This window comes from Aeromonas media (genome assembly GCF_020423125.1).
Lineage (GTDB): Bacteria > Pseudomonadota > Gammaproteobacteria > Enterobacterales > Aeromonadaceae > Aeromonas > Aeromonas media.
Genome location: NZ_CP075564.1, coordinates 2,831,102 through 3,282,939, shown reverse-complemented (window position 1 = coordinate 3,282,939; position 451,838 = coordinate 2,831,102). Strand labels below are relative to the sequence as shown.

General features: G+C 61.4%; 413 protein-coding genes, 7 tRNA genes, 1 other RNA gene, 6 pseudogenes and 3 riboswitches (2 of these 430 running past the window's edge). Of the genes and pseudogenes, 197 read left to right on the top strand and 230 right to left on the bottom strand.

Going from position 1 to position 451,838, the window contains the following annotated elements:
- On the bottom strand, window positions 1-1,806 hold the 5' portion of the coding sequence (locus KI797_RS15070) for a hypothetical protein (protein WP_226169919.1). 99 nt of this gene lie to the left of the window's left edge; 1,806 of the gene's 1,905 nt are visible here — the first part of the coding sequence; its start codon is at window positions 1,804-1,806; the stop codon falls past the left edge of the window.
- Between the two features lie 62 nt (window positions 1,807-1,868).
- On the opposite strand from KI797_RS15070, the gene KI797_RS15065 reads away from it, so the two are divergent.
- Together KI797_RS15065 and ligA are read left to right on the top strand one after the other, a co-directional pair.
- Window positions 1,869-2,819 carry an IS1595-like element ISKpn3 family transposase gene (locus tag KI797_RS15065; protein ID WP_005342491.1) on the top strand — a complete coding sequence of 317 codons (951 nt, stop codon included), beginning with the start codon at window positions 1,869-1,871 and terminating at the stop codon, window positions 2,817-2,819.
- 835 nt (window positions 2,820-3,654) lie between these two features.
- Window positions 3,655-4,521, top strand: a pseudogene (gene ligA, locus KI797_RS15060) (NAD-dependent DNA ligase LigA); the annotation flags it as partial.
- A 70-nt stretch (window positions 4,522-4,591) separates the two neighbouring features.
- Here ligA and KI797_RS15055 read toward each other — a convergent pair.
- Window positions 4,592-5,575, bottom strand: a complete 984-nt coding sequence (locus KI797_RS15055; RefSeq protein ID WP_042649498.1) for an ABC transporter substrate-binding protein — start codon at window positions 5,573-5,575, stop codon at window positions 4,592-4,594.
- Window positions 5,576-6,016: 441 nt separating this feature from the next.
- Here KI797_RS15055 and nrdD point away from each other — a divergent pair, with 441 nt between their 5' ends.
- The 4 genes from nrdD (at window position 6,017) to KI797_RS15035 (ending at window position 9,639) form a co-directional block, all read left to right on the top strand.
- A complete protein-coding gene (nrdD, locus tag KI797_RS15050) occupies window positions 6,017-8,134 on the top strand; it encodes an anaerobic ribonucleoside-triphosphate reductase (protein ID WP_041206235.1) in 2,118 nt (705 codons plus the stop codon).
- Window positions 8,135-8,230: 96 nt separating this feature from the next.
- Window positions 8,231-8,746, top strand: a complete 516-nt coding sequence (nrdG, locus tag KI797_RS15045) for an anaerobic ribonucleoside-triphosphate reductase-activating protein (RefSeq protein WP_226169917.1) — start codon at window positions 8,231-8,233, stop codon at window positions 8,744-8,746.
- A gap of 182 nt (window positions 8,747-8,928) precedes the next feature.
- Window positions 8,929-9,099 (top strand): YqaE/Pmp3 family membrane protein, encoded by a 171-nt coding sequence (locus tag KI797_RS15040; protein ID WP_025327864.1) that lies wholly within the window; start codon window positions 8,929-8,931, stop codon window positions 9,097-9,099.
- A 153-nt stretch (window positions 9,100-9,252) separates the two neighbouring features.
- Window positions 9,253-9,639: an energy transducer TonB gene (locus KI797_RS15035; protein WP_226169915.1), complete on the top strand. Its 387-nt coding sequence runs from the start codon at window positions 9,253-9,255 to the stop codon at window positions 9,637-9,639.
- A 62-nt stretch (window positions 9,640-9,701) separates the two neighbouring features.
- On the opposite strand, the gene KI797_RS15030 is transcribed toward KI797_RS15035, so the two are convergent.
- From KI797_RS15030 to slyA, 4 genes are all read right to left on the bottom strand, one after another.
- Window positions 9,702-10,061 (bottom strand): MliC family protein, encoded by a 360-nt coding sequence (locus KI797_RS15030; protein WP_226169913.1) that lies wholly within the window; start codon window positions 10,059-10,061, stop codon window positions 9,702-9,704.
- 183 nt (window positions 10,062-10,244) lie between these two features.
- Complete coding sequence (locus KI797_RS15025) at window positions 10,245-11,273, bottom strand: DUF2955 domain-containing protein (protein ID WP_043131044.1); 1,029 nt, start codon at window positions 11,271-11,273, stop codon at window positions 10,245-10,247.
- A gap of 10 nt (window positions 11,274-11,283) precedes the next feature.
- Entirely contained in the window at window positions 11,284-12,339 is a 1,056-nt protein-coding gene (locus KI797_RS15020) for an HlyD family secretion protein (RefSeq protein WP_226173130.1), read from the bottom strand.
- Window position 12,340: 1 nt separating this feature from the next.
- On the bottom strand, window positions 12,341-12,814 hold the full coding sequence (gene slyA / locus KI797_RS15015) for a transcriptional regulator SlyA (RefSeq protein ID WP_005324722.1): 474 nt from the start codon (window positions 12,812-12,814) through the stop codon (window positions 12,341-12,343).
- A gap of 225 nt (window positions 12,815-13,039) precedes the next feature.
- Between slyA and KI797_RS15010 the strand changes: the two genes are divergently transcribed.
- From KI797_RS15010 to KI797_RS14995, 4 genes are read left to right on the top strand one after another with little or no spacing between them, the layout of a single operon-like run.
- Window positions 13,040-14,350, top strand: a complete 1,311-nt coding sequence (locus tag KI797_RS15010; RefSeq protein WP_043131053.1) for a 2-hydroxycarboxylate transporter family protein — start codon at window positions 13,040-13,042, stop codon at window positions 14,348-14,350.
- A 22-nt stretch (window positions 14,351-14,372) separates the two neighbouring features.
- Window positions 14,373-15,923: an oxaloacetate-decarboxylating malate dehydrogenase gene (gene maeA, locus KI797_RS15005; RefSeq protein ID WP_226169911.1), complete on the top strand. Its 1,551-nt coding sequence runs from the start codon at window positions 14,373-14,375 to the stop codon at window positions 15,921-15,923.
- 17 nt (window positions 15,924-15,940) lie between these two features.
- A complete protein-coding gene (locus KI797_RS15000; protein ID WP_043131058.1) occupies window positions 15,941-17,506 on the top strand; it encodes an ATP-binding protein in 1,566 nt (521 codons plus the stop codon).
- 3 nt (window positions 17,507-17,509) lie between these two features.
- Complete coding sequence (locus tag KI797_RS14995; RefSeq protein WP_171276633.1) at window positions 17,510-18,202, top strand: response regulator; 693 nt, start codon at window positions 17,510-17,512, stop codon at window positions 18,200-18,202.
- Between the two features lie 77 nt (window positions 18,203-18,279).
- Here the strand turns inward: KI797_RS14995 and KI797_RS14990 are convergent, their stop codons facing one another.
- Window positions 18,280-19,167, bottom strand: a complete 888-nt coding sequence (locus KI797_RS14990) for a DMT family transporter (RefSeq protein ID WP_226169909.1) — start codon at window positions 19,165-19,167, stop codon at window positions 18,280-18,282.
- 96 nt (window positions 19,168-19,263) lie between these two features.
- Here KI797_RS14990 and KI797_RS14985 point away from each other — a divergent pair, with 96 nt between their 5' ends.
- The gene (locus tag KI797_RS14985; RefSeq protein ID WP_010673466.1) at window positions 19,264-20,058 is read left to right on the top strand and encodes an AraC family transcriptional regulator; all 795 of its coding nucleotides are present in this window, start codon (window positions 19,264-19,266) and stop codon (window positions 20,056-20,058) included.
- Between the two features lie 51 nt (window positions 20,059-20,109).
- On the opposite strand, the gene exaC is transcribed toward KI797_RS14985, so the two are convergent.
- On the bottom strand, window positions 20,110-21,627 hold the full coding sequence (gene exaC, locus KI797_RS14980; RefSeq protein WP_226169907.1) for an acetaldehyde dehydrogenase ExaC: 1,518 nt from the start codon (window positions 21,625-21,627) through the stop codon (window positions 20,110-20,112).
- Window positions 21,628-21,862: 235 nt separating this feature from the next.
- Between exaC and KI797_RS14975 the strand changes: the two genes are divergently transcribed.
- The 19 genes from KI797_RS14975 to KI797_RS14885 all read left to right on the top strand — a co-directional run bounded on the left by KI797_RS14975 (window position 21,863) and on the right by KI797_RS14885 (window position 40,170).
- Entirely contained in the window at window positions 21,863-23,530 is a 1,668-nt protein-coding gene (locus KI797_RS14975) for a sigma-54-dependent Fis family transcriptional regulator (RefSeq protein ID WP_226169905.1), read from the top strand.
- A gap of 317 nt (window positions 23,531-23,847) precedes the next feature.
- Window positions 23,848-25,128: a GGDEF domain-containing protein gene (locus KI797_RS14970; RefSeq protein ID WP_226169903.1), complete on the top strand. Its 1,281-nt coding sequence runs from the start codon at window positions 23,848-23,850 to the stop codon at window positions 25,126-25,128.
- Window positions 25,129-25,262: 134 nt separating this feature from the next.
- A complete protein-coding gene (locus KI797_RS14965) occupies window positions 25,263-25,664 on the top strand; it encodes a VOC family protein (protein ID WP_226169902.1) in 402 nt (133 codons plus the stop codon).
- Between the two features lie 102 nt (window positions 25,665-25,766).
- Window positions 25,767-26,456 carry a phosphate regulon transcriptional regulator PhoB gene (gene phoB, locus KI797_RS14960; protein WP_041206225.1) on the top strand — a complete coding sequence of 230 codons (690 nt, stop codon included), beginning with the start codon at window positions 25,767-25,769 and terminating at the stop codon, window positions 26,454-26,456.
- Between the two features lie 8 nt (window positions 26,457-26,464).
- A complete protein-coding gene (phoR, locus tag KI797_RS14955; RefSeq protein ID WP_226169901.1) occupies window positions 26,465-27,760 on the top strand; it encodes a phosphate regulon sensor histidine kinase PhoR in 1,296 nt (431 codons plus the stop codon).
- 289 nt (window positions 27,761-28,049) lie between these two features.
- On the top strand, window positions 28,050-29,024 hold the full coding sequence (locus KI797_RS14950) for a PstS family phosphate ABC transporter substrate-binding protein (RefSeq protein ID WP_043131083.1): 975 nt from the start codon (window positions 28,050-28,052) through the stop codon (window positions 29,022-29,024).
- 152 nt (window positions 29,025-29,176) lie between these two features.
- On the top strand, window positions 29,177-29,986 hold the full coding sequence (locus KI797_RS14945) for a M48 family metallopeptidase (RefSeq protein WP_139751209.1): 810 nt from the start codon (window positions 29,177-29,179) through the stop codon (window positions 29,984-29,986).
- Window positions 29,974-30,480, top strand: coding sequence for a GNAT family N-acetyltransferase (locus tag KI797_RS14940; protein ID WP_226169900.1), 507 nt, complete (start codon window positions 29,974-29,976; stop codon window positions 30,478-30,480). The genes KI797_RS14945 and KI797_RS14940 overlap by 13 nt, the downstream gene beginning before the upstream one ends.
- A gap of 110 nt (window positions 30,481-30,590) precedes the next feature.
- Window positions 30,591-31,493, top strand: coding sequence for an ROK family protein (locus KI797_RS14935; RefSeq protein WP_226169899.1), 903 nt, complete (start codon window positions 30,591-30,593; stop codon window positions 31,491-31,493).
- A gap of 41 nt (window positions 31,494-31,534) precedes the next feature.
- Window positions 31,535-32,260, top strand: a complete 726-nt coding sequence (locus tag KI797_RS14930) for a copper homeostasis protein CutC (protein WP_005324680.1) — start codon at window positions 31,535-31,537, stop codon at window positions 32,258-32,260.
- A 31-nt stretch (window positions 32,261-32,291) separates the two neighbouring features.
- Window positions 32,292-32,387: a copper homeostasis protein CutC gene (locus KI797_RS14925; protein ID WP_404801065.1), complete on the top strand. Its 96-nt coding sequence runs from the start codon at window positions 32,292-32,294 to the stop codon at window positions 32,385-32,387.
- A gap of 151 nt (window positions 32,388-32,538) precedes the next feature.
- Window positions 32,539-33,150, top strand: coding sequence for an FKBP-type peptidyl-prolyl cis-trans isomerase (locus KI797_RS14920; RefSeq protein WP_005324672.1), 612 nt, complete (start codon window positions 32,539-32,541; stop codon window positions 33,148-33,150).
- A gap of 145 nt (window positions 33,151-33,295) precedes the next feature.
- The gene (locus KI797_RS14915) at window positions 33,296-34,177 is read left to right on the top strand and encodes an ABC transporter ATP-binding protein (RefSeq protein ID WP_226169898.1); all 882 of its coding nucleotides are present in this window, start codon (window positions 33,296-33,298) and stop codon (window positions 34,175-34,177) included.
- 76 nt (window positions 34,178-34,253) lie between these two features.
- Entirely contained in the window at window positions 34,254-35,267 is a 1,014-nt protein-coding gene (locus KI797_RS14910; protein ID WP_226173126.1) for an ABC transporter permease, read from the top strand.
- A complete protein-coding gene (locus KI797_RS14905) occupies window positions 35,252-35,563 on the top strand; it encodes a DUF2845 domain-containing protein (RefSeq protein WP_005324667.1) in 312 nt (103 codons plus the stop codon). The genes KI797_RS14910 and KI797_RS14905 overlap by 16 nt, the downstream gene beginning before the upstream one ends.
- A 471-nt stretch (window positions 35,564-36,034) precedes the next feature.
- Window positions 36,035-37,054 carry an amino acid ABC transporter substrate-binding protein gene (locus KI797_RS14900; protein ID WP_171276622.1) on the top strand — a complete coding sequence of 340 codons (1,020 nt, stop codon included), beginning with the start codon at window positions 36,035-36,037 and terminating at the stop codon, window positions 37,052-37,054.
- 127 nt (window positions 37,055-37,181) lie between these two features.
- Window positions 37,182-38,309: an amino acid ABC transporter permease gene (locus KI797_RS14895; RefSeq protein ID WP_226169897.1), complete on the top strand. Its 1,128-nt coding sequence runs from the start codon at window positions 37,182-37,184 to the stop codon at window positions 38,307-38,309.
- Between the two features lie 9 nt (window positions 38,310-38,318).
- Window positions 38,319-39,413, top strand: a complete 1,095-nt coding sequence (locus KI797_RS14890; RefSeq protein WP_226169896.1) for an amino acid ABC transporter permease — start codon at window positions 38,319-38,321, stop codon at window positions 39,411-39,413.
- A 13-nt stretch (window positions 39,414-39,426) separates the two neighbouring features.
- The gene (locus tag KI797_RS14885; protein WP_005328952.1) at window positions 39,427-40,170 is read left to right on the top strand and encodes an amino acid ABC transporter ATP-binding protein; all 744 of its coding nucleotides are present in this window, start codon (window positions 39,427-39,429) and stop codon (window positions 40,168-40,170) included.
- A gap of 102 nt (window positions 40,171-40,272) precedes the next feature.
- Here KI797_RS14885 and KI797_RS14880 read toward each other — a convergent pair whose 3' ends face one another.
- Window positions 40,273-40,488 carry a DUF1107 family protein gene (locus tag KI797_RS14880; protein ID WP_005328955.1) on the bottom strand — a complete coding sequence of 72 codons (216 nt, stop codon included), beginning with the start codon at window positions 40,486-40,488 and terminating at the stop codon, window positions 40,273-40,275.
- A gap of 177 nt (window positions 40,489-40,665) precedes the next feature.
- Here KI797_RS14880 and yfcD point away from each other — a divergent pair, with 177 nt between their 5' ends.
- The 3 genes from yfcD (at window position 40,666) to KI797_RS14865 (ending at window position 42,893) form a co-directional block, all read left to right on the top strand.
- A complete protein-coding gene (gene yfcD, locus KI797_RS14875) occupies window positions 40,666-41,184 on the top strand; it encodes an NUDIX hydrolase YfcD (RefSeq protein ID WP_226169895.1) in 519 nt (172 codons plus the stop codon).
- Between the two features lie 145 nt (window positions 41,185-41,329).
- Window positions 41,330-41,803, top strand: coding sequence for a peroxiredoxin (locus KI797_RS14870; RefSeq protein ID WP_226169893.1), 474 nt, complete (start codon window positions 41,330-41,332; stop codon window positions 41,801-41,803).
- Between the two features lie 124 nt (window positions 41,804-41,927).
- The gene (locus tag KI797_RS14865) at window positions 41,928-42,893 is read left to right on the top strand and encodes a calcium/sodium antiporter (protein WP_226169891.1); all 966 of its coding nucleotides are present in this window, start codon (window positions 41,928-41,930) and stop codon (window positions 42,891-42,893) included.
- 73 nt (window positions 42,894-42,966) lie between these two features.
- Here the strand turns inward: KI797_RS14865 and KI797_RS14860 are convergent, their stop codons facing one another.
- Window positions 42,967-44,115: a type III PLP-dependent enzyme gene (locus KI797_RS14860; protein ID WP_043131110.1), complete on the bottom strand. Its 1,149-nt coding sequence runs from the start codon at window positions 44,113-44,115 to the stop codon at window positions 42,967-42,969.
- Window positions 44,116-44,622: 507 nt separating this feature from the next.
- A riboswitch (glycine riboswitch) is annotated at window positions 44,623-44,738 on the top strand.
- Between the two features lie 249 nt (window positions 44,739-44,987).
- Here KI797_RS14860 and KI797_RS14855 point away from each other — a divergent pair.
- Window positions 44,988-46,364 (top strand): alanine/glycine:cation symporter family protein, encoded by a 1,377-nt coding sequence (locus KI797_RS14855; RefSeq protein ID WP_226169889.1) that lies wholly within the window; start codon window positions 44,988-44,990, stop codon window positions 46,362-46,364.
- A 110-nt stretch (window positions 46,365-46,474) separates the two neighbouring features.
- Here KI797_RS14855 and KI797_RS14850 read toward each other — a convergent pair whose 3' ends face one another.
- Window positions 46,475-47,191 carry a lipoyl protein ligase domain-containing protein gene (locus KI797_RS14850; RefSeq protein WP_226169887.1) on the bottom strand — a complete coding sequence of 239 codons (717 nt, stop codon included), beginning with the start codon at window positions 47,189-47,191 and terminating at the stop codon, window positions 46,475-46,477.
- Window positions 47,192-47,291: 100 nt separating this feature from the next.
- Entirely contained in the window at window positions 47,292-48,689 is a 1,398-nt protein-coding gene (locus KI797_RS14845; protein ID WP_226169886.1) for a nucleobase:cation symporter-2 family protein, read from the bottom strand.
- Between the two features lie 244 nt (window positions 48,690-48,933).
- Here KI797_RS14845 and KI797_RS14840 point away from each other — a divergent pair, with 244 nt between their 5' ends.
- Complete coding sequence (locus KI797_RS14840; protein WP_226169885.1) at window positions 48,934-50,067, top strand: GGDEF domain-containing protein; 1,134 nt, start codon at window positions 48,934-48,936, stop codon at window positions 50,065-50,067.
- Window positions 50,068-50,097: 30 nt separating this feature from the next.
- On the opposite strand, the gene KI797_RS14835 is transcribed toward KI797_RS14840, so the two are convergent.
- On the bottom strand, window positions 50,098-50,346 hold the full coding sequence (locus tag KI797_RS14835) for a DUF2498 family protein (RefSeq protein ID WP_043131128.1): 249 nt from the start codon (window positions 50,344-50,346) through the stop codon (window positions 50,098-50,100).
- A gap of 128 nt (window positions 50,347-50,474) precedes the next feature.
- Complete coding sequence (locus KI797_RS14830) at window positions 50,475-51,854, bottom strand: MATE family efflux transporter (protein ID WP_041206216.1); 1,380 nt, start codon at window positions 51,852-51,854, stop codon at window positions 50,475-50,477.
- 120 nt (window positions 51,855-51,974) lie between these two features.
- On the opposite strand from KI797_RS14830, the gene KI797_RS14825 reads away from it, so the two are divergent.
- Both KI797_RS14825 and KI797_RS14820 read left to right on the top strand, forming a co-directional pair.
- Window positions 51,975-52,832, top strand: a complete 858-nt coding sequence (locus tag KI797_RS14825) for a helix-turn-helix transcriptional regulator (protein WP_042648638.1) — start codon at window positions 51,975-51,977, stop codon at window positions 52,830-52,832.
- Between the two features lie 55 nt (window positions 52,833-52,887).
- A complete protein-coding gene (locus tag KI797_RS14820) occupies window positions 52,888-54,582 on the top strand; it encodes an NAD-dependent malic enzyme (protein ID WP_226169884.1) in 1,695 nt (564 codons plus the stop codon).
- A 73-nt stretch (window positions 54,583-54,655) separates the two neighbouring features.
- Here the strand turns inward: KI797_RS14820 and KI797_RS14815 are convergent, their stop codons facing one another.
- The 4 genes from KI797_RS14815 to KI797_RS14800 all read right to left on the bottom strand — a co-directional run bounded on the left by KI797_RS14815 (window position 54,656) and on the right by KI797_RS14800 (window position 59,314).
- Entirely contained in the window at window positions 54,656-55,744 is a 1,089-nt protein-coding gene (locus KI797_RS14815; protein ID WP_226169883.1) for an OmpA family protein, read from the bottom strand.
- Between the two features lie 229 nt (window positions 55,745-55,973).
- Window positions 55,974-56,975 carry a porin OmpA gene (ompA, locus tag KI797_RS14810; RefSeq protein ID WP_042648641.1) on the bottom strand — a complete coding sequence of 334 codons (1,002 nt, stop codon included), beginning with the start codon at window positions 56,973-56,975 and terminating at the stop codon, window positions 55,974-55,976.
- Between the two features lie 417 nt (window positions 56,976-57,392).
- The gene (gene ompA / locus KI797_RS14805; RefSeq protein WP_041206213.1) at window positions 57,393-58,412 is read right to left on the bottom strand and encodes a porin OmpA; all 1,020 of its coding nucleotides are present in this window, start codon (window positions 58,410-58,412) and stop codon (window positions 57,393-57,395) included.
- Between the two features lie 308 nt (window positions 58,413-58,720).
- Entirely contained in the window at window positions 58,721-59,314 is a 594-nt protein-coding gene (locus KI797_RS14800) for a hypothetical protein (RefSeq protein WP_043131152.1), read from the bottom strand.
- 258 nt (window positions 59,315-59,572) lie between these two features.
- Here KI797_RS14800 and KI797_RS14795 point away from each other — a divergent pair, with 258 nt between their 5' ends.
- Together KI797_RS14795 and KI797_RS14790 are read left to right on the top strand one after the other, a co-directional pair.
- Window positions 59,573-59,839: a helix-turn-helix domain-containing protein gene (locus KI797_RS14795; protein WP_005298604.1), complete on the top strand. Its 267-nt coding sequence runs from the start codon at window positions 59,573-59,575 to the stop codon at window positions 59,837-59,839.
- Between the two features lie 195 nt (window positions 59,840-60,034).
- The gene (locus KI797_RS14790) at window positions 60,035-61,396 is read left to right on the top strand and encodes a sodium-dependent transporter (protein WP_042648643.1); all 1,362 of its coding nucleotides are present in this window, start codon (window positions 60,035-60,037) and stop codon (window positions 61,394-61,396) included.
- 69 nt (window positions 61,397-61,465) lie between these two features.
- Here the strand turns inward: KI797_RS14790 and KI797_RS14785 are convergent, their stop codons facing one another.
- Both KI797_RS14785 and KI797_RS14780 read right to left on the bottom strand, forming a co-directional pair.
- The gene (locus KI797_RS14785) at window positions 61,466-62,329 is read right to left on the bottom strand and encodes a patatin-like phospholipase family protein (RefSeq protein ID WP_005333067.1); all 864 of its coding nucleotides are present in this window, start codon (window positions 62,327-62,329) and stop codon (window positions 61,466-61,468) included.
- A 33-nt stretch (window positions 62,330-62,362) separates the two neighbouring features.
- On the bottom strand, window positions 62,363-63,919 hold the full coding sequence (locus tag KI797_RS14780) for a sensor domain-containing diguanylate cyclase (RefSeq protein WP_226169882.1): 1,557 nt from the start codon (window positions 63,917-63,919) through the stop codon (window positions 62,363-62,365).
- A gap of 210 nt (window positions 63,920-64,129) precedes the next feature.
- On the opposite strand from KI797_RS14780, the gene KI797_RS14775 reads away from it, so the two are divergent.
- The 3 genes from KI797_RS14775 (at window position 64,130) to KI797_RS14765 (ending at window position 70,835) form a co-directional block, all read left to right on the top strand.
- The gene (locus KI797_RS14775) at window positions 64,130-65,182 is read left to right on the top strand and encodes an efflux RND transporter periplasmic adaptor subunit (protein ID WP_226169881.1); all 1,053 of its coding nucleotides are present in this window, start codon (window positions 64,130-64,132) and stop codon (window positions 65,180-65,182) included.
- Window positions 65,182-68,328 (top strand): efflux RND transporter permease subunit, encoded by a 3,147-nt coding sequence (locus tag KI797_RS14770; protein WP_226169880.1) that lies wholly within the window; start codon window positions 65,182-65,184, stop codon window positions 68,326-68,328. Before KI797_RS14775 ends, KI797_RS14770 begins: the two co-directional genes overlap by 1 nt.
- Before the next feature lie 146 nt (window positions 68,329-68,474).
- A complete protein-coding gene (locus tag KI797_RS14765) occupies window positions 68,475-70,835 on the top strand; it encodes a YgiQ family radical SAM protein (RefSeq protein WP_226169879.1) in 2,361 nt (786 codons plus the stop codon).
- Window positions 70,836-70,924: 89 nt separating this feature from the next.
- Here KI797_RS14765 and KI797_RS14760 read toward each other — a convergent pair whose 3' ends face one another.
- From KI797_RS14760 to KI797_RS14750, 3 genes are all read right to left on the bottom strand, one after another.
- Window positions 70,925-71,521, bottom strand: coding sequence for a GIY-YIG nuclease family protein (locus KI797_RS14760; protein WP_226169878.1), 597 nt, complete (start codon window positions 71,519-71,521; stop codon window positions 70,925-70,927).
- A gap of 24 nt (window positions 71,522-71,545) precedes the next feature.
- Window positions 71,546-72,433 carry an IS1595 family transposase gene (locus KI797_RS14755; protein ID WP_404801084.1) on the bottom strand — a complete coding sequence of 296 codons (888 nt, stop codon included), beginning with the start codon at window positions 72,431-72,433 and terminating at the stop codon, window positions 71,546-71,548.
- A 120-nt stretch (window positions 72,434-72,553) separates the two neighbouring features.
- Window positions 72,554-73,534 (bottom strand): IS5-like element IS5 family transposase, encoded by a 981-nt coding sequence (locus KI797_RS14750; protein WP_026141181.1) that lies wholly within the window; start codon window positions 73,532-73,534, stop codon window positions 72,554-72,556.
- A gap of 467 nt (window positions 73,535-74,001) precedes the next feature.
- Between KI797_RS14750 and KI797_RS14745 the strand changes: the two genes are divergently transcribed.
- Entirely contained in the window at window positions 74,002-74,229 is a 228-nt protein-coding gene (locus KI797_RS14745; RefSeq protein WP_139751773.1) for a hypothetical protein, read from the top strand.
- A gap of 30 nt (window positions 74,230-74,259) precedes the next feature.
- Here KI797_RS14745 and KI797_RS14740 read toward each other — a convergent pair whose 3' ends face one another.
- Window positions 74,260-74,763, bottom strand: a complete 504-nt coding sequence (locus KI797_RS14740) for a DinB family protein (RefSeq protein WP_226169877.1) — start codon at window positions 74,761-74,763, stop codon at window positions 74,260-74,262.
- 171 nt (window positions 74,764-74,934) lie between these two features.
- Between KI797_RS14740 and KI797_RS14735 the strand changes: the two genes are divergently transcribed.
- The 3 genes from KI797_RS14735 (at window position 74,935) to aqpZ (ending at window position 77,634) form a co-directional block, all read left to right on the top strand.
- Complete coding sequence (locus tag KI797_RS14735) at window positions 74,935-75,849, top strand: Gfo/Idh/MocA family protein (RefSeq protein WP_226169876.1); 915 nt, start codon at window positions 74,935-74,937, stop codon at window positions 75,847-75,849.
- 264 nt (window positions 75,850-76,113) lie between these two features.
- Window positions 76,114-76,635: a crossover junction endodeoxyribonuclease RuvC gene (ruvC, locus tag KI797_RS14730; protein ID WP_005326958.1), complete on the top strand. Its 522-nt coding sequence runs from the start codon at window positions 76,114-76,116 to the stop codon at window positions 76,633-76,635.
- 312 nt (window positions 76,636-76,947) lie between these two features.
- Window positions 76,948-77,634 (top strand): aquaporin Z, encoded by a 687-nt coding sequence (aqpZ, locus tag KI797_RS14725; protein WP_226169875.1) that lies wholly within the window; start codon window positions 76,948-76,950, stop codon window positions 77,632-77,634.
- 121 nt (window positions 77,635-77,755) lie between these two features.
- Here the strand turns inward: aqpZ and KI797_RS14720 are convergent, their stop codons facing one another.
- Window positions 77,756-78,472 (bottom strand): lytic transglycosylase domain-containing protein, encoded by a 717-nt coding sequence (locus KI797_RS14720; protein WP_226173124.1) that lies wholly within the window; start codon window positions 78,470-78,472, stop codon window positions 77,756-77,758.
- A 327-nt stretch (window positions 78,473-78,799) separates the two neighbouring features.
- Between KI797_RS14720 and KI797_RS14715 the strand changes: the two genes are divergently transcribed.
- Complete coding sequence (locus KI797_RS14715) at window positions 78,800-79,240, top strand: GNAT family N-acetyltransferase (RefSeq protein ID WP_404801064.1); 441 nt, start codon at window positions 78,800-78,802, stop codon at window positions 79,238-79,240.
- Between the two features lie 4 nt (window positions 79,241-79,244).
- Here KI797_RS14715 and KI797_RS14710 read toward each other — a convergent pair whose 3' ends face one another.
- Entirely contained in the window at window positions 79,245-79,787 is a 543-nt protein-coding gene (locus KI797_RS14710) for a DUF1439 domain-containing protein (protein ID WP_005326967.1), read from the bottom strand.
- Window positions 79,788-79,883: 96 nt separating this feature from the next.
- Between KI797_RS14710 and cls the strand changes: the two genes are divergently transcribed.
- Together cls and KI797_RS14700 are read left to right on the top strand one after the other, a co-directional pair.
- Window positions 79,884-81,365, top strand: coding sequence for a cardiolipin synthase (gene cls / locus KI797_RS14705; RefSeq protein ID WP_005326968.1), 1,482 nt, complete (start codon window positions 79,884-79,886; stop codon window positions 81,363-81,365).
- A gap of 107 nt (window positions 81,366-81,472) precedes the next feature.
- Window positions 81,473-82,741: a DUF945 family protein gene (locus KI797_RS14700; RefSeq protein WP_226169873.1), complete on the top strand. Its 1,269-nt coding sequence runs from the start codon at window positions 81,473-81,475 to the stop codon at window positions 82,739-82,741.
- A gap of 64 nt (window positions 82,742-82,805) precedes the next feature.
- Here KI797_RS14700 and purU read toward each other — a convergent pair whose 3' ends face one another.
- The gene (gene purU / locus KI797_RS14695) at window positions 82,806-83,642 is read right to left on the bottom strand and encodes a formyltetrahydrofolate deformylase (protein WP_042650512.1); all 837 of its coding nucleotides are present in this window, start codon (window positions 83,640-83,642) and stop codon (window positions 82,806-82,808) included.
- A gap of 209 nt (window positions 83,643-83,851) precedes the next feature.
- Window positions 83,852-83,998, top strand: a riboswitch (FMN riboswitch).
- A gap of 105 nt (window positions 83,999-84,103) precedes the next feature.
- Between purU and ribB the strand changes: the two genes are divergently transcribed.
- Both ribB and KI797_RS14685 read left to right on the top strand, forming a co-directional pair.
- Entirely contained in the window at window positions 84,104-84,757 is a 654-nt protein-coding gene (gene ribB / locus KI797_RS14690) for a 3,4-dihydroxy-2-butanone-4-phosphate synthase (RefSeq protein WP_041206202.1), read from the top strand.
- A gap of 223 nt (window positions 84,758-84,980) precedes the next feature.
- The gene (locus KI797_RS14685; protein ID WP_025327798.1) at window positions 84,981-85,223 is read left to right on the top strand and encodes an Lpp/OprI family alanine-zipper lipoprotein; all 243 of its coding nucleotides are present in this window, start codon (window positions 84,981-84,983) and stop codon (window positions 85,221-85,223) included.
- A gap of 132 nt (window positions 85,224-85,355) precedes the next feature.
- Here the strand turns inward: KI797_RS14685 and KI797_RS14680 are convergent, their stop codons facing one another.
- Both KI797_RS14680 and KI797_RS14675 read right to left on the bottom strand, forming a co-directional pair.
- Window positions 85,356-86,204, bottom strand: a complete 849-nt coding sequence (locus KI797_RS14680; RefSeq protein ID WP_226169872.1) for a tetratricopeptide repeat protein — start codon at window positions 86,202-86,204, stop codon at window positions 85,356-85,358.
- Entirely contained in the window at window positions 86,201-86,923 is a 723-nt protein-coding gene (locus KI797_RS14675) for a 4'-phosphopantetheinyl transferase family protein (protein ID WP_226169870.1), read from the bottom strand. The genes KI797_RS14680 and KI797_RS14675 overlap by 4 nt, the downstream gene beginning before the upstream one ends.
- A 276-nt stretch (window positions 86,924-87,199) precedes the next feature.
- Here KI797_RS14675 and KI797_RS14670 point away from each other — a divergent pair, with 276 nt between their 5' ends.
- From KI797_RS14670 to KI797_RS14660, 3 genes are all read left to right on the top strand, one after another.
- A complete protein-coding gene (locus tag KI797_RS14670; RefSeq protein ID WP_025327795.1) occupies window positions 87,200-87,688 on the top strand; it encodes a C40 family peptidase in 489 nt (162 codons plus the stop codon).
- A gap of 151 nt (window positions 87,689-87,839) precedes the next feature.
- On the top strand, window positions 87,840-88,781 hold the full coding sequence (gene rlmF, locus KI797_RS14665; protein ID WP_226169868.1) for a 23S rRNA (adenine(1618)-N(6))-methyltransferase RlmF: 942 nt from the start codon (window positions 87,840-87,842) through the stop codon (window positions 88,779-88,781).
- 250 nt (window positions 88,782-89,031) lie between these two features.
- A complete protein-coding gene (locus tag KI797_RS14660; protein WP_106886164.1) occupies window positions 89,032-89,754 on the top strand; it encodes a MaoC family dehydratase in 723 nt (240 codons plus the stop codon).
- 61 nt (window positions 89,755-89,815) lie between these two features.
- On the opposite strand, the gene KI797_RS14655 is transcribed toward KI797_RS14660, so the two are convergent.
- Together KI797_RS14655 and KI797_RS14650 are read right to left on the bottom strand one after the other, a co-directional pair.
- Window positions 89,816-90,814 (bottom strand): DUF481 domain-containing protein, encoded by a 999-nt coding sequence (locus KI797_RS14655; protein ID WP_404801063.1) that lies wholly within the window; start codon window positions 90,812-90,814, stop codon window positions 89,816-89,818.
- 21 nt (window positions 90,815-90,835) lie between these two features.
- On the bottom strand, window positions 90,836-91,753 hold the full coding sequence (locus tag KI797_RS14650) for a L,D-transpeptidase family protein (protein WP_043131195.1): 918 nt from the start codon (window positions 91,751-91,753) through the stop codon (window positions 90,836-90,838).
- A gap of 378 nt (window positions 91,754-92,131) precedes the next feature.
- Here KI797_RS14650 and KI797_RS14645 point away from each other — a divergent pair.
- Window positions 92,132-92,221: transfer RNA gene (locus KI797_RS14645), tRNA-Ser, on the top strand.
- Window positions 92,222-92,354: 133 nt separating this feature from the next.
- On the opposite strand, the gene KI797_RS14640 is transcribed toward KI797_RS14645, so the two are convergent.
- Window positions 92,355-92,825 carry an SIS domain-containing protein gene (locus KI797_RS14640; protein WP_202806765.1) on the bottom strand — a complete coding sequence of 157 codons (471 nt, stop codon included), beginning with the start codon at window positions 92,823-92,825 and terminating at the stop codon, window positions 92,355-92,357.
- A 394-nt stretch (window positions 92,826-93,219) separates the two neighbouring features.
- Between KI797_RS14640 and nosR the strand changes: the two genes are divergently transcribed.
- The 8 genes from nosR to KI797_RS14600 all read left to right on the top strand — a co-directional run bounded on the left by nosR (window position 93,220) and on the right by KI797_RS14600 (window position 101,667).
- Window positions 93,220-95,331, top strand: coding sequence for a transcriptional regulator NosR (gene nosR / locus KI797_RS14635; protein WP_226169866.1), 2,112 nt, complete (start codon window positions 93,220-93,222; stop codon window positions 95,329-95,331).
- A 64-nt stretch (window positions 95,332-95,395) separates the two neighbouring features.
- Window positions 95,396-97,303, top strand: coding sequence for a TAT-dependent nitrous-oxide reductase (gene nosZ / locus KI797_RS14630; RefSeq protein WP_125729727.1), 1,908 nt, complete (start codon window positions 95,396-95,398; stop codon window positions 97,301-97,303).
- Window positions 97,304-97,362: 59 nt separating this feature from the next.
- A complete protein-coding gene (locus KI797_RS14625; RefSeq protein ID WP_226169864.1) occupies window positions 97,363-98,682 on the top strand; it encodes a nitrous oxide reductase family maturation protein NosD in 1,320 nt (439 codons plus the stop codon).
- Window positions 98,679-99,605: an ABC transporter ATP-binding protein gene (locus KI797_RS14620; RefSeq protein ID WP_042650506.1), complete on the top strand. Its 927-nt coding sequence runs from the start codon at window positions 98,679-98,681 to the stop codon at window positions 99,603-99,605. Before KI797_RS14625 ends, KI797_RS14620 begins: the two co-directional genes overlap by 4 nt.
- A complete protein-coding gene (locus KI797_RS14615; protein ID WP_005324386.1) occupies window positions 99,602-100,432 on the top strand; it encodes an ABC transporter permease in 831 nt (276 codons plus the stop codon). Before KI797_RS14620 ends, KI797_RS14615 begins: the two co-directional genes overlap by 4 nt.
- 63 nt (window positions 100,433-100,495) lie before the next feature.
- On the top strand, window positions 100,496-101,014 hold the full coding sequence (locus KI797_RS14610; RefSeq protein WP_226169862.1) for a nitrous oxide reductase accessory protein NosL: 519 nt from the start codon (window positions 100,496-100,498) through the stop codon (window positions 101,012-101,014).
- Window positions 101,015-101,063: 49 nt separating this feature from the next.
- On the top strand, window positions 101,064-101,213 hold the full coding sequence (gene tatA / locus KI797_RS14605; protein ID WP_041206197.1) for a twin-arginine translocase TatA/TatE family subunit: 150 nt from the start codon (window positions 101,064-101,066) through the stop codon (window positions 101,211-101,213).
- Between the two features lie 136 nt (window positions 101,214-101,349).
- Entirely contained in the window at window positions 101,350-101,667 is a 318-nt protein-coding gene (locus tag KI797_RS14600) for a c-type cytochrome (protein WP_226169860.1), read from the top strand.
- A gap of 41 nt (window positions 101,668-101,708) precedes the next feature.
- Here the strand turns inward: KI797_RS14600 and KI797_RS14595 are convergent, their stop codons facing one another.
- The 7 genes and pseudogenes from KI797_RS14595 to KI797_RS14565 all read right to left on the bottom strand — a co-directional run bounded on the left by KI797_RS14595 (window position 101,709) and on the right by KI797_RS14565 (window position 106,104).
- Window positions 101,709-101,867 carry a hypothetical protein gene (locus KI797_RS14595; RefSeq protein ID WP_226169858.1) on the bottom strand — a complete coding sequence of 53 codons (159 nt, stop codon included), beginning with the start codon at window positions 101,865-101,867 and terminating at the stop codon, window positions 101,709-101,711.
- Window positions 101,868-102,123: 256 nt separating this feature from the next.
- Window positions 102,124-102,372, bottom strand: coding sequence for a hypothetical protein (locus KI797_RS14590; RefSeq protein ID WP_226169856.1), 249 nt, complete (start codon window positions 102,370-102,372; stop codon window positions 102,124-102,126).
- A 32-nt stretch (window positions 102,373-102,404) separates the two neighbouring features.
- Window positions 102,405-102,683, bottom strand: a pseudogene (locus KI797_RS14585) (hypothetical protein); the annotation flags it as partial.
- An 83-nt stretch (window positions 102,684-102,766) separates the two neighbouring features.
- Window positions 102,767-102,916: an alcohol dehydrogenase catalytic domain-containing protein gene (locus tag KI797_RS21105; RefSeq protein ID WP_226169855.1), complete on the bottom strand. Its 150-nt coding sequence runs from the start codon at window positions 102,914-102,916 to the stop codon at window positions 102,767-102,769.
- A 279-nt stretch (window positions 102,917-103,195) separates the two neighbouring features.
- Window positions 103,196-104,389: an MFS transporter gene (locus KI797_RS14575; protein WP_226169853.1), complete on the bottom strand. Its 1,194-nt coding sequence runs from the start codon at window positions 104,387-104,389 to the stop codon at window positions 103,196-103,198.
- A 30-nt stretch (window positions 104,390-104,419) separates the two neighbouring features.
- On the bottom strand, window positions 104,420-104,770 hold the full coding sequence (locus KI797_RS14570) for a cyclophilin-like fold protein (RefSeq protein ID WP_226169851.1): 351 nt from the start codon (window positions 104,768-104,770) through the stop codon (window positions 104,420-104,422).
- 197 nt (window positions 104,771-104,967) lie between these two features.
- Entirely contained in the window at window positions 104,968-106,104 is a 1,137-nt protein-coding gene (locus KI797_RS14565) for an alpha/beta hydrolase (RefSeq protein ID WP_226169849.1), read from the bottom strand.
- Between the two features lie 202 nt (window positions 106,105-106,306).
- Here KI797_RS14565 and KI797_RS14560 point away from each other — a divergent pair, with 202 nt between their 5' ends.
- Together KI797_RS14560 and KI797_RS14555 are read left to right on the top strand one after the other, a co-directional pair.
- Window positions 106,307-107,191 (top strand): LysR family transcriptional regulator, encoded by an 885-nt coding sequence (locus tag KI797_RS14560; protein WP_226169847.1) that lies wholly within the window; start codon window positions 106,307-106,309, stop codon window positions 107,189-107,191.
- A gap of 439 nt (window positions 107,192-107,630) precedes the next feature.
- Complete coding sequence (locus KI797_RS14555) at window positions 107,631-108,428, top strand: SPOR domain-containing protein (RefSeq protein WP_226169845.1); 798 nt, start codon at window positions 107,631-107,633, stop codon at window positions 108,426-108,428.
- Between the two features lie 306 nt (window positions 108,429-108,734).
- Here KI797_RS14555 and KI797_RS14550 read toward each other — a convergent pair whose 3' ends face one another.
- Window positions 108,735-112,172, bottom strand: coding sequence for an ATP-binding protein (locus tag KI797_RS14550; RefSeq protein WP_226169844.1), 3,438 nt, complete (start codon window positions 112,170-112,172; stop codon window positions 108,735-108,737).
- A 248-nt stretch (window positions 112,173-112,420) separates the two neighbouring features.
- On the opposite strand from KI797_RS14550, the gene KI797_RS14545 reads away from it, so the two are divergent.
- Window positions 112,421-112,496, top strand: a tRNA-Gly gene (locus tag KI797_RS14545).
- Window positions 112,497-112,553: 57 nt separating this feature from the next.
- Window positions 112,554-112,627: transfer RNA gene (locus KI797_RS14540), tRNA-Cys, on the top strand.
- Window positions 112,628-112,702: 75 nt separating this feature from the next.
- Here KI797_RS14540 and KI797_RS14535 read toward each other — a convergent pair.
- Entirely contained in the window at window positions 112,703-112,996 is a 294-nt protein-coding gene (locus tag KI797_RS14535; protein ID WP_043130153.1) for a hypothetical protein, read from the bottom strand.
- 214 nt (window positions 112,997-113,210) lie between these two features.
- On the opposite strand from KI797_RS14535, the gene KI797_RS14530 reads away from it, so the two are divergent.
- Window positions 113,211-113,411, top strand: a complete 201-nt coding sequence (locus KI797_RS14530) for a YbfA family protein (RefSeq protein WP_226169843.1) — start codon at window positions 113,211-113,213, stop codon at window positions 113,409-113,411.
- A gap of 196 nt (window positions 113,412-113,607) precedes the next feature.
- Here KI797_RS14530 and KI797_RS14525 read toward each other — a convergent pair whose 3' ends face one another.
- The 4 genes from KI797_RS14525 to KI797_RS14510 form a co-directional block, all read right to left on the bottom strand.
- Window positions 113,608-116,826 (bottom strand): ATP-binding protein, encoded by a 3,219-nt coding sequence (locus KI797_RS14525; protein ID WP_226169842.1) that lies wholly within the window; start codon window positions 116,824-116,826, stop codon window positions 113,608-113,610.
- A 176-nt stretch (window positions 116,827-117,002) separates the two neighbouring features.
- On the bottom strand, window positions 117,003-117,770 hold the full coding sequence (locus tag KI797_RS14520; RefSeq protein WP_226169841.1) for a DODA-type extradiol aromatic ring-opening family dioxygenase: 768 nt from the start codon (window positions 117,768-117,770) through the stop codon (window positions 117,003-117,005).
- 271 nt (window positions 117,771-118,041) lie between these two features.
- The gene (locus tag KI797_RS14515) at window positions 118,042-118,512 is read right to left on the bottom strand and encodes an FKBP-type peptidyl-prolyl cis-trans isomerase (protein ID WP_218409042.1); all 471 of its coding nucleotides are present in this window, start codon (window positions 118,510-118,512) and stop codon (window positions 118,042-118,044) included.
- Between the two features lie 137 nt (window positions 118,513-118,649).
- On the bottom strand, window positions 118,650-119,804 hold the full coding sequence (locus tag KI797_RS14510; protein WP_226169840.1) for a Na/Pi cotransporter family protein: 1,155 nt from the start codon (window positions 119,802-119,804) through the stop codon (window positions 118,650-118,652).
- A 250-nt stretch (window positions 119,805-120,054) separates the two neighbouring features.
- On the opposite strand from KI797_RS14510, the gene KI797_RS14505 reads away from it, so the two are divergent.
- A complete protein-coding gene (locus KI797_RS14505) occupies window positions 120,055-120,447 on the top strand; it encodes a hypothetical protein (protein WP_043130165.1) in 393 nt (130 codons plus the stop codon).
- Window positions 120,448-120,525: 78 nt separating this feature from the next.
- On the opposite strand, the gene KI797_RS14500 is transcribed toward KI797_RS14505, so the two are convergent.
- The 5 genes from KI797_RS14500 to KI797_RS14480 all read right to left on the bottom strand — a co-directional run bounded on the left by KI797_RS14500 (window position 120,526) and on the right by KI797_RS14480 (window position 126,962).
- Entirely contained in the window at window positions 120,526-121,869 is a 1,344-nt protein-coding gene (locus KI797_RS14500; RefSeq protein ID WP_041206191.1) for an APC family permease, read from the bottom strand.
- 486 nt (window positions 121,870-122,355) lie between these two features.
- The gene (locus KI797_RS14495; protein WP_226173121.1) at window positions 122,356-123,699 is read right to left on the bottom strand and encodes an APC family permease; all 1,344 of its coding nucleotides are present in this window, start codon (window positions 123,697-123,699) and stop codon (window positions 122,356-122,358) included.
- On the bottom strand, window positions 123,699-123,836 hold the full coding sequence (locus KI797_RS14490) for a hypothetical protein (RefSeq protein ID WP_226169838.1): 138 nt from the start codon (window positions 123,834-123,836) through the stop codon (window positions 123,699-123,701). Before KI797_RS14490 ends, KI797_RS14495 begins: the two co-directional genes overlap by 1 nt.
- A 236-nt stretch (window positions 123,837-124,072) precedes the next feature.
- Window positions 124,073-125,350 (bottom strand): 4-aminobutyrate--2-oxoglutarate transaminase, encoded by a 1,278-nt coding sequence (gene gabT, locus KI797_RS14485; RefSeq protein ID WP_226169836.1) that lies wholly within the window; start codon window positions 125,348-125,350, stop codon window positions 124,073-124,075.
- A 148-nt stretch (window positions 125,351-125,498) separates the two neighbouring features.
- On the bottom strand, window positions 125,499-126,962 hold the full coding sequence (locus KI797_RS14480) for an NAD-dependent succinate-semialdehyde dehydrogenase (protein WP_226169834.1): 1,464 nt from the start codon (window positions 126,960-126,962) through the stop codon (window positions 125,499-125,501).
- Window positions 126,963-127,271: 309 nt separating this feature from the next.
- Here KI797_RS14480 and puuR point away from each other — a divergent pair, with 309 nt between their 5' ends.
- The 3 genes from puuR to KI797_RS14465 all read left to right on the top strand — a co-directional run bounded on the left by puuR (window position 127,272) and on the right by KI797_RS14465 (window position 129,523).
- Entirely contained in the window at window positions 127,272-127,883 is a 612-nt protein-coding gene (gene puuR, locus KI797_RS14475) for an HTH-type transcriptional regulator PuuR (RefSeq protein WP_042650494.1), read from the top strand.
- A gap of 49 nt (window positions 127,884-127,932) precedes the next feature.
- A complete protein-coding gene (locus KI797_RS14470) occupies window positions 127,933-129,210 on the top strand; it encodes an NAD(P)/FAD-dependent oxidoreductase (RefSeq protein WP_218409039.1) in 1,278 nt (425 codons plus the stop codon).
- Window positions 129,211-129,349: 139 nt separating this feature from the next.
- The gene (locus KI797_RS14465) at window positions 129,350-129,523 is read left to right on the top strand and encodes a hypothetical protein (RefSeq protein WP_167332174.1); all 174 of its coding nucleotides are present in this window, start codon (window positions 129,350-129,352) and stop codon (window positions 129,521-129,523) included.
- Window positions 129,524-129,621: 98 nt separating this feature from the next.
- On the opposite strand, the gene ggt is transcribed toward KI797_RS14465, so the two are convergent.
- Complete coding sequence (gene ggt / locus KI797_RS14460) at window positions 129,622-131,403, bottom strand: gamma-glutamyltransferase (RefSeq protein WP_226169832.1); 1,782 nt, start codon at window positions 131,401-131,403, stop codon at window positions 129,622-129,624.
- 115 nt (window positions 131,404-131,518) lie between these two features.
- Between ggt and KI797_RS14455 the strand changes: the two genes are divergently transcribed.
- Window positions 131,519-132,133 carry a GDSL-type esterase/lipase family protein gene (locus tag KI797_RS14455; protein ID WP_226169831.1) on the top strand — a complete coding sequence of 205 codons (615 nt, stop codon included), beginning with the start codon at window positions 131,519-131,521 and terminating at the stop codon, window positions 132,131-132,133.
- An 84-nt stretch (window positions 132,134-132,217) separates the two neighbouring features.
- Here the strand turns inward: KI797_RS14455 and rdgC are convergent, their stop codons facing one another.
- Window positions 132,218-133,129, bottom strand: a complete 912-nt coding sequence (rdgC, locus tag KI797_RS14450) for a recombination-associated protein RdgC (RefSeq protein ID WP_005331880.1) — start codon at window positions 133,127-133,129, stop codon at window positions 132,218-132,220.
- A 180-nt stretch (window positions 133,130-133,309) separates the two neighbouring features.
- Here rdgC and KI797_RS14445 point away from each other — a divergent pair, with 180 nt between their 5' ends.
- From KI797_RS14445 to KI797_RS14435, 3 genes are all read left to right on the top strand, one after another.
- On the top strand, window positions 133,310-133,738 hold the full coding sequence (locus tag KI797_RS14445) for a GNAT family N-acetyltransferase (protein ID WP_226169829.1): 429 nt from the start codon (window positions 133,310-133,312) through the stop codon (window positions 133,736-133,738).
- Window positions 133,739-133,845: 107 nt separating this feature from the next.
- Window positions 133,846-135,072: an exonuclease SbcCD subunit D C-terminal domain-containing protein gene (locus KI797_RS14440; RefSeq protein ID WP_226169827.1), complete on the top strand. Its 1,227-nt coding sequence runs from the start codon at window positions 133,846-133,848 to the stop codon at window positions 135,070-135,072.
- Window positions 135,069-138,839 (top strand): AAA family ATPase, encoded by a 3,771-nt coding sequence (locus KI797_RS14435; RefSeq protein WP_226169825.1) that lies wholly within the window; start codon window positions 135,069-135,071, stop codon window positions 138,837-138,839. The genes KI797_RS14440 and KI797_RS14435 overlap by 4 nt, the downstream gene beginning before the upstream one ends.
- 71 nt (window positions 138,840-138,910) lie before the next feature.
- On the opposite strand, the gene KI797_RS14430 is transcribed toward KI797_RS14435, so the two are convergent.
- The 5 genes from KI797_RS14430 to cysK form a co-directional block, all read right to left on the bottom strand.
- On the bottom strand, window positions 138,911-139,456 hold the full coding sequence (locus KI797_RS14430; protein WP_226169824.1) for a cytochrome b: 546 nt from the start codon (window positions 139,454-139,456) through the stop codon (window positions 138,911-138,913).
- A gap of 274 nt (window positions 139,457-139,730) precedes the next feature.
- The gene (gene crr / locus KI797_RS14425; protein WP_005325875.1) at window positions 139,731-140,240 is read right to left on the bottom strand and encodes a PTS glucose transporter subunit IIA; all 510 of its coding nucleotides are present in this window, start codon (window positions 140,238-140,240) and stop codon (window positions 139,731-139,733) included.
- Between the two features lie 43 nt (window positions 140,241-140,283).
- Window positions 140,284-142,011: a phosphoenolpyruvate-protein phosphotransferase PtsI gene (gene ptsI / locus KI797_RS14420; protein ID WP_005325873.1), complete on the bottom strand. Its 1,728-nt coding sequence runs from the start codon at window positions 142,009-142,011 to the stop codon at window positions 140,284-140,286.
- A gap of 44 nt (window positions 142,012-142,055) precedes the next feature.
- Window positions 142,056-142,313 carry an HPr family phosphocarrier protein gene (locus KI797_RS14415; protein WP_005303128.1) on the bottom strand — a complete coding sequence of 86 codons (258 nt, stop codon included), beginning with the start codon at window positions 142,311-142,313 and terminating at the stop codon, window positions 142,056-142,058.
- Between the two features lie 442 nt (window positions 142,314-142,755).
- On the bottom strand, window positions 142,756-143,724 hold the full coding sequence (gene cysK, locus KI797_RS14410) for a cysteine synthase A (RefSeq protein ID WP_226169823.1): 969 nt from the start codon (window positions 143,722-143,724) through the stop codon (window positions 142,756-142,758).
- A gap of 163 nt (window positions 143,725-143,887) precedes the next feature.
- Here cysK and KI797_RS14405 point away from each other — a divergent pair, with 163 nt between their 5' ends.
- From KI797_RS14405 to KI797_RS14395, 3 genes are read left to right on the top strand one after another with little or no spacing between them, the layout of a single operon-like run.
- Window positions 143,888-144,730 (top strand): AAA family ATPase, encoded by an 843-nt coding sequence (locus KI797_RS14405; RefSeq protein ID WP_226169822.1) that lies wholly within the window; start codon window positions 143,888-143,890, stop codon window positions 144,728-144,730.
- Entirely contained in the window at window positions 144,731-145,894 is a 1,164-nt protein-coding gene (locus KI797_RS14400) for a vWA domain-containing protein (RefSeq protein ID WP_226169821.1), read from the top strand.
- 55 nt (window positions 145,895-145,949) lie between these two features.
- The gene (locus KI797_RS14395) at window positions 145,950-147,071 is read left to right on the top strand and encodes a beta-ketoacyl-ACP synthase III (protein WP_226169820.1); all 1,122 of its coding nucleotides are present in this window, start codon (window positions 145,950-145,952) and stop codon (window positions 147,069-147,071) included.
- A gap of 74 nt (window positions 147,072-147,145) precedes the next feature.
- Here the strand turns inward: KI797_RS14395 and tsaA are convergent, their stop codons facing one another.
- Window positions 147,146-147,850, bottom strand: coding sequence for a tRNA (N6-threonylcarbamoyladenosine(37)-N6)-methyltransferase TrmO (tsaA, locus tag KI797_RS14390; protein WP_171269259.1), 705 nt, complete (start codon window positions 147,848-147,850; stop codon window positions 147,146-147,148).
- Window positions 147,851-148,048: 198 nt separating this feature from the next.
- Here tsaA and KI797_RS14385 point away from each other — a divergent pair, with 198 nt between their 5' ends.
- Entirely contained in the window at window positions 148,049-149,041 is a 993-nt protein-coding gene (locus KI797_RS14385) for an NAD-dependent epimerase/dehydratase family protein (RefSeq protein WP_182785946.1), read from the top strand.
- 62 nt (window positions 149,042-149,103) lie between these two features.
- Here KI797_RS14385 and KI797_RS14380 read toward each other — a convergent pair whose 3' ends face one another.
- The 4 genes from KI797_RS14380 to cydD form a co-directional block, all read right to left on the bottom strand.
- Complete coding sequence (locus KI797_RS14380) at window positions 149,104-149,490, bottom strand: DUF488 domain-containing protein (protein ID WP_182785944.1); 387 nt, start codon at window positions 149,488-149,490, stop codon at window positions 149,104-149,106.
- Between the two features lie 9 nt (window positions 149,491-149,499).
- A complete protein-coding gene (gene rcsF / locus KI797_RS14375; RefSeq protein WP_005325859.1) occupies window positions 149,500-149,871 on the bottom strand; it encodes an Rcs stress response system protein RcsF in 372 nt (123 codons plus the stop codon).
- A 156-nt stretch (window positions 149,872-150,027) separates the two neighbouring features.
- The gene (cydC, locus tag KI797_RS14370) at window positions 150,028-151,773 is read right to left on the bottom strand and encodes a heme ABC transporter ATP-binding protein/permease CydC (RefSeq protein ID WP_182785942.1); all 1,746 of its coding nucleotides are present in this window, start codon (window positions 151,771-151,773) and stop codon (window positions 150,028-150,030) included.
- Window positions 151,766-153,535: a heme ABC transporter permease/ATP-binding protein CydD gene (gene cydD / locus KI797_RS14365; RefSeq protein WP_226169819.1), complete on the bottom strand. Its 1,770-nt coding sequence runs from the start codon at window positions 153,533-153,535 to the stop codon at window positions 151,766-151,768. The genes cydC and cydD overlap by 8 nt, the downstream gene beginning before the upstream one ends.
- A gap of 201 nt (window positions 153,536-153,736) precedes the next feature.
- Between cydD and KI797_RS14360 the strand changes: the two genes are divergently transcribed.
- Both KI797_RS14360 and KI797_RS14355 read left to right on the top strand, forming a co-directional pair.
- Window positions 153,737-153,810: transfer RNA gene (locus tag KI797_RS14360), tRNA-Gly, on the top strand.
- Window positions 153,811-153,914: 104 nt separating this feature from the next.
- A tRNA-Gly gene (locus KI797_RS14355) sits at window positions 153,915-153,989 on the top strand.
- A gap of 120 nt (window positions 153,990-154,109) precedes the next feature.
- Here KI797_RS14355 and arcA read toward each other — a convergent pair.
- Window positions 154,110-154,829 (bottom strand): two-component system response regulator ArcA, encoded by a 720-nt coding sequence (gene arcA, locus KI797_RS14350; RefSeq protein ID WP_005325853.1) that lies wholly within the window; start codon window positions 154,827-154,829, stop codon window positions 154,110-154,112.
- 385 nt (window positions 154,830-155,214) lie between these two features.
- On the opposite strand from arcA, the gene KI797_RS14345 reads away from it, so the two are divergent.
- A complete protein-coding gene (locus KI797_RS14345) occupies window positions 155,215-155,613 on the top strand; it encodes a DUF3293 domain-containing protein (RefSeq protein WP_182785938.1) in 399 nt (132 codons plus the stop codon).
- Between the two features lie 117 nt (window positions 155,614-155,730).
- Window positions 155,731-156,210, top strand: a complete 480-nt coding sequence (locus KI797_RS14340; protein WP_226169818.1) for a putative 4-hydroxy-4-methyl-2-oxoglutarate aldolase — start codon at window positions 155,731-155,733, stop codon at window positions 156,208-156,210.
- A 4-nt stretch (window positions 156,211-156,214) separates the two neighbouring features.
- On the opposite strand, the gene KI797_RS14335 is transcribed toward KI797_RS14340, so the two are convergent.
- The gene (locus tag KI797_RS14335) at window positions 156,215-156,691 is read right to left on the bottom strand and encodes a hypothetical protein (RefSeq protein WP_005325850.1); all 477 of its coding nucleotides are present in this window, start codon (window positions 156,689-156,691) and stop codon (window positions 156,215-156,217) included.
- Window positions 156,692-156,858: 167 nt separating this feature from the next.
- Here KI797_RS14335 and KI797_RS14330 point away from each other — a divergent pair, with 167 nt between their 5' ends.
- Window positions 156,859-157,248 carry an META domain-containing protein gene (locus tag KI797_RS14330; protein WP_226169817.1) on the top strand — a complete coding sequence of 130 codons (390 nt, stop codon included), beginning with the start codon at window positions 156,859-156,861 and terminating at the stop codon, window positions 157,246-157,248.
- A 71-nt stretch (window positions 157,249-157,319) separates the two neighbouring features.
- Here the strand turns inward: KI797_RS14330 and KI797_RS14325 are convergent.
- The 4 genes and pseudogenes from KI797_RS14325 to KI797_RS14310 form a co-directional block, all read right to left on the bottom strand.
- Window positions 157,320-157,664, bottom strand: a pseudogene (locus KI797_RS14325) (IS4 family transposase); the annotation flags it as partial.
- Between the two features lie 86 nt (window positions 157,665-157,750).
- Window positions 157,751-158,932: a M20 metallopeptidase family protein gene (locus tag KI797_RS14320; protein WP_226169815.1), complete on the bottom strand. Its 1,182-nt coding sequence runs from the start codon at window positions 158,930-158,932 to the stop codon at window positions 157,751-157,753.
- Complete coding sequence (locus tag KI797_RS14315; protein WP_226169813.1) at window positions 158,932-159,387, bottom strand: hypothetical protein; 456 nt, start codon at window positions 159,385-159,387, stop codon at window positions 158,932-158,934. Before KI797_RS14315 ends, KI797_RS14320 begins: the two co-directional genes overlap by 1 nt.
- Entirely contained in the window at window positions 159,384-160,202 is an 819-nt protein-coding gene (locus KI797_RS14310) for a DUF3100 domain-containing protein (protein ID WP_226169812.1), read from the bottom strand. The genes KI797_RS14315 and KI797_RS14310 overlap by 4 nt, the downstream gene beginning before the upstream one ends.
- A 219-nt stretch (window positions 160,203-160,421) precedes the next feature.
- Here KI797_RS14310 and KI797_RS14305 point away from each other — a divergent pair, with 219 nt between their 5' ends.
- Both KI797_RS14305 and KI797_RS14300 read left to right on the top strand, forming a co-directional pair.
- Window positions 160,422-161,636, top strand: coding sequence for a GNAT family N-acetyltransferase (locus KI797_RS14305; protein ID WP_226169811.1), 1,215 nt, complete (start codon window positions 160,422-160,424; stop codon window positions 161,634-161,636).
- A 161-nt stretch (window positions 161,637-161,797) separates the two neighbouring features.
- On the top strand, window positions 161,798-162,304 hold the full coding sequence (locus KI797_RS14300) for a GNAT family N-acetyltransferase (RefSeq protein ID WP_005325838.1): 507 nt from the start codon (window positions 161,798-161,800) through the stop codon (window positions 162,302-162,304).
- 60 nt (window positions 162,305-162,364) lie between these two features.
- Here KI797_RS14300 and KI797_RS14295 read toward each other — a convergent pair whose 3' ends face one another.
- Window positions 162,365-162,865, bottom strand: coding sequence for an SRPBCC family protein (locus KI797_RS14295; protein ID WP_005325836.1), 501 nt, complete (start codon window positions 162,863-162,865; stop codon window positions 162,365-162,367).
- A gap of 182 nt (window positions 162,866-163,047) precedes the next feature.
- On the opposite strand from KI797_RS14295, the gene KI797_RS14290 reads away from it, so the two are divergent.
- On the top strand, window positions 163,048-163,488 hold the full coding sequence (locus KI797_RS14290) for a GNAT family N-acetyltransferase (RefSeq protein WP_226169810.1): 441 nt from the start codon (window positions 163,048-163,050) through the stop codon (window positions 163,486-163,488).
- Window positions 163,489-163,621: 133 nt separating this feature from the next.
- Here the strand turns inward: KI797_RS14290 and KI797_RS14285 are convergent, their stop codons facing one another.
- The 6 genes from KI797_RS14285 to uxaC all read right to left on the bottom strand — a co-directional run bounded on the left by KI797_RS14285 (window position 163,622) and on the right by uxaC (window position 170,244).
- On the bottom strand, window positions 163,622-164,242 hold the full coding sequence (locus KI797_RS14285; protein WP_226169809.1) for a bifunctional 4-hydroxy-2-oxoglutarate aldolase/2-dehydro-3-deoxy-phosphogluconate aldolase: 621 nt from the start codon (window positions 164,240-164,242) through the stop codon (window positions 163,622-163,624).
- Window positions 164,235-165,182 (bottom strand): 2-dehydro-3-deoxygluconokinase, encoded by a 948-nt coding sequence (gene kdgK / locus KI797_RS14280; RefSeq protein WP_226169808.1) that lies wholly within the window; start codon window positions 165,180-165,182, stop codon window positions 164,235-164,237. Before kdgK ends, KI797_RS14285 begins: the two co-directional genes overlap by 8 nt.
- A 21-nt stretch (window positions 165,183-165,203) precedes the next feature.
- On the bottom strand, window positions 165,204-165,752 hold the full coding sequence (locus tag KI797_RS14275) for a YgjV family protein (RefSeq protein ID WP_226169807.1): 549 nt from the start codon (window positions 165,750-165,752) through the stop codon (window positions 165,204-165,206).
- Window positions 165,749-167,236: a UxaA family hydrolase gene (locus tag KI797_RS14270; RefSeq protein WP_226169806.1), complete on the bottom strand. Its 1,488-nt coding sequence runs from the start codon at window positions 167,234-167,236 to the stop codon at window positions 165,749-165,751. Before KI797_RS14270 ends, KI797_RS14275 begins: the two co-directional genes overlap by 4 nt.
- Window positions 167,237-167,245: 9 nt before the next feature.
- Window positions 167,246-168,709 carry a tagaturonate reductase gene (locus KI797_RS14265; protein WP_226169805.1) on the bottom strand — a complete coding sequence of 488 codons (1,464 nt, stop codon included), beginning with the start codon at window positions 168,707-168,709 and terminating at the stop codon, window positions 167,246-167,248.
- 122 nt (window positions 168,710-168,831) lie between these two features.
- A complete protein-coding gene (gene uxaC / locus KI797_RS14260; RefSeq protein ID WP_226169803.1) occupies window positions 168,832-170,244 on the bottom strand; it encodes a glucuronate isomerase in 1,413 nt (470 codons plus the stop codon).
- Between the two features lie 436 nt (window positions 170,245-170,680).
- Here uxaC and KI797_RS14255 point away from each other — a divergent pair, with 436 nt between their 5' ends.
- From KI797_RS14255 to exuR, 4 genes are all read left to right on the top strand, one after another.
- Window positions 170,681-171,670, top strand: coding sequence for a TRAP transporter substrate-binding protein (locus KI797_RS14255; protein ID WP_226169801.1), 990 nt, complete (start codon window positions 170,681-170,683; stop codon window positions 171,668-171,670).
- 44 nt (window positions 171,671-171,714) lie between these two features.
- Window positions 171,715-172,236, top strand: a complete 522-nt coding sequence (locus KI797_RS14250) for a TRAP transporter small permease (protein WP_226169799.1) — start codon at window positions 171,715-171,717, stop codon at window positions 172,234-172,236.
- A complete protein-coding gene (locus KI797_RS14245) occupies window positions 172,236-173,537 on the top strand; it encodes a TRAP transporter large permease (RefSeq protein ID WP_043154537.1) in 1,302 nt (433 codons plus the stop codon). Before KI797_RS14250 ends, KI797_RS14245 begins: the two co-directional genes overlap by 1 nt.
- A 124-nt stretch (window positions 173,538-173,661) precedes the next feature.
- Window positions 173,662-174,447 (top strand): transcriptional regulator ExuR, encoded by a 786-nt coding sequence (gene exuR / locus KI797_RS14240; protein ID WP_214004480.1) that lies wholly within the window; start codon window positions 173,662-173,664, stop codon window positions 174,445-174,447.
- 1,174 nt (window positions 174,448-175,621) lie between these two features.
- On the opposite strand, the gene KI797_RS14235 is transcribed toward exuR, so the two are convergent.
- The 18 genes from KI797_RS14235 to smpB form a co-directional block, all read right to left on the bottom strand.
- Window positions 175,622-176,224, bottom strand: a complete 603-nt coding sequence (locus KI797_RS14235) for a hypothetical protein (RefSeq protein ID WP_226169797.1) — start codon at window positions 176,222-176,224, stop codon at window positions 175,622-175,624.
- 47 nt (window positions 176,225-176,271) lie between these two features.
- Window positions 176,272-177,063 carry a hypothetical protein gene (locus tag KI797_RS14230; protein ID WP_226169795.1) on the bottom strand — a complete coding sequence of 264 codons (792 nt, stop codon included), beginning with the start codon at window positions 177,061-177,063 and terminating at the stop codon, window positions 176,272-176,274.
- A gap of 258 nt (window positions 177,064-177,321) precedes the next feature.
- On the bottom strand, window positions 177,322-179,079 hold the full coding sequence (locus KI797_RS14225; RefSeq protein ID WP_226169793.1) for a restriction endonuclease subunit S: 1,758 nt from the start codon (window positions 179,077-179,079) through the stop codon (window positions 177,322-177,324).
- Window positions 179,079-180,569 carry an N-6 DNA methylase gene (locus KI797_RS14220; RefSeq protein WP_226169791.1) on the bottom strand — a complete coding sequence of 497 codons (1,491 nt, stop codon included), beginning with the start codon at window positions 180,567-180,569 and terminating at the stop codon, window positions 179,079-179,081. The genes KI797_RS14225 and KI797_RS14220 overlap by 1 nt, the downstream gene beginning before the upstream one ends.
- Before the next feature lie 99 nt (window positions 180,570-180,668).
- Window positions 180,669-183,128, bottom strand: coding sequence for an EcoAI/FtnUII family type I restriction enzme subunit R (gene hsdR / locus KI797_RS14215; protein ID WP_226169789.1), 2,460 nt, complete (start codon window positions 183,126-183,128; stop codon window positions 180,669-180,671).
- A gap of 138 nt (window positions 183,129-183,266) precedes the next feature.
- A complete protein-coding gene (locus tag KI797_RS14210) occupies window positions 183,267-184,157 on the bottom strand; it encodes an RNA polymerase sigma factor sigma-70 region 4 domain-containing protein (RefSeq protein WP_226169788.1) in 891 nt (296 codons plus the stop codon).
- A 406-nt stretch (window positions 184,158-184,563) separates the two neighbouring features.
- The gene (locus tag KI797_RS14205) at window positions 184,564-186,828 is read right to left on the bottom strand and encodes a DUF927 domain-containing protein (RefSeq protein ID WP_226169787.1); all 2,265 of its coding nucleotides are present in this window, start codon (window positions 186,826-186,828) and stop codon (window positions 184,564-184,566) included.
- Complete coding sequence (locus KI797_RS14200; RefSeq protein ID WP_226169786.1) at window positions 186,825-187,181, bottom strand: hypothetical protein; 357 nt, start codon at window positions 187,179-187,181, stop codon at window positions 186,825-186,827. The genes KI797_RS14205 and KI797_RS14200 overlap by 4 nt, the downstream gene beginning before the upstream one ends.
- Complete coding sequence (locus KI797_RS14195) at window positions 187,174-187,332, bottom strand: hypothetical protein (protein ID WP_226169785.1); 159 nt, start codon at window positions 187,330-187,332, stop codon at window positions 187,174-187,176. Before KI797_RS14195 ends, KI797_RS14200 begins: the two co-directional genes overlap by 8 nt.
- A complete protein-coding gene (locus tag KI797_RS14190) occupies window positions 187,325-187,585 on the bottom strand; it encodes a hypothetical protein (RefSeq protein WP_226169784.1) in 261 nt (86 codons plus the stop codon). Before KI797_RS14190 ends, KI797_RS14195 begins: the two co-directional genes overlap by 8 nt.
- Window positions 187,582-187,740: a hypothetical protein gene (locus tag KI797_RS14185; RefSeq protein ID WP_226169783.1), complete on the bottom strand. Its 159-nt coding sequence runs from the start codon at window positions 187,738-187,740 to the stop codon at window positions 187,582-187,584. Before KI797_RS14185 ends, KI797_RS14190 begins: the two co-directional genes overlap by 4 nt.
- Window positions 187,737-188,321, bottom strand: coding sequence for an ash family protein (locus KI797_RS14180; protein WP_226169782.1), 585 nt, complete (start codon window positions 188,319-188,321; stop codon window positions 187,737-187,739). Before KI797_RS14180 ends, KI797_RS14185 begins: the two co-directional genes overlap by 4 nt.
- A gap of 14 nt (window positions 188,322-188,335) precedes the next feature.
- Entirely contained in the window at window positions 188,336-188,749 is a 414-nt protein-coding gene (locus tag KI797_RS14175) for a hypothetical protein (protein WP_226169780.1), read from the bottom strand.
- 9 nt (window positions 188,750-188,758) lie between these two features.
- Window positions 188,759-188,980 carry a helix-turn-helix transcriptional regulator gene (locus KI797_RS14170; protein WP_226169779.1) on the bottom strand — a complete coding sequence of 74 codons (222 nt, stop codon included), beginning with the start codon at window positions 188,978-188,980 and terminating at the stop codon, window positions 188,759-188,761.
- Between the two features lie 107 nt (window positions 188,981-189,087).
- Window positions 189,088-189,972 (bottom strand): hypothetical protein, encoded by an 885-nt coding sequence (locus KI797_RS14165; RefSeq protein WP_226169777.1) that lies wholly within the window; start codon window positions 189,970-189,972, stop codon window positions 189,088-189,090.
- Window positions 189,973-190,077: 105 nt separating this feature from the next.
- Entirely contained in the window at window positions 190,078-191,328 is a 1,251-nt protein-coding gene (locus tag KI797_RS14160) for an integrase domain-containing protein (RefSeq protein ID WP_201903220.1), read from the bottom strand.
- 179 nt (window positions 191,329-191,507) lie between these two features.
- Window positions 191,508-191,867: a transfer-messenger RNA gene (gene ssrA, locus KI797_RS14155) on the bottom strand.
- Window positions 191,868-191,989: 122 nt separating this feature from the next.
- Window positions 191,990-192,478: an SsrA-binding protein SmpB gene (gene smpB / locus KI797_RS14150; protein ID WP_041206169.1), complete on the bottom strand. Its 489-nt coding sequence runs from the start codon at window positions 192,476-192,478 to the stop codon at window positions 191,990-191,992.
- Between the two features lie 240 nt (window positions 192,479-192,718).
- On the opposite strand from smpB, the gene KI797_RS14145 reads away from it, so the two are divergent.
- Entirely contained in the window at window positions 192,719-193,153 is a 435-nt protein-coding gene (locus tag KI797_RS14145; RefSeq protein ID WP_043133123.1) for an SRPBCC family protein, read from the top strand.
- Window positions 193,146-193,505 (top strand): RnfH family protein, encoded by a 360-nt coding sequence (locus KI797_RS14140; RefSeq protein WP_226169775.1) that lies wholly within the window; start codon window positions 193,146-193,148, stop codon window positions 193,503-193,505. Before KI797_RS14145 ends, KI797_RS14140 begins: the two co-directional genes overlap by 8 nt.
- A 97-nt stretch (window positions 193,506-193,602) precedes the next feature.
- On the opposite strand, the gene KI797_RS14135 is transcribed toward KI797_RS14140, so the two are convergent.
- Window positions 193,603-194,238 carry an NAD(P)H-binding protein gene (locus tag KI797_RS14135; protein ID WP_226169773.1) on the bottom strand — a complete coding sequence of 212 codons (636 nt, stop codon included), beginning with the start codon at window positions 194,236-194,238 and terminating at the stop codon, window positions 193,603-193,605.
- 127 nt (window positions 194,239-194,365) lie between these two features.
- Window positions 194,366-194,704 carry an outer membrane protein assembly factor BamE gene (locus tag KI797_RS14130; protein WP_005325779.1) on the bottom strand — a complete coding sequence of 113 codons (339 nt, stop codon included), beginning with the start codon at window positions 194,702-194,704 and terminating at the stop codon, window positions 194,366-194,368.
- A gap of 704 nt (window positions 194,705-195,408) precedes the next feature.
- Here KI797_RS14130 and udp point away from each other — a divergent pair.
- Window positions 195,409-196,164, top strand: coding sequence for a uridine phosphorylase (udp, locus tag KI797_RS14125; RefSeq protein ID WP_011705364.1), 756 nt, complete (start codon window positions 195,409-195,411; stop codon window positions 196,162-196,164).
- 129 nt (window positions 196,165-196,293) lie between these two features.
- Here the strand turns inward: udp and KI797_RS14120 are convergent, their stop codons facing one another.
- Window positions 196,294-197,022 carry an RluA family pseudouridine synthase gene (locus tag KI797_RS14120; protein ID WP_226169772.1) on the bottom strand — a complete coding sequence of 243 codons (729 nt, stop codon included), beginning with the start codon at window positions 197,020-197,022 and terminating at the stop codon, window positions 196,294-196,296.
- Window positions 197,023-197,196: 174 nt separating this feature from the next.
- Here KI797_RS14120 and rihA point away from each other — a divergent pair, with 174 nt between their 5' ends.
- Both rihA and KI797_RS14110 read left to right on the top strand, forming a co-directional pair.
- A complete protein-coding gene (rihA, locus tag KI797_RS14115) occupies window positions 197,197-198,132 on the top strand; it encodes a pyrimidine-specific ribonucleoside hydrolase RihA (protein WP_218408985.1) in 936 nt (311 codons plus the stop codon).
- A 29-nt stretch (window positions 198,133-198,161) separates the two neighbouring features.
- Window positions 198,162-198,632, top strand: a complete 471-nt coding sequence (locus KI797_RS14110) for a hypothetical protein (RefSeq protein WP_041206165.1) — start codon at window positions 198,162-198,164, stop codon at window positions 198,630-198,632.
- A gap of 75 nt (window positions 198,633-198,707) precedes the next feature.
- Here KI797_RS14110 and KI797_RS14105 read toward each other — a convergent pair whose 3' ends face one another.
- The 3 genes from KI797_RS14105 to KI797_RS14095 all read right to left on the bottom strand — a co-directional run bounded on the left by KI797_RS14105 (window position 198,708) and on the right by KI797_RS14095 (window position 201,311).
- The gene (locus tag KI797_RS14105; protein WP_043131652.1) at window positions 198,708-199,004 is read right to left on the bottom strand and encodes a winged helix-turn-helix domain-containing protein; all 297 of its coding nucleotides are present in this window, start codon (window positions 199,002-199,004) and stop codon (window positions 198,708-198,710) included.
- Window positions 199,001-199,531 (bottom strand): DUF1523 family protein, encoded by a 531-nt coding sequence (locus tag KI797_RS14100; protein ID WP_005325768.1) that lies wholly within the window; start codon window positions 199,529-199,531, stop codon window positions 199,001-199,003. Before KI797_RS14100 ends, KI797_RS14105 begins: the two co-directional genes overlap by 4 nt.
- A 157-nt stretch (window positions 199,532-199,688) precedes the next feature.
- Window positions 199,689-201,311 carry a methyl-accepting chemotaxis protein gene (locus KI797_RS14095; protein WP_226169771.1) on the bottom strand — a complete coding sequence of 541 codons (1,623 nt, stop codon included), beginning with the start codon at window positions 201,309-201,311 and terminating at the stop codon, window positions 199,689-199,691.
- Window positions 201,312-201,474: 163 nt separating this feature from the next.
- On the opposite strand from KI797_RS14095, the gene KI797_RS14090 reads away from it, so the two are divergent.
- The gene (locus tag KI797_RS14090; protein WP_005325766.1) at window positions 201,475-202,107 is read left to right on the top strand and encodes a LysE family translocator; all 633 of its coding nucleotides are present in this window, start codon (window positions 201,475-201,477) and stop codon (window positions 202,105-202,107) included.
- A gap of 76 nt (window positions 202,108-202,183) precedes the next feature.
- Here KI797_RS14090 and KI797_RS14085 read toward each other — a convergent pair whose 3' ends face one another.
- From KI797_RS14085 to KI797_RS14035, 11 genes are all read right to left on the bottom strand, one after another.
- A complete protein-coding gene (locus KI797_RS14085; protein ID WP_226169770.1) occupies window positions 202,184-203,392 on the bottom strand; it encodes a cation:proton antiporter in 1,209 nt (402 codons plus the stop codon).
- Between the two features lie 25 nt (window positions 203,393-203,417).
- Entirely contained in the window at window positions 203,418-204,521 is a 1,104-nt protein-coding gene (locus KI797_RS14080) for a beta-N-acetylglucosaminidase domain-containing protein (protein ID WP_226169769.1), read from the bottom strand.
- Between the two features lie 89 nt (window positions 204,522-204,610).
- Window positions 204,611-206,338, bottom strand: a complete 1,728-nt coding sequence (locus KI797_RS14075; RefSeq protein ID WP_005325763.1) for a potassium/proton antiporter — start codon at window positions 206,336-206,338, stop codon at window positions 204,611-204,613.
- A gap of 280 nt (window positions 206,339-206,618) precedes the next feature.
- A complete protein-coding gene (locus KI797_RS14070; RefSeq protein ID WP_005325762.1) occupies window positions 206,619-206,765 on the bottom strand; it encodes a hypothetical protein in 147 nt (48 codons plus the stop codon).
- Window positions 206,765-207,451 carry a M15 family metallopeptidase gene (locus tag KI797_RS14065; RefSeq protein ID WP_226169768.1) on the bottom strand — a complete coding sequence of 229 codons (687 nt, stop codon included), beginning with the start codon at window positions 207,449-207,451 and terminating at the stop codon, window positions 206,765-206,767. The genes KI797_RS14070 and KI797_RS14065 overlap by 1 nt, the downstream gene beginning before the upstream one ends.
- Complete coding sequence (gene dapE, locus KI797_RS14060) at window positions 207,448-208,575, bottom strand: succinyl-diaminopimelate desuccinylase (RefSeq protein ID WP_226169767.1); 1,128 nt, start codon at window positions 208,573-208,575, stop codon at window positions 207,448-207,450. The genes KI797_RS14065 and dapE overlap by 4 nt, the downstream gene beginning before the upstream one ends.
- 18 nt (window positions 208,576-208,593) lie before the next feature.
- Window positions 208,594-208,944 carry an ArsC family reductase gene (locus KI797_RS14055; RefSeq protein WP_226169766.1) on the bottom strand — a complete coding sequence of 117 codons (351 nt, stop codon included), beginning with the start codon at window positions 208,942-208,944 and terminating at the stop codon, window positions 208,594-208,596.
- Window positions 208,945-209,144: 200 nt separating this feature from the next.
- Entirely contained in the window at window positions 209,145-209,459 is a 315-nt protein-coding gene (locus tag KI797_RS14050) for a hypothetical protein (RefSeq protein ID WP_042648987.1), read from the bottom strand.
- Window positions 209,460-210,072: 613 nt separating this feature from the next.
- On the bottom strand, window positions 210,073-210,729 hold the full coding sequence (locus KI797_RS14045; RefSeq protein ID WP_226169765.1) for an adenine nucleotide alpha hydrolase: 657 nt from the start codon (window positions 210,727-210,729) through the stop codon (window positions 210,073-210,075).
- Window positions 210,730-210,860: 131 nt separating this feature from the next.
- Window positions 210,861-212,204: an anaerobic C4-dicarboxylate transporter gene (locus KI797_RS14040; RefSeq protein ID WP_226169763.1), complete on the bottom strand. Its 1,344-nt coding sequence runs from the start codon at window positions 212,202-212,204 to the stop codon at window positions 210,861-210,863.
- A gap of 345 nt (window positions 212,205-212,549) precedes the next feature.
- A complete protein-coding gene (locus tag KI797_RS14035) occupies window positions 212,550-213,158 on the bottom strand; it encodes a TetR/AcrR family transcriptional regulator (RefSeq protein WP_042648984.1) in 609 nt (202 codons plus the stop codon).
- Between the two features lie 234 nt (window positions 213,159-213,392).
- On the opposite strand from KI797_RS14035, the gene KI797_RS14030 reads away from it, so the two are divergent.
- The 3 genes from KI797_RS14030 to KI797_RS14020 all read left to right on the top strand — a co-directional run bounded on the left by KI797_RS14030 (window position 213,393) and on the right by KI797_RS14020 (window position 216,532).
- Window positions 213,393-214,484 carry an alkene reductase gene (locus KI797_RS14030; RefSeq protein WP_226169762.1) on the top strand — a complete coding sequence of 364 codons (1,092 nt, stop codon included), beginning with the start codon at window positions 213,393-213,395 and terminating at the stop codon, window positions 214,482-214,484.
- 199 nt (window positions 214,485-214,683) lie between these two features.
- On the top strand, window positions 214,684-215,361 hold the full coding sequence (locus tag KI797_RS14025) for an SDR family NAD(P)-dependent oxidoreductase (RefSeq protein WP_226173120.1): 678 nt from the start codon (window positions 214,684-214,686) through the stop codon (window positions 215,359-215,361).
- Between the two features lie 166 nt (window positions 215,362-215,527).
- Complete coding sequence (locus KI797_RS14020) at window positions 215,528-216,532, top strand: NADP-dependent oxidoreductase (RefSeq protein WP_226169760.1); 1,005 nt, start codon at window positions 215,528-215,530, stop codon at window positions 216,530-216,532.
- A gap of 72 nt (window positions 216,533-216,604) precedes the next feature.
- Here KI797_RS14020 and asnS read toward each other — a convergent pair whose 3' ends face one another.
- Window positions 216,605-218,005, bottom strand: coding sequence for an asparagine--tRNA ligase (gene asnS / locus KI797_RS14015; protein WP_041206162.1), 1,401 nt, complete (start codon window positions 218,003-218,005; stop codon window positions 216,605-216,607).
- A 199-nt stretch (window positions 218,006-218,204) separates the two neighbouring features.
- On the opposite strand from asnS, the gene KI797_RS14010 reads away from it, so the two are divergent.
- Window positions 218,205-218,549 (top strand): hypothetical protein, encoded by a 345-nt coding sequence (locus KI797_RS14010; protein WP_005325750.1) that lies wholly within the window; start codon window positions 218,205-218,207, stop codon window positions 218,547-218,549.
- 112 nt (window positions 218,550-218,661) lie between these two features.
- On the opposite strand, the gene KI797_RS14005 is transcribed toward KI797_RS14010, so the two are convergent.
- Entirely contained in the window at window positions 218,662-219,483 is an 822-nt protein-coding gene (locus KI797_RS14005) for a HAMP domain-containing protein (RefSeq protein ID WP_043131628.1), read from the bottom strand.
- Window positions 219,484-219,618: 135 nt separating this feature from the next.
- Window positions 219,619-220,893 (bottom strand): adenosylmethionine--8-amino-7-oxononanoate transaminase, encoded by a 1,275-nt coding sequence (bioA, locus tag KI797_RS14000; RefSeq protein ID WP_226169758.1) that lies wholly within the window; start codon window positions 220,891-220,893, stop codon window positions 219,619-219,621.
- Window positions 220,894-221,084: 191 nt separating this feature from the next.
- On the opposite strand from bioA, the gene bioB reads away from it, so the two are divergent.
- The 5 genes from bioB (at window position 221,085) to htpX (ending at window position 225,986) form a co-directional block, all read left to right on the top strand.
- A complete protein-coding gene (bioB, locus tag KI797_RS13995; protein WP_226169756.1) occupies window positions 221,085-222,173 on the top strand; it encodes a biotin synthase BioB in 1,089 nt (362 codons plus the stop codon).
- The gene (bioF, locus tag KI797_RS13990) at window positions 222,170-223,366 is read left to right on the top strand and encodes an 8-amino-7-oxononanoate synthase (protein WP_226169755.1); all 1,197 of its coding nucleotides are present in this window, start codon (window positions 222,170-222,172) and stop codon (window positions 223,364-223,366) included. Before bioB ends, bioF begins: the two co-directional genes overlap by 4 nt.
- The gene (locus tag KI797_RS13985) at window positions 223,356-224,231 is read left to right on the top strand and encodes a methyltransferase domain-containing protein (RefSeq protein WP_226169753.1); all 876 of its coding nucleotides are present in this window, start codon (window positions 223,356-223,358) and stop codon (window positions 224,229-224,231) included. The genes bioF and KI797_RS13985 overlap by 11 nt, the downstream gene beginning before the upstream one ends.
- 87 nt (window positions 224,232-224,318) lie before the next feature.
- Window positions 224,319-224,999, top strand: a complete 681-nt coding sequence (gene bioD, locus KI797_RS13980) for a dethiobiotin synthase (protein ID WP_226169751.1) — start codon at window positions 224,319-224,321, stop codon at window positions 224,997-224,999.
- A 114-nt stretch (window positions 225,000-225,113) separates the two neighbouring features.
- Entirely contained in the window at window positions 225,114-225,986 is an 873-nt protein-coding gene (htpX, locus tag KI797_RS13975; protein WP_171269207.1) for a protease HtpX, read from the top strand.
- An 89-nt stretch (window positions 225,987-226,075) separates the two neighbouring features.
- Here htpX and KI797_RS13970 read toward each other — a convergent pair whose 3' ends face one another.
- Window positions 226,076-227,878, bottom strand: coding sequence for a hybrid-cluster NAD(P)-dependent oxidoreductase (locus KI797_RS13970; RefSeq protein WP_226169748.1), 1,803 nt, complete (start codon window positions 227,876-227,878; stop codon window positions 226,076-226,078).
- A 352-nt stretch (window positions 227,879-228,230) separates the two neighbouring features.
- Here KI797_RS13970 and KI797_RS13965 point away from each other — a divergent pair, with 352 nt between their 5' ends.
- Together KI797_RS13965 and nifJ are read left to right on the top strand one after the other, a co-directional pair.
- Window positions 228,231-229,877: an NAD(P)-binding protein gene (locus KI797_RS13965; protein ID WP_226169746.1), complete on the top strand. Its 1,647-nt coding sequence runs from the start codon at window positions 228,231-228,233 to the stop codon at window positions 229,875-229,877.
- Window positions 229,874-233,479: a pyruvate:ferredoxin (flavodoxin) oxidoreductase gene (gene nifJ / locus KI797_RS13960; protein WP_226169744.1), complete on the top strand. Its 3,606-nt coding sequence runs from the start codon at window positions 229,874-229,876 to the stop codon at window positions 233,477-233,479. Before KI797_RS13965 ends, nifJ begins: the two co-directional genes overlap by 4 nt.
- A gap of 160 nt (window positions 233,480-233,639) precedes the next feature.
- Here the strand turns inward: nifJ and KI797_RS13955 are convergent, their stop codons facing one another.
- The 6 genes from KI797_RS13955 to KI797_RS13930 all read right to left on the bottom strand — a co-directional run bounded on the left by KI797_RS13955 (window position 233,640) and on the right by KI797_RS13930 (window position 238,963).
- The gene (locus KI797_RS13955; RefSeq protein ID WP_043131615.1) at window positions 233,640-233,855 is read right to left on the bottom strand and encodes a YdcH family protein; all 216 of its coding nucleotides are present in this window, start codon (window positions 233,853-233,855) and stop codon (window positions 233,640-233,642) included.
- A 286-nt stretch (window positions 233,856-234,141) separates the two neighbouring features.
- The gene (locus KI797_RS13950) at window positions 234,142-234,732 is read right to left on the bottom strand and encodes a hypothetical protein (protein ID WP_139745109.1); all 591 of its coding nucleotides are present in this window, start codon (window positions 234,730-234,732) and stop codon (window positions 234,142-234,144) included.
- 11 nt (window positions 234,733-234,743) lie between these two features.
- Complete coding sequence (locus tag KI797_RS13945) at window positions 234,744-236,090, bottom strand: MATE family efflux transporter (RefSeq protein ID WP_226169742.1); 1,347 nt, start codon at window positions 236,088-236,090, stop codon at window positions 234,744-234,746.
- Between the two features lie 147 nt (window positions 236,091-236,237).
- Window positions 236,238-238,061: a SulP family inorganic anion transporter gene (locus tag KI797_RS13940; RefSeq protein WP_139750785.1), complete on the bottom strand. Its 1,824-nt coding sequence runs from the start codon at window positions 238,059-238,061 to the stop codon at window positions 236,238-236,240.
- A 70-nt stretch (window positions 238,062-238,131) separates the two neighbouring features.
- Window positions 238,132-238,716 carry a nucleotidyltransferase family protein gene (locus tag KI797_RS13935; protein ID WP_226169740.1) on the bottom strand — a complete coding sequence of 195 codons (585 nt, stop codon included), beginning with the start codon at window positions 238,714-238,716 and terminating at the stop codon, window positions 238,132-238,134.
- Entirely contained in the window at window positions 238,706-238,963 is a 258-nt protein-coding gene (locus KI797_RS13930; protein WP_005325719.1) for a GNAT family N-acetyltransferase, read from the bottom strand. The genes KI797_RS13935 and KI797_RS13930 overlap by 11 nt, the downstream gene beginning before the upstream one ends.
- A gap of 146 nt (window positions 238,964-239,109) precedes the next feature.
- Here KI797_RS13930 and cysM point away from each other — a divergent pair, with 146 nt between their 5' ends.
- Complete coding sequence (gene cysM / locus KI797_RS13925; RefSeq protein WP_226169738.1) at window positions 239,110-240,012, top strand: cysteine synthase CysM; 903 nt, start codon at window positions 239,110-239,112, stop codon at window positions 240,010-240,012.
- 39 nt (window positions 240,013-240,051) lie between these two features.
- On the opposite strand, the gene KI797_RS13920 is transcribed toward cysM, so the two are convergent.
- The 4 genes from KI797_RS13920 to KI797_RS13905 are packed head-to-tail and all read right to left on the bottom strand — an operon-like array spanning window position 240,052 to window position 243,782.
- Window positions 240,052-241,236 (bottom strand): iron-containing alcohol dehydrogenase, encoded by a 1,185-nt coding sequence (locus tag KI797_RS13920; protein WP_182310469.1) that lies wholly within the window; start codon window positions 241,234-241,236, stop codon window positions 240,052-240,054.
- Window positions 241,237-241,253: 17 nt separating this feature from the next.
- Window positions 241,254-241,766, bottom strand: coding sequence for an SCP2 sterol-binding domain-containing protein (locus KI797_RS13915; RefSeq protein ID WP_182310470.1), 513 nt, complete (start codon window positions 241,764-241,766; stop codon window positions 241,254-241,256).
- Complete coding sequence (locus KI797_RS13910; protein WP_171274147.1) at window positions 241,756-242,346, bottom strand: TetR/AcrR family transcriptional regulator; 591 nt, start codon at window positions 242,344-242,346, stop codon at window positions 241,756-241,758. Before KI797_RS13910 ends, KI797_RS13915 begins: the two co-directional genes overlap by 11 nt.
- An 8-nt stretch (window positions 242,347-242,354) precedes the next feature.
- Complete coding sequence (locus tag KI797_RS13905; protein ID WP_226169736.1) at window positions 242,355-243,782, bottom strand: coniferyl aldehyde dehydrogenase; 1,428 nt, start codon at window positions 243,780-243,782, stop codon at window positions 242,355-242,357.
- A 212-nt stretch (window positions 243,783-243,994) separates the two neighbouring features.
- Between KI797_RS13905 and KI797_RS13900 the strand changes: the two genes are divergently transcribed.
- Window positions 243,995-244,288 carry a hypothetical protein gene (locus KI797_RS13900; protein ID WP_042650216.1) on the top strand — a complete coding sequence of 98 codons (294 nt, stop codon included), beginning with the start codon at window positions 243,995-243,997 and terminating at the stop codon, window positions 244,286-244,288.
- A gap of 83 nt (window positions 244,289-244,371) precedes the next feature.
- On the opposite strand, the gene KI797_RS13895 is transcribed toward KI797_RS13900, so the two are convergent.
- From KI797_RS13895 to KI797_RS13860, 8 genes are all read right to left on the bottom strand, one after another.
- Window positions 244,372-244,818 (bottom strand): C40 family peptidase, encoded by a 447-nt coding sequence (locus KI797_RS13895; RefSeq protein ID WP_041206155.1) that lies wholly within the window; start codon window positions 244,816-244,818, stop codon window positions 244,372-244,374.
- 117 nt (window positions 244,819-244,935) lie between these two features.
- Window positions 244,936-245,850, bottom strand: coding sequence for a hydrogen peroxide-inducible genes activator (locus tag KI797_RS13890; RefSeq protein ID WP_043131593.1), 915 nt, complete (start codon window positions 245,848-245,850; stop codon window positions 244,936-244,938).
- A gap of 305 nt (window positions 245,851-246,155) precedes the next feature.
- The gene (locus KI797_RS13885) at window positions 246,156-247,121 is read right to left on the bottom strand and encodes an alpha-L-glutamate ligase-like protein (RefSeq protein WP_005325705.1); all 966 of its coding nucleotides are present in this window, start codon (window positions 247,119-247,121) and stop codon (window positions 246,156-246,158) included.
- Between the two features lie 3 nt (window positions 247,122-247,124).
- On the bottom strand, window positions 247,125-248,663 hold the full coding sequence (locus KI797_RS13880) for an inactive transglutaminase family protein (RefSeq protein ID WP_005325703.1): 1,539 nt from the start codon (window positions 248,661-248,663) through the stop codon (window positions 247,125-247,127).
- Between the two features lie 3 nt (window positions 248,664-248,666).
- Complete coding sequence (locus KI797_RS13875) at window positions 248,667-249,455, bottom strand: ATP-dependent zinc protease family protein (protein ID WP_005325701.1); 789 nt, start codon at window positions 249,453-249,455, stop codon at window positions 248,667-248,669.
- Between the two features lie 52 nt (window positions 249,456-249,507).
- Entirely contained in the window at window positions 249,508-250,485 is a 978-nt protein-coding gene (cmoB, locus tag KI797_RS13870; RefSeq protein WP_005325699.1) for a tRNA 5-methoxyuridine(34)/uridine 5-oxyacetic acid(34) synthase CmoB, read from the bottom strand.
- Window positions 250,482-251,222, bottom strand: coding sequence for a carboxy-S-adenosyl-L-methionine synthase CmoA (gene cmoA, locus KI797_RS13865; protein WP_005325697.1), 741 nt, complete (start codon window positions 251,220-251,222; stop codon window positions 250,482-250,484). The genes cmoB and cmoA overlap by 4 nt, the downstream gene beginning before the upstream one ends.
- Window positions 251,223-251,605: 383 nt before the next feature.
- On the bottom strand, window positions 251,606-252,454 hold the full coding sequence (locus KI797_RS13860; RefSeq protein WP_226169734.1) for a DUF72 domain-containing protein: 849 nt from the start codon (window positions 252,452-252,454) through the stop codon (window positions 251,606-251,608).
- 432 nt (window positions 252,455-252,886) lie between these two features.
- Here KI797_RS13860 and aspS point away from each other — a divergent pair, with 432 nt between their 5' ends.
- The 3 genes from aspS (at window position 252,887) to KI797_RS13845 (ending at window position 257,372) form a co-directional block, all read left to right on the top strand.
- The gene (aspS, locus tag KI797_RS13855; RefSeq protein ID WP_005325692.1) at window positions 252,887-254,665 is read left to right on the top strand and encodes an aspartate--tRNA ligase; all 1,779 of its coding nucleotides are present in this window, start codon (window positions 252,887-252,889) and stop codon (window positions 254,663-254,665) included.
- Window positions 254,666-254,733: 68 nt separating this feature from the next.
- Entirely contained in the window at window positions 254,734-255,474 is a 741-nt protein-coding gene (locus KI797_RS13850; protein ID WP_005325689.1) for a YebC/PmpR family DNA-binding transcriptional regulator, read from the top strand.
- Between the two features lie 272 nt (window positions 255,475-255,746).
- Window positions 255,747-257,372: a phosphoethanolamine transferase gene (locus tag KI797_RS13845; RefSeq protein ID WP_005325688.1), complete on the top strand. Its 1,626-nt coding sequence runs from the start codon at window positions 255,747-255,749 to the stop codon at window positions 257,370-257,372.
- 68 nt (window positions 257,373-257,440) lie between these two features.
- Here KI797_RS13845 and nagC read toward each other — a convergent pair whose 3' ends face one another.
- Genes nagC through nagB form a run of 3 tightly spaced genes read right to left on the bottom strand, consistent with a single transcriptional unit; the run spans window position 257,441 to window position 260,615 of the window.
- A complete protein-coding gene (gene nagC / locus KI797_RS13840) occupies window positions 257,441-258,655 on the bottom strand; it encodes a DNA-binding transcriptional regulator NagC (protein ID WP_041206154.1) in 1,215 nt (404 codons plus the stop codon).
- 4 nt (window positions 258,656-258,659) lie between these two features.
- Complete coding sequence (gene nagA, locus KI797_RS13835) at window positions 258,660-259,805, bottom strand: N-acetylglucosamine-6-phosphate deacetylase (RefSeq protein WP_005325686.1); 1,146 nt, start codon at window positions 259,803-259,805, stop codon at window positions 258,660-258,662.
- 9 nt (window positions 259,806-259,814) lie between these two features.
- The gene (gene nagB / locus KI797_RS13830; RefSeq protein ID WP_043131581.1) at window positions 259,815-260,615 is read right to left on the bottom strand and encodes a glucosamine-6-phosphate deaminase; all 801 of its coding nucleotides are present in this window, start codon (window positions 260,613-260,615) and stop codon (window positions 259,815-259,817) included.
- A gap of 271 nt (window positions 260,616-260,886) precedes the next feature.
- On the opposite strand from nagB, the gene nagE reads away from it, so the two are divergent.
- From nagE to glnS, 3 genes are all read left to right on the top strand, one after another.
- Complete coding sequence (gene nagE / locus KI797_RS13825) at window positions 260,887-262,341, top strand: N-acetylglucosamine-specific PTS transporter subunit IIBC (RefSeq protein ID WP_226169733.1); 1,455 nt, start codon at window positions 260,887-260,889, stop codon at window positions 262,339-262,341.
- A gap of 122 nt (window positions 262,342-262,463) precedes the next feature.
- Window positions 262,464-265,127, top strand: a complete 2,664-nt coding sequence (locus tag KI797_RS13820; RefSeq protein ID WP_226169732.1) for a beta-N-acetylhexosaminidase — start codon at window positions 262,464-262,466, stop codon at window positions 265,125-265,127.
- A gap of 339 nt (window positions 265,128-265,466) precedes the next feature.
- A complete protein-coding gene (glnS, locus tag KI797_RS13815; RefSeq protein WP_226169731.1) occupies window positions 265,467-267,128 on the top strand; it encodes a glutamine--tRNA ligase in 1,662 nt (553 codons plus the stop codon).
- A 117-nt stretch (window positions 267,129-267,245) separates the two neighbouring features.
- Here the strand turns inward: glnS and fur are convergent, their stop codons facing one another.
- Entirely contained in the window at window positions 267,246-267,674 is a 429-nt protein-coding gene (fur, locus tag KI797_RS13810) for a ferric iron uptake transcriptional regulator (RefSeq protein WP_005325677.1), read from the bottom strand.
- A gap of 244 nt (window positions 267,675-267,918) precedes the next feature.
- On the opposite strand from fur, the gene KI797_RS13805 reads away from it, so the two are divergent.
- Window positions 267,919-268,419: a DUF4442 domain-containing protein gene (locus tag KI797_RS13805; protein ID WP_005325675.1), complete on the top strand. Its 501-nt coding sequence runs from the start codon at window positions 267,919-267,921 to the stop codon at window positions 268,417-268,419.
- Window positions 268,420-268,465: 46 nt separating this feature from the next.
- Here KI797_RS13805 and fldA read toward each other — a convergent pair whose 3' ends face one another.
- Genes fldA through KI797_RS13785 form a run of 4 tightly spaced genes read right to left on the bottom strand, consistent with a single transcriptional unit; the run spans window position 268,466 to window position 270,387 of the window.
- Window positions 268,466-268,990: a flavodoxin FldA gene (gene fldA, locus KI797_RS13800; protein WP_005325673.1), complete on the bottom strand. Its 525-nt coding sequence runs from the start codon at window positions 268,988-268,990 to the stop codon at window positions 268,466-268,468.
- A 38-nt stretch (window positions 268,991-269,028) separates the two neighbouring features.
- The gene (ybfE, locus tag KI797_RS13795) at window positions 269,029-269,325 is read right to left on the bottom strand and encodes a LexA regulated protein (RefSeq protein WP_005325670.1); all 297 of its coding nucleotides are present in this window, start codon (window positions 269,323-269,325) and stop codon (window positions 269,029-269,031) included.
- Window positions 269,326-269,345: 20 nt separating this feature from the next.
- Window positions 269,346-269,567, bottom strand: coding sequence for a DUF2788 domain-containing protein (locus tag KI797_RS13790; RefSeq protein ID WP_005325663.1), 222 nt, complete (start codon window positions 269,565-269,567; stop codon window positions 269,346-269,348).
- 55 nt (window positions 269,568-269,622) lie between these two features.
- Window positions 269,623-270,387 (bottom strand): alpha/beta fold hydrolase, encoded by a 765-nt coding sequence (locus tag KI797_RS13785; protein ID WP_041206152.1) that lies wholly within the window; start codon window positions 270,385-270,387, stop codon window positions 269,623-269,625.
- A gap of 289 nt (window positions 270,388-270,676) precedes the next feature.
- Here KI797_RS13785 and seqA point away from each other — a divergent pair, with 289 nt between their 5' ends.
- Window positions 270,677-271,183, top strand: a complete 507-nt coding sequence (seqA, locus tag KI797_RS13780; RefSeq protein ID WP_005325656.1) for a replication initiation negative regulator SeqA — start codon at window positions 270,677-270,679, stop codon at window positions 271,181-271,183.
- Window positions 271,184-271,235: 52 nt separating this feature from the next.
- Window positions 271,236-272,885, top strand: a complete 1,650-nt coding sequence (gene pgm / locus KI797_RS13775; protein ID WP_226169730.1) for a phosphoglucomutase (alpha-D-glucose-1,6-bisphosphate-dependent) — start codon at window positions 271,236-271,238, stop codon at window positions 272,883-272,885.
- 84 nt (window positions 272,886-272,969) lie between these two features.
- On the opposite strand, the gene KI797_RS13770 is transcribed toward pgm, so the two are convergent.
- Complete coding sequence (locus KI797_RS13770) at window positions 272,970-273,851, bottom strand: DMT family transporter (RefSeq protein ID WP_226169729.1); 882 nt, start codon at window positions 273,849-273,851, stop codon at window positions 272,970-272,972.
- A gap of 94 nt (window positions 273,852-273,945) precedes the next feature.
- Between KI797_RS13770 and KI797_RS13765 the strand changes: the two genes are divergently transcribed.
- The gene (locus KI797_RS13765; protein WP_005325629.1) at window positions 273,946-274,428 is read left to right on the top strand and encodes a MarR family winged helix-turn-helix transcriptional regulator; all 483 of its coding nucleotides are present in this window, start codon (window positions 273,946-273,948) and stop codon (window positions 274,426-274,428) included.
- Between the two features lie 43 nt (window positions 274,429-274,471).
- Here KI797_RS13765 and mltB read toward each other — a convergent pair whose 3' ends face one another.
- The 10 genes from mltB to KI797_RS13715 all read right to left on the bottom strand — a co-directional run bounded on the left by mltB (window position 274,472) and on the right by KI797_RS13715 (window position 284,133).
- Window positions 274,472-275,557: a lytic murein transglycosylase B gene (mltB, locus tag KI797_RS13760; protein WP_226169727.1), complete on the bottom strand. Its 1,086-nt coding sequence runs from the start codon at window positions 275,555-275,557 to the stop codon at window positions 274,472-274,474.
- A 129-nt stretch (window positions 275,558-275,686) separates the two neighbouring features.
- Window positions 275,687-276,289: a CDP-alcohol phosphatidyltransferase family protein gene (locus tag KI797_RS13755; RefSeq protein WP_005325627.1), complete on the bottom strand. Its 603-nt coding sequence runs from the start codon at window positions 276,287-276,289 to the stop codon at window positions 275,687-275,689.
- Entirely contained in the window at window positions 276,282-276,941 is a 660-nt protein-coding gene (locus KI797_RS13750) for an ATP-binding cassette domain-containing protein (protein ID WP_041206150.1), read from the bottom strand. Before KI797_RS13750 ends, KI797_RS13755 begins: the two co-directional genes overlap by 8 nt.
- Before the next feature lie 2 nt (window positions 276,942-276,943).
- Window positions 276,944-278,599 carry an ABC transporter permease gene (locus KI797_RS13745; RefSeq protein ID WP_226169725.1) on the bottom strand — a complete coding sequence of 552 codons (1,656 nt, stop codon included), beginning with the start codon at window positions 278,597-278,599 and terminating at the stop codon, window positions 276,944-276,946.
- 3 nt (window positions 278,600-278,602) lie between these two features.
- Window positions 278,603-279,769, bottom strand: a complete 1,167-nt coding sequence (locus KI797_RS13740) for an ABC transporter substrate-binding protein (protein WP_226169724.1) — start codon at window positions 279,767-279,769, stop codon at window positions 278,603-278,605.
- Between the two features lie 18 nt (window positions 279,770-279,787).
- Window positions 279,788-281,941, bottom strand: coding sequence for an FAD-dependent oxidoreductase (locus KI797_RS13735; protein ID WP_226169723.1), 2,154 nt, complete (start codon window positions 281,939-281,941; stop codon window positions 279,788-279,790).
- A complete protein-coding gene (locus tag KI797_RS13730; RefSeq protein WP_226169722.1) occupies window positions 281,938-282,519 on the bottom strand; it encodes a carboxymuconolactone decarboxylase family protein in 582 nt (193 codons plus the stop codon). Before KI797_RS13730 ends, KI797_RS13735 begins: the two co-directional genes overlap by 4 nt.
- A 1-nt stretch (window position 282,520) precedes the next feature.
- Window positions 282,521-283,222: a DUF1499 domain-containing protein gene (locus tag KI797_RS13725; RefSeq protein ID WP_226169721.1), complete on the bottom strand. Its 702-nt coding sequence runs from the start codon at window positions 283,220-283,222 to the stop codon at window positions 282,521-282,523.
- A 178-nt stretch (window positions 283,223-283,400) separates the two neighbouring features.
- Window positions 283,401-283,679 carry a peptidylprolyl isomerase gene (locus tag KI797_RS13720; protein ID WP_042650241.1) on the bottom strand — a complete coding sequence of 93 codons (279 nt, stop codon included), beginning with the start codon at window positions 283,677-283,679 and terminating at the stop codon, window positions 283,401-283,403.
- Window positions 283,680-283,758: 79 nt separating this feature from the next.
- Window positions 283,759-284,133, bottom strand: coding sequence for a hypothetical protein (locus KI797_RS13715; protein ID WP_042650242.1), 375 nt, complete (start codon window positions 284,131-284,133; stop codon window positions 283,759-283,761).
- Between the two features lie 528 nt (window positions 284,134-284,661).
- Between KI797_RS13715 and tamA the strand changes: the two genes are divergently transcribed.
- Window positions 284,662-286,437, top strand: coding sequence for an autotransporter assembly complex protein TamA (gene tamA, locus KI797_RS13710; protein WP_404801062.1), 1,776 nt, complete (start codon window positions 284,662-284,664; stop codon window positions 286,435-286,437).
- 76 nt (window positions 286,438-286,513) lie between these two features.
- Complete coding sequence (gene tamB, locus KI797_RS13705) at window positions 286,514-290,365, top strand: autotransporter assembly complex protein TamB (RefSeq protein ID WP_226169720.1); 3,852 nt, start codon at window positions 286,514-286,516, stop codon at window positions 290,363-290,365.
- A gap of 121 nt (window positions 290,366-290,486) precedes the next feature.
- Here tamB and KI797_RS13700 read toward each other — a convergent pair.
- A tRNA-Tyr gene (locus tag KI797_RS13700) sits at window positions 290,487-290,571 on the bottom strand.
- A 30-nt stretch (window positions 290,572-290,601) separates the two neighbouring features.
- Window positions 290,602-290,686, bottom strand: a tRNA-Tyr gene (locus KI797_RS13695).
- 126 nt (window positions 290,687-290,812) lie between these two features.
- Here KI797_RS13695 and KI797_RS13690 point away from each other — a divergent pair.
- Window positions 290,813-291,322 carry a VC2046/SO_2500 family protein gene (locus tag KI797_RS13690; RefSeq protein WP_226169719.1) on the top strand — a complete coding sequence of 170 codons (510 nt, stop codon included), beginning with the start codon at window positions 290,813-290,815 and terminating at the stop codon, window positions 291,320-291,322.
- Between the two features lie 78 nt (window positions 291,323-291,400).
- On the opposite strand, the gene hpf is transcribed toward KI797_RS13690, so the two are convergent.
- A complete protein-coding gene (gene hpf, locus KI797_RS13685) occupies window positions 291,401-291,739 on the bottom strand; it encodes a ribosome hibernation-promoting factor, HPF/YfiA family (protein ID WP_005325604.1) in 339 nt (112 codons plus the stop codon).
- Window positions 291,740-292,131: 392 nt separating this feature from the next.
- On the opposite strand from hpf, the gene KI797_RS13680 reads away from it, so the two are divergent.
- The 5 genes from KI797_RS13680 (at window position 292,132) to yciA (ending at window position 299,434) form a co-directional block, all read left to right on the top strand.
- The gene (locus KI797_RS13680) at window positions 292,132-294,651 is read left to right on the top strand and encodes a putative bifunctional diguanylate cyclase/phosphodiesterase (RefSeq protein WP_226169717.1); all 2,520 of its coding nucleotides are present in this window, start codon (window positions 292,132-292,134) and stop codon (window positions 294,649-294,651) included.
- 86 nt (window positions 294,652-294,737) lie between these two features.
- Window positions 294,738-296,654: a transglycosylase SLT domain-containing protein gene (locus KI797_RS13675; protein ID WP_226169716.1), complete on the top strand. Its 1,917-nt coding sequence runs from the start codon at window positions 294,738-294,740 to the stop codon at window positions 296,652-296,654.
- A gap of 176 nt (window positions 296,655-296,830) precedes the next feature.
- On the top strand, window positions 296,831-297,829 hold the full coding sequence (locus KI797_RS13670) for a LacI family DNA-binding transcriptional regulator (RefSeq protein WP_041206143.1): 999 nt from the start codon (window positions 296,831-296,833) through the stop codon (window positions 297,827-297,829).
- Window positions 297,830-298,076: 247 nt separating this feature from the next.
- Entirely contained in the window at window positions 298,077-298,892 is an 816-nt protein-coding gene (locus KI797_RS13665) for an NAD-dependent epimerase/dehydratase family protein (RefSeq protein ID WP_226169714.1), read from the top strand.
- A gap of 143 nt (window positions 298,893-299,035) precedes the next feature.
- Window positions 299,036-299,434 carry an acyl-CoA thioester hydrolase YciA gene (gene yciA / locus KI797_RS13660; protein ID WP_005325590.1) on the top strand — a complete coding sequence of 133 codons (399 nt, stop codon included), beginning with the start codon at window positions 299,036-299,038 and terminating at the stop codon, window positions 299,432-299,434.
- A 6-nt stretch (window positions 299,435-299,440) separates the two neighbouring features.
- Here the strand turns inward: yciA and KI797_RS13655 are convergent, their stop codons facing one another.
- Complete coding sequence (locus KI797_RS13655; protein WP_042650248.1) at window positions 299,441-299,665, bottom strand: hypothetical protein; 225 nt, start codon at window positions 299,663-299,665, stop codon at window positions 299,441-299,443.
- 111 nt (window positions 299,666-299,776) lie between these two features.
- On the opposite strand from KI797_RS13655, the gene KI797_RS13650 reads away from it, so the two are divergent.
- On the top strand, window positions 299,777-300,622 hold the full coding sequence (locus KI797_RS13650; RefSeq protein WP_226169710.1) for an endonuclease/exonuclease/phosphatase family protein: 846 nt from the start codon (window positions 299,777-299,779) through the stop codon (window positions 300,620-300,622).
- 69 nt (window positions 300,623-300,691) lie between these two features.
- Here the strand turns inward: KI797_RS13650 and KI797_RS13645 are convergent, their stop codons facing one another.
- Together KI797_RS13645 and gloB are read right to left on the bottom strand one after the other, a co-directional pair.
- Window positions 300,692-302,227: a LysM peptidoglycan-binding domain-containing protein gene (locus KI797_RS13645; RefSeq protein WP_226169709.1), complete on the bottom strand. Its 1,536-nt coding sequence runs from the start codon at window positions 302,225-302,227 to the stop codon at window positions 300,692-300,694.
- Window positions 302,228-302,296: 69 nt separating this feature from the next.
- Window positions 302,297-303,061, bottom strand: coding sequence for a hydroxyacylglutathione hydrolase (gene gloB, locus KI797_RS13640; RefSeq protein WP_226169708.1), 765 nt, complete (start codon window positions 303,059-303,061; stop codon window positions 302,297-302,299).
- A gap of 81 nt (window positions 303,062-303,142) precedes the next feature.
- On the opposite strand from gloB, the gene KI797_RS13635 reads away from it, so the two are divergent.
- Complete coding sequence (locus tag KI797_RS13635) at window positions 303,143-303,865, top strand: class I SAM-dependent methyltransferase (RefSeq protein ID WP_005325566.1); 723 nt, start codon at window positions 303,143-303,145, stop codon at window positions 303,863-303,865.
- 59 nt (window positions 303,866-303,924) lie between these two features.
- On the opposite strand, the gene rnhA is transcribed toward KI797_RS13635, so the two are convergent.
- Window positions 303,925-304,389, bottom strand: a complete 465-nt coding sequence (rnhA, locus tag KI797_RS13630) for a ribonuclease HI (RefSeq protein WP_041206137.1) — start codon at window positions 304,387-304,389, stop codon at window positions 303,925-303,927.
- A 52-nt stretch (window positions 304,390-304,441) separates the two neighbouring features.
- On the opposite strand from rnhA, the gene dnaQ reads away from it, so the two are divergent.
- The gene (gene dnaQ / locus KI797_RS13625) at window positions 304,442-305,176 is read left to right on the top strand and encodes a DNA polymerase III subunit epsilon (protein WP_043132854.1); all 735 of its coding nucleotides are present in this window, start codon (window positions 304,442-304,444) and stop codon (window positions 305,174-305,176) included.
- The gene (locus KI797_RS13620) at window positions 305,173-306,429 is read left to right on the top strand and encodes a TIGR03503 family protein (RefSeq protein WP_171269168.1); all 1,257 of its coding nucleotides are present in this window, start codon (window positions 305,173-305,175) and stop codon (window positions 306,427-306,429) included. Before dnaQ ends, KI797_RS13620 begins: the two co-directional genes overlap by 4 nt.
- A 79-nt stretch (window positions 306,430-306,508) precedes the next feature.
- Here KI797_RS13620 and KI797_RS13615 read toward each other — a convergent pair whose 3' ends face one another.
- Window positions 306,509-308,026, bottom strand: a complete 1,518-nt coding sequence (locus KI797_RS13615) for an HD domain-containing phosphohydrolase (RefSeq protein ID WP_226169707.1) — start codon at window positions 308,024-308,026, stop codon at window positions 306,509-306,511.
- Window positions 308,027-308,199: 173 nt separating this feature from the next.
- Complete coding sequence (gene fadE / locus KI797_RS13610; protein ID WP_226169706.1) at window positions 308,200-310,656, bottom strand: acyl-CoA dehydrogenase FadE; 2,457 nt, start codon at window positions 310,654-310,656, stop codon at window positions 308,200-308,202.
- A 259-nt stretch (window positions 310,657-310,915) separates the two neighbouring features.
- Here fadE and lpcA point away from each other — a divergent pair, with 259 nt between their 5' ends.
- The 3 genes from lpcA to KI797_RS13595 all read left to right on the top strand — a co-directional run bounded on the left by lpcA (window position 310,916) and on the right by KI797_RS13595 (window position 313,041).
- Window positions 310,916-311,494: a D-sedoheptulose 7-phosphate isomerase gene (gene lpcA / locus KI797_RS13605; RefSeq protein ID WP_226169705.1), complete on the top strand. Its 579-nt coding sequence runs from the start codon at window positions 310,916-310,918 to the stop codon at window positions 311,492-311,494.
- Between the two features lie 117 nt (window positions 311,495-311,611).
- Window positions 311,612-312,409 carry a class II glutamine amidotransferase gene (locus KI797_RS13600; RefSeq protein WP_005325551.1) on the top strand — a complete coding sequence of 266 codons (798 nt, stop codon included), beginning with the start codon at window positions 311,612-311,614 and terminating at the stop codon, window positions 312,407-312,409.
- 296 nt (window positions 312,410-312,705) lie between these two features.
- Window positions 312,706-313,041, top strand: a complete 336-nt coding sequence (locus KI797_RS13595) for an Hpt domain-containing protein (RefSeq protein WP_005325550.1) — start codon at window positions 312,706-312,708, stop codon at window positions 313,039-313,041.
- 14 nt (window positions 313,042-313,055) lie between these two features.
- Here the strand turns inward: KI797_RS13595 and KI797_RS13590 are convergent, their stop codons facing one another.
- A complete protein-coding gene (locus tag KI797_RS13590) occupies window positions 313,056-313,979 on the bottom strand; it encodes a gluconeogenesis factor YvcK family protein (RefSeq protein ID WP_226169704.1) in 924 nt (307 codons plus the stop codon).
- Between the two features lie 111 nt (window positions 313,980-314,090).
- Here KI797_RS13590 and KI797_RS13585 point away from each other — a divergent pair, with 111 nt between their 5' ends.
- Together KI797_RS13585 and KI797_RS13580 are read left to right on the top strand one after the other, a co-directional pair.
- Window positions 314,091-315,275 carry an FIST signal transduction protein gene (locus KI797_RS13585; protein WP_226169703.1) on the top strand — a complete coding sequence of 395 codons (1,185 nt, stop codon included), beginning with the start codon at window positions 314,091-314,093 and terminating at the stop codon, window positions 315,273-315,275.
- Between the two features lie 18 nt (window positions 315,276-315,293).
- Window positions 315,294-317,375 (top strand): ATP-binding protein, encoded by a 2,082-nt coding sequence (locus KI797_RS13580; RefSeq protein ID WP_005325547.1) that lies wholly within the window; start codon window positions 315,294-315,296, stop codon window positions 317,373-317,375.
- A 267-nt stretch (window positions 317,376-317,642) separates the two neighbouring features.
- Here the strand turns inward: KI797_RS13580 and KI797_RS13575 are convergent, their stop codons facing one another.
- From KI797_RS13575 to narQ, 4 genes are all read right to left on the bottom strand, one after another.
- Complete coding sequence (locus KI797_RS13575) at window positions 317,643-318,218, bottom strand: LON peptidase substrate-binding domain-containing protein (protein WP_041206132.1); 576 nt, start codon at window positions 318,216-318,218, stop codon at window positions 317,643-317,645.
- Between the two features lie 313 nt (window positions 318,219-318,531).
- On the bottom strand, window positions 318,532-318,957 hold the full coding sequence (locus KI797_RS13570) for a globin domain-containing protein (RefSeq protein WP_041206130.1): 426 nt from the start codon (window positions 318,955-318,957) through the stop codon (window positions 318,532-318,534).
- 169 nt (window positions 318,958-319,126) lie between these two features.
- Window positions 319,127-319,765 carry a two-component system response regulator NarL gene (narL, locus tag KI797_RS13565; RefSeq protein WP_005325544.1) on the bottom strand — a complete coding sequence of 213 codons (639 nt, stop codon included), beginning with the start codon at window positions 319,763-319,765 and terminating at the stop codon, window positions 319,127-319,129.
- On the bottom strand, window positions 319,765-321,477 hold the full coding sequence (narQ, locus tag KI797_RS13560) for a nitrate/nitrite two-component system sensor histidine kinase NarQ (RefSeq protein ID WP_043132876.1): 1,713 nt from the start codon (window positions 321,475-321,477) through the stop codon (window positions 319,765-319,767). Before narQ ends, narL begins: the two co-directional genes overlap by 1 nt.
- Window positions 321,478-321,556: 79 nt before the next feature.
- Window positions 321,557-321,696: riboswitch (molybdenum cofactor riboswitch) on the top strand.
- Between narQ and moaA the strand changes: the two genes are divergently transcribed.
- The 16 genes from moaA (at window position 321,684) to KI797_RS13480 (ending at window position 334,776) form a co-directional block, all read left to right on the top strand.
- On the top strand, window positions 321,684-322,679 hold the full coding sequence (gene moaA / locus KI797_RS13555) for a GTP 3',8-cyclase MoaA (RefSeq protein ID WP_226169701.1): 996 nt from the start codon (window positions 321,684-321,686) through the stop codon (window positions 322,677-322,679). Its footprint overlaps the riboswitch before it by 13 nt.
- Window positions 322,680-322,929: 250 nt before the next feature.
- Window positions 322,930-323,439, top strand: a complete 510-nt coding sequence (gene napF, locus KI797_RS13550; protein ID WP_182785775.1) for a ferredoxin-type protein NapF — start codon at window positions 322,930-322,932, stop codon at window positions 323,437-323,439.
- A gap of 8 nt (window positions 323,440-323,447) precedes the next feature.
- The gene (locus tag KI797_RS13545) at window positions 323,448-323,738 is read left to right on the top strand and encodes a chaperone NapD (protein ID WP_226169700.1); all 291 of its coding nucleotides are present in this window, start codon (window positions 323,448-323,450) and stop codon (window positions 323,736-323,738) included.
- A 126-nt stretch (window positions 323,739-323,864) separates the two neighbouring features.
- The gene (gene napA, locus KI797_RS13540; RefSeq protein ID WP_226169699.1) at window positions 323,865-326,354 is read left to right on the top strand and encodes a nitrate reductase catalytic subunit NapA; all 2,490 of its coding nucleotides are present in this window, start codon (window positions 323,865-323,867) and stop codon (window positions 326,352-326,354) included.
- 13 nt (window positions 326,355-326,367) lie between these two features.
- The gene (napG, locus tag KI797_RS13535; RefSeq protein WP_043132884.1) at window positions 326,368-327,102 is read left to right on the top strand and encodes a ferredoxin-type protein NapG; all 735 of its coding nucleotides are present in this window, start codon (window positions 326,368-326,370) and stop codon (window positions 327,100-327,102) included.
- Window positions 327,099-327,974, top strand: a complete 876-nt coding sequence (gene napH, locus KI797_RS13530; RefSeq protein ID WP_226169698.1) for a quinol dehydrogenase ferredoxin subunit NapH — start codon at window positions 327,099-327,101, stop codon at window positions 327,972-327,974. Before napG ends, napH begins: the two co-directional genes overlap by 4 nt.
- Window positions 327,974-328,429, top strand: a complete 456-nt coding sequence (locus KI797_RS13525) for a nitrate reductase cytochrome c-type subunit (protein ID WP_041206124.1) — start codon at window positions 327,974-327,976, stop codon at window positions 328,427-328,429. Before napH ends, KI797_RS13525 begins: the two co-directional genes overlap by 1 nt.
- Before the next feature lie 11 nt (window positions 328,430-328,440).
- Complete coding sequence (locus KI797_RS13520) at window positions 328,441-329,031, top strand: cytochrome c3 family protein (RefSeq protein ID WP_043132887.1); 591 nt, start codon at window positions 328,441-328,443, stop codon at window positions 329,029-329,031.
- Between the two features lie 221 nt (window positions 329,032-329,252).
- Window positions 329,253-329,780, top strand: coding sequence for a molybdenum cofactor biosynthesis protein B (gene moaB / locus KI797_RS13515; RefSeq protein WP_041207033.1), 528 nt, complete (start codon window positions 329,253-329,255; stop codon window positions 329,778-329,780).
- An 81-nt stretch (window positions 329,781-329,861) separates the two neighbouring features.
- Window positions 329,862-330,356 (top strand): cyclic pyranopterin monophosphate synthase MoaC, encoded by a 495-nt coding sequence (gene moaC / locus KI797_RS13510; protein WP_226169697.1) that lies wholly within the window; start codon window positions 329,862-329,864, stop codon window positions 330,354-330,356.
- A complete protein-coding gene (gene moaD / locus KI797_RS13505) occupies window positions 330,353-330,598 on the top strand; it encodes a molybdopterin synthase sulfur carrier subunit (protein ID WP_226169696.1) in 246 nt (81 codons plus the stop codon). The genes moaC and moaD overlap by 4 nt, the downstream gene beginning before the upstream one ends.
- A gap of 199 nt (window positions 330,599-330,797) precedes the next feature.
- Window positions 330,798-331,283, top strand: coding sequence for a molybdopterin synthase catalytic subunit MoaE (gene moaE / locus KI797_RS13500; RefSeq protein WP_171269149.1), 486 nt, complete (start codon window positions 330,798-330,800; stop codon window positions 331,281-331,283).
- 84 nt (window positions 331,284-331,367) lie between these two features.
- Window positions 331,368-332,096 carry a molybdate ABC transporter substrate-binding protein gene (gene modA / locus KI797_RS13495; RefSeq protein WP_226169694.1) on the top strand — a complete coding sequence of 243 codons (729 nt, stop codon included), beginning with the start codon at window positions 331,368-331,370 and terminating at the stop codon, window positions 332,094-332,096.
- Window positions 332,097-332,193: 97 nt separating this feature from the next.
- The gene (gene modB / locus KI797_RS13490) at window positions 332,194-332,874 is read left to right on the top strand and encodes a molybdate ABC transporter permease subunit (protein ID WP_226169693.1); all 681 of its coding nucleotides are present in this window, start codon (window positions 332,194-332,196) and stop codon (window positions 332,872-332,874) included.
- The gene (gene modC, locus KI797_RS13485) at window positions 332,871-333,926 is read left to right on the top strand and encodes a molybdenum ABC transporter ATP-binding protein (protein WP_226169692.1); all 1,056 of its coding nucleotides are present in this window, start codon (window positions 332,871-332,873) and stop codon (window positions 333,924-333,926) included. Before modB ends, modC begins: the two co-directional genes overlap by 4 nt.
- 70 nt (window positions 333,927-333,996) lie before the next feature.
- Complete coding sequence (locus tag KI797_RS13480) at window positions 333,997-334,776, top strand: alpha/beta fold hydrolase (RefSeq protein ID WP_043132894.1); 780 nt, start codon at window positions 333,997-333,999, stop codon at window positions 334,774-334,776.
- A gap of 64 nt (window positions 334,777-334,840) precedes the next feature.
- Here KI797_RS13480 and moeB read toward each other — a convergent pair whose 3' ends face one another.
- Both moeB and moeA read right to left on the bottom strand, forming a co-directional pair.
- The gene (gene moeB / locus KI797_RS13475; protein ID WP_182785770.1) at window positions 334,841-335,596 is read right to left on the bottom strand and encodes a molybdopterin-synthase adenylyltransferase MoeB; all 756 of its coding nucleotides are present in this window, start codon (window positions 335,594-335,596) and stop codon (window positions 334,841-334,843) included.
- Window positions 335,593-336,819, bottom strand: a complete 1,227-nt coding sequence (gene moeA, locus KI797_RS13470) for a molybdopterin molybdotransferase MoeA (protein WP_319003264.1) — start codon at window positions 336,817-336,819, stop codon at window positions 335,593-335,595. The genes moeB and moeA overlap by 4 nt, the downstream gene beginning before the upstream one ends.
- Window positions 336,820-337,177: 358 nt before the next feature.
- On the opposite strand from moeA, the gene folE reads away from it, so the two are divergent.
- Window positions 337,178-337,834 carry a GTP cyclohydrolase I FolE gene (gene folE / locus KI797_RS13465; RefSeq protein ID WP_043132898.1) on the top strand — a complete coding sequence of 219 codons (657 nt, stop codon included), beginning with the start codon at window positions 337,178-337,180 and terminating at the stop codon, window positions 337,832-337,834.
- A gap of 270 nt (window positions 337,835-338,104) precedes the next feature.
- Window positions 338,105-339,760: a methyl-accepting chemotaxis protein gene (locus KI797_RS13460; protein ID WP_226169690.1), complete on the top strand. Its 1,656-nt coding sequence runs from the start codon at window positions 338,105-338,107 to the stop codon at window positions 339,758-339,760.
- Between the two features lie 165 nt (window positions 339,761-339,925).
- On the opposite strand, the gene KI797_RS13455 is transcribed toward KI797_RS13460, so the two are convergent.
- Window positions 339,926-341,656, bottom strand: a complete 1,731-nt coding sequence (locus KI797_RS13455) for a formate--tetrahydrofolate ligase (protein WP_226169689.1) — start codon at window positions 341,654-341,656, stop codon at window positions 339,926-339,928.
- A 66-nt stretch (window positions 341,657-341,722) separates the two neighbouring features.
- Between KI797_RS13455 and KI797_RS13450 the strand changes: the two genes are divergently transcribed.
- Window positions 341,723-342,130, top strand: coding sequence for a hypothetical protein (locus KI797_RS13450; protein ID WP_226169688.1), 408 nt, complete (start codon window positions 341,723-341,725; stop codon window positions 342,128-342,130).
- A gap of 18 nt (window positions 342,131-342,148) precedes the next feature.
- Here the strand turns inward: KI797_RS13450 and KI797_RS13445 are convergent, their stop codons facing one another.
- Complete coding sequence (locus KI797_RS13445; protein ID WP_171269557.1) at window positions 342,149-343,051, bottom strand: LysR family transcriptional regulator; 903 nt, start codon at window positions 343,049-343,051, stop codon at window positions 342,149-342,151.
- A 110-nt stretch (window positions 343,052-343,161) separates the two neighbouring features.
- Between KI797_RS13445 and KI797_RS13440 the strand changes: the two genes are divergently transcribed.
- The 4 genes from KI797_RS13440 (at window position 343,162) to KI797_RS13425 (ending at window position 346,074) form a co-directional block, all read left to right on the top strand.
- Window positions 343,162-343,722 (top strand): YceI family protein, encoded by a 561-nt coding sequence (locus KI797_RS13440; RefSeq protein ID WP_025326429.1) that lies wholly within the window; start codon window positions 343,162-343,164, stop codon window positions 343,720-343,722.
- Window positions 343,722-344,459 carry a hypothetical protein gene (locus KI797_RS13435; RefSeq protein ID WP_226169687.1) on the top strand — a complete coding sequence of 246 codons (738 nt, stop codon included), beginning with the start codon at window positions 343,722-343,724 and terminating at the stop codon, window positions 344,457-344,459. Before KI797_RS13440 ends, KI797_RS13435 begins: the two co-directional genes overlap by 1 nt.
- 185 nt (window positions 344,460-344,644) lie before the next feature.
- A complete protein-coding gene (locus KI797_RS13430; protein ID WP_226169685.1) occupies window positions 344,645-345,766 on the top strand; it encodes an adenosylhomocysteinase in 1,122 nt (373 codons plus the stop codon).
- Entirely contained in the window at window positions 345,763-346,074 is a 312-nt protein-coding gene (locus tag KI797_RS13425; RefSeq protein ID WP_226169684.1) for a SelT/SelW/SelH family protein, read from the top strand. Before KI797_RS13430 ends, KI797_RS13425 begins: the two co-directional genes overlap by 4 nt.
- Before the next feature lie 83 nt (window positions 346,075-346,157).
- Here KI797_RS13425 and KI797_RS13420 read toward each other — a convergent pair whose 3' ends face one another.
- Window positions 346,158-347,867: a lysophospholipid acyltransferase family protein gene (locus KI797_RS13420; RefSeq protein ID WP_226169682.1), complete on the bottom strand. Its 1,710-nt coding sequence runs from the start codon at window positions 347,865-347,867 to the stop codon at window positions 346,158-346,160.
- A gap of 175 nt (window positions 347,868-348,042) precedes the next feature.
- A complete protein-coding gene (gene pepT / locus KI797_RS13415; RefSeq protein WP_226169680.1) occupies window positions 348,043-349,269 on the bottom strand; it encodes a peptidase T in 1,227 nt (408 codons plus the stop codon).
- Between the two features lie 1,064 nt (window positions 349,270-350,333).
- Here pepT and speA point away from each other — a divergent pair.
- Together speA and KI797_RS13405 are read left to right on the top strand one after the other, a co-directional pair.
- A complete protein-coding gene (speA, locus tag KI797_RS13410; protein ID WP_226169678.1) occupies window positions 350,334-352,235 on the top strand; it encodes a biosynthetic arginine decarboxylase in 1,902 nt (633 codons plus the stop codon).
- A gap of 279 nt (window positions 352,236-352,514) precedes the next feature.
- The gene (locus KI797_RS13405; protein WP_043130089.1) at window positions 352,515-352,703 is read left to right on the top strand and encodes a hypothetical protein; all 189 of its coding nucleotides are present in this window, start codon (window positions 352,515-352,517) and stop codon (window positions 352,701-352,703) included.
- A 61-nt stretch (window positions 352,704-352,764) separates the two neighbouring features.
- Here the strand turns inward: KI797_RS13405 and KI797_RS13400 are convergent, their stop codons facing one another.
- On the bottom strand, window positions 352,765-353,055 hold the full coding sequence (locus KI797_RS13400; RefSeq protein ID WP_182310503.1) for a hypothetical protein: 291 nt from the start codon (window positions 353,053-353,055) through the stop codon (window positions 352,765-352,767).
- Window positions 353,056-353,272: 217 nt separating this feature from the next.
- Window positions 353,273-355,417, bottom strand: coding sequence for a putative bifunctional diguanylate cyclase/phosphodiesterase (locus KI797_RS13395; protein WP_226169676.1), 2,145 nt, complete (start codon window positions 355,415-355,417; stop codon window positions 353,273-353,275).
- Window positions 355,418-355,882: 465 nt separating this feature from the next.
- On the opposite strand from KI797_RS13395, the pseudogene KI797_RS13390 reads away from it, so the two are divergent.
- Window positions 355,883-356,470: pseudogene (locus KI797_RS13390) on the top strand (histidine phosphatase family protein).
- A 48-nt stretch (window positions 356,471-356,518) separates the two neighbouring features.
- Here KI797_RS13390 and KI797_RS13385 read toward each other — a convergent pair.
- Window positions 356,519-359,662, bottom strand: coding sequence for a DUF3427 domain-containing protein (locus KI797_RS13385; protein WP_226169674.1), 3,144 nt, complete (start codon window positions 359,660-359,662; stop codon window positions 356,519-356,521).
- Window positions 359,663-359,816: 154 nt separating this feature from the next.
- On the opposite strand from KI797_RS13385, the gene KI797_RS13380 reads away from it, so the two are divergent.
- Window positions 359,817-360,284: a hypothetical protein gene (locus tag KI797_RS13380; RefSeq protein ID WP_226169672.1), complete on the top strand. Its 468-nt coding sequence runs from the start codon at window positions 359,817-359,819 to the stop codon at window positions 360,282-360,284.
- 115 nt (window positions 360,285-360,399) lie between these two features.
- A complete protein-coding gene (locus KI797_RS13375) occupies window positions 360,400-360,768 on the top strand; it encodes a VOC family protein (protein WP_226169670.1) in 369 nt (122 codons plus the stop codon).
- A gap of 25 nt (window positions 360,769-360,793) precedes the next feature.
- Here the strand turns inward: KI797_RS13375 and KI797_RS13370 are convergent, their stop codons facing one another.
- Together KI797_RS13370 and gdhA are read right to left on the bottom strand one after the other, a co-directional pair.
- Window positions 360,794-360,997: a DUF3955 domain-containing protein gene (locus KI797_RS13370; RefSeq protein WP_226169669.1), complete on the bottom strand. Its 204-nt coding sequence runs from the start codon at window positions 360,995-360,997 to the stop codon at window positions 360,794-360,796.
- Window positions 360,998-361,183: 186 nt separating this feature from the next.
- Window positions 361,184-362,542: an NADP-specific glutamate dehydrogenase gene (gdhA, locus tag KI797_RS13365; RefSeq protein WP_226169667.1), complete on the bottom strand. Its 1,359-nt coding sequence runs from the start codon at window positions 362,540-362,542 to the stop codon at window positions 361,184-361,186.
- Between the two features lie 555 nt (window positions 362,543-363,097).
- Here gdhA and rluF point away from each other — a divergent pair.
- A complete protein-coding gene (rluF, locus tag KI797_RS13360; RefSeq protein ID WP_005332706.1) occupies window positions 363,098-364,111 on the top strand; it encodes a 23S rRNA pseudouridine(2604) synthase RluF in 1,014 nt (337 codons plus the stop codon).
- A 43-nt stretch (window positions 364,112-364,154) separates the two neighbouring features.
- Here rluF and KI797_RS13355 read toward each other — a convergent pair whose 3' ends face one another.
- The gene (locus KI797_RS13355) at window positions 364,155-365,393 is read right to left on the bottom strand and encodes an MFS transporter (RefSeq protein WP_226169665.1); all 1,239 of its coding nucleotides are present in this window, start codon (window positions 365,391-365,393) and stop codon (window positions 364,155-364,157) included.
- Window positions 365,386-365,889, bottom strand: a complete 504-nt coding sequence (locus KI797_RS13350) for a nucleoside deaminase (RefSeq protein WP_041206109.1) — start codon at window positions 365,887-365,889, stop codon at window positions 365,386-365,388. The genes KI797_RS13355 and KI797_RS13350 overlap by 8 nt, the downstream gene beginning before the upstream one ends.
- Window positions 365,890-366,010: 121 nt before the next feature.
- Here KI797_RS13350 and KI797_RS13345 point away from each other — a divergent pair, with 121 nt between their 5' ends.
- A complete protein-coding gene (locus KI797_RS13345; RefSeq protein WP_005332702.1) occupies window positions 366,011-366,862 on the top strand; it encodes a LysR family transcriptional regulator in 852 nt (283 codons plus the stop codon).
- Between the two features lie 71 nt (window positions 366,863-366,933).
- On the opposite strand, the gene KI797_RS13340 is transcribed toward KI797_RS13345, so the two are convergent.
- The 4 genes and pseudogenes from KI797_RS13340 to KI797_RS13325 all read right to left on the bottom strand — a co-directional run.
- Window positions 366,934-367,401 (bottom strand): GyrI-like domain-containing protein, encoded by a 468-nt coding sequence (locus KI797_RS13340; protein WP_005332701.1) that lies wholly within the window; start codon window positions 367,399-367,401, stop codon window positions 366,934-366,936.
- 69 nt (window positions 367,402-367,470) lie between these two features.
- Window positions 367,471-367,626 (bottom strand): pleiotropic regulatory protein RsmS, encoded by a 156-nt coding sequence (rsmS, locus tag KI797_RS13335; protein WP_081805738.1) that lies wholly within the window; start codon window positions 367,624-367,626, stop codon window positions 367,471-367,473.
- An 85-nt stretch (window positions 367,627-367,711) separates the two neighbouring features.
- On the bottom strand, window positions 367,712-368,182 hold the full coding sequence (locus tag KI797_RS13330; protein WP_041207030.1) for an acyl-CoA thioesterase: 471 nt from the start codon (window positions 368,180-368,182) through the stop codon (window positions 367,712-367,714).
- A 333-nt stretch (window positions 368,183-368,515) separates the two neighbouring features.
- A pseudogene (locus KI797_RS13325) lies at window positions 368,516-369,343 on the bottom strand (DMT family transporter); the annotation flags it as partial.
- Between the two features lie 63 nt (window positions 369,344-369,406).
- Between KI797_RS13325 and KI797_RS13320 the strand changes: the two are divergent.
- On the top strand, window positions 369,407-370,060 hold the full coding sequence (locus KI797_RS13320) for a tellurite resistance TerB family protein (protein ID WP_005332699.1): 654 nt from the start codon (window positions 369,407-369,409) through the stop codon (window positions 370,058-370,060).
- Window positions 370,061-370,241: 181 nt separating this feature from the next.
- Entirely contained in the window at window positions 370,242-370,700 is a 459-nt protein-coding gene (locus KI797_RS13315) for a GNAT family N-acetyltransferase (protein ID WP_005332697.1), read from the top strand.
- A 93-nt stretch (window positions 370,701-370,793) separates the two neighbouring features.
- On the opposite strand, the gene KI797_RS13310 is transcribed toward KI797_RS13315, so the two are convergent.
- The 5 genes from KI797_RS13310 to KI797_RS13290 all read right to left on the bottom strand — a co-directional run bounded on the left by KI797_RS13310 (window position 370,794) and on the right by KI797_RS13290 (window position 374,833).
- Window positions 370,794-371,498, bottom strand: a complete 705-nt coding sequence (locus KI797_RS13310) for a hypothetical protein (RefSeq protein WP_041206108.1) — start codon at window positions 371,496-371,498, stop codon at window positions 370,794-370,796.
- Window positions 371,483-372,010 carry an RNA polymerase sigma factor gene (locus KI797_RS13305; protein WP_005327716.1) on the bottom strand — a complete coding sequence of 176 codons (528 nt, stop codon included), beginning with the start codon at window positions 372,008-372,010 and terminating at the stop codon, window positions 371,483-371,485. Before KI797_RS13305 ends, KI797_RS13310 begins: the two co-directional genes overlap by 16 nt.
- Window positions 372,011-372,017: 7 nt before the next feature.
- Window positions 372,018-372,437 (bottom strand): COG4315 family predicted lipoprotein, encoded by a 420-nt coding sequence (locus KI797_RS13300; RefSeq protein WP_005327713.1) that lies wholly within the window; start codon window positions 372,435-372,437, stop codon window positions 372,018-372,020.
- 53 nt (window positions 372,438-372,490) lie between these two features.
- Window positions 372,491-373,297, bottom strand: coding sequence for a substrate-binding domain-containing protein (locus KI797_RS13295; RefSeq protein ID WP_005327710.1), 807 nt, complete (start codon window positions 373,295-373,297; stop codon window positions 372,491-372,493).
- Window positions 373,298-373,417: 120 nt separating this feature from the next.
- Window positions 373,418-374,833: an aminotransferase-like domain-containing protein gene (locus KI797_RS13290; RefSeq protein ID WP_005327708.1), complete on the bottom strand. Its 1,416-nt coding sequence runs from the start codon at window positions 374,831-374,833 to the stop codon at window positions 373,418-373,420.
- 121 nt (window positions 374,834-374,954) lie between these two features.
- On the opposite strand from KI797_RS13290, the gene KI797_RS13285 reads away from it, so the two are divergent.
- From KI797_RS13285 to cydX, 3 genes are read left to right on the top strand one after another with little or no spacing between them, the layout of a single operon-like run.
- Window positions 374,955-376,526 (top strand): cytochrome ubiquinol oxidase subunit I, encoded by a 1,572-nt coding sequence (locus tag KI797_RS13285; RefSeq protein WP_041206107.1) that lies wholly within the window; start codon window positions 374,955-374,957, stop codon window positions 376,524-376,526.
- Window positions 376,526-377,653 (top strand): cytochrome d ubiquinol oxidase subunit II, encoded by a 1,128-nt coding sequence (gene cydB, locus KI797_RS13280; protein WP_005327704.1) that lies wholly within the window; start codon window positions 376,526-376,528, stop codon window positions 377,651-377,653. The genes KI797_RS13285 and cydB overlap by 1 nt, the downstream gene beginning before the upstream one ends.
- A gap of 24 nt (window positions 377,654-377,677) precedes the next feature.
- Window positions 377,678-377,791 (top strand): cytochrome bd-I oxidase subunit CydX, encoded by a 114-nt coding sequence (gene cydX / locus KI797_RS13275; RefSeq protein WP_005310033.1) that lies wholly within the window; start codon window positions 377,678-377,680, stop codon window positions 377,789-377,791.
- Between the two features lie 63 nt (window positions 377,792-377,854).
- Here the strand turns inward: cydX and KI797_RS13270 are convergent, their stop codons facing one another.
- The 6 genes from KI797_RS13270 to KI797_RS13245 form a co-directional block, all read right to left on the bottom strand.
- Window positions 377,855-379,027, bottom strand: a complete 1,173-nt coding sequence (locus KI797_RS13270) for an MFS transporter (protein ID WP_226169663.1) — start codon at window positions 379,025-379,027, stop codon at window positions 377,855-377,857.
- A gap of 373 nt (window positions 379,028-379,400) precedes the next feature.
- On the bottom strand, window positions 379,401-380,204 hold the full coding sequence (gene dkgB, locus KI797_RS13265) for a 2,5-didehydrogluconate reductase DkgB (RefSeq protein WP_041206106.1): 804 nt from the start codon (window positions 380,202-380,204) through the stop codon (window positions 379,401-379,403).
- A gap of 87 nt (window positions 380,205-380,291) precedes the next feature.
- Entirely contained in the window at window positions 380,292-380,582 is a 291-nt protein-coding gene (locus tag KI797_RS13260; protein WP_226169661.1) for a putative quinol monooxygenase, read from the bottom strand.
- Window positions 380,583-380,756: 174 nt separating this feature from the next.
- Window positions 380,757-381,122, bottom strand: coding sequence for a VOC family protein (locus tag KI797_RS13255; protein WP_041206104.1), 366 nt, complete (start codon window positions 381,120-381,122; stop codon window positions 380,757-380,759).
- 46 nt (window positions 381,123-381,168) lie between these two features.
- On the bottom strand, window positions 381,169-381,555 hold the full coding sequence (locus KI797_RS13250) for a DUF6404 family protein (protein WP_139750857.1): 387 nt from the start codon (window positions 381,553-381,555) through the stop codon (window positions 381,169-381,171).
- 228 nt (window positions 381,556-381,783) lie between these two features.
- Window positions 381,784-382,131 (bottom strand): GFA family protein, encoded by a 348-nt coding sequence (locus KI797_RS13245; protein ID WP_041206103.1) that lies wholly within the window; start codon window positions 382,129-382,131, stop codon window positions 381,784-381,786.
- A 246-nt stretch (window positions 382,132-382,377) separates the two neighbouring features.
- On the opposite strand from KI797_RS13245, the gene KI797_RS13240 reads away from it, so the two are divergent.
- Window positions 382,378-383,280, top strand: a complete 903-nt coding sequence (locus KI797_RS13240) for a LysR substrate-binding domain-containing protein (RefSeq protein ID WP_043130055.1) — start codon at window positions 382,378-382,380, stop codon at window positions 383,278-383,280.
- Window positions 383,281-383,459: 179 nt separating this feature from the next.
- On the opposite strand, the gene glpK is transcribed toward KI797_RS13240, so the two are convergent.
- Together glpK and KI797_RS13230 are read right to left on the bottom strand one after the other, a co-directional pair.
- Entirely contained in the window at window positions 383,460-384,962 is a 1,503-nt protein-coding gene (glpK, locus tag KI797_RS13235) for a glycerol kinase GlpK (RefSeq protein WP_041206102.1), read from the bottom strand.
- Window positions 384,963-384,991: 29 nt separating this feature from the next.
- The gene (locus tag KI797_RS13230) at window positions 384,992-385,840 is read right to left on the bottom strand and encodes an MIP/aquaporin family protein (protein ID WP_005327692.1); all 849 of its coding nucleotides are present in this window, start codon (window positions 385,838-385,840) and stop codon (window positions 384,992-384,994) included.
- A gap of 489 nt (window positions 385,841-386,329) precedes the next feature.
- Between KI797_RS13230 and glpT the strand changes: the two genes are divergently transcribed.
- The 6 genes from glpT to tyrA all read left to right on the top strand — a co-directional run bounded on the left by glpT (window position 386,330) and on the right by tyrA (window position 394,319).
- Window positions 386,330-387,685 carry a glycerol-3-phosphate transporter gene (gene glpT / locus KI797_RS13225; RefSeq protein WP_042648339.1) on the top strand — a complete coding sequence of 452 codons (1,356 nt, stop codon included), beginning with the start codon at window positions 386,330-386,332 and terminating at the stop codon, window positions 387,683-387,685.
- Between the two features lie 100 nt (window positions 387,686-387,785).
- Window positions 387,786-388,544 (top strand): DeoR/GlpR family transcriptional regulator, encoded by a 759-nt coding sequence (locus KI797_RS13220; RefSeq protein ID WP_005328190.1) that lies wholly within the window; start codon window positions 387,786-387,788, stop codon window positions 388,542-388,544.
- Between the two features lie 442 nt (window positions 388,545-388,986).
- The gene (gene glpD, locus KI797_RS13215) at window positions 388,987-390,474 is read left to right on the top strand and encodes a glycerol-3-phosphate dehydrogenase (protein WP_161507373.1); all 1,488 of its coding nucleotides are present in this window, start codon (window positions 388,987-388,989) and stop codon (window positions 390,472-390,474) included.
- Between the two features lie 103 nt (window positions 390,475-390,577).
- Window positions 390,578-391,657, top strand: a complete 1,080-nt coding sequence (gene glpQ, locus KI797_RS13210) for a glycerophosphodiester phosphodiesterase (RefSeq protein ID WP_161507372.1) — start codon at window positions 390,578-390,580, stop codon at window positions 391,655-391,657.
- A gap of 330 nt (window positions 391,658-391,987) precedes the next feature.
- Window positions 391,988-393,061: a 3-deoxy-7-phosphoheptulonate synthase gene (locus tag KI797_RS13205; RefSeq protein WP_139751563.1), complete on the top strand. Its 1,074-nt coding sequence runs from the start codon at window positions 391,988-391,990 to the stop codon at window positions 393,059-393,061.
- A 118-nt stretch (window positions 393,062-393,179) separates the two neighbouring features.
- Window positions 393,180-394,319 (top strand): bifunctional chorismate mutase/prephenate dehydrogenase, encoded by a 1,140-nt coding sequence (gene tyrA, locus KI797_RS13200; RefSeq protein ID WP_161507371.1) that lies wholly within the window; start codon window positions 393,180-393,182, stop codon window positions 394,317-394,319.
- Window positions 394,320-394,385: 66 nt separating this feature from the next.
- Here the strand turns inward: tyrA and hdfR are convergent, their stop codons facing one another.
- From hdfR to KI797_RS13150, 10 genes are all read right to left on the bottom strand, one after another.
- The gene (hdfR, locus tag KI797_RS13195; protein ID WP_161507370.1) at window positions 394,386-395,261 is read right to left on the bottom strand and encodes an HTH-type transcriptional regulator HdfR; all 876 of its coding nucleotides are present in this window, start codon (window positions 395,259-395,261) and stop codon (window positions 394,386-394,388) included.
- Window positions 395,261-395,620 (bottom strand): DUF413 domain-containing protein, encoded by a 360-nt coding sequence (gene maoP, locus KI797_RS13190; protein WP_005328181.1) that lies wholly within the window; start codon window positions 395,618-395,620, stop codon window positions 395,261-395,263. Before maoP ends, hdfR begins: the two co-directional genes overlap by 1 nt.
- A gap of 290 nt (window positions 395,621-395,910) precedes the next feature.
- Window positions 395,911-396,393 (bottom strand): serine protease inhibitor ecotin, encoded by a 483-nt coding sequence (gene eco / locus KI797_RS13185; protein ID WP_005328180.1) that lies wholly within the window; start codon window positions 396,391-396,393, stop codon window positions 395,911-395,913.
- 187 nt (window positions 396,394-396,580) lie between these two features.
- Window positions 396,581-397,138, bottom strand: a complete 558-nt coding sequence (locus tag KI797_RS13180) for an Lcl C-terminal domain-containing protein (protein WP_226169659.1) — start codon at window positions 397,136-397,138, stop codon at window positions 396,581-396,583.
- Window positions 397,135-398,496: an Lcl C-terminal domain-containing protein gene (locus tag KI797_RS13175; RefSeq protein WP_319003263.1), complete on the bottom strand. Its 1,362-nt coding sequence runs from the start codon at window positions 398,494-398,496 to the stop codon at window positions 397,135-397,137. The genes KI797_RS13180 and KI797_RS13175 overlap by 4 nt, the downstream gene beginning before the upstream one ends.
- Before the next feature lie 62 nt (window positions 398,497-398,558).
- Window positions 398,559-400,973, bottom strand: coding sequence for a proprotein convertase P-domain-containing protein (locus KI797_RS13170; protein ID WP_226169655.1), 2,415 nt, complete (start codon window positions 400,971-400,973; stop codon window positions 398,559-398,561).
- Window positions 400,974-401,008: 35 nt separating this feature from the next.
- Entirely contained in the window at window positions 401,009-403,051 is a 2,043-nt protein-coding gene (locus KI797_RS13165) for a prolyl oligopeptidase family serine peptidase (RefSeq protein WP_226169653.1), read from the bottom strand.
- A complete protein-coding gene (locus tag KI797_RS13160) occupies window positions 403,051-405,201 on the bottom strand; it encodes a TonB-dependent hemoglobin/transferrin/lactoferrin family receptor (protein ID WP_226169652.1) in 2,151 nt (716 codons plus the stop codon). Before KI797_RS13160 ends, KI797_RS13165 begins: the two co-directional genes overlap by 1 nt.
- Before the next feature lie 260 nt (window positions 405,202-405,461).
- The gene (locus tag KI797_RS13155; protein ID WP_226169651.1) at window positions 405,462-407,309 is read right to left on the bottom strand and encodes a DUF3413 domain-containing protein; all 1,848 of its coding nucleotides are present in this window, start codon (window positions 407,307-407,309) and stop codon (window positions 405,462-405,464) included.
- 43 nt (window positions 407,310-407,352) lie between these two features.
- Window positions 407,353-407,580: a YejL family protein gene (locus KI797_RS13150; protein WP_011705556.1), complete on the bottom strand. Its 228-nt coding sequence runs from the start codon at window positions 407,578-407,580 to the stop codon at window positions 407,353-407,355.
- A 73-nt stretch (window positions 407,581-407,653) separates the two neighbouring features.
- Between KI797_RS13150 and yejK the strand changes: the two genes are divergently transcribed.
- From yejK to KI797_RS13125, 5 genes are all read left to right on the top strand, one after another.
- Window positions 407,654-408,715 (top strand): nucleoid-associated protein YejK, encoded by a 1,062-nt coding sequence (gene yejK / locus KI797_RS13145; protein ID WP_042648273.1) that lies wholly within the window; start codon window positions 407,654-407,656, stop codon window positions 408,713-408,715.
- 396 nt (window positions 408,716-409,111) lie between these two features.
- Entirely contained in the window at window positions 409,112-410,293 is a 1,182-nt protein-coding gene (gene malE / locus KI797_RS13140) for a maltose/maltodextrin ABC transporter substrate-binding protein MalE (protein WP_005328161.1), read from the top strand.
- A 75-nt stretch (window positions 410,294-410,368) separates the two neighbouring features.
- A complete protein-coding gene (malF, locus tag KI797_RS13135) occupies window positions 410,369-412,021 on the top strand; it encodes a maltose ABC transporter permease MalF (protein ID WP_005328158.1) in 1,653 nt (550 codons plus the stop codon).
- 12 nt (window positions 412,022-412,033) lie between these two features.
- Window positions 412,034-412,924: a maltose ABC transporter permease MalG gene (gene malG / locus KI797_RS13130; protein ID WP_025326477.1), complete on the top strand. Its 891-nt coding sequence runs from the start codon at window positions 412,034-412,036 to the stop codon at window positions 412,922-412,924.
- Between the two features lie 69 nt (window positions 412,925-412,993).
- A complete protein-coding gene (locus KI797_RS13125) occupies window positions 412,994-414,130 on the top strand; it encodes an ABC transporter ATP-binding protein (protein WP_043130037.1) in 1,137 nt (378 codons plus the stop codon).
- 100 nt (window positions 414,131-414,230) lie between these two features.
- Here KI797_RS13125 and ppk2 read toward each other — a convergent pair whose 3' ends face one another.
- Window positions 414,231-415,046 (bottom strand): polyphosphate kinase 2, encoded by an 816-nt coding sequence (gene ppk2 / locus KI797_RS13120; protein ID WP_226169650.1) that lies wholly within the window; start codon window positions 415,044-415,046, stop codon window positions 414,231-414,233.
- A gap of 240 nt (window positions 415,047-415,286) precedes the next feature.
- Here ppk2 and KI797_RS13115 point away from each other — a divergent pair, with 240 nt between their 5' ends.
- Window positions 415,287-416,093: an alpha/beta fold hydrolase gene (locus KI797_RS13115; RefSeq protein WP_171274087.1), complete on the top strand. Its 807-nt coding sequence runs from the start codon at window positions 415,287-415,289 to the stop codon at window positions 416,091-416,093.
- 70 nt (window positions 416,094-416,163) lie between these two features.
- Here KI797_RS13115 and KI797_RS13110 read toward each other — a convergent pair whose 3' ends face one another.
- From KI797_RS13110 to KI797_RS13100, 3 genes are all read right to left on the bottom strand, one after another.
- The gene (locus KI797_RS13110) at window positions 416,164-416,973 is read right to left on the bottom strand and encodes a MipA/OmpV family protein (RefSeq protein ID WP_226169649.1); all 810 of its coding nucleotides are present in this window, start codon (window positions 416,971-416,973) and stop codon (window positions 416,164-416,166) included.
- 185 nt (window positions 416,974-417,158) lie between these two features.
- Entirely contained in the window at window positions 417,159-418,229 is a 1,071-nt protein-coding gene (locus KI797_RS13105) for an AI-2E family transporter (RefSeq protein ID WP_226169648.1), read from the bottom strand.
- Between the two features lie 80 nt (window positions 418,230-418,309).
- Entirely contained in the window at window positions 418,310-418,552 is a 243-nt protein-coding gene (locus KI797_RS13100) for a sulfurtransferase TusA family protein (RefSeq protein ID WP_226169646.1), read from the bottom strand.
- A 130-nt stretch (window positions 418,553-418,682) separates the two neighbouring features.
- On the opposite strand from KI797_RS13100, the gene bepA reads away from it, so the two are divergent.
- On the top strand, window positions 418,683-420,137 hold the full coding sequence (bepA, locus tag KI797_RS13095) for a beta-barrel assembly-enhancing protease (protein ID WP_353852146.1): 1,455 nt from the start codon (window positions 418,683-418,685) through the stop codon (window positions 420,135-420,137).
- Window positions 420,138-420,207: 70 nt separating this feature from the next.
- Here the strand turns inward: bepA and KI797_RS13090 are convergent, their stop codons facing one another.
- Window positions 420,208-420,687, bottom strand: a complete 480-nt coding sequence (locus tag KI797_RS13090) for a TlpA disulfide reductase family protein (protein WP_226169644.1) — start codon at window positions 420,685-420,687, stop codon at window positions 420,208-420,210.
- A gap of 58 nt (window positions 420,688-420,745) precedes the next feature.
- Here KI797_RS13090 and arsC point away from each other — a divergent pair, with 58 nt between their 5' ends.
- Both arsC and KI797_RS13080 read left to right on the top strand, forming a co-directional pair.
- A complete protein-coding gene (arsC, locus tag KI797_RS13085; protein WP_226169642.1) occupies window positions 420,746-421,096 on the top strand; it encodes an arsenate reductase (glutaredoxin) in 351 nt (116 codons plus the stop codon).
- The gene (locus KI797_RS13080; protein ID WP_043130029.1) at window positions 421,093-421,473 is read left to right on the top strand and encodes a DUF2069 domain-containing protein; all 381 of its coding nucleotides are present in this window, start codon (window positions 421,093-421,095) and stop codon (window positions 421,471-421,473) included. The genes arsC and KI797_RS13080 overlap by 4 nt, the downstream gene beginning before the upstream one ends.
- A gap of 75 nt (window positions 421,474-421,548) precedes the next feature.
- On the opposite strand, the gene KI797_RS13075 is transcribed toward KI797_RS13080, so the two are convergent.
- Both KI797_RS13075 and KI797_RS13070 read right to left on the bottom strand, forming a co-directional pair.
- Entirely contained in the window at window positions 421,549-422,883 is a 1,335-nt protein-coding gene (locus tag KI797_RS13075; RefSeq protein ID WP_226169640.1) for a metal-dependent hydrolase family protein, read from the bottom strand.
- A 183-nt stretch (window positions 422,884-423,066) separates the two neighbouring features.
- A complete protein-coding gene (locus tag KI797_RS13070) occupies window positions 423,067-423,687 on the bottom strand; it encodes an acyl carrier protein phosphodiesterase (RefSeq protein ID WP_171269098.1) in 621 nt (206 codons plus the stop codon).
- 438 nt (window positions 423,688-424,125) lie between these two features.
- Between KI797_RS13070 and KI797_RS13065 the strand changes: the two genes are divergently transcribed.
- The 4 genes and pseudogenes from KI797_RS13065 to KI797_RS13050 all read left to right on the top strand — a co-directional run.
- Window positions 424,126-424,287, top strand: a complete 162-nt coding sequence (locus KI797_RS13065; protein WP_226169639.1) for a hypothetical protein — start codon at window positions 424,126-424,128, stop codon at window positions 424,285-424,287.
- 227 nt (window positions 424,288-424,514) lie between these two features.
- Window positions 424,515-425,462, top strand: a complete 948-nt coding sequence (locus tag KI797_RS13060) for an IS30-like element ISAeca1 family transposase (protein WP_012564931.1) — start codon at window positions 424,515-424,517, stop codon at window positions 425,460-425,462.
- A 77-nt stretch (window positions 425,463-425,539) separates the two neighbouring features.
- Window positions 425,540-426,058 carry a lipid-binding SYLF domain-containing protein gene (locus KI797_RS13055; RefSeq protein WP_226169637.1) on the top strand — a complete coding sequence of 173 codons (519 nt, stop codon included), beginning with the start codon at window positions 425,540-425,542 and terminating at the stop codon, window positions 426,056-426,058.
- Window positions 426,059-426,097: 39 nt separating this feature from the next.
- Window positions 426,098-426,388: pseudogene (locus KI797_RS13050) on the top strand (amidohydrolase family protein); the annotation flags it as partial.
- A 111-nt stretch (window positions 426,389-426,499) separates the two neighbouring features.
- On the opposite strand, the gene KI797_RS13045 reads toward KI797_RS13050, so the two are convergent.
- On the bottom strand, window positions 426,500-427,402 hold the full coding sequence (locus KI797_RS13045) for a lysine exporter LysO family protein (protein ID WP_226169634.1): 903 nt from the start codon (window positions 427,400-427,402) through the stop codon (window positions 426,500-426,502).
- A gap of 532 nt (window positions 427,403-427,934) precedes the next feature.
- On the opposite strand from KI797_RS13045, the gene KI797_RS13040 reads away from it, so the two are divergent.
- The 4 genes from KI797_RS13040 (at window position 427,935) to KI797_RS13025 (ending at window position 431,275) form a co-directional block, all read left to right on the top strand.
- Window positions 427,935-428,705, top strand: a complete 771-nt coding sequence (locus KI797_RS13040) for an ABC transporter ATP-binding protein (protein WP_005332890.1) — start codon at window positions 427,935-427,937, stop codon at window positions 428,703-428,705.
- A gap of 65 nt (window positions 428,706-428,770) precedes the next feature.
- Entirely contained in the window at window positions 428,771-429,544 is a 774-nt protein-coding gene (locus KI797_RS13035; RefSeq protein ID WP_041206090.1) for an ABC transporter substrate-binding protein, read from the top strand.
- Window positions 429,545-429,748: 204 nt separating this feature from the next.
- Window positions 429,749-430,489: an ABC transporter permease gene (locus KI797_RS13030; protein WP_005332892.1), complete on the top strand. Its 741-nt coding sequence runs from the start codon at window positions 429,749-429,751 to the stop codon at window positions 430,487-430,489.
- Window positions 430,490-430,582: 93 nt separating this feature from the next.
- Window positions 430,583-431,275, top strand: coding sequence for an ABC transporter permease (locus KI797_RS13025; protein ID WP_043130022.1), 693 nt, complete (start codon window positions 430,583-430,585; stop codon window positions 431,273-431,275).
- Window positions 431,276-431,338: 63 nt separating this feature from the next.
- Here the strand turns inward: KI797_RS13025 and KI797_RS13020 are convergent, their stop codons facing one another.
- The 17 genes from KI797_RS13020 to KI797_RS12940 form a co-directional block, all read right to left on the bottom strand.
- The gene (locus tag KI797_RS13020; RefSeq protein WP_226169632.1) at window positions 431,339-432,652 is read right to left on the bottom strand and encodes a capsule biosynthesis protein; all 1,314 of its coding nucleotides are present in this window, start codon (window positions 432,650-432,652) and stop codon (window positions 431,339-431,341) included.
- Between the two features lie 7 nt (window positions 432,653-432,659).
- Complete coding sequence (locus KI797_RS13015; RefSeq protein WP_226169631.1) at window positions 432,660-434,744, bottom strand: capsular polysaccharide biosynthesis protein; 2,085 nt, start codon at window positions 434,742-434,744, stop codon at window positions 432,660-432,662.
- 201 nt (window positions 434,745-434,945) lie between these two features.
- Window positions 434,946-435,926 (bottom strand): IS5-like element IS5 family transposase, encoded by a 981-nt coding sequence (locus KI797_RS13010; protein WP_026141181.1) that lies wholly within the window; start codon window positions 435,924-435,926, stop codon window positions 434,946-434,948.
- A gap of 122 nt (window positions 435,927-436,048) precedes the next feature.
- Window positions 436,049-436,813: a glycosyltransferase family A protein gene (locus KI797_RS13005; protein ID WP_226169629.1), complete on the bottom strand. Its 765-nt coding sequence runs from the start codon at window positions 436,811-436,813 to the stop codon at window positions 436,049-436,051.
- The gene (locus KI797_RS13000; RefSeq protein WP_226169627.1) at window positions 436,810-437,877 is read right to left on the bottom strand and encodes a galactosyltransferase-related protein; all 1,068 of its coding nucleotides are present in this window, start codon (window positions 437,875-437,877) and stop codon (window positions 436,810-436,812) included. Before KI797_RS13000 ends, KI797_RS13005 begins: the two co-directional genes overlap by 4 nt.
- Window positions 437,878-437,890: 13 nt before the next feature.
- A complete protein-coding gene (galU, locus tag KI797_RS12995; RefSeq protein ID WP_226169625.1) occupies window positions 437,891-438,766 on the bottom strand; it encodes a UTP--glucose-1-phosphate uridylyltransferase GalU in 876 nt (291 codons plus the stop codon).
- A gap of 23 nt (window positions 438,767-438,789) precedes the next feature.
- Complete coding sequence (locus KI797_RS12990) at window positions 438,790-439,638, bottom strand: hypothetical protein (RefSeq protein WP_226169624.1); 849 nt, start codon at window positions 439,636-439,638, stop codon at window positions 438,790-438,792.
- A 1-nt stretch (window position 439,639) separates the two neighbouring features.
- Window positions 439,640-440,410: a DUF6270 domain-containing protein gene (locus tag KI797_RS12985; protein ID WP_226169622.1), complete on the bottom strand. Its 771-nt coding sequence runs from the start codon at window positions 440,408-440,410 to the stop codon at window positions 439,640-439,642.
- A gap of 11 nt (window positions 440,411-440,421) precedes the next feature.
- Window positions 440,422-443,184: a glycosyltransferase family protein gene (locus KI797_RS12980; protein WP_226169620.1), complete on the bottom strand. Its 2,763-nt coding sequence runs from the start codon at window positions 443,182-443,184 to the stop codon at window positions 440,422-440,424.
- Between the two features lie 61 nt (window positions 443,185-443,245).
- Window positions 443,246-444,502 carry a UDP-N-acetyl-D-mannosamine dehydrogenase gene (gene wecC / locus KI797_RS12975; protein WP_226169618.1) on the bottom strand — a complete coding sequence of 419 codons (1,257 nt, stop codon included), beginning with the start codon at window positions 444,500-444,502 and terminating at the stop codon, window positions 443,246-443,248.
- A gap of 71 nt (window positions 444,503-444,573) precedes the next feature.
- A complete protein-coding gene (gene wecB / locus KI797_RS12970; RefSeq protein ID WP_319003262.1) occupies window positions 444,574-445,722 on the bottom strand; it encodes a non-hydrolyzing UDP-N-acetylglucosamine 2-epimerase in 1,149 nt (382 codons plus the stop codon).
- 79 nt (window positions 445,723-445,801) lie between these two features.
- Entirely contained in the window at window positions 445,802-446,794 is a 993-nt protein-coding gene (locus tag KI797_RS12965) for a CgeB family protein (protein WP_226169616.1), read from the bottom strand.
- Between the two features lie 215 nt (window positions 446,795-447,009).
- Window positions 447,010-448,212, bottom strand: a complete 1,203-nt coding sequence (locus KI797_RS12960) for a sugar transporter (RefSeq protein WP_226169615.1) — start codon at window positions 448,210-448,212, stop codon at window positions 447,010-447,012.
- Between the two features lie 15 nt (window positions 448,213-448,227).
- A complete protein-coding gene (locus tag KI797_RS12955) occupies window positions 448,228-448,878 on the bottom strand; it encodes an ABC transporter ATP-binding protein (RefSeq protein ID WP_218408865.1) in 651 nt (216 codons plus the stop codon).
- Window positions 448,879-448,900: 22 nt separating this feature from the next.
- Window positions 448,901-449,701, bottom strand: a complete 801-nt coding sequence (locus KI797_RS12950) for an ABC transporter permease (protein WP_226169614.1) — start codon at window positions 449,699-449,701, stop codon at window positions 448,901-448,903.
- Between the two features lie 63 nt (window positions 449,702-449,764).
- A complete protein-coding gene (locus KI797_RS12945; protein WP_226173117.1) occupies window positions 449,765-451,540 on the bottom strand; it encodes a polysaccharide biosynthesis/export family protein in 1,776 nt (591 codons plus the stop codon).
- Window positions 451,541-451,564: 24 nt separating this feature from the next.
- Window positions 451,565-451,838, bottom strand: partial view of a hypothetical protein gene (locus tag KI797_RS12940; protein WP_161470123.1) — the 3' portion only. Its footprint extends 101 nt past the window's final position; 274 of the gene's 375 nt are visible here — the last part of the coding sequence; its start codon lies beyond the right edge, outside the window — the gene reads right to left on this strand; the stop codon is at window positions 451,565-451,567.

Genomic DNA, 451,838 nt, shown 5'->3' with positions numbered 1-451,838 from the left:
TTTCTTTAGGTGCTCATCCTCTCCTTCTTTAGCATAAACAATCGCTAACTTTAGATTTTTTTCTGAAACACAGAAATATACTGATTGTTCACGTTCATCATTACTAGGTTTTACTGTCAGGCTATTGAACAATTCCCCGCCCATTTCAGGGTTAGAAAATGCACTTGCAAGCTGAGCCTTGAATTTACTCTCGCTGAGGTGGACTGATTCGAAGGGGGGGGAATTATTAGCTATAGCCATAAACAATAATATTCTTTGGAATGAACGGATCTTCACCCTGTAAATTAACTCTGTTAGATACTTTGGTATGTATCTATTTAAAGTTGTTTTAACAGTATTGCCAAAATATGTCGCGGTGCGCAGTGCATCACCATGTGACTGTAGGTAGATTAGTATTCCTTTAGATACTCTTACTTTTTTTAAGGTTGCATCATTAATTACATCTATATTGCTTTCACTTGTAACATGGTTTCGAATCTGCTTGAAGCCACGTTGAAAATCATCAGCTCTACACTTTGATATTCCTCTAATTGTCATGCATAGCCACAGGTTGTGATCAAGCGCAACATTACGCGCATTTTCAGTCATTTCCATAGCCATTTTAAGACAAATGGATGCGTCAATATCTTGAGCTTTAACTTTAGCTATAGGAGTTAAATCACCAATTGCTTTTCTAGTTCGTGCATATCTAGCCCGTGGTTTTATTGTCCTGACTCTAACACTACCGTCATCATCTACCTGCATAAACTCTACTCCATAACTAGTAGCAAATGCTTTCATGGTGTAGAGAGAGTAAGGATTAATACCCAGCTCTTCTGTAATGATAATCTGCATAGCTGATGCTGTAATGATAGTTAGACCTAGGTATTGCAACGCATCTTCTTGAAGAATAACCTCGTTTGTTTCATTTCCTTTTGTGCCTTGGATTAACTTATGATAGTTTTGAGTGAAATATGCAACAGTGTTTTCTAACCTTAGAGCGTTGTGTTGACTGAATGAGTTATTTTTAGCTCGTGTAGATTGAGTATTACTTTGAGTTTCTTTCCCATAGTTGCTTATAGCGATTAAACTTGGAGCGTCACAAAATTTTTTGTATGACTCATAAACAATGTTTTTTGCGTATGATAAGAGCGCTTGAATATTGTTTTTAATTTCTTTCTCTATCTGTTCTAGAAAAGATTTTGAATCAATGACATGTTCCAATAAGTCTTCTTCATATATGTTGGTTTTTGAAATTATTGGATTGTCATCTCTTATTTTTTCTGTATTAGTATCCCTGCGTAAGTTGTTTGGAAGATCAATGCTATTTGGTAATAAACCATGTTTAATTAAGACGGAGATACAGTTTTTAACATGTTGAAATTTCATATACGCAGTGTTTCTTTGAAGGCGGTTAAGCAAATCTCCCCTAAAGGTAGACAGTTCACCCTGTATTAAGTTGGGTTGTTGATACCACTTACTACTTATTGATGATATGTGTTTAAGAAATGCTCCAATAGGCTCTCTATGATGTTTTACAATCTTGAATGAATTTACGTGTTCTTTGACTCGTTGTGCAATGTCAGGAGGGCAGGTAGAAGACAATATGTCATTGAACTCATCATCGGAGCCTTGTTTTTTTGTCGCTTGGCTTAAGAATGATGACGGTAACACTTTACTTTTGCATAAGGCATACTGAGCTTCATCCTTCTTTTTGAGAATTGGCGTTATAGCGGAAAGAATATTCCCTTGAAAATAGTTACTGTCAACTAAATATTTAAATAAATTTGAATATGTGAAAAGCAATAAATTAACCTGATTACCCATGATTAGCAGTCAGTTACCACGAACTATACTGATCTTACGTACAGTTATCGAGGTGCGAGATCATGGCCAAAAGCAAAATCCAATTCCAGAAAGGCTACAGCCTGTTTGAGTTTCTCAAGGACTATGGCACTGAGGCTCAGTGCGAAAACGCGCTGTTCACTTGGCGTTTTCCTAACGGCTTTGTCTGCCCTGAATGTGCCAACAAGACCTGTTGTCGCCTGAGAAGGCGGCCACGTGTGTGGCAATGCAATCACTGCCGTCACCAGATGTCATTGACTGGAAACACGATTTTCGCAAACACCAAGCTCCCACTGACCAAGTGGTTTCTGGCAATGCACCTGTTGTCACAAACCAAAACAGGCTTGTCAGCGATGGAGCTAAAGCGCCAGTTGGGCGTCAAATATGACACCGCCTGGATGCTCAAGCACAAGCTGCTGCAAGCCATGAAAGAGTCCGATGACAAGCAGCCCATCAGCGGCATCATTCAGCTCGATGATGTCTACTGGGGTGGCGAGCGCCGTGGTGGCAAACGGGGTCGGGGCGCGGCAGGCAAGACGCCGTTTGTGGCAGCAGTGGCCCTGAACAAGGAAGGACATCCAATCAAGATGCGGATGACGGTGGTCGATGGTTTCAAAACCAAGTCCGTTGCTGATTGGGCAAAACGGCATATTGCCAGTGGTAGCGCGGTGATATCCGATGGATTGGCCTGTTTCAAAGCGGTCAAGGAGGCCAATTGTGAGCACCTGGGTGTTGTCACCGGGGGCAACCTGGACTGGCTGGATCATCCGGCATTCAACTGGGTAAACACGATGATAGGAAATGTGAAAAACTCGCTGCGGGGCAGTTGCCATACGCTCGGAGCGAAGCATTTACCAAGGCATCTTGCGGAATACTGCTTCCGGTTTAATCATCGTTTTGACCTCAAGAGCATGTTGGTTGAATTGGGGCATGCAGTCGTGGCAAGCCCTCCGATGCCATATCGGCTCTTGAAGCTGGCTGAGGGTCATGGGTAATCAGGTAAATTAAAGACCTGTAAGGATTTTGTGTAAGTCGTAGTGTGCGCAATAATATAACTAAGAGTTTCCGTTAGTTCTGATAAATTCCTTTCGTTGAATATGCTCTTTAAAGGGATTATATATCTGGCTAGGTTTATTGATAGCACTTGTTGATGTGGTAAATTGCATGAGTATAAGAATAAGGAAATTAGATCATATATATCATGATTGAGGTGAGGGCGAATTGTTTCTAGATGAGTAGGTAGCCCAGGATAAATTTTTCCATCCGTGCTAGATGGTAGTTTAATGTCAAAGTTGAAGCGTTCTAATTGATGGGAGGGGAGACTCTGCGCTCTGTAATTTTGAAATATATCCTCTGTGATTGTTCTTTCTAGCGTTGACTCTAGTTCATTAAGAGGCTGCCCTGAAAATGCTTCATTTTTCTTCATGAAAAGAATGAATTTTTTCAATGCAAGAATATAGTTATTAGCAACCCTAAAATTATACTTGTGGCTTGCAATAACGCAATATAGTTCTATGAACTCATTAATGTGAATGGTGTTTTTTGAGTTCAACGCATCTCCATAACCCGTAACGGATACCAACATGACTCGTAGTAGCCTATTGGCGTACTCATTTGATGCTGTGCTGTTGAACGTTTTAAGCCATAAAATAATTTCATCGCTAAGATGCGTCCCCAAGTGTGTGTAGATAGCCTCGATTCGCTTGCTCGACACGATGAATACTGCCCTAGTTGAAAGTTTCACATAGAAAGCGTAGTCCTTTTTTGGCTCTGCAAGCCCGAAAATGCTGATTTTTTCTAAATGAAATGAAAAGTGTGAGGTGACACTTAGACGTGATCCCGCAGATAGTGGCCGTGGTGGAGGCGCAGCGCCCCGTGGATGCCCGCGAGATCCTCTTCCCCACCCAGTGTCCGGTGTGCGGCTCTGCGGTGGAGCGACTGGAAGGGGAGGCGGTGACCCGCTGCTCCGGCGGCCTGTTCTGCGAGGCGCAGCGCAAGGAGGCGATCAAGCACTTCGCGGCCCGCCGCGCCATGGATGTGGACGGTCTGGGTGACAAGATAGTGGAGCAGCTGGTGGACAAGGGGCTGGTGAAGACCCCGGCGGACTTGTTCAGCCTCAACGCCATCCAGCTGGCCGGTCTCGAGCGGATGGGGCAAAAATCCGCCCTCAATCTGGTGGCCGCCATCGACAAGGCCCGCAGCACCACCCTGCCGCGCTTCCTGTTTGCCTTGGGGATCCGTGAGGTGGGGGAGGCGACGGCGCTGAACCTGGCCAACCATTTCCTCACCCTGGATGCCCTGCGTGCCGCCTCGGTGGAGCAGTTGCTAGAAGTAGCCGACGTGGGGGACATAGTGGCCAAGCACGTCTACTACTTCCTGCGCCAGCCCCACAACATCGAGGTGCTGGACGCCCTGCTGGCCGCCGGCATCCACTGGCCGGCCATCGAGAAGAAGGAGGCAAGCGATCAGCCCTTCGCCGGCAAGACTTTCGTGCTGACCGGTACCCTCACCACCTTGTCCCGCAACGATGCCAAGGCGGCGCTGCAGGCCCTGGGGGCCAAGGTGGCGGGCTCGGTGTCGGCCAAGACCGATGTGCTGGTAGCGGGGGAGGCGGCAGGCTCCAAGCTGGCCAAGGCCCAGGAGCTCGGTATCACAGTCTGGAGTGAAGAAGAGCTGCAACAGGCGTTGCAGGGCTGAGTCGCCAACACAGAACGAGAAACAAAGAACCCGGCATGGCCGGGTTCTTTGTTATGAGGGCCTGACTGGGTCAGTCGCGCCAAAGGGTCCTGTAGCGCCACTTGTCGGGCAGGGTGAGCCGCCAGCGGGCCAACTCGCTTTCGCTGAAGACATACTCTCCGCGCAGGGCGGCACGCGGAGCCAGGGTCTTGGGTTGGGCCCCCGCCAGTATGGCATTGACCAGTTCGGCCGCCTTGGCCCCCTGATCGCGGCCATCGAGCACCAGACCACCGATGGCGCGGCCCTTGCCCACCGAAAACTCCCAGAAGCAGAACAGCGGCACCGGGCTGTGGCCACTAGCCCACGCCAGTACCTGCTGTTCGTCCACATGCCTGCCCTGCTCGTCGATGAGGGTGTGGTAGAGGCCGATGAAGATGGCCTGATAGCCATTCTGTTTGGCGTTGAGCACGGCCTCCTGCCACAGGCCGTAGTCGCCGATCAACTGGCTGTTGACCAGGGTCTGGCCGACGCGGAACTCGGTCTGGGTCTTGAACTCGTCCTCGATGGCGGTGAGCGATACGTTGCTGGAATCAAACAGTACCAGCGCCTTGTCGAGCCCCCCCATCAGCTGGCTCATCTCGTTGATGTTGCGTTTGAGCAGGGGGCGTTCCAGCACGCCAGTGATCTTGGGATGGCCGACCAGCCCCTTGTGACGCGGATTCTCGTTCATGCCGAGAAACACCACCGGGGTGCCGAGGGTGGCGATCTCTCTGGCCAGGTAATTGATGGCATTGTCGTCGCCGAGCACCACCAGATCCGGCTTGGTCTGCCGGTAGAAAGCGAGCGCCTGCTCGGCAATCTGGTCGAAGTCATCGGGAGAGCGACGCTTGGTATCCATGTAGAAGTGGCTGATGCGGTGGTTGCTGCCCAAATGGGCCTCCAGGCTGGCGTTGTAGCTCCGATCCCACAGGTACTCGGGGTGATAGCTGCTGATCACCAGGATCTCGGCCCCCCACAGCCGCAGCGGCAGGGTACACAGCAGCAGTAGCAGCCACCGCAATACAGGCTTGTTCATGTCGCTTCCCATCGGACAAGAAAAGAGTCGTCACTCATTATGTCCATCTTGGTGCAGGCCTGTCCCGGTCAATTACTGTCGGAGGGGAAATCTTTTTCCAGCCGGTCGTATGGTGCGCCAGCCCGCTCCCCGTCTGGGATGTGTTGAATAAGCCTCTTTTGGCGCTGGTTGTGAACTGCACCACCCCTCCCAAAACCTGTTCTGGATCAAGAAACGAGGTACCGCTTTGGTGCCTAATAGACCCCACATATAGGGGTTATCATAAAAAAAACACCCATATATAGTGTTATCAAGCTGTGCATAAGTCGTCACCCTCTCAGTGTCAGCCCGGGTTTCTCACGCCTCGGCTGAATTTATTTGCGCCGGGGACAGGTGCGGAGAAGGGGACTCAACAAGGGTGAGCCGAGGGCGAGAGCCAGGCCTTTAACGCGGGGAAAATCGATGAAACCGGTAGTGATCAAACGCGATGGATGTCGTGCACCATTCAATGGCCAGCTGATTGCCGAGGCGGTAAGCCGGGCGGCGGAAGCGGTCAATCAGGCCAACCCTATGCTGGCCGAGCGCATCGCCGGTGCCGTCAGCCAGGAGCTGGAGGGGCGAGGCGAGGTGGACATCCACGAGATCCAGAACCGGGTCGAGAACCACCTGATGGCTTCCGACGACAAGGCCATCGCCCGCGCCTACATCGAGTACCGTCACGACCGGGATCAGGCCCGCGAGGCCCGTGGCCGACTGGCCCAGGAGATCCGGGGCCTGGTGGAGCAGACCAATGCGGCCCTGCTCAACGAGAACGCCAACAAGGATTCCAAGGTGATCCCGACCCAGCGCGACCTGCTGGCGGGTATCGTCGCCAAGCACTACGCCATCAGCCACATGCTGCCCCGCGAGGTGGTGCAGGCCCACGAGAGCGGCGATCTGCACTTCCACGATCTCGACTACTCCCCTTTCTTCCCCATGTTCAACTGCATGCTGATCGATCTGCAGGGGATGCTGACCCATGGCTTCAAGATGGGCAATGCGGAGATCGACACCCCAAAATCCATCAGCACCGCCACTGCGGTCACCGCCCAGATCATTGCCCAGGTGGCGAGCCACATCTATGGCGGCACCACCATCAACCGCATCGACGAGGTGCTGGCTCCCTATGTGACCATCAGCTGGCACAAGCACCGGGAAGTGGCCGAGGAGTGGGGCATCGGCGACGTGGATGCCTACGCCATGGCTCGCACCGAGAAGGAGTGTCACGACGCCTTCCAGTCCCTGGAGTACGAGGTGAACACCCTGCACACCGCCAACGGCCAGACCCCCTTCGTCACCTTCGGCTTTGGCCTGGGGGACAGCTGGGAGTCGCGGATGATCCAGCGTGCCATCCTCGGCAACCGCATCGCCGGCCTTGGCAAGAACAAGAAGACCGCCGTGTTCCCGAAACTGGTGTTCGCCATCAAGGATGGCCTCAATCACAAGCCGGGGGATCCCAACTACGACATCAAGCAGCTGGCCCTGGAGTGCGCCTCCAAGCGGATGTACCCGGACATCCTCAACCATGACCAGGTCGTGAAGGTGACCGGCTCCTTCAAGACTCCCATGGGCTGTCGTTCCTTCCTCGGCGCTTATGAAGAGAATGGTGAACTGATCCATGAAGGGCGCAACAACCTGGGTGTCGTGAGCCTCAACCTGCCGCGCATCGCCCTGAGATCCCGCGACGAAGCGGACTTCTGGGACAAGCTGGATGCCGCCCTGCGGGTGGCCAAGACGGCGCTGATGTACCGCATCGAGCGACTGGACGGCGTCAAGGCGCGGGTCGCCCCCATCCTCTACATGGAAGGGGCCTGCGGCGTGCGCCTCAAGGCCGATGACAACGTCAGCGAGATCTTTAAACATGGCCGCGCCTCCATTTCCCTGGGTTACATCGGGGTGCACGAGACCATCAACGCCCTGTTCGGCACCGATGCCCATCTGTTTGACAGCGAGGTGCTGCGCCAGAAGGCCATCGCCATCATCGCGCGGCTCAAGGCGGCCACCGACGAGTGGAAGGAGGAGACAGGTTACGGCTTCAGCCTCTACTCCACTCCGAGCGAGAACCTCTGCACCCGTTTCTGCCGCATCGATGCCAAGGAGTTTGGCGTGGTGGCCGGGGTGACCGACAAGGGGTACTACACCAACAGCTTCCACCTGGACGTGGAGAAGCAGGTGAACCCCTATGACAAGCTGGACTTCGAGGCGCCCTATCCGCCCATCGCCAGCGGCGGCTTCATCTGCTATGGCGAGTACCCCAACATCCAGCACAACCTGGAAGCGCTCGAAAACGTCTGGGACTACAGCTATGACAAGGTGCCCTACTACGGCACCAACACCCCCATCGACGAGTGCTACGACTGCGGCTTCACCGGCGAGTTCGAATGTACCTCCAAGGGCTTCACCTGCCCGCGCTGCGGCAACCACGATCCCGCCAAGGTGTCAGTGACCCGCCGGGTGTGCGGCTACCTCGGCAGCCCGGATGCGCGCCCCTTCAATGCGGGCAAGCAGGAAGAAGTGAAGCGCCGCGTCAAGCATATGTAAGTGCGGTAACGATGAAGCGCTGGCCCCTGTTGCAAGGGGCCATTTTCATGGGATGGCGACCGTTTGCCCCCCTATGAAGGAGGCAGGAAACAAGCGATGCATTACCACCAATACTATCCGGTCGATGTCATAAACGGCCCCGGTACCCGCGCCACCCTGTTCGTGTCGGGTTGCGAGCACCAGTGCCCGGGTTGCTACAACCAGAGCACCTGGCGGCTCGACGGCGGCAAGCCGTTCGATGCGGCGATGAGCGATCGCATCATCCAGGATCTCAACGACAGCCGCATCAAGCGCCGGGGGCTGTCGCTCTCGGGCGGCGATCCGCTCCACCCCGCCAACGTACCTCAGGTGCTGGCGCTGGTACGGCGGGTGCGTGCCGAGTGCCCGGGCAAGGACATCTGGTGCTGGACCGGCTATCTGCTCGGCGAGCTCAGCCCGGCCCAGCGCGAGCTGATCGCCCTGCTGGATGTGCTGGTGGATGGCAGGTTTGAAAAAGAGCTGGCAGATCCCGGCCTGCTCTGGCGCGGCAGCAGCAACCAGATCATTCACGATCTCAACGCCTGGCGGGAGCGGGAGCACAAGGGACTGATCCCTTGCCAACGGCTGGCATGATCATCGCCACAACCCGTAGATCCCAGGATGACGTGGGGACGCGGGCCTCCGTCAGCTGAACCCTGGCTCAATCCCGGGCGAGAAAGGCGCGAAAGCTGTCCGCTGTGGTTTGCAGTTGAGGCCAGGGATGTTTATGGTTAGCCCATCCGAATCACGAGACATCTTTCATGAGGAACCATGAGATGAACAATCTGCTCAAGATCCTGCTGGCCATCTTCCTGCCGCCGGTCTGTGCCTTTATCCAGGTAGGCTTAAGCCTGCACTTTTTCATCAACATAGTGCTGACCCTGCTCGGCGGTCTGCCCGGCATGGTCCACGCGCTCTGGCTGGTGGTCAGCGACAAGCGCGCCTGAGCCATCCCCGTGCGAACAAGGCCAACCCCAGGGTTGGCCTTTTTATTGCCCGCGAGAGTGTCTCGCCAGATGGGGGCTTCCCGAATGAGCCTCATTGTCTGACACTGGCTGGCCGTTCAAGGAGCCGAGCGGTTTGACGAAGAGGGAGTGTCAGTGCGTTTGAAACTGTTGTTGCTGTGTGCCACCCTGGCCCTGTTGGGAGGATGTGCCAGCCCCACCGCGAAGCTGAATCAGCCTCCGGTGGATATCGTTTGGGAAGACCTGCCCAGATACTGGGTTCAGGTGGAGCAGATAGGCGACTTCAATCCGGTCGGTGGACTGCCCAAAGAGAGGCCAGTGAAGGGCTGTGTGACGCTTCGCTATCTCATCGATTCCAATGGCGATCTGTTCAGCCCCGAGGTCCTGTCATCCGAGCCGCCCGGCGTGCTGGATCTCATCGCCATCTCAGGGCTGGCGCAGGTGCGTTATCGGGTGTCCGAGCAGAATCCACAAGCCATCCCGGTGCGGGTGGTGGTCCGATATGACGTCGAAGTGAGATGACAAAGACCCCGGCCTTGGCCGGGGTCTTTGTCACTGTGCGCGGGCGCTGTTGCCTGCGGAGCTTATAGCTCCTTGCAGTCGTTGTAGCGGCTCTGCCACTCCCCGGCGTCATCGCGCATCTCCACGAAGCCTTCCTTCCCCTTGTTCCACCAGACCACCTCGTGATCGTCGGTGTAGCGGGCACCGGAGGCGGAGACCGCCTGGGGCAGGGTGTAATCCTTGCCATCGGGCAGGGCGAGCTTGACGAAGTTCAGGCTCTCGTCCGAGAGGGAGAAGTAGCGCACCTGCACCTTCTGGTTCTGCTCGCACAGATAGGTGACGGGATCGCCCCCTGTCACCCCCAGCTTGCCGGCCCCCAGATCGCAGCCGCCGAGCAGGGTCAGGGTGCCTATCCCCAGTAGAAAGAGCTTGGCCTGTTTCATGTCGCATCCTTTGATCGGTGTCATATGGCCTTGAGCCTAACAGGCTGAGAGGCAACTGCAACCTCGGTGTCCCCCTCTTGCGTCGGGATGCGTCCGTCACTCTGCACAGTCAGCGGGCAAAAAAACGCCCCGCCAGGCGAGCGGGGCGAAAGGGTGCCGTCCTTGGGCTACAGAAAAGAGCTATCAATGGCCGAAGCGGGTCGCCTCGAAGCGGTTGAGCAGGCGGTGAATGAGGTAGCAGGCCAGCAGGGTGGCGACGATGGCAAACAGTATGCTGCTGACCCGGTACAGGGCGCTGAACACCAGATCGTTGCCGGGCGTCAGGTACTGGCCAAACAGGATGCCGAGGGTGGTGAGGGCGCCGAAGCCAACGCCGGAGCCGCTCGCCTCCTTCACATGGGCATGGCTGAACAGCATGGCTCCCAACCAGAGCAGCGGGGTCACCAGCAAGAGCAAGCCGGACCAGTCATAGAGCACTAGCTGCCCCAGGATGCCGAAACTCACCCCCAGCAGGGTGCCCATGGCGCGCTTGCGGGCGTAGCTCAGGGCCCCGTCCCAGTGCATGGGGAAGAGCACCAGTAGCGTGGTCGCCTGGGCGGACATGGAGTCCCGCAGATCGAACAGCTGGAACACCAGGAACGACAGGGTGGCGATGCTGGCGCCGAGCAGCGCCTCGTGGCGCATCCGGTGCGGTGCTTTGGGGGAAGGGGTGGGGGCGGGCCGCGCCTCCACATCCGGGATCAGCGCCGTCATCAGGTAGGCGATGAGCACCGACAGGACGCTGGCCCAGAGGTTGCTGAAGATGAGATCGTTCAGATCGGTCTCGGGGTAGCTGGCAAAGTGCAGCATGATGCTGAGGCTGAGCACGCCATTGGCGCCGAACAGGAAGAGGCTGCCCCGGGACATGGCGGCAAAGCGGTAGAGAAACAGCAGGAAGACGATGGGCAGCATCAGGCCGGGATGACTGCCGAACAGGCCGCCAAGCAGCCCGACTTCCAGCCCGCACATGGCGGCGGAGGCGATGAGCTGGCGGGCGGCGTGGCCGTTCATCACGGGGATCATCCCCAGCAGCAGCACCGGGGTGACGGTGAAGAAGACTCCGTTGCTCCAGCCGAAGATCTTGCACAGCACAAATCCCAGGGTGCAGCCAAAGGCGATGCGCAGGCACTGGCGCAGCTCGTTGGCGGTGAGGGGTCTGTGCCACAGGTTCATGGTCGTCATCTCAATAGATGTAGTGCAGCAGGCTGAGCAGGCGGATCTGGCCGCGGGCCAGCAGCCCGGTCAGGGCGTTGTCCGGCAGCAGCTGGACGGTGGCGCGAGCCCCGGCCGGCAGATGGGCGGGCAGTTGCTCCAGGGTCAGGTGCAGGCGCAGCCGTTGGGCATCGCGCACCCAGCGATCGGATTCGACGGGATTGGCCAGGAGACCGTTGGCATCGAACTGGCCGGCACTGACCCCGGCATCCAGGCTGGCGACCCGGGCCGGGTAGAGGCGGCCTGGCTCGCCGTCGAAGGCGACCAGCGCCCTGCTTTCCGGGGTGATGTGGCGCAGGCTCTTCTCGCGAAAATCGGCGATCACGTCCACCTGCTCGGAGACCAGGGCCAGCAGGGGAGCGCCTGCCGTGGCCACGCTGCCCGGTTTGAGCTGCAGGTTGGTGATGATGCCATCCTGGCTTGCATGGATCTGGCTATAGGTGAGGTTGAGCTCGGCCTGGGCCAGGCGGTTGCGCGCCTGGCGCAGCAGCAGGTTGTCGTCACCGGGCAGGCCCCGGTTGACGCGAGCCTGCTCCACCCGGGCCTGGCTGGCCAGCAGATTGGCACGGGCGGTGCGGGCGGCGCTGTCGGCGTCGTCTTTCTGCTGCTCCGACACCATGTGGCGGCGATAGAGGGCGTCGATGCGCTCGGCTTCCCGCTGCTTCTGGGCCGCCTGGGTCTGCAGGGAGCTGTACTCAGCCTCATAGGCATTGAGGGTCGCATCGAGCTGGCGATTCTGTTGCTCGGCCTGATCAAGGGCGAGTCTGGCCTGCTCGACCGCAAGCGCGAAGGGGGCCGGATCCAGCACGAACAGCAGATCCCCCAGCTTGACATGCTGGTTGTTCGCTACCGCGACCTCGGTCACCTTGCCGCTGACCTGGGGCGCCATCCTGGTGACGACCCGGGTGGCCATGGCCTGGGGGGTGAGGGGCATCTTGATGTCGGCCAGCAGGAAGTAGCCAAACACCAGAGTGAAGCAGGCGATGGCCCATTTGATCCAGCGCTTGAATTGTTGATCCGGGGTCATCTTATTCTCTCTCTTCATGCTGGGCACCGATCTTGCCGAGGGCGTTGGCGGATATGCGGTGCACTATCTCTTCAAACTGCGTCAGCTCCTGCTGGCTGATGCCGGCGAGCAGCTCCCGGCGCACGGCGATGATGCGATCCTCGATTTTGTCGAGCAGCGCCTTGCCGGCCGGGGTCAGGGTGACGATGCGGGCGCGTTTGTCCTGACTGCAGCAGTGGCGTTCGATAAGGCCTTGCTCTTCCAGCTGGCCCAGGGTGCGCATCAGCGAGGGCAGTTCTATCTCCAGCGCCTCGGCCAGTGTCTTCTGGCTGAGGTGGCCACCGAGGCGGCTCAGCTTCCACAGCGCGGTCCAACGGGGGTGGGTGAGTCCCAGGGGGGCCAGCTCGAGGTCGGCCACGGTGCGCCACAACCGGTGCAGCCGTCCCAGCTGTTCGGCGAGGGAGAGCTCGCGCAGCATTTCCAGATCCTTTCCCATGACGGGCTCCTTATTTACTTAGCTTGCTAAGCATTATATTTATTTCGCAGGCTAAGTAAATAGTGTGATGTAGGTCACGTTCAGTTTTCGGCGGGGGAGGGGGGCACGGAGGGGCTGAATGGTGCTTAAGGTTTCAATGTTTTTATATGGCTTTGCAGGTCTGCTAACCGACAGCAGAGGAGGGGATACGTAGAGTGGCGCCACACCACAAGCTGGAGCATAACAATGAAAAACCTCTCTACCCCTGAAGTACAGATGAAGAGCGCCTGGGGCGACCAGCAGATCGCCGGCATGCCCATGATGATCTTCCTCGGGCTCGCCACCTGCGTCCTCTACGCCGGCTGGAACGGCTCCCTGCCACTCGGCATGGTCGGCGCCCTGGCGCTGATGTTCGTGCTCGGCACCCTGCTGAGCGAGCTGGGCGAGCGCATCCCCCCCATCCGGGAATATCTGGGGGGTGGCACCATACTCGCCATCTTCGGCGGCGCCGCCCTGTTCGAGTACCGAATCCTGCCGGCCGAGGCGGGTGAGGTGATCACCCGCTTCATGAAGGAGGGGGGCTTTCTGAACTTCTTCATCGCCAGCCTGGTGACCGGCTCCGTGTTCGGCATGAGCAGCGCCCTGCTGAAAAACGCCGCCATGCGCTACCTGCCGGTGATCCTGGGAGGCGTGGCGCTGGCGCTGCTGAGCGTCGGCCTGGTCGGCTCCTTGATGGGGTATGGCTTCAAGAATGCGGTGCTGCTCATCGGCCTGCCCATCATGGGGGGCGGCATGGGCGCCGGCGCCGTGCCGCTGGTGGAGATCCTCTCCGGTCCCTTGCAGATGTCCAGCGCCGACCTGCTGTCACGCATGGTACCCGCCGTGGTGATCGCCAACACCCTGGCCATACTGGTGGGCTCCCTGCTGGCGCGCCTTGGTCGCCGCTACCCCTCCCTGACCGGCAACGGCAGGCTGATGGTGAAAGAGAGTGGCCAGAGCGTCGCCGACGAGCAGGCCGAGGCGCCGACCCTGCAGAGCCTGGGTATGGGCCTTTTCATCAGCTCCAGCATGTTCGTGCTGGGCTCCCTGCTCGGCAACTTCATCCCCATGCACCCCTTCGCCCTGATGATACTGGCGGTGGCCTTCATCAAGGTGAGTGGTGTATTGCCGCGCCGCTACGAGCAGGCGGCGGCCGACTGGTACCAGTTCGTGGTGAGCAACCTCACCCCCTCCCTGCTGGTGGGCATAGGGGTGGCCTACACCAGTATCCCCGAGCTCATCGGCGCCTTCTCCGTCAACTACTTCATCATGGTGTTGACCACAGTGGTGGGCGGCGCTCTGGGGGCGGCCCTGGTGGGGCGCATGATAGGTTTTTATCCCATCGAGGCGGCCATCACCGGCGGCCTGTGCATGGCCAACATGGGGGGCACCGGCGACGTGGCCGTGCTGTCGGCGGCCCAGCGCATGAAGCTGATGCCGTTCGCCCAGATCTCCTCTCGCCTTGGCGGGGCCGTGATGCTGATCCTGGCCACCGCCCTCATCTCTCTGTTCGCGTGACGACTGGATACAGGAAACCGATATGAACGACACCATGATGGGCACCAGCCTGCCCTATGCCGAACGCAAGCGTCAGGGGCTGATGGGGCGCATGCCCCACAAGGAGGAATCCCTCTCCCAGCAGCGGCGCCGCATCTACCGCCTGGTCTCGGCCATGCAGAGTCCCTTCGACCAACACCTGCTGCTGCGCCAGTTGCAGGAGGACAACCCGGTGCTGTTCTACGATCTGGTGCGCCACCACCTGCCGGAGCTCTTGCCCATCATCTACACCCCTGTGGTGGGGGAGGCCTGCCAGCGTCACAGCGATCTCTATCTGCGCAGCCACGGCCTCTACCTCTCCTGGCACGACAGGGACGAGCTGGACGACATCTTCGCCAGTGTGGAGCAGGAGGTGGACGTCATCGTCATCTCCGACGGGGAGCGGGTGCTGGGGCTTGGCGATCTCGGCATCGGCGGCATGGGGATCTGCATCGGCAAGCTGGCGCTCTACAGCGCCGCCGGCGGCATCAACCCGGCGCGCACCCTGCCCCTGTGCGTGGACGTGGGCACCAACAACCCGGCGCTGCTGGAGGATGACTCCTACCTCGGCTGGCAGGCCCCGCGCATCGACGGCGAGACCTACTACCACTTCATGGACAAGGTGGTGGCGGCCATCCGGCGGCGCTGGCCCGAGGTGGTGCTGCAGTTTGAAGATTTTGCCGGCAAGCATGCCGCCAACCTCCTGGCCCGCTACCGGGATGAGCTCTGCATGTTCAATGACGACATCCAGGGCACGGCGGCGGTCGCCTCCGCCTGCGTGCTGGCGGGCTTGCAGCAGGCGGGCAGCACCTTGGCCGACACCCCGGTGCTCATCGTCGGCGCCGGCTCGGCGGGCTGCGGGATCGCCGCCATGCTGGCCCGGCTGGCGGGCAGTCCACAGCAGGTGCAACTGTTCGATCAGGATGGTCTGGTCTGCCTGGACAGGGTCAACCTGACCCCCTCCCAGCAGCCCTTCGCCCGCCCGTCACAGGAGGCCTGCACCTCCCTGCCCGAGCTCATCGCCCGGTTGCGCCCCGGAGTGCTGATCGGGGTGAGTGGCCAGGGAGGCCTCTTCACCGAGCAGGTGCTTGGCGCCATGGGGGAGGTGTGCGAGCGCCCGGTGATCCTGCCGCTCTCCAACCCGACCCGCAGTGCGGAGGCGACCCCGGAGCAGGTGTGGCGGGCGACCGAGGGGCGTGCCCTGCTCGCCACCGGCAGCCCGTTCGCTCCCGTCATGGTGGCGGAAGAGGCGCGGGTGGTCTCCCAGTGCAACAACGTCTATGTCTTCCCGGGCATTGGCCTCGGGGCCTGCGCGGTCAAGGCGCGGCGCATCAGCGATGGCATGTTGCAGGCGGCGGTGCGGGCGGTCGGGGCCTATCCCCTGGAGACCGGCCGCTTGCTGCCTCCCATCGATCAGGTGGGGGAGGTGGCCCGTGCCGTCGCCAGAGCCGTGGCCCTGGCCGCCCGCGAGGAGGGGTTGGCGGATTTTGCCGGTGATCCCGCACCGCTCATTGACCAGACCTGGTGGCGCCCGCACTATTGGTCCGCCTCCTGACGCTTCAAGGTTAATCGATGAAACTGCGCCACCAACTGGTCACCCTCTCCCTCGGGCTGTCACTGCTGCTGATCCTGATCCTGGGGGGCCTGCTCGCCCTCTTCATCCGCCACCTGCTGGAGAGCAACCTGGAGGAGAAGGGGAGCGATCTGGCCCGGGTGCTGGCGGCAGATACCCGGGTGGTGCAGGCCCTGCAGCAGGGCAGTGATCCCGGCCTGCGGGACTATGTGCAGGGGATCTGCAGCCGCACCGATGCCGCCTACATGGTGGTGACCGACGAGCATGCCCGCCGCCTGAGTCACCCTTCCCCCGAGCTGGTCGGTGCAACCTTCCGTGGCGAGGACATCTGGCCGGCGATCCACGAGCGGCGCAGTTACTGCTCCAGGGATGAGGGCACCCTGGGCCCGGCCATCCGCTGCTTCTCGCCTGTGATAGGGGCGGACGGGCGCACCATAGGCGCGGTGGCGGTGGGCTACCTGATGCGGACGGTGGAGGGTACCTATCTGGAGCGGATCGCCCTGCTCATCAGCGCCATCGGCGCCGTGCTGGGTTGTGGCCTGCTGCTGGCGTTCTGGTTGCAGCACCGGCTGAGGCGCACCCTGCTGGATCTGGAGCCGGAGACCATAGTCAACCGCTTCGCCCAGCAGGATCTGGTGCTGGAGGGGATCTCGGAGGGGATAGTGGCCCTCGACGCCAACCATCGCATCAAGATGCTCAACAGCGCGGCCTTCTATCAGTTGCGGCTGCCGGGCACCGGGCGTCATGCCTTGCTGGGCCACTCCCTGGCCGAGCTTGCCCCCAGCCTGCTCCCCATCCTGGAGCAGGAGGGGGGGGTCAATTTCACCGTGCAGGGGGATGACTTTGTCGGCCACTGGCAGGAGCTGAGCGGTCGTGAGCCCGGTCGCATGCTGATCTTCAGCCGGCCGGACGGCACTGGCAGCCTCGGCATGCAGGTGACTCACTTGCGCCAGTATGCCGAGATGCTGCGCATTCAGACCCATGAGTTCGCCAACAAGCTGAGCAGCCTCTCCGGCCTGCTGCAGCTCGGTCACGTGGATCAGGCGGTGGAGCTCATCCAGCAGGAGAACGAGGCCTGCCAGACCATGCTGCAGGACTTGCTGCGCTCCATCGAGAACAAGCCGGTTGCTGGCCTCATCCTCGGCAAGTTCAGCCGGGCGCGGGAGCTCGGTGTCGAGCTGGTGCTGGATCCCGGCTCGGCACTCGGGGAGTACCCGGCCGAGGTGTCGGCGGATCTCATCACCTGCATCGGCAACCTGCTGGACAACGGCATCCGGGCCGCCTGGGCAAACCGCCAGCGATGCGCTCCCCGGGTGCTCATCTCGGTGGATGACTTCGGGCGTCGGCTGGTGATCGAGGTGGAGGACAGTGGCGAGGGGGTGGACGAGGCGCTGGCGGATCACCTGTTTGACTATGGTGTCAGCCGCCAGACCGGGGATCACGGGGTAGGCCTCTTCCTGGTCAAGAAGACGGTGGCCCGCCGTGGGGGTGTGATAGAATGGCGCCGCACCGCCGAGCAGACGACGCTGTTCGGTATCTATTTGAATAAAAACCAATTGGTGTGAGTCATGAAGCCAATTTTCACTCTTGTTATCGAGGACGACGAGCGGATCGGCGCCATCCTGGCCGAGCTGGTTTCCTCGACCCCGGGCTACTCCCTGCTGGGGCGGGCCGAGAGCCTGGCCCAGGCCGATCTCATGATGCGCGCCACCGACCCCCAGTTGCTGGTGGTGGACATCTCCCTGCCCGACGGCTCGGGCCTCGAGTGGGTGAACCAGCTGCGCAGCCACAATCGGGAGGTTTTCGTGGTCATGGTGACCGCCTCCTGCGACGTGGAGACCATACAGCAGGCCCTGAATCTCGGGGTGCAGGATTACATCATCAAGCCGCTGCGGCTGTTTCGCATCCAGCAGAGCCTGGACGAGATCCTGACCCTGCATCGCCGCCTGTGCGAACGCGGCCTGCTGGAGCAGAGCGATCTCGACCGCCTGATGGGCAAGGGGCGCATTCAGCCGCGGGAGGTGCGCGACACCCCCAAGGGCATAGACGCCATCACCCTGCGCCAGGTACTGGAGCTGCTGGCGGGGGAGCCGGACACCGCCTTCTCCACCGATACGGTGGCGCTGCGTTTGTCACTTAGCCGCACCACGGCGCGCCGCTACCTGGAGTTTCTGGAGTCCGAAGACAAGCTGGACGTGGATCTCAACTACGGCCAGCGCGGTCGCCCCGAGCGCCGTTACCACTGGCGCCGGAGCAGCTGAGGCGGCGTGACCACAGCATTGCAAACAAAAAGGGAGCCTCGGCTCCCTTTTTGCCGGCCACGGTTGATGGTGCCGGCTTATGCCCCTTCCACCAGGGCGGGACGCACCCTCGGCCTGAACTGGGAGATCATGACGCCGGTCAGGACGAGGCCGCCCCCCAGCAGGTGATAGCCGTGGATGGGCTCCCCCAGGGTGATGACGGCCAACAGCGCAGTGCACAGCGGCATCAGGTTCATGAACACCGAGGTGCGCTCCGCCCCCAGGCAGGCGAGGCCGCGCATCCAGCAGTAGGCGGCGAAGATGGAGGAGGCGAGTCCGGCGAACAGCACCATGCTCCAGCCCTGGACGGGAATGGCCAGGGAGTCGGCAGAGAGGGCCACCGGAATGAGCAGCAGCACCGCCAGCAGGATCTGCAGATAGAGGTTGAGCCAGGGGCCGAACGGCAGCTGCCAGCGGCGGATCAGCAGGCCATAGAGCGAGTAGCTGGCCGCCCCCAGCAGCATCATGCCATCACCGGGGTTGATGCCGCTGTGCAGCAGCGCCAGGGGGTTGCCCTGACCCAGCAGCCAGAGCACCCCGAACAGGGAGAGGCTCATGCCGAGCAGCGCCTGTTTGCCCGGTCTCTGGCCAAAGCAGCAGGCCCCGATCAGCAGGGTCAGCAGCGGCAGCAGGGAGCCGATGACCCCCATGTTGGTGGCCGAGGTGCTGTGGGCGGCGTAGTAGGCGAGGCACTGGTAGAGCACCATGCCGAGCAGGGAGAGGATTAGCAGCTTGCCGAGCCAGGGGCGGAGATCGCGCCGGCGGCACCACAGCGGCGGCAGGCAGAAGGGGGAGAGCGCCAGGGCGGCGATCACCCAGCGATAGAAGGAGATGGCGGCGGGATCCAGCACGCCGGCGGCGGCCTTGGAGACCACGGTATTGGCGGCCCAGATCAGGATGGCGAGCAGGGGAAAGAGAAAAGGCATAGGCACTCCTTGGTACGATGGGGAGAGTCTAGCCTTGTCTTGAACGAGGTAAGTAGCGTAAATAAGACATGTCATAACCGCTTTGGGACAATCTGCATGGGCACCCTCACCCTGGCCGAGCAGGATCGCCTGCTGGCCGACCCCAACCCCCTCTACTTTCGCTACAGCCAGATCCAGGGGGGCAACGCTTGCGCCGAGCACGCCCACCCCTGGGGCCAGCTCAGCCTCATCAGCCTGGGGGTCATGGTGGTGGAGGTGGGGGGAGAGCGGCTGGTGGCGCCTCCGGACTACCTCATCTGGGTGCCGGCGGACCTTCCCCACACCGCCTTCAACGAGCAGACCCTGGATTACACCTCCATCTACGTGAGCCACGCCCTGGCCCCGCGCCTGCCACGGGAACCCCAGCTGCTGGCCCTCACCCCCTTGCTGCGGGCCCTGCTGGAGGACTTCACCCAGCGCCGGGTCGGGCACATGGAGGATGAGTGGGATGCCCGTCAGGGTGAGCTCTTCATCGAGAAGCTGGCCCGCACCCGTTGCCAGCCGAGCTACCTGCCCCAGAGCCGGGATCGCCTGCTGGCACCCTTGCTGGCGGCATTGCAGGCGGCGCCGGAGGACAACCGCACGCTGGTGGAGTGGGCCAGGGCGCTGCACACCACGGAGCGCACCCTGGCGCGGCGTTGCCAGAAGGAGCTTGGCATGAGCCTCGGCCAGTGGCGCACCCGGCTGCGGCTGGTGAAGGCGCTGGACTGGCTGCGGGGCGAGATGCCGGTGCAGGAGATCGCCTGGCGCCTCGGTTACGCCTCCACCTCGGCTTTCATCGCCATGTTCCAGCGCGAACAGGGCTGCGCCCCCCAGCGCTATCGCCAGCAGCTGGGCCAACCCGTGGCCTGAACCGCATGAAAAAGGGCGTCCGCAGGCGCCCTTGTGGATCATGGGATGGGCTTAGAAGAAGCCGAGGGGGTTGATGTCGTGGCTCACCAGCAGGTTCTTGGTGTTCTGGTAGTGGTCCAGCATCATCTTGTGGGTCTCGCGACCGATCCCCGACTTCTTGTAGCCGCCAAAGGCCGCGTGGGCCGGGTAGGCGTGGTAGCAGTTGACCCAGACCCGGCCGGCCTGGATGCCGCGCCCCATGCGCCAGGCCAGATTGCTGTCCCGGGTCCACAGGCCGGCCCCCAGCCCGTACTGGGTGTCGTTGGCAATGGCCAGGGCATCCGCCTCGTCCTTGAAGGTGGTGACCCCGAGCGCCGGCCCGAAGATCTCCTCCTGGAACACCCGCATCTTGTTCTGGCCCGAGAAGATGGTGGGCTGGATGTAGAAGCCCCCCTCCAGCCCGCTCACCTTGGCCGGGCCGCCGCCCAGCAGCATCTTGGCCCCTTCGCCGCGGCCGATCTCCATGTAGCTCAGGATCTTGTCGAACTGCTCGCGCGACGCCTGGGCCCCCACCTGGGTCGTGGTGTCGAGGGGGTTGCCCTGCACTATGGTGCGGGCGCGGGCCAGCACACGGTCCATGAAGTCGTCGTAGATGCTCTCCTGCACCAGGGCGCGGGAGGGGCAGGTGCACACCTCGCCCTGGTTGAAGAAGGTCATCAACATCCCTTCCACCGCCTTGTCGATGTAGCTGCTCTCGTGCTGCATCACGTCGGCGAAGTAAATGTTGGGGGACTTGCCGCCGAGCTCCACGGTGGAGGGGATCAGCTTGTCGGCGGCGCAGCGCAGGATATGGGCGCCGACTTCAGTCGAGCCGGTGAAGGCGAGCTTCTGGATCCTGTCGCTGGTGGCCAGCGCCTGGCCCGCCTCGGCGCCGAAGCCGTTGACCACGTTGACCACGCCGGGGGGGAGGATGTCCTTGATGAGATCCATCATCAGCATGATGGTGACCGGGGTCTGCTCGGCGGGCTTGAGCACGCTGCAGCAGCCGGCCGCCAGCACCGGGGCCAGCTTCCAGGCCGCCATCAGCAGCGGGAAGTTCCAGGGGATGATCTGGCCGACCACGCCGATGGGCTCCTTGAAGTGGTAGCTAACGGTGTGCTGATCCAGCTCGGCGGCAGACCCTTCCTGGGCGCGGATGCAACCGGCGAAGTAGCGGAAGTGATCCACCACCAGCGGCAGGTCGGCGGCCAGGGTCTCGCGCACTGCCTTACCGTTCTCCCAGGTCTCGGCGATGGCGAGCACTTCGATGTTCTGCTCGATGCGATCGGCAATGCGCAGCAGCAGGTTGCTGCGCTCGGTGACGCTGGTCTTGCTCCAGGCCGGGAAGGCCTTGTGGGCGGCATCCAGCGCCAGCTCGATGTCGGCGGCATCGGATCTGGCCACCTCGCAGAACACCCGGCCATCCACCGGCGAGATGTTTTCGAAGTAGCGGCCGGCGCGCGGCGCCACCCAGTCGCCACCGATGAAGTTGTCGTAACGGGACTTGAAGCTGACCAGGGCACCTGCCTGACCGGGAGCGGTATAAATCATCTCATCATCCTTATGTGTGTGTGGTCCTGACCGGCCTGGCGGGCAGTCCGGTTGCTTCTCGGTATCGCAAGGGCCGTGCCAGAGGGTCTGACCAGCAGGCAAAAGTTACAAAAACGTTATCAAACGGGGTGCGGCGGCGTATCTTGATTAACCAGTGACCGCGGCGGTGGCGATAAAACTGTGCCGTTTCTGGACAGTGGCCGTGACACTGTGCCCTTTGTGAACAGGAGGCGTGATGAGCGAGTTACCTCAATCCAGTCCCAGTCCCATCTTGCGTTCCTGGCAGCGCTGCCTGCATCAGGGCCTGCTCCGCCAGCAGAGCGCCGAGCTGGACTTGCTGCCCCAGGGGGAGCTGTCGGCCCGCCAGGAGCAGCACAGAACCCTTATCACCTGCTTCCAGCGCTTCGTGCTGCCGCTGTTTGCCCAGCTGCTGGCGGGCAGGCCCTGCCGGTTGCTGCTGTGCGACGCCGAGGGGGCCATCCTGGCGGTGAGCGGTGACGACGGCTTCGCCCGCCACGCCGAGCGGATCTTCCTGCGCAGCGGCGCCCGCTGGGGGGAGGCGAGCAAGGGCACCAACGCCATCGGTACCGCGCTGGCCGAGCAGAGCGAGGTGCAGGTGCTGGGGGCGCAGCACTTCTTCGCCCAGCACAGCTTTCTCAGTTGCAGCGCCTGCCCATTGCTCGGGCCGGACGGGCAACTGCTCGGCGTGCTCGACATCTCCACCGATGCGGCCCACCACGGCGGCGATATGCTGGGCACGGTGCGGCTCTTGGCCATGACGCTGGAGAACGCCCTGCTGGCGCGTCAGCCGGGCTGGCTGGTGGATCTCGATCCTCAGAGTCTGTGGTCTGCCCGCCTGCTGCTGGGGGAGGGGGGCGAACTGCTCGGGGCCAACCGGGCTGGCCGGCTCTGGCTCGGCCAGCACCCCTTCGATGGCAAGCAACTGCTACGCGAGCGCCGTGGCCTGCGGTTGGTGCCCGAGCCTGTGGTGATTCAAACCCAGTCTCTGCCGGCAACGCCGCCTGCCACCGCCGGGGTGCCCCTCAAGATGCTGGAGCGCGGCATCTCCCTGCTCATCGAGGGGGAGACCGGCTGTGGCAAGGAGCATCTGGTGCGCGCCCTGCACCGCCAATCGAGCCGGCGGGACAAGCCCCTGGTGTGTGTCAACTGCGGCGCCCTGCCCGCCGATCTGGTGGAAGCCGAGCTGTTTGGCTATGTGGGTGGCGCCTTCAGCGGTGCCCGCAGCCAGGGCAGTCAGGGTTATCTGCGCGCCGCCCACGGCGGCATCCTGATGCTGGATGAGATCGGCGAGCTGCCGCTCTCGGCCCAGACCCGGCTGCTGCGGGTATTGCAGGAGCGTGCCGTCACCCCGGTGGGCAGCCACAAGCCCGAACCGGTGGACTTCTGGCTGGTGAGCGCCAGCCACCGGGATCTGGCAGCCATGGTGCAAGGTGGCGGGTTTCGCGAAGACCTCTATTACCGTATCTGCGGCTGGCGCCAGCCGCTGGCGCCGCTACGGGCCTGGCCGACCCGCGAGCGCCAGGAGTTGATCCAGCGGTTGCTCGCTGAGATGGATCCTGCCCTGCAACTGACGGCGGAGGCGGAGCGGCAACTGCTGACCCACCCGCTGCCCGGCAACGTGCGCCAGCTCAAGCAGGCGCTGGAGGTGGCCTGCGTGCTGGCGGAAGGGCAGGGCTGGATTGACCTCACCCACCTGCATCTGCCGAATGTGGCCGTGGCGCCGGTCGCCACCACGGCAGTTGCGGGCAGCACCTTGCGCCAGCAGAACCGGCAACAGGTGCAGCAGACCCTGACAGAGTGCGAGGGCAACGTGAGCGAGGCGGCGCGCCGGCTTGGCATCAGCCGCACCACCCTCTACCGGGCGCTGCGGGAAGAGGAATAGGGGGTGTTGCGGTATCGCTTGCTTGTGTAGACTGGGGCTCTGCGATGATTTTTCTTTATTTTTCCATGGCATGGAGTGCTCAGTGGTGAAAGGAATGATGACATCGGGAACCCGTTTCCCTCCGGGCTGGCGTCCGCCTCTTGAGGTGCAATGCCGACAGGATTCAGCCCGGCAGATGGCAAGCGACGCCCTGTGCGCTGACTGAGCCGACCAATGCCCGGCGCCCGAGGGGGCGCGTGTAATAACCTTGGATCTGGATCAGCACGGTGCGGAATCACAAGGTGTAGAGTAAAGGCTCTTTTCCAGGTGTGATCATTATGACCCCATCCTATTCCCGCATGACCAATCTGTTGTTCTGGAGCCTGCTGCTCGGCAGCCTGCTGGCCATCCTGGCGTTCGAGTTCGGACCTGAACGGCGGCTGGATATCCTGAGCCAGGCCGGCATAGCCGCCAGGGCCCAGGATGATCGCTCACATGGGGGCCATTCGGTTACGACGCTGCTCGCCGCCGGCGACAAACCGGCCATCGACTGCAGGCTGCGTGCGGGCTACGCCTCCCCCTTCTGTGAGCTGATCCTGACCCTGTCTGCCCCCGAACGGGGCATGGATCTCTCCCATTTCGATGGCGTGCGGGTCAAGTTGCGGGTGGAAGGGGAGGCGCCGCAGAGCTGGCGCCTCTATCTGCGCAATTATGATCCCGCCTACTCGACAGTCGGGGACGAGACCTCCCACAAGTTCAACGAGGTGCTCTTTCGCCCTGATGATTACGGCCGCATCCAGGACGTCCCCCTCAAGGTGTTCGCACCCAGCTCCTGGTGGGTACAACAGTACCGGATCCCGCTGGCGCAGCAGGTACCGGACCTGCACCATGTCTATGCCATCGAGCTTGCCACCGACGACAAGATGCAACCCGGGGACTACCGCTTGACCCTGGATAAGCTGGAGTTCTATGGCCGCTGGGGCAAGCCGGGGGACTTCTACCGCCAGCTGCTGCTGGGCTGGCTGATATACGGGATATTGCTGTTTCTGATCCAGTACCTGTGGATGGGGGACCGACTGCGCAAGGCCCGTGAGGCGCGGCTGGCGGCGGAGGCACTCAGCCAGAGCCTGTGCGAGCAGAACCGCCGTACCGAGGAAGAGGCCCGTTACGATCCCCTGACCGGAGCCCTCAACCGGCTCGGGGGCGAGAAGCTCTTGAGCGAACTGGGGGAGATGCCGCTCTCCTTCATCTATATCGACATCGATCACTTCAAGGGGGTCAACGACACCCACGGCCATCCCATGGGGGACGAGGTGCTCAAGCACATGGTGAGCGAGCTGCTGCGCCATTGTGACAGCCTGTGCCGCCTGGTGCGCTGGGGGGGAGAGGAGTTCGTGCTGGTCTGCCTCCATTACGACGAGGGACAGGCCACCGCCCTGGCCGAGCGGCTTAGGGGAGCGCTCGAGGTGCACCGGGGCTGGCCCCTCGGGCTTAGGATCACCGCCTCCTTCGGGGTGGCGGCGCGGCGCGGGGATTCCCTTGAGCTGACCCTCAAACGGGCGGACGAGGCGCTCTATCAGGCCAAGGAACGGGGTCGCAACCGGGTCGAGGTGGGCTAGAGCGCAGCCCTGCCAACCGGCGAAGTGCTTTGCCTTCGCTAAGGTGATTGCGGCTGGAGCACAGGCCTCCCAGCCGTTATGATGCGCCCCAGCCGGGGCTTGGCCCCTTCATTCATCTATCGAGGAGTATCTCCATGTCACAACATCTGGGCGCCTTGGCCCTGCTGGTGGCCGATTATGACGAGGCTATCGCCTTCTTCACCCAGGGGCTGGGGTTCGAGCTGCTGGAAGACACTCCCCTCGATGAGCCGGGCAAACGCTGGGTGCGGGTCGCTCCGCAAGGCGCTCCCGGTTCTGCCCTGCTGCTGGCCCGTGCGGCCACCCCCGAACAGCATGCCGCTATCGGACGGCAGGGAGGAGGCCGGGTCTTCCTGTTCCTCGAGACCGACGACTTCTGGGGCGATTACCAGCGCATGCAGGAGTACGGTGTCCATTTTTGTGAACAGCCCCGCCACGAACCCTACGGCACAGTGGTGGTGTTCGAGGACATCAGTGGCAACCGCTGGGACCTGCTGCAACTCGCTGCTGCCAGCTGAATCTGAAAACGTTTATCATCCCGCCTGTCATAAAGTCATAAAAGTGTCACAGAAAGTTCTAATAATTGGCGCACCCATCTTCACAGAGGAGAGAGAAGGGATATGGCTAAGCGAATTCTGGTGGTCGAGGACGAGGCACCAATCCGCGAGATGCTCTGCTTCGTGCTCGAGCAAAAAGGATATGAGACGGTTGAGGCAGAAGATTATGCCGATGGACTGGCAAAGGTGCGTGAACCTTACCCCGAGCTCATCGTATTGGACTGGATGATGCCTGGTGGCAGTGGCATCCAGTTCATCAAGCAGCTCAAGCAGGACGAGGTGACCCGCCAGATCCCGGTGGTGATGCTGACCGCCCGCGGTGAGGAAGAGGACAAGGTGCGCGGCCTCGAGGCGGGCGCCGACGACTACATCACCAAGCCGTTCTCTCCCAAGGAGCTGACCGCCCGCCTGCATGCCGTGATGCGCCGGGTCTCCCCCACCTCGGTGGACGAGGTGATCGAGGTGCAGGGGCTCAAGCTGGATCCTGTCTCCCACAGGGTCAGCGCCGAGGAGAAGGCGCTGGACATGGGGCCGACCGAGTTCAAGCTGCTGCACTTCTTCATGACCCATCCCGAGCGGGTCTACAGCCGCGAGCAACTGCTGAACAACGTCTGGGGCACCAATGTCTATGTGGAGGACAGGACGGTTGACGTGCACATCCGTCGCCTGCGCAAGGCCATCGAAGAGACCGGGCACGACAGATTGATCCAGACGGTGCGTGGAGCCGGATACCGCTTCTCAACCCGTCTCTAGGGGATAACATGTTGCAACCTTACGCCTGGCGGCGACAGTTGTGGCGAATGGCGTTCTTCTACGCCCCCTTCGTCTTGGTAGGTTGGTTGATAGAACACCTCTCCCTCTGCCTGTTGGTGGCGACCGTGCTGCATCTGGGCTGGCACTACCGCTTCCAGAAGCGGTTGTCGGACTGGCTGTGGCACGATCGCAGCCTGGTGCCACCCCATGGCAGCGGCAGTTGGGAATACATCTTCAATGGCATCTACAAGTTGCAGCAGCGCCACCGTGCAAGGCGTCGCGAGCTGGCGGGTCTCATCCGCCGGTTCCGGGAGGGGGCCGAGGCCCTGCCTGATGCCGCCGTGGTGTTTCGCACCGATGGCAGCATTCTCTGGTGCAACCGGCTGGCGGAGCAACTGCTCGGTTTTCGCTGGCCCGAGGATGCCGGCCAGCATATCGGCAACCTCATCCGTCACCCCGGTTTCGTCGCCTACCTCGGCAAGGGGCAGTATGACGAGCCGTTCGAGATGAGCTCCCCCATCAACGAGGAGAAGTTTCTCGAGTTTCGCATCATGCCCTATGCCGAGGATCAGGCCATGCTGGTGGTGCGGGACGTGACCCGGCTGCGCAGCCTGGAGAAGACCCGCAAGCACTTCGTCTCCAACGTCTCCCATGAGTTGCGCACCCCGCTCACCGTGCTCAAGGGCTATCTGGAGATGACCGAGGAGCCCCCCCCCCCCGCCATGTGGGCCAAGGCGCATCGGGTGATGATGGAGCAGACCATCCGCATGGATAACCTGGTCAATCAGCTGCTCACCCTGTCGCGCATCGAGGCGGCCCCGACCGTGGATCTCTCCCATCTGGTGGACATGCCCGCCATGCTGGGGCTGCTGGAGCAGGAGGCCCGTGCCCTGTCGGGGGAGAGTGCCCATCAGATAGAGTTCCAGGTGCAGTCCAATCTGTTTGTGAAGGGAGACAGGGACCAGCTGCGCAGCGCCGTCTCCAACCTGGTCTACAACGCCATTCACTACACCCCGGCAGGTCGCAAGATCACGGTGGAGTGGCGCAAGCAGGGGGCCATGGCACTCTTTGTGGTGCAAGACGAGGGGGAGGGGATAGCCCCGGAGCACCTGACGCGGCTCACCGAGCGCTTCTATCGGGTCGACAAGGCCAGATCCCGCCACACCGGCGGCTCCGGCCTTGGCCTCGCCATCGTCAAGCACGCCCTGAGCCATCACGACGCCCAGCTCGAGATAGAGAGCCGGATTGGCCAGGGCAGCCGTTTCAGCTTCCTCATTCCCGGCCGCATGGTGGTGGTTAAATAGTCTTTTTTGACAAAGGGTTAGCAATAAGAAAGGGGGCTGCGAGAGCGGCCCCCTTGGCATTTGTGCCGCGCCGGGCCCATGTCATCAAAGTGTCATATAAATTCCATAAATTTGTCACTGCCAGGTCAGATACTGGCGCCGTCTTAAGAACAGACCCAGCGTCACCTTGGGAAAGAGGGGACGGATAAAACTCAACAAGCTGACTGATGCAGCCAGCTTGATCACCGCAAGACAGTGTTAATCGGCGCCATGTATTGGCAATTGCCTTCTGTAACTTTGGAGAGATTGGATGAAACTCAACAAACTGGCTGGTGTAATCGGATTCACCGCAGCAACCCTGTTTTCTGTCAGCGCGCTGGCTGCCGGTGTGGATAAAAATCTGCCGGATTACACCCCGACCAGTGGCATCTCGGGCAACCTGTCCTCCGTTGGCTCGGACACCCTGGCCAACATGATGACCCTGTGGGCCGAAGAATTTAAGCGTGTCTACCCCAACGTCAACGTACAGATCCAGGCCGCCGGTTCTTCCACCGCGCCGACCGCGCTGACCGAGGGCGTTGCCCAGTTTGGCCCCATGAGCCGTGCCATGAAGGCCGGTGAAGAGGAAGCATTCGAGAAGCGTTACGGCTACAAGCCGACTGCCATTCGCGTCGCGGTTGATGCCCTGGCGGTATTCGTTAACAAGGACAACCCCATCAAGGGGCTGACCATGGAGCAGGTTGATGCTGTCTTCTCCAGCACCCTCAAGTGCGGCGAAGCCAAGGCGGCCACCAAATGGTCTGATCTGGGTCTGGATGGCAACTGGTCTTCCAAGGATCTGCAACTGTTCGGTCGCAACTCCGTTTCAGGTACCTACGGTTACTTCAAGGAGCACGCCCTGTGCAACGGTGACTTCAAGAGCGGCGTAAACGAACAGCCGGGCTCCGCCTCCGTGGTGCAATCCGTCTCCGCGTCCCTGAACGGCATCGGTTACTCCGGCATCGGCTACGTCACCTCCGGCGTGCGCGCCGTACCGCTCTCCAAAGATGGCAAGACCTTCGTTGAAGCGACGGCAGACAATGCCCTGACCGGCAAGTACCCGCTCTCCCGCTTCCTGTACGTCTACGTAAACAAGGCTCCGAACAAGCCGCTCTCCCCGATGGAGCAGGAGTTTGTGAAGATGATGCTCTCCAAGGCCGGTCAGAACATAGTGGCGAAGGACGGCTATGTGCCGGTACCGGCCAAGATTGTTGAGGCCGACCTGAAGAAGCTGGGCATCATGTAATCCCGCTTTTGCAGCGCAAACAAACGAGCCCGAACGGGCTCGTTTTTATTTTGGCGTCCTGGGATCTTTTTGGTCGCATGGGGTGGCGCCTGGCTTGCACCGGAGGGCGGCATTCCCGAGAATAGGGCAACTTCACGGTAAAGGACCCTCTCATGCGTGCATCTTCCCTGTCCAAATTCGGCCTGGCAGCCTTGTGCAGTGCCCTGCTTGCCGGCTGTGCCCAGTCGCCGACCGGCCGCAGCCAGATGCTGCTCTTCTCCCCCCAGCAGATGAACCAGCTGGGGGCCGACTCCTTCGAGCAGATGAAGAAGCAGGAGAAGGTGAGCAAGGATGCCAGGGTGAATGCCTATGTCTCTTGCGTGGCCAGGGCGGTCACCGCCCAGGTGCCAGCCAGCTATGGCATCACCAGCTGGGAGGTGGTGGTGTTTGACTCCAAGGAGGTCAACGCCTTCGCCCTGCCTGGCGGCAAGATCGGCGTCTACAGCGGTCTGCTCAAGGTCGCCAAGAATCAGGATCAGCTCGCCACCGTCATCGGCCATGAGCTGACCCATGTGCTGGCACAGCACTCCAACGAACGCCTCTCCCGGGATCAGCTGACCGGCATCGGGCTGGCGGTGGCAGATGCCGCCATCGGCAGCAGCCAGGGGGGCGGTGCCACCATGGCGGCGCTCGGGCTAGGGGTTCAGGTGGGGATTGCCCTGCCCTATGGCAGAACCCAGGAGAGCGAGGCCGACAGACTCGGTTTGGAGCTGATGGCCCGCGCCGGCTTCAATCCGGCCCAGGCCATCCCCCTGTGGCAGAACATGAGTGCCGCCTCCGGTGGCAAGGCACCGCCGCAACTGCTTTCTACCCACCCGAGCGACGAGAATCGCATCGCCGAACTGCAAGCCCAGCAGGCCGAGGTGCAGCCCCTGTATCAGCAGGCGCGAGCCGCAGGGCTGGAGCCCAAGTGCAAGGCATAAGCCTGCGGCTGGCCCGTCCCGCCGATGCCGCCGCCATGACGGTGATGCAGCGGGCCAGCTGGCTGGCGGCTTATGGCAGTGTGCTCGGGGAGGATCTGCTAGCCCAGCTGGCGGTCACCGACCATCTGCAGATCTGGCGCCGCCGGCTCGCCGAACCCGCCCCCATCCCCATGCTGCTGTGTCAGGACGAGGTCGTCATCGGCCTGCTCTATTGGCACCTAGCCCATGAAGAGGGGTTGATGACGGCGCGCATCCGGGCGCTCTATCTGCACCCGGATCACTGGCGTCGAGGCCATGGCAAGCGGCTGTGGCAGGCGGTGGCGGTGCAGATGCGCCGGGCCGGTTGCGAGCGCGTCAGGCTCTGGCTGCTCGATGGCAATCACATCGGCGAGGGGTTCTACCTGCGCCGCGGCTTCGTGTTTGACGGCCAGGAGCGCACCCTGACGAGCCTGGGACAACCCTGCCTTCAGCGACAAATGTTCCGTTTGCTTTGAGCTGGCTCCCGTTTTTTGCCCATGCATACTTTATTTTTTTTGCGAATTAATACAATGTGCCCCATCTGGACAGACTGAGGTGACCCGGTTCACCGGCAAGGGAGTGTGGCATGTATTACGGATTTGATATTGGTGGTACCAAGATTGCCTTCGCGATGTATGACGGTGGCCTGAACCTCTGTCACGAAGAGCGCATGAGCACCCCAGGCAATGATTACGAGGGGCTGTTGCAGCTGATCCTGACGCGGGTCGAGACGGCGGACGCCCGCTTCGGTGCGAAAGGCGCCGTCGGCATCGGGTTTCCCGGCATCATCAATCGCCTTGATGGGAGCATAGTGGCGGCGAACCTGCCCGCCATTCACGGTCGTCATCTAGGGGCGGATCTGGCCGCACGACTGGCACGCACCGTCAGCGTCGACAACGACGCCAACTGCTTCCTCTGGTCCGAAGTGCACCAGGGGGCCGCCGCCGAGGCCGAGAGTGCGCTGGGGGTGACCATTGGCACCGGTATCGGTGGCGCCGTCTACCTGGCGGGCAAGCTCATCCAGGGTCGCAACTGGCTGGCGGGGGAGATAGGCCATTACCCGCTGCCTGCCACCATATTGATGAAATATCCCGACCTGCCCCGTCCCCGTTGCGGCTGCGGCCGCCTGGTCTGTTTCGAAACCTACGCCTCGGGCACCGGCCTGGAGCGGCTCTATCACCACTTCCGCGGCGAGCGCGCCAGTGGCCATCTGATAGTTGCCCGCGCCGAGGCCCGGGAACCCGCGGCGCTCTCGGCCATCGACTGCTGGCTGGAGATCCTGGCCGCCGGGCTCGCCACCGCCATCTCGGTGATAGACCCAGAGGTGGTGGTGCTGGGGGGCGGCCTCAGCGGGCTGCCCGCCCTGTATGAAGAGCTGCCCAAGCGTCTGCCCGGCCACCTGCTGCCAGGTGTCGCCCTGCCGGCTATCCGTCAGGCCCGCTTCGGCGGCGCCGGTGGCGTGCGTGGCGCCGCCCTGCTCAATTTATGAGGTCAGGCACTGGGTCTGATCTCCCTGGATAAGGAGTCATCATGACCCGTCTTGAAATCTGCATCGACAACCTGGAATCCCTGTTCACCGCAGAGCGGTCCGGCGCGGATCGCATCGAGCTCTGCTCTGCGCTGGGGCTGGGTGGTCTCACCCCCTCCTATGGTTTCATGCAGCTTGCTGCCCGCCATGCCAGCGTGCCGGTTTACGCCATGATCCGCCCCCGTGCCGGGGATTTCTGCTTCAGTGCCGCCGAGTTCGAACTCATGTTGCTGGATATCGCTGCGGCGCGCTCTGCGGGCCTGCAAGGGGTGGTGGTGGGTTTGCTGGACGAGGGGGGCAGAGTGCCAGCCGCCCAGTTGCAACAGCTGGTCGAGGCGGCAGGTCCCCTTGGGGTCACCTTCCATCGCGCCATCGATCTCAGCTCCAACTGGCGCGCCGATCTGGAGACCATAGTGGCGGCCGGCTGTGAGCGGATCCTGAGCTCCGGCCATGCCCCGACTGCCCTGGCGGGTCTGGAGACCCTGCAGGCGATGCAGCAGACCCTGGCGGGCCGCGCCAGCCTGATGCCCGGCGCCGGGGTCAATGCCGACAACGTGCGCACCATACTCGAGTTCACCGGGGTGAGCGAGGTGCACATGTCCGGCATGGGCTGGCGTGGTGGCATGGTGCCCCACGGAGTGAACATGGGCACCTCGGACGACGGCCGGGTCAATATCACTGACGGCGCCAAGGTGGCCGCGGTGCGGGCTTTGCTGGACAAGGCCTGATAGGTGCCGCGCGGCGGCATGGTGTCTCTCCGTGGGATTCAATATGGGCACCTCGGACGACGGCCGGGTCAATAATAGCGACGGCGCCAAGGTTACTGCGGTACGGGCCCTGCTGGATCGCGCCTGAGCAGATCGCCGCCGATGGGCGGCGTTCATCCCCTTCTTCTGTGAAGTCTCTCCCACGGGCGGGGAAATCAGGAAGGCAGTCGGCAGCACCTCGCCAAAAAGTCTGATATTATCCCGTCTCTTTTACCCTCAGGACCCGGAGCAACATCTCAATGTCCCAATACGACTCTATCGAACAGAAGGCCAGCTATGGCATCGGCCGCAACATGGGTGATCAGCTGGCGCAGCAAGCCTTTGCCGGTCTGGATATCCCTGCTCTGCAACAAGGTCTGGCAGATGCCCTGAACGGCCTGGAGTTCGCGGTCAGCCGTGACGATATCAATGATGCCTTCCAGGTCATCACCGCCCGCATGCAGGAAGAGCAGGAAGCCGTTGCCAAGGCCGCCGCCGCCGATGGCGAAGCCTTCTTGGCCGACAACGCCAAGCGCGCCGACGTGAAAGTGACCGACTCCGGTCTGCAATACGAAGTCATGGTAGAAGGCAATGGCGCCGTGCCGGTAGCCGGTCAGTCCGTGCGTGTGCACTACCACGGTACCTTCACCCACGGTGGCGTGTTCGACAGCTCGGTCGCTCGCGGCCAGCCTGCCGAATTCCCGGTCACCGGCGTCATTGCCGGCTGGGTAGAAGCACTGCAGATGATGCCGGTTGGCTCCAAGTGGAAGCTCTACATTCCGCAGGATCTGGCCTACGGTGCCCGTGGCGCCGGCTCCATCCCGCCGTACTCCGCTCTGGTCTTCGAAGTGGAGCTGCTGGACATCCTGTGATCCGGCTGGCGTGATGCAAACGGCGACCCCTGGGTCGCCGTTTGTTTTTGCGCGCCGCCACGCCCTGGTGGATGAGCCATGGCCTTCTCGGGAGATTTGGATATAGTCAGGACGTCGCACTCTCGGCCACCCAGGGAGACAGGCCATGGCTGCCATCATCGAAGTCGTCGATCTCATCAAGCACTTCCCCGGAGTCAAGGCGGTGGACGGACTCAGCTTTGCCATTCCCGCCGGGAGCTGTTTCGGCCTGCTCGGCCCGAACGGGGCGGGCAAGACCACCACCATAGAGCTGCTCGAGGGGATCCTCACCCCGGACAGCGGCCAGATCCTGTTTCATGGCGCTCCCCGCGGCCCCGACTATCGCTCCCGCATCGGCATCCAGTTCCAGCACACGGCGCTGCAGGATTTTCTGACGGTGCGCGACACCCTGCGCCTGTTCGCCAGCCTCTATCCCAACCCCCTGCCACGGGAACTGCTCATCGATCTGTGCGCCCTTGGGGAGTTCATCGACAGGGACAGCCGCAAGCTCTCGGGCGGCCAGCGTCAGCGCCTGCTGCTGGCCCTAGCTCTGCTCGGGGATCCCGAACTGCTGTTTCTGGACGAACCCACCACAGGGCTGGATCCCCAGGCCCGCCATCACTTCTGGCAGCGGATCGAGGCGATCAAGGCCCAGGGCAAGACGGTGGTGCTCACCACCCACTACATGGACGAGGCCCAGCAACTGTGCGATCGCATCGCCATCGTGGATCACGGTCATCTGCTCAGCCTGGACACGCCGGCGGCCCTGCTGGCACAGCACTTCGACGGTGTGCTGGTGCGTCTCGCGGATCACCCGGCCCTCGCCAGCCTGGGTTATCCGCTGCGGCCCCACGGCGATCAGGTGGAGCTGAACTGCCCCGACGTGGCGGCCTTGCTGCCAACCTTGTTGAGCTTGGGGGTACCGCTGACCGGCATGCAGGTACGCTCCCCCAATCTGGAGGATCTCTTCCTGCACCTGACCGGCCATAGCCTCCGGAGCGGCGCATGAACGCCGCCCCATGGCGCCGCCCCGCTGTGGCGCCTGCCAGCATGTTACCGATGCCAGCCTGCTCAAGGAGCGGAAGATGACGGGATCTCTCAAGCGCATAGGTGCGCTCTTCTACGCACGCAACCTGGAGTTCGTGCGCGACAGGGCGGCCTTGGTCTGGAACCTGCTTTTTCCGCTCCTGCTGGTGATTGGTTTCTCCCTCATCTTCTCCGGTCCCCCCAAGCCGCTGGTACAGATAGGGGTGGTGGGGGAGTTGACGACGGCCTATCAGCCCCTGACCCATATCCCGCTGCTCAAGCTCATTTCCTATGACGACGAGGCGAGGGGGGTCCTCAAGGTGCGCCATCACCAGCTGGACTTGCTGCTGTCACCGGCGCGCGGCCACTACTGGGTCAACCCGGACGCCCCCCAGGGGGCAATGGCCGAATACCTGCTGCGCCAGGCGGTGCGCGCGCCCCTGCAACGAGAGGCCCTGAGCGGTCGGGCCATCCGCTACGGCGACTGGTTGTTGCCCGGGGTGATCGGCATGAACCTGATGTTCTCCGGTCTGTTCGGGGTCGGTTTCGTCATCGTGCGCTATCGCAAGAACGGGGTACTCAAGCGCTTGCGGGCCACGCCACTCTCGGCCGCCGAGTTTCTCTGTGCCCAGCTGTTGTCACGTGTGCTGATCACCCTGGTGGTGAGCCTGCTGGTCTTTCTGGTGGCTTACTGGCTGCTAGGTGTGCCCCTGCTCGGATCTGGCTGGCTGCTGCTCTTCATCGCCCTGGTCGGCGGGACCGCCATGGCCTCCCTCGGGCTGCTCATCGCCGCCCGTATTCAGAACGAGGAGCTGGCGAGCGGTTTGCTCAATCTCATCAGCTTGCCCATGATGTTCTTATCCGGCGTCTGGTTTTCGCTGGAAGGCTCTCCCCCCTGGCTGCAGGCCGTGGGGGCCCGCTTGCCGCTCAGCCAGATCATCGAGGCCGCCCGTGCCGTCATGCTGGAAGGGGCGGGCTGGCAGGCTGTGGCGGGGACCCTGGGTCAAGTCATGGTGTTTGCCCTGGTGTGCATCACGCTGGGGGCGGTGCTGTTCAAATGGAGCGCAAAATGAAGTCAATTCTGTGGTTGCTGCTGGTAGCGGCCTTACCGGTGCATGCCGGCACCCTGCGCTGCAAGAGCGCCCTGTTGACCGAGGGGGACACCACGGCCGAACTGCTGATCCGCTGCGGCCAGCCGCTGCTCAAGGAAGATCTGACACGCTACGAGGAGAACGGCTTCGGGGCGCGGATGACGGTCAAGTATGCCGAACGCTGGACCTACAACTTCGGCAGGAGCGAATTCATGCAGTTCGTCACCGTCGAAAACGGCATCATCACCGAGATTGAAGACGGTCCCCGTGGTGGTTGAGTCGCGTATTGCTCCCGGGCCGGCACCCTGATCTAGAGCTTAGGCCCCATCCCCACCAGAAGATCCCCTGTTGATATCAGTTTGCCACCCTACATCGCGAAATATCGGCAAAGCCTTCCCTTTGTTTGCCGCTCCCAGGGTTGGGTCTGCTGGTGGAAAAGCGAGCCTGATGAGTCAGTTGGAAGCAGATCTTGCTGCCCCATCCCGGTGCATCCCATTTTTTTGCGAAAATAATCCTCACAGCGGGAATGGCCTTTAACAGCAGGCTATTTGGCGAATAAGGGTCTACTTTTGATTCTAAGAGTGCATATCACTTCGTTCGAACATTTTGTGCTGTTGCACCACGGTTGGGCCGGGTTGCACCGATTGACAAGTTTTTGAACCGCTGGATAAGCTGCGAAAAAGCAGGGAAACGATGGCATCTTGCTAGGTTCTGGTGCCAATGCGAATCAAACCACAGGGAAGAGTGACATGAAGCAGATACACAAGGCAGGTATGGTGATAGTGCTGTCGCTGGCGGCAGCCAATGTCTGGGCAGAGGGCACCCTGGATGCCGTGAAGAAGAAGGGGTTCGTGCAGTGCGGGGTCGGTGATGGCCTGCCCGGTTTCTCCAATCCGGACGCCAAGGGCACCTGGACCGGGCTGGACGTGGACGTGTGTCGCGCGGTCGCCGCGGCCGTGCTCGGGGATGCCGGCAAGGTCAAGTATGTGTCCCTCACCGCCAAGGAGCGTTTCACCGCCCTGCAATCCGGTGAAGTGGATCTGTTGTCGCGCAACACCACCTGGACCCTGACCCGGGACGGGTCGCTCGGCCTGACCTTCGCCGGGGTGAACTACTACGATGGCCAGGGTTTCCTGGTCAACAAGTCCCTCGGGGTCAAGAGCGCCAAGGAGCTGGACGGAGCCGCTGTCTGCATCCAGTCCGGCACCACCACAGAGCTCAACCTGGCGGATTACTTCCGTGCCAATGGCGGCATGAAATATACCCCTGTGGTGTTCGACACCTCGGATCAGACCGTCAAGGGATTCGAAGCGGGACGTTGCGACGTGCTGACCTCGGATCAATCCCAGCTCTACTCCCTCAAGATCAAGCTGACCAAGCCGGGGGATGCCTTGGTACTGCCCGAGGTCATCTCCAAGGAGCCGCTGGGCCCCGCCGTGCGTCAGGGTGACGAGCAGTGGTTCAAGGTGGTGCGCTGGAGTCTCTACGCCATGCTCAACGCCGAAGAGGCCGGTGTGACCAGTGCCAACGTGGACGAGATGCTCAAATCCACCAACCCGGACATTCGTCGCCTGCTGGGGCTGGAAGAGCCCAAGGGCAGCGTGCTGGGGCTGGATGACAAGTGGGCCTACAACATAGTCAAACAGGTCGGCAACTACGGCGAGTCGTTCGATCGCAACGTCGGCGCCGGCTCTCCCCTCAAGATCGACCGCGGCATCAACGCACTCTGGAACAAGGGTGGCCTGATGTATGCCCCGCCTATCCGCTAAATAGACAGCTGTCGGGGGGCCTGGCCCCCCATTTCCCCCTTGCCTTGGCTTTGTCGGAGTCATCCTCATGGCGATACAAGCATCAAACCATAGGAAAGAACAGGGCCGCTGGTGGTATGACGCTAAGGTGCGGGCGCAGATATTCCAGTGCCTGGCCATTGCGGCCGTTCTCGCGTTTCTGTTCTACATCATCAACAATGCCCTGACCAATCTGGCGACCCGTGGCATCACCACAGGTTTCGATTTTCTGGGCAACACCGCCGGGTTCGGCATCTTGCAGAGCCTGATCCCGTACGACGAGACCTACACTTTTGGTCGTACCTTCGTGGTCGGCCTGCTCAATACCCTGCTGGTCTCGGTGCTCGGCATCCTGTTTGCCACTCTGCTCGGCTTCGTGCTCGGGATAGCGCGTCTCTCCCGCAACTGGTTGGTAGCCAAGATAGCCACCGTCTACATAGAGACGTTTCGCAACATTCCGCTGCTGCTGCAGATCTTTTTCTGGTACTTCTCGGTGCTGCGCACCCTGCCGTCTCCCCGTGAGAGTGTGGAGCTGGGAGGGCTCGCCTTTTTGAACGTGCGGGGCTTCTATCTACCCAAACCCTTGTTTGAAGAGGGATTTGGCTATGTGCTTTGGGCCCTGCTGATCGCTGTCGTCCTGAGCTGGGGGCTGAGTCGCTGGGCGCGGCGCCGTCAGGCGCTGACCGGCAGGATCTTCCCGTTCTGGCGCTGTGTGGCCGCTCTGGTGATCCTGCTCCCTGCCATCGTCTTCCTGCTGGCAGGCAGCCCGCTCTCCTGGAGTGTGCCAGCCTTGCAGGGCTTCAACTTCCGTGGGGGCTTGACGGTGCTGCCCGAGCTCGCGGCCCTGCTGCTGGCGTTGACCATCTATACGGCGGCCTTCATCGCCGAGATAGTGCGATCCGGCATCCTGGCCATCAGCAAGGGGCAGACCGAGGCCGCTTCCGCCCTCGGGCTCTCGCCCACCAAGACGCTGCGGCTGGTAGTCATTCCTCAGGCGATGCGGGTCATCATTCCCCCGCTGACCAGCCAGTATCTGAACCTCACCAAGAACTCCTCGCTGGCCACCGCCATCGGTTATCCGGATCTGGTCTCGGTGTTCATGGGCACCACCCTCAACCAGACCGGGCAGGCCATTGAGGTGATCGCCATGACCATGGGGGTCTATCTCATCGTCAGTATCACCACCTCAGTCCTGATGAACATCTACAACCGCAGGATGACGCTGGTCGAGCGTTAGGGAGCTGTCATGTTTGTGAACGAGTTGCAGGAGGCGCTGCCGCCTCCCGATCATCGCCGGGGGCCGGTCGCCTGGATCAGGCAGAACCTCTTCCCCAACTGGTGGAACGGCCTGCTGACCCTGGTGCTGGCCTACCTGCTGCTGCCACTGCTCTGGTCGGCGCTGGACTGGGCTATCTTCTCCGCCAACTGGCAGGGGAGCAGCCGTGCCGACTGCGCCCAGGGCGGGGCTTGCTGGGTCTTTATCGAGAGTCGTCTGGGGCAATACCTCTACGGCTTTTATCCGGTCGATCAGTATTGGCGCATCAATCTGGCCTTCGCCGGTCTGGCCGTGCTGCTGGCGCTGCTGATCTGGCCGCGCACCCCGCGCAAGGGCTGGCTGGTGCTCTTTACCCTGCTGGTATCCCCTGTCATCGCCTTCGTGCTGATCCATGGCGGGGCCGGTCTCGAGGTGGTGGAAACAAATCGCTGGGGTGGCCTGATGCTGACCCTGGTGCTGGCGGTGGTGGGCATAGTGGTCGCTCTGCCATTCGGGATCCTGCTGGCATTGGGACGCCGCTCCCACATGCCGGTCATCTCCAGCCTCTCCACCGTCTATATCGAGTTCTGGCGAGCGGTGCCGCTCATCACTGTGCTGTTCATGGCCTCAGTCATGCTGCCGCTGTTCATGACCAGCGAGGTGGAGCTCGACAAGCTGCTGAGGGCGCTTATCGGCATCATTCTGTTCCAGGCGGCCTATGTGGCCGAGGTGGTGAGGGGGGGGCTGCAGGCGATCCCCAAGGGGCAGTACGAGGCGGGTGAAGCCTTGGGGCTCTCCTACTGGAAGGTGATGGGGCTGGTCATCATGCCTCAGGCCCTCAAGATCACCATTCCCTCCCTGGTGAACACCTTTATCTCCCTGTTCAAGGACACCAGCCTGGTGTTGATCATAGGGCTGTTCGATCTGCTGGCCATCTCCAAGGTGGCGCTGGCGGATCCGGCCTGGTTGGGATTCTCCACCGAGGCCTATGTGTTCATCGCCATGATCTTCTGGATGTTCTGTTTTGGCATGTCCCGCTACTCCATCTATCTGGAGCGCAAACTCAACACCGGTCACAAGCATTAGGAGTAGTTTCGAGATGAAAACGGACGCTGTGGTAGAACTCAAGGATGTCAACAAGTGGTACGGTGAGTTTCATGTGCTGCGCAACATCAATCTGCAGGTGGGCAGGGGGGAGAAGATCGTCATCTGCGGGCCGTCTGGCTCGGGCAAGTCCACCATGATCCGCTGCATCAACCGGCTGGAGGAGCATCAGAGCGGTGACATCCTGGTCAAGGGGACGGCCCTGACGTCGGATCTCAAGAACATAGAGACGGTACGCCGCGAGGTGGGCATGGTGTTCCAGCACTTCAACCTCTTCCCCCATCTGACGGTGCTGGAGAATTGCTGCCTGGCGCCCATCTGGGTCAAGCAGTTGCCACGCAAGGAGGCGGAGGAGATCGCCATGACCTTCCTGCGCCGGGTCAGGATCCCGGAGCAGGCCCTCAAGTACCCGGGCCAGCTCTCCGGCGGTCAGCAGCAACGGGTCGCCATCGCCCGCAGTCTCTGCATGAACCCCCAGGTCATGCTGTTTGACGAGCCGACCTCTGCGCTGGACCCCGAGATGGTGCGCGAAGTGCTGGATGTCATGGTGGAGCTGGCCCATGAGGGCATGACAATGCTCTGCGTCACCCACGAGATGGGCTTTGCCAAGCAGGTGGCGGACCGGGTGATCTTCATGGACCGCGGCCAGATCATCGAGGAGAACGTGCCTGACCAGTTCTTCGACCACCCCCAGTCGGAGCGAACCAAGCTGTTCCTCTCCCAGATCCTGCAGCACTGATGCGGGTCAGACGGGGCCAACCCCATTGAAAATAGCCCGCACGCTCGGTGAGCGGCGGGCAAAGACGTGCATGGAAGCAGACTACAAACGGAAAGGAGTATGTCAGCCCGGCAACAGGGCGGTGGTGCGCAGATCGCGCACGGCCAGGTTGATCTGCCGGGCCAGGCTCAGCGCCTGGCGGCAGCTCAGCGTTCTCACATCGATGATTCCCCCCTGAAATTCAAACCGCCCCAGAGCCTCTACCATGAAGCTGCCGTGATGGAAGCTTTTGATATAGCGGGCAATTCGACGAGGAGACAACTGCTTGAACACCTTCATGGCAAGAGACCCTGTTGTTTGGACAGGGCACACTATGCCGCCTCACAGTGACACTGATGTGACACTTGATGAAGGTTTGTATGAATCCTTGTTATGACGGGCTGGCGTCCTGCTCCCGGCGTTGAAAAAGTAGTGCAGCCCCCGGCCCCGGCACCGATATACTGCGGCCATCGCAGGATGGACAAGGTGCCGCACGTGGAGTGGGTGGACGTAGTAGACGAGCAGGACAGGGTGATCGGGGTGGCCGAGCGCACCCGGGTGCGTCAGGAGAATTTGCGCCATCGCGCCAGCTATATTCTGGTGCTCGATGAGGCCGGGCGCGTGCTGGTGCAGCGGCGTACCCTGAGCAAGGATTTCTGTCCCGGCATGCTGGATGCCTGCGCCGGTGGCGTGGTGACCACGGGGGAAGCGATGGAGCCCTCCGCCCGGCGCGAGCTGGCCGAGGAGTTGGGGATCCGTGATGTGCCCCTGCAAGACTTCGGCACCTTCTACGCCGAGGGGGAGGCGAGCGGGGGAGGTTATCGGGTCTGGGGCGGTCTGTTCAGTTGTCATTATCAGGGGCCGCTGCAACTCCAGGCGGAGGAGGTGAGCGAGGTGTACTGGATGAGTCTGGCCGAGATAGCCGAGCGGGCCGATGAATTCACCCCGGATTCATTGCTCGCCATCGCCACCTGGCAGGCGCGGCGCCCGGCATAAGGCAGAGGTTCTGGCTGCCGAATTCACGTTGAACTTTCTGCTGACATTGCCATCAGGCAGGTGCGACGACACGGGCGAACCGGTGTCGTCTCTTTTCTGGTTGGAGTAGACTGGGCCTCTTTCAATCACTTAAGGACGAGACATCATGATCACGGTCGGACAATCCCTGCCCGCAGGGGAATTTACCTTTATCACCGCCGAGGGCAAGCAGCTGAAGGATACCCAGGCCCTGTTTGCGGGCAAGAAGGTGGTGCTGTTCGCGGTGCCAGGGGCCTTCACCCCCACCTGCTCCAACGCCCATCTGCCCGGCTATGTGGTGCTGGCGGACAAGTTCAAGGCCAAGGGGGTCGATGCCCTCTATTGTCTCTCGGTCAACGATGCCTTCGTGATGAAGGCGTGGCAGGCGGCCCAGAATGCCGACGCCATCACCATGCTGGCGGATGGGAACGGCAGCTGGACCCAGGCGCTCGGCCTTGCCAAGGAGACAGGCGCCTTCGGCGGCCTGCGTGCCCAGCGCTTTGCCTTGATCGCTAATGACGGCGTGGTCGAGCAACTGTTCGTGGAGGCTCCAGGCAAGTTCGAGGTGTCTGATGCGCAGAGTCTGCTGGCCGCGCTGTGAGATGTTAATCATTGTTTGATTTCATCTTGAAATAGCAAGGCGGCTCGATACACTGAGGCCGCGTTTGGATGGAGCCAGGCTAGCCGCCTGGCTCTCGTGTTTGCAGTCGATGAGATGGAAGAATATGACCCTGGCTTTTGTTGCCCTGATTGCCGGACTGGCGTTGCTGGTCTGGAGTGCGGATAAATTTGTGGACGGTGCAGCCGCCACCGCTCGTTATGCCGGCATGCCGCCGCTGCTGATCGGTATGGTGATCATCGGTTTTGGTACCTCGGCCCCCGAGATGGTGGTCTCGGCCCTGGCATCCATGCAGGGTAACCCGGGCCTGGCCCTGGGCAATGCCTATGGCTCCAACATCACCAACATCGCCCTCATTCTGGGACTGACAGCCCTCATCAGCCCTATTGCCGTCTCCTCTCAGGTGGTGCGCAAGGAGATCCCCATACTGCTCGGCATCACCCTGCTGACCGGTGCCTTGCTCATCGATGGTCACCTGGGGCGTAGCGACGCCCTCATTTTGGGTGGCGTCTTCATCGTGCTGCTGGGCTGGTCCATCTGGACCGGGATCAAGGGGAAGGGCGACGCCCTGGACGAAGACGTGAATGTGGAGATCGACAGCGAAGCCATGCCGCTCAAGAAGGCCATCTTCTGGTTGATCGTCGGCCTGGTACTCCTGGTAGGCGCTTCCCGCCTGCTGGTGTGGGGTGCGGTGACCATAGCCCAGGCATTTGGCATCAGCGATCTGGTCATCGGCCTGACCATAGTGGCGGTGGGTACCTCGCTGCCGGAGCTGGCCTCCTCCCTGATGGCCATCAAGAAGAAGGAACATGACCTGGCGCTTGGCAACGTGCTCGGCTCCAACCTGTTCAACACCCTGGCCGTGGTCGGCATCGCCGCCGGCATAGCGCCCCTTGACGTGGACCCGGCGGTGCTCTCCCGCGACTGGAGCCTGATGATGGGACTGACCCTGCTGCTGCTGGTGATGTGCCTGGGCCGCAAGGGACAGGGCCGCATCAACAGGGTGGAAGGAGGTCTCTTGCTCTGCATCTTCGTCGCCTATACCGGTTGGCTGTTGACCAGCCAGTTCTGATAATGGCATGACAAGACAAAAAGAAGGGGAGCCAATGGCTCCCCTTCTCTATGCACATTCGTGGTCAAACTGTTCAGGCCACCGCCACCAGTTTCTGCTTCTGGGCGCTGTCCAGAATGAGGATGCTCGCCTTGGGGAAGAAGTTGAAGGTGGAGGCCGACGCCCAGGTGTAGGCCCCCATCACCCGGCCCACCACCAGCTCGCCGATGGCCAGATCCGGCAGCATGATGCCGTCGCGAATGACGTCCACACTGTCGCAGGTGGGGCCGGAGAGCACGGCATTGTGCAGCGGGCCCTGGGCATAGGGGGTGCTCACCGGGTAGGTGACGTGGTCATAGAGCTGACCGTTGTAGCTGCCGTAGAGGCCGTCATCCAGGTAGTACCAGATCTTGTCACCGCGGTGGGCCTTGCCCATCACGCTGGACACCGAGGTCATGGCCGGTGCGCTGATGAAACGGCCCGGCTCGGCAATTTTCTGCACGGTGGCGGGCAGCTTGGCGAGTGCCTCGCGGATCGGGGCGCAGAAGCCGTCGATGTCGAACTCGCCGCCCTCATAATCCACCGGGAAACCGCCGCCGATGTCCAGCACCCAGGGCTTGAGCCCCAGCTCCCAGGCCTGCTCCATGATCTCGCGGCAGGCATCGATGGCCTGCACATGGCGACGGGCGTGGGGCACCTGGGACCCGACGTGGAACGACAGCCCCATCACCTTGATCCCCTTGGCCTGGGCCAGTTGCAGCAGCGGCAGTGCCTGCTCCGGGGTGCAGCCGAACTTCTTGGAGAGATCGACCTTGGTCTCGGGATTCGGGAAGCTGACGCGCAGCAGCAGTTTGACCTCGTCCTTGTAGGGCAGGAATTTCTCCAGCTCCAGCGGGTTGTCATAGACAAACACGGTGCAGCCGAATTCCAGCGCATAACGGATGTCACTGTCGCGTTTGATGGGATGGGTGTGAATGCAGCGTCCCGGGCGAACCCCTTGGCTGCGCACCAGATCCACTTCGCCATTGGTGGCCAGATCGAAACAGGCCCCCTCTTCCTTCAAGACAGAGACCACAGCCTCATGGGGCAGGGGCTTGAGTGCATAATGCAAGCGCACATCGGGCAGGGCGGCGGCCAGGGCCCGATACTGTTTGCGGACGGCTGCCTTGTCGAGCAGCAGCAGGGGGGAGCCAAATTGTTCAACCAGCTGACGGTAATCTTGTGCGACCAGGGTCTCGTTCATTCTCTTTTGATCATCCTTAGGGGGCGTGATATGCCCAAGCCATATGCGATTGAACCGGCGACGGCCGGCTCAGGCGAGTGGTCCGGAGGGACCGACCAGGCACAATGCATAAGTCCCTTGCAAAGTGCTTAGTTATGCGCGGGATTATCGACTTATTGAGTTTGCGTGCAAGCATTTTGATTGGATATGTTGGCAAGTATTTCTGGTCGAGACGAAACATCATCTTGATATGGGGCAGTCTGCGTCTTTTGGTGTGCGTCATCATCAGACAAAACTTCATAACTTATTGATAGTTAACGAACATTTAACATGCGTTTCGCTGCTGGTCGGGACAGAAAAAAATGGCGTGGAGTCCGGCCGAGTGGGAGACAGCTCACATTTTTTGGATTAACATGCCCGCTTCCTAATCCAAACTAGTTCGGATGAAGGTAGCAGGAGAGCGATGGGGGACCATCCACCGAAGAAGTGAATCTTTCAGGTACCGGGCAACCGGTGTGGACTGCTACTGGACGATACTCTGGAGAGACCCGTTAGATCGGGCGCCGAAGGAGCAAGGCACCATGACGACCCGCAGGGGCAGGCTGGTGCCGGAAACTCTCAGGCAAAAGGACAGAGGGGATGGGATGGTTGTACCTGAGCTTGGAACTGTTCACGATCTGTCACGAGAGGTCGTCAGCAAGGTAAAGAGCAGCGCAGGAACCGGAGTGTATGTGAATACATGAGGCTTCCGAGCAGCGCATGAGCCTTGATCACGGCCTCGCAATAAGAGTGTGAACACGTTCTTGGCCTGCATCCGATCGCCTTTGGGGATCGCGACACCTATGGGAAGATCATCCTTCTCCTCCTTAATCATTGTTTTTTAAGGAGGATGCATGTCATCAATTCAATCGACGCTCGCTGCCATCGATAGCTTTGTCTGGGGTCCACCCCTGCTGATCCTGCTGGTCGGGACCGGTATCTATCTTACTCTGCGATTGGGGCTGCTTCAGGTCGTGCGCTTGCCGCTCGCCCTGCGTCTGGTCTTTGGCCGCGATCAGGGTCAGGGCAAGCAGGGGGACGTCTCCAGCTTCGCCGCCCTCTGTACTGCGCTCTCTGCCACCATAGGCACCGGCAACATCGTCGGGGTAGCCACCGCCATCAAGCTGGGTGGCCCCGGCGCCCTGTTCTGGATGTGGATGGCGGCGCTGTTCGGCATGGCCACCAAGTACGCCGAGTGCCTGCTGGCGGTCAAATACCGCGAGCAGGATGCCAACGGCCAGATGGCTGGTGGCCCCATGTACTATCTGGAGAAGGGGCTCGGCTCCAAACCGCTCGCCAAGCTGTTTGCCCTGTTCGGCATAGGCGTCGCCTTCTTTGGCATCGGCACCTTCCCCCAGGTCAACGCCATCTCCGACGCCATGAGCCTCTCCTTCTCAGTGCCCCGTGAAGTGACCGCCGTGGTGCTGACTCTGATCGTGGCGCTGGTGACCCTGGGCGGTATCCAGTCCATCTCCAGCGTGTCGAGCAAGGTGGTGCCCTTCATGGCCATCTTCTACATCCTCGCCTGTGCCGGGGTCCTGGTGAACAACGTTGGCGCCTTGCCCAATGCTGTCATGCTGGTGATCGAGAGCGCCTTTACCGGCCATGCGGCCACCGGCGGCTTCGTCGGTGCCGGCATCATGCTGGCGATCCAGTCCGGGGTGGCGCGCGGGGTCTTCTCCAACGAATCGGGTCTGGGCTCTGCGCCCATAGCCGCGGCGGCGGCCAAGACGGACTCCTGCGTGGAGCAGGGGCTGGTCTCCATGACCGGCACCTTCATCGACACCATCATCATCTGCACCATGACGGGCCTGACACTGGTGGTGACCGGGGTGTGGAGCGGGGACTTGAGCGGTGCCGCCATGACCAGCCAGGCCTTTGCCCAGGGGTTGGATGCCTACATCGGCCAGTATCTGGTGAGCATTGGCCTCCTGTTCTTCGCCTTTACCACCATCCTCGGCTGGAACTACTATGGCGAGCGCTGCACCGAGTACCTGTTCGGGGTGAAGGCGATCAAGCCCTATCGCATCGTCTATCTGGTATTGGTGGCGAGCGGTGCCTTCCTTCATCTGGATATGATTTGGCTGCTTGCGGATATCGTCAACGGCCTGATGGCGGTACCCAACCTCATCGGCCTCATCGGCCTGCGTCATGTGGTGATCGCCGAGACCCGGGCCTACTTTGGCCGCGACTGCGATACCGAGTCGGAACCCGAGCCGCAGACGGCCTGAACGCCTCCGTTCGTTCCACGTGCGCCTTGAAAAGAACAAGCCACGACTCGGGTCGTGGCTTTTTTGTGCGCTGTGTTTATGGATGGGTATTTTCTCCCTTCGGGATATGGTCAGGGTGAGGGGGACTGCCCCTCGCTCAGCAGGCTATCCAGACGTGCTCGCACTTTCTCTACCAGTGCCTGATCGCTACCGCGCCAATCGATGCAGCTTGCCAGTGTGGTGGAGGTTCCCGTCATAAAGCGCAGTTCGCCGCCCGCCAGCTCGTAGAAGCGGCTCGCCATCCGGGTACCTTCGTCCACATCCCCCGCCACCAGCAACATGGCCTGGGCCAGCACGGCGCCTTGGTGATCCTGCCCTGGCGCCAGCCAGCGCTGGGCGGTGCCGGTTACCTTGCGACCCCCGATCACCAGATTGTACTGGCCGTCGCAAAACGATCCGGGCACGAAGTCGTTGTTTCCCGTCAGGCCGTATTCGCCCAGCAGGGCCAGCAGCGGCGCCCCCAGCTGATGGTAATAGTGGCCAAGATCCGTGGTGGTGCGGGGCAGCAGCAGGGAGAGGTTGAGGATGCCAGCCCCGTGGGGCACGGCGGTGCCGCCGCTGTCACGCACAAATACGGGCCAGCCTTCGGTGGCGAGTTGTTCACAGGCGGCTGCGTAACGGGGGAGTCGGGTGTCTTTGCGGGTGACGATGAGGCACTGGGGCGCCTGCCAGAGGTGAGCGCGGGGCTGGCCATCATGGGCGCATTCTCGTAGCCAACGCTGCTCCTCGGCCAGTATCTGATCCGGGGTGTAGTTGGTGGGCAGGGAGGAAAGCAGGGTATAGGTCATGAAGGGCATCCTGAGCAGAGGCTGCCCAGCACAGTACCCGTGACGGAGGAGGAGGTAAAGCCCCGCACGGCGGGGCTTTACCTGTTCGCTCTGGAGAGCGTCAGGCCTGTGCGGCGCGGCGCTTGGGCAGCAGCAGGTTCATCAGGATAGCGGTGAGGCCGCCGGTGGCGACGCCGTAGGAGAGCACGCTCCTGGCCAGCTCCGGCAGGTGTTGCAGCACTTCAGGCACCTGAGCCACCCCGAGGCCCATGGCCAGCGACACCGCCAGTATCATCAGGGCGCGGCGGTCGAGCTCCTCGCGGGAGATGATGCGCACCCCGGCGGCGGCGATAGTGCCGAACATCACGATAGTGGCGCCACCCAGCACGGGTTCGGGGATCTGCTGCACCAGGCTGGCCACCGCCGGGAACAGGCCGAGCAGGGCCAGCATGGCGGCGATGAAGAGGCCGACATGGCGGCTGGCGACGCCGGTCAGCTGGATGACGCCGTTGTTCTGGGCGAAGGTGGACATGGGGAAGGTGGAGAAGACCGCCGCCAGCATGGAGTTGGCGCCATCGGCCAGCACGCCCCCCTTGATCCGCGCCATGTAGACGGGCCCGTCCAGCGGCTCGCCGGAGATGTCCGAGGTGGCCGTCATGTCGCCTATGGCTTCCAGCGCCGTCACCACGAAGATGATGGCCAGCGGCACGAACAGCTGCCAGTCAAAGCCGATGCCGTAGTGGAGCGGGAGTGGCACCATGATCAGGGGACCCTCGAAGGTAGGGGGGCTGAACTTGCCCAGCAGCAGGGCGACGGCGTAGCCCGCCAGCATGGCGATCATGATGGCGGAGAGGCGCAGCCAGGGATTGCGGCTGCGTTGCAGCAACACGATGAGGCCGAGTACCAGCAGGGAGAGAAAGAGGTTGGTGTGGCTGGCGAAGCTGCCATCCGAGAGCGCGGCGTAGCCGCCCCCCATGCTGATGAGGCCCACCTTGATCAGGGTCAGGCCGATGAGCAGCACCACTATGCCGGTCACCAGGGGGGTGATGATGCGCTTGACCAGGTGCAGGAAGCGGCTCATCACGACGATGGTGAGGGCGGCCACCAGCATGGTGCCGAACAGGGTGCCCAGCAGATCGTCGGTGGGTATGGCGGCCTGCTTGAGAGCGAGGCCGGAGGCGATGATGGGGCCGAGGAAGTTGAAGCTGGTGCCCTGCACCGAGAGCAGACCCGAGCCGAGGGGACCGAAGCGGCGGGTCTGGATGAAGGAGGCGGTGCCGGACATCACCAGGGACATGGAGACGATGTAGCGGGTGTCGGCGGCCGGGAGGCCGAGGGCATTGGCGATGATGAGGGGCGGGGTAATGATGGCGACAAACATGGCGAGCATGTGCTGTAGGGCGGCGAACAGGGTCTGGGGCAGGGGCGGAACCTCGTCGATGCCGTAGATCAGTTCACTGTGGGCTCGCCTGGGGGGATGGGTCTCGGGAGTCGCGCGCACGGCGGCAGCCTGTTCCATAAATACCTCGAAGTGTGTGGGGAGGGGGAGAAAATTGGGCGCTATTTTAGTGGTTGAACGGGGGCTGACCAGCGCTAATTGGAGTGATAAAGGTTTATTTTTTGATGGGTTGAAACGTTTGCGTGCGGCGATTATGATCCGCCGGTTTGTGTGAGGCAGTTCTCGTTATAAATAGGGGGCAGGCTGATGCATACCGGCAGGGTCGGTGTAGAATGAGCCCTCAGTTGTAAAATGGAGGCTCTGGATGCTGAAGCTGTCGGAGTTCTGGAGTGCCCGTGCCCACTCCGAAGATTTCACCCTGACCCGCATGGGCTTTATGACGGTGCGTCTTCGGCTGCTCACCTGTCTGCTGATGGTGGGATTGCCCGCCTGGGCGCTGGTGGACTGGCTGACCCTGCCCGCCACTCAGTTTGACGAGCTGTTTCAGGTTCGGATCTTCTGCCTGCTGGCCCTCTCTCCCCTGATCCCCCTCTCCTATCTCATCCACTTCAAGCGCGAGCGCATGAAGCTGGCGCTGGGCTATCTGATGGCGGTGATGATGCTCTTCTCCCTCATCTGTCTGCACAGTTTCGGGACGGATCAGGAGTTGCAGGCGGGTTACATGGCGTTCCCCTATCTGCTCATCAGCCTGTTTGCCATCTTCCCCATCCCGCTCTCTCTCAGTCTGCAACTGGCAGGCGGCATCCTGATCACCATGCTGGCCGGCAACTGGCTGCTGGTGGGTCAGTCGCTCCTGAGCGTGCAGACCCTCAATCAGGTCTGGCTGCTGGGGCTGTTCACCGTGGCGAGTGCCTGGGTGCAGTGCGGCCAGCTCAACATGCTGTTGCAACTCTACCGGGAGTCCACCACGGACGAACTGACCGGCATGATGAACCGTCGCCTGCTGATGAAGCAGCTCGAGAAGGCCAGGGTCAGCATGATCCGCAAGCAGGCTCCCTTTGCCGTGCTGCTGCTGGACCTGGACAGATTCAAGCGCATCAATGACAGCTTCGGCCATCTGGCGGGGGACGCCGTGCTGAAAGAGGTGGCGGCGACCCTGGCGGAACAGCTGGAACCCGGTATGGTGCTCGGTCGCTACGGTGGGGAGGAGTTTGCCATCCTGCTGCCCAACTGCGCCGAGCTGGCCCAAGCGAAGCGGGTCGCCGAGCGACTGCGGGTGGCGGTGGAGGCGCGGCTGGTGAAGAGCCCGACCTCGGATGAACTGCTGGAGGTGACGGTGAGCATAGGTTTGACCCTGGCTCTGCGCGGGGAGGGGGTCGAGGAGCTGCTCAACCGGGCGGACGAGTGCCTCTATATGGCCAAGATGGCGGGTCGCAACTGCGTGGTGGGCGAACTGGCGAAGACGCCGGGCAAGCCCACCAAGACGGATGCCGCCTGAAGGCGGCATCTTGTCGGAGGGATTGCGATCTCAGCTCAGTCGGTACTTGCCTGACAACTGCTGGGCCAGCAGTTTGAACATGTTGAACACCGCCATGGTCTTGCCGGTCGGGGTGCCGTCCTCGGCCAGGAAGAATTCCCCTTTGAACACCAGGATCTCCCCCTTCTGCTCCACCGAGTCGGCACGCATGCCGTGGATGAAGTCTTCGTGTTCCTTGATGATCTTGTTGGCCATCTCCAGCAGGGCAGTCTCGGTGATCAGCTCTTTTTCTGGTTGCATGTGCGTCTCCTTAAACGACTACTGGCAGGGCGTGGTGTACCCGCCGCTGATTGAAGAGGCGGCCAGCATACTGCAAACCGGGATTTTCTGTCATTGATATGACCCCGCTTTTTGCCCTGCCAGCAACGTCACCCCATCACCAGATTCTTGAGCCAGTGACGCTGGCGGATCCTGCGTTGCACCAGCAGTACCTTGGAGAGCTCCTCCAGCAGTACCACGGCCACGACCCAGGAGAGGGGCCAGCCGAGCAGGCTGACCGCCGCCCAGGCGAGCGGCAGGCCGATGCACCACATGCCGACGATGTCGATGAAGATGCTGTAGTTCACATCCCCGCCCGAGCGCAGCACCCCGACGATGCCCACCATGTTGAACACCTTGAGCAACATGCCGAGGCACATGATGGCAAGCACCTGACCCGCTTCCCCCATCAGCTCGCCCGGCAGGTTGCCGACCCACTGCAGCAGGTTGCTCTGCAGCAGCCAGACGGCTATCCCCACCAGCAGGGCGCCAATGGGGGCGAGTAGCAGGAACAGCTGGGAGTGTTGCCAGGCCTCCTCATACTCCTCAGCCCCGAGCCGATGTCCGAGCAGGGTGGAGCAGGCCACCGCCAGCCCGAAGAAGAGGGAGATAAGGATGCTCTCGAGCGTCCCCAGCGTGGTCATGATGGCCAGGGAATCTGTGCCGAGGTGAGCGTAGAGGAAGCCGTAGAGCAGCATCCCGAAAGCCCAGAGTCCGTCGTGCAGCAGCAGCGGCAGGGCGATCAGGGTAAAGCGCACCACCTCCTTGCGCCGAAAGGCGTCCCACCAGTCCTGTTTGCGTGGCACCAGGCGGGGCTCCTGGCGCCACACATAGATCAGCAGCAGCGTGGTCTGCAGCAAGCGTGAGAGAGTGGTGCCCCAGGCCGAACCGGCTACGCCCATCGCCTCGAAGCCGAAGTGACCGAAGATGAGGGCGTAGTTGAGGATGACGTTGGCGATGATGGCGATGATGCCGATCCGGGTGGGAGCGGCGGCATTACCGACCGAGCGCAGCGCCGCCTCCAGTGGCACGACGATGGCGGTGCAGAGGATAGTAGCGCCGGTGATCATCAAAAACTCGTCTGCGAGGGCGCGTAGCGCGGGATCCTGGCTGGCAAAGCCGAGCACGCTGCCCGGCGAGAGCACATAGACCAGGGCAAACGGCAGGCTCACCAGTAGGGCGCCCACCAGCGCCAGCGCCAGGGATCGGCGTACCCCGGCCAGCTCGCCGCGACCGTAATACTGTGCTGCCAACACCGAGACCCCGCCCGAGAGCCCCGCTATCACCAGCAGGTTGAAGAAGAAGACCCGGTTACCCAAGCCGACCGCCGCCACCGCCGTGGTGCCAAGCTGGCTCACCATCATGATGTCGATGAGACCGAGCAGGGAGAACATCATGGACTGCAGCGACACCGGCAGGGCCAGTCGCCACAGTCGGGTCATGAACTCACGGTCGGTGGTTTGTTTTAAAATCGCTTGCCAATAACTCATTTATGTTGACCGGGTATGTGAAAATCAAGGTTTGTCATGGGTATGATAGGGTCTGGCGCGGGTGACTTCACTGTGAGTACCTCTCCGCTTTCTTGTTCAAAACTATCCTGTTGAGGTGTTATGGCATTTGTCAGCGAGTGTCTTGAGATAGCCCCCGGCTGCGAGGAGCGGATGCTGGGGCGCGAAGGCTTGCCGCTGTTGGGGGAGGCGGGCATCTTCCTGACCGGCCTCTCCCGCTTGCGGGATCACTACCTCATTCGCCGCAATCGGCCCGAGTTCCACATCCTGATGGTGAGCCACGACGAGGGAGGGGCCCTGCTGACGGATCAGGGGGAGCAGCCCATCCCCGCGGGCTCGCTCATCTTCCTGCCGGCGGCTGTGCCCGGTGGCTTGCGGCTCACCGGCGAGCACTGGCAGATCAGCTGGATTTTGCTGGACGACGTACCGCGTTGGCAGCACCTGCACCGGCTTGGCCATCGCATCTGGCAGGGGGAGGAGGGGGATCAGCTCTATCATCTGCTCAGCCTGATGCAGGGGGAGGGGGTGAGATCCCCGCTGCAGCCGCAGTTGCTGAGCCTGCTGCTGGCCTTGCTGGACAGGACCCTGCAAGGGGAGGTGCGCGGCACTCCGGAGCTGCGCTTGCAGGCGCTGTTTCGCCGGGTGGAGGCGCGCCTCGATGAGCCCTGGAGCGTGGTCCTGCTCGCCAGCCAGATGGCCTGCTCTGTGCCCCATCTGCATCGACTCTGTCAGCAGCTGTTTGGCATGGGACCCATGGCGAAGGTGACCGAGCTCAGAATGAACAAGGCGCGTCAGTTGCTGCTCTATACCAATTGGCCCCTCGGTGAGCTGGCCAGCCGGGTCGGTTACAGCGACGGCGCGAACTTTGCGAACCGCTTTCGCCGCCTCACTGGTCAGACCCCCGGCGCCTTTCGTCGCCTGGGTCGCAAACCTGTTGCCACGGATGTGCAAACCCTTTGAAATTGTTGGTCCAAGCTCATAGGATCGACGGGCCACACAGTCAAGGTACAGATCCATGTTTGAAGATAATAATCAGAAACGCCCCCTCTATATTCCCTACGCCGGTCCGGCCCTGCTGGAGACCCCGCTGCTCAACAAGGGCAGCGCCTTCACCAGCAAGGAGCGCAGCAGCTTCAATCTGGAAGGCCTGCTGCCCCAGAACATCGAGACCATTGAAGAGCAGGCCGAACGCGCCTATCGCCAGTTCATGGCGTTTGGTAACGACATGGACAAGCACATCTATCTGCGCAACATCCAGGACACCAACGAGACCCTGTTCTATCGCCTGCTGACCAACCATCTGACCGAGATGCTGCCGGTCATCTACACCCCGACCGTGGGCAAGGCGTGCGAGGAGTTCTCCAACATCTACCGCCGTGCCCGCGGCCTCTTCATCTCCTATCCGGACAAGGACAGGATCGATGACATGCTGCAAAACGCCACCAAGCAGAACGTCAAGGTGATCGTGGTCACCGACGGCGAGCGGATCCTGGGCCTCGGTGACCAGGGCATCGGCGGCATGGGCATCCCCATCGGCAAGCTGTCGCTCTACACCGCCTGCGGCGGCATCTCCCCCGCTTACTGCCTGCCGGTGGTGCTGGACGTGGGCACCAACAACCAGCAACTGCTCAATGACCCCTTCTATATGGGCTGGCGTCATCCGCGCATCTCCGGGGAGGAGTACGACGAGTTCGTCGATGCCTTCATTCAGGCGGTCAAGCGCCGCTGGCCCGAGATCCTGCTGCAGTTCGAAGACTTCGCCCAGGGCAATGCCACCCCGCTGCTCAACCGCTACAAGGACGAGCTGTGCTGCTTCAACGACGACATCCAGGGCACGGCCGCCGTGACGCTCGGCAGCCTGATCGCCGCCTGCAAGGCCTCGGGGGCCAAGCTCTCCGAGAAACGGGTCGCCTTCCTCGGCGCGGGCAGCGCCGGCTGCGGCATCGCCGAGCAGATAGTGGCGCAGATGAAGGCCGAAGGGCTGAATGATGCGGAGGCCCGTGGCCGGGTGTTCATGGTGGACCGTTTCGGCCTCATCACCGACAAGATCCCCAACCAGCTCGACTTCCAGCGCAAGCTGTCCCAGCCGCTCGAGCGGATCAAGGAGTGGCCGGTGGGGGACAACATCTCTCTGCTGGAGGTGATGGAGCACGGTCGTCCTGACATCCTGATCGGGGTCTCCGGCCAGCCGGGCCTGTTCACCGAAGAGGTGGTCAAGACCATGCACAAGCACTGTGCTCGTCCCATCATCTTCCCGCTCTCCAATCCCACCTCCCGGGTGGAGGCCACGCCGGCCGACCTCATTCGCTGGACCGACGGCCAGGTGCTGGTGGCCACCGGCAGCCCGTTCGCGCCGGTGGAGTACAAGGGCAAGCGCTACGTCATCGCCCAGTGCAACAACTCCTTCATCTTCCCGGGGATAGGCCTTGGCGTCATCGCCTCCGGCGCCACCCGGGTGACCGATGCCATGCTGATGTCCGCCAGCCGGGCGCTGGCGGAGTGCTCGCCGCTGGTGAAGGGAGAGGAGGGCTCCTTGTTGCCGGATCTGGCGGATATCCATCGGGTGTCCCGCTACATTGCCAAGATGGTGGCCAAGACCGCCATGCTGCAGGGCAAGGCGGTGCAGACCCCGGATGATGTGATAGACCAGGCCATCGAAGCGAACTTCTGGCGCCCGGAATACCGCCGTTATCGTCGCACTTCGTTCTGATCGAAGGTGCTGCAAAAAGCAGAAGGGATGCGCAAGCATCCCTTTTTTGTGCACGGCAGAGACGGATGGGGAATTATTGTGCCGGTTGTTCGGCAGCGGGTTCGGCAGCGGGTTCGGCAGTGGGCTCGGTGGCCGCTGGTGCGGCTTCCTGCACGCCGGTCACCCGGATCTCGACCCGGCGATCCGGGGCCAGGCAGTCGATGAGGGCAGCCCGGGCCTTGACGGCATCACACTGGGTGCCGGTCACCGGGTTGCTCTCGCCATTGCCCTGGATGCTCACCTTGTCGGCGGGCAGCCCCTTGCCGATGAGGAAGTCGGCCACGGTGCGTGCACGGGCTTCGGACAGCGCCTGGTTGTTGGCGTCCGAGCCGATGCGGTCGGTATAGCCCATCACCATGGCGTTGCCGTCCTTGGGCTTGACGTCGACGATCTGCTGGTAGAGGTCGTCCAGCGCGGCCATGCCTTCCGGCTTGAGCTCGGCTTTGCCAAAGGCAAACAGCACGTCCGAGCTCAGGTTGAAGGTCTGATCCACCGGCTCGGGGGCCGGCGGCGGGGCCACCACCATGGGGGCCGCCACCGGCAAGGCGGCTACGGTGCGGTTGGGGTGCAGTACCAGCTCTATGGTGGCGGTGCTGATGTCGCTGACCCAACGTTGGGTGCCGCTGCCCACCTTGTCGTTGTCCGAGTCATCCCCCACCCGCACCATGTAGCGATAACGGGCCTGGATGTCGATCCAGTCGTGCAACCTGGCGGTCATGCCTAGCCCGGCCAGTGGCGCCAGGTTGTCCTCGCTGCCGTTGATGGACTTGACGCTGTAGAGGTAACCGCCCCCCTCGGCAAACACCGAGAAGATGTCGTTCAATGGCAGGCGACCCAGGATCGACAGGGTTGCCCCCTGATTGCTGAACTCGTGACCATTGACGTCCCAGTCACCGCCCGACAGATAGCCCAGTTCTGCCCCCAGGTTTTCGGTGAAGTTGTAGCCGGCGAAGGCGTTGTACGCGGTGTCGTCGTTGCTGGCATCCTTGCTGAAGTCATCGAGATCATGGGCCCATGCCCAGCCCGCCCCCGCCCCTATATACCAGTCATGGACAGGTGCCGCCTGTGCCGCTCCCGTCGCCAATGCCAATGCAATCCATACCGGTTTCAGTCTTATGTTCATCGCGTTTCCTCGTCGATGTTGGGTGTTATAGGGCTCCCAGCCCTTTGTTATGTATAACCAACATTATGTATAGGCCATATGAGACGTTTAACCACTTAAGTGGCGACCCTGTATGGAAAATCTGTGAGGAGGATGACAACTATTTGGTCCCCGTGAGAGGGTGTGGAGGGTGGTGCAACGAATAAAAAAAGGGGCCGACTGGCCCCTTGTTTGGCTGCGGGTTGACCGCTTACTGTTGCACTTCCTGTACGCCGGTGACGCGCACTTCGACGCGGCGATCCGGTGCCAGGCAGGCGATCAGCTGGTTCTTGCCCTTGACGCCGTCACACTGGGTGCCGGTGACCGGATTGGCTTCACCACGGCCCTCGATGGCGACCTTGCCTGCCGGCAGACCCTTGCCAACCAGGAAGTCGGCCACGGTGCGAGCACGAGCTTCGGACAGCTTCTGGTTGTAGGCGTCAGAACCGATACGGTCGGTGTAACCCACCACCACGGCGCTGCCATCTTTTGGCTGGACGTCGACGATCTGCTGATACAGGGTGTTGAGGGCGGCAGTGCCTTCCGGCTTCAGGGTGGACTTGCCGAAGGCAAACAACACGTCAGAGCTCAGGGAGAAGCTCTTGTCGACCATGACGGGCTCGGGGGCCGGCTCGGGAGCCGGTGCGGCTACAGGTGCCACATAGGCTTTGCGGTTCGGGTGCATCACCAGTTCCAGGGTGGTGACGCTCATGTCGGTCTTCCAGGTCTTCTGATCGTCACCCAGATCCCAGATGTAGCGATAGCGAGCCTGCAGGTCGAGCAGATCGGTGAGCTTGGCGCTCAGGCCCAGACCGGCCAGCGGCGAGGTGCCGTTGTCGCTGTCACCGTTGCCGTTGACGTGGTTGAAGTAGGCACCGCCTTCTGCGAACACGGAGAAGATGTCGTTCATGGGCAGGCGGGCGATACCGGACAGGGTCCCCCCTTGGGTCTTGAAGTCGACGCCGTCGACGCCACCCTTGCCGGCATAGAGATAGCCCAGCTCGGCGGCAAAGTTTTCGGTGAAGTTGTAGCCGCCGAACAGGGAGATCGCGGTGGCGTCCTTGTCGGCATCCAGACCGAAGGAGTCCAGGTCATGGCCATAAGCCCAACCTGCACCCATACCTGTGTACCAATCATCGGCCGCCTGGGCGGTGGACGTTCCCATGGCTGCAATAGCCAGAGCAATCAGGGTTGGAGCCATTTTCATTTTCATCATTTTATCCTCGTTGAGTTGCCGTGCTACGGGCGTACTGCGCACTCTTTGTTATACCAATCGCAGATGACATTTCATGATGCGATTCCGTGACCTGGTCACGGACGGCTTGAATAAAAAATGGATGGTAACCTGGATTCTCATGAAGCTGTTTCTCCATGGACAACTAACCGGGCAATAAGCACTTTTAATAGTTCATCCAATGTCTTACAAGCGTTGCTACTGTATTCTTTTGAACCAGCTTGATCAAGTTTCTGCACAGATATGCAGCGATGGGGTTGGTGCGACGAGGATGCGGACTGGCCAGAGAGGGAGGGGGAGACAAGGTGGTGAGACAGGAGGTGACGTTTGCGGTGACAGACATGCAAAAGGGGATGCCGTGGCATCCCCTTTTCGCGTTATCTGAACGGAGTCAGATTACTGCTGAACTTCCTGTACGCCGGATACGCGTACTTCTACGCGACGATCCGGGGCCAGGCAGGAGATCAGCTGAGCCTTGGCGGTTACGCCGTTGCACTTGGTGCCGGTAACCGGGTTGGCTTCGCCACGACCTTCGATGGCAACCTTGCTGGCAGCCATACCCTTGCTGACCAGGAAGTTGGCAACGGTGCGGGCACGGGCTTCGGACAGCTTCTGGTTGTAAGCGTCGGAACCGATGCGGTCGGTGTAACCAACGACAACGGCGTTACCGTCTTTCGGCTGGAACTCGACGATCTGCTGGTACAGAGCGTTCAGGGCTTCCACGCCTTCGGCCTTCAGGCTGTCTTTGCCAAAGGCAAACAGCACGTCGGAGTTCAGGGCGAAGTTCTTCTCAACGATCTGCGGAGCAGGAGCCGGAGCTTCTTCAACAACAGGAGCCGGAGCCGGTGCTACGTAGGAAGTACGGAACGGGTGGTAAACGGCTTCCAGGGTCGCAACGCTCTGGTTGGACTTGTAGCGTACGTTGTCGGCGTGCAGGTCAGCCACGTCCCACATGTAGCGGTAACGAGCTTGCAGATCCAGCGCGTCGTTCACCTTGTAGGTCACACCGGCACCGGCCAGCGGGGATACCTTGGTATCGCTGGTGCCCATACCATCGGTGTGGCCCCAGTAGGCGCCAGCTTCACCGAACAGGGAGAAATCGTTGCCCAGCGGCAGACGAGCGATACCGGACAGGGTGGCACCCTGGCTCTCGTAACGGTTGCCATCGGTGTTGCCACGGCCGGTGTACTGGTAGCCCAGCTCGGAACCGAAGTATTCGTTGAAGTTGTAACCGACGAAGGCATTGGCAGCAGCCGCGTCTTCTTCACCAGTGTTCACGCCTTCGATCTTGTTCAGACCGTTGAAGTGAGTCGCACCGACACCGGCACCGAAGTAGATATCATCAGCGGCGTGTGCAGCAGTTGCACCCATGGCAGCCATGGCGATGGCGATCAGGGAAGGAGCCATTTTCATCATAAAATTAATCCTCGTTGAGATGGCACGTTGTTCACGTGCTTCGCACTTTGTAATTTATGTAAGCTGCTGGCTCTGCCGGGCAACAAGGGTTGCGCCGAGCAGGGATCCTAGATCCATCCAGGAGGCACGTTATCTGGGTGCACAAGTGTGCGAGTTGCGCTATCGAGAGCGCATACTTCGCCACGAACAGCCGATGTCATTCCGATGACGTGGCGCACTTTATGCTCATTTCAAAACATGATCAAGCTCACAGATAATCTGTGGGGCAGATTGTGTCGTATGGATAACTGGCTGTTTATCTGGATTTATTAGTGATCCAAGTAGGCGCGATGCAGCTTTCTCTCAAGCTTCATATAGGCCTCAGCCCAAGCGTGCTGCGGGGTGGCGATGGCGGCCCTGGTCGCGAAAACCGCGAGATAGTCGGCCTCAGTTGCTTCGCACAGCAAGGGTGTGAAGCTGAGTAAATAATGGCGGGCGAGATAGGGATCCAGGGGCCAGATATTGAGGATGGCCCTGGCGACCGGCTGAATCGCGGCTGAACAGATGAAATGTTGATGACCGGCGTCCAGCCACTGGGCCATCTCGCGCAGGCCCTGTTCGGGCACTAGTCCACCATCCCCCTTCTCCGTCGACAGTGTCATGCGGTTACCATTGCCAAGCAGCAGGGAGCCATCTTCCAGAAAGACCCCATCGTGGCTGCGCAGGGACAGCGTGGTGGGGTGCTCGAGATAGAGGCTGCACTTGTCCGAGAGGGAAGCCAGCACGGGAGCGGCCTCGCTCTGCATGACGGCGGGTAGCAAGAATGCCTCGGCCCGGGTTTGCTGACCTTGATGGAGCTGGCGGGGGAGGGAATCCGGGTCTGAATCCGGGTGAAGACGCGAGATGATGCCGGGGAATGCCATGCTGAATACTCTTTAAGGGATAACTGGCGAATTATACGAGTTATGGCCGTGGCAACAATAAAGGTTTCTCTTCGAGACTGTTTACCTGAGGCGACTCTGCGATTACCATCCCCGAGGTTTGTTAGGGTTGTCGTCGAAAGACGCTGATTAAAGATAGAGGCTCGACCATAACGAGTCCGTTCAAAACTGATACACTTGACTACGAGTCGTCGCGAAAAATAAAGGTGGAGTGAATCCGCCGAACGGAGTATGGAACACATGAATTCAAATATCGTAACTGTTGGCAAGAAGATCCGTCAGATCCGCGAAGCGGTTGGCCTGAGCCGTCCCAAGTTTGCCGATCTGCTAGGCGTCCCCCCGACTACCCTGAAGAACTATGAACTGGGTTACCGTGAAGTTGGGGGCGCCTTCCTGGTCGCCCTGGCTCATCACCCGGAACTGCACAAGTTCACCCTCTGGCTGCTGGCCGACAAGAAAGTCGCCGAAATCGGCCAGATCGGTCCGGACGATATTGCCAAGGCTTGATTGCCTGAGCCTTGATAAAAATGCCGCCCGCGAGGCGGCATTTTTTATTTGTCAAAACAGACAGTTATTTAAATAAGTAATGCGTTGTGTGCTTCATGTGGCGATTTCAACCAAATCATCTTGGCAAGCTGGATTAATCCCCGGAAAATTCCGACCCTTTAAATTCAGGTCCCTGATCCACAGAGCGAGACAAGCATGAGCAATACCCTTCCCAAAGCCAGAGATGGCTTTACCAGCACCTTCGGCGTGCTTGCCGCGACCCTGGGCTCGGCGGTCGGCCTTGGCAACATCTGGAAGTTTCCCTATCTGACCGGGGAGAATGGCGGCGCCGGCTTTCTGCTGGTCTATGTCATCGCCACCCTGCTGGTGGGACTGCCGGTGATGATCTCGGAGATCATGCTGGGGCGTCAGGCGAAATCCGATGCGGTGAGCGGGCTCATCAAGCTGGCACCCAAGGGGCAGCCCTGGTGGCTGATCGCGGCCATGGGGGTGACGGCGGCCTTCCTCATCATGTCGTTTTACTCCGAAGTGGCGGCCTGGGTATTCGCCTACATCTTCAAGGCGGCCAGCGGCGAGATCCTCTCGACCGATCCCGCCGTCACCGGCGCGGCCTTCAATTCGCTCATCACGGATCCCTTGCAGAGTCTGCTCTGGCAGTGGCTGGTGCTGGCGCTGATGGGGGGCATATTGCTGATGGGGGTGTCGAAGGGGATAGAGGCCGTCACCAAGCGGCTGATGCCGGTGCTGTTCATCCTGCTGCTGGTGATTGGCATTCGCAGTCTGACCCTGCCCGGGGCGAGCGAGGGGCTGCATTTCCTGTTCTCCCCTGATTTTTCCAAGGTCACCGCCGGCGTGGTGCTGACCGCCATGGGGCTGGCCTTCTTCAAGCTCTCCATCGGCATGGGCTGCATGATGACCTATGGCAGCTACTTTCGGGACGATCAGCACATTCCGCTCACCACGGTCAGGGTGATGTGCGCCGATCTGTTCGTCTCCATGCTGGCGGGGATCGCCATCTTCCCGGCGGTGTTTGCCTTCGGTTTCGAGCCGACCGCCGGTCCCTCCCTGCTGTTCATCACCATTCCGGCAGTGTTTGCCAGCATCCCGTTCGGTCATCTGTTCATGGTGCTGTTCTTCGTGCTCTCCGCCATCGCGGCAACGGGGGCCATGCTCTCCATTCTGGAGGTGCCGGTCTCCGTGCTCTCCGAGCGTTTTCACATGAGCCGAAGGAGGGCGACGCTGATCAACCTGCTGGTGCTGGGGGCGGTCGGGTCGACCTGTGCGCTCTCCAACAGCACACTGGCGGACGTGCAGATAGCTGGCAAGACCTTCTTCGATCTGTTCGACTTCGTCTCCTCCAACGTGCTGATGCCCCTGGGCGGTATCTTCCTCTGTCTGTTCGTGGGCTGGGTCTGGGGCTTTGAGCGGATGAAGACGGCGCTGACCAATGGGGGCGAGCTGGAGCTGCCCATCCTCAAGCCGCTGTTCTTCATCATCCGTTACGTGTCGCCGCCGCTCATCCTGATCGTGATGCTCAAGGGGCTGGGGCTGTTCTGAGCCTGCGGTCCGGACAGCAAAAGAGCGCCTGATGGCGCTCTTTTTCATTGGCGTGTCCCGGTGGCGCCCTCATATCAGACCGAGTCGGGAGAGTTCCTCCTTGAGCTGGTCCAGGTTGCGCTCGACGCAAGCCTCCCCCTCGTTGATGGCGTCGCTCGCGCGGTGGAAGTCCATGATGGAGAGGCTGCCAAGGCGAGGACAGAGCTGGATCTCGGGGGGATCCCCGGCCATGCGGGCGCGGGTGATCCGCTCCTGCATGATGTTGATGGAGCCGGTCATCACCCCCCACATGCCGGGCGTGCTGGGTTCTCCCCGGCCCAGCCACTGACTGAAGAGGCCTCCCGGTGCGGGCGCGTCCGGCTCGTCGGTCCAAGGCTGATGCAGGTCGGTGTTGAGGTTGACGGCGATCACCACCTCGGCCCCCATGGCGCGGGCCAGGGAGATGGGGACCGGGTTGACCACGGCGCCATCCACCAGCCAGCGATCGTCGATCCGGGTCGGGGTCAGAATGCCGGGCATGCCGCAGGAGGCGCGCACACACTGTCGCAGCGGCCCCTCTTGCAGCCAGATTTCGCGGCCGGTATCGAGTTCGGTGGCGACGCAGGCAAAGGGCAGCGGCAGGCTCTCTATGGCGGGATCTCCAAGATGGTTGGCGGCGATGCCAAACACCTTGTCGCCGCGGAACAGACCGCCGGAGAGGGCGGGATCGAGCAGCCCCATCACCTGCAGGCGGCTGAAACCGCGTACCCAGGACTCCAGTTTGTCCAGCTCGCCGGCGGCATAGGCGGCACCGACGAAACTGCCGATGGAGCAACCGGCCACCAGATCCGGTTTGACACCGAGGCGCTCCAGCGCCCGTATGATGCCGATGTGCGCCCATCCTCGGGCGGCGCCGCTGCCAAGGGCCAGGCCCAGGCGGGGTTTTCGTGCCACAGTGCGTCTCCTGCTGTGAGTTGGGGGTTCAGCTTACTCCTGCTTCCCCCGTGCGTCATCCTGCCAGCCTTCACTGCGATTGCGACCATTGGCCTTGGCCTGATAGAGGGCGAGATCGGCACGGCGAATAGCCTCGTGCAGCTTGATCTCCGGGCGTTGACGGCAATGGCCGAGACTGATGGTCACCCTCAGCTCGGGGGCTATCTCGGTCCAGTCGTGTTCCGCAATACGCAGCCGCAGCTGTTCGGCCAGCGGGGCCAGGGACAGATTCTTGTCTGCGACCAGCAGCAGAAACTCCTCGCCACCCCAGCGGATCAGGGTGCACTCCCGGGTCAGCAGGGGCTGGCAGAGCTGAACCAGCCGGATCAGCACCTGATCGCCGATCCCGTGCCCGAAACGATCGTTGACCTGCTTGAAGTGATCGCAATCGAACATGATGGCCCCGATGTGATGGCTGCCAGCCTGGGCGTAGCGGCGTTCGACGGCGTCGAAGTGGTGGCGGTTGAAGGCGCCGGTCAGTGCATCGTGGCTGGACAGGTAATTCAACCGGCGGTTGAGGCGGCGGGATCGCAGGCTCGAGAGCGTTGCCACCACCAGGCAGAGCAGAGTGAGGAGCGCCGTTGCCGATTGCCACAGCAGCATCTGCAGCAGGGGCAGCAGCGAGATGCGGTGGATCAGGGTGAGCGGCGTAGCGGGAATGGGGTAGACCAGCTGCAACGCACTCTGCTGCCAGTGATACCCTTCCCGCGAGGCTTCCCTGGCCAGAGGTGGTGCCGTGCCGGACTGACTGCTGGCCAGGATCTGCCGGTGCTGATTGACCAGAAACAGGGTGCCAATCTGGGGGGCGAGACGGCGCAGGGTCTGCTCCAGGGTACGGGTCTGAATGTCGATGCTGAGCAGGCCGATGATCTGGTCACTCTGGGTGATGGGCTGGGACAGGGTGATCATCTGTCCCCGGCCGGCAAAATCCTGATATGGGCGTGACAACGTGGCGTGCTCGGAGGGCGGATGCCGGCCCAGCACCTCCTGCCAGTAAGACTTGTGGTAGATGGCGGGGTCAAAACGGAACTGGCTGGAGGGCACCCAGGGGTAGAGATAGATGAAGTCGTCCGTGCCGGTGAAGTAGATCCAGGCCACGTCCTTGTCCAGCAGCTTGCTCGCGGTGGCGAGCAGGGGGGAGAGGCTGAGGGCGAGATGCATTCTCGCCTCCCGCTGGCTGCCGCCATGGGGCAGCGGGTTTAGCCCGGTCAGGTTGCCGATGAGGGCGGGCGGCAGATCGACGGGGATGCGATCCAGGTTGATGCCGTGTTCCCCATCGACTTGAAGCGCCTGATAGAGCTGGCGCGAGAGCACTGACTGGGGGTTGCTGCGCAGACGTTCCTCGGCCTGGCCGCGCATGGCCTCGAGGAAGGCCTCCATCCGCTGATGCTGGTTGCTCAGCTGGGCCGCAGTGTTGATGACGTCGCGCCGGTTCAGCTCGGTGATCTGGCGAAAGGCGTGTTGCAGGGCGAGCAGCAGCAACAGCAGGCTGAAACCCAGCAGCAGCCACTGCAAGCGATATTTGGCAAAGGCAGGGGGCAGTGTGGGCATGGGCGTACCGGGAAATGACGGGATCGGCACATCAGTGTAAGGCAGAAAATATCCACAGTCTCAGCTGGATGTGATTTTGATGATCTTCCCGCCGGGCTGTTACGTTTTGTCACATTTATACATAGTCACGGCATAGTCAGGGGGTAACATGGTGCCATCATTGATGAAGTTTCCTCTTCTCCTTCTCTCTTACCTTGCATGGATTGTCTGATGAAAATGCGCATATGGCTGTGGCTTGTCCCCCTTCTCCTGCTGCTGGGGGCCGGCGCCTGGACGCTTCGGCCGGCCGAACCGGCCAGCAAACCTGCACCAAGGCAGGTCAACATCCGGGCGGAAACGGTCAGGCAGAGCCTGGCAGAGCCCTCCATCAAGCTGGTCAGCAAGCTGGCGGCCAATCGCTCCGTGGTGGTCAGTCCCGAGGTGACCGGCCGCATCGTCAGGATTGCGGTGCGCTCCGGTCAGCAGGTCAAGCAGGGACAGACCCTGATCGCCCTGGATGCGGGCAAGCAGCAGGCCGAACTCGCCGAGCAGAGCGCCAGCGTGCGCGACGAGAGCCGCAAGCTGCGGGACATGCGCCGGCTGGTGGCGCGCGGTGCCATCACCACCTCCGAGCTGGAAGGGCAGGAGGCGACCGTGGCCCAGGCCCAGGCCCGGGTCGATGCGGCGCGCTATGAGCTGTCGCTGCGCACCCTGGCGGCCCCTTTCGACGGTACCGTCAGCCTGATCGATCTCAGCGAAGGGGCCCTGGTCAACAGCGGCGACGTACTGCTTCATCTGGACGAACTGGCCAGATTGCGGCTCGATCTGGCGGTACCCGAGCGCTACCTCTCCCTCCTCAAACCCGGCATGACGGTGACGGCCACCAGCTCGGCCTGGCCGGATCAAGCCTTCTCTGGCGTGCTGGAGACACTCGACAGTCGCATCTCCAACGAAACCCAGAACATCAAGGCGCGGGTCATCATCCCCAATCCCAGCGGTCAGCTGCGGCCCGGCATGCTGATGAACGTGGATCTTTCCCTACCTGCCCAGAAGATGACCCTGATCCCCGCCCAGTCGGTGGAGTATGCGGGGGAGCTTCGCTTCGTCTACCGCCTGGAAGCGGATGGCCGGGTGAAGCGCATCCCGGTGGAACTAGGCGATACCCACGGCGAGGCCGTCTGGGTCATCAAGGGGCTGAACGTCGGCGATCGCATCGCGGTGGAGGGGCTGGTCAACCTGCGTGACGGCGCCCTGGTTCGTGATCTGACCGAGGTGAAAGACTGATGTGGCTCTCCGATATGTCAGTGCGCCGCCCCCTGGTGGCGGTCGTCATCAGTGCCCTGCTCACCGTGTTCGGCCTGGTGGCCTTCGCCAAGCTGACGGTGCGGGAGATGCCGGACGTGCAGACGCCGTCTGTCTCCATCACCACCACTTATGAGGGGGCCGCCCCCGAGGTGATGGAGAGCCAGGTCACCAAGCCCATCGAGGATCAGCTCTCCGGCATCAGCGGCATCAAGAACATCAACTCGGTGACCCGCAAGGGGCGCTCCTCCATCACGGTGGAGTTCAAGCTCGGCTGGAACATGCTGGAGGGCACCTCGGATGTGCGCGACGCCATCTCCCGCGCCCGGCCGAGGCTCCCGGACGAGGCGGACGAGCCCATGGTCACCAAGGACAACGGCAACGGCGACGTGGCGATCTGGCTCAACTTCAGCAGCACCCAGATGGACCGCACCGCCATGACCGACTATGCCAACCGCATGCTGGTCGACTCCTTAAGCCTGGTGGACGGGGTGAGCGAGGTGTCCCTCTCCGGCGATCTGACCCAGGTGATGTATGTCAGGCTGCGCCCCGCCGACATGGCGGCCCGCGCCATCACGGTCGCCGACGTGCAGGATGCCCTCGAGCGGGAGAACATCGAGCTGCCCGGGGGGGAGATCCGCAACAACAGTATGACCATGGCGGTGCAGATCGCCCGCCTCTACCACAGTGCCGAGGATTTTCGTGCCCTGCCGGTGAAGACCGCCACCAATGGCCAGAGCATCTATCTGGCGGACATCGCCGACGTGGAGGTGGGGGCCAAGAACGAAGACAGCGCCTATCAGCGCAACGGCCGCGAGAGCCTGGGGATAGGCATAGTCGCGCAATCCACCGCCAACCCGCTGGCGGTGGCCCAGGGCATAGAGCGCAAGATGACCGAGATGCAGCGCTTCCTGCCGGAAGGGGCCCAGCTCGAGGTGGACTACGACTCCACCGTCTTCATCAAGCAGGCCATCGACGAGGTGTACGAGACGCTCGCCATCTGCGCCGTGCTGGTGGTGGCCGTGCTCTACCTCTTCCTCGGCCAGGGGCGCACCACGCTGATCCCGGCCATCACGGTACCGGTGTCGCTTATCTCCGCCTTCATCGGCGCCTGGTATCTGGGGTTCTCCATCAACCTCATCACCCTGCTGGCGCTCATCCTCGCCATCGGTCTGGTGGTGGACGACGCCATCGTGGTGGTGGAAAACATCCACCACCACCTGCAACGGGGCGAATCCCCCCTGATGGCGGCCTGGCACGGTACCCGTGAGGTGGGCTTTGCCGTGGTGGCCACTACGGCGGTGCTGGTGATGGTGTTCGTGCCCATCGCCTTCATGGATGGCATGGTCGGACGGCTCTTTACCGAATTTGCCATTTTGCTATCGCTCGCGGTGCTCTTCTCCTCCCTGGTGGCGCTCACCCTGACCCCGGCCATGGGCTCCTGGCTGATGCGCGCCGTCGACAAGCCCAATGCCCTGACCGCGCTACTGGATCGGGGCCTTGGCCGGGTGGAGGCACAGTACCGCCGCCTGCTGGGCGGCGTGCTGCGCCGCTCCGTCTGGATGCCGCTGGTGCTGCTGCTCTGCCTCGGCGGCATCGGCGCCCTGTTTGGCAAGCTGCCCGCGAGTCTGACCCCGACCGAAGACCGCGGTGTCATCTATGTGTTCGTGAAAGGGGCCGAGGGCACCAGTATCGAGCGGATGAAGCGCAACATGCAGCAGGTGGAGGCCGCCATCATGCCGCTGCTCGGCAAGGGGGTGGTGCAGGCCATGAGTTTCAGCACCCCGGCCTTCGGGCGTGGCGGCGATCAGACCGGGATGGTCATCATCCAGCTCACCGACTGGGCGGTGCGGGACGAGACCGCCACCGACTTTGGCCGCAGCTTGAGCGGGCGGCTGGCCGGCATTCCAGACGTGATGATCCGCACCTTCCAGCCCGGATTCAGGGGGGGCTCCACCGCCGCCGTGCAGTTCGTGCTGCAGGGCTCCGACTATGGGGAGCTCTATCAGCAGGGGCTGGCACTGCAACAGGCCGCCGGCCAGAGCGGGCTGATGCTGACCCCGGATCTCGACTACGCCGAGAAGACCCCGGAGCTGCAGGTGACCATAGAGCGGGAGCGGGCCAGCCAGCTCGGCATTCCGGTCTCCACCGTGGCGAGCTCCCTGCAGGCCCTGCTCGGCGGCGTCAGCCAGACCACCTATGTGGACAGGGGCGAGGAGTATGACGTCTACCTGAGAGCCAACCAGGCCCAGTTCAATGGCATCTCGGATGTGAGCCGCATCTATCTCAGGGCCGCCAGCGGCGAGATGGTGAGCCTATCCACCCTGGCGACCGTCACCCAGGTAGCGAGCCCACAGCGGCTCAACCACTACCAGCGTCAGAAGGCCATTGCCCTGACCGCGGACGTGGCCCCCGGCCACACCCTGGGGGAGGCGCTCGACTTCCTCGATGGCTGGGCCGCAGATCACCTGCCCACCGGCATGACGGTGGATTACGCCGGTGAGTCCAAGGATTATCGCGACAACCAGGGGGAGATGGTGATGGTGTTCGGCCTCGCCCTGCTGGTGGTCTATCTGGTGCTGGTGGCCCAGTTCGAGAGCCTGCTGACCCCGGCCGTGGTGATGGTGACGGTGCCGCTCGGCATCTTCGGCGGCCTGCTTGGCCTCTGGCTGACGGGACAGGAGCTCAGCATCTACAGCCAGATAGGGATGATCATGCTGATCGGCATGGTGACCAAGAACGGCATCCTCATCGTGGAGTTCATCAACCAGCTGCGCCAGCGGGGGGAATCCTTCGAGGAGGCCATCATCGCAGGCTCGGTGCGTCGGCTGCGGCCCATCCTGATGACCTCGCTGACCGCCATCATAGGCGCGGTGCCGCTGATGGTCTCCATGGGGGCGGGGTATGAGAGCCGGATGGCCGTGGGCACAGTGGTCTTCTTCGGGTTGTCGCTCGCGACCCTGGTCACCCTGCTGATCGTGCCCGCCATCTATCACCTGCTGGCCAGACGGGCGGGGATGACGGGGGCGCGGGATCTGCTGGTGGACGAGGCGCTGGCGGTTGATGTCGACAGCGCCCCCCCGGCGCCGGAGGCCGCGTCTAATACGAGGGACAAACCGGCCGCCTGATCCTTCCCCCGTAAAGGCGAGCCACCTACGCAGGCTGGCTCGCCTTTCCCCCGTGCTTACCCTGCGAATTGTGGGGCCAAAAAGCCATCGCCCCCGCCTGTCTCTGCCGGTATAATGCGCGACCCGAATTGTTCCAGGTGTTCAAAATGCAGCCGGTTACCCACCTTTTCTCCTATCCCCGCTACTGGGCCGAGTGCTACGGCACTGCGCCCTTCCTGCCCATGTCCAGAGCGGAGATGGACAAGCTCGGCTGGGACAGCTGTGACATCGTCCTGGTGACCGGTGACGCCTACGTGGATCACCCGAGCTTCGGCATGGCGGTCATAGGCCGCATGCTGGAATCCCAGGGCTTTCGGGTCGGCATCATCGCCCAGCCGGACTGGTCATCGAAGGATGACTTCATGCGCCTGGGCAAGCCGAACCTCTTCTATGGGGTGACCGCGGGCAACATGGACTCCATGATCAACCGCTACACCTCCGACAAGAAGCTGCGCCACGACGACGCCTACACCCCGGGCGACGTGGGCGGCAAGCGGCCGGACAGAGCCACTCTGGTCTACACCCAGCGCTGCAAAGAGGCCTATAAAGAGGTGCCTGTGGTCATCGGCGGTATCGAGGCATCCTTGCGCCGCATCGCCCACTACGACTACTGGTCCGAGACCATCCGTCGCTCCATCCTGCTGGACGCCAAGGCCGACATCCTCATCTATGGCAACGCCGAGCGGCCGCTCATCGAGGTGGCGCACCGCATCGCGGGTGGCGAGACCATCGACACCATGCAGGACATTCGCGGCACCGCGGTGATCCGCCGTGAGCCGCTGCCGGGCTGGCGCGGGGTGGATTCGAGCAAGCTCGACCAGATTGGCCGCATCGATCCCATCATGAACCCCTATATGGAAGGGGCGCCTTGCTCAGACGACGAAGGCACCGCGCCGGTGGAGCAGGAGGCCAAGCCCGTGCTGGTGCAGCCGCCCAAGCAGAAACCCTGGGAGAAGACCTACGTCAAGCTGCCGGCGTTCGAGCGGGTGAAGGAAGACAAGGTGCTCTACGCCCATGCGTCGCGCATCCTGCACCACGAGACCAACCCCGGCTGCGCCCGCGCCCTGGCGCAGGCCCACGGCGATCGCATCATCTGGGTCAACCCGCCCGCCTTCCCGCTGGAGACCGACGAAATGGATGGCGTGTTCGGCCTGCCCTACCAGCGGGTGCCACACCCGGCCTATGGCAACGAGAAGATCCCGGCCTACGAGATGATCAAGACCTCGGTCAACATCATGCGTGGCTGCTTCGGCGGCTGCTCCTTCTGCTCCATCACGGAGCACGAGGGGCGCATCATCCAGAGCCGCTCGGAAGAGTCGATCATCAAGGAAATCGAAGAGATCCGCGACAAGGTGCCGGGCTTTACCGGCGTCATCTCAGATCTCGGCGGCCCCACCGCCAACATGTACCGCTTACGCTGCAAGAGCCCCAAGGCCGAGCAGACCTGCCGTCGCGCCTCCTGCGTCTGGCCCACCATCTGCCCGCACATGGACACCGACCATACCCCGACCATCAACCTCTACCGCAAGGCGCGGGATGTGAAGGGGATCAAGAAAATCCTGATCGCCTCCGGGGTGCGTTACGACATCGCGGTGGAAGATCCGCGCTACATCAAGGAGCTGGCCAAGTACCACGTCGGCGGCTACCTGAAGATCGCACCGGAGCACACCGAGGAGGGCCCGCTCTCCAAGATGATGAAGCCGGGCATGGGCAGCTACTACAGCTTCAAGGAGCTGTTCGATAAGTATTCCAAAGAGGCGGGCAAGCAGCAGTACCTGATCCCCTACTTCATCTCGGCCCACCCGGGCACCACGGATGAAGACATGGTGAACATGGCGCTCTGGGTCAAGACCAACAGCTTCAAGCTGGATCAGGTGCAGAACTTCTACCCGTCGCCGCTCGCCAACGCCACCACCATGTATTACACCGAGAAAAACCCGCTCAACAAGGTGAGCCGCCAGGGCGGGGACGTGTTCGTGGTGAAGGGGGAACGCCGTCGTCGCCTGCACAAGGCGCTGCTGCGCTACCACGATCCGGCCGGCTGGCCCATGATCCGCGAAGCCTTGCTGGAGATGGGCAAGGGTCACCTTATCGGTAACGGCCCCAACTGCCTGGTGCCGCCGGAAGGTCGCGGCGAAGCCAAGGCCGAGCGCAGCCGCAACAAGGGCCTCAAGCCTGCGTTGACTCGCCACAGTGCCATCACCCATCAGCGCAGCAATGGGGCGGACAGCAAGGCCGCTGGTGGCAAAGCGGGCAATGGCAAGCCAGTAGGCTCCCAGCTCAGCAAAGGGGCTGGCAACGGCAAACCTGCCGCGCAAGGCACAGGTCAAGGTAAACCGGCTGGCAAACCTGCCCATAAGGGCAAGGCCCCGACCCGCGCGGGTTCTGCCAAGCCGGGTGCCAAACCTGCCACTCAGGGCGGCAAGCCTGCGGCCAAAGGGAATGGTGCCAAGCGACCGGCGCGGTGATATTTCCTGATTAGGAAAGCGATAAAAAATAAAAAGGCGACCGGATGGTCGCCTTTTTATTGATTGAAATTGGGATTACATACATAGTTTTACGCTGCTCGGAGCACTTCAATACCATTCTGTTCAACTGCGGTAATTACATCGTCTGGTGAAACTCTAAAAAATTCTTTCCTGTTATTGACCAAATTTATCCTAGCATGCGCAAATTTCTGATGAAGTGACGCTTCCAAAGCGGGTGCATCGTCACAGTAAAACATCGCGTGAACATCGAAAGTATCAGGTACGGAAGCATCACCCAACTCACGGACTCGGTCGTATGGGTCTACCCGCCTAGTCATGCCTATTTTGACTACATCAGAGCCAAAAGACATTTCATTAGAAATAACATAGACATATCCAGATCGGGTAAGTTGTGCCATAGATACGGCTCTTTTCTCGCGTTGTTTTAGGATTTCTAGCTCCTGCTGGTGCATTGCCAGCAATTCACGCTGTTCCTCAGTAGCCGAATCAAGCTTACTCAATTCTTTTTGAATTAGTCTTTCCATCAACTCCCTGTTCTTTATCGCTTTTTCTGCCGCAGACTTGATCTTTGCTTCCTCACGCTCAGCTTCATTTCTTAGCCTAGTTTCTTCCCGTTCGCTTTCCTTTATGTCTGTTGTCAATTTTTCTACCTCATAGGAAAGCATTAATTCTTCAAGCTTTAGTAAAGGCTATGTCCCAATTACGTGTTGCATGGGGCGCCCTAGCGCCTCATGCAAGCAACACCTGACGTCTATCCCTCGTTGATAACGCTCCAGCATCCGCCGCCAACCCAGATAATGCTTCAAGTAAGACGTCGCGACACCGTGAAATCGCTCCATCCATTCCTTTAGCCTGCGGTGATACCCGTTCACATGCTGGATATGGTAAGCACCGCTTATCACTCGCTGTCCCGCCCGGTTATGCAGCACCTGATGGCTCAATCCCTGGCTACGGGCAAAGCTCGCATACACGCCTGCCCCATCACTGCACAGCACCGCATCCTTGTCGACTAGCGGCGCCAGGACCGCCTTCACATGCCTGGCATCCAGTTGCTCCAGTTGGAAATCGGCCAGATGGCCTTCCCTGTCTTGCACCACGACCACCGGGATGTAATCCGGTCCCGTTCCTCGGGTTCGCCCTTTGCCACCTCGCTGTCGGGCTGGTCGTGACCAGACATGCTGGCCTTTGAAGGACTCAAGAAAGAAGGTCTCATCCACTTCCACAATCCCGCCTTCATGGTCGGCCCGATGCTCCGCCATGGCACGCAAAAAGCGATGGCGCCACAGGAAGGCGGTGTTCTTGCTGACCCCACAGCGCCGAGCCGCTGCTCTGACGGTTAGACCGTCGATGAGCGCCTGGGCATAGGCTTGCCAGCATTGGGATTTTCTCAGGCGTGCCAATGGCGTCTTGGTCAAGGTAGAGCAGGTCCGCAAGCATTGTTTACAACGGTAACGCCGTAACCCCCGAGTCCAGCCCCAGGGAGCAAGCTGGTCTGGCTGTGCATGACAATGGGGACAAGCAGGGCAATCCGGTAGCAAGGCGTTAATGCGAGGGAAGGTGCGAATAAGCGGGGAAATTCTTCTCGGCTGACTCAGTCATTTCATTTTTTCAGTTTGAGCCGATCTTTTCTCCCGTAAATGCCTTGAATCAGCCTATTTAGACCGTTTCTTCGCCATTTAAGGCATTATTCCCAGTTTTTAGTGAGATCTCTCCCACTGACGTATCATTTGGTCCGCCCGAAACAGGTTGGCCAGCGTGAATAACATCGCCAGTTGGTTATCGTTTTTCAGCAACCCCTTGTATCTGGCTTTCACGAAGCCGAACTGTCGCTTGATGATGCGAAATGGGTGCTCCACCTTGGCCCGGATGCTGGCTTTCATGTATTCGATGTTGATGGCCGTTTTGTTCTTGCGTGGATGCTGTTTCAAGGTTCTTACCTTGCCGGGGCGCTCGGCGATCAGCCAGTCCACATCCACCTCGGCCAGCTCCTCGCGCTGTGGCGCCCCTTGGTAGCCGGCATCGGCTGAGACAAATTGCTCCTCTCCATGCAGCAGATTACCCAGCTGATTGAGGTCATGCTCGTTGGCCGCGGTGGTGACTAGGCTGTGGGTCAGGCCACTCTTGGCATCGACACCAATGTGGGCCTTCATGCCAAAGTGCCACTGATTGCCTTTCTTGGTCTGATGCATCTGCGGATCGCGTTGCTGCTCTTTGTTCTTGGTCGAGCTGGGTGCCTCAATGATGGTGGCATCGACCAAGGTGCCTTGAGTCATCATGACGCCTGCTTCGGCCAGCCAGCGATTGATGGTCTTGAACAATTGGCGGGCCAGTTGATGCTGCTCCAGCAGGTGGCGGAAATTCATGATGGTGGTGCGGTCCGGCAAGGCGCTATCCAGGGATAACCGGGCAAACAGACGGATGGAGGCGATTTCGTACAGAGCATCTTCCATCGCGCCATCGCTCAGGTTGTACCAATGCTGCATGCAGTGAATGCGTAGCATGGTTTCCAGCGGATAAGGTCGCCGGCCATTACCAGCCTTGGGATAAAACGGCTCGATGACTTCCACCATGTTTTGCCATGGCAGAATCTGCTCCATGCGGGACAAGAAAATCTCTTTTCTAGTCTGACGGCGCTTACTGCTGAATTCACTGTCGGCGAAGGTGAGCTGATGACTCATGATGAACCCTTTTTCATGGCTCCAGATGACAAACATGATCTCATATCAGGGACTTGTTCGCACCTTCCCTAGGACACCCACCTTTTGGGGTGAGGCGTAAAGGGGAAATCTGGGACACTCACTTTTCTGTGTGAGGCGTATCACCACCAAATCCCACGCTACCGCCCGTGGATTACAGCTTCCAATAGGCTCCCTTGACCCGCGCTGGCAGCAACCCATCGCAGCTCAACAGGTTCTGAATGACCATGCTAAGCCAAACGAAGCCGCCTGTGCGAGCATTGGAGCTGACATAACCATCAGAAATTTAGTGTTTTTTGAACTGCGTCATCAAAGTACATCACCACATGTAATCAAAAGCGGCCAGGTGGTAGTAGCTTTGCTATCTTGGCGGCTGGCTAAGGGATAGGGAGGTATAACGGCCTCTCTCCTGAATATATTGCAGCGGGTATTCCCGATAGGAGTTCGAGATGGCGGTCAAAGTCCGATCCAGAAGAGAGAAGATTGGTAGCGGGCTTGGACTGGTGATGGGGCTCATTGCCTTTAACCTGATTGTGCCCCTGCTTCTGGAATCAAAAGAGATCTCTGATATGAACCGGATGATAGGGGCCATGGTCAGCGCCATGATCTGCTCCGAGCTGGGGGCCCGAATCGGCAAGTGGCTCGATACCAGAGAGCAGGCCAAATCCACAAAATAGAGGGCAACATGGGCCGCCCTCGTTTGTCGTTTAGCCGCCGCGACGTTCCGGTTCACTGCGATGCAAGAAGGTGGTCAGGGTATCGCGCGGCGGTGTGATGCCGCACTGCACCAGAATGCGCCCGATAGCCCCCCTGTGATAGCCGCCGTGGGTCACCAGATGCAGCAGCATTTCCTCGCGGCTCATCTGCCCCTTGTCGCCATCCACGAAGTTGAACGAGAGCACGGCCTCGCCATCCGCGTGGCTCAGGCCGGCGACGTAATCCAGATACCAGGCATCCAGTGTGCCGATGGCAGTGCGCAGCGCTGCCAGGGTCGGCGTCTCCGGAGTATTGGTGGCACTGAAGCCGTGCCGTTCCCCCAGCAGATTGCCCTTGAAGATGGCATCGACCACATGGATATGGTTGAAGATGCGAAGGGCATTGTGGTGCGCCTCGGGGTGAAGCTGCGGGTCCAGGGTGGCGAGGGCATCCAGCAGTTCGCCATCGGCCCAGGCCTTGTAGCGAAACAGAGAGTGAAGGGGCGAATGGCTCATGGTCTTCCTTGATGGGGTCAGCGCGGGAAGAGGGCATCTTAGCCAGCCGATGGCAGCAAGAAAACTCCCCACCTGACGGGGCCGGTGACCGGCCAGTGTGCAGGGCATTGGATGTGCCCGGTGCGAGTGAGATGTTACCCTGTGCCATCGCACTCATGACAAGGAGTTCCCATGCGCATTGCCCTGATTGGCCTCGGTGATATCGCCCAGAAGGCCTATCTGCCGCTGCTCGCGAGCGACGAGCGAGTCACCCCGCTGCTCTGTACCCGGAGTCCAGCGGTATTGGACAAGCTTGCCCGCCAGTACCGGATCGCCGAGTGCTTCACCGAGGTGGATGCGCTGCTCGGGAGCCGCCCGGATGCGGTGATGATCCACGCCGCCACCTCGGTGCACTTCGCGCTGGCCCGCCAATGCCTGCAGGCGGGCATCCCCACCTTTGTGGACAAGCCGCTCTGCTTTGATTACTCCGAGGTGGAGGCGCTCACCAATCTCGCCCTGGCGCAGGATTGCCCGCTGTTTGTGGGCTTCAACCGCCGCTATCTGCCCGCCATGGCCGCCGCACGGACGCAGCCGCTTACCGAGCTTAACTGGCAGAAACACAGACACGCCCTGCCGGGGTTGCCACGCCAGTTCCTGTTTGACGACTGTATCCATGTGCTCGACAGCCTCTGCTGCTATGGCGGCGCGCCCACCGGGGATCTGCATGCGGTGCTGCGGCGAAGTTCCCAGCAGCCCGAGCTGCTGGCCGGGGTGAGCGTCGCCTGGCAGAGCGGCCAGGTGGCCGTGAGCGGCAGCATGAACCGCAGCGCCGGCCTCACCGAGGAACGCATCGATGCCTATGGTGACAACCTCTCCTTGCATATCGAGAACTGCACCCGGGGCACGATTGCCCGAGACAAAACCGTGCAGACCCTGGCACTGGACGACTGGCAGCCGGTATTGGCCCAACGGGGCTTCGTTGCGATGCTGGATCACTGGTACCAACAGATTGAGGCGGGCAGAGCCGATGGGATGCTTGTCGAGAGCTATTTGCAGAGCCATCGACTGGCTGAGCGGCTGGACACTCTGGCCGAGGGCAGGCAGTAGCGTCCGTTATTCGTGGTTCCCATGCTGAACGCAAGAACCGAAACGGGCGAACGAATGAGCAGACCACTGTACAAGATGGCGTATCCCTGCGCAGTCAGCCGGCGAGGGCGCCGCCGCGCGAGCCAAGCGCTGGCTTGTTTGCTATCTTGGCGCCCATGAAAGATCTGCAGAGCAACAAAGTGTGATGAGCAACGTTTCGCAAATGGCGCCGGGCCTGCCACGTGTCGATGAGCGCCCGATCGCGGCGGCCAAGGTGGCCCGTTCATGAGCATTATTCTGGGCATAGATCCCGGCTCCCGGATCACCGGCTATGGCGTCATCCGTATCGTCGCGGGCAAGGCGGAATACCTGGGCTCGGGCTGCATCCGCACCGACCTGGGCGAGCTGCCGTCCCGCCTCAAGCAGGTGTATGACGGGGTGAGCGAGATCATCACCCAGTTCAAGCCGGACGAGTTCGCCATCGAGCGGGTCTTCATGGCGCGCAATGCGGATTCGGCCCTGAAACTCGGCCAGGCCAGGGGCAGCGCCATCGTCGCGGCGGTCAACGCCTTGCTGCCGGTGAGCGAATACTCGGCGACCCAGATCAAGCAGGCGGTGGTGGGCACGGGCGGCGCCGCCAAGGAGCAGGTGCAGCATATGGTGACCCACCTGCTCAAGCTGTCGGCCACCCCCCAGGCGGATGCGGCGGATGCCCTCGGGGTGGCGCTCTGCCACTTCCACACCCGCCAGAGTCTTATCAGGATGGCGGGACGAGCCACCAGTTCGGTACGCGGTCGCTATCGCTGATCTCTCGTGGGGGCCGAGACGGAGCGCATTGCACCATGCACAGCCCGTGGCCCGGTGCGGTGTTGTCAAAAGCGCTGATTGAGTCACAACCTGTCGCACTTCCCAGGCGGACTCTCATGAGAAATCGGTGCGGCAATGGCGGGGAACCTCCCGTTCAATCAATAACTTGTGATGTTCATCACACATTTCTCGTAAAATAAGCCGGCTTCGTCTTGCTCCATCACACTCCCATAATATGGCGCCTGTTGAATAACAGTGTCCGTATGAGCCTTTTTTAGGCTCCTGTTCTAGTCATCATCGGGAGATATGAGAGTGAAACCATTTGCAGCTGAATTTATGGGCACCTTCTGGCTGGTGCTGGGAGGCTGCGGCAGCGCCGTGTTGGCAGCCGCGTTCCCGAATGTGGGGATCGGTCTGCTGGGCGTGGCCCTGGCGTTCGGTCTGACCGTGCTGACCATGGCCTATGCCATCGGCCACATCTCTGGCTGTCACCTGAACCCTGCCGTGACCGTCGGGCTCTGGGCCGGTGGTCGCTTCCCGGCATCGGGCGTCGTGCCTTACATAGTGGCTCAAGTCCTTGGCGGGATCGCGGCGGGTGGTGTGCTCTATGTGATCGCCAGCGGCCAGGCCGGGTTTGACGTGAGCGCCGGCTTTGCCTCCAACGGTTATGGTGAGCACTCACCGGGCGGTTACAGTCTGCTGGCGGCGCTGGTGTGTGAAGTGGTGATGACCGGCTTCTTCCTGTTCGTCATCATGGGAGCCACCGACAGCCGTGCACCGGCGGGCTTTGCTCCGATCGCCATCGGTCTGTGCCTGACCCTGATCCACCTCATCAGCATTCCGGTGACCAACACCTCGGTCAACCCGGCGCGCAGCACAGGGGTGGCGCTGTTTGTCGGTGACTGGGCCGTCGGCCAGCTCTGGTTGTTCTGGGTCGCCCCCATCGTCGGTGCCATTCTGGGTGCATTGGCCTATCGTGTGATCGCCACGAAAGAGTGATGTGTTGCTAAGTAACGTGTGGTATCGGCACGCCCTCGGGCGTGTTTTTTTGTTTCTGATGGGCACAAAGCGGGCCGCCAGGGCCCGCAGTATTGTTCAGCCTGCTGAGAGAGGGAAGGGGCTAGAGACCGCGGGCGCTCAGCATCTCTTTATAGCGCTGGTGCAAGAGTTGCACTCGTGCGACATAGGCGCGAGTCTCTGCGTAGGGCGGGATACCACCGTGTTTTTGCACCGCGCCTGCGCCCGCGTTGTAGGCGGCCGTGGCCAGGGCGACGTTGCCGTCATACTGCTTGAGCAGGCCCGCCAGATACTTCACCCCGCCGAAGATGTTCTGCTCCGCCAGCAGGGCATTGCCGACCCCGAGCTCGCGGGCGGTGGCGGGCATCAGCTGGGTCAGCCCCATGGCCCCCTTGCGGGAGACCGCCAGCGGATTGAAGGCGGATTCGGCGTGGATCAGTGCTCGAATGAGGGCAGGGTCGACGCTGTAGGTTTTGGCCGCCGCCTTGATGGTGCTGGCGTAGTCATAGAGGAAGAGGCCGGTCGTGCGCCAGTTGACCCTGGAGGCGGGATCGCAGGCGTAGCAATCGTTGAACAGCAGCAGTTCGTAATGACCTTGTTCCGGCATCATGTCGGAATAGCGTACTACCCCGTTCTTTTGCACCGATTTGTAGACCTGGATCTGGCGAGTGGCGGGGACCGATGCGGGCTCAGCCACCTCGGGTGACGGGATCGACTCGGGTGACGGGATTGACTCGGATGTCAGGACCACCACCTCGGCCGGTGGCGGCAACTGACTCCAGGCAGTGAGGGGGAACAGTGAAATGGCTCCCAGCAACATCCATGCTTTCAACGGCTTGCTCCTTAAGCCTCGTTAGCCACGTTGAGTAAAGCATCCGTGGCGAGACAGAACAAGGGCCCCGGTGACGAGTCGCAAGAAAAGCCCGGGAAGAAAAGGCTCACGAGCAGCCTGAGCCGGATGCTGCAGCCTCGCAGAGGGCCGTGGAGGGCACCACTGCCTGTCAGCTGGCTATTGGCTTTTTTGTAAGTTAAAGGCGTGTTATCTTGCAGTTGCTCCACTCTGGTCTGATCTCTTCGTGGGGCTGGATGGTGGGTCAAGAGAGGGCCGGGTGGCCAGAGCGAAATGGGTATGAAAAGCAGGCGGGCGATGGAGCTCAGATTCGAAGAATACTGTGACGCGGATCTTTCCCTGATCAGGGACTATTACGAGACGACGTTTTCCCACTATGTGCCGGATCTGGCCGAACGGATCTTCGTGGTACGGGATGCCCATTGGCTGGTGGGCGCCGTGCGCCTGCGCGACGAGCAGGACTATTACCACTTGTGTGGATTTCGACTGCTGCCCCACTACCAGTCACTGGGGCTGGGTTCCCGGCTGCTGCAGTACGCCTGCAACGATCTGCTGGACAAGCCCGTGATCTGCCACGCCTTGCCCTTCGAGAAACCCTTCTACCTCAAGGCGGGCTTTGCCCACCTTCCCCTGCATGAACTCGACGGACCGCTGCATACCCTCTATCACCAGCAGCGCGAACAGGGTTACCAGATCGAGCTGCTGGTGCGTCAGGCGATGGTCACTGCCTACAACTGATCCCTCACTGGGGCTTGGTCAGCAGGCGGATCTTGCCCGGTGACAGCTCCAGCCCCAGCAGATTCTCCTTGAGCCAGGCCTGGTTGGGATCCTTGTCGTCGAGCTTGTAGACGGGCTGGGTCTCCAGCCGTTTCTCCATGCTCTGCAGCAGCATCCTCAGCATGAAACCGAACTTCTGCTCCGCCGCCGCCGGCTCCAGCTTGTAGTCAATCAGCTTCATGTTGTCGAGGAAGAGCGCGCTCTTGGCCTTGTCGTAGCGGGGTCTTGCCTCATAGGTCATGTTCAGCAGCGCATCGTACTGGGTCTGATCCGGCAGGGCGATTTTGAGTCGCCCCTTGCCAAAGACTCTTGCGGTATCCGGACTCTGGCGGCCGATCTGGACATCGCTCTGCTCGAGCTGCACATGGGCCTTGATGATGCCGGGCAACTCCAGCTGTTTGTCGACTTGTACCTGGGATTGAAGGTACTGGTTTATCTGCTGCTCATTGATGTCATATGAGCCTTGACCTAGCATGGCCAGACTCAGCAGCATAGATTGCAGGATCATGCTAACGGCCTAATAGAATGGGTTTGCCCCACAGCATACCATTCTGGCCCTGTGGGATCTGCCCATGCCCTTTGTTCATTACACCAAGGAGTCGTCTTGCTCGACGGTCTGGAATACGACATTCAGTTGCTGTTCTCCCGCTTTCTCGGCTGGCTGTTGCTGTTGTTTCACACCGTGATCGTGGCGGGGATCTCCCTGCGAGTGGTGATGAAGCGGCGCCCCATCGGGGTATCCCTCGCCTGGCTGGCACTCATTTATGCCATCCCCTTCGCCGGGGTCGGTTTCTATGTGTTGTTTGGGGAGATACGGCTCGGTCGCAAACGGGCAGAACGCGCCCAGGCTATGTACCGCCCTTACGCCATCTGGATCCGCCAGCTCGCCCGCCTCTTTCCCCAGCACTGCTGCGAGGTGGGCAGCAAGGCGCGTCCGCTCCATGATCTGATCCAGGGGCGGCTGGCCATGCCCATGCTCTCGGGCAACCGGATGACGCTGCTGCACAGGCCCGAGACCATCTTGCAGGAGATAGTGCGCGACATCCGCGGCTCCTCCCAATCCTGCTACCTGGAGTTCTACATCTGGCATCCCGGTGGGGATGTGGATGCGGTGTGCGAGGCCCTTGTCGAGGTGGCGGCGCGCGGCGTGGATTGTCGTGTGTTGCTCGACTCCATCGGCAGCAAGGCCTTTTTCCGCTCCGGTTGGCCTAAATCGCTGCGCGCGGCCGGGGTCAAGGTGGTGGAGGTGCTGCCGGTCGGTGCCTGGCGTATCCCGTTCCAGCGCCAGGACTTGCGCATGCACCGCAAGTTGGTGGTGATCGACGACAGGGTCGGTTACACCGGCTCCATGAACATGGTGGATCCCCGTTTCTTCAAGCAGGATGCCGGGGTTGGTCAGTGGGTCGACATCATGATCCGAGTGCAGGGGCCCGTGGTGCCGCTGATGTGGTCCACCTTCGTCTGGGACTGGGAGATGGAAACCGGCGAGCGGCTGCTCGACAGCCTGCAGCACGAACCCGAGGCCTGGCCGCAAACCAACTATCGGGCCCAGCTCATTCCCTCCGGCCCCTTCGTCGGCGGTGACTGCATCCAGCAGAGCCTGCTGCTGGCCATCTACCAGGCGCGCCACCATCTGGTGCTGACCACCCCCTATTTCGTACCGGACGACCCGCTGGCGGCGGCGCTCTCCTCGGCGGCGGCGCGGGGAGTGCTGGTGCAGCTGGTGCTGCCGGCGCGCAACGACTCCCTGATGGCCAATCATGCGAGCAACTCTTTCATGGAGGATCTGCTGGCGGCCGGGGTCGAAATTTACCGCTATGATGCCGGTCTGCTGCACACCAAGAGCGTGCTGGTGGACGACGACTTCGCCCTGGTGGGCACGGTCAATCTCGACAGGCGCAGCCTCTGGCTCAATTTCGAGATCACCCTGCTCATCGACAACCCGTTGTTTGTCGCCGAGATGAATCAACTGGTGCAGGGCTACATGCTGGAGGCGACCCCCATGTCGCTGACCAGGTGGCGTGCCCGCCCCTGGTACAAAAAATTGCTGGAGAACGTCTTCTACCTGTTCAGCCCCCTGCTGTGACAGTCGAGAATGGGTCATGAGCCGGGATCTGGCTTGCTTGTGTTCCCATCCTCCCCGTAGAGTGCGCCTAGGCACCCGCCATAGAAAAATCAGGAGTAAGAGAGCAGATGAAAAAGACAGTGGCCATGGCTGCCGGAGCGGCATTGGTGGTGGGTGGGCTGGGCGCCTGCTGGTACACGGGCAATGCCTTCGACCGCATCCTGGGGGAGCAGATCGTGAGGGCCAAGCAGGAGAGCGGCGTCGAGATCACCTGGTTGCCCACCAGCGAGAACCTGTTCACCCGTGATGGCGTGCTCAAGGTAGTGGTGCCGCCCCAGACGCTGGCGAGTTTCGATCCCCAGATGGCGGGAAGCGACCCCATCGAGCTGCAGCTGCTCGTCAACAGCCGCCTGCTGCCGCTCTATATCAAGAGCAACATGCTGCTCGATACCGCGACCGGGACCCTGGCCCCCGTCTTCACCGCCCTCGGCATGCAGCAGTGGCAGCTTGGCCTGGAGTCGGCCAGCAGCCTCTGGACCATGAGCAACAGCTCCCGTTTCTGGGCCAGCGACTTCAAGGTCAGGGAGGGGCTCAACGAGTTCAGCTTCCTGCCCCTGAGCGGGGATTATCGCGGGGATCTCGATGGCAATGGCCACGTGGTCTTCCAGTGGCTGGGCATGACGGTCCACGATGCGCAGAGCAAGATGGATCTGGCCCTGGCGGATCTCAAGGGCAGCGCCGACATGGCAGAGATAAGCGGCATCTGGCTCTCTCCCCACAGCGAGATGACGTTGTCCGCCCTCTCCCTGCAACTGCCGGAGAGCGTCAAGCTCTCGTTGCAGGGGGTCAGCACCAACACCCAACTGGCGGGTGACGATGCCCAGACCCTCTCCAGCCGTTATCAGATGAAGGTGGCGACCCTCAATCTGGAGAACGAGAGCGACAGCCTGGCGCTGACTCAGGGAAGTCTGGATCTGGCGCTCAAGGGGCTGGATCTGGAGGGCTATCAGACCCTGCAGGAGGCCAGCAGCCAGCGGGTGGACGAGGCGGCTATCCAGCAGGCGCTGGACAAGATGCTGCAACGGGGCGCCACCCTTGAGCTGACCGATCTCAGTGCCCAGCTCAACGGCGAGCCCGTCAGCTTGAAAGGGGAGGCCAAGCTTGCCCCCACCACTCTGGAGCAACTGATGGGGAGCGAGGAGGGGATGCAGGCCCTGTCCGGGCTGCTTCATGCCAGCCTCGGCGATCAACTGGGCAAGGCGGTGCCGCAGCTGGCACCCATGCTGGCCCAATTCACGGCCCTGGGTTATCTCAAAGCGGAGCAGGCGCACCTCAATGCCGAGCTCAAGCTCGACAAGGGGCTGGTCACCGTCAACGGTCTGCCCCTGCCTCAATAAGCGCAGACAGACGAAAAAGGCTCCCTCGGGAGCCTTTTTGCTGGGTGTCGAACGACGGACAGGGTTATTTGAACACCACCGTCTTGTTGCCGTAGACGAAGACCCGTTCGTTCAGCACCAGCTCCAGGGCCCGGCTCAGCACGGATTTCTCCACATCCCGTCCCGCCTTGGCCATGTCGTCGGCGCTGAAGGCATGGCCCACGTGGATCACGTCCTGCTCTATGATGGGGCCTTCATCCAGATCGTCGGTGACGAAGTGGGCGGTGGCACCGATCAGCTTGACCCCGCGATCGAAGGCCTGACGGTAGGGGCGGGCACCGATGAAGGCGGGCAGGAAGGAGTGATGGATGTTGATGAGCTTGCGCGGATAGGCTTCCACGAAGCTCGGGGTCAGCACCCGCATGTACTTGGCCAGGATCACGTAATCCGGCTGGTAGCCGTCGATGAGGGTGCGTACCTGCTCTTCATGCTCGGTGCGGCTGAGATCCTCATGGCTCACGGCATGGAAGGGGATGTCGAACTTGCCCGTCAATTCTGCGAGCGTGTCGTAGTTGCCGATCACCGCCACTATGTCCATGTCCAGCGCACCGGCGTAGTTCTTCATCAGGATGTCGCCGAGGCAGTGGGTCTCCTTGGTGACCAGGATGACGATGCGCTTCTTGCCAGCCTTGACCAGTCTGCGCTGGGCACCTGCAGGCAGGGCGTCGTCGAGATCCGCCAGCAGGGTCTCGTCGTTGAAGCGACCCTCCAGTTCGGTACGCATGAAGAAGCGGCCGTTCTCGTGATCCACGAACTCGTCGTTCTTGTTGATGTTGAGCTGGTGCTTGTAGCAGATGTTGGTGATCTTGGCGATGAGCCCCTTGGCGTCGGGGCAATCGGTCAGCAGTATTTTCTTTTCCATCTCTGTCATGATTCCGTTTGTGGTGTTGGCGCCCGAGTCTGCGCGGGCTGCACGTTTTTGCTGGCACTATGCCATAAACAAAATCAGAAAGGACAGCGCGCCGTGCAGCTGAGTGGCAAGTCGCCAGTGGGGGGCGGTGCACTGCGTCCTATTCATCTTTGATGGGTTTTGGGCTGGTATCCTGCGTTTTTTTTCTTTAGGCTGTCTGCGCTTATTCTCAGGGCGGGGTGAAATTCCCCACCGGCGGTATCCCGATCTGACTCGGGGAGCCCGCGAGCGCCCGACCTAGGTCGGGGTCAGCAGATCCGGTGAGATGCCGGAGCCGACGGTCACAGTCCGGATGAAAGAGGATAAGACAGATATTGCAGTCATGGCTCCCTACGGGCCGGCTGCTGCATACCTATCTCTGTCTGCCTTTCCATGCCCTGATTCTGGTCCTTGTCTTATTTAGGAGTCTTACCATGAATCAGTCTCTACTCAGTGAATTTGGTGATCCCATTGCCCGCGTCGAAGCCGCGCTGGCCGCATTGCGTGCCGGTCAAGGCGTGCTGGTGGCCGATGATGAAGATCGGGAGAACGAGGGTGACCTCATCTTCGCCGCCGAGTCCATGACCAACGAACAGATGGCCATGATGATCCGCGAATGCTCCGGCATCGTCTGCCTCTGCCTGACCGACGAGCGGGTACGCCAGCTCGAGCTGCCTATGATGGTGGAGGCCAACTCCAGCCATTATCAGACCGCCTTCACCGTGACCATAGAAGCAGCCCAGGGCGTAACCACCGGCGTCTCCGCAGCCGACCGCATCACCACCATCCAGGCCGCCATCGCCGACGGCGCACGGCCATCGGATCTGCATCGCCCAGGACATGTCTTCCCGCTGCGTGCCCGCACCGGCGGCGTGCTGACCCGACGCGGTCATACCGAAGCCACGGTGGACCTGATGCAGCTGGCCGGTCTCAAGCCTTACGGGGTGTTGTGCGAGCTGACCAAGGCCGATGGCTCCATGGCCAGGTTGCCCGATCTGGTGGCTTTTGGCCGCCTGCACCGGATGCCGGTGCTGACCATCGAAGATCTGGTGCAATATCGTCAAATGCTGTCTGAACGTTCAGCTTAAGCTTCATACGAAATTGTATTAAGGGCATTTTTTGGTTACGCTTGGTGCGAACCTCATCCAGAGCACTCGTTTTTGACTTAAATTTGCACAAAAAGTGTGCGTTTAAAAAAAAATGAGGGTTTTAATGCATTTATCTGTGATGGGGCCTATCCAAACTCGTATTTATTTGTGCCATAATCACGCCGCTTGCTAAACGTCTGGCGAGTTAAAGGGAGCTTTAAAAATGAAGAAAATGTTGTTGGTAGGTGTTGTTGGTCTGTCTGCCCTGCTGGGCGGTTGTGCAAACACCAGCGAACTGGAAACTTCCGTTCAGAATCTGTCTAACAAAGTTGACCAACTGGCTCAAGATGTTAGCGCAGTTCGTGCTGATCAATCCAAGATGGCTGCTGATATCGCAACTGCTAACCAAGAAGCAGCTCGTGCTAACCAGCGCATCGACAACATGGCTACTTCCTACAAGAAGTAATCCATGCGAAAAAATGGCGCATTTCGATGCGCCATTTTTTTTGCCTGAAATTCGTCATTTCCCTTAATTACTGCTCTTCCTGCCTGAACAAGGCAATGCCGATTGCTCGGCATCCCCTGATTTCTTCATTGATTAATAAAGCAGGCTATAAAGCTTGCGACGATAACTCTGCGCAACCGGGTGTGCACCCATGGTGGTCAGAATATCGAGATAGATCTTCTTGGCGTCGCCAAACGCCATGTCGCGCTTGAGAATGTTGAACAGCAATGCCAGGGCCTCTTCCTGACGGCCAACCTGACTGTATAGCACCGCCAGCTCCTGAGTGAGGGCGCCGTCGTCTGGTGTCTCGGCATGACGCTGCTCCAGGGCGCGCAGCTCGGGGCTGTCGCCAGCTTGCAGCGCCAGCGCCAGACGGGAACTCAGGGTCTGGTAGTGATCATCCTGCGCCACCATGGGGATGGCTGCGAGCAGCGCCTGCGCCTCGTCCAGCAGAGTCAGATCCAGCGCCGCCTGCGCCAGCCAGAGGCTGATGTCGTGACGCTCGGGTGCCAGTCGGTGGGCCTGGGTGAGATGGGCATGGGCCACATCTGCCTGACCCTCAGTCAGAGCCTGCTGCCCTTTCTCGAGCAGCAACTCCTCTTCCTTGGGGGCGAAGGCGGCGAAATACTGACGCAGGGTGGCCTCATCTTGCGGGCCTTCCAGGATGGCCTGCTCGTCCGGGCGCCCCTGATGGAACAGCACCAGTGCGGGCAGCGCGCGCAGACCCAGCTGGCTGGCCAGGGGTTGCAGCTGGGGATCGTTCATGTCGACCTTGGCCAGGGTGACTGCGGGATTGGCCGGGCCGACCAGGGTCTCCACCAGCGGGGTCATGCCCTGGCATTCTGGCATCTGCGGGGCGTGGAAATAGATGACGACCGGCTTTTTCATGGACGCATCGATCAGTTCGGCGTGGAAGTTCTGGGGATTGATGTCGACGATCATGAGGCTGACTCTCGGAAAATGGTGTGGATCAACATGGGGTCCAGGGGCGTGGATTTCAAGCGCTCGTCCAGCAGGTAGCCATTGATCTGGCGGGTCGGGGCGGCGAGGCTCAGCCAACCGCTGCCAAAACGCCAGTCCAGCACCTGATATGTCCGGGTATCGAGCCTGTTGTCCAGCCGCCACCCTTCTTCTGGCACAAAACGTACCTTGTCGAGCCCGGCGGCAATGCCGGCCCCCTGGGCTTTCAGCACCGCCTCCTTGCGTGACCAGAGCCGATAGAAGGCCGAGGCCTGCTCCCGGGATGGCAGGGTGCATAGCCACTGATATTCGTCAGGGGCATAGAAACGCTGGGCCAATGGCAGGACGGGGCGCTGGCGCAAGCCCATCTCGACATCGATGCCGAGGGGGCCTTGCTGGCAGAGGGCGAGCACCAGCCACTCCCCGCTGTGGCTGAGATTGAACTGCCAGTCATGGCTGACCAGAGTGGGTTTGCCGTGCTCGCTGGTGCGAAACACCAGCGTATCGGGCGGGCAGCCAAGCCGCTCGGCCAGCAGGCGGCGCAGCAGTATCCGGCCGAGCAGATACTCTCGCTGGCGGCCAAGCTGGCGGATCTCATGCCAATGGCGATATTCGTCCGGCGAGAGCGCTGATTGCAGCCTGATCAACTGCTCGGCGTCGATGAGCGCCGGTTTTAACAAATAGAGATCCGCATAGAGCATAATATTTCACTTTAAAATGAGGTCGAAACAGCGATAACGATCCGTTTTGACAGGGCAAAACCGGTACTTTTGCGATTGTATATTGTTTGGCCATGATCACATTAATCATGCAAAACAGTGCATTTCCTTGCAAAAATGTGAGGTCGATAGGGATTTTCGCTTGCCTCGATAGAATTCTTGGATATAGTCGGGTGCTGTTGCCTTATAAATTGCTCTGTCGGGCTGCATTTTAACAAGTTTCACTCTATTTGCGGGGATAAAGGATTGCGCCACCTGATGCTACTGCTGGTCGCGCTCGGAATGGTGGGTTGTGCTTCTGCACCCCAGACCGAGGTCGCGAGCAAGATCGAGGTTTCCATGATGGAACCCGTGATTGAACCTGAAGTTTCACCCACACCAGATGTCAACGAAATCCTGACCGTATACAAAGAGTGGCGTGGTGTCCCTTACCGCATGGGGGGCAGCAGCCAGCGAGGCATAGATTGCTCCGCCTTCGCCCGTGAAGTGTTCCGCAATGCCGTCGGCATCGAATTGCCCCGCGATACCCGCTCCCAGGTTCATGAAGGCACCCGCGTTTCCAAGCAGGATCTGGTGGAAGGGGATCTGGTCTTCTTCAAGATCAACCGTCGCCTCAATCATGTAGGCATCTATGTCGGCAACGGTGAGTTCATCCACGCCTCTACCCGCGCCGGGGTGACCCGCTCCAAGCTAGACAACTCCTATTGGCGCAGCAAGTTCTGGCAGGCACGCCGGATCGAGATCTGAGTCAGGCTGGACAAACGGCTCGCAGTACGGACTGTTTTTCCAACCTCACTTGAACCGGGCTCCACGAAGCCCGGTTTTTTATGGCCCTCGTTTAGACTTTCCTTGGCCGACTCTCTATAGTGTGGCCCCTTCGATCCTCGGCAGGCCCAGCATGAAGACCCAGCACAAATCCGGATTGCACCCGCGCAATCGCCACCAGACCCCTTACGATTTTGATGCCCTCTGTCAGCGTACTCCCGCGCTGTTGCCCTTCGTGTTCGTCAACGAGCATGGCACCCGGACCCTGGATTTCGCCGATCCGGCCGCCGTCAAGGCACTCAACCGGGCCCTGCTGGCGTTGCACTACGGCATCCAGCACTGGGATCTGCCGCCGGGCTACCTGTGTCCCCCCATCCCGGGCCGGGTCGATTACCTGCATCGGGTGGCGGATCTGCTGGCCGAGAGTGCGGGGGAGGTGCCAAAGGGTAAGGGGGTGCGGGTGCTGGACATAGGTGTCGGGGCAAACTGCATCTATCCCCTGCTGGGGGCCCGTGAGTATGGCTGGCGCTTCGTGGGATCGGACATCGACCCCGTGTCGATCAAGGCGGCGACCCTGCTGGCGGCGAGCAATGGCCTGGGCAGCCAGATAGCGTGCCGCCATCAGGACAACCCCAAGCAGATCTTTCGCGGCATCCTGGAGCCGAAGGAGCGCTTCGCCCTGACCCTGTGCAACCCGCCGTTTCACGCCTCTCTGGCGGAGGCGAGCAAGGGGACGGAGCGCAAGCTGCGCAACCTCGGCAAGGCGCTGACGGGGGCTCCCGTGCTCAACTTCGGCGGCCAGAAGGCGGAGCTCTGGTGCGAGGGGGGCGAGGCGGCGTTTCTGGCGGCCATGATAGAGCAGAGCAAGGAGTTTTCAGGCCAGTGCCTCTGGTTCAGCTCGCTGGTGTCAAAAAAGGAGAATCTGCCAGCCGCACGAAAGGCGCTGGCTCGGGCGGGGGCGCAGGATGTCAGGGTGATCGACATGGCGCAGGGCAACAAGGTGAGCCGGATCCTGGCCTGGAGCTTCCTGGACGAGGCGAGCCGAACCGCCTGGTGGTCTGCCCCCGGCCGCTGAGGGAAGGGGGGAGACCAACCCCCCCCCCCCAGACTGCCTCCTTTTCCTGCCTTGACGGTTTCCGTCCAGGAGCCGTCACTGCAATCGTTTTTCTGCTTTGTGCCTGCCCGTTTTTCTCCGCGTGTTAGTGACCACTTTCATCCCTGGTACAGTTGTACGCCGAGATTTTTTTGTACTTACCTGTGAAACTTTCATAAAATGGGACTGGTTAGACCTCTTTACAGGCTTTGAATCGAATAGGGATCGGTACATGAAAGTTGTCGATTTTCTGAAGCACAAGCGCGAAATCCTGGCGCAGCACCCCTTTGAGCTCAAGGATTGGCTCTCTCCGGCGATCCGTGACTACTGGCGTGAGTTTCAGCAAAAGGCACACCTTCACCCTTTGCTGGGACGGGTGCTGGATCTCCAGGCGGAGCAGTCGCAGGTGCGGCAGCAGCGCGCATCCCAGGCTCAGGCGGTCAACAGCCAGCCGACCCTGATCGAAGAGAATGCGGTGGAGCTGAGTGGCGAAGCCGCCACCCTCTATGGCGAGCTGCAGGCCCGGATCGGGGAAGAGACCCATGTGGGTGAGTGGTTGCAGATAAACCAGGGGTTGATCGATCAGTTCGCGGCGGTGACCGGGGATCATCAGTGGATCCACACCGATCCCGAGCGTGCGGCGGCCGAGTCGCCGTTCAAGACCACCATTGCCCACGGTTTCCTGACCCTGGCCCTGCTGCCCCAGCTCACCGGCTCGGTGGACGAGGCGACGCCGGAGTTCCCGAGCGCCCGCATGGTGGTGAACTTCGGTCTGGAGCAGGTCCGCTTCCCGTATCCCATCAAGGTGGACAGCAACATCCGTGCCCGCACCAGGCTGTCGAGAGTCACTCCCATCAAGGGCGGGCTCGAGCTGCTCAAGGAGATCAAGATAGAGATCGAAGGGATCCGCCGCCCTGGCTGCGTCATCGAGTCGGTGACCCGGATCTATTTCTGACGCCCGTCTCTCCCGGCGATACACAGGCCCACTTCGGTGGGCCTGTGTCGTTTCAGGGTTCCTAGAAGCTGGCACCCAGGGTGATGATATGACGCCACTCCTTCTCGCTCAGGCTGGTCCGTGCGTCCTGATAGTCGAGCCAGGCATCGTCCCAATCCAGCTCGCTCGACCAGGAGAGGCGCAGGTGGTCGTTGAAATAGTAGCGAAGCCCCAGGCTGCCGCTGATGGACTGTTTTCGGGTGAGATAGGCTGAGGGCTGGTCGATGAACTTTTCGTAGCTCCCCTTGCTGAAGAGTTCAAACTTCTCCTGCCACAGCTCGAGGGGCTGGCGGTAGTCCCATCCCAGGCCGAGGAAGGGGTAGTTGATGATCCGCTCGTCGAACAGATCCGAGTTGCTCCACACCTCCGGGGTGAAGTAGGCACGCTCCAGACCGAGCTGACTGATCAACTCCAGGCGGCGCCGCTTGTCATTCCAGAAGCGGTAGCCGGGGCCCGAGGCGTAGTCTATTTCCAGATAGCCTGCCTCTATCAGGTTGTAGTCGATGTCGACGGAGGAACGCAGGAACCAGTGATCGTCGAAGAAGAAGTCGAGCTTGGGCTTGAGCTTGTATTCGTGGCTGTCGGTGACGTTGTTCGCCGTCTCGTAGATATATTCGCCATCCAGACTGTAGCGCCAGTCCAGATTGGCCAGCTCGGTGGAGACCTTGAGGTTGACGTTGTTGGTCTTCTTGGTGCTTTCCTTGAGCTTGATGTTGAGATCGCCGGTGCCGGTCAGGAGCCAGGCATTGACTTCGTCAGGGGAGTCCAGCAGCGGGATCCCCGTCTTGGTCAGCGGTTTCGGCTGCTCCTGTTTGTCCAGCCGCCAGCGTTTGATGGCATGGCGCTGGACGGTCAGGACTTCGCTGTAGGATGGCTTGATGCGGATCTGATCATCCGTGATCTCTTCTATGGTACCGGTCAGGCGATCGCCGTTCTGCATCCACAGGATGTCTGCCATCGCGGCGGAGCCGGGCAGCAGGGTCAGCAGGAGTGTCAGCAGCGGAAGGCCGCATTTCGTCATGGTCATCTCCCGGGAGGGCACTTAGCCACTGACGGGGCGGGGCAGCCCGTTCTTGTCGTCGAGCAGGGCGGTTACCCGGGCCCCGTCTATCTCCGGGGCCGCGATAAACTGCTCGACCTCGGGGGAGAGCACCAGCGGGGCACCCTCGGACATCTCCTCCTCGGTACGGGAAAGGGGGGAATGCACTTCCAGCCAGCGACGGCCATCGGGTTCGACCGCCATCTTGACCGGCTGGTTGATCACCTGCACCCGGGTACCGACAGGCACCAGGCCGAACAACATCTCTATGTCGTCGGGGCGCAGCCGGATGCAGCCCGCGCTGACCCGCAGACCGACCCCGAACTCCTTGTTGGTGCCGTGAATGAGGTAGTCCTTGTTGCCATAGCCCAGGCGCATGGCGAACTTGCCGAGGGGATTGTCCGGGCCCGGGGGCACCACGGCCGGCAGGTCTATGCCCTTTTGCTCCAGCCAGGACTTGCGCACCATGGGGCCGGGCACCCAGGTCGGGTTCGGGTTCTTCGCGATGACGGTGGTGGTCATCTCCGGCGTCTCGCGGCCGATGTCGCCGATGCCGATGGGCAGCACCATCACCTCCGCCTTGCCCTTGGGGAAGTAATAGAGTCGCAGCTCCGGCAGGTTGATGACGATGCCCTCCCGCGGCACATCGGGCAGCAGCATCTGGGTCGGCAGGGTCAGCCGGGTGCCGGGGGATGGTAAATAGGGATCTACCCCGGGATTTGCCTCGAGCAGTGCCAAAAAGCCAATCTGGGTATGTTTGCCGACCAGTTCCAGGTGATCGCCAGGTTGGACTATGTAGTCTTCCAGCTCACCGATGAGACGGCTGTCCGCCGGCGGCAGAGGATAGGTTTTCGACCAGGCCGGTGTGGTCCAGAGGCTGGCAGCGGCCAGCAGCAGTGAGACGATACGGAGATTGCGCATGGTTATTCCTATCGGCAGTTCTCGAGGGAAGCGCTTCCCTCCCAAAAAATGAGCAGAGATTGTCAACCAATCGACAGGGGATTACCAGCGTCAGACCGCGTCTCTCACGGGCCGGATGGAGGCATGTTGAGAGGCACTTTCGGCCCTCAGCCCCCTGTTTTTCAGGGAAAGGCGGATAATCCCGCGGCGGCGCCGGGGGAATAGGCCAAGAGACCACTCCTGACACTGAGGGCGCCGCTTGCTGTCTCAGCCAGCCTGGGCGTAGCAAGGGAAGGGGGGCGATTCGCCACAGGCTGACGGTTTAATAGCCAGTTGTCTGATCTGCAACGAGATTTACGTTGATTTCCCGCCTACGGTTGGGTCAATATGAGGGCCCGCGGAGAGATGCCGGAGTGGCCGAACGGGATTGACTCGAAATCAATTGTGGCAGCAATGCCACCCAGGGTTCGAATCCCTGTCTCTCCGCCACATATCAAACCCAACCTGTTGATTAGGTTGGGTTTTTTATTTTATCTATTTTTTTGGTATGCAATCCTGATGGATTACCTTGGACACCGACCCTGCCAGGCATCCACGGATTGTTGATACTTCTCTCTAGCAATCATATCAACCAAGGCAACGTAGCCTTGGCGCTGTCCGAGATGGCTCCCGCCAGCTCCGGCCTAGTTTCCAATAGTTGTTGGCTCAACAGCTCGATCACCAGCATGGCGCTTATCTTTGAGTGAAATGAACCCGCTGTCAGCGGTCCTGCCGGTTTTGCCGCTACCAGCAACTGATCTGCGAGGGTGGCGAGCGGGCTGCGACGGGTATTGCTGAGCACTATGATGCTTGCTCCGTGTTCTTTGCCCAGTTGCACCGCATGCAGCAGATCTTTGGTCGAGCCAGAGCTGGAAACAGCTATTACCCCCAGTTTCAGACAGGTGGCATTCATCACAGCTCGATGCATATCGCTGAACTGTTGGGCTGATATTCCCATACGCAGTAAGCGATAGGCTAGGTACTCCCCGATAATGGCACTCGCGGCAACACCATAGATCTGGTGGGCTTTCTCCAACAGCTCGGCACTTTGCACGAGAGCGTCCTTGCTTATCAGGGGGCCAGTATCACGCAGCGCCGCCACACTCTCCTCAATCTGTCGTGGTCAACTAAATCCGGGCACCGGGTTAGGCTGGTTTTCGGCTTTTGCTGGCGGTATCCCGTCATCGTCGATATGGGGGCGGATCGGACATAAGTGTGATGGCGATTTAAAATGGGTAATTCATTTAACTATTTAGGTTGACCTGCACTGACCATGAGATTTAAATGGTCACCATTGGCTGTCAACCTGCACTCAGCGGAGCGATTAGGGATGCCATGCCAGGTGGTGTTCCACTCATATTATTGCGGGAAGCAGGCATATGAAGTCGATGATGCGGTCAGAACCTTATCCATTGCTCTTGTCACACCGATTCTGGGGATTGCTGTCGATGGTCTTGCTGCTGAGCTTCTTCAGCATGGGCCTGCTAGCGAAAACCTATCCCGTTGAGCAGACTCGCATCGAGCAGTTTTTTCCGGGCGTCGTTATTTCCAAGGCCACCGGTCCCTATCAGGTTCGCACCCTGAGCAAAGAGGGCAAGCCGATAGGCTATGCGTTCCAGACCATCGATGTTGTGAATATTCCCGCCTACTCGGGCAAGCCCATCAACATGCAGATATTGCTCGACCCCAAGGGGGTGATTGTCGATGCCTATGTGCTCGAGCACCATGAGCCCATCCTGCTGATTGGTATTCCGGAAGCGAAGCTGCATGGTTTTAATGCCAGATATGCAGGCGTTGGAGTGAATCAACGAGTGGTGGTCGGCCACTCTAGCGATCCGGATGCGGTCACGATTGATGCCATCACCGGGGCGACAGTCACCGCCATGGTGGTCAACGAAATCGTCATGCACGCTGCGCACAAGGTGGCGCTGTCACTGAGTCTGGTCGAAGAGAAGAGCGGTGCGAAACCCAAGCCTGCCATGGTGCGCACCGATCGCTATGAGCCCGGAAACTGGGCGACGCTCACCGGCAACGGCGCCATCCGCCGGTTGCATCTGACCCGTGGCCAGGTCGATGCGGCGTTCAAAGGGACCGAGGCGCAAGACGTCGGCACTGCCACGGCCGAGCAGGTTGACGATACCTTCATCGATCTCTACGTTGCGCACCTGAATCCCCCCTCCATCGGCCGCAATCTGCTGGGGGACAAACAGTTCCAGGTGCTAATGCAGACGCTCCAACCCGGCGAGCAGGCCGTCGCCGTGCTGGGCAGGGGGGAATACTCCTTCAAGGGGTCGGGTTATGTGCGCGGCGGCATCTTCGACCGGGTGCAACTGCGCCAGTTTGGCGACACCATCAGTTTCCGTGACTCGGATTTCCAGCGTCTCGACGATGTCTATGCAGAGGGAATGCCTGAGTTTGACGAGATGGCGATCTTTACCATCCGTGCCCATGCGGCATTTGATCCCGGCTCGCCCTGGAGCCTGGAATTGCTGGTGCGCCGCCAGACCGGGCCGGTCAAGGGGGTCTTCAGCAGTTTTGAGCTTGCTTACCAGTTGCCCGAATCCTATCTGACACGCCCCCTGCCGAGTGCCGAGGAGCTGGCCGCGGCCGAAGAGGCTGCGCGACCGCTGTGGGTGAAGATCTGGTACCAGAAGAGCGTGCAGATCGGCATCATCGGGCTTGCGCTGCTGCTGCTCACCACCATCCTGTTCTTCCAGGACAGGTTCACCCGGCGACCCCATTTTCTGCACTGGCTGCGCCGTGGATACCTGTTGTTCACCGTGACCTACATCGGCTGGTATGCGCTGGGACAGCTCTCGGTGGTCAATGTGCTGACCTTTGTCCATGCGCTGTTCCAAGATTTTCGCTGGGAGCTGTTCCTCACCGATCCCGTCCTCTTCATCCTCTGGACCTTCACCGCCGCCACCATTCTGCTCTGGGGCCGTGGCGTGTTCTGTGGCTGGCTCTGCCCGTTTGGCGCGTTGCAGGAGCTGATCAATGAGGCGGCGCGAAAACTGAAGGTCCGCCAGTTCGAGCTTCCCTTTGCGGTACACGAACGGCTTTGGGCCATCAAGTACATCATCCTGCTGGTACTTTTCGGCATCTCGCTGGAGTCGATGCAGATGGCCGAACAGGCGGCCGAAGTGGAACCCTTCAAGACGACCATCATCCTCGGGTTCGATCGTCAATGGTGGTTCGTGTTGTACGCCGCGCTCCTGCTGGTGATCAACCTCTTCACCCGCAAGGTCTACTGTCGTTACATCTGCCCGCTGGGGGCTGCGCTGGCGATCCCCACCAAGCTGCGCCAGTTTGACTGGCTCAAGCGGCGCAAGGAGTGCGGCAGCCCCTGCCAGCTCTGTGCCAAGGAATGCGAGATCCAGGCCATCCACCCGGATGGGCGGATCAACGCCAACGAATGCCACTATTGCCTCGATTGTCAGATGACCTATCACAATGAGCGCAAGTGCTTGCCGTTAGTGATGAAAAACAAACAGGCCAAACGTGGCGGCCAAGGACAGGTTGGTATTGAACGGATACCTGTCACCTCAATTGAAACCTGAACAATCAATAACCCTCGTGAGGCGAGTCCGTTCGCCCCGTCAAAAACGATAAAGGAGTCGGTTTATGAGTGATAAGTATCCTGAGAATGCCGAGCAGGAGTTGAGTCAAGGCGGCCTCAGCCGTCGCAGCTTCTTCAAGGGGGCAGGTGCCCTGACGGGGGCCGCGCTGGCCACCACGGCCTTTGGTGGCGCGGTGATGAGCCGGGAGAGCTGGGCCGCGGCCGTTTCCGAGGCCAAGCAGAACATTCATGTCGCACCAGGGGATCTCGATGACTACTACGGCTTCTGGAGTGGTGGTCATCAGGGCGAGGTGCGGGTCCTGGGCATCCCCTCCATGCGTGAATTGATGCGTATTCCTGTGTTCAACGTCGATTCCGCCACCGGCTGGGGGCTGACCAATGAAAGCCGCCACATCATGGGCGAAAGCGTCAAGTTCCTGAACGGTGATTGTCACCACCCCCACATCTCCATGACCGACGGCAAATACGACGGCAAGTACCTGTTCATCAACGACAAGGCCAATAGCCGGGTGGCCCGCATCCGGCTGGACATCATGAAGTGCGACAAGATGCTGACGGTGCCCAACGTCCAGGCCATTCACGGCCTGCGCCTGCAGAAGGTGCCGCACACCAAGTACGTGTTTGCCAACGCCGAGTTCGTCATTCCCCATCCCAACGACGGCACCACCTTCGATCTGCAGGATAAAAACAGCTACACCCTGTTCAACGTCATCGACGCGGAGAAGATGGAGATGGCCTTCCAGGTGATTGTCGATGGCAACCTGGATAACACCGATGCGGACTACACCGGCACCTATGCGGCGTCTACCTGCTACAACTCGGAGAAGGCCTACGATCTGGGCGGCATGATGCGCAACGAGCGTGACTGGGTGGTGGTATTCAACATCCCGCGTATCGAGGCAGCCATCAAGGCCGGCAAGTTCGTGACGCTGGGTGACTCCAAGGTGCCGGTGGTTGACGGGCGGGAAGGCTCCGAACTGACTCGCTATATCCCGGTGCCAAAAAATCCCCACGGTTGCAACACCTCGTCCGACGGCAAGTACTTCATCGCCAACGGCAAGTTGTCACCGACCGTGAGCATGATCGAGATCGCCAAGCTCGACGATCTGTTCGCGGGCAAGCTCAAGGATCCGCGCGAGGTGATCGCGGCCGAGCCTGAGCTGGGTCTGGGTCCGTTGCACACCACCTTCGATGGCCGCGGCAATGCCTATACCACGCTGTTCATCGACAGCCAGGTGGTGAAGTGGAACATGGCCGACGCGGTGCGTGCCTATCAGGGCGAGAAGGTCGACTACATCAGACAGAAACTCGATGTGCAGTATCAACCCGGCCACTTGCATGCGTCCCTGACGGAAACCAGCGAAGCCGATGGCAAATGGTTGGTGGCGCTGTGCAAGTTCTCCAAGGACCGTTTCCTGCCTACCGGCCCGCTCCACCCGGAAAACGATCAGCTGATCGACATCTCCGGTGAGGAGATGAAGCTGGTGCATGATGGTCCCACGTTCGCCGAGCCCCACGACTGCATCCTGGCTCGCCGGGATCAGATCAAGACCCGCAAGCTGTGGGATCGCAAGGATCCTTTCTTCGCACCCACCGTAGAGATGGCGGCAAAAGACGGCGTCAAGCTGGAGACCGATAACAAGGTGATCCGTGATGGCAACAAGGTACGGGTCTACATGACCTCGATGGCCCCGGCCTATGGGATCACCGAGTTCAAGGTCAAGCAGGGGGATGAAGTCACGGTGGTGATTACCAACATCGATCAGATCGAGGATGTCAGCCACGGCTTCGTCATGGTCAACCATGGCGCCAGCATGGAGATCAGCCCGCAGCAGACGTCCTCCATTACCTTCACCGCCGATAAGCCGGGCCTGCATTGGTACTATTGCAGTTGGTTCTGTCATGCACTCCACATGGAAATGGTTGGTCGCATGCTGGTCGAACCAGCCTAACCATAGTGTCGGGTGGTGCCGATGGCATCGACACCACCCGAATATCCAGGATCCAGGACATGAACCCTCTATCGGCATTACCGACCTTGCCAAGGCAGGCCCGGAGCACTGTTGCGCTGTTGGTGCTGGGATGCTGCTGCATTGGTGCGGCCTTTGCGGCACCTCAATCCATTCGTTCCCTGCCCTTGCAACCCGATGGAGAGGCGCGTTGGCGTCTGCCTGCCGGAGAGTACCGGGGGCAGTTTCGTATTGAAGAATCCCTGATGCTCCGTTGCGAGGCGGGGGCGGTGATCAATGCTGAAGGGGAGGGCAATGCCCTCACCATCGCGGCGCCGAACGTGACGGTGCAGGGCTGTACTCTGACCAACTGGGGTAGCAACCTCACCAAGCTCAATGCCGCTGTCTTCATCCAGCGGGAAGCCAGTCACGCCAAGGTGCAGGCCAATCTGATGCAAGGACCGGCCAGCGGGATCTGGGTGGATGGCACGAGCAACGTCAGCCTGCTGGATAACGTGATCGAGGGAGAGCTGCGACTGCGTTCGCAGGATCGTGGCAATGGCATTCATCTCTATGCCGTGCACGGGGCGCGGGTCATCGGTAATCGGGTACGCCACGCCCGTGATGGTATCTATATCGATACCTCCAACGGCAACAGCCTCGAAGGCAATCAGCTGGAAGATCTGCGCTACGGCATTCATTACATGTTTTCCAACGACAACCGGGTGATCGGCAACCTGACTCGCCGCACCCGCACCGGTTATGCACTCATGCAGAGTCGCAAGTTGACGGTGATCGGCAATCGTTCCGAGCAGGATCAGAACTACGGGATCCTGATGAACTACATCACCTATTCCACCCTCAGGGACAATCTGGTCACGGAGGTTCGTGACGGGGGCGCGGGCGAAGGCATGATCTCCGGTTCCGAGGGCAAGGCGTTGTTTATCTACAACTCGCTCTTCAACCGCATCGAGCACAACCGTTTCGAGCGCAGCGCGCTGGGAATCCATCTCACTGCGGGATCGGAAGACAACCTCATCAGCGACAACGCCTTTATTAACAATCGGCAACAGGTCAAATATGTCGCCTCCCGGCGGCAGGAGTGGTCGGTGGCGGGCCGCGGCAACTACTGGAGCGATTATCTGGGCTGGGACCGTAACAACGACGGGCTGGGAGAGGTGGCCTACGAACCGAACGACAACGTGGACAGGCTGCTCTGGCGCTATCCGCAGGTCCGACTGCTAATGAACAGCCCCGGTATCGAGGTGTTGCGCTGGGCCCAGCGCGCCTTCCCCATCATCAAGTCTCCCGGTGTGCAGGATAGCTACCCGCTGATGCAGCCTCCGGCCATCGCCCCTCATCCACAGGAGAACCCCTCATGAACGCGGTCGACATTCAGGGCGTACACCAGCGCATCGGTGGCATGACCATATTGCAGGACGTGAACCTGAGCCTGCAGGAAGGTGAGGTGCTGGGGCTGTTCGGCCATAACGGTGCGGGCAAGACTACCAGCATGAAGCTGATCCTCGGCCTGTTGAGCCCGAGTGAAGGGCGGGTGCAGGTTCTCGGCGGTCAGCCACAGGATCTCAATGTGCGCCGTCAGCTCGGTTATCTGCCGGAAAACGTAACCTTTTATCCACAGCTCACGGGGCGGGAGACCCTCGCCCATTTTGCCCGTCTGCGGGGTGCAGCCCCCCAGCAGGTAGTGGAGTTGCTGGACCAGGTCGGGCTCAGCCATGCGGCGGCGCGTCGGGTGAAGACTTATTCCAAGGGGATGCGTCAGCGGCTCGGTCTGGCCCAGGCACTGCTTGGCGAGCCGCGTCTGCTGTTGCTCGATGAACCCACGGTGGGGCTGGATCCCATCGCCACCCAAGAGCTCTATCAGCTGATCGATCGCCTGCGCCAGGGGGGCACCAGCATCATCCTCTGCTCCCACGCGCTTGCCGGGGTGGAGGCCCACCTCAATCGTGTCGCCATACTGGCCGGTGGCCGCTTGCAAGCCGTGGGTGATCTCGCCCAGTTGCGCGCCGACACTGGCTTGCCGGTGCGGATGCGCATCCACGGATTGGAGGATGGCAACCATTGGATTGGGCGCTGGCGGGAGGCGGGCCATCAGGCTCGCTTGCTCGATGCACAGAGCGTGGAAGTGGTGGTGCACAACGGCCACAAGCTGGCATTGCTGCGCGAGTTATTGGGGGAATGCGAGCCCGGTGACATAGAGGTGCATCAACCTTCGCTGGAAGATCTCTATTGCCACTACATGGCGCGAGCCGATCAGGCGAACCGGAAGGAGGTACGGCCATGAATCAGGTCTGGAACATTGCCCGCAAGGAGTTCAGCGATGGTCTGCGCAACCGCTGGCTACTGGCCATCAGCCTGCTGTTTGCGGTGCTGGCGGTCGGCATTGCCTGGCTCGGCGCTGCCGCCTCCGGCCAGCTGGGATTTACCTCCATTCCCGCCACCATCGCCAGTCTGGCGAGCCTTGCGACCTTCCTGATGCCCCTCATCGCCTTGCTGCTGGCCTATGACGCCATTGTTGGCGAGGAGGAGAGCGGCACTCTGATGCTGCTGCTGACCTATCCCCTCGGCCACGGCCAGATCCTGATGGGCAAGTTTGTCGGTCACGGCCTGATCCTGGCACTGGCGACCCTGCTCGGTTTTGGCTGCGCCGCCCTGGCCATTGCCGTGCTGGTGGAGGATATCTCCCTCTCCACCCTGGTCTGGGCGTTCGGCCGTTTCATGGTGTCATCCACCCTGCTGGGCTGGGTCTTCCTCGCCATGGCCTATGTACTGAGCAGCAAGGTCAGCGAGAAGTCCCGTGCCGCCGGGTTGGCGCTGGGCGTCTGGTTCCTGTTCGTACTGGTGTTTGATCTGCTGTTGCTGGCACTGCTGGTGCTGAGCGAGGGCCATTTCAGCGCCACCCTCTTGCCCTGGCTGCTATTGCTCAATCCGGCCGATATCTATCGGCTGATCAACCTCTCCGGCTTCGAAGGGGAGAGTGGCGGGTTGGGGGTGCTTTCCCTCGGGAGTGAATTGCCCTTTTCTACCGACATGCTTGGGTTCTGCCTGTTGTTGTGGGTCGGCGTGTCGCTGTGGCTGGCTTATGCCGTGTTTCGTCGTCGCTCGGTCTGAGCCGGGTATAACAAGGATAGTAATATGCTGAATTCAAATAATTTTTATCTTAAAGGCAGCCTGATGGCCCTGCTGCTGGCCCTGCTGCTGGCGCTGGCCGGTTGCAATGATGTCGACTCGAACCCGCACGTTTATGATCCCGTTGCCTTTCACTCCGGCGACGAGTGCCACATCTGCGGCATGGCGATCACCGGCTTTCCCGGCCCCAAGGGCGAGGCGGTGGCTAAACAGGGTGCGATGAAATTCTGCTCTACGGCCGAGATGTTTGGCTGGTGGCTGCAACCGGAGAACCGGGAACAAGATGTCACCCTGTATGTGCATGACATGGCACGCTCGACCTGGGAAAAACCGGATGATGATGCCCTCATCGATGCCCGACAGGCCTTTTATGTCGTCGGCGCCAACCTGAAGGGGGCCATGGGGGCTGCACTGGCCTCATTCGCCCGCGAGGAGGATGCCGAAAGGTTTGCAACCAGCCAGGGCGGCAGGCTGGTGCGGTTCGAGCAGATAGATCTTGCCTTGCTGCAACCTGATCCCCAGTCCCATCCAGCTGAACCGCACGGCAGCCCGGCGGCCCATTGATAGGCTTTTTCATCCTTTATCACTCATTACATCGCAGGAGGATGCTCCCATGATGGGGATCAGCGTTTGGAAGCTATTGATTATTCTCGCCATTGTCATCGTGTTGTTTGGTACTGGACGCCTGAGTGGCATCGGTTCGGATCTGGGCAAGGCCGTGCGGGGATTTCGTAACATGCTGGGCGAAAAAGAGAGCCAGTAAGAAAACACCATCCGGTTACCCCCAATCTCTGCAGCCCTTGGTCGCGTCGGGCCGTCAGCATGACGGAGTGCGGGATGCGAGTGGCCGGATACCAAGCGGGGGATTGCTGCCTCCATCAACATAAGGAAATACCAATATGAAAAGAAACGTGTTTTCACTGCTTGTCCTGGGGGCTGCTGTTTGTCTGCAACCGGCCATGGCAACTGACGGCGAGACGTTATTCAAGAGCAAGCCTTGCGTGGGTTGCCACATGGTGGATGCCAAGCTGGTCGGCCCCTCATTCAAGGAGGTCGCGGCCAAGTATGACGGGCAGGCAGACGCGGTCACCCTGTTGGCAGGCCGCATCAAGAACGGTACCCAGGGCACCTGGGGGGCAGTGCCCATGCCTGCCAACGCCGTCACGGAAGAGGAGGCCAAGACCTTGGCCGAATGGGTGCTCAGCCATAAAAAATAACAAGTCGCTTGCACTGAAGCTCGGTGTGAATGCTGGCGTGATTAGCGATACCTCAGTTGAATGCTGATGGTGGTATCGGGCACGTTGTGGTGGCGGTGTAGCTTGGCCAGTTGTTCCGGGAGTCCGGTCGGGTTCGCTTGCCGACCCCGATAGCGCCGGGCGTGCTTGATGCAGTCGGGGGGCTCACGGTGATGCATCACTCGAGACGCTGTCGGCCAGTGGCCAAACAGCCGGCCTGACCCTACTTGATGGGCGCGATGCGGTGCGCAGGCAACACGTGCCGTTTGCACAGATGCAGCCTGTTGAGTTCAGGAGCATAGCGATGTACCTCGAGCCTGGTGATAAGACGGCTCCTCCTTTGGTGCCAAGGGCCGGCGCTGAGCGCGCTGGCCCCTTATGCTGCTTGTAAATGAGCGTTCCAGGTGTAGGGAGTTGCGCTGCAACGAGCAGAGTCGGTTATCTGATTGATAACGGGCATGGCATTGAGCCGCACCGGCAGCGAACCGTATTCTGCCAGCCGCCGAACGGCGTGATGCGGTAGCCACTTGGGATGTGGGTGAGCGAGGTATCCATGCCCCTCCCGTGAATGAGAAAGGGCATTGCCAGTTCGTCGATATCGATGTGTTGGCCTTTGAACTCATTGGCGCCGTACTCACCGGTTTGCTGGTGCTTGCCTCGCACCTTGATGGTGATGTTCTCCGCCATCCGCACCTCCGGTTTGGCTTCAACCTGGTGAGTCACGACGCCTGCTTCAGGGCCGATGTGCCGTGGTCAACGACATCCAGACACCCGGTTAGGCCGACTCTCGGCGGTATCCCGTCATGGTGTTGATGTGGACGCTGCCAGTGGTAGTCATCCATCAGGTAATAACAGCTATCCCGCTTCACCTCCCACAGGTTTATGTATCCCGTTGTCGGGAGCCACTCTGACTTGAGGCTCCTGAACAACCGTGCCATGCCATCGAGGCGTTCCCAGCCGTTGCCACGCCGGCCCATGCTCTGGGCCATGGGACAGCGGGCTGCCGTATTGGCGGTCCTGCTCGGTGTAACCGCCTTGGATCAGGCCGCCGTCGATACGGTCGGAGCGCCATAGGTGTGAGTCACGGTTGCGCCGTAGTGCCCTCTTTGTACGCCTCGCCATGACCGCAGGCGTCCACCATGCAGCCGACCCCGCCCCGGTCGCCTGCCTTGAACCTGTTGACCTGACAGCTGACGGCAACCACCCAACCGATGATTTCATGGCCCGGCACTATGGGATAGCGGGTTCAGCCTCCGTGATTGTGGGCGGCGTACAGATCCGAATGGCATACACCGCAGCAGAGAGTGTCGATCTCCACATCATCGGGGCGTGGCCGTCGGCGAGTGATGGGATGGCGTGCCAGCGGTGCCGTTGCCGGGGTGGCAGCATGAGCGTTGACTGATTTAATCATGATGTTCTCTCCGATGAGCTGGCCTCAGTTGCCGGGGAATCTCGGTGCAACACATGGGCGGCGCAGTGTCTTGGGCGGTTGAGTCACGAGATCGGATCATCATACGTTCACCCGGGCGGGTTGCAGCCGCTTGCCGTTGCCCACCACCAGGGTGGCCACCATCAACAGCGCGGCACTGCCAGCCAGGGTGGCGCCTATGGTGTAGTGATCGAGCAGCCAGCCTCCGATGCCGGCTCCCAGCATGATGGCGAGCTGGATGGCGGCCACGATGAGGCCGCCGCCACTCTCGGGGGCATCGTGGATCCCCCGGGCTATCCAGGCGGACCAGACAACCGGAATGGCGGCATTGATGGCGCGCCACAGGGTCAGCATCAGCGCGACGCCCCAGAAGTGGTGCTGCATGGCTAGCAGGCCAAGGGTGATGAGCGCAAGCATCAGGGGCAACCATCGGAGCAGCCGATAGAGGTGGCGATGCAGGGTGGCGCTGGCCACAGTGGTGCCCACGAATCCGGCCATTCCCAGCGCCAGCAGCAGGGAGGAGAGCTCCGGCAGGCTGGTTTGGGTACGGGTCTCCAGAAACGGCCGGAAGTAGGTAAACGCACAGAAGGCGCCTGCAAAGGTGAACATGACGCCGAGCATGGCCATCGCCACATTGGGCCGCTTCAGCAGTCCCAACGCTTGTGTCACGCGGCGTTCGCTTCGCATCGAGGGCAGGCTGACGGCCATCCACACCAGGTTCAGCACCACCAGCGGGGTCAGCAGCCAGAACACGCCCCGCCAGCCGATGATGCCACCCAGATAACTGCCGAGCGGAGCGGCAAAGGCGGTCGCGACGGCATTGCCGGTGTACATCAGGTCGAGGGCTCTGGGCACCGAGTCGGGGGCCACCAGCCTCATGAGGGTGGCGGTGGCCAGAGCCCAGAATCCGCCGACCACCACCCCCAGCAGGGCCCGGGCCAGCATCAGCAGCGCAAAGTTGGGGCTCAGTGCGATCAGGACGAGGGAGAGCAACATCATCAGTGCCAATCCCATCAGCACATGGCGCCGCTCATGGTGGGCACAGACCCGGGTGACCAGCAGGCTGGCGATGACGGCAAAGAGACCCGAGATGGAGATGGCAAGGCCCGCCTGACCATCGCTGGCACCGAGATCGCGGGCGATCGGGGTCAGCAGGCTGACCGGCATAAACTCGGCGGCGATAAGCAGGGCCACGCAGAGGGACATGGCTCCCACGGCCCCCCAATGTTCTTGTACCACGGGGAGGGGTTTGACAGCGGCATGATGAGTCTTCATTTCACGACCTGATATTGAAAGGGGGCTGAGTCATTTGACGGCTTCAATGGTGAGGGTGCTCGAGGGTTGGGCGGTCAAGGCATCCAGACCCGATGTAATGCGCCCCAGGCGGATGAGGCCGCTCGAGTAACCGAAGTCCCTGTAGTAGATAGCCAGGTTGCCCCAGGGGGCGTAGTAGGCGATGTCTCCGACTTGCGGGTCTATCCCCTCTGGCGCCGTCTGGGTGGTCAATTTACGCGGCAGATAGGCAATCTTCTCGGTCTCGGCATAGTCTTCGAGCGGCAATGTCAGGGGGAGCATGGCGAAAAAGTCCCGGGCGCTGTCACTCTCTTCCAGGCTGGCCGTGATGATCTGGCCGGCCATTGTCATCCTGATTTTCATGGTCTCTCTCCTGCTATGACTGACCTCGTCTGTGGCTGCGACCGCGCTGGTTGCCACCAGCAACAGGACCATAGCGCGGGTCAATATGCCTCTGGTCATCATTTTTTCCCCGACATGGTGCCATTGCACAGACTTGCTATCTCGCGTGGCCACCGATGAGAAAGACGCGGCGGGATGGCCCGCCGCGTTACTGGTTTTTACTTCAAGTTGGTCTTGAAGAACTGCTCGAACTGGTCGAACGGGATCTTGCCTGCCTCGTTATCGTAGAGATCCACATGGTTGGCGCCCGGTACCACGACCAGTTCTTTTTGCTGGCTGCCTACCGCCTTGAAGGCATCTTCGGCAAAGTAGCGCGAGTGGGCATTCTCGCCGGTGACGATCAGCGCAGGAATGTTGATCTCGCTGGCATAGCTAAGCAGCGGCATATTCATAAATGACAGCGGCATGGTGGTGGTCCAGGCACCATTGGAGTTCACCGAACGCGCATGGAAACCGCGCGGGACACGGTAGTAGTCGAAGAACTCCTTGAGTACTGGATGTGGATTGTCCGGCAGTGCCTCTGGCAGGGTCCGGTTGGCTGCCGTGACGTTACCCTTCTGGTCGACATAGAGATCGTGATTGCTATGGGCAAAAGAGCCACTTTCTGCGTCTTGCCAGCGTTGTTCGTTCAGGTGTTTCAATATGGCGCGGCGATCGGCAGTGGTGTAACGATCCTTGCCATCGCCCACGCCATGCCCCATGGCTCGACTCATGTCATACATCACGCTGGTCGCCACGGCTTTGACGCGAGTATCGGCAGCAGCGGCATTGAGGGCCATGCCACCCCAGCCACAGATGCCCAACAGGCCGATACGATTGCGGTCGACCTCTTGTTGCAGGCCGAGAAAATCGACGGCGGCACTGAAGTCTTCGGTGTTGATGTCGGGGGAGGCCACGTCGCGCGGTTGGCCGCCACTTTCGCCGGTGTAGGAGGGGTCAAATGCCAGGGTGACGAACCCGCGCTCGGCCAGGGTCTGGGCATAGAGACCGCTCGACTGTTCCTTCACCGCGCCAAAGGGGCCGCTCACGGCAATGGCTGCCAGCCTGGCGTTTCCCCGGTTCTTCGGCAGGTAGAGGTCGGCGACCAGGGTCAGGCCGTATCGGTTCTTGAAGCTCACTTTGCGATGCTCGACCTTGTCGCTCTGGGCAAAGGTCTTGTCCCATTGGGTCACCATGGAGACGGGTTCAGTGGGATGGGTGTTCTGGGCATGGCTCATCGTGGAGACTCCGGTTAATGCTGCGCCCAGCAGCAGGGCAGACGCGATAGCGGTCAGCTTCTTGGGGAGAACATTCATGGCAACGCTCCTTGAAATCGGATTTTGATCCGTGGTTCTGGGGGGATGGTGTTGTGAACCATGAGCTGCATTCTAGTTAGAACCATTGGTGATGATTAGATCGGTTTTTTTGATAACATTAATGTGTATGGGTTCTTAATATGGGCGTCCAAAGGGCGTTGAACAAACCATGGCTGGCTGAAAAAAATCTGGGTGGAACAAGATGACAAGCCGCGAGAATTACAACGATCTCCACGTCTTCATGCTGGTCGCCCGGGAAGGCAGCTTTACCCGGGCGGCTGCCAGGCTGGGGCTGGCCCAGTCCGGGATCAGCCGCACCATCCGGGATCTCGAAGCCCGGCTCGGGGTGCAACTGCTGGTGCGCACCACCCGCAGCCTGTCACTGACCCAGGCTGGCGAACAGCTGTACCGCACGGCACTGAGCAGCTTTCAGTCCCTGGATGCGGGGCTGGCGACCCTCGCCCACTTTCGCGACACCCCTTCCGGCACGGTGAGGATCAATGCCAGCCAGCACGCCATCGACAAGGTGTTGCTGCCCAAGCTGGCCATCTTCAGGCAGCACTATCCTGATATCCGGCTGGAACTTATCAGTGAGAGCCGCTTCGTGAACATCATTGATGAGCGTTTCGATGCTGGCGTGCGCCTGGGGGGCGAGGTGGACGAGGGGATGGTGGCCGTGCGCATCACCCCGGATATGGAGATGGTGATGGTGGCGACGCCGGATCATTTTCTGCAATACGGCTTTCCGCAGACGCCAGCCGAGCTGGCGATCCACCCCTGCGTTGCCTACCAGTTTGCCGATGGCAGCCTCTATCAGTGGGAGCTGTGGCAGGAGGGCAAACTCGTCAAGCACAGGCCCCAGGGGCAGTGGGTCTTCTCTGACAGCTACATGGAGGCGGCGGCAGCAAGAATGGGGTTGGGGTTGGCCTATGTCCCGGAGGAGCTGGTCACCGATGAACTGGCGCGTGGAACCCTGATCCGGGTGTTACAGCGGTTCAGCCACCGCCTGGAGGGCCTGTATCTCTACTACCCCCATCGCAACGTATCGCCCGCCCTGAGAGCCCTCATCGACACGTTGAGACTGTGAAGCTGAAGCGAGATGCCTTTGCATATGGCGCCGACAGCGGGAAGCACCATGATGACCCGCCCCCGGGGGAATGGGGCGCAGGAAAGCGACCATCGAGGGCGAAACGGGGTAAATACCAGAGGAAACAAGCGTCTGGACGCGGCCAATGCCCCTGGATAGTCCAAGGATTCAGGCCAAGTTCAGCGCTGCCCCGGTATGGTGCTCCGGTGTTGATGCGGAGCTGCGAATGGCAACCAGAGGTGGCTGCCGGCCGGTCATGCCTGTCCATCTTCCATCCCGCCGAGACGCAGAGGGACAGCGACATGGGGTGACACCCTGGTCAGGGCTCGCTCTCACGGACGATATCAATTTCCTGCCGTATGAGCTGCCGGCCCCGATGCCGGTCCATGATCTCTTTCTGCCGCATCGGCGCCCCCATTCTCATGCCGTCCTGGAGGACATGATGACCGAATGCCATCTGAGCAAGTGCAATCCCTCTTCTCTCATTCGCCAGATAGCCATTGGTCTGGCCGCTGGCGCCCTCTGCTTGCTGATATTGAGCTATGTGAGCCCCACGGCTCGGCAGGACGAGCCCGAGGTGGGGGAGGCCGCTCCGGATCAGGTTAGTGGCGCCGCAGCGACGTTGATCCCGCCGGCTGAGACCGGGTTCCTGCCTTCTTCTCCCGAGTCGATCGAACGGCAGGTCGACGGTGTGGCCGGCAAGCTGACCTCCATGCTGGATGTGCCGGCCAGCGGCGCCCTGCCTATCGTGGCCGAAGACGTCGTGCAGCCTGAGCCGCCAATACCTGCCCCCTCGGCGCCTTTGGTTGCGATCGAGCCTGCCGCAATCCCCGAGCCCGTGTCCACGCCTGCCCCGGAGCCTGTGCGCAAGCCGGCAGCAAAATCGCTGTCTAAACCAGCCACCGTGCCCGAGCCGCAAGGCAAGGCGTCCGGCAAGGTCAACCTGACGCCCGCCAGCGTCCTGCACCAGAAGAACATCAACTACCTCAGCATCCAGCTGATGGGAGCGAGCAGTCTGGATGCCGTAGCGCAGTTTGTGCGCGTCAATCGGCTCGCGGACCAGGTATGGATCTATCGCACCAACTACCATGGCAGTCCCTGGTATGTGGTGCTGAAAGGGGATTATGTCGGCCTGAGCCAGGCGCAGGCAGCCATTCGTCAGTTGTCGCCAGCCCTGCAGAAGGCGGATCCCTGGCCTAAATCCTTCGCCCAGGTGAATAGAGAATTGAAGCCATAAGCCGGGTGACAGGGGATAGGCCTGAGTGAACAGGCCTGATCCCATGGGCGTTGGGTTGCCGGCGCCCTTGGGGGGAGGTGAGCGTTGGCTGACATGGGGTAGGCTATATGCCCTCGTTCGGGATGTGCTGGGCCGCTTGCTGAGTCGCACCGCCGGAGCAGCCCCTTCGCCCCAATGGCACAACCTCTAAAACACCACACCCGCGTCATTCGCGGGTGTGGTGTTTTTGGCATGTCATCTGCTCGATGTCTCAGGCTCATTTCGTCAACGGAAGAGAGGCCACCCGAGAGAGATCGCAGCGGAACCTCAGCCTTTGCGGCTGGCGAGCTGGCGCAGCAGCTGGGTGCTCTGGTGCAGGCTCTGCTGCTGCACTTCGCTCAAGGGGCACTGCTTGAGCACGTATTCGGCGCTGGCCACCACCGTCTTCCAGCGCGGCGCCTTGGGCAGGGTGTCCAGGCTCAGGTATTTGTCGAGGGTGCGGGTCTGGGGGCTGGATCTGTCCATGTAGACCCGCCACAGCTTGCTCTTCTCCGCCAGCACTATCTTGCCCTTGCCGGTGCTCTGCTGCCAGGTTTCCAGGGTGAGCCGCATGGTGTCCACCAGAGCACGGCGTAGGGGCTCGTCATCCTGCTGGCGAATGAGGTTGTCCGCGAGTGATCTGAACTCCCCGCCCAGCCTGCTCAGTTCACCCAGCAACTGGCCATCCTCGATGATGGCCTGGCGAGACAGGCTCTTGAGGGCGTTCTCCAGCGCCATCACCCGGTTGTCGTCATGGCGCTGCTCCGTGCTGAGGGTGAGGGCGAAGGCGGCCTGGCCCCCCAGGCTGATGGGCAGGGCCCGGGCATTGAGCCCGTCCTTCTGGCCCGCCACCAGGAAGCTCAGATCCTGCTCCGGTCGCGCCACCATGTCGGGCCACTGGCTCGCCAGCGGGGTCGCCAGCCACTCGTCCAGCGGTTGTCCTTCCATGGCTTCCGGCTCCTGGCCCAGCAGGCGGGCCAGGGCGCGGGAGGCAAACAGCACCACCCCCTGTTCGTCGATGAAGACCATGGGATCGGCCCCTTCCCCGAGCAGCGTCAGCAGCCGCTCCTGATCCTGATGCAGCTGGGCCTGCAGGCGCAGGCGGTGCTCTATCTCCTGCTTGAGCAGGTGATTTTCCACCAGGGAGGCGCGGCCGGCGCAGGCCTCCAGCAGGGCCCTGACCCGGGCAAACAGCTCCTCCTTGCAGAAGGGTTTCACCAGGTAGTCGTTGGCCCCGGCGTTGAAGCCCTCTTCGATGTCCTTGGGCTGATTGAGGGCGGTGAGCAGCAGCACCGGCAGCTTGTCCTTGGGATGTTGTTCCCGCAGGCGGTGACAGACGTCGAAGCCGGAGAGCGTCGGCATCATCACATCCAGCAGGATGAGGTCCACCGGCTCCAGGGCCAGCTTGGCCAGGGCGTCGTGGCCGTCGCTGCTTGGCAGGATGCGGTAGCCGCAGGGCTGCAGCAGGTGGCGCAAGATGTGCAGGTTGATGGGCTCGTCATCCACCACCAGGATGAGGGGGGCGCCAAGTGGGGGCGGGGGGAGGTCATCGCTCTCCCAGTCCGGCAGGATGAGCGGCTGCTGGCGCACCAGCTGGTGCTCGATCTGGCGGCTGTCGAGGGTCAGGCTGCCCGCCTTGCCGCTGGCCAGCGGCAGGGTGAAGGCGAAGGTGGAGCCGACGCTTGGCTCACTCTCCACAAACAGCTCCCCCCCCATCAGGTGCACCAGCTGGCGGGTGATCGAGAGGCCGAGGCCGGCCCCCTGCTTGCTCACCTCCGGGCTTATTTGTACCAGTGGCTCGAAGATATGCTCCAGATGGTCCTTGCCAATGCCGATGCCGGTGTCGGTCACCTTGATGCGCAGGAAGTTGCCCTCCACCAGGGCGCTCAGCACCACCTTGCCCTGAGGCGTGTACTTGATGGCGTTGCCCACCAGGTTGTAGAGCACCTGTTCGAGTCGCTGCTCGTCCGCCAGCACCGGCGGCAGCTCCGCCGGGCTGATGTCCACCAGGGTGAGGGGCTTGGCCTGCACCAGATGCTGGCAGAGATCCAGCACCAGCCGGATCACCCCCTTGGAAGAGACGGGTTGGGGGTGGATCTCTAGCTGACCGTAGCGCATCTGGTGGTAATCGAGCAGATCGTCCACCAGCCGCGCCAGGCCGTCGGCGCTCTTGATGATGAGGCCGATTTGTTTCTGCTGTCCCTCGGTCAAGTCCTGCTGGCTGGCGAGCATGGACTCGGCCATCCCCTTGATGCCGTGGATGGGGGTGCGCAGCTCATGGGAGGTGTTGGCCAGCAGTTCGTCTTTGAGCTTGTCAGCCTGCTGCAGGCTGAGGTTCTGCTTGTGGGTCAGCTTGACCTGCTGTTGCAGCTCCTGGGTCTGGCGCTCGATGAGTTCTATCTTGTCTTTCACCGAGCGCTGCATGTGGCGAAACGCCTGGGCCAGCCGGTCGATGTCGTCATCGGTGCGCGGTATGGTGATGGGGTGTTCCAGGGCGCCGTCGGCCACCTGCTCGGCGGCGGCGGTGAGGGAGCGCAGCGGCGCCGTGATGGAGTGGGAGAGCCAGCGGGAGAACAGGATCAGCAGCAGCAGGGAGCCGGCCCCCAGCAGGATCACCAGGGTTTCCAGCTGACGGATCGGGGCATAGGCCTCGCGGGTGGAGATCTCGGCGATGAAGGCCCACTCGGTGTCGAACACCTTGACCTGGGTGTAGGCAGCCAGCACCTCGTCATCGTGATAGGAGAGGAAGGGACCGACCCCCTGCTCGCCGGAGAGCACCTTGATGACCAGCGGCGTCTGCAGTGGCCGGAAGTCGGGGCTGAAGCTGTTCTCGACGCTGAATTCGGGGGCGAGGGAGGCGTTGGCGCGCATCCGCTTGTCCGGGCCGATGAGGATGGTCTCGCCGGTCTCGCCGAGCCCCTCCCGCTCCGCCATGATCTGGTTGAGTTTGTCCGGCTGCAGCTCGAAGATCACCACACCGCGCACATAGTCGTACTGCATCACCGGGGCGGCCAGATAGGCGACCACCTGGCCGGTCAGTTCGTTGCGGCCAAAGTCGGTGAACTCGAAGATCTGCTGGGGCTTCTGGCCGCCATCGAGGCGCCGCTTGATCTTGGCGAAGGTGTTGCCAAGACCGCTCGATTGGTAGGGGCCGGAGAGCAGGTTGGTGGCGAAGTTGGCGTGCTTGGTGACCGAGTAGACAACGTCGCCGTTGAGGTCGACCAGGAAGATGTCGCTGTAGTTGGACTTGCGCACCATGTCGGCATAGCCACGGTGAAAACGCTGGTGCACCCGGCCATACATCTCGTCGGCGAGGATCAGGGCGCTGATGGAGGGCTCTATCTCCACCTGGCTGTCGGGTTGTTGCAGCTTGTCCCAGGAGCCGGGCACATAGCGGGCCTGGGCGCGGGCGCGGGCCTCCTGCGGTGTGGTGCCGAGTTTCTCGAAGGCACCGGTGAAGCCGTAGAAGCGACCGATACTGTTGCCGGCAAAGTCCTGCTGGGAGAAGTTGATGATCTGCTCTTTGAGGTTGCCGAAGTAGTCTTCCAGCTGGCTCTTCTTGATGTTGCGCACCGACACCAGATGGTTGGAGGTCTGGGTGGTGAGATCCTTGCCGTGGCTATAGAGGAAAAACAGGGTGACGACCAGGAAGGGCACCAGGCCCAACATGAAGAAAGCCAGCATCAGCTGCGGTCTGAGCCCACGAGGCCTGAAGATCCATTTCATGGTGTGAATTTCAATTGAGAATCCAGTTACTAAGCGGCATGAGTTTCTGATTAAAGACTAACTATTTCAATGGCTTTATCTTGAATTCGCTCGTCGGGTCACAGGGAGTGGCAGGAATTTTGACCAAGGCGTTTAAAGCCTGAGCAAACGCGCCTAAAAAGCGCGTAAAGTCATAAAAAAGGGTTGTGCCCGAGCTCGGGGTACGTATAATGCGCCTCGTTGTCGGGTAACTGACATCATGCAGTCAGGCGGGAATAGCTCAGTTGGTAGAGCACGACCTTGCCAAGGTCGGGGTCGCGAGTTCGAGTCTCGTTTCCCGCTCCAACTTTCCATGGCACCAATCATGGATATTACTTTCAAGACAATCAGTCTTGTCAGCATGGCGCGTTAGCAAAGCGGTTATGCAGCGGATTGCAAATCCGTTTAGTCCGGTTCGACTCCGGAACGTGCCTCCATCTTCTTCCTCGGTTTCATCCTTGTTCCATGCCAGGTTTCATTCCAAGAACCTCTTTCGGCATACCCCCTTGCGTTCAATATCCTTGCTGGGCCAATAACAGCTCGCAGCCCTGATGGCGCCACTCTCTTTGCAGATAGTGACTTATGTCGTCGAGAGATTGTCCCCGGTACTGAAGTTGCAATTCGGCGGCGTGGTCGGTCAGATCGGCCATCTTCTGCTTCAGTTGACCGCATTGCCACAGACTGACGACAGGCACTCCCTGGTACGCCAGCGTGATGGCGTCATTCCGATTGAGCTGCCACTCCTGCCACTGTGTCCAGGCGAGCAGACCGAGCACGCTCAGAATCGCGATTTCTGCCAGTTTCATTCCCTTCTCCCTCCATTTACCTGCCCATGTTCTAACTCTTGTCCAGGGAGTGGTTTTTGCCAGTCTTGTTGCTCTTTGGTTAAATAATGTAACCCGGTTTCACTTTCTGGTTTTTAGGCGGTTTTTTTATAAAAAAACGGGCTTATTGGTGTAGTAATCCTACAGATTGTGGAGTAATCTTTGCTCAGTGGTCTTACCAGTTAGGCGTTAAATCATGTTTCATCCCTTCTCTCTGACTCAGATAATCCTTCGCCGCATCTTCGTATTGATGGTGGGTCTGCTCGCCTTCCCGGTGATGCTGTTTCGCCACGATCGCGCCCGCTTCTACAGCTACCTGCACCGGATCTGGAGCAAGACCAGCACCAAGCCGGTGTGGCTCAAGATGAGCGAACGGGGTGAGCGGATCTTCTACTGATCCCTTGCCCACACTGAAAAAAGACAGCCAAGGCTGTCTTTTTTTATGGCCGGCAACCCGGCATGAGCGTCTTGCCTGCATGGCTGAGGAGCCAGCCCTCGCGATCTTGTCACAGGGTTGACCTCCTCGTTCAAGAGATCCCCTTTCCCGCCATTCCCATCCGTTCAAACCCGCGACTCTCTTTGGTTCCGCCCCGTCATGCTTCCCGGTTCAGATCGGCCAGCGCCGCGCGCAGGCGGGCGAGACCGATGGGTTTGAACAGGCAGTCGTTCATGCCGGCGGTCAGGCAGAGCTCCCGCTCCCGGGGCAAGGCGTGGGCGGTAAAGCCCCAGACTGGCAGCTCATGGCCACGGGCACGCAGGTTGCGCGTCAGGTCGAAACCATCCATCACCGGCATCTGGCAGTCGGTGATGACGAGATCGAAGGGGTGGCTGCCGACGGCGCGCAGGGCCTCCAACCCGTTGCTGCGCACGCTGACGTCGTGTCCCAGGTGCTTGAGCTGCTGGCGCAGCAGGATCTGGTTGGCATGATTGTCATCCACCACCAGTATCCGCAGCCGGGGCCCCGGCTCCCGGGGAGGGTCGACGGGGGTCGCCATCACCAGCGGGAGACCCGGCGCCGCCAGCGTCAGTGGCAGCCTTATCTCGAGGCGGGTCCCCCGTCCCGGCTCGCTGTTGACCCCGATCTCTCCCCCCATCATCTGGCACAGGATCCGGGCGATGTTCAGACCAAGGCCGCTGCCCGGGTACTGCTCGGGGGAGTGCGCCCGGTAGAAGGGGGTGAACAACCGGGGCAGCTTGTCCGCCGCAATGCCGACCCCGGTATCTGCAATGACGAGGTGCAGCACGGGGGCGGGCAGGGTGTCTCCCGCCAGGGTGGCGCTGATGCTCACCTCGCCCTGCTCCGTGAACTTGATGGCGTTGCCGATCAGGTTGAAAAGGATCTGGCGCAGCCGAAGGGCATCGATCATCACGGTCGGCAGGGGGGCGTCGGGCAACTCGACGCGATAGCGCACTCCTTTCTGCCCGGCCATGCCCCGGAATACCCGGGTGACCGATTCCAGCAGCGGCGTAAGTTCGCAGGGCGTCGAGGTCAGGGTCATCTGGCCCGCCTCTATGCTGGCGATATCCAGGGTATCCCCCAGCAGATCCAGCAGACCGTGGGCCGAGTCCGCGGCGATGCGCAGCAGCTCGGCGCTGTGACGACTGAGGGCGGGATCCTCGGTGGCCAGCTCCAGCATGCCGAGGATGGCGTTCATGGGGGTACGGATCTCGTGGCTCATGGTGGCGAGGAAGTCGCTCTTGGCCCGGCTGGCGCTGTCGGCCTGCAGCTTCGCCTGGCGCAGGGCCTCTTCCAGCTGCTTGCGGTCCGTGATGTCGATCCAACCGTCGATCACCCCGCTGATGGCGCCCTCGGCATCGAAGTAGGGCACCATCCAGTGATAGATGTCGATCTGCCTCCCTTCGCGCTGGAAAATCCGATCGGTGAAGATGGGCTGGCCTTGCTGCAACACCTTGGCGAAGTCCCGCTTCAGGGCGGCGATGCTCTGGGGGTCGATCCGCCCTTCCAGTCCCTGGACGAAGGGGTGCCCCATGACGTCTTCCGGACGGGCACCGAGCTGGGCCAGGTATTTGCTGTTGCACAGCAATACCTTGCCGCCCTTGTCCCGCACCACTATGGGGTGGGGCTGGCTCTCCCCCAGCGCCCGGATGAATCTCACCTGGGCCTCCAACTGCTGGCGGGAGGCCTGCTCGGCGCGGGCCAGCCGCTTGAGCATGAGGTTGCGATAGAACAGCACCAGCGCCAGGGCGAAGAGCACCGCAAACAACAGGTAGAAGGCGTGGGCGTGGCGCTCCATGAAGCCGGGCTTCGGCAGTTTGCGGTTGCGCCACTCGTAGCTCACCATGGCCAGCTCGTTGGGCGGGATGGCGAGCAGGGTCTTGTCGAGGATCCCCATCAGCATCTCGTTGCCGGGCAGGCTGGCAAAGCCCATCCGGATGGATTCCTCATCGGCGGGCCCCGCGATGCGCAGCCGGGTTTGCGGATCGTTGTCCAGGGCGTGGCGAGCAAAATAGAGCGGCACTATGGCGGCGTCCAGTCTGCCTCCCTCGACGGCCTGCATTGCCTCCTCGGCGCTCCCCATGGTGATGAGCCTGCTGCCCTCGAGCTCATCGGCGAGCGGGTTGTAGCGGGTCATCCCCACGCGCCTGCCCGCCAGATCCTGCAGGGAGGCAATGCTCTCCTCGCCCTGATGGGTGAGGATCACGTAGATGTCGTCCGTGGCATAGGGGACCGAGGGGCGCAGGCCATAGCGCTCGGCCACGGGCCGGGAGATGGCACCGATGAGATCGAGGCGCCCCGAGCGGATGGCCTCGTCCCGCTGCCGGTCGGAGTCGAAGCGGATGAACTCGAAGGAGAGGCCGGTGCGCTTGCTCACCTTGGCCAGCATGTCGACCGTCATGCCGGTGAGCTGGCCGTCGTGATCCAGGGCGCCATAGGGGTAGAGGTTGTCCATCAGCCACACCCTGATGGGGGGCGACTGGCGCATCCAGGCAAGCTCTACGGCGTCATAGCGCTCGCTAGCGCTGTCATTCATGTCACGAATGGGCCTGTTCCACTGGCTGAAGATGGCATTGCGGGTTCCCTCGTCGATGGCGTCCAAACCGTGGTTGATGAGGCCGAGCAGCGCCGGGGAGCGGGTGGAGAGCGCGAAGCGAAAGTCGGCTGGTGCCAGGCTGGGCGGTGCCTCGCCACGTTGCCTGAGGTGGTCGAAGCGCTCGCTGTTGAGGTAGTGCATGGCGTGGGCATCGCTGAGCAGTATCTCCTGGCGGCCAAAGAAGACGGCGTCGAAAGCCTCCGCATTGGAGGGATGGGTTACCAGGGTGAGAGTGGGGTAGTAGAGCCTGAATCGCTGCGCGTCTACCTGGCCCTTTACGGTGGCGACGCGCTGGCCCGGTGTCAGCAGGGAGCCTTGGTGCGGCTTGGGGGCCGAGAAGACGAGGGGGCTGCTGAAGTAGGGCCTGCTGAGCCGGATCCCGGAGGCCTCCGTGTCCGCCAGGGTCAGGTTGCCGAGGTTGACCAGATCGATCTCTCCCCGGCGCAGGGCGAGGAGGGCGCTCTCCTTGTCGGCGAAGGGGCGCAGCGCCAGTGGCTTGTGCAGCATCTTGGCGAGGATGCCGAGGTAATCGGCGGAGATCCCCTCGAATCGACTCTGGGAGACGATCATGCTGAACGGGCGATAGTTCTGCTCGAGGAGGCCGACTCGCAGCAACTTGGCTTGCCGCAGCCAGTCTTGCTCGGCCTTGGACCAGCGGGGAGGGGCTATCTCGGAGTCGTGACGGCTGTGCAGCGTCAACGCCAGCGCAGGCTGGATGATCAGCAGACAGAGCAGGATCAGTGATCGATAGAGATTCATCATGCCACCAGGAACGGGGCAGCCATCCTTGCCGCATTTCACCCAAAGGCGGTCATTCTACCGGAAAATGGCTATAACGAGTCCCCTGTTTGGACACGGCAAGCATGAAAGGCACAAAAATGGCGGCCTGATCCGCTATCTGTGCCCAGGATCTGCCGCCCTGGGCGGTGCCGGGATCAGCCGAACCGGTAGGCCCCCATGTAGAGGCTGCCATAGTCCCAGCTCTGGTGCAGTCGGGTTGGCCTGTCGCTTCCCGCCGCCCCGAGCGCCACGAACAGCGGACGCAGGTGATCGTCGTGGGGATGGGATTCCACCGCTCCCGGAGCCCGGGCCCGATAATCTTCCAGCGCCGCCCTGTCACCCTCATCCATGGTCTGCTCCAGCCAGCTGACGAAGGTGCTCGCCCAGCGAGGCACCGGGCTGTCGTCCGGCCCGAGTGCCCGCAGGTTGTGGGTGATGGCGCCGGAGGCGAGGATGCCTATGCCCTGTGCGCGCAGGCCCTGCAACGCCTCCCCCAGTTGCCACAGCTGGGCCGGGGTGAAGTTGGCCGGGATGGAGAGCTGCACCAGGGGGATCTCGCTTTGGGGATCCATCAGGGAGAGGGGTGACCAGACTCCGTGATCCAGCTCGCGATGCACCGGGGTGGCGGGCAGGCCGGCCAGCAGCAGCTGATCGCCCACCGCCTCCTGCAGCCACTGGGGGCTCCTCGCTGGCCAGCGGATCTGATAGAGGGGCTCGGGGAAGCCATAGAAGTCGTACATCAATGCCGGGCTCGGCTCGACGTTGATCTGCAGCTCGCTTCGGCTGAACCAGTGAGCCGAGATCACCACCAGTCCCTTGATGCCGCCAAGGCGCAATGTCGCCAGAAATTGGGTAGCAGGCTGATCCCGCAGCACCAGATCCGGGGCGCCGTGGGAGATGAACCAGACGGGGGCGATAGCCATAGCGAGACTCCTATCAATGATGCCGGCACGCAGCGCATGGCCGGGTCAGGGCAAGGGGCCACTGACGATGGGGTCATTATCTGCCTCGGCTAGGAAGTTAACAATGTGGCTATATGTATAAGCACTGTTCACTATGAGTTGATAGATGAAGGCGGGAGATGACACTAAAACAGCAGGGCCAGCATCGCCATGCTGGCCCTGTTTTCTTCATGTGCCGGGTATTGCAGGATGCCCGGCGGGAGCTCGTCTGCTGGTGCTCGAGCCAGAAACCTTACTGGATACCCAGCAGCTCCACGTCGAAGATCAGCACCGAGCCAGGTGGGATTTTACCGGCGGCGCGGTCGCCGTAGGCGAGATTGGCGGGAATGTAGAAGCGGGTCTTCTCCCCTTCCACCATCAGTTGCACCCCTTCGGTCCAGCCCTTGATCACCTGATTGAGGCCAAACTCGATGGGCTCGCCGCGGGCGACGGAGCTGTCGAACACGGTGCCGTCCAGCAGCTTGCCCTCGTAGTGTACCTTCACCTTGCTGGTGGCGGTGGGGTGAACCGTGCCGCTGCCCTGGGTCAGCACCTCGTACTGCAGGCCGGAGGCCGTGGTGGTGACCAGGGGTTTCTCCTTGTTGCTGGCGAGGAACTCGGCGCCCTTGCGCACGTTCTCTTCGGCCAGTTTTTTGTTATTGCTGCTGGAGTAGAAGTAGTAGGCGGCGCCGGCGATCAGCAGGGCGATCAGAATGAACTTCATCGGGTTTTCCTTAAATGCAATGAAGGCGGCATCTTATCCCAGTCGGGGAGGGAGGGCGAGTCGGGACGCAGGAGGATGTGACGGGGCAGACAGACGACGAGGGGCCAGGATCTGCCCCCTCGTCTCATGAGGGCGGATTACTTCACCGCCACCATCATCAGGGCGGGTAGGGCGAAGAAGAGCCCGCCCACGTAACCCAGCGCCAGCAGCTTGTTCTCGCTGCCGACCCGGGCCAGGGTCTCGGCGGCCTTGATGGGCAGCTCGCGCAGGAAGGGGACCCCGTAGATGAGCACCACTGCAAACAGGTTGAACAGCACGTGGACCAGGGCGATGGTCAGTGCCAGCTGGGCACCGGCACCGCTGATGGCGGTGGCGGCCAGCAGGGCGGTAATGGTGGTGCCGATGTTGGCCCCCAGGGTGAAGGGGTAGAGCTGACGGGTGTTGAACACACCGCCGCCGGCCAGGGGGATCATCAGGCTGGTGGTGGTGGAGGAGGACTGCACCATGACGGTCACCAGGGTGCCGGAGGCGATACCTGTCAGCGGACCACGGCCCAGAGCCTTGTGCAGCAGTTCCTTGGCGCGGCCCACCATGACCCGCTGCAGTACCTTGCCGAGGGTGGTGACGCAACCCAGGATCAGCAGGATGCCGATGCAGATGGTGACGATGGCGGCGCCCTTGCCTGGCAGGAAGGCGACGGCTCCATCGATGAGATCCAGTGCTGGCGAGATGATGGGCTTCATGAAGTCCATGCCTTTCATCGACATGTCGGCGGAGCCCATCAGCAGGCCGGAGACCCACTCAGCGCTCTGCTGCAGCAGGCCGAACATCAACTCCAGCGGCAGGAAGATGAAGACCGCCAGCAGGTTGAAGAAGTCGTGCACGGTGGCGGCGGCGAAGGCGCGACGAAACTCCTCTCTGTCCCGGATGTGACCGAGGGAGACGATGGTGTTGGTGATGGTGGTGCCGAGGTTGGCTCCCATCACCATGGGGATGGCCATCTCCATGGGCAGCCCCCCCGCCACCAGGCCGACGATGACCGAGGTGACCGTGCTGGAGGACTGCACCAGGGCGGTGGCCAGGATGCCGAGCAGCAGGGCGACGAAGGGGTTGTTTGCGAAGGCGAAGATCTGGGCCGCGCCCTCGGCGCCGCCGGAGAAGCCCTTGAAGCCGTGGGAGACGGCACCAACGGCGACCAGGATCAGGTAGATCAGCGTGATCACCGCGAGCCAGTTGAACAGGGGGCCGGGACGGCGGGTCTGCTGGGGTGCGGAAGATACGGTGCTGTGCATATGGCCTCTTGGGGTCGTTCTGCGTTGAAATGGACGGGCGCATTACAGCAGCGCTCCATGACAGAAATATGACAACGTGACACTTTTATGATGTTTTGGTGACAGGGCAGCAGGGGGCGCCGCAGACAAAAAGTGTCGGAGCAAACGCCGATATGGTGTCATCCGGCTCATAACCGGCTTCCCGTCTTGCACTGGGATCTCAGGGTTATATGCTGCCTCGCTTTCCTGTCTTCAAAATGAGGAAGCGATGATGCGTGCATGGGTTTTGTGTCTCTCCCTGGGGTTGTTGTCTGCCGGTGCGCAGGCCAGCGTGTTCAAGTCCGAGTGCAACCTCGACAAGGCGGCCAGAAACGAGGCGATGAATGCGACCCTGGGGGTCAAGGGCAACTGCGATGCCGACAAGCTGGTGCACCAGCAAAAGGAGAAGGCCAGGGCCGAGGTGAAGAAGAACACCACGGACGTGCTGGACAAGAAGACGGTGGGTCTGAAAGAGGCAAAGCAGAACACCAATGCGACCCTGGGCAAGCAGAGTGCCGAGCTGAAACAGGCGAAAGACAAGGTCAATCAGACCCGCAAGGATGTCAACGCCGTGGCCAGGGATCCGGTCAAGGCGGCCGCCACCGCGGTGATCAACCAGGGCTGAGGGATAGCCCGCCACAGGTCTGCATGCAAGAAGGGGAGCCCATGGCTCCCCTTCTGTTTGGTTGTCGTCCGGCCGTGCTTACTGGCCGTCGGCCGCTTCCTCGTACTGACGGAAGGGAATGCGGAACACCGCCAGGCGCAGGAAGAGGTAGGTGACCCCGATCCCCGCCCAGATGAGACCGAGCTCCAGGGAACTCTGCTCCAGGTTGATCCAGAGTGCCCCTATGGTGGCGGCGCCCAGCAGCGGCAGCACCAGGAACAGCAGGTGCTCCTTGAGGCTCTTGTTGCGCTTCTCACGTACCCAGAACTGGCCGATGACCGACAGGTTGACGAAGGTGAAGGCCACCAGGGCGCCGAAGTTCACCAGCGCCAGCGCCATGTCCAGATCGAACGACACGGCGGAGAGGGCCAGGGCCCCCACCAGCAGCACGTTGATGGCCGGGGTGCGCCAGGTGGGATGGATGTAGCCGAACACCCGCTCCGGGATCATGCGATCGCGCCCCATCACATAGAGGATGCGCGACACGCCGGCGTGGGCCGCCATGCCGGAGGCGAGCACGGCCGCGGTGGTGCACACCAGTACCACGCTCTGGAACAGGGTGCCGCCGACGTAGAGGGCAATCTCCGGCAGCACGGCGTCCGGCTCCTTGAAGCGGGCCAGATCCGGGAAGAACAGCTGCAGGCTGTAGGAGACGGTGACGAAGATGATGCCGCCGATCAGGGCCGTCAGCACGATGGCGCGGGGGATCACCTTGCCGGCGTTCGGGGTCTCCTCGGAGAGCGAACTCAGGCCGTCGAAGCCGAGGAAGGAGAAGCAGAGGATGGTGGCGCCGGTGAACAGCGGCAGCATGCTGGCGGACTCCACGTGGAATGGCCGGCTGCTCATCAGGGTGCCGGCCCCTTCACCGTGACTCAGGCCCCAGGCGATGAGGCCGAGGAAGGTGAGGATGATGGCGATCTGGATGAACACGATGAAGCCGTTGAGGTTCGCCACCAGCTTGATGCCACGCAGGTTCAGGAAGGTCATCACGGTCACCAGGCCGAAGATGAAGATCCAGGGATCGACGCCGGGGAACATGGCGGTCAGGTAGATCTTGGCCAGGAGGATGTTGATCATCGGCATGAACATGTAGTCGAGCAGGGAGGACCAGCCCACCATGAAACCCACATAGGGGTGGAACACCTTCTGGGCATAGGTGTAGGCCGACCCCGCTGAGGGGAAGCGGCGCACCAGGTGGCCGTAGCTGAAGGCGGTCAGCAGGATGCCGCCAAGGGCCAGCAGGTAGGCGGTGGCGACGCGGCCGTCGGTGATGTCGCCGACGATGGCGAAGGTATCGAATACCGCCATGGGGGTGAGGTAGGCCAGACCCATCACCACCACCTGGAACAGGGTGAGCGTCTTGAGCAGCTTGGCACCGGCCATCACGCTTTCTCCTCTGCACGGGCCCCATGGGCGAAATGGGACGGGCTCAGGGACGCGGCAGCGCGTCGCTGGACACAGGGGACGCCACTCTGTTGCACAGAGGGATGGCGTACGCCGGCGGGGACCGGCAGAAAAGCAGTGAAATGCCCCATGTTTTTCCTCACAACGTCGGGAGATTGTTTGGCAATCTCGGTATCAATTCCGGCACAAGGTCCGGCCTCTTGGTGAATGGTGGTTTGCCCCACAAAAGCAAAGAACCGATGCTGTAAAAACATCGGCTCTCAAGGGGCGCGATATTGTGCCCTCAGGGGGGGAGGGAGACAAGCTAAAAAGGCCCCCAACGGGGATTTTGTTGCCCGGGTAAGGGGTCATGTCGGCCGCGCCCTGCGGGCCTCGATGACACGCTTGTCATCGGGGCCCGCAGGGCTGGAAAAGGGGGGCGACATCAAGATAGAGCCCGCACGGGGCGGGCTCGGGGTAGAGGTGTCAGGAGGCGTCACCCTCGGGGCGGCGCAGCTGGACCCGGAAGACGGTCAGGCGTAGCAGCAGGTAGAGGGCGCCGAGGGCGGCCCAGATCAGTCCCAGCTCGAAGGAGGCCGGCTCCAGATTGAGCCAGAGCACGCCGATGCAGGCGGCTCCGCACAGGGGGAGTACCAGGAACACCAGGTGCTCCCGCAGGGTCTTGTTGTGACCGAGCCTGACATAGAAGTGGGCAATCACCGCCAGGTTGACGAAGGTAAAGGCCACCAGGGCACCAAAGTTGATGAGCGCCAGCGCCATCTCCAGATCGAATGACACGGCGGAGAGGGCCAGGGCCCCCACCAGCAGCACGTTCAGGGCCGGGGTCTGCCAGGTCGGGTGGATGTAGCCGAAGAAGCGGCTCGGCAGGGCGCGATCCCGCCCCATCACGTAGAGCAGGCGCGACACGCCGGCGTGGGAGGCGAGCCCGGAGGCCAGCACCGCCACCGTGGTGCAGACCAGCACGACGGCCTGAAACAGCTTGCCCCCCACGTAGAGGGCGATCTCCGGCAACACCGCATCCGGCTGCTGGAAGCGGGAGATGTCCGGGAAGAACAGCTGCAGGAAGTAGGAGACGCTGATGAAGAGCACGCCACCGATGAGGGCGGTGAGCAGGATGGCGCGGGGGATCACCCGATCCGCGTTGGGGGTCTCCTCGCACAGGGTGCTGATGGCGTCAAATCCCAGGAACGACAGGCAGAGGATGGAGGCGCCGGTCAGCAGCGGCGTCAGGGCCATCTGATCGGAGAAGAAGGGGCGGCTGCTGGTGACGGTGCCGAGCCCTTCCCCCTGATGGACGCCCCAGGCGATAAGACCGATGAAGACGGCGATGATGCTGAACTGCATGATGACGATCAGGCTGTTGAAGTTCGCCACCAGCTTGATGCCGCGCAGGTTCAGGAAGGTCATGATGGCGGCCAGCCCCAGGATGTAGATCCAGGGATCAACCCCGGGCAGCAACACCTCCAGATAGATCTTGGCCAGCAGCATGTTGATCATCGGCATGAACATGTAGTCGAGCAGGGAGACCCAGCCCACCATGAAGCCCACATAGGGGTGGAACACCTTCTGGGCATAGGTGTAGGCAGATCCTGCCGAGGGGAACTTGCGCACCAGGTGGCCGTAGCTCATGGCGGTAAACAGCATGCCGATGAGGGCGAACAGGTAGGCGGTCGGCACATGGCCTTCGGTGATCTCGGTGACGATGCCGAAGGTGTCAAACACGGCCATGGGGGTCAGGTAAGCCAGCCCCATGATGACCACGTGCCACAGCTTGAGGCTCTTTTTCAGACCGGCGGGATGAGCATGCATCATGCTGTCTTCTCCATCCGGGCCGAGGGTATCAGGGTGACGGTGATGTCAGCCTGGGTATTGGGGGCGCCAATGTGTAGCACGGACGGCTGGCGTAGACCGGCGCGGGCCGGCAGGAAAGCGGTGATATACCCCATGGTGTTCCTCACTAAGAAGCGGGTGTCGTGAGATGGCTGTCCATCTCGTTATCATTTCCGGTCTGTTCCGGCCTCGTTATGGATTTATTTGACGCAAAAAAAGAACCGGGCTGCGATGAGCGGACGGTCCTTGAATACGGCGGCGCATTGTGCATTCGTGCTGTCCCCTTGACAAGCATATCAAGGGGACAAAAACGCATTTTTTTGCACTTGATAGGCGAACGCTTTCTTCCGGATCAGGTCAATGAGGCCACCAGGGATTGCTCGAGCAAGAGCAGCCCTTCATCGATGATGGCCGCCGGGGCGGTCAGGGGGGCGAGGAAACGGATCACGTTCCCGCGTACGCCGCAGGCCAGCAGCACCAGGCCGCGCTTGCCCGCCTCGGCCACCAGCCGCTTGGTGAGGTCCGGGGCTGGCTGACTGGCATCGAGCCCCTTGACCAGCTCCATGGCCACCATGGCCCCGGGGCCGCGGATGTCGCCGATGCAGTCAAACCGCTCCGCCAACTGGTGCAGGCGCGCCTTGATCTGCTCGCCCTGGGCCAGGGCCTGCTGATTGAGCCGCTCCTCCTCGATCACCGTCAGCACCGCCAGGGCGGCGGCGCAAGCGATGGGGGAGCCCGCATAGGTGCCGCCGAGACCGCCTGGCTTGGCGGCGTTCATGATGGCCGCCTTGCCCACCACGGCGGAGAGGGGGAAACCACCCGCCAGGCTCTTCGCCAGCGTCATGATGTCCGGCTCGACGCCGCTGTATTCGATGGCGAAGGTCTTGCCGGTGCGACAGAAACCGCTCTGGATCTCGTCACAGATGAGCAGGATGCCGTGCTGGTCGCAGATCTTGCGCAAGGCTTGCAGGAAGCTCGGGGAGGCGACATAGAAGCCCCCTTCCCCCTGCACCGGCTCGATGATGATGGCGGCCACCCGGGCCGGTTCGATGTCCGAGCTGAAGCAGAGATCCAGCGCCGCCAGGGCATCCGCCTCGCTCACACCCAGATAGTCGGCCGGGAAGGGCAGGTGATAGACCTCTCCCGGGAAGGGGCCGAAGCCGGTTTTGTAGGGCACCACCTTGCCGGTGAGCGCCATCCCCATCATGGTGCGGCCGTGAAAGCCCCCCTTGAAGGCGATGGTGCCGCTGCGACCGGTGTGGGCGCGGGCGATCTTGATGGCGTTCTCCACCGCCTCGGCGCCGGTGGAGAGGAACAGGGTACGTTTGGGGGTGGGGCCCGGCATCAGGGCGTTGAGCTTCTCGGCCAACTCGATATAGCCCGGATAAGGGGTGACCTGGAAGCAGGTGTGGCTGAACTTCTCGAGCTGCTCGCGCACGGCGGCGACCACCTTGGGGTGATTGTGGCCGGTGTTGAGCACGGCGATGCCGGAGGCAAAGTCGATGTAGCGGTTGCCCTCCACGTCCCACAGCTCGGCGTTCTGGGCCCGGTCGATGAAGACCGGCAGCAGGGTACCGACGCCCTGTACCACGGCCGCTTCACGGCGGGCCTGCCAGGATTGGTTACTCATCTCTATTCTCCCTCTGGGGCAAGCCCCTCAATTCACTGTGATGGGCCGGCAGCCTGGCTGCTGACCCTCTCCTTGTGGTGGTGCCATGGGATGGACGACGCGAGACACCCCAGTCATTGAAGATTTTATATTTACAATAAATGAATATTTAAGCAATGGAGCCGAAGCAGAGATACTTGGTCTCCAGATACTCTTCCAGGCCCTCGCTGGCCCCTTCCCGACCGAGCCCCGACTCCTTGATGCCGCCAAAGGGCGCCAATTCGGTCGAGATGATCCCCTCGTTGATGCCGACCATGCCGTATTCCAGCTGCTCGGCCACCCGCCAGACGCGGGCGATGTCGCGGCCATAGAAGTAGGCGGCGAGGCCGTAGGGGGTGTCGTTGGCGATGGCGATGGCCTCGGCCTCGGTCTCGAAGCGCACCAGAGGGGCCACGGGGCCGAAGATCTCCTCCTGCAGTATGGGGTTGTCCGGGGCCACGCCGGTCAGGATGGTGGGGTGGTAGAAGATCGGACCGGCGGGATGGGCTTGCCCCCCCACCAGGACCCTGGCACCGGCGGCCTCTGCCTGGTTGACCAGGGAGGCAACCTTGTCGGCGGCGGCGGCATTGATGAGGGGGCCAATCTGGGTACCCTCACCCATGCCATCCCCCACCTTGAAGCTGCGTACCGCGGCGGCCAGCTTCTCGGCGAAGGCGTCATGGACACTGGCCTGCACCAGGATGCGGTTGGCACAGACGCAGGTCTGGCCGGCGTTGCGGTATTTGGAGGCGAGCGCACCGGCCACGGCGGCGTCGAGGTCGGCATCGTCAAACACGATGAAGGGGGCGTTGCCGCCGAGCTCCAGAGAGAGCCGCTTCATGGTGTCGGCGCACTGGCGCATCAAGAGCTTGCCGATGCGGGTGGAGCCGGTGAAGGAGAGCTTGCGCACCGTCTTGTTGCTGCACAGCTCGTTGCCCACGGCGGCCGCCTGATGGGAGGTGACGATGTTGATGACCCCGGCGGGGATGCCCGCCTGCTCGGCCAGAGCCGCCAGCGCCAGCGCGCACAGGGGCGTCTCGGCGGCGGGCTTGATGACGATGGTGCAACCGGCGGCCAGCGCCGGCCCCGCCTTGCGGGTGATCATGGCGATGGGGAAGTTCCAGGGGGTGATGGCGGCCACGACCCCAACCGGCTGCTTGATGGTGGCCAGACGCCTGTCACCGCTGAAGCCCGGGATGGTGCGGCCATAGGCGCGCTTGCCCTCTTCCGCGAACCACTGGATGAAGCTGGCGCCGTACGCCACTTCCCCCCTGGCCTCGGCCAGGGGTTTGCCCTGCTCGCAGGTCATGATGCGGGCCAGTTCATCCTGGTTGGCCATGATGAGCTCGAACCAGGCGTAAAGCTTGTTGCTGCGCTCCTTGGCGGTGAGGGCCGCCCAGGCGGGCTGGGCCCGGTGAGCCGCCGCGATGGCGAGCCGGGTATCCGCCTCGTCCATGTCGGGTACCTGGGTGATGAGCTGGCCGGTCGCCGGGTTCAGAACCTCGAACCGGCGTCCGCTCCGGGCCTCGCACCAGCGGCCATCCATATAGGCAAGGGATTTGATCAGGGAGAGTGCGGGTTGTGATGCTGACATAGATAGGAAGCCTCGATTGTGGGTCTGGGTGGCCAACTCATCCCGTGGTGCCACCGTATAGAATAATAAGCACGTAACGACCATAAAGTGAGCCGAAATGTTTTTCAAGTGTTAAATATATTTGAGTGAAAGGTACGCTGCATGCTAGAAATGGGGCTGTCAGGACGATTCTTGCGTTCCTCATCGTGTGGGGTGTGCAAAATAATGAACGCTCTCAGCTGTGCAGGATAACGAACAGAGGGCCGAGGTTGACGTATTATTTTAACCAGTCGTCACAAGGTATTCGAATGGCCATACAAGGAGGTGGGGATGCAGCAACCACAAGGCGAGGTCCAGTGGCAGACCATGACGGATAACCCCTTGTCTGACAAAGGGATGGATAAAACCATGGGAGAGCGGCTCGCCCTCCTTCGCCGTAGTCTCGGGCTCTCCCAGCGCCGGGCCGCCGAGCTGAGCGGGCTGACCCATGGCGCCATCTGCATGATAGAGCAGAACAAGGTGAGCCCCTCGGTCGCCTCGTTGCAAAAATTGCTCTGCGTCTACGAGCTGCCGCTCTCCCGCTTCTTCGCCGAAGAGGAGGCGCGGGCGCCGAGCGTGGTGATCAAGGCCGATCAACTCATCGAGCTGGGCAGCCAGGGGGTCTCCATGAAGCTGGTGCACAACGGCAACAATCGTCGTCAGCTCGGCTTCATGCTGGAGACCTATGCCCCTGGCACGGACACCGGGGGACAGGTCAAGCATCTGGGGGAGGAGGTGGGCACCGTGCTGGAGGGCTCGGTCGTGCTGAGTCTGGCCGGGCAGACCTATCAGCTCAGCGCCGGAGACAGCTATGTGATCGATACCGGCGAGCCCCACAGCTTCAGCAACCCGTCGGGGCAGGTCTGTCGCATCGTCAGCGCCCACACCCCCGCCAGCTTTTGAGATTGAACAGCGCGAATATTGGAAACGAACCGGTAAGGAAACAGGGATCATGACCGAACATGTAAAGAGTTACTACGCAGCCAGCGCCAATCAGCACGCGCCCTACCCGACACTGACCGAGCAACTGGAGTGCGACGTCTGTGTCATCGGGGCGGGCTATACCGGCCTCTCCAGTGCGTTGCATCTGGTGGAGAAGGGCTACAAGGTGGTGGTGCTGGAGGCGGCCCGGGTCGGCTTCGGGGCCAGCGGTCGCAATGGCGGCCAGATCGTCAACTCCTACAGCCGCGACATCGACACCATAGAAGCGAATTGCCCGCCGGATCAGGCCAGGCTGCTCGGTTCCATGCTGTTTGAAGGGGGCCAGATCATCCGCGAGCGGATCAAACGCTACAACATCCAGTGCGATCTGCAGGAGGGCGGGGTCTTTGCCGCCGAGACCGAGAAGCAGCTTCACGAACTCAAGGCGCAATATGAGCGCTGGCAGAAGTGGGGCAACGACAAGCTGGAGCTGCTCGATGCCGACGGGGTGCGCGAGGTGGTGGCAAGCGATCGCTACGTCGGCGCCCTGCTCGACAAGAGTGGCGGCCATATCCATCCCCTCAATCTGGCACTGGGGGAGGCGGAAGCCATTCGTATGCAGGGTGGGCAGATCTTCGAACAGTCCGCCGTCACCAGCATCACACCCGGTCAACCGGCTCTGGTCAAAACCGCCAAAGGGGCGGTCAAGGCCCGCTTCGTGGTGGTGGCGGGCAATGCCTACCTCGGCAACCTGGTGCCCGAGCTTGCCGGCAAGAGCATGCCGTGCGGCACGCAAGTCATCGCCACCGAGGTGCTGGGGGAGGAGCGGGCCCGTTCGTTGCTGCCGCAAAACTACTGTCTGGAAGATTCCAACTACCTGCTCGACTACTACCGTACTTCCGGTGATCACCGGCTCATCTACGGCGGCGGCGTGGTCTACGGCGCGCGGGATCCGGCGGACATAGAGCGGCTGATCATCCCCAAGATGCTGAAGACCTTCCCGCAGCTCGCGGGGGTCAAGGTGGAATACACCTGGACCGGCAACTTCCTGCTCACCCTGTCGCGCCTGCCGCAGTTTGGTCGCATCGGCCCCAACATCTACTACATGCAGGGTTACAGCGGTCACGGCGTTACCTGTACCCATCTGGCGGGCAAGCTGCTCTCCGAGGTGCTGAGCGGTCAGGCGGAGCGCTTCGATGCGTTTGCCAAGCTGCCGCACTACCCCTTCCCGGGTGGCCGCCTGCTGCGTATCCCCTTCACCGCCGCCGGCGCCGCCTGGTACACCTTGCGAGATCGGCTGGGGGTATAAAGTCACTCCGTTATCAATAACGGGACAAGCAGGGGGCTGCTGTCACCTGGCGGTCATCAAGATGAGTGAGCATGGGAGCATGCTGGGGATAGAGGGGGTCCTCTTCCCAGTCAGGATCCATACTCTCTTGGAGTCTCCCATGCGCTGCTATCTGGCCAGCCTGTTTGTTCTGTTGCTGACGCTGCCTTGGTGGACGCCGCCCGACTGGTCAGTGACGCCTGCCAGCAAGATGGAAGTGCAGGCCGCACGGCTGGAACAGATTGAACGCCAACATTGGCGGTTGGCTCGCCCGGCAGTGCAATCTCATCCCTGAGAGTTACTGCCAGTCCCAATCAATCAGGCCGCCCACGGGCGGCCTGATTGATTGGGCAGGCATGGCGCCTGCCTGCGGGCTGAGGCGTTTGTCCTTACTCAGTCACCTCTGGCAACCCCTTCCCGGCGCGGATCTGCGGCGCCAAACCAGCCGCTGGCATTGCGCTGTACCCCTTGCAACCCCGAGGTCTGCTCGCTGAGCACGATCTCGTGACCCCTGGCCCTTAGCCCCTGGATAACGGCCTCGGGCGTGCGCCCTTGCTCCAGCTCGGTGGGGCCGTTGCGGCTGCCAAAGTTGGGCAGGTTGATGGCCTGCTGCAGGTTCAGCCCCCAGTCCTGGGTGCCGAGCAGCACCTTGCCCACGTAGTTGATGATGGCCGAGCCACCCGGGGAGCCCAGGCTCATCTCCAGCTGCTTGCTCTGCTTGTCAAACACCAGCAGGGGCGACATGGAGGAGCGCGGGCGCTTGCCGGGCTCCACCCGGTTGGCCACCGGCAGGCCGGCTGCGTCCATCGAGGTGAAGGAGAAATCGGTGAGCTGGTTGTTGAGCAGGTAGCCGTTGACCATCAGCCTGGAGCCGAAGCCGTCCTCGATGGAGCTGGTCATGGAGACCGCCATGCCGTCTCCATCCACGATGGAGACGTGGCTGGTGGAGGGCAGCTCGGGGGTGGCATCCTGGCCACGGGCCAGTGCTCGTGGCGGGGTGCCCGGTTGGGCGACGCCCATGGATGTCTCCCCGATGAGGCGACCCCGCTCTGCGAGATAGCCCTTGTCCAGCATGCCGCGCACCGGCACCGAGACGAAGTCGCCGTCGGCCACGTACTGGTTGCGGTCGGCGAAGGCGAGCCGCGCCGCCTCGCTGTAAAGGTGGATGGCATCGCTCGACGCCGCCAGCTGGCCGTCCGCCCCCTGTACCGGCCTGAGGGCCGCCATGTCGCGGCTCTCCAGCATGCCGAAGATCTGGCCGAGGGCCAGGGTGCCGGAGGAGGGGGTCGGGAAGCCGCACACTTCGCTCTGGCGATAGTCAAAGCAGAGGCCGTCCCGCAGCCTGGCGCTGTAGCTGGCGAGATCCGCGGCGCTCAGCACCCCGGGATTGGTGGGATGGGCGTGCACCTTGGCCACCATGGCTTCGGCGATGGGCCCTCGATAGAAGGCATCGGCACCGTCCCGTGCCAGCGTCCTGAGTACCTCGGCCAGTGCCGGGTTGGTGAGGCGGGTGCCCGCCGCCCTGGGGCTGCCGTCCGCCTGATAGAAATAGGCCCTGGCCTCGGGGTCTTTGGCCAGATAAGGATCCTTGGCGAGCAGGGTGGCGAGGCGAGGGCTTATCACAAAGCCCTGCTCTGCCAGGGTGATGGCGGGCTCGAACAGGCTGGCCCAGGGCAGCTTGCCATAGCGCTCGTGAGCCAGGGCCAGTGCGCGCACCGTGCCGGGGGCGCCGACCGAGCGGCCACCCACAACGCCGTCGTAGAACGCCATCGGTTTGCCATCCTTCATGAACAGTTGATCCGTGGCCGCTGCTGGTGCCGTCTCACGGCCATCCACGGCCGCCACCTGCTTGCCATCCCACACCAGCATGAGGGAGCCGCCACCGATCCCGGAGGATTGCGGCTCCACCAGAGTCAGTACCAGCTGGACGGCGATGGCCGCATCGACGGCGCTGCCTCCCGCCTTGACGATCTGGTAGCCCGCATCCACCGCCAGCGGGTTGGCCGCGGCCACCATGAAGTCGCGCCCCTGCCAGCCCGGCTTGTCGGTCCAGCCGCTGGCCGCCTCCGGGGCGATCAGGGTCTGGGGAGGGGGGACATAATGAAAGGCACTCTGGGGGGCGCAGCCGGTGAGCAGGCCGAAGGCGACCAGCAGGGCGAGGGGTTTGAGGGACATGACAGGCTCCTTGTCGGTTTCTTGTTCACCCGTCGAAATGTGGCACAGTTGGAGCCTGATTGAAAGATTGTCTTTATACTCATGTGGTTACAAAAATATCAAGGAGGGGCCCAGGATGCACAAGGAGAGTCTGGTGAGGCGTTGCGTGACGGGGCTGCTATGCCTGCTGCTGGCCGCCTGCGGGGAGCCAGGGTTCAGACCCCTGGCGGCGGGGGAGACCATATTGGCATTTGGAGACAGCCTGACCGAGGGGCGCGGGGTCAATCCGGCCCAGAGCTACCCCAGCGTACTGGCGAGCCTGAGCGGTCACCCCGTCATCAATGGCGGGGTCTCGGGGGAGTTGAGCCGGGCCGGGCGGGCCCGCCTGCCCGGGTTGCTGGCCGAGCACAGGCCCGCCCTGGTCATCTTGCTGGAGGGGGGGAATGACATACTGCACGGCAGCGGGGAGGGGGCGCTCAAGGCCAATCTCGCCGCCATGATAGAGGCGGTACAGGGCAGCGGTGCCCAGGTGCTGCTGGTGGCCGTGCCCCGCAAGTCCCTGTTTGCCGATGGTGCGCCCCTTTACGGGGAGCTGGCAGAGCAGTACGGACTGGTGCTGGACAACGACAGCCTTGGCGAGTTGCTGCGCACTCCCGGGCTCAAGTCCGACGCCGTGCACTTGAACGCGCAGGGATATGGCGCCCTGGCCGAGCGGCTGCACCGGCTGCTGCAGGCCTGCGGCGCGCTCTGAGGCACTGGCTCTCATCGTGTCGGCGCCGCCGCCCGGGATCAAAAAAACCGCCATCAGGCGGTTTTTTTACAGGCAAGGGACAACTCAGAGGGACTGCTCTTCGCCACCCAGGGCGGCAAACAGCGCCGGGATGAACTGGGCCAGCTCGGCGGTCACCAGGGCGAAGTCCGCATCCAGACGGGCGGCGGGATCCTCGCTGGTCACGTCGTCGTTCTGCTCGCGCAGCTCCTCGCTGAACTTGAGGCGCTTGATGGAGAGATCGTCCCCCAGCACGAAGCTCAGGGTCTCGCCCCAGTTCAGGGCCAGCTTGGTCACCAGCTTGTCGTTGGCCAGGTGATTCTTGATCTCGTCGCTCATCAGATCCTGCTGCTTGCAGCGGATGATGCCGCCGTGCTCCATGGCACTGCGCAGCTCGGCCTCGTCTTCCAGGGTGAAGCTGGCGGGCAGATTACCCTCGTTCAACCACTCGGTCATGGTGATCTCTGGCGGGTTCTTGAGGGCCACCGGCACCACCGGAAGGGTGCCGATGCTCTTGCGCAGCAACGCCAGCAGATCGTCCGCCTTCTTGGCGGAGCCTGCGTCCACCACCATCAGGTTGTCGGCGGGACTTATCCAGGCGAAGGTCTGGCTGGTGCGGCTGAAGGCGCGGGGCAGCAGGGTATGCATGATCTCCTCCTTCAGCGCCTCCTTCTCCTTCTTCTTGAGGGCGCGGCCCTGCTCGAATTCGATCGCTTCCACCTTCTCCGCCAGCATCTCCTTGACCACGGTGCCCGGCAGCATCTTCTCTTCCTTGCGGGCGCAGAGCAGGATGTGGCCAGAGGCTGAATGGGTCAGAGTGGAGCCGAATTTACCGAGGGGCTTGACCCACCCGAACCGGGAGATGTCCTGACTGCCGCACGGGGTGAAGGCACAGGCCTCGAGCTGGGTTTCCAGCTGATCCACGGTCAGGTCAAAGGGGCGGGTAAAGCGATAAATCTGCAGGTTTTTAAACCACATGGCGTCCTCGGTCTCATAGATTGTCCGGCGGGCATTGTACTAGAGAGGCGCTTTGTGATCAGCCAATCATTCTCGCTAAATAAAGGGCGATCGACTTCACATGGCCTCATCTTGACCGCCCGTCTCGTCATCGAACTCCCCTAGACTGCGAGTGTTCAGATTGTTAACAAGGATGCGAATATGTTGAGAGCGAGCCGGCCGGAAGACATGGAAGAGATCGTCGAGATCTGGCTGCTGGCATCCTTGCAGGCCCATGATTTCGTTGACGCTTCCTGCTGGTGGCAGGCTCAGGAGGAACTGCGTACCCGCTACCTCGATCACGCCCGCATCTGGGTGTTCGAGGAGCGCGGCGAGCTGCTCGGTTTCATGGCGCTGGTGGATGACTACCTGGCGGCCCTCTTCGTGCGACCCGACCGCCAGGGGCGCGGGGTCGGCCATGCCCTGCTGCAGGAGGCCAAGCAGCAGGGGGGGGCGCTCCATACCCGGGTCTTCGTGGAAAACGAGCCGGCGGTGCGCTTCTATCGCCGCCACGGATTCAGGGTGGGGAATGAAGTCTCGGATCCCCTGACCGGCCATCCCCAGTATGAGATGCATTGCCAGCCCGTCTGAATCTGACGTCAGCGGCCTGTTTTGCTTGAAAAAAGAGGGGCGTATCCTCATCTTGTCCTCATCGGGTACCACTGGCACCTCCCCTCTTATCTTTCGAGCCGTTTTTCATGAAGATCCTGCACACAGCCGACTGGCACCTTGGCCATCAACTCCATGGCCATGAGCGCCGCTTCGAACACGATGCCTTTCTCGACTGGCTGACCGACACCATCAAGACGCGGCAGATCGACGCCCTGCTGGTAGCAGGGGATCTGTTTGATACCGCCAATCCGCCAGCCAGCGCCTGGCAGCAGCTCTATCGCTTCCTGGCCAGGCTGCGCGCCGAGATGCCTCACCTCAACATGGTGCTGATCGGCGGCAACCACGACTCCCCCTCCAAGCTGGACGCCCCCCACGAGCTGCTGCGGGCCTTCGACCTGCATCTGGTGGGCAGCATCAGCCGGGACGGGGAGGGCAAGCTCGAAATCGATCGCCTGCTGGTGCCGCTGCAAGACAAGGAGGGCAAGGTCGCCGCCTGGTGCGCTGCCGTGCCTTTTCTTCGCAGCAGCGATCTGCGGGTGGAGCCGCTCGAAGAGGGGCAGGATCGGCTGATCGAGGGGGTTCGTCAGATCTATCAGGACGTGCTGGCGCAAGGCCGCACGCGCTGCGAGCCCGGCCAGGCCCTTATCGCCATGGGCCACGCCTACCTGGCGGCGGGCCAGCTCTCCGAGCTCTCCGAGCGGCGGGTGCTGGGGGGCAACCAGCACGCCCTGCCTGCCGACATCTTCGCCGCCGCCGACTACACGGCCCTTGGCCATCTCCATCTGGCCCAGAGCCCGGCCGAGGGGGTGCACTACAGCGGCTCGCCGCTGCCGCTCTCCCTCGCCGAGGCCAACTACAACCACCAGGTGCTGGAGGTCAGGTTTGAGGGGGGCAAGTTGGCGGGGCTGGAGCGGATCCCTGTGCCCCGAGCGGTGGAGATGATCCGCCTGCCCCAGAGCACACTCGAGGAGGCGCTGAAAGCCATAGAGGCACTCTCCCTGCCTGACTGCCCCCAGCAGGCGCAGCCCTTCCTCGAGGTGCGGCTGCTGCTGCCCAAGCCCGAGGCCCGCATCCGCGAGCGCATTCTGGCGGCCATGGTGGGCAAGCCGGTGCGTCTGGCCCGCATCAGCACCCAGTATCAGGGCTCGGGGGAGGGGCTGGCCGATGGCCGCGAGCGGCGCAGGTTGGATGAGCTATCTCCCACAGAGGTGTTCCGTCTCTGCTATCAGCGGCAGTTCGAGGGGGAGCCGGCGGCCGAGCTGGTCGCCTCGTTTGAAGAGATCCTGGAGCAGGTGAAGGAATCCAACCCATGAAAATCTTGTCTCTTGCAGGGGAAAACCTGGCCAGCCTGACCGGCGCTTTCACCATCGACTTCGCAGGTGGCACTTTGGGGGCTGCCGGGCTCTTTGCCATCACGGGCAACACAGGTGCGGGCAAGAGCACCTTGCTCGACGCCATCTGCCTCGCCCTCTATGACGAGATGCCGCGCTTTATCGCCAATCGCAAGAATGTTGAGAAAATTGGCCGAGCGGATGAAGACGAAAAAGAAAAATTAACCGCCAATGATGTGAAAAATATCCTCAGCCGCGGCCACGCCAGCGGCTGTGCCGAGGTGCAGTTCCGCGGCTGTGACGGCCGCATCTGGCTGGCGCGCTGGGCGGTGCGCCGTGCCCGCAATCGCTCGGAAGGGCGCTTTCAGGCCCAGGAGCGCAGCCTGACCGACGTCGAGTCGGGGCAGGTTTTCTCCGGCAGCAAGCGGGAGCTGCAGGATCGCATCGACGAGCTGGTGGGCCTCTCCTGGGAGCAGTTCCGCCGCGCAGTGATACTGCCGCAAGGGGAGTTCGCCGCCTTCCTCAAGTCGAGCGCCGATGAGCGCTCAGCCCTGCTCGAGCGGATGACGGGCACCGAGCTCTACTCCGCCATCTCCATCCAGACCCATGAGCGGGCACGGGCCGAGCAGCAGGCGCTGGCAACCATACAGCAGCGGCTCGGTGACGTGGCCTTGATGGACGACGAGACGCGCGAGCACTGGGTCGCCCAGCAGCTGAGTCTCTCCACCAGCCTCAAGCACGAGCAGCAGCAGCGTCAGCTGTTGCAGGACTTGCGGGATCTCAACGGACGGATTGCCGCCCAGTTGCAGGCCTGCGGGGAGGGGCAGAAGGCGCTGATCGCCGCCGAGGCAGCCCATGGCGAGGCGGCGCCCGGGCGGGAAGAGTTTGCCCGCGCCGAGCAGGCCCAGGTGGCCCGCGCCGATCACGACGAACTTGCTCGCCTCACCCTGGAGGTGCAGCAGCAGGAGCAGCAGATAGGCCAACTTGCGCCCCAGCTGGAGCAGGTTGAACCCGTGTTGCAGCAGGCCGCGCTGCGCGAACAGCAGCTGCTGGCCGACAAGATTGCCGCAGAGCGGGAGTGGGGCGCCCTGCAACCCGAGCTCAAGCGGGCGCAGGAGCTCGATACCCGGCTCAAGGAGAAGAGCCAGCAGTTGCAGGAGACCCGGCAGCAGGGGACCCAGGCACGCGCCCTGCAACTGGAACTGCAGCAGGAGTGGCAGCAGCAGGCGAGCCGGGTCGAGGCCCTGACGGTGCGCCGTCAGCAGTGGGCTCTGTGGCTCGAGGAGCGCAAGGCCCTGGCCCCACTGGCGCGCCAGTGGCAGCCTTTGCTGGCAACCATCCAGGACTGGGCGGCGGACAGGGAGCTGCTACAGCGCGTGTTGCAAAGCCGCGAGCACAAGGGCCATGCCCTGCGGGATCTCGCCAGCCGGCTGGCGCAGGGACAGCAGGAGCGCGACGACTGGCAGCAGGAGCAGGCGCGATTGCAGCAACAGCAGCACGAGTTGCAGGAGCAGCAGTGGGAGATCCGCCTTGCCAAGGCGCAGGAGCAGTGGCAGCAGCAGACCGAACAGCTGGGCCAGCTGCATCAGTTGTTGGAGCTGGCTGATTATGGCCGCAATCACGGCGAGCAGCATGGCCGTTTGCAGCAGGAGATCGCCCAGCTGGAGCAGGCCCTGAGCCGGCTGACCACGCTCGGCGGCGAGCTGGCGCCGGCCCGCGAGCGGCTCGCCCTGCAGCGAGACGAGGCGCGCCACGCGCTGGAGCAGTCTCGCGCCATCGCCAGTTTCGAGCAGTATCGCCACATCCTGAACGATGGTGAACCTTGTCCCCTCTGCGGCGCCGAGGAGCACCCCTACAGTCAGAGCCAGCCGCAGGTGGCGGGCATTCTGGGTCAGCTGGCGGATCGATCCCGCAGCCTCGAGCTCGAGTGGGAGCGACTCAATCGTCAATACATCCAGTGCGAGAGCGAACGCCAGGAGCTGGCACGCCAGCTGGCGGCGCGCCGCCAGCATCTGCCGGAGCTGGATGCCCGCGCCGAACAACTGACCTTGCGTTGGCAGCAGCTCGGCGGTGCCAAGTTGCTGGGCCATCCGTTGCCACTGAATCAGAATCAAGCCGATTCCCTGACCAAGTGGAGCGAGCTGATGAGTTCCCTGCTTGGCCGTGGCCAGACTCTGGAGCATGGGCTGGCCCAGAGCCAGCAGCAACTGCGTGAGGCCCAGTTCGGCCAGCAGCAGTTGCAGGCCGTGCGCCAGCAGCTGAGCCAGCTGACCGCCCGCCATCAGCAGTTTGAGCAGCAATGGCAGGAGGCGGAGCGGCAGAAGGTTGAGTGGGAGGCCGAGCTGAAGGCTCTGGCCGAACAGGAGGCATCCTTGCGTCAGCGCCTGGCACAGGGTGAGGCCCGTCTCGATCAACAAATGGGGGCCGAACCCTGGCGCCAGTGGCTTGGTAGCCAGCAATGGCTGGCGTGGCAGCAGACCTGCGAGGAGTATCTGCACGGACAGAATGAGTGGGAGCAGCTTGGCGGCGAGCTGGCCACTCTGACCCCGGTCTTGAGCGCCCAGGAGGCGCGGCTGCAAAGCCAGAACGAGCTGCTGCACAAGCTGGAGCGCGACTACAAGGAGGCGGAGCAGCAGCGTCAGGGGCTGCTCGCCAGCCGGGAGGCCTGCCTCGGGGGCCGCGCCATCACCCTGATCGAGCAGGAGTGGCAGCAGCGATTGCAACTGGCGGCCAGTCAGCTCGAGGAGGCGGTGACGGCGCTGCGGGTCGCCCGGGAGAAGCAGACCGAGCTCAAGGCGAGGCTAGCCCATCTCGAGCAGGACAGGCAGGTGAGCAGCCGTCGTCGCCGCGAGGCGCTGGGGCGCTGGGCGGCCCATGCTGGTACTCTCGGCATCGCCGAATATGATCTGCGTCGGCTGCTGGCCATCACGCCGGATGAGCTCAGGGCTCGCCGTATCGCCTTGCAGCGCCTGGATGATGCCCTGGCCGAGGCCCGCACCCGGTTGGCCGAGCGTCAGCGGGCGCTGGCCCAGGAGGAGGCCAAGCTGGCGCGCTATCGGGAGCATCATGGGGAGCTGACCGCCCTCACGGCCGAGGCCCTTGCCGAGTGTCTGGGCGCCTGCGAGGCTCGCTGCCGCGAGCTGGAAGAGCAGCTGTTCCAGTGCAAGAGCACGCTGGCCCAGGCCGAGGCGGCGGCGCTGAAGGCGGGGAGCCTGCAGGAGGACTTGGCGGCCCAGCAGGCGGTGGCGGATCACTGGCTGCAACTGTCCGAGCTTATCGGCTCCGCCAGCGGCGCCAAGCTGCGCACCTTCGCCCAGAGCCTCACGCTCGAACGTCTATTGTTGGAGGCCAACGCCCAGCTCGGCGAGCTGTCGCCGCGCTATCGACTGGAGCGGGTGCCCGGCACGGATCTGGCGCTGCAGGTGGTGGATCTGGACATGGGGGACGAGGTGCGCTCCGTGGACTCCCTCTCCGGCGGCGAGAGCTTCCTGGTGTCGCTGGCGTTGGCGCTGGCGCTCTCCAGCCTGTCGTCGCGCCAGACCCAGGTCGAGTCGCTCTTCATCGACGAGGGGTTTGGCACCCTGGATCCTGACAGCCTGGATCTGGCGCTCTCCAGCCTGGACTCCCTGCAGGCTGCGGGCCGCCAGATCGGGGTCATCTCCCACGTTCAGACCCTGGTGGAGCGGATCGGCGTGCAAATAAGGGTTGAGGCCCTCGGCGGCGGCGAAAGCCGGGTGGTGCTGCCCTGATGGTGGTGTTTGAGCCATGACAAAAGGCCCCTGTCAAAGGGTCCTTTTGTTGGAGTGCAACCCGTCGCCGGTTATTTGCGCTCGGGCAGCATATTGGTCAGGGTGCTGTCTTTGAGCACGTGGTGGTGATAGAGGGCGGCCCCTGCGTGCAGGGCAATCAGGGCATAACCCAGGTTGGCCAGCGTCTCGTGCAGATCCTTGATGGTCCCTTTCAGGCCATCATCCGGTCCTATCAGCGCGGGCAACTCAAATCCGAAGAAGGGGATGGGTTTGCCACCCGCGCTCAGCAGCAGCCACCCCAGCAGCGGGGTGAGTATCAGGAAGCCATAGAGGGCCAGATGGGCGAGGTGGCCGAGCTTGAGCATCAGCGGTGAAGGGGCGGGCAGGATGCGCGGTGAGGGGCTGCCAAAACGCACCAGCAGCCGCACCACTACCAGCGCCAGGATCAGCAAGCCCACCATGAAGTGAAACTCCTTCATCAGGTCGCGTCCGGCCGAGCCCTTGGGGAAAATATCCCTGAACTCCATCAGCCCATAGACGGCCATCATCAGCAACAGGGTCAGCCAGTGCAGGCCGATGCTCAGGCTGCCATAACGTTGTTCCGTATTCTTCAGCATCTTTATCTCCTTGCGGAGGGCGCATTCCATCGCCCTGATCCATCCCGTCACGCATGGCGCCGGGATCCCGTGGTTTCCACTCCCATGCTACAAGGCTTGTCGGGCAATGCCTTGATCTCGACCGCGCTTTTGCATCGGATTCCCCTTGTCCGGTCAGGGAACTAGCTAGCCCCTGATGGTTGAGAGCAGGCGGACCTAAGGTGTTGCCCATAAAAAAACCGAAGCACATGGCTTCGGTTTTTTGTTGCAGCAGCTGGCACCAGCCAGCAGCGCATTATTTCTTGATGCGGATAACCGGGGTCTCGCCCACGGTCACGGCGCCAGTCATCTTGATCAGCTCTTTGATCTCGTCCATGTTGGAGATGACGACCGGAGTCAGGGTAGACTTCGCCTTCGCTTCCAGTACGGCCAGATCGAACTCGATGATGGTATCACCGCGCTTGACCTTCTGACCTTCCTGGGCGATACGGGTGAAGCCTTCGCCTTTCAGTTCGACGGTGTCGATACCGAAGTGAACGAACAGCTCGATACCAGAGTCGGATTCCAGAGAGAACGCATGGTTGGTCTCGAAGATCTTGCCGATGGTGCCGTCGCACGGGGCAACCATCTTGTTGCCAGCCGGCTTGATGGCGATGCCGTCACCGACGATCTTCTCGGCGAAGACAACGTCAGGCACATCTTCGATGGGCACGATTTCGCCAGACAGCGGTGCAAAAATTTCGATGCCGCCGGTGTCAGAACTGTCATCGGAAACCAGTTTCTTCAGTTTATCAAACAGACCCATAGTAAAAGCTCCTAGAGATGATTGTCGCTGTTTGCAGCCGATCTTAGCAGACTGCCTTCTGCTTAATAAAGTTATCTACGCAGGCTTCGATTTCGGCGGCGGTCGCATAGCTCAGTGCCTGGTCTGCCATTGCCTTGACATCTTCGAAGTTGGTGTTGCGGATAAGCTTCTTGATACGCGGTACAGAGATGGCGCTCATGGAGAACTCATCCAGACCCATACCCAGCAGCAGCAGAGTGGCGCGTTCGTCACCAGCCAGTTCACCGCACATACCGGTCCACTTGCCATTGTCATGGGAAGCGTCGATTACCATCTTGATCAGGGTCAGGACGGAGGGTGACAGCGGGTTGTACATGGCGGAAATCATCTCGTTACCACGATCGACGGCCAGGGTGTACTGGGTCAGGTCGTTGGTACCGATACTGAAGAAATCCACTTCCTTGGCAAGATGATGAGCCATCACGGCAGCAGCCGGGGTCTCGATCATGATACCCACTTCGATGGATTCATCAAAGGCTTTGCCGTCGGCACGCAGTTCAGCCTTCAGCTGCTCTACGGTGGCCTTGAGGCTGCGGAACTCTTCGACGGAGATGATCATCGGGAACATGATGCGCAGCTTGCCGAAGGCTGAGGCGCGCAGGATGGCCTTCAGCTGGGCGTGCATGATGTCTTCACGATCGAAGAAAATACGCACGGCACGCCAGCCCAGGAAGGGGTTCATCTCTTTCGGGAAATTCATGTAGGGCAGTTCTTTGTCGCCGCCGATGTCCATGGTACGGACGATGATCGGCTGATCCGGCATGGCCTCTGCCACTTCTTTGTAGGCCTTGAACTGCTCGTCTTCGGTCGGCAGCGCATCGCGGTCCATGAACAGGAACTCGGTGCGGTACAGACCCACGCCTTCGGCGCCATTGCGGATGGCGCCCTCGGTATCCTTGACGGTACCTATGTTGGCGCACACTTCGACCTGATGGCCATCGAGGGTGATGGCAGGCAGATCTTTCAGTTTGGCCAGCTCATCTTTCTCGGCCTGGAACTGGGCCTGGAATTTCTTGGCTTCAGCCAGCTGTTCGGCGGTCGGGTTGATGATGATCTGGTTGTTGATGCCATCCAGTATCAGCATCTCGCCATTGTTGACGCGCGCGGTGATGTCGTTGGTGCCCACGATGGCCGGCAGCTCCAGGGAGCGGGCCATGATGGAAGTGTGAGAGGTGCGGCCACCGATGTCGGTGACGAAGCCCAGCACATATTTCAGGTTGATCTGAGCGGTTTCGGACGGGGTCAGGTCTTTGGCGACCAGGATGACCTCTTCGTCTATGGTGCTCAGGTTGACAACGGCGATGCCCAGCACGTTCTTCACCAGACGGGTTCCGATGTCACGGAAGTCGGTGGCGCGCTCACGCAGATAGGGGTCGTCCAGCTCGGCCATCATCTTGGCGTACTGTTCGATCACTTCATAGATGGCTTTGTCGGCGGACGCCTTGTTGTCTTTGATGAAGGATCTGATATCCCCTTCCAGCTCCTCATCTTCGAGCAGCATGATGTGGCCTTCGAAGATGGCCTCTTTTTCTTCACCGAAGGTACGACCGGCCATCTCTTTGATGGCTTCCAGCTGTGCGGCTGACTTGGTGCGGGCTTCGAGGAAGCGGTTGATCTCGGCGTCAATCTGGTCGGCAGAAATCTTGCCCTGATTGATAACGATTTCATCTTCTTTCAGAAGAAGCGCCTTACCGAATGCGATACCGGGGGACGCAAGAATGCCAGATATCATAATCCTTCCTATTAAAACGACTGTGGGGGAGGAATTAAGCTGGATTACTCCAGCTCGTCCATCAGGGCAACCAGCTTCTCAACGGCTTTCTGAGCGTCCGGGCCGTCGGCCTGGATGGTCACGTTGGTGCCTTTGGTCAGGCCCAGGGTCTGCAGCTTGAACAGGCTCTTGGCGCTGGCGGATTTGCCACCGGAGACCACAGTGATCTCGCTTTGGAATTCTTTGGCTTCTTTCACGAACTGAGCTGCGGGACGGGTGTGCAGGCCGTTTTCAGCAGTAATAACAACAGACTTCTCGTACATGGTTTCACCCCATATTATTGATATTGTGTGGAGAGATGGTCGCTAATGAGGCTTCCTGTCTCACCGTGTCAGTATGGATATGTTGTAAAGTAACGAAATCAGACCTGCAATGGTTTAATCCAGGTCAATTTTCTGTGCAGTATTCGGCGCCCTGGCTAAGTCTTTTTCGTCATCGGGCTACAAGCCGCGTCAGGTCTGGCCTGAAATTAATTTATAACGAAAAATAACACTTTGTTACCTTGTGATACCTAGCCGGTAAACACCTCGTGACGCCGCACAGGATATGAGATTTATCACAGAATGTCTGCTTTTTTTGTCACACCCAAGTTTGTTATTTTACCCCAAAAAATAAGGGGTCGACTGACACTGATGGCTACTGAGTTTAGCGCATAATGAAAACGGCGCCCCCAGAGGCGCCGTTGTTTTGGTGTAATGCGATCAATTACTGTTGCAGTTCCTGTTCGCTGAACACGCCGGCGAAGAGGGCACTGGAGAGATAACGCTCGGCAGCACTCGGCAGCACGACGACGATGGTTTTACCCGCAAATTCCGGCTGCTCGGCCAGACGGGCGGCAGCGACCACGGCGGCGCCGGAGCTGATCCCCGCCAGAATGCCTTCCTCTTCCATCAGGCGGCGAGCCATCTCGATGGACTCCTCGCTGCTCACCTGCTCGACGCGGTCCAGCAGGGTCAGGTCCAGGTTGCCTGGAATGAAGCCCGCGCCTATGCCCTGGATCTTGTGGGGACCGGGCTTTATCTCTTCGCCCGCCAGTTTCTGGCTGATGACGGGGGATTCGCTGGGTTCGACCGCCACGGAGACGATGGCCTTGCCCTTGGTCTGCTTGATGTAGCGGGAGACCCCAGTGATGGTGCCGCCGGTGCCGACGCCTGCCACAAACACATCCACCTCGCCGTCGGTGGCATCCCAGATCTCGGGGCCAGTGGTCTGCTCGTGGATCTCGGGGTTGGCGGGGTTTTCGAACTGCTGCAGCAGCACATACTTGCCCGGCTCGGATTCGAGGATCTCGTTGGCCTTGGCAATGGCGCCCTTCATGCCCAGCGGGCCTTCGGTCAGCACCAGGTTGGCGCCAAGCGCCTTGAGCAGCTTGCGGCGCTCCAGGCTCATGGTGGCCGGCATGGTCAGGGTGATGGGATAGCCACGGGCCGCAGCCACGAACGCCAGGGCAATGCCCGTGTTACCGCTGGTAGGCTCGATGATCTCCTTGCCCTTGGTCAGCACGCCGCGTTTCTCGGCATCCCAGATGAGATTGGCGCCGATCCGGCACTTGACGCTGAAGCTCGGGTTGCGGCTCTCGATCTTGGCCAGCACGCGGCCCTTGGTAACACGGTTGAGACGAACCAGCGGGGTGTTGCCTATGGTCTGGCTGTTGTCCTCAAAAATTTTGCTCATGGTGCTATCCCTGTGTTTGTTAAGGCGATGAAACAAGATTACCCTGTGGTTTCTGAATGAGAAGTGACGAATCGTTATAACAATATGTTATTACAACATATAGAACTTATTCTCTCTCGCCGAAGGGCCCCTGGGTTCTCCTGCGACCAAAGGAATGGATCTCATGGGATTTGCAGGAAGCAATCGCTATCTCGCATCAAAGTCACTGAGTATGGCCGTCAATGCCGCCATCGTGCTGGAGAAGCCGCTGCTGATCAAAGGTGAACCGGGCACCGGCAAGACGGTGCTGGCGGAGGCGGTGGCCGAGTCGCTCGGTGCCGACCTCATCAGCTGGCACATCAAGTCCACCACCAAGGCCCAGCAGGGGCTCTATGAATACGATGCGGTGGCCCGGCTGCGGGACTCCCAGCTCGGGGATCCGCGGGTAGGGGACATCAACCACTACATCCGCCGCGGCAAGCTGTGGCAGGCCTTCGCTGCCTCGCAGAGGCCGGTACTGCTGATCGATGAAATCGACAAGGCGGACATCGAGTTTCCCAACGATCTGTTGCTGGAGCTGGATCGGATGGAGTTCGATGTCTACGAAACCGGCGAGCGCATCAAGGCGCGCCAGCGTCCGGTGGTCATCATCACCTCCAACAACGAGAAAGAGCTGCCGGACGCCTTCCTGCGCCGCTGTTTTTTCCATTACATCCGCTTCCCCGACAAGGCCGAGATGCAGGCCATCGTCCAGCTGCACCATCCCAACCTCAAGGAGGGCCTGCTCGGCGAGGCGATGGATCTCTTCTTCGAGCTGCGTAATGTGGAGGGGCTGCGCAAGAAGCCCTCCACCTCGGAGCTGCTGGACTGGATCCGCCTGCTGCTGGCCGATGACATCGCCCCCGAGGCGCTGCGCAGCCGGGAGCCTGGCAAGCTGGTGCCCGCTCTCTATGGCGCCCTGCTCAAGACGGAGCAGGACTTGCACCTCTTCGAGAAGCTCGCCTTCCTGGCGCGTCGTGGCGGCTGAATGCTCATCGACTTCTTCCTTCACCTGCGCCGTCACAAGCTGCCCTGCAGCCTGCGCGAGTTGCTGGATCTCCATGGGGCCCTGGCGGCCGGACTCGCCAGCGTGGACATGGACGACTTCTATCGCTTGTCCCGCAGCCTGCTGGTGAAGGACGAGGCTCACTATGATCGCTTCGATCGCGCCTTCGCCGAGTACTACCAGGGGCTGGAGGCCATCCCCTTGCTGCCCGAGACGCTGCCGGACGACTGGTTGCGCCAGGAGTTCGAGCGGTTATTGAGCCCTGAGGAGAAAGCCTTGCTCAGATCCCTCGGCGGGCTCGACAAGCTGCTGGAGACCCTCAACCAGCGCCTGCGCGAACAGAACGCGCGCCACGCCGGCGGCAACAAGTGGGTGGGCACCGGGGGCAGCAGTCCGTTCGGCCATGGCGGCTTCCACCCCGAAGGGATCCGCATGGGGGGAGAAGGCCAGCATGGCAAGGCAACCAAGGTGTGGGAGGCGCGCCATTATCGCAACTTCAGCGACGACTCGCCGCTCGGCCAGCGGGCCATCCAGCTGGCGCTGCGCAAGCTCAGGCGCTGGGTGCGCAAGGGCAATCCCTCGGAGCTGGATCTCGACGACACCATCAGCAGCACGGCCCGCCAGGGCTGGCTCGATGTGAAGCTCAGACCCGAGCGCCACAACGGGGTCAAGCTGCTGGTCTTCTTCGATGTTGGGGGGTCCATGGATGCCCACGTGGCCGAGGTGCAGCGGCTCTTCTCGGCGCTGCGCCACGAGTTCAAGCATCTGGAGTACTTCTATTTTCACAACTGTCTCTACGACTTCGTCTGGCAGGACAACGCCCGCCGGGCCGAGGAGCGTTTTGATACCTTGCGGCTGCTGCGCACCTACGGCAGCGACTATCGGGTGATCCTGGTGGGGGACGCCAAGATGGGTCCCTACGAGATCACCTGGCCCGGTGGCAGCGTAGAGTACTGGAATGAGGAGTCCGGCCAGGTGTGGCTCGGGCGCCTGCAACAACATTTCCCCAAGATGGTGTGGATCAATCCGCTGCCGAGGCAGGAGTGGCTGTGGCACCCCTCCATCAAGTTGATGAATGACGTGATTGGCGGGCGCATGCACCCGCTGACCCTGGCTGGTCTCGCCGGAGCGATCGATCAGCTATGAATCTCTGAACCCTAAAAAACAGACAAGCCGGGATTGCACCCGGCCAGGAGCAAAGATGACCTCTATCGTAATCAGTGGCTCAGGCCTCTATACCCCCCCCTTTGCCGTCAGCAATGAAGAGCTGGTGGCTGCCTTCAACCAGTATGTGGATCTCTACAACGAGGAGAACGCCTCCGCCATCGACGCTGGCCAGCTGGATGCCAAGCAGCATTCGAGCTGCGAGTTCATCGAGAAGGCGTCCGGCATCAAGAGTCGCTATCTGGTGAGCAGGGAAGGGGTGCTGGATCCGGACATCATGCAGCCCCTGCTGGCGGAGCGCCCCGATGACCAGCCCTCCATCATGGTGGAGATGGCGGTGGCCGCCGCCGAACAGGCGCTGATCGCCGCCGGTCGCGAGCCGGGGGAGATAGATCTGGTCATAGTGGCGGCCTCCAACATGCCGCGCCCCTATCCGGCGCTGGCCATCGAGCTGCAGCACTATCTGGGGGCGAGCGGCATGGCCTTTGACATGAACGTGGCCTGTTCCTCCGCCACCTTCGGCATCAAGACGGCGGCGGATCTGCTGGCGGCCGGCACCGCCAGACTGGCCCTGGTGGTGAACCCCGAGATCTGCTCGGGGCACCTCAATTTCCGGGATAGAGACAGCCACTTCATCTTTGGCGACGCCTGCACCGTCGTGCTGCTGGAGCGGGAAGAAGATTGCAAGGTGGCCAACCCCTGGCAACTGGTGGCGAGCAAGCTGGTGACCCAGTACTCCAACAACATCCGCAACAACTTCGGCTTCCTGAACCGATTCAGTCCGCGCACCCGCTACGGGGATGACAAGCTGTTCCGCCAGCAGGGGCGCAAGGTGTTCAAGGAGGTGCTGCCTCTGGTGTGCACACAGATAGAGGAACAGCTGGGGGAGCAGGGCTGGCAGGCGGGGGAGCTGAACCGCCTCTGGCTCCATCAGGCCAACCTCACCATGAACCAGTTCATCGGCCGCAAGCTGCTGGGCCACGACGCCAGCCAGCAGGAGGCGCCGGTGATCCTCGACAGCTATGGCAACACCAGCTCGGCGGGCTCCATCATCGCCTTCCACCTGTTCAACCAGGACCTGCCTAGCGGGGCCCGTGGTGTGCTCTGCTCCTTCGGCGCCGGTTATTCCATCGGCAGCCTGTTGTTGCAACGCCTCTGAGTACCGCCATCCGGCGGTGGCAGCAAAAAACCACCCGAGCGGGTGGTTTTTTTATTGGCCGGGGCCGGTGAAGATCAGGCGGGCTCTATGGCCGACACCAGGCATTCCGGTTCTTTTATCTGAAATCGCACGTTTACATCGAACAATCTGACACCGTACTCCTTGTCGTCCGGCTTGCCCTTCTTGTAGGCGGGACGGGGATCCTGGGCCAGCACCTCGCTCACCAGCTGGCGCAGCTCGGGGTGGGCCTTGAGCCAGGGCATGAGCTGCAGCTCCGCCTCGGGGGTGAAGCTCACCATCAATGGCGGGGTTGGGGCCTCGGGGGCGAAGCCACCCCGGGCGTGGGGAAGGCTGTCGGCATAGGGAATGTAGGGCTTGATGTCGACCACAGGGGTGCCGTCCAGCAGATCCACGGCGCCGAGGTCGAGCCACAGCTTGCCACGCTCACGGCCCACCCCGTGCAGCTCTACCACGGAGAGGCCGAGCGGGTTGGGGCGGAAGGTGGAGCGGGTGGCAAAGACCCCGACCCGCTCGTTGCCGCCAAGGCGCGGCGGACGCACCGTCGGGTGCCAGCCCTGGGCCATGGTCTGGTGAAACACGAAGCTGAGCCAGAGGTGGGAAAACTGCTCTATGCCGCGCAGCACGTCCGGCTGATCGTAGGGAGGCAGCAGCTCCAGGCGGGCGCGGGCCGATTTGACCAGGCCGGGCTGGCGGGGGATGGCGAACTTCTCCTTGTAGGGAGAGCGGATGATCCCGAGTGTGTCTATATCGAACTTCATGGCGGATCCTGGCTGAAAACCCCGGCAATGTAGCACAGGCGGACCGAAAACGCAGGCGTCGCCACAGTCGTGGCCCCCTGTGATCCCGGTCGCAGAGCGCGGCATCCGAGGCTGTGTCCTGGCGTTAACTTGCGTAGGGTGGGGGAAGAACGGGGATTGGCCGGGGTCATGGCACCGCGGCGCACAGGAGAGACAGGGATGAAACTGCTGATTATCGGCGGCACCGGTTTTTTGGGCCGCCACCTCACCTCGCTGGCCCTGGATTGGGGTCATGAGGTGACGCTGTACAATCGGGGTCACCGCCAGCATCCTGACTGGCGCGAGCTGACCCAACTGCAGGGGGACAGGGATCAGAGCCTGGATCCCTTGCTGGGGGAGGGACTGCACTGGGATCTGGCCATAGACACCTGCTGCTATGACCCAGCGCAGGCGGCCAGCCTCTCGACGGCCCTGCTCGGGCGTTGTGAGCGCCTCATCTTCATCTCCACCATCAGCGTCTATCGGGACTTCGCCCGGCCCGAGATGGACGAGTCGGCGCCGCTGCACCAGGTGGCCCCCGGCGAGTCAGCCAGCGGCTACGGTCCGCTCAAGGTCTTGTGCGAGGCAGAGTATCGGACCCGCTGGGGGGAGCGGCTCTGCATACTGCGCCCCGGCGTGCTGTGCGGCCCCTTCGACCCGACCGGCCGTCTGGCCTGGTGGGTGCAACGAGTGCAGCAAGGAGGACCCTGGCTGCTGCCGGGGGAGGGGCAGGACAGGCTGCAATATCTGGACGTGCGAGACTGCGCCGAGTTCGTGCTGCGGGCCGCCGAGCAGCGACTGGAGGGCTGCTTCAACCTCGTCAAGCCCGGCATCGCCCTGGTGGACTGGGTTGAGCGTCTGGCGGCCCGCCTTATGCCGGCCTCCCCCCTGCAACCGGAGTGGATCCCCTGGCCTGCCCTGATCGCGGCCGGGGTCGAACCCTGGCAGAGCTATCCCACGCTGCTGCCCAACACCCAGGCCGAGTTTGCCGGCTATGGCAGCATCAGCGCCGAGGCCGCCATCGTCCACGGCCTGAACTTCCGACCGCTGGAGGAGACGGTGGCCGATCTGGTGGCGTGGCTGGCCAGCAACGAGCAGACGACTACGACGGGCATGGCTCTGGCCGAGGAGGCGGCGCTGCGGCAGCGCGTGCTGGAGCGTTCACCGTCATAGGTCGGCAGGGGGAAGCGCAGAGGCAAAACGAGAGAGGGCAGGGTGCCCTCTTTGCCCTGGCGTCAGCGCAGCAGCGCGCCGCACTCTGCCAGCAGTGCCTTGAGCACGGCGCGATGGCAGCGGGACTCCTGCTCGCAGTAGCAGCCCACTGACAGGTTGGTAGTGTGGGAGAGTGCCGCCAGCAGCTCTAGATCGTGGCGGGCAGCGGGGCTCGCCATCTCGGCCTTGTACTGCTTGCAGAAGGCAGCCCACTGGGCCGGGGTCTCGGCGGCCTGACCGAGCTTCATGGTCTCGGCGCTGGGGGCCAGGTTGGGGAACCAGACGTCGTACCAATCCTGGCTGGCAAAATCGCTCTTGGGCACGCCGCGGGGCGGGCGGCGCACTGTGCCGATGCGCAGTCCCTCATCGGGGAGACGGGGGCTGCCGAGGCGGACGATGGCGAGGGCCATGTCGAGACCTTACTTCTCTTCGGCCACTTTTAGCGCCTGACCGTAGCAGATCACCTGCTTCAGGCAGCCCGGCACGTCGCTGAACTCGGCGCACTTGTCGAAGCTGACGCCGTTGCCGCCCATGTCGGCCACGCGGCGGCGGGCCAGGGTGCGGGCCTCGCCGGCATTGGGCACCGCCTGATTGGCGTCGGCCTGGCAGGACTCGCCCTCGACTGTGCCGAGGTAGAGGTAGTTGAGGTCGGCGAGCTGGTTCTGCTCATAGATCCGGACGCCGCCCGGCTTGAAATACTCGTCGAAGTTTTCCTTGTCCAGATTGCTGTTGAAGGCGAAGTCGGCACAACCGGAGGCAATCAGGGGCATCATCAGGATCAGGCGTTTCATGTCGAGGTCTTGTTGAACAGTGAGGGGGCCATTATAGGGGTCAGTCGCTGCCTGCGACCAGCCCCATTTTTCGCCCGGGAGGCGAGCTGTGACGGGGATCTTGGCACTCTCCACAAGACAAGGGGCAGATCCCTGCCCCTTGTTCATTGGCTTTCATCAGGCGGGAGCCAGCCGCTGGTGCAGGCTGCGGTAGTAGTCATCTTCCAGCAACGCCTGGTGCGGGGCGCAGAGGCGGATCTTGCCCTCTTCCATCAGGGCCACCCTGTCCATCTGCTCCAGCCCCAGCAGGCGGTGGGAGATGAGCAGCAGGGAGCGCCTTGCCCCCAGCTTGAGCAGCAGGGCCATGATCTCCCGCTCGGTCTGGCTGTCGAGCCCCTCGGTCGGCTCATCCAGCAGCCAGAGCGGGGCGTCGTGCAGCAGGGCGCGGGCGATGCCGATGCGGCGGCGCTCGCCGCCGGAGAGGGGGCGGCCGCCATCCCCGAGCCAGGCGTCCAGCCCGCTCTCGGCCTCTTCATCTTCCCCTGCCAGCAGGGTGGCGAGACCCACCTGAGTGAGGACTTCGGTCAGCCGCTCGTCGCTGGCGTCGGGGGCGGCCAGCTTGAGGTTGCCGCGCAGGGTATCGGCAAACAGATGCACCCGCTGGCTCACCACCGAGCAGGAGGCGCGCAGTGCCCCTTCGCCATACCGGGTCAGGGGCTTGCCATCCAGCAGTATCTCGCCGGTCTGCGCCGTCCACTCCCGGGTCAGCAGCCCCATCAGGGTGGACTTGCCACACCCTGTCTGCCCCAGCAGCGCCAGCTTCTCGCCGGGGTTCAGTTGCAGGTTACAGCCTCGCAGCACCGGGCCGTCCTGGCCGGGATAGGTAAAATGGAGGTCCCGTATCTGCAAGGCGCCTTGGGTCGCGGGGGCTTGCTCCTCTCCCCACTCTGGTGCCTTGGCCTCCTGCAGTATCTCGTTGAGACGACGGGCCGAGGTGAGGCTGGTGGAGAGGTGCTGGAAGGCACCCGCCAGGGGCAGCAGCGCCTCGAAGCTCGCCAGGGTGGCGAACACCATGAGCGCCGTGATGGGATCCGGGGTGCCACCGCCGACGCCGTGACCGGCGAGCCACAGCATCAGGGTCAGGGTCCAGCCGCTGAGCAGCTGGACCGAGAAGCTGGCGAGGCCGCTCACCCTGGCCATGCGGGCCTGGGCCTGGATCAGGGCCTGTTCGGCCTGTTGCAGCTCGATCAGCGCCTTGGGGGCGGCGGCAAACATCTGCAGCTCGGCATGGCCGTCCAAGTAATCCACCATGCGGGTGCGCATGGTGGATTTCTCGGCGATGAGTCGACGACCGGGGGCCCGGCCGGCGAAATAGAACACCAGCGGCAGGGCCAGCATGCCAAAGAGCAGTATGGCCCCCAGGGTCAGCGCCAGGCGGCTGTCGAAGAAGGAGAGGAAGAATACCAGCCCGGCACAGCTGAGCAGAGCCGCTCCTATGGGAGTGACGAGGCGCAGGTAGACGTGATCCATGGCGTCGATGTCGGCCACCAGACGGTTGAGCAGATCCGCCTGACGAAAACCGGCCAGGGTGCCGGGGGAGAGGGGGGAGAGCCTTTGCCAGAACCAGACCCGCAGCCGGGTGAGCACCCGGAAGGTGGCGTCGTGGCTAACCACCCGCTCGCCCCAGCGGCTGGCGGTGCGCACTATGGAGAAGAAGCGCACCCCGCCTGCCGGGGTCATGTAGTTGAAGGTGTCCCGGCTGGCGACCGCCAGCCCCGCCACGGCGGCGGCGGAGAGGAACCAGCCTGAGAGGGAGAGCAGCCCCATACCGGCCACCAGGGTGACCAGGGCCAGCAGCAGGCCGAGGGAGAGGCTGAGCCAGTGCTGGCGGTAGAGACGCAGGAACGGCAGTAGATCAGTCATCGAGAGAATCCCCTGAACGTTGGGATAGCAGACGGGCGAAGGGCCCCTGTGCCTGGCAGAGTTGCGCGAAGTGGCCTTGCTCCACCAGCTGGCCGCGCTCCAGCACCAGTATGTTGTCCATCTGGCTGAGCTGATCGAGGCGGTGGGTGATCATCAGCAGGGTCTGGCCTTTCGCAGCGTCTTCGAGCGTGCTCATGATGGCGCGTTCGGAGTGGCGATCCAGGCTGGCAGTGGGTTCATCCAGCACCATCAACTGGGTGGACTTGAGCAGGGTGCGGGCCAGGGCGAGGCGCTGGGCCTGGCCGACGGAGAGGCCCCCGGCCTGATCCCCGACCGGGTAGTCGAATCCTTTCTCCTTGGCAAATTCCCAGGCCTGGGCCCGCACCAGGGCGGCTTCCAGCTCGGCATCGCTGGCCGTGGGCCTGGCCAGCAGCAGGTTGTCTCTCAGGGAGGCGTGGAACAGCTGGGGGTTCTGGGAGAGCCAGCCCAGTTGCAGCCGCCACTGGCTCATGTCCAGCTCGGCGAGCTCCTGGCCGTTGACACGGAGCGAACCGCGATAGGGGGCAAAGCCGAGCAGGGCGTTGACCAGGGAGCTCTTGCCGGCCCCGCTGATCCCGACCAGGGCTGTGCGCGTGCCTGCCTCAAGGGTGAAATCGATGGGGCCGACCAGCACCTTGCCCTCGGCGCTCAGCACCTCCAGAGCGCGGGCCTCCACCCTGATGGGGCCATCGGCCTGGAAGGGGGCACTCCCTGAGGCCGGTTCGCTGACTTCGGCCTCGAGAAACTCCAGCAACTGCTCGGCGGCGCCTATGGCCTGGGCCTTGGCGTGGTAGTGGGCGCCGAGTTCCCGCAGCGGCGCGTAAAACTCGGGAGCGAGAAACAGCACGAACAAGCCGGTAAAGAGCGTTACCTTGACGCCATAGTTGCCAAAGTTGAGGTGATCTATGTAAGAGAAGCCGAAGTAGACCGCCACCAGGGCCACCGCGATGGCGGCGAAGAACTCCAGCACGGCCGTGCTCAGGAAGGCGAGCCGCAGCACCTCCATGGTTCGCTCCCGAAAATCTTCCGAGGCGTCGCGAATGGCTTCACCCTCCGCCTGGGTACGCATGAAGAGCTGCAGGGTACGCAAGCCCTTGAGTCTGTCGAGGAAGTGGCCGGAGAGCCGCGCCAGGGACTGGAAGTTGCGGCGGTTGGCATCGGCGGCGCCGACGCCCACCAGGATCATGAAGAGTGGGATGAGGGGCGCGGTGCCGAGCAAGATGATGCCAGCGGCCCAGTTGACCGGGAACACGGCCACCAGGATCACCAGGGGAATGAAGACGGCTATGGCCATCTGGGGCAGATAGCGGGAGAAGAACTCCTGCATCTCTTCAATCTGCTCGAGCAGCAGGCTGGCCCAGCTGCCGGCGGGGCGGCGCTGGATATAAGCTGGCCCGAGGCGGGCGAGGCGGGTGAGCACCAGCTCGCGGATGGCCTGGCGCACCGTACTGCCCGCCTTGAAGCTTGCCACCTCACGGCCATAGGCCAGTGCGGCCTTGGTCAGGGTCACCAGCAGCAGGGCGATAAAGAGGGGAATGGACTGCTCGGGCGTGGTGCCTTCGATGATGAAGCCGTGGAGCAGGGTGGCCAGCAGCCAGGCCTGCATCACCATCAGTATGCCCTGGCCCATGCCCAGACCAATGGAAAGACCGATCCAGCGCCGGCCATGACCAGATTGTTTGCGCAACCAGCCATAGAGATGTTTCTGCTTGTTCTTGTCCATTACCACCCTCCTCGGTCGAGTGGCGCAAGACTATCGTCGCCCCCACGGCTTGGCAACCTCGCAGATCCGGGAGTGTGAACGTCTTTGTTTGAAAAAGCAGCTGCATGCTCAATAGTTGGCCGAACAGCTTGATTTATGGCAAAAAATACGAAGGCGGTGATTGCGCTCGCCGGCAAAATGCATATAGTAGAGGCCACTGACGCGGGTGTAGTTCAATGGTAGAACGGTAGCTTCCCAAGCTGCATACGTGGGTTCGATTCCCATCACCCGCTCCACATTCTGATACCAGGTATCTGTCCCGTCTCGTTGTTGCCTACTTCTGGCACGTCTCTTAAGACGCCGATTCCATGCCTTGTATCTGCTGCGTTCCTGATGTCTTGCGGGCATCGTATAATGGCTATTACCTCAGCCTTCCAAGCTGATGATGCGGGTTCGATTCCCGCTGCCCGCTCCAGCTTTCATGCAAAAAGCCCACTCGACTGAGTGGGCTTTTTGTTTTGGCGGACCCGCGCGGTGACGGCGGCCGGAAACAGAAGAGGCGCCCGCAGGCGCCTCTCGCTTCACCGGGCAGGGGTTATTCCTGCTCCAGCTCGCCACAGAAGCGGTAGCCTTCGCCATGAATGGTGGCGATGATCTCCGGGGTGTCGCCCACGCTCTCGAAGTGCTTGCGAATGCGGCGGATGGTGACATCCACGGTACGATCGTGGGGCTTGAGCTCACGGCCTGTCATCTTCTTGAGCAGTTCGGCACGGGTCTGGATCTGGCCCGGGTTTTCGCAGAAATGCAGCATGGCGCGGAACTCGGAGCGGGGCAGCTTGAACATGTCGCCTGCCGGGCTGACCAGTGCACGGCTGTTGATATCCAGCGCCCAACCATTGAACAGGTAACGCTCCACCAGCTTCTTCTCTTCGCCACCGGCGGTCACGTTCATGGTGCGACTCAGCAGGTTGCGGGCACGGATGGTCAGCTCGCGGGGGTTGAACGGCTTGGTGATGTAGTCATCGGCGCCGATCTCCAGCCCCAGGATCTTGTCCACTTCGTTGTCACGACCGGTCAGGAACATCAGGGCGATATTGTCATCTTCACGCAGCTCGCGCGCCAGCAGCAGGCCATTCTTGCCCGGCAGGTTGATGTCCATGATCACCAGGTTGATGGTGTGGCTGGTCAGGGCTTGATGCATCTCGTCGCCATTGTTGGCTTCCAGCACTATGTAGCCTTCGGCCTCGAAGATGCTCTTGAGGGTGTTGCGGGTGACCAGCTCGTCTTCGACGATCAGAATATGTGGTGTTTGCATGAGTATTCCCAGATTCTTATCAGTTAATTATCGAAATTTTAACACTCTTTGGCGTTATCCGACCGGTCCTGAAAATTTATTACGTCATCCTGGGTATGAATGTCAGGTCGAATCATCGCGAATTTGGTATCTATGTTGGCAAACATCCCTGTGCCGCACATAGGCTCTCAACAAGTCTGATCGAGAGAAGCCTGGAAAGGTAGTCCATTACAAAAGTTGCTGCATTTTATCAGTTAACAGGCGCATAACAACACTCTTTGCCGTCAGATAGCAACTTTTTAACTCAGGTTTGATATAAGTCAATCCCGAGGTTCGCTGCATCATACGTGGGCTGGCCCGCTTTTTCGCCCTTAAGAAATGTAATGGGATGTAACATGTGGTTGACATGACTTTGTGGGAAAACTACAGAAATGTGTGTTTTATTGCCCCCTTCGCACCGCCAGTCTGGGCTGCCTATGCCATCGTCACGGCCTGGAATCCGGCCAGCCAGCGGGTGGGGATGCGCCGCAACGCCCGGCGTCAACGCGCCCTGTCACGCCACCTTGCCGATACCCTGGTGATGGGGCCCGTGTGGGGCAGCGATCCGGATGAGTGCTGGCAGGAGGCGTCCCTGTTGCTGCACATTCCTCAGGGCGAGGCCATCCGACTGGCCGCCCGCTTCGGGCAGAATGCCCTCTACTGGGTGGTAGAGGGGGAGCTCTGGCTGGTGCCCGTTCTGCTGAAGGGGGCGCCATGCCATCTTGGCAGACTGACTTCCCGCTGGATGCTCAGAGCCTCCGCATGATGAGAGGCTGGACGGGAGCCACACCATCCGGGGATGTCGGTTGCCCGCTGGATTGTCAGCCTGTCCACATGATGAAAGAATGAGCGGACTCATTCACTCCATGGAAGGATGCTGACCATGCTGGATCTACTGCCCGACCTTTGCGATCAACATGGCGATGCCCTGCAGGTGGCAGAGCCGCTGTTTTACGATTATGGCGGCAAGCCGCTGTTTTATGGCGAGGCGGTCACTCTCTCCTGCTTCGAGGACAACAGCCTGGTGCGGGAGCTGGTGGCGAGCCCCGGTCATGGCAAGGTGATGGTGATCGACGGCGGTGGCTCCCTGCGCCGGGCGCTGCTGGGGGACCAACTGGCCATCAAGGCGGTGGAGCAGGGATGGGAAGGGATCCTGATCCACGGCGCCGTGCGAGATGTGGGCACCTTGGCGACGCTGGCGCTGGGAGTCAAGGCGCTGGCGGCCTGTCCGGTCAAAACCGAGAAACGCGGACAGGGCGAGCTGGATGTGGTGCTGTCCTTTGCCGGGGTCAGCATAGCGCCGGGGGATTATGTCTACGCCGATCTCAATGGCGTGCTGGTCAGTGGCGCCAGGCTCCTCTGATCCCTCAGAAGTTGAAACCTACCCCCAGGGTGAGGAACTGCTCGGTGCTGAAGGCACTAAGGCCGTAGTTGGCGGTGATGGCCAACTGCGGTGTCACCAGCAGGCTGCTGTTGAGCTCCACCAGGGTGCTGGGCTTGCTCACCTCCAGCTGTTTGAGCTGGCTGCCGATGTTCAGTGAGGGGGATAGGCGGTAGCGCACCCCCGAGCTGATATTGAAGCCGGCCTGCTCGCTGTGGCTGCCCACTGCCGGTCCGGCCTCCATGTAGAGGCTGATATCATCCTCTACCGGATATTGGTAGCCGGTGTTGATGAGCCAGATATCGAAATTGTCGCCCGTATGGGCCTGGTTGCCGAGCAGTACGCCGGAATAGCTTTTCACGTAGAGCTGGCTGTCGGCTTCGTTTTTGAGGAAATCCCAGTCGGCGGCCTGGGCCGAAAAAGTGAGACCGAATGCGAGTGCGATGACGAGAGACTTGACCATTCGTTTCCCCTCCCTGGGTCCGGAACAGGACTACAAGCATGGCACATGCCAGCAGGGAGTAAAGGGAACCCCGATCACAATAAAAGAGTTTTGATGGGCGCCAGAGTCATGATAAACAGGCCCCTCACTCTGTGTCTTCACGACTTTCTCCATCACGAGGTGAACTCATGAACAAGAAACTGACCCTGCTGGCTGCCATGGCCCTGGGAGGCTGCGCCATGGCAACGGGTTCTACCCTGGCAGAGCTGCAAGCATCGACCTGGCAGTTGCAAGGGGCGAGCGGTGATACCTTCACCCTGCAGGTCGCCGGCGACAAGGTGGCAGGCAAGGGCGGCTGCAACCGCTACTTTGGCGGCATCACAGAGCAGGGGGACGGTATTCTGGCTCTGGGCCCCATGGGGGCGACTCGCATGATGTGTACAGGGGATCTGGCCGGCAAGGAGATGAACTACCTGCAGGCGCTGGAGAAGGTGGCAAGCTTCCAGATAAGCGGCAAACAGCTGGTGCTGAAGAGTGCCGAGCAGGCGACGCTGCTGACCTTCGATGCGGTGAAATAAACGGGTATGTTGTCAGGGATTGTCGCAGCCTGACACCAGCCCCAAAGACGCCACGGCGTAATGCCAGTCAGTTAAGTTTGACTAGCATTTTTTTATTCGCTTTTTTCATATTCTCCTTCTGTGACCTTGCCTTCACACTGCACGGCCAATATCGCTCTCTTCTGATGGGCAGAACAAACAACCTCGCTTGTGGCTCAAGGTCCGCTCCCCGCCTTGGGAGATTGCCCGCTGACACATACGGCATGCAGCACCGTCATGGATGAGGAACGCCGACGCCATATGAAAACTCAGCTGACTCGTCGTGTCTCTCTTCAGGCTCGCCGCCATCTTCACCATCTGGCTGTGCGACAGGTTGTACGCTGGCAGTGCATTCATCGATCTTGCCTTATACCCACCGCCTCCTTGCTGTTGAGGGTGCGGGTCAGCAGGCGGGCCTCCGCGGCCCACCTGCCAGATAGTTGGGGGATGCATGATGTGAGTAATTGCAGCTCCCCCTTGCCCGTCAGGTGCGTCTGGTCGCCAGATTGACAAAGATCTGGGCGCCAATCAGCAGGCAGTCATCGTCCAGGTAATAGGGATTGGCGTGCAGGTAGTTGCAGATCCCCTTGGCTTGATTGCCGCTGCCGAGGAAGAACATGGCCCCCTTGCGATCCGGGGTGGCGTTGATCATGTAGCTGAAGTCTTCGCTGCCTGTCATGGGTTGACCCTGGGCATTGATGCACTCGGCGGGCAGCACCTCGGCGGCGGCTTGCAGCAGGCGCTCGCAGGCCCCAGCGTGGTTCTCCACCGCCGGGTAGCCGGCATGGACCATGGTGGTCTTGAAGCCGCGCAGCTCGCTCTGGGCGATGATGTCCCTGAAGCTGTTTTTCAGGATCCGGTCGGTCTCGGCGTCCATGGCACGTATGGTGCCACGGGCCTGCACATGGTCGGCCACCGCGTTGGGAATGGTGCCGCCGTTGATCATGCCGCAGCCGAACACCGCCGGGCTGAACGGGCTGGTACGCTTGGCGACGATGTAGTCCATGTCCTCGATGATGCGCACCGCCTCGCGGATGGCATCCAGCCCCTTGTGGGGGGTGGAGCCGTGGGCGGAGATGCCGTGTACATCCAGGGTCCAGGCCGAGCCCCAGGAGGACATGGCCCCCTGGTTGAACTTGATGGTGCCCGTCTCCATGGCGCCGTCGTTGTGCAGGGCATAGACCTCGTCCACCCCTTTCATGCAGCCGAGCTCCACCATCTTCTCGGCCCCCGGCACCCGCATGTCCTCCTCCGCCATCTGGAAGATGACGCGAACGTTGTAGCGCAGCCGCTCCCGGTGACCTGCCAGGAATTTCGCCGCGGTCAGGGCGATCGCCATGTGGGAGTCATGGCCGCAGTTGTGGGCCATCCCCTCATGGGTGGACTTGAACGCCACCTCGCTCATGTCATGCATCTCCAGGCCATCCATGTCGGCGCGAAACGCTATGGTGGGCAGGCTGGGGTCTATGTGCAGATCCCCGTGAAAACCAGTGAAGCCCGGGTAGTCGGTGATCCTGTAGCCGAACTCTTCCATCAATCCCCGGCAGTAGGCGGAGGTCTTGAACTCGGCCCCGGAGTATTCCGGGATGCGGTGCAGGTGGTGGCGCACCTCGTGGCTGAAACCGCGCAGAGCCAACAGGTCAGGTTCGATATGGTAGTGGTTCATCAGATGATCCCTTGAATGGAGAAACCGAGCTGGGCAACCAGGGAGGCGCCGAAGAAGCAGCAGGTGGAGACGATCATGAAGATGAGGATCACCTTCCACGACATCTTCTTGAGCTCCTCCAGCTGACCGCCCACCGAGAGGCCGGCGAAGGCCAAGAGCGGCACGCAGCAGGAGAGGAAGGAGATTTTGGCCACGGCATCGATGAAGAGGCCGCGCACCGGCGTCTCGGGCAGGCAGATGAGGATGCCGATGATGGTGGCATAGGCATAGGCAAAGGCTGGCAGGGACGAGGGCAGGTAGCGCTTGGCCACCAGGGAGGCGAACACCACCAGGGACATGGCGATGAAGCTGTCACCCATGAGCCAGAGCGGGGTGCCTGTGGTCAGGGTCTGGGTAAACATGGCCAGCAGGATCGCCAGAAAGACGAAGCGCATATCCATCACGATGCTTTTCATGCTTTCGCTCCTTTGTCAGTCAGCGCATAGATCTTCTCGGCAAGGGGCAGCCCCAGATAGGTGAGGGAGAGGGCACCTAGGGCCGATGAGAGCAGGTTGGAGGCGGCGGCTATGCTCAGCACCTGCTGGGCCAGTGCCTCGTCGAGGCCGTTGATCAGGGCACCGGAGGCGGCGCTCAGCATGGAGCCTGAGCCCACGCCGGAACCGGCGGCCAGGGCCAGCGGATGCAGGCCTGTGAGGGGCGCTATGCTGCCGAGCACGCTGAACCAGAGGGTGCCGATGACGGAGCCGCACAGGTAGATGGCGAGCACGCCTATGTACTCCTGGGATCCGGTGCCGAATCTGCCCTGGATCACCGCAACCGAGGGTTTACGGCTGATGGAGGAGCAGGCCTCGATAGCGCGGCGACCGAAGCCGAACTTCACCGCCAGCGGAATGGCGATCAGGATGGGCAGGAGGTTGCCTATCTCCTGCAGGAAGAGCGGCACGCCGACGCTCAGGATCATCTTGAGGTTGGGGATGATCATGCCCGCATACTGAGTACCCAGGATCAGCAGGCTGAAGCCCACCATCTTGCCGCAGAAACCCTCTTCCTTCTCGCCAAAGAGGCGCTTCCAGCCGGGGATGCGATCCTTGACCGGCTTGGTGGAGACTATCATGCCGATGATGACGGCAAAGAGCATGGGCAGTATGGGGATGATGGCGATGCCTATCCTGATCTCCTGTTTCCCGATGAGGTACTGGGCCACGAAGATCAGCAGGGCGGTCGCCAGGGTACTGACTAACACCGTTTTGAGTGGGCTGGTTTGCTGCATAGTGTGTTCTCTTGTTATGCGTTGTCATTCACGCGCGGCGCCGGCCGCTGCGAGATGGGGGCATGATAGGAAGGGCAGGGAGGCATTAATGTGACCGTCATCAAGCTGGCCATATGGCATTTTTTCATGGGGTATGCCGTTTAACCATGCTAAACATATGGTTTAACAAACCATTGGTAGCCGGTTATGCTGCGCAGTTCGGCGGTCGCAGGGGGAAGCATGGAACTGTTGATAGAAGAGGCGCTCTGGCAGCCTCGCTGGCAGGGTGCGCTGCAGGGGTGGCAGGAGCAGTGCAACCGTTGGCAGTTGCTGCGCGGCAGGGGTAGCGAGCAGCCGGCAGTGACTCCTGCGCCTTGGGCCTGCTGCCCGTCCGACGGCATCCTCTCGGCCAGCGGCCTGCTCTCCGCCTGGCTGGGGGAGGATGAGTCTCCCCTCATGACGGCGGACCCGAGCCGCCAGATCCTGATCTCTGCCTCCAGCGTCCTCCTGACCCTGGCCAAGGAGAGCGGCCTGCTCACCCTGGGGCCCAGTGGCGCGGATCTGCGACTGAGCGCGGACGACGAGCTGGCTGATGTACTGCAGCGACTGCTTGCCCGGCGCCTGTACATCCCCACATTGCATGAGCCATCGTCCGAACCAGTCTCTTGCTTGGTGCTGCGACCACTGCAGGCGGAGGATGAGACCGACATAGTGCGTTATTGCTCGGATGAGGCGCTTGCCCGCTACACCCTCAACATCCCCCATCCTTATCCACTGGAGGCGGCCCGCGACTGGCTCGCCATGAGCGGGCGCAAGGCCGCCCTCGGGCTGGGGTGGACCTGGGCCCTGACCTTGCCCACCCGTGATGAGCCGGCCCCTCTGCTCGGGGTGATCTCCTTGCACTGGCACGGTGAGCTGGCCTGGTGGGTGGGTGTGCCCTGGCAGAATCGGGGGCTGGCCACCCGGGCGGCGCAGCTGGTCAGGGCCTTTGCCTTCGAGCAGTTGCGCCTGCCCGCCCTGACCGCCCGCCACATGCCGGGCAATCTGGCCTCCGGCCGGGTGATGGCCAAGCTCGGCATGCATCATTGCGGTCGGCGGCCCGGGTCGGCACGCCAACCCGCTGAACTGGATCATTGGCGGCTGGATCTCCCGCCGCACCTGCCGGACGGCCTCAAGGGTGCGCTGGCCCCCTGGCTCGAAGACGAGCGGGTGGCGGTGGCGATCCTCCATGAGAACGAGGCCGGAGGGCAGGAGGTGGCGCTCTTCATGGAAGGAACTGAGGCGGGCGGTGAGCTGCGCCTCCCCGCAGGGCTGACGGTCAGGTGCCATCCGCTCGCCTGGCTGGCACCTGAGGTCCCCGGGATGCAGGCCCATGGTGGCGGTGTCCTGCTCAAGGATAGAGGCGAGCTTGGTCTCGGTTATCTGCTGCGATTGCTAGGGGATCCTGGCGCTTGATGTTGACGAAGCCGGTGGGAAGGGGAGGTATTGCGACGTTTGGCGCACGAATTGCCGCTCGTTTTCTTGAGTCAGCCCTCCCATTTCCGGATAAAGACGCTCAAGTCAGGAGCCACTTCTGTGAAATAATGGCGGCCCTGCTGTACGAGGAGTAACCCTGTATGTTGAGAACCGAGCGTCCCGGCGACATGCTGCCAGTCTACGAGCTGGTGAGCGCCGCCTTTGGTCGTCCCGATGAGGCCGAACTGGTCAATCGCCTGCGCGAGTGTGGGGCCGCCGTGGTCACCATGGTCGAGGAGGAAGAGTACGAGTTCATGGGGCACCTGATGCTGAGCCCGATCACCATTGACGGCCAGGAAGGTCCCTGGCTCGGGCTGGCACCGGTGGCCGTCCATCCGGACTGGCAGGGGCAGGGTATAGGCTCGGATCTGGTGCGGGAAGGGCTGGATACGGCACTCGAGATGGACTGGAAGGCGGTGGTGGTGCTTGGCGATCCCGCTTACTACGCCCGTTTCGGCTTCCGGCCCGCCAGCGACTTCGGCCTGCACTGCATCTACGAGGTGCCTGCCGACTGTTTCATGGCGATGGAGCTGCAGCCCGGGGGGCTGGCCGGTCTGCAGGGCGAGGTGCTCTATCACCCCCTGTTCGATGAAGAGTCGGTGGAGTGACCGCCTGATCCCTCATGAAGAAGGACCCGTTCAGGGTCCTTCTTCATTTCAATCGCTCCCTCACTGGGCGAGAGATTTCAACTGCGGCTTGCCCGGCGGATTGTTCCAGTCGATGGGGCCGTGGGTGAAGCGATACTGCAACCTTGGCAGGCTGAGCTCCAGCCACTCCTCTCGGAAGTAGGCATAACCCTGGTCCCAATCGGGATCCTGGGCCCAGCCGGTTTGCAGGAAGTGGAGCCGGGTACCCTGGCCTTCGGGCACGAAGCGCAGGCTGACCTGGGTCTTCTGCTGACGGATATGGGGAAACTGGGGAGGGAAATTCCAGCTGAAGCTGAGCAAGTCATGGGGCATGACCGCCATCACCCGGCACCCTTCACTGCCGCGTTCCCCCAGCGGGGCCTCTGGCCTGAAATAGATTTCGAAAGGACCGTTGGGTTCCGCCACCATCAGGCATTCGGGCGCCAGAAAGCTGCGCAGACCGCTCTCCGTGGTCCAGGCCCGCCAGACATCGTCGATGTGGGCGGGTACCAGAATACTGCCTTCTATTTGCTTGTTATCCATAAATCAGTGAACCTCAAACCAGTCATGGACGGGACCCAGGCAGTATAGCCCCTAAGGCGATAAAATAGGCAGCCCTGCATCACACCATCACGTATTCAAGGGGGTCCAAATTGCCGATTTGACAGCGCGGCGGGATCCATCGAGAGTGGGAGGCAGTGAGCAGGCAAATCAAGGATGTCTTCATGATCAGAATGATGCGAGATGCAGATGAACCCATGCTGGCGCAACTGTTCCTCAAGGGAAGGCGACAGGCATTCCATTGGGTCGAGCCCTCCCTGTTTAGGCTGGAGGATTTTGCCGAGCAGACCCAAGGTGAGCAGATCTGGGTGGCAGAGAAGGGCGGCACTCCCTGCGGATTTGTCTCCATCTGGGGTCAAGACAGCTTCGTGCATCACCTCTATATGGTGGCCGACTGGCATGGCCAGGGAATGGGGCGAGCCTTGCTGGCCGCCGGGCTCGCCGGACACAAACCCCCGGCATCCCTCAAGGTGGCAACCCGCAATACGACGGCGCTGGCGTTCTACCATCGTCTGGGCTGGCAAAATACGGATGAAACGGGGCACTGTGACATCACGGGGCCCTGGCGCAGGCTGGTGCTGACGCCCGATGCCGCAGGGGAATAAGCCGCTGGCGGGCTGTGGCAACCGCACCGCATATTGATCTCCAGCCCTGGCAGGGCATAAAAAAGCCACTTCGCGGGAAGTGGCTCTTCAACACATCCGGGGGAGGGCAGACCTTCCCTCGCTCAACCGATGATCACAGTGCCGCCACGGCCTCTCTTACCAGGGCGGCCAGCTCTTCCCACTTGCCCTCGTCGATGAGCTTGGCTGGCACCATCCAGGTGCCGCCGCAGGCGATCACGGCATTCAGCCCCATATACTCCTTTAGATTAGCTGGCGTCACGCCGCCGGTGGGCATGAAGCGCACCGGATAGACGGCGCCCAGGGCCTTGAGCATGGCGGTGCCGCCAGACTGCTCGGCTGGGAAGAACTTGAGGTGGCGCAGCCCCATCTCCATGGCCTGCTCCACCAGGCTGGGGCTGTTGACCCCGGGGATGATGGTGACGTCCTTGTCCAGGCAGTACTGTACCGTAGTCGGGTTGAAGCCGGGGCTGACGATGAAGTCGGCGCCTGCCGCAACGGCCGCGTCCACCTGCTCGCGGTTGAGCACGGTGCCGGCCCCGATCAGCAGATCCGGGTAGGCCGCGCGCATCTGGCGGATGGCCTCGGCGGCGGCGGGGGTGCGGAAGGTCACCTCGGCGGCGGGCAGGCCATTTTCCACCAGCACCCGGGCGAGGGAGACGGCCTGGGCAGCATCTTTCAGCGCGATGACGGGGATCACCTTGAGGGCTTCGAGGCGGGCGATGAGATCAGACATGGTGCGTTTCCTTGAGTGATGGCATGTGGGAGGGGGGAATGATGGCCCCCGGATACTGGATGACGGCCGCCGCCAGGCGGTGGCCTGCCCGGGCGGCGTCGGCGACACCGGCCCCTTGCAGGCGTGCGGTGAGATAACCGGCGCTGAATGAGTCGCCCGCCGCCGTGGTGTCGATCACCTGTTCGGCGGACAACCGCAGGGTGGCGATTTCGATCCGCTGCGCTGCAGTGACCACCAGGCAAGGCTCAGAGCCGCGCTTGACGACGATCTCACCCACCCCGAAGCCCTGGCTGCGGACGAGGCAGGTTTCGACCTCCTCGTCGCCCCAGAGTGCCTGCTCGTCATCCAGGGTCAGCAGGGCGATGTCCGCCAGGCGCAGGATGGCGGTGTAGGCCTCTTTGGCTGTCTCCTTGTCTTGCCAGAGACGGGGGCGGTAGTTGTTGTCAAAGGCAATTCTGGCCCCCCGGGCGCGCGCTGCGGCGAGTCCTTCCAGCAGGCGCTGGCGCGAGGCGGGCGGCAGGATGGCCAGGCTGATGCCGCTCACGTAGACAAGATCACACTGGCCCAGGGCGGCGAGAATGGCCTCGCCCTCGGGTTGCGCCAGCCAGTAGCGGGCGGCGGCGTCGCTGCGCCAGTAGGTGAACGAGCGCTCGCCGTTGGCCGCGGTGTCGATGAGATAGAGACCGGGGGCCTTGTCAGCCAGGCGCTGCACCCAGTCGGTGTGGATTCCCTCTTGCTGCCAGGCGGCCAGCATCTGGCTGCTGAACCCGTCCTGGCCGAGGGCCGTGACATAGTGCACCGCGAGCGCCTGGCTCCCCAGGCGGGCGAGATAGAGGGCGGTGTTGAGGGTGTCGCCCCCGAAACCTTGTGCCAGCAGGCCTTGCCCGGCTCGGCGCAGCTCCACCATGCATTCGCCGATGACGGCTATCTGTCGGGTCATGGTTTCGACTCCTTGCAATCGTTACAGGGGGTTCGCCAGGGGATGACGCCACATGCGATACATGGTGTGGCAGTTGACGAACAGGAAGGTGGTCTCAATTAGGCTGCCGCCGATGGAGCCGATCAGTATGTTGTGGCTGGTCCAGAACAGGCCGCCCGCCAGCATGCACAGCCGCAGCGCCAGCCCGCGGGTCCGGAACAGGCCCCAAGTGCCGATGGTGGTGCCGATGATGGGGAGCCACTGCACCGCACTGGTGATCCCGGGGATGCCCAGCACCCACACCAGCACGAGGAAAAAGAGCATCACCCAGGGGCTGCGGGTGCGCCCCGAGGCGATGGTGCGACCACAGCTGAGGGCGGCACTGAGAGCCGCCGTGCTGGCACCCATCAGCAGGAAGTGGACCGCGATGGCCCCCTGGTAGAGGCACAGCCGCCAGCGAAAGCGGCTGTCGTCCCGTTGCAGGAAGGCGCTCACCCCGACCAGCATGGCGGCAAGGCCGATGCCTTGCGCCAGGGGCTGCTGTTCAATCAGGGTCCAGACCGGTTGCAGCCAGCCAAGCTCGAGACTCACAGGGTGACACCACTCTTGAAGATGGCCAGCTCCCGGAAGTCGTTGCGCTCGTTGCAGGTCGGCTTGCCGTTGGCGATGTCGACGATGAGGTCGATGAACTGGGCAAGCAGACTGCTCATGGGGGTGCCCTCAATCAGGGTGCCGGCATTGAAGTCGATCCAGTGCGGCTTGCGCCTGGCCAGATCGCTGTTGGTGGCGAGCTTGACCGTGGGGGCCGGGCCACCGTAAGGGGTGCCGCGCCCGGTACTGAACAGCACCATGTGGCAGCCTGCGCCAGCCAGGGCGCTGGTGGCGACGGCGTCGTTGCCCGGGGCGCTCAGCAGGTTCAGCCCGGGGCGCTGCAAGCGGGCGCCGTAGGGCAGCACGTCCACCACCTGGCTGTGCCCCGCCTTCTGGGTGCAGCCGAGGGATTTCTCCTCCAGGGTCGAGATGCCGCCCGCCTTGTTGCCGGGGGAGGGGTTCTCGTAGATGGGTTGCTGGTGGTCGATGAAGTACTGCTTGAAGTCGTTGACCATCTGCACCGTCTTGTCGAAGGTCTGCTCGTCCTGGCAGCGGGACATCAGGATTCGCTCGGCGCCAAACATTTCCGGCACCTCGGTGAGCACCGAGCTGCCCCCATGCTGGATCACATAGTCGGAGAAGCAGCCGAGCAGCGGATTGGCGGTGATCCCGGAGAGTCCGTCCGAGCCGCCGCACTCCAGCCCGAATTTGAGCTCGCCGAGCCGACCGGGTTGGCGCCTGTCTTCCTGCATCTGCGCGAGCAGCTCGCGCAGCAGCCCCAGCCCGTGCTCCACCTCGTCATCGTGCTGCTGGCACACCATGAAGCGCACTCGGGCGGCATCGACCGGGCCCAGGGTCTCCCTGAAGGCGGCGATCTGGTTGTTCTCGCAGCCGAGCCCCACCACCAGAACCCCCCCCGAGTTGGGGTGATGCACCAGGTTTTGCAGCAGGGTGCGGGTGTTGAGGTGATCCTGACCGAGTTGGGAGCAGCCGTACTGGTGGCTGAACAGGTGCACCCCGTCGATGGCGCCGAGATCGGTGTCGCGCTCGAGCTGTTGCTTCATCTGTTTGGCGAGGGCGTTGACGCAGCCCACGGTGGGCAGGATCCACAGCTCGTTGCGAATGCCGACCTGGCCGTCGTGGCGGCGGTAGACCTGGATCTCCCGGTCCGGCAGCGCGGTGCTGACGTCGATGAGCTCCGGCTGGTAGCTGTATTCGTCGAGATCGCTGAGGTTGGTGGCGAGATTGTGGTGATGGATATGCTCCCCCGCCGCGATGGCGCGGGTGGCGTGGCCGATGGACAGACCGTACTTGATGATCTGGTCCCCTTCGGAGAGGGCCACCAGCGCCAGCTTGTGGCCGCGGGGGAGGGGGTCGCTCAGGGTGAAGGAAACACCTTCGTGCGCTATCTGCTCACCGGCGGCGAGCTCTCTCAGGGTCACCAGCACATTGTCGGCGGGGTGGATGCGAATCACGGCTTGCATGGTCTCTCCTTAGCAGCAGGCGGCCAGCGCCGCGCGCAGGCCCTGCTCGCGGATCCGGGTCAGGCAGAGATCGACCCGCTCGACCAGGCCGGGCACCTCGCACAGGGACTGGCCCCAGTGGGCCTCCTGGCCGAGCACCTCTTGCACCAGGGCGCGCTGGGAGATCTCGCCGCGCTCCACCGCAGGCCAGAGGCGGGCGTAGGCGTCGAGCCAGGGTTGATCGTCCTGCAGCGGATAGGCTTGGCCGTTGCGATCACCGCGATAGAAGGCGAGCAGCGCGGCGAGGGCGAAGCTCAGACGCGGCGCCAGGGTGCCCTGCTGCTGTTGATAGGTCAGCAGCTGTGGCAGCAGGCGGGTGCGGAACTTGGTCATGCCGTTCAGGGCGATGGAGAGCAGCTGGTGCTTGATGAAGGGGTTGCGAAAGCGCCCCTGCACGTCGCGGGCGAAGGAGATCAGCTCTTCTTGAGGCAGGCTCAAGGTCGGCACTATCTCATCGCGCATGATGCGCTCGACGAACTCGCCAATTTCCTCGTCGGCCATGGCCTCGCCCACCGTATCGAGGCCGGCCAGAAAGGCGACCGGCACCAGGGCGGTGTGAGCGCCGTTGAGGATGGCGACCTTGCGCTCCTTGTAGGGCTTGATGTCGTCGACGATGAGGATGTTGAGCGCCTGCCCGGCGGGCAGCTGATCGAGGCAGAGGGCGCTCGCCAGCCACTCGGGCCCCTGGATCACCAGCAGGTAGAAGTGCTCGGCGGTGACCACGAACTGATCCTGATAGCCGAACTGCGCCTGCAGCTCGGTGTGCTCGTCCCGGGGGAAGCCGGTGACGATGCGATCCACCAGGGTGGAGCAGAAGGTGTTGTGCTCGAGCAGCCAGGTCTGGAAGGTGTCGGGCAACTGCCACTGGGCGGCGTAGCGCAGCACCAGTTCGCGCAGGGCGTCGCCGTTGTAGTCGATGAGCTCGCACGGCAGCAGCACCCAGCCCTTGTCGGCGGCGCCGTCAAAGTGACTGAAGCGCTCGAACAGCAAGCGGGTCAGCTTGGCCGGGAAGCTCGCAGGCGGGGCGTCGTCGAACTGGTCGTCGGCGTGATAGCTGATCCCGGCTTCCGTGGTGTTGGAGAAGAGGAAGCGGATATCCGGGTTGCGCGCCAGTGCCAGCACCTCGTCGAACTGGCGGTAGCAGCTCAGTTCGCGGTTGACGCTGCGGATCAGGCGCTGGGTGCTGATGGCTTTGCCGGACTCGTCCAGCCCGCGGATGACGGTGGTGTAGAGACCGTCCTGAGTGCTCAGGCTGGGGGGAAAGTCGCTGTCGATGGGGCGCACGATCACCACGCCGGCGTCGAGGCGGGTGTGATCGTTGAGCAGGTCCAGCTGCCAGTCGATGAAGGCGCGCAGGAAATTCCCCTCGCCAAACTGGATCACGCGGTCCGGATATTGGGCCCCCGGGAAGGCATCACGATTCAGGCGTTGCATCTTGTTGTGGTCCTCATGGGGCTGTGCCCCTGTGGCGGATATGGGTGATGGGCGCGGTTTGACCCATGGAATGGTCCGCTCCGGCGGCGGGGCATGCCCGCCGCCTCTTTTTTCATTTCTGGTCAGTTCAGCTCGATGGCGAAGTAGTCGCGGGCGTTGTGGAAGCAGATGTTCTCCACCATCTGGCCCAGCAGCGCGAGATCGGCCGGGGCCTCGCCGTCCGCGACCCAGCGCCCGATCATGCGGCACAGGATGCGGCGGAAGTATTCGTGACGGGTGTAGGAGAGGAAGCTGCGACTGTCGGTCAGCATACCGACGAAGCGACTGAGCAGGCCGAGCTGGGCGAGCTGGGTCATCTGGCGCTCCATGCCATCCTTCTGATCGTTGAACCACCAGCCCGAGCCGAACTGCATCTTGCCGGGGAGGTTGTCCCCCTGGAAGTTGCCGATCATGGTGCCGAGTACCTCGTTGTCCCTCGGGTTCAGGCAGTAGAGGATGGTCTTGGGCAGCGTCCCTTGCGCGTCCTGGGCGTCGAGCAGGCGGGAGAGGGCCTTGGCCACGGGAGCGTCGTGGATGGAGTCAAAGCCGGTGTCCGGCCCCAGGGTCAGCAGGCGGCGGCTGTTGTTGTTGCGCAGCGCCCCGATGTGGTACTGCTGCACCCAGCCGCGTCGGTGGTATTCGCCCGCCAGATAGAGCAGCACGGCGCTCTTGAAGGCGGCCACATCGGCGCTCTCCAGCACGGCGCCCCCCAGACGGCGAGTCAGCATGGCGTCGAGCGCCTGTTCGCTGGCCTGGCCGAAGGGCACCTCGTCCAGGGCATGGTCGGCAATCTTGCAGCCGTGGGCGGCGAAGTGATCCAGCCGCACGCCGAGGGCCCGGGTCAGATCGGCAAAGGTGCGGATCTGGATGTCGCTGACCCGGCCGAGCTCGGCCAGGTAGTCGGCAAAGCCGTCGGCGTCGATGTTGAACGCCTTGTCCGGACGCCAGCTCGGCAGCACCTTGATGTCGAAGCCGCCGTCGGCAGCGATGGCGGCGTGGTGGCGCAGATCGTCGACGGGATCATCCGTGGTGCCCACCATCTTGACGTTCATCTGTTTCATGATGCCGCGGGCCGAGAAGTCGGGCTGGGCCAGCTTGTCGTTGCACTGGTGCCAGATGGCCTGTGCGGTCTGCGGCCCCAGCAGCTGGCCCGTGATGCCAAAGGGACGCTTGAGCTCAAGATGGGTCCAGTGATAGAGGGGGTTGCCGATGGTGTGGGGCACGGTGCGGGCCCAGGCCTCGAACTTGGCGTAGTCGTCGGCATCCCCGGTGCAGAAGCGTTCATCCACCCCGTTCGAGCGCATGGCGCGCCACTTGTAGTGATCCCCCTTGAGCCAGATCTCATACAGGTTGGCGAAGCGGTGATCCTCGGCAATCAGCTGGGGCGGCAGGTGGCAGTGATAGTCGAAAATGGGCTGTCCGGCGGCGAAGCCGTGATAAAGCTGGCGCGAGAATTCGGTATCCAGCAGAAAGTCATCGGTCATGAAGGCGGTCATTCGCTTGCTCCCTACGAGAGTGCTCGGTGAAGTGGAGATAGTTGTTGGACCAATTATTCTCATTGCCAGACATCTCGTCCAGTCACCATATTGAAAAAACACCGGTTGGCTCACAAAATCGTCGAATTAAACCATTTTGAGTCTCAAAGAGGGCCTTCAATGGTGCCTAACAGGGTGAGAAAGAGCGGGAAAGAGGATGAAGAGGCTGGATGAGAGGTTTGTATGACACCTTTTTACTCTTGTGGATGGGGAAAATGTGACCTGCGTTGGGTTTATCACAGCCCATTTGTGGGGGTATGCCGTTTTTGTGATGGTTCTCAATATTCATAGATGTTCTACCAATTACAGTGTGCATCACAAAGATGTAGGACATTAAGACTGACTCCTCAGGGAAGAGGTCTAGCAGATAAACGCACACACTTGAGGTCCCGCTCCAATGAAAATGAAAACCATCGCCGCCGCCATCCTGATGGCCGCCCCCCTGGCCCTGACAGCCTTCTCTTCCCATGCCATGGAGAGAGTGACGCTGAAGCTGGCCCATAACCTGGACACCAACCATGTGGTACACCAGGCGCTGGCCCAGATGGCCAAGGAGATCAGCACCGCCTCCGACGGCAAGATGAAGCTGCGCATCTACCCGGGTGGTCAGATGGGCGGTCCCCGTGAAACCCTGGAGTTGCTGCAAAACGGTGCCCTGGACATGACCAAGGCCAGTGCCAGCGAGATGGAACCCTTCTCGCCCGCCTTCTCCATCTTCAGCCTGCCTTACCTGTTCAAGGATCAGGCTCACTTCAACAAGGTCATTTACGGCCCCGTGGGCGAATCCATGATGGCCCAGACCCGCGACAAGGGCTTCGTCTCCATCGCAGCCTACGTGGCGGGGACCCGCAGCTTCTACGCCAACAAGCCTATTCACACCCCGGCCGACATGAAGGGGATGAAGATCCGGGTGGTCGCGACCCCCACCACCATCAAGCTGATCGAACTGTTGGGTGCGGCCCCGGCCCCGATCCCCTTCGGCGAGGTCTACACCGCACTGCAGCAAGGGGTCATCGACGGCGCCGAGAACAACGAGCCCTCCTACGTGCAGACTCGTCACGTCGAGGTGGCCAAGTTCTACGCCGAAGATCAGCACACTTCTGTGCCCGACTTCCTGGTGATCTCGAGCAAGGTGCTGGACAAGCTTTCCGACGAGCAGAAGGCCATCCTCACCACTGCCGCCAAGCACTCGGAAACCTACGAACAGGAGCTGTGGGACAAGGAGGTCGCGGCATCTCGCAAGCAGGCAACTGACGCGGGGGCCACCTTCATCCAGGTCGACAAGGAGGCTTTCCGCACTGCGCTGGCCTCCCTGTATGACGATTTCCGCAAGGATCCGGTACGCGGTGAGTGGCTCACCAAGATCGAGAATGAAGCCGGTCAGTAATCATGAGGGGAGGGCGACGAGATCGCCCTCCCGGGAGAACCGCAATGCGTCTTGAAAAGTTCAAGCAACCCATCGACAGGTTGCTCGCCGGGTTTACCGTCGCCGTGATGGCCATGCTGGTGGTCTGCGTGGTCTGGCAGGTGTTCAGCCGCTACGTGCTGGCACAGCCGAGCACCATGACCGACGAGATAGCCCGCTTCAGCATGATCTGGGTGGGATTACTGGGGGCGGCCTACGCCACCGGCAAGCGTCGCCACCTCAGCATCGACCTGTTCGTTTCCGACCTCAAGGGAGGGCGCAAGCTCGCCAACCAGCTGTTCGTGGATCTCTGCGTGCTGCTGTTTTCCAGCGGCGCCATGATGTGGGGCGGCCTGACCCTGGTGACCAAGGTCTACAGCACCGGCCAGGTCTCCCCGGCCATGCAACTGCCGATGGCCTATGTCTACGCTGTGCTGCCCCTGAGCGGCCTCATCATCAGTTATTACTGTGTGCTCTTCATGCTGGAGACCCTGTTCGACAGTCTGGCGCCCACCCCCGATCTTGCCCCCTCAGAGGAGAACATCTGATGGATTGGACCATAGCCCTGGTCATGTTCGGCTCCTTCTTCGTGTTGGTGTTCGCGGGCGTGCCCATCTCTTTCTCCATCGGTCTGGCGACCCTGGCCTCCGGCATGATGATGCTACCGATGGAAACCATTCTTGCGGTGGTCGGCCAGAAGATGGCCACCGGCCTCGACAGCTTCTCCCTGCTGGCGATCCCCTTCTTCATCCTGGCGGGGACCCTGATGAACTGCGGCGGCATCGCCCAGCGGCTTATCAACTTCTCTCAGGTGCTGGTGGGTCGCATGCCGGGCTCGCTCGGCCACGTCAACGTCATGGCCAACATGCTGTTCGGCTCCATCTCGGGGTCGGCGGTGGCAGCCGCGGCCGCGGTGGGTGGCACCATGGCCCCCATGCAGAAGAAGTCCGGCTATGATCCGGCTTATTCGGCGGCCATCAACGTGACCTCCTGCATCACGGGTCTGCTGATCCCGCCCTCCAACGTGCTCATCATCTACGCCCTGACCGCCGGCGGCATCTCGGTGGCCACCCTGTTCATGGCCGGTTACGTCCCCGGCATCCTGATGGGGCTCAGCATCATGGCCGTGGGAGCCATCATCGCCAAGCGCCGTGGCTACCCGGTTGCGGAGCGGCCCTCCTTTGCCATGGTGATGCGCGCCTTCTGGGATGCCATCCCCAGCCTGCTGCTGGTGGTGGTGGTCATGGGCGGGATCCTGGGGGGCATCTTCACCGCCACCGAAGCCTCCGCCATCGCCGTGGTCTACACCTTCGTGCTCTCGGTGCTCATCTACCGCGAAGTGAAGTTCAAGGATCTGCCGGCCATCATGCTGGACTCGGTCATCACCACCGCCATCGTGCTGCTGCTGATCGGCATCTCGGTGGGCATGTCCTGGGCCATGACCAATGCCGACATCCCCTACACCATCAGCGACGCCTTGATGAATGTCTCCGATAACCCCCTGGTCATCCTGCTCATCATCAACGTGATCCTGCTCATCGTGGGCGTCTTCATGGACATGACTCCGGCGGTGCTGATCTTCACCCCGATCTTCCTGCCCATCGTCACCGAGCTCGGCATGGATCCGGTCCACTTCGGCATCATGATGATCTTCAACCTCTGTATCGGGCTCTGTACACCGCCGGTGGGCAGTGCGCTTTTTGTGGGGTGCTCGGTCTCGGGGGTCAAGCTGCAGGCCCTGATCCGGCCCATGCTGCCCTTCTTCTTCGTCTTGCTGCTGAGCCTGATGGCGGTGACCTACATACCGTCACTCAGCCTCTTCCTGCCGGGGCTGTTTGGCATGCACTGAGTCATGAGAGAGCAAGTGAGCCCAGGGCTCACTTGTTCATTTTCATGTAAATTGGTATAACAAGTTACCGTATCCGGGGGACAGTCCCGGCACTTGAATAGTATGAGGCTGGGGTGTGAGTGAGATGAATATGGACTTGGTTGAATCAAAGCGTCTCTATCAGAAAGTCGCCGCCGAGCTGAAACAACGCATTGCCAGCCAGCGTTATCAAGTTGGCGAGCGTCTGCCGGCCGAGCGGCTGATTGCCGAGGAGATGGATGTGAGTCGTACCGTGGTGCGCGAGGCCATCATCATGCTGGAAGTGGAAGGGCTGGTGGCGGTGCAGAAAGGGTCCGGGATCCACGTGATCGCCCGGGAGAGCCAGTATGCCGAAGCGACTCCCACCCTGGATGATGCCCTGTTGACGGCGGGCCCCTTCGAGCTGCTGCAAGCCAGGCAACTGCTGGAGAGCAACATCGCCGAGTTTGCCGCGACCCAGGTGACCAAGCAGGACATCATGGAGCTGCTGAAGATCCAGGCCCTGGCCCGCAAGGAGGATCGCGCCCGCGATTCGGAGTGGGACAAGCAGTTCCATATCCAGGTGGCCAAGGCGACCCAGAACTCCGTGCTGGTGATCCTGACCGAGCAGCTCTGGCTGCATCGCGAGCGCAACCCCTACTGGCGCAAGCTCCACGAGCATATCGACGACAAGGCTATCTCCAGCTGGTGCGACGATCACGACCAGATCCTCAAGGCCCTGATGCGCAAGGATCCGCAGGCGGCCAAGCTGGCCATGTGGCAGCACCTGGAGAACACCAAGCAGATGCTCTTCCAGGCCACCATCTTCGATGACGAAATGGAGGATGACCGCTACCTCTTCTCCGAAAATCCCGTCGTGCATCTGACCCAGCATTCCACTGCCAACGGCTAGTGGAAGGCTCTCGGGGGCGAATCCTCGAGGTTGCTTTCAACCCCATAGAGGCGCTGGGCTGATGGCGTAGCCCACAGCTCCCGGGCAAATTGCTGCTCCACTCGCCGGTTTTTGCTGGCCACACCACCTGGAGCTGGCTCATGTCAAATGCAGTCACGACCCGCGGAGCCTTTGGCCCCTGGTCTGGAGATACACTGCGCTCGCGGGGCGGATACATCCTCTGACAGTGAGAAAAAGGATACAAAAAGGGCCACTTCTTGCGAAGTGGCCCTTTCCAAACGTTTAGTGCTGGGGGAGTCTGAATCAATAATGCATGCTGTTGATTTTAAATGATTTAGCTGTGTATGTCAGGGCGGTGATGTTGCTATTGGTGTTACTGGTGAATAAGCCACCCCACATTTTTGCCATTGAGGCGTACCGGTCTACCCCGCGGAAAAGCCAGTCAGGCTGCCGGCTAATTCGAGTGCTCGCGACGCACTTCTCGGGATGCGGGTTCAAATCCCTATGACACGGATCCCACGATAATTACTCGCGGTGTTGCTCTTCCCGCCGATGTATTTCGTTTTTCACTGGGCTGCGCAACTGCGCACTCTCCAAGCCTCCACCTACTCCTCCAGCCCTTACCAAACCTGGCTCCTCCAATATTTCATCACCATTGTTTTTCGATTTTGCACAGCGGCTTGTGCGCAGAGAAGTGCGCAATTTGCGCAGTTTGTAGTGCGCAGTTATAAAAGGACTGCGCTGACGGTAAGAGGGGCAGGCTGCCGGCCCAGGAGGGATGGTTCATCCGGTAGTTGTGGCAATTGCCTCACTTGCCGTAGCAGAAACGCTCCATGACTCCTTTGGCTTGCTGCCTGCATAGGCGCGGAGTTTGCGGCCGGTTGTGGCCAGGGGATCAGAGGATTCTGTCGAGTTAGGTGCAGAGTTACCGCTATAGGAGCGGTGGAGCTTGGCTGTATTAGGGAAATCACGCCGCTGCCGATTCAGAGGGCCACCTGGTGAGCACAGCTAATGGCCAGGGAATGGTGCCGCATGAACAGGGCCCACCAGGTGACGGCAGGGAGCATAGCCGAATTTGGCTGAAGTATGCCTCCCAAATTGTGCTGGCCGATGAACTTCAGCCGTATCTGACCCTCTGGGCTCATTACATAAGGGGCTGGGTCCTATGGGGCAGTTACTCCAACCGGCTCTTGATCCACCGAGTAACCACCGTAGGGTCGGCCAACAGCTCAGCCAGTGGCACATGGCGCACGCAATACTCAACCTCTTGGTGCTGGGCTGCGGTAGTCCACTGTTCTGTTGGCTCAGGCCAAGGAATGTCGCTCCACAGCTCATCGAAATGAAGCTCACTATCCTGAGTACAGCGGAACAGGTTCACCTCCACTACCGCCTTCCCCATTTTCAGCTCTAAGGGATCTGGCATGCCTTTGCTATTCCCTCTCTGAGATGAGCCCTTCTTGAAGGCGTCATCGACATAGAGCCGCAGCGCCAAAGTCATATCGCCAGCACGGGCCTTGTCACCATCCCAAGTGCGGTAACCATGAGTGGAGGCAAACAGCGGGATATAGTCCCATACCCAGGAACTGGAAGGTCTGGAGCTTCCAGAACAAGGGCGGCCATTCTCACTGGGTTTCCAATACCAGAATGTGGCATCAATAGACTCTTGGGCAATCTGATCAAACAGCGGCAAGATCCGCTGGTAGAAACCGGCCGCCAGGCGGTGGGCTTGCCCCAGCTGTTCGACCAATCGTTCTGCCTGAGCTAATTCATGAGTCATCCGAAAATCCTTAATCGGTCAATCTGACCTGTGATAGTGAAAGCAACTTATTGAATACTGGTGGCCAGCAGGTGGTAATCCAAAGTCAAATCGTTGGCGAAGCTCATCAGGGGAGCCCAGTTATCCTGAGCTGGCATCTTGACGTTCAATGACAACTGCTGACAGGCGACGGCCAGGTCCAATGAGGGCGCACTGGCATAATCCAATAGGGGTTGCCAACTTGGAGCAGATGGCAACATGCCAAATAGGCTGAAAGCCTCCATCCAGTCCTGACAGATCGCTTCGTCTTGCCGGCAACTGGTAAACATAGGGTTGTTCTGCAGTAAGCGACGAAGATCGCTCCACTCCAGTTGGGTCATGGGTGCAAAACGCTTGGGGTGTTCATCTGTAGGCAAAGGGGCTGGCAGGGTATTACCGAGAGCGACGAAATGAATCCGCTCATATTCCTGATACTCAGTTTCGACACTAAGCGCCGTCATCTGTGCTCGCCACTGGTCTTGGTACTGGCCATCGCCGAAGGGTGGCTTGACCTCAATCATCACCAGCTCATTCTCAAAACGCAGGATCACATCGGGCTCGACATACCCACGCTCTTCCCACTCAGTGAGGCGAGACCAGAGTTCAATTTCAATGAAAGTAGGTGCTAGCCGCTTTGCCTGCTCAAATCCAATCAGGCAACCCAGCACTGTTTCGAAAGCACCATTTGATAAGTAGGGGAGTCGCCCAAAGAAGGTGGCTGTCAGCAAGTCCTCGTTACGCTTGAACAGCTCACGCCAACGGAGAGACTGGCCACCTTGTTCAACTCTCCCGGCCTTGCCATGCAAAATGGCATGCAGCATCTCAACTCCTTGTCGTATCGATATTTCAGGCAGGCTATCTCCACGGAGAAAAGCCTTCAAGATCCTGCTTGAATACCCACACGACTACCAGCTGATCCGTCACAAAATGGGGCAAAATGTTTGACTGGATTTGGAACTTCGCTCTATGGTTGCCCACAACATGACCCCGGCCGCTTGGTTGCTTGCAACTTACGCCGGGGTTGTTGTTTGGTGGCGATCGCGTTGAGAGGCTAAGATAATTCGGTGCCCTGCCAGTGGTCAGGCTAGGGCACCTTCCACCAGCGTCTCGGCCAGGGCAAGCTGGGTCTGCTGGTTGATTTGCAGGCGGAATTTTAGTTGATCGCAGAGGGTCATTAGCTCATTTACTTTCTGCAGTATGAGAACCTGCTCATTATATGGAGGAATCGATACAAGCATGCTTTTCATCAGTGTCCCATTTACATTTGCTTGCCCACATTGCTGCTTGATATGAGGTTCAATCTGAGTTTTTCTAAATAAAGGGCTATTCATACATAATGTCAGATATTCTGGTCTGACATTATTAATGCTACAACGAATACGGATAAGATATGATGCAAATGTATATGTATCATCATTCCCATTAAACATACCTGTTTTACCAACAAGCTCTGCACTATTAGTTCGGTTGTATAAAACATCGCCTTGCTTCAGGTATAAGTTGGGTAGATCATCAATCTTTGATGAGACGACCTGATGACAGCCCAAAACAACCTTCCCTTCTTGAATATCCCCCATTTTTAGAACAGGTATACCATCTGATAGTTCGCTGACCGTTTTCTCTGAACTTCCATACTCACAAAATAGAGAGGACTCACATATTCTTGACCATACCCATCCCAGCGGTAGTTCAAACGGCTTTTCGTCTTCACTAATCGCAGGTAGCGGTTTCTCTTTTTTGATTTTCTTCTCTTTGACCAGCTGTGTCTTTTCGGTAGCGATGCGTTCCAGCAGGACGGAGGCGGGTTCATCGCTCGGGTCTTGCGGCACCAGCTTGCCCATCACAGCCAGTTGCAGGACTGTCTGCTTGAGGGCGTCTATACTCGCCTCGGTGGTGAAGAGGGTGTCAAAGTGGGTGTTTAGCCGTGCCCAGTTTTGCGCTAGCTCATCGGCATCGCTGGAATCGTTCAGGGTCGCCAGCAGGGTCTCCACCAGCGTCTGATGGGCCGCCAGCTGCGATTCGCTGCGCTGCTCAAGTTGGTCGCAAAGGGCCATTAACTCATCCACTTTGGCGACAATGCGGTGTTGTTCTTCTGTTGGAGGAAGTGGAATTACTCCATTAAAAAACTGCTTATCATTAATCGCCGGATAGGCGATTCCTGTTTGAACACTTTCAACATAACTTACAAAACATGGTGAGCGCAGATACCTATATACATAGCGACTTAAAACACCATCAAATGGGTGAATAATTGCAAATGCAGTGCTCGCAATTGGCTCTGGAGAAAATTTTTCATCAATAACTGCTATATTCAGAAGGTAGGGTCTAATAGTAGAGTAAATAACTGTCCCTAGCTTTACTATTTTTCTTGCTCTAGATGGTGCGTCACAGGCTGCGACAATGGTTGCTGAGTCAATAACACCAATATCTTTGTTAATTGCACCAACGTCGATGTACGTAAAAGAAGAATCTGGAACCTTCTGGCCATGATCATGACCGATTCCCTCCAGCTTGACCCACTCCCACCCCTCCGGTAATTCAAACGGCTTCTCTTCCTCGCTAATTTCCGGCAAAGCTTTGGGCATTTTAATTTTTCCCTCTTTCACCAGCCGCGCTTTTTCGATGGCAATGCGCTCAAGCAGCGCGGAGGCGGGTTCATCGCTGGGGTCTTGTGGCACCAGTTTGCCGCGTACCGCCAGCTCCAGAATCAGCTCGCGCAACTTTTTAATACCGGTGAGCACCAGCTTGCTGTTGCTGCCGCGCCCCGCACTGCTTTTAGGGCGCACCGCTGCAGTCCAGAGATCCAGGTGGTCGGTAATCAGGTTCTCGATCGTCATTACGCCTGCTCCCTCTGCTTGGCTTCGCCCTTGCCGAGAGCTTCCCCAAGAATGGCTTTCAGCTGATCGCGCAGGGCCTGAATATCAGCCTGCTCTGCTGCATAGCGCGCCAGTAGCTCGTCCGGGTCGTGACTTATCTGCTCGCCCACATGAGGGTTCTTGATATCGAGGTTGAAGTTGCGCTCGATGATGGTATCGATGCCCACCTTCCAGGCTTGTTCGGTCTCAACCCGGGCGGCAAAGCCATCTGCCTCGTCACCCCACCAAGCGATCTCGGTCTCGAACTCCTCAAACCTCATTGGCTTGGTTTTGCTGTAGCTTTTGGCCCCGGCCGGGTAGGGATGCTCATAGAACCAGATATCTTTGGTTGGCAGGCCTTTGGTGAAGAAGAGGATATTGGTCTTGATACCGGTATAGGGGGCAAAGACGCCGTTGGGCAGCCGCACTATGGTGTGCAGGTTGCACTCGCTGGTGAGCAGTTGCTTGATCTTGGTCTTGACCCCTTCGCCAAACAGGGTCCCATCGGGCAGCACCACGGCGGCGCGGCCGCCTTTTTTCAGCACCTCGATGATGAGCTGCAGGAACAGGTCGGCAGTCTCACGGGTGCGCATATCTGCAGGGAAGTTCTGCTCGATGCCGTCCTCTTCGGTGCCACCGAATGGTGGGTTACTCAGGATGACATCGACATCGCTGTCCCAACTGGAGAGCGGTTGATTGAGGGTGTTACCGTGGCGAACCTGAACCGGTACCTCAATGCCATGAAGCAGCATATTGGTGGTGCAAAGCAGGTGCGGCAGTTGCTTCTTCTCAACCCCCAGGATCTGTTGCTGCAGAGTTTGGTGGTCGCCGACTGACTGGACGTAACGCTCTTTCACATGGTCAAACGCACAAGCCAGGAAACCACCGGTACCGCAAGCCGGGTCCATGATCCTCTCCCCCAGTTTGGGGTCGATACGGTTGACCATAAAGCGGGTCACTGCGCGCGGGGTGTAAAACTCACCGGCGTTACCTGCGCTCTGAAGGTCACGCAGGATTTGCTCGTAGATATCACCAAACAGGTGGCGCTCGCTGCTGTCGGTAAAGTCGATTTCGTTGAGCTTGTTGATCACCTGGCGCAGCAGAGTGCCGTTTTTCATGTAGTTGAAGGCATCGGAGAACGCCTCTTTCACCACAAAGCCACGGGGATTGAGTTTGATGCTGACAGGCAGGTTTTTCAGGCTATCAAACAGATCGTCGTTGATGAAGTCGAGCAGTTCATCACCAGTGATCCCTTCACCATCGGCTGCCCAGTTGCGCCATAAGAAGCGCTCGGGAATGGGGTGGCGATAATCACTGCCCTGTTCAAATTCCAACTCCTCTTCTTGGGCATCGAAGATTTTAAGAAACAGCAGCCAGGAGAGCTGGCCTAGGCGCTGGGCATCGCCGTCGATACCGGCGTCCTTGCGCATGATGTCCTGGATAGATTTGATGACAGAACTGATGGATGACATGGTTTTCTCTTTCTTGCGAAGACGTCAGAAACATCGATAAAAACGAGTGGCCATAGTCTGTATGGCCACTCGGGTTACGGTTCTATTGCCGGGAGATCGTCAGGCGCGTTGCTGCTCGCGGTAGATCTCTTGTTCCAGCTCAGTGATGGCCTGCTCAAATTGCTGGGGACCACCAAAGCCTTTCTTGGCCAACTCCAACGGGCGCCCCAGCTCGGTAAAGGGGGCGACTTTGAGCGCATCCTTGGTTTCTATTTCGGTAACGCCTTGGTCAGCATACTTGTCGAGCAGATTGGTCAGCACCTGCTGAGCGGTCTCGTTGTACTTGGTGAAGTAGTTACGCTTTTTGACGTTGTCGGCCCGCTCGCGGCGGGTCAGCGGCGGCTGATCGTATACCACATGGCAGATAAGGTCGAACGGGTCGAGCTCTTGACCCACTTCGGCACTCAGGACTTCCCACAACACCCCAGCCTGGGCCAGCTCATCCATGATGGCCTGCTTGCGCTCAGCAGCCTGCCAACGTCTAGTGAAGTCATCAAGGGTGGCGCACTCCTTGAGCAGGGTCTTACGGGTGTAATCCTTGAACGACTCGGTCACCAGCTTGCCATCGGCATCGTAATACTGCACCCGCTCGGCAATGATACTGACAGGAACCCCATTGACAAAAAACTTGCGGACTTCCGACTGAGGATCGCCTGTCGGGTCAAAGGGGCCACCCTGGCTACCACCCGCGCTACCTGTGGTATAGGTTCCTTCTCCTTCCCCAGTATTGCCAGCCGCTCCCGGCTCACTTCCATCACCTCCCTCATCTGCTGGTAAGGGGTCTGCACCATCGATGATGTCACTAAGGCCATCATCTGGGTCATTAATGGCTTCCGGCTTGGTAACGATGACTCGTACAGGATCACCATCAAAACGAGGATCGGCAAACAGCTCCGTGGCCTTCTTGAAGTCGAGGATGGTGAACCAGAGCTTGCCGTACTTATCGTCTATGCGGGTTCCACGGCCAATAATCTGCTTGAACTTAGTCATGGACTGAATGTTCTGATCGAGCACTACCAGCTTGCACGTTTTGGCATCCACCCCTGTGCTCATCAGCTCGGAAGTCGTGGCGATGACAGGATATGCCCTCTTGGGGTTGATGAAGTTATCGAGCTGCGCCTTGCCAAGATCATCATCACCGGTGATTTTCATCACGTAGCGCTCGTCCTTGGCCATCTGCTCTGGATTGAGGTTGACCAACGCCCGTCGCATCCTATCGGCATGATCGATGTCGTTACAGAAGACAATGGTCTTTGCCATTGGATCGGTTTTCTTGAGGTAGTTCGTTATGGTCTCGGCCACCAGCTGGGTGCGTTCGTCAATCACCAGGGTGCGGTCGAAGTCCTTCTGGTTGTAGATGCGATCTGCTATCTCGTTACCCTGTTTATCCAACTGCCCCTTAGTGGGCCGCCACCCTTGCAGGTCCACGTCGATATCGACCCGCACCACCTTGTAAGGGGCAAGAAAGCCATCCTCTATCCCTTCTTTCAGAGAATAGGTATAGACGGGGTCACCGAAGTAATCGGTGCTGGAGACGGTTTCGGTTTCTTTGGGAGTGGCTGTCAAGCCAATCTGTGTGGCCGATGAGAAGTATTCGAGGATCTCGCGCCAGGCACTATCCTCGGCAGCACTACCGCGGTGACACTCGTCGATGATGATGAGGTCGAAGAAATCCGGAGAGACTTGTTTGAAAGCTTTCTGAGCCTCTTCTGGTCCAGTCAGAGCTTGGTAGAGGGCAAGATGAATTTCAAAAGCTGGATCAACGGTGCGACCCGTCACCTTGGTCATCGCTGAGCCGAAGGGCTGAAAATCGTTCTGCTTAGTCTGATCCACCAGGATATTACGGTCGGCAAGGAATAGGATGCGCTTCTTGGCTTTGGCCTTCCACAAGCGCCAGATGATTTGAAAAGCGGTATAGGTCTTGCCGGTACCGGTAGCCATCACCAACAGCACTCTATCCTCGCCGGCAGATATAGCCTCTATGGTTTTGTTTATAGCCTGCAGTTGATAGTAACGAGGGCTCTTGTCGCTACCATCTGAATAATAGTCCTGGCTGATCATGGGTAGTTGAGCTGATGTGTAACCTTTCCAGCTACAGAACTTGTCCCACAACTGATCGGGGGTGGGGAAATCAACTAGCGAGACCTCGGTCTCCAGCTGCTGACCATTAGTTTTGTCATGGAAAATGAAACCGTCACCGTTGCTGGCAAAGACAAAGGGCACATCCAGCATGCGGGCATAGTCGAGCCCCTGTTGCATGCCCTTACCGATCTCATGCTTGTTGGCTTTGGCCTCGATTACCGCCAATGGCAAGCCCATCTTGTGATAGAGCACGATATCGGCCGATTTCACCTTCTTGCGGGCCGCCATCTGGCCACGTACCACCACTTTACCGTCCCGCAGTTTCACCTCCTGGCGGATCTGGGTCAGGTCATCCCACCCCGCGGCCTTGATAGCAGGCAACAAGTATTTGGATATGATGTCGGCTTCGGTGAGGGTTGCCTTGTTGATCTCGGCCATGAGTGATTTCCGTATACGGGACAGAATTAGTCGAAATCATCTCATAGAATCAGCCAAATTTGGTTGATCTTGGACTCATTAAGGATACTAATTGAGACGCCTTGGGACGACATGGTCCCCAAGCATTACTGACCCCCACTAGCTGACGAGGTTTTCCAGGATCCGGTCCGCCTCTGGCATACCTTGGCGATCGCTGACCATCAGGTAGCGGAGGGTGTCCTTGGCTTCATCCCGGGTCCGCGGCCGTAGCTCTGCCAGCTGACCGAAGATGAACCAGTCTCGGGCAGACGACTCCATGCGGTGCTCGTAATCGCCACTGGTATCACAGGCCTTTCGCAGGCAGTGAAGGTCATTCCAGTAGGCCAGCTCGTGAAGGCAGTCACTCAAAGTGTGCGGCATCAGTTCGGGTAGAGCTTTGAACCGATCGGCCACTTGTTCCGGCGGGTAGTCCCATTTCACCCGCTCAACTGTTCGCAGACTCTCCAGACAAAATATCTCCGCCGGCGTGTCATCCCACAGTTCATCCCCAAAGCGCCCGATCGCCTCGGCCTCCCGGGCTCGTCGTTTGATGATGCGCTCAGCCAGGCTATCAAGATTGGCAAAGCCGATGCTGCCAAGGCCCGCCATGACATGCCCAGTACTGGCCACCAGCCACTTACCGTAACGTGTCTCCAGTTCCTCGAGTGGGGTGGATATCCGGCATGCCGCCTCCTTGGCTTTTTCAATGCGGCCCGGGTCACCAGTCTCTATCACCTGGCGTAGCCATAGCAGGGCATCGATTTCCTTGTCACCTGTCACCACCAGCTGGGGTGGCAGCTCAGGAGCCGCCGGCAAGGTCTCCCTGCAGCTTTGTCGTGGTGGCAGGGTAAACATGGCTCGGTGCCTTGGGTTATCAGCAAACAGCCCCGACCGGCTGATGATGGACTTCACGGTACCCAATGGCAGGCCGGCTATCTCGGCGACTTCACTAAGTGAATTACGGCGGCGCAATTCAAGCACCAGCTCTCGTTGTTCGTTGGTCAATCTCAAGGCAACCCCCTGTTGCAGTAAAAGTGTGATCTCGATCGGCTGTCTGCACTCTATGTATGAAAAAAACGGTGGCTACAGCGGCTACGCGGCTACAACTCCCCTCTAGACCGCGCCATTGCTGGGTTTGTCGTGTAGCCACTACCCCAAAAAGTGGTGGCTACAGGTGGCTACACGGCTCTTACTCTGTGGCTACAGCCCCTTTTTGTAGCCACTGTAGCCATTGTGTAGCCACTAAAAATCAACCTAGTGGCTACACCTCTATCCCTTGATACATAAGGCCTACAGAGGTGTTTTGTTGTGGTGTAGCCACTGTAGCCACCATTTTTGTTTCTTCTTTCACGCGCGCGCCTGAGGCAGAAAAGGCAAGGGCCACACTCGGTGGCCCTCTGGTTCCTGTTGGCTGAGGTTATTCATCCTCCAAGCCATCCCCTTCATCACCCAATACTCGCTCACCCAGCACATAGACCCTCATCCCCTTACCCATGCCTGGCAATCTGACCTGTCGCTGGAGCCGCTTCTTGTCTTTGCCTGTCAGCAGATAGCCAGCCTCAAGGCTCAAGATGGCCGCTCGCTTGGGATCTCGCCCCTTGGTGATCTCAAGCCAGCCCTGGGGCAGCACAAAGAAGCTCACCCCATCCGACTCCACCTTGCGAAAGCCCACCATGTTGGCAGGACGATGGCTAGAGTCGAACCAGTCGGCAAAGCGTGTGAACTGGTGGGCAAAGACAAATCCACGTACCTGCATCAAGGTGGCAGCGTCCTCCTGGTTGCCCAAGTGCCCCCGTTCTGCCAGCCAAGCCTTGAGGCAGACCCTCACCGCCCTGATGGCTTCCCCCTCTGGCCAGCCGGTCACCCCCAATCGGGTGGCCAGCTCCCCGGCTGCGGCCACCAGCGCAAACCGGTTGATAGCTCGGCCAACCTGATTACCCGCGCCCTTGGGAGTCAGCTCGGCTGCCAATTGCTTAATCTCGGCCCTCAGCCGCTCTCTCTGCTCATCCATGGTCTGAGTCAGGGCATGGGCATAGGTGCGAAAAGCGATGCCGTGGTGTGCTTCTGTGTTGGCTTTCAGGGTGTCGGCAAAGCTGCGCCCTCCATCCATGCCATGCAGCCACTCAAAGGCGCCATGGTGCCCGGTATCGCTGGGGATCTGGATTGTCCGCACCTCCATCCCGGCCTGGGTACTCTTCCCGACACTGGCGGCATGGTCCTCGAGACTTAGCTCACCGGTGGAGAGGAACAGCAACCGCCAGGCCTTACGCTCTCTCAGCTCACCATCCTGCTTACTGCGGCCCTTGCCTTGGCCGTTGGCCAGCATGTAGGCAGTTTGGCCTGCTTCCCGGCCGTCCAGCTCGCCCAGTTCATCCAGACAGAGCAAGGCATCATTGCGCCGACTGGCGATCCCCTCGATGGCGTTACCGGTGGCTCGCCAGGTTTGGGAATACCGATCCGGGTACCCATAGACACTGGCAGCCGCCTTCATCACCGTGGTTTTGCCGTCGGTACTCTCACCCTTGAGGTGGAAGCCACCGCCCTCCATGCCTACCAAGGAGAGCAAGGGAGCCGCAAAGGCGAGTGACAATGCAAAGCAGAGGCGGGAGTTGCCCACAGCCAGCCCTGCAACCCCCTGTTGCCAACCGGCCAGGGTACCGCGCTCAGTAAAGTCGCTAGCGGTGTAGCCGGCGGTCTGCAGAATGACCCCCTCGGCATCCGGCCCAATGGACCCACCGGGCAGCACATAGGCATGGCCATGCCACCCTGTGCGCTCGACACAGGTGATACGGCGCTTGGGCTGGCAGCTCATCAGGTAGGCTGCCAGCCTGCGCTTATGGCTCAGCTCGATAAAGGGCAGACCCGCATCCAGCAACGCGGCAAACACCTCCTCACCGTTGCGCGGGACCAGGGAACGCACCGGCATGGCCCACTGGCGCACCCGCCCCGCGCTGTCCCGCCACTCCAACAAGCGGCCATAGCCTCGGCCTTGCTCATCAGCGGTCTCTGCCAGCACATGGACGGGGCTGGCAATGGGTACCCACTCTTGCCGGGCATCCTCACCCCGGCCCACTGTCATCAGGGCGCACAGGCGCGAGCCCCGCACCTCGAACCCTGTTGGCAGCTCTGGCCCTTCCTCTGGGCTGCCTTTCACCAGATGGAGCGGAGCCACTTTGTCTGACCAAGGCGCCTCGTCTAATTGGGTGTCTGCCGCCAGTGTCTGCTCGAAGTCCACCACATCCACCAGTTGCCAGGGCTCGGCATTCTGGCCCGGGTTGCCGCGGTAGAGCTCGGCCTTGGGGGCTTGCTTACGCAGAGCCACGATCAGCCGCTTGGCTTTCTCGGGAGCCAGGTTGCCGAACTGGTGAACGATGACCCTCTTGGTGGCATCCCTATCGGCCATCTTGTAGAGCCTAGCCCCTTCATCCAGCTGGTTCGGCCCCACATACAGTGCCTGTTCTGGCTCCACTTCCGGGTCAATCGGGTTGTCGGTGGCCACTGCCTCGTTGTGTGCGCGCTGCAGGGTAGCCCTGATGCCGGCATCCCGACTTGCTTGCTCGCCGGTGTGGATCACGACCACCTGCAGATCGTCCAGGTCTGCAAACTTGAGGAAGGTGCCCGCCCGGGATGGCGGGCTGCTTTGATGACTAGGGCCTGCAGTCCCTTGGTATACCGCTGTCATTGCATCGCCCTCAGCTTGCTCTCACTCGCCAGCTCAACCATGGGATCCTTTCCCTCTTCGAGCATCTGGTGAACATCGGCGCAGAAGGCGCAATACATCTGATCCACCACCAAGGCGCCCAGCGGGGTCAAAGTCCCGTTCACCACCATATGCCGCAACATGAGCAAAGCATCGGTCTGCCCCTGCTGCGCCCCGGCGTTCTCCAGGTGAGCGGCCACGATGTTGTTCTGAATGGCCATCGTCAGCGAGTCAGCAGCAAGGGGGAGCTGGATCCCCAGGTGAGTAAACACATTGCCCCGGGCGGCCAGGTAAGCCTGGGCCAACTGCTCCACCAGCTTATTTATCTCAGTCATGGCAACCCCCTGTTGCATTGCTCTCACCTGGTTGTTTCTGGGCCTTGGTCACCCGCTTGAAGAGTTCCCGCAGTACCGCGGGGCGTAGTGGATTGCGTGACAACTCGCGCCACATCCGGCCATTCAGGGTGTTGATCAGTCGATTATTCATGGAGTGTCCCTCCCAGCAGAACGGCAACCAGCTCCTTGAACGCCCGGTCATCCAAACCGGCTTTTAGTTCTCGAGCCTCCTTGGCGGTGACAGCCACCGCGGCGCCCTTGGTCTGGGCAATGAAACGGTCCCGATCACTTCGCCACAGGAAGGCGCTCAGGCTGCCCTGCTGTGAACGTTTCCCGGTACGGGGGTGAGTGGGGCCAATGAAGGTGGCTGGCTCGCTGCCGTTGGCCCATGCGAAATAGGTCATGCCAGCACCTCCTGACAGAGCCCAACCTCAATACGCAGGGCATTGAGCAAAGCGCTGAATTGCGCACGATCTTGGCGGCATAGGTCGGTTTGCTCCAGGGCATCGGCAAACTGTTCGAGCAGTGCCTCTAGGCGGGATGGAGTGGATTGAGTCATGCGGCCACCCCCTTGCTAGGGGTGCGGGACATAAACACCAACGACAAGCCAGGCAAGTTGGCGCGGGCTTGAGCCTCGGTATTGGCGATGATGGCGATAGTGCGGATACGCCGAAGCTCGGCCAGACGACAGACGCGAGGACGCTGGATCAAGAAGGTGAAGATTTTGGGTAAAGCAGGGGTGGGGACAGTAGCCATGAAGGCAGCCTCCGTAGTGGTCAGATTTTCTCTGCCACCGGAAGACGCCAATCTCCAACTGGTGGCAGCCCGGACAAGGTTGGCGTAACTGGTCACTACGGAACCCAGCGCCCCTTTCGAGGCCCTCGCCCGAACCGCCATAACACTGTAGAGGCCACCGACCAGGTAGGCCAGCAGCGCCCCAAGAAATGAGGAACGAGTACCGACAAAAAACCACGCAAGAGCGTGGGTCGGCTCCGTAGATATTTTCGAGACGCCAATCTCGGCAACGGATTTTGCCGCTGCAAGAGGAATCGTACTCCGTTGGACGTTGTGGGACAAGCCCACCCCTTGGAATTTGGGCAAGGCTTCGCCCTGGGCAGTGAGCCCATATTGTTCTTTCATGGCATACCTCGGGGTTAGGCGGCGGGAGGGAGGGGAGTGACTGCCGGCGTGCGAGCGCACAGAATGGCGGCGTAGTCATCTGCCAGTGGGGCTGCCTGGCGCTGGTGTCGCCAGTGGTTGATCAGAGCCACCAGCTTGTGGGCTTGCTCACGGTCGGCCAGCCAATAGCGCTTGAAGCGAGTGGTCCCACCACCGCTATGCTGGTGCTCAAAGAACGCATCCGTAATAGCTACCCCGTGGTTTCGACGGAGCAGGCCAATGCTGTTGCGCAAGTTGAGGTCATGGAGCCCAGCCAGGCCAGACAAGGCGCTGACGCCCTGGGCTCCCTGCTCCAGCAGGTGGGTGGCGACCAATTCGTACTTGGTGATATTCTGACCCTGCTCAAGCTGGGTCGTGCCGTTCGCGGTGCGGCCTTTTTCTTTTTGCATATCTACCCCCTATGCTGCCACGTTGCGAGCTGCGATACGCTCCGCCATCCAGGCATCAACTTCTGCCTCGACGAATGCCACTGAACGCCCACCCAGACGTATGGTTTGGGGGAATTGGCCTTGGGCCATCAGGTCGTAAATACTGGATTTGCTCAGGCCGGTTTTCTTGATCGCCTCCCGCACTCGAATAAAACGCAGTGCGGTGGGGGTGGGGGAAAATTGTTGTTCCATATTGGTTCGCCTCGGTCGTTGTTGACGGGGCAATGGAAACACAAGACGAAGGAAATTCGATGTCGAGTAACCCTAACGCTACGTGGAGTAAGGCTACCCGACAGTGGTTATTTAACCCTGTAGGGCCTGCCAGTCGTCATGGCAGTGCTAAGCAGCCTCTCAACGGTGCCGAGTGCCAGTGGGCATCTCTTGCCATCGAATAGAGCGTGCTCGTGGTCTATGACCTTGGTTGCCCAATCCACGGCAGTATCGTCGGGATCATTCTGCCAGGCGGGATTGAGCTTTGCGCGGATTGCAGCGGCCAGCACGCGCTCTCTGTTAGCTGCATGGTGCTCAGCGATTGGATGTGGGGGCGGTGCTTTGCGGCTTGCCCGTTGGGCCTTCAAAAATGCTTCTTTGGGGATTGGATCGCCTGATTCAATATGCTTTTTCAGCAGCTCCAGGTCTCGCTTAATAAGCCATATCTGGTTGGCATCTATGGGCGATTCATCTTCACTCGGCTCAAGAAGGATACATTCATAGTCGCGGTCGAGCCCGTAATAAAATCCAGCGGGCAAAAGACTCCAGTCGCTTAAAAATGTCTCGCGTTCAAGCAACATACCTTCGAATAAAGTCTTATCTAATGACCAAAGGCCACTGGCTGTCGCTGTTATGAGCTTAAAGATACCCAATCGTTGAGCGAGCTTTACATGAGCAATAGGTATGGTGAGCGTTGCATTACAACCAATCACTACAGGCGGCGGCGGGGTGAGATCATTGTCGTCATGGCTGGGGAGTGAATATAAAAGGTCCAGATATGGATCTTCATCTTCAACAAGCTTACCGTCTCTGACGAAAAGAACATGAGCAGGTGCGGCAGATAGCCAGATTGCTCCTTCTATCGCTCCAAGTGCGCACCAATGAAGAATGTCCTCAACTTCGCACTCTAGTAACCGCGCGGCTCGGTCAATCCGGCAGTATTCCAGCGGTAGTAATGGGGTATTTTTACTCATTGTTGCGTCACCTTAACGCTTCCTTGAATGGGGGCCGGGTCAGGCTGGCAAGGTATCCCGCTTTTCTCTCCGTCGAGATAGGCCCAGCAAGTCGTTAGGCTGGGGTTATTCTCCCACCACCTTCAATGCTTTAAAGCCGCTAGCCAGAGAAAGGTTCCCCTGGCTGGCCTGCTCTATGTGGTTGCTCCACCAGCTCATCATGATCACCCGCTGTTCGTAGTAGTCGCTGCGGTTATAGGCGCGGCGGATCTCGTTATCGTCGGCGTGGGACAGCGCCGCTTCGATAGCGTCAGGATTGAACCCTTGTTCGTTGAGGGTGGTACTGCCGAGCGAGCGCAAACCGTGGGCCACCAGCCGTCCGCCATAACCCAGTCGCTTGAGGGCGGCATTCGCGCTCTGGTCGTTGATATGGCCGAGCGGATCACGGTAGCCGGGGAACACGAAGGGGCGGTGGCCGCTGATCGGCTTCATCCGCTCCAGAAGGGCCAACGCTTGTGGGGTCAGCGGAACCCGGTGGGGGCGCTCCATCTTCATCCGGTCAGCGGGGATGTTCCAAACCTTGGCCTCCATGTCTATCTCATCCCAGCGGGTGCCCGCCGACTCACCAGGGCGAACCAGGGTGTGCAGGCTCCATTCAATCTGACAGCGGGTAGTGTGGTCTAGCCTACCGTTGGCAATGTCGGACATCAGCAGTGGTAACTCCTCCGGCTTGAGCGTAGGCATATGCTTCTTGGCGGGCTTCTTGAACACTTTGCGAATGGCGGAGCAGGGGTTGGCATCAAGCAGGCCGTGGTTAACGGTGTAGTCGAGGATCTCGTTTATCCGCTGACACAGCCGGCGCACTGTCTCCAGCTTGCCATCAGCCTCAATAGGGCGCAGTAGTTCGATCACCAGGGGGGCGCGTATCTGGTCGATGGGCATGGAGCCGATGAAAGGCAGCACATACAGCTCAAGGGAGCGCCACGAATCGGCGGCATAGGCTTCGCTAACGTCGTGCCGTTTCAGTTCCAGCCACTTGGCAGCCATTCGTTCGAACGTGTTGGAGCAGGCCTCTTGCTGAGCCTGAACGATGGCGATCTGCTCTTCTTTATGGCGTTTGGGGTCAATTGCTTGAGCCAATAGGGCACGAGCCTCTCGCCGCCGTTCTCGAGCTGCGGCAAGAGTAACATCAGGGTAGGGGCCAAAACTGATGTTGGCGCGCTTCTTGTCGCTCGGCCTGTAGTAGTTGAACACCCAGAGCCTCGCACCATTCGGCTTAACCCTTAGGTAAAGCCCGTCACCGTCACCCAAGCTGTATTCCTTGGCTTCAGGCTTGGCGGTTCTCAGCTTTGAGTCGGTCAGCTTGTCTTTACTCACGGCACATTCCCCCCAGTAGTAACACCAAAACCGGTGTTACAAAACCAATGTGACCGTAGATGTTACTCTTATGGCTGGATTTAGGCGACTTGCTCGGACTACTGCGGACAACAAAAAACCCGCAAGACGTTGAATCTTGCGGGTTTTTGTACTTCTTCGTTCCCGGCCGGAACATTGTTTGGTGGAGCTGGGGGGATTTGAACCCCCGTCCAAAATTACTACATCCTCGGTACTACATGCTTAGTCACTCTTTACATTCGCCAACACGCTGCGGAGAGACACGCCACGAATTGACTAGCTCGATTGGTTTTAATGCTTCCGCCCCGAGCAGGACTTCCACACGATCCTGTGAAGGATGACCTTCCAATTCCCTAGGACACAGGCAAGCTAGGGGAGAAGGGCTCAGCGCAGGTTATTAAGCTGCGAGTGCGTAGTTTTCGTCGTTTGCGACTATTTTTTTGCGGTTTGTTAACGAGGCCTACCGCACCTCGGCATGCACCTTGGGTTTCGTGAATCTTGTCGAATCCAGAATCAGCCCCAAGTTGTCAAAAGCGATTGTACGCAAAAATCCTGCCATGGCAAGGCGTTGATGGCAATCGACCGGCATGGGCCGGTCGATTGCTGGTTTATTGGTCGCCCCACGGGCGCTGGCGGCGCACAATCAACCGCGGTTCTTGTTCTTCATGATGCGGGCCTTCTCACGGTCCCATTCCCGGGCCTTGGTGTCTTCCCGCTTGTCGTGTTCTTTCTTGCCTTTCACCAGGCCGATCTCGACCTTGACCCAGCACTCTTTCCAGTAGAGCGCCAGCGGCACTATGGTGTAGCCCTGGCGGGCAACCAGGCTCTCGAGCTTGTCGAGTTCACGGCGGCTCAGCAGCAGCTTGCGGGTGCGAGTCGGGTCACACACCACGTGGCTGGAGGCGGCGTTCAGCGGCAGGAAGCTGGAGCCGAACAGGAAGGCTTCGCCCTGCAGGAAGATGACATAGGCTTCGCTGATGTTGGCCTTGCCCGCCCGCAGGGATTTGACTTCCCACCCTTGCAGGGACAGGCCGGCTTCCACGCGCTCTTCGATGAAGTACTCGTGACGGGCGGTTCTGTTGAGTGCAATAGTGCTGGACCCGGCTTTGTTTTTACTGTTCTTTTTGCTCATGACGGGGGCCTTCGGCAATGTTTAGGAAGGCGCATTATACGTGGGTGGCGGCGGCTGTAAAACGCGCAACCACTCGAGTGGCGGCTTTGTGAGCAGTTCGGTGATGTTTTTGGTTGGCAAGGTGACGTAAAGCTGGTCATCAGGGGCGGCAATTGCGCGTGTGGCGGTCAGGTGAGCAGTTTCGGCGGTGATTTTGGCTGGCAAGGTGATAAAATCGGCCCGATTGGATGAGGAAAGCCCATGCCCCGTATTACTCGCAGTGCCCTGGTGATGTTCAGCGCGGAACAAATGTTCCGTCTGGTCAATGATGTTCACGCGTATCCCGAGTTTCTGCCCGGCTGTGTCGGCAGCCGCGTTCACGAGACGGGTGAGGATTACATGATGGCCTCGGTGGATGTGGCCAAGGCAGGCATCGCCAAGACCTTTACCACCCGCAACCTGCTCGATGCCAACCGCGCCATCAAGATGGAACTGGTGGAGGGCCCCTTCAGCAAGCTGGCGGGCTGGTGGACCTTCACGCCGCTGGACGTGGATGCCTGCAAGGTGGAGTTCGATCTCGACTTTGAATTTACCTCCAAGCTGATCGAGCTGGCCTTTGGCCAGATCTTCCGCGACCTGGTGGGCTCCATGGTGCTCGCCTTCTCCAACCGTGCCAAGGTGGTCTACGGTGTCTGATCTGCTCAATGTCGAAGTGGCCTATGCCCTGCCCGAGCGGCAAACCGTGCTGTGTATCCGGGTGGCCCCGGGCACCAGCGTGCTGGCTGCCATCGAGCAGTCCGGCATAGTGCAGAAACACCCGGAGATCGATCTCTCGGTCAACAAGTTCGGCATCTACAGCCGTCCGGTCAAGGGCAGCGAGCTGGTGCAGGACGGGGATCGCATCGAGATCTACCGCCCCCTCATCGCCGATCCCAAGGAGATGCGCAAGAAGCGGGCCGAGAAGGCCAAGGAAGAGGGGCGGGCCGATGTGGTCACCGGCGGGCGCCCCGACGTGCACCGCAAGCGGGACGATGCCGACCCGGCCTGATGGGCTGGCAAGGGAGAACAGAAGAGGCGCCATTGCGCCTCTTTTTGATTCAGTGCCGCCGCCAGGAGCCTATGGGAAGATAGAGGCCCCCGCGTCATCACAGGGTGAGCAGCCGCTCGTTTTGCACTATCTCTACCCCCTGAGCCTGGTTGGCGAGCACCGTCATGGCATGTGCCACCTGGCTCGCCTCTATGGCCCGCCAGCGCCTGAGGGGCCCCTGCAGCAGGGGCTTTATGCAGGGATAGATGGCCTGAATTATCTGCTCTGAGCGGCGCGGAGGCTGGCGATGGCCGAGCAGCATGGCGGGGCGCAATATGACGAGTCGTTGCCACTCCTGGGCCAGCAAGGCCTGCTCCATCTCGCCCTTGGTGCGGGGATAGAGGGCGGGAGAGCGCGAATTGGCCCCCAGGCTGGAGACGACCAGCAGGCGCCGGCAGCCGTGGCGGCGGGCGAGGGCGGCAAAGGCCAGCACATAGTCGTGATCGACCCGGCGAAAGGCCTCATCGGAGCCGGCGTCCTTGCGGGTGGTGCCGAGGCAGCAGAAAGCCATGTCGACGGGGCCGGGTAGCGCCACCTCGTTTAGGCGTTCGAAGTCTACCGGCAGCCAGTGCCGGTTGGGGGCGGCCTCGCCCGGCTGGCGGCAGAGCAGGGTCAGCTGGTGCTCGGGGCCGAGCTGTCGGATGAGGGCCTGGCCTACCAGGCCGGTTGCCCCGGCGATCAGGATCTGGCTCATGTGATCTCCTTGAGGGGATGATGAGGGGCGTTGACGTCCTTGATCATGGTTCAGGGAGCGCGCCCCTGCGGAACCCGATCGGAGGCCAGACAAGAAAAAACCGGCCTTGGCCGGTTTTATGATGCTGTCAGAGCGGGGTGGTGAAGGCGGCGGGGAGGGGGAAGTCACCCGTGGCGGTGGCGAGTCTGTCACCCACGAAGTTCAGGGTCAGCTCCTTGCGCTCCTTGTCACCACGACCTGGCTGGAACTCATAGAGATAGTACCAGGTGTTGGGGTCAAAGCCGTCGCGCAGCATGGGAGAACCCAGCACGAACTCGACCTGCTCGCGGGTCATGCCCTGGCGCAGCTTGTCGACCTGCTTTTGTTCCACATAGTTGCCCTGAGGAATATCGATGCGATAGACCAGGCTGCAACCGGACAGGGTGAGGGCGGTCAGGGCCGCGGCAATCAGGTGTTTCATCCGCATATCGGGTTCAGATCATCCATACAGTCTTTTTTAGCTCGGCAAATCATACCCACTCCCCGTGCGGAAGTAAAAAGCCATTGATCCTCCTGCCAATAAAAAGGGCTGCGTGGCGGCCCTGACAAACCACAGCCCCTCACATGGCGGCGCGGAAGAGGGCGACGATCTCGGCGAACGGTATCGGCGAAGCCGCAGACCTGCTTGAGGGTGCGCTCGGCCTGCACATCAAGGTCATCGACCCTGATCCCGGAGTGTGCTGCTTGTCGTTTTCCCCAGAAAGGTTTTTCATCTTTCGCGGCGGGTTACCCATGGCCCTGGATGTTGCCATGATGGGGGGTCATTAAGTCGTATGTGGTACCTACATACAGCGTCAAGGGGATGACGCGGGATCAATGGTATCTGATTGACAACTTTATGAACTCGATCGCGTACCGAAAAGCCGGGCCCTGGGGGGGGATTGACAAGGGCGCTTGCCTCTTGTTCGGTGTAAAAACGTTTTTCAAGAAATTCATCATGTTAGCAAACGTTTTGCCGGTTTTTTAGCGCCTCGGATGCGTGGAAGTGTGAAGCGCGTCAAGGAATTGGAAAGCGCTTTCGACCATAGTTGGCGCCTTCCCCGATAGAGGGAAACAGGCTCGAAAATACCATAAAGAATCACCTTAACTGCGCTCGGCTGCGAGGCGGCGGGATGCAACCAGGAGTCCACTATGTCTGATGTATTTCACTTGGGTTTGAAGAAAGCGGATCTGCAAGGCGCCACCCTGGCGATCGTTCCCGGTGACCCCGAGCGCGTGAAGCGCATCGCAGAGCTGTTGGATAACCCTGTGCACCTGGCCAGCCATCGTGAGTTCACTACCTGGCGCGGCGAGATGGACGGCAAGGCCGTGATCATCTGCTCCACCGGTATCGGTGGCCCGTCCACTTCCATCGCGGTGGAAGAGCTGGCTCAGCTGGGCATCCGTACCTTCCTGCGCATCGGCACCACAGGTGCCATCCAGCCGCACCTGAATGTGGGCGACGTGATCGTCACCACCGGTTCAGTGCGCCTCGACGGTGCCAGCCTGCACTTCGCGCCCATGGAGTTCCCGGCCGTGGCCGACTTCGACTGCACTACCGCGCTGGTCAACACCGCCAAAGAGCTGGGTTCCAAGCTGCATATCGGTGTGACTGCCTCCTCCGATACCTTCTACCCGGGTCAGGAGCGTTACGACACCGTATCCGGCCGCGTCGTGAGCCGTTTCCAGGGTTCCATGAAAGAGTGGCAAGCCATGGGCGTGCTGAACTACGAGATGGAGTCCGCTACCCTGCTGACCATGTGCACCAGCCAGGGCCTGCGCGCCGGTATGGTGGCTGGCGTCATCGTCAACCGTACCCAGCAGGAAATCCCGAACGCCGAGACCATGGCGAAAACCGAATCTGATGCCATCAAGATCGTACTGGGTGCTGCCCGCAAGCTGATCTGATAGCACCACCACGAGTGGGGGGTGGGGGCCGTTGCGAAAGCGCGGCCCCTATCTTTATCCGCCGTTTGCCCTTTTCCCCTTCGCCTCTCTGTTTTCCCCTCCCAATCCGTTTGATGTCGGCCAACGTCCCTAGAAAGGGGCGGGACACTTGACGGCCATCGGCTCGCCGCTCACCGGATGCACGAAATCCAGCGCGCTGGCATGCAGCATCAGCCGTGGCGCCTGCTCGCAACCCGGCAGCTCCAGACCGCCGTAGAGATCGCAGCCGAGTATGGGATGACCCAGCAGCTGGCTGTGGATGCGCAGCTGATGGGTGCGGCCTGTCTCCGGCACCAAGCTGACCCGGGTCAATGGCAAGGGCTCGCCCCTCGCGCCCTCGCGCACCAGTCGCTCCACCACCCGATAGCGGGAGCGCGCGGGCTTGCCGCTGGCGCAGATCTTCATCAGTGGGAAGATCGCCGGATCCTTGGCGATGGGCGCCTCGATCACCCCCTCATCGTCCGCCAGATGGCCGCACAGCAGGGCGTCATAGGCCTTGCTCACCGCCCGCTGGCTGAACTGCTGGCACAGCATCCCGTTGATGCCCTTGTCTCTGGCCACCACCATGAGGCCTGAGGTGCCAAAGTCGAGGCGGTGCACCAGGGTGCAGCCGGGGTAATCCTGCACCAGCCGATGGTGGACAGAGTCGAGGTTCTGCGGGTTCTTGCCCGAGAGGCTGAGCAGTCCGCTCGGCTTGTTGATGAGCAGCAGGTGTTCATCCTCGAACAGGACCTCTATTTGGGCATTGCAAGGGGGGGCGATAAAGGTATCGACGATAACAGACATGGGGCGCACGGGCTGGAAACGGGGGGCGATCATACTCCAAGCGGTGGCGCGGGGCGAATCGGCGTGAGCTGGCCAGGTCCTGCCTGGGGTGCCTGGTGGCAAGTGATTGATAATGCAGGACGACGCTGTTTTGTGACCCCTTCCCGAGTTCATTCGGCGCCGGCTTGCTAAGGTATGGCTCCCTGTCATGTCGTAAGGAGCCTCTCCATGGCGTTGCCCGTTATTCTCGATTGCGATCCCGGCCACGATGATGCCATCGCCCTCATCCTGGCGCTGGCGAGCCCGGAACTCAAGGTGCTGGCGGTGACCACCAGCGCAGGCAACCAGACCCCGGACAAGACCCTCAACAACGCCCTGCGCATCCTCACCCTGCTCGGTCGCCACGACATTCCGGTGGCGGCGGGGGCCCCCAAGCCGCTGATGCGCGAACTTATCATCGCCGACAACGTCCACGGGGAGTCGGGTCTGGACGGCCCCACACTGCCGGATCCCGCCTTTGCGCCCCAGGCCATGACGGGCCTCGAATTGATGGCCAAGTGCCTGCGCGAGAGCCCGGAGCCGGTCACCCTGGTGCCGACCGGTCCCCTCACCAATATCGCCCTGCTGCTGGCGGCCCACCCCGAGTTGAAATCCAGGATTGGCCGCATCGTCTTGATGGGCGGCGCGGCGGGGGCGGGCAACTGGACCCCGGCGGCGGAATTCAATATTTATGTGGACCCGGAAGCGGCCGATATGGTGTTCAGCGCCGGCATTCCCATCACCCTGTGCGGGCTGGATGTGACCCACCAGGCTCAGGTGATGGACGAGGATATAGCGCGGGTGCGTGCCATTCCCAACCCGGTGGCCCAGTGCGTGGCGGACCTGCTCGATTTCTTCATGATCTACCATCGGGATCCCAAGTGGGGATTTGCTGGCGCGCCGCTCCATGACCCCTGTACCATCGCCTGGTTGCTGGCGCCGTCGCTCTTTCATGGGCAGGATTGCTGGGTCGGCATAGAGACCCAGGGCAGGCATACTGTTGGGATGACGGTGGTGGATCGCTACGGGCTCACCGGCAAACCGGCCAATGCGCGGGTGTTGCTGGGGCTGGACAGGGTCGGCTTCATCGATCTGCTGGTGGGGCGCCTAAGGGCATTTGACTAAGTTCTTCGACATCGGATAAGGGGTTGGGCATGTGGAAAGGGACGTTGGCACTGCTGACATGTATGCAATTGACGGCCTGTGCCACCCCCTTCGAGAGGATGTGGCAGGGGCTGGCGACCTGCGATCTGGACGATCTCTACCTGGACAGCGAGAGCGGTGAGCCGTCCCACCCGCTGCTCAAGACCTTCACCCCCGACAAGACGTCAGACGGCTTCGCCTGGTACAAGACCCACCAGGAGCTTCATGGCCTGCCCATCACGGGCTTTCTGATCCCGGCTTCGACCTTCGAGGTGCACGCCCTGTTTGTGGATACCCCCATCGCCAATGCGCGCAGGCTGACCCACAACGCCTACGGCAGCGAGTTTGCGGATGAACAGAAACACGACAGGGGGGAGGCTCCCCTGCTGCTGCGTGATCCTGGCAACCCCAAGCGCTCCATCATCGACTGCACCCGGGGGGAGTCGGCGGAGCCGCTGCCGGAAGAGCCCTTCCCGGAGTAGGAAAGGGCATCCTGATGACCATGAGAGAGGGGAGCCACGGGCTCCCCTCTCTTTTTATCTGTTGCCAGATCGTCCTCAGGGATAACCCAGGGTCTGCTTGATGGCGGGGAGCTGGGACGCTATCCAGGCGGGGTTGATGGGCCCCCAGTCGCTGATGCGGTAGTGACCCTGCAGGTGGCGGGCCCCCTCGGTCTGCTCGAAGGCGCAGCTGATGTCCAGCTCAGCCAGGGCCGTCAGGGTATCCTGGGCGGTGCGCCTGGGCATGCCGGTGGCGGCCATGATGGCGGGCACTGTGTCCGTGCCCTGGCTGATCAGATGGGCCACGTAGAGCCGCCGGTAGAAGCTGGAGCGGGTCTTGCTCGGTTCGCTCATATCTCGTCCTCGAGACGGTCGAAGTAGCGCCAGGTCGCGATGGCGGCCTTGCCCATCACCAGCGCCCAGATACCGAACCAGAACCAGCGGAAGAAGCTCCAGGTGGAGGCATCGGGCTCTGTGCTCTCAATCTTGGTGACGTTGGGGAAGAGGGAGAACATGTTCACCCGCCAGCCGTAGGAGGTGATGATGGCCAGGCGCTTCTCGAATTCCATGGACTTGGCCTTGGCCTGGACGTCGGCAGCATTGAACTTGAAGTAGAAGGGCCAGCCCCAGCCGGTGTCTTCGTTGCGGAACACCCGGATCTTCTCGCCGGGACGCTCGGTGTAGATGTAATAGACGTCGGTGATGGGGCCGTCGGCCGGGTTCTTCTGGCTGATGGGACCATCCTTGTCGGTGCGCTTCACCTCGACCCCGGTGATGGTGGCGATGGTGTGTTCCGGCAGATAGAAATCGAGCCAGAGCGCGGATAGCAGGGCGATGAGGCCGAGCGTGATAAAAGCGGGTTTCTTGAACTTCAGGCTCATGGTGTTCTCTGGGTGAGGGGGAATGACGTGCCTCTACCATACCCATATTTGCGGATACAGCCCAGCCCCCAATGGCGCCTTGTTGGCAAAAAGCCGTTTTAAACGGGAGGGGCAGACCCCGGGGCGGGGCCCGGAGTCTGTCAACGAGAGGGGAGTATTACAGCTGGAACTGGGCGAGCTGCCTGCGCTGCTGCTCAGCGAGCTGTGACAGTTCGTGACTGGCGGCGGCGCTCTGGCTGATGCCGGCCACGTTCTGGTTCACTATCTCGTGGATGTTGGTGATGTTGCGGCTGATGTCGGCGGTGACGCAGGATTGCTCCTCGGCGGCGGTGGCCACCTGGGCATTGGCACCATTGATCTGGTTGACCGCCTCGGTGATGCCCCCCAGCAAGTCTTGTACCTCGGCGGAGAGGCGCTGGTTGTGGCCGAGGATCTCCAGGGTCTCCTGCACGCCGCTGTTGGCCGACAGGGACTGGCTCTGCAACTGCTCTATGATGACCTGGATCTCCTTGGTGGAGTCCTGGGTCCGCGCCGCCAGCAGGCGCACCTCGTCGGCCACCACCGCAAAGCCACGGCCGGTTTCGCCGGCGCGGGCGGCCTCGATGGCGGCGTTGAGCGCCAGCAGGTTGGTCTGCTCCGAGATGCTCTGAATCACCTCGATCACCTTGCCGATCTGCTCGGACTGGGACTTGAGCTGAGCCACCACGGTGGCGGCGTTTTCCAGGCTGCCGGTCATGCGGCCGTTGGCCTGGATGCTCTCGGCAAACAGCGCCAGCCCCTGCTCGACCCGACGGTTGGCGTCCCGCGCCAGCTCATCGGCCAGGGCGGCGTTGTGGTTGACATTGTCGGCAGTGCTGGCCAGCTCGGTGACGGCGGAAGCCACCTGCTCGGTCTCGCTGCGCTGCTGCTGGGCGTTGGCCTCGGACTGGGTCATGACGGCGGCCAGCTCGGTGGCGGCTGAGGCCACGTTGCCGCTGATGCCGGTCAGGGTCTGAATGGTGTTGCCAAGCTGGCTCAGGGTCTGGTTGATGTCTTTGGCGAGCTGGCCCAGCTCGTTGTTGCCTTCTGCCCTGGCGCGCACGTTGAAGCGGCCGAGGGCGACGGCGTGCATCACCTCCTGCAACTGGCCGATGGGCTGGACGATGCGACCGGAGAGCCACCAGCCGCCGCAGAGTGCCGCGACCAGGGTGGCGGCCATCAGCAGCAGGGTCTGCAGCAGGGTGGCGTGGTAGTGGGCCTGCTCCTGGGCTATCTCCTGCTGGATCAGCTGATTGATGTGGGCAGAGAGGGTGTCAATCTGCTTGATCAACTGCTCCCCCAGCTCGCGAAAGCGCAGCCGGGATTGCTCATAGCCGGCGGGTTCTACCCCGTCCCCATGCTTTTGTGCCAGCAGTGGCAGCATGTTGCTGCGGGTGTGGCCGAGATAGGCCTGCAGGGCCGCCGCTACCTGGCTGTTGTCCTGCTCGGCACCGGGGATCACCAGCCGGGACAAGAGGCCGTTGATCTCCTGCTCGGCGGCATTCAGCGTGACGGGCAGCTCGGCGAAGCGGGCCTTATCGTAGAGACCGTAGATGGCGTTGGTGCGCAGCCGGTAGGTGGCGTGGATCAGCGCGGCGATGTCGTCCTTGTGACGGGTGACGCTGGCGGTGGTGTTGTTCATGCCCCTGATGGCGCCGTCGATCTCCTGCTTGCTGACCACGGCCATGAGCAGCATCAGCAGGCTGGCTAGCAGTAGCGGAATGAGAACTTGCAGACGAATGGACAGATTATTCAAAGACATGAAAGATCCTGACTCGAAAGAGGAGTAAGGCCGCATCTTACACAGGTGCGACAATCCTTGTCACAGGGTTTTTAATGCTGAATTCTTGCTGAACGCAAAAGTTTTTCTTGTGTTAAAAGAGTGTGATAGGCAAGATCGTCTGCTTGTTACCTGGAGGTGTAGTGTGTCCCACTGGATTGATCCCGCCATCTTGGCGCTCTTTGTTCCCACGTTCTTCTTTGTCTCCGTGACCCCCGGCATGTGCATGACCCTGGCGATGACCCTGGGCATGAGCCTGGGGGTGCGTCGTACCCTGCACATGATGTGGGGGGAGCTCATCGGCGTCGGCCTGGTCTCCGTGCTGTCGGTGGTCGGGGTGGCGGCCGTCATGCTCAACTATCCAGCCCTGTTTTCGGCCTTCAAGTACGTGGGCGGTGCCTATCTGGTCTGGCTCGGCATCCAGATGTGGCAGGCCAAGGGCAAGATGGCGATTCCGGCAGATCTCTCGGCCGGGCAGGAGACCAGGCCGCTCGGGCTGGCGCTGCAGGGTTTCGTCACCGCCATCGCCAATCCCAAGGGCTGGGCCTTCATGGTCTCCCTGCTGCCCCCCTTCATCAATGCGGCCAAGCCGATGGCGCCACAGATCAGCGCCCTGGTGGTGCTCATCCTCCTCATCGAGTTCTCCTGCCTGCTGCTTTACGCGAGCGGTGGCCGCACCCTGCGCCACTTCCTCGCCAGGAGCGGCAACGTGACCCTGATGAACCGGATCGCGGGCTCGCTCATGCTGTTTGTCGGCGTCTGGCTGGCCTTCGGCTGAGTGCCATCGCTGATGTGCAGCAATAAGGTAAAAATGCCACCGGTCGGTGGCATTTTTCATGAGTACAGGTTGGGGATCAGCGAGGCTTGAAGCGCTCGACCCAGGGATTGGCGGTCAGGCCGTGGAGGATGACGCTCAGGATGATGGTGCAGAGCACGGTGGCGATGATGGGGCGCTGGCCGATGAGCGCCGGCTGGTTTTGCAATACCATCACCGCGAAGACGATGCTGGCAAGGCCCCGCGGCCCGAACCAGCCGATAAAGAGCTTGAGCTCCGGCTTGAGGCCGGTACCGATGAGGCTGAGCCAGACCGGTACCATCCGCAGCAGGGTCAGGCTGGCAACGGCATAGAGCCAGTATTGCCACTGAATCAGCTCGGGCAACGTGGGGAGCAGAGTGGCACCAAAGACCATCCAGATCACCACGGAGAGCAGATCCCCGTACCCCTCGCAGCTGTCCATGTAGGCGTGCTTGTGTTCCCCCAGCCTGCGGCCGATCAAGAGGCCGCCCACGAAGGCGGCGATGAAGCCGCTGCCCCCCAGGGTCTGGGCCAGGGCAAAGCAGAGCAGGGCCAGTCCCGGCATGGTGAGCTGGCGCCAGAGTGGCAACTGCCAGCCGTTCAGGTAGGAGGCCTTGAGCAGCCGGATGGTGAGGCTGGTCAGCACGAAGGCGACCAGCAGACCTATGCCTATCTCCTCCAGCATCAGGGTGATGGCCAGCGTGGCGGTGCCCGCATGTTGTTCGGTGGGGGCGATGAGGGCGAGCAGCAGGAGCAGCACGGGCACACAGATGCCGTCGTTGAGGCCGCTCTCCTGATTGAGCCCTTCGCGCACCGGCGCAGGCACCACAGGGTTGCTCACCACGGCTTTGCCCAGCGCCGCATCGGTGGGGGCGAGAATGGTGGAGAGGATGGCCATCTCCAGTAGCGGCAAGTCGGGGAAGAGCCAGTGGCCGAACAGGGCCCCACAGACCAGGGTGAGGGGCAGACCGATGAGCAGCAGCCGGATAGGCAGTTGCCTGTTGGCCTGCAACACCTGCCAGTTGGTGTTGGCGGCGTCGTTGAACAGCACGATGACCAGCGAGAGCTCGGCCAGCAGCTTGATCCCTTCGCTGTTGATGGAGAGGGAGAGCAGTCCAACGCCGCCCTGTCCCAGCAGCCAGCCCACCAGCATGAACAGCAGCGGGCCGTTGACAAGACGGGATTCAAACCGCCCGGCAATCAGGCTGTAGATCAGCAAGAAGGCGGCGATCACCGCCAGATTCTGGTAAATCAGGGATGCATCCATACCCTCTCCTCAACACATAAGGGGGTCAGTCGGTCAGGCAGTCCGGATCGAACACGTATTCCCCCACCAGCCAGCGCAGGATCTCGCCCACGCAGGCCTGATCCTGGAACGGCAGGTAACGGCTCTTGAGGTGGATGATCTGCTCCGGGGTGAGCTGGGCCAGGCCGATGTCCTGGAACAGCGGCAGATCGGCCTGGATCATGGCGGAGATCTGCGGCCCGCAGGTGGCGTTGAGGGAGGCGTGCAGCGCCTTGTCCGGGTCGTACTGGCGGCCGAGTCGATAACTCATGGGCAAGGTGGCGAGCGGCAGCACCGAGAGCGCCGCCTGCTTCATGGGGTTGACCGCGTGACCGGCGGTCAGCTCCGCCAGTTCGGCGGGGCGGTTCTCGAAGGCACGCAGGTGCAGGAAGCTGCTCGCCTTGCTGCCGTCGTTGACCGGGTAGTTGTCCCACAGGAACGGCTTGCGGTGCAGCCAGTCGGCGGCCTGTTTGAGGTGTGCGGCCGGGTACTCGGTGGAGCAGACCCGGGGGCCGGTCCAGAAGATGTCAAAACGCTTGTCCAGCCCCTGGCCCAGATCCGTCAGATAGTGGGGCGGCATGGCGCCGAACACCTTCTCCAGCACCGGGTCCGTCGAGTAGTAGCTGGGGCAGAAGATGAGACGGCTGGCGCCGGTGTGGGCGGCGATGTCGTGGGCGATGGTGAGCTGCCAGTGGGCGAGATCCGGGGTATCCCCCTTCATGTCGTCAAACAGCACCGCCAATATGTCGGGCTTGAGCGCCTCCTCGATGAGGCGCACCTTCTCGAGCAGGGCCGGGCGTTTGTGCGGGTAGTCGTGATGGGCGCCCATGGGGCTCAGGCCCACCCCGAAGGCGAGGCCGTTTTCGCGGCACTGCTGGGCCAGCTGGCTCAGGTGGGCGAGCTGTTCCTTCGGCCAGGGCTCGGCCCAGTGCTTGCGCAGATAGCCGTCTTCCTTGGGGGCATAGAGGTAGAAGCCATAACCATGGCGGGGCAGCCACTGGGCGTAGCGGGCGCGTGCCTCCCAGCTCCAGCCCTTGCCGAAGAAGCCCTCGATCAGCCCCAGTCGGGGCGAGGGAGGATACAGACCAGACAACAGGGTTTGATAAGGCATGGGTCACTCCCTTCTCGCCGGGCGCCGGTTCACCGTCTTGTCGTGAATTGGCGCCGAGTATGTGTATTGAACAGGGTCCGGTTGGCGTCCTAGACCGGATCTTCTTCCAGGAAGCGCACCCCTATCTTGCGAGGCTCGCCCTCTTCCATCTCCGCCACCGTCCAGAGCAGGCCCTGCCAGGCGACGTGGTCACCCACCACCAGATTATCGCCCAACTGATGGGCAATGAAATCGCCGAGAGTCTGATCCGCCACCTCGCTCACATCCAGTCCGTAAAGCGGGGCGAGATCCACCAGCCTGGCGGTGGCCTCCAGCAGGAAGTCACCGAAGAAGCGTGGGCCGAGATCCTGTTCCGGCGCCTGGCTGAACAGCTGGCCGAGGGCGGGGAGATCGCGCTCGTGGCCGATGACGCAGAGGATGTCGTCCGACTGCAGGCAGGTACTGCCCGAGGGGTGCAGCAGCTCCCGGCCGCGGAACAGGGCGCAGATGCGGGTGCCTTCCGGCATGCGCAGCTCCCGCAGCGGCGAGCCGATGCACCACTTCTCGGCGCTCAGGCGATAGACGAAGGTCTCCCACTGGCTGTCGAGATCGATCTCGAGCCCGGAGCGATTGATGGGTGACGGCGGTGCCGGGACCTCCACCCGTGCCAGCCGGGAGGCCAGCGGCAGCGAGCTGCCCTGCAGGATGAGGGAGACCAGCACCACGAAGAAGGCGACATTGAAGTAGAGCTGGGCGTTGGGCAGCCCCGCCATCATGGGGAAGACCGCCAGTATGATGGGCACGGCGCCGCGCAAGCCTACCCAGGAGATGAACCAGCGCTCCCGGGGGGCGAAGTTCTTGAACGGCAGCAGCCCGATCCACACCGACACCGGGCGGGCAAACAGGATCATCCACATGGCCAGCGCCAGCGCCGGCACGGCGATGGGCAGCAGCTTGTGGGGGGAGGCGAGCAGCCCCAGCACCAGGAACATGCCGATCTGGCTCAGCCAGGTCAGACCGTCCAGCACCGACAAGGTGGTGCTGCGGCTGCGCAGGGATAGGTTGCCAAGCAACAGGCCGGTGAGGTAGATGGCGAGGATGCCGCTGCCCCCCACCGCCGTGGTGAGGGCGAAGATCAGCAGGCCGCCGCTGACGGTGAGCAGAGGGTAGAGCCCGGGGGCCAGGCGGGCCGTGTTGATGAGTTTCCACAGCAGCCAGCCCCCACAGAGGCCGATGCCGGCGCCGAGGCCAAACTGCTTGACGAGTTGCAGCAGCAGGAAGCCGGCGTCCAGCCCCTGCTGGGCGGTGGCCAGCACCTCGATCAGGGTGACGGTGAGAAACACCGCCATGGGATCGTTGCTGCCCGACTCTATCTCCAGGGTGGCGCTGACCCGCTCGTTGAGGCTGCGCCCGCCGAGCAGAGAGAACACCGCCGCCGCATCGGTGGAGCCGACGATGGCGCCGATCAGCATCCCCTGCATCAGGTTGAGATCAAACAGCCAGGCGGCGGCGAGCCCCGTGAGGCCGGTGGTGATGGCCACCCCGACGGTGGCGAGCGACAGGGCGGGCCAGAGCGCCACCCGAAACGAGGAGACCCGGGTGCGCATGCCGCCGTCCAGCAGGATGATGGCCAGCGCCAGGTTGCCCACCAGGTAGGCGACCGAGTAGTCGGCGAAGTGGATGCCGCCGGGGCCATCCTCACCGGCCAGCATGCCGACGGCGAGGAAGATGACCAGGATGGGGATGCCGACCCGGGACGAGAGCGTGCTCAACAGGACACTGGCTCCCACCAACAAGGCACCGATAAAAAAGAAACTGTTGATGGTGGTGGCATCCAATGGCGAACTCCTTATTGCGGTCGGCAAAACAGGCACATTATATGCAGATTGCCCCCCTTTGTGTGGCTTAATTGTGCATCGATTTGCAGTTTTTTACGGTTGTTGTGCCGTTTTTAAGCAGTTGTCGCAGGGCGGAAGGGGGGCAAAAAAGAGGGGGAATGAGTGGCAATCGATGTCATTTTTCAGGGGACGGGCGTCCCGTCGTCAGCAGGTGGGAACCGACCCCGGCAAGGGGCCAGGGTAGGGTCGCGGGAGCGCCATAGTGCTCCTGCGGGGGAGGTCAGTCGTCCTCGTCGTCCTTGACTTCCCGGATCTTGTCCCTGTATTTCGGCAACTGCTTTTCGAGCTGTTTCATGTCCTTGATGGCATTGAGAAACAGCCCGAGCAAAAACAGCAGCGGCAGGCCTATCCATAACCACAGACTCATCAGATTCTCCTTTCGGTGTGACCGGCGGTGACATAGTGGGCCAGGATCTCGTCGAGATGGGCCAGTATGCACTCCTTGCCTTCAATATCCGCCTGTTGCAGGCAAAGCGCCAGCGCATCCGGATCCAGCCGCTGTTCGCCGGATTCAGGCGCAAAGCTGATGTGCCAGGGCTCGTAGGCGACTCCCTGAGCCGCGTCCAGCGGTTTGGCATAGGGTAGGAAGAAGCCGAAGTCGGCCATGTGATCCCCGAGCCACTCGCCAAGGTCGGCAAACCAGCCTCCCGCCTCATATTCCCAGGGCTCCAGCGCCAGCCGGGTGCCGACGGGCAGGCAGTCGGGATCATAGATGTCGAGATCCGTGCCCCAGTGGTGGCGGCTGGTGCCCGGCAGGGCGCTCCAGCGCAGGATGGCGTGCAGCCGCTCCATATCATCGAGCTGCAGCGCATCCAGCGGCTGGTTGTCCGCATCCAGCAGGGGGCGCTCCCCGCGCCACTTGCCATTCCAGATGGCGAGCTGGCGCTCGAAGCTGCGCCAGCTGGAGGCGGCCTGCAGGTTGAACCCTTCATAGGCCGCCGCCACCTGCATGTCGTTGAAGGCCGCCGCCGTGGCGGCGGTCAGACGGTGGGGCCCGCGCCCCACCAGGATGAGGTGGCTCTCGTCGAGCCCAAGCAGTTGATCCTGGGTCATGCCAGCAAGTGCTCCAGCACCCCTTGGTACATGTCCGCCAGCAGATCCAGGTCATCCGCCTTCACGCACTCGTTCACCTTGTGGATGGTGGCGTTGACGGGACCCAGCTCGATGACTTCTGCGCCGGTGGGGGCGATAAAGCGTCCATCGGACGTTCCCCCCGTGGTGAGCAGGGCCGGTTGCTGACCGTTGACCGCGGCCACGGCGGCGACGGTGGCCTCCAGCAGGGCGCCGGTATCGGTCAGGAAGGGCTGACCGGAGAGGGTCCACTTCAGTTCAAAGTCCAATCCGTGGCGATCCAGCAGCGCCTCGACCCGCTCGCGGATATCGAGATCGGTGAGCTCGGTACTGAAACGGAAGTTGAACTGCACCTGCAGCTCGCCCGGGATGACGTTGGAGGCGCCGGTGCCCGCCTGGATGTTGGCGATCTGGAAGCTGGTGGGGGGGAAGTAGGCGTTGCCCTGATCCCAGACCGTCGCCGCCAGTTCGGTCAATGCAGGCGCCGCCTTGTGGATGGGGTTGTCCGCCAGATGAGGGTAAGCCACGTGGCCCTGCACCCCGCGCACCAGCAGATCGCCGGTGATGGAGCCACGGCGTCCGTTCTTCACCACGTCCCCCACCAGGTTGGTGGAGGAGGGCTCGCCGACGATGCACCAGCGGATCTTCTCGTTGCGCGCCTCCAGGGTGTCGATGACGCGCACAGTGCCGTTGATGAAGGGCCCCTCTTCATCGGAGGTGATGAGGAAGGCGATGGAGCCCTTATGGTCCGGATGCTCGGCCACGAAGCGCTCGGTGGCCACCACCATGGCGGCCAGCGATCCCTTCATGTCGGCGGCGCCGCGGCCATAGAGCATGCCATCCTTGATGGTCGGCTCGAACGGCGGCGTGTGCCACTTCTCCAGCGGCCCGGCGGGCACCACGTCGGTGTGGCCGGCGAAGCAGAACAGCGGCCCTTCGCTGCCACGACGGGCCCAGAGGTTGGTGGTGTCTTCAAACACCATGGGCTCGATGACGAAGCCCAGGCGTGCGAGACGCTCCGCCATCAGGGTCTGGCACCCTTCGTCCAGCGGGGTAACTGAGGGGCGGCGGATCAGATCCTTGGCCAGTGCGATGACATCCGACATCGGCGTTCCTTAAAAAATTTAACGAGAGAAGAGGGATTGATAGTGGTCTGCCTTGAACCCCAGGGTCAGCTCGCCATCGCGGTCCAGCAGCGGGCGCTTGATCATGGCGGGGTGCTCCAGCAACAAGGCACGGGCCTTGGCGGTGTCGAGCCCCTGTTTGGCCTCCTCCGGCAGGGCACGGAAGGTGGTGCCACGGGTGTTGAGCAGGGCTTCCCAGCCCAGCCGATCCAGCCAGCCGTCCAGCCGGGCAGGCTCGAGGCCGTCGACCCTGTGGTCATGGAAGCGATAGTCGATGCCAGCCTCGTCCAGCCACTTGCGGGCCTTCTTGATGGTGTCGCAGTTCTTGATGCCATAGAGGGTGGTGGCCATGGGAGATCCTATATCTGCGGGCCCGGGGCCCTGAAATCCGAACGTGAAGTCATGCAAGGGCCCGATTCTGGCATTGTGGCCCAGCCATGGCAACGCTCATGGCCGGGCTGGCTGGTTTTACCAGCTGGGAGGGGGAAGAAAGCGCGAGGGCCAGATAGCCAAAACGCGCCGATGGGCGCGTTTTGGAGGAAGGGGGGCTATCAGTGCAGTGCGGTCCATGCGTGATCGAAGACCCGGGCCCGTTCCCAGGGCGCATCCGGCAGGCTGGAGGAGAGGCCGGTGTATTTGCCTACGTCATCCACCACGATGGCGGAGAGGATCGGCAGGTCGTTTTCGGTACAGTACATGCGGATGCGCTGCAGCAGGGTGCGCAGCTCATCCTGGCACTGTTCCAGCCCGGCCTGCCTGGCCAGTTTGGAATAACGAATGGTGGTGCGTTCCTTTGCAGACTCGACGAGGATGTCCCACAGCTGGTAGTCGCAGGGTGAAGTCCCTGCGGTGGCTTGGCTTGTCATAACTCTCTCCGGTGCGAAATGATCGCTTTGTGTCGACGGGCATCTTGGCCAGTTCACCCCTGACGGGCGTTGATCCAACGCAAAAAAAGTGGAGGTTCTTGCTCAGGATGCCATGCCCGGCATTCTAGTGAGTTGGATCTGGATTGAAGAACTGTTTTAGATGGTTTATTTGGAGTTTAATGCGGATAAGATTCGTAAAATCCACTTTTTTAGATGGAAAACAAGGAGAAAGGAGAGGCCAACCACTGGATCACGTTTCTCGATAGTCTTGCCGGGAGCCTACCCTGGTACTCTTGTTTGCCTTGCTCGTGCCGATGGTCGTGGCCTGCGGTATCGTCAAGGATTACCGCCCGCAAGCGGTACCGGCGCTGGATGCCGTCTGCACCATGGGGCGAGTTCCACTCGGGCGCTGTATGCCTGCTGCTGAAGAGCATCGCGCCATGCATCGACCTGCTGCAGAGGGGGCTGATCAGGCTGTTGAAATAAGCTGGCGTCTTGCTTGCTTCGTGGGAAACGGGTCCAACCCGATCAAGACGGGAGGCATTGCCTCCCGTTGTGTTATCTCGCTTGTTTAGCGTGCCCTGTAGCGATCCGGTCCCATGGCGTGGTTTTGTTATCCCTCATCTTCTGCCAGGTAGGCCAGATGATCTTGGCGCTCCACCTGCCAGCCATCGAGGTGCAGCGGGGCGGCAAAGCCCGGGCCGTCGGTCACCATGGTGTGGTACTCCCCCTGCTCGCCGCAGGCATCGAAACCCTCGCGCTCGGCCAGTTGTTGCAACTCGGTCAGGGTGGCTGCATCCAGCACTCGCCCGGCCCATTCCGGCGCCAGCACCCGGGTATCGACACAGGAGAGGTGGGCGACGATGCCGCGGGCCAGCATATCCGCCAGCAAGGCTTGGCGAGATTGCTGCCAGAGCGGGGTGTGGACGGTGAACCCAAGCGGCTGGCTGCGCTCGCGGATCCAGTTTGGCGCGCCCCCCACGCTGTCGATGTCGCCAGTCACCACACCATCGAGTGCCCACTCCTGCTGCAAGCGGCTCAGCGCCGTCTCATAGCTCTGCTCGAACGGCGCCTCTATGGTGACCAGCAGATGGGGCAGCCCGAGGGCCGCCGCCTGACGGCGCACCAGCGGCAAGGGGTGAGCGAGAAAGCGGGGCGCAGGGGGAGCAAAGGTGGCCAGTGCCACCACCTGATGGCCCGCGGCGCGGGCATGGCAGAGGGCCAGCATGGCATCTTTGCCACCGCTCCAGAGCAGGATGACGCGAGACATGGGGTTGATTCCAATCATGAAAGATGAGGCATGCTACCGAGCCGGCGGGTTCTTGGCAAAGCGGGAAGGCGGGAAAGGCAACGGGCCCGCGAAGGGGCCCGTTGGGGATGGCGCGGCGAACGCCGTCTGGATCACAACAAGATGGTGGTCAGCAGATACCCCAGGGCGCAGGAGCTGCTGACCCCGATCAGCCCCGGAATGATGAAGCTGTGGTTGATGATGAACTTGCCGATACGGGTGGTACCTGAGCGGTCGAAACCGATACAGGCCAGATCGCTCGGGTAGGTCGGCAGCACGAAGTAGCCGTAGCTCGCCGGCAGGAAGGCGATCAGCAATTTCGGCTCCACCCCCAGTGCCAGACCCATGGGGGCGATGGCGGTCAGGGCGGCGGCCTGGCTGTTGACCAGCTTGGAGATGAGGAAGAGCACCAGGGCGTAGGTCCAGGGCTGGGCCTGTACCACGTGAGCCAGGGTCTCTTTGAGCAGCGGCATGTGGGCCTGGAAGAAGGTCTCACTCATCCATGCAACCCCGAACACGGAGAAGATGGCGACCATGCCGGCCTTGAAGACGGCACCGTTGGAGATGTCGCCTGGCTTGACCTTGCAGCGCATCAGGATGATGGCTCCGGCGATCAGCATCATCATCTGGATCACCAGGTTCATGGAGAGCGGGCCGGTCTTGTCCTTGATGGTGAACACAGGACGCAACCCTTCGTTGGCACCGAGCAATACCACGGCGGCGATGGCGGCGAAGAAGATCCAAGTAGACCAGTAGGCCTCTTTCGGGAACTTGGTGTTGAGCAGGGTTTCACCGCCGCCGTAGACGAAGGCGCGCTGCTCCGGATCCTTGATCTTGGCCTGGAACTCCTCGTCCTTGTCCAGGTCCTTGCCGCGGCGCAGGCTCCACAGGGCCGCCATCATCACACCGGTCAGGGAGGAGGGGATGGCGATCATCAGGATGTCGAGCAGGCCATAGGCCTGACCTATGCCGTGACCGGCCGCCAGGATGGAGACCATGGAGACCACGGCGACCGACACCGGCGAGGCGCAGATCGCCATCTGGGAGGCGACAGACGCCACCGCCATCGGGCGCTCGGGACGGATGTTCTTCTGCAGCGCGATGTCAGCGATGATGGGGAACATGGTGTAGACCACGTGGCCGGTACCGCACAGGAAGGTGAGGGTCCAGGTGGTCAGGGGCGCCAGTATGGTGATGTATTGCGGGTGACGGCGCAGCAGGCGCTCGGCCACCTGCATCATCAGGTTGAGGCCGCCGGCGGTCTGCAGGGTGGCGGCGCAGCCGATCACCGCGAGTATGGTCAGCATCACCTGCACCGGTGGTTCGCCCGGCACCAGGCCGAAGACGAAGGTCAGCAGGAAGAGGCCTATGCCACTGATGAGACCCAGTCCCATGCCCCCAAAGCGGGTACCCAGCAGCAAGCAGCCGAGTACCACCAAAAATTCCATCAAGATCATTCCATTACCTCGTGTGATTGAATCCATGTCCGCATCGGCCCTGGGGCCCGGGAGCATCTGTCATTATTTGCCCCTAAAGGGTTAGTGGATATTCTGTCACCCCTAAAGAGGTAAAAAATTGAGGTGGTTCAATAACCGACCCTTTTCCGATTTAAGTGCATAAAAACTACGGGTAAGGCCTTGCGCAGGGGCGCTGAGGGAGGACAGGCAGGTGAATAAGGTGAGGGATTTATTCGAGGATCAGTGTGATATGCAAGGGCATCGCCCCTGTCAGTAGTCGGCAGGGGTCGAGGAGGGGGTGTCGCAGGCCGGGGAGGCCATGACCTGCGAGTCTGACGGGGCGGCTCAAGCGTCCCGGTTTGACTCGGTGGTAGTCGGGTCTTCGGAAGAGGCAGTCTGTGACAGCAGGGTTGTTCGGCAGGCATCCAGGATCTCATCGGCCAGTGGCGATTCATCCGGACAGGCCCGTGAGAGCATGATGGCCCCTATCATCTGTGCCATCAGCGCTATCCTCTTGGCGCGATGGGCCTGGGTGTTCTCTGTATCCGGTGTGTCGCGCAGACTCCCTGTACGCGCCAGCATCGCTTCAATGCCGGCTTCGAAGGCGACCTTGACCTGGGCCGGTTGCCGCGCCGCATCGGCGCACAGTGCGGCCATGATGCAGCCATCCCCCGGGGCATCGCGGTGTTCCCTGGACAGGTAGTGCCTGACAAACTCGGGGGCATCAAGGGCGCTGGTCTTCTCCACGCTTTGTTCAAAGCCGCAGGTGGCGGCCTCCGCCATCAGATCCGCCTTGGCGGGGAAGTGCTTGTAGAAACCGCCGTGAGTGAAGCCGGCCGCCCCCATCAGATCCGCCACTCCCACGCCATCGTAACCCCGTTCGCGAAACAGCTTGGCTGCGGTGGCGACTATGTGTGCCCGGTTTGTCTGAGCCTGTGCCTTGGTGACCCTCATACCCGGTCGTCCTCTGAATCATGGAAGTGGTGATCACTATACATTGATGTTGGTCATCATCAAAATGCTTGACTGAAAAGATTGTGATCGTCATCTTTAATGCGCAGACCCCGGGAAGGGGTTGAACGCCCTGACCCTCGATTGACCCTTGCAGCCCCCGAGCAGGGCGGCGCCATGTCGGGATACAGACTACCTTCCTTCCCAGACCCATGTTTCACACGACAGAGGCACACCATGACAGACAAGAGACTCTTCGAGGCCTATTCCCTTGGCCACATCACCCTCGCCAACCGCATCGTGATGGCGCCGCTCACCCGCAACCGTGCCGGCCCCGGCCTGGTCCCGAGCGAGCATGCCGCCACCTATTACAGTCAGCGGGCCACGGCGGGTCTGCTGATCGCCGAGGCGACCCAGGTCTCAGCCCAGGCGCAGGGCTATCAGGACACCCCCGGCCTCTACACGGCGGCGCAGATTGCGGGCTGGCGCAAGGTGACCGATGCGGTGCATGCCAGGGGCGGTCGTATTTTCGTGCAGTTGTGGCACGTCGGCCGTGTCTCCCACGTCACGCTGCAACCCGATGGCGCGGCGCCGGTGGCCCCTTCGGCCCTTCGCGCCCAGACCAAGACCTTCGTCAACAATGAGTTCGTCGAGGTGTCCATGCCCCGTGCATTGGCACTGGAGGAGCTTCCCGGTATCGTCGACGATTTTCGTCAGGCAGCTGCCAATGCCATGGCGGCGGGCTTTGACGGGGTCGAGATCCACGGTGCCAACGGCTATCTGCTGGAGCAATTCCTCAAGGATGGGGCCAACCTGCGTACCGACGGCTATGGTGGCTCCATCGAGAACCGCGCGCGGCTGCTGCTCGAGGTCACCGCCGCCGTGGCCAAGGAGATTGGAGCCGATCGCACCGGGGTCCGGATCTCCCCCGTCTCACCGGCCAATGGCATCTCCTGCAGCGATCCCCAGCCGCAGTACGACTATCTCGTCGAGCGGCTCAGTGCGCTGGGCGTCGTCTACCTGCACGTGATCGAGGGTGCCACCGGCGGCCCCCGGGATGTCGCCCCTTTCGACTTCGCCTCCCTGCGTCGGCGCTTCAAGCAGACCTATCTGGCCAATAACGGTTATGACCTGACGCTGGCCGGCAGTGCTCTGGCCCAGGGCAAGGCGGACCTGTTTGCCTTCGGTCGCCCCTTTATCAGCAATCCGGATCTGGTCGAGCGCCTGCAGCAGGGCGCCCCGCTCGCTGCGCTCAAACCCGAGACCCTCTATGGCGGCGGTGCCGAGGGCTACATCGACTACCCGGCCCTGGCGGGTGCCGGCGAGTAAACGTAGATCGGCAGGGGGCGTCATAGCAGGCCCCCCGTCGACACAGCGCCATCGGCCGTTGAGTGCCTGGCGCGACATCCATCCCGGTTCAATACGAGCACAGAGAGAATGACATCATGACCATTAAACCCAGAGTGCTTATCACAGGTGCCTCCAGCGGCATTGGCGCCACCTATGCCGACCGCTTCGCCCGGCGCGGCTGACGGCGCTGGCCAGCCGCCTGCGCCAGGCGTACGGCGTCGCCGTCGAGATCCTGCCCGCCGATCTCACCCAACCCCGGGAGCTGGCCGCCGTGGAGGCCCGGCTACGGGATGATGCCAGCATCGGCATCCTGATCAACAACGCGGGGGCGGGTCAGGTGGGTCACTTCCTCGCACAGACCGCCAGCAGCGTCGAACAACTGCTGGCCCTGAACACCACGGCGCTGGCACGCCTGGCCGTCGCGATTGCGCCGCGACTGGTGCAAGCCGGGGAGGGGGCCATCGTCAACATCGGCTCAGTGGTCGGGCTCGCACCCGAGTTTGGCGCAACCATCTATGGTGCGACCAAGGCCTTCGTGCTGTTCCTGTCCCAGGGGATGAGCCTGGAGCTCTCTCCGAAAGGGGTCTATGTGCAGGCGGTTCTCCCTGCCGCCACGAGAACCGATATCTGGGCCCGTACCGGCATCGATCCCGACAGCTTGCCTGAGTTGATGGAGGTGGAGGAGCTGGTGGACGCAGCCCTGGTCGGTTTCGATCGCCGTGAAGCCGTCACCATACCGCCGCTGCATGAGGCCAGCCGCTGGGATGAGCTCGATGGCGCGCGCAAGGCGCTGCTCTCCGACCTTCGGCAGGCGCACGCCGCCGAGCGTTATCAGGTGGCGCCGCAAGACCACTGATCTGGGCAACCACACCGACGGTCTGTTGGAAGATATACCAACCCGACATTCATCACTCAGGCCGTCGCCCTTTTCCGTTTGATGATACGCGCCGAATCTGTGCAGGGGCCCTGGATTGGACAGGGGCTTTGCCTGGTTCGGCCCCATCATGTTTCTCGGTAACAAGATGATGAAAGCCTTTGTGTTCAAACGCTATGGTCGCTCGGCGCGGCCCGAGTTCGCCGAACTGCCGCACCCGACCGTGGGGCCGGACGAGATCCTGGTCAAGGTGCATGCCGTCGGTCTCAATCCCATCGACAACATGATCCCGCGAGGCACCTTCAAACCCCTGCTCAAGTTCGAGCTGCCCGCCGTGCTCGGCAGCGATCTGGCCGGTGTGGTGGTGGAGGTCGGCAGCCGGGTGACGCGCTTTCGTCCGGGGGATGCCGTCTATGCCAGCCTCTTCGATCTGGGGCGCGGCGCCCTGGCGCAATGGGTTGTGGTGCCCGAACACGCGGCGGCCCTCAAACCGGCCAGCCTCGACTTCGTTCAGGCGGCGTCCATTCCCATGGTGGCGCTGACCGCCTGGCAGGCCTTCACCGAGCAGGCCCCACTCGTGCCGGGCCAGAGGGTGTTTATTCCCGCGGGATCCGGTGGCATAGGCTCCTTTGCCATTCAGCTGGCCAAGCACCTGGGGGCCTTGGTCGCGACCTCTACCAGCACGGCAAACGCCGAGTGGGTAGGACAGTTGGGGGCCGAGGTGGTGGTCGACTACAGACGGCAGGCGTTCGATGCCGTTTTGCAGGGTTATGATCTGGTGCTGGGCGCCTTGCGGGGAGACGCGATCGAGCGGTCGTTGTCGATCCTCCAGCCAGGGGGGCGGGTCCTGTCGCTGGTCGGCCCGCCGGATGCGGCCTTTGCGCGGGCGAGAAACATGAACATCATCATGACCGCCCTGTTTGGCCTAATGAGCTGGAAGATCCACCGTCTTGCCCGGCAACGGGGCCTCACCTACGGCATGATGTTCGTGCGCCCGGATGGTGCCCAGCTGACCCGTATTGCTGCGCTGCTCGACGAGGGCAAGCTCAGACCCGTGATCGACAAGGTCTTTCCGTTTGAACAGGTCGGCGAGGCGCTCGCCTATCTGGCGACCGGTCGCGCAAAGGGCAAGGTGGTCGTCAGCCTGGCGTAGGTGCAGAGCGACGGCAAAGAACAAAAAAGCCGACCCAAGGGTCGGCTTTTGCGATTCGCGTGCTGTCCGCGATTAGAACTCAGCGGTGCGCGGGGTACGCGGGAAGGGGATGACGTCGCGCACGTTGCCCATGCCGGTCACATAGACCACCAGGCGCTCGAAGCCCAGGCCGAAGCCGGAGTGCGGCACTGTGCCGTAGCGACGCAGATCGCGATACCACCAGTAATCTTCCTTGTTCAGGCCCATCTCGGCCAGACGGGCATCCAGCACCTCGAGACGCTCCTCACGCTGGGAGCCACCGATGATCTCGCCGATCCCCGGGGCCAGCACGTCCATGGCGGCGACGGTCTTGCCGTCGTCGTTGAGGCGCATGTAGAAGGCCTTGATGTCTTTCGGGTAGTTCTTCACCACCACAGGAGACTTGAAATGCTCCTCGGCCAGATAGCGCTCGTGCTCGGAGGAGAGATCGATACCCCAGGAGACCGGGAACTCGAACTTCTTGCCGCAGTTCTTCAGCACTTCGATGGCGTCGGTGTAGTCGATCTGGGCGAAGTCGGAGGCGACGAAGCGCTCCAGACGGTCAATGGCGTCCTTGTCGATGTGCTGGGTGAAGAACTCCAGATCGTCGCGGCGCTCGGTCAGCACGGCATTGAAGACGTACTTCAGCATGGCTTCGGCCAGGGCGGCGTTATCTTCCAGATCGGCGAAGGCGATTTCCGGCTCCACCATCCAGAACTCGGCCAGATGGCGACTGGTGTTGGAGTTTTCGGCGCGGAAGGTCGGGCCGAAGGTGTAGACCTTGGACAGGGCGCAGGCATAGGTCTCGACGTTGAGCTGACCGGAGACGGTCAGGAAGGTCTCCTTGCCGAAGAAGTCCTTGTCGTAATCTACCTTGCCTTCGGGCGTGCGCGGCAGGTTTTCCATGTCAAGGGTGGAGACGCGGAACATCTCGCCAGCGCCTTCGGTGTCGGAGGCGGTGATGAGGGGAGCGGCGATCCACAGATAGCCTTCTTCGTGGAAGAAGCGGTGAATGGCCTGGGCCAGGCAGTTGCGTACCCGGGTCACGGCGCCGACCACGTTGGTACGGGCACGCAGGTGACCCTGCTCGCGCAGGTATTCGATGCTGTGGCGCTTGGCAGACATGGGGTAGGTGTCCGGATCTTCGACCCAGCCCACTACCTTGACGTCGGAGGCCTGCAGCTCGAAGGCCTGGCCGCTGCCCTGGGAAGCCACGACCACACCGGTCACTTCCACGGAGCAGGCGGTGGTCAGACGCAGCACTTCATTCTCGTAATTGGCCAGGGTATTGGGAACGACGGCCTGTACCGGATGGAAACAGGAGCCATCGGATATGGCCAAAAATGAGATCCCCGCCTTGGAATCGCGGCGGGTCCGGATCCACCCTTTCACTGTCTGGGTGGTGCCAACCGCATACTTACCGGTCAGCACATCTACTACGGATGCGTGCGTCATCGAAATATTGTCTCCAGCTTGTTCTTGCAGCGCTATTTGCAACACTAGGGGTCTGGCCCGGGCATGAGTGGCCCACCATGGCAGACTAAGCCGTCAATCTTACCCGCGCGGGTTTGATAAACAAGCAAAAATGTCGGACCCTTGCGGGGTTTTCCCCATGAATCTTGCATGGATCCGGTCGGTTGGGCAGGGGGTGAGAGTGAAGGAACGCAGACGGGGGCCGGATGGCTGGATACGGGTTCTCCAGGGGCTGGTGATCCTCTGCTGGAGCGGCTTTATCGTCCTGCTCTCCCTTTACCACTTCGCCAGGCCGCAGACGGCCTACGGCTTTCTGGTCTATGGCGGGGTCAAGGTGCGCCAGGAGTGGGATCCCGCCCTCACCCCCTGGCTGGTGCACGGGCTCTGGGGTTGCTGCCTGCTGACCCTGGTGGTGCTGATGCTGGAGCGCAGGCGCAGCCGACGGCAAGAGGATGCGCTGCACGTCAATCTGTTCATCCTGCTGCTGATCCTGGCCGCCAGCCTGCTGCTTTACTATCTGGCGTGATCCGCCGGTTTCTCGTCCTGTGACGAGAGCACTGGAGCGCAGGCGCAGAGGATGCGCGGCACATCAATCTGTTCAGCCTGTTGCTGATCCTGGTCGCCAGCCTGCTGTGTTACTACCTGGCGTGATCCGTCGGCTTCTCGTCCTGGGACGAGGGGGCGGGGCGCTTGCCGAGCTGGCGCTCCACGCTGTCGAGCATCTGGTTGTAGGCGAGGGCCACCCGGCCTATCTCGTCCCCTTCATCGCCCTCCAGCCGGTGGCCGAAGTCGTGCAGATCGGTGGCTTCTTCCATGGAGCGGGTCAGCTGGTTGAGGGGGCGGACTATCCAGGTACGGATGACCCAGAGCGTCAGCAGCAGCCCCAGCCCGAAGATGAGGGTGAGACTGAGCGCCGAGGTGAGAATGTTCTGCTCGACCCGGGTAAAGAGGGTGTCGAGGGAGTAGTCAAAGCGCACCGCCCCGAGCACGGTGTTCTCCGGCACCTGGTGACAGCTGGTGCAGTCGGTACCGCGAAAATCCTTACTGGCCAGCAGCGGACGGGTCACCACCAGCTTGCTGTGGATGCCGTCGTGCACCACCTCCAGACTGCCCTTGCCCGTCAGGGCCAGGGCATCGAATCTGTCCTTGGGGGCCTCGCTGTCACGACCCGCTCCATACTGCTTGTTGACCGCCGCCCCGCGCACTATGCGGGCATCTTCCACGTGGGCGTGATCGAGAAACTTGGCGCGCAGGGTGTCGCGGGCGTCCATCTTGCCGGTCAGCATCAGCATGTTGAGGCCGTCGAAATAGGCTTCGCTCTGCTCGCGGCTCTGCTCCTTGATGAGGGTCAGGATGAGGTCGCGCTCGCGCACCGCCTGATAGGCCGCAGAGAACACCAGTACCATGGAGAAGATGAAGAGCAGGAAGAAATTGATCTTGGCAGTGATGGAGAGGCGCATGGGAAAGGTACATCTGTTGGGTAAAACCCGCGCAGTCTACTCTCCTCGCCAGCCGGGTTTTGGTGTCTCGCTCACATTCTGATGAAAAAGAGCCAAAAGGCCCTGCATTCTCATGCAGAGCCTATTCATCGAGGCTCAGAATTCACCGCTGGCGATGGCCTCATGGATGGCATGGGTCAGCACCCGCAGCTCTTCGGGGGTGATGACGAAGGGGGGCATCAGGTAGACCAGCTTGCCAAACGGACGGATCCAGGCCCCCAGCGAGACGAACTTGCGTTGGATGCGCGCCACGTCCACCCGCTCCTTCATCTCCACCACCCCGATGGCGCCGAGCACCCGCACGTCCGCCACCGCCGGGTGCAGGGTCAGCTGTACCAGTTCGGTTTTGAGTTGATGCTCGATGGCCTGCACCCGCGCTTGCCAGGGTGATGCCAGCAGCAGATCGATGGAGGCGTTGGCCACCGCGCAGGCGAGCGGGTTGCCCATAAAGGTGGGGCCGTGCATAAAGACGCCGGCCTTGCCGTCACAGATGGTACGGGCGACCTGCTCCGTGGTGAGGGTGGCCGAGAGCGTCAGGTAGCCGCCGGTGAGCGCCTTGCCCAGGCACAGGATGTCGGGGCTGATCCCTGCCCAGTCGCAGGCAAACAGCTGACCGGTGCGGCCAAAGCCGGTGGCGATCTCGTCGGCGATGAGCAGCAGGCCGAACTCGTCGCACAGGGCGCGCACCCACTGCAGGTAGCGGGGATGATAGAAGCGCATGCCACCGGCCCCCTGAACGATGGGTTCGAGCACGATGGCGGCTATCTCTTCGTGGCGATCGGCAACCAGCTCCGCCAGCTCTACGACGCAGCTCTCGTCCCACTGGGCGTGGAAGCGACAGCTGGGCGCTTCGACAAAATGGTGCTCGGGCAGGAAGCCCTTGTAGAGCTCGTGCATGCCGCCATCCGGATCGCAGACGCTCATGGCGCCGAAGGTGTCACCGTGATAGCCGCCCCGCAGGGAGACGAATTTGGCGCGGGGCGTTCCCCTGGCGTGCCAGTACTGCTGGGCCATCTTGAGTGCCACCTCCACCGCCACCGAGCCGGAATCCGCCAGAAACACCCGATCCAGCCCGGCCGGGGTGATCTCCACCAGCTTGCGACACAGCGCCACCGCCGGGGCATGGGTCAACCCGCCAAACATCACGTGGGACATCTTGCCGAGCTGGGCAGTCGCCGCTGCGTCCAGTTCCGGCACCTGATAACCGTGGACGCAGGCCCACCAGGAGCTCATGCCATCCACCAGCTCGCGGCCGTCGCTGAGGGTGAGGGTCACCCCCTTGGCGCTGGCCACTTCATAGCAGGGCAGGGGATGGGTGAGGGAGGTGTAGGGGTGCCAGACGTGGTGCAGGTCGAATTCTTGATTGGTCATTTTGTGTTCTGTTGTCAATTGATTTGATCTGGTCGGTGTTGACAGTCTACGCGTGCTCTCTACACTAGCCAACAATTTCAGCCACTTGGCGTCACGCCTCGCAACGAGCGGGCAGGCCGATGGCGGGTTCTGCGGTTCTTCATCCCAAGGGGGCGGCGCAGGATCCCACTTATAACAACCGGAAGCCATGTATGAATGCTCTCACCCTGGGCGGTCACGCCCTTCGTCACGACTGGACCTTCGCCGAGGTCCAGGCCCTGTTTGCCCTGCCATTCAACGATCTGCTGTTCCAGGCCCAGACGGTACACCGCGCTCATTTCGACCCGAACGAGGTGCAGGTGAGCACCCTGCTCTCCATCAAGACCGGCGCCTGCCCGGAGGATTGCAAATACTGCCCCCAGAGCGCCCGCTATCACACCGGGCTCGAGACCGAGCGGCTGATGGAAGTGGAGAAAGTGCTGGAGCGGGCGCGCGAGGCCAAGGCCAACGGCTCGTCGCGCTTCTGCATGGGGGCCGCCTGGCGCAACCCCAAAGAGAGGGACATGCCCTATATCCTGCGCATGGTCGAGGAGGTGCGCGGGCTGGGGATGGAGACCTGCATGACGCTAGGGATGCTTACCGCCGATCAGGCGGCGCGCCTGGGCGCCGCCGGGCTTGATTACTACAACCACAACCTCGACACCTCGCCGGAGTTTTACGGCGATATCATCACCACCCGCACCTATCAGGACCGCCTGGACACCCTGGAGCACGTGCGCGGCGCCGGCATGAAGGTCTGCTCCGGCGGCATCGTCGGTATGGGGGAGCAGGCGAAAGACAGGGCGGGCCTCTTGATGGCGCTGGCCAACCTGCCGCGCCACCCGGAGAGTGTGCCCATCAACATGCTGGTCAAGGTGAAGGGGACGCCCATGGAAAACCAGGAGAATCTGGATCCGTTCGAGTTTATCCGCACCATAGCGGTGGCGCGCATCATGATGCCCGCCTCCCACGTGCGTCTCTCTGCCGGGCGGGAGAAGATGAACGAGCAGATGCAGGCCATGTGCTTTATGGCGGGTGCCAACTCCATCTTCTATGGTTGCAAGCTGCTGACCACCCCGAACCCGGACGAGAACAGCGACATGCAGCTGTTCAAGCGCCTCGGCATCCGCCCCGCCCAGCGGGCCCAGAAGCCGGATCAAGTTCAAGAAGAGGAGCTGCTGGCCGAGGTGAGCCGCCAGAACGAGCCCGCCGAGATGTTTTATGACGCCACCCGCCCCCGTGCAGGTGCCGTCCGTCCATGACTTCCCCTGTTGTCACCGGTCCCTTTGCACTGGGGGAGGCCCTGGCCGAACGTGATCAGGCCGCCCTGCTGCGCCGACGCACTCCTGTGGATGTGGCGAGCTGCGGGCGGATCCGGGTCGGGGGGCGCGACTACCTCAACCTCTCTGCCAACGACTACCTGGGGCTCGCCGATCATCCCGCCATCAAGGCCGCCTTCAAGGAGGGGATCGACCGCTATGGCGCGGGCGCCGGCGCCTCGCCCCTGGTGACAGGCTACAGCCGTGCCCACCAAGAGCTGGAAGAGACGCTGGCCGACTGGCTCGGGGTGGAGGCGGTGCTGCTGTTCAACTGCGGCTTCTCGGCTAATCAGGCGGTGCTCAAGGCCCTGCTCGGCAAGGAGCATCTGCTGTGGCAGGACAGGCTCAACCACGCTTCTTTGCAGGAGATGGGCAGCCAGCTGCCCTGCAAGATGAAGCGCTTTGGCCACAACGACATGGCCGCGCTCGCGCGTCAGCTTGAGCCAAACAGGGGCCTGATCGTCTCGGAAGGGGTGTTCAGCATGGACGGGGATCAGGGCCCCTGGGCTGAACTTGCGGCCCTGACCGCACAGAGCGGGAACTGGCTGATGATCGACGATGCCCACGGCCTCGGCGTGCTGGGGCCGCAAGGGCGCGGCACCCTGGCGGCGCAAGGGGTTGCTCCTGCCAGCGTACATATTCATATGGGTACCTTCGGCAAGGCGCTCGGGCTGGCCGGCGCCTTCGTAGGCGGCAGCCGCGAGCTGGTGGACTATCTGGTCAACTTTGCCCGCCACTATGTCTACAGCACCCATATGCCCGCCGCCCAGGCCTGCGCGGTGAGCAAGAGTATCGAGCTGGTGCGCGCCGCCGACGAAGCCCGCGCGCACCTCGCTCGCCTTATCGCCCGCTTTCGACAGGGGGCACAGGCGCAGGGCTGGACGCTGGGCGCAAGCAACACCCCGATCCAGCCCCTGCTGGTGGGGGAGAGCAGTGCCGCCTTGCAACTGGCCGAGCGGTTGCGCGAGCGCGGTATCTGGGTGAGCGCCATTCGCCCGCCCACTGTGCCGGTCGGCACGGCGCGCCTTCGCATCACCCTGAGTGCCGCCCACGGCGAAAATGACGTGGATCGCCTGCTCGAGGCCCTGGGTCCCTGCCCATCCAATGATCAGAGAGGAGGCGCCCATGCTGCATGAGCGTTTCCAGCAGGTCGACAAGGCCCAGCTCGCCCGCCGCTTCGGGGCCGCCGCCCGTCACTACGACGCCCATGCCCGCTTCCAGCAGGAGGTGGGGCAGGCGCTGCTTGACCTGATGCTGGACAGGCCGGTCGGTTCTGAACTGACGGTTTGCGGGCTGGATCTTGACACTGCCGTGTACCGGCGTGGTTTGCCCGACTCCTTGCCTGACGGTTTACCGGAAACTGGGCTGGATCTGGGCTGCGGTACCGGCTTCTTCCTGCCCGCGCTGGCGGGTCGTTGCCAGCGGTTGCACGGGCTGGATCTCGCCCCCGGCATGCTGGCGCAGGCCGCCCTGCGTGGCAGTGGCGCCCGGCTGGTATGCGGCGATGCGGAGGCGCTGCCCTTCGCGGATCAGAGCCTGGACTGGGTCTTCTCCAGCCTGGCCCTGCAGTGGTGCGAGCGCCCGGCCCAGGCGTTTGCCGAGATCCACCGGGTGCTCAAGCCCGGCGGTCAGATCTTCTTCTCGACCCTGCTGGCCGGCTCGCTTTGGCAGTTGCGCGAGGCCTGGGGCGCCGTCGACGGGCATGCCCACGTCAACCGCTTCCTCGCCCTGCCCCAGTTGCAGCAGGCCATTGGTGCCGCGGGTTTTCAAGCGCTTGAGCTGACCTCTGTCACCTGGTCTCTCGCCTATCTGGAGCTCAACGACTTGCTGCGGGATCTCAAGGGCATAGGGGCCAGCCAGGTCAATGACGACAGGGCCGCGGGGCTGGGCAACCGCCAGCGCCTGAGGCGTCTCGGAGAAGCCTATGAGCGCCACCGCCAGCCCGACGGCCTGCTGGCCGCCAGCTACGAGGTCTGTCTCGGGCGCCTGGTTCGACGTTGATAGCCATTCAAAGGCAGTAACAATCCCTGCTATTCACCATTGATACCAGGGCGCAACCGGCGCCCTGAACTGCGCTGAGGAATCATCATGGCGACATCTTATTTCATCACGGGCACCGACACCGACGTGGGCAAGACCCTGGTCGCTCGTACCCTGCTGCAGGCGTTCGCCGCCCGGGGCATAGTCTGCGCCGGCTACAAGCCGATCTCCGCCGGCTGTGCCCGCACCCCCGAGGGGCTTCGCAACCTCGATGCTCAGCAACTGCAAGCGGCCGCCAGCCTCCCGCTGCCCATCGACTCGGTCAACCCCTATGCCTTCGAGCCCCCCATAGCCCCCCACATAGCCGCGCAGGAGGTGGGGGCGAGCATTCCTCTGGCGGGTCTGTCTGCCGGGCTGCGGGAGATTGAGCGGGCCGGGGCCGAACTGGTGATCGTCGAGGGGGCGGGGGGCTGGTTTTTGCCGCTGGATCACCAGCATCTGCTGTCCGACTGGGTCGCCCTTGAGCGCCTGCCGGTGATCCTGGTGGTGGGGGCCAAGCTGGGTTGCCTCAATCATGCCCTGCTCACCTGCGCCGCCATCCGCCATCAGGGGCTGACCCTGGCAGGCTGGGTGGTCAATCGGGTGGATCCGCACATGAGTCGCTACCAGGAGAACCTGGCCACCTTGAAAGCCATGTTGCCGGCCCCATTTCTGGGGGAGATCCCCTTCGTAGACCAGCCGCTCGAGGCGGATCTGCGCGATTGTCTCGACATCTCGTCCCTGCTCTGAGGCCCAACATTCAGCAAACATTCATCGAGTCTGTCTATGATCGGGGGCAGGTGTGGTATCGGGTCGATTGTGAATTGGCCCGAACCATGCATCTATATCTCACAAGGAGTCAATATGAAGCGAATTATGCTATTCCTGGTGACCAACCTGGCCGTCATGCTGGTGCTGGGGGTGGTACTCAATATCCTGTTCTCGGTTCTGGGGATCAACAAGTCCAGCATTTCCGGTCTGTTGGTGTTCTGTGCCGTGTTCGGTTTTGGGGGTTCCTTTATCTCCTTGCTGATGTCCAAGTGGATGGCCAAGCGCAGCTATGGCGTCCAGGTCATCGAGCAGCCCCGCAACGAGACAGAGCACTGGCTGGTGAGCACAGTCGCCCGTCAGGCCCGTGAGGCTGGCATCAAGATGCCGGAAGTGGGGATCTACGACTCCCCCGAGATGAACGCCTTCGCCACCGGCGCCCGCCGCGACGACTCCCTCGTTGCCGTGTCGTCCGGCCTGCTCTACAGCATGAGCCGCGACGAGGCGGAAGCCGTGCTGGCCCACGAGGTGAGCCACGTGGCCAACGGCGACATGGTGACCCTGACCCTGATCCAGGGGGTGGTGAACACCTTCGTGATGTTCTTCGCCCGCATCGTGGCCGGCGTCATCAGCAACTTCTTCAGCTCCAACAACGACGAGGAGAGCAGCAGCTCCGGTGGCTTTGCCTACATGATCACCGTCTTCGTGCTGGAGATGCTGTTCGGGGTGCTGGCCTCCATGATCGTCATGTGGTTCAGCCGTCAGCGCGAATTCCGCGCCGACGCCGGTGCCGCCAAGCTGGCCGGTCGCGACAAGATGATAGCCGCGCTGCAGCGCCTCTCCCGCGGTGCCGAGCCGCAGATGGAAGGCACCATGATGGCCTTCGGCATCAACGGCAAGCGCTCCATGAGCGAACTGTTCATGAGCCACCCGCCCATCGAACAGCGCATAGCCGCCCTGCGTGGCTGATTGTCGGATGGGATAAGAAAACGGCTGCCTCAGGGCAGCCGTTTTGCTTTGTGGTGGTGATGGCGGCAATCTATGGCGGCGCCATCCTCTTATTTGATCACCAGATCGGAGAGGGGCACGGCGCAGCAGGTAAGGATCTTGCCCGCAGCCCGCTCGGCGGCTGTGATGGCCGGAGCATCTGGGTGGTCTACCTCCCCTTCTAGCAGAGTCTGCTTGCAACTGCCGCAGATGCCGGCACGGCAGCTCCAGGGCAGCTCCACTCCCTGTTTGTGGGCCTGATCCAGCACAGTGCCCTGGTTGTTGCCGGCGAAGGTCTGTTCGCCGATGCGCAGTTGTACCGCCTTGTGGGGGCGGGCCACCGAGAGGATGGCCCCGCCAAAGCTCTCCTGGCGGATGCGCTCGGCGGCGATCCCCTGCTCCTGCAGCAGCCTGGCTGCCTCGCTCATGAAGCCGTGGGGGCCGCACAGGAAGATCTCCCGCGCCAGCAGATCCCTGACCTGCTCGAGGTGCTCCTTGCCAAGGCGACCGCTCATGCCCTGCCAGTGGTCGTCAGGCTGGCTCAGGATCAGGGTCAGTTGCATGCCAGCCTGACTCATGGCGTGCAGTTCGCTGGCGGCGGGAATGTCGGCCTCGCTGCGGCACAGGTGCATAAAGTGCACATCGCCCAGCTCCCCGCGCAGATGTAGAGTGCGGGCGATGGCGAGCATGGGGGTGACGCCTGAGCCCGCCGAGAGCAGCAGCAGCTTGCGCTCGGACTCCAAGTGAAACTCGCCGGCCGGGGGGGCGGCCAGCAGGTGATCGCCCACGCGCAGCTCATGGTGCAGCCAGGGGGAGATGCGGCCATCGGCCAGCTTCTTGACGCTGATGCCGTAGCGCTCAGGCTTCTCCGGGGTGGAGCTCAGGGTGTAGCGGCGTTGTTGCCGCTCCCCCTTGATGTCGAGACTGATGGGCAGGTGCTGGCCCGGCAGATAGTCGGGCAGGGGCTCGCCGTCGGCCGCCTCGAACCAGAAGGTCTCCAGATCCCGGGCCAAGGGCTCGCGGGCGACGCAGACCAGCTCCCGCTTCTTCGGCGCCGCATTGGGGTAGACGGGGGGGCGGGCGGTTTCCAGCACCTGGATCTCGCTCCCTGCCTCAATCCAGCCCTCGTTCAGCGCCACCAGATTCTGGCCGAAATAGACCTCCCCATCCTCGCCACGGCGGTAGCGGGTGAGGGTGGCGAGCGGCTCTTTCAGCGCGTTGAAGCGATCCGTGCCCGCCTCCACCGTGGTCATGATGCAGCGGCTGCACGGCTTGGCCACCAGAAACTCCACCTCGCCGATGCGGATCCGCTTCCAGCCATCCTCCTCGAAGGGGCGGGTGCCGCTCGCCACCAGGTTGGTGCGAAACTGGCTCATCTGGTGCAGGGCATCGGATCTCAGGTTGAGGTCATCCAGCGAACTCTGACTGATCAGCAGCAGGGGATAACCGTCGGCAAAGCTGACCCGGGTGCCGGTCTTCTCCCGAAAGCGGTCAGAGGTTTCGCCGAGCCAGAGCAGGCGAACCGGCTCCCCCGCCACCCGGCTCACCCACTCATCGGCCTGGGACTGGGTGTGCAGGGCATGGAAGCTGTCGCCCCAGACGCCTGTGGCCTGGGGGGCGCGGCTGAAGTCCGCTTCCTGCAGCCTGAGCTGCGCCATTCCGGGGTAACGCAGTTGCAGGCCGCCCTCCACCGGGGTGGCCGTCACCAGTTGCAGCTGGGGATGGGTGCGGGCTGTGATGAAGCTGCCGTCTGGCTTGACCACCATGTAGCGGCGATCCCCCAGCAGCCCCTCCTGGGTCACCAGGGCGCGGGTCAGCGGCATGCCCGCCGTCGATTTGATGGGGTAGAGATGTATGCTGGCGAGGCTGGGCATGTCAGGGTCCTTGTGCTGTGACGATTCCAGTGAAGAGGGCAAGATAACGATTCCTGCCCCGTGCGGCAATCCTCTCTTGCCCCCCATCATGGGGGGCAGGCGAGGAGGCGCCTGATCGGTGCAGGTCAACGGCGCCATGTGATCGGGGTCGTATCCCGGGGGGAAACGCCCCATAAAGCGCAACATTTATTGATCCTGATCCACCATGTCGTACAAAAAACGGCCCATCATCGAGCCAGCTTCCAGTTTCTGACGCTTTCGCTTCTTCCCTCTCCGGCCACCGTCTGCCCAGGCTACACGGTATCAAGCGCCATCGGAGCGGGCCTGTTACCCAACAAGAAGAAAGCAATGTATGAGCAAACAACTGGATATGACCCCACAGCCGGATCTCTCCCAGAAGACGGGAACAGGCCCGGTCCGCACCCGGCTGCCCGTCTGGCAACCGGCCCTGCCACCTTGCAACCACGCCTGCCCGGCTGGCGAGAACATCCAGGCCTGGCTTGCCCTGGCCGAAGCGGGCCGCTTCGAGGCGGCCTGGCAGCGACTCATCGAAGAAAATCCCCTGCCTGCCGTCCACGGCCGGGTCTGTTATCACCCCTGCGAAACTGCCTGCAACCGGGCCCAGGTGGACGAGGCCGTCTCCATTCACGCCATCGAGCGCTTCCTCGGTGACGAGGCGCTGGCCCGTGGCTGGCAGCCTGCGCCGCCTGCACCCGCCAGCGGCAAGAAGGTGCTGGTGATCGGCGCCGGCCCCTCCGGTTTGTCCTGCGCCTGGCACCTCAACCGGCTCGGCCATCAGGTAGAGATCCGCGAGGCGGGGCCGCTGGCCGGCGGCATGCTGCGTTTCGGCATTCCCGCCTACCGCCTGCCCCGCGAGATGCTGGATCGGGAGGTGGCCCGCATCGTCTCTGCTGGCGTCACCCTCACCCTCAACCACAAGGTGGAAGACGTGCTCAAGGTGCGCGACGAGGGGGGCTTTGACGCCGTCTTCATGGCCATCGGTGCCCATCTGGCCAAGCGGGTCGATATTCCGGCCCGGGAAGCGGGCAAGATCCTCAATGCGGTGAGTTTCCTCGAGCAGGCGAGTCTGGCCGAGGAGCAGGGCTTGCCGCCCCCCAAACTGGGGCGGCGGGTGGCTATCTACGGCGGCGGCAACACCGCCATGGACGCGGCTCGTACCGCCCGTCGCCTCGGTGTGGAAGAGGCGATGATCATCTACCGCCGCGACCGGGACCATATGCCCGCCCACGCCTTTGAAGCCGACGAGGCCGAGGAGGAGGGGATCAAGATCAACTGGCTGCGCAGCATCCGCCAGCTCGACAGCACCAGCATCGAAGTGGAAGTGATGGCACTGGATGCCGAGGGCAAGCCGGTGCCCACCGGCCAATTTGAAACCCTCGAAGCAGACTCCCTCATTCTGGCGCTCGGTCAGGAGGTAGACCTCTCGGTGCTGGAGAGCATTCCCGGCGTGCGAGTCAACAAGGAGGGGGTGGTGCAGGTTGGCGAGAACCTGATGACGGATGTGCCGGGTCTGTTTGCCGGCGGTGACATGGTGCCCTCAGAGCGCACCGTCACCATCGCCACCGGCCACGGCAAGAAGGCGGCGCGCCATATGGATGCCTGGCTGCGCGGTCGCCACTACCACAAACCGCTCTCCTATCCATTGGTGGGGCCACAGCAGTTGCAACTCTGGTTCCAGACCCACGCCCCGGCCAGCAGTCAGCCGGTCAAACCGGCGTGGGCGCGAGACGATTTTGGCGAGATCATCGGCGGACTGGACGAGACGGCCGCCCGCTACGAGGCGGCGCGCTGCTACTCCTGCGGCAACTGCTTCGAATGCGACGGCTGTTATGGCAGTTGCCCCGAGCAGGCCATCGCCAAGTTGGGGCCGGGTCTGGGCTATCGGGTAGATGCGGATCGTTGCACCGGCTGCGGTGCCTGTCACGATCAATGCCCTTGCCACGCCATCCTGCTGCGCCAACCGGAGGAGTCCCAATGAAACATGAACTGATCATGGTCGATGGCAACGAAGCCGCGGCCCGGGTGGCGTACCAGCTGAGCGAAGTGTGTGCCATCTACCCCATTACCCCGAGCTCGACCATGGCCGAACTGGCTGACGCCTGGGCGGATGAGAAGCAGACCAACCTGTGGGGCAATATCCCCACAGTGGTGGAGATGCAGAGCGAAGGGGGAGCGGTCGGTACGGTACACGGCGCCCTGCAGGCGGGGGCGCTCGCCACCACCTTCACCGCCAGTCAGGGGCTGATGCTGATGCTGCCTAACATGTACAAGATCGCCGGTGAATTGACCGCGGCGGTGTTCCATGTGGCGGCCCGATCCTTGGCGGCGCAGGGGCTGTCGATCTTTGGCGACCATCAGGATGTGATGGCGGCGCGCAGTACCGGCTTTGCCATGCTTGCCTCCGGCTCGGTGCAGGAGGCGCAGGACTTGGCCTTGGTTGCCCACAGCGTCACCCTGCAGTGCCGGGTGCCTTTTATCCATTTCTTCGACGGTTTTCGCACCTCCCACGAGGTGAACAAGATCACCGCCCTGCATCGGGATGAAATTCGCGCCCTTATCGACAACGACTGGGTGCGTGCCCACCGCGCCCGGGCCCTCAACCCGGATCATCCGATGATGCGCGGCACCGCCCAGAACCCGGATACCTATTTCCAGTCCCGCGAGAGCGTCAACCCCTTCTACGAGGCGGTGCCGGCGCGGGTACAGCAGTGCATGGACAGCCTCGGCAAGCTGACCGGCCGCCACTACCATCTGGTGGAGTACCACGGCGCAACCGATGCCACCGATGTCATCGTGCTGATGGGCTCGGGGGCGGCCACCGCCCGCACTACGGTGGATTGGCTCAACCGGCAGGATCGCAAGACCGGGGTGCTGGTCATTCGTCTTTATCGCCCCTTCCCGGTGCAGGCGCTGCTCAATGCGCTGCCCACCAGCGTGCGCCGCATGGCGGTGCTGGATCGCACCAAGGAGCCGGGAGCGGGCGGCGAGCCGCTGCTGCTGGATGTGCAGAGCGCCCTGATCGACGGCTTGCAGCGCGGTCTTATCAAGCGGCTGCCCTGGCTCAGCGGCGGTCGCTACGGCCTCTCTTCCAAAGAGTTCACCCCCGCCATGTGTGCGGCGGTGTTCGAGGAGCTGGCATCCGATGCGCCTCGCCCACGCTTTACCGTGGGGATTGTCGATGACGTGTCGGGCCTCAGTCTGGCCTGGCACCCCATCGGCGATCTGGAGCCCGCCAGCCGGGTGCGGGCACTCTTCTTCGGCCTCGGTGCCGACGGCACCGTGGGCGCCAACAAGAACAGCATCAAGATCATCGGCGAGCTGGAGGGCTTCCACGCCCAGGGCTACTTCGTCTACGACTCCAAGAAGTCGGGTTCGCGCACCGTCTCCCACCTGCGCTTTGGCCCCGAGCCCATCGAAGCCCCCTGGCTCATCGAGCAGGCGAGCTTTATCGGCTGCCACCAGTGGGGCTTTGTGGAGTCGGTGGACCTGCTGGAGCACGCCGCGGAAGGGGCGACCCTGCTGCTTAACGCTCCCTACGAGGTTGACCAGGTGTGGGGTCAGCTGCCCGAGCGGCTGCGCGCCCGTATCCGCGCCCTCAATATCCAGCTCTACTGCATCGATGGTGATCGGGTGGCCGAGCAAAACGGCATGGGCAATCGCATCAACACCATCATGCAGACCTGCTTCTTCGCGCTGGCCGGGGTGCTGCCGCGGGACGAAGCCATTGCGCTCATCAAGGAGAGCATCGAGAAGAGTTATGCCCGCAAGGGGCCCGAGGTGGTCGAGCGCAACTTCGCGGCGGTGGACGATACCCTGGCTCACCTCTGCAAGGTGGCGATCCCGGCCGGTGAGGAGCAGAACAGCGACTATCCGCTGCCACTGGCACCGGGGGGCAGCGAGTTTGTCCAGCGCGTCACTGGCGAGATGCTGGCGGGGCGCGGCGATCTTATTCCGGTCTCCATGCTGCCGGTGGATGGCACTTACCCCACCGCCACCAGCCGCTTCGAGAAGCGGGATATCGCCCGCGAGATCCCGATCTGGCACTCCGATATCTGCATCCAGTGCGGCAACTGCGTCTTTGTCTGCCCCCACGCGGCGCTGCGGGCCAAGTTCTACCATCAGGACTGGCTGGCGACCGCCCCCGAGGCGGCCCAGTCGGTGCCCGTCACTGCCAAGGGCTTCCCCGACAGCCGTTACACCCTGCAGCTCTATCCGGAAGATTGCACCGGCTGCGGTCAGTGCGTGCAGGCCTGTCCGGTGCGGGCCGGAGCGGATGCCAGCCATCAAGGCGAGAGTGCTGAAGGAGAGAGCCACGAAGGCGACCGCGCCATCACCATGATGGATAAGGCGCCGCATCTTGCTGGCCAGAAGCAGGCGCTGCGCTGGTTCGAGAGCCTGCCCTGGCCGGCCCGCGAGCGGGTAGATTTTTCCACGGTGCGCGGTGCCCAGTTCCTCGAACCCTTGTTCGAGTTCTCCGGTGCCTGCGCCGGTTGTGGCGAGACCCCGTACCTCAAGCTGCTGACCCAGCTGTTTGGCGATCGCATGCTGGTGGCCAACGCCACCGGTTGCTCCTCCATCTACGGCGGCAATTTGCCGACTACCCCGTGGGCCAAGAATGGCGAAGGGAAGGGGCCGGCCTGGTCGAACTCTCTGTTCGAGGACAATGCCGAGTTTGGCTTTGGTTTTCGTCTCACCGCCGATCAGCATCACGGTCAGGCGGTGGCGGCCCTTGAAGCGATGAAGGGGGAGCTGGGCGCAGAGTTAGTCGATACCCTGATTAGCGCCCCGCAGCGGCTGGAGTCGGAGATCCGCGCCCAGCGCACCCGGGTGGCGCAAGTGCGCGAGCGGCTGGAAGAGGTGAAATCCGGCAAGGCCCGCGAGCTGCTATCGCTTATCGATCAGTTGGTGCGCCGCTCGGTCTGGATAGTGGGCGGCGATGGCTGGGCCTATGACATCGGCTCGGCGGGGCTCGATCATGTGCTCGCTTCCGGGCGCGATGTGAACGTGCTGGTGATGGATACCGAGGTCTACTCCAACACCGGCGGTCAGATGTCGAAATCGACCCCGCTCGGTGCCGTCGCCAAGTTCGCGGCGGGAGGCAAGACGCTGGCCAAGAAGGATGTGGCCTTGCAGGCCATCTCCTACGGCAACGTCTATGTTGCCCGCATCGCTTTTGGTGCCAATCCGCAGCAGGCGCTGCAGGCCTTGCGTGAGGCCGAGGCCTATCCGGGCCCGTCGCTCATCATCGCCTACAGCCACTGCATCGCCCACGGCATCGATATGGAGTTTGGCCTGACCCAGCAAAAACGCGCCGTGGCCTCCGGTCACTGGCCGCTGATGCGCTACAACCCGGTATTGCGCAGCGCGGGGCAGAACCCCTTCAGCCTCGACAGCCTGCGCCCCTCCATCCCGCTCGCCGAGTACCGGCAGGAGGAGACCCGTTATCGCGTGCTGGCACAGAGCCATCCGGGTGAGGCGGAGCGGCTGATGCAGGTGGCGCAGCAGGTGGTATGGCAGAGGTGGACCACCTACGAGGAGATGGCCACCCGCGAGGCCAGCCATTTCCATCCGCCGGTGTGAGAGGGGACTAAATCGGTATAACCAAGCGGGCCATTGGCCCGCTTCTTTGCTTCCGATGTCAAAGGGGAGTGGCCCCGCACCGTAGTGAGCCGGCAATAAAAAGCCCGGCTTTGAGCCGGGCTGGGGGATAAGTTGCTTATCCGGGTATTCGTCGAGGCGTCTAATGTGGATGTTGTTTGAGGATGTCGTATATCTCCTCTTTCAGTTTAAGTTTCTGTTTTTTCAGATCCTTCACCTCGGAGCTGTAATCGCTGGCGTGATGTTTTTCCAGCTTCCTGATCTCCGCATCCAGGTCGTTGTGCAAGTCAAACTTCTCTTGGAAATGGACATCACTGCTCTTCAGTTTCGAGATGAGATCTCTGTACTCCGGGAACATGTAATGAAGCCTCCTTGTTGTCGTTTGATTGTGCCTTGACCTTCAAACTACCCCTTCCCCCAGGAGATAAATGTGATCCCGATCCAATTTGAGGCCACGGATTTGCTGCATCTGGCAGATGATTTTTAACTGATTGAATCACAAGCAGATAAGCGATTTATGGGGAGGGTAAAGAGGACGGAACTGGGATCCTGTTCACAGTTGTGACGCTTTGATGACGGTAACGGCGCGACAGACGGGCAGCAAGAAGGGGCGCGGGGCCCCTTCTTGCTAACAGGTGTGGCGTTTACTCTTTTTTCTTTTTCTTCTCGGGCAAGGGCTTGCCGTCACGGGCTATCACCTTGCCCACCTCGAAGCCAATCTGCGCCGCCAGCTCTTCCAGGTCAGGCGCCTTGGCTTCGTTGCCGATGGCGTACTGGTAGTTGGCTATGGTGATCTTCTCGGCCACCGGGGTACCCGGGACTATGGGCTCACGCCAGCCCTGACCCACATGGGCCACCAGGGTGCCGTTCATGATGAGTTCGCCGACTATCTCCTGGGTGGGGATGCCCTTGCCGTAGGTGAGGCCCTGGGGGTGCTTCTTGCCGACCAGGGGCTCGGTGCTGGCGGGCACCAGCTTGGTGCGGATCAGCCACTTGGGATCCTTGTGCTTGCCCACCGCCTTGCCGGTCTGGTACTCGTTGATCTTGATGGTCTTGATCATCTGGGCCATGAAGTCCTTGGTCAGGGCCTTCTGCGCCTCGCTGGTCTGGTCGATGACGATGGGGGCCACGTACCAGGTCTGGGGGGCTTGCGCCTTGGGGGCCGCCGGAGCGGTTTGTGCCATGGCGAGCGGGCTGAGCAGGATGGCCGCCAACAAGAGTCCGATTTTCTTCATTGTGATTCCGCTTATGTTTCAACAAGAATTTTGTTTTGCCAGCGACGACTGCGCCAGCGCCAGAACATGGCCAGACCGCGAACCCACTCGTCGCAGGCCAGCGCCAACCAGATGCCTACCAGGCCATAGCCCTGCATGATACCAAGGAAATAGGCGAGGGGAACGGCAATGCCCCACATGGAGACGAGCGCCATGTAGAGCGGGAAACGGGCATCCCCGGTGGCGCGCAGGGCGTTGATCACCACCAGGTTGAAGGTGCGGCCGGGTTCGAGGATGAGGCTGATGAGGAACAGCTGCGCCACCTGGGTGATGATGTCGGCATCGTCGGTGAACAGGCTGATGATGGCGCGTCCGTTCAGGGCCGCGGCGAAGGCAATCAGGCTGGTGACGATAAGGCCAAGTTTCAGGCTCTTCATCAGTTGGCGATAGGCCTGTTCGAAGCGACGGGCCCCCGCCAGGTGGCCGATGATGATCTCGTTGCCAAGGCCGATGGAGAGGCCGAACAGCAGGATGAACAGGCAGATCTGGAAGAAGTAGGACTGGGTCGCCAGCGCCTTGTCGCCGAGCAGGCCGACGAAGGCGGTCACCACCATGAACTGCAGCATCCAGGAGAGGTTCTCCCCCGCCGCCGGCAGACCTATGTGCAACACCTTGTCCAGCATGGCCTTGCTGGGGCGAAGGATCTCCGGCAGCCGCAGCCGTATGCCGGTCTTGCGCGCCACCAGCCACACCAGTAGCACCACACCGACGATGCGCCCGGCAACAGTGCTGATGGCGACCCCGGCGACCCCGAGCTGGGGCAGGCCGAACCAGCCATAGAGCAGCAGCAGGTTGCCGACGAAGGTGATGAGGTTGACGATGAGGGTCACGTACATGGCCTGACGGGTGTGGCCATGGGCGCGCAAGGTGGCGGCCAGACAGAGCGCTGCGGCCTCCGGCAGCAGGCAGAGCCCGATGATCTGCAGATAAAGGGTGGCATCCCCCATCAGGTGAGCGGGCAGGTTCATCAGCGCCAGCATGGTGCTGGCGCCGGCCATGACCCCGACCGCGGCCACCAGCCCCACCAGCAGGTTGAAGCCGATGGCGGTGTGGATGACCACGCGCGCCTTCTCCCTATCCCCCGCCCCCAGATACTGGGTGATCACCACGCTGGTGCCTATGCTGACGAAGCTGAACAGGGTGATGGCGAGATCGAACACCTGGTTGCCGACTGCCAGTGCCGCCACCCCTTGATAGGAGACATGGCCCACCATGAAGGTGTTGAGGGCCCCGGTCAGGAAGTGCAGGGCGAGATCGATGAACAGTGGCCAGGTCAGGGCGAAGAGGGAACCCGGGCCCGCGTGGGATTGAGTCTGCATGGGGTGTCCAAATACTGGGGATGGCCCTCGTCAGCGCCATCTGGACGGGCATTTAACACCAAGCGGGTGCGGGGTGCAATCCTGCCCTGAGCAAAGAGGAGGCCGGGCTGGCCCGGACCCCTCTCGCAGTCTGGGGGCGCGCCGCCGTCAGACCGGGGTGGCGCCCGCTTCCTGCTCGCAGGGCCGGGTGAGGCGCGCCGAGTCCGGCAGCTCGTCGTCCTGGGGCCAGCGGGAGAGCAGAGTATCCGTGGTGCTCTCCACCACCTCGTCATCCTTGAACACAGGTTCCCGGTAGCAGCGGGTCATGCGCAGGGCCTGGTACATGTCGGGGCTGAGGATGACCCCCTCGTCGCCTACCCGGATCCCCGCCTGCTTGAGCCACTGGGTCATCTGGCCGTGGCGACCGGCCATCACCATGTGGATGCCACGGCGCCTGAGCTCCTTGTGCAGCTCCCCCACCATGCTCATCACGCTGATGTCCTGATGGGTGAAGCAGGCCACCGCGTCCACCACAAGGCACTTGGGATTGTGGGGATCCTGCACCAGCAGCGCCAGCACCCGCCGCTTGAAGTAGGGGGCGTTGAAGTAGGTCAGCGGCGAGTTGAAGCGATAGACCAGGATGCCGGGAATCGCCTTGGCCTGCTCGTTGTCCCCCAGGGTGCGCACCACCCCTTCGTCGTCCATGCCGAGCAGCTGATCGGTGGGGCGCATCACGTTGCGCAGGAACTGGAACAGGCCCAGCAAGACCGCCAGGGTGATCCCCGGAATGACCCCCATGGTCAGCACGCTGATGAAGGTGATGAGGGCCAGCCAGAAGGCGGCGCGGTCCGAGTCGCGCAGGGCCCAGAGGCCGCGAAAATCGGTGAGCGACAGGGAGGCCATCACCAGCACCACCCCGAGGGCAGCGGTGGGGATGAATTTAAGCGGCGCCGTCAAATAGAAGGTGATAAGGGCGATCACAGCCGCTGCTATGATGGAGACCAGCTGGCTCTTGCCGCCGTTGGCGTCGTTGACCGCGGTGCGTGAATCCGCCCCGCTGATGGCAAACCCCTGGGAGACTGCAGAGGCGAGGTTCGCCATGCCCAGCGCCCTGAACTCCTTGTCCGCATCGATTTCGTAGCCGTTCTTGGCGGCGAAACTGCGGGCGGTGAGCATCATGGAGACGAAGCTCACCATGGCGAGGTTGAGCGCCGGCAGCACCAGCTCGCGCATCAGTCCGGGGGGGAATTCCGGCATCTGGAAGGCGGGCAGGCCCGAGCCCACGGCCCCCAGGGTGGCGATGTCGAACTGGCCGAGATTGAGGGCCCACACCAGGGCCGCCGTCACCACCATGGCCACCATGGAGGAGGGCCAGGATGGCTTGTAGCGCTTGGCCAGCAGCAGGGTGAGCAGGGCGGTCAGGCTCATGGCCAGGGTGGGCAGATGGGTCTGGGTAATGTAGTCGGTGCCGTTCAGAATCCGCTCTATTAGGTAGCGCTCGCTGAAGGTGAAGCCGAAGATCTTGGAGAGCTGACCCACCATGATGGTGATGGCCACCCCATTGAGCAGCCCCATCAGGATCGGGCGGGAGAGAAAGTCCGCCAGTACCCCCAGCTTGAAGCGGCTGGCGATGAGGCACCAGAAGCCGGTCATGGCGGTCATGGTCATCACCAGTTGCCACTGACGGGTGGGATCCCCGGCGGCGAGCGGCGTCACCACGGCGGCGATGACGGCGCAGGTGGCGGCATCCGGGCCGACGATGAGCTGGCGGGAGGTGCCAAAGAGGGCGTAGACCACCATGGGCAGTATGCAGGAGTAGAGGCCGACGATGGCGCCCACCCCGGCAAGCTCCGCATAGGCGATGGCCACGGGCAAGGCCACGGCCGCCACCGAGAGGCCAGCGCGAAGATCCGGCATCAGCCAGGCCCGCTGATATTGCAGCAGGGCGGCGAGGCCCGGCAGCCAGCGTTCGAGAGAGAAGAAGTCGCGCATTATTTAACCCATTGAGTTATAAATAGCTTTTCCTTAGTGTGCCCAAGGTTGTCGGCCCATTGCAATCCGGTCATGGCCAGTTCACCACAAGGTCAGGCCAGATGCGCTGCCACTGTTTGTCCCTGATCCTGTCGATGAAGATCCGGCTCTCCTGCCGGCAGCGCGGATTGGGGCTCACCTGCAGGGACCAGTTGGGGGCAAAGCCGTAGGGGGCCAGCCACTCGAACGAATCGTTTTCCAGCAGGCGAACCCCGATGCAGGTGGGCACCTCTACCCAGTGACTGAGCGCCGCCAGCGAGCTGGTAAAGGGGGCCACTTGCTGGCGTACATGCATGCGCGCCTGATTGCGTACCTCCCAGCGCTGGCCGGGCAGACGCTCCGCCAGCCAGTCTTGGTGCCCCCGCTCGGCCAGCCCTTGTGGATCCCCTGCATCCAGATAGATGAGATCTATGTCGTTGAGGGGAGTGGGCTCGGCCTTGTGGTGCAGGTGATCCCAGATGAGGTTGCGCACAAAGCCCGCCCTCAGCGCCCAGTCTGGCAGGGCCAGCTCCCGTGCCGTTCGCAGGTAGGCCATGCGCAGGGGATCGGCCCGCAGCAGGGCCTCGGTGTGGGCTTGCAGCTGCGCCTCCCTAGGGGCTTGTGCCTCAACCGGCATGACGGCGCAGCCAGACGTCTATGTAGCTGCAGCTCGGCACTATGGTGAGCCCCTCTGCCCGGGTCCAGTCGTAGAAGTTGCGGGCCAGCTTGTCGGCAATGCCTTGTCCGCGCAGCTCGGCGGGCACCTGGGTGCTGTAGGCGTCTACAGTGGTTGCGTCCAGCCTGCGGTAGGCAAGGCGGGAGAGCTTGCCGTCCACCTCGCAGATGAACTGCTGCTGGTCGGCCTGATGAAGAATGTCGCTCATGGAGGCTCCTCAAAGGGTGGGGAAGGGATATCAGAGCATGCTGGCCGGACTTTGCCAACCGTGCTCTTTGCGGGCCGAGGATGCTCGCTTACACTGACCGGCCTGCGAGCGGCTCGCTAGGCAAGGTATAGAACAGTTAGCAGAGGATGGATCCCGTTATGGCCTTCGCCACCCTGGAAGATCTGATTGGCAATACCCCGTTGCTGCGCCTGCGCCGCATCAACCCCTGTCCCGACGTGACCCTGCTGGTGAAGCTGGAGGGCAACAACCCCGCCGGCTCCGTCAAGGACAGACCGGCCCTGAACCTCGTTCGGGCGGCGGAGGCGAGCGGTCACTTAGGGCCAGGGGCACGACTCATCGAGGCCACCTCGGGTAATACCGGCATAGCGCTGGCCATGGTGGCGGCGGCCCGGGGGTACAGAATGCGGCTCATCATGCCGAGCACCATGAGCCAGGAGAGGCGCGATGCCATGCAGGCCTATGGCGCCGAGCTGGTGCTGGTGGAAAACGGCATGGAAGAAGCGCGGGATCTGGCGCTGGCCATGCAGGCCCGCGGCGAGGGGCTGGTGCTCGATCAGTTCAACAACCCGGCCAACCCGGATGCCCACTACCTCTCCACCGGCCCCGAGATCTGGCGCCAGAGCGAGGGGGCAATCACTCACTTCGTCTCGGCCATGGGCACCACGGGTACCATCATGGGGGTCTCCCGCTACCTCAAGGAGCAGAATCCGGCGGTGCAGGTGATAGGCCTGCAACCGGCCGAGGGGAGCCAGATCCCCGGCATTCGCCGCTGGCCAGAGGCCTATATGCCCGCCATCTTCGATCCCGACCGGGTCGATCGGGTGCTGGATGTGACGCTCGATGAGTCGCTGGCCATGATGCGCCGGCTGGCGCGGGAAGAGGGGATCTGCTGCGGGGTCAGCTCGGGGGGCGCCGTGGCCGGCGCCCTGCAGGTAGCGGCCGAGCTCAGACAGGGGGTGGTGGTGGCCATCATCTGTGATCGGGGGGATCGCTATCTCTCCACCGGGGTCTTCACTCCGTCCATCTGATCCTGCGCCAAGCCGGCCCTCTGCGGGTCGGCTTGTAGGTCATTCCCACACCTGTTCCAGCAGCGCAAGCAGCTCTTCCCTGTCCGCATCCTTGCGGTTGTAGAGCAGGGCGCCGTCGTTGATGGCGAGATCCCGGATATCCTTGAGCACGGCTCTGTCCGTCACCCCGGCTTCCGCCAGGGTGCGCGGCAACCCTACCGCCTGCCAGAGACTGTCCCGCAGGGCGCAGAGTGCATCCAGGGCTGCCTGGGGACGCAGCGCCTGTGGGGTGGCCGCGAAGCGCTCCGGCCCCGCCAGCGGCAGCAGCAGGCGGGCCAGCTCAGGGTCTATCTGCGGCCTGTTGTAGTCGAGCACCGCGGGCAGGAAGAGGTTCATGCACAGGCCGTGGGGCAAGTGGCAGCGGGCCCCCAGGCTGTGGCCGAGGGCGTGCACCAGCCCCACCATGGAGTTGGAAAACGCCATGCCCGCCAGGGTGGATCCCTCCGCCAGTTGCAGCCGCAGGTGCTTGTCTTCGGGGGCCTGCAGCACCTTGGGCAGGGCATCGGCTATCTTCTCCACCGCCATCAGGGCCAGGGCGTCGCTGACCGGGTTCTTGGCATTGCCGATGAAGGCCTCGATGGCGTGGGTCATGGCGTCCATGGCGGTGGCGGCCGTGATGGGCAGCGGCAGCCCCCGGGTGAGGCGCGGGTCCAGCACCGCCAGCTGGGGCAGCAGGAAGGGGGAGGTGAAGGGCACCTTGCGCCCGCTCCCCTCGTCCCGGATCACCGCCACCAGGGTCACTTCCGATCCGGTGCCCGCCGTGGTCGGCACCGCCGCCAGCGGTTTGAGGGGGCGGGTCAGGCAACCTGCCCCCGCGTGATCCAGCAGCCGCTCCCCGCCCAGGGTGACCAGGATGTTGACCGCCTTGGCGGTATCGATGACGGAGCCGCCCCCCAGGGCCACCAGGCTGTCACAACCCAGTTCCCGCCAGCGGGTGGCGATGCGCTCCACCACGGCGGTGGAGGAGTCTGCTGGGATCTCGTCCCAGATGGCTGCGACCGGCAGGCCCCCCTCCGCCAGCACATTGGCCAGCAGGGTGGCGAGCCCGCTGCCGCCGACCCCCTTGTCGGTCAGCAGCAGCGGACGGCGTGCCCCCAGTGCCATCAGCTCGTCCGGAAGCTGTTCCAGCGCCTGCTCCCCCGCCATCAATCTGACCGGACAGAAGAAATCGTAATAACGGCTCATGGTGTTCATCCTTCTTTTCAACCGGTCAGCAGACCCAGGTAGATGTGGCAGGCTCGCGTCAGCTTGTGGCGCGGGCTCGGGTAGTGGCGCAGCAGGGGCCGCGCGATGAAGGCAGGCAGGATCAACGCTTGCAACTGCTCCAGCGCCCGCACCAGATGCATGGCTGCACCGAGATCCCCCTCCACCAGCAGCCGGTTCTCGCAGAAGGCCTGATTGATGCCGAGGCGAAAGCTGAGGGCGCGAAAGGCGATGGCGGGGTGCTTGAAGCAGACCCGCAGAACATGGGGACTTGTTGCCCCAAGGGACGCTGGGCCGCATCGCCAGCGCCCGGCCCTCTTGTGCAGGGTCAGCCCATAAGGCAGCCCATGCACCTCCAGCCGGATGCGAAGCTCCTCCGGCAGCGGGGCGAGCTCACGGCGCACCGCCTCGTCGACCCGGGCGGCACGGCACAGGGTGCGGCCGATGATCCAGAGCAGACTCCCTATCCAGAGGCGCCGACCTGTGGCAAGCCAAGAAGGATCACGCGTCATGAAGGCCTCCTGCAATGGCGGACCAGAAGAGGGCGAAGGCGCTGGCCTGCCAGTGGGGATCGTCCCCGAGCTCGGGCTGGTCGACAAAGAGGGAGGCACAGGCCAGAAACTGGCTCTGGCACACCTCCAGCATCAGGACGGGGGGCGCCTGCATCAGCTCGCCGCTGGCTTGACCCCGGGCAAGCAGGCGCGGCAGGAAGCGTAGTGTCTCCCCCAGGATCTGGCTGCGCAGCGGCCGTGCCAGCAGGGGGGAGTGGAAGAAGCCCAGCACGAACTTGAGCTCGTGGGGATGGGCCTGCATCCAGCTCATCGCCTGACACCAGTAGTGGCGCGCCTGCTCCCTGAGTGGCAGGGCCGGATCCGCCTCGCTGATGGCGGCGCCAAGGCGCAGCTTGACGTCCTGGTAGAGCTGCTGGATCAACAGCTCCTTGCTGGGAAAGTGGTGGAACAGGGTGCCGTTGGCCACCCCTGCCGCCCGGGCGATGCGGGCGGTAGCGGCGCCTTGCAGGCCATCCTCGGCGCACAGGGCAAGGGCGGCATCCAGGATCTGGCGGCGTTTGTCTGTCATGGGATCGCTCATGCTGCCTCCTAGCGCAGGAACAGGGCCATCATCAGCCGCTGGTACCAGCGCCGATAAGGGGGGTGGATCAGGCTCCCCGTGCTGAAACGGCCGCGGCGCAGCACGGTTTTCGCCTTGGAGAAGGTGAGAAAGCCTTCATGGCCGTGGTAGTGCCCCATGCCGGAGGGGCCTATGCCGCCGAAGGGGGCGTCGTCTGCCGCCACCTGGAACAGGCACTCGTTGATGGCCATGCCACCGGCGTGGGTCTCCCGGATGAGGCGGCTCTGCAGCGCCGGATCCAGGCTCATCAGGTAGCAGGCGAGGGGGCGCGGGCGCGCCGCTATGTAGGCGAGGGCCTCGTCGATGCTGTCATAGGGCACCAGGGGCAGCAATGGGCCGAAGATCTCCTGCTGCATCAGTTGGCAGTGGCCGGGTACCTCGGTCAGCAGGTGGGGCACCAGGCGGCGGGCGCCGTCATCCCGGGCCGGCGAGGCGCAAGGGTGCACCTGGGCGCCCGCCTGCTTCGCCTCCGCCAGCCAGGCGGTGAGCCGCTCGTACTGGGCCCTGTTGATGATGGAGCCGTAATCCGGGCTATCCAGCCCCTTGGGATAGAGGCGGCGAAAGTGCGCCTGATAGGCCTCGATAAAGGACTGCTCCTGCCCCCGTGGCAGCAGCACATAGTCCGGGGCCACGCAGATCTGGCCGGCGTTGAGGCTCTTGCCGAAGATCATCCGCTCCACCGCCAGGGCCAGCGGCATGTCGGGGGCGATGAGGCAGGGGCTCTTGCCACCGAGCTCCAGGGTGAGGGGGGTGAGCTGGGGGGCGGCGGCGGCCATCACCAGCCTGCCCACCGCAGTGGAGCCGGTGAACAGCAGATGATCGAAGGGGAGGGTGCTGAAGGCGGCCGCGAGTCCCGCGTCCCCCTCGATGACCACCACCTCGTCATCCCCAAACACCTGGGCCAGCAGGGTGCGCAACAGGGCATTGGTATGGGGGGTGAACTCGGAGAGCTTGATCATGGCTCTGTTGCCGGCGGCGATGGCGCCGATGAGGGGCCCCAGGCTCAGTATCACAGGGAAGTTCCAGGGCACCATGATGCCGATGACGCCCAGCGGCTGATAGTGCACCTCGACTCTGGCGGGGGCCAGCAGCAGGCCGGGGTGGCGCCGCGCTGGCTTCATCCACCCCTTGAGCCGCTTCAGGCTGTAGTTGATCTGCATGACGCAGGGCAGGATGTCGGCGACCAGGGAGTCGTAGTCGCTGCGCTGGCCATAGTCCAGGGCCAGGGCGTCGCAGAGCGCCTGCTTGTGGGCGAGCAGGGTCCCCTTGAGTGCGCTCAGCCGGTTGCGGCGCTGTGCCAGGCTCGGCATGGGCTGGGCCTGACAGGCCTGCTTGAGGCGGACCAACTGCTCGGGCAGGGAGAACTTGTCTGGGGACTGGGTTTGTATGGCTTCCATGGTTTGCTCCGCACAAAAACTGACCGACTGATTAGTCGGTCTGAATCTACCGGCTTGTTGCCAGCTTGTAAACGGGAACGTGTCAGGCAAGGGATGGATGAAGGGGTTCTCCGATGGAACTGTGCTCGGCCCCACAGTTTTGGGCTATCTCGATTGGTGAATTATCCAATAAGGGGTAGTTTTTGCCCATCAACTCAGATGGAGTGCTGCACATGACTAGGGAATTGCACAGCCTGCTGGCCAGGCTGGACGATGTGATCGAGCGTATGCCGGACAGTTTCAACACCTATGAATTTACCCAGAAGCTGGCACTGCAACACCAGCGCGAGTATTTCGCCGCAGGCCACTCCCTGGCGGAGCAAGACAAGAACCTGCTGCGCCTGCTCCACGAGAAGATAGCCCTGGCGCTGGCGAGCCATGATGGTGTCATCGAAGGGGCCTTGCTGCCCTGCGTGACCCCCTGGGGGGAGAGAGCCACTTCGCCCCGCTGGCACCGCAAGCACTGAGCCTCTGCGCAGCCTATTTTCGGCGCAGTACATAAAGAAGAAGGCCCCTCGGGGCCTTCTTCGTTGCTGTTCGTTGGTGGCGGCTACTGGGTCAGGCGGCGTGCCTGCCAGTAGCGGCTGTTCCAGTAGACGTTGTCGAGGCGCGAGCGGATCACCCCCTTGCTGGTGGAGGCGTGGATAAACTCGCCGGACCCGGTGTAGACCCCGACGTGGTACTGCTGCCAGCCAGTCTTGAAGAACACCAGATCCCCGTGCTGCAGCCGGTATCTGTCCACCGGGCGGCCCAGGCTGGCCTGGGATTCCGTGGTGCGGGGCAGGGTGAAGCCCAGCACCTGCTGGTAGGCAAGCTGGGTGAAGGCGGAGCAGTCGAGGCCGGCGCGGTTGGTGCCACCCATGCGATAGGGGACGCCGCGCCACTGCTGATAGAAGCCGTCGAAGGCACTGGCCTGGCGGGCAGGTGGCGGCTCCGGGGTGCTGGAGCAGGCGATGACAAACAGGGCCAGCAGGGGCGGCAGCAAGGTGCGAAACATCTCAACTCCTTGATAGGGCACAGGATTCATCATAGATGATGTTCCTGCCTGGAACCTGAACAGCGATAGCATAAATGCTTGCCGAGGGCAGAAAATGCACTCCCGGCAAGCCAGTCGTCAGTCGGCCGCCTTGGGAGTTATCAGCGGCGTGAGCAGCTCGGCGATCTTGTAGAAGGTCTGCACCCGAGTGGTGCTGGGGCGCCACACCAGGCCGATCTCGCGATAGGGCTTCTCCCCTGGCAGGGGAATGGCCACCAGATCCGAGTTCTCGAGGATGCCGGCATCTATGGCCATCTGGGGCAGGAAGGTGGTGCCAAGGCCGGCGCCCACCATCTGTACCAGGGTGTGCAGGCTGGTGGCGGCGAACGGGTTGATCTTGCTCTTGTCCCGCAGCCGGCAGGCACTCACCGCGTGTTCGGTCAGGCAGTGCTCCCGCTCCAGCAGGAAGATGCTCTGATTGGGCAACTCCTTGTAATCGAACGGCATGTGCAGCCCCGCCGCCATGTGGGAGGGCATCACCATGTGGAAGGGATCCTGACCGACCGTCTTGCAGTGAAAGCCGCCGATCTCCACCGGCAGCGCCAGGATCAGCAGGTCGAGCTGGCCCTGCTCCAGCTGCTTGAGCAGATTGGTGGTGGTGTCTTCCCGCAGCAGCAGCTCCAGCTCCGGATAGGCCTTGCCGCACACCTGCAGCAGCTTGCTGAGCAGGAAGGGGGCTATGGTGGGAATGCAGCCCAGGCGGACGGTGCCATGCATGACGCCCCCCTGCTGCTGGCCGAGCTCCATCAGATCCCGGGCATCGGAGAGCAGGTTGCGCGCTCGCGCGACGATTTCCATGCCGACCGGCGTCATGATGAAGCTCTTGTGATCCCGCTCCACCAGTTGCAGGTTCATCATGTCCTCCAGGGTCTGGATCCCGGTACTCAGGGTGGACTGGCTGACATGACAGGCCTTGGCGGCACGGTTGAAATTCTTGTGCTCGTCCAGAGCGACCAGATACTGGAGCTGTTTCAGGCTGGGCCAACGTTGCATAGGGGAAACCCGATCGATGCTATCTATTTGATTTGATTAATCTACCATCGAGAGACTACTTTGTCGCCGAGATTAGGCGCCCTCCTGGCAGGATGTGTGCGTCACGGGGCAGGCGGAGGGGAGAGGTCCGGCATCCTCCCTCCCGTGATGGCAGCGACTGCCTTGGGAGCTTATCCCCATGTGTCAGCCCGTTGAAGGGGGGTTGCGATGGGATGTGACGGGGATCGGCCTTCCCGGGGGGGTACCCGACGCCGGCCATAAAAAAACGCGCCGGGTGGCGCGTTTTTGCAGGCGTGAGGGGCAGGCTATTCGTCGAAGATACCGAAGTGATCCTTGGCGAAGTTGACGCGTTGCTCCACGTTCATCTTGACCTGACCCAGCTTCTCGATGGTCTTGAGGTTGGGCACCAGGCCGCGGCCGTTGGCGATCTGGATGGCGAGACCGGGACGGGCGTTGAGCTCCAGCAGCATGGGGCCGCGGAACTTGTCCAGCACCATGTCGGTCCCGATGTAGCCAAGCCCCGACATCTCGTAGCAGGAGGCGGCCAGGGTCAGCAGGGTATCCCAGTGGGGCACCTTGAGATCGTAGAGATCCAGGCCGGTGTCCGGGTGGTGGCGCAGGGGGTTGCCAAACTGCACCGCCCGCAGGGCGCGACCGGTACGCAGGCACAGACCCACCCCCACGGCGCCCTGGTGCAGGTTCGCCTTGCCGTCCGAGGCGGCGGTGGAGAGACGCATCATGGCCATCACCGGGAAGCCCTTGAAGATGATCACCCGGGCATCGGGCACCCCTTCGAAGGAGTAGCCGTCGAACACGTCATCGAAGTTGATGAGCCCTTCCACCAGCGCCACGTCGGGCTTGCCGCCCAGCGAATAGAGGCCCGCCAGTATGTTGGAGACATGGCGCTCCAGATCCTGACCGGTGGAGGCGCTGCCGTTGGGCTTGTAGAAGCTGCCCTCTTCCTGACGCAGGATCACCAGGATCCCCTTGCCGCCGGAGCCGCGGGCCGGTTTGATGCAGAAGCCCGGCCAATCCTTCACCAGCTCGGTGATGCGGGTCACGTCGTGCTGCTCGCGGATGGTGCCGATGAGTTCAGGCACCGTCACCCCCGCATCCAGCGCGATGCGCTTGGTCTTGAGCTTGTCATCCACCAACGGGTAGAGACGACGCGGGTTGTAGCGGCTGATGTAGGAGTGGTTGCGTTTGTTCATGCCGAGGATGCCTGCCTGAGACAGGCTCCACGGGCTGGTGTATTTCTGCCAGAACCACATCTGTTACTTGTCCTTACCCGGGGTGGCACCGGACTTCATCTCGTCCACCAGCGGCTTGAAGCGCTTGAGCTCGCTCAGCTTGTAGCCGGTGTAGTTACCCATCACCAGCACGGTGGCCATCAGCACCAGTTGCAGGCCGAGGAAGTTGAAGGTGAGGTGACGAATGAGCTCGTTATCCATGGCCAGGTAGGCGATGACCGCCACCAGCAGGGAGCCGCCACCCTGACGGAACACCTCTTTCGGGCCCTCTTCTTCCCACAGGATGGACATCCGCTCTATGGTCCAGGAGAGGATGATCATCGGGAAGAAGGTGATCTTCATGCCGTCGGTCAGCCCCAGCTTGAAGGCAAACGCGGAGAAGATGCCGATCATCGAGATCACCATGATGATGATCGCCGATATTCGGGCCACCAGCAGCAGGTTGAGCCGCGACAGGTAGGAGCGGATGACCAGGCCGGTACCGACGATCAGCAGGAAGCCTATCAAGCCCGTAACGAGCGAGGTCTGGATAAAGGCGACCGCGATCAGCACCGGCATGAAGGTGCCGGAGGTCTTGATCCCCACCAGCACCCGCAGGAACACCACCATCAGCACACCGATGGGGATCAGCAGCAGACCCTTGAACAGTGCCTGCTCTTCCAGCGGCAGGCTGTGGATGGAGAAGTTCATCATCTCGGACTTCTCGAACTTCTGCGCCAGGGCCACGTTGACCGGTTGTTCCTGCTCGATCATCGAGAAGGTGACGCGGGAGTTGTGGCCACCGGTCACGTCCAGCAGGGCGCCGGAGTTGTATTCCCATAGCAGCAGGTTCCCCGGTTGTCCCTGTTCACCGGTTTGCGGGTTGAACAGCTTGTAGTCGGTCGGGCTGTTGAACACCTGCAGGTAGTCCACCAGCTCCTGACGACGGCGACCGTCTTCCAGGCTCAGGGCGTGCACCACGCGCGCCGGCACCTCGGCGTTGTTGAGCAGCTCGGCGATCAGGCTGGCACGGCTCTTGTGAGACTTCAGCAGCTCGGCGTTCTGTTCCTGCTTCTCGATCTCCTTGATGATCTCGCGGGTCAGGGTGTAGCCGTCGGCGGAACGCTCCTGGGCGCGCTCGAGGATCTGCTTCATCGCGGTGGCGTAGGGCTCGCTCTCGATCTGCTTCTCGATGGCGGGCGGCAGCGGGTTGGCGGCGGGCTTGGCATGGGCATCCGCCATCATGTCGACCCGATAGTAGAGCTCCTGGCGGCCAGAGGCGGTGCGAATGGACCACTCGGCGCGGGCATCCCCGTCTTTTTCCACGAACGACAGGCCGTAGCCCGGGCTCGCGGCATTCTCGTTCATCAGGGTGAAGCCGGGCTGGGTGCCCGGAATGGCCAGGGAGGCGATCACCGGCTCACCGGTGGCCTCGAACTCGAGCTTGGCTTCGATAGACCAGATCTGACGTTTTTCACCGGGCGTGAGGGGCACGTCCAGGGCGACATGGTGATAAAACGTCATTCCCAGGCCGACAATGAACAGCAGGGCGACCAGCAGATAGAACGGCTTACGGGAAACCATGGATTATTTTACATCCTTGAGCTTGGGTTTTGGTTGGATATACTCGCGGGCCACGTCGACCACGGCGATGTCTTTCAAGAATTCACGGCCCAGCAGCACGGGGAAGGTCATGTCGCTGCGGTCTTTGAGGGTAAACTCGGCCTTCTCCGTCATGTCGCCGATGCGCACGGTGAGGCGCACCACGGGACGACGGTCGAGGTCGTCGGCAGAAGCCTGACGCACCCGCACGTGACGCACCAGCGGCGCCTCGATCTGGATCTTGTCGTCCATCTCCTGGTGGCTCAGGAAGAAGCGCACCCAGTTTTTGCCGTTGCGCTCGAAGATGGTGATCTCCTGGGCACTGATGGAGGAGGTGGTGGCGCCGGTATCGACCCGTGCCTGGAAGGCATCGTTGGCGGCATCGACCCAGATCCACTCCGCTTCACCCACCAGCAGCTTGCCGTCGACCGTGTGGCCCTGACTCGGGGCCGGGCACTTCTCGGTGGGAATGGCCATGGGTTTGGGGGGCTCGGGTGGCAGGGTAGCCAGCTTGCTGTCGACTTTCTTCACGGACTCTTTCATGTTGGTGACATCGGTGTTGAGCTGAACCAGCAGGTGCTGTTGCTGCACATACTGCTTCTGTTGCTGTTCCATGGATGTTTGCAGGCGTTGCTCGCTCAACGTGATCTCGTTGCGAAGCTCGGCCAGCGTCAGGGTCGGGGCCGGGGGGGCTTTTTCCATACTGACACACCCGCCGAGACTGAGCAGGGAGAGCAGGGTCATTCCTTTTAATTTGCTTTTCATGTCATTCATTTAACTGTGCTTCCTGGAATTGGGTCAGTGTAACTTCCACAGCCGCCATCGGCTAGTCTTTGGCCTTTCTGGCGATCAGTACGGCACGCTTGGGTGCCGGGTATCCTTCGACCGTGAGTGCTGGATCGTCTGGGTCCAGGTAGTCACTCAGGGACTCGTTAATCATCCAGTCGGTACGACGCTGTTCGTCGGTACTGGTCATATTCTCGTCCACGATTCGCACGTCGCTGAACCCGCAGCGTTCGACCCAGAGTTTGAGAGCCGCGCTTGAGGGGATAAACCAGACGTTGCGCATCTTGCCGTAGCGATCGGTGGGCACCAGCACGTCGTTGACGCCGCCGTCGATCACCAGCGTCTCCAGCACCAGCTCCCCGTCATCTTTGAGCTGGTTGCGCAGCTGTTCGATGTGCTCGATGGGAGACTTGCGATGATAGAGCACCCCCATGGAGAAGACGGTGTCAAAGGCGCGTAGTTCCGGCAGCTCCTGAATGCCCAGCGGCAACAGGTGGGCGCGCTGGTCGTTGCCTGCGAAGTGGCGAATGGCCTCGAACTGGCACAGGAACAGCGGGCTCGGATCGATACCGACCGCGAGTTTTGCCCCTTCGCCGACCATGCGCCACAGGTGGTAGCCGCTGCCGCAGCCCACATCCAGCACGTAACGCCCGGCGAGCGGGCTGATGTGGGGCAGCACCCGCTCCCACTTCCAGTCGGAGCGCCACTCGGTGTCGATGTGGATGCCGTGCACGGTAAAAGGCCCCTTGCGCCAGGGCATGAACTGGCGCAGCAGGCTCTCGGTCTTCTTGCGCTCCCCCTCGTTCAGGCTGTCCATGCCGCCTACCTCGACCCGGCTTTTCAGCTCGACGTTGCCGGGGGCCACCTGCGGCAGCTTGTTGAGGGCGCGGTTCCAGCGCGGCAGGTCCCCGTGCAGGTTGTCGTGCTGCCAGGCGTGCAGCTGGGCGGGCAGGGTGTGCAGCCAGTGGCTCAGCCGGTTCTTGGCGATCAGTTGATAAAAATTGGCGAAATCTATCATGGCTGGGCGTCGCTTGATTTGATGGCAATCATGGAGCCGAAGTTGAAGCACTGGAACCAGAGATCCTGATGGGTGAAACCGGCGTCCCGCAGGCGGGCACGGTGGATTTCCAGGCTGTCGGTGCGCATCACGTTTTCAAGCGCCGTGCGCTTCTGGCTGATCTCGAGCTCGCTGTAGCCGTTGGCCCGCTTGAAATCGAGGTGCAAGTCGATGAGCAGCGCGTTGACCTGTTCGTCCTCGAAACGGAATTTCTCGCTCAGGATCAGGATGCCACCGGGGCGCAGGCCGTCATGGATGCGCTGGATCAGGGCGGCCCGTTTCTCGGGGGCGACGAACTGCAGGGTGAAGTTGAGCACCACCACGGAGGCGTTCTCGATGGCGATGTCGCAGATGTCAGCCTCCACCAGCTCCACCGGCACCTCGGACTTGAAGCCCGAGAGGTGGGCGCGGGCGCGCTCGATCATGGGGTGGGAGAGATCCACCGCCGTGATCTGGCAGCCGGGCTGGTTGACATGGCGGCGCATGGCCTGGGTGGCGGCGCCCAGCGAACAGCCGAGATCATAGAGTCGGCTTTGGGGCTGGGCGTAACGGGCGGCCATCATGCCGATGGCGGAGATGATGTTGCTGTAACCCGGCACGGATCGCTGGATCATGTCGGGGAAGACATCGACGACCTGTTCGTCAAAGCAAAAATCCCCCAATTGGGCAATGGGGGCGGCAAAAATCTGATCGTGCATGCTGGCGCAACCTGACAGCCGGTGCGCGAACCGACTGTGTGTTCAATGGAGTCGTTGGGTGACACCCGTCCGGGCCGTCACCGGTTTACGAACGGGGTGGCTGGCCTTGAGATCCTTCGGGCCTGCCCTGTTCGCAATGGACCATCATCCTGGTCCTTTATGGGAGTGAGCCGTCTGCGGCATGTGTTGCCATGGACAACGGTCAGCGCCCCTTCTTGGGAGCTGGACGGTCGCCTGCGGCACAATGCAATGGCGGGCGTCCGGCTCCTTGCTTGGGGCGGTAGTGTAGAGGAAAGGCGGGCGTTTGTCTTGACGCCGAGGCCTGTCCAGCCACAAAAAAACGGCTTTTTTTAGCGGTGAAACAGGGGTGGGGAAGCGAGCGGCTAAAAGGGCAGCAGGCCCTGGCGCGCGCGATCGTTTTCCCCCGGCCAGGGGGCCATCTCCTGACCGAGCAACCGACTGACCTGACGGGCCAGCTCCGGGGCCCGGGCGTTGTCGGCGGTATGGATAAAGAGGTAGAGATCCTTCCCCTCTGCCAGCCATTGCTGCCAGCGGGGCAGCCAGGAGGGCAAAAACGGGTGATTGTCCTCGGGATGAGGCAGGCCGATAAGGCGCACCACAGGGCTGTTTGCGGTGGCTAGCAGGTGCACCGGGAGCCTCGGCTTCTTGCCCTGGGCATCGACGAGGGCCGGCGTGGTGGCAGGCACCGAGAAGAGCGGTCGGCTGTCGAGCATGATGCGGTTGATGCCCCTGTCCATCAGCAGGCGGTTCAGGGCCCGCTCCGCCTCACCTTTGGCGAAGAAGTCGGGGTGGCGCACCTCGAGGGCATAGGTGAAATCCGGCGGCAGGCTCTCGAAGAAGGCGGCGAGGCGCGGCAGGCCGGCGGGACCGAAGCGGGCCGGCAGTTGCAGCTTGAGCAGCCCCAGTTGCCCGTGCAGGGGCGCCAGCAGGGCGATGAAGGCCGCCACCTGCTTGCCGGCGCTCACCAGATCGCTCTGGTGGCTGATTTCTTTCGGAAACTTGAAGCTGAAGCGGAACTGGGGCGGCACCGCATCGGCCCAGCGGCGCACCGTGTCCGGGGTGGGGGAGGCGTAGAAGGTGGTGTTGCCCTCCACGGTATTGAACACCCGGGCATAGTGGGCGAGGTGCTCGGCGGGTCTGGCGCCCACCCCCAGCAACTGGCCGGGCCAGGCCGGGTGTGACCACTGGGGCAGACCCAAATAGAGGCTCATGTCGGTTCCTGTCTGCGGATTTATGCTGTTTTGCTCCCCTTTTTACGCCAGGACAACAAAAAACAGGGCAAAGGGGGCTGCGGGCCATTTTACCCAAATGGGGGTTTTCCTCTATAATGCCAGCCCTTTTGTTTGCCAAATCGTTGTGACTCACGGGGTTGTGCGCCTAAGGTGGCGATGACCTGGGTCACAAGGTTGCCAGACAACGACGCTTGCCGATGTTCTCGCCTCGCGCGTCGACCCCTCGACGGGGCACTCGGCGCGAGCCGGCATTGGCGGCAAGTATCCGGTTCGGGGAGCCGGATGATATGAGACTGATTTCAAACCGGGTAAGAATCCGAATCTGGCCAGCTGTGAGACAGACGGTGCTTGCCAGTCGTGCCCGGCGACCCAAGGTGAACCGTCTCTCTACCATTTCGAAGGAAGAAGTCCATGCGCTCTATCTATTGCGGACAGGTCAATGAGGCCCATGCCGGGCAGACCATTACATTGTGCGGTTGGGTCCATCGTCGTCGCGATCTCGGCGGCCTCATCTTTATCGACATGCGCGACCGGGAAGGGATCGTGCAAGTCTTCTTCGACCCGGACAAGCCGGACGCCTTCGCCCTGGCCTCCGAGCTGCGTGGCGAGTTCTGCATCCAGGTGACCGGCGTGGTACGTACCCGTCCGGACTCCCAGCGCAACAGCGACATGGCCACCGGCGCCATCGAAGTGTTCGCCCACGAGCTCACCATCATCAACCGTGCCGAGCCGCTGCCGCTGGACTTCAACCAGGTCAACAGCGAAGAGATCAGCCTCAAGTATCGCTACCTGGACCTGCGTCGCCCCGAGATGGCCAAGTACCTGAAGACCCGTGCCAAGGCCAGCGCCTTCGTGCGCCGCTTCATGGACGAGCAGGGCTTCCTCGACATCGAGACCCCCATGCTGACCAAGGCGACCCCGGAAGGGGCCCGTGACTATCTGGTGCCGAGCCGGGTGCACAAGGGCAAGTTCTACGCCCTGCCGCAGTCCCCGCAGCTGTTCAAGCAGTTGCTGATGATGTCCGGCTTCGATCGCTACTACCAGATCGTCAAGTGCTTCCGCGATGAAGACCTGCGTGCCGACCGCCAGCCGGAATTCACCCAGATCGACGTGGAGACCTCCTTCATGACCGCGCCCCAGGTGCGCGAAATCATGGAAGAGATGATCCGCAAGCTCTGGCTGCACATCCTGAACGTGGATCTCGGCGACTTCCCGATCATGACCTTCGACGAGGCCATGCGCCGCTTCGGCTCCGACAAGCCGGATCTGCGCCTGCCGATGGAGCTGGTCGATGTGGCCGACCTGCTGACTGCGGTGGAATTCGCCGTGTTCGCCGGCCCCGCCAACGATCCGAAAGGCCGCGTGGCAGCCCTGAAAGTCCCGGGCGGCGCCGAGCTCTCTCGCAAGCAAATTGACGAGTACACCAAGTTCGTCGGCATCTATGGCGCCAAGGGCCTGGCCTGGATGAAGGTCAACGAAGCCGCTAACGGCATCGAGGGCGTGCAGTCTCCGGTGGCCAAGTTCCTCACCGACGAGATCGTGCGCGAGATCCTGGCCCGCACCGGCGCCGCCGACGGTGACATCCTCTTCTTCGGTGCTGACAGCAAGAAGGTGGTGTGCGACGCCATGGGCGCCCTGCGCCTGAAGGTGGGCCGCGATCTGGGTCTGGTGGAGAACGTCTGGAAGCCGCTCTGGGTCATCGACTTCCCCATGTTCGAGGAAGATGGTGAAGGTGGCCTGGCTGCCATGCACCACCCCTTCACTGCCCCGAGCAACCTGGGTCCGAGCGAGCTCAAGGCCAACCCCCTGGGGGCCTATGCCAACGCCTACGACATGGTGATCAACGGCTACGAAGTGGGTGGCGGCTCTGTGCGTATCCACAACAGCGAGATGCAGTCCACCGTGTTCGACATCCTGGGGATCACCCCGGACGAGCAGCGCCTGAAGTTCGGCTTCCTGCTGGATGCCCTGAAGTACGGCACCCCACCCCATGCCGGTCTGGCCTTCGGTCTGGATCGCCTCAGCATGCTGCTGACCGGTACCGACAACATCCGGGATGTGATCGCCTTCCCGAAAACCACGGCAGCTGCCTGTCTGATGACGGATGCCCCCAGCTTCGCCAACCAGGCCCAGCTGACCGAACTGGCCATCGCCACCGTTGCCAAGGCCGATGCCAAGGCTGACGCCTGAGAAGATTGAAGAACGGGTCGCCATGCGACCCGTATCCCATTGATTTCACATTATAACGGAGAGTTTTTATGGCAGGTCACAGCAAATGGGCCAACATCAAACACCGCAAGGCGGCACAAGACGCCAAGCGTGGCAAGATCTTCACCAAGCTGATCCGCGAAATTACCACCTCGGCTCGCCTCGGTGACGCGGATCCCGCCAACAACCCGCGCCTGCGCGCGGCGGTCGCAGCTGCCCTGACCGGCAACATGACCCGTGACACCATCAACCGTGCCATCCAGCGTGGCGCCGGTGGTGGTGATGGCGAGCAGCTCGAGACCATCGTCTACGAAGGTTACGGCCCGGCGGGCTCCGCCGTCATGGTGGAGTGCCTGACCGACAACCGCAATCGCACCGTGGCCGAAGTGCGTCACGCCTTCAGCAAGTGCGGTGGCAACCTGGGCACCGACGGCTCAGTGGCCTACCTGTTCAGCAAGAAGGGTCTGCTGACCTTCGTGGGCGTGGACGAAGATGCCCTGATGGACGCGGCCCTGGAAGCGGGCGCCGATGACGTGGTCACCGAAGAGGATGGCTCCATCGAGGTCTACACCACCCCGAACGATTTCGGCACAGTGCTGGACGGCCTGGAAGCCGCCGGCTTCAAGCCTCAGAGCGCCGAAGTGACCATGATAGCTTCCACCGAAGCCGAGCTGGACGCCGACACCGCCCCCAAGCTGATGCGTCTCATCGACATGCTGGAAGACCTGGATGATGTGCAAGAGGTCTACCACAACGGCTCCATCTCCGACGAAGTGGCCGCGCTGCTCTGATCGCCAGATAGAAGACCAGGGGCACCACCAGGGTGTCACCTCCGACCAAACGGCAGCCAAGGCTGCCGTTTTTTTATCACCTGCCCCCTCTTGCCCCCTTTCCTTTGCTGCCCTTAATGCCCGCTTAAGTTTGACTTTCTAGTATCACCTGGTATCCGGGCCGATCTGGCCATGATCCACCGTCTGCTCGGGAAGAGGGGCGGGGGAGCGGGATGCCCACAACGGAGCCCCCATGCAGGGTCTCCAGATCACTGGTTTGTCGGAGTCTTCTTATGCGCCTCACTCTGGGAGTGATGAAGGTCAACCTGTTGCTGGTGTTGCTGTTTGCACTGGTGTTCAACTGGCCCATTTTCCTGCACTTTTACCGTATTCTCACCGCGCTCGAGCATGTGAAGGCGGGGTTTGCCCTCTCTATCCCCCTGGTGCTGATTGCCGCCCTCAATGCGGTCTTCCTGCCGTTTACCTTCCGTTATCTGCTCAAGCCCTTCTTCATCCTGCTGATCATGACGGCCTCTCTGGTCAGCTACGCCATGCTGAAATACGGGATCATCTTCGATGTGGGCATGGTGCAGAACATTCTGGAGACCAACAGCGGGGAGGCGACCTCCTATCTCAATGCTTCAGTGGTGCTCTGGTTCCTGCTGACCGCGGTGTTGCCGGTACTTGGTCTGCTGTGGATCAAGGTGGAGTACCCAACCCCCTGGTACAAGGGGCTGGGTCTACGACTCGGTTCCATCGCTCTGTCGCTGCTGTTTCTGGTGGGCGTTGCCGCCCTCTATTACCAGGACTATGCCTCGGTCGGGCGCAACAACCACTCCATCGTCAAGGAGATAGTCCCCTCCAACTATGTGCGCGGCCTCTATCGCTACGCCCGGGATATTCTCTTCGCTACCCCTGTCCCTTATGAGCCGATAGGCACAGATGCCAGGGTGGTCGCCAAGAGCGACAAGCCGACTCTGATGTTTCTGGTGGTGGGGGAGACAGCCCGCAGCCAGAATTACTCCCTCAACGGCTACCAGAAACAGACCAACGGCTTCACCATGAAGGAGCCGGACCTTGTCTCCTTCAGGGACGTACGCTCCTGTGGTACCGCCACCGCGGTCTCGGTGCCCTGCATGTTCTCCAACCTGACGCGCCGTGAATACGACGAGACCCTGGCCAAGTCCAGAGACGGCCTGCTGGACGTGCTGCAGCACGCCGGAGTCTCCGTGCTGTGGAAGGAGAACGACGGCGGCTGCAAGGGGGTGTGCAATCACGTGCCCACCCTGGAGATCGAGCCCAAGACCTTCCCCGAATACTGTGAAGGGGATTCCTGCTATGACGAGGTCTTGCTGCAGGGACTGGATCAGCAGATCGCCGGGATGAAGGGCAAGCAGGGCAGCAAGCTGGTCGCCTTCCACCTGATGGGCAGCCACGGCCCGACCTACTATCGCCGCTACCCGGCCGCCGACCGCGTCTTCTTGCCGGACTGCCCGCGCAGCGACATCGAGAACTGCAGCAACGAGGAGCTGGTCAACACCTATGACAACACCATAAGGTACACCGACAAGGTGTTGTCCCAACTCATCGACAAGCTCAAGACCCTGGAGAGCCAGTACAACGTGGGGCTGGTTTACCTGTCTGATCACGGGGAATCCCTGGGCGCCATGGGACTCTATCTGCACGGCACTCCCTACAAGTTTGCCCCGGACGATCAGACCCGGGTGCCCTTGCTGACCTGGTTCTCTCCCCAGTTGCAGCGTGACCGCCAGCTGGACCAGGACTGCCTGCGTCAGGAGGCGGGCAGCAAGCGCTTCTCCCACGACAATCTGTTCCACTCGATGCTCGGCATCATGGATGTGCAGACCCAGGCTTATGACGGCAAGCTTGACCTGTTCAAGCCGTGTAGGGCGGGGTAAACCGGCGAAAACAGACCAATAAAAACGGCAGCCACTGGCTGCCGTTTTTATTGATGCAAGGAGCTGGGTTACTTCTGCTCCATGATGATCTGCAGCAGATCTCCCTCCAGCAGGGAGCGCTTCACCAGCGCGAAACCGCCGATGGTGGGCTGGTTCTGGAAGCGGGCCTTCACGATGGGCAGACCACGGTGAAAGCTCGGCAGGGACTGGTGCTCGACGCAGCGGCGGATGGCCGGGATCAGGATCTCCTCGGCGGCGGTGATTTCGCCGGCGATCAGCACCTTCTGGGGATTGAACAGGTTGACCGTGATGGCGATGGCCCGGCCCAGGTGTTCTCCCACGTTCTCGATCACGCTGCGGGCCAGCTCGTCACCGGCCATGGCCGCCTTGCACACCTCCTGGATGGTGATGTGCTTCTCCTGCAGCGAACTCAGATGGCCGCGGCTGATGAGCTCCTTCACCTTGTCGACGATGGCCTCGTTGGAGGCGATGGTCTCGAGGCAGCCGAAGTTGCCGCAGTGGCAGCGCTTGCCGAGCGGCTCGACCTGGATGTGGCCGATCTCGCCGACGTTGCGGTTATGACCGAGGAACACCTGCCCCTTGGTGATGATGCCGGAGCCGGTGCCTTGGTGCACGCTGACCAGGATGGAGTCCATGCAGTCGCGAGATTCGCCGAAGAAGTGCTCCGCGAGCGCCAGGGAACGGGTGTCGTTGCCCACGTAGCAGGGGAGGTTGAAATGGTGCTCCAACAGCTTGGCTAGGCCGAGATTGCGGATCTGGTAGGTGGGGGTATAGATGACCATGCCGGATTCCGGGTTGACCAGACCCGGCATGGTCAGCGCGATGCTGATGAGGTTGCGGCTACGCTCGGTATTGGCATCGATGAAGGCGCCAATTTCCCGCAGCAGCATGTCGACCACGGGTTGCTGCTCGATCTCGGTCACCTGGGTGATGTGCTGATCGAGCTCCTTGCCGTCGAGATCGTACAGGCTAAGTTGCAGGTAGCCGCGACCGAGCTTGGCGGAGACAAACTGAAAGCGATGCTTGATGGTGGTCAGGGAGATGGCGCGTCGTCCGCCGGTTGACGCCTGGGGCGAGGTCTCCCTGATGAGGCCATGCTCGATCAGTTGCCGGGTTATCTTGGTCACGCTGGCCGGTGCCAGCTGACTCAACTCGGCAATTTTGACCCGCGAGATGGGCCCCTGCAGGTCAATGAGTCGATACACGACGGCACTGTTCACCTGCTTGATAAGATCTACGTTTGCTATTTGTCCGCCAGTCATAGTGTCACTGTGTTGTGTAGTGTCCGTTAACCACGGTCCCGCAGACCGTGAAGGCCTGATCAAAGACGGTGAGGTTGGCAATTTTTCCGACCTGGATACTACCGAGACGTGAGTCCCATCCAATGGCGCGAGCGGGGTAAAGGGTGGCCATTCTCAGTGCTTCATCGAGCGGTAATCCGACCTGTTTGACCAGATTCTCCACCCCTTCAATCATGGTGAGGGCGGAGCCGCCGAGTGTACCATTCTCATCGACGCACTGACCATCGCGGAAATAGACGGTTGCGCCACAAAAATCAAACTGTTCAAAGCCTTCCGGTGCCCCGGCCGCAGCGGTGGCATCGGTGACCAGCACCAGTTTCTCGCCGAGGATCCTGTGTGCCAGGCGCACGTTGGCCCAGTGCACGTGGTGGCCGTCGACGATGACGCCCGCATAGACATCCTTGCGATCGTAGATGGCGCCTACCACGCCCGGCTCGCGACCGTTGAGGGTCGGGGTCATGGCGTTGTAGAGGTGGGTGGCAAAGCGCATGCCGTTGTCAAACCCGGCCATGGCCTGGTCATAGCTGGCGGCGGTGTGACCGGCGGAGACCAGGATGCCGGCCTCCACCAGGCGGCGGATGTGCTCCGGCTTGTTGCGCTCCGGCGCCAGGGTGATCTTGGCGATGGCGTCGCTGTTGGCGCAGAAGAAATCGATCATCTCGTCGACGGGCTGGCGGATCTGCTCCGCCGGGTGTATGCCCTTGCGCTTGAGGTTGGTGTAGGGCCCTTCCAGGTGGACGCCCAGCACCTCGTTCGGATGGGCGGCCATGTAGTCGCGGGTCACCGCTACGGCCAGCTTCATGTCTGCATCCGGACTGGTGATCAGGGTCGGCAGGAAGCTGGTGGTCCCGGATTTGAGGTTGGCCGCCTGCATGGTGGCCAGCGTCTGGGTGGTGATGTGGCCGTTGAACATGACGCCGCCGCAGCCGTTGAGCTGCACGTCGATAAAGCCGGCGCTGAGGTTGGCGCCCTTGAGATCAATGCGCTCGATGCCGGCGGGCAGCTCGGCCAGGTGGGAGATGGCGACAATCTTGTCGCCCTCGATCAGTACGCCGTGGCCGGTCAGCACGCAGCTGCCGGTATAGAGGGTGCAATTAGTCAGTGCGTACATGACGGCTCCTTACAAACGGTCGATGTTGGCGGCTTCCAGCTGCTGGAAGTAACGGACCGTCTTGACTTTCAGCTCCATGGTGGAGGGCTCGTCGCACACCATCATGCCCTTGGGATGCAGTTGCAGGGTGGAGATGGTCCACATGTGGTTGACGCAGCCTTCCACCGCGGCCTGCAGGGCCAGCGCCTTGGCGTGACCGGTCACCAGGATCATGATCTCCTCGGCATCCATCAGGGTGCCGACACCCACAGTCAGCGCCAGCTTGGGCACCTGCTCCATGTCGCCACCGAAGAAGCGGGAGTTGGCGATGCGGGTATCTTCGGTCAGGGTCTTGACCCGGGTACGGGAGGCAAGGGAGGAGGCCGGCTCGTTGAAGGCGATGTGGCCGTCGTTGCCGACGCCGCCCATAAACAGGTTGATCTTGCCATAGGACTTGATCTTGTCCTCATAGCGCTTGCACTCGGCCACCAGATCCTCGGCATTGCCGTTGAGGATGTTGATGTTTTCCGGGCGAATGTCAACCTGGTTGAAGAAGTTGTTGTGCATGAAGCTGTGGTAGCTCTCCGGGTGCTCCTTCGGCAGCCCCACGTACTCGTCCATGTTGAAGGTCACCACGTGCTCGAAGCTCACCTCACCGGCCTGGTGCAACTCGATCAGGCGCTTGTAGGTCGTCAACGGCGTGCCGCCGGTGGGCAGGCCCAGCACGAAGGGGCGATCGCTGGTCGGTTTGAACGCATTGATGCGGTCAACGATGTAACGGGCAGACCAGAGACCCACCTGGCTGGCAGACTTCAACGGGATCAGGCGCATTCTATATACCTCAGAACGGTTGCCGCACAGGATTGACGGCAAGGGACCAAACACGGATTCAAGTTGTTTTATAGCGTAAATAAAGATTGCGAACTAAGCCACATCTATCCGCTACCTTTATCTCTGTTGAGTGATAATGATCACGAAAGTTGGTTTATTAATTTGCGAAGCGAAATAAAACAAATAGACTGCCAATCAAGCCTTGATGGCTTATGCGTCGAACGTGATAAGCACTTAATTTCTAGAAAAACATCAACTAAGGAGAGGAACCGTGAACATTCTCGGTTATTTGCAAAAGATCGGCCGTGCCCTGATGGTGCCGGTAGCGGTATTGCCTGCCGCAGCGATCCTGATGGGGATTGGCTACTGGATTGACCCTAACGGTTGGGGTGGCGAAAGCGCGCTGGCGGCTTTCTTGATCAAGGCGGGTGCCGCCATCATCGACAAGATGGCCATCCTGTTTGCCGTGGGTGTCGCCTATGGCATGTCCAAGGATAAAGACGGTTCCGCCGCGCTGGCCGGTCTGGTCGGCTATCTGGTAGTGACCACCCTGCTGAGCCCGGGTGCGGTCTCGCAGATCCAGCAGATCCCGCTGGATCAGGTCCCTGCTGCCTTCGGTAAAATCGAGAACCAGTTCATCGGTATCTTGACCGGTGTCATCGCTGCCGAGCTGTATAACCGCTTCAGCGGTGTCGAGCTGCACAAGGCACTGGCCTTCTTCTCCGGCCGTCGTCTGGTGCCGATCGTGACCTCCGTTGTCATGATCGTCGTCTCCTTCATCCTGATGGCTGTCTGGCCGATTATCTATGGTGGCCTGGTCTCCTTCGGTGAGTCCATCGTCAGCATGGGCTCCACCGGTGCCGGCATCTACGCATTCTTCAACCGTCTGCTGATCCCGGTGGGCCTGCACCACGCCCTGAACTCCGTGTTCTGGTTCGACGTGGCCGGCATCAACGACATCCCGAACTTCCTGGGTGGCCAGTCCTCCATCGACGCCGGCAAGGCTGTCGTGGGCGTGACCGGCATGTACCAGGCTGGCTTCTTCCCCATCATGATGTTCGGTCTGCCGGGTGCGGCACTGGCCATCTACCACAGCGCGAAGAAAGAGAACAAGGAGAAAGTTGCCTCCATCATGATCGCGGCCGCCTTCGCCGCCTTCTTCACCGGGGTGACCGAGCCGCTCGAGTTCTCCTTCATGTTCGTGGCGCCGGTGCTCTATGTCATCCACGCCCTGCTGACCGGTCTGTCCGTGTTCATCGCCGCCAGCATGCACTGGATCTCAGGCTTCGGCTTCAGCTCCGGCTTTGTTGACATGTTCATTCAATCGCGCAACCCGCTGGCGACCCAGTGGTACATGCTGCTGGTACAGGGCCTGGTGTTCTTCGGCCTCTACTACGCCATCTTCCGTGCCGTGATCGTCAAGTTCAACCTGAAAACCCCGGGTCGTGAAGATGACGAAGCCGTGCCGGTACAGGCTCAGACCACTGACCGCACCGAGCTGGCTCGCCAGTATCTGGAAGTGCTGGGTGGCCAGGACAACCTGGTGACCATAGATGCCTGCATCACCCGTCTGCGTCTGACCCTGAAAGATCGCAGCATCGTCGACGAGCGCAAGCTCAAAGCCCTGGGCGCGGCCGGTGTGGTCAAGCTCGGTGAGCAGAACCTGCAGGTGATTCTGGGCCCCTTGGCCGAGATCATCGCCGGTGAGATGAAAGCCCTGCGTTAATCGAGCGCCTCGCTCACCTCAAGTCTAAGTCCATTGTTGACATAACTAAGGGCCCCGCTCAGGGGCCCCATATAAAAAAAGCCAAGAAAATCCAACCTTTACTTCAAATGAGAGCAGCAGTTATGAACTTGAAACATTCTCTGTTAGCCATTGCCATGTCTACCGTTTTCGTCAGCCAGGTACAGGCAGCCGATGCCGCCAAGCAAGCCGTGGTCGATTCCCTCGCCAGCAATCTGGTCGTCAAGTACGAAGTCGTCACCAATGATGGTGCCGGCGCCGGTCTCGACTGCCAGGCACTGGGTTCCGAGTGGGCGAGCTGCGGTGTCGCCAAGCTGCACCTGACCAATACGGGTGCCGACGTTACCTCCAAGGACTGGAGCATCTATGTCTCCTCCATCCGCCGCATCCAGCGGGTGGACAACGACCAGTTCACCATCACCCACCTGACCGGCGACCTCTATCGTTTGACGCCAACCGAGAAGTTCCAGGGCTTTGCCAAGGACGCCACGGTCGAAGTGCCCCTGGTGGTGGAGTACTGGGTATTGTTCGAATCTGACATCATGCCGAACTGGTATGTCGCCAGCGAAGGGGCCGAGCCGAAAGTGCTGGCCAGCATGAGCAACATCGACGATGCCACCACCTACGAGAAGCCGATGCCGGCCGACGGCTGGAAGCGCACCAAGGATGACAACAACATCCTGATGAACAGCGAGACCCGTTTTGCCGCCAACCAGACCAGCACCTTGCTGCCTGCCGGCAAGATTGACGACCAGATCCTGCCGAGCCCGATGAAGCAGGTGGTCAAGGCCGGTCCCCAGGTCGACTTCTCCACCATCAAGCTCAATGCCCTTGATCTGCCAAGCGATCGCGCCGAGGCCCTGAAGGCTCAACTGACCAAGCTGGGTGTTACCCTCTCCGACACCGGCTACCCGGTCACCATCAAGCTCGGCAGCAAGCTCAAGCAGGCCGAAGGCTACGACATGACCATAGGCGCCAAAGGCACAGTGGTGCAGGGTCATGACATCGACGGGGCCTTCTGGGGTGCCCAGTCCCTGATCTCCCTCTTGGGGGTTGACGACAAGCTGGTGAGCCAGATGAGCATCGAAGATGCGCCGCGCTTTGAATACCGCGGCATGCAGACCGACGTGGCCCGCCACTTCAGAAGCCCGGAGACCATGAAGAAGCTGGTTGACCAGATGTCTGCCATGAAGCTCAACGTGCTGCACCTGGGGCTGACCAACGATGAAGGCTGGCGCATCGAGATCCCGGGCCTGCCGGAGCTGACCGACGTCGGCAGCCAGCGTTGCCACGACGAGTCCGAAATCAAGTGCCTGATGCCGCAGCTCGGCTCAGGTCCCACCAGCGACAACCAGGGCTCCGGCTTCTACAGCAAGGCCGACTACATCGACCTGGTGCGTTACGCCAAGGCCCGCGGCGTGACCGTGATCCCCGAGATCAACATGCCGGCGCACGCCCGTGCCGCCGTGGTCTCCATGGAGGCGCGCTACAAGCGTCTGCTGGCGGAAGGGAAGGAAACGGAAGCGAACCAGTTCCGTCTGACTGACCCGGATGACACCTCCAACGTCACCTCGGTGCAGTTCTACGACAAGATGTCCTTCATCAACCCTTGCCAGCCAGGTGCTGCCACCTTCGTGGCCAAGGTGATGGATGAAGTGGCCCAGATGCACCAGGCCGCCGGCCAGCCGCTGACCGCCTGGCACTACGGTGGTGACGAGGCGAAGAACATCATGCAGGGCGGTGGTTACCAGGACCCGGCCGTCACCAAGAAAGAAGAACTGGTGGCCTGGAAGGGCAACGTCGACTCCAGCAAGCAGGACAAGCCGTTCGGCAAGTCCCCCCTGTGCCAGAAGATGATCGACGATGGCAAGCTCAAGGACGTGGCCGAGCTGCCTGTCCACTTCGCCAAGGAAGTGAGCGAGATGGTCAAGGGCCATGGCTTCTCCACCCTGCAGGCGTGGGAAGATGGTCTGAAGTACGCCACGGACGCCAGCGTGTTCGCCACCGACAAGACCCGGGTCAACTTCTGGGAAACCCTCTACTGGGGTGGCTTCAACGAGGCGATGAAGTGGGCGCACAAGGGCTATGACGTGGTGCTCTCCAACCCGGACTACCTCTACTTCGACTTCCCGAACGAGGTACACCCGGCCGAGCGTGGCTACTACTGGGCGACCCGTTTCAACGACACCCGCAAGGTGTTCGCCTTCGCTCCGGAAAACCTGCCGCAGAACGCCGAGACCTCGGTTGACCGCGACGGCAACGCCTTCGTGGCCAAGGGTGACCAGGATCCGGTCAAGTTCAAGGGGATCTCCGGTCAGCAGTGGAGCGAGACAGTGCGCACCGACGCCCAGTACGAGTACATGGTCTACCCGCGCATCTTCTCCGTGGCCGAGCGCGCTTGGCACAAGGGTGGCTTCGAGCTGGATTACGTGAAGGGTCGTGAGTTCTCCGGTACCACCAAGCACGTCAACAAGGCCACCCTGAACAAGGAGTGGAACCAGTTCGCCAACCTGCTGGGTCAGCGCGTGCTGCCCAAACTCGACCAGGCCGGTGTGGAATACCGCCTCTCGGTGCCTGGCGCCAAGGTGGTGAACGGCAAGCTGGAAGCGAACGTGGATCTGCCGGGTCTGCCCATCCAGTACAGCCTGGACGGCACCAACTGGACCGCCTATGACGCCGCGGCCAAGCCGAGCGTGACAGGCAAGGTCTGGCTGCGTACCACCAGCTTCGATGGCAAGCGCACCAGCCGCGTCACCGAGCTGAACTGATAGTCCTCAATCCATAACGCAAGGTGGGTCGCAAGACCCGCCTTTCCCAAGACCGATAGGTCATCGGCTTTGGGAAAGGTTGACTGTGCGTGTGAACCTTTGTTGTGTGTGTATTGTCTGTTTTTCATCACTTGTGACCCCGCCTCGTGCGGGGCTTTTTTTAGCCAGGGTTCAGAGGGGCTCCCGCTGTTTCCCGTTTTTAGCACGCCAATGGCCCGGATTAGCCAAATTCAGGTTGAGGCAGGGCGCGTAATGAGGGATCATATCCGGCTTGACGGCGGGGTGATGAGGGTGCCAACCGGCACAACTTCCGCCAGTGACGCATTTTTGAGGTGAGCCATGAGCGAGGCGAGCAGCCCAACCAACTTTATCCGTCAGATCATCGATGAAGATCTGGCCAGCGGTAAGCACAAGAGCGTGCATACCCGTTTTCCGCCGGAGCCGAACGGTTATCTCCATATCGGCCACGCCAAGTCCATCTGCCTGAACTTCGGCATCGCCCGTGACTATCAGGGCCAGTGCAACCTGCGCTTCGATGACACCAACCCTGCGAAGGAAGACATCGAGTTCGTGGAGTCCATCAAGCAGGACGTACAGTGGCTCGGCTTCCAGTGGAGCGGCGAGATCTGCTACTCCTCCGACTATTTCGACAAGCTGCACGGCTATGCCATCGAGCTCATCGAGAAGGGTCTGGCCTATGTGGACGAGCTTTCCCCCGAGCAGATGCGCGAATACCGCGGCACCCTGACCGCCCCTGGCAAGAACAGCCCGTTCCGCGATCGCAGCGTGGAAGAGAACCTGGCGCTGTTTGCCAAGATGAAGAGCGGCGAGATGGCCGAAGGCAGCGCCTGCCTGCGCGCCAAGATCGACATGGCATCCCCCTTCATGGTGATGCGCGATCCCGTCATCTATCGCATCAAGTTTGCCCACCACCACCAGACCGGTGACAAGTGGTGCATCTACCCGATGTATGACTTCACCCACTGCATCTCGGACGCCCTGGAGGGGATCACCCACTCCCTGTGCACCCTGGAGTTCCAGGACAACCGTCGCCTCTATGACTGGGTGCTGGACAACATCAGCATCGACTGTCACCCGCGTCAGTACGAGTTCTCTCGTCTGAACCTCGAGTACACCGTCATGTCCAAGCGCAAGCTGAACCTGCTGGTGACCGAGGGGCACGTCAGCGGTTGGGACGATCCGCGCATGCTGACCGTCTCCGGGCTGCGTCGCCGTGGTTACACCCCGGCCTCCATCCGCGAGTTCTGCCAGCGCATCGGCGTGACCAAGCAGGACAACATCGTCGAGATGAGCATGCTGGAAGCCTGCATCCGTGACGATCTCAACGAGAACGCCCCCCGTGCCATGGCGGTGCTTCATCCGGTGAAAGTGGTCATCGAGAACCTGGCCGCCGATGAGGTGCTGACCGCACCGGCGCACCCGAGCAATGCCGAGATGGGTACCCGCGAGCTGAACTTCACCCGCGAGATCTTCATCGACGAGGCGGACTTCAAGGAAGAAGCGAACAAGCAGTTCAAGCGGCTGGTGCAGGGCAAGGAAGTACGCCTGCGCAACGCCTACGTCATCAAGGCCGAGCGGGTCGAGAAGGATGCGGACGGCAAGGTCACCTGTATCTACTGCTCCTACGATCCCGAAACCCTGGGCAAGGATCCGGCCGATGGCCGCAAGGTGAAGGGCGTGATCCACTGGGTCAGCGCTACTCACTCCCTGCCGGCCGAGATCCGTCTCTACGACCGTCTGTTCAAGATGCCGAACCCCGGTGCCGAGGACGACTTCGAGGCGGCGCTCAACCCGGATTCCCTGGTGATCATCGCCGGTGCCCGGGTCGAGGCGTCCCTCAAGGACGCCAAGCCTGAGTTTGCCTACCAGTTCGAGCGTGAAGGGTATTTTTGCGCCGACAACAAGCTCTCAAGCCCGGAGCACCTGGTGTTCAACCGCACCGTGGCTCTGCGCGATGTCTGGGGCAAGGCCGAGGCCTGATGGCTGCCGTCTGACAGGCAGAGGGCAGGGGAGACCCTGCCACTCTGGTCCGGATTGCGGACACAAAAAAAGCCAGCGTGATGCTGGCTTTTTCATGGCTGCTCGCAGCCGACGGCGTTATTCGTCGTGTTTGCAGTCACCGTTCACGCAGTGACCATAGAGATAGAGGCTGTGGTTGGTCAGGCGGATATTGTGGTGTTTGGCGATGTCGCGCTGACGCTGCTCGATCACCTCGTCAGAGAACTCGATCACCTTGCCACAGTCGAGGCAGACCAGGTGGTCGTGATGCTCCTGGGTCGCCAGCTCGAACACCGACTTGCCCCCTTCGAAGTGGTGACGGGTGACGATACCGGCATCATCAAACTGGTTGAGAACGCGATAGACGGTAGCGAGACCAATCTCCTCACCCTGATCGATCAGCCGTTTGTACAGATCTTCCGCACTGGTGTGCTGGCAGTCCGGCTGTTGCAGGATTTCCAGGATCTTGACGCGGGGCAAGGTGATCTTGAGCCCGGCCTTTTTTAACGCTTGGTTGTTGTCTGCCATATTCTATTTATTCGCATTCTCGAAGGTGTGGTTATTCTGATTGACTGCCGCTGGAATGGCAACCACGAACTCGCTTGGCCTGTCATTATAGGTCGTAGCCAAGTCAAAAATAAACCCAGTAATTCAAGGGGTTTAGCACATTTCCCCCCTCTGGAAGATTAATCTGGCCAGCCCGGTTCAGGCTTGCTCGGCGAGGGAATGTTGATACTATGTCACTTCTCTATAGTCTGGTCGGATGAGATCCATGGATTGGCTTTTTGACAACGCGGCCTGGGTGCGCCATGCCCTCAACGCCTGGCCTCCGTTCTGGGGTGCTGGCATCAAGATAGAAACATTGAGCCCTGATTTTCGCTTCTGTCGGGTCACCCTCAAGTCCCGCTGGTGGAACAAGAATGCCAACCGGACCCAGTTCGGCGGCAGCATGTTCGCCATGACGGATCCCATCTATCCGCTGATGCTGATGGGCCATTTCAAGAACCGTTATTACGTCTGGGACAAGGCGGGCAGCATCAATTTCATCAAGCCTGGCAAGGGGATGCTGGTGGCGGAGTTCAACCTGACCGACGCCAAGCTGGCATCGATCGTGGCGGCGACCGAGGGGGGCAACAAGCATTTCCCCGAGTTCGAGGTGCAGGTGCAGGACAAGCGGGGCGAGCTGGTGGCCCAGGTCAGGCGCACCCTGTATGTGAAACCCAAGCCGGAGCACAGGACGCCGGGTCAGGCTGCATCGACCATGAAGGAGTAAAAACAACAAGGGCCCCAGAGGGGCCCTTGTTGTCAGAGGAGGGAGATTACTCCAGCTCGCTCAGACACATCTCTTCGTGCAACTGCTTGCACCAGCCCTTGACGCGCTCGGCAGTCAGCTCCGGCTGGCGATCTTCATCGATGCCCAGACCGACGAAGTGCTTGTCATCTACCAGTGCCTTGGAGGCCTCGAACTCGTAGCTCGCGGTTGGCCAGTGGCCGATGATGATGGCACCTTTGGCTTCGACGATGTCACGCAGGGTGCCCATGGCGTCGAGGAAATATTCGGAATAGTCTTCCTGATCGCCGCAGCCGAAGATGGCAACAAGCTTGTTGTTGAAGTCGATCTCTTCCAGCTCGGGGAAGAAGTCATCCCAATCGGCCTGGGCTTCGCCGTAGTACCAAGTCGGGATACCGAACATCAGCAGATCGAAGCTGTCGATGTCGGCCTTGCTGCTCTTGGCAATGTCACGGACTTCAATCAGTTGTTTGCCCAGTTCTTTCTGGATCATCTTGGCGACAGCTTCGGTATTACCGGTATCGCTGCCGAAAAACAGACCTACACTAGCCATAGTGTTTAGTTACCCGTATCTGGTTAATGCTTAACGGTTCAGATTGCGATGCCTGCTGCATGCGCAGACTCAATCTGTTGCTTCAGGATAGATTGGATCAGCTCGGCTCGGCTGACGTTCTGTTGTAGCGCAAGTTGGTTCAGGCGCTCCAGCAATTCGGCCTCCACCTTTAACTCGACCCGTTTCAGGCCGTTCTCCCGATCGCGCTTGAGCTGGTTGCGCTTGTTGATCTTGAGTTGGGTCTCACGGGGGAGTGGATTGGTCTTTGGCCTGCCGGGGCGCTTCTCAGTTGCGAACAGATCCAGTGTTGTTCGATCAGTTTGCTGTTTGGCCATACATCACAGATGAAAAGTAGTTAGCCGATCCCTGAGCCTTCCCAGCCCATTTCGATCAGCCCCTTGGCGACAAAACCCGCGCAACCCAGAAACAGAACCAGCCAGACGATGAGACGACCGAAACGGGGCACGTTGCCGCGTTTGAGAACGTCGTGAATGGCCAGACCAATCAGCAGGAAGATGGCCACGAAGAACAGCTTCAGGCCCAGACTCTCGATCAGATCGATGTGTTCACTCAGCATGGATTGCGCGCACTCCTTATGAAGGGCGCACTATATCACAAAGGATTTGAAACTGTTAACCGCCTGTCGACAGGAAATCCACAACCAGTTTGTTGAACAACGCCGGCTTTTCTGCATGCAGCCAGTGACCGGTTCCGGCGATGATGCGGGCCTTGGCGGCCGGGAATTGTGCCATCACAGTCTCGGTGTATTGGGGCTGCATATAGTCGGAATCCCCCCCCTTGATGAACAGGGTCTGCCCCTCGAAGCGGGTCTGGTCGTCGGGCCAGCCCATGATGCTGGCGTAGTTGTGCTCAAGGGCCGGCACATTGAACCGCCAGCCCCAGCCCGCCTGGGTTTTGGTGAAGGACTTGAGCAGGAACTGGCGCACGCCGGGGATTTCGATATGTTCAGCCAGGATGGCTTCCGCCTCGCTGCGGCTTTGAGGAAGGCGCTCGAGCGTGGCGTTGAGTCCGGCGAACACATTCTGGTGGCGGGCATGGGGATAGGCCACCGGGGCGATGTCGGCCACCACCAGCCGATCGACCCGAGCAGGGGCCTGCTTGGCGACCTGCATGGCGACCTTGCCCCCCATGGAGTGACCGACGAGGGCCACCTGCCCAAGCCCGAGCTGATCCAGCAGGGCGATCACATCCGCCCCCTGCTGTGGATAGCTCATCTCGCCGCTGTGAAAGGAGGCACCGTGGTTGCGCAGATCGACACTGATGACCCTGTACTGCTCGCTGAGGGGACGGGCCAGCAGGCCCAGGTTGTCCAGGCTGCCGAACAGGCCGTGGATCAGCACGACGACCGGGCCTTGTCCTTGATCCTTGAAATTCAATAATGAGTTTTGTTGCAAAATGACACCTTATCGGTCGTGGGCTGTTTCGCCATATTTTTAACACACTGAAAGAAAAGGATTTCATTCCTCAGGGGGGATTTTTTTGTGGTTTTTTTTCCAAAAAAACGACCCGGGATCGGCTATCAGTGCGGGGGATCACACACCTGGCCCCGTATTATGCCGTATTCTCAAGGAGATTCATGCACATCTGCCAGCCCCTCCCTTGGGCTGCCGGGTTTGCCTATGTATAATCGCCGCATCCGAATTTCGACGAGTCCAGCGCATCCCTATGAAAACCATCGAGCTTGATGACGATCTCTACTTCTTTATCGCGAGCCAGACCCGGCACATCGGCGAGAGTGCCTCCGATATCCTGCGCCGTCTGCTGGAACAACCCGTCAAGGCGGGGACGACAGTGCCGGCCGCGCCTGTGGTCCAGCCTCAATCCCTGGCCGATGCCATGGGACTGGAAGCCCTGCTCGATTCCGACGAGCTGCAAAAAGAAGAGAAGTCCATCAACCGCTTCATGCTGGTGCTCAGCACCCTGTACCGGGACAACCCGGATAGCTTCACTCAGGCGACCGAGATAAAGGGGCGCAAGCGCGTCTATTTCTCCCGGGATCCCGAGGCACTGCGTGCCAGCGGCAGCACCACCAAGCCCAAGCAGGTGCCGGATACCCCGTTCTGGGTCATCACCAACACCAACACCAGCCGCAAGCAGAACATGGTGGCCCAGCTCATGGCCAGCATGGGTTATGACGAGGCTCTGACGGCTCGGGTGTGCGGCGCAGTTTAACGCATCACAGACTCAAGGCCTTGCCAGGCAAGGTCTCACCAAGGAAAACGCCATGGCACAGCATTCCCACGCCGGCAAGCCGGCCCGCATAAGCGATCTGACCAACATTCCCCGTCTGGTCAGCGCCTACTACCTCAACAAACCGGACATGAGCCGCCCCGAGCAGCGGGTGGCCTTCGGCACCTCTGGCCACCGGGGCAGCGCCCTGCACAATGCCTTCACCGAATCCCATATCCTGGCGGTGACCCAGGCGCTGGTGGAGTATCGCCAGCAGGCCGGCATCTCGGGCCCGTTGTTTGTGGGCATGGACACCCACGCCCTCTCTGAGTCGGCGTTCTCCAGCGCGGTGGAAGTGCTGGCGGCTAATGGCGTCGAGACCCGCATTCAGGCAGGCCTCGGCTTCACGCCGACCCCGGTCATCTCCCACGCCATCCTGCGCCACAACGCCGGCAAACCTGCGGCCCTGGCGGACGGTGTGGTGATCACCCCGTCCCACAACCCGCCGGAAGACGGTGGCTTCAAGTACAACCCCCCCCACGGCGGTCCTGCCGAAGGGGAGATCACCAAGTGGGTGGAAGACCGCGCCAACGCCATTCTGGAAGCCGGTCTGGCCGGCGTGAAGCGGATGCCGTTCGCCGAGGCCCTGGCGAGTGAGTTCGTGGTCGAGCACGACTATGTCACTCCCTATGTGGATGATCTCGAGAACGTGCTGGACCTGGCGGCCATCAAGCGTGCCGGCATCAAGATCGGGGTGGATCCGCTCGGCGGTTCCGGCGTGGCCTACTGGGATGTGATCGCCAAGCGCTACGATCTCGACATCGAGGTGGTCAACTATCGCGTCGATCCGACCTTCTCCTTCATGACCCTGGATAAAGACGGCAAGATCCGGATGGACTGCTCCAGCCCCTTCGCCATGGCGGGCCTGATTGCCCTGAAAGACAAGTTCGACATCGCCCTTGGCAACGATCCTGACTACGACCGTCACGGCATCGTCACCAAGGCGGGGCTGATGAACCCGAACCACTATCTGGCGGTGGCCATCCAGTACCTGTTCACCCACAGAACCGGTTGGTCTGCGAACGCCGCCGTCGGCAAGACGCTGGTCTCCTCGTCCATGATCGACCGGGTTGCCGGCGAGATCGGCCGCACCCTGAAAGAGGTGCCGGTCGGCTTCAAGTGGTTCGTGGATGGTCTTTTCAGCGGCGAGTTCGGCTTCGGCGGCGAGGAGAGCGCGGGCGCCTCCTTCCTGCGCAAGGACGGTACCGTCTGGACCACCGACAAGGATGGCTTCATCCTGGCCCTGCTGGCCGCCGAGATCCTGGCCGTCACCGGCAAGGATCCCCAGGCCCACTACGATGCTCTGGAAGCGAAGTTCGGTCGCTCCAGCTACCGCCGCATCGACGCTCCCGCCAACAGCGCCCAGAAGGCGGTGCTCTCCAAGCTGGATCCGGCGCTGGTGGAAGCCTCGACCCTGGCCGGCGAGCCCATCCTTGCCAAGCTGACCAAGGCTCCCGGCAACGACGCCGCCATCGGTGGCCTGAAAGTGGTGACCGAGAACGGCTGGTTCGCGGCGCGCCCCTCGGGCACCGAGTCCATCTACAAGATCTACATGGAGAGCTTCAAGGGCGAGGCGCACCTGGACCTGATTCAGCAGGAGGCTCAGCAGATCGTCTCTGCGGCCCTGGCCAAGGCCGGCGTCTGAGCCTGAAGCCAGTCACTGAAGCGCATGAAAAGGAGCCATATCGGCTCCTTTTTGCTGTGTGCCTGGCGGGGATCTGGTGCCCGATCAGCCATTTCCCGGCTGGTCTGGGCAAGCCTTGGCAGCCTGCCCACCCTTGAAGAGGGGCCGGGTCGGCAGCTTCATCAGGAACAGGGATAGCAGGATCACCGCGATGCCGAGCCACTGGCGGCCGTCCAGGGTCTCTCCCACCAGCAGCACGCCGAAGGAGACAGCCACCATGGGGTTGGTGAGGGCCAGCATGCCCATCACCTCGGGACCGTGGCGCTTGAGTCCCCACAGCCAGGTCCAGTAGGCCAGCGCCGTGTTGAGCAGAACCAGCCAGATGAGCCCGGGGGCACTCGCCGGCTGCGGCAGCGGCATGGGGCCCGCCAGCCACCAGGCGAGCGGGATCAGCATCAGGCCCCCGAGCAGCAGTTGCCAGGCGGTCAGCGCCAGCAGATCGCTCACCGGCCAGCGTTGCATCCAGCGGCTGGACTGGCCGATGAGCAGGGTGGCCAGCAGGGCGCACGCCACACCGACGGGATCCAGGTTGGCGGAGGGATTGAGCAGCAGGAGCACACCCGCGAGCCCCATCAGGCCCAGCAGCAGCCACTTCAGGCTGGGTCGCTTGCCATCCTGCCACCAGGCGAGCCCCATCAGGATCAGCGGCAGGGTGGCGCCCAGAGTGCCCGCCACCGCCCCCGGCAGGCGATAGGCCGCCACGAACAGCAGGGCAAAGAAGGCGGTGATGTTGCAAAACGCCAGCAGAAACTGCCGGTTCCAGGTGAGCGGTGGCCGGCGGGGATGGAGCAGCAACAGCAGTATACCGGCCGGCAGCGCCCGCCACACGGCCACCCAGTAGGGGGAGTAGTCGGTCAGGTAGAGACTGACGACGGCATAGGTACTGCCCCAGAGCAGGGGGGCGAGCAGGGCAATCAGCAGTGGCATGGTTGTCTCGCAATAAAGTATCTTTAAGTAAAGATAAATTAGCCGCGAGTTAGTTTATTATCAAGTATCTTTTCGAAAAGATAATGGAGCCAGAATGGATAGTGATCATGTAGACCTGCTGCTGGCCCAGTGGGCACGGCAGCGACCGGATCTCGACTGCTCTCCCATGGGGGTACTGGGGCGGGTGGCGCGCATGGCGGCCATCGCCGGGCGCGAGGTGAGTGAAGAGCTCAAGGGGTGCGGCCTGCTGGGCTCGGACTTCGACATACTGGCAACCCTGCGCCGGGCCGGTGAGCCGCTGACCCCGACCGCCCTCTACCAGTCCGCCATGTTGAGCTCGGGGGCCATGACGGCCAGGCTCGACAAGCTGGAGCAGCGTGGCCTGATAAGACGTGAAGCCTCCCCCGATGACAGGCGAAGCCTCTTGGTCTGCCTGACGGAGCCGGGGCGGGAGCTGGTCGACCAGGCGGTGGAGCGCCACGTGGCGAACGAGCGGCGCCTGCTGGCCCCGCTGACGAACGAGGAGCAGGGGCAACTGGCTGCTCTGCTCAAGCGCTGGCTGCTGGAAAACGAATAGCAAAACGGGCCCGATGGGCCCGTTTTCGTAGGGTGGGGCTGGCTCAGTAGCCGCCTCTGGCATCCCTGACCGCCAGACCCAGCTGCCACACCGCCATGGCGTAGTGGGTGCTGTGGTTGTAGCGGGTGATGGCGTAGAAGTTCGGCAGGCCGTACCAGTACTGATAACCGGTGCCCACGTCCAGGCGCAGCAGGCTCGCCTCCTTGTGGTTGCCGAGCGACGCTGTGGGGGCCAGCCCTGCCCCGCGCAGGGTGGTGACCGGGTAGCGGGTCTGGAAGCCGTGCTCATAGCCGGGCAGCTGGCCCTGACCGCGTACCGCCACCGGTTGCCCCTTCTCCCAGCCATGGGCCTTGAAGTAGTTGGCCACGCTGCCGATGGCATCCACCGGATCCCACAGATTGGTGTGGCCATTGCCGTTGAAGTCCACCGCATAGCTGCGGAAGCTCGACGGCATGAACTGGCCATAGCCCATGGCGCCGGCGTAGGAGCCCTTGGGTTCGGTGGGATCCATGCCCTCATCTCGGGTCATCACCAGGAAGGCCTCCAGCTCGCCGGTGAAGAAGGTCGCCCGGCGCGGATAGTCGAACGCCAGGGTCGCCAGGGCATCCAGGATGCGGGTCTTGCCCATCACCCGGCCCCAGCGGGTCTCCACCCCTATGATGCCGACGATGATCTCGGGGGGCACTCCGTAGATCTGCTGCGCCCGATTGAGCTCGCTCTCGTACTCACGCCAGAAGCTGACGCCGTTTTGCACATTGTCCGGGGTGATGAACTTGGCGCGGTAGCGATTCCAGGCACCGGTCGGCCCTGTGGGCGGCGTGGTGGTGGGCGCCTGGGCGTCCATCAGCCGGATGATCCAGTCGTAGCGTTCGGCCTGGGCCAGCACCCTATGCAGCTCGGCGCCGTTGAAGCCGTGCTTGTCGACCATGCGTTGCACGAACTGATCCACGTTGCTGCGGTTGGCGAAGTCTCCCTTGCTGACCCCCTGCTGGTAGAAAGGTTTGCTCGGCGGCGTCTGATTGATGAAGGCGCTCTGGGGCTGCGGCTTGACCACGGGCTTGGGGGCCGGTGTGCTGCTGCAGCCATACAGCAGAGGGAACAGGGAAAGGGTGAGGAGAAGGCGACGCATATGGTTCTCGTGAGCCTGAAAAAGAGTGTCGTCATGGTAAAACATTGGCGTCCATGCGCAAGTGCTCAGTGCAGGGCCTGGGGGGCCATATTCATCAGCCGCTGAATTCGCCGACAGGCCCCTCTCCTCTCAACGCAGGGTGTGGTAGCCGCTCCAGAGCCGGGTCAGGGTGGTGATGGCGCAGAGCAGGGCAAAGCCATAGGCGAGCGGGGCGAAGGCGGCGGGCCACAGGCACATCAGCACGAACAGGGCGATGGTCTCGCTCCCCTCGGTGAGGCCGCCCAGGTAATAGAGGGACTTGTGGTGGTAGACCGGATTCTCGATGCCGCGCTTGCCCGCCATGATGGCAAAGGCGAGAAAGCTCGAGCCCGTGCCCATGAAGGCGAACAGCAGGGTGGCGGCGGGCAGGGCGTTGGTGGGGGCACCGAGGGCAAAGCCCAGCACCACGGCAGCATAGAAGATGAAGTCGAGGCTGATGTCGAGGAAGCCGCCGCAGTCGGTGATCCCGGTCTGGCGCGCCACGGCCCCATCCAGGCCGTCCAGCAGCCGGTTGAACAGGATGGCGGCGAGGGCCCAGCCGTGCCAGCCCAGTGCCAGCAGCGGCAGCGCCAGCATGCCGACGGCAAAGCCGGTGAGGCTTATCTGGTTGGCACTGATCCCGGCCCGGCACAGGGGGGCGGCCAGCAGCTGGAGAGGGCGGCGAATGAGGGGGATCAGGTGGCGGTCAAACAAGGTCGGAGTCCTCTTTGGTCAAGCAGGGAGTGGTGAGTGTCAGGATAGCCCCCGGGGCATCCTCCTCGTCGTGGGTGACCAGCAGGGCGGGTATGCCGAGTGTCTTGAGCCGCTCGAACACCAGGGTTCTGAAGGCCGCGCGTAGCGGCTTGTCCAGCCGGGAGAAGGGCTCGTCCAGCAGCAGGGCCTCTGGCTCTGCCAGCAGGGCCCGCAGCAGGCTGACGCGCGCCTTCTGACCGCCGGAGAGCTGGCCCGGCAGCTTGTCCGCCTGCCCCTCCAGCCCCACCTCTGCCAGCGCCTCGAGGGCGCAGGCCCGTCTCACCCCCATCCCCCTGAGATGCGCCGGCATGCCGAACATCAGGTTCTCTGCCACCGTCAGATGGGCAAACAGCAGATCGTCCTGAAACAGCATGCCGATGCGCCGCGCCTGGGGCGCCAGGGGGGTGAGCAGCCGCTCGCCGAGCCCTATCTCCCCCGCCAGCCGGATAGGCCCAGGGGGCAGCACCCCCGCCAGAGCCGCCAGCAGGGAGCTCTTGCCGCAGCCGCTCGGGCCCATCAGGGTCAGCACCTCGCCGGGTGCCACCGTCAGGGGGGGCAGCGCCAGCAGGGGCTGGTCATCCAGGTAGAGGGTGAGCTCGGTGGTATGCAGCATGATCAATGCCTCAGTGCGGGGTTGATACGGCGAGGTAGCCAGAGCACCAGGCCGTAGATGAAGAGTGGCAACAGCAGTTGCAGCAGGCCATAGAGGCCAGCCAGTCGCCGGTTGAGGCCGCTGCCGATGGCCACCGCCTCGGTGGTGATGGTGACCACGCGGCCTGCGCCAAACAGCAGGGTGGGCAGGTATTGGGCCAGGCTCACCGCCGCACCGACCCCGAAGGCGAACAGCAGCGGCCGCGCCAGCAGCGGCCCCTTCACCTGCCACCAGGCGCGCCAGGGGCTGGCCCCGAGGGAGAGTGCCGCCCGGGTGAGGCGATCGTCGAACTGGCGATAGGGGCCGTGCAGGCAGAGATAGACATAAGGGAAGACAAACAGCAGCTGGCTCCAGAGCACCCAGCCCGGACCTATGCCGTCGACACCGCCGAACCAGTCGAGCTGCAGGCGCAGTCCGAACAGCAGACTGGCCTGGGGCAGCAGCAGCGGCAGGCAGATGAGCCAGAGCGGCCACTGGCTGTGGTGGGGGCGGCGGCCCTGCTGCGCCTCCAGGGCGAGCACCGCCAGCAGCAGCGAGAGGCCGGCGCAGAGCAGGGCCAGCCACAGGCTCTGCCACAGCAGGGGCCCCAGGGTGGGCAGCAGCACCAGCCAGTGGTGGCCGCTCCATTCGCTGGGCCAGAGCGCGGGGAAGGACCAGCGCCGGGCCAGGGACCAGAGCAGCAGGGAGGCCAGCACCAGCAGGTTGATGGCGAGCAGGACCCAGACCCCTGCCCGGGTGAGGCGCTCGGGCCAGGGCGAGGGGAGGCTGCGCCTGCCGTCCAGCCAGTGGGCCTTGCCAAGCGCCCCGTGGCTCCACTCCAGCAGCCGCAGGGCGGCGAGCAGCAAGAGGTTGAGCGCCAGCAGCAGCAGGGCGCCGCTGGCGCTGGCCCCGCGCCACTGGAGGTCCGGGTCCTGATACCAGAGCCAGAGCCGCACCGCCAGGGGAGCAGGGGCATCTGGCCCCAGCAGCAGGGCGAGATCCACCACTCCCAGGCCATAGGCCGCCACCGCATAGAGGGGCAGGCGCAGGGCGGGCCAGAGCGCGGGCAGCAGCAGGCGCCACCAGAGCTGCGGCCCGCTGAAGCCCATGGTTTGCCCAAGCCACAGCTGGCGGCTGACTCGGGCGGGGTCGAGGGCCGAGAGCGCCATCAGCAGCAGAAAGGGGGTCTCTTTCAAGATGAGCGCCAGGATGAGGCCGAGCCCCCAGGGATCTCTCAGGGTCTGCCAGTCGGGCGGCAAGTCAAAGCCGGTGAGGGCGGGGGAGAGCAGGCGCAACAACCAGCCGGAGGGGGCGAGCAGGAAGGCCACGCCGATGGCGAAGGCGACGTGGGGCAGGGCCAGCAAGGGGGAGAGCAGGCGGCGCAGCCCGCGCATCCAGGGTCGCCCCTCCCCTTGGGCGAGCAGCAGGGCGGTGAAGAACAGGGCCCCCAGGGTGGAGGCCCCCGCCACCCAGAGGCTCAGGCCCAGCGAGTGCCAGAGCCCAGGCTGGGCGAGCAGCAGGCTGACATGGCCTTTGGCCAGGCCTTCAAGCAGAAGGAGCAGCAGACCGCCGGCGACAGGCGCGGCCAGCGACAGGGCGCACAGCAGGAGAAAGAGGAGGCGCCAGGGCCGGATGCTCATGGTCTAGTGGCCGTAGCGTTCGGCCCAGGCCGCTTCCAACCGGGTCTGCCAGCTGGGATGGGGTTCGGCCACCGCCTTGAAGCGCAGGGCCGGCTGACTGTTCCCCGGCAGGGCATCCTGGCGCAGCACGCTGGGGTCCCCCCAGAACGCGGGATCCGCCTTGCGGGCCTGGGCGGCAGGGCTCAACAGGAAGTTGGCCACCACTTTGGCGCCGGCTCGGGCGCTGGTGTTGAAGGGGATGGCGAGGAAGTGGCTGTTGGTCAGGGCCCCCTTGGCCATGGCAACGGCCTTCACCGCAGGGGGCAGGGTGCCGTTTTGCACCGAACTCTGGGCCTCGCCCGGGTTGAAGCTGATGGCCATGGCCAGCTCGCCGTCATCGAGCAACTGTTTGGTCTCGGCGGCGCTGGTGGCGAACAGCTGGCCCTTGCGCCAGAGCACGGGGTGCAGCTGATCGAGCCAGCCCCAGAGCGGGGCCGTGAGACGGGCAAAGTCGGCGTCGCTCGCCTCCTGATAGAGGGGCGTCGGGTCCGGCGTCAGCTCCAGCAAGATCTGCTTGAGGAAGCTCGAGCCATGAAACTGGGGGGGCTTGGGGTAGGTGAAGCGGCCAGGGTTGGCCCTGGCCCAGGCGAGCAGCTCGGCCGCCGAGGTGGGCACTGTGGTGACTTCCTCCGTGTCGACCATCAGATTGAGTTGCCCTATGCCCCAGGGGGCCTCTAGTCCTGCGACCGGCACCGTGAAGTCCTCGTGCACCGGTAGCTTGGTGTCCACCAGCGCCATGTTCGGCAGATCCTGGGTGAAAGGGGCCCCCAGCAGCCCCTGCTCCTTGAGGGCCTTGAAGTTCTCCCCGTTGACCCAGAGCAGGTCGATGGGGCCGTCCGACGTCTTGCCCGCCTGCTTGCTGGCCAGCAGCTGGCTGACGCTCTGGGCGATGTCATCTACCTTCACCTGCACCAGGGTGACCCCGTATTGGCGTTCAATCTCCTGACTCGCCCATACCAGGTAGGCGTTGATCTCCGGGCTGCCGCCCCAGGCGTTGAAGTAGACGTGCAGGCCCTTCGCCTCGGCGAGGGTCTGTTGCCAGGTCGTCTCGGCGGCGTGGAGCTGGGGCGCCAGCAGCAGGGCGGCGGCGAGCAGGGGACGGAGCAGGGCGCGAACTCGGGTCTTGAACATGGTGAGGGTCTCGTGGGCTCAGGCGCCGCGGCGCCAACTGTGATAACGGGCCAGCAGGGTCAACAGGCGGGTGGGCTGGTGGGCCCGCTTCCACTCGCCCGCCACGTATTTGTTCCCCTCCATCAGGGTGGGATAGGCGTGGATGGTGCCCAGGATCTTGCCAAGCCCCAGGCGGTGGCGCATGGCGAGCACAAATTCGGCGATCCGCTCGCCGGCGTGAGTGCCCACTATGGTGGCGCCAAGGATTTTATCCTTGCCCGGCACCGTCAGCACCTCGACAAAACCGTGGCGCTCCCCGTCGGCGATGGCGCGATCCAGCTCGGCCAGCTCGAAATGGGTCGCCTCGAAGGGAATGCCTTGGGCCTCGGCCTCCTTGCGGTTGAGGCCGACCCGGGCAATCTCGGGGCTGGTGTAGGTGGCCGCCGGGATCACGCGATAGTCCGCCTTGAAGCGTCTGAACTGGCCAAAGAGGGCGTTGACGGCGGCATACCAGGCCTGATGGGCGGCGAAGTGGGTGAACTGATAGGGGCCTGCTACGTCTCCCACCGCCAGTATGCTGGGGTAGTTGGTGGCGAGGAAGCCATCGACTGCTATGGTGCCACGGGGGGCCAGCTCCACCCCCAGCTCTTCGAGCCCGAAGCCGCTCACGTTGGCGACCCGGCCCAGGGCAAGCAGCAGCTGATCCCCCTCAACCAGGTGCGTTTCCTCCCCCCGGCGCAGTTGCAGCCGGATAGGCAGAGTGTCCTCAGCCGTGGGCTCATAGTCGGCGCGCTCCGCCCGCCAGCCGGTGAGTAGCCGCACGCCGTCGCGGCTCATCTGCTCGGCCAGCGCCTCGGCGACCTCCCGCTCTTCCCGGGGCAGCAGCTGATCGGCGAGCTCCACCAGGGTGACGGGAATGCCGAGCAGGGCCAGGCTCTGGGCCAGCTCGCAGCCGATGGGGCCGCCGCCGAGCACCAGCAGGTGGCGGGGCGGTTCGCGTAGCTGCCAGAGGCTGTCCGAGGTGAGGTAGGGCACCTGCTCGAGACCCGGCAGCTTGGGCACCAGAGGCCTGGCGCCGGTGGCGATGACGATGTGGCGGCTGCTCAGGCGTCTGCCGCCCACCTCCAGCTCCCAGGGGGAGACGAGGCGGGCCCGACCCTGGATGCACTCCACCCCCAGCCCCTGATAGCGTTCAACCGAGTCGTGGGGCTCGACCTCCTTGATCACCGTCGCCACCCGTGCCATCACGGCGGCAAAATCGGCCTGTGATTGACTGGGGCTGAAGCCAAGCTCGCCGGCCTTGCGCTGTTCATAGGCGAAGCGGGCGCTTCGGATCAGCGCCTTGGAGGGAACGCAGCCGGTGTTGAGGCAATCCCCCCCCATTTTGTGCTGCTCGATCAGTGCCACCCTGGCCTTGACCGCGGCGGCTATGTAGCTGGTGACCAGGCCCCCGGCACCGGCGCCCACCACCAGCAGGTTGTAGTCGAAGCGAGCCGGTTTGCGATAGGGGGCGTGCAACCGGCGCAGAGCGAGCCTGCGTTGCAGCCAGCGCATCAGCCAGGGCATCAGGCCGAGCAGGGTCAGGGCCGCCATCAGACCGGGGGAGAGGATCTTGCCCGTGCTGGTGAGGGTGGCGAGCTCGCTGCCCGCCAGCACATAGACGAAGGTGCCCGGCAGCATGCCGAGCTGGCTGACCCAGTAGTAGGTACTGACTCTGATGGGGGTGAGCCCCATCAGCAGGTTGACCAGAAAGAATGGGAAGAGGGGGATGAGGCGCAGGCTCAGCAGATAGAAGGCCCCATCCTTCGCCATGCCGGCCTCAAAAGTGGCCAGCTTGTCCCCGAAGCGTCGGCTCACCCAGTCGCGCAACAGGAAGCGGGCGCTGAGAAAGGCCAGGGTGGCTCCCAGGGTGCTGGCAAAGGAGACCAGCAGCAGCCCCCAGCCGACGCCGAACAGGGCGCTGCCCCCTAGGGTCAGCAGGGCGGCGCCGGGCAGGGAGAGGGCTGTGGTTGCCACGTAGAGGAGCGTGAACAACAGGGCCGCCTGGCCGAAGTGCGCCTGCACCCAGGCCGAGGCTTGCACCTGGTGGGCCTGCAACCGGGAGAGGCTGAGGTAGGCATCGAGATCGAAGGCGAAGAAGGCGCCGACCAGACTCCCCATCACCAGCAACAGCAGCAGGCGGCCCCGGCTCATTGGCCGTCCCTGTCGGAGGACACCGGGCGCTCGGGCTGTACCGGCAACTGGCAGAAGCCCTGGGGGGCGATGTCGAGGGCGGCATTGAACTTGGCCGACATGTTCTGGAAGGCGATGAGGCCGGTCAGCTCCACCAGGGCATCATCATCGAACCAGGGCTTGAGCCGCGCGACCTGCTCGTCGCTCACCCCGTCCAGCCCCGTCATGGCCTCGGTGTAGTCGAGCACCGTTCGCTCGCGCTCGTCAAACAGCGGGCTTTGGCGCCAGTTGGCCAGCGCCTCCACCTTGTCGCTGGAGCCGGCACGCTTGATGAGGGTCATGGCGTTGATGTCGACGCAGAAGCGGCACCAGTTGAGCTGGGAGACCCGCACCGTCACCAGGGAGCGCAGCACGGGGTCTATGGGGGAGCGCTTGCGGTTGATGACGCCGTAGAGGGTGGCGACGGCGGCAAACAGGCGCGGCGAGCGGCCCCAGCACTTGCCCGGGATCAGCACCTGACCGTAGTTGCGCTGCTGCAGCCAGAAAAAGGGGCGGATAAACCAGGCATATTCCCGATCAGGCTTGACCTCAACGCGCATGTTATTCCTCTTGTTCCATTTTCTGCATCTTGGGTTTGTAGGCACCCCCCAGCCGCTCGTTGAGCCGGATCAGGAAGTTCTGGATCCGTGCCCGGTTGATCCCCAGATCGCTGCGCCCCTGACGGGAGGCGGATCGCATGTCGACCCGGGTCTCTTTCGGCCCGGTGAAGACCCGCAGCGCCACGTCATCCTCAAAGCCGAACCAGCCGGTGGTGACCACGGCATCGAGGCCGTCCGGGCTCGGGCGCACCCGCCAGCCTAGCTCCGTCATCAGCTCGTCCGCTTCGGCGAGCACCTCGGCCGGGGAGGCGTGGGTATAGAGAGGACCGGGGTTGCCGGGAAAAACTTGCAAGGGGGGGGCATTGACGGGGAGATCCTCTGCCGTTCTCAGCTGCTCGGCCCACAGCAGACGGGGCGGATGATGGGGATCCGTGCTGACGTCGTTGGTGAGCGGTGAGCGCAGCGCTTGAACGACAAACAGCAGGGGCAGCAGCAGGGGGGCTATGCCCCAGGCATCGGCCCACAGACAGAGGGAGCTGCGGTAACGCCAGGGCAGGCGCAGCAGGAGCCAGAGGCTTATCAGGGCGCTCGCGAGGCAGAGGGCGAAACCGAGCCACCAGGGCCAGAGATGCGCCCGGCTGCCGAGGGCGCCCCCCAGGGGCAGCAACCAGGCCAGCAGGGGCCACCACAAATAGCTGTGCATATGCAGGATCCACTGGTTATGATGGAGCAATGCCCAGAAGGATAAACTTAATTGTCTGATAACGTTAGTAAATTATCTTTATCTTGGCGCGTTTGGCCGCCCTAGGCCGCAGGCGCTGCAGGGCGGCAGCCAGGGTCCGGCCGAGCCCTTGTCAGGGCTGGGGGCGCGGGGAGGGCCCTCAGTTACGGTAAAGCACCTTGATGAGGTGGAAGCCGAACTTGGTGCGCACCGGCCCCAGCACGGTCAGGAGCTCCCCCTTGAAGACGGCATCGTCAAAGGCCTTGACCATGTCCCCCTTGGAGAACTCCCCCAGATCGCCGCTGCGCTTGGCGGAGGCGCAGGTGGAGAAGCGCTTGGCCATCTGGCCGAAGTCGGCCCCCTTGGCGAGTTTTTCCTTGATCTCGAGACACTCTTTTTCGGTCTTGACCAGGATGTGCTGAGCACAGGCTTTTTTCATCGGAACGCTCCTCGGCGAGGGTAAAGGGGGCGCAAGGGTACTCCAATTCGGTGCGCGCGTCAGCCCCGCCGGCGGCACATCAGCCGCGGGGATGGGTCGCCAGACGTGACCTGGGGCGAGACTGCCAGAGGATCTCCAGCCCCAGCAGGGCGTAGAGGCTCCAGATGGCCAGGGGATTGAGCCAGTCGCCGCCGAGCTGCAGGGTGAGCAGGGCGCCACCGACCAGCAGCAGGACTATCCCGGGCAGGCGCCAGTGGGCTGGCAGCGGTGCCAGCATGGCCAGGCCCAGCAGCAGGGCGAGCCCGAAGGGCAGGTTGAGGGCGGTGAAGGCCAGGGCCTGCTGGCCATTCATGCCGGTCAACAGGGCCAGCAGGGCACTGCAACAGGCCAGGAAGGTGACGAATTCGAGTCGGTCGGCTATGTAATCAGCCAGTTGTTCGCTACGTAAGTGCATGGGATCTCTCCTGCGATTGATGACATCAGTGTGGGGCAGGGAAGGTGGCAGTGGCAGCGGGATAAATCGATTGGATTGAACGAAGCTTTAGTGCCACCTATTCAAGTTGTTGATTTAAAATTATTTTCCTGTTCAATAGCAGAATATGGCAATGGGGGCGCCAGACGGTGATGTCAAGCCTGCCAGGGGATCCTGGGTCTCAAGGTCCAGGGCCGTCCGACAGGGACTGTCGCGTGGCGAGCGCAGCTGAGTCACGGGCGGCGACGGGAAGGTGCTGCTGGTATCGGACCTGGGTGCCGATTTTTTGTACGACCCTTGCCGGGAGAGTGCACACTTTCCCTCATTGGCGGACTGTTTTCATGTCAGGCCTAGGTGAAAGGCGGCCCCGGAAGAGGACGCCAGCCCCGGGGGAGAGGGGGATTTCGGGACTGCGGTTATGCTAGGATGAGCCGCGCTCGCCTGGGGTGAGCCCCATTATCATTCTAAATCGAACAGTTTTTTACTTATGTTATTCGGGGAAATTGACGTTTGACAGGATGCCATCCTATTTTGCCTGCCGGGTTCACCTCACCCGGGCGAACCCGTCGCCCCGGGCTCGGCACCTTGCTGCTCGCTTTCTCTCTGTGGCTGCTGGTGACCCCCGCCATGGCGGCCAAGCTGACCTATCAGATCAAGGGCATCAAGGGGGAGCAGAAGGATAACGTCGAGGCCTATCTCAATGCCCTGCCGGTCTACCAGGAGCGCCAGTATCGTCCCGCCCGCGCCAAGATCACCGAGAGCGTGCAAAAAGCCCTGCAGGTCTATGGCTACTACCAGCCGAAGATCACCCTCACTCGCGACAAGAAATCCCCCGCCAGGGTAGTGATCGAGATAGCGCGGGGGGAGCCCGTGCTCATCTCGCGCCTCGACATTCTGCTGGAAGGGGAGGCGGGCAGCGACGAGGTCTACAGCGAGCTGCTGGACAAGTTGCCCCTGAAGGAGGGGGATCCCCTCAACCATGGCAAGTACGAGTCCATCAAGGCGGATCTCGGCAGCCTGGGGCTGGCGCGGGGCTATTTTGACGCCAAGATCAGCAAGAGTCAGGTGAAGGTCTTCCCGGATCAGGGCAAGGCCGAGATCTATATCCTGTTCCGCTCAGGTCCTCGCTATCACTTCGGCGAGATCCACTACGATGCGACGCCGGAGGCCCTGCGCCTGATCCGGCCGCTCATCAACATCAAGAGTGGCGATCCCTATCTGGCGATCCGGCTGGCCGAGATGTCCCAGGACGTCTCCTCCACCAAGCTGTTCAAGCAGGTGGACATCAAGCCCATGATCAGCCAGGCCGAGGGAAACTTGGTGCCGGTGCAGGTGACCCTCTCGAACCGGGTCGACCACGAGATCGAAACCGGTATCGGCTATGCCACGGACGTGGGGCCGCGCCTGAGTGCCACCTGGGAGAAGCCCTGGGTCAACCGTTATGGCCACAGCCTCTCCAGCACCGCCAAGATCTCGGCCCCGGAGGCTGAGCTCAGTTTCGACTACCAGATCCCGGTCGGCAACCCGCTGCGGGACTATTACTCCCTGCAGGCCGGCTATCAGTACACCGACAACAACGATACCCGATCCGATCTGGCCACCTTCGGCGTGCACCGCTGGAAGCGGCGGCCGGAGAGCTGGGACAGGGACGTCTTCATCCGGCTGGAGAACGAGCGCTACGTGCAGGGCAACGACGAGGGGAACAGCCTGCTGCTGATCCCCGGGGTCTCCTGGTCGCGGCTGCGGGTGCGCGGTGGCCTGGTGCCGGACTGGGGGGATCGTCAGCAACTGACGACGGAATTCTCCAGCCCTTACTGGGGCTCGGACATCAACTTCATGCGGGTGTGGGGACGCAGCAAGTGGTTGCGCACCCTGGGAGAGGATCACCGCTTCCTGATGCGGGTCGAGCAGGGAGCCATCATAGGGGATGACTTCTCCCTGGTGCCGCCCTCCCTGCGTTTCTTCACCGGTGGCGATCAGACCATACGTGGCTACGGCTATGAGACCGTCTCGCCGAAGGACGAGGATGGCAAGCTCACCGGCGGGCGCTACACCAGTGTGGGCAGCCTAGAGTACAACTACCGCTTCAGCGACAAGTGGCTCGGCGCCCTGTTCGTGGATGGCGGCACGGCCACCGTCGACTACAGCGAGGCCTGGAAGGTAGGCACCGGGGTGGGGGTGCGCTGGGTGACGCCCATCGGCCAGGTCAGGCTCGATCTGGCGGTGGCCATCTCCGAGGAGGACAAGCCGTTGCGGCTGCATTTCGCGCTGGGGCCCGAATTATGATCCGATTTGAACCCACTCATCCTCGTTTTTATTTCTCCTGGCCGCTGCGGCTGCCTCTTTCGCGGGGGTCTGCGCTGTGATCTGGGTAAAGCGTATTTTCTTGTGGCTCATGGGGCTCGTCTTCCTGCTGCTCATCGGTGTCAGCCTGCTGGGCTTCACCCATCAGGGCAACAAGTGGCTGTGGCAGCAGGCCAAAGGGGCGCTGCCTTCCCTCAAGGGGGAGCTGGTGGCGGGGCAACTCGGCTATGGCTGGACCCTGGAAGGGGTCGGCTGGCAGGACGAGCTGGTGGACGTCACGGTGGAGCGGGCCGTGCTGGACTGGGATCTCGGCAAGCTGCTGCAGGGCAAGCTCTGGATCAAGTCCCTGACGGTCACCCGCCCGGTGGTGAAGGTCGCCGAGTCTGAGCCTGTGCCGGAAGAACCCACCGAGCCCTTCGTCTGGCGCCCGTTGCCACTGCGCATCCAGGTGGACAGCCTCAAGGTGACGGATTTGGACCTGGCCGTGCCTGGTGTTGGGGTGACCCTCAAGGATCTGGAGATAGGCGCCACCCTGGATCGCAAGGGGCTCATCGTGCGCGGGCCCGTGCTCGATGATCTCGACATAGTGCTGGCAGAGGCCCCCAAGGAGGCTGCCGCCAGCAAAACGCCTGCCGACAAAGGGAAGAAACCCGCCAAGCCGGTGCAGAACAAGGCTGCCGCTGACAAGCAGGACAAACCGAACAAGCAGGAGAAGGACTCCTCTCTGACGGCGGGCAAGCCGTCCGAGGAGAGCCTGGCTGACAAGAGCGGCAAGGAGAAGGCCGCGAGCAAGCCCGAGCCCATCCTGCTGCCCGAGATCCGCCTGCCATTCCCCATCCAGCTGGAAGGGCTCGCGGCGACCCGGGTTCGCTATCAGCAAGGGGAGCTGGTCGAGGGACTCGACACCCTGCAACTGTCGGCTCGTGCTCAGGATGATCGTATCGACGTGCGCGAGCTCTCCTTGCGCCACGCCATGGCGGATCTGGTGCTCAAGGGCCATGTCACCCTGACCTCGGATTATCCCCTCGCCCTGACCCTGGATGCCAAGGCCCGCAAGGGATTGCTGGAGAACCAGCTCAAGGGGGAGCAGGCGAACTTGATCCTGGAGGGCTCCGTGGGCAAGCTGGGGTTGGCGCTCAAGGCCAAGGGACCGGTCACCGCCAATCTCAAGGGGACGCTGGCGACGCTGGATCCCGACTTGCCCTTCGATCTGGCACTGGACTGGAAGAGCCTTGCATGGCCCCTTCACAAGCCCGTCAAGGATGAGCCCAGCTACCGGCTGGACAAGGGCACCCTGAGCGCCAAGGGCACGCTCTCGGGCTATCAGTTTGCGCTCAAGACCGCCGGCAAGGGGACGGACGTGCCCCCCTTCAAGGTGGCGCTCTCGGGCAAGGGGGATCTCGGCCAGCTGAGCCGGGTCGAACTGCTGCTCAATGCCCTGAAGGGGGAGCTCAAGCTCGATGGCAAGCTCGGATGGCGCAAGGGCGTCCAGTGGCAGGGCACCACCGAGTTCAAGGGGATCAACCCGGCCGAGCTGGTGCCCGAGATCAAGGGGACGCTGGCGGGCAAGATAGCCAGCCGCTTCGAGCTGTACGAGGCGGGCCACTGGCAGTTGGCGCTGCCGGAGCTCAAGGTCGACGGCAAGCTCAACCAGTATCCCCTGGCGCTCAAGGGATCTCTCAGCGGCAACGACAAGATGGAGTGGACCATCCCGGCCCTGGCGCTGCAAAGCGGCCCCAACCAGTTGCAGGCCAAGGGGTCGCTCACCGCCCAGGCCTGGAAGCTGGATGCCCAGGTAGATGCCCCCAAGCTCGGCGGCATCTACCCCGGTCTCGGCGGTGATCTCAAGGGACAGGTGCGTGTCACCGGCAACCAGCAGGCACCGAGGGTGAATGTGGATCTGGCCTCGAGCCGCCTCGCCTATGCGGGAACCGTGTTCAAGAAGACGGCCATCAAGGGCAATGCTCTGGTGGGGGACAAACCGGCCGGCGAGCTGGCCCTGACGGTGGCCAGCCTGGTGCAGGGGACGACCACGCTCTCCCAGATAGCCCTGAACCTGAGTGGCGATCTCGACCGCCACGGACTCACCTTGACCATGAAGGGGGATCCGGTGGCGGCGGATCTGAGCCTGAATGGCAGCCTGCGCGGGGATCGCTGGCGTGGCGCCCTCTCCGAGCTCAAGCTGAAGACCCCCCTCAAGCGCTGGACCCTGTCCGCCCCCTGGTCCCTGGATCTGGACTTGGCCAGGCAGCAGCTGACCATGGGGGATCTCTGCCTGGGCTCCCAGAAGGCCAGCCTCTGTGTCAAGGGCAGCCAGATCTCCGCCGCCCAGGGGAGCCTGGAGTTTGCCCTGAGCGAGTTCGACCTCAAGCGGCTGCGTCCCTGGTTGCCGGACAACTTCCGCTGGCTGGCGGTGCTCTCGGCCGACGGGCGCGCCAGCTGGCGCGGCAATCAGCCGACCCTGCACGCCACAGTGCGCACCACGCCGGGAACTTTCGTGGCCGACGAGCTCAAGACCGAGTATCAACGTCTGGAGCTGGGGTTGGACTTCGAGCGCCAGCAGGCCGCCATCCGGGTCGATTTCGCCTCCAGACAGATAGGCAATATCGACACCGACCTGCTGATCCGCGAACCTGCTGGCCGTGGCCAATTGTCGGGTCAGCTCAAGTTTGACGATCTCAAGCTGACGACCTTTGCTCCCCTCATCCCCGAGGTGCGCTCCCTGCAGGGGATCATCTCGGCCGATGCCCGCTTCGATGGCACCCTGGCCGCGCCCCTGCTGTACGGTGAGCTGAACCTGCTGGAGGGGGAGGTGCAGACCCATTCCGACATGGTGACCCTCTCCAGGCTGGTGACCCGCCTCAAGATAGACGGCAACCGGGCCGAACTCGACGGCTCCATGCTGGTGGGCAAGGGGCCGCTCACGCTGGGGGGCTGGCTGAGCTGGGCCAGGCTGCCGGTGACCGGCAGCCTCACCATCAAGGGCAAGGATCTGGAAGCCCAATACCCGGGCATGGGCCGGGTCAGGGTGACGCCGGACATCGCCATCTCCCTGGGAGAAGAGACCAGGGTCAGTGGTCAGGTGGACATCCCCTGGTCGCGTATCCTGGTCAAGACACTGCCGGAGAGTGCGGTCGCGGTCTCAGATGACGTGACCGTCATCTATGACGATCTGCCGCCGGTGCCCAAGACGGCGCCCCTGCCGATGGAGATCAAGCTCGCCATCCGCCTCGGTGACGATGTCCGGCTGGAGGCCATGGGGCTCAAGACCAAGGTGACGGGAGCGCTCGGCATTCGCCAGGATCCCTCCAAGCCGCTGGCGGGCAATGGTCAGCTGGAACTCAAGGATGGGCGCTTCAAGGCCTATGGTCAGAACCTCATCATCAAGGAGGGGCGGATCCTTTTCTCCGGCCCCATCGATCAGCCCTATCTCAACATCGAGGCCTACCGGGATCCCGATACCATAGAGGATAATGTGACCGTCGGGGTTCGGGTGACTGGGCCGGCGGCCAAGCCGAAGATCACCGTTTATTCCGAGCCGCAGATGGCGCAGTCCGAGCAGCTCTCCTACCTGCTGCGCGGCAAGGGGTTGCAGACCAGTGGTGAGGATGGCGGCTTCAACGGCCTGCTGGTGGCAGGGGCGGTGAGCCAGGCGAGTGGCGTGGTCTCCAGTATCGGGGAGTCCCTTGGCATGAGCGATGTGGCACTCGACACCGCAGGGAGCGGTGACGATACCCAGGTGACCCTGTCTGCCTACCTGTTGCCCGGCTTGCAGTTCCAGTACGGCGTCGGAGTGTTCAGCCCCATCGCCGAGTTCAAGCTGCGCTACGAGCTGATGCCCAGGCTCTATCTGCAGGCCATGAGCGGGGTGGCCCAGGCGGTAGACATCTTCTATCGCTTCACCCTGTGAAGGCATGAGCACAACAACGGGAGGCCAAGGCCTCCCGTTTTTCATGGTGCTGTCTGGCAGGGCGGGATTGAGATGGCCCGGAAAAGCAAAAACCCGGCGCGAGGCCGGGTCTTCAGAAAAATGGTGGAGGGAGAAGGATTCGAACCTTCGAAGGCAGAGCCGTCAGATTTACAGTCTGATCCCTTTGGCCGCTCGGGAACCCCTCCACGGGGTATGACCTGATTGTTGCACTTGAATGGTGGAGGGAGAAGGATTCGAACCTTCGAAGGCAGAGCCGTCAGATTTACAGTCTGATCCCTTTGGCCGCTCGGGAACCCCTCCCCAAGTGCGAGGCGCATACTAACAGATCTGTCGCGCTTGTGAACCCCTTGGCAGGGATTTTTAATGCTTAAAGGATTGGGTTCACGGCCGATAAGCAATGAAACCTTCATTTCCAAGATTTATCTCATGCTGCCCAGTGCGATTCGTGATCGATTGCTCGTCGATGAAGCCCAGTTGGGCCAGCGGCTCAACCAGGATCTCCGCCAGGGAGACAGGGCCGACTTCCGGCTGCACCTGGCGCTACTGACCGACGCGGTCGAGGAGCAACCCTGGTTTGGGGGCGCGCCGGCAGCGCCGCAGCAAGAGCAGGTATGGCGTACCCATTTCGGCCTGATGCCCCAGGCCGCCTTGCAGGGAGATCTGCAGGAGTCAGACGCCGGTGCGCTCAACGAGCGTCTGCAGCAGGGGGGTTGCATGGCCGATGTGCGGCTCTGGCTGGCGCTGCGATCCCCTCCGCTGGTCAACCGGACACCGGCGCTGGATCCCGCGGTGTATGACAATCTCTCGGCGCTTGGGCGGGAACGCTGGCAAGGCAAGCTGGCTTCCCAGCCAAGAGACGAGGATCCCTTGCTCATGCTGCCGTTGCTGGATGATCTGACGCGCGGAGTGGATGTGCGCTTGCGTTGGCTGGCTTGATGCCAGAGGCACAGGAACAAGATGCAAAAAGGCGGGATGACCCGCCTTTTTGCATTAATGAAGAGATAACAGTCTGGATCAGGCGTCGGCTTCGTCCACCTCGGGAACATCCTTGCCTACGACCGCCGCGCGGCGAGCGAGGGGTTTTTCAATGTGGCGATTGAGCTGGCGCTCCAGCTTCTGGCCCAGATCCGTGATGGCGGCATACAGATCCTCGTGCTCTGCCTGCGCAAACAACTTGCCGTTGGGAATGCCGGCGGTGGCCTCGACGATATACATCAAACGCTCTTTGGAGATGATCACATGGGGTGTGATAAGAGGCACCTGAAGACGCTCGAGCTTTTCAAAACGGGATTCAATGCGCTCGCGGATGGCTGGGGTAATGTCGATGATTTTACTGGTCATTTCGATTTTCATACTTGGCCCCCTTCGGGTCGTCTTGCTTGTGTCTTCACCCTCAGATTACCCATGTGGTCGGATGAAAATGTGACATAAATCACAAAACATCCCCTTGGTGATCCGGCAATCCCTAAATTGTGAGCTTTTCCCGTTTCATGCCAAAAACCGCTTGAGCTCAACGAAACGGGCAGGCAGTATGCGCGAATAGGATCGTTTCTGTCCCCCCCTTGGCAGCGCCTTGTGTCGACCCGATGTCTGGTTTTCACCGCTCAGTCTCGCATTTTCTCTACCCACATCGTTTATCGCATCGCAAAAGGATTGCCATGCGCCGATGGTGGTATGCGCACAAACGGATATGCTTTTCTGCATGTGTCGGGGTGGATAACGTGGTTGTAGTGTTGGAGTCGTAAATGAAGCAACAAGCCACCCAGATGATGTGGTTTTATGATCGGCAGCATGAGCAGTGGAGCCTGTCTGATCATCTCTCTTGCCAGCCCTGGCAGGAGGAAGGGGCTCATCCCTGGGCCCGCCAACTGGCAAAAGAAGATGAAGCCGGTTTCGCCGATTTTCTCGCAAGACTCCACCATTCGGGTCAACCCGGTCAGTTCATCGGCCACCTCTGCGATGAGGCTGGCACTGTGCATCATGTGCTCTGGTACGGCCAGTATGTGCCGGCCCAGCAGCTCTGCTGCGGCTGGCTGGCACCGCTGGAGATGTCCCACAATGCCGTGAGCTGCGCCGAGCCGTCAGCCGGTATCACTCCGCCACTTCCTCTGCTGCAGGCGCCCTTGCTGGCTCAGCTGGCGCGGGCACTCTCCGCGAGGACTGGCCTCGATTTCTGCCATACCCTGGTCAACGAGCTCGCCCATATTCTGGGGGCCAACGCGGTCTGGCTGACGGAACGAGTGGGCCTTGACCGGCTCAGGGTGCTGGCGAGCCACGGCATCGACTTCAAGGAGTATGCCCTGGCTGACATGCCCTGCCAGCAGCTCTACCGGCAGGGCGTCACCAGTGCGACCCCCGTGAGTGAACCTCTTATCGGCTGCACCTGCCTGCCCCCGGGCCAGCACTACTACGCCCAGCCACTGCTGGATCGCAGTGGCCAGATCCTGGGCCATCTCGCCCTGCTGTTTCCGAACCAGACCCAGACCGCCGATCTGGGATCCGTGCTGACCATCTTCTCGGTACGCATGGTGGCCGAGCTGGAGCGCCTGCAGAGCGACGCCCTGATGCTGCTTTCTGCCGTGGCGTTCGAAACCCATGAAGGCATCATCATCACGGATCCCGACTTCAAGATCCTGCGGGTCAATTACGCCTTCAGCCAGATCACCGGCTTCGACAGCCAGGGAGTGATAGGCCTGCACCTTGGCAACGACCTCTGGTCCGGTCTCGGGGGGCTAGGCTATGAGCTCAATGCTCTGGATCGCTGGCAGGGGGAGACCCTGCGTCTGCACGCCGACGGCCATGTCTATCCCCAGTGGGAAATCGTCACGCCGGTCCAGGATGACAAGGGGGGCATCAGCCACTATGTCATCTTCTTCGAAGACATCTCCGAGCGTAAGGCGGCGGAGCGCCGCATCCAGGATCTCGCCTATTACGACGAGCTGACCGGTTTGCCCAATCGCCGTCAGCTCCATGAGACCCTGGCCCAGGCGTTTGCGGAGGCGAGCCGCGAGCACCTGATCGGTGCCTTGCTGTTCATCGATCTCGATCACTTCAAGACCATCAATGACTCCCTGGGTCATGCCACCGGCGACTGGTTGCTCAAAGAGGTGGCGAGCCGCCTCAAGCGGTTGGTGCGACAGGGGGATTGTCTGGCCCGGCTCGGCGGCGACGAATTCGTGTTGCTGCTGCCCGGCCTCTCCATCAGCCCGCCCCAGGCCGAGATGCAGGCCGACCTCATCGCGGAGCGGCTCATCGGGGAGATTGCCGCCCCTTACAGTCATGGCGGCCAGGTGCTGCACATCGGAGCCAGCGTCGGTATCACCTTGTTCCCTGGCCGGGAGCAGGAAGCCGGGGACCTGCTCAAGCAGGCCGACACCGCCATGTATCAGGCCAAGTCGGCGGGCCGCAAGACGCGGCGTTTCTTCGATGCCTCCATGCAGTTGCAGGCTGATCGGCGTCTGCTCATTCACAACGAGCTGCGCAGTGCCCTCAACAATCAGGAGCTGACCCTCCACTATCAACCCCAGCACATGGTCGAAGGGGGTGACATCATCGGGGTGGAGGCGCTGATCCGCTGGCAGCCGCCGGGGCGGGCCCTGGTCTCTCCTGCGGAGTTCATCCCCATCGCAGAGGAGACGGATCTCATCGTCGACATCGGCAATTGGGTGTTGCATGAGGCCTGTACCCAGTATGTATCCTGGGAGGAGAACGGGATCCACGTGCCCCAGCTGTCGGTCAACGTCAGTGCCAAGCAGTTCCATGCCCACGATTTCGTCGATCGGATCCTCGATGTGCTGGCCGCCACCGGCATGGATCCCTCCTGCCTGAACCTGGAGATCACCGAGTCCGTGGTGCTCGGTCATGCGGAGGACACCATCAGCAAGATGGCCGAGCTCAAGACCCTTGGCATCAGCTTCGCCATCGACGATTTCGGTGCGGGCTACTCCTCCCTGAGCTACCTCAAACGGCTGCCCGCCGATGAACTCAAGATCGACCGATCCTTCATTCAGGACATCCCCAAGGATGGCGACAACATGGCCATCGTCGAGGCGGTGATCGCCATGGCCCGCCACATGGGATTCAACGTGACGGCCGAGGGGGTGGAGTCCCGCCAGCAGCTGGAATTCCTGCAGGCGCAGGGCTGCCATTTCTTCCAGGGCTATCTCGCCTCCAAGCCGCTGCCCGTGCCCTATCTGGAGCGCTACATCAGCCGCCTGACACGCCATGATCGCGCCGCTCCTGCCGACAAAAATAGTGTGGCGTAGCGCCCATATTTAACGGGTAGAATGAAGGTATCTCACCACCGCCAACGGGCGGTGGTCATGCCTCTTCTTAAGGGAGAATGCCTTTCGTGAAAGCCGTGCAGGGAATCATCTTTTCGGCGCTGTGCGTGCCAGGGCTTGTGGCACCCGTCTTTGCGCAAACCATGGAGCAGTCCCTCTATCGTGAGGGCTATGACGCCGTGCGTGCCAACGATCAGGAGCGCTTCCAGCAGATCCGCGCCCGTCTCAACCACTATCCGCTGCTGCCCTATCTGGATTACTACCAGCTGGCGTTCCGGCCCGGGGCGGCGGAGTACGGCAGCGTGACCCGCTTCATCCGCCAGCACGGGGACACGCCCCAGTCCAATCGCCTGGAGCGCGCTTACCTCACCTACCTGGCCCAGAGCCAGCAGTGGTCCCAGTTCCTGCGCTTCTACCCGGCCAAGCCGAACTCCACCGATCTGCTCTGCATGCACTATCAGGCCCGCTATTACACCGGCCACAAGAGCGAGGCTCTGCAGGAAGCGGGCAAGCTCTGGCTGACCGGTCAGTCCAGGCCCGATGCCTGCGATCCCCTGTTCCAGCTCTGGCAGCAGGCAGGCCTGCGCACCCAGGAGAAGATCTGGCAGCGGATGAACCTGGCCTTCGAGGCGCAGAACCCCAATCTCATCCGCCACCTCGGCCCCCAGCTGGGAGGGAGTCTGAAACCCTATGGGGATCAGATGATAGCCCTGTTTGAACAACCGGCCAGGGCGATGAACCCGGTTTATTTCACGACGGCGCCGCAGTCGAGGCAGTTGCTCTCCCTGGGCCTGGCCCGCTATGCCAATGAGCAGCCCGAGCCCGCCCTGCGTCAGCTGGGGGAGATGAAGCGCCGCTTCGGCCTGAACCAGGCCGAGGTTGCCCGGGTGGAGCGGGCCGCTGCCCGCCGCCTGCTGCTGGACAGATCCACCGCCCAGCGCAGCTGGCTGGATGCGACCCTGGTGCGGATGAAGGATGCCGAGCTGGTGGAGCTGCGGGCACGCCTCGCCATCTGGGAACAGGATTGGCGCGGCCTCGAAGGCTGGGTCAAGAAGATGCCCATGGCATTGCAGAAGGAGGATCGCTGGCGCTACTGGCTGGCACGCTCCTTGGAGGTGCAGGGGCGGCAAAAACCGGCGCGGGAGCTTTATCTCGAGACCGCCAATCTGCGCGGCTTCTATGGCTTCATGGCGGCGCAGCGCACCGGTGTGCCCTATCGCATCAAGAACCAGAGCGTGGGGCACAAGGTGCCGGACTGGCGCACCGCCAGCAGCCGCTGGCCTTTCCTGGTGCGGGTGCGCGAGCTGCTGGCGATGAACGAGATCACGGCGGCGCGTTCCGAGTGGATTCACAACATGGATCGCAACCCCGTGGCCCAGCGCCTGGAGTTCGGTCATATCGCCCTCAACCAGGGCTGGCACGAGCTGGCGATCCTCTCCAGCATCCGGGCCGAGGCCTGGGATGCGCTGGACTTGCGCTTCCCCTTGCCCCTCAAGCGTACCTTCTCCCAGATGGCGCAGGAGCGCACCATGAACACCAGCCTGCTCTACGCCATCTCCCGTCAGGAGAGCGCCCTCTATCCGCTGGCGCAGTCGCCGGTCGGGGCGCGTGGCCTGATGCAGCTGATGCCAGCCACCGCGAGAGAGACCGCCAGCAAACTGGGAGTACCCTATCGCAACGAGCAGCAGCTGTTCGACCCGGCCATGAACATTCGCCTCGGCAGCGCCTACCTCAAGCGGCTGCTGGACGTGTATGACGGCAACCGGATCCTGGCGGCGGCGGCCTACAATGCGGGTCCCGGCAGGGTCAAACGCTGGCGGGAACAGAGCACCAACAAACCGATGGATGTCTGGGTGGAGAGCATCCCCTATAGAGAGACACGCAACTACGTCCAGAACGTGCTCTCCTTCGATCTCATCTACCAGCACAAGCTGCAGCAACCCCTGCGTTTCATGTCGGAACGCGAGCTCAATCACGCCTATTGAGTGCGGAGGCAGTCGTGTCAGCGACTGCCTCCCATTCTTGCCTCAGAATGGTATTATCCCTTAAGCTTTGTTACAAAAGGAAACCTGTCAGGTGATCGGGCGCCGCGTCTTGGTCTGACTGGTTCGATATAATGCCCGATCAACACAGACAGGCTTCCCCAACAAAGGAATTGAGAGTGGCAACGATCAAAGACGTATCTCAGCTGGCGAATGTGTCCATTTCGACGGTGTCGCGAGTCATCAACAACACGGCGCAGGTTGCACCCGAGAAGCGCGAGGCCGTGCTCGCGGCCATGAAGGAGCTGAGCTTTCGTCCAAACAGCTTCGCCCAGGCCCTGGTAAGCAAGCGTTCCAACTGCATCGGTGTCCTGGTTGGGGATCTCTGTGGTGGCCCCTTCTTCGCCCAGATGATGCGTGGCATCGAGAGCATGGTCGACAAGGCGAACAAGTTCACCATAGTGGTCTCCGGCAACCACGACGCGGCCCGGGAGCGTCACGCCATCCAGGCGCTGCTGCAACGCCAGTGTGACGCCCTGATCCTGCACAGCAAGGCGCTGCCGGACGAAGAACTGAGCGAGCTGGCGTCGGGGTCCACTCCCATCGTCTTCATCAATCGCCAGGTGCCGGGCTGCGAGGAGCGCTGCGTCTGGCTCGACAACCAGGCGGGCATCACCACCGCCTGTCAGCACCTGCTGGACGCGGGGCACAGCCGGATCGCCTTCATCACCTCGGATGACGAGGAGTTCGTCGATGGCCAGCAGCGGATGGCCGGCTATCGCGTCGCCCTGCAACGGGCCGGTATCGAGCTGGATCCTGCCCTCATCGGTCGCGCCTTCGCCGACGAGAAGGGGGGCTATGTGGCCATGAGCGAGCTGCTGGAGCGCGGCGTCCCCTTCACGGCCGTGCTGGGCTTCAATGATGCCATGGTGGCGGGTGCCATCTCCTGCCTGCTGGAGCGGGGCTACAAGATACCGCAACAGGTCTCGGTGGTCGGTTTCGATGACATCCCCTATGCCCGTTACATCTATCCCAAGCTCACCACGGTGCGCTACCCCATCGAGGAGATGGGAGAGCGGGCCGCGGAGCTGGCCTTGCGCCTGCTGGATCACAAGCCGGTGGAGGGCTTGGCGCTCAAGTTTGAAGCGGAACTGGTACGCCGGGAGTCTGTGGCCTGAGCAATGGATTGGCCCCAAGTGGGCCAATTTTCTCGCCAAACATTGAAAGCGCTTTCAGAAATCCTTTTCAACTGTGATCCGCTTCAAAGCTTTTTAACCGCGCAGTCACTAGCATAGGCTCCACGAATTAGGAGCGTGCGCTCCCGATTTTCCCGCTGTGGGAGGTAACCGGTTCATCCGGCTATTTCCTTCGTTACTTTCGACGGTCATCATAGGATGGCCGTTTTTTTTTGCCGAGATTTTGCCGATGACAACCGAACATGAGTATCAGACGGGAATAGTGGGTGCAGGCTGGCTGGGGTTGCCGTTGGCCCGGGCATTGCAGGCGCAGGGCCAGTCCGTCGCCGTGACAGTCAGCTCCCTCGGGAAGGCGACCCGGTTGCGTGACGGGGGCATCGCGGCCTGGCCGCTGCTGCTGGCCCCGGACATGGCGGGCCCGCTGCCGTTTCGCTGCCGCGATCTGGTGATCTGCGTGCCCCCCAGCAAGACCGAGGATTACCCGGCGTCGGTGGCACGGCTGTGTCAGCTGGCCAGGGCGGCAGGTGCTGGCAAGGTGCTCTTTATCAGCGCGACCTCGGTGTGGGCGCCAGGGCAGGGGGAGGATGAGACCCCGAGCCCGGCCAACGCCAGGGGAGAGCGGATGCGGGCGGCAGAACTGGCTGTCCAGGAGGGCGGCTTTGCGTGTGCCATGGTGCTACGTCCGGCCGGCCTCTACGGCCCGGACAGGCACCCCGGGCGCTTCCTCGCGGGCAAGACGCTGGCAGGAGGAGGGCAGGCGGTGAACCTGGTGCATCTGGACGATGTGGTGGCGGCCTGCCAGCTGATGCTGGCGGCGGGGCAGGAGGGGGACGCCTATAACCTGAGCGCCCCGGTCCACCCGCGCCGGGAGCAGCTCTATCCCTTCGCGAGCCGTCTGCTCGGGCTGACGCCCCCGCAGTTCATCGAGCCGGCGGGGGATTTTTCCCCCATCGAGGGACAGCGCATCTGCCAGCGACTGGGTTTCGTCTACTGCTGGCCGGATCCGGCCCACTGGTTTGCCGCGCAGGTGTCCTTGCAAGGCTGAGTCAGGATGGGTTTCAACCTGGTCTTCTTTGTCGATGGCTGGGCCCGCGAGCCTTGTGCGGTGCGGGCCCGCCGGGCAATTGAGGTTTGCCAAGGGCGGGATCGCCCCCTATCATGCCGCCATCCATGATAGAGAGAGCAGTAATGATGGAAGAGACAAAGCGTCATCCCGATGGGGAGCTGTTGCTGAGAACCCTGGCGATGCCAGCCGATACCAACCCCAATGGTGATATCTTCGGGGGGTGGATCATGTCCCAGATGGATATAGGTGGGGGCATCATGGCCAAGGAGCTGGCAAAAGGACGCATCTGTACCGTCTCGGTGGAGGGCATGACCTTCCACAGCCCGGTCAAGGTGGGCGACGTGGTGTGCTGCTACGGTCGCTGCCTGAAGGTGGGGCGCAGCTCCATGCGCCTCAAGCTGGAGGTCTGGGTCAAGCCGGTGCTGCGGGAGAACGAGGCCCAGCGTTACTGTGTGACTGAGGGGGTCTTTACCTACGTGGCCATCGACGATCAGGGTAAATCACGCCCCGTTCCGGTCTGAATCTGCTCAGATGAGCCGGGCGTTGATGATGGATATTTCCTGCTCAAGCCCGGTTTTTTGCCGTATCATGCGTTCCAGCATCTCTTCCGAGCCGACGCACTGATCCGTGTCGAACAGACAGAGATCGCACTGGGGATCCCGTCTGATCTGATAGATGGTGGAAAGCTCCACTTGATGACAAGTTCCTTGTTGATCATAAAATGTCACGCGGTACTGGTGCTGTCTCGCCATTGCGGGATCCCTCATGGATGAGTCGGGCCGGACACGAATAATGAGACTAGTCGGCGTCCATGACCTCTGTGAGGATCATGGTGCGTTGCAGAGGCAGGTGATTGTTAGCCAATGAAAAATAGTTATCGGATTCTGGGGACGTCCCTGCTGACGCTGGGGCTGGTTGGTTGTTTCGAGGTGCCGGATCAGGATCACCTGGTCACGGCGGCGGGCATAGTGCCCGGCGTCGATTGTCAGAAGCCGCCTCTGGTGGCGCTGGCTTCCACCGCCTTGCCCCGCGAGTTCGGCACCACCGTCTGGAATCTCTACAAGGGTCAGCGCAAGAACTGGCGTGAAGGGCTGAATGAATATGCCAAGTCCCAGGATCTGGTGCTGCTGCAGGAGTCGGCGACCCGGCCCGAGATGCTGCACTGGCTCCGTGCGGGTGATTTTCAGTGGCAACAGCTGCAGGCGTTCACCCAGGGAGGCGTCTCTTTCGGTGTCATGACGGTGACCAAGACACCGCAGGCCTTCGTCTGTGGTGTGCGCTCCCCCGAGCCGCTGCTGCGTATCCCCAAGTCCGGTCTGGTGAGTCTCTACCCCTTGCAGGGGGATCCTGACGGTGTGCTGGTGGTCAACCTACATGCGGTCAATTTCGAGTTAGGGATGGCCACCTTCCGCGAGCAGCTCAACGATCTGACCGCATTGATCCATCGCCATCAGGGTCCTGTCATCCTGGGGGGAGACTTCAATACCTGGAGCGACAAGCGCGAGTTCTGGCTGAACAAGCTGGTTGGGGAGCTTGGCCTGCAGGAAGCCATCCCTGTGCCTGATTTGCGCCGTACTGCCTTCGGTCGCCCGCTGGATCACCTCTACTACCGCAACCTGGACCTGGTGGAAGTGAGCTCACCGGCCACCGATGCTTCGGATCACAATCCCATCATGGCGCGATTCGCGGCCCAGGCCATCACCCCCTGAGGGGTGATGGATGGTAGATAAAAAAATACCCCGCACTCGCGGGGTATTTTTTTGTACGGTGATAAGCAATCAGCTGTTGTTCTTCACGAACAGGGTCAGCTCCTGCCCCGGCTTGAGGTAGTCGCTCTTGCCGAGCTGGTTCCAGCGCATCACGTCGTTGACGGCGACCTGGAAGCGGGCGGCGATGGAGGAGAGAGAATCCCCGCGGCGCACCTGATAGACCATGGACTTGTTGCTGCCCTTGCCCTGCTTGGGCCAGACCACCAGCTTCATGCCTGGTTTCAGGGCCGACTTGGTGCTCAAGCCGTTCCACTTGGCCAGATTGGCGTGGGTCACCCCGTGGGCCTGACTGATGCTCCACAGATTGTCACCGGAGCGCACCTGATACTGGATCTTGTTGCCACTCGCCAGCTGTTGTGGCTTGCTCTGAACGGCCTGGCTTGCGTGTCCTCCGTTGGGAATGATCAGGCTCTGGCCACGGCGCAGATTGGTGCCGCGCAGGTTGTTCGCCAGCTTGAGTTGCTGCACGCTCACCCCGTGGTTCTGGGCGATGCGGGAGAGGGTATCGCCGCTGGTGACCTGATAGGAGCGTACGCCACGGGTACGTTCACGCTGGGGCAGATCGGCCAGGGCCAGCTCCAGGGTGTCGGCGTACTCGACGGGTACCAACAGGTTGTAGGGGCCTCGCGGCGAGGTCATGCCACGCTTGAGTGCCGGATTGAGGGCCTTGAGCTGGGAAGCGGAGACACCGGCCAGCTGCGCCGCCACGTTCAGGTCGATCTGGCCACCTGTGTTGATGGTCCGCAGTTGCGGCTTGTTGGCCAGCACCGGCAGGGTAACATTGTACTTGTCCGCATTGCGGATCATGTCAGCCATGGCCAGGATCTTGGGCACATACATCCGGGTTTCACGGGGCAGGTCCAGCGACCAGTAATCGGTCGGCCGACCGGCCTTCTGATTGCGGATGATGGCATTGCGTACCCGACCTTCACCGGCATTGTAAGCGGCCAGCGTCTGCAGCCAGTCGCCGTCGAAGAAACGGTTCAGGTACTCCAGATAGTCCAGTGCGGCATTGGTGGAGGCCAATACATCGCGGCGGCCGTCATACCAGTTGTCGTGGCGCAGGCCGAAGTTCTTGCCGGTAGCCGGAACGAACTGCCAAAGACCGACCGCATTGCTGCGGGAGCGGGCATTGGGATCGAACATGCTCTCGATCATGGGGATGGTAATAAGCTCCATTGGCAGCTCACGCCGTTCGATTTCCTCTACCATCAGATACAGGTAGGGCTCAGCCCGGCTGGCAATGGTCGCCATATGCTTATCATTACGAAGTAACCAATCACGCTGCTGGCGGACTCGGGCATTTTCGTGCGAGTCCAGCTGCATATCATCGCTGATACGCACCCACAGGTTATCGGTGTCATCCATCTCTTCTAACTGTTCGTCGCCGAACAGCATTCTGGAAGAGTGTTTCTTGTACGTTTTCTTGCTGACTTGGGGGGATTTGATCGGCTCGATTGCCGTTATCGCCCGGTCATCCTGATGGCTCAGGTTTTGACAGCCGCTGAGAAACAGCGCCGCCAATAAGGCCGTTCGTAGCTTCATCTCGCTCAGGTCATCTATGGAAAAACAGCTCGCATCATAAGGGGCAATGGCCCCCTGATCAAGGTTTGTTCAAAAAACGTCCTTCCAGCCCCTCAGCACGGTGAAGGTATCCTCTGGATTTTCCAAGCATTTAAGGGCGTATTTCTCAGCAGAAAATTTCACTGAGTCCTCATTGCAGCGCAGAAAAACATTGAAATGCCGCTCATCTCCCAGGCGTGAGGGGAGACTCGGCAGGCCCTGCTGACGCAGCTTGCTGATCACCCCGATCCGGCGCTGGATCGCCAGGTTGTCCGGCTCGACCGTATGGGCGAAACGCAGGTTGGAGAGGGTGTATTCATGGGCGCAATAGAGGAGGGTGTCATCGGGCAGGGCCGCGAGCCGCTGCAGGGATCCATACATCTGGGCGGGGCTGCCTTCGAACAGGCGGCCACAGCCGGCACTGAAGAGGGTGTCGCCACAAAACAGCATGCCATTGCCGTGATAGGCGATGTGGCCCAGGGTATGGCCGGGGATGTGGAGGACATCCAGACTCAGGCCGTGCCAGTTGATCTGATCCCCGTCATCGAGCCACTGGCCGTGATGATCCGGCATGGGGTCATGTTTGGGGCCATAGAGGCGGGCATGGGGGAAGCGATGAAGCAGATCCGTGACGCCGCCCACATGGTCGCGATGATGGTGGGTCAGCAGGATGGCATCGAGCTCAAGCCCGAGCGTCTCGAGGCGCTCCAGCACGGGGGCCGCCTCGCCAGGATCCACGACCAGGCAGTGATTTTCGTGTCGGATCAACCAGATGTAGTTGTCGCTGAAGGCGGGAACTGTGATGACGGTATACATGGGTCGGCTTCTCTTTGTGTTCTCTTTGTGGAAGGGATCTTATATAACAAGATGGCATTCGCACCCCGGATTGGTCCCATTATGCAGCTGGCACGTACCGAACAACAGATCGCGATCCCGACCAGCTGGTCGGCACTGCCCATGGGGGACTGGGTGGCGGCCGAGCTCCAGGAGCGGCTCGACAACTGGTGTCCTCATCTGTTTGGCTACCATCTGCTGAAAATTGGCGCCCTGAGCGCCGAGCTCTCCTGCGGCAGCTCCACCATTCGCCACCAGCTAGGTGTCGCCCCCGGCGGGCGCCTGCTGGATATCAAGGGGGATCCCCTTGCCTTGCCGATCCGTACCGGCAGCGTGGATGCCTGCCTGCTCGCCCACTGCCTCGACTTTTCACCGGATCCCCACCAGGTGCTGCGCGAGGCTGAGCGGGTGCTGACCGATGACGGCTGGCTCATCGTCAGTGGTTACAACCCCACCAGCCTGGTCGGCCTGGGTCATTACCTGCCCTTCATGCGACAACACCTGCCCTGGTCGGCGCGGATGTTCACCCCGGCCCGGGTGACCGACTGGTTGCAACTGCTGGGGTGCGAGGTGATGTTTGACGAGCGCTTCGGTTTCTCCTTCATGGGGAAGCAGAGCCGGATCGGCTGGTGGCGGGAGAGCCTGGGGCGGGATTACTGCAGAGCTTTTGCCTCTGTCTATGTGATAGCCGCCCGCAAGCGGCGTTTCCCCGTCACCCCGGTGCGCCGTCGCTGGCGCCTGCCGGAGTCGATGGCGGCGCCTGGTATGGCGCGCCAGGGTTGGTAACGAGGATGCCACGACAGACCGCTGGCTGTTCCCTTCATTTATAGAGATGCTTCGGCATCTCAGGGCTGGTAGCCCGTGTCTTCGGCGAGCTCTTTGCCGCTGGCGGCATCCCGGGCCAGTACGTCACAACGTTCGTTCTCCGGGTGGCCGGAGTGGCCCTTGACCCAGAGCCATTCGATCTGGTGGCGCGCCACTTCCGCGTCCAGCGCCTGCCAGAGATCGACGTTCTTGACCGGTTGGCGGTTGGATGTCATCCAGCCTTTCTTCTTCCAGCCGATGATCCACTGGGTGATGCCCTGACGCACATACTGGCTGTCGGTGGTCAGGCGTACCTGGCAGGGTTCGTTCAGGGTGCGCAATCCCATGATGGCGGCCATCAGCTCCATCCGGTTGTTGGTGGTCAGCCGATAGCCCCCAGCCAACTCCTTGCGGTGCTTGCCATAAACCATGACGGCGCCATAACCGCCGGGGCCAGGATTGCCGAGGCAGGAACCATCCGTATACAAATCAATCTTTTTTAGCATGGGTCTTGGGGTAAACTAGCGAATAAAACCGAAGTTTGACATGGATTCGATCATGAGCACACCCCAACTGAATCGCCAGATCATTCTGGATACTGAAACCACAGGCATGAACACGGCAGGCGGCCCCGTCTACCTCGGGCACCGCATCATCGAGATCGGCTGTGTGGAGGTGATCAACCGCAAACTGACCGGCAACCATTTCCATGTCTATATCAAACCAGATCGGCTGGTGGACCCCGAGGCCATCGCGGTGCACGGCATCACCGATGCCTTCCTGGCGGACAAGCCCTCCTTCAGCCAGATAGCCGACGACTTCATCGCCTTCATCCGCGGTGCCGAGATCATCGCCCACAACGCCCCCTTTGACGTGAGCTTCATGGACTATGAGTTCGGCAAGCTCGGCCTCGACTTCAAGACGGCGGACATCTGTGGTATCACGGATACCCTGGCGATGGCGCGGGACCTCTTCCCCGGCAAGCGCAACAACCTGGATGTGCTGTGCGATCGCTACGGCATCGACAACTCCCACCGTACCCTGCACGGGGCCTTGCTCGATGCGGAGATCCTGGCGGACGTCTACCTGCTGATGACGGGTGGCCAGACCAAGCTCAATCTGGCCAGCGAGAGCAACGAGAATGACAGCAACCAGGACACCGGGATCCGCCGACTGGAGAGCAACCGTGCGCCCCTCAAGGTGGTGCGCGCCAGCGACGAGGTGGTCGCCGTTCATGAGGCCAGGCTGGATCTGGTGCAGAAGAAAGGGGGAGCCTGCCTGTGGCGGCAATGAGTTCGCTCTGGGGAGGGCTGCTGCTGCTGACCTCCCTTTCCGGCATGGCCAACGAGGTGTTTGCCCCCTCCGACATCCCACTGCTCGACAACCGCTTTCGCATCGATTACGGCGTGAAGGAGATCACCTTCATCATCAAGCGCAAGCCGGGCACGCCGTCGGTGATCCTGGTGCGGCCCGATGGCAGCAAGCTCTATGTGGGCAAGGTCACGCCGCCGGAGGTGGGTTGGCTTGCCCTCAAGGATCAGGATCTCATCACGGTGCGCAACCCCATGCCGGGCCCCTGGCAGGCCATCGGCGAGGTGGACCCCGACAACCGGGTGCGCCTGCTCAGCGACATCCGGCTCGAGAGCGAGGCGCTGCCGACTCGTCTCTATCAAGGGGAGCGGGTCAAGCTGCAATCCAGGCTGCTGATCGACGGGGCGGCGCCGGGGGCGGGCTACTACCTCTCCGATCTCGGCTTGACGGTGAAGCTGCAGCAGTTCAACGATGCGGCCCAGAGCGGGGAGCCCATCGTCGAGGAGACCCTCGGACACTACCTCGATGATGGCAAGGGGCTCGATGAGGTGCCCGGGGATGGCGTCCTGACCGCCGAGGCGGTGCTGGACGTGCCGGCAGGCAAGTATCGCGCCCTCTACAGCACCGGCAATCAGGTGTTTTCCCGTGCCCAGTCCCAGCAGGTGCTGCTCTTCCCCTGGCCGCTGAGCTACACCCTGGATGCCCCTTCCGGTGACATTGGGGCCAAGCTCTCCTTGCTCATCGATGCCGACGAGCTGGAGCCGGCCTCAGTGGTGATCCAGGGCAAGGCCATCGACAGCTCAGGGGTCAGCATGGCCTTCAATGCAGTGGCAACCGAGCCCCGCCTTGGCGTCGATCTCTCCGCCCTCAAGGCGGCAGGCCAGTACAAGGTGGAGGCGACCCTGTTTGGCACCACCCGGCTCGGCCGCGAGGTGCAACTGCAGCTGCCGGTCAAGTCGTTCACCATCATGCCGCCCCCTGCGCCCATCCCTTCAGCGGCGTCTCCCACCTCGGCGGCGGTAGCGACCCAGGCCAAGTTTGAGGAACGGGAAAGCCCGGTCTGGTTGCCCTGGGCTCTGGGTGGCGGTGGCCTGCTGCTGCTCCTGCTGGGGGCGGGTGGCTTCATCCTGCTGCAAAAGCGTCGTACCTTGCACAAGGTGATGGCGGCGCAGAAGGCGCAGAGCGAGGTCGTCCCCCCGGCTCCCAAACTGGATCTCAATCTGCCGGAGCAGTAGCCAGCGCTCCATGCAAAAAAGCCGCCCGATGGGCGGCTTCTTCATGATGGCGGGGTGGCAGCTCGTTGTACCCCCTGTCTCAGTGGGCGCCGATATAGACGTCCTTGTACTGCTCGCGGATCTCGAGGAACTTCTCGAGGTTGGCTAGCATCAGATCCACCAGCAGGGGATCGAAGTGCTCTCCCTTCTCTGCTCTGATCAGCGCCAGCACCTGGTCCAGCGGCCAGGCCTGCTTGTAGCAGCGATCCGAGCCCAGGGCATCGAACACGTCCGCCAGCGCGACGATCCGTCCTTCCAGCGGTATGTCCTCCCCCTTTAGCCCGCGGGGGTAGCCGGTGCCGTTCCACTTCTCGTGGTGGTTCCCAGCGATGGTGGCGCCTATCTGGAACAGCGCGAGATCGCTGCCGGAGAGCATGTCCTGCCCCAGCTGGGCGTGGGTCTTCATGATTTCCCACTCCTCGGGGGTGAGCTTGCCCGGTTTGTGCAGGATAGCATCCGGGATCCCCACCTTGCCAATGTCGTGCAGGGGAGAGGCGCGCTTGATGAGCTCGCACCTGTCTTCGTTCATGCCCAGCAACTGGCAGAACAGCTCGGTGTAGAGTGCCACCCGCTTGACGTGCAGGCCGGACTCCTTGGAGCGGCTCTCCACCAGCTCGCCGATGCGGTAGATGATCTCGCGCTGATTGTCGCCGATGACCTCGTTGAGCCGGATGTTCTCCAGCGCCACTATGATGTTCTCGGTGAACAGACTCAGCAGGCCGGTATCCATCTGGCTGAGGGGGCGAGTGGTCTCGATGTGGAACAGCAGGTGGTGACGGGGGTTCTGGCAATAGAGCACCATCTGGTTGCCGTCGTAGACGTTGGCACCCTTGTCCATGGCGCAGCGCAGTATGGCTGGCGCCTCACTGAGGCGCAGGGCCGGGCCCTCGCTGAGCAGCGGTTCCAGCACCTGATCCCGTACCTCGTAGGCCAGATGCTTCACGTCGTAGATCTGGGACTCTTCCAGATTGAGCAGGGCGCTGAGCTGGGTCTGCGCCCCTTCGACGAATTGGCGCAGGGCGCGTTGCTCGAAGATCCCCTTGGAGGCCTCGATGACCTTCTCCAGCCCCTGGCGATTGCTCTCCAGGGTGCGAATGTCCCGGTAGGATCGCAGGCTGGCGCGCAGCAGGGTGCGTAGCTTCTGGGAGGTGAGCTCCGTCTTGTCCTTGTAGTCGTTGATGTCGTAGTTGGTGACGACGTCATCTTCCGGCGCCTGGCCGGGTTGGCCGGTTCGCAGCACGATGCGCACCATCTTGTTTTGCAGTTCATCGCGCACGAACTTGACCACTTCCAGACCGGCGTGATCGGCTTCCATGACCACATCGAGCAGCAGCAGGGCGACATCCGGGGTGGTGGCGAGCAATGACTTGGCCTCGGCGGCCGAATAGGCGTGCAGAAAATCGATGGGCTTACCGTCGAACTCAAACTTGCTCAGGGTAATCTTGGTGATGCGATGCACCTCGGGCTCATCGTCCACTATCATCACCTTCCAGCCGGCGGGTCGCGGTGCTGTCTGGGGCAGCTCTTCATCGTCAATAATCAGGATTTGATCATCCATTACGCAATCCTGTTTGTGATCCTGTGCTTACCTTAACCGCTTCATTCAAGATAGGAAACGGATTGATATCCAAAATATGATCCAGCCAATCGCTCTTTCTGCCTCCGGGGTTGCCGGGCAGATGCCAGCATGAAAAACGCCTCCACGAAGGAGGCGTTTTGGCATTCATGGCATCAGGCTGCCCTGTGATAGGCCGACGCTTCAAACAGCGCCTTGTTGGCCACCAGGTCGATGGGGTCGAAGTCATCGACGTTGATGGTGCGCAGGCGGCTCTCTTCGGCACGGCGCAGCAGGTCGGCCTCGGTCTGGTTGATGACCCCCAGGGCCAGGCCGGCGTCTGCCACCTTGTCCAGCTGGGTAAAGGGACGCTTGCGACCCTCTGCCTTGCACACCTTGTCAAACAGTGGCTCGGCGGTCAGCACGTCATCGAGGGCCTGTTCAAGCAACCCGAAGGGGTTGCCCTCCTCACGGGTGAGGTACTGCCCTTCGGCCAGACGGTCACGGGTGGCGCTCGGGGTCTGCAGTAGACGTGCAACCTGGCTGTCCAGCTTGTCGGAGGGACGCTTCATGTCGCGACCCAGCGGCAATACGATGACGCGCAAGGCCAGGCCAATCCAGCGGTTCGGGAAGTTGCGGAGCAACTCGTCGATGGCTTCCTGTGCCTTGAACATGGCGTCTTGCAGTGCCCAGTGCAGCAGCGGCAGGTCGGCCTGCTGGCGCCCCTCGTCCTGATAACGCTTGAGGGCGCTGGAGGCGAGATAGAGCTGGCTCAGCACGTCGCCGAGGCGGGCGGAGACCCGCTCCTTGCGCTTGAGCTCGCCACCCAGGGTGCCCATCGCCATATCGGACAGGAAGGCCAGGTTGGCGCTGAGGCGCGAGAGCTGCTGATAGTAGCCCTTGGTCTGATCCCTGTAGGGGGCTGAGGCGAAGCGGGCGCCGGTGATGCCCAGCCAGAAGCTGCGCACCAGGTTGCTGATGGCAAAGCCGACGTGGCTGAACACCGCCTTGTCGAAATCCTTCAGCGCCTGCTCCTTGTCGGGATGGCTGGCGGCCAGCATCTCCGGCAGCACATAAGGGTGGCAGCGGATGGCGCCCTGACCGTAGATGATCATGCTGCGGGTCAGGATGTTGGCCCCTTCAACCGTGACCGCAATGGGTGCACCCTGATAGCCGCGGGCCAGATAGTTGTTTGGGCCCATGCAGATGGCCTTGCCGCCGTGGATGTCCATGGCATCTATGATGCATTTCTGGGCACGATCGGTGAGGTGGTACTTGACGATGGCGGAGATGACGGACGGCTTCTCGCCCAGATCGATGCCGGTCACCGTCAGCTTGGCGGCAGCGCCCATGATGTAGGCGTTGCCACCGAGACGTGCCAGCGGCTCTTCGATGCCTTCCATCTTGCCGATGGGCAGCTTGAACTGGCGACGGATGCGGCTGTAGGCACCGCTCGCCAGGGCCAGCATCTTGACACCGCCCGTGCTGTTGGAGGGCAGGGTGATGCCGCGACCGACCGACAGACACTCCACCAGCATGCGCCAGCCCTGGCCGGCCATGGCCGGGCCGCCGATGATGAAGTCGAGCGGCACGAACACATCCTTGCCCTGGGTCGGTCCGTTCTGGAACGGTACGTTGAGGGGGAAGTGACGGCGGCCTATCTCGACGCCCTTGATGTCGGTGGGGATCAGGGCACAGGTGATGCCAAGCTCCTCTTCCTCACCCAGCAGGTGATCCGGGTCGCGCAGCTTGAAGGCCAGCCCCAGCACAGTCGCGATAGGGGCCAAGGTGATGTAACGCTTGTTCCAGGTCAGGCGCATGCCGAGCACCTCTTCCCCTTCCCATTCGCCCTTGCAGACGACGCCGAAGTCGGGAATGGAGCCCGCATCCGAGCCCGCTTCCGGGCTGGTCAGGGCGAAGCAGGGGATCTCCTTGCCGACTGCCAGACGGGGCAGGTAGTGGTCTTTCTGCTCGTCAGTGCCGTAGTGCTGCAGCAGTTCGCCTGGCCCTAAGGAGTTGGGCACGCCGACGGTGGAGGCGAGCACGGCGCTGGCGCCGCACAGTTTTTGCAGCACGCAGGACTGGGCGTAGGCGGAGAACTCCAGGCCGCCGTACTTCTTCTTGATGATCATGGCGAAGAACTTGTGGTCCTTCAGGTACTGCCACACCTCGGGAGAGAGATCGGCCCGCTCGTGGGTCACTTCCCAGTCGTTGACCATGCGGCACACGTCTTCAACCGGGCCATCCATGAAGGCTTGCTCTTCGGCGGAGAGGGTGCTCACCGGAATGGCGTGCAGCTTCTTCCAGTTCGGGTTGCCGGCAAACAGATCTGCTTCCCACCAGGTGGTGCCCGCCTCGATGGCTTCCTTCTCGGTGCGGGACATCTCCGGCATGATGGACTTGTAGATCTTGAACAGGGGTTTGGTCAGCTGGTTGCGACGAAACTCCACCAGATTGAGCGGGATGGCGATCACCGCGAACAGCACCCACACCAGCAGGGGCACATGGCCGTAGAGGGCACCGGCGGCCAGGGCGGCGGCCGTGGCAAGCGTGGCGGTGAACAGTGACGCCCGGCGGTAAGCCATGGCGCCGATCACCAGGATCACCCCGAACAGAGTGAGGGTCGTCGTCATTTTTCGCTCCTTGCATGAGTTGCCGAAGTTGGGGAAAACGTGGGTTAACTGATCCAGAGGTCTGACCTGTTGGATGTGGTCCCTGTTGTAATTCATACGCACAAAATTATCAAGATATTTACAAGCTTGTTACCTTGACACCGTGATCGCCCTAACGTACTGCAGGCCGCATCTTGGCGGGCAGGGGGGCGACGACTGGATTGGCTTGTGCGACAATGCGGAACCCTATGTTGGACGATACAAAGAGACATCAGACGCCATGTACCAAGAACTTATCCACAATGAACTGACCGAAGCTGCCGGCGTGCTCCAGGCCTTTCTGGCCGATGAGCAAAATCTGAAGAACATAGAGGCGGCCGCCAAACTGCTGGCTGACTCTTTCAAGGAAGAGGGCAAGGTGCTCTCCTGCGGTAACGGCGGCTCCCACTGCGACGCCATGCACTTTGCCGAAGAGCTGACCGGCCGCTATCGCGAGAACCGCCCTGGCTATGCCGGCATCGCCATCTCCGATCCCAGCCACCTATCCTGCGTCTCCAACGACTTTGGCTATGATTATGTCTTCTCTCGCTACGTGGAAGCGGTTGGCCGTCGTGGCGACGTGCTGCTCGGCATCTCCACCAGCGGCAATTCCGGCAATATCCTCAAAGCCATCGAGGCTGCCCGCGCCAAAGGCATGAAGGTCATCGCCCTGACCGGCAAGGACGGTGGCAAGATGGCAGGCCTGGCCGATGTCGAGATCCGGGTGCCGCACTTCGGCTATGCCGACCGCATCCAGGAAGTGCACATCAAGGTCATTCACATCCTGATCCAGCTGGTCGAAAAAGAGATGGCCAAGTAATCAGAGAGGGCGGGTGGGGCAGCCGGGGGGCCCATGACCGATCCTGGCGCCTCGTATCCAGCTTGAGTTCGCTGATTGACGCAAAGATGATCAATTAATTCAGGGAGTGGACTGGACATGTGCGAACTGCTCGGCATGAGCGCCAATGTGCCGACCGACATCTGCTTCAGCTTTACCGGGCTGATGCTGCGGGGCGGCAAGACGGGCCCCCACAAGGATGGCTGGGGAATCACCTTCTACGAGGGGCGAGGCTTTCGCACCTTCAAGGATCCCGAACCCAGTGCCCAGTCACCCATCGCCAAGCTGGTGCAGGCGTTGCCCATCAAGAGCCGCGCCGTGGTCAGCCATATCCGGCAGGCCAACCGAGGATGCGTGTCGCTGGAAAACACCCATCCCTTCACCCGCGAGCTGTGGGGACGCTACTGGACCTTTGCCCACAACGGCCAGCTGACCGGCTACAAGAGGCTGCCGACCGGGCGTCATCGTCCGGTGGGGGACACTGACAGCGAGCACGCGTTCTGCTGGCTGCTCGACAGGCTGGAGCAGAAATACCCCAAGCGTCCGGCGAACTTCCCCGCCATGTTCCGATATCTCGCGACCCTGTGCGACGAGCTGCGTGGACTCGGGGTATTCAACATGTTGCTGTCGGATGGGGAGTTCGTGATGACCTATTGCAGCAACAACCTCTACTGGCTGACCCGCAGGGCGCCCTTTGGCGAGGCCCGTCTGCTGGATGAAGACGTGGCCATCGACTTCCAGAGCGAGACCACTCCGAATGACGTGGTGACGCTGATAGCCACCCGCCCGCTCACCGGCAACGAGAGCTGGGTAAAGATGGTGCCCGGGGAGTTCTGCCTGTTCAGGCTGGGTGAGCTGGAATACGGCAATGCAGCCAAGCTGCTGACCCGTAAATAAAAAATACCAGGGTAGAATCCTACCCTGGTTCTTCGCAGCAGCCATACAGGCAAAAAGGGATGAGAGAGGTGTTGCTGAGCCGCATCATTCTCATGGCTTTCATTGTTACGTTATTGTTAATTTTACGGCAACATTTATCTCTTTCCTGCCTGTGACTGGGTGTTGATAACTTGAACTGGCTCACACTCTGATGGCGGCAAGGCACTTCGCTCGAGTCTCACCGGAGAGTGGATGACAGCCGGTGTGCGGGTCGGCTATATTGTGGTCTGTTTGAATACCATCATAGGGAACAGAAGATGGAGTGGCTGGATCAGAAAGTGCTGCGGCAACTGGCAGATGACATAGGTCACGACATGATGCCGGTCGTCATCTCGGTGTTCGTCGAGGAGGTGGGCGGGCAACTTGCCCAGCTCAGGCCGCTCTTTGATCAGCGGGACTGGACCGCCCTGGCCCGCCTTGCCCACAGCATGAAGTCCTCTTGTGGCAGTTACGGTGCCGAGCCCAGCTATCGTCAGGTCATGGCGCTGGAGCTCGCCTGTCGCCGGGAAGATGCGGAGGAGGCCGGTCGCCTGCTCGAACAGCTCGAACACTCCCTGCCGCAGGTATTCTCCCATTTGGCCCAGTATCACTAGGCCGCATTGGCGGCTTAGCCCGCCTTGTCACGCTCTGCATACCAGCTCAGGATCACCGTATCCAGCGCCTGTCGGAGTTTGAGGCGATCGTGGCGATGGGGCAGGGCAACCTCACCCAGACTGGCCAGAACCAGGCAATGCTGTAGCTCGGGGGCCCCATGGCCTTCGTGGGCCAGGATGGCATCGATCCGACCCTGGCCGATCCGCTCTTCCAGCCAGCGATGCTGGTGGGACAGTGTCAGCTTGCCAGCTGGCCCGTTTTCGGCCACCAGATTGCTGATGAAGACGACGATGGCACCGCTGCCGCGGATCGCCTCGGCTACCTCGTTTAGCAACAGGGGCGGCATGATGGAGGTGAGGAAGCTGCCGGGCCCCAGAATGATCATGTCGGCCTGGTTCAGGGCATCGATCGCCTCACGAGTGGCCGGCACGACCGGGTTCAGGCTCAGGGCCCGTGGCGGTGTGGTGAGCTGATCGATGGAAACCTCCCCCAGGATCTGATCGCCACAGACGGTGTGGGCACACAGATCGGTGGGATGTTCGGACATGGGCAGCAGGCTGGGCTCGATGTTCAGCATGTCGCTGATGAGCCGGATGGCATCCAGGGGACGGACGCAGAGATTGTCGAGTGCCAGCAGCATCAGGTTGCCGAGGTTGTGACCCGCCAGCTCGCCGCGCCCCGTGAAGCGATATTCGAACAGTCGGCTGCCGATGCTGGGTTCGGTCACCAGCTGATTGAGGCAGTTGCGCAGATCGCCCCAGGCGATGCACTCCTGGCTCTTGCGCAGGCGTCCGGTGGAGCCGCCATTATCGGTCGTGGTGACAATGCCCGTCAGCCGAGTGCCTAAAAACGAGAGAGAAGAGAGCACCCGACCCATGCCATGTCCACCGCCGATGGCGACGACCCGCTCAAAGTCATTGATATTTTTCTGCCACATGCCGTCATCCTGTGTGGGCCAGTGAGTATCATGCTAGTCCGCATGACCAGGTAATTATTTGATAAAGGTATGATTTTTGCTTGATGCCAGAGCATCGCATACCACTAGGAGATGGTGTTGAACTTCCTGACGGCTCACTCCCTTGCCGAGACGACCCCGCTGGCCGCCCAACAGATAGTTGAACGGCTGCTCGCTCAATCACCCCATTCCCCGTCGCTTTTGCTGGTTTATTTTACCCAAGCTCACGATGCCGCGGTACTGCGCCGTGCACTCAAGTCCCGCTTTCCCGATGTCCGGCTCATCGGGTGCAGCTCCTGTGGCGGTATCCTGACCCAGACTGGCCATCATGGTCTGTTGGGCTGGAGTCTCGCGGTGGCGGCCCTCTATGACGACAAGGGGGCCTACGGCGTAGCCGGCCAGGCAGGGGATCAGCTGGATGTGCGCCAGTTGCTGCGCCGCGCCATTGCGGATGGTGGGCGTCCCGGCGAGTTGCCGCAACTCATCTTGCTGCACACCAGCCCGGGGCAGGAAGAGGCTGTGCTGGCGGGCATAGATGCCGAGTTCGGGGCGACGGTTCCCATCGTCGGCGGGTCGGCGGCTGACGACGGTGTCACCGGCGAGTGGCAACTGTGCTGGGATGAGGGGGAAGGGACGCAGGGCTGCGTGGTGGCGGTGCTCTATCCCGATTGCCAGTTGGCCTTCCAGTTCCACTCCGGTTATGTGCCCACCGAGCGCCATGGCATCATTACCGCGCTGGAGGGGCGCGAGGTACTGACCATAGACAATGAGCCGGCGGCCCGGGTCTACGCTCGCTGGATAGAACGCCAGGTCCCCTGGCCGGTGGGCCCCATTTTGCGGGAGACGACCCTCTCCCCGCTGGCTCGGCAGGTCGGGACGCTCGATGAGATGCCTTACTACAAGCTCTCCCACCCTGATACTGTCACGGCGCGGGAAGGGTTGCGTCTGTTTACCGAAACCCGGCTGGGGGAGCGCCTGCAACTGATGTACAGCAGCCAGGAAGGCTTGCTTCAGCGCAGCCTGAATGCGGTGCGCATCGAACCCGAATACGGGATGGCGGGGAACCTGCAACCCATCGGTGCCCTGGTGGTGTTCTGCGCGGGCTGCCGTCTGGCGCTGGGGGACTCACTCAGCGATGTCGTCGGTCACTTCAGTCAACGGCTGGGGGAGATCCCCTTTATCACGCCATTTACCTTCGGCGAGCAGGGGCGATTGCCCCACGGTGAGCTGGCCCATGGCAACCTCATGGTGTCGAGCGTAATCTTCCTCGAGAGCTGACACGGTGCTGGACACAAGATGATAGGCAATAGTGAACTCGAAACCCTGGGTGACAAGCTGCAAACCACGCTGGTGGAGTTGATGCGTTGCCGGGAGCGGGAGGCCAGATACCGTCAGGAGTCGCAGGCCCTGCTGTGCGGGGTGGCAACACTGGCACAGGCTCAGAGCCTCGAGCAGGTACTGGACAGCCTCATCCTGGCGCTCAAGCCCTTCATCGGCTTCGAACAGGCTGACGTGGTCGCCTGGGAAAGCACGCGCGGCACCACGCATCTGAGCACCCAACTCGGAGAGGTCGGCCGCATCTGGCCGCTGACGGCGCTCTTCTCCCGCGCCATCGCCGGGGAAACCCTGGTCATCTATGATCCGGCCCAGTTGCCCGAGCTGGCTGCTCTGGCGGGGGCGGCGGGCTGGGCCAGCGTCATGATGACGGGGCTGCAGGCGCCGGGCTTCTCTGGGGTGCTCATCTGCCGGCACAGTACCGCGGGCACCTTCGATCTTCAGAGCAAGGCGGCGATGCAGCGTTGTCGCCCGCTCATCTCCCAGGCGCTGGTCAACATTGCCTATCGGGCGCGCCTGCAGGAGCAGGTCGACCTCAAGACCCTGGCGCTTCAAGCAAGCGAGCAGCGCTTTCGCAGCTTTGCCGCCATGGCGTCTGACTGGTTCTGGGAGACGGATCCCGAGCACAGGCTGAGCTATGTCTCTGCCCCCGGCTATCAGGGGGAGGCGCTTGTCCGCCAGGCGGGGCGCAGCCTCTATGACTTTGCCCACGACAAGCAGGATCCCGCCTGGTGCAAGTATCAGCACCAGATCGCTCACCATCTGCCGGTGCGGGCGATGCGCGCCCAGGTGACGCTGGCCAGCGGACCCTGCTGGATGGAGATAAATGCCGAGCCCTGTCATGACGCCAGCGGCACCTTCATCGGTTATCGGGGCACGGCGCGGGAGATTGGCAGCCAGATCCGCCGCGAGCAGGAGCTGGCGCGGGCACGGGATGAGGCCGAGAGTGCCAACCGCGCCAAGTCCCAGTTCCTGGCCATGATGACTCACGAGATCCGTTCCCCCATGAATGCGGTGCTGGGGATGCTGGATCTGCTGCAGCACGGTCGGCTCGAGACTCCCCAACAGACCCTGCTCGGTCACGCCACCCACTCTGCTCATCTGCTGCAGACCATCATCGATGATGTACTCGACTTCTCGAAGATTGAATCCCATACCCTGGCCCTGCACTGCGAGCCTTTTCAATCCGCCGAGCTGTGCCGGGCGCTGGTGGAGCCGCTGCAGGCGCAGGCCCGAGCCAAGGGCATAGCGCTGCATTGGCAGCTGGATGAGCAAGTGCCGTCTCACCTGCAGGGGGACGCGGTCCGCCTGTCCCAGGTGATTGGCAATCTGCTCGGCAATGCGGTGAAATTTACCGCCGCCGGCAGCGTGCGGCTCGCGCTGGAATGGCAGGATGAGCGGCTGAGGGTGTCGGTCAGCGACACCGGGATTGGCATATCCCCGGAGGATCAGGCGCTGCTGTTCGAACCGTTCTATCAGGTCGACAGCTCGGCCAGCCGTCGCTTCTCCGGCTCCGGGCTTGGGCTGGCCATCTGCCGGCGGCTGGTGCAACTCATGGGGGGGGACATCCGCCTGCAGAGCACCCCGGGGCAGGGCAGCTGTTTCTGGTTCGAGTTGCCCGGGATGGCCTCACCTTGCATCGAGGCAGTCAGCCCCGCCACCCAGGGGCTCTCCATGCTGGATCTGGATGTGCTGGTGGTGGAGGACAGCCCGGTCAATCAGCTGGTGGTGTCGCTCATGCTGCAAAAGCTGGTGTGTCGGGTGAGGCTTGCAAGCAATGGCCTGGAGGCGCTGGCACAGGTCGATGAGCGGCGACCGGACCTCATCCTGATGGATATGCGAATGCCGCAGATGGACGGGCTGGAAGCAACCCGCCGCTTGCGATCCATGGGGTGCGAGGTTCCCATAGTAGCGCTGACGGCCAATGCCATGACGGAGGACAGGGCGCGTTGTCTGGCCCAGGGGATGAACGACTTTCTGGCCAAACCCATCAGCCTGGCCCGGCTGCGCAGTTGTTTGCTGCGCCATTGCCGGCTTCCATAGCCAGATTTTGGGTAAAAAAATGGTCAACCTGGTGGTTGACCAATTCTTCAGCAAATACTGAAGAGAGCACGGGATAAATCGGGTTGTACGGTCTTATATGAAAAAGTCGTGCCAACTTTTCATGACCTGTTATTTGCGGCTGGTAGCGGAGTTATCTGTTGTTATCGCCACCAGTGATTGCAAATTGCGAATTCCATCTTTTCATTGTAAGAATTTCCGGTCAGAATATTCGCGTTTTGCAAATCACGTATTGACTCACTCTCTGACTCACTGTGCGATCAGTCGGCGCAGAAACTGGCGCGCCGCTTCACTGTTCTGTTTGGCAATCAACATCTGTTTCTCATAGATCGGCATGGGCAGGATCTCGAGCCAGCGCTGACAGAGCCAGGCCGCGTCGTCGAACTGCTTGTCCGGATAGAGCTCATCCAGTTCTGGATATTGTTCAAATACTTCCTGCAATCTGCTGACCAGCTGCTTGTCGCTGAAGTCCGAGTGCGCGCTCGGCCAGTTGGGCAGGGTTTCCACCTGAGCGTGGCGCAATCCGGATTCATCCGTTTCCATTTCGTGGATGCAGAAACGTTCCAGACCGAGCACGGTGACCCCGAGCAGACCATCGTTGAGCGTATAGAAATCTGTCACCTTGACGCGAGTGCCGACTGGCAGGATACGCCCGCAGGTGCCCGTGTTGGTGCTCTCTTCCATCACGATGCCAAAGCCCCGATCATCGATGAAGGACTCCTTGAGCATCTGCAGGTGGCGAGGCTCAAACAGACGCAAGGGGAGTTTCCCGCCCGGCAGTATGTGTGAGGGCAAGGGGAACAGTGCCAAGTGTTGAAGTTTCATGTTCCATCCTCCGATAAGTTGCATCTGAATATGACAATGCAGTGACTGTGCCAGAGCACGAGGAAAATGGAGAAACGGCAGGAAAATGATGCCGATAATTTAAATATCCATTAGTAATCAATCAATTAAGATTTTATTCAACGGCAGGGAGAGGATAGCTTAGGAAGGGATTCAGGTGGCTTTGTAGGGGCTCGTACATGCCCCATCTGCAGAATGGGGCTGCGTTCGCATAATGCAAATGACTCTCCTGCAAAATGCGCATCTGCCATCCATCTTCAGCGGCAGGATCTGTCAGACGTGATGGCTGAAACGGCTAGACGACGGATGGGGTGTGCTGACCGAGCCCTTCCAGCATCAGGGCGGCGATCTCGTCGTACATCTGTGACCAGGCCTCAGACAGCGCCGGTGTGAAGTGCTCTCCCAGCCGTCTTGCCAGCACCAGGGTCAATGCCTGTTTCAACAGGCCGAACTGGTGTGACTGCACGTTGAACTGTCGATGCCGTCTGCCGAGATCCCGGATGATGAAACCCAGGGCATCCAGCTGCTCCAGGCTGGTGATCACCGTGTTCAGTGTCTCAGACACCTTGGTGACCGGCATTCCCGCAGGATCGGGAAAGAGGTTGATCAAGTCAGGTGACAGCCGGAACAGCTCTGCATACACCTCCTGAACATAGGTGTTGTTCAATGCGGTGACCCTGCCCCATGCCCTTTGTACCAGTTCGATCTGTTCAGGTGTCATGCCGTGCGCCCTCCATCTGTCGTCTCCCAAACATAATAATGCATTTTCTCAATAAGTTGCGAGAGTGGAGCCGATGACATTCTGTTAGGCTGGGGCTGTGCTGTATCCAGCAAAAAGCCCCGAAATGACGGGGCCTTGGCTGGTATGAGTGGGAGGATAACATGGGAGTCTAGTTGCGCTGCTCCAGGTACATGACGGCGGCTTCCACCCGGCTCTGGGCCTCGAGCTTCTTCAGCAGGCTCTTGACGTGCACCTTGACGGTGCCTTCCGAGATGTGGAGCACGGAGGCGACCTGCTTGTTGGAAAGACCCTTGGCAATCTCGCGCATGATCTGCATCTCTCGGCGGGTCAGGCTTTCCAGCTTCTGTTGCAGATGGTCCAGCTCATAGATGTTTTCCAGATAGGGACGCAGGGGCTCGCTCAGGATCTGTTTGCCGGTCATGACATCGGCCAGCTGACCGAGCAGCATGTCGGGCTCGGTGTCCTTGAGCAGGTAACCATCGGCGCCTGCCTTGAGCAGGGCAACCACGTCCTGACGGGCGTCGGAAACGGTCAGGATCACGACCCGGGAGGTGACCTCTTCGGCGCGCAGGGCCTTGAGGGTATCGAGGCCGGACAAGCCCTTCATGTTGAGATCGAGCAGGATAAGGTCCGGTTCGGACTCCTTGGCCATGGCTACGGCGTCAGTGCCGTTAGAAGCCTCACCTATCACTTCGATGTTATCTTCCAGCTCCAGCAGTTGCACAATGCCTTTGCGCATCAGGGGATGGTCATCTACGACCAGAACACTATATTTCATCTCGTCCATCAGGCGTCTCTTGTTAGGCTGGTGGGAAAAGTCAGGTGTACACGGGTGCCCCCGGAAGACGGTTCACTGATGGTCAACTGACCGTGCAACTTGCTGGCACGCTCGTTCATGATGCTGAGACCGTAGTGATTCACCGCCGAGCTTGCGCCCCCTATTCCGACACCATCATCTGCAATCTGAACCTGGATGTTACCATCAGCCAGGGTCTCACAGCTAACGTCAATGCGCTGGGCGCAGGCATGTTTGATGGCATTGAGCACTGCCTCACGGATCAGTTGCAGGATGTGTATGTGCTGCCCCGCCTCAAGATCCGTATCAGTCAGTCCGTATTGGAGCCGGATCTCGGCCCGTGTCTGGGGCTTGAGCTGCTCCAGCATGACGCCGATGGCTTCGCCGAGATTGGCGTCGCCGATGCTGAGGCGGAAGGTACCGAGCAGCTCGCGCAACTGGGTATAGGCATTGCTGAGCCCTTCGTCTATCTGCTCCATGGCGGCTTTGGCCTTGCCATTATCCCCCTTGGCGACGGAGCGCTTGAGCAGGGTGGACTGGATCTTGAGGTAGGAGAGCGCCTGGGCCAGCGAGTCGTGCAGCTCGCGGGCGATGACGGCACGCTCCTCCATCAGCAGCAGGCGCTGGTGCTGCAGCAAGGTCTGATCCTTGTGCAGCACCTGGGCCAGCAGCATGGAGAAGTTCTTCATCAGCCGCTCGTCGATGGGGTGAGCGCTTATCATGTCGAGCCGGCCGTACTCCTCATCATCCATCTGCAGATAGAAGCTCACCACGGCATCCAGGTCTCCGGGCCAGCCCTTGCGCCCGGTGATGTAGACCGGCATGGCATTGTGCTCGAAGCGGGTCAGCCTGATGTAGTCGATGTGCTGATGGGCGGCGGCCCGCTCCAGCAATTTCTGCAGGGTACGGCGGCTCAGCGGCGCCGCATGCAGCTTCTGGGCGGTGGAGTAGAGGAAGGAGAGGGTGTCGTTCGCCTGCTGCAGCTTGGCGGTTTTCTCTTCCACCTTGCTCTCCAGCTCCCGATAGAGCTTGCCGAGCTCGTCCGCCATGGTGGCGAAGGCGCCGGACAGTTCCCCCAACTCGTTTTCGCAGTGGGGGGGCAGGGTCAGGTCGAACTCCTGGCGCTGGATCTGGCGTGCGCAATGGACCAGCTGATTGAGGGGGGCAACCACCTGCTGGCGGGTGAAACGCACCGTGAACCAGGCGATGGTGATGATGGAGAGCAAGCCCAGCCCCTCCGCCAGCGCCAGCATGCGCACCTTGAACTCCACGTGATACTGCATCTGATTGACGAAGTCATCGATGGCGGCGACGAACTGCTCGGTGTTGTCGGTGTAGCGGCTGGGGGTGGCGTTCTCGATGTGCTCGCGCATCATCTGCCATTGCAGCAGCACCTCGCCATAGGTACGGCGCAAGGAGGCGGGGGTGATCCAGCGCTGGGTCTCCTGCAACTCGGAGGCGTGCAGTGTCTGCTCGAACTGGTCGAGCCGGCCGAGGACGGCCTGATCCTTCTCGATTTCGTAGGCCATGCGATAGGCCTGCATCCGCAATGATCCCGACAGGTTGATCGCCTTGGCGTCGGGTACCGAGTAGAAGAGGGTGACCATGGCCACCACGGCGATCAGGCTGGCCATGAACAGGATCAGCACCATGGAGCGGCCGATGGCGCTGCTGACCGAGTGTACTTTGAACCACTTTCCCATGCCGATTGGCTTCCTTCAGATCAGACAAAGACCCCACAAAGTAGCATGGGAGTGTACTCCAACTTGTGCTAGCATCGAAAAACTAGATGAACTCCGAGCGTTTTTGCCTAAGTCATTGAGATAGGGGGAAAACGCCGTCAGCCGTCGTTCGAGCTGAAAGGGTCAGGAAAGAAATGCCCTGGCCTCCCGTATTTGGAAAGGTGTTTATGTTGCCACTTGAAGATGGTTTTTCCCGTCGTTTTTACTATTTGCGCCTGTCTATTACCGACGTGTGCAATTTCCGTTGTACCTACTGTTTGCCGGACGGTTATCGCCCCCCGGATGGGAACAAGGAGGGGCGCAAGTCGTTTCTCTCCCTGGAGGAGATCCGCCGCATCGTCTCTGGCTTCGCCTCCATGGGCACCCGCAAGGTGCGCCTGACCGGGGGGGAACCCTCACTGCGCCGTGACTTTACCGCCATCATAGAGGCGGTGGCCAATACCCCCGGCATCGAGAAGGTGGCCATGACCACCAATGGCTATCGCTTGAAGGAGCGCGCCCAGGAGTGGTTCGATGCCGGACTCAATGCCCTCAATGTCAGTGTCGACAGCCTGGACCCACGCCAGTTTCACCAAATCACCGGTGAGAACAAGCTGGCGGAGGTGGTTGAGGGAATAGAGGCGGCACTGGCCGCCGGCTTCAAGTCGGTGAAGATCAATGCGGTGCTGCTCAAGGGGCTCAACGATCAGCAGCTGGATCAGTTTCTGGCCTGGATCAGGCACAAGCCCATCGAGCTGCGCTTCATCGAGTTGATGCAGACCGGGGAGATGGACAACCTGTTTCGCGACCACCACACCAGTGGCGAGCTCATCAAGGAGCAACTGCTTGGCAATGGCTGGATCCAGCAATTGCGCGCGGTGGACGACGGTCCGGCACAGGTGTTCATGCACCCCGAATCACAGGGTGGGGTCGGACTCATCATGCCCTACAGCAAGGACTTCTGCGCCGGTTGCAATCGGCTGCGGGTCTCCTCCGTGGGTAAGTTGCACCTCTGTCTGTTCGGTGACAACGGGGTGGAACTGCGGGATCTGCTCAGTGACGACAGTCAGCAGGAAGCCCTGCAACTGCGGATCAGCCAGGCGCTCACCGGCAAGGCCGCCACCCATCGTCTGCACGAGGGCAATGCCGGTATGACCCCCCATCTCGCCTCCATCGGCGGCTGAGTGCTCACCGTTAGCTCAAAATAGCCATCGATTAATAAGCAATCCTCATATAGGGGTAATTTACCTTGCCCCTTTCCTGCCTTGTTGCGCCAAGGGTTTGATCCAGCGCAATAATCCCCCCTGTTTATCTCCCTGGTGGTATATCACTGGACTTGTGAGAGTCGCAATATACACCCACGCTTATAATTGGTATTGAAAATGCCAGTCACTGGTTCCGCGCTCGAATTCTGTCCTGTGAAGAGGAATTGATATGCCTGATGGGGTCAATCTGTCACGCCGCAGTCTGTTTCGAGGACGACTGAGCGCGCCCAGACCTGAGGTGCAACTGCCCTGGTCTGTCTCCTGGGCCGACTTCGTGGCCGATTGCACCCGGTGTGGCGACTGCCTGACGGCCTGCCCGGAGCAGATCCTGATCAAGGGGGACGGCGGCTTCCCGACGGTGGATTTCCAGCGTGGCGAGTGCACCTTCTGTGGCGAATGCGTCAGCGCCTGCCAGGTGCCTGTGTTCAGGCCGACGACGCAGACGCCCTGGGACTATGTGGCTCACATCGAAGCCGGTTGCCTGGCCAGTGCCCAGGTCTTCTGCCAGCGCTGTCAGGACAGCTGCGAGCAGCAGGCCATCCGTTTTTCTCCTCAGCTGGGGCGAGTACCCACCCCCAGCATCCATACCGAGTCGTGCAATGGCTGTGGTGCCTGCGTGGCGGATTGTCCGGTCGGCAGTATCAGGGTGGGCGCCCCCCATCAGGGGTCGTCTACATGAAGCAAGGGATGAGCAAGTTGGAAAACAACCATATGACCCGAGAAGAGTTCCACGTATCCAGCCTGGTGGTACTGACCCAGCCCCCCTTGCGCCACCAGCTCGCAGAGCAGATTGCGGCCCTGGATGGGGCAGAGATCCATGCCGTCAGCGACGAAGGCAAGCTGGTGGTGACCCTGGAAGGGCCCAGCCAGCGCCCCATCATGGATGCCATCGATGCGATCAATGCCATGCCGGGCGTGCTCTCCGCCGCCCTGATTTACCACCAGTTTGATGAAGTCGAAGCCGAGGGCAGGGAATAGCGCCATGAGGCTGGGGCCGCGCGGTTTGCGATGCCCGATGAAAGCAATAAAGCGCCATGACGCTGAGCCAGCGCGGCTCGTGACAATGGCTGTCATTGATGTGATTAAGCAATGCGAGGATATGTCATGAAGCTGAGTCGACGCGACTTTATGAAGGCCAATGCGGTGGCGGCAGCCGCTGCCGTGGCCGGAGTCAGTGCCCCCACCCTGGCGGCGAACCTTATTACCAGCACCGACAAGACTGCCATCACCTGGGACAAGGCGCCCTGCCGCTTCTGCGGCACCGGCTGCTCCGTGCTGGTGGGCTCTCAGGCCGGACGTGTCGTGGCGACCCAGGGCGATCCCGATGCGCCGGTCAACCGTGGCCTCAACTGCATCAAGGGCTACTTCCTCTCCAAGATCATGTATGGCGAGGATCGCCTGACCCAGCCGATGCTGCGCATGACCAATGGCAAGTTCGACAAGAATGGCGACTTCGCCCCCATCAGCTGGGATCAGGCGTTCGACATCATGGCCGAGAAGTTCAAGGCCACCCTCAAGGAGAAGGGGCCGACCGCCGTCGGCATGTTCGGCTCCGGTCAGTGGACCGTGTGGGAAGGTTATGCCGCCGCCAAGCTGATGAAAGCGGGCCTGCGCACCAACAACCTGGATCCCAACGCCCGTCACTGTATGGCCTCCGCCGTGGTCGGTTTCATGCGTACCTTCGGCATGGATGAGCCCATGGGCTGCTACGACGACATCGAGCAGGCCGACGCCTTCGTGCTGTGGGGCTCCAACATGGCCGAGATGCACCCCATTCTCTGGTCGCGGATGTCCGATCGCCGCCTCTCCAACCCGGATGTGCAGGTGCACGTGCTCTCCACCTTCGAGCACCGCAGCTTCGAGTTGGCGGACAACGGTATGGTGTTCACGCCCCAGACCGACTTGGCGATCCTCAACTACATCGCCAACTACATCATCCAGAACGACAAGGTGAACTGGGACTTCGTCAACAAGCACACCCAGTTCCGCAAGGGCGTCACCGACATCGGCTATGGCCTGCGCCCGACTCACCCGACGCAGCAGAAGGCCAAGAACCCCGACAGCGGCGACTCGACCCCCATGAGCTTCGAGGAGTTTGCCAAGTTCGTGGCGGATTATGACGTCGAGTCGGTGGCCAAGCTCTCCGGCGTCTCCAAAGACAAGCTGGAGAAGCTGGCCCAGATCTATGCCGATCCCGACAAGAAGGTGGTCTCCTACTGGACCATGGGCTTCAACCAGCACACCCGTGGCGTCTGGGCGAACAACCTCTGCTACAACATCCACCTGCTGACCGGCAAGATCTCCACCCCGGGCTCGGGTCCCTTCTCCCTGACCGGCCAGCCGTCTGCGTGCGGCACGGCGCGGGAAGTGGGCACCTTCGCCCACCGTCTGCCCGCCGACATGGTGGTGACCGATCCCAAGCACCGCGCCATCGCCGAGAAGATCTGGAAGCTGCCGGAAGGCACCATTCCCGAGCAGGTGGGTTATCACGCCGTGCTGCAAAACCGCATGCTTAAAGACGGCAAGCTCAACGCCTACTGGGTGATGTGCAACAACAACATGCAGGCCGGCCCCAACATGAACGAGGAGGGATTGCCCGGTTATCGCAACCCAGCCAACTTCATCGTGGTCTCCGACCCTTACCCGACAGTGACCGCGCAAGCGGCTGACCTCATCCTGCCCACCGCCATGTGGGTGGAAAAAGAGGGTGCCTATGGCAACGCCGAGCGCCGCACCCAGTTCTGGCACCAGCAGGTGAAGGCGCCAGAAGGGGCCAAGTCCGATCTGTGGCAGCTGATGGAGTTTTCCAAGCGCTTCACCGTGGAAGAGGTGTGGCCGGCTGAGCTGATTGCCAAGATGCCGGAAGTGAAGGGCAAGACCCTGTTCGAGGTGCTTTACGCCAACGGGCAGGTCAATCAGTTCCCGAAAGAGCAGAGCAAGGGGACGCTGAACGACGAGGCGGAACACTTCGGCTTCTACGTGCAGAAGGGGTTGTTCGAGGAGTACGCCTCCTTCGGTCGCGGCCACGGCCACGATCTGGCGCCCTTCGATCAGTACCACGAAGCCCGTGGCCTGCGCTGGCCCGTGGTGGACGGCAAGGAGACCCTGTGGCGCTATCGCGAAGGGTTTGACCCTTATGTGAAGGCGGGGGAGGGGGTGAAATTCTACGGCAAGCCCGATGGCCGTGCGGTGATCTTCGCGCTGCCCTATGAGCCGGCCGCCGAGGCACCGGATAAAGAGTACGACATGTGGCTCTCCACCGGCCGCGTGCTGGAGCACTGGCACACCGGCACCATGACTCGCCGGGTGCCCGAGCTCTATCGCGCCTTCCCGGATGCGGTGCTCTTCATGCACCCGGAAGATGCCAAGGCCCGCGGCGTGCGCCGTGGCGAAGAGGTGATCGTCTCCTCCCGCCGTGGCGAGGTGAAGACCCGCGTCGAGACCCGCGGCCGCAACCGTCCGCCCAAAGGCCTGGTGTTCATGCCCTTCTTCGATGCGAGCCAGCTGGTCAACAAGCTGACCCTGGACGCCACGGATCCGCTCTCCAAAGAGACGGATTACAAGAAGTGCGCCGTCAAGGTCATGAAGGCGTAAGGCGGGCCGGGGGATGAGTCGCAGCCGTCGCCAGTTCCTGGCCGACCTTGCCAAGGGGGCCTGCTCCGTGGGCCTCCTGGGTGTGGGTCTGGGCTCGGTGGCGCGCCAGCAGGCGCAGGCGGTGCCCGCCCAGGCTCTGCGGCCGCCGGCGGCACTGGGGGAGGCAGACTTCCTTGGTGCCTGCGTGCGCTGCGGGCTCTGCGTCGAAGCCTGCCCCTACGACACCCTCAAGCTCGCCCGGCTGCTGGATCCCGTGACCACGGGCACCCCCTATTTCGAGGCGCGCAGCGTTCCTTGCGAGATGTGTGACGACATCCCCTGTGTGGTGGCCTGTCCGAGCGGGGCGCTGGATCAGGGGATGACCGACATCGATCAGGCGCGGATGGGGGTGGCGGTGCTCATCGATCACGAGACCTGCCTCAACTACCTGGGCCTGCGCTGCGATGTCTGCTATCGGGTCTGCCCGCTGATAGACAAGGCGATCACCCTCGAACTGCAACGCAATCCGCGCACCGGCAAGCACGCCATGTTCCTGCCCACGGTACACAGCGACATCTGTACCGGCTGCGGCAAGTGCGAGCACGCCTGCGTGCTGGAGACGGCGGCCATCAAGGTGGTGCCCCGTCAGCTCGCCAAGGGTGAGCTGGGTCATCACTACCGGCTTGGCTGGGAAGAGAAGGCCAAGGCGGGCAAGTCCCTCATCGGTGAGCGACTCACCCTGCCCACCCGCAAACCGGAGGGGCTATGAGTCGTTATCCGGGGGCCGAGGCCAGCGCCAGGCTGGGCTGGTGGCGTGCCCATCGCTTCCTGCTGCTGCGCCGTCTGAGCCAGTTCGGCGTGCTGGGGCTCTTCCTGCTGGGGCCGCTGGCGGGGGTCTGGATCCTCAAGGGCAACCTCTCCAGCTCGCTGTTGCTGGAGACGGTACCGCTCTCGGATCCCCTGACCCTGCTGCAGTCGGTGGCGGCGGGCCATTGGCCCATCACCACACTGTGGCTCGGGGCAGGCTTGGTGCTGCTGGGGTACTGGCTGGTCGGGGGGCGGGTGTTCTGCTCCTGGGTCTGCCCGGTCAACCTGGTCACGGATGCAGCCGCCTGGGCCAGGGCCCGACTTGGGCTCAAGGGCAACGGCCAGTTCAACCGCAACACCCGCTACTGGCTGCTGGCCATGGTGCTGGTGGCGCCCGCCATTACGGGCGTGCTGGTGTGGGAGCTGGTCAATCCGGTGTCCTTGGCCATGCGCGGCCTGCTGTTTGGCATGGGGGCGGGCTGGGGTCTGCTGGTGGCTCTGTTCCTGTTCGATCTGTTCGTGGTGGAGCGGGGCTGGTGTGGTCATCTCTGCCCGGTGGGGGCCTTCTATGCCCTGGTCAACCGGGTCGGGTTTATCAAGATTTCTGCCAAGGGGCGTGAGCGGTGCAGCAACTGCATGGATTGTTATGCGGTCTGCCCGGAGCGTCCCATCCTGCGCGGCCCGGTTCACGGGGCCAGGCGCGGTCACGGGCCCTTGATTGTGGCTCAGGAGTGTACCAACTGCGGCCGTTGCATCGATGTCTGCGCGGAGCAAGTTTTCGAAATCACTACAGGTTTTGCCGTCAAGGCAGAGAAAACGTCGGAGAACAAATAATGAAAAAGCTGATTGGAGCAATGCTGGCCTGCCTGATGGCGGGCTCCTTGATGGCAGCCACCCCCGAGATCACCAACAGCACGGGGGGGATAAAATCGGAGCGGGGGAGTACGGATCTGGTCACGGATGCAGATGCGGCTCCCATGAAGAACTATCGCAAGGATGGGGATCTCTACGATCGTCAGTACATGCATCAACCGCCGCTGATCCCCCACGATACCCGCAACTACGAGGTGGACAACAAGGTCAACAAGTGCCTGGCCTGCCACAGCTTCAAGAACGCCAGCAAGATGAAGGCGCCCAAGATAAGCCCCACTCATTTCGAAACCCGTGACGGCATGACCCTTGGCGAAGTGTCCCCCCGCCGCTACTTCTGCCTGCAGTGCCACGTGCCGCAGGCGGATGCGAAGCCGCTGGTGGAAAATACGTTTAAACCAGTTGAAGCGCTGAACTGAGGAACCCATAGATGAAATTACCCGGCTTTATCCAGCGTCTGTGGACCACCTTCAAGTCCCCCTCGAAGGCGGCCCTCTGGGTGCTGCTGCTGATGGGCTTCTTCGGCGGCGTCATCTTCTGGGGCGGTTTCAACACCGCCATGGAAGCCTCGAACACCGAGAAATTCTGTACCGGTTGCCACGAGATGAAGGACAACGTGTTCGTGGAGTACCGCGACACCATTCACTATGCGAACCGTTCCGGGGTGCGTGCCAGCTGCCCGGATTGCCACGTGCCCCACGAATGGACCTACAAGATCATTCGCAAGGTGCAGGCCTCCAAGGAGCTGTGGGGCATGCTGACCGGCAAGGTGGATACCCGCGAGAAATTCGAGAGCCACCGTCGCGAGATGGCCGAGCGGGAGTGGAAGCGCATGAAGGACACGGATTCGAGGGAATGTCGCAACTGCCACAACTTCGAGTACATGGACTTCTCCCTGCAAGGCAAGCGGGGCGCCCAGATGCACTCCACCAGTCTGGCCAGTGGCGAGAGCACCTGTATCGACTGTCACAAGGGTATCGCTCACCAGTTGCCTGACATGAAGGGCGTGGAAGGGTTTTAAGGACACCAGGCCATCGGCGTGGCTTGCACCGCGCCGATGGCCTTTGATTTTTATAGACCTTTTAACCCCTCAGCCTGACATCTTTTGATAGAATCCCTCCCCGGCAACGCGGCGCCCGTGTCGGCGTGCATTCACCGACCGACATGGCCGGGCGACGCGTATCCCTCTTCTTCCTCTCGTGGTCAATGATTGACAGGACTTGTCCCATGGCAGCCAAAAACATGGCACCCAAACACAACGAATTCATCCCTCTCAAGATCGCCGTACTGACGGTCTCCGACAGCCGTACCGCCGCCGACGACAGTTCGGGGGATTATCTGGTCTCTGCCCTGACTGAAGCCGGTCACCAGCTCACGGACAGGGCGCTCTGCCCGGACAACCTGTTCCGGATCCGGGCTCAGGTGAGCGACTGGATCGTCGATGACGGGGTGCAGGTGGTGCTGATCAACGGTGGCACCGGCTTCAATGAACAGAACCGGGTGCCGGAGGCGGTGGGGGTGCTGTTCGAGCGCACCGTGCAGGGCTTTGGCGAGATGTTCCGCCAGCTCTCCTTTGCCGAGATAAAAGGGTCGGCCATGCAGAGCCGCGCGCTGGCAGGCCTGGCCAACCGTACCCTCATCTGCTGTCTGCCGGGCTCCACCGGCGCCTGCCAGCTCGGCTGGGAGCAGCTCATTCGGGATCAGCTGGACGCCCGTACCAGGCCGTGCAACTTCGTGGCCCATCTGAGCACCAGCGCCATACCGGCGTGAGTGACAGGGCATGGATGAACCCGGGCGACAGCGTACCGGCTGCCGGGTTCTTGTGGAACTATTCGTGACCAAGGGGCATAGATGAACCTGACCCATCTCAATCAGAGCGGCGAAGCGCACATGGTGGACGTGACCGACAAACAGGTCACCGAGCGGGAGGCTCGCGCCGAAGCCTTCGTGACCATGGCCCCCGCGACCCTGGCCCTGATCCTCGGTGGTCAGCATCACAAGGGGGACGTGTTCGCCACTGCTCGCATCGCCGGCATCATGGCGGCCAAGAAGACTGCCGACCTCATTCCCCTCTGCCACCCCCTGGCACTGACCCGGGTGGAGGTAGAGATTGAGGCCCAGCCCGAGCACAATAGGGTTCATATCCGCACCCTCTGCAAGCTGTCTGGCAAGACAGGGGTCGAGATGGAGGCGCTCACCGCGGCGTCCGTGGCGGCGCTGACCATCTACGACATGTGCAAGGCGGTGCAAAAGGACATGGTGATCGAGCAGGTGCGGCTGGTGGAGAAGAAGGGCGGCAAGTCCGGTCATTTCCAACTGGGTGCGAGTGCAGGAGAACAAGCATGATCAAGGTACTGTTTTTTGCGCAAGTGAGGGAGTTGGTGGGCTGCGACGAACTGAGCCTGCCCAGCGACTATCCCACAGCTGAACAGCTGCGCGCGGCCTTGTGCGAGCGCGGCGACAAGTGGGCGCTGGCGCTCGAGTCCGGCAAGCTGCTGGTGGCGGTCAACCAGACCCTGGTGCCGCTCGAGACGACGCTCAATGATGGCGATGAAGTCGCCTTCTTCCCCCCGGTGACCGGAGGCTGAGGATGAGCGAGATAATGACCGTGGATCGCACAACGGCGCTGTGGGACTGGCACGAAGCCGCCTTCTTCCCTCTCCTTCCAGTAACGACCGGAGGCTGAGAATGAGCGAGATAACGACCGTGGATCGCACAACGGTGCTGTGGGACTGGCATGAGGCCGCCTTCTTCCCTCTCCTTCCAGTAACGACCGGAGGCTGAATCATGTCCCAGGCAACAACGACCCCCACCGATCGCATCCTGGTGCAGCGGGCCGACTTCTCGCTTGGCGAGGAGTATGAGCGCCTCGCCACCCGTCATGACAGTGGCGCCATCGTCACCTTCGTCGGCAAGGTGCGTGACTTCAATCAGGGTGATGCGGTGAAGGGGCTTTCCCTCGAGCACTACCCCGGCATGACCGAAAAGGCGCTGACGGACATAGTCACAGAGGCCCGTGGCCGCTGGCCGCTGCAGGAGTGTACCCTGATCCACCGCATCGGCGATCTGCTGCTCGGCGATCAAATCGTGCTGGTGGCGGTGAGCAGCGCCCACAGGGACGCCGCATTCGAGGCCTGCCACTTCATCATGGATTTTTTGAAGACCCGGGCGCCGTTCTGGAAAAAAGAGCTGACCGCCGAAGGGATTCAACGCTGGGTCGAGGCCAAGCAGAGCGATGATGCTGCTGCCGCTCGCTGGCGGCAAGACCCCTAGCCAGCCCGGTTCGATGATTGGTAAGTGCCCACGGGTGCCTGCCACCCCCTGCTCGGACTACGCCGAGCCTCAAGGAGACAGGGAATGAAGAAACAGTTGTCCGTGGTGTTGCTTGGCCTCGTCGCCGGCGCTTTGTACAGCGGGGCCGCGCAGGCCGATGAGGTCAAGGTGGCCGTGGCCGCCAACTTCAAGGGGACCATGGAGCGCATTGGCAAGGCGTTCACCGCCAAGACAGGTCACAGTGTCGTCATCAGCTCGGCGGCCACCGGGGTGCTCTACACCCAGATCACCCACGGCGCCCCCTTCGATATCTTCCTCTCCGCCGACGTGGCCACCCCTCAAAAACTGGAGGCGGAGGGCAAGGGGAGCGATCGCTTCACCTACGCCATCGGCCAGCTCGGTCTGTGGAAGAAGGGCGGTCCGACCCCTGATGAGGCGACCTTGCGCAGCTGGAAGGGCAACCTCGCCATCGCCAACCCGAAAACCGCCCCCTATGGCACCGCCGCCATGGCAACCCTGGCCCATCTCAAGATAGATCCCAAGCAATACAGGGTGCTGACTGGTACCAACATCAGCCAGACCTGGCAGTTCGTGGACACCGGCAACGCCGAGCTGGGCTTCGTCGCCTGGGCCAACCTGGTGGAAGCGGGCAAGACCGACGAAGCCTGGGCGGTGCCGGCCAGCTTCTACCCCCCCATCGAACAGCAGGGGCTGATCCTGAAGAAAGGGGCTGCGGTCGATGCCCTGGTCGCCTGGCTCAAGGGCCCGGGCCAGCAACAGATCAAGGCCGCGGGCTATGCCCTGCCGCAGTGATGGCATGAATGCCAATCTCCCATGACCACTGGCCGGCCACGCCTTGCAATGAGGATGCATAACATGTTGCTGCTCGCACCAGGGAGGGATATGCCCCATGAGTGAAGGGGATCTGCTGGCGGTCTGGCTTACCCTGAAGCTGGCGGCCAGCACCACCGCCACCCTGCTGCTACTGTCGCCGCCGCTCGCCTGGTGGTTGTCCCGCAGCCAGCATAGGTTGCGGCCGCTGGTGGAGGCCCTGGTGGCGCTGCCCCTGGTGCTGCCGCCGACCGTGCTCGGCTTCTATCTGCTGCTCGCCTTCTCGCCGGAATATGGCCTCGGCGCCTGGTGGCGGGAGACCTTCGGGACACCCCTTGCCTTCAGCTTCCTAGGCCTGCTGTTTGCCTCCATCCTCTATTCGCTCCCCTTCGTGGTGCAGCCGCTCACCTCCGCCTTCGTCAACATGGGCAACAAGGAGATCGAAGCCGCCGCCACCCTGGGGCTCGGGCCCCTCGAGCGCTTCTTTCAGATCATCTTGCCGATGACGCTGCCGAGCTTCGTAATGGCGGCGGCGCTCGGGTTTGCCCACACCCTGGGGGAGTTTGGCGTGGTGCTGATGATAGGGGGCAACATCCCGGGAGAGACCCAGGTGCTCTCCATCGCCCTGTTTGATCACGTGGAAGCCATGGATTATCGGCATGCCCACTACCTGGCGGGTGGCCTGATGGGCTTCTCCCTGGTGATGCTGGTGCTGGTCTATGGCGTCTTGCAGCGCCGGCAGCGGAGGTTATTCGGATGAGCCTGCACCTCAAGGCCAGGCGCCGGTTTGGCGGCTTCGAACTCGACTGCGATCTGACACTCCCCCTTGGTGGCATTCTCGGCCTCTTTGGCCCTTCCGGCTGTGGCAAGAGTACCCTGCTGCGCATCATCGCCGGGCTGGATCGCGCCCCCTCGGACGTCCTGCACTGGCAGGGGCGGGATCTGGCGGCCCTGCTGCCGGAGGCGCGCCGCATCGGGCTGGTGTTCCAGGATTCCCGCCTCTTTCCTCACATGACTGTATTGGGCAATTTGCAGCTGGCGGCGGGCAAGGGGCGAGGGCGCTGGCAGCCCGAGGCGCTGGCGATGCGGCTCGGCTTTGCCGATCTGCTGGGGCAGCCCGCCCACGGGCTTTCCGGTGGCCAGCGTCAGCGGGTGGCCCTGGGGCGGGCCCTGCTGGCAGAGCCGGATCTGCTGCTGCTCGATGAGCCCTTCTCGGCGCTGGACAGCCGCAGCCGCATCCATCAGGCCCATGTGCTCAAGGGGTTGCAGCGTGAAAGCGGCATCCCCATGATCTTCGTGAGCCACGCCATGGAGGAGGTGAGCCTGCTGTGCGATCAGCTGGTGTTGCAGGAGGGGGGCCGGGTGGAGGCGCAGGGCAGGCCGAGCGAGATCTTCGCCCGCACCGACCTCTCCCTCGCCAGTCGCGACGATGCCGGTGTCATGCTGACGGCGACCCTGGCCCACTACGATGATGCTGAGCAGATGGCGACCCTGCAACTCGGGGATCAGAGCCTGATGGTCACCATGGAGCATGCCCCCGACGAGACAGGGGAGCTGCAGATCAAGGTGGCGGGGCGGGATCTGGTGATCGCCACCGCCCCCATAGTGCACTCCAGCCTCTCCAACTGCCTCGAGACCCGACTGCTGGAGGCGCGGGAGGTGAGGCCGGGGCAAACCCTGTTGCAGTTGGCGCTGGGGCAGCAGATACTGCTGGCCCGGATCACCAGCCGCTCCGCGCAGCGGCTGGCGCTGGTGCCGGGGCAGCGCCTTTACGCCTACATCAAGGCGGTGAGCCTGGTGGGAGAGGGCTGAGGGGCGTGTCGCCACAGCATGGGCAGCAAGGCCGTCGATGGCCGCTATCGAGTCGAGAGGGAGAGCACGGGTGCGTCGCAACCAGGTAATGAAATCCCATGGATTGGCCTTGCGCAGCGCGGGGGAGGGCCCCTTGCTGCTCTTGCTGCATGGCCTTGGCTCCTCCAGCCTCGACTGGCAGGCCCAGATCGAGCACTTCTCCCAGCACTACCGGGTGGTGGCGCTGGACCTGCGCGGCCATGGCCAGAGCATGCAGGAGGGGCCCTTCGATGTGCCCACCCTGGCGGCGGACGTGGCCCGCTGGCTAGAGGAGCAGCCGGAACCCGCCTGGGTGGTGGGGCTGTCGCTCGGGGCCATGGTGGCGCTCGAGCTGGCGCTGCGACTGCCTCACAAGGTGCGCGGGCTGGTGCTGGTCAACGGCTTCAGCGAATTTCTGCTGGAGACGCCGAGGGAGCAGGAGCGCCATGCCATGCGCCTCAAGTGGCTGCGCTGGTTTGGCATGCGGCCGCTGGCCTGGTGGCTGGGGCGCGAACTCTTCCCCGGCCCCGAGCTCGCCCCGGTGCGCCACACCTTCCGGCTGCGCTTCGTGCGCAGTAACAAGAAAAAGACCTATAAGGCGCTGCTGGAGGCGCTGCCCGGCTGGTCGGTGCGCGCCCGGCTCGGCAGCCTCTGGCAGCCGGTGGCCATCATCTCCACCAGTCACGACTACCTGCCGCTCGCCAAACGGGTGGAGCAGTTCGCCTCCCTGCCCAACGCCAGCATCCATACCCCCGAGGGCCATCACGCCTGGCCCGCGGAAGATCCCGCCGGGTTCAACCATCTGCTGCAACGGATCCTGGCGACTCACTGAGTCTGTGCGGACATAAAAATGCCGAACCCCTGGGTTCGGCATTTTCGTCGATGGGGTCTGCCACTCAGGGCTGGGAGCAGACCGGGCAGTCCGGGCGCTTGGGGAGCTTCAGCTCGCGAAAGCGGCCACTGAGGCCGTCGATCATCAGCAGGCGGCCGTGATGGCTCTTGCCCATGCCGGCCAGCAGCTTGATGGCTTCGAGGGCCTGCAGGCTGCCCACCAGGCCCACCACAGGGGCCAGCACTCCGGCCTCGACGCAGGTCAGCGCCTGCTCGCCAAACAGGGCGCTGAGGCAGGCGTAGCAGGGCTCGTCCTCCTGCCAGGTGAAGCTGCACAGCTGCCCCTCCAGCCGGATGGCGGCGCCGCTGACCAGGGGCACCCTGTGCTGGCGGGCACGCTGGTTGAGCAGGTTGCGGATGGTGACGTTGTCGGTGCAGTCGAGCACCAGCTGGTGGCCGGGCAGCAGGGCATCGAGCAGCGCCTCGTCGGCGAGGAGGGCGTGGGTTTCCACCTCTAGCCAGGGATTGAGGGCGCGCAGGGACTGGGCGGCGGAGTCCACCTTGTACATGCCGATGCGCTCGTCGCTGTGCAGCACCTGGCGCTGAAGGTTGGAGAGCTCCACCCGGTCAAAATCCACCAGGGTGAGCCGGCCGACCCCGGCCACCGCCAGGTACTGGCTGGCGGCGCAGCCCAGTCCCCCGGCGCCGATCACCAGCACCCGGGCCTGCTTGAGCGCCTCCTGCCCCTCGAAATCGAAAGATTTAAGAATGATCTGACGGTTGTAGCGCAGCAGCTCGGCGTCGCTCAGGATCTCGCTCACAGCAGCAGTCCCGAGAAGGGCTCGACGGTCACCGTCTCACCGGCGGCCACCTTGCCGCGTTCCTGCTCAAGCACTATGTAGCAGTTGGCCCGGGACAAGGAGCTGAACACCCCGGAGTCCTGGGAGCCGGTGCTGCGTACCTCGAGGCCGTTCGGGCCCTGGCTCAGCATGCCGCGTTGGAAGTCCAGTCGCCCCGGCGCCTTCTTGAGGGGCTCGGTCGCGATGGCCTGCAGCGGCAGTGGGCGCGCGAAGTGGTGGCCGGCCAGCCTGGCCAGCGCCGGCTGCACCAACTGATCGAAGGTAACCATGGCGGAGACGGGGTTGCCCGGCAGGCCGAAGAACCAGGCGTTTGGCAGGCGACCGAAGGCAAAGGGTTTGCCCGGCTTGATGGCGAGCTTCCAGAAGCCGATTTCGCCAAGCTCCTCCAGCAACTGCTTGGTGAAGTCCGCCTCGCCGACCGAGACGCCCCCCGTGGTGATGAGAGCATCAGCCTCGCGGTCGGCCTGAATAAAGGCGGCGCGCAGGGCGGCAGGGTCGTCGGGGATGATGCCCAGATCCAGGCACGCTATGCCCATGCGGGTCAGCATGGCCTTGACCCCGTAACGGTTGGAGTCATAGATGTCGCCATGGGCGAGCGGGGTGCCCAGGGTTTTGAGCTCGTCACCTGTGCTGAAGATGGCGACCTTGAGCGGGCGGCGTACCGTCACGGTGGCGATGCCCAAGGAGGCCAGCAGCGGCAACTCCCGGGGGCTGAGGCGCAGGCCGCTCGCCAGCACCCGGGATCCTTGCGCCATGTCCTCGCCGCGGCGGCGGATGTTCTGGCCAAGGAAGGGCGTCGTCAGAAAAGTGATCCCGTTGCCGCCCTCCTGCGTTTCTTCCTGCATGACGACCGCCTCCGTGCCCGCCGGCACCGGGGCGCCTGTCATGATGCGGATGCAGTGACCGACCGGCCATTCGCCCTCATAGGGCTGGCCGGCGAAGGCCTTGCCCGCCACGTGGAGTGGGGCGCCGGCGGCAAGATCGGCCAGACGCACGGCGTAACCGTCCATGGCGGCGTTGTCGAAGGGGGGCACCGACAGGGGGGAGCTTATCTCCTCGGCCAGTATCCGATCCAGCGCCTGGGGCAGCGGCAACTGCTCCGTCTCGCAGCAGCAGCTGAGTTGTTCCAGCATCCCTTGCAGGGCCTTGTCCAAGGGGAGGAGTGCACCGGTATCGAATTCCATCATCATGACCTCTGTGGTGTATAGGGGGCGGATTATCCCAAAAATCCGCCCGGATGGGCAGGCGGATCGTGCAGGAATGCGGGGGAATACGGCTTTTGCTGTGATGACAGCGGCGGCTCTTTCCTTGAGTTACCACCTTGTGGGTGGCATGGAAGGGACGCCTGCATGCCAAGTGCCGGACTGTCTGCCAGGCGCCCCCGAACGGGGAAGGGGCCGCAGGGTAAAACCGGGTGGTTTGACATAAAGTCAGGTGTTGGGCTTGAGTTAGTCTGAATTATGACAATAATCGCCCTGTAAGATTGCGCCACGACACCATGTCGATGGCCAGCACAGTCCCTGAGCGTGGGAGAGAAACAAGATGACGAGCTTAAGCCAGGAAGCCCTGTTGGTCAGGGCTGCGCTCGAGGCCCAGGGCCTCGAGACACCTCTGGTGGCCAATGAATTGAACGGCCAGCAGAAGAAGGAAAAAATCGAAGGCCACATGCGCGCCATCATGGAGACGCTGGGGCTGGATCTGACCGACGACAGTCTGGCTGAGACGCCGCACCGCATCGCCAAGATGTACGTGAACGAGATCTTCTCCGGCCTCGATTACGCCACCTTCCCCAAGGTGACGGTGATCGAGAACAAGATGAAGGTGGACGAGATGATCATGGTGCGGGACATCAGCCTCACCAGCACCTGCGAGCACCACTTCGTCACCATCGACGGGCTGGCCCACGTAGCCTACATCCCCCGTGGCAAGGTGATCGGGCTGTCGAAGATCAACCGTATCGTGCAGTTCTTCGCCCGCAGACCCCAGGTGCAGGAGCGCCTCACCCAGCAGATCCTGCTGGCGCTGCAGACCCTGCTCGGCACCAAGGACGTGGCCATCAGCATCAAGGCGACCCACTTCTGCGTGAAGGCGCGCGGCGTGATGGATTCTACCTCCTACACCACCACCACCTCCCTCGGTGGGGTCTTCAAGACCCAGCCAGACACCCGTGCCGAGTTTCTCGGTGGCTTGAAAGGCTAGTCACCCAGGGGTATGTCGCGCCGACATGCCCCGACTTCTTCCCTCCGTCTGCCCCGGTTTTTTTTCTGAAAAAATCCTAAAGTGATGCCCGCGCTGGCCGATACAGCTCACCGTGCCGCGGGATGGCCTGTTTGACACCCGTCTGGCACCCTCGCCCGTGCCGGCACGGATGAGGTGTGATCGACTGCTATGGATGGCAGCTAGCGTGCTCGTGCCTCGAGGGGCCGGCGCCGACGAATGCCACTTGATGACCCATATGCAGGACATGCCATGAACACCATGACGATAGGCAAGAAACTCTCCGCCGGCTTTGCCGTACTCGGCCTGATGATGGCCTTTATAGGCGGCTTTTCTCTGTTTGAATTCAGCACCATGAACCGGGCTGCCATCGGTTTTACCGACAGTATCCTGCCCGCCGTGGTGCGTACCAGCACCCTGGGCGAGACCATCAATGCGGTGCGCCGTTATGAGCTGGATGTTTTTCTGGTGGCGGACGATCCCCAGCAGCAGGCCCATTACCGCAATGAGAGCGAGAAGAGCCTGCAGGAGGCCGCGCGCCAGATAACGGCCCACGATGGCACCATCTGGGCGGAGGATCTGGAGGAGCGCCGTACCTTCGACATCGTGAAGGCAGACTGGGAGAAATACCTCGGCCTGCACCAGCGCATCCGGCAGATGCAGGACTCAGGGCAGATGACCGAGGCCCAGCACCTCTTCATGGGGGAGGGGGTTACCCTCTACACCAACCTGGCCAAGTCGGTGGGCGACCTGGTGCGCATCAACCATGGCTATGCCGATGCCTCCCGCAAGGTGGTGGTGGCGGCCTATGATTCCGCCAAACTGAGCGTCACCCTGTCCCTGCTGGTCGGTCTGGTGCTGGTGGTCTGCCTCTCCGTGGTGCTGACCCGCCAGATCCGCGACCCGCTCATCATGCTGGCCCGTCAGGCCCAGCGCATCGCGAGCGGCGATCTCGGCAAGGGGGAGCTGCAGGAGTGGATCCGCACCAGCCGCTTCAACCGCGACGAGCTGGGTCAGCTTGGCTCTGCCATCGACCGGATGCAGGGGGCGTTGGCGAGCCTGGTGAGCGAGATCGCGGGCTCGGTGAGCCAGCTCAGCAGCGCGGTGGAGGAGGTGAGCGCCATCTCCGAACAGTCCGCCAAGGGCATGGCCAGCCAGCAGAGCGAGGTCTCCCAGGTGGCCACCGCCATGAATGAGATGCAGTCCACCGTGAATGAGGTGGCCCGCAACACCACGGATGCCATGAGCGCGGCCAAGGAGGCCTCCCGTACTTCGACTCAGGGCAATCAGGTGGTGCGCAGCGCCATCGGCAGCATAGAGCAGGTGTCGCAGCAGATAGAGCAGGCGGGTACTGTGGTGTCGCAGCTGGAAGCGGACAGCGCCAGCATCAGCATGGTGCTGGATGTCATTCGCGGCATCGCGGAGCAGACCAACCTGCTGGCACTCAACGCGGCCATCGAGGCGGCCCGGGCTGGCGAGCAGGGGCGTGGTTTTGCGGTCGTCGCGGACGAAGTGCGCTCCCTGGCCCAGCGTACCCAGGCCTCCACCGCCGAGATAAGCAAGATGATAGCGCTGTTGCAGGAGCGTACCGCCGAAGCGGGCAACGCCATGCAACTGAGCCGTCAGCAGATGCAGGAGAGCGTCGGGCTGGCACGGGAAGCGGGGGGCAGCATCGACAGCATCAACGGTGCCGTCACCCAGATCAGCGACATGAACACCCTGATCGCCACCGCCACCGCCACCGAAGAGCAGAACGCGGTGACCGAGGAACTCAACCGCAGCATTGTGAACATCCACAATGCCGCCGACGAGAACGCCCAGGGGGCGCAGCAGACCGCCCAGGCCTGTGTCGAGTTGAGCAAGCTGGCCAACAGCCTGCACCAGATGACCCAGCGCTTCACCCTCTGAGCCTTGACCCACGGATAACAGAAGGCCCCGCCAATCGGCGGGGCCTTCTGGTTTCTGGCATATAGCTTGGGGCTGATGATGTCGCCGTCAGCTCAGGCCCACTATCTCCCCGTTATCGTCGATATGGATATGACGGTTGGGGAGGGCAGGCCGCCAACAGGCGCTTCAGCTCAGGCCCACTATTTCGCCGTCGTCATCGATGTCGATATGGCGATAGGCTGGCAGGCTGCCCAGGCCCGGCATTGTCATGATGGGGCCGGCCAGGGCATAGACGAAACCGGCGCCGGCGCACAGGCGCACCTCCTCGATGGGCACCTCGAAGTCCGTCGGTACTCCCTTGAGGGCGGGATCATGGCTGATGGAGAGCGGCGTCTTGGCCACGCAGATGGGCAGCTGATCCCAGCCCTCGGCCGAGAGCCGGACCAGCTGCTGGCATGCCTTGTCCGAGAGCCGCACCCCGCGCCCGCCATAGCCGCACTCCACCAGGGTGGCCAGCTTGGCCGCGAGGCTCATCTCGTCCGGGTAGAGCAGTTTGACGTTCCTTGGCAGCGCACAGGCGGCGACCACGGCCCGGGCCAGCTCGCTGGCGCCCTTGCCCCCCTCGGTGAAGGCGTGGGAGATGGCGGCGTCACAGGCGTCGGCGGCCAGCGCCTCGCGGGCCAGCAGATCCAGCTCGGCCTGGCTGTCGGTGGGGAAGCGGTTGATGGCGACTACCACGGGCACACCGTAACGGCGGGCGTTCTGGATATGCCAGGCGAGGTTGGCGCAGCCCTGCTTGAGGGTGGGCAAATCTTCCCCTTGCAGGCTCGCCGGCAGCGGCTGGCCCGGGCGAATGTCCAGCAGGCCGCTGTTGGCCTTGAGACCGCGCACCGTGGCCACCAGCACCACGCAGGCGGGGGTGATGCCGGACTGGCGGCTCTTGATGTTGAAGAACTTCTCCAGCCCCATGTCGGAGCCAAAGCCCGCCTCGGTCACCACATAGTCGGTGAGGCCCAGGGCGATGCGATCGGCGATGACGGAGGAGTTGCCGTGGGCGATGTTGGCGAAGGGGCCGGCGTGCACCAGTACCGGGGTCTGCTCCGTGGTCTGCATCAGGGTCGGTTGCAGGGCGTCTTTGAGCAGCACCGTCATGGCCCCCGCCACTTCCAGCTGTTCGGCGGTGATGGGGTTGCCGCGGCTGTCCAGCGCCAGCTGGATGCGACCGATGCGGGCGCGCAAGTCTTTCAGATCGCTCGCCAGCGCCAGAATGGCCATCAGCTCGGAGGCAGCTGTGATGACGAAGCGATCGGAGCGCTCCACCCCATCGGCGGCGCCCCCCTGGCCTAGGGTGAGGTGGCGAAGCGCCCGGTCATTCATGTCCAGGGTGCGTGGCCAGAGGATGTTGGCCGGGTCTATGTCGAGGCGCGGCAAACCGGTTCTGGCGCTGAACTGGTCGCCGAGTTTCTGCTCGTGGAACAGGCGGGCATCCAGGGCCGCCGCCGCCAGGTTGTGGGCGGCGCTGAGGGCGTGAAAGTCCCCGGTGAGGTGCAGGTTCATCTCCTCCATGGGCACCACCTGGGCATGTCCGCCCCCGGCGGCGCCCCCCTTGACCCCGAACACGGGACCTAGGCTCGGCTGGCGTATGGTGGCTATGCTGGGCTGGCATATGTGGTTGAGGCCCATGGAGAGGCCGAGAGTGGTGACCGTCTTGCCCTCGCCGAGGGGGGTCGGGGTGATGGCGCTCACCAGCACCAGCTTGCCTCTCTGTTTGGGCTGAGACTTGAGCAGGTCGAGACTGAGTTTGCCCTTGTGGTGGCCCTGGGGGCTGAGCTGCTGGGGCGGGATGGCGAGGCGTTCGGCCAGCACCTGGATGGAGAGACGGGGGGACTGGCGGGAGATCTCGATATCGCTTAGCATCAGCACCTCGTTGGCATGTCAGGTCAAAGATGCGGCGAAGTCTAGAGGAATCAATAAGGTTATCCAATGAGTAATACTATTTTATCCGGCAGTCGTGAGCCCCATCAAAGCCCCATACTGCTGGACCTCAATGCCCTCTACCACCCTCCCAAGCAGCCGCTCACCGCCCTTGGCATCGTCAGCGCCTTGATCCCGCTGTTCGGCTACGGCTGGCAGGCGATGACCCAGGATCCCGAGACCCACTTTCGCCAGGAGCTCGGCAAGCGCATCAACAAGCGCAAGACGGACGAGGCCAACCTAGCGCTGATCCTGCAACTGGCGGCCATGCTCGATTGCCACTGCCTGCACATCACTCTGCCCTATGAGCTTGGCGAGGCGCAGCTCGCCACCCTGGCGCGGCGTCTGCCGCGCTGGCAGTTGACTCAGCACAGTCTGCTGCTGGTGGCCGAGCTGCCTGTCATCTCCACCTCCTGATAACCCTCCGGCCCGGGATCAGGTCTCCCTGTCCCAGTAGTGGGGGGCCAGGTAGCGCTCCTGGACGAACTCGATGAAGCAGCGCACCTTGGCCGAGACGAAACGGCGGTGCGGATAGAGGGCATAGAGCCCCACCTGTCCCTTCTCCCATTCCGGCAGCAGGGGCACCAAGGCGCCTGAGCGCAGCGCATCCCCGACGATGAAGGTGGGTTGCAATATGATGCCCTGGTGATCGCAGGCGGCCCGGGTCAGGGCCACCCCGTTGTTGGCGCGAAGGGGCCCAAGGGGGCGCACGCTTTGCTGCTCCCCATTTCGCTTGAAGACCCAGTCCGGCTGGGTCAGGGTGTAGATGAGGCAGTCGTGCTGCTTGAGATCCTCCGGGGTCTTGGGGGTGCCCCTGCGGGCCAGGTATTCCGGGCTGGCGCACACCACCAGCTTCATGGTGGCGAGCGGCTTGGCCACCAGGGAGGAGTCCGGCAGGTTGCCGATCCGCAGCGCCAGATCGAATCCTTCTTCCACCAGGGCCACCCGCCGGTCGCTGTACTCTATCTCCAGCTTGAGCTCGGGAAACCGCTCACGAAACAGCGGCAGGGCAGGGGAGAGGTGCAGGTAGCCAAAGTCCATGGGCACAGAGAGCTTGAGGGTGCCCTGAGGCTGCTGGTTGTTGTGGGTGAGCTGGCTGTGGGTCTCTTCCAGCTCCGCCAGCAGGGCCAGGGAGCGCTGGTAGTAGAACTGGCCCGCCTCTGTGGGGTTGACCTGGCGGGTCGTGCGTGACAGCAGTCGGGTCGACAATGACTCCTCGAGCTGTTGCATCAGCTTGGAGGTCATGGCGACCGAGATGCCGAGCTGATGGGCGGCCTTGGTAAAGCTCTGGCACTCCACCACCTTGATGAAGGTGCGCATGGCGGCTATCTGATCCATATTCCACTCTCGGTTGATAATTATTTTAATAAATCGATGATTATCCATTCCTGCTCGGAGGTTAGCATGTCGGGTATCGATGTGAACCCCCTAATGAAGGAACGATCGGAATGAAAATGACCAAGGCCCTGCTGGCTTCCTGCCTGTTTATGGCGGCTCCCCTGATGGCGGCCGACTACGATGTCGATGCGGCTCACACCACAGTCCAATTCAAGGTGGGCCACCTCGGCTTCTCCGAGCTGGTCGGCCGGTTCAACACCTTCAGCGGCACCTTCAGCATGGATGATGCCAATCCGACCGCCGCCAAGGCGAGCTTCGAAATCGACGCCGCCAGCGTGGATTCCAACCACGAGGCCCGCGACAAGCACCTGCGCAGCCCCGACTTCCTGGACGTCAAGCAGTACCCCAAGATGACCTTCGTCAGCTCCGGCTATGAAGGAACCAAGGACAAGGGCGTGCTCAAGGGCACCCTGACCCTGCATGGCGTCTCCAAGGACGTGGCCTTCGACATGGTCCACATCGGCGAAGGCAAGGATCCCTGGGGCGGCTACCGCAGCGGCTTCAACGCCACCACCACCATCAAGCGCAGCGACTTTGGCGTGAACTACATGCTGCCGGGCATTCCGGACGAGATGAGCATCAACCTGTTCGTCGAAGGTGTGCGCAAGTAATGGGCGCAGCACTCTTGCTACAGACCCTGGCGGCTCCTTTGGGGGCCGCTTTGCTGTCATGGCGCTGGCCACGGCTGGGCTACCTGTGGGGGGCGCTCGCGCTCTGGCTGGTGGGTTGCCTGCTGGGGGGCGCCTATGGCCTGCCGGTCAAGGCGTGGCAGTGGCTGCCGCTGTGCCTGCTGGTGCCTGCCATCGCGGCTCAGGTTGAGGACAAGCGCGCCGCCCTGGCGCTGTTTGCGGTGATCGCTGCCCTGGTGTGGTGGCAGGGGCTGGCCTCGGTCCTTGCCATCGAGCCGCGCATCTGGCTGGCCCTGTTGCCCGCCATCGCCTGGTTCGGCTGGACGGGCTGGCGTGGTGACAGTGACGAGGGGCTGGGCTTTGCCCTCGGCTTCATCTGGCTGGCGCTGGTCATCGGCATCGATGGCAGCCTGCTGATCGCCCAACTGGCAGGCGCGCTGGCGGCCTTCGCCGGTTTCCGTGCCCTGCTCGGTGCCTTTGCGGGCATCAAGGTGGCCCCGGCCGCCCTGGCGCTGGCGCTCGCCTTCGTGCAGATGCTGGCCTGGCAGTACGTGGAAGTGCCGCTGGCGGTGTTGCTGCCGGTCTGGTTGCTGCCGCTTCTGGAGTGGGCCCTGCGTAAGCTGCCGGGGTTGTCTCGTTGGGGTCTGCTGATCCTGGTGGGGGCAATTGGTGCTGGTTTGAGTCTGTGGTGGGTGTGGCCAGAGGCATCACTTTATTGATTTCTGCATGAAAAACAGGCTATTACCTTATAAATTGATGGGTTAGTCAAAGTCTGTGTAGATAAAGATTGAGCCCCATGGTGCTTTCAGATAAAAAGGATTTTCAATTATCTGGACACACACAGAACCCGGCTATGCCGGGTTCTGTTTGCCTGCTTTCTCGCGGCACGCTAAGGAGGCCACAGTTGCACAGTCAGGGATCTGAGCATCTGTTTTTTCGCCATTTCACCGAGCAGGGACGCCTCGGGGATCTCTGCATCCTGCTGGTGACTCACCTGCTTCCCGACAGGCCCCAGTTCATCCAGGTGCTCGATGGGGTGGGGCGCGTCGGCGCCATCCTGCCCAAACCCAAGTCCGTGCACGGGCCGACCCTGGCCTGGGCCCAGCAGCACTACCCAGTGCTGCCGCTCAATCGCCACTGGACCTCGGATCCCGAGGGCGTCATTGCCCAGATAGCCCCCCTGGTGGAACCCCATGAGCGTCTCATCATCCTGGACATAGGCGGTTACTTCGCCAAGACCCAGGCGATTCTCGCCGAACATTTCGGCGCGCGCTTTCTCGGGGTGGTGGAGATGACCGAAAATGGCCATCAGCGCTACGAGCAGGAGGTGCTGGCCGCTCCCGTCATCTCGGTGGCGCGCAGCCCCCTCAAGCAGGCGGAAGACATCCAGATTGGCCTGAGTGTGGTCTACTCCGCCGAGTCTCTGGCGCGCACCCTCAGGCGCACCTTCAATGTCTGCCAGGCCGCTCTGTTCGGCTATGGCAAGGTGGGGCGCAGCATCGCCCGCGAGCTGCGCTGCCGCAACCTGCATCTGGAGCTGGTGGAGACGGATGCCCTGCGCCAGGTGGAGGCGCTCTCCCACGGCTTCAAGCTGGTGAACAAGGCCGAGGCCCTCGGCCGCGCCGAGCTGGTGATCTGCTGCACCGGCAATGGCTCCCTCGACATCGCCGACTTGCAGGCACTGCGCCCGGGGGCCATGCTGGCGTCTGTCACCTCGGCGGACGACGAGTTCGCGTTCTGCCTCTCCCAACTGCCCTGGCCGAGCGAGGAGGTGTGCCCCCACGTGCTGGCGCTCACGCGCCCGGATGGCAGCACCATCTTCCTGCTCAATCGCGGCGAGGCGGTGAACTTCGTCCACGGCGCCGTCATCGGCGAGTACGTCTACCTGGTGCTGGCGGAGATCATCGAGGGGGTACACCAGCTTGCCGGGCAGACGCCGGCCGCCGGCCTGCTCGAGCTGCCCCAGGCCACCATGCAGCGCATAGCCCGCCACTGGTTAACCGATTTTCATGGAGTCATCGCATGACAGACTTACAGACCCCCGTCAGCAAACCGCGCATCGAGATCCGCTACTGCACCCTCTGCCGCTGGATGCTGCGCGCCGCCTGGCTCGCCCAGGAGCTGCTCTCCACCTTCGACAGCGATCTCGGCGAGGTGGCACTGGTGCCCGCCAGCAAGGGGGAGTTCAAGATACTGGTGAACGGCATCCAGGTGTGGGACAGGGTGGCCGACGAGGGTTTCCCCGAGGCGAAAGAGATCAAGCAGCGGGTGCGGGACGTCATCGCCCCGGAGCGCGACCTCGGCCATGCCGATCGCAAACCCGCAGCCGAATAAGGCAACCACACAGAGCAAAAGGGAGGCGACAGCCTCCCTTTTTGTTTGCCGTGGCGGCTAACCTGCGGCCTCTGTCCGGGCGGCTAGGCGTCGGCACCGCTCGCGGGAGACCCTATGTAGCGGGCCCGCTTGTGGGGTTTGATGCGGCTCACGTCCACCCACACCAGGCCGTCGATGCAGTGGTTGAAGTCGGGGTCTATGCCAAAGTCCATGAACTGCACGCCCCCCGGCTCGCACAGCTCGGAGTATTGCTTGTAGAGGGTGGGGATGGCGCAGCCCAGGTGGTCGAGGCGGGCCTTGAGCGCCTTGAGATCGCTGCCGTAATCCACCCCCTCGAACAGGGGCGCAGTCTCGGGGTAGGGGCGGCGCGAGGGGGCCAGCGCCAACTCGGGGGCGAAGTGCTGTCGGTAGAAGCCCACCAGCAGATCCTTGGCCGCCGGCGGCAGGCTGCCGGAGAGGGTCACGGGCCCGAGCAGATACCGATACTGGGGGTAGCGGGCCAGGTAGGCGCCTATGCCGAACCAGAGATAATCCAGCCCCCGCTTGCCCCAGTAGGCGGGTTGGATGAAGCTGCGGCCAAGCTCGATGGCCTGCTCCAGCCGGGGCAGCAGTCTCTCTTCAAACCCGAACAGGGTGTGGCTGTAGAGGCCGCTCAGGCCTTTGCGCGCCAGCAGCTCGGCCACGGGGGCGAAGCGATAGGCCCCTATGATGTCGAGGCGGGCCGGATCCCAGAGGATGAGGTGGTGGTAGTCATCGTCGAAGGCATCGAGATCCCGCCGCCTGCCCGAGCCTTCCCCCACGGCGCGAAACGCGATTTCCCGCAGCCGCCCCAGCTCGCGCAGAATCACCGAATGGCCCTGCTCGTGGCGGCGATAGAGCAGGATGCGCTGGCCATCCGGGGTCAGCCCGAGCAGCTCGCAGCCATCCATGGCCTGTTTGAGCTGGCGGCGATCCTCCGGCAGGGCGATGGGGGCCTCGGTCGCCAGGGGGCCCCTCTTCCCCTTGCCGAGGCGATAGAGATGGCGGCGCACCAGGGCGGCGGCTGTCTTGGGGGCGAGCTCCCCGAGACTCTGGGGCGGGATGCGCTCCCCCAGGGTGAGGGAGATGCGCCGCCCCTGCTGGCGAAACAGCTGGCGCACCAGCAGCAGGGCGGAGGCGGGCTTGTGGAGCCAGGAGGCGAGATAGAAGGGGAGGCCATTGCGCCCGTCCAGATGGATGGGCACCAACGGCGTGCGGGTGCGCCTGGCCAGCTTGATGAAGCCCCCCTGCCAGGGACCGTCCTTCACCCCCTTGGGGCCGAGGCGCGACACCTCGCCGGCGGGGAAGATGATGAGGGCTCCCTCCTGGGCCAGGTGCTCCCCCATGGCCAGGATGGCGCGCCTGTCGGTCTTGCCCCCCAGGTTGTCCACCGGCAGCAACAGGGGACGCAGGGGGGCGATCTGTGCCAGCAGCTGGTTGGCCACTATCTTGACGTCGGGGCGGATGCGGCCAAGCAGGCGCAGCAGGGCCAGCCCGTCCAGGGATCCTATGGGGTGGTTTGCGACTATGATGACCCGGCCGCTGGCGGGGATGTTCTCGAGTTCGGCCTCGCTCACCCTGTAGTCAAAATCGAGGGCGCCGAGCGCCTGCTCGACGAAGTCCAGGCCGCGCAGGTGAGGATGGCGCTTGGCAAACTCGGCGAAGGCCTCCTCGTTGAGCAGCCAGCTCAGCCCCTGCCGGAGCAGGGGACGGATCAGGGGTTGGGTGGCGAGGCGGGGCAGATGCTGCCCCAGCAGGGTATCGACGTTGAACATGGGCAAGGCTCCGCAGAACGTTGCCTCAGGGTGCCGCCCCCCGGTTTCCCCTGTGTGGCAGCGCCGTGACGGTTTGATGACCCGGGGCAGAGAGCCCGCTCATACCGCAGACCCGTCCCCGCTTATACCGCCGTTATTTGCTCCCACCCGGCCCCGCTCAGGACGGTGTCACTGCTTATTGCTCCCGCCAGGCCGAGGTGAGTTGCACCAGGGCCACCAGGGTGGCGACCGCCTTCTCCATGGATTGCAGCGGGATGAACTCGTGCTTGCCGTGGAAGTTGTGACCACCCGTGAAAATATTCGGGCAGGGCAGCCCCATGAAGGAGAGCCGCGCGCCGTCGGTGCCGCCGCGAATGGGTTTGATTTTGGGGACCACGTCGGCGGCCTCCATGGCGGCCCTGGCCAGTTCGACGATGTGCATGTGCGGCGCTATCTGGCTGCGCATGTTGCGGTAGTTGTCGGTCAAGTTGAGCTCGATGCGCGCCTTGGGGTTGTCCAGCTGCAGGGAGGCGACCCGCTCCTTGAGCTGGGCCTTGCGGGCGGCGAAGCAGTCGTCGTCGAAGTCGCGGATGAGGTAGTGCAGGGTGGTTTCCTCCACTGTGCCTTCCATCCGGGCCAGGTGGAAGAAGCCTTCGTACCCTGCCGTGCACTCAGGGGTCTGCTCGGGAGGCATCTCGGCGTGGAAGCGGGCGGCCAGGGTCTGGCTGTTGATCATGCTGCCCTTGGCGGTGCCGGGGTGCACGTTGTTGCCGGTGATGCGCACGGTGGCGCTGGCGGCGTTGAAGTTTTCATACTCCAGCTCCCCCAGTTCACCACCATCCACGGTATAGGCCCATTTGGCCGGGAATCTCTCCAGGGGGAACAGATCGGCGCCGCGACCTATCTCCTCGTCCGGGGTGAAGCCTATCCAGAGATCCCCGCGAGGGATCTCTGGGTGAGCCAGCAGGTACTGGGCGGCGGTGAGTATCTCGGCGATGCCCGCCTTGTCGTCGGCCCCCAGCAGGGTGGTGCCGTCCGTGGTGATGAGATCCTGCCCCAGGTAGTTTTTCAGGCAGCGGTACTGGCGAATGGCCAGCACCTCGTCCCCCTTGCCGAGACAGATGTCGCCTCCCTGATAATTTTCAATGAGCTGGGGCACCACCTGTTCTGCCTCGTAATCGGCGGTGTCCATGTGGGCAATCAGCCCGATGGCGGGTGCATCCGGCTGATTGCCCGGCAGGCAGGCGGTGAGGTAGCCGTGCTCATCCAGGGTGACGTGCGCCAGCCCAAGCTGGGTCATCTCCTCGCAGAGGGCGCGGGCGAAGACGAGCTGGCCCTCGCTGCTGGGACAGACAGGATTGGTCGCATCGGAGCGGGTATGAAAAGTCAGATAACGTAGAAAACGCTCAAGCAGGGTATCCATTGGCAGGCCTCTAACCACAAAAGAGGCACCATTGTGGCCAAGACGGCCGGGCCGCTTATTGCGTCAGCGCAGTTTTTGATGAATTTGTCGGGGCAGGGATCCCGGTGCACAGGGTGGCGGGAGGGGTCACCGCTCGAGGTGTGGGTGAATAAAAATTCCAAATTTAAAACTCATCATGCATATGCGAAAGGACTGAATCTCCCCCCGGCCCAGCAGTGGCAAGGGGTGGGGGAAAATGGCTGGTTCCCCTGTTATTTTCAGGGCCTATCCTGAGCGGCCTCATCCCTCGCCATCCCAGAGCCAGCCTTGCTGGCAGCAAGATTTGACCCACCGGCCAAAACCCGTTTTTTAACACGATTTTTTATTGTCAGTGGCGCCGGTAAGTGTGTACACTCCGCGCCGATCCGAGGGTAACCCTGAGCAGGCAGAGGCCGCCAGACACCGACAGGATCAGACGCCTATAGGGCGAGGCACGCAGAAACGACAGACACTGCTGGGGAATGGTTTCTTTAATACCGGTTAGGCTCCGGTATCAGGGAGAACAACGGACTCTCATCCACCAACTGACCGAGTGGGCCAACGGCTCATCATCTTCCCTTGTCATGGGCGGTCACTGGCGTTGAGCGGGCTGTGGTGGTTGTCGTTTATCAACACGCGTGCGTGCTGACGTCTACCCTTCTCTTCCTTGAACCCTTCTCCTTCTGTCGGGATGGCTGCCGAATGATGAACGAACGGCGTGGCTGATGCCGGTTGTCATCAAAGTACCGCGGCGCCCCATTACAGTGGCACCGCATACCGTTGAGCTTGATGTAAAGCCACCAGCCCCACATCAAGACTCGTTACTTCCCAAGATCCACCAGGCAGCCTTGGCTTGCCGCGATGTGCAATAGAGGATCTGGCTGTGACAAGGCCCAGGGTCAGGCAACAACGCCTGCCGCCGCCGGCCGTGACGCACCGGGTGCCCGCAGGCAGCCTTTGCTCGCCGCATGTTGCAATCGATGGTCTGGATGTGATTGAGGGTAACGAAGGCGGCCTTCTGGCCGCTCATTTGCGAGGCATAGCCCATGACTAACTGGTCCAGCAAGGACTCCTTGAAGGTCTACAACGTTCCCTACTGGGGTGCGGGTTTTTTCAATATCAATGACGCCGGTCATGTGACCGTCTCCCCCGACAAGTCTCGTCCCGAGGCGCGCATCGTGCTGTCCGAGGCCATCGAACAGCTGCGCCAGTCCGGACTGACTACCCCGGTATTGCTGCGTTTCCCCGACATTCTCAAGAGCCGGGTCGATGCGCTGTTCAACGCCTTCGGTCAGGCCATCGAGAAGTCAGGCTATGAAGGGGACTACCTGTGCGTTTACCCGATCAAGGTAAACCAGCAGCGCCGCGTCATCGAGACCATCAGTCAGTCCTACAGCGACAAGCCGCGGCTTGGGCTGGAGGCGGGCTCCAAACCGGAGCTGCTGGCCGTGCTGTCCCATCATCATGAGCAAGGGTCCGTGATCGTCTGCAACGGTTACAAGGACCGCGAATACATCCGCCACGCCCTGCTGGGCAACCTGATGGGCCACAAGGTCTACATCGTGGTGGAAAAACCCTCCGAGCTGGAAATGGTGCTGGACGAGTCAGTTCGCCTCAACATCAAGCCCAACATCGGGGTGCGCGCCAAGCTCGCCTCCACTGGCTCCGGCATGTGGGAATCGAGCGGTGGCTCCATGTCCAAGTTCGGCCTCTCCGCCTCCCAGATCCTGGCGCTGGTGGAGCGTCTGCGCAGCCTCGGCAAGCTGGACTGTCTGCAACTGCTGCACTTCCACCTGGGCTCCCAGATAGCGAACATCCGCGACATCCAGGGCGGCATCCGCGAGTGCGGCCGTTTCTATGCCGAGCTGCGTCGTCTCGGCGTGCCCATCGACGTGGTCGATGTGGGCGGCGGCCTGGGTGTGGACTATGAGGGCACCCGCTCCCAGAGCCACTGCTCCGCGAACTACAGCCTGTCCGAGTACGCCAACAACGTGGTGTGGGGCATCGGCGATGTGTGCCGCGAGTTCGACCTGCCGCACCCGACCATCATCAGCGAGTCCGGCCGTGCCCTGACCGCTCACCACGCCGTGCTGGTCACCAATCTGATTGGTGCCGAAGGGGTGGAAGTGAACGACATCCATGCGCCGGATGAAGACGCCCCGACCATTCTGCAGAACATGTGGAAAGGCTGGCTGGACCTGCGCAGTGAAGACCCCTCCCTGCTGGAGATCTTCCACGACTCGGTGGCGGATCTGGGGGATGTGAACACCCAGTTCACCATGGGTCTCTTGAACCTCGAGCAGCGCGCCTGGGCAGAGATGCTGCACCAGAATACCTGCCTGGCGCTCAAAGAGCTGCTCAACCCGGTCAACCGCAACCACCGCGCCCTGGCCGACGAGCTCTCTGAGAAGCTGGCAGACAAGTGCTTCGCGAACTTCTCCCTGTTCCAGTCCCTGCCCGATGCCTGGGGTATAGGTCAGGTGTTCCCCGTGATGCCACTCACCGGCCTCGAGCGTCCGCTCACCCGCCGCGGCATCCTGATGGACATCACCTGTGACTCCGACGGTCAGGTGGAGCACTACGTCGACGGCCTGGGTGTCGAGAGCACGCTGCCGATGCCGGAGTATGCCGAGAACGAAGAGTGCCACGTCGGCTTCTTCCTGGTGGGTGCCTACCAGGAGATCCTGGGGGATCTGCACAACCTGTTCGGTGATACCCACTGCGCGGAAGTGTGGCTGGACGACGAAGGCAAGATGGACATTCGCAACGTGGTGCGCGGCGACACCGTCGATCAGCTGCTGCGTTACGTCAACATCGACCCCTCAGTGATCCGCGAGAACTACCAGCGGATCGTCTCCCACCCGGCGCTGGACGACGCGACCCGCAAGGCCCTGCTCGACGAGCTGGAGCTGGGTCTGCAAGGCTACGCCTACCTGGAAGACGAATAAGCCAGCGGCTGGTTCGCCCTGTTGGTCAAAAAGACGGGAATAAAAAACGGCGCCTTCGGGCGCCGTTTTTGTTGCCAGGATCTGCCCTGCGGTGATGCACGGGGCGAATACCCGTCTCCATTCGAAGAGCAGGAGTCAGCCCTGGGCCCTGGCAGGCCACAGATCCGGCAGATATCCTCGCCTGCCTGCCGTTTCCCTTGATCCACATCAAATGGGACTCGGACCGGTTATTTTACGGTCAGGAGTGTTGTTGATGGGATGTAACAAAGGGATGTGCATATGGAACTGGAAAGGGACCCGAGATGCTATACCGACGTCTGTATCGACGGTAAGTGGTATCACTACGATCATTGCAGCACCCACGTCTACATGCTGATGGGGGGCGCGGCGCCGAGCCTGCAACTGGCCTGTGAGCCCGGTAGCGAAGAGGAGCTGATCGCCATGCTCCAGCAACTGACCCGCGGCTGAAGCAGGGCTGTCTCATGGCCATCGGGCAACACGCCGCGATGGCCACCTTCTGTTTTTCCTGTCAGCCGTTCGTCTTGCGGCCAAACAGCTTCTTGCCCATCTCCATCAGGGCGCTCGCTGCGGCATAGCTGCTGTCTGACTTGCCCACCTCGTCCGCCACATAAAGGAAGTCTGACTTGTACTTCTCCACCGCCTCCTGGGGGTTGGTGGCATCGATGAAGTCCTCCTGCACCTCGAACCCCTGTGCCAGCAGCTCAGCCTTCTCCGCCAGAAAGCTGGGGGAGGCCATGTCGACATAGGTGTACTGCTGCCGGTTGGAAGCCGGAATGCTGAAAAACTGGTATCTGGCCATCTGTGTTCCTCGCTTGCGCGGCGTTGTCTTGATGTGATCGGCTCTCGCCGAACGGCCCCTTATTTGCCGTCTGTGCAAGGGGTGGAAAGTAACATTCGAGTCTTTGTTGGGCAGCCTATCCCGAGTCAGCGAGAGATGCAATTGGAGAACGTATTCGGGGAAGGGAAGGGGCGAGCGCAGCAGAGGGCAATGGAATAGCGCCTGCGTCAGGTTGGGCTCAGGCGAGCACGCCACCCGCATAGGGATCTCGGTGAGGCTCATCGATGTGGCTGTGGGCCAGCAGCTGTTCCCCCGGCATGGGGCGCCCGAGCAGATAGCCCTGCAGGGTGTCGCAACCGAGCTCGGTCAGCAGGGTGCGCTGCTCGGGGGTCTCCACCCCCTCAGCCACGATGCGCATGTCCAGGGCCTGACCCAGGGCGATGATGGCGGCGATGATGGTGGCATCATCCCCCTCGTGCGTCAGGGTGGCGACAAAGCCCCTGTCAATCTTGAGCTCGTTGGCAGGGAAGCGCTTGAGGTAGAGCAGGCTGGAGTAGCCGGTGCCGAAGTCATCGATGGAGATGCCGAGCCCGAGCTCGGCCAGGCGATTGAGGATGGCCAGGCTCTCCTCGGCGTTCTCCATGGCGGTGGATTCGGTGATCTCCAGGGTGAGGTGGCGCGCCTCGAGCCGGTGGCGACGCAGGGCACCCTCCACCTCTTGCAGCAAACCGGGGCTGGCCAGCTGTATGGTGGAGAGGTTCACCGCCACGCTCCAGTCGTGATGACCCGCTTCCCGCCAGCGGCTCATCTGACGGCAGGCCTCATCCAGTACCCAGTTGCCGATGGGGATGATGAGCCGGGTCTTCTCCGCCAGCGGCAGGAAACGGGCCGGGGAGATGGTGCCATATTCCGGATGCTGCCAGCGCAGCAGCGCTTCGGCGCCAACCACCTGGCCGCTGCGGGCGTGGTACTTGGGCTGATAGTGCAGGACCAGTTCCCCCCGCTCCAGGGCATGGCGCAGCGCCTGTTGCAGCAAAAACTGCTGGTGGGCGTTGGCATTCATGGCGCTGTCGAAGCAGTAGTAGCCGTTGCGCCCTCGCTCCTTGGCGTAGTACATGGCGGCATCGGCGTTGAGGGTCAGCTCGTGCAGGCTGGTGCCATCCTGGGGATAGACGGCGATGCCGATGCTGGCGGTGATGTGCAGGCTGTGATGCTCCCACTCATAGGGCTGGGCCAGGGCGGCCAGCAGGCGCTCGGCGAAGGCCGTGGTCTGGCTCAGGTCCCCCGGCGCCAGTGCCAGCACGAACTCGTCCCCGCCAAAGCGCGAGGCGGTGTCGCTCCCCCCAAGCAGCGCGGTGATCCGCGCCGCCACCTCGGCCAGCAGTAGATCCCCGGTGTGGTGGCCGTGGGCATCGTTGATGATCTTGAAGCCGTCGAGATCGAGAAATAGCAGGGAGAAACTGCGCTGGCTGTGCTGGCACTCCTGGATGCGCTGCTCCAATCGGGTGGCAAACAGCAGCCGGTTCGGCAGCCGGGTCAGGCTGTCATGGAGCGCCAGCTTGATCAGCTCGTCGTGGGCCAGGTGCAAGGAGGTCGAGAGACGGGCGGCGTGGGCATCCAGCATGGAGAGCACCAGGGCGATGGCGAACACCGCCAGGGTCACGATGATGATGATGGTCGCCAGCCACTGGGTATTGAGGCCGGTATAGAGGGCGCCGCACAGGCTCCCCTGTGGGAACTGGGCTGCCGCCATGCCGGTGTAGTGCATGCCGATGATGGCGGCTCCCATCACCAGGGAGGCGACGGCCTTGCGAAAGAAGGCGCGGGGCGTGCTGTTGCGCAGCCGAAACGCAATCCAGAGCGCGGCGCCGGAGGCGAGCACGGCGATCAGGATGGAGAGCGCGAAGAGGCCGCGGTGGTAATGAATGCCGGGATTTATCTTCATGGCCGCCATGCCGATGAAGTGCATGGTGGCGATGCCTGCCCCCATCAGCAGGGCGCCCCCCGCTATGTGGCGCCAGGGCAGCTCGGGGCGGCTCACCAGCCAGAGTGCGAAGGCCGACGAACCGATGGCCGCCACCAGGGAGAGCGAGGTCAGGGTCAGATCGTAGCCCAGCGCGATGGGCAGGTTGAAGGCGAGCATGCCGATGAAGTGCATGGACCAGATGCCGAATCCCATGGCGAAGGCGCCCCCCGTGAGCCAGAGGGCGGCGGCTCCTCCCTGACTCTGGCTCACCCGGCTTGTCATGTTGAGCGCCGTGTAAGAGGCGAGCACCGCCACCAGGATGGAGAAAAACACCAGATCCTGGCTGTAATAACTGTCGAGCATGGGGTGGGTCGCGGTCACTTCATTCACTCTGGGATGGAAAACGGCCTGAGCCATGGCCGGACTGGAGAAGAAAATCGGGCTGGGGATTGTACACCAGGGGCGTCCCAAATCGCCCAGCTATACGCACCAAAATGGACCCTGGATCAGCGTAAAAGCACTGAATTTATCCCTTGATGGCAAGGCCCTCCCGCGCCCTGTCCAAAGGCGGGTTCCAAATTTTCCCGTTTGGAAAACAGGGGCATGGAAAATCTGGGAATAGATAGCTCCGGTCGTGACCTGCTATTGAAATACGGCTCAGGGAGAGTCCTGGAGCTGCTTTGTAGTGCTGGCCCCTCCATTCATGTGAGGCGCTTTGGACGTGGTGCTTGTTGCCGTACAGTTGCGTTCACCATGACCATTGGGATGTGATGTCACAGTGCCATATAGGTATCTGGCTTCGTCTGCGCCTTGGTTGACCCGACACATCTGTTATCATGCGTCTCCCGCTTTCGTTATCTCGTTGAACCTGCAGGAGAAAGCATGTCTCGAACCCTCTATTTGCTGCGCCACGGCCAGACCCGTTACAACGCCGAATTGCGGTTGCAGGGACGCTGCAACTCGGATCTGACCGCTAGGGGCGAAGCCCAGGCCCTCGCCATGGGGGCCCGCCTGGCAGATCTCCTGGCTGAGCCCGCGTGCTGGACCCTCTATGCCAGCCCCCTTGGTCGTGCCCGTCAGACGGCGGAGCGGGTATGCCAGCAGCTTGGCTTGGATAAGGAACGCATCGTGTGGGACGAACGGCTGGTGGAGCTGGGCATGGGGGAGTGGGAGAGCCGCCGGGTTCCCGAGCTGTTGGCGGCCCATCCTGAGCTCGATCTGGAAGAGCCGGATTGGTATCTGCAGGCCCCGAATGGAGAGAGCTTCCAGAGCATTCAGCGCCGGGCCCAGGCATGGCTGTAGGACGAAGGCATTGCCAAGCATGCCATCGTCGTCTCCCACGGTCTCTTTGGCGCCATGCTGCGCGGTGCCTATGCCGATCTGGATTACATCACCACCTGGACACAAGAGCTGCCGCAGGATGCCTTCTTCAAGCTCAGTGGCGGCCGCATAGAGCGGATTTCCTGCTGACCACGCGAAGACGGCCCGCCCTTGACGGGCCCTGTTGTGATTGCTCGTTCAGCCAACCGCCAATTTGGCAGCTTCTTTCCACATAAAGGGCGGCATCGGGGTAGTGAGACGCCATTTAATGTTCATTGGTTGGCTTCCGCTATGAGTGACGTACTCCACCTCACCAAAATTCACAAAGCCAAGGGTGCGGCCAAATTCATCCTTGCTCTGCTCACGGACGAACAAAAACAAGCGCTTACCCTCTGCTCTGTGGTTTATGTAACTCAGACCTTTACCCCGCTCGGGACGAGCGCTATTTTGGCTCTGCCAATGAAACAGCGACTCGTTGATGGCGTAGTCGTGATAACGGGTGGTGGGGGAGAAGTGCTGCTCCGTTTTGTTCAGAGTCACGAACAGCAACTCGATATTTTGCTCTGCGATGACATATACCCCTTCGCGAGCAGGGGGTTGCTGCGCGAAGGTGGTCGCGCCAAAGCCAACCAGCACCTGCTCTCTGGCATAGCGAGCATGCAGTTGCAGCGGATTACCGGGAAGATCTGGCATGGCTCGTTGTTCGTGCTGCACCCGGTTGATCAGCATGGGCAACAGGTCTGCCAACTCGGCCCTTAACGCTGGTTGATTGAGTTGTTTCAGGCTGTGCGCCAAGGAGCTAAAGCCTGCGTTGGGGCCGCTCTGTTGCCAGAAGTCGTAATGGCACATCAAGGCCATGCGCTCATCGTACTCGGTCGTTAAGGTAAAGGCCTCTTCCAACAAGGTTTGTAAGAAGTTCAAGTAATGGAGCGCATCGCAGCCCAATAGCCTGGTTTTGATGGCCCGGGTGTAGAGGGTAGATAGCTTCTCATCGCTCATTTCAGAAACGCTATTGTTGTGGGCCTGTTTGACCAAGGCGCTCCAATTGCCGCGCTTGTAGATCTCCTCAAGGCTGATGTGAGGGTAAAACTTCAAAAAGTTCGCCAGCGTCAGCGGTAAATCACAGTCCTGTGAGAAACGGCGGATCAGGCCCATGAGGCGCGAGGTATTGAGGGTCGCCTTCTTGATATTGCTCAGGATTAACTCTTGGGTCTGTTTTGAGAGCTCGATGCGACAACCCAAGGGGGCGTGAGGGAAGCCCTGTTTGATTTCGTGGCTGATCGCCTTATTGGTTTTACCCACCAGTGCCCGGAATTTCTGGGCAAAGTCATATTCCGCATGGGCATTGCCAACAAAGTCTAACACGGTGCAGCACTCTTTATCGCTCGCCAGCCGCAGGCCCCGCCCTAATTGCTGCAAGAAGATGGTGAGGCTTTCCGTTGGTCTTAAAAACAGCAAGGTATCGACTTCCGGGATATCAACCCCTTCGTTGAAGATATCCACCACGCAGAGAATATTGATAACGCCGGAACGCAAATCTTGTTGTTTACTATGCCGCTCGTCTCGGTTATCGCTGGTGAGGATGTCAGTCTTGATGCCCTTCAATAGAAATGCCTTGCGCATAAAGTCGGCATGTTCACGGCTCACACAAAATGCCAGTGCTTTGATCTTGGTAATATCGGTGACGATCTCATAGAGGCTCTGGACTATCTTCTGTACCCTCTGTTGATTGTGGGTATAGATATTGGTGAGCTCACTAATGTCATAACGGCCATTTTTCCAAGTCACTTGGCGCAAGTCAGTATCATCATCGATGCCAAAATATTGGAACGGACAGAGATGGCGACGATTAATGGCCTCTGGCAAACGGATCTCTGCTGCGATCACACCACAAAAGTCAGCGAGAATATCACCGCCATCATGGCGCTCTGGTGTTGCGGTCAATCCCAACAGAATGTGAGGATCAAAGGCGGCGAGCAAACCACGATAACTGGCCGCCGCAATATGGTGAACCTCATCAATGACGATGTAATCGAAATAGTCTGGGCTAAGGCGCAACGTAGCCATTTGATTATTCAAGGATTGCACTGAGGCAAACAGTTGATGGTAGTGGGTTGGCACGGCCCCACCGACCAAGAGTTCACCAAAATGAGATTGCTTGAGCACACCGCGGTAAGAGGCCAATGCTTGGCGCAAGATCTCCTCTTTGTGGGCGACAAACAGAAACTTGGCGTCGGGTTTGGTTTTCAGAAAACGCGCAAAATCAAAGGCGGAGATCAGGGTTTTGCCCGTCCCAGTGGCAGCCACCACCAAGTTACGAAAGCGCTGGTGTAAAGCGCGCTCCATCGCCAATTGCTCAAGGATCTCCTGTTGATGGGGAAATGGCGTGAGATCAAAGAAATAGGCAGGGCTATTTTTGTCCCCATCCCCACGGGCATCTTGCAGCGCATGCTGTAATTTTGTACGGCTTTCGAGCTTGCCATCAAACAGCTCAAAATCATCGGATTCCCAATAGGTTTCAAAGGTACTCAGGAATTTCTCGATAATATGCGGGATCTCTTGCGAGGTGATTTTTAGGTTCCACTCCAAGCCACTGGTGAGGGCAGAGTGAGAGAGATTGGATGAACCTATATAGCCGGTATGAAAGCCGGTATTCCGGCAAAAGAGATAGCTCTTGGCATGCAACCGCTCGCGCTGGGTGTTATAGCTGAGTTTGACTTCGGTATTGGGTAGGCTGGCTAAAAATTCAACCGCCTTGGCGTCGGTTGCCCCCATATAAGAGGTGGTAATCACTTTTAATTGGCGGCCGCTGCGAGTGAACTCCTCCAGCTCATGACGGAAAATACGGATACCTGCCCATTTGATAAATGAGACCAGCCAGCAGATGCTATCTGCCGATAATATCTCCCGTTTAATCTCCGACTCCATCGATAAACCCGCATTACTGCCGCAGAACAGCTCACTTTGCGTTAGACCTGTCAGAGGGAAAACATCTTCGGCATATTGCTTTAAATTGGCTGAGATGGGGTTATCCAACTGGTAGAGCGCCGTCAGGATTTTCCCCTGACTATCGATGAGATTCTCGCCAATAAAGTCTGGGTCTTGTGTGCGATCCTTTAGCCAAAGCAATAACTGGTTGGCCAGTTCAATTTGCCGTTGCAGCTGATCCTCTCCAGTGACCGAACCCACCGCATATTCCAAAACCCGACTCAGAAATCGTGATAACCAGACAGCCGCTTCGGCAGGCTCAAGTTGGCGTTCCCCGACGTAAAAGCGCTCACGGTCGAGTCGAGATGTCAGCAGTTGAGTAATGAGTTGTTCATAAATACCGCATTGTTGCATCGCACACTGGCCTTGAACGTTGTACAGGAGGGTGGCGAGCAGAGTATCATTTTTTCCAACCAAATCAGTAAGCTGTTGTCGCTTGTTACTCGTTTGAAAATCGGCCCGATTTTTCGTGATACAGCTCGGCAGTGACAACCACAGGGAGGTGGTGATGGATCCGGTTTCTTACCTTTTTTCGGCTTATCTCAATCTGGTGCAGCAGCAGGTGACGGATATCTATGGCACCGAGGTCAAGGCGCTGGTGGTGCCATATGAGGGGGAGCAAGTTCCCTTCTCTTATCAGCTCTGGCAGATCAAACAGAACAGCGTCTGCCGTCCCTATGAGCAGGATGTGCGGCGCTTCAGTCAGTGCACGGTCAAGGCGCAGGCGCTGTTTGGCAAGTTGTGCGATGAGTTGTCGCGCCAGGATGACAGCAGTTGGCAGCTCCCTAAGTTCCGCACCATGTACTGCTCGGCTGCTGTCGGCTATCGCCCCATGATTGCGGAGATCGCCGATGCCAAGCAGAGCCCGGCGAAGCTCGCGGAGCGGGCCTGCAATCAGGCCATTCTGGCGGCCATGGAGAGCGAGGACGAAGCACTGCTGGCCCAACGAGACAAGGCCTGCGCCGCCGTACGATAAGGTGTATTTCCCTGATAAAAGAAATGGTTAGGGATAATGGATGTGCGCCAAGGCACAGTCTCTGCCAAGGGGACTGGGTATGATGGGGTGGCAATCACCACCACAGGGAGCATGCATGATCAGCCATATCGACCATCTGGTATTGACGGTGAGCGACATCGAGCGGGCGGTAGCGTTTTACAGCGGCGCCTTCAAGATGGAGCCCATCACCTTCGGGGCGGGGCGCCGGGCCCTGCGTTTTGGCAACCAGAAGATCAATCTGCAATTGCTGGGGGAGGAGCGGCGCAACCGGGCTCAGGTGGGCTCGGGGGATCTCTGCCTCATCACCCGCTGGCCCCTGGATCAGGTGATGGTCCAGCTCGCGAGCCAGGGGGTCGAGATAGTGGAGGGGCCGGTGACAAAAAGCGGTGCCTGCGGCCCCATCGAATCGGTTTATTGCCTGGACCCGGATCAGAACCTCATCGAGATCAGCCGCTATCGCTGAGTGCCTCTGGCGCGTCACAACGGGTTTATTCCCCCTTGGCGAGGAGTCTGCGCAGCAGAGGGCGCAAGGTGAGCACCATGCCGATGAAGAGCAGCAGATAGCCCAGGGGCAGCAGGGCAAAGGGCTCGTGCAGGAACCCCTGTGCATCCACTGTGGTGCCAAGCAGGTTGAAGGCCACAAAGCAGCCGAGCCCGGCCAGGAGCAGGAGGGCGCCTATGGTCGTTGTCATCTCGTTGTCCTCGTTCGCGCATGAAAGAGGAGTGAGGGTGTCATGGCTGGGTGAAGTGGGCGTGAAGTAGCGCCGGGCATGCAACCTGCGATCGCCCAGATTAAAGCGACAGCGATGCATCTAACACAACAGGGCAGCCATGGGCTGCCCTGTTGCTTTGTGGGGCGTTTCGGGGAGTGGCGGGAACTAGCAGACCCCTTGCGCCAGCATGGCGTCGGCCACTTTGACGAAGCCGGCGATGTTGGCGCCGCTTTCGTAGTTCACATGGCCGTCATCCTGGCCCTGATCCACCTGGCCGTAGCGCACGCAGGTGGCGTGGATGCTGGTCATGATCCCCTTGAGGCGGGCGTCCACCTCCTCCCGGGTCCAGGAGAGGCGCTGGGCATTCTGGCTCATCTCGAGACCAGAGGTGGCAACCCCGCCTGCGTTGGCGGCCTTGCCTGGGGCGAACAACACCCGGGCGTCGTGGAAGAGGCGGATGGCGGCGGCGCTGGAGGGCATGTTGGCCCCCTCGGCCACCAGCTGCACGCCATTCGCGATCAGGGCGGCGGCATCCGATGCATCCAGCTCGTTCTGGGTGGCGCAGGGGAGGGCGACGTCGGTCGCCAGGTGCCAGGGGGTGCGACCAGTGAAGAACTCCAGCCCCAGCTCATGGGCGTAATCCGCCACCCGCTTGCGCTGCTCGTTTTTAAGCTCCATCAGGCGTGCCAGCTTCTCGGGGGTGAAGCCGTCGGGATCATAGACGGTGCCGCCGGAGTCGGAGGCGGTGATGACACAGGCGCCGAGCGCCATCGCCTTCTCGATGGCGTACTGGGCCACGTTGCCCGAGCCCGACACCGAGACCCGCATGCCATCGAGGGACTGGCCGCGATGGGCCAGCATGGCCTCGACGAAGTAGAGCAGGCCGTAGCCGGTGGCTTCCGGGCGGATCAGGCTGCCGCCAAAGGAGAGTCCCTTGCCGGTGAAGACGCACTCGGCGCTGTTGGTGAGCTTCTTCATCATGCCCGCCATGTAGCTCACCTCACGCCCGCCGACCCCGATGTCACCGGCCGGCACGTCTGTGTTGGCCCCGAGGTGGCGATAGAGCTCCAGCATCAGCGCCTGGCAGAAGCGCATCACCTCTCCCTCGCTCTTGCCCTTGGGATCGAAATCGCTGCCCCCCTTGCCGCCGCCCATGGGCAGGGTGGTGAGGGCATTCTTGAAGGTCTGCTCGAAGGCGAGGAATTTGAGCACCGAGAGATCCACCGAGGGGTGGAAGCGCATGCCTCCCTTGAAGGGACCGATGGCGCTGTTGTGCTGAATGCGGTAGCCACGGTTCACCCGCACCTGACCCTGGTCATCGACCCAGCTCACCCGAAACTGGACGAGGCGCTCGGGCTCCACCAGCCGCTCCAGCAGGCCGTGTTGCAGGTAGCGGGGGTGACGCTCCACATAGGGCCAGATAGAGGCGACGACCTCACTCACCGCCTGGATGAACTCGGGTTGGTGGGGGTTGCGGCTGGCCACCTGGGCCAGGAATGCCTCCTGAGAGAGGGAATGACTCATCTGTAACTCCTGTAATAAAGGGAAATTGGCCTCTTGCCAGAGAAGGGTCGGCGCCGCACCCCGCTTTATATTCGACGGTGAAAGTGAATGCGGATAAAAATTTGTTTCGTGGCGGTAATTGCCGACAATGATGGCGGTGACGCCGCTACATGGCCGACACGAACGTGATAATTCGCGCTGACGAAAATCTTTTTATGCATTTTTAGTCAATAAATAGCAAGTTTTAGTTCATCCCTCTCTATGGGTATCCTTCGACGCTCTCTGCGATCGCTGGCTTGTCGCTCATTGCTGGGTTGGGGAGAGGAGGGCGGGAGCATGGGCAAGATGGGGCGGATGGCAGGATCCGATGCACGGGGCGGGGCAAGGGATGGCGCAATATGCTACTGTAGCGGCGTTTTTTTGAAGAAAGGGCGGCCTTGCCCTTTTGAAGAGACTGATTGCAGGCGCTTTTTGTAGATTCTTTTTGTAGATGGACATGTATGCAGACTAACCCGACCATGACCTGGCTGACTGAGCCGCCACTTCTTTTGAACTCCACTATCTGGCAGGTGACCCATGCTGGCCGATGAATCCATGCGCCTGAACAAATACATCAGCGAGAGCGGCATCTGCTCCCGTCGTGAGGCCGATCGTTTTATCGAGCAGGGCCATGTCTACATCAACGGCAAGCGGGCCGGGATCGGCGATCAGGTATTTGCCGGGGATCTGGTCAAGGTCAACGGTCAGGTGATAGAGGCGCGGGAGGCGGACAGCCTGGTCTTCATCGTGCTGAACAAGCCGGTGGGCATCGTCTCCACCACGGAGGCGGGGGAGAAAGACAACATCGTCGACTTCGTCAACCACAGCACCCGCATCTTCCCCATAGGGCGCCTCGACAAGGACTCCCAGGGGCTCATCTTCCTCACCAACCACGGGGATCTGGTGAACAAGATCCTGCGGGCGGGCAACGATCACGAGAAAGAGTACCTGGTGACCGTGGACAAGCCGGTGACCGACGAGTTTATCCGGGGCATGGGGGCCGGGGTGCCCATCCTCGGCGCCGTCACCAAGAAGTGCAAGGTGAAACGAGAAGCCCCCTTCGTATTTCGTATCACGCTGGTACAGGGGCTGAACCGCCAGATCCGCCGCATGTGCGAGCACTTCGGCTTCGAGGTAACCAAGCTCGAGCGCATCCGCATCATGAACGTCAGCCTCAAGGGGTTGCCGGTGGGGGAGTGGCGCGACCTTACCGACGACGAGCTGATCGAGCTGTTCAAGCTGATTGAAGACTCCTCCTCCGAGGTGAAACCGGCCAAGGGGGAGAAACCCAAGACCCCGGCGGCGCAAACCACCAAACCGGCTCAGGGGAAGAAGCCGCGCCGCGACGACGATCACGAGATTGGCGGGCGCCCCAATGTGCCGGGCCCGGAGGCCTTCGAGAAGAAGAGCCCCGCAGGCAAGGGCGGCGCAGGCAAGGGAGTAGCTGCTAAAGGCGCCGCTGGCAAGGGGGCCCCGACCAAGGGGGGCAAGCCGACCACTGCGGGCAAACCGCGCACCAACCAGGGTGGACGGCAGAAGAAGGGGCGCTAAGGCGCCCCGTCACTCGCTTTTCAACTTGCTCAATACACCGGCCCTAGGCCGGTGTATTGCTTTGTGCCGTCTGGCCCCGTTGGCTGACAGGAGCCGCAGGCTGTCGCATCACGCGGGCGTAGTGGCGCGGATCCAGATGCAGTACCAGCAGGCTCATCAGCGCCAGCCCCCCCAACTGCCACTGCCAGGCGCTGGCAAAGTCGCCGCTCAAGTGATGCAGGCGGGCCGCCACCCAGGGGCCCGTGGCCGCCAGGATGAAGCCAAACCCCTGCATCAGGGCGCTGAGGCTGCCGGCGCGCCTGGGGTCTGGCAGGTGATCCAGCGCAATCACCATGATGAGGGAGAAGCTGCCGCCAAGTCCGGCGCCGCACAGCAGGCACCAGAGGATGGGGGCGACTTCTGGGGCGAGCCAGAGGCCGCCAAAGCCCGCCACCTGCGCCGCGATGGCGAGCCCCATCCAGGGGCGCCTGTCCAGCTTGCGCGCCGCCAACAGCGGCAGACCCAGGCCGCTCACGGTCTGGGCCAGGGCCAGCCAGGCCACCAGCTCGCCCCCCTGCTGGGTGCTCCACCCCAGCGCCAGGTAGGCGGGGGCCAGCCAGGCCACGACGATGCCGTAGCCGCTGTTGATGATGCCAAAGCAGGCGATCAGCAGCCAGGCGCGGGGCAGCGCGATCAGCCGCTGCTCCCCAGATACGGGGGAGTGCTGCGTGGCGGCGGGCAGGCGCACCCGCCAGCCGAGCCAGACCAGGGCCAGCAGCACCGGCAGGCTCCACAGGGCCAGCGCCCGGGACCAGTCGAGGTGCACGGCGACCCTGGGGGTGAGCACGGCGCCGAGCGCCCCGCCCCCCATCATGCAGGCCGAGAAGATCCCCATCACCAGAGGCACCTTGCCCGCGAAAGCCCCCTTGATGAGGCCGGGCAATGTCCCCTGTACCAGGGCCGACCCCAGACCGCACAGGGCGGCGCTGGCGATGAGCAGGGTGCCGCTCGCGAGATCGAGGCGCAGGGCGCTGCCCAGCATCAGCAGCAACAGGGCCGTGCCGAGCAAGGGGCGCGGCCCGGTCTTGTCGAGCAGGGACAGGGTAAGCAGGACGCCGACCCCGATCAGCAACAGTGGCAGCAGGGTGACCCAGGCCAGCCTGTCCATCCCGAGCGCCAGTTGGGCATCTATCTCCCCCGCCAGGGGGCCGATGGCGGTGAGGAAGGGGCGCAGATTGATGCCAATCAGCACCACCAACACCAGCAGGGCGCCGCTGCCGGAGGGAAGCGGGCGCTTAACCATGGGACTGGGGGCCGTAGAGGGCGGCGGCCGAGATGGGGCTTGGCAGCTTGATCAATGGCAGGGGCGGCGGGCAGAGCGGCAGGCGCAGCGCCGCGTAAGCCGCGCTGCTGTCAAAGCCGAAGGGGGCCGCGCCTTCATTGTCGAAGGCGTAGTAGACGGCACTGATGCCGTTCATCACCAGGGCGCACAGGCACATGGGGCAGGGGTGGCCGCTGGCGTAGACCACGGCGCCCTTGAGCGGCCCATGTTGGCTGGCGGTGCGCAGCGCCTCCAGCTCAGCGTGGCGGGTGGGATCCCCCGCTTCCAGCATACGGTTGACGGCGCTCGCCACCAGCTGATTGTCTCGCACCAGCAGGGCGGCGAAGGGGCGGCCCCCCTGCTGACGGTGGGTCAGTGCCAGCTGAAGGGTCTGTTCCAACCACCCTTGATGGCTGGGGGCCGAGACGGTGGTGAGGGCGTTGACGGGGCGTGTTCCGGACTGGGGGGGCTGTGACATGGATTTTCCTGGCAAAAGAGAGGAGTGACGGCAGCCTAACGGGGCCGCAAGTCATTTGGAAATTAAATGATAAAATGACTTTCAGTGATTTTATAAATGGAGCCATCCCATGGAGCGACCCTTGCTGGATCCCCACCTGCTGCAGAGCTTTGTCGCCATCGTCGAGACCGGCAGCTTCACCCGAGCCGGCGAGCGGATGCATCTGACCCAGTCCACCATCAGCCAGCAGATGCGCCGCCTCGAGCAGCAGCTCGGTTGCCCGCTGCTCGACAGATCCGGCCGCCAGGTGGTGACCACGGCCCAGGGGGAGACCCTGCTCGGGCTGGCGCGCCGCATCCTGGGGCTGCTGGCCCAGGCGGGAGATCGGGTGGGGGAGACGAGCCTGCCCCTGCGCCTCGGGGTGCCGGAGGATTTCGCCGCCGGTGCCATGACGGCGGTGCTGGCGGCCTTCGCCCGGCAATACCCCGAGGTGAGGCTGGAGGTGCAAAGCGATCTCAGCCACGCCCTGTGGCAGGCCTTCGAGGCGGGGGAGCTGGATCTGGCGCTGATCAAGCAGGGGCAGGGGGAGCCCATCGCCCGCTGGCGCGAGCCGCTCGCCTGGGTCGACAGCCGCGACTGGCCCGCGGGGGAGCGGGATCCTGTTCCCCTGGTGGTGTTTCCGAACGAAGGCCTCTACCGGCGCCAGATAACCGACGCCCTGGATGCCAGGGGCATTGCCTGGCGCATCGCCTACGTGAGTGCCAGCCTCGCCAGCCTGCAGGGGGCGGTGAGCGCGGGCATAGGGGTGAGCCTGTTGCCCGCCCGCTTGCTGCAACCCGATCAGGTGGAGCTGACGGATTGGCCCGCGGTGCGTTCGGTGGAGCTGGCCCTGCACCTGGGGGCAGGGGGCAGTGAGCCCCTCAGCCGGTTGTGCGAGGCCCTTATCGCGCTCTGTGACGAGGTAATGGGGGAGGAGGCAATCGTACCGTGCTGAGCAGGGCAGCGCGGCGCCGAACAGTGCCGTGTTGAGACGTGCCCTGCGAAGGCCACTTTCGTCTCAGCCCCTCAGGCCAGGGCTTGCCTCGGTACCACGGCGAGCCAGACTTCCACCTCCCCGCAGCCGCTCTTTGGGTCAAATTTGTCGCCGTAGCGCTCAAAGTCCGGCTTGTGGGCGGACTCATAGTCCGAGTGTGCCAGCCAGTCCAGCGCCTGTTGCCAGGTGTGCGGCAGGGCATCCACATGGCCCAGATGGCGAAAGACCGCATAGGTCTGGGGGGCGATGCGCATCCGGCCAAGCCCGGGGGGGAGCACCTCCAGGGCGGCGACCTCGACCGCGCACATATATTCGCAGCCGCTCTCGTCGGCGCCGCAGATGACGCCGTAGGCGTGCTCCCCCAGCTGACCCGGCAGGGGGCCAAGGGCGCTGAAGTCACGCCACTGGCCACCGAAGTCACCGTGCTGGAAGTCGTGATGGCGACGTAGGCCGCCAAGCAGCATGGCGTTGCCGGTTTCGAAGCGAACGGGGTCTGACATGGTGCCTCCTGGGTTGTAGGAGAAGGGTTGAAGGGAAAGAGGTGAAGGGACAGGGTCGAGGTGAGCGCGTCAGTGCGCCCGACCTTCCTCACGCTTGCGCTCATAGTCCTGGCGAACGATGGCGAGCGCCGCCAGGACGAGATCCGGGGCAATCTGGTTGGTTTCCAGCAGTTCTATCAGATCCACCGCGAGTTTGACCTCGGGCGGTGCAGTTTCCAGTGACATCTTGGTTTCTCATGGGGCAGCGTGGTCGCCATTATAGCGCCCCAGGTGGTGAAGACACGCCTCGGCTGCCGGGGTTTGACGGGTGTCACATGTGCTGGCGCATCTCCTTGTCGAGCTCCTCGCGCAGGGTCATCAGCTTCCTGGCGTACTGCTGCAACTGCAGATCCTGCTCGCTCACCGGCTGCCATTGGGGCACAGGACTCGGTTTGCCGTGCTCGTCCATGGCCACGAAGATGATGATGCAGTGGGTGGTCTTGTGACGCGCAGGGTCAGTGGGGTGGCGGCTGTAGACGTCTACCGCCAGGTGCATGCTGGTGGTGCCGGTGTGGATCACCTTGGCGTGCACCTCCACCAGCTGGCCTATCTGGATGGGGCGTAAAAAACGGATGCCCCCCACATAGACGGTGACGGCATAGCCGCCACACCAACCGGCGGCGCAGGCATAGCCGGCCTGATCGATCCACTTCATCACCATGCCGCCATGGACCTTGCCTCCGAAGTTGACGTCGGCCGGTTCGGCCAGAAATTGCAGGGTCAGTTCGCGGGGTGGGATCATGCTCTCTCCTCGGCTTATTGCCGGTAACTCTTGCGATAGGCCTCGGCCTGCTGGCAGGCGGGCACCTTGGAAAAATCGGGGCGCTTGTTGCCCTCGCGCTGGCCGAAGCTGGCAAACTCCTGCTGGCAGCGGGTCGTTTTGCCCCCCTCCTTGATGCAGGTGTCGATGCGCTGCTGTCGGCCCTGCACGATCAGCAGTTGCTGGGCGTCGGAACAGGCCCGATCCAGCCCGGCTTGATGGGTTTCCCGATCCTGCTCTATGGCGAGCAGGCCGCTCGACAGGCTGCTGGCGAGCAGCAAAATGACCATCTTCATCATGCTTTGTCTCCTTGTGGGGGCGTCCTGTTATGACCAGGGCTATGCCCCCCAGAATGCCCAGTGATGACAATAACAACCGCAGCGACCAGGACTCATCCAACCAGATGATCCCGGCCAGCGCCGCAAGCAGGGGCACCAGCAGCTGGACGCTGGCGGCCAGGGTGCGTCCCAGTTGGGGCAGCACCAGATACCAGAGCGCATACCCAAGGCCGGAGGCGAGGGCCCCCGAGGCCAGGGCGTAGCCAATGGCCGCCGGGCTGGCCTCAAGCCGGCCAAGCAGCAGGTAGAGCAGCGCCGCCGGCAGGCTGGCCCGCAGGAAGTGACCGGCATTGGCGGCGATGGGATCGGCAAAGCGTGAGGCCCGCAGGGTATAGCAGGCCCAGGCGATGCCGGCGCCTATCATCAGGGCCGCCCCCAGGGGATCCGGCGCCCGGATGCCGGGCAGCAACAGCAATACCAGCCCTGCCATGGCGAGCAGCAGGCCAGCCCACTGGCGCAGTGGCAGGGACTCTCCGCGCAGCAGGGGCGGTGCCAGCATGCTGAGCTGGACGGCGGCAAACAGCAGCAGGGCACCGGTGCCTGCGGTCAGGGTGAGATAGGCGAACGAGAAGGCGGCGCCATAGGCGATGAGCGCGAGGGCACCCCCCCAGTCTCCCTGGCGCGGCGACTGGTGGCGAACCCGGCACAGCAGGATCAGCATCAGGGCGCCGCTGGTCAGCCGCAGCAGGGTAAACAGGGCCGGATCCATCCGCTCTTCGAACAGAGCGAGGCGGCAGAGTACCGAATTGGCAGCGAACGCAGTGAGCGTCAGCAGGGTCAGCAGCAACAGGCGGGGCAGTGGCATCCATTCACCTTGAGTTCAGTGGGCGCGGCACAGCATGGTATTTCATGCAAATGAGGAGGCCCTATGAAACAGATGCTGGAGCAATTGATGGGAGCTGGCAAGGGCTGGCTCAACGATGGTGGTGACACGCGCAAGGCCCAGATGAAAGGCATGGCCCAAGGGGGGCTGGCCGCCGGAGCCATGGCGCTGCTGCTTGGCAACAAGAATATACGCAAATACGGGACCAAGGTGGCGGCGGTGGGTGGGGCGGCCGCCCTCGGCGGTCTGGCCTACAAGCTCTATCAGGACTGGCAGCAGAACCAGAGTGCGCCAGCGGCCGGCACGCCCCATCCCCTCAACGAGCTGGCGGGCGCCGAGCTGGATGCCCGAGCCAGCTTGCTGGTGCGCGCCATGGTGGCCGCGGCCCGGGCCGACGGTCATATCGACGATGCCGAGCGGCTGAAGATCCAGCAGTACCTGACCGAGCAGGGCCAATCCGATGCCGCTCGCTGGATTGACGCCGAGCTGGCCCGCCCGCTGGATCCGCAAGCCCTGGCCCGGGAGGTCACCGACATGGAGCAGGCCACCGAGGTCTATCTCGCCTCCCTGCTCGCCGTCGAGGTGGATCACTTCATGGAGCGCGGCTATCTCGACGAGCTGGCCCGGGCCTTGAAGCTCGATGACAGCCTGAAAACCAGCATAGAACGCCAGGTGGCCCAGCTGGGTGCACCGGGTTGAGCCCTTGCTGCCATCAGGATTGTTCACAAGGCCCCGTTACGGGGCCTTGTGGTTTGTTGCCATCCGTTTAGCCATCCTGAATGGATACATTCGGCGCTTCACCTTGGTGCCGACTCCTCCTATGATGAACCCTTCCCCAGGCCTTGGGGTCAGTTCGTCAGCCAAATGCAAGGAGCACCCATTGGAAATACGCAAGGCAACCGAGCAGGATCTCGACGCCATTGTCGAGCTGGATCGGCAGATAGGGCAGATCCACTTCGAGCAGGCTCCCGAGGTGTTCTGCCCTCCCTCTTCACGGCAGCGGGCGTTTCTGCTGGACGCCATCCAGAGCGAGGGGCGACTGTTTTGTGTCGCCGTGGTGGAGGGGGTGGTCGCGGGGTTTCTGACTGCCCGAATCGATATCAATGAAGCCATTCCGTTTCTTACCAAGCTGCCCGTCTGTCGGATCACGACCGTGGTGGTGGATGAGCACCACAGATCCCGTGGCATAGGCAAGGCACTGATCGCCCATTGCGATGGCTGGGCCAAGGCCCGCGACGCAAGCCAGATCCGGCTGGAGGTGATGTCATTCAATGACAGAGCCAGGTCGCTTTACGAATCCCTTGGCTTTACCCGGCAGTCTGAAACGTACGCCAGATAGCCCGACACCGGTGAATAAACAAGGCCCCATTATGGGGCCTTGTTGTTGCTGTTGTTGAAAGTGCAGCGCGTGGTGAAAGTGCTGCGATCGTGCTTAGCTCTCCGCCGGCCAGGGGCCGAGCTCGATACAGTGGCCACGATAGAGCGGGTGTTCGCTCCCCGTCGCCATCACCAGCAGTTCGCTGCTCTGTTTGAGCTGCTGCCATTCGGTGGGGGTCATCAGGCGGCCCGCCATGACCTCCCCGAGGGGGGCGAGGGGCACCAGCTTGGCCGATTCTCGATCGCGCATCCAGAGCATGGCGTCGGCGGGCAGGCGCAGCGGGTTCGCCAGATTCTGTTGCAAGCGGATGCTGGACTGACCCGGCCGCTTGCCCTGATAGGCCACCAGCACGAAGGGGACCTCCTCGCCCGCGGAGGACATCGTGGCCAGGTAGCGCACCGGCTGGATGGGCGCGGAGTGCCAGGGAAGCAGCGGTTGGAGCCATACCCCCAGCAGCAGGGAGGCAGCCATGGCGAGCGGCCACCACAGGCGGTTGGGTCCGGGCTTGGGGGAGATCCCCTGCGCTATCCCGTGCCAGATCTGGCGGGGCAGGGGCGGGGCGGGTTGAGGTTGGCGCAGCAGAGGATCCAGATGTTGCTGCCACTGTTCAATCCACTGCCACCAGTCAGGATCGCGGGCCATCAGGCGGCTCATCCTGGCCTGCACCCGCGGGCTCAGGGTACCCAGCACATACTCGCCGGCGAGCCGCTCGCGCAGGGCGGGGTCTCGATAGCGTTTGGGGGTCATTGAGTCAGGCATAGCTTGAGCTCCTCCAGTCCGCGCCGGATCCAGGACTTGACCGTGCCGAGCGGGGTCTGGGTGTGGCTGACTATCTCCTGGTGGCTCAGGCCGTGCCGATAAGCGAGCACGATGGCGTTGCGCTTGTCGGCACAGAGCCGTCCGAGGCAATGCTCGAGGGAAAAAGAGGGGGACAGCCCCTCTGTCTCCTGGCCGGGCTTCTCCTCCCAGGACTCATCCAGTGGGGTCTCCCCGTGGCGTTTCTTCGCCCTCAGTGCGTCGATGGCCAGATGGCGCATGCACTGGCAGAGCCAGGCCCAGGGATAGTCGACGGGATAGGCGCTCTGACCGTGCCAGATCTTCAAAAAGCCCTCCTGCAGGATGTCTGCGGCCCACTGCTTGTCCTTGAGCAGGGCGTGGAGCATGGCATACAGAGGCTGGCCCGTCAGCCGGTAGAGCGCTTCAAATGCCTGCTTGTCCCTCTGCTGGCTGCGGGCGAGCAGGTGGGCAAGTTGCTGGTTGTCGATATTCACTCAGACCTCATAGTTGGACGCGGTGCCAGACATTCTTCACGCCATCCCCGCTGCTCTGGCCGGGCTGCTCATCCTTGATCCAGCGATAGAGCGGTTGGCCACGGTAGCTCCATTGATAGTTGCCATCGTCGCGCAGGATCAGGCTGATGCCGACGTCTGCCGCGCTGCCGACGCCCGCCTTGGCCTGCTCCGCGCTGGCCAATGCTGGCGGCCACTTTTCGGCGCACTCAGCATAACAGGTTGATTTTCCTTGGGCATCCTTGTCGAAGCGGTAGAGGCTGAAGCCCTTGGCATCGACCAGATAGGTCTTGCCGTTCTCGGTCATCCGGGCGATGGGCAACTGCTCGGCCCCGCTCAGGGGCTGGGTGTCCAGGGCCCAGGCCGAAGCGAGGGGCAGGCAGGCGAGGGTGATGAGGAACTTGTTCATGGTGTTCTCCTTGGGTCTGTTGGCGATGGTTTCTTGGCGATGAGAGGTCAGGGTTAACGGGTCCAGCCATCCTGGGCGAAGAAGGGCTCGCTTTGGGGGCTGTCGATGAAATCGATAAAGCGCTGGGTGCTGGGATCCGCGCCCTGCGCCTTGGTGATCAGCAGACCGCGATAGATGCGGCGTTCCGGCTCGATCTCGACGAAGTCGGCCTTGTCCTGGTGGTTCAGGGGCCAATGCACCCAGGTGATCCAGGCATCGGCCTGCTGATGGGTGAAGGCCCGGAAGCTGGCGCCGCTGCCCTGTTCGAAGGCGACGATGTTGCGCCTGAGCTTCTGCACATCGGCCAGCTTGCCCTTGCGCCCGGCCACATCTTCCCAGAGCCCGGTGCCCGAGGTGTTGTAGCTGCCGAGCCCTTCGGTCACTACCACCTTGAGGGAGCGGTTGATCAGATCCTCCACCCCGGTGATCTGCGCCGGGTTGCCCTTTTGCACCGCGATGACGCTGCGGCGCAGGTAGTAGGCGTGGGCGCTCTCCCTGTCGAGGAAGGGGTAACTCTGCAGGTAGGCGGACATGGATTGCTCGGCGCCGGCGAAGATGAGATCCGCATCCTTGACGGCCCTGTCACGCCAGCTATGTTCGGGGCCGGCGGTGACCTCGACCGGGATCCCGGTCTCCTGCTGGAAGGCCGCGGCCGCCCGTTTCAGGGCGGTGTCCGGGCCACCGGGACCGTAGAGGCGGATCACGCCATCACCGGCCTGATGGACTGGGTCGGTCTGGGCATCGGGGGAGAGGGGGGCGGCCTGCAGCGGCTGGATGAGGGCCGAGCAGAGCAGGGCGAGCCAGAGGGGTTGGGATTTCATCGTCTCTCCTTGATTGAGGTTCAAGCAAGAGACGAAGGAGGGAGGTGATTGGATGCAGTTGAGGAAAAATTAATTTATCAATAAAGCCGAACCCGCCTCAGGCGCAGCTATCGATAAAGGCTAGGAGCCTCCGAGCTGCTGGTGGACCAGGGCCGCCAACCGGGTGAGGGCGGCCTCCAGCGCCGGGCTCCAGGGATGGGCGCTGTTGAGGCGCAGGCAGTGGTTGTGCTGGCCCTGGCTCGAGAACAGGGCCCCGGGGGCCAGTGAGAAACCGCTGGTCAGCGCCTGGGCATAGAGGGCCCGGCTGTCGAGGCGCGCGTCGAATGTCAGCCAGAGGAAGTAGCCGCCGTCCGGGGTCGAGATATGCACCTCGTCCTGGAAGAGGCGCAGCAGGGCCGCTCGCATCTGCTGCTGGCGCTGGGCCAGGGTGTGGCGCAGGCGGCGAAAGTGGGCGTCCACCCCGCCCTGGCGCAGCATGTCAGCGAGCGCCAGCTGGCTCGGCACATTGGTGGAGAGGGTCGACATCAGTTGCAGCCGCTGGATGCGCTCGGCATGGGATCCGGCCACCACCCAGCCGACCCGAAAGCCCGGCGCCAGGCACTTGGTCCAGGAGCCGCACAGTAGGCTGTCGCCCCGGGCGTCCCAGCGCTTGATGGGGCTGGGGCGTTCGCGGCCAAAATAGAGCTCGGCGTAGACGTCGTCCTCCACCAGGGGCACCTCATGGGCGTTGAGCAATTGCATCAGTGCCTGCTTGTGGCCATCCGGCATGGTGTGACCGAGCGGATGCTGCACGTTGCCCATCAGCCAGCACGCCTTGATGGGGCGCTGGGCGAGGGCCTCGGTGAGCAGGGCGAGATCGATGCCCACCCCGGGGATCACGGGTATTTCCACCACGTTGAGCTTGAGCCGCTCTATGGCCTGCAGGGCGCCGTAGAAGGTGGGGGACTCCACCACCACCCAGTCCCCGGGCTCGGTCAGCACCTGCAGGCTTAAGGAGAGCGCCTCCATGGCGCCCGTGGTGATGATGATCTCCTGGGGATCCACCGCTAGGCCGTCGTTGGCGTAACGCTGGGCGATGGCGCGGCGCAGCGCCTCGTTGCCGGGGGGAAGATCTGCCACCGTGCTGAAGGGATCGAGGCGGCGCATGCAGCTCGCCAGGGCCCGGCCGAGCTGGGGGTGGGGGAAGAGGGCGGGATCCGCCACCGCGAGCCCCAGCGGCACCAGCTCCCGGGACTTGCTCGCCTGCAACACCTCGAACACCAGATCGTTGATGTCCACCGAGCCGCTGTAGTGCGCCTGCTGCGGCGTGCTGGCGCGCAGCGGGGAGGCGGCGGCCTTGACGTAGTAACCGGACTGGGGCCTGGCCAGAATGAGGCCGAGGCTCTCGAGCAACTGGTAGGCCTGCAGCACCGTCATGGGGCTCAAATGATGGGTCTTGCAGCTCTGGCGGATGGAGGGGATGCGCTCCCCCGGCTGCCAGAGGCCGCTCTCTATCTGCTGCTGCAACAAGGCAGCCAGCTGACCGTAACGGGACATGGGGTGGCCTAAACTGTTATAGGTGGATTTCACTATAACTGCATCTGTTATAGGTGTCATGGCACGTGTTGTACTTAACGGGCGAAAACCTGTCTGTTAAATGCAACATAGAGAGTCATGCATGATAAGCCTGGATGATGTGGTCAGCCTCTCCCGAATACAGTTCGGCGCGACGGCGATGTTCCACTTTCTGTTTGTGCCCCTCACCCTGGGACTGTCCTGGATCCTGGTGATTGCCGAGTCCGCCTACGTGATGACCGGCAAGGTGATCTACAAGGACATCACCCGCTTCTGGGGCAAGCTGTTTGGTATCAACTTCGTCATGGGGGTCACTACCGGCATCACCCTGGAGTTCCAGTTTGGTACCAACTGGGCCTATTACTCCCACTACGTTGGCGACATCTTCGGCACCCCGCTGGCGGTAGAGGGGCTGATGGCCTTCTTCCTGGAATCCACTCTGGTAGGCCTCTTCTTCTTCGGCTGGGACAAGCTCTCCCGGGGTCAGCACCTGCTGGTGACCGCGCTGGTGGCGCTCGGCTCCAACCTCTCCGCACTCTGGATCCTCATCGCCAACGGCTGGATGCAGAACCCGGTCGGCGCCGAGTTCAACCCCATGACGATGCGCATGGAGCTGACCGACGTGGCGGCGGTAATCTTCAACCCGGTGGCCCAGGTCAAGTTCGTCCACACGGTGGCGGCGGGCTATGTGGCGGCCTCCCTGTTCGTGATGGGGGTGAGCAGCTGGTATCTGCTGCGCCGCATGGAGGTGCGCTTCGCCCTGCGATCCTTTGCCATTGCCTCGGGCTTTGGCCTGGCCGCCATCCTCTCTGTCATCGTGCTGGGGGACGAGTCGGGCTACCGCTCCGGGGAGGTGCAGAAGGTCAAGCTCGCCGCCATAGAGGCGGAGTGGCACACCGAACCCGCCCCTGCCTCCTTCACCCTGTTCGGCCTGCCGGATCAGGGTGACGAGACCACCCACGGGGCCATCAAAATTCCCTACCTGATGGGCATCATCGCCACCCGCTCTCTCGATGAGCAGGTGACCGGCCTTAAAGATCTGAAAGCGCAGCACGAGGTGCGCATTCGCAGCGGCATGCTGGCGTATGACGCCCTGGAGGCGCTGCGCTCAGACGGTAGCAATGCCGAGGCCCGCGCCACCTTCGAGCGTCACCGCGCGGATCTCGGCTACGGCCTGCTGCTCACCCCCCATGCCAAGGAGATTGGCAAGGCGGACGAGTCGGCCATTGCCAAGGCGGTCGACGACTCCATCCCTCAGGTGGCGCCGCTGTTCTGGAGCTTTAGGCTGATGGTGGGCATAGGCGTGGTGTTGCTCGGGCTCTTTGCCGCCGCCTTCCTGCAACTGTGCCGGGGCAAGCTGGTGCAATCCCCCCGTCTGCTCAAGGCGCTGTTCTGGTCTATTCCGCTGCCCTGGATTGCCATAGAGGCGGGTTGGTTCGTGGCCGAGTTCGGTCGTCAGCCCTGGACCATCAGCGACGTGCTGCCGGTCTCGGCCTCCGTCTCCTTGCTGCAACCTTGGCAGCTCTGGTTCAGCCTCATCTCCATCTTCCTTATCTACAGCACGCTGCTGGTGGTGGAGCTGTTCTTGTTGCGTCACGTGATCCGCAAAGGGCCCGCCAGCCTGCAGACGGGTCGTTATCAAGGTGAAGTGTTGAAAAACGGGAGTCCCGTCTGATGGATTACGAAACCCTGAAACTCATCTGGTGGGGGCTGGTGCTCTTCCTGCTCATCGGCTTCGTGGTGATGGACGGCTTCGATCTCGGGGTCGGCATGTTGCTCCCCGTGGTGGCCAACACCGATGAGGAGCGGCGCGTGCTGCTCAACAGCGTGGGCCCCGTGTGGGAAGGCAACCAGGTGTGGCTCATTGCCGGTGCCGGCACCCTGTTCGCCGCCTGGCCTCTGGTCTATGCCGCCTCCTTCTCGGCGCTCTATGTGCCCTTCATGTTCCTGCTGTTCGGCCTCTTCCTGCGCCCGGTCGGCTTTGACTATCGCAGCAAGCTGCCGGATCCCCTGTGGCGCCGCTGGTGGGACAGGGCCCTGGTGATGGGGGCTCTGCTGCCGACCCTGGTGTTTGGCGCGACCCTCGGCTTCTTGCTGCAAGGCTTGCCGTTTCGCTTCGACTCGGCCCTTCGCATCCACTACGGCGCCTTCGATTTCAACTGGCCGCTGCTGTTGACCTGCATGGGCACGGCGCTGGCTCTGCTGATGCTCCATGGCAGCAGCTTCCTGCTGTGCAAGACCCAGGGGGTGATAGCACAGCGCTGCGCCCGCCAGAGCCGCTGGCTCGGCCCATTGGCGAGTGGCCTGTTTGCCCTGGGTGGTTTCTGGCTGAGCCAGATGCGCGGTTACCGGATAGCCGAGATCGGGGATCTCAACAGCGTTCTGACGCCCCTGATGAAGCGGGTGGTGACAGCGCCGGATGGCTGGTTGGGCAACTTTATGGCGCACCCCTGGCTCTGGACTGTGCCTGCCCTGGGTCTCTTGCTGCCGCTCTTGAGCACGCTGGCAAGCGCCCTGGGCCGGGGGCGGCTGGCCATCCTCGCCAGTGGCGGTGCCTGCGCCGCCATGATGCTGACCGTGGCCATTGCGCTCTTCCCGTTTGTGCTGCCCTCGTCCCTGGAACCGTCGAGCAGCCTGACCCTGTGGGACGGTACCTCCAGCGAGCACACCCTCTTCATCATGCTGGGCATAGTCGCCGTGCTGATGCCCATCAACATCGGCTATACGCTCTGGGTCTATTGGGTGGGGCGGGGCAAGATGAGTACCGAGCAGGTGCGCCAGCAGGGCCATAGCCTCTACTAACACTGGAATTGAGGAGTTGTTGATATGTGGTATTTCACCTGGATTTTGGGGCTGGGGTTCGCGCTGCTGTGCGGCTTGGTCAATCTGCTCTGGCTGGAGGCGCGCTGGGCTGCGGATGAGGATCTCAAGGAGTCTTGAGCCGCACTATTTTGCCAATGAAAAAGGCCGACACTGGGTGTCGGCCTTGTCGTATGTGGGAAGTTAAACCGCCAGCGCCAATTTGGCCTCGCGCTTCTCGCTGACGTGGGTGAGGCCATAGGCCAGCAGCACGATCAGCGCACCAATCCAGGGGGTGTGCATCAATCCGAGGTGCTTCACCACGAAACCGCCCACCACGGATCCCAGCGCGATGCCGACGTTGAAGGCGGCGATGTTGAGGCCGGAGGCCACATCCACTGCATTGGGGGTGTGGATTACTGCCTGTTTTACCAGCAGTACCTGCAGCCCCGGCACGTTGCCGAATGCGAAGGCGCCCCACACCAGCACGGTGAACACCGCCAGCACCGGATGGGGCGCGGTGAAGGTGAGCATCAGCAGGATGAGTGCCAGACCGCCAAACATCAGCTTCAAGGCGGGCAGCGGGCCCATCTTGTCCGCGAGCTTGCCGCCCCAGATATTGCCGACGGCAACCGAGACCCCGTACACCAGCAGAATGAGGCTCACCGCATTGGCACCAAAACCGCTTACCTGCTGCAAGATGGGGGCGAGGAAGGTAAAGGCGGTGAAGGCGCCGCCGTAGCCCAGGGCCGTCTTGGCATAGACCATCAGCAGGGGCTTCTTGGTCAGCACGGCGAGCTGCTCACGAATACTGGAGGCCGCGCCTTTTGGCAGGTTGTTCGGGATCAGCAGCAGGCTGCCTGCCATGGCGATGACCCCGAGTGCACTCACCACCAGGAAGGTCTCGCGCCAGCCAAAGACCTGACCAATCCAGGTGCCAAGCGGCACGCCTGTCACCAGGGCGACCGTGAGGCCGCTGAACATGATGGCGATGGCGCTCGCCGCCTTCTCCTTGGCCACCAGCCCGGTGGCGATGGTGCTGCCCACCGAGAAGAAGACCCCGTGGGCCAGGCCGGTGAGGATGCGGGCGACGATCAGGCTCTCGTAGCCCGGTGCCTGCCAGGCCAGCAGGTTGCCAGCAGTGAAGAGCGCCATCAACCCGACCAGCAGCCACTTGCGCGGCAGCTTGCCGGTGAGCGCCGTTAAGATCGGCGCGCCTATGGCCACCCCCAGGGCATAGAGGCTGACCAGCAGGCCCGCCGAGGGGAGCGAGACATTGAGCTGCTCGGCTATGGTGGGGATCAGCCCCACGATCACAAACTCGGTGGTACCGATCGCAAAGGCACTCAGGGTGAGGGCAAATAACGCCAGTGGCATACAAACTCCTTGGATAGTGGCTCCCGACGGGAGAATGGCGCCAGTATGCCGATGAGCTTTGTTGGCAAAAATGACGGCAACGTCAAATTACTTTTGCCAAATCAGCAGCAATGGTGCCGTGGAAGGAGGAGTGGCTGAGGCAAGAGCGGGCGAAGAGCGCGAGTTGAGTGCAGAGGCAAAGCGTACAGACCGAACTGGGAACAAAGAGGGATGGTTGCAGGGGAGAGGGCCAGCGCACGGGCGGCAGTGGCGCACGGTATTGGAAGCAAAAAAGCGGGAGGCACAGTGCCTCCCGCTTGGCTGCTCGTCGATGGTGTTGGGTTTTCTTTGCTCCCTTCTCCCCTGGCGGGAGAAGGGCTGGGGATGAGGGGGATCAATCCCAATCTGGCGCAAAGTCCGGGTTGGCGCAGCGCTCGCCTCGATCCAGGGTGGCAATCTGCGCCATCTCCTCGGGGCTGAGTTTGACCTTCAGCGCAGCCAGGTTGGCGGCGAGATTCTCCCGTTTGGTGGAGCTCGGGATCACCGTCATGCCCTGGGCCAGCAGCCAGGCCAGCGACACCTGGGCCGCCGAGACGCCGTGGCGCTTGCCGATCTCCATCAGGAGCGGCTCGGCGAGCACCTTGCCATAGGCGAGCGGCATATAGGCGGTGATGGCGATGCCGTGCTCCTGGCAGAACTCAACCACCTTGCGGTTTTGCAGCAGGGGGTGGATCTCCACCTGCTGGTGGGCGATGGCGCCCGGCCCCATGATCTCGATGGCCTGCTGGAGCTGAGCCACGGTAAAGTTGGAAACCCCGATCTCCCGGGTCAGGCCCCGGGTCTTGGCTTCGGCCAGCTGCTCCAGATAGACCGCCATTGGCACCTCATCCTGGGGGGAGGGCCAGTGAATAAGCGCCAGATCCAGATAGTCGGTGCCCAGCTTTTCCAGGCTCAGCTCCAGGCTCGGGATCACCTTGCCCGGGCCGAACTCGCTGGTCCACACCTTGGTGGTCAGGTAGATATCCGGGCGGGGCACGCCGCTTTCGTTCATCAAGCGGCCCACTTCGGCCTCGTTGTCATAGATCTGGGCAGTATCGATATGGCGATAGCCGAGATCCAGACCCTGCAGCAGGGAGTCGCGCAGGGGCTGATCCTTCAGGCGAAAGGTACCAAGACCCAGGTTGGGCATCTTCATCATCATATTCCTCAACTTATTGTTTCTACGCTCAATATTGTATCGGCCCATCCCGCATCCAGGGTGGGCAGGGGCAGGCCGCAGCTGGATTCAGGCTAGTTGATAGCGGCGCACCAGGCTGCTGGCAAACCACTCCTGGGTGTCGGCCACGAAGGCGAGAAAATGGGGCTGCTGCTGGTGGGCGCTGAGGGCAGCTTCACTCTCCCACTCCTCGTACAGCATCCAGCCGTGAGGGCTCTCCAGGCTCTGGTGCAACTGGTAGCAGAGGCCCCCGGGCTCTTGCAGGGTAGCCGCTATCAAGGGGCCCAAGGCGGCGCGACACTGGGCGGCGAATTCGGGTTTGGCGTCAAGCTGGGCAATCACAATCACGGGGGATGACATCTGAACCTCCTCGTTAAGACGAGAATCAGTATGCCCGCCGCCTATCGTGGGAAACAGGGCAGCAGTCGCAAAACACTATTGAGATAAGAGCAGCAATGAATGGGCAGGGGCGAGGTGGAGGTGAGGAAGTCAGGGAGGTAAAGGAGCAGGGAACGCCGGAGCGCCCCCTTGCCATCAGGCATTGGCCGGCTCTGACCAGACCGCGAATTCGTTGCCGCTGGGTTCGACAAAGTGGAAGCGGCGGCCGCCGGGGAAGTCGAATAGCGGGCGGTTGATGATGCCGCCATGGTGCTGCACCTTGGCCTGGGTTGCCTCTATATCTGCGCTGTAGAACACCAGCAGAGCGCCTCCCTGATGGCTGTGACTGCACATATCTGCGCGGTAGAAGCCGCCATCCAGCCCTTCACCCGCAAAGGCGCAATAGTCGGGGCCGTAGTCCGCGAACTGCCAGCCGAAAGCGGCGGTGAAGAAGGCCTTGGTGGCCGCGAGATCCCTGGCGGCAAACTCCACATAGTTCAGTTTTTCATGGGCCTTGGTCATGGCAGCTTCCTTTTGTTTCAAACGATGTGTGATGGCGGCCGCGTGATTATCTGGGCTGCCAGCGTTTCTGTGTCTTTGGCGTGGAGCAGGGCAGAGCCCCCCAGGGAGTCAGCTTTAGCTGTAGCCGGCGGATCTGGAAGAAGATGGCCATCAGCAGACCGAAACAGAGGGTGAAGAAAGTGGCCTGACGCAGGGCATATTCCAGACTCACCTCATGTTCCCGGCCGAAAAACCACATCAGCAGTCCCCAGATGATGCCAGTCGGTAGCCCCAGTGCGAGCAGATTGATCATGAAACGCTCATAGTGGGGCGGCCTCAGCTGCCAGCCAGTTCGGCGCAGCAGACGGTATAGCGGCGGGGCGTAATTGGGCTCCTTCACACCCTTGCTTGCCAGCTCTTTATGGGCGGCGAATAGACGGTGTTCAAATAACATTGTGCTTCCTTTGTGTGGTAGCAGAGCAGGGCTCACGATGAGATGCCTGCCCAGAATATCTCTATGCGGGCTCCGATTGTAGCCTTTTTTTCCGGCTGGGGTGTTAGCGCCGGATCACATCGAGCCGTGCAGGAGAAGGGGAGAGCGGGCGGTGGGGATAGAGAGGGACAGGCCAGAGGGAAGAGAGGCACCTCCGGCCTGATTGACAGCGTCAGACGGCTTCTATGGTCACAGCGCCCGACCATCGTAGTGCTGCACCGGCAGCGACTCGGGCTCTATCCCCTCCAGGCAGCGGACATTGATGGCGACGATATGGTTGCCCTTGGGATCCACGCCTTCGCCATAGGGGTGCATGCCGCACACTGGGCAGAATCTGTGTTTGACCACATGCTTGTTGAAGGTGTAAGTGCTGGCCGCCTCGTCCGGGGTCAGCAACCTCATCTTGTCATGGGGCATGATCCACAGCAGGGACCCCTTGCGCTGACAGATGGAACAGTTGCAGGCCATGACCTGGCTCAGCTCCCCTTCGACTTCGAATGCCACCCTGCCGCAGTGGCAGCTTCCCTTGTATTTCATCACCCGACTCCTTGTTCTCTGGCTTGATCCTTAGGCAGGTACCGAACCACTTGTCTGCCAAAGGCCATCTTCATTGCCCGCAGCGCTTGTCCCGATGGAGTGCGCGAACCGACTCAGTATAGCCATCCCGCGTCGGACGCCTCTGGCGGGCTAATGCGCGCAAGTGACCCCGAGCGGGCCATGACGCTTGCCAACTCATAGCCATAATGACTATAAAGCCCCATGACTCTTGCCAGGATGACAACAATGAAGACCCATTCCGATGAACTGACCCTGTTCGTGGCCGTGGTGGAGGCGGGCAGCTTTCGCCAGGCGGCGGAGAACCTCGGGATGGACAACTCTGTGGTGAGCCGCGGCATCAAGCGCCTCGAAGAGAAGCTCGCCACCGTGCTGCTCAACCGCACCACACGTCGGGTCAGCCTGACCGAGGAGGGGAGCTGGTTCTATCAGCGGGCGGTGAAGGTGCTGACCGAGATGAGCGAGGCGGAGAGTCATCTGCTGATGCGCCGGGAACAACCCGAAGGGGTGTTGAGAGTCGACGCCGCCACCCCTTTCATCCTGCACCGGCTGGTGCCCATCATCGGCGAGTTTCGCCGCCGCTATCCGGGGATCGAGCTGCAACTGCACAGCTCCGAGGGCTTCATCAACCTGATGGAGCGGCGGGTGGACATGGCCATTCGCATCGGCGAGCTGACGGACTCCTCCCTGCGGGCCCTGTCGCTCGGACGATCCAAGCTGCGGTTGCTCGCCTCCCCGGACTATCTTGCGGAGCGCGGTACCCCGCGCCAGCCGGCGGATCTGCTGAGCGGCCACGAGCTGCTCGGCTTTTTGCACCCCGATCACCTCAACCACTGGCCGCTGCTCAGCAGTGAACAGGGGGACAGATTCGCCATCACCCCGACCTTGCGGGCCAGTAGCGGCGAGACCCTGCGCCAGCTGGCGCTCAGAGGTCAGGGGATCGTCTGCCTGTCGGACTTCATGACGGGAGAGGACAGGGCGAGCGGTGCCCTGGTGGAGGTGCTGGCCCGCAGCAACAGCGGCGCCTCGCGCCCCATCCATGCGGTGTTCTACTCCGATGCCCAGCGGGACATCCGACTGCGGGTCTGGCTCGATTTCCTCAAGGAGCAGCTCGGCGCCGAGGCGTTGTAGGAGGCGGGCAGGAGGTTGCACTCTCTGCCGACCGCTTTCTACCAGAGGGAGGAGATTGCATACCTTTCCTGACGAAGGGGAAGGGACAGAGGGGGCGCTCGCGAGCGCCAACAAGAAGAGGCCGACATTGCTGTCGGCCTCTTTGTTTTCTTCATCTCAAGGATGTGCCGGTTACCCGATCACTCCTCTTCGGCCCAGCGGCGTGAACGCTCCACCGCCTTCTTCCAGCCGTTGTAGCGTTTGGCGCGATCTTCCTTGTCCATCTGGGGGATGAACTCGCGATCGACGCTGAACTTGTCTTCCAGCTCTTCGGAGCTCTTCCAGAAACCGACGGCCAGGCCTGCCAGGAAGGCGGCGCCCATGGCGGTGGTTTCGATGCGGGTCGGACGCACCACAGGGGTGTGCATCATGTCGGCCTGGAACTGCATCAGGAAGTCGTTGGCCACGGCGCCGCCGTCTACCTTGAGGGCAGCCAGCTTGATGCCGGAGTCCTGCTGCATGGCATCCAGCACGTCGCGGCTCTGGTAGGCGATGGATTCCAGCGCGGCACGGATGATGTGGTTGCGGTTGGCGCCGCGGGTCAGGCCGACCATGGTGCCGCGAGCATACGGATCCCAGTAGGGGGCGCCCAGACCGACGAAGGCCGGCACCAGGTAGACGCCGTTGGTGTCGCCAACCTTGGAGGCGAAGTAGTCGGTGTCACGGGCATCGTGGATGATTTTCAGCTCGTCACGCAGCCACTGGATGGTGGCGCCACCCATGAATACCGCACCTTCCAGCGCGTAATTCACTTCCCCTTTCGGGCCGATGGCGACCGTGGTCAGCAGGCCGTTGCTGGAACGAACTGGCTCTGTGCCGGTATTCATCAGCAGGAAGCAACCGGTGCCATAGGTGTTCTTGGCCATGCCTTTCTCGAAGCAGAGCTGGCCGAACAGGGCAGACTGCTGGTCACCGGCGATACCGGCGATGGGGATGCGGGAGCCGCCGCCACGGGTGGTGTAGCCATAGACCTCGGAGGAGGGTTTGACCTCGGGCAGCATGGAGGCGGGGATGCCCAGCTCGTCCAGCATCCGCTCGTCCCACTTCAGATCGCGAATGTTGTAGAGCATGGTGCGCGACGCGTTGGTCGGGTCGGTGACGTGCACCTCGCCGTTGGTCATCTTCCACACCAGCCAGGTGTCGATGGTGCCGAACAGCAGCTCGCCGTTCATCGCCTTCTCACGTGCCCCTTCCACGTTGTCCAGGATCCACTTCACCTTGGTGCCGGAGAAGTACGCGTCCAGCACTAGGCCTGTGTTCTCGCGCACGTACTCTTCCAGGCCGCGGGCCTTGAGCTCTTCACAGATGGCGGCGGTGCGGCGGCACTGCCAGACGATGGCGTTGTAGATGGGCTTGCCGGTGGCTTTCTCCCACACCACGGTCGTTTCACGCTGGTTGGTGATGCCGATGGCGGCGATCTGCTCGCTGTGCAGGCCGCTCTTGGCCAGCACCTCGGTGAAGACGGAGGACTGGGTTGCCCAGATCTCCATGGGGTCGTGTTCGACCCAGCCCGCTTTCGGGTAGTGCTGGGTGAATTCGCGCTGGGAGGTCGCGACTATGTTGGCATCCTGATCGAACACGATGGCACGGGAGGAGGTGGTACCTTGATCCAGCGCGACGACAAATTTCTTTTCAGCAGACATGATGTTCTCCACGTTTGGGGGGACCGCTCTTAGGCGGCGGCCTCTTCTTTATTGGACAGCTTGGCGGCTTCTTCGGTCACGACACGGTTGCCCGGGACGCAGGGAGCCAGCACTTTCACATACAGAGCGGTACCCAGCTGGGCGCCGACAATGGGGCCGAGGATGGGGACCCAGAAGTAGGGGTTGTCGCGACCACCGGTCAGGGCCACATCGCCCCAGCCTGCAAAGAAGGCGAACAGTTTGGGACCAAAGTCACGGGCCGGGTTCATGGCAAAACCGGTCAAGGGGCCGAGGGAGGCGCCGATCACCGCGATCAGGATGCCGATCAGCAGGGCGGCGGCGAAGCCTTTGGGGGCGCCGTTGTTGTTGTCACCCAGTGCCATGATGCCCAGCATCAGGACGGCGGTGATCACCAGCTCGACCGCGAATGCCTGCATGTTGGAGAGCAGGGCATTGGGGTAGGTGGAGAAGATGCCGGCGGTGCCGAGGCTCTCTACGCTGCCGCGCACCACGTTGTGGGTCAGTTCCCACTGGGTGAAGAGGTTGCCATAGAGGAAGTAGACCAGGGCGGCGGAGGCGAAGGCGCCCGCTATCTGGGCGATGATGAAGGGCACCACCTTGCGCTTGTCGAAGCCGCAGAAGGTCATCAGCGCCAGGGTCACGGCCGGGTTCAGGTGGGCGCCAGAGATGCCGCCGGTCACGTAGATGGCGATGGCGACCCCCAGGCCCCAGGTAATGGAGATTTCCCATTGCCCGAAGTTGGCGCCAGCCAGCACCAGGGCGGCCACACAACCAACGCCGAAGAAGATCAGCAGGCCGGTGCCGATAAACTCGGCGAGGCACTCGCCGAGCAGGGTATTGGGTCTTTGTATGCTCATAGTTGTTATTCCTTATATCCACCCAGAGTAGGTTTGATGTTCCGTTTCGTTATCTTGCATTCCCATTTCTTGAGTCCGAAAACGTTTCTTCTTGTTGTTTGAGCTGACGCAAACGTTATGCTCGTTTGCGCTCGTTCTTGGACGAGAGAGAAAATAAACCTTCTGTGCCAATTCACCAGACCCCCGCCACCGGAAATGTGGACAAGATCCCATTCATTGCTAAGAAAATGTGACGAAAAGCAACAGTTAGCGGCACTAATACTCCTTAGTGGGTAGCCAAATTCCGTGCCCTGCAAGGGCTGGAGGCCGATGCGCGATCACTCATTGGGTGACATTCTTTGTAATAAAACTGCAATAATTTAGCCTTCATCACAGATTAAATGTTCACATATGAGCACAATAGGCTCGCTTGCGAAGTAAGGACTCAACTGGTCGCAGGCACGATCGGGGCACCCTCAATCGCCCATAACAACAATAAGGAAGCAGAACATGCTTAGTCTCTTCAGGCCTGCACCCCACATCGACCGACTACCGGCCGACAAGGTGGACCCCTTCTACAAACGCATGCGTTGGCAGGTGTTTTTCGGGATCTTCTTCGGTTATGCCGGCTACTACCTGGTGCGCAAGAACTTCAGTCTGGCGATGCCCTATCTCATCGAGCAGGGCTTCTCTCGCGGTGATCTGGGGCTGGCCCTGTCCGGTGTCTCCATCGCCTACGGTCTCTCCAAATTCCTGATGGGGAACGTGTCGGACCGCTCCAATGCGCGCTACTTCCTCTCCGCCGGCCTGCTACTCTCGGCCGGCATCATGTTCATGATGGGGACTGTGCACTGGGCCACCTCCAGCATCGCCATCATGTTCGTGCTGTTGTTCCTGAACGGCTGGGTTCAGGGCATGGGCTGGCCGCCCTGCGGTCGCACCATGGTGCACTGGTGGTCACAGAAGGAGCGGGGCGAAATCGTCTCGGTCTGGAACGTGGCCCACAACGTGGGTGGCGGCATGATAGGTCCGCTGTTCATCCTCGGCATGGGTTGGTTCAATGACTGGCGCAGCGCCTTCTATGTGCCGGCTGCGGCTGCGGCTGCCATCGCGGTGATCGCCTTCTTCGTGATGCGTGACACCCCGCAGTCCGTGGGTCTGCCGCCCATCGAGGAGTACAAGAACGACTACCCGAAGGATTACAACGAGAGTCACGAGCAGGAGTTCTCCGCCAAGGAGATCTTCATGAAGTACGTGCTGCACAACAAGCTCTTGTGGTACATCGCGATTGCCAACGCCTTCGTCTACCTCATTCGCTACGGCGTGCTGGACTGGGCACCGACCTACCTCAAGGAAGCCAAGGACTTCAGCGTGGATCACTCCTCCTGGGCCTACTTCCTCTATGAGTGGGCGGGGATCCCGGGCACCCTGCTGTGTGGCTGGATCTCGGACAAGATGTTCCAGGGCCGCCGCGCCCCGGCCGGTATCCTGTTCATGGTACTGGTGACCGTGGCCGTGCTGGTCTACTGGTTCAACCCGGCGGGCAACCCGACCATCGACATGATGGCCCTGGTCGCCATCGGCTTCCTTATCTATGGCCCCGTCATGCTGATCGGTCTCTATGCCCTGGAGCTGGCGCCGAAGAAGGCCGCCGGTACCGCGGCAGGTTTCACCGGTCTGTTCGGTTATCTGGGGGGCGCCGTGGCGGCCAACGCCATGCTGGGCTACACGGTCGACCATTTCGGTTGGGACGGCGGCTTCCTGGTGCTGACCATCTCCTGCGTGCTCTCTATCGTACTGCTGGCCCTGACCCTCAAGCACGAGAACATCTCGATCGCCCACAAGGCCGCTGCCGACAAGGCATAAAACGTGATCCTGCCCTTATCAGTCCGAAAAGGGATAGGGTACACTGCCAAAGGCCCCGCAATGCCGGGGCCTTTTTTCGTCTCTCAAGCGGAGTGCAAGCGTGAAGCAAACCCAACGACATCTGGAGATCCTGGACGTTCTGACAAGGCAGGGCTTTGTCTCGACCGACGACCTGGTGACCCATTTTGACGTCAGCCCCCAGACCATTCGCCGGGATCTGAACGATCTCGCCGAGCAGAACAAGATCCGGCGCCATCACGGCGGGGCCTCCCTGCATTCGAGTACCGTCAATACCGCCTACAGCGCCCGCAAGGTGATGCAGCTCAAGGAGAAGGAGCGCATCGCTCGCGAGGTGGCCGCCAATATTCCCGACGGTTCATCGCTCTTCATCGACATCGGCACCACCACCGAGGCCATCGCCCGCGCCTTGCTCGATCACCGTGAGCTGCGGGTGGTCACCAACAACCTCAACGTCGCCAGCATCCTCACCGCCAAGGATGACTTCACCGTCATCATCGCCGGTGGCGAGATCCGCAACCGGGACGGGGGCATCGTCGGGGAGGCGACCCGCGACTTCATCGGCCAGTTCCGCATGGACTATGGCGTCATCGGTATATCCGGTATCGACAACGACGGCTCCTTGCTCGATTTCGACTACCACGAGGTGAAGATAGCCCAGGCCATCATCGCCCACTCCCGCCAGGTGTTCCTGGCCGCCGACCACACCAAGTTCGGGCGCAATGCCATGGTCAACCTCGGCAACCTCAATCAGATCCACGCCCTGTTCACGGATCAGGAGCCGCCGGAGAAGTTGATGCGACTGATGTCCCAGCATCAGATCGCCTGCCACATCTGCTGAGTATTCCCACGCCGCACTAGCATCAGGCCGCCGTCAGGCGGCCGCTTTCTTGCTGCTCTCTAACGGGGTCCCCAGGCGGGGCGCCTTGCCCCTGCAGCCTCTCTCCTTCTGTCCCTGTGGCGCCGTCTCGGCCGGAAAAACAACGGCTCTCTTCTCGTCCTCGGTGGTTTGCCTCTGGGCAATCTCTGCTTCAGGGCCGGGCTCCTTCGGCCTCGGCCAGCCGCGTCCGCATCCGTTGCGGCAGATTCGCCCTGGCAGTAGGGACAATGGCGAGGGCTTGGGGCGGCACTTTGTCACCGACCGGCAGCATTTTTAGCATTGTCAGAACAATCGCGATCACATTTCCCTCATAAAATGTTCGTTTATCATTTTTTCATGTTCTAATATGAGCGAAATCAAACATTGCCGGCATGGCGAACACAAAATAAGAAAGTAGGTGAACATGAGCGAACATTATGATCTGGTCGTCGTCGGCGGCGGCATCAACGGGGTCGGCATTGCGGCGGATGCGGCGGGGCGGGGGCTGAAGGTGGCGCTGTTCGAGGCACAGGATCTCGCCTCGGCCACCTCGTCCAACTCCAGCAAGCTGATCCACGGCGGCTTGCGCTATCTCGAACATTACGAATTCCGGCTGGTGAAAGAGGCACTGGCGGAGCGGGAGGTGCTGCTCGGCATGGCGCCGCACATCGCCCGTCCCATGCGATTCCGCCTGCCGCACCGCCCGCACCTGCGCCCGGCCTGGATGATCCGTGCCGGCCTCTTCCTCTACGACAACCTGGCCAAGCGCGACAAGCTCAAGGGCAGTTGCGGCCTGCGCTTCCTGCCGCAAGATGGTCTCAAGAGCGGCATCAACAAGGGCTTCGAGTACTCGGACGCCTGGGTCGACGACGCCCGCCTGGTGGTGCTCAATGCCATGATGGCCCGGGACAAGGGCGCCGATGTGCAGACCCGCACCCGCTGCGTCAAGGCGGTGCGCGGATCCAAGCACTGGACCCTGACCCTGGAGCGGGAAGGGGGCGAGCAGTTCAACGTCACCTGCCGTGGCCTGGTCAATGCGGCCGGTCCCTGGGTCAAGACCTTCTATGACGAGAGCCTGCACGAGAAATCCCCGCGCGGCATTCGCCTCATCAAGGGCAGCCACATCATAGTGCCGCGCATCCATGAGCGCGAAGAGGCCTACATCCTGCAAAACGAGGACAACCGCATCGTCTTCGTCATTCCTTACCAGCAGGACTACTCCCTCATCGGCACCACGGACGTGGAGCACCATGGCAGCCCGCGGGAGGCGAAGATCAGCGAAGCCGAGATAAATTACCTGTGCAAGGTGGTCAACGCCCACTTCACCCGCCAGATTGCCCCCTCCGAGGTCATCTGGACCTATGCCGGGGTGCGGCCACTGTGCGATGACGAGTCCGACTCCCCCCAGGCGGTGACTCGCGACTACACCCTTGAGCTCTCCGGCGAATCCGACGGGGCGCCGCTGCTCTCCGTGTTTGGCGGCAAGCTCACCACCTATCGCAAGCTGGCCCAGGCCGCCTGCAACAAGCTCAAGCCCTGGTTCAGCCAGATGGGTGAGGACTGGACCGCCACCAGCCGTCTGCCCGGCGGCGAGTTCGACTGCTCCACCACAGAGCTGGCCCGCGCCTACATGCTCGAATTCGACTGGCTGGACGAGCGCAGCGCCCGCCGCATCGCCGAGGCCTATGGCAGTCATGCCCGTCTCTGGTTGCACGAGGAGCGCGGCCAGCACTTTGGTGCCGGGCTGTACGAGTCGGAAGTGCGCTATCTGATCAGCCGCGAGTGGGCCCACTCCCTAGAGGATATCCTGTGGCGTCGCAGCAAGCTGGGGCTGCGCCTGCCCGAATCTGAGCAGCAGCAGCTCGGTGCCTGGCTGCTCGAACACCATCACGCCCTGCCCAAGGCAAGCTGATTTAAGCGGCGGGCTGCCCCTTGGCCGCCCGCCGTAAAACTGCAATAAACCTCTGCTATAACAACTACCTACATCCAATAAACAATAACAAAGAGCACCTTTCATGAAACAACCTCACCTCTCTCTCGTGGCCCTGGGCCTCGGGGTCGCCCTCGCATTGCCCGCCCTGGCCGTTGATGGCGGCAAGATAGTGATTGCCCACCGCGGCGCCTCCGGCTATCTGCCCGAGCACACCCTGGAGTCCAAGGCGCTGGCCTATGGCATGGGGGCCGACTATCTGGAGCAGGATCTGGTGATGACCAGGGATGACCAGCTGGTGGTGATGCACGATCACTTCCTCGACGGCATCACCGACGTGGCGACGCGCTTCCCCGGTCGTGCCCGCCCGGACGGTCGCTACTATGTGGTGGACTTCACCCTGGCCGAGGTGCGCTCCCTGCGCATGACGGAGCCGTTCCAGCTGGTGGACGGCAAACAGGTGCCCGTCTATCCGGCCCGCTTCCCGCTGTGGCAGTCCGACTTCAAGATCCACACCTTCCAGGAAGAGATAGAGATGATCCAGGGGCTCAACAAGAGCACCGGCAAAGAGATCGGTATCTACCCGGAGATCAAGGCCCCCTGGCTGTTCCGCCACGAGGGCAAGGATATCTCCAAGGCGGTGCTGACAGTGCTCAAGGAGTACGGCTATACCGGCAAGAGCGACAAGGTCTATCTGCAGAGCTTCGACGTGGATGAGCTCAAACGCATCGACAGCGAGCTGATGCCGGCGCTGGGCATGGACTTGAAGCTGGTGCAGCTGATGGCCGAGACCGACTGGAATGAGACCATGGTCTACGACGCCAAGGGCAAGGCGACCCCCTACGACTATGACTGGATGTTCAAGCCAGGCGCCATGAAGACCATAGCCGGCTATGCCGACGGCATAGGCCCCTGGAAGCCGATGATAGTCACCGAGCCGGGGACTCCGGGCAAGCCGGTGTTCACCGCCATGGTGAAAGAGGCTCACGCCGCTGGTCTCAAGGTGCACCCTTATACCTTCCGCCAGGATGAGGGCCAGATCCCGCCCTATGCGAAAGACTTCACCGACTTGCTCAACATCTTCCTCTATCAGGCGGATGTGGACGGGGTGTTCAGCGACTTCCCCGACAAGGCGGTGGCGGTCATCAAGGCCCACGGCAAATAATAAAAGAAGAGCAACACGGGAACGCAAGCGGGGCCAGGTGCCCCGCTTTTTTATGGCGGCAGGCCGGCAAAGGCGTGATGAGGCATAGGGTGTAATTATTTGTTTACAATTTTCGTGGTACAAAGGGCCTTTCACACGCTACTTTCTGGCTGTTTTGGTCACGAAAGTGGTCATTAATCCATCTGTTGATGCAGAAAACCGCTAGTTTCACTTGATTGTTTGTTTTTCCTTGGTAAGGTGAGGGCGGTTGCGTAACAAAGCGCTGACTTGTGTAAATAAATAAATACACCTTGGCGCAATTGGCTTAAATACAGTAGAGAGAATGAGAAAATGCAAAGAGACCCCCTGAACAACATCCATATCCAGTCCGAACAAGTGATGATCACGCCTGCCCAGCTCAAGGAGAAGCTGCCCATCTCCGACAAGGCGCTGGCATTCGTGCAAGGGGCCCGCAATACCATAGCCGACATCATCCACCGTCGTGATCACCGCCTGCTGGTGATCTGTGGACCCTGTTCCATCCACGACATGGACGCCGCCAAAGAGTACGCAACCAGACTCAAAGCGCTGCATGATGCTTACCAGGACTCTCTCTACATTGTCATGCGGGTCTACTTTGAGAAGCCACGCACCACGGTCGGCTGGAAGGGCTTTATCAACGATCCGAACCTCGATGGCACCTTCGACGTTGAGCTGGGGCTGCACCGTGCCCGCGAGCTGCTCTGCTGGCTGGCGGAGCTGGAGCTGCCGCTGGCCACCGAGGCGCTCGATCCCATCAGCCCGCAATACCTGGCTGAGCTCTTCTCCTGGTCGGCTATCGGCGCCCGTACCACAGAATCCCAGACCCACAGGGAGATGGCGTCCGGCCTCTCCATGCCGGTCGGCTTCAAGAACGGCACAGACGGCAACCTCGGCACCGCCATCAACGCGCTGCAGGCGGCCTCCAGCCCCCACGCCTTCATGGGGATCAACCAGCAGGGCCAGGTCGCTTTGTTGCAGACCCAGGGCAACCCGGACGGCCACGTGATCCTGCGCGGCGGCAAGCACCCGAATTACGATTCGGTCAATGTGTCGCTGGCGGAAGAGGCGCTGGAGAAGGCGGGTCTGCTGCCCGGTCTGGTGGTGGATTGCAGCCACGGCAACTCCAGCAAGGATCACCGTCTGCAACCCAAGGTGGCAGACAACGTCATCCACCAGATCCAGGAGGGCAACCGTTCCATCATAGGGGTGATGCTCGAATCCAACTTGTTCGAGGGCAACCAGTCCAGCGAGCAGCCCAAGGCGCAGATGCGCTACGGCGTCTCCATCACCGATGCCTGCATCGACTGGGAGACCACGGCGGATCTGCTGGCCCGCTGCCACAGCCAGCTGGCGGCGCCGCTCAAGAGCAGAACCGCGCAGTAAGTCGTGATATCTTGTCGTAACTGATTGAACCATAGAGGTATCACTGCCCACGCGGTGATACCTTGTTGCCTCTTGAATCACAGGGCGCCGCCGCCAGCGGCGCCGGCAGGGACTGGATATGGCTGAAGAGTTGAATGCCCTCAGGGACAAGATAGATGCGGTGGACAAGCAGCTTATTGATCTGCTGGCCGCCCGTCTGGCCCTGGTGGGGGAAGTGGGTGAGGTGAAGAGCCGGCACGGTCTGCCCATCTATGCACCGGACAGGGAGGCTAGCATGCTGGCCCGCCGCCGCGCCGAGGCCGAACGGCTGGGGGTGCCCGGGGATCTTATCGAGGACGTGCTGCGCCGGGTGATGCGCGAATCCTATATTCTGGAATCCACCAGCGACAAGGAGCACCACTTCAAGTGCATGAAGCCGGCCCTTGGCAAGGTGGTCATCATCGGCGGCCAGGGCCAGCTTGGCCGCCTGTTCGGCCAGATGTTCGGCCTCTCCGGCTACCGGGTCGAGACCCTGGAGCAGGGGGACTGGCCGCGCGCTGACGAGATCCTCGCCGATGCGGGTCTGGTGATGGTGGCGGTGCCTATCGATATAACCTGCCAGGTCATCGACCGGCTCGGCAAGCTGCCTGCGGATTGCCTGCTGGTGGACGTCACCAGCGTGAAGTCGGCACCGCTCGAGCACATGCTGGCGGTGCACCAGGGGCCTGTGCTGGGGCTGCACCCCATGTTCGGGCCGGATGTGGCGAGCCTTGCCAAGCAGGTGATCGTCTGCTGTCAGGGCCGCGACCCCGCCGCCAGCCAGTGGCTGCTGGATCAGATGACCATCTGGGGCGCACGGCTGCAGCAGGTGGAGGCCAAGGCTCACGACGAGGCCATGACCCTCATTCAGGCGCTGCGCCACTTCGCCACTTTCGCCTATGGCTGGCACCTCTCCCGGGAGCAGGCCAATCTGGATCGCCTGCTGAGTTTGAGCTCCCCCATCTACCGGCTGGAGCTCGCCATGGTGGGACGGTTGTTTGCCCAGGATCCCCACCTCTATGCCGACATCATATTGTCGTCACCGCAGAACCTCGCGATGATCCGCCGCTACTACCAGAACTTCGGCGAGGCGCTGGGGCTCTTGGAGCGGGGGGACAGGGAGGGCTTCATCGAGGCCTTCTCGCAAGTTTCCAGCTTCTTCGGCGAACACGCCGACGAGTTCCTGCGCGAGAGCCGCACCCTGCTGGCCCAGGCCAACGACCGTCGTCACCATGGCTGACGGCACGCATCCATAACAAAGGGGCCGCTTGGCCCCTTTTTTCATGCAGGTCAGGCTGAGGCCCGGCTACTCGGCCGATGGCAGCCGCAGATCGGCGCCATCCCACCCCAGCGGCAGGGTGAGCAGCTGATCGATGAGCTCCCGGCGATCGGATTTCTCCAGATAGGCGAGGTAGAGCGGGCGGCTCAGCGCCTGTCCCCCTTCCACCAGGTGCAGTTGTTCCTGCTCCAGGAAGGGGCTCACCATGCGCCGCGGCAGATAGGCGGCGCCCCCATTGGCCAGCACGAACTGCAGCGCCATGCTGGCCGAGCTCGAGTGCAGCACCGGGGTCTTCTGCAGGCTCTGCAACCGGCTGGAAGGGGGCTCGAAACTGGTGCCCCAGTCGAGGTGAATATGGGGCATCTGCATCAGGCTGTCCGCATTGGCGGCCGGCTCCCGGCTCACCAGCTCGAACACCAGCTCGCCTATGGGATGCAGGGCTATCTCGTCTATCTTGGTCGGCTCGGAGAGCAGGGCGAGATCGAGAGAGCGCTCCAGCAACTGGCGGCACAGGTGCTCGCGAGACGCTGTCTCGAGGCGCACCGCGAGACCGGGGGCCAGGGCATAGACGTGGTTGAGCCAGTCATTGAAGTCGAGCTCCCAGAACACTGCGGGTGCACCTATGGCGAGCTGCTGACTGAAACCGGGGGAGAGGGCCACGTCCTGCCTGGCGCGGCCCAGGGTGTGCAAGATGGCGTCTGCGTAAGGCAGCAGACGCTCACCGGAGGCGGTCAGACGGATGTTGTTGCGATGGCGGGCAAATAGGCTGACCCCGAGTTGTTGCTCGAGCTGGCGGATCCGAAAGCTGACCGCCGACTGGGTCAGGTAGAGATTCTCGGCAGCCCGGCCAAAATGCCGGGTCTTGCTGACCTCGATGAAGGTCCGAAGCAGCTCGGTATCCATTAATCGAGGGACTCGTCGCTGCCACCGCCGCCACCGCCCTCAAAGCTGCCGCCCGCATCCTCATTGGCGCCACCCGCGACTGTGCACAGACGGTGCACCCGCTTGGGACCAATCACCTTCAGGTACTTGAACCATACCTTGGCGTGGGGGTTGCTGCCGGCTGCGCCAGACTTGACCTGCTCGATGAAGGCGCTTTCTACGTCATCGCGGGGGGCCAGGTTGCCCTGATAGAGCGCCAGCATCACTGTACCGTACTTCTCCAGACTGTCCGCTTCGGCCACGGTGAATTCGCCACTGCGACGCAGGCCACGGGGAAAATGTTTGAAGTCATTGAAACGCTTGTCTGATTCGAAGCTCATAGTGCTCTTGTTCTGGTTAGTTTGACCTTTGCGGGCAAGTATCATCAGGCCGTCGCAGAGTGCAAAATCAATTTTCTTACTATGTTAATAAATATCTTTTATCGAACAGCCTTTGTCTCATCCCGAGGGAGAATTTTGCGGTCCGCAGCACAAAAAGCCTGAAAAATAGTGGAGTTATGTCAGGTTTTGTACAGCTGGACCCGGTCTCTGCAGGGTAAAAACAATAAAATAAAGGCGCCATACGGCGCCTTTATGTGTTCATGGATTGGCTGAACCTGAGCGTCGGGCGCTCATTCAATCATGGCTGGCTGCGCCAGGTTGTCGGCACGCCACAGACGGTAGCGCACTTCATACTCCTGCGGCACATAGATGACGAACGGCAGCTTGGAGTTGTAGTTCACGAAGAAGCCCTGACCATAGATCTGGACGAAGCTCTCTTTCTTCTGGCCATCCGGGCAGGCCATCAGGGTGCTGACAGGACCCGAGACCTGGCCCAGGGTCAGGTAGTTGTAGCCCCAGCCCTTGACGCTGTGCTGTTCCAGGTTGCCGGCGAAGCGGGGCAGGTTGCAGTCCACCAGCATCTTCTTGCCCACTTGCAGCTCGACCATCATGTCGGCTTCGTTTTCGACTTCCGGCAGGCGGATCACGACACGTTCCTGGTTCACTTCGGCGGCAGGGAACATGCTGATATCAAATTTTTTCGGTTCGGCGGCGAAGGCATGGCCGCCCAGTAACAAGGCGCCCAGCAGGCTAAAACGCAATACGGTTTTCATCTGTACCTCATGGGATTGGTTCAACGCCGCTAGACTAACCGCTCTGCCCGTTTCACGCCAGCGCTCCGGCGCGCAAAACCAGCCTGAACCGGCACAGGGTGACGTAATTTGATGCTTTTTTGACGCCTTCCACCCCAAAGGGGCCATTCGGGGGTAAACCGGGCAGGGGAGTCCCCGCCCGGACTGCTCACCTTACCAGCAGCACCTGCTTTGCCCAGGAGCCGGGGGCCCGCATGCCGACGGCGCCACTGGTGATGTCCAGATAGGCGACGCCCTTGCTGGCGGGCACCGGGGTGGAGGACCAGAGGTAGACATAGCCGTCGTTCACCTCCTTGCCGTCCCCTGCCATGGCGCGGGGGAAGAGGGTCTCGTTCAATGCCGGCTTGTAGCAGGCGGACTCCAGTATGCTGATGAGCTCCTTGATGGTGGGCAGGCGCCAATCGGTGTGGCCGCCGAAACCGTGGAGGGCATGGCTCGGCTCGGTGCGGATCCGCTCTGTGGTCAGCAGGGCCTGCTGCCAGTAGAGCCGGGTCGGCTCGCCGCTGCAGCTTCCATTCTGCCAGCTTTGGCCGAGCTGGCAGCGCATCCAGGTGAGGCCGGAAGCCCGGTCGGTGACGGTGCCGTTGCCGCGATCCAGGAAGCGGGAGCTGGGGCTGGAGCGCGGCAGGGTGTCGTCGCAGATGGCGATGGCCAGTGCCAGCGGGCTGCACAGGGTGAGCAGCAGGGTCAGAAGATACTTGTTCATCGGGTTACCTCGGCCACAAGGCGCAGTTGTATGGCATTGATTTCATTTTCGTTCTGGACGCCATAGGGGTAATCGGTGCCCGCATCCTCCCCCAGGAACTGAGGGCTGATGACGGCGATGGGGACGCTCTCGAGGCGCCGGGATGGGGTCAGGGTCTGGGTCCAGTAGCTGCCATCGAAGTCTCCGCTCGAGGGACCGACGTCGGGGAAGTAGCGCACATCCAGGCTGACCCGCTGGCCATCCTGGCGGGCGAGGGAGCCGTAGTGTTGCAGACTGCCGAGCTCCAGAGCCGTGGGCAGGCGCCAGTGCCCTATGCCGCAGAGTCGTTGTCCATTGAGCCACTGACGATACTGCTCGGTGGAGCAGATGGCTTCCCCCTGGGGGCAGGCATAATCCAGCTCCGCCTGACTGGGGTGATAGTTGCCAAACTCCCAGGCGAAGACTTTGTGCAGATCCCGCGGACTGTCCGGATCATCGAGCTTCTTCTCCCAGATGAGGCCGGTGTTGAGATCCTCCACGCACTCCCACTCGTCGGCATTGTCCGCCAGGGGCTGCCCCTTGCCGTCCAGCTTGCGATAGCGCAGGCTCGCCTCCTGGCCCAGGCTCGCCTCCTGGCCCGGGTGATCGGCAGGCTCCTGGGTCAGCAGATAATCCACCCCGTCCGTGTAGGTGGTGACGCCGCTGGCGGTCACCAACGCCCGGGGTTGCTGCTGCATCAGCACGGCGGCGAGTCTGGCCTGTTGGCTCAGGAGCTCGGGGCTTGCGGCAAAGTGCTGGGCGAGCTCGGGCAGCAGGGTGACCAGCCCCTGCCAGATCTGGCGTTGGCGCTCGCCGGTGGCGAGACCGGGCAGGCTGGCGGCGTCATCCCGTGTCGCCAGGGCGAGCGCCTCCAGAGCCCTGTTGAACTCCTCCAGCTGCACCAGGGCCGCGAGTCCCTGACCCGGTTGCAGGGGCGCAAGGGCGAGCAGCAGCTCGGCCAGGGCCTGGGCAGGCGGTATCCCGTCCGCGACCCGGGTCTGCAGCAGCGTGCTCAAGGGGGTGGGGGTGAGGTGCTGATCGTCCAGGCGCGCCGCCGGGTGGGTCAGGGTCAGGGCGCCCGGCTCCCGGGGGAGGAACAGCAAGGGGCTGGTGAGCAGGCCGGGGGCGCTGGCGCTCAACTGGCGCGCGCCAGCCTCGCCACTGACCACGGGCTCGCCTGGCTCGCAGTTGTCGTTCTGGTTCTGGTTGACGCACAGGGTGCCCGCTGCGGGCAGGTTGACCGTCAGACGGTAGTCCGGCGCGGTCAGGGGCGCCTTATCGGATCCGCCACCACCACAGGCGCTGAGCAGGGGGGCCAGCAGACAGGCCAGCGGGGTCATTCTCATCTTCATTTCTTGTCCTTGGAGGGGCCTTGGCCCCTCTTTGCTTTTATGGGGATGGATCAGCCGCGACGGCAGAGGCGGCGCCAGAGGGTGAGCGGCAGCAGCCAGAGCAGATTGACAGTGCCGCCCCCGCTGCTGTCCGCGGTGTCGAAGTGGATGATGCCGTCATCCGGCGGGGCGACGGGCTCACCACACTGGGCGCCGGTGCGCTGGCTGATGCTCCAGCCGTTGATGCGCCCCTGATGGCTCGGCTTGCTGTCCACCACCTCCAGGGTCCAGCGACCGGCCAGCGGCTCTCCCACCAGGGGGGTGAAGGGCTGCAGGGGCAGCAGCTCGGTGGGGAAGACCCCCTTGAGCCGTGGCAACGGGCTGTATCCCTTGTCCCAGATCTGGATGCGGGTGCCTGAGGGGGAGTTGAGCCAGATCTCCAGCTCATCCAGGGCCTGGTGTTGCAAGTCCAGGTTCAGCTGCAGGCGATCGCTCACCCGGGCGTCGCTCTTCTCCAGCACCAGGCTGGTTTCGCTGATGCCGCGCACCTCCTCGCTCTGGGCATCCTTGAGGGTCAGCGGCTGGCCGTTGGCCCGGCTGATGACGGGGGTGCCTATGGGCAGGGTGATGGACTGCTGCCACTGACGCTCGGTCGGGCTGGTGCCGCTCATGGCGAGGCTCACCGGCAGGCTCACCTCGTCGCCACAGGCCAGCGGGCTGGCGGCCAGCAGTCGCACTGTGGTGGTGAGGCTGGCACCGGCCGCCAGGGTGGTTGCTGACCAGGCCAGGGGATCGGCCTGCAAGCCGGCGGGCAGGGACAGGGTCAGGGTGTTGAGGGTCACCGGGGTGCTGCCGGCGTTGCTGAGGTTCAGCTGCACCGACTGACGCTGCCCCAGCGCAAGGGCGCTGCCCTCGGCCAGGGCGACGTTGACGGGGGCCTGCAGCAGCCCGTGCTGGCGAAACGCCTGCTCCAGATGGCGGGCATAGGAGCGCGCCGGATAGAGGCGCGCCGCCGTGTCCACGGTAATGCGGGCCAGCTGCGGCATGCGGATGGCGGGCCCCAGGCCGAAGTGAGACTCGATGACGAGGCGATCGAACTCGTCCCGCGCCCCTTCCCCGTGCTCGGCCACCGATGCCAGCAGGGCCTGGAACAGCGGGGTGCCCCACAGCTGATCCCCGTTGCTGCCGTTGATGGTGCGGTGGGCCGGGTAGTTGTAGTCCGGGTGGTAGCGGGCCCGAGCATCGTCCAGCTGGCGCGGGGTGCGGTCGGTGAAGCGGGCATCCCAGTTGAACACCATGGCGGGTTCGAACTGGCGGCCCGCCTCGCTGCGCTGGCGATGGCTGGCGGCCAGGAAGTCGCCGAAGCCCTCGCCGATGGCGCCCCAGTCCCCCTCTTCCCCGAGATCCGGCAGGATGTGGTGCTGCACCCCGTGGCCGAACTCGTGCCAGATCACCATGGGATCCTCGGCATCGGGGACGCCGCTGCGGCCCAGCTCCAGCCTGCGCTCGAACGGATCGTAGAGGGAGTTGTCCTGATAGCCTGCGTCCGTGTCGACGTCGAGGGCGCCGGGGATGAGGTCGGTGAAGCCGAGGGCCTTGAGGTGGCGCTGGGCGAGATCCAGGTGGTAGTAGGCGTTGATGTCGGCAAAGCCCGGGTTGTCCCGGGTCAGGCGAAAGGCCTGCGGGTTGTCCGCCTGGTAGGGGGCGGTGGTGGGCTCGATGGTATCCACCACCCTGGCATGGGGGCTGCTCAGCACATAGTCCGAGCCCAGCAGGCTGACCGGCAGGGAGACCTTGTCCTGATAGGCGGCATCCGCCAGCACCAGGGCCTCGTGCCAGACCAGGCTGGCGTCTTGCAACTGGGTGCGGGGATCGGGATCGAACACCCGCGCCAGGACGCGCTGATCTCCCGCATCCGAGGTACGCTGCGCCTGGGTGCTCGCCTGATCGCCCCAGCGGCCGAGCTCGCGATCCCCCTCGCAACTGGCAAACAGCTGGACCCGGGTGGCCTTGGCATTGCCCTCCTTGTGTTCGCTCACCCGCTGGCGCAGGGCCGGCACCAGGGTGTCGCCGTCACGCCAGTACCAGGCTTCGACCGGCCCCAGCGGGTCTATCAAGCTGCCGTCGGCGCGCAGCTGGTCCAGCAGGGGATCCAGGCTGGTGCTGGCATCGCAGGCGGGCGCTGCACTCTGCAAGGGGCGCAGATTGTGATAGAGGCGCCAGGGTCTGCCGGCGCCGTCTATGCTGACGGCGGCCTGGGTGGTGGCCACCGGCAGGCCGTTGACCAGCATGCGGAAGCTATGGTGATGGCCGAGCAGGCTGGCCCTGTCGTAGTCGGGTGCGAGCGTCACGCCGAGGCGCTGCTCCAGCCAGGCCTGGGGTGTGGTGGTCAGGGATGGCTCATCGACAAACTGCAGCTCGGCCGCCAGCAGGGGCTGGGGGAGCAGGGTTGCCGCCAGCCAGAGGGCCAGGGAGGAGGGTTTCATGGGTGACTCCAAAACAGAAAAGGTGAAGGCGGACATCAGTGACGGACCCCAGCCAGGGAGAGCAGGAAGGCATATTCACGGGCAGCCTTCTGCTGCGCGGTGCCCGCACTGGCGAGATGGCCGCCGTCGAGTTCGGTGTGCAGCAGATAGGGACCGGCCCCTGTGCTGTAGATCCGCAGGCGGGCCAGCCACTTGAGCGGCTCCCAGTAGGGCACCTGGCTGTCGTGCAGCCCGGCCGTCACATAGAGGGGCGGGTAGGGGGCCGCGTGCAGGTTGTCGTAGGGGCTCAGGCGGCGCATGGCCGAATAGTCGGCCGGGATGGCCGGATTGCCCCACTCCCCGTACTCCTGGCGGGTGAGGGGCAGCTCGGGATCCTGCATGGTGCCGAGCAGGTCGACGAAGGGGACCTGCAGCACGGCCCCGGCGAAGCGGGTCGGTGCCTGATTGAGGGCGGCCGCCACCAGCAGGCCACCGGCGCTGCCCCCCATGGCGAACAGCCGGTCCGGATCGATGGCGGGATCCCGGGCCAGGCTGTCTGCCACCGCCAGGAAATCGTCCACGCTGTGTTGCTTCTGCTGGCCGCGACCCTCCTTGTACCACGCCTCCCCCAGCAGGCCCCCGCCGCGCACATGGGCGATGGCGTAGACGAAGCCGCGATCCAGCAGGCTCAGCACCTGCGGCTGATAGTAGGGGCGCATGGGGGTGCCATAGGCGCCATAGCCGTAGAGCAGCAGCGCCTTGGGCGCAGTGATCTCTTTGCGCCATACCAGGGATACCGGCACCCGGACGCCGTCCTTGCCCACCACCCAGCTCCGTTCGCTCTGATAGAGGGGGTTCGCGACCGGTTTGTCAGCGGCTTGCCATTGACCGGAGGCGAGATCCAGCCAGCGCTGGTGCGGCGCCTCGGCCATGCCCTGGCGGCGGATCAGGATCTGCTGGCTGGCGGGATCATGGGCCCCCTGGATCCAGGCCGTGCCCGCCCCGTCGGTGAGCGGGAGGCTGTGGGTCAGCTTGCCGCCTGCATCCAGCACATCGAGCCAGTCGTCCCCTGCCTTGCGGTATTGCAGCACTGTGTGGCGGGCAAACAGGCGCCACTTTTCTAGCTCCCGGCCCTCGCCGGACCAGAGGGGCTGCCAGGGACCCGTCGCCAGGCTCGCCAGGCTGGGCGCCTGATAAAGTCCCATGGCCCCGTCCCGGTTGCTCTTGACAAGCACCCTGTCCCCCTGGGTATCCAGGTAGTATTCGAGCCCATGTTCACGGGCCCTGAGCAGGGTCGGGCCGCCCTCATCCAGCAGGTATTGCTCCGAGCCGTCGTGGTTGTTGCTCTGCAGCACCAGGTGGCGGTTGTCCGTGGTGCGATAGAGGCTGAGCAGCCAGGCGGGATCGGCCTCCTGGTGCACCAGCGCCTCCTTGCCGGCCTGCCAGGCCCATAGCTGCCAGGGGCGCAGGGTGCGAGGTTCGTTGGCAATGGTGTAGAGGGTCTTGCCATCCAGGCTCCAGAGCAGATCGCTGGCCCGGTGCGCTAGGGTGGTGAGCGTCTCGCCGCTCGCGAGATCCAGCACTGTGATGCGGTAGTCCCTGTCCCCACGGCTGTCTTCGGCCAGTGCAAGCAGGCGGCCATCCGGGTGCAGGGCCCAGGCGGCAATCTCGTAGTAACCCTGATCGGGCTGACGGGGGGCCAGCCGCTGGCGGGTGGGGGAGCGGGCGTCGCTGCGCTGCCACAGGCTGCCGTCCGCCTCCATGCGCCATTGGCTGCCCGCCTGAGTCAGCCACTCCTTTGGCAGGGGCTCGCCCCGCTCTCTGGCCTGCCACTCCGCTTGCAGCGTTGTTTCGAGGGGCTTTTGAGGGGCGAGTTGCTCGTCGGTCCAGCGATTCTGCTCGCGCAGCAGCGCCAGCAGCTCGGGGGCGCGACGGCTGTCGTCACGCCAGCCGCCATAGGGATCGAGGCGGGCTATCTCCCCCTTCATCAGTTGTGGACGCTCGGGGATAAGGGGCGCTGCCTCCTGGGTTGTCTCAGGAAGCGGGGCTGCCGGGGCCGGGGTGGCCAGCAGGCTGGCCAGTACAAACAGGCTGTGCATCAGATCCCCACGAAGGTGTAGCGCAGGCTGGCACTCAAGGTGCGCCCGCTCTGGGTGAAGAGGGAGGCGTCGGTACCGGCTTCCAGCCCGGCCACGTCCTGATAGCGGGTGTAACGGGTGTCGAACAGGTTATCGAGCTTGAGGTTGACCTTGAGGGCATCGGTGATCAGCCAGTCCGCCGTCATGGCGAGACTGAACCAGCCCGCGCTCGTGAGGCAGGCATCCTGGCTCTTGGTCAGGCTGTTGCCGCAGCTGGGCACCCGGCTCATGGCCGCGGCGTAGTCCGCCTGCACCCCCAGGCTCCAGTCATGGGTCTGGTAGCTCAGGCGAATGTTGCCCTCCAGCGGGGTCAGGGTGCGCAGCGCCTCGCCCTGGCTGTCTTCCCCGTCGACCCAGCCGAGCTTGGTGGTCAGCTCCCACTCCTGGGTCAGCCAGTAGCTGGCGGTAATTTCCGCGCCCCAGGTCTCGGCCTTGGCCACGTTGCGGTATTGGCGCAGGATGACGCCGTCACTCAAGCGCAGCCCCACCTCGCGCCAGTCGATGAAGTTGTAGTAACGGTTGTAGAAGAGGGCCGGCTTGATGCTCCAGTTTTCCCCCTCGCCGCTGAGCCCCCACTCAAAGCTGTGGCTGGTCTCCTCCTTCAGATCCGTGTTGGCGATGATCTGGAATGGCGGCAGGGCGAAATAGTGGGGAATGTTGCCGTACACCTTGTCGTAGGAGGGGGCCCGAAAGCCGTTGGCATAGCTGAGCCAGCTGCGCCACTGCTCGTTGACGCGGTAGCTGGTGGCCAGGCTCGGGGAGAGATGCCAGCTGTGGTTCTCGCCCTGGTTGCCATCTTGCGGGCGCAGCCACTGGTGATCCATGCGCAGGGTGGGGGTGAACTGCCACCGGCCCAGGGTCGCCACATCACCGAGCCAGACGCCGGCCCGGTCGGTGCGGGCACTGCTGAAGGGCTCGGACTGGCTGGGCTGGGGCACGCCCGCCTCCAGGCTCAGCTTCTCCACCGGCCGCTCGTGGCGGGTACGCTCCAGCTCGACGCCGTAGCTCAGCTTGTGGGCGATGGCGCTGGTGACGAGATCCCGGCGCACGTCCAGCTCGCTGCCGACCCTCTCTTCGGTGAAGGTGGAGAGTTCCCGCTCACTGCGATAGCGGGGGTAGCCGCTCAGCAGGTCGTTTTGCAGCAGGCTGCGCTTGTTGGCGCTGTTCTTGGAGTGGTTGCCATAGAGGCTCCAGGTGAACTGATCCGCCAGCAGACTGCCGAGATCGCTCGCCTCCCAGCCAAGCTTGCCCCCCTGGGTGCGCTGGCTGCCCTGCTCGTGGTATTGGCGCACCTGCCACTTGCCGTCGGGCTGGGGCACTTCGCGCGGCCCCTGATCCCGCTTTGCATTGTCCTCGAAGTAGTCGAGCTCCAGGCGCAGCAGGTGGTGATCGCTTAACGGGAAGCGGGAGCTGGTGGAGGCGCTGAGGCCGTCCAGATCCGCCGGGATACGGCTCTCGTCATAGTTGGCGGTCTCGTGCCCCTGCCAGCCGGAGACCCGCAGCAGGTGCTCGCTATCCAGTACCCGGGCGGCGCCGGTGGCGCTCAGCTTCTGCTTGTCGCTGCTGCCGTCCTGCAGCACCTTGCTGCCGAGATAGGCATCCTGCCCCTGCAGGTAGTCCTCCGGCTGCTTGGTGGAGATGACTATGGTGCCGCCGATGGCGTCGGAGCCATGCAGGGAGGAGCCGGCACCCTTGGCGACCTCTATCTGCTTGACGTCATCGAGATCGAAGCTGAAACGGCCCACCTTGTCGTTGAGGTCGTCGGCGCCGAAGCCGTCGCTGACCCGCACCCCATCCTTGATGATGAGCACCCGGTTGCCGCCCATGCCGCGGATGATGATGTTCTGCGGCCGACCGGCGGAGCCGGTCACCGAGACCCCGGGTTCGTTCTTGAACACGTCGGTGAGTTCGGTGGCGACCTGGCGATCCAGATCGTCTTCCGTGATGACGGTGATGGAGCCTGAGACATCGGACAGCTTCTGCTCGATGCGTTGTCCCTTGACCACTATGGTCTCGTGGGCCCTGGGTTCTGGATCTGTCCCGGCGGGATCGCTGGCGGCCAGGGCTGTACCGGACAGCAGCATGGGCCAGTAGTGAAGCAGTGTTTTCATTGTTGATAATGATTTTTATTTAAGCCTGAAGGGCGCGGATTATTGCAGATGAATCCCTTCGCTTCAATAATTGATAATCATTATCATTTTGGTTTTATGATCTTGATCGGACTGAGTTTTTTGAGAGATGAATCAGTAGTTGCAGGGCATACGTTTGCGAAGGGCGCCGGCCGGGGGAGGGGAAGTGAGGTGTCCTGACTGGATCTTGAGGCAATAAAAAGCCCGCCGAGAAGGCGGGCTGGTTGGAGGCGTGCGAGCAACTAGGGGGTGCGATAGAAACGGTTGAGCTCGTTCATCACCTGGATCATGGCTCCCATGTCCGGGGTGCCGTGCTTGATGGGGCGATAGGTGGCGCGATCCAGCAGTTCGAAGTCACCCTGCTTGTTGAACTGGGTGATGGTGTTGTCCTGATAGATGGCAAAGTCATTCTGATCGCCGGCCAGCAGCCAGTTGCGCGGGCTGGTGTCGAACAGGCTGCGCCCCGTGCTGTAGTCCCGAGGGGGGTTGCGTACCCCCAGCATGCCCTTCATCAGGGTCGGCACCAGATCCAGGTGGCTGCTTGCCTGCTCCTGTGGCTGGCTATCTATCCCAGGCCAGGCGAGCACCAGGGGAACCTGCACCTGATAGGGGGAGTAGTTGCTGCCATAGCCCCAGCTGTTGCTCTGGGTTTCGTTGAACTCCTGGCCGTGATTGGAGGTGATGACGACTATGGTCTGTTCGCCGAGCCCCTGTTGCTGCAGCTGGGCGAGCATCTGTTCCAGCAGTTGGTCGGTATAGAACACCGAGTTCTTGTAGCGATTCTCCAGCTTCTGCAGGTTCTCGGGTCGATAGGCGGTGGCCGGGTTGAACCGGGTCAGTTCGGGCTGGAAGGGGCCCTTGAGGCTGGCGGGCACTTGATAATCCCCCGGGCTCGAGAGATAGACCAGAGAGAACCAGGGTCTGTCCATGGTGCGTGTGCCAAGCCACTGCTGCCAGTCGCCAATGAGGCGTGTATCGTCGGTCTGGCGGGAGACAAACACCTGCTTGCGCAGGCCGGCGAGCAGGCTCTGCTGATACTGCTGGGCATCTTCCAGCGCACCGAACAAGCCGAACTGGTAGTCCTGGCGCAGCATCTCGTCGAACAGCACCGGCGGGCGCTTGTCGGCACGGATATCGCCATAGTAGTGGCCCGGCAGCCCGTAGAAGAGGCTGAATATCCCCATGGCGTCATCGTTGCCGCCACTCATGTGGTTGGCAAAGTTGAGGTGTTGATCCGCATAGCGCTGCAGATTGGGCATGTTGATGTTGTTGAGCATGTCGGCCCGCAGGGAGTCGACCACCACCACCAGCAGGTTCTTGTGCTCGGCCGGGGCACTCACGCTGAGGGGGCGCAGGGGGTAGAGCAGGCGATGCTCGGCGCTACCCTGGTTCTCGGCCTTCTTCTCATACTGCTCGAGATCGAGCCAGCCATGCTTGGCCAGGAAGCTTCTGGCTGTCATGGGGTAGGAGAGCGGGAAGTTGGCACGCTGCATGGTGATGGCCTGATACAGGGTTGCATCGGCCCAGCTGTTGACGAGGTGAGTCAGCATGAAGCAGACCAGCAGGGCCAGCCCCACCTGATTGCCGTACTGGCGGCGCTTGCGCTTGTTGATCTTGCGCCACACATAGGCCGACAGCAGCAGTTGCAGCAGGAAGATGGTGGGCACGGCGACGAAGATGATGCTCCAGATCGAGCCCTCTTCGGTCTGGGCCTGATCCAGCAGCAGTTGCCACACCTGGCCATTCAAGTGGAACTTGAACAGCTGGAACACCTGGGTGTCGATGAGCAGCAGCACCTGCGCCAGGGTGGCGATGATGGCCGAAATGAAGCGCAGTGGCTTCTCCCTGGGCAGCACGAAGCTCAAGGGGAAGACGGTCAGCAGATAGGTGACGAAGCTCAGGAACGAGAAATGACCTATCCAGCTGATGATGAGATAGGTGACCCCGAGCGTGGTCGATGGCCAGCTGATGGAACCCAGATAGCGGGTCGCGATCAGCATGGCCAGAATGATGTTGAAGAAGGAGAACCAATGCCCCCAGGTGATCAGGCGAGAGACATTATCACGATAGGGGTTGCCGGTTTCGACCATAATGATCCATCTGCTTGAAAAACATCAAAGAATGCGAAGAAACTCAGTGAGCATCGTGGCGATGATCCACCGAGGCGGTGAGCGCCTGGATGTACTTCTCGGTGATCGCCTGACGCTGGGCCGGGGCCATACCGTTGATGATGTTGGTGGTCAGGTTGCCAAGCACCATGAGACTGAGATCCACCGGCGCCTTGTGTTTCTCCAGGGCGGTGATCAGGTCGTTCATCAGGGCGTCAAACTGCTCGTTATTGTACTTTGATACGATGGGCATAATCTTGGGTTCATCTCGGTTCAAAGCGCCTTATAATACTTCACCCTTTCGGCTAACACTATGGCTTTGTGACATGAGTCTCGATATCGACAAGATCATTCTTCACTCCCTGCGCGCCGGCAATGACGGTCAGCCGCACGCCGATACCCGCAGTCAGACTCTGCCTGCCGACGAGGCGGTGCAAGGGCTGATGGCAGAACTGCATCGCATCTACAACGGCAAGGGTGGCAAGGGCTTCGGCTTCTTTGCCGACCCGGAAGCCGACGTCGCCGAGCTGGCAGAAGGTGAAGAGGCTCCCAGACAGCCGTCACCGGCCTTTCGCATCGCCCTCGAACAGCTGCTTGGCGAGCAGACCGAATTCGTCCCCTTCTCTATTACCCTGACCCAGATGCTGGTCAAACAGTTGGTGGAGCACGCCCTCGATGAACAAGGGGTGTTGCTGATTGCCAAATACAACTATGTCGGGGTCGATTACCTGATGATCGCCCTGCTGGAGGGCAAGGAGAGCGTCACCGTCAGCGAGGCGCTGGACCTGCGTCACATTCATTATCTGGATATCGGCAAACTCAACCTGGTGGCCCGCATCGATCTGACCGAGTGGAAAACCCAGCCGGACTCTCGCCGTTATATCACCTTCAGCAAGGGGCGGGTCGGCCGCAAGCTGGGGGACTTTTTCATGGACTTGCTGGGTGCCCGTGAGGGCATGGATGCCAAGGTACAAAATAAAGGCTTGCTGCAGGCGGTGGACGATTACTGCGACAGCCGTCAGCTCGAACCCGCCGAGCGCAATGATTACAAGAAACAGGTCTTCAAATATTGCACCGAACAGGCGAGCGCCGGTGAAGAGATCGAGATCAAGGAGCTCTCGGCGGAACTCTCCGCAAAAGATGCGGGAGGTGGCGACCTCGATTTTTACAGCTTCATCGGTCAGGAATATGAGCTGGAGGAACGCTTCCCGGCGGACAGATCCACCCTGCGTGGCCTGACCAAGTTCGTCGGTTCCGGCGGCGGCCTGACCTTGAGCTTCGAGCAGAAGCTGTTGAACAGTCGGGTGTTTTACGATCCCCAGACCGACACGCTGACCATCCGTGGTGTGCCGCCCAACCTCAAGGATCAGCTGCTGCGTCAGTCATAATGTGATCTACTCGCCATTTCTGGCAAAAAGGCATCGGAGTCCGCTCCGATGCCTTTTTATTTAAGGGGGAGATGAACTTGGAATCCGGCTTGGTACTTTTGTTAACACATTAAACAAAATAATGGAGATGAAAGGGTTTTCATTGAGGTGAAACCCCTTTCATTGGTGTAAATTTATTTCTTTTTGGTAATTGGTTTTCTGTGCAAGGCCAAAAATATGGCGATAAATCCCGATAAGTCGCTGAAATAAGAAAATGTTTTCATAACTTTCTGGAAGAAAATACGTAATTGCATTTCAAAAATGCGAGGCGTGTCATGTGAGGCGTTGCAGGCTTGGGATAATATACATCTCGCACACAATGCTCTTACAGCGCGGAACTAATACAAGGAAAGGCTCATGAAAAAGAAATTGCTGTCATCCCTGATCGGTCTGGCTACCCTGGGTGTGGCTTGTTCAGCCACTGCTGCGATTGACGAAGGTCAGCTGACCATCTGGATCAACGGTGACAAGGGCTACAACGGCCTGGCCGAAGTAGGCAAGAAGTTCGAAGCCGAGACCGGCATCAAGGTGACCGTCGCTCACCCGGATCAGGTAGAAGTGAAGTTCCAGCAAGCCGCCGCCACTGGCAACGGCCCGGACATCTTCTTCTGGGCTCACGACCGTTACGGTGAGTGGGTCAAGGCCGGTCTGCTGGTGCCCGTGACGCCGAACGCCGCCACCAAGGCCAAGTTCGAGCAGTTCGCCTGGGACGCCATGGCTGTCGATGGCAAGACCTATGGCTACCCGGTCGCGGTGGAAGCCGTCAGCCTGATTTACAACAAGGATCTGTTGCCCAATCCGCCGAAGACCTTCGAAGAGATCGCCAAGATCGACGAAGAGATGAAGAAAAATGGCAAGCGCGCCATCATGTGGGCCTATGACACCCCCTACTTCAGCTACCCCCTGGTGGCTGCCAACGGTGGCTATGCCTTCAAGAAGACCGCCACCGGTTATGACGTGAAAGACACCGGCGTGGCCAACGCGGGTGCCAAGGCGGGCGTCGGCTACATCTCCGAGATGATCAAGTCCGGTCACCTGGAGAAGGGCATCGACTACGGTGTCATGGATGCCAAGTTCAACAAGGGCGAAGTGGCCATGATGATCAACGGCCCCTGGGCCTGGAGCAACCTGGACAAGAGCGGCATCAAGTACGGCGTAGCGCCGCTGCCGACCCTGAAGGGTAATCCGGCCAAGGCCTTCGTCGGCGTACTGGGTGCCACCATCAACGCCGCCAGCCCGAACAAGGATCTGGCCATCGAGTTCCTCGAGAACTACCTGCTGACCGATGCCGGTCTGGCACCGGTGAACGCCGACAAGCCGCTGGGTGCCGTGGCGCTGAAGTCCTTCCAGAAGACTCTGGAAACCGACCCCAACATCAAGGCCACCATGCAGAACGCCCAGAATGGCGAGCCGATGCCGTCCGTGCCTGAGATGAGCCGTTTCTGGTCTTCCTTCGAAACTGCCCTCAAGAACGTCACCTCTGGCCGTCAGAGCGTTGACGAAGCCCTGGATACCGCTGCCAAGCGCATCGTCCAGTAAGCACGCACTACCGGGGAGGCCGCAACGGCCTCCCACTCTCTCAAATCTCTTTTGGCGCAATAAAGGTTAATTGGCATGGAAGTAGTACCTTCTATTGAATCCTATGCCGGTCCGAAGAAAGACAAGTACGTCTGGCTGAAGTGGACCATGGCGGCACTGATCGCAGTGCTTAATGGTTATGCGGCCGTGATGATGTATGCCAGCGGCGAGTGGGTGTTTGCCCTGCTCGATCTGGTGGTCGTTTCCGTCGGTCTCTATGTCTTCATGAACAAGAAGACCTATGCCCACCGCTATATTTTCCCCGGTGTGGCAGGCATGGTTGTTTTTATCATCTTCCCTCTTGCCTACACGATCGGCATCGCCTTCACCAACTATTCGGGGTCCAACTTGCTCTCCCTCGAGCAGGCACGGGATTTCCATCTGAAAAAAATCTATAAGGTGACCGGCGGTGAATTCGATTTCACCCTTCTGGGTGGTGAGAACAATCAGTTTCAGCTGCTGCTGCAACAGGACGACCAATCCTTTATCAGTCAACCCCTTACCTTGCTGAACAACAAGGCACGTGAACTGGCCGTCCGTGAGGGCCGGGTTCATGACGAGCCACAGGCTGTTCAGTTGCAACCCCTGAACGGGGAAGCGATCGACCAGGCGGCACCCATCCGTGCCATCGTCGATCACCGTACTCACCTGAGTGCTCTGGATCTGGTGCTGCCCGAAGGCAATATTCACCTGACCCTGAGCAGCCTGCGCAAGTTCGCGGCGCAAAAGCCCCTCTACACCCAGCTGGTGGACGGAGCCGTGCTCAAGTCCGGTGTCGTTATCAAGGACGGCAACCTGCTGCGTGACAACCAGAGTGGCGAGCTGATGCTGCCCAACGGCGATACCGGCTTCTATCAGTACATCGATGCGGAAGGTCATTTCGTTGGCAAGGGCATAGCCCCGGGCTTCGTGGTGAGCGTGGGCTGGAAGAACTTCGTCCGCATCATGACAGACCCGGGTATCCAGGGTCCCTTCATGCAGATCTTCGTCTGGACCGTGATCTTCTCCGCCTGCTCCGTGGCCTTCACCCTGGCCATCGGCATGGTGATGGCGTGTCTGGTGCAGTGGGAGCAACTCAGGGGACGCGGTTTCTACCGGGTCATGCTGATCCTGCCCTATGCGATACCGGCGTTCATCTCCATCCTGGTGTTCAAGGGCTTGTTCAACCAGAACTTTGGCGAGATCAACCTGTTCCTGGAAGCGGCGTTCGGCATCAAGCCGGACTGGTACACCACCCCCTTCCTGGCCAAGGTGATGATCCTCATCGTCAACACCTGGCTCGGCTATCCCTACATGATGATCCTCTGCATGGGGCTGCTCAAGGCCATCCCGGAAGATCTCTATGAGGCATCCGCCATGGACGGTGCGGGTCCGGTACAGAACTTCTTCAAGATCACTGTGCCGCTGCTGATGAAGCCGCTGACGCCCCTGTTGATTGCATCCTTTGCCTTCAACTTCAACAACTTCGTGCTTATCCAGTTGTTGACGAACGGAGCGCCGGACATCATAGGGGCCAGTACCCCGGCCGGGACCACGGATCTGCTGGTGAACTACACCTACCGGATCGCGTTCCAGGGCTCGGGTGGTCAGGACTACGGTCTGGCCAGTGCCATCGCCACCGCCATCTTCCTGATCGTCGGCGCGCTTGCACTGCTCAACCTGAAATTGTCCAAAGCGGACAAGCTGTAAGGAGGCTTCTCAATGGCTATCGTACAACCCAAATCAGTGAAATACCGGGTGTGGGCAACCCACCTGGTCATGTGGGGCTTCCTCGCACTGATCATCTTCCCGGTGATCATGGTTATCGCCATCTCGTTCCGTAACGGCAACTTCTCGGTGGGGGAGATCATCCCCTCCAATCCGACTCTGGATCACTGGAAGCTGGCGCTCGGCATGTCCATCACCAACGCCGATGGCAGCATCACGCCGCCACCGTTCCCGGTGCTGACCTGGTTGTGGAACTCCATCAAGATCGCGGGCATCACCGCCCTGATGATAGTGGTGCTCTCCACCACCTGTGCCTATGCGTTTGCCCGCCTGCGGTTCCGTGGCAAGCAGACCATATTGCAGGGGATGCTGATCTTCCAGATGTTCCCGGCGGTGCTGGCACTGGTGGCCATCTATGCGCTCTTCAACAAGATTGGTGACTACATCCCCTGGCTGGGTCTGAACACCCACGGCGGCCTGATCCTGGCCTACATGGGCGGCATCGCGTTGCACGTGTGGACCATCAAGGGCTACTTCGAGACCATAGACTCTTCCCTGGAAGAGGCGGCGGCCATCGATGGTGCGACCCCCTGGCAGGCATTCAGGTTGATCCTGCTGCCCCTGTCGGTGCCCATCCTGGCGGTGGTCTTCATTCTGGCCTTCATCGGTTCCATCACCGAGGTGCCCGTGGCCTCCATCCTGCTGCAGGATGTGAACAACCTGACCCTGGCGGTCGGTGCCCAGCAATACCTCTATCCGCAGAACTATCTGTGGGGTGACTTCGCCGCAGCCGCCGTGTTGTCCGGTCTGCCCATCACAGTGGTGTTCCTCATGGCGCAGCGCTGGTTGGTCGGTGGCCTCACCGCGGGCGGTGTGAAAGGTTAAGGTTAATGGCCGGGGGAGCAGGCTCCCCCGGCCGTCACGATTTGCAAAGATTCAAGAGCGGAGCTCGTCATGGCTGAAGTAGTACTCAACAACGTTCGCAAGAACTACGATCCGGCGGTCCACAAGGACACGCTGCGCAACATCAACCTCGCCATCAAGGAAGGGGAGTTCATCGTCTTCGTCGGCCCGTCCGGTTGCGGCAAATCCACTCTGCTGCGGATGATCGCAGGGCTGGAAGACATCACCAGCGGTGAGCTGACCATCGGCGGTCGTTACATGAACGACGTGCCGCCGGTGGAGCGCAACGTGGGCATGGTGTTCCAGTCCTACGCCCTCTACCCGCACATGAACATCTACGAGAACATGGCCTTCGGCCTCAAGCTCAAGAAGATGGACAAGGAGAACATCCACAAGCGGGTAATGCGCGCCGCCGAGATCCTGGGGCTCGAGCCGCTGCTGGACAGAAAGCCCAAGGCCCTCTCCGGCGGTCAGCGCCAACGGGTGGCCATCGGTCGCTCCATCGTCCAGCAGCCGCAGGTGTTCCTGTTCGATGAACCCCTGTCGAACCTGGATGCCGCCCTGCGGGTCAAGATGCGCATCGAGATCGCCAAGCTGCACAAGGAGCTCAACTCCACCATCATATACGTGACCCACGATCAGGTGGAGGCCATGACCCTGGCCAACCGCATCGTGGTGCTGAGCCCGCTCAAGGGTGAGGCGACCACCAACCTGGAGCAGTTCGGCACACCGCTTGAGCTCTATCACAACCCGGACAACAAGTTCGTGGCGGGCTTCATCGGCTCCCCCAAGATGAACTTCCTGGCGGGCGAGCTGCTGGAAATAGGCGAGCAGGAGTGCGTGGTCAAGCTGACCTCCGGCGACACCGTGCGTGCCCGGGTCGATGCCCGCAGCGGCGCGGTCGGTGACAAGGTGGAGCTGGGCATTCGTCCCGAGCACCTGGTACCGCTCGATCATGCCCATGCCGACAGCAAGGTGAGCGGCGTGGTGCAGGTAGCCGAGCACCTGGGTGCCGAGTCCTTCGTCTACATGGACGTGGATGGTCATGACTTCACCGTCAAGGCCAGCTCAGACGTGGACGTGGCCACGGGTCAGGAGTACAGCGTCGGCATTCCGGCGGAGGCTTGCTACCTGTTCGATGCCAAGGAGCAGGCATTCCCCCGTACCGCCAGATATATCCGTACTTGATGATTTTTTGCGTTGGTTTTCCTTAGTATTCAATGCCTTTTTGCCGGTCGAAAGACCGGCTTTTTATTGCCTGTCGTTTCGGTAACCGAGCCGGCAGGGTTCAGACTTCGAGATCGGCGGTGATGTCGGGCACGAAGGTCTGGCTGGTCAGGGGCGGGCGCTCATAGCCCTCGGTCTTGATGGGGGGCAGGGTGATGGGCTCGTAATGGATCGCCTCGTAAGGCACCTTGCCGAGCAGGTGGGCGATGCAGTTGAGGCGGGCGCGACGCTTGTCGTCGGCATCGACCACGAACCAGGGGCAGTCCTCGGTATCCGTGTAGGTGAACATGTCATCCTTGGCGCGCGAATACTCCACCCAGCGGGAGCGGGATTGCAGGTCCATGGGGCTGAACTTCCAGCGCTTGATGGGGGTGTTGATGCGCTCCTTGAAGCGCTTCTCCTGCTCCTCGTCACTGACCGAGAACCAGTACTTGATGAGGGTGATGCCGGAACGAGTCAGCATCCGCTCGAACTCGGGGCAGGCGCGCAGAAACTCGCGGTATTCGGCGTCGGTGCAAAAGCCCATCACCCGCTCTACCCCCGCCCGGTTGTACCAGGATCGATCGAACAGCACCATCTCGCCCGCCGACGGCAGGTGGGCGGCATAGCGCTGGAAGTACCACTGGGTGCGTTCCCTGTCCGAGGGGGCTGGCAGGGCGGTGACCCGGCAGACCCGAGGATTGAGCGGCTCGGTGATCGCCTTGATGACACCCCCCTTACCGGCGGCGTCGCGCCCCTCGAACAGCACCACCACCTTGAGTCCCTCCTGCTTGACCCATTCCTGCAGCTTGACCAGTTCCTCGTGCAGGCGGGCGAGGCTGTGCTCATAGGTTTTCTTGTCCAGGCGCGGGCGTTTCTTGCTCTTTTCCTTCTGCATGGTCTTCTCCTGTTCGAGTCCTTTCTGTGGGTTGCCCCAGCTTGCCCCAGGGAGGCGCCACTGCCAAGGCCGACGTGTTACACTGCCGCCCCATCGCTGGCAGCAAGACAGAAGAAAACATGAGGCAATGTATGGCGATTGATACTGCCGCCTCATCAGCCGCTGGCAATCGAAAAAACATGAGGCAATGTATGGCGATTGATACTGCCGCCTCATCAGCCGCTGGCAACAGGAGATAACATGAAGCATTTTATGGAGATAGCGGGTCGCCGCATGGCCTATCTGGACGAGGGGCAGGGCCCTGTGCTGCTCTTTGGCCACAGCTATCTGTGGGACAGTGCCATGTGGGCGCCGCAAGTCGAGGCGCTCAAGGGCAGCTATCGCTGCATCGTGCCCGAGCTGTGGGGCCACGGTGATTCCGACGTGCTCCCTGACGGTGGTTGCACCCTGGCAACCCTGGCCCGAGATCACCTGGCACTGCTCGATGCCCTCCACATCGAGCAGTGCGTGCTGGTGGGGTTGTCGATTGGCGGCATGTGGGGCGTGGAGCTCGCGCGCATGGCCCCGGCGCGGCTCAAGGGACTGGTGCTGATGGATACCTTCGTTGGCTGGGAGCCCCAGATCCCCTGCGAGCGCTACCTCGGCATGCTGGCGATGATAGAGCAGCTGGGCACCCTGCCTGCCCCCGTCATCGAGCAGGTGGCGCCGCTCTTCTTCGCCCATGAGCCGGATCCCGCCCTGATGAGCGGCTTCAAGGCGCGGCTCGCCCAGTGGCCAGCGGACCAGGTGGCGAGTCTGGTGGCGGTGGGGCGCAGCTTCGTGACCCGGGAGGATCGCATCGAGTGGCTCGAAGAGATGGCGATGCCGAGCCTGGTGATGACAGGCTGCGAGGACAAGGCGCGCCCGGTGCTGGAGGGCTATCTGATGGCCGAGGCGCTGAACTGCCCCTTCAGGGAGATACCGGCTGCGGGCCACATCTCGACCCTGGAGAACCCCGAGTTCGTCAACCGGACGCTGGCCGAGTTTCTGGCCGGGTTGCAAGGGTGATGCATTGCCCGATAGCACAAAAAAAGGAGCCATGGGCTCCTTTTCTGTTATTCAGTCCTGCCGGATGGGGTTACCAGATATAGCCCACGCCGAAGCCGGCGTAGAGTTCGCCATCGTGCTGGACGATGGGGCTGTTGGCGATGTCGTCGTCGTAGCGTTCGTAGTTGGCGGCAAACATGCCGATCCAGTGGGGGCTGAAACGGTAGCTGGTGATGATGGCCACCATGGGGGAGAGGGTGGTGCCCGTGTCCCACTCGGGGCGCTGTGCCCTGGCCTCGTTGCCGGAGACGCCGCCAAAGTAGTAGTTCGCCATCTTGTCGCTGCGGATCATCATCCCCATGCCGGGCATGATGAGCAGCTTGTCCCGCAATATGGGGAAGTCGGCCCACAACAGCAGCTCCTGGCCGTTGCTGCGCCCGGTCACGTCCGTGCTGAGGCGGGTGCTGAGCAGGGCGTAGGGGGTGATGAGGCTGGCGCCGACGCCCCCTTCCAGCTGCCACTTGCGCTGCTCCATGCCTGCGAGTTCGGGGGCATCGTCCGGGTCGAGATTGCCAAAGCGCACCCGGCCGTAACCGTAGGCGGCGAAGTTGTCATCCTTGTGGAAGTAGTAGCGGGCCCTGTCTCCGAGGAACATGAACTGATCGCCGAAGTAGATGGCACCCGGCACCGCCAGGGCCGTGTCGTCCTGGCCCTGATAGCGGGCATCGCCACCGATGACGGCACCGCCCAGCACCAGCCCCTTGGGCACCGGGCTGGTGGGGCTGTCCTGCACGAAGATATCGAGGGAGCCGAGATCGACCTCGGCCCGGGCCGGGGTGGCGAACAGCAGGGTCAGGAGCGCGCCAAGGGCGGCGTGGTGCAGGGGGCGAACAGGGGGCATGGACTGATCCTTCAGAGTCGGGGCTGGCAGAGCATACTGCCGATGACCTTGTCAGTGAAGCCTGTTTTTATTTGAAATTCAAGTCGATAGCGTCACGGTGTCCCGCCTGGATTCAGGCGGGAACGGAGTCTGTGGTCGACGAGATCGCGGCAATAACAGAAAAGAGGTGGCGGCTTCTTCCGTCATCAGGGGGCGGGGCGGGGAAGATCGTCCCGTTTGGGCCAGGCGTTGAGCACCGCTTTCACCAGGGTCGCCAGGGGAATCGCGAAGAAGACGCCCCAGAAGCCCCAGAGCCCGCCGAACACCAGCACGGCGATGATGATGGCCACCGGGTGCAGATTGACCGCCTCGGAGAAGAGCAGGGGTACCAGCAGGTTGCCGTCGAGGGCCTGAATGACCAGATAGGCCACCATCAGCCAGGCGAAGTCCGGGGTCAGTCCCCACTGGAACAGGGCCACCATGGCGACGGGCACGGTCACCGCCACGGCCCCAATGTAGGGGATGAGCACGGAGAAACCGACCGCCACCGCCAGCAGCACCGAGTAGCGCAGCCCCATCAGGGCGAAGGGCACATAGGTCGCCACCCCGACGATGAGGATCTCGATCACCTTGCCGCGGATGTAGTTGATGATCTGGTCGTTCATCTCCACCCATACCCGGTTGACCAGGGTGCGGTTGCGGGGCAGGAAGCGACGCAGGCCGCCCATCAGCACCTGCTTGTCCTTGAGCATGAAGAACACCATCAGGGGCACCAGGATGGCGTAGATGAGGATGGCCACCACGTTGATGAGGGAGCTGAGCGAAGCGCTCACCAACTGCTCGCCGCCTGCCAGGATGCGCTGGCGGATGTTGTCGATGATGGTCTCGACCAGGCTGACGTCGATGATCTCCGGGTACTTCTGTGGCAGGGTGCGCACAGCGTCCTGGGCATGGGCCAGCATGGACGGCGCCTCCTTGGCGAGGTTGACGCCCTGGCTCACCAGTGTGGGGATGAGGCCCAGCACCATCAGGGTGGTCACCGTGATGAACAGCAGCAGCACCAGGCTGGTGGCGAAGGTACGGGAGAGCCCGATGCGTTGCAGCCGGCTGACCGGCCACTCCAGCAGGTAGGCCATCACCACGGCCACCAGCAGCGGCGCCAGCAGATCGCCGAACAGCCAGAGCACCGCGAAGCAGAACACCAGCAGCAGGAACAGGGTGACGGCATCGGGGTCGGAAAAACGGGTCTGATACCAGCGCTTCAATACATCTAACATCGAGGCTTCCTTGGTTTATCGGGTCATGGCGATGGAAAGGGTCGATCCGGTGTTGGTCCATATCATGGGCATTGGCACCATCATGATGGCCGGTTTTGGACGACGAGCCGCAGGGTGAGAGCTGTGTCTGACTCCTGCAGGCGCTGCACCTGATGGCCCTGCCGCAGCAACCAGGCCGGAATGTCTTGGCGGGAGCCGGGATCCTTGAGCAGGATCAGCAGGGATTGACCGGCCCGGGCGCCGCGCAACCAGAGCTTGAGCCGGATCAGCGGCTCCGGGCAGCGCCAGGGGGTCAGGTCGAGCTGTTCCCAGTGCGGTTCCATATCGGGGGAGGCTCCATGGTGCGTGATGGCCGTCATTATGGCCGCGATGGGAGGGCGAAACAACGCTTGTAGGCCTTGATGGGCAAGGGTATTCTGCCCCCGAGCACTTTCTGATGGAGATAGAAACACAGTGGCCCGCTTTTCCCCCTTGATGGCATCACTTCCCCTGCTGGTCTCCCTGATGGGTGCCACCTTTCATGCCCAGGCGAACAACCAGTTGCCCGACATCGGCACCGCCGGGGTCGCGGCCCTGCCCATCGAGCAGGAAGTGCGCTATGGCAACGCCTTCATGCGGTTCGCCCGGGCGGGCTTGCCCATCATCGATGATCCCGTGCTGAACGAATATATCGACGATCTGGGTCAGCGATTGCTCACCAATGCCGACGGGGTACGTTTCCCCTTTACCTTCTTCCTCATCAACGATCCCAGCATCAACGCGGCCGCGTTCCTCGGCGGGCGGGTCAAGGTGCACACCGGCCTCTTCCTCTACGCCGACAGTGAGAGCGAGCTGGCCTCGGTGCTGGCGCACGAAATCACCCACGTGACCCAGCGCCACATCGCCCGTTACATGGAGGCGCAGGCGAGCAGCTCGGCCATGACCCTGGCTGGCCTGGTGGGCTCCATCGCGCTCGCGGTGATCAACCCCACCGCCGGTATCGCCGCGCTGCAGACGACCCTCGGGCTCTCCATGCAGTCGGCCATCAACTATACCCGTGACAACGAATACGAGGCGGATCGCATCGGCATGAAGACGCTGTATGACGCCGGTTTCGATCCCATGGGCATGGCCAACTTCTTCCAGAAGCTGGCGGCGGAATATCGCTACGCCAGCAAGCCACCCGAGATGCTGCTCACTCACCCCCTGCCCGAGACCCGGATCAGCGAAGCCCGCGCCCGGGCGGGCAGCTATGGCCGCCGAGCCTTGCCCCCCAGTCTCGACTTCTGGCTGGCCAAGGTGCGCATCCAGGTGCGTTATGGCACCGAGAGCCCCCAGGCGCTGCTCACCTATTTCGACAGCCGCCTGCAGAAGGGGGACTACCCTCTCAAAGACGCCGCCACCTATGGCAAGGCGCTGGCCCTGTTGCAGCTCAAGCGCACCGACGAGGCCGATACCCTGATGCAGGGGCTGGCCGCCCGCCATCCGGAAGATCTGTTCGTGGTGGATGCCCTGACCGACATCGATCTCGCCAAGGGGCGCAGCGCCCAGGCCATTGCCCGGCTGGAGCGTTTCCGCACCCGGATGCCGGACAACGAGGTGGTGGTGGTCAACCTCGGCAACGCCTATCTGGAAGGGGGCAATTACCAGAAGTCCATCGCCATCCTGGACCCCTATGCCCGGGAGCACGACGAGAACAGCCTGGCCTGGAGCCTGCTGTCGGACGCCTATCGCAAGGCGGGACGAATGACGGATCTGCACATGGCGCGGGCGGAGACCCTCTCCCTGCGCGGCGACTACCAGGCGGCCATCGACGAGCTGATCGTGGCCCGCGGCACCACCAGCGACAAGCTGACCCTGGCCCGCATCGAGGCGCGCATCACCCAGCTGGAGCGGGCGAAGAAGGATCTGGACAGCCTGAAGGGCTAGTCCGGCTCACCGCTCCTGTGACGAAACGGGGTGCACCAGCGATGGGGCACCCCGTTTCGTCATGGGGCCATCAGGGCTGTGCTGCAGCCCAGGCCCTGAGGTCGGCGAGCCTGTGTTCATCTATCTCTCCCACCAGTGTCTCCTGCAACCGGCCCTCGCCATCGAGCAGGTAGCTGGTGGGCAGCGCGCCGGGTCTGGGGAAGGGGAGGCTGGCTTCATCGAGGGGGACCATCAGGGGGACGGCTATCTGATGGCGCCGGGCCAGCTCGGCCAGCTCACCGGGGGAGGCGGGATCATAGTTGATGGCGATCACCCCAATCCGCCCCTCCCGGTGCAGCGCCGTGAGCAGGGGCATCTCCCGTAGACAGGGGGCGCACCAGGGGGCGAAGTAGTTGACCAGCAGCGGCTTGCCCGCCAGGGCGCTCAGGCTGATGCTCTTGCCCGTCTCGTCGGTGAAGTCGGGCGCCGGGCTGCAGGCCCCCAGCAGGGTCGCCACAATCAGCCAACAGATTCGTTTCATTTCCATATCCTTCCCGCTTACCCTGCCCATCCGTTTCCCCTACAATAGCGCCATTTGTTGTCCCATCTTGCAATATCAGGGAGTTACCATGAGCGAGACCCAAATCTATCACAACCCGCGCTGCTCCAAGAGCCGTGAAACCCTGGCCTTGCTGGAACAGCACGGAATAGCCCCGGAGGTGGTGCTCTATCTGGAACAGGCGCCGAGCGAAGATGATATCCGCACCCTGTTGAGCCAGCTCGGCTTCACCGATCCGCGCCAGCTGATGCGCACCAAGGAAGATCTCTACAAGGAGCTGGGGCTGGCCGAGATGAGCGGCGATGCCCTCATTTGCGCCATGCACCAGCATCCAAAGCTTATCGAACGCCCCATCGTCATCAAGAATGGTCAGGCCCGCATCGGCCGTCCGTCCGAGCAGGTGCTGGAGATCCTCAAGTGAGCACCCGCTTCGCCCGTCTGCTGACCCTGGTCGGCTTCTTCGGTCTGCTGGGCTGGGTCATCCTCTGGCATCTGTGGCTGTCACCCCACCCTGATCTCAATCCCTGGCTGCTGCCGGTGATCTGGACTGTGCCGCTGCTCTTCCCCCTCAAGGGGATAGTGCAGGGCAACCCTTACACCCATGCCTGGGGCAACTTCGTGCTGATGCCCTACTTCCTCCACGCCCTCACCCTGATCACCACGGATGAAGGGGAGCGGTGGCTGGCGGTGGTGGAGCTGGTGTTCACCACTCTGGCCTTCGTCGGCACCATCTATTACGCCCGCCTGCGCGGTCGTGAGCTGGGCCTGAGCATTCGCAAGAAGAAGGAAGATCGCTGAGCCGCTCTGCCGCTGGCAGTCGTGCAGCCCCCATCAAAAAGGCCCCTTTCGGGGCCTTTTTGTCATCCAGGGAGGTCAGAGCGTGTTCTTGTAGATCTTGCCGTCCTTCATGATCACCTTGAAGTGCTTGGCCGGATCGGCCACCAGGGAGAGATCCTTGAGCGGGTCACCGTCGATCAGCAGCAGATCGGCCAGTGCCCCGGCCTCCACCACGCCCAGCCTGCCCGGGTAGGGGCTGCGCGGGCCGGAGAGGGCCAGCAGCTCGGCGTTGTCATGGGTGGCCATCCTCAGCACCTCGGCCGGGGTATACCAGGTGCCCATCTTGGCCAGCATGGTGCCTTGACTGGCGGCGGCCTGGGCGCTGAACAGGGCATCGGTACCGAACGCGGTCTTGATGCCGTACTTCTTGGCCATGGCATAGGCGTGGTCGGTGCCCTTGTACATCTCAAGCTGTTTCAGACGGTTGGCCGAGCCCTCCGGAAAGGGGGATTTGCGATCGTCGGTGAAGGGTTGCAGGCTCCACCAGACCCCCTTCTCGGCCATCAGTCTGGCAGTGTCCTCGTCGAGCATCTGACCGTGGTCGATGCACTTGACGCCAGCCTCGATGGCCTGGCGCACCGCCTTCGGGGTATAGGCGTGCACGGTCACATAGGTGCCCCAGTTGTCGGCGGCCTCCACCGCAGCGCGGATCTCCGGCACCGTGTACTGGGTCACATCGATGGGATCATAGTTGGAGGCCACACCGCCACCGGCCATCACCTTGATCTGGGAGGCGCCGAGGGCGAGTTGCTCGCGGGTGCGCTGGCGCACGGCATCCGGACTGTCGGCGACCATGGCCGCGTTGGCCCGCTCGCCGAAGGAGTATTGCCCTTCCAGCGCCGGCAGCTCGTTGGGCAGGCGGAAGTCGCCGTGGCCCCCGGACTGGGAGATCATGGCGCCGGCCGGCCAGATACGCGGTCCATTGATCAACCCCATGTCGATCCCCTTCTTGAGGCCGAACACGGGGCCGCCGAGATCACGGGCACTGGTGAAGCCGCGCATCAGCATGTCGTTGGCCGCCCTGGTTGCCGCCACCGTGGTGAAGGTGACGTCGTTGGTCAGCACTGCGATTTGCGGCAGGGTGGCGAACATCAGGTGGGTATGGGCGTCGATGAGGCCCGGCATCAGGGTCTTGCCCTGGCCGTCGATACGCTGCACTTCGCCTTCCACCTTGATGCCGCTCTGGCTGATCCTGGTGATCAGGCTGCCTTCCACCAGGACGGAGGAGGGGGCGCTGAGGGCATTCCCCTTGCCATCGAAGATACGCACGTTTTCAAACAAGATGGCTGCATGAACCGGCTCGGTGGCGTGAACGGCACCACCGGCCAGGAGGGCGCCGCACAGGGCGCTACAGAATAATCGCAATGACATGAAGAGGTCTCCTTGGGTCTTGAGGGGGCTGAGTCTAGCCCAGCCGCGCCCGTTCAGCCTGAGCCCGGGCTGAGCGGCATCGCCAGTCTCCTCCCTTTTTGGGTGCCATAAAAGACCCAATCTGATCCAGCTTTCGTTTCCTCCCTTGCCCCGCCAGCCTTGTCTGAAACAGGATCAAGGCATCTAACCTGGGGGTCCTTGAGGATCTCTGGTGGCGCGGTAGTGGGCGAGCTGCCGCTCACTGAAGCAGATCAACGCGGGATAGAAGCGCAGAAACCCCCGCTCACACTCGTGCCAGCGGCCCTCATCCAGGGTATGGAGTGCCTCTCCCAGCAACAGGGGGCGACGCAGGCGGCGGCCGATGCCGTTGAGGGCCTGACTCAGCCCCTCCCGGTGCCGGTATGAGGCGATCCAGTCCTGCTCGGCCATCCGCCTGAGGGGCACCGGCAGGCCCTCCGGCAGACGGTGATGATCCGCCAGCAGTTGACCATAGCTCTGCTGCAGGAAGCGAGGCAGGGGCTGCGGGCTGAATTGCTGCCAGTGGCGACTCAGCCAGTGGTCGTAGAGCATGTCCACCAGGATGCCGCCAAAGCGACGCCAGGGGGCCTCGAAGCTGGCGACCGCCGCCCTGTGTTCGGGGTGGGCATCGGTGAAGGCGTCTATCTTGCGGTGCAGCCAGATCCCCTCATCGAAGGGGGGCTCGAGCCCCGTGGGCAGCGGCCCCTTGACGAAGTCTCCCAGCAGGTTGCCGGTGAGGGAGCTTCGGGTGTGGGCCGCCAGGTGAAGGTGCGCCAGGTAATTCATGGGATCAGGGTCGTGTGCAGATCGATGACAAGGTGCTCCGAGCCTAGCGGATCCACCTTCTGTTGACCATGGTCCGGGTTTTTGCAACGGACCTGCAACGCCCCCTTGCGGGGCAAATTTTGGGCGTGCTAAGGTGGCTGACATCTTTGTCACAGGACACGACAAACCATCATGATGCGCAAAGCCAGAGGCTTTTTTCTGGCCTTCTACTTCAAGCCTTTCTACCTCTCCGAGTGGTTCGACGAATAGATCGAGGCCCCGGAGCAGCTCATTGACGCCCGCCGATCATTGATACCCGACGATCATTGATATCTGTCGATCATTGATACCCAGGGGGCTGATCTCGCTCATCCGCGTTTTGCCGTTTGTTGGCCATCGCTTGCCCACGCTTGCGATGCCTTGACCGCGCCTGTGCGCTTTCTATGTAATGGAGTACTCATGATGAATACCAAACTGACCCTGTCAGCCCTGTTTGCTGCCTGCCTGCTCACCACCCCCGTCACGGCCAAGGAGTGGAAAACCGTGCGCTTCGGTGTGGAAGGCGCCCTCTCCCACGACAACGCAGAAATACGGACACCTTCATATCACGAAATCTATTGAAATTTATAAATATGAATAATCAGCATACGATGGTTAATATAACCGTTAGACACCTCTAACATTATAATTATTGTTCCGTCGAAGCTCCGCCCAATATAAATAAAGCTTGGTCATCATGGCTCCGTGAATTCAGATAATAAGTGCAATGCCCATGGTGCATAGGAGAGAGGCGGTCAACTACCAGTTAGGGTACGCTTCTTCTCGCCAAAGAAACAAAGCGATACACCATGAAATACCAGCAGTTGACCGAGGGGCTACGATACCAGATTGCCTGCCTCCGTGACCATGGCCTGTCACAGGCCCGCATTGCCAAACAGCTCGGGGTTCATCCATCGACTATCAGTCGTGAGCTTCGTCGTAATTGTGCTGGGCAGGCCTATCAGCCGCAGCAGGCTCACCAACTTGCCACGGCACGACGGCTGACGAGTCAGAAGCGTACTGTCCCGTCTGATACCATCGACTTTGTTTGCATGGCGCTGGTCGCGGACTGGAGTCCCGAGCAAATCAGTGGCGTTGGAGACATGATTAACTGCCCGGTTAGCCACGAGTGGATATACCGCTATGTGGCACGCGACAAGGCCAACGGTGGCACGCTATACCGGCATCTGCGTCAGGGTCACAAACGCTATCGCAAGGGTAAGAACAGCAAACGCAGTGTCATTCCCAATCCGGTATCGATTGATGAACGCCCTGCGATAGTCAATGAGCGGAGCCGTGTGGGAGATTGGGAAGTCGATACCGTGTTGGGTAAGCAAGGCAGCGGTGCAATAGTGAGTCTGTTGGAGCGTAAGAGCCGGCTCTACCTGGTTCAATACGTTCCCAGCAAAACAGCCAGCGCGGTGGCGGACACCATTATCAGCATGCTGAAACCCTACCAGGCACATGTCCATACCATCACAGCTGACAATGGTAGCGAGTTTGTCGAACATGAACGTGTTGCAGCAGAGCTGGAAGCGCAGGTGTACTTTGCGCATCCATACAGTGCATGGGAACGGGGACAGAATGAGAATAGCAATGGTCTGCTGCGGCAATATGTGCCCAAAGGCAGTGATTTGAGTGTGGTGACAGCAGAGGCACTGTCAGCCGTCGAAAAGCGGCTGAACTTCAGGCCGCGCAAATGCTTGGGATTTAAACAGCCACAGGTGGTTTTTGACGAACTTCTGAAAGCAGCCTGATTTTTAATCGGGAATTGCACTTCGAAGTTGAATTCGCGAGTATGTTGAAAACAAATCGGTGTGCATTGATTTTTATTATGTTAATGGTTGCAGGTTGCAGCCATTTAAATGATGAACAAAAGAGTATAGAGCAACAGAACATTAATGACATGGCACGCAACACTATTACGCAGTTGCTCGAGCGGGATGAAAGACTCACTAAAGCATTCGATGAATCGTTAGCTTATATGGTTGTCGACATGAAAGTAACAAAAATTCCTGCTGTTGGAGTAGGCGGCGGCGAGGGGGTGCTTTTCATGAAAGCAGAAAATAAACCCACTTTTTATCGTGTTCAGCGTTTTGATCTGGGCGCTGGTTGGGGGGCTCGTTCCTATAAGGCTTTAGTTTTAGTGTCGTCACAAAACATCATGGAAAAATTAAAAGAGGGTCTCTGGGTATTTGATATCGGCGGAGAGGCTTCCGCTGGCACTGCTGCTATGGCAGGTACATCGAGTGACATTATTCCTGAGTACTCTGTACACATCTTATCTGATGGTGGCGTGTCAGCTTCAATTACAGCAAGGGCAATCAGAATCAGTAAAAGTGACCTCAATTGAACCAGAATATGAGCTGAAGGCTCCCTTTAGAGAGGACTACTGCTGGCCGCCGGGGTGCTCGCCGAGCGCATCAGCTTCAGCTCCGATGCCAATGCCAGCCTGCCGCGTTTCGATGGCGAGGGGCGCCTCATCGAGTTGCGCTGCGGCCAGATTGCCAGCCTGTGGCAGGAGTGCGTCCGCGCCTGCGCCCTCGGGGTGTCGTTCGAGGTGGCTCTGGGAGTGGTCACGGCCAATCCGGCGCGGGCCCTGGGGCTGGCAGGCAAGGGGGCGATAGGAGTGGGGCTGGATGCGGATCTGCTGCTTATCGACCCGAATACGTTGGCCATCTAGCGGGTGATGAGCGGCGGTCAGTGGCGAACCTGAGCCAGTGTGCGCCCGTCAGTAAACGAAAAGCCCGGCACTGCTGCCGGGCTTTTGTTCGCCTGGGTGTTATCTCCAGGCTCAGATAGCCAGGAAGCCCAGGATCAAAATGGGGCCGAGCAGGCTCAGGATAAAGCCCGAGACGATGGCCACCGGCACCACCTGGATGCCGCCGGATTTCTGGATCACCGGCAGGGTGAAGTCGAGCGCGGTGGCGCCGCCGTAACCGATGGCGGCGGAGGGGTGGCGACGCATCAGCACCGGAATGAGGAGGATGGCGATGAGCTCGCGCCCCAGATCGTTGATGAAGGCCGCCGAGCCGAGCACTGGCCCCAGCTTGTCGGCCACCAGGATGCCGGAGAGCGAATACCAGCCGAAGCTGGAGCTCATGGCCAGCCCGTGGGCAAAGGGCATGCCCAACAGCTGTGAGGCCAGCAGGCTGCCGAGCCAGCTGCTGAGGATGACGGTGGCGGCTATCTTCATGCCCCAGGGGTTGAGCAGGATCTGGCGCAGACGCATGCCGGAGTTGCGCATCTGGATGCCGATGAGCAGCAGCAACAGCATCAGGGCCCACTCGCTCCACTTGTCGATGGGCAGGGCGCGCAAGTCCACCAGCAGCCCCAGCAACACGCCGCCGAGCACCACGAAGCAGAGCTGGAGAGACTCCCACAAGAGGTGCAGCTTGCTCGGCATCTTGCCGTCGCTCGCCTCATGGGTGGGCGGACTACGCCTGTCCAGCCACCAGAGCGCCAGCAGGTTGCAGGCGGTGATGGCGGCCAGCATCACCCCGGCCACCTTGAAGATCACCGCCAGGTTGCTGCCGAGGTTCTCCACGTAGGCGAGCCCCAGCCCCATCAGGAACAAGATGAGATAGACCATCTTGCCCAGCGATTGATTGACCAGCTTGATGAGCCGCTGACTGGAGAGGGGAACAAGATAGCCGATGGCCAGGGGTAACAGGATCAGCAACACATTCAGCAACATTGGGGCCTCGGTCACAAAACTGGGAAAAACGGCACCTTATCACGACTTGTTGCATCTGTGTCACATATCCGTGTATTTGAATGCCCCAGACGGGGCTTTTTTATCACATTGTTATGTTTTTTCGATGACTGACGAAATGGACTGGCTGCGTGAAACGGGGGATCATCACCAGTAAAATCAATTCCATCCTCATATAATTGTGCGATGGCTTCACCAGAGGAGGATGAATAAAGTCGTTTTGGGTGACATCTGGTGTGGATAGTGGAATATTCTTGCCAGTAGGGCGTTGCAGGTATAAAAGTGCGGTATCCGAGAACCGACTGAAAATGGATTTTATGCAGACAAAGTGCTGAAAAATACCGATGAGGCCAATAAAAATACAGATAAAACACCAAATACCTCGGTTCTGTATTGTTTTTTGACTACCTGAATGATATTTTCGCTGAAGGTTGCCATCGGTTAACGTTTTGTTAAATAGACGATGGTGGGATCACGCCGTAGCGGCGTCTAGGGACAGACAAGGTTGTAATGGATGAGCGACGTTGCCGCACTGGAAGTTCGTGAACTGCACAAGTATTTTGGCACCCACGAAGTGCTCAAGGGCATCGATATGACGGCCCACAAGGGGGATGTGATCTCCCTGATCGGCTCCTCGGGTTCGGGGAAGTCGACCTTTCTACGCTGTATCAATCTGCTGGAAACCCCCTCTTCCGGCACGGTTTCCCTCCATGGCGAACTGATCCGCATGAAAAGCAATCGGGCCGGTGAGCGCCTGCCTGAGGACATGCGTCAGGTGGAGCGGATCCGCAGCCGTCTGGCCATGGTGTTCCAGAGCTTCAACCTCTGGTCGCACATGACCATCATGCAGAACATCATCGAGGTGCCCATCCAGGTGCTCAAGGTGCCCCGTGCCGAGGCCATCGCTAAGGCGGAGCTGCTGCTCAACCGGGTGGGTCTGTGGGAGCGGCGCGACTACTATCCCGGTCACCTCTCCGGCGGCCAGCAGCAGCGGGCGGCCATTGCCCGGGCGCTGGCGGTGGATCCCGAGGTGATGCTGTTCGATGAACCCACCTCTGCGCTCGATCCCGAACTGGTGGGGGAGGTGCTCGGCCTGATGCGCGAGCTGGCCGAGGAGGGGCGCACCATGCTGGTGGTCACCCACGAGATGTCGTTTGCCCGTGACGTCTCCAACAAGGTGATGTTCCTCCATCAGGGGCGGGTGGAGGAGGAGGGCAATCCCAAGGAGATCTTCGCCCATCCCAAGTCGGAGCGATTCAAGCAATTCATCTCTTCCATCTATTGATGGACGGGCTGTATTTTCAACAATCTGCGTTTTCAATGATCGATGTGTTTATCAAGGAGAGATACATGAACAAGCTGATGCTGGCGACTGCCGTGATGACGGCCCTGTGTTCCGGTAGCCTGATGGCAAAGGAGTGGAAAGAGGTGCGGATCGGGGTGGAAGGTGCCTATCCTCCCTTCTCCTGGACCGAGCCGAGCGGTGAGGTGAAAGGCTTTGACATCGACATCGCCAACGCCCTGTGCGAAGAGATGAAGGTGAAGTGCACCCTGGTCAAGCAGGACTGGGACGGCATCATTCCAGCGCTGTTGTCGCGCAAGTATGACGCCATCATCGCCACCATGGACATCACCGAAGAGCGCAAGAAGAAGGTGGACTTCACCCAGAAGTACCAGCACATTCCGGCCCGCTTCGCCGCCAAGAAAGGCACGGACGTGCAGCTCGACAAGGCCTTCATGGATGGCAAGACCATCGCCGTGCAGCGCGCCACCTCCATGGACACCTACATCACCGACAACTTCCCCAACGCCACCATCAAGCGCTACGGCACCGCAGACGAAGCCTATCTCGATCTGAAATCCGGCCGGGTTGACTACGTGATGGCCGACTCCGCCGCCATCAGCGATGGCCTGCTGAAGAAAGAGGGTGGTGATGCCTACGAGTTCGTCGGCCCGAAACTGACCGATCCCAAGTGGTTTGGCGAGGGTGCCGGCATCGCGGTACGCAAGGCCGACAAGGATCTGAAAGAGAAATTCAATGCTGCCATCCTGGCCCTGCGTGCCAACGGCAAGTACAAGGAAATCAACGACAAGTACTTTGATTTCGACGTGTACGGCGAGTAACCCCCAGGCGCGCTACCCCGGGTAGCCGCCGAAGGGATTGCGGCGAATCATCACGACAGGTTGACCCTCGTCTGTAGTCACCGGGCCCGTTGTCTCTCGCAAGGGAGCGATGGGCCCGCTTAGTTGCAATGGAGTTGCATGTGTTTGGTTTGAAAGGATATTGGGCCGGGCGATCCCGCTCAATGCGTTGCAATGGAGCCGCATATGTTTGATTTGAAAGGATACGAAACCTCCCTGCTGGAGGGGGCCTGGGTCACCCTGGAGGTGGCATTGGCCTCTCTGCTGCTGGCGCTGCTGCTGGGCATGCTGGGTGCGCTGGCCAAGCTTTCCCCCTACAAGTGGGCGCGCGGCATCGCGACCGCCTACACCACCGTCATTCGCGGCATCCCTGATCTGGTGCTGATGATGCTGCTGTTCTTCGGCGGCCAGGTGTTGATCAACGGGATCTGCAGCTGGGTCAACGAGGCCTACAACAACTACCTGCTGGAGAGCAACCCGAGCCAGGAGTGGGTCTCCCTGCTGCCGGATTACATCGACATCAGCCCGTTTGCGGCCGGGGTCGCCACCATCGGCTTCATCTTCGGTGCCTACATGACCGAGACCTTCCGCGGCGCCATCCTGGCGGTGGACAAGGGGGAGCTCGAGGCGGCGCGCGCCTTTGGCATGCGGGCGACCCAGGTGTTTGTGCGGATCCTCTTCCCCCAGATGATGCGCCACGCCCTGCCAGGGTTTGGCAACAACTGGCTGGTACTGCTGAAAACCACGGCCCTAGTTTCCATCATCGGGCTCGATGACATGGTGCGCAAGGCGTCGCTGGCGGCGGGCTCGACCCAGCAGCCCTTCACCTTCTACATGGCGGTGGCGCTGATCTTCTTGATCTTCACCGCAGTCTCCACCTCGGCGCTCAAGTGGGCCGAGCGTCACTACGCCATCAAGACGAGGTAAGCCATGTCGTATTCAATGCAGTCGTTCGTTTACTGTGATCGTCGCGGTGTCAGTGCCGAGCGTATCTACATCACGATCAAGATGAGGTAAGCCATGGATTTTTCGATCATTCTCACGGAGTGGCCCACCTACTGGGAGGGTTTCTACACCACCATCTGGCTGGTGGCGGTGTCCCTCATGCTCGGCCTCATGCTGGCGGTGCCCATGGGCATTCTGCGCAACAGCCGCAACTGGCTGATCAAGGGGCCTATCTGGGCTTACATCTACTTCTTCCGCGGCACTCCGCTGCTGGTGCAGCTGTTCATCATCTACTACGGCGCCGCCCAGTGGGAGTGGCTGAAAAACGGCCCCGCCTGGGCGCTCTTCTCCGAGGCCTGGTTCTGTGCCCTGCTGGCGTTTACCCTCAACACCGGTGCCTACACCGCCGAGATAGTGCGCGGCGCCGTGCTGAACATGCCAAAGGGACAGATCGAGGCGGCCAATGCGTTTGGCATGAGCCGCTGGCAGACCCTCACCCGCATCATCCTGCCCAACTCGTTTCGCCGTGCGCTGCCCGCCTACAGCAACGAGGTGATCTTCATGCTGCAGGGCTCGGCGGTGGCCGGTATCATCACCATCGTCGACCTGACCGGCGCGGCGCGGATCATCAACTCCCGCTACTACAGCCCGTTCGAGGCGTTCCTGACCGCCGGCCTGCTCTACATGCTGCTCACCTTCGCCATCGTCTGGCTGTTCAAGAAATGGGAGGCCCGCTGGCACGCGCACCTGCGTCCCCGCAGCGTCTGACCTGATAGAAAAGCCAGAGACAAAAAAGCCCGCAGTTGCGGGCTTTTTCTTGCTCGGCATGAGCTAGAGCATGGTCACCGGAGTGAGCATCTCCTCGGTCAGGAGGCAAAATGCACTCAGGATGGCCAAGGCCCCGACAACGCCGGAAGGTGTTGCCGCGCGTTGACTCTTCTGGGCAGAGAGGGCCTGCACATTGTGCTGCTGGATCTTCTCCACCACGGCCATGGCCCCCATGTCCAGATGACGGTAGAAGCTGGCATTGAGCTGGGTCAGATGCAGCAATGACTGGCGCATCCGCTCGAAGGTCTCGCTGCAAACCGGGCTCTGCTTGTGCCAGAACTTCGCCAGCGTGCCCCGGGTGGTGAGCCCAGGCAGGTCGTAGAGGGCCCGCCCCATGCAGAAGGTCGGCACCTGGTGCAGCAGGGCGGAGAGGCCCACCGTGCTGTTGATGGTGATGACCCCCTTGAGCAGTGGATAGAGGGTGGGCAGTGGCAGCTCATAGCCATAGAACACCCGCCCTTCCAGCCCGAGCAGCGTCACCAGGCGGTTGATCTGGGATTGATAACTGACATAGCCCCGATCCATGGGATGGTGCTTGAACAGCAACACATCCTCACGGCGGGCGTGTTCGGCGAAGGAGTTCATCACCTGGGCGACCATCTCTTCCACCCCGCTCAAATCCGAATGCTCCCGGATCTGAAAGTCTTCGGTGACCTGCAGCGGCACGAAGAAGATATGTCCCTTGTGCCGGGGCAGGGTCTTGAGCAGGGAGTGGTCGCTCCATCTGTGCTTCCACTTCACCACCCCTCCAGCCACCCAGCCCCTGGCCTCCTGATAGAGACTCCAGGGCCTGTGATTGACGAAATGGGGGTAGCGCCAGCGCAACAGGTTCTTGTTGATGTGGTAGCGGCTGGCATACCAGGCCCGGCGGGCGAAGGTCTTGCCCACCTTCAGCGGCGCCTCATAAGGCGCTGGCCACGTCATCTCGGCCAGCGAGTCACGCTTGGCATAGAGCGGGCTGAAGGCATTGACGCCCCCTTGCTCCAGGGTCACGAAGTCGGGACGCAGATAGCCCTCCTCCATGGCCCAGACACGGATTTTTTTCAGCTTGCAGATACGGATGGCCTGCTGATGGTAGTAACGGCAATCACCGTAACAGATGAGGCTGTCGATGCCATGGCGCTTGATGAAGCGGCGAAAGAAGGTGTTCCAGGTATCCGGCTTGCCGGTGAAGCGTTCGCTATGGCCCACGCAGCGCCAGCACTCATCCCCCCCGTTGAAATGGATCTTGTAGACCTCGTGGCCGGCGTCGGAAAGCGCCTGGCTGAGGGTCTGAAAGAAGGGGCCCAGCGGTCCTTGCAGCAGCAAAATCTTCATGTACGACTTATCTCATCAACTGGGGAAGGGAGGGGCGTTGCAGCAGGGTCTGTGCCAGATAACTCAGCTTGACTTGCCAGCGCTGCCAGCGGCTCGACTTGCGGCCGGATGATTGGCCTTGTGTGGCCAGTTGGCGGATCAACTGCTCCGGACTTATCCAGAGTCCGCTCTGCCAATCGATATAGAGTGGATAGGCCACCAGAGTCAGATAGACCAGTGCCGCCAGGGGGAGCTTGCGCTGGCGCCGGGCCGGGGGATGGGCATCCGTGGTCAGCCCCCAGCCGCTGTAGAAGGGCTGGCCCCAGGTCGTCACCTTGACCCCTTGCACCAGCGCCTCGAAGCCGCTCAGGGAAGTCATGGTGTGCAGCTCGTCCACGTGGGGATAGAGGCTGGTCAGGCCGATATCCAGCACCTGGCTGTCCACGCACTCCGCCAGGCAGGCCGCAGAAATGGCCCCGGCCCGATTGCCCGCCACCACATCCGGATGGGGTTTGTAGAGGATGTGGGCCTCTGGCTTGGCGGCGCGCACCGCCCACAGCAACTGCTCGTTGCTGCGAATGGTCGGGCTGCCGGTCAGGATGGAGGCATCCCCATCTACCTGACCCACCACCAGCACCAGGGGACGGCCATCGGCGGGGGGCGTGAAGTGCGCCGGGGCGCCGACATTGTATTTGCTCACCTTGTTTTCGCGCAGCAGGGTGAGCAGTTGCTCACCCCGGTCGAGCTGTGACTGGGTCAGCTCCTGGTAATTGAGCAACTGCTCGAGCCCGCTGGGACTGCGGCTGTCGAAATAGATCCCGACCGGATCCAGCGACAGGGAAGAGGGGCGACACAGGTTGGAGCCAAGCCCCTTGGAGCGGATAAAGCCATCTTCCACCCGAATGGCTGAGGTGAGCTCGGGGTAACGACTGCCCCACACCAGCACCTGCTCGTCACCGGTCAGCCGTTTTGGCGGCTTGCGCACAAAGCAGAGTTCCTCGGCCAGGGGGTGGCAGAAGGCCTGCATAAAGGCGCGCTTCCACAAGGAGAACCCCACCAGATAGAGCCTGCGCCAGCGGGGAGCGGCCCTCTGCTGGCGGGCGATGATGGCGAGCACCTCTTCCACCTCGCAGCGTTGGCCAAGCACGGGATCCAGATAGCGGGGATAGCAGATCAGCGCCGCCGCCACTAGCTGGGCCAGTGACACCTGAACGTTGCGGCGTTCGCACGGTTTGCTGTCCTGGGTCAGACCCCAACCCGCATAAAACGGCATGCCGAAGCAATACACCGATTTGCCGAGCAGCAGCGCCTCGAAGCCGAGCTGGGATGACACCGTGTAAACGGCGTCCACCAGGTTGAGCAGGGCATGGGGATGACAATGGTCGGCAACGATCTCTACATCCCTCAGTTTCAATCTGGCCAGCACGCCACTCTTCTTGCCAAAGCGGGTATCCGGGTGGGTGCGAAGCAAGAGACGGGCATCGGGGTGATTGCGCCGCGCCGCCCCCACCATGGCGATAAAATCCGCCTCGCTGGCCAGGGCACCGGGAATGGAGAGATCCCCGGCCACCTGATCCACCAGCAAGACGCAGGGCCTGCCATCTTGCAGCAGGCGCTGGGCCAGCGCCACAGGCAGCCCGGCGACATTCTTCGCCGTCAGGTTGGTCGCCGAACAAGAAGAGAGAGAAGTGGGTCGCCCGGCATAGCAGTTGTATTTGGTGACCCCAAGGCGCACCAGCTCATGGACAAGCCGCTCGGCTCGCGCCAGCATGGCGGTGTCACAGGGGGTGGCGATCAGCTGTTCAAGCTGGCTGGGCTGGCGGGCATCGTAATAGATACCGATCGGATCGGCGATAAGGGACACCGCCTTGCCGCCCTTGGCCGGATGACCGATATAGCCGATAAAGCCATCTTCCAGTTGCCAATAGGGCAGGCCAAGATCTTGTGCCTGCTGCTTGATCTGGCTGGCATTGGCCTTCTGGCCCCAGCCAACCAGCACATCGCCAGCCTGGGGGGAATCAGGGGAGACAAGGCGTGCCAATGGCTGGTCAAGGCAGGTGCTGATCTGGGCGCTGCGGGCCAGAATGCCGCCAGATTGTGTCCATAGAGTCATGCAAGTTGCTCAGAGTAAAAGAAGTTTAGTAAGGCGGGCTAGATAAGCTGTACTAGGGAAGGTGCGAATAAGCGGGGAAATTCTTCTCGGCTGACTCAGTCATTTCATTTTTTCAGTTTGAGCCGATCTTTTCTCCCGTAAATGCCTTGAATCAGCCTATTTAGACCGTTTCTTCGCCATTTAAGGCGTTATTCCCAGTTTTTAGTGAGATCTCTCCCACTGACGTATCATTTGGTCCGCCCGAAACAGGTTGGCCAGCGTGAATAACATCGCCAGTTGGTTATCGTTTTTCAGCAACCCCTTGTATCTGGCTTTCACGAAGCCGAACTGTCGCTTGATGATGCGAAATGGGTGCTCCACCTTGGCCCGGATGCTGGCTTTCATGTATTCGATGTTGATGGCCGTTTTGTTCTTGCGTGGATGCTGTTTCAAGGTTCTTACCTTGCCGGGGCGCTCGGCGATCAGCCAGTCCACATCCACCTCGGCCAGCTCCTCGCGCTGTGGCGCCCCTTGGTAGCCGGCATCGGCTGAGACAAATTGCTCCTCTCCATGCAGCAGATTACCCAGCTGATTGAGGTCATGCTCGTTGGCCGCGGTGGTGACTAGGCTGTGGGTCAGGCCACTCTTGGCATCGACACCAATGTGGGCCTTCATGCCAAAGTGCCACTGATTGCCTTTCTTGGTCTGATGCATCTGCGGATCGCGTTGCTGCTCTTTGTTCTTGGTCGAGCTGGGTGCCTCAATGATGGTGGCATCGACCAAGGTGCCTTGAGTCATCATGACGCCTGCTTCGGCCAGCCAGCGATTGATGGTCTTGAACAATTGGCGGGCCAGTTGATGCTGCTCCAGCAGGTGGCGGAAATTCATGATGGTGGTGCGGTCCGGCAAGGCGCTATCCAGGGATAACCGGGCAAACAGACGGATGGAGGCGATTTCGTACAGAGCATCTTCCATCGCGCCATCGCTCAGGTTGTACCAATGCTGCATGCAGTGAATGCGTAGCATGGTTTCCAGCGGATAAGGTCGCCGGCCATTACCAGCCTTGGGATAAAACGGCTCGATGACTTCCACCATGTTTTGCCATGGCAGAATCTGCTCCATGCGGGACAAGAAAATCTCTTTTCTAGTCTGACGGCGCTTACTGCTGAATTCACTGTCGGCGAAGGTGAGCTGATGACTCATGATGAACCCTTTTTCATGGCTCCAGATGACAAACATGATCTCATATCAGGGACTTGTTCGCACCTTCCCTAGTAGAACCTCTATTATGTTTAACTACTTAAACTCAATGTTTTGGGAGAAATTTAGTTTTCGAAATTTTTCTCGTAACGCTGTAGTAAGGCTTCATTTTTACACTCTAGACGATCGACAAAAGATTCCATTGCATTTAATCCCACCCTCTCGGTTGTATCATTAGAACCATGATTGACAATGTAGCAGACTACAGGTGTCTGCATGGCCATGACACTTCGACCGAAAGTAAGGGAAGACTCTGGGTATTTCGTATGATCTTTAAGAGAAAATAAGAATGTTGCTGTTTCATCGTCGTCGTTAACATCTTCCTCACTAAGTCTAGAGATAAAACAGGTTCCACAGCTTTTATAAAAAACTTTCTCCTTACCATCAAGATACCCTACTTTTCCTCTGTTTGAATCTAGAATAAAGCCGGTATAAAATGCAATGTCATTAATATCTGGATTTCTTGAAAATGCAGATGAAATTACGTTAAAAAAATCTTTTGCTAGGATATCATCCGCATCAATAAACATAAATAGATCGTCAGCTTGAGCCAGCTCTAATATTTTACGACGAGCGACGTTCTTCTTCGATGTTTTATCTGCCATGTATCCATTTTTATCTGTTGGAACAGGGTGCCAAACTTTCACGAAGCTGACGCGGTCATCGAACTCAGTTAAAGGGAAATCTGGCTTGTCATGACAAGCTACAACAACCTTATAGTCCCCACCTGTTAAAGATATAGATTTCAGGGTTTTATATAGCAGTTTGCATACATCATCCCAGTTATTCGAGGTTTGTTTTGCTCTTAATGGAATTGCGTAATAAATCATTTTTTACCTTTAATAAAGTCTTTGAAAAATTTTTGGGGGTTGAGATAAAGCTTGCGCAGTTTTCGCCATAGGGGGCGTTTGAGCCGAATGCCATCCTGCCAGCGCAACAGCCCCGGATAGTCGCTGACGGGATAACCCGCCTCTTCCTGCAAACGGATCATCCACTCCCGAAAGTCCGGCAGCTCACCATTGAGGTCATTGCAGGGCATGATCGGCCCTTTCAAGGGACCTCGCTCAGCCTCGCTGCGTGACAGCATCTGTTCCAGCAACTGATCGTTGCCCGCCCTGCGTTTGTGATAGGGATGCGTCAGGGGGCGCGGGTGCCATTGATGCACCAGAAACCGGCCGGCAAACAGATGGGGCAGGGCATAGTAACTGAAATAACGGCGAAACCCCTGATAATCCCCCGGGTGCTGCGCCTTGATGTTGAGGCCATAGTCAGCAGGGCGAGGCCCGATGGGATAATGGCGGGTCAGCCTGTCTATCAGCTCCAGATCTTCGCCGCCATGGCCGACAAACTGTTCGTCAAAGCCCCCCAGCTGCAAGAACCACTCGCGGTTCATCAGCAGGCAACTGCTGGCCAGGGCGATGCCCTCGACCCTGTGGTTTTCACCACGTAAGAAGGACTCCAGACAGCCCTGAAAATCCCCGTCAAACCGCTCCGTCTCTTCTTTGGTCAAATAGAGGCAGGGGTACATCTCAAACGCAGTTAAGCCGTAGTGACAGCATATCTGGCTACGTTCGGATAACTGCTCAACCAGCTCAGGGGGACAGAGCAGATCTGCATCCATAAGGAAGAGTGCTTTTGTTGTGCTGCATTTGATCGCGTGGTCACGGGCAATCCCGGGTGAATAGACAGGAAAAGGTTGTACATCCTCGATAAAACGAGCGTTCACTCTGTCTGACAGAGCGTGTTTCCGATTCGTTGGGATCAGAATATCCAGATCTGGCTTGATAGAAAGAGACTGGAGGCACGCGTCCAGTCTCTTTCTCGCTGCGTCCAGATCCCCACGTCCACTTTGCTGAAAGTGAAACGGGGTGATAACACTGAGATCGCGCGACATATTTTCCCTAGATTTAGCCAATCAGCTCTTCAAGGTAAGTTCGCAGCGTTGATGAAAGCTCAGGATGGCGCAGGCCATACTCGATATTTGCCTTCATATGACCCAGCTTGCTACCGCAGTCGTAACGAATGCCAGCAAATTGATAGGCCAGCACGTCCTGCTCTTTCAGCAGATCGGCGATCGCATCGGTCAGTTGGATCTCGCCACCGGTACCACGCTGAGTGTTTTCAAGCAGTTCGAAAATCTTGGGTTGCAGTACATAACGACCTACGATGGAGAGGTTCGAGGGGGCTTCTTCCCGAGGGGGTTTCTCGACCACGCCATTCAGTTTGTAGAGACGCTCACTCAAAGTGATGGGATCAATCACCCCGTATTGGCTGACTTTCTCCATCGGCACTGCCTCTACGGCAACCACAGAACTCTTGCTCTCGCTTGAAAGGGCGATCATGGTGTCCAAACAGGGAGTCTGTTCACAATAGATCATGTCATCGGCCAGCAATACCGCAAACGGTTCATTACCCACAATTTGCTTGGCACACAGGACGGCATGGCCCAACCCCAGGGCTTCAGTCTGGCGAACATAGAAGCAGTTCACGCCTGTGGGAATGATATTTTTGACTGCATCCAGTAAGGCTTTTTTACCCGCTTGTTCGAGCTTGTACTCCAGCTCGAAATTACTGTCGAAATGATCTTCAATAGCCCGTTTGGTCCAGGATGTCACAAAGATAAGATCTGTGATACCGGCAGCAATAGCCTCTTCAACTGCATATTGAATCAACGGCTTGTCTACCACCGGCAGCATTTCCTTTGGGCATGCCTTGGTGGCAGGTAGAAAACGAGTGCCCATACCTGCTACTGGAAAAACGGCTTTTTTAACATGTACACTCATTTTATTGCCTCATTTAGGTAAGTCTAAATATATGAAAAATCTTCGTCGTAGAAAAATTGAAATGCTCTGTTTAACCGAGGAGTTGCATCTTCAAAATTATCTGCATTATGACCTTTTAATTTGTCAGCATAGATCTCTAAATTTAACCTTGGACTGTTGGATATATTGTTTTTTACATAGGCCAGCCCCGATAAAAAAGCACTTAAATGTGTATCATAATGATGACTGTCGTAGATGTTTTGTATGTAATAAATGTCAGGAACATATCCTACTTTTTTATAGAAAGAAATGATGTTTAACTTGTCATCGGATGGTGGATGGTTGGGGAAATTTTGTTTTAATAGAGAAATGTAAAAATCACCATGATACAATTTTACATCTATCTGTGGATTTTGAGTGATAACTTTCGAACCCTTCAGGTAAGCCGCCATCATCATAGAGCTGAAGCCACCTGCGGAGGAACCATAAAAGATTACGTCTTTGCTAAGTATCTCTAGTTGAGATACTAATTTATTTATTATGTTTGCGCACTTAACCAAAAAATGTTCATTTTCAGTTCCTAAAAACCAACCGATGTTAAATTTACCAGTTTCTAAAGTTGGGTCACTAATAACTATTGTTGAATAATTAAAACGGTGGGCCCAGCTCCATCTATGGAAAAATGGAGCCGTTACCTTTTGTGCATCAATGGCACTTGGACCACATATGATTGCTTTTGATGAGTTTTTTTTGAGATTAAGATAAAGACTTATAACAGTACTGCCGATATCTATTTTTAATACATAGTCTTCATTGAATAAAATAGGATAGTCTTTCTTTGTGTGAAAGTGATACTGACATTGAAGTATTTTACTCGCGTAGTGATGTGACATGTTAGTTATACTTCATCCTTGAGTGTTTGTTTATTCTTTCTAACTTGTCAAGAAAGGAGTGATAATATTCATTAATATAATATAATATAATATAATGGAATGGAGAAATTCCCCATTTATGATGCTTGCAAGCGAGTTGAATTTGCTGGTCTACTTCAATACAAAAAGAATTCTTAATGTTATTGCTCAGCAGATCATAATAAGCATCAAGTCTAGCGTTTATTATTTTATTTTCAAATTGTATCTTTTCTGAAAATGCTTTTATTTCTCCATTCTCTCGATAATAGCTACAGTATTTTGCTCGATGAATGACTAATATTGCATCTGGGAATGTATTTTCTAATTCTTTACAAAAGGTAGATGCTTTTTCAAAGAAAATTGATTCTGACTCAATGCTTCCTCTTTGTATTTCTCTGGTTTCACCAGTTATTGATTCCTTTATGTGGTTTTTTACAAACTCATCGGATTTTGTAATGTAGGTTTGGCAAGATTCAACTATATTAAATCGCTCTTCAATAAGATCAATGCAGATAATGTCTGGATTTTTGGCTTTTAATTGCTTTAGTGTCGTTTTATTCTGATCGTTTGCTAATACCCATTTGATCCATGATTGCTCTGCAGTAATAATGAAAGCCCCATTTGGAAGGGGCTTGCTCATTAAACTAACTAAAGATGTTCTTGGGAAATAGGCTCCGCTGAGGTCAAACTCATGCTCTTTAAACTCAAAAGCATCTCTAGTAACACAAGAGCCTATAATGCCTACTTTAGTCATTTTATATTTTCCTAGATCAGTGATAAGTCTCTGTCTAGGTTGTTATTTACGCCCTGACAGTTTTTTAGATATTCATCATCCTCAATTGTCCAAGTATGAGCACTGGTATTGGAATATCTCATTTGAATGAAATTATACTTATCAGATGAATAAATAGTAAATCCACTCTCTTTACAATCTTTGAGGAAATTAGTGTCCTCACCACGATTGCGACTATGGAACTTGACCTTTTCAAAGACCTGTTTGCGAATAACCAGCGTGCCACCTGAAATAAAATCAGAATATCGGTTATCTTTACCCGGTTGCTTGATGGCCATGATGTTCTTGGACTCGACATAACAGAAGTAGGAGTCTTTACCAACTACATCGGCACCACTGAAATTGAGCGCCAGCAGGGCATCTACCAAATAGTTGGCACCATAGATATCATCATCATCCATCTTGGCGATATAGTCGCCGCAAGCATGTGAAACGCCGTGATTGAGGCAGTCGCCCAGCGTCAGATCCTGTGGAAGCTGGTGAACCTGTGCATTGGGTATGCCACTGATTTTCTGTTTTACTTCATCAATATTGAATTCATCATTGTTCAATATGATCAGCAGCTCTTTATTGGGGTGTGCCTGTCGTAGATAGTTTTCTATCATCATGTCGATATTCTTGGGGCGGTTGGTACACATGATGGTCGATACTTTATCATCCTCACCATTGCTGCGTGTGATGCCAACGGTATCGAGGATTTGAGCGAAGCGTTGCTGATATGAGTGATGCTGCAGACAGTGGCGTGCAGCCAAATGTCCGAGACGCTCGCGATCGAGGTCAGACTCCAGCAACTGCTGCACTACTTTCTTTGCTTCCTCTTTATCATGAACAACATGAACATGTTCACCTAACATAGCCTTCATGCCATCCGAGTGGGTGGAAACCACTGGTGTACCGCAGGCCAGAATTTCGAAGACTCGACGAGAGAACATGGTCGGTGAATCTTGCACCGTATTGATATTCAGGAACAATTTATACTGGCGATAGGCTGTGACCATCTGGTCATAGTTTAGTGAGCCGACAATAAAGGGTTGGTACTTCGCCGGGAATATACGGGATTCCCTGTGCTTGGTTGCGTGCAACATGCGGTCATAGACATGCAGTTCCCGGTGCATGGCGCCATCAAGCACGATTTCGGTCTGTACCCGGCGGGTATCATGGCCATTGTTATACCAACTACCAGCAAAACAGATCTCGTAGGTCGGCAGCTTCTTGCGTTTGTCACGGATTGGATTATGAATGGCAGGTTGGGCGGCAAAGGCAAGAGGATAAACCCTATCGTGACCTACACGATTCTTGTATTGGTCGACAATGGCCCCGTCTGTAGTAAATATATAATCACAATCGGCGGCGACATCGATAAAGACATCGTAGTTGGTCGGGTCTTCCTTGTTCCAGAACACAACGGGAATATTCTTCGACTTGCAATACTTGATGGCATCGCGCAGCGGATCACCTAGGTGCTTCTTGTAGCTGGCCATGGTATAGGTCCATTCGCCGTCATTTCCATTCCAGGCAGATTCAACAAAGAAGAGAACCGGGTTGGCAGCATCAATTTCCTCTTTCCAGTTTTTCTTGGTTAGCGGAATGAAGTTTGCCTCATAACGGAAACACTCATAAGTGAACTTGTCACTGATAGACACGACATTAATGCTTTGGTTTCGCAGTCTGGCTCTCGGCTCAAACCCAGGCCAGGTGACTTCTTCATTGGGACGAGCTTCATTGAAGATACCAACCTGTTCCAGCAAGCTCTGTCTGATGGTGTTATCCATCGGTGGCACATCAAACTTGCCCTTGCGCTTTGCTGCGCGAATCTTAATCAACTTTTGTGGCAGTGAGAGCAATCCTGACAATTTGTTTTGCTTGGCCTCCGCCAGAGTTTTGCCAAGACGATAGTAGAGTGACTTCTCCATCTGTTGTTTTTCATAGAGGGCAACAGCCAGCTTGTCTTTCAAGGCTTCCAGATTGGTTTTTTGTACCAAAAGGGAATCAGGCAAAGCGTGAATGCGTTTTTCAAACGCAACAGTCAATGCCTTGGCCTTGAGCTCAAAAATGCGGGCAATCTCTTCTTCGCTCTGGCAACTTTCCAGCTTGATGGCATTAACTGGCAGCATCTCTTCTGCGATGATTCTCAGTGGCTTTATATTGAGAGTGCCTTGCCCCTTGAGACGCAGAGCAATGCTGAAATAACGAGCATCAGGTGCTGTTTCAAACTCGATCTTGTTCAGACCGTTATAAATCTGCTGATATTTGTGGGCAATGCGCTTCTCTTCGTCATATTGAATGAAGAACATGGCGCAATCGGGGCGTTGCTCACCGAATTGGGCATCAAGGTGGACGCGATATTTATGACTGCCGTTGATGCGCCAGGCATCTTTGTTCAGTGGCAAGCCGTTGATATCCATACTGCCGGTCTGCAGATAGAAGGAGTCACCATCAACCAGGCCAAGCTCCAGCGAAAGAATGCCTGCAGCGTCTACGGTTATCGTTTTGTTACGGTCATTATCCGCAGGCAGCATCCAAGCATCAGCTGTTTCTATATTGCTGATGTTGCCAAAAGAGAGCAGGGGGTAAGACTGTTCTACCCATTCAATCTTGTCGGTCTTTCTGGCCAGTTGTCGGTATAGGTAATCGAGGTGCTCGTCATAGATGGAGAAAACGGTATTGAGATGATTCTCTTGCTGACGTGGCGGCTGATTTTTTCGGGCGTTTTTTTTAGCGAGTCGGGTCGACATATCAGAGTTCTTTTTTCTCACACAGTGGCCGAGTTAATCCCGGCCACTGTCTTAGAGTGGATTAATGAGCTGCGTTGACGAAATCAAGCAATTGGTTATTGGCCGCATCGCTGCGATTCAGGCCAAGGAATTGTTTGTGCTTGACCAGAATCACGATCACATCTGCTTGCAGCAGAGCGTCGGAGAGAGTGGCGAGAGCAACGTTATTACGATTTTCCAGTACTGGCGGCAGGGCCTCGATATTGGGTTCCACCGCCAGGATCTGATAGGCCGGATTGTTGGCCAGGGTCTTGGTGATATCCAGTGCCGGGCTTTCGCGCAGGTCGTCGATATCCGGCTTGAACGCCAACCCCAGACAGGCAATTTTCGGATTGCTCAGCCCGGCGACGGCCTGTTCAACCTGCTCCACCACATAGTGCGGCTTGTAGTCGTTGATCAGGCGCGCCTGGTGGATGATTTTGGCAGTATCCGGGTTCTGGTTGACGATAAACCAGGGATCGACCGCGATGCAGTGACCGCCTACGCCGCAACCCGGCTGCAGGATATTGACGCGGGGGTGGCGGTTGGCCAGGGAGATCAGTTCCCACACATCGATGCCCTGCTTGTCACAGATGAGAGACAGTTCGTTGGCAAAGGCGATATTGACGTCACGGAAGGCATTCTCGGTCAGCTTGCTCATCTCGGCGGTGCGGGCTTCGGTCGCGATGCACTCACCTTTTTTCACAAACATCTTGTAGACCTGGGTGGCGGCGGCGGTACTGGCCTTGTCCATGCCACCGATGATGCGATCGTTTTCCACCAGCTCGCGGATCACCTGACCCGGCAGAACCCGCTCCGGGCAGTGCGCCACAAAGATATCAGGGGTCTGGCCCTCAGCCACAGTGTGCGGGAAGGTCAGATCGCTGCGCTCTTCCGCCAGCCATTTGGCCATCTGCTCGGTGGCGCCGACCGGCGACGTGGATTCCAGTACCACCAGGTTGCCTTTCTCCAGCATGGGGGCCAGGGCGCGGGAGGCGCTCTCGATATATTTCAGATCCGGCTCATGATCCTCGCCCTTGAAGGGGGTTGGCACGGCAATCAGGAAGGCATCGGCCTTCTGCGGGCTGGTATGGGCACTCAGATGGCCATCTTGTACGGCTTGCTTGACCAGGTCTTCCAGACCCGGCTCAATGATGTGGATCTTGCCCTGGTTGATGGTGTCGACCGCATGCTGGTTGACATCCACGCCCACGACACGAATGCCATTGCTGGCGATGACTGCGGCAGTTGGCAAACCGATATAACCCAGACCCACGACAGAGATGGTTTCGAATTTCATTTTATTTTGTGCTCTCGATAGTAAAAAAGGGGCATAACCCTTGCCCCCTAGACAGGTATGTAATCTGTAAATCAGGCCACTTGCAGGCTGCTGTCAATCTGCTGGCCCAGAGCGCCGCTCAGACCCAGCACCGCCTCGACGATACGCTGACTGGTCTTGCCATCCCCATAGGGGTTGTTGGCGTGGCTCATCACCTGGTAGGCCAGCTCGTCATCCAGCAGACGAACTGTCTCGGCGACGATGGTTTCGTCACAGGTGCCGACCAGGCGTACGGTGCCAGCCTTGACGGCGGCAGGGCGCTCCGTGGTGTCGCGCATGCAGAGCACGGGCTTGCCCAGGGTGGGTGCTTCTTCCTGAATGCCACCGGAGTCGGTCAGGATCAGATAGCTCTGCTTCATCAGGTAGACGAACGGCAGGTAATCTTGCGGCTCGATCAGGTACACGTTGTCGAGCCCCTTGAGGTTGCGATTGACCGGCTCCTGCACATTGGGGTTGAGGTGGACCGGATAAACGATCTGCACGTCATCCCGCTGTGCCAGCACCGCCAGTGCCTTGCAGATACGCTCGAAACCATCGCCATGGTTTTCACGGCGGTGACCGGTCACCAGGATCAGCTTCTTGTTATGGTCAAGGAAGGGGAAGCGGGCAGCCAGATCTGCTTTCATGCCCACGTTCTTGTCGATGCGATGGGATACCTCGATCAGGGCGTCGATCACCGAGTTGCCAGTGACAAAGATGGTCTCGGGGGCGATGTTTTCCATGATGAGGTTTTTCAGCGAACTGATGGTCGGGGTGTAGTGCTGGTCGGCAATCCCCCCGGTCAGACGGCGCATCCCCTCTTCAGGCCAGGGAGAGTAGATATTGCCGGTGCGCAGGCCGGCTTCAACGTGACCCACCGCGATGCGGTGATAGTAGGCCGCCAGGGTCGCGGCAAAGGAGGTGGCGGTGTCACCGTGTACCAGAATGCGATCCGGTTTGAACTCGGCAAACACAGGTTTCAACCCCTGCAAGATGGCGGTGGTGACATCTGTCAGATCCTGTCCCGGCTTCATGATGTTGAGGTCATAGTCAGGTTTGATCTCGAACAGATTGAGCACCTGGTCCAGCATCTCTCTGTGTTGTCCTGTGACACAGACTCTGATGTCCACCTTGCGATTGGCCTGGAAGGCCTTGACGATCGGGGCCATCTTGATTGCTTCAGGCCTTGTCCCGAATACCATCAACACCCGCTGCGCTTTCATTGGCATAATAGTTATTCCCGTGTGAATTAATGTAATTTACGTATTGTTCCAAAACTACTCAATAAAGGCCGAGGTCACGATTAAGCTGTGCCAGCCGATGTTGCCAGGTGTGATGGGCAAGCACTATTTCCCTTGCCTGTCTACCCAATTCGCTTCTTTGTCGAATATCTTTCTGCAATAGCACACACCATTCTTGTGCCGCGGTACCATCCTGCACCGTGACAATACTCTTTCCAAAAATGTTATCCATTGCTCGCGAAGGTGTACTGATAATAGGGCACCCTGCTGCGGCCAACTCAAATACCCGGCGGGATAACATGGTCGGTGATTGGCTGATTGTGTTGAAGTTCAAATAAAGCTGATATTGACGATAGGCCTTGGCAACCGACACCGGTGAGATGGCCGGTTTGCAATATGGCTGCAGTTTTTCTGGGTAGCTGCAACCGTTGTTCTTTTGCCAAAATCTGTCGAAAATGATTAACCCTTGGTCACGCAGTGCATATAACACCTCTTCTTGTGCCCGGCTACGCTCAGCCAGCTCGTTGCCGTAATAGCCGCCCAAAAAGGCGATCCCTGACTCCCGTTCTTCCGCCGCTGCGGGCTGATACCAGCGGGGCTGGGCGGCAAACATCAAGACCCCTACGTGCCGGAAGGCTTGACGAGGCAGGGCCTGATAGCGAGCGACTGAATCGGCATCCGTGGTGTAGACCACATCGAACAGCGCCGCGGCATCGGCAAAGCATTCGAAATGAAAGGGGTCCTCTTTATTCCAGAAAATGGTGGGTATATGCCGCTTTTGGCAAAATGCCACCAATTTACTCAACTCCGGTTTGACGGGGGAGCTATGGGCATAGCTGGCAATTCTCCCTTGCCAGCTATTTTTATGACCACGCCATGCTGACTCGACCAACAGAAAATCTGGTTTGAATATCCTCAGTTTCCATTGCCAGTCTGATGGCGTGATGTGAATAAGGTCTGCATCAGGCGTCAGGCTGAAGGTGGTGAACTGGTCTGCCACTAACGCAATGCGCGGGCGTTTATTATTATGCAAATGGATTGACTCACAGCTTTAATAGAGTGGGAAATACGATAATTACATGTCGATATGACAAGAGAGTGAACTTTCTTGTCAATTGGGCGCCTTGGTGAGGCGCCTCGATAATATCCTTGCTCATTCCCGAGAACCAGGGATGCAGTCAAAGCGCAAAATAGGCCATACCCATAGGCTTGAGCTCGCCGGGTATGGTCCAATTCAGCACCTCGTTGTCAGTCCTGGTGCTCACGCAGGGTGGCAAGGCCCATCACGATCAGCCCGTAGAAGAGGAACAGCAGCACACCGACGGTGGCCAGGTTGTAGAGACGGCGAGGGTATTCCGCATCCTGGGCCTGGCTCGGTTGACTGATCACCAGCAGGTGTTTGAGCTTGCGGTATGCCTCGACCCTGGCCTGCTCCAGACTGATGAGTCCCGTCTTGTAGAGATCCGCTGCCAGAGTGGCCTGGGTCTGTACATCCAGATAACCGGCGTTGATCTCGTTCATGGCATCTTTATCGAGACCGGTGAGCTTGGCACGCTCCTGCTCCAGTTGCCTTGTCAGGGCATCGACCCTGCTCTGCACCGAGATGACACCGGGGGCGTTCTCTCTCATATAACTGCGCAGTTGTTTGAGCTGCGCGTGCTGGTTCACCAGCTCGGCCTCGATCTGGCTGACGACCCCGAGACGCGCGCTACTGGTGGATTCCGGACTGATGAGTTGATGGCTGTTTTGAAAGGCGAGCACCTTGGCCTTCTCATCCTGCAGCCGTCGATAGGCTCTATCGACCTCTTTCTCGACAAAGGCCAGTTGATCCAGCGCCACCTGATGCCCCAGCTTGTTGATAAAACGCTCGGACTCCTTGAGCATCATGCCCACCACCCGCTGGCCATACTCGGGGTCAAACGCCTGCAATTCGATGGTGAGCACACCCGACAGCTCATCCAGGCGCAATGTCAGGTGATCGCGGTAGTATTCGATAAAGTCTTCCCGGCTGACATCCTGTGGCAGACGGGAGAAATAGTCGGCCTGGTCGCTCTGGTAATGGGACTTGAGGTTGAGCTCTTTATCCAGCTTGGCCAGCAGATCCCAGGAGTTCAGATAATCCTGGATCAGCAGCACATCCTGATGATTGCTGCCACCAATACCCAGCATCGACAGGGCATCGGGCAGCATCTTGATCTGATCCGCCTGCTTGATGATGATCTCCGCCCGGCTCACGTAACGGTCAGAGGCGATGACCCCCAGATAGAGTGCCGCGATGGTAAAACAGGCCACGACCCAGAGAAAACTGCCGAGCTTGAGGCTCTGTTGCCAGGAGCGGTGGGCAATCTGAAAGCCGCTGGAATCGATAAAGAACTGCTTGGGTTCATTGCCGAGCTTGCGCAGTTTGCGCGCGAAGCGGGATGGTCTTTCGGAACGGATAGGTTGAGTCATATTGGGTGCAGCTTGTTAAAGATCCTGATAAATGCGGATGGCGTCATCGATATTGTCGAAGATTTCCAATTTACTGTTGCGCAGCAGCATCCCCATGTCGCACTGCTGACGCAGGTTTTTCATGTCGTGGGACACCATGATAAGGCTCGCGGTCTCGCGCTTTTGATTGAAGGTATCGATGCATTTTTGTTTGAAGCGGGCATCCCCCACCGAGGTGATCTCATCGGTCAGATAGATATCAAAGTCAAAGGCCATGCTGACGGCGAAGGAAAACTTGGATCTCATGCCGCTGGAGTAGGTTTTGATCGGCAGCTCGAAGTGTTGGCCGATTTCGGAGAACTCCTTGACCCACTCCTCCACCGCCTGCGTGTCACGTACCCCGTGGATGCGACAGACGAAGCGGGTGTTTTCCCGGCCCGTCATGCTGCCTTGAAATCCACCACCGAGGGCCAGCGGCCAGGAGACGCGACATTGGCGCGTCACCTTGCCCTTGCTTGGGGTATCCATGCCACCCAGCAGGCGAAGCAAGGTGGATTTGCCCGCCCCGTTGACCCCCAGAATACCGATGTTGCGATCCCGCGGCAGGGTGATGCTCACATCGCGCAGCACATAGTTGCGGCCGAACTTGGTGGGGTAGTACTTGGATACGTTGTCGAGAATGATCATGTTATTCCGCACTCATTGGCGATCAACTGGCGATCAGCCGGCGATGGCTCAGACGATAGCAGCTCATGGCAAAGGTCAGCAGCAGCAGGGTCACGCCTGACAGATAAGCCGCACTGACATTGGGACTGCTGTAACCGGCGATCCAGCCACTTCGAATCAGCTCGAGAGCATGCACCAGCGGGTTCCATAAAAACCAGTGTTGATACTGAACTGGGATGCTCATCAAGGGATAGATCACACAAGAGATAAACATCAAGGGCATCATCAGCAGGTTGAGGAATTTGTCTGCCTCCTGAAATAGCGTGCAGATAACGCAGAAGACGATACCGAGGGAAAAGGAGAACACCATCAACAGCAAATAGATGAGGATCACCTGCAAGGGATCCGCCGGAATGGCATCGAACCCGAACCAGAGCAGCCCCAGCACCAGGATGATACCTACCATCATGCCAATCAGGGTCTCGAGCATGAAACGGGCAACAAAGGTAGAGAACGGGGTCACCTGCCGGTAGCAGAACAGCCCCATATTGGCGCTGACCGCGGATTGCAGCTTGCTCACGACATTCTTGAAAAAAATAAAGGGTAAATAACTGGCGGTAATGAAGAGCGGCGCCGGCGCCCCCCCGAATCCGCTATGGCCGCGCATGCCAAAAATGAGGCTGAATGCGCCAATGATGAGCAGTGGGTCGAGCAGGGCCCAGGCATAGCCCAGCCGGTAACTGCCAAAACGGGTCTTCAGTTCTCGGATAAGCAAACCGAACGTCACATCGCGCAGTACCTGCAAGGGTGTTCGAGGTGTTTGATTGAGAATGGGTTTATGCATTGAGTCGTTTACCGTATGGCAGACTCGCCGATTGGCGAGCCTGCATTGTTCGGTGTGGGCGGTTTAGTTGATGGCTACGTTCGCCGCCACGGCGATCTGATAGATGATCTGGGTGATGTCTTTGACAGATTGCATGGTTTTGCTGTCAACCTTGGGCAACACCATGATCTGATCCCCTGGCTGAACATTCCCCTGGCCCTTGAACTCCACCAGCCCGTTGGCATGCACCACGGCGATGCGCTGATCATTGGCTCGTTCGGTAAAGCCACCGGCCCAGGCGACATAATCATCGAGGTCGGCATTGGCGTTGTAGACCACGGCTTGTGGCATCAACACCTCACCACCCACCTGGATAAGGTCAGTCTTGTTCGGGATCACAATCTGGTCGCCTTGCTCCAGCTGAATGTTGGCGATGATGCCCTTGTCTGCGACCACGACCTTGCCCAGAGGCTGAATCTTGCGAGCCTTGTCGACAAATTGCATGACCAGCTCGGCCTCTTTGGCACGGATGGTCGCTTCACCATCCGAACTGGCCGGCGCGGTGAATACGCTGCGCTCCAGCCGGTTGAGCGATTCATCCAGCATCTCTTTTTGCCGGATGGCCACGCTCTTGCGCATCAGATAGATGGATTGGTAATCGGCCAGATCCGGGTTGATCGGAATATGGTTGAGCAGATCGTGCAGCTTGGTCTCTTTGCGGACGGTGAAGTAAGAGGGGCCCATATAACTGCCGGTGACCTGCACATCGTAAACTTGTGCATGCATGTCATCGTTGAACAGCACCTTGTCACCGTCCTTGAGTTGGACCCGGGCAAAATCTTTGTAAGGCAGATAAATAGAGAAAGGACCGTTTGCACGATCGCCAATTACCCCGACATGACTCACCTTGGCGAGGGGCAGGGCATAATTGATGAGCTCAGAGCCCTGCGTATTGCGCTGCTTTAATTCGAAGCGGAATGGGTTGCGAACCTTGCCAGCCACATTGATCATCGGCCCCTGGGGTTCCACCAGGATCACATCCTGATCCTTCAGGGAAAGCTTGGGCATTTTGCCTTTCTGCATGAATTCATACAGGTCGATCTGCTGGAGGACCTGGTTTTGGCGCAAGACCTTGATTTGACGGTAGCTACCACGCTCTGAATCGATGCCACCCGCCCGCTTGAGGAAATAGAGCACGCTGTCAGACGATTGTCCGGCATATTGGCCTGGGCGGATCACCGGCCCCGTCACGAATACACTCACCGGGGTTGTCGTCAGCAGGTTGACGTAAATATTGACGTTGTTGGTGAATACATCACCAATCTTGCTGGTTACCAGATTATTGATTTGGCTGGCTGGAACATTCTTGACATTGATTGGGCCTACATCAGGGATGAAAATATTGCCCTGATTGTCGACCGTTACCACATTGGAGAAATTGACGGCGCCCCAGATCCAGATATTCAGCTTGTCACCTGGTGCTATCAGGTAATTATCATTCAAACCATCGCTGCGTTCGGTTTCATATCCACCTGCAAAGAGGTTGGCACCGTAGGGGGGGGGGAGTCCGACCTCGGCTTGTGGCAGTAACTTCCGAACATCTGCCTCACCTGGCAGCAACATGCCTTGCCGATTTTGTTGCGCAAAACTACCGGTTGTTGAACTCGTGCTGGCTTGGTCACTCAGCGATGATTGGCCGCCAAGTTGGGGCCGATTGTTATCGCCTGAATTACCCGACAGGTTATAGCCAAATGATGCCCCATTTGCCTGGGTCTGGGCCTGGTCCGGTGCGCTAGCCGCCATGGTGGTGCAGGAGGCACCGATGAGAAACAGAAGGGTACTCAGCTGACGAACGTTCATTTTCAAAACAGATACCTTCGAGTTTTATTGTTCAGCAAGAAGGCTGCTGACAGAAGCTTGATCCAATTGAGGTATCAGGTACCACAGTTCTTCACTCTTGCATGCGACACTTCTTTGCGAGTGACCTTGCATGTTGTTGAACAAGAGGTCAACGCACTCACGTCCCATGGCAGACACATAGCGCTGACCCAAGGTGAAGGTCACACCGTTTGTGCTGAGTGCTGCCCCCTGAGGTTGAGTGTTGAGCGCCTGTTGCAGGTTTGCTGGCATGGCTTGCAGTGCTGTGGTCGATGATGGA

Excerpts from the sequence above, each read along its gene's own strand:
- glpD (WP_161507373.1), top strand. The coding sequence starts at position 388,987 with ATGAGCGAACATTATGATCTGGTCGTCGTCGGCGGCGGCATCAACGGG.
- KI797_RS14550 (WP_226169844.1), bottom strand. The coding sequence starts at position 112,172 with ATGAAATGGATCTTCAGGCCTCGTGGGCTCAGACCGCAGCTGATGCTG.
- KI797_RS13300 (WP_005327713.1), bottom strand. The coding sequence starts at position 372,437 with ATGAACAAGTTCCTCATCACCCTCGCCTGCCTGCCCCTCGCTTCGGCC.
- nagC (WP_041206154.1), bottom strand. The coding sequence starts at position 258,655 with ATGACTGGCGGACAAATAGCAAACGTAGATCTTATCAAGCAGGTGAAC.
- KI797_RS13435 (WP_226169687.1), top strand. The coding sequence starts at position 343,722 with ATGGGCGCAGCACTCTTGCTACAGACCCTGGCGGCTCCTTTGGGGGCC.
- KI797_RS13450 (WP_226169688.1), top strand. The coding sequence starts at position 341,723 with ATGAGTAATACTATTTTATCCGGCAGTCGTGAGCCCCATCAAAGCCCC.
- KI797_RS13070 (WP_171269098.1), bottom strand. The coding sequence starts at position 423,687 with ATGAATTACCTGGCGCACCTTCACCTGGCGGCCCACACCCGAAGCTCC.
- maoP (WP_005328181.1), bottom strand. The coding sequence starts at position 395,620 with ATGAGCTTCGAATCAGACAAGCGTTTCAATGACTTCAAACATTTTCCC.
- KI797_RS14230 (WP_226169795.1), bottom strand. The coding sequence starts at position 177,063 with ATGCTGCATGCCATTTTGCATGGCAAGGCCGGGAGAGTTGAACAAGGT.
- bioA (WP_226169758.1), bottom strand. The coding sequence starts at position 220,893 with ATGACCAATCAAGAATTCGACCTGCACCACGTCTGGCACCCCTACACC.
- KI797_RS14830 (WP_041206216.1), bottom strand. The coding sequence starts at position 51,854 with ATGAGTTATTGGCAAGCGATTTTAAAACAAACCACCGACCGTGAGTTC.
- KI797_RS13860 (WP_226169734.1), bottom strand. The coding sequence starts at position 252,454 with ATGAGCCTCTATTTGGGTCTGCCCCAGTGGTCACACCCGGCCTGGCCC.
- KI797_RS14935 (WP_226169899.1), top strand. The coding sequence starts at position 30,591 with ATGTATTACGGATTTGATATTGGTGGTACCAAGATTGCCTTCGCGATG.
- KI797_RS13820 (WP_226169732.1), top strand. The coding sequence starts at position 262,464 with ATGAACTTGAAACATTCTCTGTTAGCCATTGCCATGTCTACCGTTTTC.
- KI797_RS13955 (WP_043131615.1), bottom strand. The coding sequence starts at position 233,855 with ATGTTCCCGGAGTACAGAGATCTCATCTCGAAACTGAAGAGCAGTGAT.
- KI797_RS14910 (WP_226173126.1), top strand. The coding sequence starts at position 34,254 with ATGACGGGATCTCTCAAGCGCATAGGTGCGCTCTTCTACGCACGCAAC.
- KI797_RS14660 (WP_106886164.1), top strand. The coding sequence starts at position 89,032 with ATGAAAGTTGTCGATTTTCTGAAGCACAAGCGCGAAATCCTGGCGCAG.
- KI797_RS14965 (WP_226169902.1), top strand. The coding sequence starts at position 25,263 with ATGTCACAACATCTGGGCGCCTTGGCCCTGCTGGTGGCCGATTATGAC.
- exuR (WP_214004480.1), top strand. The coding sequence starts at position 173,662 with ATGAATATGGACTTGGTTGAATCAAAGCGTCTCTATCAGAAAGTCGCC.
- nosZ (WP_125729727.1), top strand. The coding sequence starts at position 95,396 with ATGAGTGATAAGTATCCTGAGAATGCCGAGCAGGAGTTGAGTCAAGGC.
- purU (WP_042650512.1), bottom strand. The coding sequence starts at position 83,642 with ATGGAAAAGAAAATACTGCTGACCGATTGCCCCGACGCCAAGGGGCTC.
- lpcA (WP_226169705.1), top strand. The coding sequence starts at position 310,916 with ATGTACCAAGAACTTATCCACAATGAACTGACCGAAGCTGCCGGCGTG.
- eco (WP_005328180.1), bottom strand. The coding sequence starts at position 396,393 with ATGAAAACCGTATTGCGTTTTAGCCTGCTGGGCGCCTTGTTACTGGGC.
- KI797_RS13950 (WP_139745109.1), bottom strand. The coding sequence starts at position 234,732 with ATGAAGAAAATCGGACTCTTGTTGGCGGCCATCCTGCTCAGCCCGCTC.
- glnS (WP_226169731.1), top strand. The coding sequence starts at position 265,467 with ATGAGCGAGGCGAGCAGCCCAACCAACTTTATCCGTCAGATCATCGAT.
- napG (WP_043132884.1), top strand. The coding sequence starts at position 326,368 with ATGAGTCGCAGCCGTCGCCAGTTCCTGGCCGACCTTGCCAAGGGGGCC.
- KI797_RS14835 (WP_043131128.1), bottom strand. The coding sequence starts at position 50,346 with ATGCAACCAGAAAAAGAGCTGATCACCGAGACTGCCCTGCTGGAGATG.
- KI797_RS14050 (WP_042648987.1), bottom strand. The coding sequence starts at position 209,459 with ATGACAAGCCAAGCCACCGCAGGGACTTCACCCTGCGACTACCAGCTG.
- KI797_RS13165 (WP_226169653.1), bottom strand. The coding sequence starts at position 403,051 with ATGCACAGCCTGTTTGTACTGGCCAGCCTGCTGGCCACCCCGGCCCCG.
- ybfE (WP_005325670.1), bottom strand. The coding sequence starts at position 269,325 with ATGGCCAAACAGCAAACTGATCGAACAACACTGGATCTGTTCGCAACT.
- KI797_RS14620 (WP_042650506.1), top strand. The coding sequence starts at position 98,679 with ATGAACGCGGTCGACATTCAGGGCGTACACCAGCGCATCGGTGGCATG.
- KI797_RS13020 (WP_226169632.1), bottom strand. The coding sequence starts at position 432,652 with ATGAAGATTTTGCTGCTGCAAGGACCGCTGGGCCCCTTCTTTCAGACC.
- KI797_RS14345 (WP_182785938.1), top strand. The coding sequence starts at position 155,215 with ATGACTTTGTGGGAAAACTACAGAAATGTGTGTTTTATTGCCCCCTTC.
- rcsF (WP_005325859.1), bottom strand. The coding sequence starts at position 149,871 with ATGAAACGCCTGATCCTGATGATGCCCCTGATTGCCTCCGGTTGTGCC.
- exaC (WP_226169907.1), bottom strand. The coding sequence starts at position 21,627 with ATGATTTATACCGCTCCCGGTCAGGCAGGTGCCCTGGTCAGCTTCAAG.
- glpQ (WP_161507372.1), top strand. The coding sequence starts at position 390,578 with ATGAAACAACCTCACCTCTCTCTCGTGGCCCTGGGCCTCGGGGTCGCC.
- KI797_RS13680 (WP_226169717.1), top strand. The coding sequence starts at position 292,132 with ATGAAGCAACAAGCCACCCAGATGATGTGGTTTTATGATCGGCAGCAT.
- KI797_RS13725 (WP_226169721.1), bottom strand. The coding sequence starts at position 283,222 with ATGCACAGCTATTTGTGGTGGCCCCTGCTGGCCTGGTTGCTGCCCCTG.
- KI797_RS14745 (WP_139751773.1), top strand. The coding sequence starts at position 74,002 with ATGGCGGTCAAAGTCCGATCCAGAAGAGAGAAGATTGGTAGCGGGCTT.
- KI797_RS14790 (WP_042648643.1), top strand. The coding sequence starts at position 60,035 with ATGAGCAATACCCTTCCCAAAGCCAGAGATGGCTTTACCAGCACCTTC.
- KI797_RS14040 (WP_226169763.1), bottom strand. The coding sequence starts at position 212,204 with ATGATCTTGATGGAATTTTTGGTGGTACTCGGCTGCTTGCTGCTGGGT.
- glpK (WP_041206102.1), bottom strand. The coding sequence starts at position 384,962 with ATGTCTGCTGAAAAGAAATTTGTCGTCGCGCTGGATCAAGGTACCACC.
- KI797_RS14575 (WP_226169853.1), bottom strand. The coding sequence starts at position 104,389 with ATGAAGACTCATCATGCCGCTGTCAAACCCCTCCCCGTGGTACAAGAA.
- speA (WP_226169678.1), top strand. The coding sequence starts at position 350,334 with ATGACTAACTGGTCCAGCAAGGACTCCTTGAAGGTCTACAACGTTCCC.
- KI797_RS13175 (WP_319003263.1), bottom strand. The coding sequence starts at position 398,496 with ATGACCCCGCTGGCCTGTCTGCTGGCCCCCCTGCTCAGCGCCTGTGGT.
- KI797_RS14710 (WP_005326967.1), bottom strand. The coding sequence starts at position 79,787 with ATGATCCTGCAATCTATGCTGCTGAGTCTGGCCATGCTAGGTCAAGGC.
- maeA (WP_226169911.1), top strand. The coding sequence starts at position 14,373 with ATGAACGACACCATGATGGGCACCAGCCTGCCCTATGCCGAACGCAAG.
- KI797_RS14070 (WP_005325762.1), bottom strand. The coding sequence starts at position 206,765 with ATGAGTCTGTGGTTATGGATAGGCCTGCCGCTGCTGTTTTTGCTCGGG.
- dkgB (WP_041206106.1), bottom strand. The coding sequence starts at position 380,204 with ATGATGAAGATGCCCAACCTGGGTCTTGGTACCTTTCGCCTGAAGGAT.
- KI797_RS14795 (WP_005298604.1), top strand. The coding sequence starts at position 59,573 with ATGAATTCAAATATCGTAACTGTTGGCAAGAAGATCCGTCAGATCCGC.
- KI797_RS14315 (WP_226169813.1), bottom strand. The coding sequence starts at position 159,387 with ATGAAAAGCATCGTGATGGATATGCGCTTCGTCTTTCTGGCGATCCTG.
- nagB (WP_043131581.1), bottom strand. The coding sequence starts at position 260,615 with ATGCGCCTGATCCCGTTGAAGTCTGCCAGCCAGGTGGGTCTCTGGTCT.
- moaD (WP_226169696.1), top strand. The coding sequence starts at position 330,353 with ATGATCAAGGTACTGTTTTTTGCGCAAGTGAGGGAGTTGGTGGGCTGC.
- KI797_RS14855 (WP_226169889.1), top strand. The coding sequence starts at position 44,988 with ATGTCATCAATTCAATCGACGCTCGCTGCCATCGATAGCTTTGTCTGG.
- KI797_RS14900 (WP_171276622.1), top strand. The coding sequence starts at position 36,035 with ATGAAGCAGATACACAAGGCAGGTATGGTGATAGTGCTGTCGCTGGCG.
- KI797_RS13920 (WP_182310469.1), bottom strand. The coding sequence starts at position 241,236 with ATGAGCCGTTATTACGATTTCTTCTGTCCGGTCAGATTGATGGCGGGG.
- KI797_RS14985 (WP_010673466.1), top strand. The coding sequence starts at position 19,264 with ATGGGCACCCTCACCCTGGCCGAGCAGGATCGCCTGCTGGCCGACCCC.
- cmoB (WP_005325699.1), bottom strand. The coding sequence starts at position 250,485 with ATGATAGATTTCGCCAATTTTTATCAACTGATCGCCAAGAACCGGCTG.
- KI797_RS14650 (WP_043131195.1), bottom strand. The coding sequence starts at position 91,753 with ATGCGCAATCTCCGTATCGTCTCACTGCTGCTGGCCGCTGCCAGCCTC.
- KI797_RS12990 (WP_226169624.1), bottom strand. The coding sequence starts at position 439,638 with ATGTCACATCACTACGCGAGTAAAATACTTCAATGTCAGTATCACTTT.
- KI797_RS14500 (WP_041206191.1), bottom strand. The coding sequence starts at position 121,869 with ATGGCCGGTGCCAAGCTGCTCAAGACGCTCACCCTGTTCCAGGTGGTG.
- KI797_RS14085 (WP_226169770.1), bottom strand. The coding sequence starts at position 203,392 with ATGGATGCATCCCTGATTTACCAGAATCTGGCGGTGATCGCCGCCTTC.
- KI797_RS14800 (WP_043131152.1), bottom strand. The coding sequence starts at position 59,314 with ATGGCATTCCCCGGCATCATCTCGCGTCTTCACCCGGATTCAGACCCG.
- KI797_RS14565 (WP_226169849.1), bottom strand. The coding sequence starts at position 106,104 with ATGAATGTTCTCCCCAAGAAGCTGACCGCTATCGCGTCTGCCCTGCTG.
- wecC (WP_226169618.1), bottom strand. The coding sequence starts at position 444,502 with ATGAAATTCGAAACCATCTCTGTCGTGGGTCTGGGTTATATCGGTTTG.
- KI797_RS13425 (WP_226169684.1), top strand. The coding sequence starts at position 345,763 with ATGACAGACTTACAGACCCCCGTCAGCAAACCGCGCATCGAGATCCGC.
- KI797_RS13110 (WP_226169649.1), bottom strand. The coding sequence starts at position 416,973 with ATGCCCCCTGTTCGCCCCCTGCACCACGCCGCCCTTGGCGCGCTCCTG.
- aspS (WP_005325692.1), top strand. The coding sequence starts at position 252,887 with ATGCGCTCTATCTATTGCGGACAGGTCAATGAGGCCCATGCCGGGCAG.
- KI797_RS13375 (WP_226169670.1), top strand. The coding sequence starts at position 360,400 with ATGATCAGCCATATCGACCATCTGGTATTGACGGTGAGCGACATCGAG.
- KI797_RS14235 (WP_226169797.1), bottom strand. The coding sequence starts at position 176,224 with ATGACTCATGAATTAGCTCAGGCAGAACGATTGGTCGAACAGCTGGGG.
- KI797_RS13270 (WP_226169663.1), bottom strand. The coding sequence starts at position 379,027 with ATGCCACTGGCGTTATTTGCCCTCACCCTGAGTGCCTTTGCGATCGGT.
- KI797_RS13620 (WP_171269168.1), top strand. The coding sequence starts at position 305,173 with ATGAGTTCGCTCTGGGGAGGGCTGCTGCTGCTGACCTCCCTTTCCGGC.
- bioB (WP_226169756.1), top strand. The coding sequence starts at position 221,085 with ATGAATGCTCTCACCCTGGGCGGTCACGCCCTTCGTCACGACTGGACC.
- KI797_RS13570 (WP_041206130.1), bottom strand. The coding sequence starts at position 318,957 with ATGACACCTGAACAGATCGAACTGGTACAAAGGGCATGGGGCAGGGTC.
- KI797_RS14920 (WP_005324672.1), top strand. The coding sequence starts at position 32,539 with ATGTCCCAATACGACTCTATCGAACAGAAGGCCAGCTATGGCATCGGC.
- KI797_RS13575 (WP_041206132.1), bottom strand. The coding sequence starts at position 318,218 with ATGAAACTTCAACACTTGGCACTGTTCCCCTTGCCCTCACACATACTG.
- KI797_RS13380 (WP_226169672.1), top strand. The coding sequence starts at position 359,817 with ATGGATCCGGTTTCTTACCTTTTTTCGGCTTATCTCAATCTGGTGCAG.
- cmoA (WP_005325697.1), bottom strand. The coding sequence starts at position 251,222 with ATGCACGATCAGATTTTTGCCGCCCCCATTGCCCAATTGGGGGATTTT.
- KI797_RS14080 (WP_226169769.1), bottom strand. The coding sequence starts at position 204,521 with ATGCCTTATCAAACCCTGTTGTCTGGTCTGTATCCTCCCTCGCCCCGA.
- bioF (WP_226169755.1), top strand. The coding sequence starts at position 222,170 with ATGACTTCCCCTGTTGTCACCGGTCCCTTTGCACTGGGGGAGGCCCTG.
- rihA (WP_218408985.1), top strand. The coding sequence starts at position 197,197 with ATGGCGTTGCCCGTTATTCTCGATTGCGATCCCGGCCACGATGATGCC.
- KI797_RS14530 (WP_226169843.1), top strand. The coding sequence starts at position 113,211 with ATGTTTCATCCCTTCTCTCTGACTCAGATAATCCTTCGCCGCATCTTC.
- KI797_RS13245 (WP_041206103.1), bottom strand. The coding sequence starts at position 382,131 with ATGAAATACAAGGGAAGCTGCCACTGCGGCAGGGTGGCATTCGAAGTC.
- cydX (WP_005310033.1), top strand. The coding sequence starts at position 377,678 with ATGTGGTATTTCACCTGGATTTTGGGGCTGGGGTTCGCGCTGCTGTGC.
- KI797_RS13770 (WP_226169729.1), bottom strand. The coding sequence starts at position 273,851 with ATGCCACTGCTGATTGCCCTGCTCGCCCCCCTGCTCTGGGGCAGTACC.
- KI797_RS13405 (WP_043130089.1), top strand. The coding sequence starts at position 352,515 with ATGGAACTGGAAAGGGACCCGAGATGCTATACCGACGTCTGTATCGAC.
- KI797_RS14555 (WP_226169845.1), top strand. The coding sequence starts at position 107,631 with ATGATGACCGAATGCCATCTGAGCAAGTGCAATCCCTCTTCTCTCATT.
- ompA (WP_042648641.1), bottom strand. The coding sequence starts at position 56,975 with ATGAAAATGAAAATGGCTCCAACCCTGATTGCTCTGGCTATTGCAGCC.
- tyrA (WP_161507371.1), top strand. The coding sequence starts at position 393,180 with ATGGCTGAAGAGTTGAATGCCCTCAGGGACAAGATAGATGCGGTGGAC.
- KI797_RS13460 (WP_226169690.1), top strand. The coding sequence starts at position 338,105 with ATGAACACCATGACGATAGGCAAGAAACTCTCCGCCGGCTTTGCCGTA.
- KI797_RS14820 (WP_226169884.1), top strand. The coding sequence starts at position 52,888 with ATGTTTGAAGATAATAATCAGAAACGCCCCCTCTATATTCCCTACGCC.
- KI797_RS13060 (WP_012564931.1), top strand. The coding sequence starts at position 424,515 with ATGAAATACCAGCAGTTGACCGAGGGGCTACGATACCAGATTGCCTGC.
- yciA (WP_005325590.1), top strand. The coding sequence starts at position 299,036 with ATGATGGAAGAGACAAAGCGTCATCCCGATGGGGAGCTGTTGCTGAGA.
- KI797_RS14130 (WP_005325779.1), bottom strand. The coding sequence starts at position 194,704 with ATGCGGATGAAACACCTGATTGCCGCGGCCCTGACCGCCCTCACCCTG.
- KI797_RS14395 (WP_226169820.1), top strand. The coding sequence starts at position 145,950 with ATGACCTCTATCGTAATCAGTGGCTCAGGCCTCTATACCCCCCCCTTT.
- KI797_RS14825 (WP_042648638.1), top strand. The coding sequence starts at position 51,975 with ATGGCATTTGTCAGCGAGTGTCTTGAGATAGCCCCCGGCTGCGAGGAG.
- rsmS (WP_081805738.1), bottom strand. The coding sequence starts at position 367,626 with ATGTCACTGGAAACTGCACCGCCCGAGGTCAAACTCGCGGTGGATCTG.
- KI797_RS13845 (WP_005325688.1), top strand. The coding sequence starts at position 255,747 with ATGCGCCTCACTCTGGGAGTGATGAAGGTCAACCTGTTGCTGGTGTTG.
- KI797_RS13645 (WP_226169709.1), bottom strand. The coding sequence starts at position 302,227 with ATGAAGCTACGAACGGCCTTATTGGCGGCGCTGTTTCTCAGCGGCTGT.
- KI797_RS14625 (WP_226169864.1), top strand. The coding sequence starts at position 97,363 with ATGAACCCTCTATCGGCATTACCGACCTTGCCAAGGCAGGCCCGGAGC.
- fadE (WP_226169706.1), bottom strand. The coding sequence starts at position 310,656 with ATGACGACGACCCTCACTCTGTTCGGGGTGATCCTGGTGATCGGCGCC.
- KI797_RS13000 (WP_226169627.1), bottom strand. The coding sequence starts at position 437,877 with ATGTCGCGCGATCTCAGTGTTATCACCCCGTTTCACTTTCAGCAAAGT.
- KI797_RS13790 (WP_005325663.1), bottom strand. The coding sequence starts at position 269,567 with ATGCTGAGTGAACACATCGATCTGATCGAGAGTCTGGGCCTGAAGCTG.
- tatA (WP_041206197.1), top strand. The coding sequence starts at position 101,064 with ATGATGGGGATCAGCGTTTGGAAGCTATTGATTATTCTCGCCATTGTC.
- cydB (WP_005327704.1), top strand. The coding sequence starts at position 376,526 with ATGGATTACGAAACCCTGAAACTCATCTGGTGGGGGCTGGTGCTCTTC.
- KI797_RS14205 (WP_226169787.1), bottom strand. The coding sequence starts at position 186,828 with ATGACAGCGGTATACCAAGGGACTGCAGGCCCTAGTCATCAAAGCAGC.
- moaC (WP_226169697.1), top strand. The coding sequence starts at position 329,862 with ATGAACCTGACCCATCTCAATCAGAGCGGCGAAGCGCACATGGTGGAC.
- cydC (WP_182785942.1), bottom strand. The coding sequence starts at position 151,773 with ATGACTGATCTACTGCCGTTCCTGCGTCTCTACCGCCAGCACTGGCTC.
- KI797_RS14990 (WP_226169909.1), bottom strand. The coding sequence starts at position 19,167 with ATGCCTTTTCTCTTTCCCCTGCTCGCCATCCTGATCTGGGCCGCCAAT.
- KI797_RS13115 (WP_171274087.1), top strand. The coding sequence starts at position 415,287 with ATGAAGCATTTTATGGAGATAGCGGGTCGCCGCATGGCCTATCTGGAC.
- rnhA (WP_041206137.1), bottom strand. The coding sequence starts at position 304,389 with ATGCTAAAAAAGATTGATTTGTATACGGATGGTTCCTGCCTCGGCAAT.
- KI797_RS13250 (WP_139750857.1), bottom strand. The coding sequence starts at position 381,555 with ATGTTATTTGAACACCGTCTATTCGCCGCCCATAAAGAGCTGGCAAGC.
- nosR (WP_226169866.1), top strand. The coding sequence starts at position 93,220 with ATGGTCTTGCTGCTGAGCTTCTTCAGCATGGGCCTGCTAGCGAAAACC.
- napF (WP_182785775.1), top strand. The coding sequence starts at position 322,930 with ATGCCTGATGGGGTCAATCTGTCACGCCGCAGTCTGTTTCGAGGACGA.
- KI797_RS13690 (WP_226169719.1), top strand. The coding sequence starts at position 290,813 with ATGCTGCCCAGTGCGATTCGTGATCGATTGCTCGTCGATGAAGCCCAG.
- KI797_RS14385 (WP_182785946.1), top strand. The coding sequence starts at position 148,049 with ATGAAACTGCTGATTATCGGCGGCACCGGTTTTTTGGGCCGCCACCTC.
- KI797_RS14290 (WP_226169810.1), top strand. The coding sequence starts at position 163,048 with ATGATCAGAATGATGCGAGATGCAGATGAACCCATGCTGGCGCAACTG.
- KI797_RS14765 (WP_226169879.1), top strand. The coding sequence starts at position 68,475 with ATGCAGCCGGTTACCCACCTTTTCTCCTATCCCCGCTACTGGGCCGAG.
- KI797_RS14670 (WP_025327795.1), top strand. The coding sequence starts at position 87,200 with ATGCTACTGCTGGTCGCGCTCGGAATGGTGGGTTGTGCTTCTGCACCC.
- arsC (WP_226169642.1), top strand. The coding sequence starts at position 420,746 with ATGAGCGAGACCCAAATCTATCACAACCCGCGCTGCTCCAAGAGCCGT.
- KI797_RS13350 (WP_041206109.1), bottom strand. The coding sequence starts at position 365,889 with ATGTCACAGCCCCCCCAGTCCGGAACACGCCCCGTCAACGCCCTCACC.
- htpX (WP_171269207.1), top strand. The coding sequence starts at position 225,114 with ATGAAGCGAATTATGCTATTCCTGGTGACCAACCTGGCCGTCATGCTG.
- KI797_RS13255 (WP_041206104.1), bottom strand. The coding sequence starts at position 381,122 with ATGACCAAGGCCCATGAAAAACTGAACTATGTGGAGTTTGCCGCCAGG.
- KI797_RS14135 (WP_226169773.1), bottom strand. The coding sequence starts at position 194,238 with ATGAGCCAGATCCTGATCGCCGGGGCAACCGGCCTGGTAGGCCAGGCC.
- KI797_RS13285 (WP_041206107.1), top strand. The coding sequence starts at position 374,955 with ATGATAAGCCTGGATGATGTGGTCAGCCTCTCCCGAATACAGTTCGGC.
- KI797_RS13765 (WP_005325629.1), top strand. The coding sequence starts at position 273,946 with ATGGATAGTGATCATGTAGACCTGCTGCTGGCCCAGTGGGCACGGCAG.
- KI797_RS14295 (WP_005325836.1), bottom strand. The coding sequence starts at position 162,865 with ATGGATAACAAGCAAATAGAAGGCAGTATTCTGGTACCCGCCCACATC.
- KI797_RS13910 (WP_171274147.1), bottom strand. The coding sequence starts at position 242,346 with ATGAGCGATCCCATGACAGACAAACGCCGCCAGATCCTGGATGCCGCC.
- KI797_RS13600 (WP_005325551.1), top strand. The coding sequence starts at position 311,612 with ATGTGCGAACTGCTCGGCATGAGCGCCAATGTGCCGACCGACATCTGC.
- moaE (WP_171269149.1), top strand. The coding sequence starts at position 330,798 with ATGTCCCAGGCAACAACGACCCCCACCGATCGCATCCTGGTGCAGCGG.
- modB (WP_226169693.1), top strand. The coding sequence starts at position 332,194 with ATGAGTGAAGGGGATCTGCTGGCGGTCTGGCTTACCCTGAAGCTGGCG.
- hpf (WP_005325604.1), bottom strand. The coding sequence starts at position 291,739 with ATGAAAATCGAAATGACCAGTAAAATCATCGACATTACCCCAGCCATC.
- KI797_RS13745 (WP_226169725.1), bottom strand. The coding sequence starts at position 278,599 with ATGAGCATCCGGCCCTGGCGCCTCCTCTTTCTCCTGCTGTGCGCCCTG.
- modA (WP_226169694.1), top strand. The coding sequence starts at position 331,368 with ATGAAGAAACAGTTGTCCGTGGTGTTGCTTGGCCTCGTCGCCGGCGCT.
- KI797_RS14495 (WP_226173121.1), bottom strand. The coding sequence starts at position 123,699 with ATGCATGCTCATCCCGCCGGTCTGAAAAAGAGCCTCAAGCTGTGGCAC.
- KI797_RS14065 (WP_226169768.1), bottom strand. The coding sequence starts at position 207,451 with ATGACCCAGGATCAACTGCTTGGGCTCGACGAGAGCCACCTCATCCTG.
- rluF (WP_005332706.1), top strand. The coding sequence starts at position 363,098 with ATGCTGGCCGATGAATCCATGCGCCTGAACAAATACATCAGCGAGAGC.
- KI797_RS14845 (WP_226169886.1), bottom strand. The coding sequence starts at position 48,689 with ATGGAACAGGCTGCCGCCGTGCGCGCGACTCCCGAGACCCATCCCCCC.
- napA (WP_226169699.1), top strand. The coding sequence starts at position 323,865 with ATGAAGCTGAGTCGACGCGACTTTATGAAGGCCAATGCGGTGGCGGCA.
- bioD (WP_226169751.1), top strand. The coding sequence starts at position 224,319 with ATGGCGACATCTTATTTCATCACGGGCACCGACACCGACGTGGGCAAG.
- tsaA (WP_171269259.1), bottom strand. The coding sequence starts at position 147,850 with ATGAAGTTCGATATAGACACACTCGGGATCATCCGCTCTCCCTACAAG.
- udp (WP_011705364.1), top strand. The coding sequence starts at position 195,409 with ATGTCTGATGTATTTCACTTGGGTTTGAAGAAAGCGGATCTGCAAGGC.
- KI797_RS13915 (WP_182310470.1), bottom strand. The coding sequence starts at position 241,766 with ATGACGCGTGATCCTTCTTGGCTTGCCACAGGTCGGCGCCTCTGGATA.
- KI797_RS14190 (WP_226169784.1), bottom strand. The coding sequence starts at position 187,585 with ATGACCTATTTCGCATGGGCCAACGGCAGCGAGCCAGCCACCTTCATT.
- gdhA (WP_226169667.1), bottom strand. The coding sequence starts at position 362,542 with ATGAGTCATTCCCTCTCTCAGGAGGCATTCCTGGCCCAGGTGGCCAGC.
- KI797_RS14570 (WP_226169851.1), bottom strand. The coding sequence starts at position 104,770 with ATGAAAATCAGGATGACAATGGCCGGCCAGATCATCACGGCCAGCCTG.
- KI797_RS14505 (WP_043130165.1), top strand. The coding sequence starts at position 120,055 with ATGCGTGCATGGGTTTTGTGTCTCTCCCTGGGGTTGTTGTCTGCCGGT.
- KI797_RS13595 (WP_005325550.1), top strand. The coding sequence starts at position 312,706 with ATGGAGTGGCTGGATCAGAAAGTGCTGCGGCAACTGGCAGATGACATA.
- KI797_RS14975 (WP_226169905.1), top strand. The coding sequence starts at position 21,863 with ATGAGCGAGTTACCTCAATCCAGTCCCAGTCCCATCTTGCGTTCCTGG.
- KI797_RS14340 (WP_226169818.1), top strand. The coding sequence starts at position 155,731 with ATGCTGGATCTACTGCCCGACCTTTGCGATCAACATGGCGATGCCCTG.
- KI797_RS14930 (WP_005324680.1), top strand. The coding sequence starts at position 31,535 with ATGACCCGTCTTGAAATCTGCATCGACAACCTGGAATCCCTGTTCACC.
- KI797_RS14860 (WP_043131110.1), bottom strand. The coding sequence starts at position 44,115 with ATGAACGAGACCCTGGTCGCACAAGATTACCGTCAGCTGGTTGAACAA.
- phoR (WP_226169901.1), top strand. The coding sequence starts at position 26,465 with ATGTTGCAACCTTACGCCTGGCGGCGACAGTTGTGGCGAATGGCGTTC.
- KI797_RS14780 (WP_226169882.1), bottom strand. The coding sequence starts at position 63,919 with ATGCCCACACTGCCCCCTGCCTTTGCCAAATATCGCTTGCAGTGGCTG.
- KI797_RS14310 (WP_226169812.1), bottom strand. The coding sequence starts at position 160,202 with ATGCAGCAAACCAGCCCACTCAAAACGGTGTTAGTCAGTACCCTGGCG.
- KI797_RS13160 (WP_226169652.1), bottom strand. The coding sequence starts at position 405,201 with ATGAAAACACTGCTTCACTACTGGCCCATGCTGCTGTCCGGTACAGCC.
- KI797_RS14145 (WP_043133123.1), top strand. The coding sequence starts at position 192,719 with ATGCCCCGTATTACTCGCAGTGCCCTGGTGATGTTCAGCGCGGAACAA.
- KI797_RS13520 (WP_043132887.1), top strand. The coding sequence starts at position 328,441 with ATGAAATTACCCGGCTTTATCCAGCGTCTGTGGACCACCTTCAAGTCC.
- arcA (WP_005325853.1), bottom strand. The coding sequence starts at position 154,829 with ATGCAAACACCACATATTCTGATCGTCGAAGACGAGCTGGTCACCCGC.
- KI797_RS14415 (WP_005303128.1), bottom strand. The coding sequence starts at position 142,313 with ATGTACGAGAAGTCTGTTGTTATTACTGCTGAAAACGGCCTGCACACC.
- KI797_RS13850 (WP_005325689.1), top strand. The coding sequence starts at position 254,734 with ATGGCAGGTCACAGCAAATGGGCCAACATCAAACACCGCAAGGCGGCA.
- KI797_RS14680 (WP_226169872.1), bottom strand. The coding sequence starts at position 86,204 with ATGATCGTCGACATCAATCCCCAGAACTTCCACGCCGAACTGATCGAT.
- KI797_RS14255 (WP_226169801.1), top strand. The coding sequence starts at position 170,681 with ATGAAAATGAAAACCATCGCCGCCGCCATCCTGATGGCCGCCCCCCTG.
- KI797_RS14600 (WP_226169860.1), top strand. The coding sequence starts at position 101,350 with ATGAAAAGAAACGTGTTTTCACTGCTTGTCCTGGGGGCTGCTGTTTGT.
- glpT (WP_042648339.1), top strand. The coding sequence starts at position 386,330 with ATGCTTAGTCTCTTCAGGCCTGCACCCCACATCGACCGACTACCGGCC.
- KI797_RS14320 (WP_226169815.1), bottom strand. The coding sequence starts at position 158,932 with ATGAACCACTACCATATCGAACCTGACCTGTTGGCTCTGCGCGGTTTC.
- KI797_RS13230 (WP_005327692.1), bottom strand. The coding sequence starts at position 385,840 with ATGAGCATACAAAGACCCAATACCCTGCTCGGCGAGTGCCTCGCCGAG.
- KI797_RS14470 (WP_218409039.1), top strand. The coding sequence starts at position 127,933 with ATGACCGAACATGTAAAGAGTTACTACGCAGCCAGCGCCAATCAGCAC.
- seqA (WP_005325656.1), top strand. The coding sequence starts at position 270,677 with ATGAAAACCATCGAGCTTGATGACGATCTCTACTTCTTTATCGCGAGC.
- cysM (WP_226169738.1), top strand. The coding sequence starts at position 239,110 with ATGGATCCCGTTATGGCCTTCGCCACCCTGGAAGATCTGATTGGCAAT.
- KI797_RS13150 (WP_011705556.1), bottom strand. The coding sequence starts at position 407,580 with ATGCCCATCGTATCAAAGTACAATAACGAGCAGTTTGACGCCCTGATG.
- KI797_RS13420 (WP_226169682.1), bottom strand. The coding sequence starts at position 347,867 with ATGTTCAACGTCGATACCCTGCTGGGGCAGCATCTGCCCCGCCTCGCC.
- KI797_RS13635 (WP_005325566.1), top strand. The coding sequence starts at position 303,143 with ATGCAGCTGGCACGTACCGAACAACAGATCGCGATCCCGACCAGCTGG.
- modC (WP_226169692.1), top strand. The coding sequence starts at position 332,871 with ATGAGCCTGCACCTCAAGGCCAGGCGCCGGTTTGGCGGCTTCGAACTC.
- KI797_RS14220 (WP_226169791.1), bottom strand. The coding sequence starts at position 180,569 with ATGTCATCCATCAGTTCTGTCATCAAATCTATCCAGGACATCATGCGC.
- KI797_RS14095 (WP_226169771.1), bottom strand. The coding sequence starts at position 201,311 with ATGTCTTTGAATAATCTGTCCATTCGTCTGCAAGTTCTCATTCCGCTA.
- KI797_RS13740 (WP_226169724.1), bottom strand. The coding sequence starts at position 279,769 with ATGTTCAAGACCCGAGTTCGCGCCCTGCTCCGTCCCCTGCTCGCCGCC.
- malE (WP_005328161.1), top strand. The coding sequence starts at position 409,112 with ATGAAAAAGAAATTGCTGTCATCCCTGATCGGTCTGGCTACCCTGGGT.
- yfcD (WP_226169895.1), top strand. The coding sequence starts at position 40,666 with ATGGACAAGGTGCCGCACGTGGAGTGGGTGGACGTAGTAGACGAGCAG.
- KI797_RS13295 (WP_005327710.1), bottom strand. The coding sequence starts at position 373,297 with ATGAAATCCCAACCCCTCTGGCTCGCCCTGCTCTGCTCGGCCCTCATC.
- ppk2 (WP_226169650.1), bottom strand. The coding sequence starts at position 415,046 with ATGCAGAAGGAAAAGAGCAAGAAACGCCCGCGCCTGGACAAGAAAACC.
- KI797_RS14750 (WP_026141181.1), bottom strand. The coding sequence starts at position 73,534 with ATGAGTCATCAGCTCACCTTCGCCGACAGTGAATTCAGCAGTAAGCGC.
- KI797_RS13455 (WP_226169689.1), bottom strand. The coding sequence starts at position 341,656 with ATGCTAAGCGATATCGAGATCTCCCGCCAGTCCCCCCGTCTCTCCATC.
- KI797_RS14005 (WP_043131628.1), bottom strand. The coding sequence starts at position 219,483 with ATGCGCCTCTCCATCACTGCCAAGATCAATTTCTTCCTGCTCTTCATC.
- KI797_RS14430 (WP_226169824.1), bottom strand. The coding sequence starts at position 139,456 with ATGCTGAAGAATACGGAACAACGTTATGGCAGCCTGAGCATCGGCCTG.
- malF (WP_005328158.1), top strand. The coding sequence starts at position 410,369 with ATGGAAGTAGTACCTTCTATTGAATCCTATGCCGGTCCGAAGAAAGAC.
- cysK (WP_226169823.1), bottom strand. The coding sequence starts at position 143,724 with ATGAGCAAAATTTTTGAGGACAACAGCCAGACCATAGGCAACACCCCG.
- pgm (WP_226169730.1), top strand. The coding sequence starts at position 271,236 with ATGGCACAGCATTCCCACGCCGGCAAGCCGGCCCGCATAAGCGATCTG.
- KI797_RS14510 (WP_226169840.1), bottom strand. The coding sequence starts at position 119,804 with ATGCACAGCACCGTATCTTCCGCACCCCAGCAGACCCGCCGTCCCGGC.
- KI797_RS13065 (WP_226169639.1), top strand. The coding sequence starts at position 424,126 with ATGATGAATACCAAACTGACCCTGTCAGCCCTGTTTGCTGCCTGCCTG.
- uxaC (WP_226169803.1), bottom strand. The coding sequence starts at position 170,244 with ATGACCGCCTTCATGACCGATGACTTTCTGCTGGATACCGAATTCTCG.
- KI797_RS15025 (WP_043131044.1), bottom strand. The coding sequence starts at position 11,273 with ATGAACCTGTGGCACAGACCCCTCACCGCCAACGAGCTGCGCCAGTGC.
- KI797_RS12955 (WP_218408865.1), bottom strand. The coding sequence starts at position 448,878 with ATGATCATTCTCGACAACGTATCCAAGTACTACCCCACCAAGTTCGGC.
- KI797_RS14950 (WP_043131083.1), top strand. The coding sequence starts at position 28,050 with ATGAAACTCAACAAACTGGCTGGTGTAATCGGATTCACCGCAGCAACC.
- moeA (WP_319003264.1), bottom strand. The coding sequence starts at position 336,819 with ATGGAATTCGATACCGGTGCACTCCTCCCCTTGGACAAGGCCCTGCAA.
- KI797_RS13665 (WP_226169714.1), top strand. The coding sequence starts at position 298,077 with ATGACAACCGAACATGAGTATCAGACGGGAATAGTGGGTGCAGGCTGG.
- KI797_RS14655 (WP_404801063.1), bottom strand. The coding sequence starts at position 90,814 with ATGACGAAATGCGGCCTTCCGCTGCTGACACTCCTGCTGACCCTGCTG.
- rlmF (WP_226169868.1), top strand. The coding sequence starts at position 87,840 with ATGAAGACCCAGCACAAATCCGGATTGCACCCGCGCAATCGCCACCAG.
- narQ (WP_043132876.1), bottom strand. The coding sequence starts at position 321,477 with ATGGGAAAGTGGTTCAAAGTACACTCGGTCAGCAGCGCCATCGGCCGC.
- KI797_RS14180 (WP_226169782.1), bottom strand. The coding sequence starts at position 188,321 with ATGAAAGAACAATATGGGCTCACTGCCCAGGGCGAAGCCTTGCCCAAA.
- kdgK (WP_226169808.1), bottom strand. The coding sequence starts at position 165,182 with ATGACCCGACAGATAGCCGTCATCGGCGAATGCATGGTGGAGCTGCGC.
- KI797_RS12960 (WP_226169615.1), bottom strand. The coding sequence starts at position 448,212 with ATGACTCAACCTATCCGTTCCGAAAGACCATCCCGCTTCGCGCGCAAA.
- KI797_RS14035 (WP_042648984.1), bottom strand. The coding sequence starts at position 213,158 with ATGAGGGTCACCAAGGCACAGGCTCAGACAAACCGGGCACACATAGTC.
- KI797_RS13440 (WP_025326429.1), top strand. The coding sequence starts at position 343,162 with ATGAAAATGACCAAGGCCCTGCTGGCTTCCTGCCTGTTTATGGCGGCT.
- KI797_RS14715 (WP_404801064.1), top strand. The coding sequence starts at position 78,800 with ATGGAGCTCAGATTCGAAGAATACTGTGACGCGGATCTTTCCCTGATC.
- KI797_RS13885 (WP_005325705.1), bottom strand. The coding sequence starts at position 247,121 with ATGTGGTTCTGGCAGAAATACACCAGCCCGTGGAGCCTGTCTCAGGCA.
- crr (WP_005325875.1), bottom strand. The coding sequence starts at position 140,240 with ATGGGTCTGTTTGATAAACTGAAGAAACTGGTTTCCGATGACAGTTCT.
- moaA (WP_226169701.1), top strand. The coding sequence starts at position 321,684 with ATGTTGCCACTTGAAGATGGTTTTTCCCGTCGTTTTTACTATTTGCGC.
- KI797_RS13585 (WP_226169703.1), top strand. The coding sequence starts at position 314,091 with ATGGTGTTGAACTTCCTGACGGCTCACTCCCTTGCCGAGACGACCCCG.
- KI797_RS13355 (WP_226169665.1), bottom strand. The coding sequence starts at position 365,393 with ATGGTTAAGCGCCCGCTTCCCTCCGGCAGCGGCGCCCTGCTGGTGTTG.
- KI797_RS12945 (WP_226173117.1), bottom strand. The coding sequence starts at position 451,540 with ATGAACGTTCGTCAGCTGAGTACCCTTCTGTTTCTCATCGGTGCCTCC.
- KI797_RS13105 (WP_226169648.1), bottom strand. The coding sequence starts at position 418,229 with ATGTTAGATGTATTGAAGCGCTGGTATCAGACCCGTTTTTCCGACCCC.
- KI797_RS14480 (WP_226169834.1), bottom strand. The coding sequence starts at position 126,962 with ATGTCAGCATCACAACCCGCACTCTCCCTGATCAAATCCCTTGCCTAT.
- KI797_RS13720 (WP_042650241.1), bottom strand. The coding sequence starts at position 283,679 with ATGAAAAAAGCCTGTGCTCAGCACATCCTGGTCAAGACCGAAAAAGAG.
- KI797_RS13900 (WP_042650216.1), top strand. The coding sequence starts at position 243,995 with ATGACTAGGGAATTGCACAGCCTGCTGGCCAGGCTGGACGATGTGATC.
- KI797_RS14905 (WP_005324667.1), top strand. The coding sequence starts at position 35,252 with ATGGAGCGCAAAATGAAGTCAATTCTGTGGTTGCTGCTGGTAGCGGCC.
- KI797_RS14110 (WP_041206165.1), top strand. The coding sequence starts at position 198,162 with ATGTGGAAAGGGACGTTGGCACTGCTGACATGTATGCAATTGACGGCC.
- KI797_RS13330 (WP_041207030.1), bottom strand. The coding sequence starts at position 368,182 with ATGATCCCACCCCGCGAACTGACCCTGCAATTTCTGGCCGAACCGGCC.
- KI797_RS13125 (WP_043130037.1), top strand. The coding sequence starts at position 412,994 with ATGGCTGAAGTAGTACTCAACAACGTTCGCAAGAACTACGATCCGGCG.
- slyA (WP_005324722.1), bottom strand. The coding sequence starts at position 12,814 with ATGGGAAAGGATCTGGAAATGCTGCGCGAGCTCTCCCTCGCCGAACAG.
- KI797_RS13090 (WP_226169644.1), bottom strand. The coding sequence starts at position 420,687 with ATGGGCAGGGTAAGCGGGAAGGATATGGAAATGAAACGAATCTGTTGG.
- KI797_RS14285 (WP_226169809.1), bottom strand. The coding sequence starts at position 164,242 with ATGTCTGATCTCATCGCCCGCCTCGAAGCCCTCAAGGTGATCCCCGTC.
- KI797_RS13580 (WP_005325547.1), top strand. The coding sequence starts at position 315,294 with ATGATAGGCAATAGTGAACTCGAAACCCTGGGTGACAAGCTGCAAACC.
- gloB (WP_226169708.1), bottom strand. The coding sequence starts at position 303,061 with ATGTATACCGTCATCACAGTTCCCGCCTTCAGCGACAACTACATCTGG.
- KI797_RS13075 (WP_226169640.1), bottom strand. The coding sequence starts at position 422,883 with ATGTCATTGCGATTATTCTGTAGCGCCCTGTGCGGCGCCCTCCTGGCC.
- KI797_RS14700 (WP_226169873.1), top strand. The coding sequence starts at position 81,473 with ATGAAAAAGACAGTGGCCATGGCTGCCGGAGCGGCATTGGTGGTGGGT.
- KI797_RS13370 (WP_226169669.1), bottom strand. The coding sequence starts at position 360,997 with ATGACAACGACCATAGGCGCCCTCCTGCTCCTGGCCGGGCTCGGCTGC.
- KI797_RS15055 (WP_042649498.1), bottom strand. The coding sequence starts at position 5,575 with ATGAACAAGCCTGTATTGCGGTGGCTGCTACTGCTGCTGTGTACCCTG.
- KI797_RS13590 (WP_226169704.1), bottom strand. The coding sequence starts at position 313,979 with ATGTGGCAGAAAAATATCAATGACTTTGAGCGGGTCGTCGCCATCGGC.
- KI797_RS12980 (WP_226169620.1), bottom strand. The coding sequence starts at position 443,184 with ATGTCGACCCGACTCGCTAAAAAAAACGCCCGAAAAAATCAGCCGCCA.
- folE (WP_043132898.1), top strand. The coding sequence starts at position 337,178 with ATGACGAGCTTAAGCCAGGAAGCCCTGTTGGTCAGGGCTGCGCTCGAG.
- KI797_RS14870 (WP_226169893.1), top strand. The coding sequence starts at position 41,330 with ATGATCACGGTCGGACAATCCCTGCCCGCAGGGGAATTTACCTTTATC.
- KI797_RS13045 (WP_226169634.1), bottom strand. The coding sequence starts at position 427,402 with ATGTTGCTGAATGTGTTGCTGATCCTGTTACCCCTGGCCATCGGCTAT.
- ompA (WP_041206213.1), bottom strand. The coding sequence starts at position 58,412 with ATGATGAAAATGGCTCCTTCCCTGATCGCCATCGCCATGGCTGCCATG.
- KI797_RS12985 (WP_226169622.1), bottom strand. The coding sequence starts at position 440,410 with ATGACTAAAGTAGGCATTATAGGCTCTTGTGTTACTAGAGATGCTTTT.
- KI797_RS13875 (WP_005325701.1), bottom strand. The coding sequence starts at position 249,455 with ATGAATGACATGAAAAGCAAATTAAAAGGAATGACCCTGCTCTCCCTG.
- KI797_RS14945 (WP_139751209.1), top strand. The coding sequence starts at position 29,177 with ATGCGTGCATCTTCCCTGTCCAAATTCGGCCTGGCAGCCTTGTGCAGT.
- KI797_RS13615 (WP_226169707.1), bottom strand. The coding sequence starts at position 308,026 with ATGGATGATCAAATCCTGATTATTGACGATGAAGAGCTGCCCCAGACA.
- KI797_RS13905 (WP_226169736.1), bottom strand. The coding sequence starts at position 243,782 with ATGGAAGCCATACAAACCCAGTCCCCAGACAAGTTCTCCCTGCCCGAG.
- galU (WP_226169625.1), bottom strand. The coding sequence starts at position 438,766 with ATGAGTGTACATGTTAAAAAAGCCGTTTTTCCAGTAGCAGGTATGGGC.
- KI797_RS14245 (WP_043154537.1), top strand. The coding sequence starts at position 172,236 with ATGGATTGGACCATAGCCCTGGTCATGTTCGGCTCCTTCTTCGTGTTG.
- KI797_RS14720 (WP_226173124.1), bottom strand. The coding sequence starts at position 78,472 with ATGTTGCTGGGAGCCATTTCACTGTTCCCCCTCACTGCCTGGAGTCAG.
- KI797_RS14840 (WP_226169885.1), top strand. The coding sequence starts at position 48,934 with ATGCTGAAGCTGTCGGAGTTCTGGAGTGCCCGTGCCCACTCCGAAGAT.
- KI797_RS14890 (WP_226169896.1), top strand. The coding sequence starts at position 38,319 with ATGTTTGTGAACGAGTTGCAGGAGGCGCTGCCGCCTCCCGATCATCGC.
- KI797_RS14440 (WP_226169827.1), top strand. The coding sequence starts at position 133,846 with ATGAAGATCCTGCACACAGCCGACTGGCACCTTGGCCATCAACTCCAT.
- KI797_RS14185 (WP_226169783.1), bottom strand. The coding sequence starts at position 187,740 with ATGACTCAATCCACTCCATCCCGCCTAGAGGCACTGCTCGAACAGTTT.
- KI797_RS13655 (WP_042650248.1), bottom strand. The coding sequence starts at position 299,665 with ATGGCGAGACAGCACCAGTACCGCGTGACATTTTATGATCAACAAGGA.
- rdgC (WP_005331880.1), bottom strand. The coding sequence starts at position 133,129 with ATGTGGTTTAAAAACCTGCAGATTTATCGCTTTACCCGCCCCTTTGAC.
- KI797_RS14685 (WP_025327798.1), top strand. The coding sequence starts at position 84,981 with ATGAAGAAAATGTTGTTGGTAGGTGTTGTTGGTCTGTCTGCCCTGCTG.
- KI797_RS14590 (WP_226169856.1), bottom strand. The coding sequence starts at position 102,372 with ATGGCGGAGAACATCACCATCAAGGTGCGAGGCAAGCACCAGCAAACC.
- KI797_RS14610 (WP_226169862.1), top strand. The coding sequence starts at position 100,496 with ATGGCCCTGCTGCTGGCCCTGCTGCTGGCGCTGGCCGGTTGCAATGAT.
- KI797_RS13935 (WP_226169740.1), bottom strand. The coding sequence starts at position 238,716 with ATGCCGGTTGAGGCACAAGCCCCTAGGGAGGCGCAGCTGCAAGCCCAC.
- wecB (WP_319003262.1), bottom strand. The coding sequence starts at position 445,722 with ATGGTATTCGGGACAAGGCCTGAAGCAATCAAGATGGCCCCGATCGTC.
- KI797_RS14880 (WP_005328955.1), bottom strand. The coding sequence starts at position 40,488 with ATGAAGGTGTTCAAGCAGTTGTCTCCTCGTCGAATTGCCCGCTATATC.
- KI797_RS13320 (WP_005332699.1), top strand. The coding sequence starts at position 369,407 with ATGAAACAGATGCTGGAGCAATTGATGGGAGCTGGCAAGGGCTGGCTC.
- KI797_RS13930 (WP_005325719.1), bottom strand. The coding sequence starts at position 238,963 with ATGAGCGACATTCTTCATCAGGCCGACCAGCAGCAGTTCATCTGCGAG.
- KI797_RS13715 (WP_042650242.1), bottom strand. The coding sequence starts at position 284,133 with ATGCACTTACGTAGCGAACAACTGGCTGATTACATAGCCGACCGACTC.
- fur (WP_005325677.1), bottom strand. The coding sequence starts at position 267,674 with ATGGCAGACAACAACCAAGCGTTAAAAAAGGCCGGGCTCAAGATCACC.
- KI797_RS13525 (WP_041206124.1), top strand. The coding sequence starts at position 327,974 with ATGAAAAAGCTGATTGGAGCAATGCTGGCCTGCCTGATGGCGGGCTCC.
- KI797_RS13005 (WP_226169629.1), bottom strand. The coding sequence starts at position 436,813 with ATGATTTATTACGCAATTCCATTAAGAGCAAAACAAACCTCGAATAAC.
- KI797_RS13805 (WP_005325675.1), top strand. The coding sequence starts at position 267,919 with ATGGATTGGCTTTTTGACAACGCGGCCTGGGTGCGCCATGCCCTCAAC.
- smpB (WP_041206169.1), bottom strand. The coding sequence starts at position 192,478 with ATGAGCAAAAAGAACAGTAAAAACAAAGCCGGGTCCAGCACTATTGCA.
- KI797_RS13035 (WP_041206090.1), top strand. The coding sequence starts at position 428,771 with ATGAACAAGCTGATGCTGGCGACTGCCGTGATGACGGCCCTGTGTTCC.
- asnS (WP_041206162.1), bottom strand. The coding sequence starts at position 218,005 with ATGACGCACGCATCCGTAGTAGATGTGCTGACCGGTAAGTATGCGGTT.
- KI797_RS13010 (WP_026141181.1), bottom strand. The coding sequence starts at position 435,926 with ATGAGTCATCAGCTCACCTTCGCCGACAGTGAATTCAGCAGTAAGCGC.
- KI797_RS13965 (WP_226169746.1), top strand. The coding sequence starts at position 228,231 with ATGAGCAAACAACTGGATATGACCCCACAGCCGGATCTCTCCCAGAAG.
- moaB (WP_041207033.1), top strand. The coding sequence starts at position 329,253 with ATGGCACCCAAACACAACGAATTCATCCCTCTCAAGATCGCCGTACTG.
- KI797_RS14400 (WP_226169821.1), top strand. The coding sequence starts at position 144,731 with ATGCTCATCGACTTCTTCCTTCACCTGCGCCGTCACAAGCTGCCCTGC.
- KI797_RS13395 (WP_226169676.1), bottom strand. The coding sequence starts at position 355,417 with ATGGCTCAGGCCGTTTTCCATCCCAGAGTGAATGAAGTGACCGCGACC.
- KI797_RS14535 (WP_043130153.1), bottom strand. The coding sequence starts at position 112,996 with ATGAAACTGGCAGAAATCGCGATTCTGAGCGTGCTCGGTCTGCTCGCC.
- KI797_RS14020 (WP_226169760.1), top strand. The coding sequence starts at position 215,528 with ATGATGAAAGCCTTTGTGTTCAAACGCTATGGTCGCTCGGCGCGGCCC.
- KI797_RS13735 (WP_226169723.1), bottom strand. The coding sequence starts at position 281,941 with ATGAGCCGGGGCCGCCTGCTGCTGTTGCTGGTGATGGGGAGTCTGGTC.
- KI797_RS14265 (WP_226169805.1), bottom strand. The coding sequence starts at position 168,709 with ATGCAACGCCTGAATCGTGATGCCTTCCCGGGGGCCCAATATCCGGAC.
- KI797_RS14675 (WP_226169870.1), bottom strand. The coding sequence starts at position 86,923 with ATGCTCTATGCGGATCTCTATTTGTTAAAACCGGCGCTCATCGACGCC.
- KI797_RS14465 (WP_167332174.1), top strand. The coding sequence starts at position 129,350 with ATGCGCTGCTATCTGGCCAGCCTGTTTGTTCTGTTGCTGACGCTGCCT.
- KI797_RS14270 (WP_226169806.1), bottom strand. The coding sequence starts at position 167,236 with ATGCAAGCCGTGATTCGCATCCACCCCGCCGACAATGTGCTGGTGACC.
- KI797_RS14850 (WP_226169887.1), bottom strand. The coding sequence starts at position 47,191 with ATGACCTATACCCTGCTTTCCTCCCTGCCCACCAACTACACCCCGGAT.
- KI797_RS13055 (WP_226169637.1), top strand. The coding sequence starts at position 425,540 with ATGTTAATGGTTGCAGGTTGCAGCCATTTAAATGATGAACAAAAGAGT.
- KI797_RS14815 (WP_226169883.1), bottom strand. The coding sequence starts at position 55,744 with ATGAACATAAGACTGAAACCGGTATGGATTGCATTGGCATTGGCGACG.
- KI797_RS14030 (WP_226169762.1), top strand. The coding sequence starts at position 213,393 with ATGACAGACAAGAGACTCTTCGAGGCCTATTCCCTTGGCCACATCACC.
- KI797_RS13040 (WP_005332890.1), top strand. The coding sequence starts at position 427,935 with ATGAGCGACGTTGCCGCACTGGAAGTTCGTGAACTGCACAAGTATTTT.
- nagA (WP_005325686.1), bottom strand. The coding sequence starts at position 259,805 with ATGTACGCACTGACTAATTGCACCCTCTATACCGGCAGCTGCGTGCTG.
- KI797_RS13180 (WP_226169659.1), bottom strand. The coding sequence starts at position 397,138 with ATGAACAAGTATCTTCTGACCCTGCTGCTCACCCTGTGCAGCCCGCTG.
- KI797_RS13895 (WP_041206155.1), bottom strand. The coding sequence starts at position 244,818 with ATGTTTCGCACCTTGCTGCCGCCCCTGCTGGCCCTGTTTGTCATCGCC.
- KI797_RS12950 (WP_226169614.1), bottom strand. The coding sequence starts at position 449,701 with ATGCATAAACCCATTCTCAATCAAACACCTCGAACACCCTTGCAGGTA.
- KI797_RS14525 (WP_226169842.1), bottom strand. The coding sequence starts at position 116,826 with ATGAATCTCTATCGATCACTGATCCTGCTCTGTCTGCTGATCATCCAG.
- ggt (WP_226169832.1), bottom strand. The coding sequence starts at position 131,403 with ATGTCCCTCAAACCCCTCGCCCTGCTGGTCGCCTTCGGCCTGCTCACC.
- KI797_RS14165 (WP_226169777.1), bottom strand. The coding sequence starts at position 189,972 with ATGAGTAAAAATACCCCATTACTACCGCTGGAATACTGCCGGATTGAC.
- ptsI (WP_005325873.1), bottom strand. The coding sequence starts at position 142,011 with ATGATATCTGGCATTCTTGCGTCCCCCGGTATCGCATTCGGTAAGGCG.
- dapE (WP_226169767.1), bottom strand. The coding sequence starts at position 208,575 with ATGTCGGATGTCATCGCACTGGCCAAGGATCTGATCCGCCGCCCCTCA.
- KI797_RS13240 (WP_043130055.1), top strand. The coding sequence starts at position 382,378 with ATGAAGACCCATTCCGATGAACTGACCCTGTTCGTGGCCGTGGTGGAG.
- KI797_RS14305 (WP_226169811.1), top strand. The coding sequence starts at position 160,422 with ATGGAACTGTTGATAGAAGAGGCGCTCTGGCAGCCTCGCTGGCAGGGT.
- KI797_RS14120 (WP_226169772.1), bottom strand. The coding sequence starts at position 197,022 with ATGATCGCCCCCCGTTTCCAGCCCGTGCGCCCCATGTCTGTTATCGTC.
- KI797_RS14775 (WP_226169881.1), top strand. The coding sequence starts at position 64,130 with ATGAAAATGCGCATATGGCTGTGGCTTGTCCCCCTTCTCCTGCTGCTG.
- KI797_RS13310 (WP_041206108.1), bottom strand. The coding sequence starts at position 371,498 with ATGCCTGACTCAATGACCCCCAAACGCTATCGAGACCCCGCCCTGCGC.
- KI797_RS14330 (WP_226169817.1), top strand. The coding sequence starts at position 156,859 with ATGAACAAGAAACTGACCCTGCTGGCTGCCATGGCCCTGGGAGGCTGC.
- KI797_RS15065 (WP_005342491.1), top strand. The coding sequence starts at position 1,869 with ATGGCCAAAAGCAAAATCCAATTCCAGAAAGGCTACAGCCTGTTTGAG.
- gabT (WP_226169836.1), bottom strand. The coding sequence starts at position 125,350 with ATGAGTAACCAATCCTGGCAGGCCCGCCGTGAAGCGGCCGTGGTACAG.
- KI797_RS14970 (WP_226169903.1), top strand. The coding sequence starts at position 23,848 with ATGACCCCATCCTATTCCCGCATGACCAATCTGTTGTTCTGGAGCCTG.
- nrdD (WP_041206235.1), top strand. The coding sequence starts at position 6,017 with ATGAAACCGGTAGTGATCAAACGCGATGGATGTCGTGCACCATTCAAT.
- KI797_RS14515 (WP_218409042.1), bottom strand. The coding sequence starts at position 118,512 with ATGAAGTTCATTCTGATCGCCCTGCTGATCGCCGGCGCCGCCTACTAC.
- KI797_RS14335 (WP_005325850.1), bottom strand. The coding sequence starts at position 156,691 with ATGGTCAAGTCTCTCGTCATCGCACTCGCATTCGGTCTCACTTTTTCG.
- KI797_RS14170 (WP_226169779.1), bottom strand. The coding sequence starts at position 188,980 with ATGGAACAACAATTTTCCCCCACCCCCACCGCACTGCGTTTTATTCGA.
- KI797_RS13260 (WP_226169661.1), bottom strand. The coding sequence starts at position 380,582 with ATGTCATCCCCCGTGATTGTGATTGCCCAGCTTGACGCCAAACCCGAA.
- KI797_RS15030 (WP_226169913.1), bottom strand. The coding sequence starts at position 10,061 with ATGAAACAGGCCAAGCTCTTTCTACTGGGGATAGGCACCCTGACCCTG.
- narL (WP_005325544.1), bottom strand. The coding sequence starts at position 319,765 with ATGGACGAGATGAAATATAGTGTTCTGGTCGTAGATGACCATCCCCTG.
- nifJ (WP_226169744.1), top strand. The coding sequence starts at position 229,874 with ATGAAACATGAACTGATCATGGTCGATGGCAACGAAGCCGCGGCCCGG.
- KI797_RS15020 (WP_226173130.1), bottom strand. The coding sequence starts at position 12,339 with ATGACCCCGGATCAACAATTCAAGCGCTGGATCAAATGGGCCATCGCC.
- KI797_RS14995 (WP_171276633.1), top strand. The coding sequence starts at position 17,510 with ATGAAGCCAATTTTCACTCTTGTTATCGAGGACGACGAGCGGATCGGC.
- KI797_RS14615 (WP_005324386.1), top strand. The coding sequence starts at position 99,602 with ATGAATCAGGTCTGGAACATTGCCCGCAAGGAGTTCAGCGATGGTCTG.
- KI797_RS15040 (WP_025327864.1), top strand. The coding sequence starts at position 8,929 with ATGAACAATCTGCTCAAGATCCTGCTGGCCATCTTCCTGCCGCCGGTC.
- KI797_RS13015 (WP_226169631.1), bottom strand. The coding sequence starts at position 434,744 with ATGACTCTATGGACACAATCTGGCGGCATTCTGGCCCGCAGCGCCCAG.
- KI797_RS14250 (WP_226169799.1), top strand. The coding sequence starts at position 171,715 with ATGCGTCTTGAAAAGTTCAAGCAACCCATCGACAGGTTGCTCGCCGGG.
- fldA (WP_005325673.1), bottom strand. The coding sequence starts at position 268,990 with ATGGCTAGTGTAGGTCTGTTTTTCGGCAGCGATACCGGTAATACCGAA.
- malG (WP_025326477.1), top strand. The coding sequence starts at position 412,034 with ATGGCTATCGTACAACCCAAATCAGTGAAATACCGGGTGTGGGCAACC.
- KI797_RS13945 (WP_226169742.1), bottom strand. The coding sequence starts at position 236,090 with ATGCAGACTCAATCCCACGCGGGCCCGGGTTCCCTCTTCGCCCTGACC.
- KI797_RS14490 (WP_226169838.1), bottom strand. The coding sequence starts at position 123,836 with ATGGGGTATATCACCGCTTTCCTGCCGGCCCGCGCCGGTCTACGCCAG.
- KI797_RS13290 (WP_005327708.1), bottom strand. The coding sequence starts at position 374,833 with ATGTCCCGTTACGGTCAGCTGGCTGCCTTGTTGCAGCAGCAGATAGAG.
- KI797_RS13730 (WP_226169722.1), bottom strand. The coding sequence starts at position 282,519 with ATGCGCGTTGAGGTCAAGCCTGATCGGGAATATGCCTGGTTTATCCGC.
- KI797_RS15010 (WP_043131053.1), top strand. The coding sequence starts at position 13,040 with ATGAAAAACCTCTCTACCCCTGAAGTACAGATGAAGAGCGCCTGGGGC.
- KI797_RS14445 (WP_226169829.1), top strand. The coding sequence starts at position 133,310 with ATGTTGAGAGCGAGCCGGCCGGAAGACATGGAAGAGATCGTCGAGATC.
- pepT (WP_226169680.1), bottom strand. The coding sequence starts at position 349,269 with ATGGATACCCTGCTTGAGCGTTTTCTACGTTATCTGACTTTTCATACC.
- dnaQ (WP_043132854.1), top strand. The coding sequence starts at position 304,442 with ATGAGCACACCCCAACTGAATCGCCAGATCATTCTGGATACTGAAACC.
- KI797_RS14520 (WP_226169841.1), bottom strand. The coding sequence starts at position 117,770 with ATGGCTATCGCCCCCGTCTGGTTCATCTCCCACGGCGCCCCGGATCTG.
- yejK (WP_042648273.1), top strand. The coding sequence starts at position 407,654 with ATGAGTCTCGATATCGACAAGATCATTCTTCACTCCCTGCGCGCCGGC.
- KI797_RS14915 (WP_226169898.1), top strand. The coding sequence starts at position 33,296 with ATGGCTGCCATCATCGAAGTCGTCGATCTCATCAAGCACTTCCCCGGA.
- KI797_RS14560 (WP_226169847.1), top strand. The coding sequence starts at position 106,307 with ATGACAAGCCGCGAGAATTACAACGATCTCCACGTCTTCATGCTGGTC.
- cydD (WP_226169819.1), bottom strand. The coding sequence starts at position 153,535 with ATGGACAAGAACAAGCAGAAACATCTCTATGGCTGGTTGCGCAAACAA.
- KI797_RS13030 (WP_005332892.1), top strand. The coding sequence starts at position 429,749 with ATGTTTGATTTGAAAGGATACGAAACCTCCCTGCTGGAGGGGGCCTGG.
- KI797_RS14435 (WP_226169825.1), top strand. The coding sequence starts at position 135,069 with ATGAAAATCTTGTCTCTTGCAGGGGAAAACCTGGCCAGCCTGACCGGC.
- KI797_RS13385 (WP_226169674.1), bottom strand. The coding sequence starts at position 359,662 with ATGCAACAATGCGGTATTTATGAACAACTCATTACTCAACTGCTGACA.
- KI797_RS13155 (WP_226169651.1), bottom strand. The coding sequence starts at position 407,309 with ATGGTCGAAACCGGCAACCCCTATCGTGATAATGTCTCTCGCCTGATC.
- KI797_RS14195 (WP_226169785.1), bottom strand. The coding sequence starts at position 187,332 with ATGAATAATCGACTGATCAACACCCTGAATGGCCGGATGTGGCGCGAG.
- ruvC (WP_005326958.1), top strand. The coding sequence starts at position 76,114 with ATGAGCATTATTCTGGGCATAGATCCCGGCTCCCGGATCACCGGCTAT.
- phoB (WP_041206225.1), top strand. The coding sequence starts at position 25,767 with ATGGCTAAGCGAATTCTGGTGGTCGAGGACGAGGCACCAATCCGCGAG.
- KI797_RS13340 (WP_005332701.1), bottom strand. The coding sequence starts at position 367,401 with ATGTCAGACCCCGTTCGCTTCGAAACCGGCAACGCCATGCTGCTTGGC.
- hdfR (WP_161507370.1), bottom strand. The coding sequence starts at position 395,261 with ATGGATACCGAGCTGCTTCGGACCTTCATCGAGGTCAGCAAGACCCGG.
- KI797_RS13985 (WP_226169753.1), top strand. The coding sequence starts at position 223,356 with ATGCTGCATGAGCGTTTCCAGCAGGTCGACAAGGCCCAGCTCGCCCGC.
- KI797_RS13750 (WP_041206150.1), bottom strand. The coding sequence starts at position 276,941 with ATGCTGCATACCACCGAGCTCACCCTCTACCTGGATGACCAGCCCCTG.
- KI797_RS14225 (WP_226169793.1), bottom strand. The coding sequence starts at position 179,079 with ATGACGATCGAGAACCTGATTACCGACCACCTGGATCTCTGGACTGCA.
- KI797_RS13400 (WP_182310503.1), bottom strand. The coding sequence starts at position 353,055 with ATGGCCAGATACCAGTTTTTCAGCATTCCGGCTTCCAACCGGCAGCAG.
- KI797_RS14770 (WP_226169880.1), top strand. The coding sequence starts at position 65,182 with ATGTGGCTCTCCGATATGTCAGTGCGCCGCCCCCTGGTGGCGGTCGTC.
- hsdR (WP_226169789.1), bottom strand. The coding sequence starts at position 183,128 with ATGGCCGAGATCAACAAGGCAACCCTCACCGAAGCCGACATCATATCC.
- KI797_RS14865 (WP_226169891.1), top strand. The coding sequence starts at position 41,928 with ATGACCCTGGCTTTTGTTGCCCTGATTGCCGGACTGGCGTTGCTGGTC.
- KI797_RS14175 (WP_226169780.1), bottom strand. The coding sequence starts at position 188,749 with ATGCAAAAAGAAAAAGGCCGCACCGCGAACGGCACGACCCAGCTTGAG.
- nrdG (WP_226169917.1), top strand. The coding sequence starts at position 8,231 with ATGCATTACCACCAATACTATCCGGTCGATGTCATAAACGGCCCCGGT.
- KI797_RS13890 (WP_043131593.1), bottom strand. The coding sequence starts at position 245,850 with ATGCAACGTTGGCCCAGCCTGAAACAGCTCCAGTATCTGGTCGCTCTG.
- napH (WP_226169698.1), top strand. The coding sequence starts at position 327,099 with ATGAGTCGTTATCCGGGGGCCGAGGCCAGCGCCAGGCTGGGCTGGTGG.
- KI797_RS14200 (WP_226169786.1), bottom strand. The coding sequence starts at position 187,181 with ATGACTGAGATAAATAAGCTGGTGGAGCAGTTGGCCCAGGCTTACCTG.
- KI797_RS13205 (WP_139751563.1), top strand. The coding sequence starts at position 391,988 with ATGCAAAGAGACCCCCTGAACAACATCCATATCCAGTCCGAACAAGTG.
- KI797_RS14455 (WP_226169831.1), top strand. The coding sequence starts at position 131,519 with ATGCACAAGGAGAGTCTGGTGAGGCGTTGCGTGACGGGGCTGCTATGC.
- ribB (WP_041206202.1), top strand. The coding sequence starts at position 84,104 with ATGAATCAGTCTCTACTCAGTGAATTTGGTGATCCCATTGCCCGCGTC.
- KI797_RS13940 (WP_139750785.1), bottom strand. The coding sequence starts at position 238,061 with ATGCGCGACTTCTTCTCTCTCGAACGCTGGCTGCCGGGCCTCGCCGCC.
- KI797_RS14380 (WP_182785944.1), bottom strand. The coding sequence starts at position 149,490 with ATGGCCCTCGCCATCGTCCGCCTCGGCAGCCCCCGTCTCCCCGATGAG.
- KI797_RS13545 (WP_226169700.1), top strand. The coding sequence starts at position 323,448 with ATGAGCAAGTTGGAAAACAACCATATGACCCGAGAAGAGTTCCACGTA.
- KI797_RS15000 (WP_043131058.1), top strand. The coding sequence starts at position 15,941 with ATGAAACTGCGCCACCAACTGGTCACCCTCTCCCTCGGGCTGTCACTG.
- KI797_RS14760 (WP_226169878.1), bottom strand. The coding sequence starts at position 71,521 with ATGCTTTCCTATGAGGTAGAAAAATTGACAACAGACATAAAGGAAAGC.
- KI797_RS14055 (WP_226169766.1), bottom strand. The coding sequence starts at position 208,944 with ATGGCCACCACCCTCTATGGCATCAAGAACTGCGACACCATCAAGAAG.
- KI797_RS13025 (WP_043130022.1), top strand. The coding sequence starts at position 430,583 with ATGGATTTTTCGATCATTCTCACGGAGTGGCCCACCTACTGGGAGGGT.
- KI797_RS13970 (WP_226169748.1), bottom strand. The coding sequence starts at position 227,878 with ATGCCCAGCCTCGCCAGCATACATCTCTACCCCATCAAATCGACGGCG.
- KI797_RS14740 (WP_226169877.1), bottom strand. The coding sequence starts at position 74,763 with ATGAGCCATTCGCCCCTTCACTCTCTGTTTCGCTACAAGGCCTGGGCC.
- KI797_RS13445 (WP_171269557.1), bottom strand. The coding sequence starts at position 343,051 with ATGGATCAGATAGCCGCCATGCGCACCTTCATCAAGGTGGTGGAGTGC.
- KI797_RS13100 (WP_226169646.1), bottom strand. The coding sequence starts at position 418,552 with ATGGAACCGCACTGGGAACAGCTCGACCTGACCCCCTGGCGCTGCCCG.
- KI797_RS13880 (WP_005325703.1), bottom strand. The coding sequence starts at position 248,663 with ATGGTTTCCCGTAAGCCGTTCTATCTGCTGGTCGCCCTGCTGTTCATT.
- KI797_RS14885 (WP_005328952.1), top strand. The coding sequence starts at position 39,427 with ATGAAAACGGACGCTGTGGTAGAACTCAAGGATGTCAACAAGTGGTAC.
- KI797_RS14105 (WP_043131652.1), bottom strand. The coding sequence starts at position 199,004 with ATGAGCGAACCGAGCAAGACCCGCTCCAGCTTCTACCGGCGGCTCTAC.
- KI797_RS14300 (WP_005325838.1), top strand. The coding sequence starts at position 161,798 with ATGTTGAGAACCGAGCGTCCCGGCGACATGCTGCCAGTCTACGAGCTG.
- KI797_RS14405 (WP_226169822.1), top strand. The coding sequence starts at position 143,888 with ATGGGATTTGCAGGAAGCAATCGCTATCTCGCATCAAAGTCACTGAGT.
- KI797_RS14100 (WP_005325768.1), bottom strand. The coding sequence starts at position 199,531 with ATGAGCCTGAAGTTCAAGAAACCCGCTTTTATCACGCTCGGCCTCATC.
- mltB (WP_226169727.1), bottom strand. The coding sequence starts at position 275,557 with ATGCGTCGCCTTCTCCTCACCCTTTCCCTGTTCCCTCTGCTGTATGGC.
- KI797_RS14045 (WP_226169765.1), bottom strand. The coding sequence starts at position 210,729 with ATGTCTCGCGTCATCCTGCTCTGGAGCGGTGGCAAAGATGCCATGCTG.
- KI797_RS13650 (WP_226169710.1), top strand. The coding sequence starts at position 299,777 with ATGAAAAATAGTTATCGGATTCTGGGGACGTCCCTGCTGACGCTGGGG.
- puuR (WP_042650494.1), top strand. The coding sequence starts at position 127,272 with ATGCAGCAACCACAAGGCGAGGTCCAGTGGCAGACCATGACGGATAAC.
- KI797_RS13170 (WP_226169655.1), bottom strand. The coding sequence starts at position 400,973 with ATGAAACCCTCCTCCCTGGCCCTCTGGCTGGCGGCAACCCTGCTCCCC.
- KI797_RS14735 (WP_226169876.1), top strand. The coding sequence starts at position 74,935 with ATGCGCATTGCCCTGATTGGCCTCGGTGATATCGCCCAGAAGGCCTAT.